Annotated in this window: 421 protein-coding genes, 4 tRNA genes, 6 pseudogenes and 1 riboswitch (2 of these 432 running past the window's edge); of the genes and pseudogenes, 216 read left to right on the plus strand and 215 right to left on the minus strand. The window is 62.1% G+C overall.

The window, feature by feature from the left end:
* Positions 1-1317 carry the 3' portion of a sigma-54-dependent transcriptional regulator gene (locus tag P3T20_RS08810; RefSeq protein ID WP_429286719.1) on the plus strand. Its footprint begins 36 nt before the window's first position, so only the last 1317 of its 1353 coding nucleotides appear in the window; its start codon lies off the left edge, out of view; the stop codon is at positions 1315-1317.
* A 109-nt stretch (positions 1318-1426) separates the two neighbouring features.
* On the opposite strand, the gene P3T20_RS08815 is transcribed toward P3T20_RS08810, so the two are convergent.
* Complete coding sequence (locus P3T20_RS08815) at positions 1427-1960, minus strand: peroxiredoxin family protein (protein ID WP_074263240.1); 534 nt, start codon at positions 1958-1960, stop codon at positions 1427-1429.
* 285 nt (positions 1961-2245) lie between these two features.
* Here P3T20_RS08815 and P3T20_RS08820 point away from each other — a divergent pair, with 285 nt between their 5' ends.
* Positions 2246-2767: a hypothetical protein gene (locus tag P3T20_RS08820; RefSeq protein ID WP_429286971.1), complete on the plus strand. Its 522-nt coding sequence runs from the start codon at positions 2246-2248 to the stop codon at positions 2765-2767.
* Between the two features lie 342 nt (positions 2768-3109).
* On the opposite strand, the pseudogene P3T20_RS08825 reads toward P3T20_RS08820, so the two are convergent.
* Positions 3110-4447 (minus strand): annotated as a pseudogene (locus tag P3T20_RS08825) (YifB family Mg chelatase-like AAA ATPase); the annotation flags it as partial.
* Positions 4448-4858: 411 nt separating this feature from the next.
* Between P3T20_RS08825 and P3T20_RS08830 the strand changes: the two are divergent.
* The 3 genes from P3T20_RS08830 (at position 4859) to P3T20_RS08840 (ending at position 8575) form a co-directional block, all read left to right on the plus strand.
* Positions 4859-6970, plus strand: a complete 2112-nt coding sequence (locus P3T20_RS08830; protein ID WP_429286720.1) for an AAA family ATPase — start codon at positions 4859-4861, stop codon at positions 6968-6970.
* Between the two features lie 119 nt (positions 6971-7089).
* Entirely contained in the window at positions 7090-7617 is a 528-nt protein-coding gene (locus tag P3T20_RS08835) for a hypothetical protein (RefSeq protein WP_429286721.1), read from the plus strand.
* 478 nt (positions 7618-8095) lie between these two features.
* Complete coding sequence (locus P3T20_RS08840) at positions 8096-8575, plus strand: hypothetical protein (RefSeq protein ID WP_429286722.1); 480 nt, start codon at positions 8096-8098, stop codon at positions 8573-8575.
* Between the two features lie 16 nt (positions 8576-8591).
* Here P3T20_RS08840 and P3T20_RS08845 read toward each other — a convergent pair whose 3' ends face one another.
* The 3 genes from P3T20_RS08845 to P3T20_RS08855 form a co-directional block, all read right to left on the minus strand.
* Entirely contained in the window at positions 8592-9332 is a 741-nt protein-coding gene (locus tag P3T20_RS08845) for an HNH endonuclease (RefSeq protein WP_429286723.1), read from the minus strand.
* Positions 9333-9522: 190 nt separating this feature from the next.
* Entirely contained in the window at positions 9523-9774 is a 252-nt protein-coding gene (locus P3T20_RS08850) for a helix-turn-helix domain-containing protein (RefSeq protein WP_429286724.1), read from the minus strand.
* Positions 9775-10247: 473 nt separating this feature from the next.
* Complete coding sequence (locus P3T20_RS08855) at positions 10248-10415, minus strand: hypothetical protein (RefSeq protein ID WP_429286972.1); 168 nt, start codon at positions 10413-10415, stop codon at positions 10248-10250.
* A 111-nt stretch (positions 10416-10526) separates the two neighbouring features.
* Between P3T20_RS08855 and P3T20_RS08860 the strand changes: the two genes are divergently transcribed.
* The gene (locus P3T20_RS08860; RefSeq protein ID WP_429286725.1) at positions 10527-10964 is read left to right on the plus strand and encodes a hypothetical protein; all 438 of its coding nucleotides are present in this window, start codon (positions 10527-10529) and stop codon (positions 10962-10964) included.
* A gap of 157 nt (positions 10965-11121) precedes the next feature.
* Complete coding sequence (locus tag P3T20_RS08865; RefSeq protein ID WP_429286726.1) at positions 11122-11646, plus strand: hypothetical protein; 525 nt, start codon at positions 11122-11124, stop codon at positions 11644-11646.
* A 363-nt stretch (positions 11647-12009) separates the two neighbouring features.
* On the opposite strand, the gene P3T20_RS08870 is transcribed toward P3T20_RS08865, so the two are convergent.
* Together P3T20_RS08870 and P3T20_RS08875 are read right to left on the minus strand one after the other, a co-directional pair.
* Complete coding sequence (locus P3T20_RS08870) at positions 12010-12258, minus strand: hypothetical protein (RefSeq protein WP_111935848.1); 249 nt, start codon at positions 12256-12258, stop codon at positions 12010-12012.
* 104 nt (positions 12259-12362) lie between these two features.
* A complete protein-coding gene (locus P3T20_RS08875; protein WP_111935849.1) occupies positions 12363-13292 on the minus strand; it encodes a hypothetical protein in 930 nt (309 codons plus the stop codon).
* 679 nt (positions 13293-13971) lie between these two features.
* Here P3T20_RS08875 and P3T20_RS08880 point away from each other — a divergent pair.
* The gene (locus P3T20_RS08880) at positions 13972-15315 is read left to right on the plus strand and encodes a hypothetical protein (RefSeq protein WP_429286727.1); all 1344 of its coding nucleotides are present in this window, start codon (positions 13972-13974) and stop codon (positions 15313-15315) included.
* Positions 15316-15524: 209 nt separating this feature from the next.
* Positions 15525-16712, plus strand: a complete 1188-nt coding sequence (locus P3T20_RS08885; protein WP_429286728.1) for a hypothetical protein — start codon at positions 15525-15527, stop codon at positions 16710-16712.
* Positions 16713-16827: 115 nt separating this feature from the next.
* Here the strand turns inward: P3T20_RS08885 and P3T20_RS08890 are convergent.
* Positions 16828-16938, minus strand: a pseudogene (locus tag P3T20_RS08890) (rolling circle replication-associated protein); the annotation flags it as partial.
* A 415-nt stretch (positions 16939-17353) separates the two neighbouring features.
* Between P3T20_RS08890 and P3T20_RS08895 the strand changes: the two are divergent.
* Entirely contained in the window at positions 17354-18532 is a 1179-nt protein-coding gene (locus P3T20_RS08895) for a hypothetical protein (RefSeq protein ID WP_429286729.1), read from the plus strand.
* 156 nt (positions 18533-18688) lie between these two features.
* Entirely contained in the window at positions 18689-19177 is a 489-nt protein-coding gene (locus tag P3T20_RS08900; RefSeq protein WP_429286730.1) for a GIY-YIG nuclease family protein, read from the plus strand.
* A gap of 591 nt (positions 19178-19768) precedes the next feature.
* Here the strand turns inward: P3T20_RS08900 and P3T20_RS08905 are convergent.
* From P3T20_RS08905 to P3T20_RS08925, 5 genes are all read right to left on the minus strand, one after another.
* Positions 19769-20389 carry a hypothetical protein gene (locus tag P3T20_RS08905; RefSeq protein ID WP_429286731.1) on the minus strand — a complete coding sequence of 207 codons (621 nt, stop codon included), beginning with the start codon at positions 20387-20389 and terminating at the stop codon, positions 19769-19771.
* Positions 20390-20552: 163 nt separating this feature from the next.
* On the minus strand, positions 20553-22067 hold the full coding sequence (locus P3T20_RS08910; protein WP_429286732.1) for an SAVED domain-containing protein: 1515 nt from the start codon (positions 22065-22067) through the stop codon (positions 20553-20555).
* Positions 22068-22117: 50 nt separating this feature from the next.
* Entirely contained in the window at positions 22118-23050 is a 933-nt protein-coding gene (locus tag P3T20_RS08915) for an AAA family ATPase (RefSeq protein ID WP_429286733.1), read from the minus strand.
* Positions 23050-23565: a hypothetical protein gene (locus P3T20_RS08920; RefSeq protein WP_429286734.1), complete on the minus strand. Its 516-nt coding sequence runs from the start codon at positions 23563-23565 to the stop codon at positions 23050-23052. Before P3T20_RS08920 ends, P3T20_RS08915 begins: the two co-directional genes overlap by 1 nt.
* A gap of 5 nt (positions 23566-23570) precedes the next feature.
* Complete coding sequence (locus P3T20_RS08925) at positions 23571-24536, minus strand: CBASS oligonucleotide cyclase (protein WP_429286735.1); 966 nt, start codon at positions 24534-24536, stop codon at positions 23571-23573.
* 164 nt (positions 24537-24700) lie between these two features.
* On the opposite strand from P3T20_RS08925, the gene P3T20_RS08930 reads away from it, so the two are divergent.
* Both P3T20_RS08930 and P3T20_RS08935 read left to right on the plus strand, forming a co-directional pair.
* The gene (locus tag P3T20_RS08930) at positions 24701-25027 is read left to right on the plus strand and encodes a helix-turn-helix domain-containing protein (RefSeq protein WP_429286736.1); all 327 of its coding nucleotides are present in this window, start codon (positions 24701-24703) and stop codon (positions 25025-25027) included.
* The gene (locus P3T20_RS08935) at positions 25024-25887 is read left to right on the plus strand and encodes an ImmA/IrrE family metallo-endopeptidase (RefSeq protein WP_429286737.1); all 864 of its coding nucleotides are present in this window, start codon (positions 25024-25026) and stop codon (positions 25885-25887) included. The genes P3T20_RS08930 and P3T20_RS08935 overlap by 4 nt, the downstream gene beginning before the upstream one ends.
* Before the next feature lie 161 nt (positions 25888-26048).
* Here the strand turns inward: P3T20_RS08935 and P3T20_RS08940 are convergent, their stop codons facing one another.
* From P3T20_RS08940 to P3T20_RS08965, 6 genes and pseudogenes are all read right to left on the minus strand, one after another.
* Entirely contained in the window at positions 26049-27326 is a 1278-nt protein-coding gene (locus P3T20_RS08940) for a tyrosine-type recombinase/integrase (protein WP_429286738.1), read from the minus strand.
* Between the two features lie 130 nt (positions 27327-27456).
* Positions 27457-27969, minus strand: coding sequence for a hypothetical protein (locus P3T20_RS08945; protein ID WP_429286739.1), 513 nt, complete (start codon positions 27967-27969; stop codon positions 27457-27459).
* Positions 27970-28013: 44 nt separating this feature from the next.
* Entirely contained in the window at positions 28014-30173 is a 2160-nt protein-coding gene (locus P3T20_RS08950) for a hypothetical protein (protein ID WP_429286740.1), read from the minus strand.
* Positions 30163-31761, minus strand: coding sequence for a hypothetical protein (locus tag P3T20_RS08955; RefSeq protein WP_429286741.1), 1599 nt, complete (start codon positions 31759-31761; stop codon positions 30163-30165). The genes P3T20_RS08950 and P3T20_RS08955 overlap by 11 nt, the downstream gene beginning before the upstream one ends.
* Positions 31762-32328: 567 nt before the next feature.
* A pseudogene (locus P3T20_RS08960) lies at positions 32329-32526 on the minus strand (magnesium chelatase domain-containing protein); the annotation flags it as partial.
* A 106-nt stretch (positions 32527-32632) separates the two neighbouring features.
* Positions 32633-32887, minus strand: a complete 255-nt coding sequence (locus tag P3T20_RS08965; RefSeq protein WP_074263243.1) for an accessory factor UbiK family protein — start codon at positions 32885-32887, stop codon at positions 32633-32635.
* A gap of 417 nt (positions 32888-33304) precedes the next feature.
* Here P3T20_RS08965 and P3T20_RS08970 point away from each other — a divergent pair, with 417 nt between their 5' ends.
* The 7 genes from P3T20_RS08970 to ptsP (P3T20_RS09000) all read left to right on the plus strand — a co-directional run bounded on the left by P3T20_RS08970 (position 33305) and on the right by ptsP (P3T20_RS09000) (position 40938).
* The gene (locus P3T20_RS08970) at positions 33305-33643 is read left to right on the plus strand and encodes a P-II family nitrogen regulator (protein ID WP_006048089.1); all 339 of its coding nucleotides are present in this window, start codon (positions 33305-33307) and stop codon (positions 33641-33643) included.
* 38 nt (positions 33644-33681) lie between these two features.
* On the plus strand, positions 33682-35166 hold the full coding sequence (locus P3T20_RS08975; protein ID WP_429286742.1) for an ammonium transporter: 1485 nt from the start codon (positions 33682-33684) through the stop codon (positions 35164-35166).
* Positions 35167-35444: 278 nt separating this feature from the next.
* Entirely contained in the window at positions 35445-36734 is a 1290-nt protein-coding gene (gshA, locus tag P3T20_RS08980; protein ID WP_074263245.1) for a glutamate--cysteine ligase, read from the plus strand.
* Between the two features lie 151 nt (positions 36735-36885).
* Positions 36886-37842, plus strand: a complete 957-nt coding sequence (gene gshB / locus P3T20_RS08985) for a glutathione synthase (protein ID WP_429286743.1) — start codon at positions 36886-36888, stop codon at positions 37840-37842.
* A 323-nt stretch (positions 37843-38165) separates the two neighbouring features.
* Positions 38166-38654, plus strand: a complete 489-nt coding sequence (locus P3T20_RS08990; protein WP_429286744.1) for a PTS sugar transporter subunit IIA — start codon at positions 38166-38168, stop codon at positions 38652-38654.
* A gap of 53 nt (positions 38655-38707) precedes the next feature.
* Complete coding sequence (locus tag P3T20_RS08995; protein ID WP_074263248.1) at positions 38708-38977, plus strand: HPr family phosphocarrier protein; 270 nt, start codon at positions 38708-38710, stop codon at positions 38975-38977.
* A gap of 209 nt (positions 38978-39186) precedes the next feature.
* The gene (ptsP, locus tag P3T20_RS09000) at positions 39187-40938 is read left to right on the plus strand and encodes a phosphoenolpyruvate--protein phosphotransferase (RefSeq protein ID WP_429286745.1); all 1752 of its coding nucleotides are present in this window, start codon (positions 39187-39189) and stop codon (positions 40936-40938) included.
* Positions 40939-41023: 85 nt separating this feature from the next.
* Here the strand turns inward: ptsP (P3T20_RS09000) and P3T20_RS09005 are convergent, their stop codons facing one another.
* The 3 genes from P3T20_RS09005 to gpmA form a co-directional block, all read right to left on the minus strand.
* Positions 41024-41785 (minus strand): HesA/MoeB/ThiF family protein, encoded by a 762-nt coding sequence (locus P3T20_RS09005; RefSeq protein ID WP_429286746.1) that lies wholly within the window; start codon positions 41783-41785, stop codon positions 41024-41026.
* Between the two features lie 167 nt (positions 41786-41952).
* Positions 41953-43542: a S41 family peptidase gene (locus P3T20_RS09010; protein WP_429286747.1), complete on the minus strand. Its 1590-nt coding sequence runs from the start codon at positions 43540-43542 to the stop codon at positions 41953-41955.
* Positions 43543-43942: 400 nt separating this feature from the next.
* Positions 43943-44689: a 2,3-diphosphoglycerate-dependent phosphoglycerate mutase gene (gene gpmA / locus P3T20_RS09015; RefSeq protein ID WP_429286748.1), complete on the minus strand. Its 747-nt coding sequence runs from the start codon at positions 44687-44689 to the stop codon at positions 43943-43945.
* Positions 44690-44837: 148 nt separating this feature from the next.
* Here gpmA and P3T20_RS09020 point away from each other — a divergent pair, with 148 nt between their 5' ends.
* The 5 genes from P3T20_RS09020 (at position 44838) to P3T20_RS09040 (ending at position 47970) form a co-directional block, all read left to right on the plus strand.
* Positions 44838-45263 carry a rhodanese-like domain-containing protein gene (locus P3T20_RS09020; RefSeq protein WP_074263253.1) on the plus strand — a complete coding sequence of 142 codons (426 nt, stop codon included), beginning with the start codon at positions 44838-44840 and terminating at the stop codon, positions 45261-45263.
* Entirely contained in the window at positions 45260-45520 is a 261-nt protein-coding gene (grxC, locus tag P3T20_RS09025; RefSeq protein ID WP_074263254.1) for a glutaredoxin 3, read from the plus strand. Before P3T20_RS09020 ends, grxC begins: the two co-directional genes overlap by 4 nt.
* A 194-nt stretch (positions 45521-45714) precedes the next feature.
* Positions 45715-46185, plus strand: coding sequence for a protein-export chaperone SecB (gene secB / locus P3T20_RS09030; protein WP_074263255.1), 471 nt, complete (start codon positions 45715-45717; stop codon positions 46183-46185).
* Between the two features lie 21 nt (positions 46186-46206).
* On the plus strand, positions 46207-47205 hold the full coding sequence (locus P3T20_RS09035; RefSeq protein ID WP_074265918.1) for an NAD(P)H-dependent glycerol-3-phosphate dehydrogenase: 999 nt from the start codon (positions 46207-46209) through the stop codon (positions 47203-47205).
* A gap of 201 nt (positions 47206-47406) precedes the next feature.
* On the plus strand, positions 47407-47970 hold the full coding sequence (locus tag P3T20_RS09040; protein WP_074263256.1) for an O-acetyl-ADP-ribose deacetylase: 564 nt from the start codon (positions 47407-47409) through the stop codon (positions 47968-47970).
* Here P3T20_RS09040 and trmL read toward each other — a convergent pair.
* Both trmL and P3T20_RS09050 read right to left on the minus strand, forming a co-directional pair.
* Positions 47943-48413 carry a tRNA (uridine(34)/cytosine(34)/5-carboxymethylaminomethyluridine(34)-2'-O)-methyltransferase TrmL gene (gene trmL, locus P3T20_RS09045; protein WP_074263257.1) on the minus strand — a complete coding sequence of 157 codons (471 nt, stop codon included), beginning with the start codon at positions 48411-48413 and terminating at the stop codon, positions 47943-47945. The genes P3T20_RS09040 and trmL overlap by 28 nt on opposite strands.
* Positions 48414-48431: 18 nt before the next feature.
* Positions 48432-49088 carry a ComF family protein gene (locus tag P3T20_RS09050; protein WP_254368757.1) on the minus strand — a complete coding sequence of 219 codons (657 nt, stop codon included), beginning with the start codon at positions 49086-49088 and terminating at the stop codon, positions 48432-48434.
* A gap of 211 nt (positions 49089-49299) precedes the next feature.
* On the opposite strand from P3T20_RS09050, the gene P3T20_RS09055 reads away from it, so the two are divergent.
* The 7 genes from P3T20_RS09055 to P3T20_RS09085 all read left to right on the plus strand — a co-directional run bounded on the left by P3T20_RS09055 (position 49300) and on the right by P3T20_RS09085 (position 55924).
* Positions 49300-50283 carry a methyltransferase domain-containing protein gene (locus P3T20_RS09055; protein ID WP_429286749.1) on the plus strand — a complete coding sequence of 328 codons (984 nt, stop codon included), beginning with the start codon at positions 49300-49302 and terminating at the stop codon, positions 50281-50283.
* 267 nt (positions 50284-50550) lie between these two features.
* Entirely contained in the window at positions 50551-51024 is a 474-nt protein-coding gene (locus tag P3T20_RS09060; protein ID WP_074263260.1) for a DUF2244 domain-containing protein, read from the plus strand.
* A 66-nt stretch (positions 51025-51090) separates the two neighbouring features.
* Complete coding sequence (coxB, locus tag P3T20_RS09065; RefSeq protein ID WP_074263261.1) at positions 51091-52767, plus strand: cytochrome c oxidase subunit II; 1677 nt, start codon at positions 51091-51093, stop codon at positions 52765-52767.
* 44 nt (positions 52768-52811) lie between these two features.
* Positions 52812-54428: a cytochrome c oxidase subunit I gene (ctaD, locus tag P3T20_RS09070; protein ID WP_074263262.1), complete on the plus strand. Its 1617-nt coding sequence runs from the start codon at positions 52812-52814 to the stop codon at positions 54426-54428.
* A 112-nt stretch (positions 54429-54540) separates the two neighbouring features.
* Positions 54541-54675 (plus strand): cytochrome oxidase small assembly protein, encoded by a 135-nt coding sequence (locus tag P3T20_RS09075; protein WP_217272797.1) that lies wholly within the window; start codon positions 54541-54543, stop codon positions 54673-54675.
* Between the two features lie 37 nt (positions 54676-54712).
* Positions 54713-54937: a DUF2970 domain-containing protein gene (locus tag P3T20_RS09080; RefSeq protein WP_074263263.1), complete on the plus strand. Its 225-nt coding sequence runs from the start codon at positions 54713-54715 to the stop codon at positions 54935-54937.
* Between the two features lie 129 nt (positions 54938-55066).
* Entirely contained in the window at positions 55067-55924 is an 858-nt protein-coding gene (locus P3T20_RS09085; protein WP_074263264.1) for a cytochrome c oxidase subunit 3, read from the plus strand.
* Between the two features lie 212 nt (positions 55925-56136).
* Here P3T20_RS09085 and P3T20_RS09090 read toward each other — a convergent pair whose 3' ends face one another.
* Positions 56137-56346 (minus strand): twin transmembrane helix small protein, encoded by a 210-nt coding sequence (locus P3T20_RS09090; RefSeq protein ID WP_074263265.1) that lies wholly within the window; start codon positions 56344-56346, stop codon positions 56137-56139.
* 87 nt (positions 56347-56433) lie between these two features.
* On the opposite strand from P3T20_RS09090, the gene P3T20_RS09095 reads away from it, so the two are divergent.
* From P3T20_RS09095 to P3T20_RS09120, 6 genes are all read left to right on the plus strand, one after another.
* Positions 56434-57150 (plus strand): SURF1 family protein, encoded by a 717-nt coding sequence (locus tag P3T20_RS09095; protein WP_429286750.1) that lies wholly within the window; start codon positions 56434-56436, stop codon positions 57148-57150.
* An 82-nt stretch (positions 57151-57232) separates the two neighbouring features.
* A complete protein-coding gene (locus P3T20_RS09100; protein ID WP_429286751.1) occupies positions 57233-57898 on the plus strand; it encodes an SCO family protein in 666 nt (221 codons plus the stop codon).
* Positions 57899-57988: 90 nt separating this feature from the next.
* Positions 57989-59098, plus strand: a complete 1110-nt coding sequence (locus P3T20_RS09105) for a COX15/CtaA family protein (RefSeq protein ID WP_429286752.1) — start codon at positions 57989-57991, stop codon at positions 59096-59098.
* 6 nt (positions 59099-59104) lie between these two features.
* Entirely contained in the window at positions 59105-60010 is a 906-nt protein-coding gene (gene cyoE / locus P3T20_RS09110) for a heme o synthase (protein ID WP_429286753.1), read from the plus strand.
* A 4-nt stretch (positions 60011-60014) separates the two neighbouring features.
* The gene (locus P3T20_RS09115) at positions 60015-60632 is read left to right on the plus strand and encodes an SCO family protein (protein ID WP_074263269.1); all 618 of its coding nucleotides are present in this window, start codon (positions 60015-60017) and stop codon (positions 60630-60632) included.
* Between the two features lie 166 nt (positions 60633-60798).
* Positions 60799-61611, plus strand: coding sequence for a MetQ/NlpA family ABC transporter substrate-binding protein (locus P3T20_RS09120; protein ID WP_429286754.1), 813 nt, complete (start codon positions 60799-60801; stop codon positions 61609-61611).
* Positions 61612-61720: 109 nt separating this feature from the next.
* On the opposite strand, the gene P3T20_RS09125 is transcribed toward P3T20_RS09120, so the two are convergent.
* Positions 61721-62647 (minus strand): bifunctional helix-turn-helix transcriptional regulator/GNAT family N-acetyltransferase, encoded by a 927-nt coding sequence (locus P3T20_RS09125; protein ID WP_429286755.1) that lies wholly within the window; start codon positions 62645-62647, stop codon positions 61721-61723.
* A 388-nt stretch (positions 62648-63035) separates the two neighbouring features.
* Here P3T20_RS09125 and P3T20_RS09130 point away from each other — a divergent pair, with 388 nt between their 5' ends.
* From P3T20_RS09130 to nagE, 5 genes are all read left to right on the plus strand, one after another.
* The gene (locus P3T20_RS09130; protein WP_074263272.1) at positions 63036-63770 is read left to right on the plus strand and encodes a GntR family transcriptional regulator; all 735 of its coding nucleotides are present in this window, start codon (positions 63036-63038) and stop codon (positions 63768-63770) included.
* Between the two features lie 84 nt (positions 63771-63854).
* Positions 63855-64958, plus strand: coding sequence for an N-acetylglucosamine-6-phosphate deacetylase (nagA, locus tag P3T20_RS09135; RefSeq protein WP_074263273.1), 1104 nt, complete (start codon positions 63855-63857; stop codon positions 64956-64958).
* Positions 64951-65958, plus strand: a complete 1008-nt coding sequence (locus P3T20_RS09140) for an SIS domain-containing protein (RefSeq protein ID WP_074263274.1) — start codon at positions 64951-64953, stop codon at positions 65956-65958. The genes nagA and P3T20_RS09140 overlap by 8 nt, the downstream gene beginning before the upstream one ends.
* 39 nt (positions 65959-65997) lie before the next feature.
* Positions 65998-68556 (plus strand): phosphoenolpyruvate--protein phosphotransferase, encoded by a 2559-nt coding sequence (gene ptsP, locus P3T20_RS09145; RefSeq protein ID WP_174567503.1) that lies wholly within the window; start codon positions 65998-66000, stop codon positions 68554-68556.
* A gap of 84 nt (positions 68557-68640) precedes the next feature.
* The gene (gene nagE / locus P3T20_RS09150) at positions 68641-70425 is read left to right on the plus strand and encodes an N-acetylglucosamine-specific PTS transporter subunit IIBC (protein ID WP_429286756.1); all 1785 of its coding nucleotides are present in this window, start codon (positions 68641-68643) and stop codon (positions 70423-70425) included.
* A 142-nt stretch (positions 70426-70567) separates the two neighbouring features.
* Here nagE and cydX read toward each other — a convergent pair whose 3' ends face one another.
* From cydX to rpoH, 5 genes are all read right to left on the minus strand, one after another.
* Entirely contained in the window at positions 70568-70687 is a 120-nt protein-coding gene (gene cydX, locus P3T20_RS09155) for a cytochrome bd-I oxidase subunit CydX (protein WP_074263277.1), read from the minus strand.
* Positions 70688-70744: 57 nt separating this feature from the next.
* Complete coding sequence (cydB, locus tag P3T20_RS09160; protein WP_429286757.1) at positions 70745-71881, minus strand: cytochrome d ubiquinol oxidase subunit II; 1137 nt, start codon at positions 71879-71881, stop codon at positions 70745-70747.
* 53 nt (positions 71882-71934) lie between these two features.
* Positions 71935-73533: a cytochrome ubiquinol oxidase subunit I gene (locus P3T20_RS09165; RefSeq protein ID WP_429286758.1), complete on the minus strand. Its 1599-nt coding sequence runs from the start codon at positions 73531-73533 to the stop codon at positions 71935-71937.
* Positions 73523-73783, minus strand: coding sequence for a cytochrome oxidase putative small subunit CydP (cydP, locus tag P3T20_RS09170; RefSeq protein WP_429286759.1), 261 nt, complete (start codon positions 73781-73783; stop codon positions 73523-73525). Before cydP ends, P3T20_RS09165 begins: the two co-directional genes overlap by 11 nt.
* A gap of 303 nt (positions 73784-74086) precedes the next feature.
* Positions 74087-75022 (minus strand): RNA polymerase sigma factor RpoH, encoded by a 936-nt coding sequence (gene rpoH / locus P3T20_RS09175; RefSeq protein WP_074263281.1) that lies wholly within the window; start codon positions 75020-75022, stop codon positions 74087-74089.
* Positions 75023-75433: 411 nt separating this feature from the next.
* Here rpoH and P3T20_RS09180 point away from each other — a divergent pair.
* Together P3T20_RS09180 and P3T20_RS09185 are read left to right on the plus strand one after the other, a co-directional pair.
* Positions 75434-75573 (plus strand): annotated as a pseudogene (locus P3T20_RS09180) (acyloxyacyl hydrolase); the annotation flags it as partial.
* 43 nt (positions 75574-75616) lie between these two features.
* Positions 75617-76003 carry a nuclear transport factor 2 family protein gene (locus P3T20_RS09185; protein WP_074263282.1) on the plus strand — a complete coding sequence of 129 codons (387 nt, stop codon included), beginning with the start codon at positions 75617-75619 and terminating at the stop codon, positions 76001-76003.
* Positions 76004-76127: 124 nt separating this feature from the next.
* Here the strand turns inward: P3T20_RS09185 and leuA are convergent, their stop codons facing one another.
* Both leuA and ybiB read right to left on the minus strand, forming a co-directional pair.
* Positions 76128-77867, minus strand: a complete 1740-nt coding sequence (gene leuA, locus P3T20_RS09190) for a 2-isopropylmalate synthase (RefSeq protein WP_429286760.1) — start codon at positions 77865-77867, stop codon at positions 76128-76130.
* Positions 77868-78273: 406 nt separating this feature from the next.
* Positions 78274-79248, minus strand: a complete 975-nt coding sequence (ybiB, locus tag P3T20_RS09195) for a DNA-binding protein YbiB (RefSeq protein ID WP_429286973.1) — start codon at positions 79246-79248, stop codon at positions 78274-78276.
* Between the two features lie 318 nt (positions 79249-79566).
* On the opposite strand from ybiB, the gene P3T20_RS09200 reads away from it, so the two are divergent.
* On the plus strand, positions 79567-80265 hold the full coding sequence (locus P3T20_RS09200) for a fumarylacetoacetate hydrolase family protein (RefSeq protein ID WP_074263284.1): 699 nt from the start codon (positions 79567-79569) through the stop codon (positions 80263-80265).
* Positions 80266-80293: 28 nt separating this feature from the next.
* A complete protein-coding gene (maiA, locus tag P3T20_RS09205) occupies positions 80294-80938 on the plus strand; it encodes a maleylacetoacetate isomerase (protein WP_429286761.1) in 645 nt (214 codons plus the stop codon).
* A 132-nt stretch (positions 80939-81070) separates the two neighbouring features.
* On the opposite strand, the gene ftsY is transcribed toward maiA, so the two are convergent.
* A complete protein-coding gene (ftsY, locus tag P3T20_RS09210) occupies positions 81071-82255 on the minus strand; it encodes a signal recognition particle-docking protein FtsY (protein WP_429286762.1) in 1185 nt (394 codons plus the stop codon).
* 248 nt (positions 82256-82503) lie between these two features.
* On the opposite strand from ftsY, the gene rsmD reads away from it, so the two are divergent.
* The 3 genes from rsmD (at position 82504) to P3T20_RS09225 (ending at position 84064) form a co-directional block, all read left to right on the plus strand.
* On the plus strand, positions 82504-83118 hold the full coding sequence (rsmD, locus tag P3T20_RS09215) for a 16S rRNA (guanine(966)-N(2))-methyltransferase RsmD (protein WP_074263287.1): 615 nt from the start codon (positions 82504-82506) through the stop codon (positions 83116-83118).
* Between the two features lie 113 nt (positions 83119-83231).
* Entirely contained in the window at positions 83232-83744 is a 513-nt protein-coding gene (gene coaD, locus P3T20_RS09220; RefSeq protein ID WP_429286763.1) for a pantetheine-phosphate adenylyltransferase, read from the plus strand.
* Positions 83745-83809: 65 nt separating this feature from the next.
* Positions 83810-84064, plus strand: coding sequence for a YfhL family 4Fe-4S dicluster ferredoxin (locus tag P3T20_RS09225; RefSeq protein ID WP_429286764.1), 255 nt, complete (start codon positions 83810-83812; stop codon positions 84062-84064).
* Between the two features lie 61 nt (positions 84065-84125).
* Here P3T20_RS09225 and hisC read toward each other — a convergent pair whose 3' ends face one another.
* The 8 genes from hisC to P3T20_RS09265 all read right to left on the minus strand — a co-directional run bounded on the left by hisC (position 84126) and on the right by P3T20_RS09265 (position 91338).
* A complete protein-coding gene (hisC, locus tag P3T20_RS09230) occupies positions 84126-85205 on the minus strand; it encodes a histidinol-phosphate transaminase (RefSeq protein WP_429286974.1) in 1080 nt (359 codons plus the stop codon).
* Positions 85206-85219: 14 nt separating this feature from the next.
* Positions 85220-85822, minus strand: coding sequence for an aminoacyl-tRNA hydrolase (gene pth / locus P3T20_RS09235; protein ID WP_429286765.1), 603 nt, complete (start codon positions 85820-85822; stop codon positions 85220-85222).
* 141 nt (positions 85823-85963) lie between these two features.
* Entirely contained in the window at positions 85964-86590 is a 627-nt protein-coding gene (locus P3T20_RS09240) for a 50S ribosomal protein L25/general stress protein Ctc (RefSeq protein WP_074263291.1), read from the minus strand.
* A 165-nt stretch (positions 86591-86755) separates the two neighbouring features.
* The gene (locus P3T20_RS09245; protein ID WP_074263292.1) at positions 86756-87712 is read right to left on the minus strand and encodes a ribose-phosphate pyrophosphokinase; all 957 of its coding nucleotides are present in this window, start codon (positions 87710-87712) and stop codon (positions 86756-86758) included.
* 45 nt (positions 87713-87757) lie between these two features.
* Positions 87758-87834 (minus strand) — tRNA-Gln (locus P3T20_RS09250).
* Positions 87835-87887: 53 nt separating this feature from the next.
* Positions 87888-88769, minus strand: coding sequence for a 4-(cytidine 5'-diphospho)-2-C-methyl-D-erythritol kinase (gene ispE / locus P3T20_RS09255; RefSeq protein WP_074263293.1), 882 nt, complete (start codon positions 88767-88769; stop codon positions 87888-87890).
* A 53-nt stretch (positions 88770-88822) separates the two neighbouring features.
* The gene (gene lolB / locus P3T20_RS09260; protein ID WP_074263294.1) at positions 88823-89497 is read right to left on the minus strand and encodes a lipoprotein insertase outer membrane protein LolB; all 675 of its coding nucleotides are present in this window, start codon (positions 89495-89497) and stop codon (positions 88823-88825) included.
* Positions 89497-91338 (minus strand): tetratricopeptide repeat protein, encoded by a 1842-nt coding sequence (locus P3T20_RS09265; RefSeq protein ID WP_074263295.1) that lies wholly within the window; start codon positions 91336-91338, stop codon positions 89497-89499. The genes lolB and P3T20_RS09265 overlap by 1 nt, the downstream gene beginning before the upstream one ends.
* An 87-nt stretch (positions 91339-91425) precedes the next feature.
* Here P3T20_RS09265 and mutM point away from each other — a divergent pair, with 87 nt between their 5' ends.
* Complete coding sequence (mutM, locus tag P3T20_RS09270) at positions 91426-92256, plus strand: bifunctional DNA-formamidopyrimidine glycosylase/DNA-(apurinic or apyrimidinic site) lyase (RefSeq protein WP_074263296.1); 831 nt, start codon at positions 91426-91428, stop codon at positions 92254-92256.
* Between the two features lie 7 nt (positions 92257-92263).
* The gene (gene mutY / locus P3T20_RS09275; protein ID WP_083611347.1) at positions 92264-93394 is read left to right on the plus strand and encodes an A/G-specific adenine glycosylase; all 1131 of its coding nucleotides are present in this window, start codon (positions 92264-92266) and stop codon (positions 93392-93394) included.
* 17 nt (positions 93395-93411) lie between these two features.
* On the opposite strand, the gene P3T20_RS09280 is transcribed toward mutY, so the two are convergent.
* The 11 genes from P3T20_RS09280 to kdsD all read right to left on the minus strand — a co-directional run bounded on the left by P3T20_RS09280 (position 93412) and on the right by kdsD (position 102805).
* Positions 93412-94044 carry an LON peptidase substrate-binding domain-containing protein gene (locus P3T20_RS09280; RefSeq protein ID WP_074263297.1) on the minus strand — a complete coding sequence of 211 codons (633 nt, stop codon included), beginning with the start codon at positions 94042-94044 and terminating at the stop codon, positions 93412-93414.
* A 41-nt stretch (positions 94045-94085) separates the two neighbouring features.
* Positions 94086-94979, minus strand: coding sequence for an RNase adapter RapZ (gene rapZ, locus P3T20_RS09285; RefSeq protein WP_074263298.1), 894 nt, complete (start codon positions 94977-94979; stop codon positions 94086-94088).
* Positions 94980-95061: 82 nt separating this feature from the next.
* On the minus strand, positions 95062-96030 hold the full coding sequence (gene hprK / locus P3T20_RS09290) for an HPr(Ser) kinase/phosphatase (RefSeq protein WP_074263299.1): 969 nt from the start codon (positions 96028-96030) through the stop codon (positions 95062-95064).
* Positions 96031-96173: 143 nt separating this feature from the next.
* Positions 96174-96689 (minus strand): PTS IIA-like nitrogen regulatory protein PtsN, encoded by a 516-nt coding sequence (gene ptsN, locus P3T20_RS09295; protein WP_074263300.1) that lies wholly within the window; start codon positions 96687-96689, stop codon positions 96174-96176.
* A gap of 234 nt (positions 96690-96923) precedes the next feature.
* On the minus strand, positions 96924-97283 hold the full coding sequence (gene hpf, locus P3T20_RS09300; protein ID WP_074263301.1) for a ribosome hibernation-promoting factor, HPF/YfiA family: 360 nt from the start codon (positions 97281-97283) through the stop codon (positions 96924-96926).
* Positions 97284-97454: 171 nt separating this feature from the next.
* Positions 97455-98981: an RNA polymerase factor sigma-54 gene (locus P3T20_RS09305; RefSeq protein WP_074263302.1), complete on the minus strand. Its 1527-nt coding sequence runs from the start codon at positions 98979-98981 to the stop codon at positions 97455-97457.
* A gap of 184 nt (positions 98982-99165) precedes the next feature.
* Positions 99166-99966: an LPS export ABC transporter ATP-binding protein gene (gene lptB, locus P3T20_RS09310; RefSeq protein ID WP_074263303.1), complete on the minus strand. Its 801-nt coding sequence runs from the start codon at positions 99964-99966 to the stop codon at positions 99166-99168.
* Positions 99963-100634, minus strand: a complete 672-nt coding sequence (gene lptA, locus P3T20_RS09315; protein ID WP_074263304.1) for a lipopolysaccharide transport periplasmic protein LptA — start codon at positions 100632-100634, stop codon at positions 99963-99965. Before lptA ends, lptB begins: the two co-directional genes overlap by 4 nt.
* A 19-nt stretch (positions 100635-100653) precedes the next feature.
* A complete protein-coding gene (lptC, locus tag P3T20_RS09320; RefSeq protein ID WP_429286766.1) occupies positions 100654-101262 on the minus strand; it encodes an LPS export ABC transporter periplasmic protein LptC in 609 nt (202 codons plus the stop codon).
* Entirely contained in the window at positions 101259-101822 is a 564-nt protein-coding gene (locus P3T20_RS09325) for a KdsC family phosphatase (protein ID WP_429286767.1), read from the minus strand. Before P3T20_RS09325 ends, lptC begins: the two co-directional genes overlap by 4 nt.
* The gene (kdsD, locus tag P3T20_RS09330) at positions 101822-102805 is read right to left on the minus strand and encodes an arabinose 5-phosphate isomerase KdsD (protein WP_429286975.1); all 984 of its coding nucleotides are present in this window, start codon (positions 102803-102805) and stop codon (positions 101822-101824) included. Before kdsD ends, P3T20_RS09325 begins: the two co-directional genes overlap by 1 nt.
* A gap of 135 nt (positions 102806-102940) precedes the next feature.
* Between kdsD and P3T20_RS09335 the strand changes: the two genes are divergently transcribed.
* The 5 genes from P3T20_RS09335 (at position 102941) to purU (ending at position 108075) form a co-directional block, all read left to right on the plus strand.
* A complete protein-coding gene (locus tag P3T20_RS09335) occupies positions 102941-104932 on the plus strand; it encodes a cation:proton antiporter (protein WP_429286768.1) in 1992 nt (663 codons plus the stop codon).
* Between the two features lie 86 nt (positions 104933-105018).
* Positions 105019-105585, plus strand: coding sequence for an adenine phosphoribosyltransferase (locus tag P3T20_RS09340; RefSeq protein ID WP_429286769.1), 567 nt, complete (start codon positions 105019-105021; stop codon positions 105583-105585).
* A 20-nt stretch (positions 105586-105605) separates the two neighbouring features.
* Positions 105606-106220: a LysE family translocator gene (locus P3T20_RS09345; RefSeq protein WP_074263310.1), complete on the plus strand. Its 615-nt coding sequence runs from the start codon at positions 105606-105608 to the stop codon at positions 106218-106220.
* A gap of 68 nt (positions 106221-106288) precedes the next feature.
* Positions 106289-107137, plus strand: a complete 849-nt coding sequence (locus P3T20_RS09350; RefSeq protein ID WP_429286770.1) for a DUF4743 domain-containing protein — start codon at positions 106289-106291, stop codon at positions 107135-107137.
* Between the two features lie 68 nt (positions 107138-107205).
* Positions 107206-108075 (plus strand): formyltetrahydrofolate deformylase, encoded by an 870-nt coding sequence (gene purU / locus P3T20_RS09355; RefSeq protein WP_074263312.1) that lies wholly within the window; start codon positions 107206-107208, stop codon positions 108073-108075.
* Positions 108076-108226: 151 nt separating this feature from the next.
* Here purU and P3T20_RS09360 read toward each other — a convergent pair whose 3' ends face one another.
* Complete coding sequence (locus P3T20_RS09360) at positions 108227-109312, minus strand: AI-2E family transporter (RefSeq protein ID WP_429286771.1); 1086 nt, start codon at positions 109310-109312, stop codon at positions 108227-108229.
* Between the two features lie 35 nt (positions 109313-109347).
* On the minus strand, positions 109348-112221 hold the full coding sequence (gene uvrA / locus P3T20_RS09365; protein ID WP_074265922.1) for an excinuclease ABC subunit UvrA: 2874 nt from the start codon (positions 112219-112221) through the stop codon (positions 109348-109350).
* Positions 112222-112527: 306 nt separating this feature from the next.
* On the opposite strand from uvrA, the gene P3T20_RS09370 reads away from it, so the two are divergent.
* Together P3T20_RS09370 and P3T20_RS09375 are read left to right on the plus strand one after the other, a co-directional pair.
* A complete protein-coding gene (locus P3T20_RS09370; RefSeq protein ID WP_429286772.1) occupies positions 112528-113721 on the plus strand; it encodes an MFS transporter in 1194 nt (397 codons plus the stop codon).
* A gap of 115 nt (positions 113722-113836) precedes the next feature.
* A complete protein-coding gene (locus tag P3T20_RS09375; RefSeq protein ID WP_429286773.1) occupies positions 113837-114367 on the plus strand; it encodes a single-stranded DNA-binding protein in 531 nt (176 codons plus the stop codon).
* Positions 114368-114427: 60 nt separating this feature from the next.
* Here the strand turns inward: P3T20_RS09375 and P3T20_RS09380 are convergent, their stop codons facing one another.
* Positions 114428-115549, minus strand: a complete 1122-nt coding sequence (locus P3T20_RS09380; RefSeq protein WP_429286774.1) for an NADH:flavin oxidoreductase — start codon at positions 115547-115549, stop codon at positions 114428-114430.
* Between the two features lie 97 nt (positions 115550-115646).
* On the opposite strand from P3T20_RS09380, the gene P3T20_RS09385 reads away from it, so the two are divergent.
* On the plus strand, positions 115647-116024 hold the full coding sequence (locus tag P3T20_RS09385) for a winged helix-turn-helix transcriptional regulator (protein WP_429286775.1): 378 nt from the start codon (positions 115647-115649) through the stop codon (positions 116022-116024).
* 81 nt (positions 116025-116105) lie between these two features.
* Here the strand turns inward: P3T20_RS09385 and P3T20_RS09390 are convergent, their stop codons facing one another.
* The 4 genes from P3T20_RS09390 to P3T20_RS09405 all read right to left on the minus strand — a co-directional run bounded on the left by P3T20_RS09390 (position 116106) and on the right by P3T20_RS09405 (position 119220).
* Entirely contained in the window at positions 116106-116657 is a 552-nt protein-coding gene (locus tag P3T20_RS09390) for a hypothetical protein (protein WP_429286776.1), read from the minus strand.
* 2 nt (positions 116658-116659) lie between these two features.
* Positions 116660-117499, minus strand: coding sequence for an SPFH domain-containing protein (locus P3T20_RS09395; RefSeq protein ID WP_074263319.1), 840 nt, complete (start codon positions 117497-117499; stop codon positions 116660-116662).
* 104 nt (positions 117500-117603) lie between these two features.
* On the minus strand, positions 117604-118536 hold the full coding sequence (locus P3T20_RS09400; protein WP_074263320.1) for a phosphatidate cytidylyltransferase: 933 nt from the start codon (positions 118534-118536) through the stop codon (positions 117604-117606).
* A gap of 21 nt (positions 118537-118557) precedes the next feature.
* The gene (locus P3T20_RS09405) at positions 118558-119220 is read right to left on the minus strand and encodes a lysophospholipid acyltransferase family protein (protein ID WP_074263321.1); all 663 of its coding nucleotides are present in this window, start codon (positions 119218-119220) and stop codon (positions 118558-118560) included.
* 332 nt (positions 119221-119552) lie between these two features.
* On the opposite strand from P3T20_RS09405, the gene P3T20_RS09410 reads away from it, so the two are divergent.
* Positions 119553-120158, plus strand: coding sequence for a CDP-alcohol phosphatidyltransferase family protein (locus P3T20_RS09410; protein WP_074263322.1), 606 nt, complete (start codon positions 119553-119555; stop codon positions 120156-120158).
* A 26-nt stretch (positions 120159-120184) separates the two neighbouring features.
* On the opposite strand, the gene P3T20_RS09415 is transcribed toward P3T20_RS09410, so the two are convergent.
* From P3T20_RS09415 to P3T20_RS09440, 6 genes are all read right to left on the minus strand, one after another.
* Positions 120185-121270 (minus strand): ABC transporter ATP-binding protein, encoded by a 1086-nt coding sequence (locus tag P3T20_RS09415; RefSeq protein WP_074263323.1) that lies wholly within the window; start codon positions 121268-121270, stop codon positions 120185-120187.
* A gap of 29 nt (positions 121271-121299) precedes the next feature.
* Positions 121300-122307: an ABC transporter ATP-binding protein gene (locus tag P3T20_RS09420; protein WP_074263324.1), complete on the minus strand. Its 1008-nt coding sequence runs from the start codon at positions 122305-122307 to the stop codon at positions 121300-121302.
* Between the two features lies 1 nt (position 122308).
* A complete protein-coding gene (locus tag P3T20_RS09425) occupies positions 122309-123208 on the minus strand; it encodes an ABC transporter permease (protein ID WP_074263325.1) in 900 nt (299 codons plus the stop codon).
* Positions 123209-123267: 59 nt separating this feature from the next.
* On the minus strand, positions 123268-124206 hold the full coding sequence (locus tag P3T20_RS09430; RefSeq protein WP_074263326.1) for an ABC transporter permease subunit: 939 nt from the start codon (positions 124204-124206) through the stop codon (positions 123268-123270).
* Between the two features lie 44 nt (positions 124207-124250).
* Positions 124251-125867, minus strand: a complete 1617-nt coding sequence (locus tag P3T20_RS09435; RefSeq protein WP_074263327.1) for a peptide ABC transporter substrate-binding protein — start codon at positions 125865-125867, stop codon at positions 124251-124253.
* A 679-nt stretch (positions 125868-126546) separates the two neighbouring features.
* Positions 126547-127005, minus strand: a complete 459-nt coding sequence (locus tag P3T20_RS09440) for an Lrp/AsnC family transcriptional regulator (RefSeq protein ID WP_074263328.1) — start codon at positions 127003-127005, stop codon at positions 126547-126549.
* Positions 127006-127295: 290 nt separating this feature from the next.
* Between P3T20_RS09440 and P3T20_RS09445 the strand changes: the two genes are divergently transcribed.
* Positions 127296-128369 carry a Leu/Phe/Val dehydrogenase gene (locus P3T20_RS09445; protein ID WP_074263329.1) on the plus strand — a complete coding sequence of 358 codons (1074 nt, stop codon included), beginning with the start codon at positions 127296-127298 and terminating at the stop codon, positions 128367-128369.
* Positions 128370-128502: 133 nt separating this feature from the next.
* Here P3T20_RS09445 and P3T20_RS09450 read toward each other — a convergent pair whose 3' ends face one another.
* Together P3T20_RS09450 and P3T20_RS09455 are read right to left on the minus strand one after the other, a co-directional pair.
* The gene (locus P3T20_RS09450; RefSeq protein ID WP_074263330.1) at positions 128503-129243 is read right to left on the minus strand and encodes an LrgB family protein; all 741 of its coding nucleotides are present in this window, start codon (positions 129241-129243) and stop codon (positions 128503-128505) included.
* Positions 129240-129611 carry a CidA/LrgA family protein gene (locus P3T20_RS09455; RefSeq protein WP_074265923.1) on the minus strand — a complete coding sequence of 124 codons (372 nt, stop codon included), beginning with the start codon at positions 129609-129611 and terminating at the stop codon, positions 129240-129242. Before P3T20_RS09455 ends, P3T20_RS09450 begins: the two co-directional genes overlap by 4 nt.
* 269 nt (positions 129612-129880) lie before the next feature.
* On the opposite strand from P3T20_RS09455, the gene P3T20_RS09460 reads away from it, so the two are divergent.
* Complete coding sequence (locus P3T20_RS09460) at positions 129881-131521, plus strand: methyl-accepting chemotaxis protein (protein WP_074263331.1); 1641 nt, start codon at positions 129881-129883, stop codon at positions 131519-131521.
* A gap of 97 nt (positions 131522-131618) precedes the next feature.
* Here P3T20_RS09460 and P3T20_RS09465 read toward each other — a convergent pair whose 3' ends face one another.
* The 7 genes from P3T20_RS09465 to P3T20_RS09495 form a co-directional block, all read right to left on the minus strand.
* The gene (locus P3T20_RS09465) at positions 131619-132431 is read right to left on the minus strand and encodes a c-type cytochrome (protein ID WP_074263332.1); all 813 of its coding nucleotides are present in this window, start codon (positions 132429-132431) and stop codon (positions 131619-131621) included.
* Positions 132428-134053 (minus strand): b(o/a)3-type cytochrome-c oxidase subunit 1, encoded by a 1626-nt coding sequence (locus P3T20_RS09470; RefSeq protein WP_074263333.1) that lies wholly within the window; start codon positions 134051-134053, stop codon positions 132428-132430. The genes P3T20_RS09465 and P3T20_RS09470 overlap by 4 nt, the downstream gene beginning before the upstream one ends.
* On the minus strand, positions 134040-134618 hold the full coding sequence (locus P3T20_RS09475; protein ID WP_074263334.1) for a cytochrome C oxidase subunit II: 579 nt from the start codon (positions 134616-134618) through the stop codon (positions 134040-134042). The genes P3T20_RS09470 and P3T20_RS09475 overlap by 14 nt, the downstream gene beginning before the upstream one ends.
* Positions 134619-134620: 2 nt before the next feature.
* Complete coding sequence (locus P3T20_RS09480; RefSeq protein WP_167379371.1) at positions 134621-134797, minus strand: hypothetical protein; 177 nt, start codon at positions 134795-134797, stop codon at positions 134621-134623.
* Positions 134798-134869: 72 nt separating this feature from the next.
* Positions 134870-136243: a c-type cytochrome gene (locus P3T20_RS09485; RefSeq protein WP_074263335.1), complete on the minus strand. Its 1374-nt coding sequence runs from the start codon at positions 136241-136243 to the stop codon at positions 134870-134872.
* Positions 136240-136956, minus strand: coding sequence for a c-type cytochrome (locus tag P3T20_RS09490; RefSeq protein WP_074263336.1), 717 nt, complete (start codon positions 136954-136956; stop codon positions 136240-136242). Before P3T20_RS09490 ends, P3T20_RS09485 begins: the two co-directional genes overlap by 4 nt.
* Positions 136957-137299: 343 nt before the next feature.
* Positions 137300-138190, minus strand: coding sequence for a LysR family transcriptional regulator (locus tag P3T20_RS09495; protein ID WP_074263337.1), 891 nt, complete (start codon positions 138188-138190; stop codon positions 137300-137302).
* A 97-nt stretch (positions 138191-138287) separates the two neighbouring features.
* Between P3T20_RS09495 and P3T20_RS09500 the strand changes: the two genes are divergently transcribed.
* The 8 genes from P3T20_RS09500 to P3T20_RS09535 all read left to right on the plus strand — a co-directional run bounded on the left by P3T20_RS09500 (position 138288) and on the right by P3T20_RS09535 (position 148844).
* The gene (locus P3T20_RS09500) at positions 138288-139625 is read left to right on the plus strand and encodes an MFS transporter (RefSeq protein WP_429286777.1); all 1338 of its coding nucleotides are present in this window, start codon (positions 138288-138290) and stop codon (positions 139623-139625) included.
* Between the two features lie 152 nt (positions 139626-139777).
* Positions 139778-140566 carry a response regulator gene (locus P3T20_RS09505; protein ID WP_367946951.1) on the plus strand — a complete coding sequence of 263 codons (789 nt, stop codon included), beginning with the start codon at positions 139778-139780 and terminating at the stop codon, positions 140564-140566.
* A gap of 163 nt (positions 140567-140729) precedes the next feature.
* Positions 140730-141422: a response regulator transcription factor gene (locus P3T20_RS09510; RefSeq protein ID WP_074263340.1), complete on the plus strand. Its 693-nt coding sequence runs from the start codon at positions 140730-140732 to the stop codon at positions 141420-141422.
* Positions 141423-141532: 110 nt separating this feature from the next.
* Positions 141533-142177 carry a response regulator transcription factor gene (locus P3T20_RS09515; protein ID WP_074263341.1) on the plus strand — a complete coding sequence of 215 codons (645 nt, stop codon included), beginning with the start codon at positions 141533-141535 and terminating at the stop codon, positions 142175-142177.
* Between the two features lie 243 nt (positions 142178-142420).
* Positions 142421-143164, plus strand: coding sequence for an aquaporin Z (gene aqpZ / locus P3T20_RS09520; protein ID WP_074263342.1), 744 nt, complete (start codon positions 142421-142423; stop codon positions 143162-143164).
* A 34-nt stretch (positions 143165-143198) separates the two neighbouring features.
* A complete protein-coding gene (locus P3T20_RS09525) occupies positions 143199-146939 on the plus strand; it encodes an ATP-binding protein (RefSeq protein ID WP_074263343.1) in 3741 nt (1246 codons plus the stop codon).
* A gap of 355 nt (positions 146940-147294) precedes the next feature.
* A complete protein-coding gene (locus P3T20_RS09530; RefSeq protein WP_074263344.1) occupies positions 147295-147729 on the plus strand; it encodes a CHRD domain-containing protein in 435 nt (144 codons plus the stop codon).
* A 149-nt stretch (positions 147730-147878) separates the two neighbouring features.
* The gene (locus tag P3T20_RS09535) at positions 147879-148844 is read left to right on the plus strand and encodes an alpha/beta hydrolase (RefSeq protein ID WP_074263345.1); all 966 of its coding nucleotides are present in this window, start codon (positions 147879-147881) and stop codon (positions 148842-148844) included.
* Here the strand turns inward: P3T20_RS09535 and P3T20_RS09540 are convergent.
* A complete protein-coding gene (locus P3T20_RS09540) occupies positions 148814-149659 on the minus strand; it encodes an EcsC family protein (protein ID WP_074263346.1) in 846 nt (281 codons plus the stop codon). The genes P3T20_RS09535 and P3T20_RS09540 overlap by 31 nt on opposite strands.
* Positions 149660-149800: 141 nt before the next feature.
* On the opposite strand from P3T20_RS09540, the gene P3T20_RS09545 reads away from it, so the two are divergent.
* Both P3T20_RS09545 and P3T20_RS09550 read left to right on the plus strand, forming a co-directional pair.
* Complete coding sequence (locus tag P3T20_RS09545) at positions 149801-151396, plus strand: MDR family MFS transporter (RefSeq protein ID WP_074263347.1); 1596 nt, start codon at positions 149801-149803, stop codon at positions 151394-151396.
* Positions 151397-151424: 28 nt separating this feature from the next.
* Entirely contained in the window at positions 151425-151886 is a 462-nt protein-coding gene (locus P3T20_RS09550; RefSeq protein ID WP_074263348.1) for a MarR family winged helix-turn-helix transcriptional regulator, read from the plus strand.
* Here P3T20_RS09550 and P3T20_RS09555 read toward each other — a convergent pair.
* Positions 151853-153130, minus strand: coding sequence for an amino acid deaminase (locus tag P3T20_RS09555; RefSeq protein WP_074263349.1), 1278 nt, complete (start codon positions 153128-153130; stop codon positions 151853-151855). The two genes, P3T20_RS09550 and P3T20_RS09555, sit on opposite strands and share 34 nt — an antisense overlap.
* Before the next feature lie 174 nt (positions 153131-153304).
* Here P3T20_RS09555 and P3T20_RS09560 point away from each other — a divergent pair, with 174 nt between their 5' ends.
* From P3T20_RS09560 to P3T20_RS09570, 3 genes are all read left to right on the plus strand, one after another.
* A complete protein-coding gene (locus tag P3T20_RS09560) occupies positions 153305-154195 on the plus strand; it encodes a MurR/RpiR family transcriptional regulator (protein WP_074263350.1) in 891 nt (296 codons plus the stop codon).
* A gap of 3 nt (positions 154196-154198) precedes the next feature.
* Positions 154199-155680: an N-acyl-D-amino-acid deacylase family protein gene (locus tag P3T20_RS09565; protein ID WP_074263351.1), complete on the plus strand. Its 1482-nt coding sequence runs from the start codon at positions 154199-154201 to the stop codon at positions 155678-155680.
* A gap of 83 nt (positions 155681-155763) precedes the next feature.
* Positions 155764-156147: a RidA family protein gene (locus P3T20_RS09570; RefSeq protein ID WP_074263352.1), complete on the plus strand. Its 384-nt coding sequence runs from the start codon at positions 155764-155766 to the stop codon at positions 156145-156147.
* 790 nt (positions 156148-156937) lie between these two features.
* Here P3T20_RS09570 and queF read toward each other — a convergent pair.
* From queF to ilvA, 3 genes are read right to left on the minus strand one after another with little or no spacing between them, the layout of a single operon-like run.
* Positions 156938-157762 (minus strand): NADPH-dependent 7-cyano-7-deazaguanine reductase QueF, encoded by an 825-nt coding sequence (gene queF, locus P3T20_RS09575; protein WP_074263353.1) that lies wholly within the window; start codon positions 157760-157762, stop codon positions 156938-156940.
* On the minus strand, positions 157759-158676 hold the full coding sequence (locus tag P3T20_RS09580; protein ID WP_074263354.1) for a 5'-nucleotidase: 918 nt from the start codon (positions 158674-158676) through the stop codon (positions 157759-157761). Before P3T20_RS09580 ends, queF begins: the two co-directional genes overlap by 4 nt.
* A gap of 18 nt (positions 158677-158694) precedes the next feature.
* Complete coding sequence (gene ilvA, locus P3T20_RS09585) at positions 158695-160218, minus strand: threonine ammonia-lyase, biosynthetic (RefSeq protein ID WP_074263355.1); 1524 nt, start codon at positions 160216-160218, stop codon at positions 158695-158697.
* Between the two features lie 521 nt (positions 160219-160739).
* Here ilvA and P3T20_RS09590 point away from each other — a divergent pair.
* The 18 genes from P3T20_RS09590 to P3T20_RS09675 all read left to right on the plus strand — a co-directional run bounded on the left by P3T20_RS09590 (position 160740) and on the right by P3T20_RS09675 (position 183217).
* A complete protein-coding gene (locus P3T20_RS09590) occupies positions 160740-164834 on the plus strand; it encodes a DUF3683 domain-containing protein (RefSeq protein ID WP_074263356.1) in 4095 nt (1364 codons plus the stop codon).
* A gap of 34 nt (positions 164835-164868) precedes the next feature.
* Positions 164869-165297: an HIT family protein gene (locus P3T20_RS09595; protein WP_074263357.1), complete on the plus strand. Its 429-nt coding sequence runs from the start codon at positions 164869-164871 to the stop codon at positions 165295-165297.
* A gap of 7 nt (positions 165298-165304) precedes the next feature.
* A complete protein-coding gene (locus P3T20_RS09600) occupies positions 165305-165718 on the plus strand; it encodes a gamma-butyrobetaine hydroxylase-like domain-containing protein (RefSeq protein WP_074263358.1) in 414 nt (137 codons plus the stop codon).
* 66 nt (positions 165719-165784) lie between these two features.
* Positions 165785-166516, plus strand: coding sequence for a bifunctional demethylmenaquinone methyltransferase/2-methoxy-6-polyprenyl-1,4-benzoquinol methylase UbiE (gene ubiE, locus P3T20_RS09605; protein WP_074263359.1), 732 nt, complete (start codon positions 165785-165787; stop codon positions 166514-166516).
* Between the two features lie 37 nt (positions 166517-166553).
* On the plus strand, positions 166554-167576 hold the full coding sequence (locus tag P3T20_RS09610) for a Tim44 domain-containing protein (RefSeq protein WP_074263360.1): 1023 nt from the start codon (positions 166554-166556) through the stop codon (positions 167574-167576).
* 113 nt (positions 167577-167689) lie between these two features.
* On the plus strand, positions 167690-168334 hold the full coding sequence (locus tag P3T20_RS09615; RefSeq protein ID WP_074263361.1) for a ubiquinone biosynthesis accessory factor UbiJ: 645 nt from the start codon (positions 167690-167692) through the stop codon (positions 168332-168334).
* A 15-nt stretch (positions 168335-168349) separates the two neighbouring features.
* Entirely contained in the window at positions 168350-169927 is a 1578-nt protein-coding gene (gene ubiB / locus P3T20_RS09620; protein ID WP_074263362.1) for a ubiquinone biosynthesis regulatory protein kinase UbiB, read from the plus strand.
* The gene (locus P3T20_RS09625; RefSeq protein WP_074263363.1) at positions 169917-170558 is read left to right on the plus strand and encodes a hypothetical protein; all 642 of its coding nucleotides are present in this window, start codon (positions 169917-169919) and stop codon (positions 170556-170558) included. Before ubiB ends, P3T20_RS09625 begins: the two co-directional genes overlap by 11 nt.
* Positions 170559-170696: 138 nt before the next feature.
* On the plus strand, positions 170697-171074 hold the full coding sequence (locus P3T20_RS09630; protein ID WP_074263364.1) for an FmdB family zinc ribbon protein: 378 nt from the start codon (positions 170697-170699) through the stop codon (positions 171072-171074).
* Positions 171075-171148: 74 nt separating this feature from the next.
* Complete coding sequence (locus P3T20_RS09635; RefSeq protein ID WP_074263365.1) at positions 171149-171805, plus strand: DUF502 domain-containing protein; 657 nt, start codon at positions 171149-171151, stop codon at positions 171803-171805.
* A 71-nt stretch (positions 171806-171876) separates the two neighbouring features.
* On the plus strand, positions 171877-173676 hold the full coding sequence (gene aspS / locus P3T20_RS09640) for an aspartate--tRNA ligase (protein WP_074263366.1): 1800 nt from the start codon (positions 171877-171879) through the stop codon (positions 173674-173676).
* A 188-nt stretch (positions 173677-173864) separates the two neighbouring features.
* Positions 173865-174341, plus strand: coding sequence for a dihydroneopterin triphosphate diphosphatase (nudB, locus tag P3T20_RS09645; protein ID WP_074265924.1), 477 nt, complete (start codon positions 173865-173867; stop codon positions 174339-174341).
* Positions 174342-174382: 41 nt separating this feature from the next.
* Positions 174383-175594, plus strand: a complete 1212-nt coding sequence (gene clsB, locus P3T20_RS09650; RefSeq protein ID WP_429286976.1) for a cardiolipin synthase ClsB — start codon at positions 174383-174385, stop codon at positions 175592-175594.
* Positions 175595-175959: 365 nt separating this feature from the next.
* Positions 175960-176559, plus strand: coding sequence for a TetR/AcrR family transcriptional regulator (locus tag P3T20_RS09655; RefSeq protein WP_074263368.1), 600 nt, complete (start codon positions 175960-175962; stop codon positions 176557-176559).
* Between the two features lie 97 nt (positions 176560-176656).
* Positions 176657-178444 (plus strand): acyl-CoA dehydrogenase C-terminal domain-containing protein, encoded by a 1788-nt coding sequence (locus P3T20_RS09660; protein WP_074263369.1) that lies wholly within the window; start codon positions 176657-176659, stop codon positions 178442-178444.
* Between the two features lie 139 nt (positions 178445-178583).
* Positions 178584-181019, plus strand: a complete 2436-nt coding sequence (locus P3T20_RS09665; RefSeq protein ID WP_074263370.1) for a 3-hydroxyacyl-CoA dehydrogenase/enoyl-CoA hydratase family protein — start codon at positions 178584-178586, stop codon at positions 181017-181019.
* A gap of 83 nt (positions 181020-181102) precedes the next feature.
* Positions 181103-182302, plus strand: a complete 1200-nt coding sequence (locus P3T20_RS09670) for an acetyl-CoA C-acyltransferase (RefSeq protein WP_074263371.1) — start codon at positions 181103-181105, stop codon at positions 182300-182302.
* Positions 182303-182446: 144 nt separating this feature from the next.
* The gene (locus tag P3T20_RS09675) at positions 182447-183217 is read left to right on the plus strand and encodes an enoyl-CoA hydratase (RefSeq protein WP_074263372.1); all 771 of its coding nucleotides are present in this window, start codon (positions 182447-182449) and stop codon (positions 183215-183217) included.
* 19 nt (positions 183218-183236) lie between these two features.
* On the opposite strand, the gene fdhD is transcribed toward P3T20_RS09675, so the two are convergent.
* A complete protein-coding gene (gene fdhD / locus P3T20_RS09680; RefSeq protein ID WP_429286778.1) occupies positions 183237-184067 on the minus strand; it encodes a formate dehydrogenase accessory sulfurtransferase FdhD in 831 nt (276 codons plus the stop codon).
* Between the two features lie 140 nt (positions 184068-184207).
* On the opposite strand from fdhD, the gene P3T20_RS09685 reads away from it, so the two are divergent.
* The 6 genes from P3T20_RS09685 (at position 184208) to P3T20_RS09710 (ending at position 190053) form a co-directional block, all read left to right on the plus strand.
* On the plus strand, positions 184208-184684 hold the full coding sequence (locus P3T20_RS09685) for a nitrate reductase associated protein (protein ID WP_429286779.1): 477 nt from the start codon (positions 184208-184210) through the stop codon (positions 184682-184684).
* A gap of 183 nt (positions 184685-184867) precedes the next feature.
* Positions 184868-187975 (plus strand): sensor domain-containing protein, encoded by a 3108-nt coding sequence (locus P3T20_RS09690; RefSeq protein WP_429286780.1) that lies wholly within the window; start codon positions 184868-184870, stop codon positions 187973-187975.
* Positions 187976-188022: 47 nt separating this feature from the next.
* Complete coding sequence (locus P3T20_RS09695) at positions 188023-188631, plus strand: helix-turn-helix domain-containing protein (RefSeq protein ID WP_429286781.1); 609 nt, start codon at positions 188023-188025, stop codon at positions 188629-188631.
* Positions 188628-189155 carry a GNAT family N-acetyltransferase gene (locus P3T20_RS09700; RefSeq protein ID WP_429286782.1) on the plus strand — a complete coding sequence of 176 codons (528 nt, stop codon included), beginning with the start codon at positions 188628-188630 and terminating at the stop codon, positions 189153-189155. The genes P3T20_RS09695 and P3T20_RS09700 overlap by 4 nt, the downstream gene beginning before the upstream one ends.
* A 13-nt stretch (positions 189156-189168) precedes the next feature.
* Positions 189169-189417, plus strand: coding sequence for a hypothetical protein (locus P3T20_RS09705; RefSeq protein ID WP_429286783.1), 249 nt, complete (start codon positions 189169-189171; stop codon positions 189415-189417).
* Positions 189418-189501: 84 nt separating this feature from the next.
* Positions 189502-190053 carry a GNAT family N-acetyltransferase gene (locus P3T20_RS09710; RefSeq protein ID WP_429286784.1) on the plus strand — a complete coding sequence of 184 codons (552 nt, stop codon included), beginning with the start codon at positions 189502-189504 and terminating at the stop codon, positions 190051-190053.
* 46 nt (positions 190054-190099) lie between these two features.
* Here P3T20_RS09710 and P3T20_RS09715 read toward each other — a convergent pair whose 3' ends face one another.
* Positions 190100-190495 carry an acyl-CoA thioesterase gene (locus P3T20_RS09715; RefSeq protein WP_074263381.1) on the minus strand — a complete coding sequence of 132 codons (396 nt, stop codon included), beginning with the start codon at positions 190493-190495 and terminating at the stop codon, positions 190100-190102.
* 264 nt (positions 190496-190759) lie between these two features.
* Here P3T20_RS09715 and P3T20_RS09720 point away from each other — a divergent pair, with 264 nt between their 5' ends.
* The gene (locus tag P3T20_RS09720; RefSeq protein ID WP_429286785.1) at positions 190760-192652 is read left to right on the plus strand and encodes an ABCB family ABC transporter ATP-binding protein/permease; all 1893 of its coding nucleotides are present in this window, start codon (positions 190760-190762) and stop codon (positions 192650-192652) included.
* Positions 192653-192719: 67 nt separating this feature from the next.
* Here P3T20_RS09720 and murU read toward each other — a convergent pair whose 3' ends face one another.
* Positions 192720-193460, minus strand: a complete 741-nt coding sequence (murU, locus tag P3T20_RS09725) for an N-acetylmuramate alpha-1-phosphate uridylyltransferase MurU (protein WP_074263383.1) — start codon at positions 193458-193460, stop codon at positions 192720-192722.
* A gap of 12 nt (positions 193461-193472) precedes the next feature.
* Entirely contained in the window at positions 193473-194531 is a 1059-nt protein-coding gene (locus P3T20_RS09730) for an aminoglycoside phosphotransferase family protein (protein ID WP_429286786.1), read from the minus strand.
* A 227-nt stretch (positions 194532-194758) separates the two neighbouring features.
* Here P3T20_RS09730 and P3T20_RS09735 point away from each other — a divergent pair, with 227 nt between their 5' ends.
* From P3T20_RS09735 to rsmA, 4 genes are read left to right on the plus strand one after another with little or no spacing between them, the layout of a single operon-like run.
* The gene (locus P3T20_RS09735; RefSeq protein WP_074263385.1) at positions 194759-197125 is read left to right on the plus strand and encodes an LPS-assembly protein LptD; all 2367 of its coding nucleotides are present in this window, start codon (positions 194759-194761) and stop codon (positions 197123-197125) included.
* A gap of 22 nt (positions 197126-197147) precedes the next feature.
* A complete protein-coding gene (locus P3T20_RS09740) occupies positions 197148-198590 on the plus strand; it encodes a peptidylprolyl isomerase (protein WP_143787575.1) in 1443 nt (480 codons plus the stop codon).
* A gap of 5 nt (positions 198591-198595) precedes the next feature.
* Entirely contained in the window at positions 198596-199630 is a 1035-nt protein-coding gene (gene pdxA, locus P3T20_RS09745; protein WP_074263386.1) for a 4-hydroxythreonine-4-phosphate dehydrogenase PdxA, read from the plus strand.
* A 33-nt stretch (positions 199631-199663) separates the two neighbouring features.
* Positions 199664-200500, plus strand: coding sequence for a 16S rRNA (adenine(1518)-N(6)/adenine(1519)-N(6))-dimethyltransferase RsmA (rsmA, locus tag P3T20_RS09750; RefSeq protein WP_074263387.1), 837 nt, complete (start codon positions 199664-199666; stop codon positions 200498-200500).
* A 72-nt stretch (positions 200501-200572) separates the two neighbouring features.
* Here the strand turns inward: rsmA and P3T20_RS09755 are convergent, their stop codons facing one another.
* Positions 200573-203554: an autotransporter outer membrane beta-barrel domain-containing protein gene (locus P3T20_RS09755; RefSeq protein ID WP_074263388.1), complete on the minus strand. Its 2982-nt coding sequence runs from the start codon at positions 203552-203554 to the stop codon at positions 200573-200575.
* Between the two features lie 213 nt (positions 203555-203767).
* Positions 203768-205081 carry an MFS transporter gene (locus tag P3T20_RS09760; protein WP_083611349.1) on the minus strand — a complete coding sequence of 438 codons (1314 nt, stop codon included), beginning with the start codon at positions 205079-205081 and terminating at the stop codon, positions 203768-203770.
* Between the two features lie 229 nt (positions 205082-205310).
* On the opposite strand from P3T20_RS09760, the gene P3T20_RS09765 reads away from it, so the two are divergent.
* The 6 genes from P3T20_RS09765 (at position 205311) to P3T20_RS09790 (ending at position 211722) form a co-directional block, all read left to right on the plus strand.
* Positions 205311-206285 (plus strand): LysR family transcriptional regulator, encoded by a 975-nt coding sequence (locus P3T20_RS09765; RefSeq protein WP_254368763.1) that lies wholly within the window; start codon positions 205311-205313, stop codon positions 206283-206285.
* Positions 206286-206428: 143 nt separating this feature from the next.
* Positions 206429-207109, plus strand: a complete 681-nt coding sequence (locus tag P3T20_RS09770) for a TetR/AcrR family transcriptional regulator (protein WP_083611350.1) — start codon at positions 206429-206431, stop codon at positions 207107-207109.
* A gap of 95 nt (positions 207110-207204) precedes the next feature.
* Entirely contained in the window at positions 207205-209025 is a 1821-nt protein-coding gene (locus P3T20_RS09775; protein ID WP_083611351.1) for an alkyl sulfatase dimerization domain-containing protein, read from the plus strand.
* Between the two features lie 41 nt (positions 209026-209066).
* Entirely contained in the window at positions 209067-210749 is a 1683-nt protein-coding gene (locus P3T20_RS09780; protein WP_074263390.1) for a long-chain-fatty-acid--CoA ligase, read from the plus strand.
* A gap of 122 nt (positions 210750-210871) precedes the next feature.
* Positions 210872-211258, plus strand: coding sequence for a lactoylglutathione lyase (gloA, locus tag P3T20_RS09785; RefSeq protein ID WP_074263391.1), 387 nt, complete (start codon positions 210872-210874; stop codon positions 211256-211258).
* Between the two features lie 65 nt (positions 211259-211323).
* Positions 211324-211722, plus strand: a complete 399-nt coding sequence (locus P3T20_RS09790; RefSeq protein WP_074263392.1) for a hypothetical protein — start codon at positions 211324-211326, stop codon at positions 211720-211722.
* Between the two features lie 35 nt (positions 211723-211757).
* Here P3T20_RS09790 and P3T20_RS09795 read toward each other — a convergent pair whose 3' ends face one another.
* The 14 genes and pseudogenes from P3T20_RS09795 to P3T20_RS09860 form a co-directional block, all read right to left on the minus strand.
* Entirely contained in the window at positions 211758-212621 is an 864-nt protein-coding gene (locus tag P3T20_RS09795) for a M48 family metallopeptidase (RefSeq protein WP_074263393.1), read from the minus strand.
* 59 nt (positions 212622-212680) lie between these two features.
* Positions 212681-213439: a lysophospholipid acyltransferase family protein gene (locus P3T20_RS09800; RefSeq protein WP_074263394.1), complete on the minus strand. Its 759-nt coding sequence runs from the start codon at positions 213437-213439 to the stop codon at positions 212681-212683.
* A gap of 39 nt (positions 213440-213478) precedes the next feature.
* A complete protein-coding gene (gene gmhB, locus P3T20_RS09805; RefSeq protein ID WP_074263395.1) occupies positions 213479-214039 on the minus strand; it encodes a D-glycero-beta-D-manno-heptose 1,7-bisphosphate 7-phosphatase in 561 nt (186 codons plus the stop codon).
* A 57-nt stretch (positions 214040-214096) separates the two neighbouring features.
* Positions 214097-216202, minus strand: coding sequence for a glycine--tRNA ligase subunit beta (gene glyS / locus P3T20_RS09810; protein WP_074263396.1), 2106 nt, complete (start codon positions 216200-216202; stop codon positions 214097-214099).
* Between the two features lie 15 nt (positions 216203-216217).
* A complete protein-coding gene (gene glyQ, locus P3T20_RS09815; protein ID WP_074263397.1) occupies positions 216218-217225 on the minus strand; it encodes a glycine--tRNA ligase subunit alpha in 1008 nt (335 codons plus the stop codon).
* A 207-nt stretch (positions 217226-217432) separates the two neighbouring features.
* A pseudogene (locus P3T20_RS09820) lies at positions 217433-217754 on the minus strand (helix-turn-helix domain-containing protein).
* Positions 217747-217992, minus strand: a pseudogene (locus tag P3T20_RS09825) (type II toxin-antitoxin system RelE/ParE family toxin); the annotation flags it as partial. The pseudogenes P3T20_RS09825 and P3T20_RS09820, both read right to left, overlap by 8 nt.
* A 103-nt stretch (positions 217993-218095) precedes the next feature.
* Positions 218096-219766, minus strand: coding sequence for an apolipoprotein N-acyltransferase (gene lnt / locus P3T20_RS09830; protein WP_074263398.1), 1671 nt, complete (start codon positions 219764-219766; stop codon positions 218096-218098).
* Positions 219767-219797: 31 nt separating this feature from the next.
* Positions 219798-220694 (minus strand): HlyC/CorC family transporter, encoded by an 897-nt coding sequence (locus P3T20_RS09835; protein ID WP_074263399.1) that lies wholly within the window; start codon positions 220692-220694, stop codon positions 219798-219800.
* A 294-nt stretch (positions 220695-220988) separates the two neighbouring features.
* Positions 220989-221660, minus strand: coding sequence for a gamma-glutamylcyclotransferase (locus P3T20_RS09840; RefSeq protein WP_429286787.1), 672 nt, complete (start codon positions 221658-221660; stop codon positions 220989-220991).
* A 34-nt stretch (positions 221661-221694) separates the two neighbouring features.
* The gene (gene ybeY / locus P3T20_RS09845; RefSeq protein ID WP_429286788.1) at positions 221695-222156 is read right to left on the minus strand and encodes an rRNA maturation RNase YbeY; all 462 of its coding nucleotides are present in this window, start codon (positions 222154-222156) and stop codon (positions 221695-221697) included.
* Between the two features lie 66 nt (positions 222157-222222).
* Positions 222223-223293 (minus strand): PhoH family protein, encoded by a 1071-nt coding sequence (locus P3T20_RS09850; RefSeq protein ID WP_074263402.1) that lies wholly within the window; start codon positions 223291-223293, stop codon positions 222223-222225.
* A 34-nt stretch (positions 223294-223327) separates the two neighbouring features.
* Positions 223328-224701, minus strand: a complete 1374-nt coding sequence (miaB, locus tag P3T20_RS09855) for a tRNA (N6-isopentenyl adenosine(37)-C2)-methylthiotransferase MiaB (RefSeq protein ID WP_429286789.1) — start codon at positions 224699-224701, stop codon at positions 223328-223330.
* 310 nt (positions 224702-225011) lie between these two features.
* Positions 225012-225215, minus strand: coding sequence for a hypothetical protein (locus P3T20_RS09860; RefSeq protein WP_429286790.1), 204 nt, complete (start codon positions 225213-225215; stop codon positions 225012-225014).
* A gap of 37 nt (positions 225216-225252) precedes the next feature.
* Between P3T20_RS09860 and P3T20_RS09865 the strand changes: the two genes are divergently transcribed.
* The 3 genes from P3T20_RS09865 to ribB all read left to right on the plus strand — a co-directional run bounded on the left by P3T20_RS09865 (position 225253) and on the right by ribB (position 228402).
* Positions 225253-226428 (plus strand): MFS transporter, encoded by a 1176-nt coding sequence (locus tag P3T20_RS09865; protein WP_429286791.1) that lies wholly within the window; start codon positions 225253-225255, stop codon positions 226426-226428.
* 146 nt (positions 226429-226574) lie between these two features.
* On the plus strand, positions 226575-227258 hold the full coding sequence (locus tag P3T20_RS09870; RefSeq protein WP_074263405.1) for a helix-turn-helix domain-containing protein: 684 nt from the start codon (positions 226575-226577) through the stop codon (positions 227256-227258).
* Positions 227259-227357: 99 nt separating this feature from the next.
* Positions 227358-227539, plus strand: a riboswitch (FMN riboswitch).
* Between the two features lie 143 nt (positions 227540-227682).
* Entirely contained in the window at positions 227683-228402 is a 720-nt protein-coding gene (gene ribB, locus P3T20_RS09875; RefSeq protein WP_429286792.1) for a 3,4-dihydroxy-2-butanone-4-phosphate synthase, read from the plus strand.
* 107 nt (positions 228403-228509) lie between these two features.
* On the opposite strand, the gene P3T20_RS09880 is transcribed toward ribB, so the two are convergent.
* The 4 genes from P3T20_RS09880 to glpD all read right to left on the minus strand — a co-directional run bounded on the left by P3T20_RS09880 (position 228510) and on the right by glpD (position 233407).
* The gene (locus P3T20_RS09880) at positions 228510-229196 is read right to left on the minus strand and encodes an HAD family hydrolase (protein WP_074263407.1); all 687 of its coding nucleotides are present in this window, start codon (positions 229194-229196) and stop codon (positions 228510-228512) included.
* 117 nt (positions 229197-229313) lie between these two features.
* Entirely contained in the window at positions 229314-230021 is a 708-nt protein-coding gene (locus tag P3T20_RS09885; RefSeq protein ID WP_074263408.1) for an MIP/aquaporin family protein, read from the minus strand.
* 70 nt (positions 230022-230091) lie between these two features.
* Entirely contained in the window at positions 230092-231591 is a 1500-nt protein-coding gene (gene glpK / locus P3T20_RS09890; RefSeq protein WP_429286793.1) for a glycerol kinase GlpK, read from the minus strand.
* A 250-nt stretch (positions 231592-231841) separates the two neighbouring features.
* Positions 231842-233407, minus strand: coding sequence for a glycerol-3-phosphate dehydrogenase (glpD, locus tag P3T20_RS09895; protein ID WP_429286977.1), 1566 nt, complete (start codon positions 233405-233407; stop codon positions 231842-231844).
* 177 nt (positions 233408-233584) lie between these two features.
* Between glpD and P3T20_RS09900 the strand changes: the two genes are divergently transcribed.
* Positions 233585-233959 (plus strand): hypothetical protein, encoded by a 375-nt coding sequence (locus P3T20_RS09900; RefSeq protein ID WP_429286794.1) that lies wholly within the window; start codon positions 233585-233587, stop codon positions 233957-233959.
* Positions 233960-234190: 231 nt separating this feature from the next.
* On the opposite strand, the gene P3T20_RS09905 is transcribed toward P3T20_RS09900, so the two are convergent.
* The gene (locus P3T20_RS09905; RefSeq protein ID WP_166660794.1) at positions 234191-234388 is read right to left on the minus strand and encodes a hypothetical protein; all 198 of its coding nucleotides are present in this window, start codon (positions 234386-234388) and stop codon (positions 234191-234193) included.
* A 357-nt stretch (positions 234389-234745) separates the two neighbouring features.
* On the minus strand, positions 234746-235525 hold the full coding sequence (locus tag P3T20_RS09910) for a DeoR/GlpR family DNA-binding transcription regulator (RefSeq protein WP_074263413.1): 780 nt from the start codon (positions 235523-235525) through the stop codon (positions 234746-234748).
* 293 nt (positions 235526-235818) lie between these two features.
* Here P3T20_RS09910 and P3T20_RS09915 point away from each other — a divergent pair, with 293 nt between their 5' ends.
* The 4 genes from P3T20_RS09915 to P3T20_RS09930 all read left to right on the plus strand — a co-directional run bounded on the left by P3T20_RS09915 (position 235819) and on the right by P3T20_RS09930 (position 240772).
* A complete protein-coding gene (locus tag P3T20_RS09915) occupies positions 235819-237456 on the plus strand; it encodes a gamma-glutamyltransferase family protein (RefSeq protein WP_074263414.1) in 1638 nt (545 codons plus the stop codon).
* Positions 237457-237555: 99 nt separating this feature from the next.
* Positions 237556-238920 carry an MFS transporter gene (locus P3T20_RS09920; RefSeq protein WP_429286795.1) on the plus strand — a complete coding sequence of 455 codons (1365 nt, stop codon included), beginning with the start codon at positions 237556-237558 and terminating at the stop codon, positions 238918-238920.
* Between the two features lie 342 nt (positions 238921-239262).
* Positions 239263-240090: a ferritin-like domain-containing protein gene (locus P3T20_RS09925; protein ID WP_074263416.1), complete on the plus strand. Its 828-nt coding sequence runs from the start codon at positions 239263-239265 to the stop codon at positions 240088-240090.
* Between the two features lie 160 nt (positions 240091-240250).
* Entirely contained in the window at positions 240251-240772 is a 522-nt protein-coding gene (locus P3T20_RS09930; RefSeq protein WP_429286796.1) for a hypothetical protein, read from the plus strand.
* A gap of 16 nt (positions 240773-240788) precedes the next feature.
* Here P3T20_RS09930 and P3T20_RS09935 read toward each other — a convergent pair whose 3' ends face one another.
* The 4 genes from P3T20_RS09935 to P3T20_RS09950 all read right to left on the minus strand — a co-directional run bounded on the left by P3T20_RS09935 (position 240789) and on the right by P3T20_RS09950 (position 245376).
* The gene (locus tag P3T20_RS09935; protein ID WP_429286797.1) at positions 240789-242399 is read right to left on the minus strand and encodes a DEAD/DEAH box helicase; all 1611 of its coding nucleotides are present in this window, start codon (positions 242397-242399) and stop codon (positions 240789-240791) included.
* Between the two features lie 182 nt (positions 242400-242581).
* Entirely contained in the window at positions 242582-243202 is a 621-nt protein-coding gene (gene trhA / locus P3T20_RS09940) for a PAQR family membrane homeostasis protein TrhA (RefSeq protein WP_074263419.1), read from the minus strand.
* Positions 243203-243324: 122 nt separating this feature from the next.
* Positions 243325-244623, minus strand: a complete 1299-nt coding sequence (locus tag P3T20_RS09945) for a c-type cytochrome (RefSeq protein ID WP_074263420.1) — start codon at positions 244621-244623, stop codon at positions 243325-243327.
* Positions 244624-244644: 21 nt separating this feature from the next.
* Positions 244645-245376, minus strand: coding sequence for a c-type cytochrome (locus P3T20_RS09950; RefSeq protein ID WP_074263421.1), 732 nt, complete (start codon positions 245374-245376; stop codon positions 244645-244647).
* Between the two features lie 428 nt (positions 245377-245804).
* Between P3T20_RS09950 and P3T20_RS09955 the strand changes: the two genes are divergently transcribed.
* Positions 245805-246734 carry a CopD family protein gene (locus tag P3T20_RS09955; protein WP_429286798.1) on the plus strand — a complete coding sequence of 310 codons (930 nt, stop codon included), beginning with the start codon at positions 245805-245807 and terminating at the stop codon, positions 246732-246734.
* A 129-nt stretch (positions 246735-246863) separates the two neighbouring features.
* Here the strand turns inward: P3T20_RS09955 and P3T20_RS09960 are convergent, their stop codons facing one another.
* From P3T20_RS09960 to dgoD, 4 genes are all read right to left on the minus strand, one after another.
* On the minus strand, positions 246864-247115 hold the full coding sequence (locus P3T20_RS09960) for a YodC family protein (RefSeq protein WP_429286799.1): 252 nt from the start codon (positions 247113-247115) through the stop codon (positions 246864-246866).
* Between the two features lie 72 nt (positions 247116-247187).
* Complete coding sequence (locus P3T20_RS09965) at positions 247188-247490, minus strand: hypothetical protein (RefSeq protein ID WP_074263423.1); 303 nt, start codon at positions 247488-247490, stop codon at positions 247188-247190.
* Between the two features lie 233 nt (positions 247491-247723).
* Positions 247724-248956 carry an MFS transporter gene (locus tag P3T20_RS09970; protein WP_429286978.1) on the minus strand — a complete coding sequence of 411 codons (1233 nt, stop codon included), beginning with the start codon at positions 248954-248956 and terminating at the stop codon, positions 247724-247726.
* Positions 248957-249112: 156 nt separating this feature from the next.
* On the minus strand, positions 249113-250261 hold the full coding sequence (gene dgoD, locus P3T20_RS09975) for a galactonate dehydratase (RefSeq protein WP_074263425.1): 1149 nt from the start codon (positions 250259-250261) through the stop codon (positions 249113-249115).
* A 222-nt stretch (positions 250262-250483) separates the two neighbouring features.
* Between dgoD and P3T20_RS09980 the strand changes: the two genes are divergently transcribed.
* A complete protein-coding gene (locus P3T20_RS09980; protein WP_083611352.1) occupies positions 250484-251224 on the plus strand; it encodes a FadR/GntR family transcriptional regulator in 741 nt (246 codons plus the stop codon).
* Positions 251225-251269: 45 nt separating this feature from the next.
* Here P3T20_RS09980 and P3T20_RS09985 read toward each other — a convergent pair whose 3' ends face one another.
* The gene (locus P3T20_RS09985; RefSeq protein ID WP_429286979.1) at positions 251270-252757 is read right to left on the minus strand and encodes a DHA2 family efflux MFS transporter permease subunit; all 1488 of its coding nucleotides are present in this window, start codon (positions 252755-252757) and stop codon (positions 251270-251272) included.
* A 213-nt stretch (positions 252758-252970) separates the two neighbouring features.
* Here P3T20_RS09985 and P3T20_RS09990 point away from each other — a divergent pair, with 213 nt between their 5' ends.
* Entirely contained in the window at positions 252971-253417 is a 447-nt protein-coding gene (locus tag P3T20_RS09990) for a MarR family winged helix-turn-helix transcriptional regulator (RefSeq protein WP_074263427.1), read from the plus strand.
* 68 nt (positions 253418-253485) lie between these two features.
* On the opposite strand, the gene P3T20_RS09995 is transcribed toward P3T20_RS09990, so the two are convergent.
* From P3T20_RS09995 to P3T20_RS10010, 4 genes are read right to left on the minus strand one after another with little or no spacing between them, the layout of a single operon-like run.
* Positions 253486-253923 (minus strand): response regulator, encoded by a 438-nt coding sequence (locus tag P3T20_RS09995; RefSeq protein WP_429286800.1) that lies wholly within the window; start codon positions 253921-253923, stop codon positions 253486-253488.
* A 60-nt stretch (positions 253924-253983) separates the two neighbouring features.
* Positions 253984-254370, minus strand: coding sequence for a response regulator (locus P3T20_RS10000; RefSeq protein ID WP_429286801.1), 387 nt, complete (start codon positions 254368-254370; stop codon positions 253984-253986).
* A 29-nt stretch (positions 254371-254399) separates the two neighbouring features.
* Positions 254400-254828 carry a response regulator gene (locus P3T20_RS10005; RefSeq protein WP_074263430.1) on the minus strand — a complete coding sequence of 143 codons (429 nt, stop codon included), beginning with the start codon at positions 254826-254828 and terminating at the stop codon, positions 254400-254402.
* A 54-nt stretch (positions 254829-254882) separates the two neighbouring features.
* Entirely contained in the window at positions 254883-255245 is a 363-nt protein-coding gene (locus P3T20_RS10010) for a response regulator (protein ID WP_429286802.1), read from the minus strand.
* A 278-nt stretch (positions 255246-255523) separates the two neighbouring features.
* Here P3T20_RS10010 and P3T20_RS10015 point away from each other — a divergent pair, with 278 nt between their 5' ends.
* From P3T20_RS10015 to P3T20_RS10030, 4 genes are all read left to right on the plus strand, one after another.
* Entirely contained in the window at positions 255524-256741 is a 1218-nt protein-coding gene (locus tag P3T20_RS10015) for a sensor histidine kinase (RefSeq protein ID WP_429286803.1), read from the plus strand.
* Between the two features lie 273 nt (positions 256742-257014).
* The gene (locus tag P3T20_RS10020) at positions 257015-257164 is read left to right on the plus strand and encodes a hypothetical protein (RefSeq protein WP_429286804.1); all 150 of its coding nucleotides are present in this window, start codon (positions 257015-257017) and stop codon (positions 257162-257164) included.
* 290 nt (positions 257165-257454) lie between these two features.
* Positions 257455-257850 carry a DUF2917 domain-containing protein gene (locus P3T20_RS10025; protein ID WP_429286805.1) on the plus strand — a complete coding sequence of 132 codons (396 nt, stop codon included), beginning with the start codon at positions 257455-257457 and terminating at the stop codon, positions 257848-257850.
* 55 nt (positions 257851-257905) lie between these two features.
* Positions 257906-258190, plus strand: a complete 285-nt coding sequence (locus P3T20_RS10030) for a hypothetical protein (protein ID WP_429286806.1) — start codon at positions 257906-257908, stop codon at positions 258188-258190.
* Positions 258191-258378: 188 nt separating this feature from the next.
* Here the strand turns inward: P3T20_RS10030 and P3T20_RS10035 are convergent.
* The 4 genes from P3T20_RS10035 to P3T20_RS10050 form a co-directional block, all read right to left on the minus strand.
* Positions 258379-258455, minus strand: a tRNA-Met gene (locus tag P3T20_RS10035).
* Between the two features lie 128 nt (positions 258456-258583).
* Positions 258584-260242, minus strand: a complete 1659-nt coding sequence (locus P3T20_RS10040) for an MFS transporter (RefSeq protein WP_074263435.1) — start codon at positions 260240-260242, stop codon at positions 258584-258586.
* 230 nt (positions 260243-260472) lie between these two features.
* Entirely contained in the window at positions 260473-262014 is a 1542-nt protein-coding gene (locus tag P3T20_RS10045) for a sensor histidine kinase N-terminal domain-containing protein (protein ID WP_429286807.1), read from the minus strand.
* A 9-nt stretch (positions 262015-262023) separates the two neighbouring features.
* Entirely contained in the window at positions 262024-262779 is a 756-nt protein-coding gene (locus P3T20_RS10050; RefSeq protein ID WP_429286808.1) for a response regulator, read from the minus strand.
* 230 nt (positions 262780-263009) lie between these two features.
* Between P3T20_RS10050 and recA the strand changes: the two genes are divergently transcribed.
* The 8 genes from recA (at position 263010) to P3T20_RS10090 (ending at position 271508) form a co-directional block, all read left to right on the plus strand.
* Positions 263010-264086, plus strand: coding sequence for a recombinase RecA (gene recA / locus P3T20_RS10055; protein ID WP_074263438.1), 1077 nt, complete (start codon positions 263010-263012; stop codon positions 264084-264086).
* Positions 264040-264876 (plus strand): recombination regulator RecX, encoded by an 837-nt coding sequence (gene recX, locus P3T20_RS10060; RefSeq protein ID WP_429286809.1) that lies wholly within the window; start codon positions 264040-264042, stop codon positions 264874-264876. The genes recA and recX overlap by 47 nt, the downstream gene beginning before the upstream one ends.
* 97 nt (positions 264877-264973) lie before the next feature.
* On the plus strand, positions 264974-265711 hold the full coding sequence (locus P3T20_RS10065; RefSeq protein WP_429286980.1) for a DUF2889 domain-containing protein: 738 nt from the start codon (positions 264974-264976) through the stop codon (positions 265709-265711).
* Positions 265708-266877: an ADP-forming succinate--CoA ligase subunit beta gene (gene sucC, locus P3T20_RS10070; protein ID WP_074263440.1), complete on the plus strand. Its 1170-nt coding sequence runs from the start codon at positions 265708-265710 to the stop codon at positions 266875-266877. The genes P3T20_RS10065 and sucC overlap by 4 nt, the downstream gene beginning before the upstream one ends.
* 122 nt (positions 266878-266999) lie before the next feature.
* A complete protein-coding gene (sucD, locus tag P3T20_RS10075) occupies positions 267000-267881 on the plus strand; it encodes a succinate--CoA ligase subunit alpha (protein WP_074263441.1) in 882 nt (293 codons plus the stop codon).
* 204 nt (positions 267882-268085) lie between these two features.
* A complete protein-coding gene (locus tag P3T20_RS10080) occupies positions 268086-268823 on the plus strand; it encodes a TerC family protein (protein ID WP_429286810.1) in 738 nt (245 codons plus the stop codon).
* 150 nt (positions 268824-268973) lie between these two features.
* Positions 268974-269612 carry a pilin gene (locus tag P3T20_RS10085; protein ID WP_074263443.1) on the plus strand — a complete coding sequence of 213 codons (639 nt, stop codon included), beginning with the start codon at positions 268974-268976 and terminating at the stop codon, positions 269610-269612.
* A 111-nt stretch (positions 269613-269723) separates the two neighbouring features.
* Positions 269724-271508, plus strand: a complete 1785-nt coding sequence (locus P3T20_RS10090) for a PglL family O-oligosaccharyltransferase (RefSeq protein ID WP_074263444.1) — start codon at positions 269724-269726, stop codon at positions 271506-271508.
* A gap of 77 nt (positions 271509-271585) precedes the next feature.
* Here P3T20_RS10090 and moaC read toward each other — a convergent pair whose 3' ends face one another.
* The 7 genes from moaC to P3T20_RS10125 all read right to left on the minus strand — a co-directional run bounded on the left by moaC (position 271586) and on the right by P3T20_RS10125 (position 276841).
* Positions 271586-272068 (minus strand): cyclic pyranopterin monophosphate synthase MoaC, encoded by a 483-nt coding sequence (gene moaC / locus P3T20_RS10095; protein ID WP_074263445.1) that lies wholly within the window; start codon positions 272066-272068, stop codon positions 271586-271588.
* Positions 272069-272137: 69 nt separating this feature from the next.
* The gene (locus P3T20_RS10100) at positions 272138-272743 is read right to left on the minus strand and encodes a DUF2946 family protein (RefSeq protein ID WP_429286811.1); all 606 of its coding nucleotides are present in this window, start codon (positions 272741-272743) and stop codon (positions 272138-272140) included.
* A complete protein-coding gene (locus P3T20_RS10105; RefSeq protein ID WP_429286812.1) occupies positions 272736-273806 on the minus strand; it encodes a hydrolase in 1071 nt (356 codons plus the stop codon). The genes P3T20_RS10100 and P3T20_RS10105 overlap by 8 nt, the downstream gene beginning before the upstream one ends.
* A gap of 34 nt (positions 273807-273840) precedes the next feature.
* Positions 273841-274287: a nuclear transport factor 2 family protein gene (locus P3T20_RS10110; RefSeq protein WP_074263447.1), complete on the minus strand. Its 447-nt coding sequence runs from the start codon at positions 274285-274287 to the stop codon at positions 273841-273843.
* 177 nt (positions 274288-274464) lie between these two features.
* Entirely contained in the window at positions 274465-275490 is a 1026-nt protein-coding gene (waaF, locus tag P3T20_RS10115) for a lipopolysaccharide heptosyltransferase II (protein WP_074263448.1), read from the minus strand.
* 166 nt (positions 275491-275656) lie between these two features.
* The gene (locus P3T20_RS10120; RefSeq protein WP_074263449.1) at positions 275657-275851 is read right to left on the minus strand and encodes a zinc-finger domain-containing protein; all 195 of its coding nucleotides are present in this window, start codon (positions 275849-275851) and stop codon (positions 275657-275659) included.
* 69 nt (positions 275852-275920) lie between these two features.
* Positions 275921-276841: a branched-chain amino acid transaminase gene (locus tag P3T20_RS10125; RefSeq protein WP_074263450.1), complete on the minus strand. Its 921-nt coding sequence runs from the start codon at positions 276839-276841 to the stop codon at positions 275921-275923.
* A 233-nt stretch (positions 276842-277074) separates the two neighbouring features.
* Between P3T20_RS10125 and P3T20_RS10130 the strand changes: the two genes are divergently transcribed.
* The 3 genes from P3T20_RS10130 (at position 277075) to P3T20_RS10140 (ending at position 279591) form a co-directional block, all read left to right on the plus strand.
* On the plus strand, positions 277075-277833 hold the full coding sequence (locus tag P3T20_RS10130) for an AzlC family ABC transporter permease (protein WP_074263451.1): 759 nt from the start codon (positions 277075-277077) through the stop codon (positions 277831-277833).
* Entirely contained in the window at positions 277830-278156 is a 327-nt protein-coding gene (locus P3T20_RS10135; protein WP_074263452.1) for an AzlD domain-containing protein, read from the plus strand. Before P3T20_RS10130 ends, P3T20_RS10135 begins: the two co-directional genes overlap by 4 nt.
* Positions 278157-278397: 241 nt before the next feature.
* Complete coding sequence (locus P3T20_RS10140; RefSeq protein ID WP_074263453.1) at positions 278398-279591, plus strand: phosphoglycerate kinase; 1194 nt, start codon at positions 278398-278400, stop codon at positions 279589-279591.
* A 223-nt stretch (positions 279592-279814) separates the two neighbouring features.
* On the opposite strand, the gene P3T20_RS10145 is transcribed toward P3T20_RS10140, so the two are convergent.
* Positions 279815-280006, minus strand: a complete 192-nt coding sequence (locus P3T20_RS10145; RefSeq protein WP_143787464.1) for a hypothetical protein — start codon at positions 280004-280006, stop codon at positions 279815-279817.
* On the opposite strand from P3T20_RS10145, the gene pyk reads away from it, so the two are divergent.
* The 7 genes from pyk to P3T20_RS10180 all read left to right on the plus strand — a co-directional run bounded on the left by pyk (position 280005) and on the right by P3T20_RS10180 (position 287537).
* Positions 280005-281441: a pyruvate kinase gene (pyk, locus tag P3T20_RS10150; RefSeq protein WP_074263454.1), complete on the plus strand. Its 1437-nt coding sequence runs from the start codon at positions 280005-280007 to the stop codon at positions 281439-281441. The genes P3T20_RS10145 and pyk overlap by 2 nt on opposite strands.
* Before the next feature lie 195 nt (positions 281442-281636).
* Positions 281637-282701 (plus strand): class II fructose-bisphosphate aldolase, encoded by a 1065-nt coding sequence (gene fba, locus P3T20_RS10155; protein ID WP_074263455.1) that lies wholly within the window; start codon positions 281637-281639, stop codon positions 282699-282701.
* A 132-nt stretch (positions 282702-282833) separates the two neighbouring features.
* Entirely contained in the window at positions 282834-283724 is an 891-nt protein-coding gene (locus tag P3T20_RS10160; RefSeq protein WP_074263456.1) for a phosphoribosylaminoimidazolesuccinocarboxamide synthase, read from the plus strand.
* A 40-nt stretch (positions 283725-283764) separates the two neighbouring features.
* Positions 283765-284301 carry a 5-(carboxyamino)imidazole ribonucleotide mutase gene (gene purE / locus P3T20_RS10165; RefSeq protein ID WP_429286813.1) on the plus strand — a complete coding sequence of 179 codons (537 nt, stop codon included), beginning with the start codon at positions 283765-283767 and terminating at the stop codon, positions 284299-284301.
* A gap of 160 nt (positions 284302-284461) precedes the next feature.
* Positions 284462-285658, plus strand: a complete 1197-nt coding sequence (locus tag P3T20_RS10170; RefSeq protein WP_074263458.1) for a 5-(carboxyamino)imidazole ribonucleotide synthase — start codon at positions 284462-284464, stop codon at positions 285656-285658.
* Between the two features lie 12 nt (positions 285659-285670).
* Positions 285671-286828, plus strand: coding sequence for an L-threonylcarbamoyladenylate synthase (locus P3T20_RS10175; protein ID WP_429286814.1), 1158 nt, complete (start codon positions 285671-285673; stop codon positions 286826-286828).
* Between the two features lie 127 nt (positions 286829-286955).
* Positions 286956-287537, plus strand: a complete 582-nt coding sequence (locus P3T20_RS10180) for a nucleotidyltransferase domain-containing protein (protein ID WP_074263459.1) — start codon at positions 286956-286958, stop codon at positions 287535-287537.
* 172 nt (positions 287538-287709) lie between these two features.
* Here P3T20_RS10180 and P3T20_RS10185 read toward each other — a convergent pair whose 3' ends face one another.
* The 3 genes from P3T20_RS10185 to dacB all read right to left on the minus strand — a co-directional run bounded on the left by P3T20_RS10185 (position 287710) and on the right by dacB (position 291894).
* Positions 287710-288948, minus strand: coding sequence for an SGNH/GDSL hydrolase family protein (locus P3T20_RS10185; RefSeq protein WP_074263460.1), 1239 nt, complete (start codon positions 288946-288948; stop codon positions 287710-287712).
* An 85-nt stretch (positions 288949-289033) separates the two neighbouring features.
* The gene (locus tag P3T20_RS10190) at positions 289034-289990 is read right to left on the minus strand and encodes a sterol desaturase family protein (RefSeq protein WP_074263461.1); all 957 of its coding nucleotides are present in this window, start codon (positions 289988-289990) and stop codon (positions 289034-289036) included.
* A gap of 197 nt (positions 289991-290187) precedes the next feature.
* Complete coding sequence (gene dacB / locus P3T20_RS10195; protein WP_074265937.1) at positions 290188-291894, minus strand: D-alanyl-D-alanine carboxypeptidase/D-alanyl-D-alanine endopeptidase; 1707 nt, start codon at positions 291892-291894, stop codon at positions 290188-290190.
* A 324-nt stretch (positions 291895-292218) separates the two neighbouring features.
* Between dacB and P3T20_RS10200 the strand changes: the two genes are divergently transcribed.
* The 6 genes from P3T20_RS10200 to P3T20_RS10225 all read left to right on the plus strand — a co-directional run bounded on the left by P3T20_RS10200 (position 292219) and on the right by P3T20_RS10225 (position 297984).
* Entirely contained in the window at positions 292219-292881 is a 663-nt protein-coding gene (locus P3T20_RS10200) for a response regulator (RefSeq protein ID WP_074263462.1), read from the plus strand.
* A 4-nt stretch (positions 292882-292885) separates the two neighbouring features.
* Positions 292886-294193, plus strand: a complete 1308-nt coding sequence (locus P3T20_RS10205; RefSeq protein WP_074263463.1) for an ATP-binding protein — start codon at positions 292886-292888, stop codon at positions 294191-294193.
* Between the two features lie 129 nt (positions 294194-294322).
* On the plus strand, positions 294323-295849 hold the full coding sequence (locus P3T20_RS10210) for a DegQ family serine endoprotease (RefSeq protein WP_074263464.1): 1527 nt from the start codon (positions 294323-294325) through the stop codon (positions 295847-295849).
* A gap of 209 nt (positions 295850-296058) precedes the next feature.
* Positions 296059-296556: a hypothetical protein gene (locus P3T20_RS10215; protein ID WP_074263465.1), complete on the plus strand. Its 498-nt coding sequence runs from the start codon at positions 296059-296061 to the stop codon at positions 296554-296556.
* A 217-nt stretch (positions 296557-296773) separates the two neighbouring features.
* Positions 296774-297196, plus strand: coding sequence for a DUF427 domain-containing protein (locus tag P3T20_RS10220; protein WP_074263466.1), 423 nt, complete (start codon positions 296774-296776; stop codon positions 297194-297196).
* A 35-nt stretch (positions 297197-297231) separates the two neighbouring features.
* Positions 297232-297984, plus strand: coding sequence for a CoxG family protein (locus P3T20_RS10225; protein ID WP_074263467.1), 753 nt, complete (start codon positions 297232-297234; stop codon positions 297982-297984).
* A gap of 7 nt (positions 297985-297991) precedes the next feature.
* Here the strand turns inward: P3T20_RS10225 and P3T20_RS10230 are convergent, their stop codons facing one another.
* Positions 297992-298651, minus strand: a complete 660-nt coding sequence (locus tag P3T20_RS10230) for a TetR family transcriptional regulator (protein WP_074263468.1) — start codon at positions 298649-298651, stop codon at positions 297992-297994.
* Positions 298652-299073: 422 nt separating this feature from the next.
* Between P3T20_RS10230 and P3T20_RS10235 the strand changes: the two genes are divergently transcribed.
* The 3 genes from P3T20_RS10235 to P3T20_RS10245 are packed head-to-tail and all read left to right on the plus strand — an operon-like array spanning position 299074 to position 305050.
* Entirely contained in the window at positions 299074-300300 is a 1227-nt protein-coding gene (locus P3T20_RS10235) for an efflux RND transporter periplasmic adaptor subunit (RefSeq protein ID WP_074263469.1), read from the plus strand.
* A gap of 15 nt (positions 300301-300315) precedes the next feature.
* Entirely contained in the window at positions 300316-303525 is a 3210-nt protein-coding gene (locus P3T20_RS10240) for an efflux RND transporter permease subunit (RefSeq protein ID WP_074263470.1), read from the plus strand.
* Between the two features lies 1 nt (position 303526).
* Entirely contained in the window at positions 303527-305050 is a 1524-nt protein-coding gene (locus P3T20_RS10245) for an efflux transporter outer membrane subunit (RefSeq protein ID WP_074263471.1), read from the plus strand.
* Between the two features lie 234 nt (positions 305051-305284).
* On the opposite strand, the gene P3T20_RS10250 is transcribed toward P3T20_RS10245, so the two are convergent.
* Complete coding sequence (locus P3T20_RS10250) at positions 305285-306700, minus strand: nucleobase:cation symporter-2 family protein (protein ID WP_074263472.1); 1416 nt, start codon at positions 306698-306700, stop codon at positions 305285-305287.
* Positions 306701-307185: 485 nt separating this feature from the next.
* Between P3T20_RS10250 and P3T20_RS10255 the strand changes: the two genes are divergently transcribed.
* Both P3T20_RS10255 and fghA read left to right on the plus strand, forming a co-directional pair.
* Positions 307186-308292 (plus strand): S-(hydroxymethyl)glutathione dehydrogenase/class III alcohol dehydrogenase, encoded by a 1107-nt coding sequence (locus tag P3T20_RS10255; RefSeq protein WP_074263473.1) that lies wholly within the window; start codon positions 307186-307188, stop codon positions 308290-308292.
* Positions 308293-308326: 34 nt separating this feature from the next.
* Positions 308327-309190 carry an S-formylglutathione hydrolase gene (gene fghA, locus P3T20_RS10260; protein ID WP_429286815.1) on the plus strand — a complete coding sequence of 288 codons (864 nt, stop codon included), beginning with the start codon at positions 308327-308329 and terminating at the stop codon, positions 309188-309190.
* Positions 309191-309201: 11 nt separating this feature from the next.
* Here fghA and P3T20_RS10265 read toward each other — a convergent pair whose 3' ends face one another.
* The 3 genes from P3T20_RS10265 to P3T20_RS10275 are packed head-to-tail and all read right to left on the minus strand — an operon-like array spanning position 309202 to position 311896.
* On the minus strand, positions 309202-309984 hold the full coding sequence (locus P3T20_RS10265; protein ID WP_074263475.1) for a metal ABC transporter permease: 783 nt from the start codon (positions 309982-309984) through the stop codon (positions 309202-309204).
* Complete coding sequence (locus P3T20_RS10270) at positions 309977-310915, minus strand: ABC transporter ATP-binding protein (RefSeq protein ID WP_074263476.1); 939 nt, start codon at positions 310913-310915, stop codon at positions 309977-309979. The genes P3T20_RS10265 and P3T20_RS10270 overlap by 8 nt, the downstream gene beginning before the upstream one ends.
* 24 nt (positions 310916-310939) lie before the next feature.
* Positions 310940-311896, minus strand: coding sequence for a metal ABC transporter solute-binding protein (locus P3T20_RS10275; RefSeq protein WP_429286816.1), 957 nt, complete (start codon positions 311894-311896; stop codon positions 310940-310942).
* 345 nt (positions 311897-312241) lie between these two features.
* On the opposite strand from P3T20_RS10275, the gene P3T20_RS10280 reads away from it, so the two are divergent.
* The 6 genes from P3T20_RS10280 to P3T20_RS10305 all read left to right on the plus strand — a co-directional run bounded on the left by P3T20_RS10280 (position 312242) and on the right by P3T20_RS10305 (position 318327).
* Positions 312242-313024 carry an L-iditol 2-dehydrogenase gene (locus tag P3T20_RS10280; RefSeq protein WP_074263478.1) on the plus strand — a complete coding sequence of 261 codons (783 nt, stop codon included), beginning with the start codon at positions 312242-312244 and terminating at the stop codon, positions 313022-313024.
* A gap of 78 nt (positions 313025-313102) precedes the next feature.
* Complete coding sequence (locus P3T20_RS10285; RefSeq protein ID WP_429286817.1) at positions 313103-314425, plus strand: ABC transporter substrate-binding protein; 1323 nt, start codon at positions 313103-313105, stop codon at positions 314423-314425.
* Positions 314426-314603: 178 nt separating this feature from the next.
* On the plus strand, positions 314604-315539 hold the full coding sequence (locus P3T20_RS10290; RefSeq protein ID WP_074263480.1) for a carbohydrate ABC transporter permease: 936 nt from the start codon (positions 314604-314606) through the stop codon (positions 315537-315539).
* Positions 315536-316405 (plus strand): carbohydrate ABC transporter permease, encoded by an 870-nt coding sequence (locus P3T20_RS10295; protein WP_429286818.1) that lies wholly within the window; start codon positions 315536-315538, stop codon positions 316403-316405. The genes P3T20_RS10290 and P3T20_RS10295 overlap by 4 nt, the downstream gene beginning before the upstream one ends.
* Positions 316402-317106, plus strand: coding sequence for an HAD family hydrolase (locus P3T20_RS10300; protein WP_429286819.1), 705 nt, complete (start codon positions 316402-316404; stop codon positions 317104-317106). The genes P3T20_RS10295 and P3T20_RS10300 overlap by 4 nt, the downstream gene beginning before the upstream one ends.
* Before the next feature lie 111 nt (positions 317107-317217).
* Positions 317218-318327: an ABC transporter ATP-binding protein gene (locus P3T20_RS10305; protein WP_074263483.1), complete on the plus strand. Its 1110-nt coding sequence runs from the start codon at positions 317218-317220 to the stop codon at positions 318325-318327.
* A 52-nt stretch (positions 318328-318379) separates the two neighbouring features.
* Here P3T20_RS10305 and P3T20_RS10310 read toward each other — a convergent pair whose 3' ends face one another.
* The 3 genes from P3T20_RS10310 to dalD all read right to left on the minus strand — a co-directional run bounded on the left by P3T20_RS10310 (position 318380) and on the right by dalD (position 322448).
* On the minus strand, positions 318380-319327 hold the full coding sequence (locus P3T20_RS10310; RefSeq protein ID WP_074263484.1) for a sugar-binding transcriptional regulator: 948 nt from the start codon (positions 319325-319327) through the stop codon (positions 318380-318382).
* 74 nt (positions 319328-319401) lie between these two features.
* A complete protein-coding gene (gene xylB / locus P3T20_RS10315) occupies positions 319402-320883 on the minus strand; it encodes a xylulokinase (RefSeq protein WP_429286820.1) in 1482 nt (493 codons plus the stop codon).
* Positions 320884-321041: 158 nt separating this feature from the next.
* A complete protein-coding gene (gene dalD, locus P3T20_RS10320) occupies positions 321042-322448 on the minus strand; it encodes a D-arabinitol 4-dehydrogenase (RefSeq protein WP_074263486.1) in 1407 nt (468 codons plus the stop codon).
* A gap of 441 nt (positions 322449-322889) precedes the next feature.
* Between dalD and P3T20_RS10325 the strand changes: the two genes are divergently transcribed.
* Entirely contained in the window at positions 322890-323879 is a 990-nt protein-coding gene (locus tag P3T20_RS10325) for an AraC family transcriptional regulator (RefSeq protein WP_429286821.1), read from the plus strand.
* Between the two features lie 52 nt (positions 323880-323931).
* On the opposite strand, the gene kynA is transcribed toward P3T20_RS10325, so the two are convergent.
* The 3 genes from kynA to kynB are packed head-to-tail and all read right to left on the minus strand — an operon-like array spanning position 323932 to position 326866.
* Positions 323932-324930, minus strand: coding sequence for a tryptophan 2,3-dioxygenase (gene kynA, locus P3T20_RS10330; RefSeq protein ID WP_429286822.1), 999 nt, complete (start codon positions 324928-324930; stop codon positions 323932-323934).
* 10 nt (positions 324931-324940) lie between these two features.
* The gene (gene kynU / locus P3T20_RS10335; RefSeq protein WP_074263489.1) at positions 324941-326191 is read right to left on the minus strand and encodes a kynureninase; all 1251 of its coding nucleotides are present in this window, start codon (positions 326189-326191) and stop codon (positions 324941-324943) included.
* A 30-nt stretch (positions 326192-326221) separates the two neighbouring features.
* Positions 326222-326866 (minus strand): arylformamidase, encoded by a 645-nt coding sequence (kynB, locus tag P3T20_RS10340; protein ID WP_074263490.1) that lies wholly within the window; start codon positions 326864-326866, stop codon positions 326222-326224.
* Positions 326867-326997: 131 nt separating this feature from the next.
* Between kynB and P3T20_RS10345 the strand changes: the two genes are divergently transcribed.
* Entirely contained in the window at positions 326998-327513 is a 516-nt protein-coding gene (locus tag P3T20_RS10345) for an Lrp/AsnC family transcriptional regulator (protein WP_074263491.1), read from the plus strand.
* A gap of 98 nt (positions 327514-327611) precedes the next feature.
* Here P3T20_RS10345 and P3T20_RS10350 read toward each other — a convergent pair whose 3' ends face one another.
* A complete protein-coding gene (locus P3T20_RS10350; RefSeq protein WP_429286823.1) occupies positions 327612-328121 on the minus strand; it encodes a flavin reductase family protein in 510 nt (169 codons plus the stop codon).
* A 343-nt stretch (positions 328122-328464) separates the two neighbouring features.
* On the opposite strand from P3T20_RS10350, the gene msrA reads away from it, so the two are divergent.
* Positions 328465-329013: a peptide-methionine (S)-S-oxide reductase MsrA gene (gene msrA / locus P3T20_RS10355; RefSeq protein WP_429286824.1), complete on the plus strand. Its 549-nt coding sequence runs from the start codon at positions 328465-328467 to the stop codon at positions 329011-329013.
* 81 nt (positions 329014-329094) lie between these two features.
* On the opposite strand, the gene P3T20_RS10360 is transcribed toward msrA, so the two are convergent.
* The 3 genes from P3T20_RS10360 to pdxH form a co-directional block, all read right to left on the minus strand.
* Positions 329095-330465: a DUF72 domain-containing protein gene (locus tag P3T20_RS10360; protein ID WP_429286825.1), complete on the minus strand. Its 1371-nt coding sequence runs from the start codon at positions 330463-330465 to the stop codon at positions 329095-329097.
* A 79-nt stretch (positions 330466-330544) separates the two neighbouring features.
* Positions 330545-331768 carry a class I SAM-dependent methyltransferase gene (locus P3T20_RS10365; RefSeq protein WP_429286826.1) on the minus strand — a complete coding sequence of 408 codons (1224 nt, stop codon included), beginning with the start codon at positions 331766-331768 and terminating at the stop codon, positions 330545-330547.
* Between the two features lie 144 nt (positions 331769-331912).
* Entirely contained in the window at positions 331913-332554 is a 642-nt protein-coding gene (gene pdxH / locus P3T20_RS10370) for a pyridoxamine 5'-phosphate oxidase (RefSeq protein ID WP_429286827.1), read from the minus strand.
* Between the two features lie 225 nt (positions 332555-332779).
* Here pdxH and tcdA point away from each other — a divergent pair, with 225 nt between their 5' ends.
* Positions 332780-333646 carry a tRNA cyclic N6-threonylcarbamoyladenosine(37) synthase TcdA gene (gene tcdA, locus P3T20_RS10375; protein ID WP_429286828.1) on the plus strand — a complete coding sequence of 289 codons (867 nt, stop codon included), beginning with the start codon at positions 332780-332782 and terminating at the stop codon, positions 333644-333646.
* A 40-nt stretch (positions 333647-333686) separates the two neighbouring features.
* Here the strand turns inward: tcdA and trxA are convergent, their stop codons facing one another.
* The gene (gene trxA, locus P3T20_RS10380) at positions 333687-334535 is read right to left on the minus strand and encodes a thioredoxin (protein ID WP_429286829.1); all 849 of its coding nucleotides are present in this window, start codon (positions 334533-334535) and stop codon (positions 333687-333689) included.
* 158 nt (positions 334536-334693) lie between these two features.
* Positions 334694-335575 carry a pirin family protein gene (locus P3T20_RS10385; protein ID WP_074263498.1) on the minus strand — a complete coding sequence of 294 codons (882 nt, stop codon included), beginning with the start codon at positions 335573-335575 and terminating at the stop codon, positions 334694-334696.
* Positions 335576-335704: 129 nt separating this feature from the next.
* On the opposite strand from P3T20_RS10385, the gene P3T20_RS10390 reads away from it, so the two are divergent.
* Positions 335705-336586: an EamA family transporter gene (locus P3T20_RS10390; RefSeq protein ID WP_429286830.1), complete on the plus strand. Its 882-nt coding sequence runs from the start codon at positions 335705-335707 to the stop codon at positions 336584-336586.
* Positions 336587-336638: 52 nt separating this feature from the next.
* Here the strand turns inward: P3T20_RS10390 and P3T20_RS10395 are convergent, their stop codons facing one another.
* Complete coding sequence (locus P3T20_RS10395) at positions 336639-338201, minus strand: N-acetylmuramoyl-L-alanine amidase (RefSeq protein WP_429286831.1); 1563 nt, start codon at positions 338199-338201, stop codon at positions 336639-336641.
* Positions 338183-338752, minus strand: a complete 570-nt coding sequence (tsaE, locus tag P3T20_RS10400; protein WP_074263501.1) for a tRNA (adenosine(37)-N6)-threonylcarbamoyltransferase complex ATPase subunit type 1 TsaE — start codon at positions 338750-338752, stop codon at positions 338183-338185. Before tsaE ends, P3T20_RS10395 begins: the two co-directional genes overlap by 19 nt.
* A gap of 17 nt (positions 338753-338769) precedes the next feature.
* On the opposite strand from tsaE, the gene queG reads away from it, so the two are divergent.
* The 3 genes from queG (at position 338770) to xerD (ending at position 341544) form a co-directional block, all read left to right on the plus strand.
* Positions 338770-340044 (plus strand): tRNA epoxyqueuosine(34) reductase QueG, encoded by a 1275-nt coding sequence (gene queG, locus P3T20_RS10405; RefSeq protein WP_429286832.1) that lies wholly within the window; start codon positions 338770-338772, stop codon positions 340042-340044.
* An 82-nt stretch (positions 340045-340126) separates the two neighbouring features.
* Entirely contained in the window at positions 340127-340603 is a 477-nt protein-coding gene (locus P3T20_RS10410; RefSeq protein WP_429286981.1) for a methylated-DNA--[protein]-cysteine S-methyltransferase, read from the plus strand.
* Positions 340600-341544, plus strand: coding sequence for a site-specific tyrosine recombinase XerD (gene xerD, locus P3T20_RS10415; RefSeq protein WP_074263504.1), 945 nt, complete (start codon positions 340600-340602; stop codon positions 341542-341544). The genes P3T20_RS10410 and xerD overlap by 4 nt, the downstream gene beginning before the upstream one ends.
* 41 nt (positions 341545-341585) lie before the next feature.
* Here xerD and P3T20_RS10420 read toward each other — a convergent pair whose 3' ends face one another.
* On the minus strand, positions 341586-343148 hold the full coding sequence (locus P3T20_RS10420; protein ID WP_429286833.1) for a class I adenylate-forming enzyme family protein: 1563 nt from the start codon (positions 343146-343148) through the stop codon (positions 341586-341588).
* Positions 343149-343287: 139 nt separating this feature from the next.
* Between P3T20_RS10420 and ybaK the strand changes: the two genes are divergently transcribed.
* Both ybaK and plsY read left to right on the plus strand, forming a co-directional pair.
* Positions 343288-343779 (plus strand): Cys-tRNA(Pro) deacylase, encoded by a 492-nt coding sequence (gene ybaK, locus P3T20_RS10425; RefSeq protein ID WP_429286834.1) that lies wholly within the window; start codon positions 343288-343290, stop codon positions 343777-343779.
* Between the two features lie 211 nt (positions 343780-343990).
* Entirely contained in the window at positions 343991-344626 is a 636-nt protein-coding gene (plsY, locus tag P3T20_RS10430) for a glycerol-3-phosphate 1-O-acyltransferase PlsY (RefSeq protein ID WP_429286835.1), read from the plus strand.
* A gap of 180 nt (positions 344627-344806) precedes the next feature.
* Here the strand turns inward: plsY and P3T20_RS10435 are convergent, their stop codons facing one another.
* Entirely contained in the window at positions 344807-345292 is a 486-nt protein-coding gene (locus P3T20_RS10435) for a YajQ family cyclic di-GMP-binding protein (RefSeq protein WP_074263507.1), read from the minus strand.
* Between the two features lie 172 nt (positions 345293-345464).
* Between P3T20_RS10435 and murB the strand changes: the two genes are divergently transcribed.
* A complete protein-coding gene (gene murB / locus P3T20_RS10440; RefSeq protein ID WP_429286836.1) occupies positions 345465-346505 on the plus strand; it encodes a UDP-N-acetylmuramate dehydrogenase in 1041 nt (346 codons plus the stop codon).
* Between the two features lie 192 nt (positions 346506-346697).
* Here the strand turns inward: murB and argF are convergent, their stop codons facing one another.
* Entirely contained in the window at positions 346698-347627 is a 930-nt protein-coding gene (argF, locus tag P3T20_RS10445; RefSeq protein ID WP_074263509.1) for an ornithine carbamoyltransferase, read from the minus strand.
* 424 nt (positions 347628-348051) lie between these two features.
* Between argF and P3T20_RS10450 the strand changes: the two genes are divergently transcribed.
* Complete coding sequence (locus tag P3T20_RS10450; RefSeq protein ID WP_074263510.1) at positions 348052-348393, plus strand: DUF3579 domain-containing protein; 342 nt, start codon at positions 348052-348054, stop codon at positions 348391-348393.
* Positions 348394-348665: 272 nt separating this feature from the next.
* Here P3T20_RS10450 and rpsT read toward each other — a convergent pair whose 3' ends face one another.
* Entirely contained in the window at positions 348666-348944 is a 279-nt protein-coding gene (rpsT, locus tag P3T20_RS10455) for a 30S ribosomal protein S20 (RefSeq protein WP_074263511.1), read from the minus strand.
* A gap of 390 nt (positions 348945-349334) precedes the next feature.
* Here rpsT and murJ point away from each other — a divergent pair, with 390 nt between their 5' ends.
* Positions 349335-350885, plus strand: coding sequence for a murein biosynthesis integral membrane protein MurJ (gene murJ, locus P3T20_RS10460; RefSeq protein WP_429286837.1), 1551 nt, complete (start codon positions 349335-349337; stop codon positions 350883-350885).
* Complete coding sequence (locus P3T20_RS10465; RefSeq protein WP_074263513.1) at positions 350882-351733, plus strand: SirB1 family protein; 852 nt, start codon at positions 350882-350884, stop codon at positions 351731-351733. The genes murJ and P3T20_RS10465 overlap by 4 nt, the downstream gene beginning before the upstream one ends.
* A 64-nt stretch (positions 351734-351797) precedes the next feature.
* Here the strand turns inward: P3T20_RS10465 and P3T20_RS10470 are convergent, their stop codons facing one another.
* The 5 genes from P3T20_RS10470 to lpxK form a co-directional block, all read right to left on the minus strand.
* The gene (locus tag P3T20_RS10470) at positions 351798-352556 is read right to left on the minus strand and encodes a 3-hydroxyacyl-CoA dehydrogenase (protein WP_429286838.1); all 759 of its coding nucleotides are present in this window, start codon (positions 352554-352556) and stop codon (positions 351798-351800) included.
* Positions 352557-352874: 318 nt separating this feature from the next.
* On the minus strand, positions 352875-353540 hold the full coding sequence (gene adk / locus P3T20_RS10475; RefSeq protein WP_429286839.1) for an adenylate kinase: 666 nt from the start codon (positions 353538-353540) through the stop codon (positions 352875-352877).
* Positions 353541-353758: 218 nt separating this feature from the next.
* Positions 353759-354574: a 3-deoxy-manno-octulosonate cytidylyltransferase gene (kdsB, locus tag P3T20_RS10480; protein ID WP_429286840.1), complete on the minus strand. Its 816-nt coding sequence runs from the start codon at positions 354572-354574 to the stop codon at positions 353759-353761.
* Between the two features lie 152 nt (positions 354575-354726).
* A complete protein-coding gene (locus tag P3T20_RS10485; RefSeq protein ID WP_074263517.1) occupies positions 354727-354933 on the minus strand; it encodes a Trm112 family protein in 207 nt (68 codons plus the stop codon).
* Positions 354914-355930: a tetraacyldisaccharide 4'-kinase gene (gene lpxK, locus P3T20_RS10490; RefSeq protein WP_429286841.1), complete on the minus strand. Its 1017-nt coding sequence runs from the start codon at positions 355928-355930 to the stop codon at positions 354914-354916. The genes P3T20_RS10485 and lpxK overlap by 20 nt, the downstream gene beginning before the upstream one ends.
* A gap of 515 nt (positions 355931-356445) precedes the next feature.
* On the opposite strand from lpxK, the gene xseA reads away from it, so the two are divergent.
* From xseA to P3T20_RS10505, 3 genes are all read left to right on the plus strand, one after another.
* Positions 356446-357825: an exodeoxyribonuclease VII large subunit gene (xseA, locus tag P3T20_RS10495; protein WP_429286842.1), complete on the plus strand. Its 1380-nt coding sequence runs from the start codon at positions 356446-356448 to the stop codon at positions 357823-357825.
* Between the two features lie 197 nt (positions 357826-358022).
* Positions 358023-358601: a superoxide dismutase [Fe] gene (gene sodB, locus P3T20_RS10500; RefSeq protein ID WP_074263520.1), complete on the plus strand. Its 579-nt coding sequence runs from the start codon at positions 358023-358025 to the stop codon at positions 358599-358601.
* Between the two features lie 522 nt (positions 358602-359123).
* Positions 359124-360242: a porin gene (locus P3T20_RS10505; protein WP_429286843.1), complete on the plus strand. Its 1119-nt coding sequence runs from the start codon at positions 359124-359126 to the stop codon at positions 360240-360242.
* A gap of 48 nt (positions 360243-360290) precedes the next feature.
* Here the strand turns inward: P3T20_RS10505 and P3T20_RS10510 are convergent, their stop codons facing one another.
* Together P3T20_RS10510 and clpP are read right to left on the minus strand one after the other, a co-directional pair.
* A complete protein-coding gene (locus P3T20_RS10510) occupies positions 360291-361733 on the minus strand; it encodes an NYN domain-containing protein (RefSeq protein WP_429286844.1) in 1443 nt (480 codons plus the stop codon).
* A gap of 67 nt (positions 361734-361800) precedes the next feature.
* Positions 361801-362430 carry an ATP-dependent Clp endopeptidase proteolytic subunit ClpP gene (gene clpP / locus P3T20_RS10515; protein ID WP_429286845.1) on the minus strand — a complete coding sequence of 210 codons (630 nt, stop codon included), beginning with the start codon at positions 362428-362430 and terminating at the stop codon, positions 361801-361803.
* A gap of 298 nt (positions 362431-362728) precedes the next feature.
* On the opposite strand from clpP, the gene P3T20_RS10520 reads away from it, so the two are divergent.
* The gene (locus P3T20_RS10520; protein ID WP_429286846.1) at positions 362729-363787 is read left to right on the plus strand and encodes a sigma-70 family RNA polymerase sigma factor; all 1059 of its coding nucleotides are present in this window, start codon (positions 362729-362731) and stop codon (positions 363785-363787) included.
* Here P3T20_RS10520 and P3T20_RS10525 read toward each other — a convergent pair.
* The 3 genes from P3T20_RS10525 to P3T20_RS10535 form a co-directional block, all read right to left on the minus strand.
* The gene (locus P3T20_RS10525; RefSeq protein WP_074265940.1) at positions 363743-365017 is read right to left on the minus strand and encodes an EAL domain-containing protein; all 1275 of its coding nucleotides are present in this window, start codon (positions 365015-365017) and stop codon (positions 363743-363745) included. The two genes, P3T20_RS10520 and P3T20_RS10525, sit on opposite strands and share 45 nt — an antisense overlap.
* Before the next feature lie 255 nt (positions 365018-365272).
* A complete protein-coding gene (gene mdtD / locus P3T20_RS10530) occupies positions 365273-366733 on the minus strand; it encodes a multidrug transporter subunit MdtD (RefSeq protein WP_429286847.1) in 1461 nt (486 codons plus the stop codon).
* Between the two features lie 123 nt (positions 366734-366856).
* A complete protein-coding gene (locus P3T20_RS10535) occupies positions 366857-368269 on the minus strand; it encodes a PLP-dependent aminotransferase family protein (RefSeq protein ID WP_429286848.1) in 1413 nt (470 codons plus the stop codon).
* Between the two features lie 173 nt (positions 368270-368442).
* On the opposite strand from P3T20_RS10535, the gene P3T20_RS10540 reads away from it, so the two are divergent.
* On the plus strand, positions 368443-368763 hold the full coding sequence (locus tag P3T20_RS10540; protein ID WP_429286849.1) for a DUF2917 domain-containing protein: 321 nt from the start codon (positions 368443-368445) through the stop codon (positions 368761-368763).
* A 104-nt stretch (positions 368764-368867) separates the two neighbouring features.
* Here P3T20_RS10540 and P3T20_RS10545 read toward each other — a convergent pair whose 3' ends face one another.
* Positions 368868-370091: a citrate/2-methylcitrate synthase gene (locus tag P3T20_RS10545; protein WP_074263528.1), complete on the minus strand. Its 1224-nt coding sequence runs from the start codon at positions 370089-370091 to the stop codon at positions 368868-368870.
* Positions 370092-370227: 136 nt separating this feature from the next.
* Here P3T20_RS10545 and P3T20_RS10550 point away from each other — a divergent pair, with 136 nt between their 5' ends.
* The gene (locus tag P3T20_RS10550) at positions 370228-371622 is read left to right on the plus strand and encodes a CoA transferase (RefSeq protein WP_429286850.1); all 1395 of its coding nucleotides are present in this window, start codon (positions 370228-370230) and stop codon (positions 371620-371622) included.
* Between the two features lie 27 nt (positions 371623-371649).
* Here the strand turns inward: P3T20_RS10550 and P3T20_RS10555 are convergent, their stop codons facing one another.
* Positions 371650-372396, minus strand: coding sequence for a GntR family transcriptional regulator (locus tag P3T20_RS10555; RefSeq protein ID WP_074263530.1), 747 nt, complete (start codon positions 372394-372396; stop codon positions 371650-371652).
* A gap of 239 nt (positions 372397-372635) precedes the next feature.
* On the opposite strand from P3T20_RS10555, the gene P3T20_RS10560 reads away from it, so the two are divergent.
* Positions 372636-373481: an aldo/keto reductase gene (locus P3T20_RS10560; protein ID WP_429286851.1), complete on the plus strand. Its 846-nt coding sequence runs from the start codon at positions 372636-372638 to the stop codon at positions 373479-373481.
* 177 nt (positions 373482-373658) lie between these two features.
* On the opposite strand, the gene P3T20_RS10565 is transcribed toward P3T20_RS10560, so the two are convergent.
* From P3T20_RS10565 to P3T20_RS10610, 10 genes are all read right to left on the minus strand, one after another.
* Positions 373659-374489, minus strand: a complete 831-nt coding sequence (locus P3T20_RS10565) for a hypothetical protein (RefSeq protein WP_429286852.1) — start codon at positions 374487-374489, stop codon at positions 373659-373661.
* Positions 374490-374987: 498 nt separating this feature from the next.
* On the minus strand, positions 374988-377147 hold the full coding sequence (locus tag P3T20_RS10570) for an ABC transporter ATP-binding protein (protein WP_429286853.1): 2160 nt from the start codon (positions 377145-377147) through the stop codon (positions 374988-374990).
* Positions 377144-378016 carry an ABC transporter permease gene (locus P3T20_RS10575; RefSeq protein WP_429286854.1) on the minus strand — a complete coding sequence of 291 codons (873 nt, stop codon included), beginning with the start codon at positions 378014-378016 and terminating at the stop codon, positions 377144-377146. The genes P3T20_RS10570 and P3T20_RS10575 overlap by 4 nt, the downstream gene beginning before the upstream one ends.
* Positions 378013-379023: an ABC transporter permease gene (locus P3T20_RS10580; RefSeq protein ID WP_074263535.1), complete on the minus strand. Its 1011-nt coding sequence runs from the start codon at positions 379021-379023 to the stop codon at positions 378013-378015. Before P3T20_RS10580 ends, P3T20_RS10575 begins: the two co-directional genes overlap by 4 nt.
* A 28-nt stretch (positions 379024-379051) precedes the next feature.
* Complete coding sequence (locus P3T20_RS10585; protein WP_429286855.1) at positions 379052-380716, minus strand: ABC transporter substrate-binding protein; 1665 nt, start codon at positions 380714-380716, stop codon at positions 379052-379054.
* Between the two features lie 292 nt (positions 380717-381008).
* Positions 381009-381551, minus strand: coding sequence for a cupin domain-containing protein (locus tag P3T20_RS10590; RefSeq protein ID WP_429286856.1), 543 nt, complete (start codon positions 381549-381551; stop codon positions 381009-381011).
* Positions 381552-381711: 160 nt separating this feature from the next.
* Positions 381712-383817, minus strand: a complete 2106-nt coding sequence (fusA, locus tag P3T20_RS10595; protein WP_074263537.1) for an elongation factor G — start codon at positions 383815-383817, stop codon at positions 381712-381714.
* Between the two features lie 299 nt (positions 383818-384116).
* Positions 384117-384623, minus strand: coding sequence for a DUF192 domain-containing protein (locus P3T20_RS10600; RefSeq protein ID WP_429286857.1), 507 nt, complete (start codon positions 384621-384623; stop codon positions 384117-384119).
* 155 nt (positions 384624-384778) lie between these two features.
* Complete coding sequence (locus tag P3T20_RS10605) at positions 384779-384979, minus strand: hypothetical protein (protein WP_074263539.1); 201 nt, start codon at positions 384977-384979, stop codon at positions 384779-384781.
* Between the two features lie 395 nt (positions 384980-385374).
* Positions 385375-385950 (minus strand): pseudouridine synthase, encoded by a 576-nt coding sequence (locus P3T20_RS10610; RefSeq protein WP_429286858.1) that lies wholly within the window; start codon positions 385948-385950, stop codon positions 385375-385377.
* A gap of 355 nt (positions 385951-386305) precedes the next feature.
* Here P3T20_RS10610 and icd point away from each other — a divergent pair, with 355 nt between their 5' ends.
* The 3 genes from icd to P3T20_RS10625 all read left to right on the plus strand — a co-directional run bounded on the left by icd (position 386306) and on the right by P3T20_RS10625 (position 390059).
* Entirely contained in the window at positions 386306-387562 is a 1257-nt protein-coding gene (icd, locus tag P3T20_RS10615) for an NADP-dependent isocitrate dehydrogenase (RefSeq protein WP_074263541.1), read from the plus strand.
* A gap of 151 nt (positions 387563-387713) precedes the next feature.
* Positions 387714-388187, plus strand: coding sequence for a hypothetical protein (locus tag P3T20_RS10620; RefSeq protein ID WP_429286859.1), 474 nt, complete (start codon positions 387714-387716; stop codon positions 388185-388187).
* A 156-nt stretch (positions 388188-388343) separates the two neighbouring features.
* Positions 388344-390059, plus strand: coding sequence for a multicopper oxidase family protein (locus P3T20_RS10625; protein WP_429286860.1), 1716 nt, complete (start codon positions 388344-388346; stop codon positions 390057-390059).
* Between the two features lie 141 nt (positions 390060-390200).
* Here P3T20_RS10625 and cspD read toward each other — a convergent pair whose 3' ends face one another.
* Entirely contained in the window at positions 390201-390407 is a 207-nt protein-coding gene (gene cspD / locus P3T20_RS10630) for a cold shock domain-containing protein CspD (RefSeq protein WP_017776809.1), read from the minus strand.
* 673 nt (positions 390408-391080) lie between these two features.
* Between cspD and clpS the strand changes: the two genes are divergently transcribed.
* Positions 391081-391395 carry an ATP-dependent Clp protease adapter ClpS gene (clpS, locus tag P3T20_RS10635; RefSeq protein ID WP_074263544.1) on the plus strand — a complete coding sequence of 105 codons (315 nt, stop codon included), beginning with the start codon at positions 391081-391083 and terminating at the stop codon, positions 391393-391395.
* A complete protein-coding gene (gene clpA / locus P3T20_RS10640) occupies positions 391392-393689 on the plus strand; it encodes an ATP-dependent Clp protease ATP-binding subunit ClpA (RefSeq protein WP_074263545.1) in 2298 nt (765 codons plus the stop codon). Before clpS ends, clpA begins: the two co-directional genes overlap by 4 nt.
* 138 nt (positions 393690-393827) lie before the next feature.
* Here the strand turns inward: clpA and dut are convergent, their stop codons facing one another.
* The 6 genes from dut to P3T20_RS10670 form a co-directional block, all read right to left on the minus strand.
* On the minus strand, positions 393828-394274 hold the full coding sequence (gene dut / locus P3T20_RS10645; protein WP_429286861.1) for a dUTP diphosphatase: 447 nt from the start codon (positions 394272-394274) through the stop codon (positions 393828-393830).
* Positions 394275-394338: 64 nt separating this feature from the next.
* Positions 394339-395340: an LLM class flavin-dependent oxidoreductase gene (locus P3T20_RS10650; RefSeq protein ID WP_429286862.1), complete on the minus strand. Its 1002-nt coding sequence runs from the start codon at positions 395338-395340 to the stop codon at positions 394339-394341.
* A gap of 51 nt (positions 395341-395391) precedes the next feature.
* On the minus strand, positions 395392-396606 hold the full coding sequence (coaBC, locus tag P3T20_RS10655) for a bifunctional phosphopantothenoylcysteine decarboxylase/phosphopantothenate--cysteine ligase CoaBC (protein ID WP_074263548.1): 1215 nt from the start codon (positions 396604-396606) through the stop codon (positions 395392-395394).
* Positions 396607-396634: 28 nt separating this feature from the next.
* On the minus strand, positions 396635-397138 hold the full coding sequence (gene lspA / locus P3T20_RS10660; RefSeq protein ID WP_074263549.1) for a signal peptidase II: 504 nt from the start codon (positions 397136-397138) through the stop codon (positions 396635-396637).
* Complete coding sequence (gene ileS / locus P3T20_RS10665) at positions 397138-399975, minus strand: isoleucine--tRNA ligase (protein WP_074263550.1); 2838 nt, start codon at positions 399973-399975, stop codon at positions 397138-397140. Before ileS ends, lspA begins: the two co-directional genes overlap by 1 nt.
* Before the next feature lie 175 nt (positions 399976-400150).
* The gene (locus P3T20_RS10670; RefSeq protein WP_074263551.1) at positions 400151-401146 is read right to left on the minus strand and encodes a bifunctional riboflavin kinase/FAD synthetase; all 996 of its coding nucleotides are present in this window, start codon (positions 401144-401146) and stop codon (positions 400151-400153) included.
* Positions 401147-401257: 111 nt separating this feature from the next.
* Between P3T20_RS10670 and purN the strand changes: the two genes are divergently transcribed.
* The 5 genes from purN (at position 401258) to nadA (ending at position 407416) form a co-directional block, all read left to right on the plus strand.
* Entirely contained in the window at positions 401258-401923 is a 666-nt protein-coding gene (purN, locus tag P3T20_RS10675) for a phosphoribosylglycinamide formyltransferase (protein ID WP_074263552.1), read from the plus strand.
* Positions 401920-403179, plus strand: a complete 1260-nt coding sequence (locus tag P3T20_RS10680; RefSeq protein ID WP_074263553.1) for an RsmB/NOP family class I SAM-dependent RNA methyltransferase — start codon at positions 401920-401922, stop codon at positions 403177-403179. The genes purN and P3T20_RS10680 overlap by 4 nt, the downstream gene beginning before the upstream one ends.
* An 88-nt stretch (positions 403180-403267) precedes the next feature.
* Positions 403268-404620: a mechanosensitive ion channel family protein gene (locus P3T20_RS10685; RefSeq protein ID WP_074263554.1), complete on the plus strand. Its 1353-nt coding sequence runs from the start codon at positions 403268-403270 to the stop codon at positions 404618-404620.
* A gap of 263 nt (positions 404621-404883) precedes the next feature.
* Positions 404884-406080 carry a DesA family fatty acid desaturase gene (locus tag P3T20_RS10690; RefSeq protein WP_074263555.1) on the plus strand — a complete coding sequence of 399 codons (1197 nt, stop codon included), beginning with the start codon at positions 404884-404886 and terminating at the stop codon, positions 406078-406080.
* Positions 406081-406276: 196 nt separating this feature from the next.
* Positions 406277-407416 carry a quinolinate synthase NadA gene (gene nadA, locus P3T20_RS10695; RefSeq protein WP_074265942.1) on the plus strand — a complete coding sequence of 380 codons (1140 nt, stop codon included), beginning with the start codon at positions 406277-406279 and terminating at the stop codon, positions 407414-407416.
* Between the two features lie 234 nt (positions 407417-407650).
* Here nadA and nadB read toward each other — a convergent pair whose 3' ends face one another.
* The 4 genes from nadB to radC all read right to left on the minus strand — a co-directional run bounded on the left by nadB (position 407651) and on the right by radC (position 411035).
* Positions 407651-409249, minus strand: a complete 1599-nt coding sequence (gene nadB / locus P3T20_RS10700; RefSeq protein ID WP_074263556.1) for an L-aspartate oxidase — start codon at positions 409247-409249, stop codon at positions 407651-407653.
* A 306-nt stretch (positions 409250-409555) separates the two neighbouring features.
* The gene (gene rpmG / locus P3T20_RS10705) at positions 409556-409723 is read right to left on the minus strand and encodes a 50S ribosomal protein L33 (RefSeq protein WP_074263557.1); all 168 of its coding nucleotides are present in this window, start codon (positions 409721-409723) and stop codon (positions 409556-409558) included.
* 10 nt (positions 409724-409733) lie between these two features.
* Positions 409734-409967, minus strand: coding sequence for a 50S ribosomal protein L28 (gene rpmB, locus P3T20_RS10710; protein ID WP_007180631.1), 234 nt, complete (start codon positions 409965-409967; stop codon positions 409734-409736).
* Positions 409968-410231: 264 nt separating this feature from the next.
* Positions 410232-411035: a RadC family protein gene (radC, locus tag P3T20_RS10715; RefSeq protein WP_429286863.1), complete on the minus strand. Its 804-nt coding sequence runs from the start codon at positions 411033-411035 to the stop codon at positions 410232-410234.
* A 190-nt stretch (positions 411036-411225) separates the two neighbouring features.
* On the opposite strand from radC, the gene P3T20_RS10720 reads away from it, so the two are divergent.
* The 7 genes from P3T20_RS10720 to P3T20_RS10750 all read left to right on the plus strand — a co-directional run bounded on the left by P3T20_RS10720 (position 411226) and on the right by P3T20_RS10750 (position 417944).
* Positions 411226-411681: an FKBP-type peptidyl-prolyl cis-trans isomerase gene (locus P3T20_RS10720; protein ID WP_074263558.1), complete on the plus strand. Its 456-nt coding sequence runs from the start codon at positions 411226-411228 to the stop codon at positions 411679-411681.
* Positions 411682-411683: 2 nt separating this feature from the next.
* A complete protein-coding gene (ispH, locus tag P3T20_RS10725; protein ID WP_074263559.1) occupies positions 411684-412643 on the plus strand; it encodes a 4-hydroxy-3-methylbut-2-enyl diphosphate reductase in 960 nt (319 codons plus the stop codon).
* 640 nt (positions 412644-413283) lie between these two features.
* Positions 413284-414000, plus strand: a complete 717-nt coding sequence (locus P3T20_RS10730; RefSeq protein WP_429286864.1) for an ABC transporter substrate-binding protein — start codon at positions 413284-413286, stop codon at positions 413998-414000.
* A 228-nt stretch (positions 414001-414228) separates the two neighbouring features.
* Positions 414229-415179: a branched-chain amino acid ABC transporter permease gene (locus P3T20_RS10735; RefSeq protein WP_074263561.1), complete on the plus strand. Its 951-nt coding sequence runs from the start codon at positions 414229-414231 to the stop codon at positions 415177-415179.
* 24 nt (positions 415180-415203) lie between these two features.
* The gene (locus tag P3T20_RS10740) at positions 415204-416373 is read left to right on the plus strand and encodes an ABC transporter permease subunit (protein WP_074263562.1); all 1170 of its coding nucleotides are present in this window, start codon (positions 415204-415206) and stop codon (positions 416371-416373) included.
* A 78-nt stretch (positions 416374-416451) separates the two neighbouring features.
* Positions 416452-417228, plus strand: coding sequence for an ABC transporter ATP-binding protein (locus P3T20_RS10745; protein ID WP_074263563.1), 777 nt, complete (start codon positions 416452-416454; stop codon positions 417226-417228).
* Positions 417228-417944 (plus strand): ABC transporter ATP-binding protein, encoded by a 717-nt coding sequence (locus P3T20_RS10750; protein ID WP_074263564.1) that lies wholly within the window; start codon positions 417228-417230, stop codon positions 417942-417944. Before P3T20_RS10745 ends, P3T20_RS10750 begins: the two co-directional genes overlap by 1 nt.
* 159 nt (positions 417945-418103) lie before the next feature.
* On the opposite strand, the gene P3T20_RS10755 is transcribed toward P3T20_RS10750, so the two are convergent.
* The 3 genes from P3T20_RS10755 to P3T20_RS10765 all read right to left on the minus strand — a co-directional run bounded on the left by P3T20_RS10755 (position 418104) and on the right by P3T20_RS10765 (position 421178).
* Complete coding sequence (locus P3T20_RS10755) at positions 418104-418613, minus strand: GNAT family acetyltransferase (RefSeq protein ID WP_074263565.1); 510 nt, start codon at positions 418611-418613, stop codon at positions 418104-418106.
* A 16-nt stretch (positions 418614-418629) separates the two neighbouring features.
* Positions 418630-419814: an acetylornithine transaminase gene (locus P3T20_RS10760; protein WP_074263566.1), complete on the minus strand. Its 1185-nt coding sequence runs from the start codon at positions 419812-419814 to the stop codon at positions 418630-418632.
* A gap of 332 nt (positions 419815-420146) precedes the next feature.
* Entirely contained in the window at positions 420147-421178 is a 1032-nt protein-coding gene (locus P3T20_RS10765; RefSeq protein ID WP_074263567.1) for a CDP-6-deoxy-delta-3,4-glucoseen reductase, read from the minus strand.
* A gap of 67 nt (positions 421179-421245) precedes the next feature.
* Between P3T20_RS10765 and P3T20_RS10770 the strand changes: the two genes are divergently transcribed.
* Positions 421246-422253 (plus strand): NAD-binding protein, encoded by a 1008-nt coding sequence (locus P3T20_RS10770; protein WP_074263568.1) that lies wholly within the window; start codon positions 421246-421248, stop codon positions 422251-422253.
* Here the strand turns inward: P3T20_RS10770 and P3T20_RS10775 are convergent.
* The 6 genes from P3T20_RS10775 to P3T20_RS10800 form a co-directional block, all read right to left on the minus strand.
* A complete protein-coding gene (locus tag P3T20_RS10775) occupies positions 422246-422434 on the minus strand; it encodes a hypothetical protein (RefSeq protein WP_074263569.1) in 189 nt (62 codons plus the stop codon). The genes P3T20_RS10770 and P3T20_RS10775 overlap by 8 nt on opposite strands.
* Before the next feature lie 189 nt (positions 422435-422623).
* Entirely contained in the window at positions 422624-423328 is a 705-nt protein-coding gene (locus P3T20_RS10780; protein ID WP_074265944.1) for a pseudouridine synthase, read from the minus strand.
* A gap of 118 nt (positions 423329-423446) precedes the next feature.
* Positions 423447-424268: a quaternary amine ABC transporter ATP-binding protein gene (locus P3T20_RS10785; RefSeq protein WP_074263570.1), complete on the minus strand. Its 822-nt coding sequence runs from the start codon at positions 424266-424268 to the stop codon at positions 423447-423449.
* A gap of 36 nt (positions 424269-424304) precedes the next feature.
* Positions 424305-425291, minus strand: coding sequence for an ABC transporter permease (locus P3T20_RS10790; protein WP_074263571.1), 987 nt, complete (start codon positions 425289-425291; stop codon positions 424305-424307).
* Positions 425292-425371: 80 nt separating this feature from the next.
* Positions 425372-426412 carry an ABC transporter substrate-binding protein gene (locus tag P3T20_RS10795; protein ID WP_074263572.1) on the minus strand — a complete coding sequence of 347 codons (1041 nt, stop codon included), beginning with the start codon at positions 426410-426412 and terminating at the stop codon, positions 425372-425374.
* A gap of 101 nt (positions 426413-426513) precedes the next feature.
* Positions 426514-427653 (minus strand): mandelate racemase/muconate lactonizing enzyme family protein, encoded by a 1140-nt coding sequence (locus P3T20_RS10800; protein WP_074263573.1) that lies wholly within the window; start codon positions 427651-427653, stop codon positions 426514-426516.
* Between the two features lie 210 nt (positions 427654-427863).
* Here P3T20_RS10800 and P3T20_RS10805 point away from each other — a divergent pair, with 210 nt between their 5' ends.
* From P3T20_RS10805 to P3T20_RS10830, 6 genes are all read left to right on the plus strand, one after another.
* Positions 427864-429294, plus strand: coding sequence for a PLP-dependent aminotransferase family protein (locus tag P3T20_RS10805; RefSeq protein WP_074263574.1), 1431 nt, complete (start codon positions 427864-427866; stop codon positions 429292-429294).
* Positions 429295-429417: 123 nt separating this feature from the next.
* Positions 429418-430662: an MFS transporter gene (locus P3T20_RS10810; protein WP_429286865.1), complete on the plus strand. Its 1245-nt coding sequence runs from the start codon at positions 429418-429420 to the stop codon at positions 430660-430662.
* Positions 430663-430805: 143 nt separating this feature from the next.
* Complete coding sequence (poxB, locus tag P3T20_RS10815; RefSeq protein ID WP_429286866.1) at positions 430806-432530, plus strand: ubiquinone-dependent pyruvate dehydrogenase; 1725 nt, start codon at positions 430806-430808, stop codon at positions 432528-432530.
* 178 nt (positions 432531-432708) lie between these two features.
* Entirely contained in the window at positions 432709-434082 is a 1374-nt protein-coding gene (locus P3T20_RS10820) for an amino acid permease (protein WP_429286867.1), read from the plus strand.
* A 124-nt stretch (positions 434083-434206) separates the two neighbouring features.
* Positions 434207-434842, plus strand: a complete 636-nt coding sequence (locus P3T20_RS10825; RefSeq protein ID WP_429286868.1) for a biliverdin-producing heme oxygenase — start codon at positions 434207-434209, stop codon at positions 434840-434842.
* A gap of 106 nt (positions 434843-434948) precedes the next feature.
* Positions 434949-436583: a sensor histidine kinase gene (locus tag P3T20_RS10830; protein WP_074263579.1), complete on the plus strand. Its 1635-nt coding sequence runs from the start codon at positions 434949-434951 to the stop codon at positions 436581-436583.
* Between the two features lie 79 nt (positions 436584-436662).
* Here the strand turns inward: P3T20_RS10830 and P3T20_RS10835 are convergent, their stop codons facing one another.
* From P3T20_RS10835 to hemN, 4 genes are all read right to left on the minus strand, one after another.
* Entirely contained in the window at positions 436663-437100 is a 438-nt protein-coding gene (locus P3T20_RS10835; protein WP_074263580.1) for a response regulator, read from the minus strand.
* 11 nt (positions 437101-437111) lie between these two features.
* Positions 437112-439502, minus strand: coding sequence for an ATP-binding protein (locus P3T20_RS10840; protein WP_074263581.1), 2391 nt, complete (start codon positions 439500-439502; stop codon positions 437112-437114).
* Positions 439503-439668: 166 nt separating this feature from the next.
* A tRNA-Leu gene (locus P3T20_RS10845) sits at positions 439669-439753 on the minus strand.
* A 93-nt stretch (positions 439754-439846) separates the two neighbouring features.
* Positions 439847-441232 carry an oxygen-independent coproporphyrinogen III oxidase gene (hemN, locus tag P3T20_RS10850; protein WP_074263582.1) on the minus strand — a complete coding sequence of 462 codons (1386 nt, stop codon included), beginning with the start codon at positions 441230-441232 and terminating at the stop codon, positions 439847-439849.
* A 233-nt stretch (positions 441233-441465) separates the two neighbouring features.
* Here hemN and P3T20_RS10855 point away from each other — a divergent pair, with 233 nt between their 5' ends.
* From P3T20_RS10855 to P3T20_RS10865, 3 genes are all read left to right on the plus strand, one after another.
* Positions 441466-441819, plus strand: a complete 354-nt coding sequence (locus P3T20_RS10855) for a YkgJ family cysteine cluster protein (protein ID WP_074263583.1) — start codon at positions 441466-441468, stop codon at positions 441817-441819.
* A gap of 28 nt (positions 441820-441847) precedes the next feature.
* The gene (locus P3T20_RS10860) at positions 441848-442432 is read left to right on the plus strand and encodes a DUF1439 domain-containing protein (protein ID WP_074263584.1); all 585 of its coding nucleotides are present in this window, start codon (positions 441848-441850) and stop codon (positions 442430-442432) included.
* Between the two features lie 92 nt (positions 442433-442524).
* A complete protein-coding gene (locus tag P3T20_RS10865) occupies positions 442525-443361 on the plus strand; it encodes an undecaprenyl-diphosphate phosphatase (protein WP_429286869.1) in 837 nt (278 codons plus the stop codon).
* Between the two features lie 28 nt (positions 443362-443389).
* On the opposite strand, the gene trmB is transcribed toward P3T20_RS10865, so the two are convergent.
* The gene (gene trmB / locus P3T20_RS10870; RefSeq protein ID WP_429286870.1) at positions 443390-444175 is read right to left on the minus strand and encodes a tRNA (guanosine(46)-N7)-methyltransferase TrmB; all 786 of its coding nucleotides are present in this window, start codon (positions 444173-444175) and stop codon (positions 443390-443392) included.
* 182 nt (positions 444176-444357) lie between these two features.
* Positions 444358-444431, minus strand: a tRNA-Gly gene (locus P3T20_RS10875).
* Positions 444432-445115: 684 nt separating this feature from the next.
* On the opposite strand from P3T20_RS10875, the gene P3T20_RS10880 reads away from it, so the two are divergent.
* Complete coding sequence (locus tag P3T20_RS10880; RefSeq protein ID WP_429286871.1) at positions 445116-445997, plus strand: hypothetical protein; 882 nt, start codon at positions 445116-445118, stop codon at positions 445995-445997.
* Positions 445998-446137: 140 nt separating this feature from the next.
* On the opposite strand, the gene P3T20_RS10885 is transcribed toward P3T20_RS10880, so the two are convergent.
* The 3 genes from P3T20_RS10885 to P3T20_RS10895 form a co-directional block, all read right to left on the minus strand.
* Complete coding sequence (locus P3T20_RS10885; protein WP_074263588.1) at positions 446138-446701, minus strand: YggT family protein; 564 nt, start codon at positions 446699-446701, stop codon at positions 446138-446140.
* Between the two features lie 139 nt (positions 446702-446840).
* Positions 446841-447161 (minus strand): EthD family reductase, encoded by a 321-nt coding sequence (locus P3T20_RS10890; protein ID WP_429286872.1) that lies wholly within the window; start codon positions 447159-447161, stop codon positions 446841-446843.
* A 77-nt stretch (positions 447162-447238) separates the two neighbouring features.
* A complete protein-coding gene (locus P3T20_RS10895; protein ID WP_429286873.1) occupies positions 447239-448177 on the minus strand; it encodes a Rossmann-like and DUF2520 domain-containing protein in 939 nt (312 codons plus the stop codon).
* 251 nt (positions 448178-448428) lie between these two features.
* Between P3T20_RS10895 and P3T20_RS10900 the strand changes: the two genes are divergently transcribed.
* The 3 genes from P3T20_RS10900 to P3T20_RS10910 all read left to right on the plus strand — a co-directional run bounded on the left by P3T20_RS10900 (position 448429) and on the right by P3T20_RS10910 (position 450534).
* On the plus strand, positions 448429-448590 hold the full coding sequence (locus tag P3T20_RS10900; protein WP_167379372.1) for a hypothetical protein: 162 nt from the start codon (positions 448429-448431) through the stop codon (positions 448588-448590).
* A 415-nt stretch (positions 448591-449005) separates the two neighbouring features.
* Entirely contained in the window at positions 449006-449305 is a 300-nt protein-coding gene (locus tag P3T20_RS10905) for a hypothetical protein (RefSeq protein ID WP_074263591.1), read from the plus strand.
* Between the two features lie 263 nt (positions 449306-449568).
* On the plus strand, positions 449569-450534 hold the full coding sequence (locus tag P3T20_RS10910; protein ID WP_074263592.1) for a threo-3-hydroxy-L-aspartate ammonia-lyase: 966 nt from the start codon (positions 449569-449571) through the stop codon (positions 450532-450534).
* Positions 450535-450624: 90 nt separating this feature from the next.
* Here the strand turns inward: P3T20_RS10910 and P3T20_RS10915 are convergent, their stop codons facing one another.
* On the minus strand, positions 450625-452193 hold the full coding sequence (locus P3T20_RS10915) for a UbiD family decarboxylase (RefSeq protein WP_074265945.1): 1569 nt from the start codon (positions 452191-452193) through the stop codon (positions 450625-450627).
* Between the two features lie 584 nt (positions 452194-452777).
* On the opposite strand from P3T20_RS10915, the gene P3T20_RS10920 reads away from it, so the two are divergent.
* On the plus strand, positions 452778-453932 hold the full coding sequence (locus P3T20_RS10920) for a transglycosylase SLT domain-containing protein (RefSeq protein ID WP_074263593.1): 1155 nt from the start codon (positions 452778-452780) through the stop codon (positions 453930-453932).
* 82 nt (positions 453933-454014) lie between these two features.
* On the opposite strand, the gene P3T20_RS10925 is transcribed toward P3T20_RS10920, so the two are convergent.
* From P3T20_RS10925 to ribBA, 4 genes are all read right to left on the minus strand, one after another.
* Positions 454015-455202: a pyridoxal phosphate-dependent aminotransferase gene (locus P3T20_RS10925; protein ID WP_429286874.1), complete on the minus strand. Its 1188-nt coding sequence runs from the start codon at positions 455200-455202 to the stop codon at positions 454015-454017.
* Positions 455203-455211: 9 nt separating this feature from the next.
* The gene (gene nusB, locus P3T20_RS10930; RefSeq protein ID WP_074263595.1) at positions 455212-455646 is read right to left on the minus strand and encodes a transcription antitermination factor NusB; all 435 of its coding nucleotides are present in this window, start codon (positions 455644-455646) and stop codon (positions 455212-455214) included.
* Entirely contained in the window at positions 455643-456161 is a 519-nt protein-coding gene (ribH, locus tag P3T20_RS10935; RefSeq protein WP_074263596.1) for a 6,7-dimethyl-8-ribityllumazine synthase, read from the minus strand. Before ribH ends, nusB begins: the two co-directional genes overlap by 4 nt.
* Before the next feature lie 75 nt (positions 456162-456236).
* A complete protein-coding gene (gene ribBA, locus P3T20_RS10940) occupies positions 456237-457373 on the minus strand; it encodes a bifunctional 3,4-dihydroxy-2-butanone-4-phosphate synthase/GTP cyclohydrolase II (RefSeq protein WP_074263597.1) in 1137 nt (378 codons plus the stop codon).
* A gap of 192 nt (positions 457374-457565) precedes the next feature.
* Here ribBA and P3T20_RS10945 point away from each other — a divergent pair, with 192 nt between their 5' ends.
* On the plus strand, positions 457566-458330 hold the full coding sequence (locus P3T20_RS10945) for a tetratricopeptide repeat protein (protein WP_074263598.1): 765 nt from the start codon (positions 457566-457568) through the stop codon (positions 458328-458330).
* Between the two features lie 164 nt (positions 458331-458494).
* Here the strand turns inward: P3T20_RS10945 and P3T20_RS10950 are convergent, their stop codons facing one another.
* Together P3T20_RS10950 and P3T20_RS10955 are read right to left on the minus strand one after the other, a co-directional pair.
* A complete protein-coding gene (locus tag P3T20_RS10950; RefSeq protein ID WP_074265946.1) occupies positions 458495-459694 on the minus strand; it encodes a porin in 1200 nt (399 codons plus the stop codon).
* A 450-nt stretch (positions 459695-460144) separates the two neighbouring features.
* Complete coding sequence (locus tag P3T20_RS10955) at positions 460145-460657, minus strand: cupin domain-containing protein (RefSeq protein WP_074263599.1); 513 nt, start codon at positions 460655-460657, stop codon at positions 460145-460147.
* Positions 460658-461325: 668 nt separating this feature from the next.
* Here P3T20_RS10955 and P3T20_RS10960 point away from each other — a divergent pair.
* Positions 461326-461373 carry the 5' end (the start) of a porin gene (locus P3T20_RS10960; RefSeq protein WP_074263600.1) on the plus strand. It continues 1131 nt past the right edge of the window, so only the first 48 of its 1179 coding nucleotides appear in the window; the start codon lies at positions 461326-461328; its stop codon lies beyond the right edge, outside the window.

The following is a 461373-nucleotide window of genomic DNA, read 5'->3' on the forward strand; positions in this document are numbered from 1 at the left end:
GACGACGAACTGGTGCGTCGCGCGAGCGTGCAGAGCCTGCAGCTCGCCGGGTTCGACGTCATTGGACATGCGTCGGTCGAATCAGCGGCGCGTTCGATCAACGCGGATTTTCCGGGCGTGATCGTGAGCGATATCCGCTTGCCCGGCGCGAGCGGTCTCGATCTGCTCGCGCAATGCCATGAGCGTGCGCCCGAAGTGCCGGTGATTCTCGTCACCGGTCACGGCGATATCTCCATGGCCGTCCAGGCAATGCGCGACGGCGCCTACGATTTCATTGAGAAGCCGTTTGCCTCCGAGCGTCTGATCGAGACAGTGCGGCGCGCGCTGGAACGCCGCACGCTGGTGCTGGAGAATCACGCGCTACGCCGTGAGCTGGCGGGGCAGAACGCGGTGGCGCCGCGCATCATCGGCCGTAGTCCGGTGATCGAACAGGTGCGGCGGCTGATCGCGAATGTGGCGCCGACCGACGCGTCGGTGCTGATCAACGGCGATACCGGTGCGGGCAAGGAACTGATCGCGCGCAGCCTGCACGAACTGTCGCCACGGCGTGACAAGCCGTTTCTCGCAGTCAATTGCGGTGCTCTGCCGGAACCGATGTTCGAGTCGGAGATGTTCGGCTATGAGCCCGGCGCTTTTACCGGCGCGGCCAAGCGGCGCATCGGCAAACTCGAGCACGCTTCGGGCGGCACGCTGTTTCTCGACGAGATCGAGAGCATGCCGTTGGGGTTGCAGGTCAAATTGCTGCGGGTCTTGCAGGACGGCGTGCTCGAGCGGCTCGGCTCGAACCAGCCGATTCGCGTGAATTGCCGCATCGTCGCGGCTGCCAAAGGCGATATGACCGAGCACGTCGCTGCCGGCACGTTCCGGCGCGACCTGCTGTACCGCCTGAATGTCGTGACGATCGCGCTGCCGCCGCTCGCCGAACGTCGCGAGGACATCGTGCCGCTTTTCGAGCATTTCCTGCTCGACGCCGCGGTGCGTTATCAGCGCCCTGCGCCGATTCTGACGGATCGTCAGCGCGCGGGTCTGATGCAGCGCGACTGGCCAGGCAACGTGCGGGAGTTGCGCAATGCGGCTGACCGGCTTGTGCTCGGAGTGGCGGAAGATCCGGTAGCGGCGTCGGTCGATGCGGCGGAGGATTCGCAGTCGCTCAAGGAGCGCGTCGAGCAGTTCGAGCGGGCGGTGATTGCGCAGGCGCTGGAGCAGACCGGCGGCGCGGTGGCGGTGGCGGCGGACCGCTTGCAGTTGGGTAAGGCGACGCTTTACGAGAAGATCAAGCGGTATGGGCTGGCGGTGAAAGGCGACGGCGAGCGGTGAAGTCCCGGATCGCACAGGACCCAACGAGTGCGCCCCAAAAGCAACGCGCCGGTAGCGGACAATCCGCTACCGGCGCGTTTTGTATCTGGTGCTTTCGTGCTTTGCTGCTTCAGGCCGCGTTCAGCGCCTTTTCGAGCAGTTGGTCCAGCTCGGCGAACTGCGGCTCGCCCACATAGCGCTTGAGAATCGTACCGTCCTTGGCGACCAGGAAGGTTGTCGGCGTCAACTGGATGTTGCCGAACTGCTTGGCCGCCGAGCCGTCGTCCATCGCGACCTTGAACGGCAGGCGGCGGGTCTGGCTGTAGTTGACCACGTACATCGGCGCGTCGTAGTTCATTGCAACGGCGACGAATTCGAGTCCCTTGCCCTTGAAGCGGTTATACGTGTCGACCATCTTCGGCATTTCCTGGACACAGGTGTCGCAGTTGGTCGCCCAGAAGTTGATCAGATAGACCTTGCCCTTCAGGTCGGCCGTCGAGACTTTCTGGCCCGACAACAGCGTGAAAGTCGCATCCGGCACGTGCTGCTGGCCGTTGAAGGCGAAATAGCCGGCAATCGCGATCGCACCCGCGACAGCCGCCATCGCGATGTAGCGGATCGGGCTGGTGCGCTTCGATGCGGAAGGAGACGGGGTAGGGCTCATGAACGGGACCTCGAGATTCGCGCAGCGTGCGCGGAACGTAGCCACGGTATTGTAGCCCCAATCCCGCGAGGCGGCAGGGCGCTGTCGACACCCTGCCGGGGGTGCTTCTATCGGCGGATAATGGGGTTTTAAGCTTCGAGCCTTCCTGACAGCTTCGTCATGTTCCTATCCGCTTTCTGCCTGCCATTCCTGCGTCTTTTTTCCGCCTTCCTCTTGAGCTTCGTTGTCTGGCTGCGTCACCGCTCTGGCTTACCGGCGACGGCGGCAACGCGCGCCATCCTGCGCATGAGTCTTTGCGTGATCGCCGCAAGCGGCTTGCTGGCCGGTTGTTCGCCGACCTACGACTGGCGCACGGTCATGAATAACGATAGCGGTTATACCGTCGACCTGCCGGCCAAGCCGGGCAGCGATGCGCGACAGATCGACGTGGCTGGCACTTCGATGAAAATGGCTATGCAGACCGCCGAGGCCGGGTCGGCCGTATTCGCGGTCGGCACGCTGATGCTGCCTTCGGACGACCCGCAGGTGCAGCGCACGGCGCTCGACTTCCTGCGCGACGGACTGGCCCGCAATGTCGGCACCGCGCCGGCCGCGCACGCGGTGCAGATTCCACTGGCCGCCGGTGGTCAGGTGCCCGGCCTCGAGATGACGCTGAGCGGCAAGGCTGGCGAACAAAAGGAGACTCGCACGATCTACGCGCGCTTCGTTGCCCATGGCCGGCATGTCTACCAGGCGGCGATTATCGCCAGTCAGCCGTTGCCGCAGGAGCAGGTCGACCAGTTTTTTCGATCGTTCCAGCTTTATTGAAGACGCCATTTAGCTGCTTCGCGCGGCGTGCAAGGGTGTCGTAGATCGATGCACACAGTGAAAGTTCCTTCGCAGGTTATGACGCTAATAGCCGGATTTTATGGGGATTTTTCCATCACCTGCCGCGCCTGTGGATAACTTTGTGGAGAACTTGGCGGGAGCGGGCCGGGATGCCCGTCCCACGGGCGTCCGGTCACTTTTCCCTGCTTCGGGGACAACCAAAAAACCCAATAAAATCAACGGCCTCTCCAAAGCGCATCAAGCCTACCTTTCAATTGCCTGCGAATTTGCCAGGAATACTTTCGTGTGCATAAGTCAAGTCTTGACAGCGATTTTTTTGCTCTATCCAGCGGCGAATGCGCGACGATATTGGACGGCTTCTGCAATTTGAGCGCCACTCGGCGCGTCGGCGCCGGCCAGATCTGCAATCGTGCGGGCCACCTTCAGCACGCGGTAATAGGCGCGTGCCGACCAGCCGAACCGGTCGCCCGCTTCGCGCAGCAGCGCTTCGCCGGCTGCGTCCGGCCGACAGACCTCGTCGACTTCGCGGCCGCTCAGTTCGCGGTTGGTTTTGCCCTGACGGGCCAGTTGCCGGGCGCGAGCTTCGCCTACCCGCGCGGCAATGGCTACGCTTGGCTCGTTGGTGTTGCTCGAACGCGCGGCGAGTTCGGCTGGCGTGAGCGCGGGTAACTCGATCTGGATGTCGATGCGGTCCAGCAACGGCCCCGAAAGTTTGCGCAAATAGCGCGCGGCGATTTCCGGCGTGCAGCGGCAGCGTCCGTTCGGATCGCCGCGCCAGCCGCACGGACAGGGATTCATCGCGGCGATCAGCTGGCAGGCTGCCGGGAAATCGGCCTGCAATGCCGCCCTCGAAATGGTGATGCGTCCGGCTTCGAGCGGTTCGCGCAACGTCTCCAGCACGTGGCGGTCGAATTCCGGAATTTCGTCGAGAAACAGCACACCGAGATGCGCCAGCGTGATTTCACCTGGCTGCGGCGGATTGCGCCCGCCCACCAGCGCCGCTGCGCTCGACGAGTGATGCGGCGCCCGGAACGGCCGCTGCCGCCATTGCGCCGGTGAAAAACCCGACATGCTCGCGGACAGCAGCGCAGCAGAGGTGAGCGCTTCGTCGTCGGTCATCGGCGGCAGCAGGCTCGGCAGGCGTGCCGCCAGCATCGACTTGCCGGCCCCCGGCGGCCCGACCATCAGAACATGATGACCACCCGCCGCGGCGACTTCGAGCGCCCGACGCGCGGCGCGCTGGCCGATCACGTCGGCCATATCGGCGGGCGGCACGACAGGGGCCGTGTCGAGTGCAGCCGCGGCGACTGGTGTGAGCCGGCTGTCCGGGACCCCAGCCAGATGCGCGCATAGCGAGGGCAGATCGGCGGCGCCGTAGACATTGACGCCCGGCACCAGGGCGGCCTCCGCAGCGCTTGCCGCCGGCAGATAGAGTTCGGCTGCCACCTGCTGCGCGTTGCTTCGCGCGGTTCCACATGCCATCGCAAAGGCCCCGCGCATGGGACGCAGTGCGCCTGTCAGCGACAACTCGCCTGCGAATTCCCGATGCATCAGCGATTCCGCCGGAATCTGCCCACTCGCGGCGAGGATACCCAGTGCAATAGGTAAGTCGAAGCGGCCAGATTCCTTCGGCAGGTCGGCTGGCGCGAGATTGACGGTTTTCCAGACAGGATCGAAATTCGTCAAAAAGAGCGGTGTCGTGGCTTGGCTTTACGCATTATTCCATAATGCGAAACGCCGGCCCGAGCTGTTACAAATATTTAGCTAACTTTTAAAAAAGGTCTGCTGCTGAGGGCTTGTTGACCGTGTGGGACGTAGACGGCGCACCCGTCGTGTGTGCGGGCTTGACCGCGACCGTGCAACGTGCGGCAGCTTGAAAGTCTGCAGGGAATCTAATCGCTGTGGCTCTCGCGACCCGATTTCCGCCGGGCGTGTCGGATGGGGGCGACGCGCCGGGATCAGATCTGGCAAATGACGAGGGATGCATCCAGGGTTCGTCCGGCGACTGGCTTGCGCTCGGCGAGAACGTGCGAGGCTATACTCAGCAGACAAAAACGGAGGGCTCCGTGCGTGATCGACTTGGCGGACGCGCACAGCTTTGTTGTTGCTTCATGCACCTGTCGAAGCAGCGAACCGTCCCGTCAGTCAAAGACGGTTGATTCTGCATCGCTACGCCGCATCGCGGCCCCTTCTCCAAACCAACGAATTCGAGAAGCCATGAAACTTAAAAGAGCGAAGGTGACCAACTTCCGATCCGTCGAGGATAGCGGAGAGTTCAAAATCGGCGATTTGACTTGTCTAGTCGGCAAGAATGAAGCGGGGAAGACGGCGCTGATCACAGCCCTCTATGGCCTGCACCCCTATGAGCCGTTTGAATTCAACAAGACGCGCGACTACCCGAGGCGCTTTGTCAGCGACTTCGACGAACGTCATCGCGACGGGCGTTCAGTGGTGATCCAGACAAGCTGGGAGGTGGAGGCGGATGAGGTTGCCGCAATTTCCGAAGTCTTAGGAGCTGCCGCCCTAACCGAGACGGAGGTCCACATAGAGAAGGGGATTGGCTATGCCGACAAAGAATGGCGTGTCTCGATCGATCATTCGGCTTCGTTGGATTTTTTGATCCAGAAACATGAGCTCGAAGCCGTGGAACGGGCGGTTTTGAAAGACGCCAAGGACGCAAAAACTGCGGCAGAGGCTATTGCCGCGCAAGCCCAGCAGTCCCCGCGATTGCAAGCCCTTCGTACGGAACTGTTGGCTATTCCAGGGCAGGACTTTGCTCAGCGTGTCATCAGCATCCTTGAAGAGCGAGTTCCCAAGTTTTTTATGACGTCGCATTTCAATCGAATGGCTGGCGAGGTCTCGATCAATGCACTGAATGCCGCCAAGCAAGCGGGCACGTTGGAACCGTCCGATCGCATTTTTCTTGATTTCTTGGCTTACGCCGGAACCTCGGTTGAGGAGCTGCTGGCGTCGAAAAAGCTTGAGGATCTGAAAGCCAAGTGCGAAGGCGCGTCAAACAAGATCTCCGACGAAATATTTGAGTTTTGGTCGCAGAATGACGCGCTCGCGGTGAAGATCGACATCGTGGCCGGCTTGCCGGAGGACAAGCCGCCGATGAACTCAGGCAACATCGCAAAGGCTTGGATCACCAACCAGCATCATCGAGCGAGCGTGCCCCTGTCCGAGCGCAGCGCTGGATTTGTGTGGTTCTTTTCGTTTCTTGCGCAGTTCAAGCAACTCGTGAAGACCGCCGGCAACGCGATCATTCTTCTGGACGAGCCCGGCCTTACGCTGCATGGGCGGGCGCAAGCAGACCTTCTTCATTATATCGAAGAGCGTTTGTTGCCCGATCATCAAGTTATTTTCACAACCCATTCTCCGTTCATGGTGCCAAGCGATCGACTCGACGATGTTTTGATCGTCGAAGATGTCGTCAAATATGACGATAGACGGCGAATCAAGGTCGAAGGCACCAAGGTTAGAGATGACGTTCTCCTCGTCGGCAAGGACACTCTTTTTCCACTGCAAGGCGCTTTGGGCTACGACCTCACACAAAGTTTGTTCGTCGGAAAGAACACATTGTTGGTTGAGGGACCATCGGACATCTTGTATCTGCAAGCGCTGTCGTCAGCCTTGGTCCGCCGCAAACGCAAGGGGCTTTCCCCAAGGTGGACGATGTGCCCAGGCGGTGGCATCGATAAGATCGCATCGTTTGCCTCGCTCTTCGGGGCGAGTCGGTTGAATATGGCAGTCGTGTGTGATGTGGCGGAAGGGGATAAGGCGAAAGTCGAAAGGCTTCGAAAACACCAACTGCTGAAAGCCGATCAGGTGTTCACCATTGCGGAGTTTACGGGCAGGGAAGAGAGCGATATCGAAGATCTGTTTCCGCACGAAAAATATGCAGAGCTCTTGAACGAATCGTTTGAATTGAAGAACGGGAATACACTCAACGCGGAGCGGCTCCGGAATGCTGCGTCTGATACCCAGCGCGTAGTCAAGCAAGCGGAAGCGGCGTTTCGGGTGTTGCCGGCTGATGTTGACGAATTCGACCATTTCGCGCCAGCCGATTGGCTTATCCGAAATCCTGCATTCCTCGATTTCGAAGATGCCGATACAGACGCCGTTCTGGATCGAGCCGAGAAACTCTTCGTGACGCTGAACGCGCTGCTGGATGGGAAATGACCGTCGCTGCGTTGTATTCGGCCACGGCGAAGTGCAATTGGTTATGAGCGAGTTTTAAACACTAGCGATAAGAAATCGCCGATGGAAAATACGGGAAAAAAAGCGACGAGTGGACGATCGTGGACTGGCGTGTCGTCGCGCAAAAGAGTTTTTCGTTCTCGCGCCTGTGGGGGTTTGCGAAGAACAGAGTGCCACAGGTCTTCGTGATTTGGGCGGTCATAGCCGCGTTATTGCGAGTCCAAGCGTTCGTTGACGTCTTCGGTTGGTTTGGCCGCAGGTTCAACTCGCCGTTCTTCCTCGTCGGAAGTGTTGGCGCGAGCCAACCAGTCGATCTCACGCCGTTCTTTCTGATCGGTTTCGCAGCTCTCTCCTGCGCATTGAGTTTCGCTGCCGTTCTTTACTGTTGCATTAAGCTTTGCCATCTCATGAACATGAGCCGTCCCGTCAAATTCGAGCAAGCGTTCGCCCGGTTCGCCGACAAGATGACTGACGAAGTGTCATCCAGCCTGGCGCATTGCTCGGCGGCGACGGTGGCTTTGCTGGTTTCCGGGAACCCGGAGAGGTATGGTGATTCGGTGTTTCATTGGCGCACGTTTATGGCAGTTTTTATGCTCATCCTCGGCGGGATTTGCTATCGCGAAAATTGATTCTTCGGTGAGCGGTGGTCCGGGGCGCAGGCCGTAGCCTCTGAGATAGCAAATCGCTGCGCATGGGATGGTCCTCCCAAAGCTATCAACCCCCTGTGTTTTCGTTGGAGGTGAATCGAAATGCCCTTGATCAGCTTTCACGTGAATCAAAAAAGTCGAATTGACGAAGCGAGGATTCGATGGCAAAGGTCGCTGCCGAAGCAGCCAGGGCAAATAGGTCTGGCTTTGGTGATATGGATTGAGCATCCGCCAATGGGGGATCAGCAGGCGGTCGAGGTCAACGATGGATTTGTCGATTTCTTGCGGCACGGAGACATCCCCTTTCAGACTCGCTAGAAGTCGGCGATCTGTATCTGACGCTCGACGATCTTCACGAATATGGTCGTGCGGCAATTGCGTTTTGGGATGAATTTGCCGACGCGCTCGCCGCGTAGCGGCGGATGGTACACAACCCTCTATTGGAAATGACGAGCAGAAAATGGCAACAAAGAGGCCATACAAGGATCTCGATGATCTTGAAAAACTCGAAAAGCAGTGGCGTAAACTATCGGGATTGCATCATCGCGAGGAATGGTCCGCAGTCGTCATGCGGGCCGCCACCGCATCTGAAATCGCTGCCAATCTGGCTATCCGCAATGAATTTGAGGCACGCAGCAAGTTCGATGCAGACTTTGTCGGCTCCATGCTCGTTTGGGCCAACGGCCTTCAGGGGAAGGTGAGCCGTCTGCTGAAGCCCCTGTACAAAGGCACTCCCAAGGCAAGGAAACTGGCCCCCCTGTTTACCGTCATGGAGCGGATCAACAACAGGCGCAACGCCGTGGCCCACTCGGGTGAATTCTGCAACGTCGAAGAAGCCGACGCCGTGATTGCGGATTGCAGAACCTTCGTTGAAGGACTCGTTGCACTTTATCACCCGGACTTCAAGCTGAAGCAGCACAGGTTCGAGCTTGATGACTAGCGTGCTGGCCGGATTACTACTTGGGGGCGCCGTAGTGCGCTTGGCGATGGCAGTTCGGGCAGACCGCGACGGCATTCTCGGTTGTGTCCTCGCCTCCGTCTGCGAGTTGTACAACATGGTGGACTTCCAGATAGGGGCTGCCATCACGGCGCAGAAAGGGGGCATTGTCATGGCAGATCTCGCATTTGCCGCCCGCCCGGCCCAGCACTTCCACGACGACATCAGCGTTGCGCACGAACACTTCGGTCGTTACCGTGATCGTGGCTGGCTTCCTCGGCGCGAGGGCCAAACGCTGGCGCCGCGCTTCCGGCGTATCTGACCGGGCCGAAGCGATCTCGCGCTCGAATCGCTCGCGAGTCTGAGCGAGCGTCGCGCTTGCCCCGCGTGCACGTAGCTGCGCTTCGTGACGGGCTACCACGTCACGCAGGGCGTGAACCGTGGTCTCACGTGTGCGCTCGTAATAGTCGATGTGCGCCCAGACCGCAGTAATAGCGGGCGCGAGGGCGTCGGCACCGTCCTCCGTGAATATCCGGTGGAGGAATACATCGGCTGCAGGTGTGCTCAGCGTTCGCCGGTAGCATTCGCCTTTGCGCAGGTGCCGGTAATCGCGGATGAGCGCCGTTGCGCTGTTGATGTTGAGGCCATGCTCACGGGCAAGCTGGTTTGCGCCAACCGAAGCCGTCAGTTCGCCGTGATAGGCGCGCCTGGCGACGTCAAAGGCCGCATTGATTTGTTCGTTCGTCATTCTCGACGGCAAGATGTCTTTACTCGCCGGTTCTCGCGCTCATTCGCCAGAGCCGCCTTCATGAGGTGGTGAGTCGGCAATCCAGTCTGCAGACTTCTGCGAAACGTTCGAACTTCGGTGCGTGGAACCACGCCGTGCAAGCCAAGCTCGTGCGGAAGTTGATGTTTTCCCAAACCCGTCGATGAGTTGCCGTCGTTGCCGCTTACACTCGGCGCGCTGATTTTTTGTGATCCTGCAATAGCGATGCTGGCTCTACCCCCAGAGCGTCAGCGATACGCTCGATGTTATAGATCGTCACGTTCTTCTCACTGCGCTCCAACATCCCAACATACGTACGATGGACGCCGGCCCTCTCTGCAAGGGCTTCTTGCGAGAGATCCAACTCGACGCGTCTTCGTCGAACGTTAGCGGCGAAGATGGCAACCAGGCGGCACTGTGTGGGGGCAACGGACATTCATCGAATATCCGTCGTTGCATACTATGGTTCTACATACTAAAATTAGCATTTTCATTGAAGGTACCAGATGCGAGCCGTTTTGCACTCGTGCTCATGGTAGACACCCAGCACACCCATGCTTTTGACTCAGACGACCTGGGAAGAAAAGAATCCCGTACGCAGACAACTAGTCAGCCCCTACAACGCCTTCCGATGCGTGGCGGTCTCCGGCGAATCCCCTTGCTTCTTGATTCAGCATACCCCCGAGGACATCGAGGACGATCAACTACCCGTGGGCACTTACCTTGTGACAAAGGTCGAGGACGTTCTCGAAGTGGTTGCGCAACTCGAAGCCGGGCGCAGTCGCGTTTACGCATTTCAGACACGACCAAAGGGGGACGAGCGTTGTGTCATGAATGCGATTGCCGACATCAGGAGCTATTGCGAAGACGGCGTGACCTGGTTTTCATATGTGACCACAGACGGCACCGTTACTCCTTGCCTCCCATGGCAGCCTCGTGCGAGTTCCGATCACCAATTGAAAGTTGAGTGGTCGTCAAAGCGATAGCCTGGAGCCAAGGGCAGCGTGCCATGTGGGCCATCACGTCGTCATGCGGTATGTTGGGACGCCTGTCGTCAAGTGAGGCCTGAACTTTGATGTGAAATTAGCGTTCAGATGTCCACGGTATTTTTTGTCGTGGCGAACCCGGACTCGATGGGGGAAAGGGCGTACGTCATGAGCGCAGCCTAGACGTTTGGAGGGCCATGCAGTGGTAACGAAGAATGAATTGCATGGCACCTTGGCGGCGACCTCGTTCCGTGACGAACTGCTTGAGAAGCGGTGGCCTGACGATCATCGCGTTGCCGAACTGGCCGGCATGGAGCCGGGTCCGGAAGCCGCAACGTACGCGATCCAGGCGCAAGTGAGCGGTGACCTGCTGGGGGTGTGGTCTGCGCCTCGGCATTGCTTCCTTTACCCTGACTTCCAGTTCCACCGCTCAGGCGCCATACGGAAGGACGTTGCCGGACTTCTCGCCGTCCTGCCGAGCGAAGACGATGGTGGAGGCTGGAGACGGACGTTTTGGCTATATTCGCCTCATGCGTTGCTCGATGACCAGGCGCCGGCGGAGATATTCATTGACGATCCGACGCGGGTGATCGCTGTTGCGCGAGAGGAATTTCTGGGCGACCGCGAGGCGACATGGTGAATCGTCAACTGGCCCTTGCCAGCACGCGCGACCAACAGGATTGCGATCTCGCGTATGGCTCGGACTCTGCGGAACGGGTCCGCGGTACGTCGAGGTGGCAATGAACAGCAGACGGCCGGCGGGCCGCTACTCGCAGCATTTTTCCCGGGGGTGAACCATGACCGTGCGACTCATTCAGAATGGCCGTGAGTATCGCGAAGCCCGACAGGCACTCCTTGATCTGCTTGGACTTGAACCGGCGCCCGGCACGCCGGAGGACGACCGGCTGCTGGCACTGGCGAGTGCTGTAGAACGCTACGAGGTGCAGCATGTTCTGGATCTGCCCGCAGGCGCCCGGCGGACGCTGGTGGCGAAGCGCGGCTGGAGCACTGACGCGTTCGGGCCTCACCGGCTTCTGCGGCCCGCATGGGAACGACGGCGGCTGCGTTTTGCGCTGGGCCTGCACACCCCTCTGACCCCGGGGGACCTTGAGGTTCTGCAGCGAGTTGTGCCTGTGATCGAGGATGCAGGCAAGCCATACGCCGTGCGGATCGCGGACGTGCCGCAGCCCTTGCAGGAAGAACTGCGGGAGTGGTGGCGGATGTGGTCGTTGCCATTGTTCAACACAGATGGCGGCGGCGACTGCATCTATGTGTGGGACTGGTCGGACTGGCTCGACGGGCGGGTTCCTGATCTCCCGTAAGTCTCGACGGCCGCAGGACGGAACAGCGGCAGCGTTTCCCCGAGGGCGCGAACCATGACCGTGCATCGCGTCGAAAATAACGTGTAGAAGTCTGGACTTGGTCGGGCAGTCGATGTCTGATCGTCCGGCTCAGTTCGGCCGAGGCTGTGTGAAAACGCGAAAGTACTCGGTTTTCGGGTGTCGCTTTACCCTTCCCAGACTGCCGCGAAGCCAATACACGGCCATTTGAAGGGTCGAGTTTTTCGACTTGGGCCTTCGGTGTGCGTTTTCACACAGCCTCGTGCGGAAAAAGCCGCCAACTGCGCGGCTTTCGAGACTTTGGCAAGACCAACTATGGGTATCTGTCTGCATGCAGACAGATCTTCAACCTACGATACTAATCCCGCCAAGTGCGGGATCCTGGAGGTTGACGACTTGGAGCACCTGTGCCTCTTTCTTCGCGTAGGCAGACCTTTTCCATTTCGCAAAATCGGGCATTTGGCTCGCGTCATCAGGTGCAATCGAAATGATTGCAATGACGTCTGCGTCGGCGCGCTTGAGGTCAAACGTTTTCTTGTTGAAAGCATCGAACGTTGTGTTGGCATCAACCACGATGCCGTAGATTTTTGTCATATATCCTCTCTCGGTCGGCTAACCGGCCGACGTTCGGGGCGCACGGAGCACCGCATGAAGTGTGTATTCCTTCGTGTATAGCATCGATTCCTCGCTATCCCGCATTAAGCCGGCAAGTGCTCTCCGTATGAGTCAACAGCCGGCCAAAAATCGAGGATATGCTGACGCAACACAGGATAATCCTTGGCAATAAGCGCCAAGTGATTACCTATCAGCGACACCCTCGCGAACCTGTGCCGTAGTCCGTCTTCAGTCTCTGTTGCGTCGGGGCCCATACCGATATGTGTGCCGATAAGTTTCACTTCAGACGCCTGCCACTCGGCGCGGTTCATGTGGGTACTCCACCAACCTGCGCCGCTTGCACCGTGAAGTCTGGGAATGGATGCTACAGGAGGGCGATCGTCCGCTAGAGCATCTATATTATTTTGCTGCGGAATCCATGCGTGAATCTCGCGACGCTCTTCGAACTCAGCGACGACTAAGGTACTGTCCGGCGCGTGCTCTCCTCCTGCCATCGTCGTCGAATACACCAGAAACTTAGCTCCGGTGCCGCCCTCGTATTCCATGAAGCTTAGGGGGTATCCAGCAAGTGCGAGAAAGTCCCGTGACGCGTCATGTTCGGACACAGATAGGACTTCGACGGATCGTTCGGACAAAAAGTTACGATTTCCGGCGGCGATCGTCCCGACCAAATCTGGCGAAATCTGAAAGTATCCAAAATCGCCACGCTTCCTAGTACACACATAGTTACGGTGAGCGGGTTCAATAAAGAATCGGTGATGGTGATTGCGTACACCTAGCGCCAAAGAATCGTAGTCTCCAGCCACGCAATGCCCAGCAGTGAGTATGAAGTGGAACGGACCTATTTTGAGCAGCACACCCGAACCATTGTCGAAAGGTTCTGGAGCGTCTCTGCGGAACCTGAAAAACGGAACCGTGAACGGTTGAAGGCGATCCTGCAGCGCTTTGGCGTGCAGAATCGGGCCGTCCTCGGCGTGAATCAGATTGTGTGGCGTCTCTTCGGATGGCGTCATGGCTCTCGCGCAATTCTTATAAAACTAGGCGTGCATTTTCCGTTAGGCTCGGTTACACGTCGGGTTGCCAACGACCGAACCGACAATGTCAAATGGACGGTATTGGCCCACTGGCGCCTCATGCATTAAGCATGAGGCGCCTACTCAGACCGCTCAGCATCATACTAATAATTGCTGACACCACTGTGCAGTCGAAACTGACAACGTTACACCTTGTCCGACTACGCTTCATCTGGAACGGCAGCCAAGGCGTGTTCTTCAACGTCGAAGTCGTACTGTGTGGTCTACTCAGGGTACAGGTACTGTAACAGCGCACGGCGTATCGACGACTGCTGCAAAGTTAATTCACATTGGTCGCACCACCGAAGTCCTGTCACAACTGGTTGGTCTTAACTCGTCAGCGAAAATGTGGCACTGAACGGCCGTTGAAGTTCGAAAGTAGCCGCCGGAGCCGTAGCGAATCGAACGGCGGTAATGGGTCGGGTTATGCCCCTTGCATATCGCACACATCCGCGGCAGGTCCGTGGTCAAAGTGTGGGACTCGGTGCGGCCAACATGAGACATTCGACAACAGCGTTCCATTCGTTGACAATCGGGACGGATGTCAAAGCGCAGCTCAATAGAGGCTAAGTTCTTGGTCTCGGATGATATTCGAGGCGTTTCTGTGCGGGGTATTGAGATGGCCGAAGCAGCGCATGAAAATCGCTGTCCATTGAGCGCGGTAGACCGACGGCTCGCGGACGTCCACCGGCAATGGCACGAGGCTGAACGTGGATACTTTGACCCCGAAAGTTTTAGAGTCTCGATTCAGACCGCGATTCAGACACTGCGCACCGTCACATTCATTGTGCAAAGTAATAAGCGGCTCTTCACTAACTTCGATCCTTGGTATGAGTCGTGGCAAAACAGGTTGCGTGCTGACTCCTTGATGCGTTGGATGGTGGATGCACGCAACAAAATCGAGAAGCAAGGCGATCTGGAAGCTCATAGCTTTGTTCGAGCCGAGATCATGGCGTCGTACTACGAGGAAGGACCACGGATGGAGGTCCCAGCCGAGCTCTTCCAGAGTCCAGTTGAACTGATCAGCAGCATTCCCACCGAAGCATTGCGAAAGCATGTATTCAAAGATGGCATCCTACGTATTCAAAGGCGTTGGGTAGAAAACAGCTTGCCAGAGTATGAGCTCTTAGACGCTGTAGGGATCGCTTATGGGAAGGTCGCCCAGTTAGTGGCTGATGCGCACCGACAATTGGGCTTGGAACCTCCTTCCACGATGGTCGGCGACATCGACCGCACGGAGGGGGAAGAATCCCGAGGGGGAAGATTGCCCTGCATGATCGGTCATGACGACGCTCGTAGCCACCACGTGTGGCTTGCTACGGGGCAGCCAATTGAGATCGAACGGAAAGCTGTTGAATTCGACCGAAAGGGAGCGGAACAGGCCGCAGGCAAATACGGGCTCAATCCAAAGGAGATGTTCCCGTCGACAGACCCCGCGCCGGAAGCTACGTTGAACGGTCTGTTCGATGCAGCCAGAAAGATGTTTTCCGTGGATGGTCATCACGACACCATTGCCTTCCTCCTGAAGGGCGCACGTCCCGTAAATTTGATGCAACTGGCTCCTCAAGAGCACGGGGAAAAATACCTTCTCATGAGAATGCTGGCGAACGAGGTGATCAAATATGGTGCAGATGGAGTGATCCTCCTCAGTGAGGTCTGGTGCGCGCCCTATGATTCGAACAATCCTTATCGTCGGGCAGTCGATGCGCCTGAAAGAACAGAGTATCTAACAGCCGTCCTCGTAACCCAAACCGGTGTTCCCGTTGAACTGCGTGCGCTGATTGCGCGCGAAGACGGTAGCGTAGCCCTGGGGGAGACGGAAACGTTTCTAGATGAAGCGCAAATTGCTTTTGCTCCTATTTACGCTGCGTGGGGACGCGCGATTCCTAAGGCTTGGATCGAAGTGGTAACGATTGGTGCCGGGGATGCAGCTTCTGGTGAGGGCCCGACGACATCGGTTTGATTCGTCGACGATAAGTCCGCACTGGAGAATGTCGAGAGGCCGCTGCGGGTCGCGCTCGGCCAGTTGCCACGTTTCGATGTAGCGTCGCCTTATGCGCGACGCATCTGATTGTCATCGATCACGAACGGACGGTCCGCAAAGCGTAGACTGCCGGTGTTCCAACCGTGCCGTTCTTATCCTGGGCATCTGTCCACCGTCGACGAGTTGCTATGTCACTTCCCACCAATTTCGTTGCTGATCTCGAATGCCCCCTGCTCACCGAGATCCTCGCTGAGTTGCAACGCAAGAATCGAAAACCGAAGTCGACGTTTCTTGCCCTCAGAAACGAAGTCGCGCCAGCCGATCTGTACTGCTACTTCCGCGCTCGATTCGGTGTTCCGAATGGCCCGCAAAACCTCTTGCGGAATGACAGCTCGGAGAATTTGATCCACTGGGAGTGGATGCTACGGATGTCTACTGGTTGGGTGCTGTTCCAAGGGATGAACTTCCGAACCGCCGTTGTCCTTATTGACGTCCCTGGCATCAGCCAGGCGGACATGCCAGATCTTGCCACCCAGATCAAGGCTGACTTCGCGAGTCACGGCCAGCAGATGGCTCAGTTGCGAAAGTCGCTCGAGGACTGGACAGAATTCGTGAATCCGTATCAGCGAATCCGTAGTTCAGTCGACTCGCTCCTCCGCGAACTCAACGCTTTGAATCTTCGACCCGAGGACGACGCAATGCCCGACATCGCAAGCGTCCAGCAAGTTCTTAACAACGACTGGTCTGACGTGGCCACTAGGTATTCGAAGGGCCTTGGCCTGTGCTTCGGCATCCGATCGATGCTTCCGGTAATGGCCGAAGCTTTCGTCAATCTCCTGCTATTCGCTCTCATGCGGCCCGAGCTAAAGTCCAATCAGAGGCTGCGAGACAACACGATCCGCCAACCCATCGACATTAGGATCATGAATCTGTCGGTGACCTGCACGGGCTTCGAATCTCAGGTGGACTACAAGCACGCAGCGTTCAAGGCGTATCACACGCTGGTGAATGAGAGAAACGACCTGCTTCATGGCAATGTCGTGCTTGAGCAACTCAAGTTCAACGAGGTGTATTTCAACGGCCGCGTGCCCGTCTTCAAGCAGTACCGATCGCTATGGGAGCGCACCGTCGGCGTTGATATTCAGGCTGTTGGGCTGCACCGTCTGGCAAACGAAGTCCAAGTCGTAAACAATATGGTGACTCAGTTGAAGACACACCTGACCCCGGCGACACGCCAGCACATCGAACGCGTGTCCGAGCAACGCAACCTTGCCCTCGACGAAGGGAGAGGCAAGTTCGGTGTGCTGTTCTCCGGGCGCCTCGTCGACATGTTCGCGCCCGACGACGATGAAGCCGACCCGAATACTGCGGCCTGACGCGGGGGCGATCGGGCTAGACGCGTTCCCGAATCGATAACCAGAACACACCTAATTCCTGACGCCAGAACACCTCACACCGATCCAGCGACGCACCGACAGGACGGGAGCGACAAACGACAACCCCGCGACTGGTCCAGTAGCGCATTTCGTTGAGCTTATGCGAGGCGAAATCCTTCGTGATGTATTTCGCCAGATAGCTAGCCAGCATGTGACGCAAACTCTGGGGTGAGCATGAGATGATTATCCATATAGCCGTGCTTCACCGAACGACCGTTTTCGAAAACCCTAACTGACCGCTTCGGGTCGACACCGGATGTTCGCGGACGCTGGCGAGCGAGCGTCCGTGCCGCGGCCCCTTCCAAACGGGAGCCCGTCGGCATAGGCCGGCCGTCAGCCGTGTTGTGACAAATTTAATGTCGCAACGGTGACGTTTTTAATGCGGTCTACGGAAACTGGAGGCGCCACCCGTCGAGCATGATGTCCATGACGCGCTGGCTTCGTACAAACCGAAACTGCTGGACGACCTGTAGTCCACACGCCGTGGTTCGAGACCGAAAACCAGTCCTTCTCGCACTCGCCGCACTTACCGACCTGACTGCCAGACGCGACATCCCGGCCGCACTCACCCGAAAAACACCATGTCACGACCCGAGCACTACCGGCTTCACGTTCCCCTTGAGACGACGACGGGCACGCGGCTTGAAGCGCCGCCCGATGGGCTCATCACGGTGCGGGGCCGCCGCGCGCAGCTGTTCGAGCGCGAGCCGCATATTGCCTTTGAAACGGCTAACGCGATGGTGATCAAGCAGTGGCTGCTGTTTGATCCCCTGCCCGAGAGTGAAGCGCGGAACCTGCTCGCCGACCTGCGCGCACGGTTGCCCGTCCATTCGATGAACAGTGGCGCGAGCTTCCGTATTCGCAACGGTGACCCCGAGGTCGCTTCAGCTGCGACCTATGACGGTGCGCGGCCGACGCTGGTGCCTGACCGCTTGTCACCGGAGCCGGCATGGGATGATCCGGCCGGCGGGTGCAACACTATGGCGCAGGATTTCCTGGGCGGCACGCTTGAAGAAAGTCCGCCTGTGACCGATGAACGGGTGCGCGCCGCGCTGGAACTGTACATAGCCTCAGAGTACGAGTTTCTGCCCCGCACGCTCTTTCTCGCGAAGATGACCGTCCTCGATGGCCTCGCCACCGGCGCAAAGCGCAGTGCGGGTGTCGCGGAGTGGATCGACCAGATAATCGCCGAAGCTACCGACAAATTCGACGACCCGGGACTGTCAGGTGGCCTGCGCTACCTGAAAGATGAGTCGCGTGGATCAGCAATACGGGGGCTTGTTAGGCGAGCGGTCATTTCACTCGGTGGCGGCGACGACGAAGCGGACCGGCAGGCCAAAGTGGTCGGGAAACTGTATTCGGCGCGTTCGAAACTCTCGCACGAGAGCGCCATCGTCGATCTGGATCTCGGCTTGGCTACGCAACTGGCGCGGCTGGTTCTGAATGCCGCAGCCCTTAACCCGTCAATCCTCGACGTCGGGACAGGCGAAGACGCAAGCCGGCAAAGCGGGCTTCAGTGGCGCGCGCAATGGACGGCAGAAGCCGGTGCGACGATCCGCCTGAGCGAGCCCGACTGCGACGCCGTCGTGGATGTGGTTCGACGCCCACTCGTCATGGGCCAGTACGGGCCGCTGATCGCGCGCCTCGCGAACGGCAGTGTGTGGCTGATCTCTTCAGGCGAGGCGCGACGCCTATCCCGCGAAGAAATGGCCGACTGGGCCGCGTGTGACGAATCGTTTGGGACACTCATCAAACAGTGAGCCGGATGCGGGATGCGGAACAGTCGAACCACGACGTGCGGATATGACGTGTGGCGTGTGCATGTTCCAAGGCGGTCGGCCTTTAAGTCCCTTTTAAATGCCCTCGCGGTATAGTCTTTTGCCCCGAAATCCCTGTAGACGTAGGTAACGACGAATATGAGAAACGATCAGACGGGTGAAGGATTTGTCTACGCGATGCGCTCGACCAACCCGGCCAACAGCAACGAATTCAAGGTGGGTCTTACCATCGACCCGGAATTGCGGCGAAGGACGCTGAGCGGCACAGCCAGTGCTTTTCCCTTCGCGTTCGAGCGCGTCTGGGCCGTAACGAACATGGCGCTCGCCGAGGACGTCGCGCACAGGATGCTGCACGATCACCGGATAAATGACGACCGCGGGCATTTCTACATCATCCCGATGGAATCGCGCGAAGCGCTTTTCGGGACCGTCTGGCATGATCCAACGGATGACGAAGTCGATGTGTGTCTCGACGTGCTCCTGGACCGAATCGAAAGCATGTTCACGTTCAGCGAATCACTCGGCTGGTATGACGTCGATCCCGGCAAACTGCACGGCTACTACCGGGATCGCCGTGCCCTGAGCCGCGGCAAGCCGGGCGCTGCGCCACTGGAACCCCTGTTCTAGGGAGCCGGGTGCCGGCAGCGGCTGTTTCGCATGCGAAACCAGACCGTCCGAATCGTCGCACGACTTATCGCTGGCGTCCTTCAGAATGGAATGCAGTTGCCGGTCGGCGCCATGCTGCGCCGACGGATTGCCTGTATGCTGTCCCACGAGTTGGCCGCCCAGCTCGTGGCCACCAATCAGGCCGATGAGACTTGAATCGGGGTGTCAGCAACGCGCTGTCGCTTGATGTGAAGGCGCGCGGTTTGAATGCGAAGAGGCCAAGCCGGCGGCGCGAGTGTCTGTTGTACTCTGGTGGAGGTCGTTGCTGTGTGAGAAGTCCGAACGGCAGTTGTGGGTCGATCGCCGCCCCTTGCCTCGAAAACGGTCGGGACCTGATCTGACTGTGACTGTCGCATCGAGTCCCGACTTTTACAAATAACGGGGAAGTGCCTCGTGCCACTCAGAACCGTCTAGATGGGCGCGCAAAACTGCCCCACCAACATGTTGCGCTACGTCGAGGTAAAAAGGTGAAAACCCTCGACGTCACCTCTCTGTCACTCATGGCCGGGAAATGACGTATTAATTCAGCATCATCTCGCACGAGCGTCGAAGCTACGCGGCATTCGCTGGAACACGCCAACTCAACGTGACATTACGGCGCTTCAGATCTTTGATATACACGGCCACGTCTTCGGGAGAGTCCGTCGAGTACAGATATAGCTTTCGCAAGGTCCGCTCCTTGGGCTTTTTGCCCTCTGGGAGGTTCATTTCGCCAATCAATTCCGTTCTGTCGTGAAAGTCCACGATGTCGGGAAGATGCTCCCGCAGTGCAGATCGGTTTTGTCGTAGCAGCCCAACTTTGGTGGCCAGCGGGACTGACTGAGGGATGCTCGCATTGAGCGCATCGATGAACTTGCCTATATCGAAGGCAGGACCGGTTCCGTCTTCGATCTGAAGCTCGCGCTTGATCTTTTCGACATCCCGGCTATCAAGATAAAGACGAAAATCCCCCGCACGATGAGAACCATACAATTTAAGCGGCAGCATAGCCCGCGTATTCTGGAGAAATATAAACAAACGGTCCTTGGTTTTTTCGTCTTCTGGATCGAAAAACATCATGAAAAGGAATCTGCCTCGACCATTCAAGACTTCGAATGCAACCGTTGGTTCGTCACGGCCAAGCGCTTCGCGCCATACCCCGAAGAAGCCATTCATCTGGTAGGGTGTACCCACTGTCTTTCTCCTGATCGGGTACGCGGCTCTCATCGAACCTACCCTTATCGGTTTTCGCATAGAATTTCCCCTGCTTACGTACCGCTTTAGAGCCAACAACATGTCTGAGCCTGGACGCTGGCCAAAACTCTTCGCGAAGCTTCGCCTGGCCAGCTTCAACAGGTCAGATGGGCAACGATAGAGATGGCTTGTAGCCCCCGCCATCTGTGCCTTCAAAGTCATATTCGTACAGCGTCGCCTTGCCAAGACCGGGTTGTCTTTGTCCGAAAAAAAACGTGAAGGCGTTCGGTGCCGCGATGAAGAGATGCAGCGATGGCCTGCTCTGAATGCGCTTCTGATTGATCTGCAGGGCCAGTGCTTCAGCCAGGTCAAATGCGTGCTGACCACACGCTACAGACCGAGCCCCCGCACCGCAGGTTGGACGTGCCACTAACAATGAACTCACCTGTGGAAGTGAAGCGGCAAGATGAGCTTTCACGGCAGGAACCACGTCGTGAGTGAGGCACACTGCGATCGCCATGTCTCCGTCAGCGTCGTTCAGCCGTTCCAGATCGAATTCCCATCCAGGCCACGAAGGATCGCGCGGCATGTCACTTGAGTGCCAAACATTCCGATGCACGGTTCGTTGCTCGATCTCGACGTTTCGGCCGGACTTGATGTTCAGGACTGACCCGGCAGCAAAGGCCAGGGTGATGTGCGCGTCGAGAACCAGCCGCACGTGCTGATTGTCCCTCGCCGCAGTCTGCAGGAAGTCCTTGAGCTTGGGATAAAGCGTCGCTGCCCAATCGGTTTGCTCGCGGATTGCCCGCTCGTCGAAATGGGGGATCAGATCAAGCACGACCGTACAGCGATCCTCCAGCCGGTCAAAGGGATGCTCGAATGATTTCACCCCGAACACAACATGTGCGCGTCCGTCGCCGGCGAGCAGACCTTCCCGCGTACAGGCTTCCCGGAACGTCTGCCGGTCGAACTCCAACCGACCTTGCGAGAGCCATTGGAACGCCACGTCGTCGTAGACGAAGCTGCTTTCGTTCGCTGGTACACGTCGCAGGCCGCGGTTTTCGAACAACAGGTCCAGGTTATCCCGATGATCGTCGAGCGAAGTCGCGTCCGTATCCAATGCAAGCGTCCGGGCAAGGAGCATGAGTTCCTGGTCATCAATATCCAGGTGTTCGCGCCAAAGCCTCCTGACCTTGCCGGCCGCGGACCGGTCCGTTGTGCCGTCGAACAGATCCTTCAAGCGCAGCGTCTTCGATTTCTGATTGATGTAGCCGCGCAGCGGATCAGCCTGTGCAATGCGCCAGTTGGTGAGGAGCTTGAACCGGGCACCGATACCGTCACGCGCATAAGCCACCTGTGCAGCGCGGGCTCGTTGCAGCATCGAGATCTTGTTCGCGTTGATCCACTCCGGATCAATCAGGTCGGCGTAGCCGAAATCATTCATCAAGACATGCCATTTGCACTGGATATGTTCCCGCAGGATGGGCCTGCCTTCGTGATCGCCGGGGGCGCGATCGGCCGCGTAGGCAACCCACACATCGTCGAAACCCTTCGGCCCCGACTCAAAGCCCACCATTGTCACCGGGCTGCCGGGGTCCAGCAGGCAAGCGGCCTTCCGCCAGAAGATTCTGGCCTGGAAGGCATCTCCATCCCTACGAACGGCAACTGCTTGGGTCATGGTGGTCCCTTTTCAGTGCGGACTGTGTTGCCGCATAGCTGACGCAGGTGTTAAGCATCACGAAATGGTGGCGTCGGCAATATCGACCGGGCCAATTCAATGGCACGTGATGGCTTGATCGGACCGTCGGGGTACGCGTCCAGCACGATGGCAGGCAACAGTCGTTGAGTAATATCCGAATAGGTGAACCCGTAGGCGCGCTTTGGCTGTTCACCTGTCGCGGCCACGAGCGCTTCCAGTTCCGCCCTGCCGAACCCGGCACTCCCCAGCCGGCGGGAGAGAACGTCAAGCCGTTGCGCTGCATCGGGACGCTCGAACACGAGGATGTCCGCCGCTCGCCGCCGAACTGCCGGGTCCAATGCGTTCAGCCGATTGGTGCACATCAGCACTACAGCGGGGAGTCGGTCATTCGCGAATCGATCGATGCCACGAATAAAGGCGTTGACGCCCGCCCGGTCTTCATGGTGCATCTGGTCAGATTCGCGTGACTGAGCCAGTGCATCGGCTTCGTCGACCAGCAGGATGACGCCACCGCGCGCAGCCCCTTTGGTCGACTTGAATTTGCTGGCTTCATTGAACGCATGTTCGAACGCGGCAGAGACGAGCTGGGTCATTTCCCCAACTCGCCCCTGGCCGCGAGAAGCAAGACTCAGCGGCAGCAGAGTGATGTCGATGTTCTCTTGCCGGGCTACCTTGTCGCCGATGGTCTCCGCCAGTTCCGTCTTGCCCGAGCCGACATCGCCGGATAAAACTACCAGCGGCGGGCGACGCAGGACGGCTTCAAGCAGGTTGCCAGCGTCAGCGTGGTGCTTGTCCTGCCATTGCTGAAGTCCTGCCGGATTGATCAGGACGCCCAGCACGTTGGCCAGGCGCTTGATCTTGTCGTCCATCCCGACGAGTCGTGCGAGACGCCCCTGGGCGTCTGGGTCAGGTAGCGTTGTCGGGCGCTCGAACAGTCCCTGGAGGTTGGGTTGCTGACTCATCAATAGCTCCTCACGCTCGCGCGGCCAAGTGACCGGCCGCCGGATGAATAGGTTTTATCGTCGAAGAAGTAGCCATTGCTGACTGCGGCATTCGATCCACTGACACGCTGTAGCGGCAACTGCTGCTTGACCGCTGTGCGCTGCTCCGCCGTCAGGGCATCCCAGGCGGCGCTGTACGTCAGGTAACTGTGAAACTGCGCGCCGCTGACATCTTTCCCGGGCAGAACGCGCCCCGGATCGTCGTCCGTGCCGCTGTCTGCCAAATCGCTTGCGGTGTATCGCAAGGTGGGTTCGATCCACTTGTCGTCGCGCTGGAAGCCATAAGTGACTGTTCCGAGATAGCCCTGACGCAGCAATTCGGTGACCTCACCCTCGAATTCTGCAATGCGCTCGTCGGTGATATGTCCATACAAGCGCTGCAAGCGCTTGAGGTCCGCCGATACCTTCGCGGCAAGGTGCCTGGCGTGCGTTAGCGTGAAAGTCCTAGTTTCGGTCGTTGTGAAGCTGTAGCTCATGATGTTCAACCCTGGAAGGACGGACCAAAAAGTTTCTGCCAGTAACGCAGCGTCAGCTCTTTGTTCGGCGCGGCCAGCGCAGCGTCGATGGCGTCGCCCGCGTCCAGGGCGGCCTCAACGATCGCATCGGCGTTCTCGTTTGTGTAGAGCCGCGCCACGTTGTTGCTGGCATTGATCGGATCGATGATCTGTACGGGATCGTCAAGCTTGGCGACGCTGGAACTCTTGTAGTGATCCTCGAACACGATCCGCTCGCGAAGGTTCGATTTCGCGATGTAGGTGAAAAACGACTGCAGCGCTTCGGGATAGTCCGAGAAGTCCACGCCGTCATCGCACAGCTTTGCCAGGATCATCTCGATCATGAAAGATTTGAACCGGAAGCCGTCTCGCTCCTGCTTCATGCGTCGTGCCCAGAATTTCACCAGTCGCACCACCTGCGCAAAGTGGGTCGGCTGCGCCTGCTTGCGCTTGCGCGCGAACTCCAGGTGCAGCGGGATGCTGGTCTCCAGGAAGGAGCCATCGTCCTGACTGATCAGATCGCCGCGCCAGTCGGGCAGCCCGGCGTACAGGACCGGGACCACATCCACGTCCAGGCCCGTTCCCCGGAACGATACGGTGACCGAATAGGTCTGAGGTTTCACCTGATCCGGGTTGAAGTTGGGGAAGGCCTTTCGCAACCGTTCAGCCAGGTAGTCCAGCAACGCACGAATGTCGTGGGGAGCATCGGAGCCACTGACATAGACGGCCATGTCGATGTCGTTGAGCGATCGCAGCGCGGTGCCCTTGGCGAGGCTCCCCGACAGTTGAATTCGCTTGAGCGAGAAGTCCGGGTGCTCCGAGAGGTAGCCTTCCAGTTTCTCGCGCAGTCGCCGCGCCTGGGCGCGGTACTCATCCGCCTTGTCTTTGGGCAGATTGACCTTATCTTCCGCGAACCGCACGAGATCGCGATGGTCGATATGGGTACGGGACATCTGAAAGGCTCCTTGTGAGGCGACCTGACTCGTATCAGAAAATCATGAAAAAAAGTTCGGAACAGCGAACACGGGTAAATATTACGCCCATTTTCTCGGATGTCAAACAAAAAGTTCGGTATCGTGGTATTCTTCGCCCACGCATTCTGTACAGGAGACGGACCATGGCGACACGTCTCGGCGAAAAGCTGCGCGAGCTTCGCAAGGAGCGCGAGCTGACACTCGAAAAGCTGGCTGACCTTGCGGGGCTCAGCAAGAGCTACCTCTGGGAACTCGAAAACCGCGAATCCCAGCGACCATCGGCAGAGAAACTGACCGCACTGGCCGACGCGCTAGGTGTTGCTGCCAGCTACTTCCTGGAAGAGGACGTTCGGGCGCCGGAAGAGCGCCATCTGGATGAGGCGTTTTTTCGCGGCTATCAGAAGCTTGAGCCCGAAGCGAAAGAGCAACTCCGAAAAATACTCAGCACCTTCAAGAAGTCCTCGCAATGACCGAGGTCTGGACTCCCCAGCGTGCCGCCAACCGGTTGGCAAAACTGGCCGAGTTGTTCAGTGCAGCACACGGCGTCGACCGCTTTCCTGTCGAGGTGCCGCCGCTCGCGATGGAGGCGGCGCGCATTTTTGGTTGGGCCGATCCGATTACCCAGGTCCAGGCAGCCAACATCAAGGGCTTCGACGGTGCATTATTTCCAGGTGATGGCCGAAGGGAGTGGCTGCTGCTCTACAACGAGGCAGTGTCATCGCCCGGTCGGGTACGATTTACGCAAGCCCATGAGCTTGGGCATTACATCCTGCACCGACAACTCAGGGAGTCGTTCCAGTGCAGCGATGCCGACATGTTGGAGTGGTCCAAAGATGACAAGGACATCGAGGGGCAGGCTGACCTGTTTGCGTCGTACCTGCTGATGCCGCTCGACGATTACCGCAAGCAGGTCACTTCCACCGTCGATCTGGACCTGCTCGGGCACTGCGCCGATCGCTATGGCGTGTCGCTGACAGCGGCAATTCTGAAATGGTTGCAGTACACGGATGAGAAGGCCGTGCTCGTGATGTCCACTGATGGCTTCATCAATTGGGCGTGGTCCAGCGAGCCGGCGGCCAAGGCAGGCGCTTTCTTCAGGACGCGCAAAAGCGTTATTCCAGTGCCCCACGGAGCACTCGCTTCCAATCCCGACATCAAGCATGATCGGGCAGGCACGCAAATCCCCGCCTCCATCTGGTTTCAGCATGCCAGCGCCGACATGCCACTCCGGGAGATGAAGATCCATGCCGAGCAATACGGTGTCGTTCTAAGTCTGTTGCATCTGCCGCGCTCTGCAGACGTCTGGGCGCCTTGGGTTGAGGAGCAGTAGCGGTGCGGTGCTCATCGGTGTGTCCTCACCCCGCTGAGTACACCAGTCGTAAGTTAGTTGTCTGACTCTCGAAGACCCGTCGGTCCTTCCATAATCAGTCTCTTCAGTTCAGAGGGGGATTCTGGCGCGCGCTTATTACTTTCGTGAATCGAATCGCCATGTCAATGCACTGTACTGACCACATTCAGCAAATCAACATATTCTCTTCTCAATCGAAGCAGCTCCGCTCGTGTACTATCGACGACTGCTTGAGCCTTGTTCCCTCTCAATTGTGCGTACCGCGTCGACTGGATGAGCGAGGACAGCGACCCGTACGTAGCTTCCAATAGCTGCATTAATTTGATAGCGGCATCGGCGTGATCGAAGGATGTCATTTCTTCCCATGCCCAATCAATGTAATGGAACAAACTCTCCACGCTCGCGTGCCCGGTAAACGAACGCACTCGGTCGAGAATGAGTCTGTAGTCCGCGTCGGATGGGTGAGAGGAGGAGCGATCCGGGCGCTTACTCATGAATTCCTGTATGTGCATCTTAACCATGTTTGTGATGAATCTGTGCCGGAACATGGAGATGCAGGCGCGCTGATCCAGATCGGTAGATACTGCTAGTCGATGGAATTCGCGTTCAAGACTAGGAGCGTCAAGTGGGTTGCCACTTGTCGCCGACAAAAACAGCCGATCGTTAGGAAGCGGATTTAAGCCGGAACTTTTTAGTTCTTTCAAGAGAACACTACGTTCATCATCTATAAAGTTCTGAATCCGAATCGCTGTTCCAAAATCAACCGGAACGCTGCGTTTGCAATCCGGTCGTCGACGCTTCATGGTTTGCATTACGAGCGCCTTTTCCATCACGCAATCTGCATTTTCGCTTACACGTAGGAGTGATAGTTCGGATGGCCGGCAACCCGTCGCTTCAAAAAGCGTCAGTGCAAGCTGACGCCGCGCCAGGCAGAACCTTGATTGCCACTCAGGGTGCCGGCGCGCGTCACGATCGTGGTACGCGCCGACGGTGTCCCACAACCGATTCCGGACGTGACGTGGCATGGGCCGTTTTCTGTCGACTGGGTCTGGTTCCGGGCGAAAAGGGTATCTCAACTGACGCGACGCTTTTCCCCCTGCGACCAAGATGATTTGCGGCCCTTGGTCCCGCAGACCCACAATCAAGCGGTCTGTGCTTATGTGTTCCTGGAGCCACGCCAAAAACGCCGTGCAATAGTCAATAATGCGGCGTTCAGTGTTGCGATTCCGGCCTTGCGCCCCGCCTTGGTCAGACAGGTCGCAGACAAAATTGTGAAAGGACGAATCATCTAGCTCCCAAAACTCCAGATTACGTTCCCAGCAAAAGCGAATAAGTGGCGAGAGTGCTGATGCCACAGCTCGAAGGGTTCCGCCATCAATGGCACGGACGGTTACGGTGTCAGCAATGTAGAGTAGATACATCTCTACTACGAGACATGGAGAACCGTCAGGCCAGTGGACCGCCAAGATTGCCGGGGCAGTCGAGTCGGGCGGCTGCAAGGATTGGGTTGATGTAGTTTCCCTGGACGGACCTGGGTGGGCGCGGACCAGATCAAACAGCTGTCGGTGGTTGGTCGACATCATCTATCTCCGAATTGATGGCACGAAGAGAGAGTACTTTGGAGTAGGTGGCTGAATGGCGCGCAAGCTTTCCGGCCATTTCCTCATCCCATTTCGCTGCAGCTCGTAATATGCCGAGCGCGTCAAGATACGCCCTGTTGAGATTCGCTCTTATGCGCTGAGCCGCATCAAGCTTTGCGCGTAGAAACTCAAGCTCGGTTTTCCTGCGCTCAGCGCGTTCGACGCTTCGTTTTGAGCGACCCGTCTTGGACTCGAGGATTTTTCGGCGTAGATTGTCAAACTGATCCCAGCCTCCGGGCTCTATGGCAATTGCAGCAAGTTTCTTAAGAGTGTTCAGGCTGCATTCGCAGTTTGGTACCAATGTGCATACATACGCCGTAATGGAGGCTTGATTCGCGCAAGCAGCAACTAGCTTCCGATCTGAAACGGTCGTCTGATCAATTTCACGGATCATGGCGTTGTGAGCGCGGCGGATTGCAAGCATACGTAGCGCTCTACCGTTAGCTTTGGGAGGGCGAGTCCGCGTGGTCACGATTTTTCCTTTCCGATCTTGAATGCGACCGCCCATTCCGAATTGCTGCTGCGTAGTTGATAAACCTCTATTTTGTAAATTTCTTTTTTGAAAGCAGTCGATAACCACTGGAGAAGCTCGGATTTTCCAATCTTGCTGATCTCTCCGACGCCGAAATGCTCGCAAACCGCCCGATAAAGATCGGAGATATTGAGGGTGTTTTGATTTGATGTTTCTTCGAAATCCCAGAGCTGTTCGGCGGCGTATTGTGCTTCAAGCTCAACGATCTCTTGGCCTGAGAAGCTGGCTCTGATATATGCATAGATGCCGTCGACGTTCGCGTGACCGGCAATCCATGCCGCAGCATCCAGGGAGGCAAACTTTGCTGCCCAGAAAAAAGTCAAAAGAAAAGATTTTCGAAGCTCATGAACGCGAACATACCATCTTCTTCCGAGTTTATCCGTTGGTAAATTCACATAATCGCAAAATATATCAATTCTTCGGCCAAGCTCCTTTCGCCCGATACCGATCAAATGAAAGTCGGATTTAAGCTTCCGGGGCGGAAGCACGAAAAGTAAGTCGGTCGGCACACTGTTGGATCCCCATCTCCTCTGTAGCTCTAAAAGATCGGTTGCTAAACGCTTTAGAAGCCCGACGGCACGGGAAGCAACTCCTGGAATGGGGCGCTCAATCGTGTCGGCAACCCCCTCCGTTCCGTGCTTTTCGTTTACATGTGTCATCCAATATTGCTTGCGCCCGTGAAGACGAACACAATCACGCCACAATCCGGTAAGTTCACCGCTTCTGATCGGTTTTAATGAACCAATCAGAACCGCAATGGCTCCGTACAGGATGTTCATGGCGTCTATCACGGATGGATTCTTGCGGATCTTGTCATATAGTTCGTGTGGGGAGTCGTGCGCATGTCGTGCGGTCCAGCGATTTATGCCGAGCGGTGCAAGTGGGGCAGGAAGATTTGAGACTATCCAGCGATCTCTTCTCTCCCGAGCATTTCCGTGAAACAGATTTTGAGATCTAAGGTAGGTCAGCGCACGTACATAAAATGTGACAAGCGCTTCGCCGAAAACAATGACCCATCGAAGTGCCTCATTCAAATAGGCGAGCATCGTCTCCAACGGAATCCACGCAGTTGACGAATCGGGTCGAGTGTTTCTCTCAATGTAAGCTGACAACCTTCGCTGATCGTCTTCGCTAAATTCGCTTCTTGGATGCCCGAGTGCGCGTGCAAGTTTCGGCAGAGACGTGAGAATATCCTTGAATCCACGGCAACGCGACAAAGGTGCGCGGCGCTGATAGGCTTCTTCGCGCGCCAGAGTTTTATGCCCGAAGTATTCTGTTGACCGTAGGCCAGCCACCAGTAAACCTGGTGCAAGTCTCTCAAGGTCGGGTTCAAATTGCCTTAGAAAAGACGAAAATGCTGACCCTGCCATGAGGGACGCGTCGATCTTGAGCAGTTTGCTTAATTTTGTGCGGTCGATGTAACGGTGACGATTCCTGTTAAGGGAATAACAGCCTGCCTCATCTAACCAGTTGCAAACAAATTCTATTTCGTCCGCCGGCAATCTAAAAATATCGTCACCGAATATGGGGAAGGGGAGTGGATTTGGATTGCTGACAGTACGAAGAAATAAGAAACAATCTTGGATGGCACCTAACGCATGTGCTTTTCCCCTGACAGAAAACGACGATATAAATTCCTTGGCGATGTGGAAATCTACTGACAAGATCAGGGCGGCGGTTCGATTGGAGTTGCCGGTGCTGCGGTGCAGCCACTGCGCTATTGTGATGAGATCTTGGCACCACGTGATATGTGACGCGCGAGATGAGATGCCGGTGAGCGGCGTTTGTCGGGCAAGAAAGGCAAGTTTTTGGAGGGTCAGCAGAAGATTTCTGTTTTTCTCGTCGGTCAGAAGAGAGCCGTCTGCAAGACATTTCTTCCAGTCCAGCCCAATAGATAAATCATCATTATGGGGGTCACTCAGCGATTTATCTCTTCTCAACTTCCATACGTGGTCTGTGAGCTCAGATAGAAGCCAGTCCGCCTTCCACGCGCCGAGGTAACGTCCAGTTAGATTGGATGCTATTTCGAGTAAATGACGGGCTTTGGCGCGCTCAATGCTGCTGAAGGTCGGAGGGAGCTGAAGTTCATGCGGCATCTCGTACTCTCCTCTTGCTGGCGATTAGTTCGTGCCAGCACAAGTTTTCACACAACGACCGGTACCCTGATTCCGCCTCCTCGTGGGCAGCCCGGAATTCGGGTTCCCTCGCTTCTGGTAGCGTGCGTTTCAGCAGGTCGGCGAGATCAATGAGTTGTCGAGGGGAGATTCCAGTCCGTTCGTCAGGTATGCGTAATTCGACGTCGTTGAGTTCTGAACGTAACGCCAACTCTCGGTACGCGTAAAGTATTGTGACGGTGTCCGGGGATATCGGAATTGCTAGCGAGTCAGATGCAGAAATAGGTTTCGCAGCGTCTCTATCGGCGTAACGTTCGTGCAGCAGTTGCGCCAAAGGGGACGTATGTGACGGATGTTGTCGCAACATCTGCTGTAGAAATTCGTGCAGCTCTTCGACGTTGTCAAAGTCGCAAGCCTCCAATGCATACGGCTCGCCGGCAGAAGCCACTATTAGAAGCAGATTCTGAAAGCGGCGTATGAGCCGCTCGTTCCAGGCAACCATTAGAGCTTTCGGTATGTAGTGGTGCAGAGTTGTCTTTTTTTGATTACCCAACTTTCGAGACATAGCGAAAAGCGAGCCGGTTCTGAACCACTCCAAGACACCTTCGGTGTTTCTAAGATTGCTAAGGCTAGCAACTTTGGTATCTATATTGGCATCCGCCAGTTCCGGATGCTCCAGGAGTATGGTCGGAGTGATGCGCTCGTTCTTGCGAAAAATACAACCCGTAAGCTTCCCGGTCAATTTGGTTGCAGAAACAGGGGCAGCCCGTCCCTTGTGAGTGAAGATAAACAGTCTGTCTGAATCAGTGGGGTTCGTCGTTTCTAAGGACTTTCTCGCACCTGCGGAGATGCGGATGAGGTCTCGAAGGATGCGTCCAGATTGCTCTTCGAGCAGTTCAGTTTTAAATGATGCCGCTCGAAATTTAGGAACGCGAAAGGTATATCCGCTATCTTCGAGGATGAGGTAGTCAGCGCCGGATTTGGTGTGAATCTTTGCGTCAGCGAGGGCGTGTGGGGTGAAAGATGGCTGTGCCATAACCAGAAGCGCAGCCGCTATCGCGAGATCTAGACTCGTCAGGTTTCCGAGCATCCAGTTCAGCCGCCTGAATCGGTTAATGTGTGAAAACGGAACCTCGGGTGCGCCGGGAGGAAACGCAAAGAGACCTGATCTCGGAAGTAGGTGATCGTTGCCGAAATAATCCCGTTCCGCCCACGCGCTATGACGATAGCGGATAACGGCGAGCAGGTCGGCCAGAGAGCGCTCGCTGTGGCCCCCAGTCGGATGGTCTGCAAGGCTTTGCCTGGATCGGCCAGTCCCTGAGCGGTCCTGTTTAATCAGTCTCTCTATTGTCAATGGACTCGTTTTGCTCAGTAGCCTTTGCCCATAGTCAAAGTGCTCAACGACTGTTTGCCAGTGTGCGCTGAAGACGCGATGAAGAATCGCTCGTCGACGCGACAGTTCAGCCTCGACTTCATCGAGGTAAGCCGCGTCGGTGCGAGCGAGCGAAATGCCGACGATTAGCGATTCCTTGTCGTCTTTATCCGGTGGTTCTCCCTCCTCAGCCGCCACGGCCGGCTCGTTCCATCGTCTTGGAAGAAAATTGGCCGGTGGCCTCGGGAAAATGACGCCAGTGGGTAGGAATTCAGTTGTTTGCTGGAGATTGCTCAGGAGTGGGAGCCAGTAGCGGACCCATTCCTCCAGCCTGGTTCGTAACTTACTTGTGCGATCGGGGCGAGTAAGACAAAACCTGTAGGCATCGACCACAAATATCTGCCACGCCTCGGCAGAGTCGGGCAACGACTTGTAACGCAGAGCAGTGAGAGCGTCCCCCAGCGCAGAAGCAGTGGTGAGCACGTTGAGCCGCGAATAGAACCTCAGACCGGTGAGCCGCCGGCAAATAGCAACGAGGAGTGGCTCTGCCTGCCTGCCCAACACGGCCAACGACGTAAGATCCTTGCCGGTATAACGGGGGCCATTCCAGACCTCAGCTCGTATTTTATTAGTGTCGAAACAGAGTGTTATGGCTCCAACCCGAGTTTTGTGCATGTCAATTTCTCTGAGCATGCGACAACGCGCAATCCCTTTGTTATAGGGGATTCAAGCACTTTTGACAATTTTATGAGTCTGGAAAATTGTCGTGATACGGCGCACGGGAAAGTCGAAGTCGCAGTTCTGCAGCGCGGCGCGCACGCGCTCGCGGCTTTCGCGCACTTCGAGATCGGGAAGGCCGACGATCGAAAAAGAGGGTAATCCGTTGGCGAGGTGAACCTCGACCGTTACTTCAGGCGCGCGGCCAGCGGCCGGCGCGCGACTGCGCACCACGGCAAGCGACATGTTTTCTCCCGTCAGACGGCGCGCCGGTAGCGCGCACGACTCTCTAAAACGCTGATGACGTCACGGCTCGCTTGCCAGTGATGTGCAATTCAGACTTCGCGCAACCTCAGGACGTGTGTGTCACCGGCAGCTTCTGTTCTATCTCGGCCACGCGCCGCTCCAGTTCCTCGAGACGGGCGCGCGTACGCACCAGCACCTGGGTTTGCGTATCGAATTCTTCGCGCGTCACCAGATCGAGCTTTGAGAAGCCCTGCGACAGCATGGCCTTGACGTTGCGTTCGACATCCTTCGCGGGCGAGTTCTTGAGCAGATCGCTGATGCGAGCCTGGAAATCGTTGAAGACGTCGTTCGGTTGTTTCATGGTGTTCCCCTTAAATGCACAAAAAGTGTGCATGTGTCATTACGTCTGTGCCCCGGATCGGCGGATGAGCGTTTTTGGTGCATGACCGACCGGTCGGTACGGTTCCATGTGCGCCTTTGGTGCGCGTATTCGTGTCCGTGGCCTGCGAACACTCTAGCAACGATCCAGACGGCGCGCCACCGTCCCCCGCCAACGTTGGCCATCCGGCCAGGGGGAGCGCGGGGCCGCTACCGGCACCGGTTCCAGCGAGTGTGACACTCACATGGCATGCGAGTTGCTGTTACTGCCCGGCGCGCACTGCCGGGTGGTTTTACCGGCACTGCATCGATCCGGTTCGAGCACCAGCCGCGTATCGACGCAACAGTTCAGGGGAAACCAGGTTTCGCAAACGGGTTACGCAACTACAGCGAGGATTTCATGAAACTGATTACCGCAATCATCAAGCCGTTCAAGCTCGATGAGGCGCGCGAGGCCTTGTCGGCAATCGGCGTCTCCGGAATCACGGTGACAGAAGTGAAGGGCTTTGGGCGTCAGAAAGGCCACACCGAGCTGTACCGGGGCGCAGAGTACGTCGTCGATTTCCTGCCGAAGGTGAAGATCGAGGCCGCGGTCTCGGACGACATCGTCGATCAGGCGATCGAAGCGCTCGAGCGTGCCGCACGCACCGGCAAGATCGGCGACGGCAAGATTTTTGTCACGCCGATCGAGCAAGTGATTCGGATTCGCACCGGAGAGACCGGGGCGGACGCCCTGTAAATAGAACGATAGCGACTCGCTACAAGAGGAAAATTAAGATGCGCAAACTATTGATGTCCATGCTGATGGCCGGTTCGCTGCTCGCGGGCGGTATCGGCGCCGCCCTCGCGGACGACGCTTCAGCACCCGCAGCCGCCTCGGCGCCTGCCGCCGATACGACGGCCAGCGCACCGGCCGCCGCAGCATCGGCACCGGCAGCGGACGCCTCCGCACCGGCTACTGCCACAGCCGCACCTGACGCGTCGGCAGCCGCTGCCGCAGCCGCCCCGGCTGCTCCGACCGCGCCGTTCTCGGTCGACTCGTCGAAGATCAACTCCGGCGACACCGCCTGGATGCTGACCTCCACCGCGCTCGTGCTGTTCATGACGATCCCGGGCCTGGCACTGTTCTACGGCGGCATGGTCCGCAAGAAGAACGTGCTCGCAACGCTGATGCAAAGTTTCGCGATCACCTGCGTCGTGACGATCGTCTGGGTGGTGCTGGGCTACAGCCTGGCGTTCACACCTGGCGGCATGTTCATCGGCGGCTTCTCGCGCGTCTTCATGGCCGGGATGAACTATATCCACGGCGACAAGGCGACCACGCTGACGGTAAGCCACCTGGCTCCGACGATCCCGGAAACGGTCTACTGCGTGTATCAGATGACCTTCGCGATCATCACGCCGGCCCTGATCACGGGTGCGTTTGCTGACCGTATGAAGTTCTCGGCAATGCTGGTGTTCATGACGCTGTGGTCGATCATCGTCTACTCGCCGATCGCTCACATGGTCTGGGAACCGACCGGCTGGCTGGCTACGGCAGGCATCCTCGACTTCGCAGGCGGCACGGTGGTGCACATCAACGCCGGTATCGCCGGTCTGGTTTGCTGCCTGGTGCTCGGCAAGCGTGTCGGCTACGGCAAGGAAGTCATGGCTCCGCACAACCTCACGCTGACGCTGATCGGTGGCGCGATGCTGTGGGTGGGCTGGTTCGGTTTCAACGCAGGTTCCGCAGTGGCAGCAGACGGCCGTGCCGGCTTCGCGATGTTCGCAACGCAGGTTGCAACGGCAGCCGCAGCACTCGCATGGATGTTTGCTGAGTGGATCGCCAAGGGCAAGCCGTCGGTACTCGGCATCGTGTCGGGCGCGGTTGCAGGTCTGGTGGCGATTACGCCGGCTTCGGGCTTCGTCGGCATCGGCGGTTCGCTGGTGATCGGTATTGCAGCTGGCGTGATCTGCTTCTGGTCGGCTACGTGGCTCAAGGGCAAGCTCGGTTATGACGACTCGCTCGACTGCTTCGGCGTGCACTGCGTTGGCGGTATCGTCGGTGCACTGCTGACCGGCGTGTTCGCGGTCAAGGACATCGGCGGCGCGGACGGCAGCGTGATCCTGCAGGCCAAGGGCGTGTTGACGACCCTGATCTACAGCGGCGTGGTGAGCTTCGTCCTGCTGAAGGTGATCGATCTGGTGATGGGCATCCGCGTGACCGAAGAAGAGGAACGCGAAGGCCTGGACGTGAGCCTGCACGGCGAGCACGTCGAATAAGGTTTCAAGGATTTCAAGGCTTTACGATTCACGATCACGAATCAAGCGCAGCGACTTTGGCCCGCCTTCTGGCGGGCCTTTTCTTTGGCGCCGGTTGCGGTGCTATTGCTGGACTATTCGCGGATGAATCGCGGTAGACTGCATCCGAGGAGCAGTTTTCGCCGCCTATCGCGCTCATAGCGAGAATGCATCCGTCCCTGCTTGCGAATGGAGAAACCGTCCCCAAATGGACGAAGCATTTGCTCTACAATCTTTTTTCTCCAGTCTGCGAGTGATCAATGGTTCCGCACCTAGTTACGGCGTTAAACGGCCCGCTGCTCGATCTCGAGCGGAAGATCCTCGACGCTACACCCGCCATCGAACGCTGGTTCCGCCTGGAATGGCAGGAACACACGCCGCCGTTCTATTGCTCGGTCGATCTGCGTAACGCAGGTTTCAAGCTCGCCCCTGTCGACACCAATCTGTTCCCCGGCGCGTTCAACAACCTGCCGCAGGAAGTGTTGCCGCTCGCCGTGCAGGCGGCCATGGCTTCGATCGAAAAGATCTGTCCGGACGCGAAGAACCTGCTGGTCATTCCGGAGCGCCACACGCGCAATGCGTTTTATCTGGAGAATGTCGCCCGTCTGGCGACCATCATGCGGCAAGCCGGGCTCAACGTCCGGTTCGGTACCCTCGACGAGAGCGTCGACGGGCCGGTCACCATTGCGTTGTCCGACGGTCAGAAGATCGTCCTTGAGCCGCTCGAGCGCTCGGCACGCCGGCTTGGCCTGAAGAATTTCGATCCGTGTTCGATTCTTCTGAACAACGATCTTTCCGGTGGCATTCCGCCGGTCCTTGAAAATCTGCACGAGCAGTATCTGCTGCCCCCGTTGCATGCCGCGTGGGCGGTGCGTCGCAAGTCGACGCATTTCTCCTGCTATGACGACGTTGCCAAGAAGTTCGCGAAGATGGTCGAAATCGATCCGTGGATGATCAATCCGTACTTCGCGCACGTGGAAGGCGTCGATTTCCAGGAGCGTACTGGCGAAGAGGCGCTGGCCGATGCGATCGACGGCGTGCTGAAGAAGATTGCCAAGAAATATCGCGAGTACGGCATCTCCGAGAAGCCGTACGTGGTCATCAAGTCGGATGCGGGCACTTACGGCATGGGCGTGATGACCGTGCACGACGCCTCGGAAGTCGCCGCGCTCACCAAGCGCGAGCGCGCCAAGATGGCAACCACCAAGGACGGTCTCGAAGTGCACGACGTGATCGTGCAGGAAGGCGTCTACACGTTCGAGCGGATCGGTGAGGAAGTCGCCGAGCCGGTCGTGTATATGATCGACCGGTATGTAGTGGGCGGCTTCTATCGCGTGCACGGCAGCCGTGAGCGCGATCAGAATCTGAATGCGCCCGGTATGCACTTCGTGCCGCTCGGCTTCGAGCATACGGCTTTGCCGGACGCTCATGCGAAGCCCGGTGTGGCACCACCGAACCGTTTTTATATGTACGGTGTGGTGGCGCGGCTTGGCTTGCTGGCCGCCTCGGTGGAACTGGAAAAGACCGATCCGGAAGCGATCCAGGTCTGATTCGCGGCCAAGGTCTCGCTTCACACCCGGTTGCTGTGGCGTCGAGGCTACGCCTCGTTACGCCACACCGGACCGACGGGCGGCGCGCTTCATGCCGCCGCCCTTTGTTTAACGCATAATGCCAAGCCCATCAGTGCGCATCAGGACTTCCATGGACATTCTCTTTATCGCCGACCCGCTGGATCACTTCAAGATCTACAAGGATTCGACCTACGCGATGATGGCCGAGGCGGCCCGGCGCGGTCACACGCTCTACACCTGCGAGCCGAAGCATCTCGCATGGACGGGTGCAGACGTCGAGGCGAATGCGCGGCGCTTTGCGATTGTCGGCGACGAATCCGATGGTCATCGCGAGACCTGGTATGCCGCCGATGCCGCTGCCGCGCGCTCGCTGAAAAGCTTTGCCGCTGTGGTGATGCGCAAAGACCCGCCGTTCGACATGGAATACGTGACGTCCACGTGGCTGCTGGAGCTTGCAGAACGCAGCGGCGCCCGCATCTTCAATAAGCCGCAGGCGATTCGGGATCATTCGGAAAAGCTCGCGATCGGCGAATTCCCGCAGTTCGTGGCGCCAACGCTCGTGACGCGCGACGCCGCAAGATTGCGCGCGTTTCACGCGGAGCATGGCGATGTGATCCTGAAGCCGCTCGACGGCATGGGCGGCATGGGCGTGTTTCGCGTGAAAGCGGATGGCATGAACCTCGGTTCGATCATCGAGATGCTGAGCCACGACGGCGCGCGTTCGGTGATGGCGCAGAAATTCATCCCCGAGATCAAGGACGGCGACAAGCGCATTCTGCTGATCGGCGGCCAGCCGGTGCCGTATTCGCTCGCGCGCATTCCTCAGGGCAATGAGGTGCGCGGCAATCTTGCCGCGGGTGGGCTCGGCGTGGCGCAACCGCTGACCGAGCACGATCGCAAGATTGCGGAGACGCTGGCGCCGGTGCTCGCGGAGCGCGGTCTGCTGCTGGTGGGCCTCGACGCAATTGGTGATTGGCTCACCGAAGTGAACGTGACGAGCCCGACGTGCTTTCGCGAAATCATGGATCAGACCGGTTTCGACGTCGCCGGAATGTTCATCGACGCGTTGGAGCGGGCGGTCGGATAACGCAGTCGCCCTGACGGGTTGCCCAGGTGGTCTGTCAGGGCGGCGTCGAGCGAACAAGTGGCGGAAGCGCGAAAATGAGCCTGTTACAATGCCCGCTCTTTAGCGGCGGCCCGCGTCGGTTAGGATCGCCGGCAGGCGCGCCGCCCGAAACCTCAGGTTTCGCGCGGGCATGAAGCGCTCGTTCGCTGCGGGGCCGTCTCGGCCTGGCAGGTAGGCAGCGCGGAACGCGGATCCGACCCTCAGACCATCGGCCGGTCGAGGGCGTGACGACCGGGTTAAAACCCGGGCCACGGTTCAGGGCCGTTTTTTGCAGCAAGGCTGACATGGCAGGCATTCTGATCATTGCGCACGCCCCTCTCGCAACGGCGCTCAGGGACTGTATCGCACACGTTTACGGGGGCTTACCGGCCCGCATCGGCGTCATCGACGTCTCACCGGACTGCGATCCTGTGGAGGTCGTGGCATTCGCGCACTCCGAGATCGATCGGCTCAGGGAAGAGAACGGCGCCCTGGTGTTGACCGATATGTTCGGCGCGACGCCTTCCAATATCGCTGCGCGGCTCGCGTCGCTGCCCGATGTGCGCGTACTGGCCGGCGTGAATCTGCCGATGCTGCTACGCGCGGTCTGCTATCGCGCGACGCCGCTCGACACGCTGGTCGACAAGGCGCTGGCCGGGGCGACCAAGGGCGTCCAGGCGATCGCCGCGGGCACGCCCGCGCCAGTGTGCGCACCGCCTGTGATGGGCGATTGCGTGCCTGCCATGCTGCCGGAGAGCGATCTCACCCACAAGCAGGGCACGACGAGCCTGTAACGGTTTCGGTTTCATCTTTCATAAACATCATTACCCGCGCTTCGGACCATTACATGCTGCAACAGGAAACGACTATCGTGAACAAGCTGGGGCTGCACGCGCGCGCGTCGGCCAAACTGACGCAACTCGCGGGTAACTTCCAGGCGGAAATCTGGATGAGCCGCAACGGGCGGCGCATCAACGCGAAAAGCATCATGGGAGTGATGATGCTGGCCGCGGGCATCGGCAGCACGGTGCTGATCGAAACCGAAGGCTCAGACGAAAAGGAAGCGATGGACGCACTACTGAAACTGATCGCTGATAAATTCGGCGAAGGTCAGTAACGCGGCGCGTTTACAGATTATTTGGGTCGTCACGCCGCGGTTTTCCGCGGCGTTTTTTTTAACGCGTCACAATCGACGCGGTAACACAGCGTGTTGCGCTGCACACTGACCAGGCAGGCGCCAGTAAGCTGCGGAATTTATAATGACGTGCAAGGTCTGAGAGCATTGCAGCGGTCTACCGCGGCATCACACAACTAGAGGAGGTGCGCGTGTCGTTCACGCTGCATGGAATTCCCGTGTCACGCGGTATCGCCATCGGGCGGGCTTATCTGATCGCCCCGGCTGCACTCGACGTCGACCACTATTTAGTCGAGCCCGCCCAGATCGAAGGCGAGGTCGAGCGTTTCCGCTCGGCCCAGCAACTCGTTCATCAGGAGCTCGATATATTGCGCAACGATCTCGCGGCGGATGCGCCGAGCGAGATGGGCGCGTTTATCAACGTTCATTCAATGATCCTGAACGATGCGATGCTCGTCCAGGAAACCATCGATCTGATCCGCACGCGCCGCTATAACGTGGAATGGGCGCTCACCGAGCAGCTCGAGCGCCTGTCACGCCACTTCGACGACATCGAAGACGAATACCTGCGCGAGCGGAAAGCCGATATCCAGCAGGTGGTCGAACGCGTGCTGAAGGCGCTGGCTGGGGCAACGGCGGCGAGTCTGGTCGACAACGCGCACGGCACGTGCGACGAAATGATCGTGGTCGCGCATGACATTGCGCCGGCCGACATGATGCAGTTCAAAACGCAAACGTTTCAGGGCTTCGTGACGGATCTGGGCGGCCGTACCTCGCATACGGCGATTGTCGCGCGCAGCCTCGGCATTCCGGCTGCGGTCGGCGTGCAGCACGCCAGCGCGCTGATCCGTCAGGACGATCTGATTATCGTCGACGGCGATCATGGCATCGTGATCGTCGACCCCGCGCCGATCGTGCTCGAGGAGTATTCGTACCGGCAAAGCGAGAAGGCGCTCGAGCAGCGCAAGCTGCAGCGTCTGAAGTTCTCTCCCACGCAGACGCTGTGCGGCACGCGCATCGAGCTGTGTGCGAACATCGAACTGCCCGACGATGCGAAAGCGGCGGTGGATGCGGGTGCAATGGGCATCGGCCTGTTCCGCACCGAGTTCCTGTTCATGAATCACAAGGACAAGCTGCCGGCCGAAGAGGAGCAGTTTGCCGCCTATCGGCGCGCGGTGGAGCTGATGAACGGGTTGCCGGTCACGATCCGCACGATCGACGTGGGGGCCGACAAGCCGCTCGATTCGATGAGCGGTGGCGATGGCTATGAAACCGCCGCCAACCCGGCGCTGGGGCTGCGTGCGATCCGCTGGAGCCTGTCCGAGCCACAGATGTTTCTCACGCAGTTGCGCGCCATCCTGCGAGCGTCGGTGTTCGGCACAGTGAAGATCCTGATTCCGATGCTTGCGCATGCGCAAGAGATCGACCAGACGCTCGATCTGATTCGGGAAGCCAAACGTCAGCTCGACGACGCGGGTCTTGCCTACGATCCGAACGTGCAGGTCGGCGCGATGATCGAGATTCCCGCGGCGGCGATCGCGTTGCCACTGTTTTTGAAGCGGCTCGATTTTCTGTCGATCGGCACGAACGATCTGATCCAGTACACGCTGGCGATCGACCGTGCGGACAACGCGGTGGCGCATCTGTATGACCCGCTGCATCCGGCCGTGCTGCATCTGATCGCCTTCACGCTGCGCGAGGCGAAGCGCGCGGGTGTGCCGGTGTCGGTGTGCGGTGAGATGGCAGGCGATCCGGCGCTGACGCGTCTATTGCTCGGTATGGGCCTCACCGAGTTTTCGATGCATCCGAGCCAGTTGCTGGTCGTGAAGCAGGAGATCCTGCGCTCGCACGTGAAGAGTCTGGAGAAGCCGGTGGCGGATGTGCTGGCTTCGTTCGAGCCGGAAGAGGTGCAGGCTGCCTTGAAGCGGGTCGCGGCCGTGTGAGCTTGGTTCCTCGCCGCGTGCGCAGGCGCGCACTTCGCACTTGCACGCGCGGGGAAGCACTGATCGATTGGGCTTAACCTTAACTCTACGACGGACGATGCGCGTGGCCGCAGACCGGGCAATCCGGCTGGCGCGCGATGCGCATCGTGTTCCACTCCATTCGCAGCGAATCGAGCATCATCAGGCGGCCGACGAGCGGCGTGCCGATTCCCGCGATCACACGCAATGCTTCGGCGGTCTGCATCGCGCCGATGATCCCCACTGTCGGCGCAAATACGCCCATGGTCGAACAGGCCACTTCTTCGAACGGCTGGTCCTCCGGGAACACGCACGCATAGCAGGGCGAGGCGGCGTCGCGGAAGTCGAACGTGCTGATCTGCCCATCGAAGCGCAGCGCCGCGCCTGACACGAGCGGCACCCGGTGCGCAAAGCACGCGCGATTGATGGCGTGGCGCGTCGCGAAGTTATCGGTGCAATCGAGCACAACCGTAGCGTGCGGCACCGCTGCGTCGAGCCACGCATCGTCGACGCGTTGCGCGACTGCATCCACTATCACATCAGGATTGAGTTGGGCGAGCGCGTCGCGCCCGGACTCGACCTTGCTGCGACCTACCGAAGCCGTCACGTGCAGAATCTGGCGCTGCAGGTTGGTGAGATCGACGGTGTCGGCATCGACAAGCGTCAGCTTGCCCACGCCCGCTGCGGCCAGATACATCGCCGCTGGCGAGCCCAGCCCTCCCGCGCCGATGACGATCGCATGTGCATCGAGAAAGCGCTGTTGAGCCTCGATACCGAGTTCGTCGACAAGAATATGGCGTGAATAGCGGAGAAGTTGATCGTCGTTCATGGCGGGGCGCCGAGGTGTGTCGCGCGGAGGCGGCAAACAGGCCAGCCGCATTCGAGGTCAGGCGTTGCCTGCTGCGCGAGCATTCGTTCTGTTGATTCTAATCGCGCTGGACAAAAGGGTCTTCGCAACGTGTCGCGCTGCGAAGACCCTTAGGTGAAACTTGCTGCTTAGTTGGCTTGCGATGCCGGAGCCGGCGCGGAAGCCGGCGTGCTCGCCGATGCGCCCGTGCCTGGCACCGGAGTGGTCGGCTTGACCGCCACCGGCGCCGAAGCGGATTGCTCCGGCTTGTTCTGCGCGAGACGGCGTTCCGACAGCGACTTCGATTCCTGTACCGGCTTGCCTTCCAGCTTGTTCAGGCCTTGTTGCAGCATGAAGTCGTCGGCCGAACCGAACTCGACCGGCTTGCGGTCGCGGTCCTTCTGGCGTTGTTCCGGCGTCTTCTTGTCGTTCTGCTCTTCAAGCGCGCGCAACTGGTCCATGCGATCCTGCTCGCGCTGTTCCTGTTCCTTCTTCTCGTCCGGATCCTGCGTGTTTGCCAGGTGGTTCGAATAGTCCACTTCGCGCGTCACGAGTGCGTCGTCCGGATCGCCGTCCGCGTACTGGTCAACCGCAACGTCCGGGCGGATACCCTTGTTCTGGATCGAACGGCCGCTCGGCGTGTAGTAGTACGCCGTGGTCAGGCGCAGCGCGGTGTCGGCGGTCATCGGACGCACCGTTTGCACCGAACCCTTGCCGAAGGTCGTCTTGCCGACGATCAGCGCACGATGCTGATCCTGCAGCGCACCAGCGACGATTTCCGATGCCGACGCCGAGTAGGCGTTGGTCAGCACGATCATCGGCACGGTCTTGAAGATCGGCGCTTCGTCCTTCAGCGGGTCGCTGTCAAACGACGGCAGACGGTAGTTATCGTAGGTATCGCGGTAGACCTGCTTCGAATCCGGGATCTGCCCGTTGGTCGAGACCACCACCGAATCCGGCGGCAGGAAGGCGCCGGCCACGCCGACCGCGCTTTGCAGCAGACCGCCGCCGTTGTTGCGCAGGTCGAGCACGAGGCCCTTCAGGTTCGGCTGCTGGCGTGCGATTTCCTGCAGCTTTTCGGCCAGGTCAGGCGTGGTGCGTTCCTGGAAGCTGGTGATGCGGATGTACGCATAACCCGGCGCCAGGATCTTCATCTTCACGCTCTGCACCTTGATGATGGCGCGCGTGACCGTGAGCGGGAACGTGCGGTCATCGGTCTTGCGGAAGATCGTGAGCGTAACCTTGGTGCCCGGATCGCCGCGCATCTGCTTGACGGCCTGGTCGAGCGTCATGCCGCGCACCGGCTTGTCGTTGATACGCGTGATCAGGTCGCCCGGACGGATACCGGCGCGAAACGCCGGGGTGTCTTCGATCGGCGAGATCACCTTGATCAGGCCGTCCTCCGCCGAAATCTCAATGCCGAGGCCCGCGAAGCGGCCCTTGGTCTGTTCCTGCAGTTCTTCGTAATCGGTCTTGTCGAGGTACGACGAGTGCGGGTCGAGGCTCGACACCATGCCCTTGATAGCGGCCGTGAGGAGCTTCTTGTCATCGACCGGTTCTACATATTCGTGCTTGATCTGTCCGAAAACTTCGGCAAACAGCCGCAGCTGATCGAGCGGCAGCGGCGCGACGGCGCTGCTGGCGGGTTGCTGGGCCGAGGCGGAAAGTTGCAATGTTGCAAAAACGCCGGTAGCAAGGCCCGCGGCAATCAGGCCGATATTTTTCAGGTTCTTTCGCATAGAGTCTGTTGCGGTCGGAAGCGCGTGGCAGCGTCAAAGAGATGGGGACGGACAAGTATAACTGCACACACCCGCCCAGGCAGTGCACAGCGATAGTAATCGCAATTCGACAGCGCAAGGCGCGCCGGGTTCTGGGGATTTACGCTGGGGAGCAGAGAAATGTGCGGTAACGGGTGAACGGTGATGTCCTGGATCGGCAGTGTACCTTGCGCTGCGTACACCGGCCGGTTCGGGCGAGTGTACACAGCGTGTTTCCTGCAGCGTTGTATTGCGCTTTATGCAGCCAATGCCCAGGGCAAATCAGGAGGTCAGGAGGTCCGCGTGAGGCCAATGAGGCCTACGCGGCGGGAAGCCGTTGAGGAGCCCAAACGAGCGGCGCAGACGGCGCCGCTCGCGGGGTTTAGCCCGCCTTGCCTTGCTTCGCGACAGCCGCCGCGGCCTTGGCAATCGCGTCCTGGTCGCCCAGATAGTAGTGCTTGATGGGCTTCAGGTTTTCGTCCAGCTCATACACGAGCGGCACACCGTTCGGGATGTTCAGGCCGACGATGTCATTGTCCGAAATGTTGTCGAGATACTTCACGAGCGCCCGGATCGAGTTGCCGTGCGCGGCGATCAGCACCTTGCGGCCCGATTTGATGGCCGGCGCGATCGATTCGTTCCAGATCGGCATCACGCGGGCCACGGTGTCCTTCAGACACTCGGTCAGCGGCAACTCTTCGCGCGGTACCTTGGCGTAGCGCGGGTCGTTATACGCGGTGCGCTCGTCGGACGGGTCGAGTGCCGGCGGCGGCGTGTCGTAGCTGCGGCGCCAGATCAGCACCTGCTCGTCGCCGAACTTGGCAGCGGTCTCCGCCTTGTTCAGACCCGACAGCGCGCCGTAGTGCCGTTCGTTCAGACGCCACGAATGGACTACCGGCAGGTACATCAGATCCATCTGGTCCTGCACGTGCCAAAGGGTGCGGACCGCGCGCTTGAGGACGGACGTGTAGGCGATATCGAACGTGTAGCCCGATTCCTTCAGCAGCACGCCAGCCTGCTGCGCTTCACGATTGCCTTGCTCGGTCAGGTCGACATCGACCCAGCCTGTGAAGCGGTTTTCCTTGTTCCACGTCGATTCGCCGTGGCGGATGAGAACGAGTTTGTACATAAGATGGCCGGTCGGTAGTAAGGAAGCGGTAAAGCGCGGCGCACGCGGCCCGAATGGGCCGTCGCCATCGCGTCAGGCGGTTATTTTATAATGGTCGGATTGCCCCTTTCTGATTTTTCCGATTTCTCTCTTTTTCGGCGGATTTTCCGTGAAGTTTTTCACCGATTACACAAACCTTGTACTCATCGCGATCGTCCTCATCTCCGGTGGGTTGCTCCTGTGGCCGACCATCAGCCGCCGGGGTCGCGGCGGCCTGACCGCAGCCGCTGCCACCCAGCTGATCAACCGCCGCAACGCCGTAGTCATCGACCTGCGGCCGTCGGCGGAGTTCGCGAACGGTCATTTGCCCGCAGCGCGGCATCTCGAGTTTGCCGAGTTGCAGGCGAAGGTTGGCCAGCTCGTGAAGAACAAGAGCAACCCGGTACTGCTAGTCTGTCAAAACGGCCAGCAGTCGAATAAGGCGGTACGCGTCGTGCAGGACGCGGGCTACGCCGAAGTCCATGTGCTCGAAGGCGGCCTGAACGCCTGGCAGCAGGCCGGCATGCCGGTTGTGAAACAAGGAGCAGCGAAGTGAACAAGGTAATCATGTACAGCACCCAGGTGTGCCCGTATTGCCAGATGGCCGAACGTCTTTTAAAGTCGCGCGGCGTCGAGATTGTCGAAAAGGTGCTGATCGACAAGGACCCGGCCCGGCGTGAAGAGATGATGAGCCGCACAGGCCGTCGTACGGTGCCTCAGGTGTTCATCGGCGAGACGCACGTGGGCGGCTATGATGACCTTTCCGCGCTCGATCGCGCGGGCGGCTTGATGCCGCTGCTCGAAGCTGCCTGAGCGCGGGTTGATTCCAGCGGGTTAATTCCGGCTTCACGCGGGATTGATGCCGGGTTCACGCGCCGAACTGGCAAAACAGCACCAGAACAAGCCGTTGTGTCGGCGCCCGGGTTGGGCGGCGCGCAACGCACCGACCCGGCGCTCCATGGCAGCATGGCGCGCCGCAAATGACCATATTCAGGGAATATCCAATCATGTCCGACGAGAATAACCAGCCGTTCTTCAACATCCAGCGCATCTACCTGAAGGACATGTCGCTCGAGCAGCCGAATTCGCCGGCCATCTTCCTCGAACAGGAAATGCCGTCGGTCGAAGTCGAAGTGGACGTAAAGGCCGAGCGCCTCGCCGATACCGTGTTCGAAATCCTCGTCACCGGCACCGTGACGGCCAAGGTGTCGGACAAGGTCGCGTTCCTGATCGAAGCCAAGCAGGCTGGCATTTTCGATATCCGCAACATTCCGGCTGAGCAGATCGATCCGCTGGTCGGCATTGCTTGCCCGACGATCCTGTTCCCGTACCTGCGTTCGAACATCGCCGACGCGATTACCCGCGCCGGTTTCCCGCCGATCCACCTCGCCGAAATCAACTTCCAGGCCCTGTACGAGCAACGTCTCGCGCAGCTCGGCACGCAAGAAGGCGCGGCGCAGAACGGCGTCACGCACTAAGTGTTGCGCGCAGTGCCGGGTATGAAAGTCGCCGTTCTCGGCGCTGGTGCATGGGGCACCGCTCTCGCGGGCCATCTGGCGGTGCGGCACGATACGGTGCTGTGGGCGCGTGAGCCGGCGCTGGTCGCCGAGCTTGCTGCAACCCAGGAAAACGCCCGCTATCTGGCGGGCGTTGCTTTGCCGGCCGGGCTTCGATATGAGGCCGATCTGGAAGCGGCACTGAGCCACGCGTTGGCTGACGACGCGTTGTGCGTCGTCGCGACGCCGGTGGCCGGTTTGCGCGGTCTGTTTCAGGCCATGCGTGCTGCCGGCAAGGTGCCGGCTCACGTGGTCTGGTTGTGCAAGGGTTTCGAGGCCGATACGCAGTTGCTGCCGCATCAGGTCGTCGCAGCTGAGCTGGCCGGTCACAGCAGCAATGGTGTTTTGTCCGGGCCCAGCTTTGCGCGTGAAGTGGGGCAGGGCTTGCCGGTCGCATTGACTATCGCGAGCGCATCGGCTGCCTGTCGCGAGCGAACCGTGGCGGCGTTTCATCATGGCGCCATGCGTATCTACACGGGGGACGACCTCGTGGGCGTGGAAGTGGGCGGTGCGGTGAAAAACGTGCTGGCGATTGCTACGGGGATCGCCGATGGCCTCGGTCTTGGCCTTAATGCTCGGGCTGCGCTGATCACGCGCGGTCTGGCCGAAATGTCGCGCCTGGGCGTGACGCTCGGTGGCCGGGCCGAAACGTTCACCGGTCTCACGGGTCTCGGCGATCTGATTCTGACGGCCACCGGCGATCTGTCGCGCAACCGCACGGTCGGCGTGCAACTGGCTGCGGGACGCACCCTTGACGATATCCTCGGCGCACTCGGTCACGTGGCCGAGGGCGTGCGCTGTGCGCAAGCTGTGCTGGCGATTGCGCGGGCTCATTCGATCGACATGCCGATTACCGAGGCTGTCTGCGCGGTGCTGTTCGATGGTGTCGCTCCGCGCGATGCCGTAAGCGCGCTGCTGCGGCGGGACGCCAAAGCCGAGTAGGTCGGCGCGGCGGTCACGGTCACGCTTTGACCGGCGTAACGGCTTACGTAGCAAGCACATCCGTCTCAACAACGGTTCAGCCTTCTGCGGATCGGCGATCCGGGCCCTTTCAGGCCCAATAGCCCGTTCCGGATCGCGCTGAACCGTTGTCCTCTCTTCGCTGTCAACGTCTTATCGGCGTTTCGAATGGCGAGGTTCTCCATGCTCCTATCCGGTCAATGTTCGCTCGAAGCGCGCGTCGTCGATATCACGACGCTGACCGTCGACGCGATCGTCAATGCGGCTAATACGTCATTGCTGGGCGGCGGGGGCGTCGACGGTGCGATTCATCGCGCAGCGGGGCGTGCGCTGTTGCGCGAATGCGAGATGCTGGGTGGTTGTGCCACCGGCGACGCGAAAATCACCGCCGGCTATCAGTTGCCCGCCAGGCATGTGATTCACGCGGTCGGTCCAGTCTGGCACGGCGGCGGCCGAGGCGAGGCCGAACGACTGGCGTCGTGTTACCGGCGCTCGCTTGAACTCGCCAGCGAGGCGCAGTGCGCAAGCATCGCGTTTCCAGCGATTAGTTGCGGTATCTACCGTTTTCCGGCGGACGAGGCGGTAAGCATTGCGGTGGGTGCGGTGCTCGAGACCTTGCCGCGCGTGCCGGGAATCGAACGTGTGCTGTTTGCGTGTTTCGACGATGCGATGTTCGCCCGCTATCAAACCGAACTGGCCAGGCGGGCAACGCTGTTGCGTCAGGCGCCGCCTTCGAAGCCGGCTTGACGCCACGCTTCGAATACCACCACGGCCACGGTATTCGACAGGTTCAGACTGCGATTGCCCGGCCGCATCGGCAGACGCACACGCTGTTCGGCGGCGAACTGTTCGAGCACGCCGTCCGGCAGGCCACGCGTTTCCGCACCGAACACGAACCAGTCGCCGGGCAGGAACGCATGCGCGTGAAACGCGCCCGAACCGCGCGTCGTGAACGCGAACATCCGCGCCGGGTCTGGTGTTTCGCTGGCGATGAACGCTGCCCAGTTGGCATGCACATGCATCTGCGCGTACTCGTGATAGTCGAGCCCGGCGCGCTTCATTTTGGCGTCGTCGAGTGGAAATCCGAGCGGTTCGATCAGGTGCAGACGAGCACCGGTATTTGCGCACAGACGGATGACGTTACCGGTATTCGGTGGAATTTCGGGTTCGACGAGGACGACGTTGAACATGATGTGAGCCAGTGGAAACTAGTTTTTCGGTGTGCGCAACGCGACGAAGTTCGTTACGCGCCGCGCCCCGGCGGCCTTCAGCACGTGTGCGAGGGCTTCGAGCGTGGCGCCGGTCGTCATGACATCGTCGACCACGGCCACGTGCAGGCCGCGCACCGGTGCGGCGACTTCAAACGCCCGGCCGACGTTTTGCCGGCGCGCATCCAGATCCAGTCGCGATTGCGGCGCGGTTTCGATCACGCGAGCGACCAACGTGGCGTCGCTGCGCACCCGAAGCGTACGCGCGAGCGGCTTCGCAATCTGCCATGCCTGGTTGTAACCACGTTCGACGAGGCGCTTCGCCGCAAGCGGGACCGGCGCGATCACGTCGGGCCATTCGGAGGCGCTTAGCGAATCGCCCGCGAGACGTGCAAGCCGCTGCGCAAACTCGTCGGCCAGCAGCAGGCGAGCACGAAACTTCAGGCCCACAGCGAGCGAGTCGAGTGGCGCGCGATAGTCGGCCAGCGCGAGCGTCGCGTCGAACGGCGGCGCCGTGGCGACACAGTCCGCACACCGGTAACCGGCGTTCCTGCCGCGACGCGAACTCGGCAACGGAACCGCGCAGACCAGGCAACGCAGGCGCGATTCGTTCGCATAAGCCTCGTCACAGCCTCGACAGAGTGCACTCTGCGACAAATTGCCGCAGAGTGCACAGAGATTCGGCAGGACGGCATGAACAAGGCGCGGCCATGAAGATCCCAGCCGGGTTGCAAGTTTTGCAACCCGGCCGCAAGGTGAAAAAGCCGACACCTGGAATTGCATTGATGGGCCGCCTGCGAAACGCCAGTTACGATGAGTGAAAGGGAGCGAGCGAGTATACTTCGGGCTCTTCGTCCGCGTGACCCCCATGTCCTCAACTCCCGCAAAATCTGGCCGTCCGGCCTATGATTCCCGGCGCCTTCAGCGGATTTTCGATCGCCGCGCCGCCACTTTCGACGAGGTTGCGTTCCTGCCGCGCGAGATCGCCCAGCGTATGCGCGAGCGTCTCGATTACATCAAGGTCAGTCCGGCCGCCGTGCTCGATGCGGGCTGTGGCGCGGGCGACGACCTGCCTGGTTTGCGCGAGCGTTTCCCCGAAGCACCGGTGTTCGGTACGGATCTTTCCCATGCCATGCTGACCCGCGCGCTGGCGCACGACGCCGGCGACACGAGCTGGCGGCGCTTTCTGCCGGCTTCGATCGGCAAGGCGCTCGGCGCGCGCGGCCCGCGCTTCGCCCAGGCCGATTTCTCCGCTCTGCCCTTTACGCCCGGCGCGTTCGAATTCATCTGGTCAAACCTCGCCTTGCACTGGCATTCGCGGCCCGATCTCGTGTTTCCCGAATGGCAGCGCGTGCTCAAGGTAGGGGGGCTGCTAATGTTCAGCACGCTTGGTCCCGATACACTCAAGGAACTGCGCGGCGCCTATGCCGAAGTGGAGGCGGCGCACGGTGTGCCGTCCGCGAAGCATGTGATCGATTTCGTGGACATGCACGATCTGGGCGATATGCTGGTGGAAAGCGGCTTCGAGATTCCGGTGATGGATCAGGAAACGCTCACCATCACCTATCAGTCGCCGCAGTCGCTGCTTGCGGATGTGCGCCGTTGGGGTGCCTATCCGTTCGAGCGCGAGGCTGCGGCTTATCCGGGCATGGGCGCCGGGCCGGTGTCTCGGCGCTTGTACAAGGCCCTGCTGGCGGCGCTGGAGGCGCGCCGGCGGGCGGACGGCACGCTTGCCCTGACGTTCGAGGTGATCTACGGACATGCATGGAAGGCTGTGCCACGGATGACCGCCGAAGGTCACGGGATCGTGCGGCTCGAGGACATTGGCCGGGGTCCGTCGAAGAATCGTTGAACCGGAAAGAGGGCATCTGTTATGTCTGAAATTACCGGGACAAAAGTGTTTCCCGAGGTGCGTCAAAACGGCGCAGAGGCTTGTCGGGACTGGCTTGCGGGCCGATAGGGCGTTGCTTGTGGATGCCATAGAACGCGCCTATAATGCGTCAGTTTGTCGCTCGGAGTTCCCACATCCGCAGCGGCAGGCCCGAGGCGCTGGGCAGCAGGAAAGGGCGGTAGGCAACGGTAACAGGCAGGGTTAAGAGGCAACTCGCAGGAGACAGCGATGGCGTCATCTGATCTGCTGGTGGAGTCGGAACCGGTCCTCAAAGACTGGACGATGAAACGCAACTGTTCGGTGTCGCCCAGGCAGTTCGTATGGTTCTATGTGTCGCTTGCGGTGTTTTCGCTGCTGATTGCTTTCATGCTGGATCTGATCGGCGCCTGGCTGGTGCTGCCGTTCACCGGCATTGAGTTGGTGGCGGTCGGTATCGCTTTTGCAATTTACGCACGTCATGCTGTGGATTACGAACGCATCAGGCTGTTTCCGAACCGGCTGGTAATCGAGCGGGTAAGCGCGGAGCAGGTCACGCAGTTCGAATTCAATCCACGCTGGGTGCGGATCGAGCCGGGCGCAACGCCGCGTGACCACATCAAACTGGTTTCGCGTGGCCAGACGATCATGATCGGGCAACACCTCGCGCAGTATCGGCGCGCGCAATTTGCAGGTGAATTGCGCATGTGGCTCAGGCGTTGTTAGACGCATTGAGGCTCGCGCCGTTCAGGAGGAGCGCGAGGCAGCCTTCCAGCGGGGTCGAGGGTTTGAATGGAAAATTTGGGTAAGGAATCTATGAAAACAATCAAGCGAGCCCTGATGGGCGGGCTGGCGCTTACCGGGATGTTCTTTGCCGGTGCCGCGCTGGCAGTGGGTGACAGTCCTGGCGGCCCCGCCGTCAACGAGATCAACCTCCAGCCGCCTGCAACCGCTATCGCTGAGGAGCTCTATCACCTCCACACGTTCATGCTGATCCTCTGTACGGTGATCTTCATTGGCGTGTTCGGCGTGATGTTCTATTCGGTCTTTGCTCACCGCAAGTCGAAAGGCCATAAGGCCGCCCATTTCCACGAAAGCACCACCGTTGAAATCATCTGGACGATTGTCCCGTTCGTCATCGTCGTGCTGATGGCGTTGCCCGCCACCAAGACGGTCATCGCGATGAAGGACACCACCAACTCCGACCTCACCGTGAAGGTGACCGGGTATCAGTGGAAGTGGAACTACGACTACGTGAAGGGTCCGGGCGAAGGCATCAACTTCTTCTCCACGTTGACCACGCCGCGTGCCGAGGTCGACGGCGAACAGGCCAAGACCGATACCTATCTGCAGGAAGTCGACAACCCGCTCGTGGTGCCGGTCGACAAGAAGATCCGCATCATCACCACCGCCAACGACGTGGTCCACTCCTGGTACGTGCCGGCCTTCGGCGTGAAGCAGGATGCGATTCCGGGCTTCGTGCGCGACACGTGGTTCAAGGCCGACAAGGTTGGTACCTTCCGCGGCTTCTGTACGGAGCTGTGCGGCAAAGAACATGCGTTCATGCCGGTCGTCGTCGAAGTGCTTTCGGCTGACGACTATGCGAAGTGGGTCGCCGACCAGCAGAAGAAAATGGCCGCCGGCGCTGACGATCCGAACAAGACCTACACCCTCGCTGAATTGATGGAGCGCGGCGGCAAGGTCTATGCGGCGAACTGCGCGGTCTGTCACCAGCCGACCGGCAAGGGTGGTGGCGCGTTCCCGGCGCTCGACGGCAGCAAGGTTGCCAACGGCCCGATTGCCCAGCACGTGAGCATCGTGCTGAAGGGCAAGAACGTGATGCCGTCGTGGGGGCCTACCCTGAACGACGTCGAAATCGCATCGGTCATCACATTTGAGCGCAACTCGTGGGGCAACCACACGGGCGACATTCTCCAGCCGAAGCAGGTTGCGGATGCGCGCAATGGCAAGCTGCCCGAAGGTGGGGACCACCTCGCGGGCGCGGCAGCAGGCGCAAGCGGTGCGGCCGCCGCTAGCGGCGCTGACGCAACATCGGGCGCTGCAGCGGCGTCGGGCGGCGACGCCGCGTCAGGCGCGGCAGCAGCCCCGGCCTCCGGCGGTTCGGATAGCGCAGCAGCGTCGCAACCGCAGGCAGCCTTGCCGGCCAACGTCTACTTCGAGACCGGCAAGAGCACGCTGCCGGGCGACGCGCAGGCAGCAGTCGCGGCGGCTGCGGATTACGCGAAGGCGCATCCGGATGCCAAGTTCACTCTGTCAGGCTTTACGGACGCCACCGGTTCGGCCGAGCTCAATGCGAAGCTCGCCAAGAGCCGCGCGGAAGCCGTGCGCGATGCGCTGAAGTCGGCTGGCATCGCTGAAGACCATATTATTTTAAAGAAGCCGGAAACGGTCACGGGCGGCAGCGACCCCAAAGAGGCTCGCCGTGTTCAGATCAGTTCCGCAGCCTGACGTGTTCATGGTCAGCACCGCAGTATTCGCTTTAGGAGATTGTCATGTCTAGCGTTGGACACGATGTAGTCGCGGGCCACGAGCACGTACACGGTGATCCGCATGCGCATGGGACGCCGCATGGCTGGCGTCGCTGGCTGTATGCCACCAACCACAAGGATATCGGTACGCTGTACCTGATCTTCTCGTTCACCATGTTCCTCTCCGGGGGCGTGATGGCGCTGATGATCCGTGCCGAGCTGTTCGAGCCGGGCCTGCAGATCATGCGCCCCGAGTTCTTCAACCAGTTGACCACCATGCACGGCCTGATCATGGTGTTCGGCGCGATCATGCCGGCCTTCGTCGGTTTCGCGAACTGGATGGTGCCGCTGCAGATCGGCGCATCGGACATGGCCTTCGCGCGGATGAACAACTTCAGCTTCTGGCTGCTGCCGGTTGCCGCCGTGCTGCTGGTGGGCTCGTTCTTCGCGCCGGGTGGTGCAACGGCTGCGGGCTGGACGCTGTACGCGCCGCTTTCCACGCAGATGGGACCGGGCATGGACTTCGCGATTTTCGCGGTCCACTTGATGGGTGCCTCGTCGATCATGGGCGGCATCAACATCGTCGTGACGATCCTGAACATGCGCGCGCCGGGTCTGACGCTGATGAAGATGCCGATGTTCGTCTGGACGTGGCTCATCACCGCTTACCTGCTGATTGCCGTGATGCCGGTTCTGGCAGGGGCGATCACCATGCTGCTGTTCGATCGCCACTTCGGCACCTCGTTCTTCAACGCAGCTGGCGGCGGCGATCCGGTGATGTACCAGCATATCTTCTGGTTCTTCGGGCACCCCGAGGTGTACATCATGATCTTGCCGGCGTTCGGGATCGTGTCGCAGGTGATCCCGGCGTTCTCGCGCAAGCCGCTGTTCGGCTATAGCTCGATGGTGTACGCCACGTCGTCGATCGCAATCCTGTCGTTCATGGTCTGGGCGCACCACATGTTCGCCACCGGCATGCCGGTGACGGGGCAGTTGTTCTTCATGTACGCCACGATGTTGATCGCTGTGCCGACGGGCGTGAAGGTGTTCAACTGGGTTGCCACGATGTGGCGCGGTTCGCTGACGTTCGAAACCCCGATGCTGTTTGCGGTGGGCTTCCTGTTCGTGTTCACGTTCGGCGGTCTGACGGGCCTGATGCTCGCCATGGCGCCGCTCGACATCCAGTATCACGGCACTTATTTTGTGGTGGCCCACTTCCACTACGTGCTGGTGGCGGGCTCGCTGTTCGGGCTCTTCTCCGGCTGGTACTACTGGTCGCCGAAGTGGACCGGCTGGATGTATAACGAGACGCGCGGCAAGATCCACTTCTGGGGCTCGATGATCTTCTTCAACCTCGCGTTCCTGCCGATGCACTTCGTGGGTCTCGCAGGCATGCCGCGTCGTTACGCCGACTACCCCGCGCAGTTCACCGACTGGAACCAGGTCATCACAATCGGTGCGTTCGGCTTCGGCCTGACCCAGGTGTACTTCCTCTTCGCCGTCGCACTGCCGGCTTACCGCGGCGGTGGCGAACTCGAGAAGGCCAGCGACAAGCCGTGGGACGGCGCCACGGGCCTCGAATGGACCGTGCCGAGCCCGGCTCCGTTCCACACGTTCGAACATCCGCCGACGGTCGAGTAAGCCGAACGGCGTTCCCGGTCCCGGCGCAAGCCGGACCGGGTGCAGCGAAGCGGTAGAGTCGTAGCGTGGTAGAGCGGTGTTCCTTATCAGTGATGTGTCGAGAAACTCCAGCATGACCCGGAATCCCATACAAAGACGTACGCCCGAGCAAATCCGCGCGGGCAACTTGCGGCTCGGTTTGATCATGTTCGCTATCGCCGCCGCGTTTTTTGTGGGTATCTTCGTCAAGCGGAGCTTCTTCTCCTGAAGACGATCGTTGTCGTAGGCGAAGGAAGATGACGGTAATGAGCGACAACGGCGGTAAACGCGACGGCAGCAGCACTGGAAAGAGCAGCTTTGGACAGTCGATGAAGGCTGTTTTCTGGGCGTTTTTCGGCGTGCGCAAGCGGCGCGATCTGGAATCGGACGCAGCGCAGCTCAACCCCTTGCACGTGCTGGCGGCCGCCTTGATTGGCGCGGCCATCTTTATCGCCATACTGATTTTCGTCGTCCGTGCGGTGGTGGGGTAAGTCGGCAACACCGGGCCAAAGATGGCTCCGAAATTAGAGTGAAGCGATGCGGTATCGACGCATCGCCGAAGAGACAGCCGGACTAAACCGGGTCAAGCGGAACAACTGGACTGAAGTGGAGAATCAAGAATGAGCGGTCAAAACGAGAGCCCGTACTACTTCGTACCGCATCCGTCGCGGCATCCGATCAGCGCGGCCATCGGGCTGCTGGTCATGCTGTCATCGCTTGCGGCGTGGATCAACGGCGAGAGCTGGGCGCCTCTGACGGTGCTCGCTGGCTTGCTGTGGTTGCTCTACACGTTGTGGCACTGGTTCGGCGACGCGATCTCCGAGTCCGAAGGCGGAATGTACGGCAAGAACGTCGACAAGTCGTACCGCTGGAGCATGAGCTGGTTCATCTTCTCCGAAGTCATGTTCTTTGGCGCATTTTTCGGCGCACTGTTTTACGCTCGCGAAATTGCCTTGCATCAACTGGGCAGCCTCGACTACAAGCTGATCTGGCCGGATTTCTCGGCTGTGTGGCCGAACAACGGTCCGGCAGCGCTGGTGTCGAATTTCAAGTCGATGCAACCGTGGCCGGTGCCGACCATCAACACGGCGCTGCTGCTCTCGTCGGGCGCGACGCTGACCGTGGCTCACCATGCGCTGCGTGAGAACCATCGCAACAAGACGATCGCCTGGCTGGCCGCGACTGTCCTGCTGGGTCTGTGCTTCCTGTTCCTGCAGGGCTTCGAGTACTACCACGCGTATAACGAACTGAACCTGACGCTGTCTTCCGGCGTGTATGGCTCGACCTTCTTCCTGCTGACCGGTTTCCACGGCTTTCACGTGTTCCTCGGCGGCACGATGCTGACGGTCGTACTGGTGCGCGTGATTCGCGGCCACTTCACGGCGGATCACCACTTCGCGTTCGAAGGCGCGGCCTGGTACTGGCACTTTGTGGACGTGGTGTGGCTCGGGCTGTACGTTGTCGTGTACTGGCTGTAAAGCTTGCCGGCCCGCGCGTAGTATTTTTTACTGGTTTTTTGACACCGGACACGTGGACATTTGAATTGCCGGATTCGCTGCAGATCGCGAAGCCACCGCGTAGTATGCCGGACTGACGCAGCGCCGCCCTCGACCCTGTCAGGGCGGCGTTTTGTTTATGGCGCGGAGTTGTTGCGTGGTACGCGTAGAGGCGAAGTTTGCGCGCACCCGGCCTAGCGGCCGTAAGGAATACCGGTCGACTGAATCCAGCCCATCCAGTGAGCGAACAGGATGAACAGGAACAGCGAGATCGACAGGCCCACGCGGGTGGCCAGCGACCAGACCATGCGTTTCGTCTTGCCCTTGTCGTGCACCATGAAGTACAGCGCCGAGGCCATGCTGGCGATGATCAGGGCAAAGGCGATGGGAACGAGAATGTGCATGAAATCAGCTGAAATTCAGGAGCGCGAAGGCAATATGGCTATTATCGCACCGTGCGTTGCACCGCGTGTACCGTCGGGGCAGGCGCGATGAAGATCCGCTGGTTGCCCGCGCTGCTGATTCTGATCGTCGTGGCGGTGACGGTGCGGCTGGGGTTCTGGCAGCGTGACCGAGCGCATCAGAAAGAGACGCTGCAGGCCCACATCACGCAGTTCGAAAACGCGCCGGCCGAGCCGATCAGCAGCGCTCCGCTGGCACTGAAAGACATCGAGTTTCACCGGGTGCGCGCGCGTGGCAGTTTCGTCGCCGACAAGGTGGTCTATCTCGACAATCGCCCGTATAACGATCAACCGGGCTTTTACGTCGTGATGCCCTTTAAACTCGCTGATGGTGGCTACGTGCTGGTCAATCGCGGCTGGTTGCCGCGCAACATCAATGACCGCACCGCGATCGAGCCGTATGTCACGCCGCCGGGGCAGATCGAGATCGAAGGTATTGCGCGGGCCGATGCGACCCGCGCGTTCGAACTCGGGCAGGGCGGATCGGCCCCGCATCAGGCGATCCGGCAGAATCTCGACGTGGGCGCTTATGCCGCGGAGACTGGTCTGCCGCTGCAGCCGTTTGTGATCCAGCAGTTGAGCGACGATGGCGACAAGCTCGTGCGCGACTGGCCTGCACCGGATACCGACGTCGAACGCAACTACGGCTATATGCTCCAATGGTGGGGCATGGCCATCGCGGCGGTCGCGTTCGGTTTGTATGCCGCGCGGCGCGCCGCGAAGAAAGAGCACGCGCCCAGCGCGTAAGCTGTGTCGTGCAGACGAATGCATCGCGCGTGGCCGGCAGCTTGACCGCTCGCGCCGCGCAATCATTGAAAGAGGTTCGGTAGTGTCGACGCAAACTCCCCGTTCGCCGCAAGCCGGCAAATCCGCTGCTCGTCCTGCGGTCACGCCTGGCCAGCCGCGCGCCAAAGGTTCATGGCAACGCGGCCGCTGGATGATGCTGCTGATCGCGCTCGTGTGTGCCGCGCCCGTGGTTGGCTCGTACTTCACGTACTACGTCATCAAGCCGACCGGCGGCACCACCAGCTACGGCACGCTGATCGAACCGCAGCGGCCGATTCCCGATGAACTGGTCGTGACCGGGGAAGACGGCAAGCCGGTGAAGCTCACGTCGCTGCGTGGCAAATGGCTCATGGTTTCGGTCGACAACAGCGCGTGCGACAAGGCCTGCGCGACCAAGCTGTATTTCATGCGCCAGATACGCGCAACCCAGGGGCCAGAGCGCGAGCGGGTGGTCGAGGTATGGCTGCGCACGGACGCGGGCAACGTGTCTGACGTGATCCAGAAAGCCTATCCGGACACGCGCAAGCTGATCGCCGATCCGGCTGCCTTGGCTGCATGGCTGCCCGTCGACACCGGCACGACGCTGACCGATCACATCTTCGTGGTCGACCCGAACGGCAATCTGATGATGCGTTTCCCGAAAGATCCGAACCCGAGCAAGATCAAGGGCGACATCACGAAGCTGCTGAAGTGGTCGAGCATCGGCTGATGCGGCGTTTTATCGCACGGCCGGGTGTACCTCGAATCGGACGGTCTGTAGCACCATTGGCCGCTATGTTTCCAGCGAGAAGGTAGAGAGATGTTCGTATTGCAACTGGGCCTGATCGGCTTGTGCATTGCGTTGTTGCCGCTGTCCTATATATGGGTCAAGGCCGACGACAATAAATTCCGCAAGCTGGTGTGGGTCACCACTTTCCTGACGCTGGACCTGGTGATGTTCGGCGGCTTCACGCGCCTGACGGACTCCGGTCTCGGCTGTCCTGACTGGCCGGGTTGCTATGGAACGTCCTCGCCGTTCATCGCTCACGCTGCTATTGCCGCGGCTCACCAGGCCATGCCTACCGGGCCTGTCAGCATGACAAAGGCCTGGATCGAAATGATCCACCGCTATTTCGCCATGGCGATCGGCGTGCTGATCGTCGCGCAGATGCTGATCGCCTGGGTCGCGCGCATCAAGCGCCGTCCGCTGCACGTTTCGCCGTGGTGGCCGACGTCGTTGCTGCTGCTGATTCTCGTGCAGGGTGTATTCGGCGCGTGGACCGTGACGCTCAAACTGCAACCGGTGATCGTGACGACGCACCTGCTGCTAGGCCTCGCCTTGCTCGGTATGCTGGGCTGGCTGGCGGCGCGCCAGACGCCGCTGCCGGCCTATGAGCCCGAGGCCGCGCAGTGGCGCGCGGCGGCGCTCGTCGGGTTGGCACTGCTGGTCGTGCAGATCGCGCTCGGCGGTTGGGTCAGTACGAACTACGCGGTGCTCGCCTGCACAGATTTCCCGACCTGCAACGGTCAATGGATCCCGCCGATGGATTTCGCGCACGGCTTTCACCTATGGCGCGCGCTGGGCATGACGGGCGACGGTGAGATGATCACCCAGGATGCACTGGTGGCGATCCACTGGACCCATCGGACCTTCGCCATCGTCGTGATCGCCTATCTGCTGTGGTTTGCGCTGAAGGTGCGTCGCTTCGAATCGCTGCGGCGGCCCGCTGACGGCGTGCTGCTGGTAGTGCTGATCCAGTTCCTCACGGGCCTCTCCAACATCGTCCTGCAATGGCCGTTGCCGATTGCAGTCGCTCATAACGGGGGCGCCGCGATCCTGCTGCTCCTGCTCGTTATGCTAAACTTTCGAATCGCTTCTAGCCGTCCCGGCCGCGCCGCGTTGCCTGCGCGCGATGCCGCGCCAGCGTGACCCCACATGGACAGCACAACTCTTTCCCAGACCCCCGGTAGCCGGATCTCCCAATACATCGCGCTCACCAAGCCGCGCGTCACGCAGCTTGCCGTGTTCTGCGCTGTCATCGGTATGTTCCTCTCCACGCCCGGTATGGTGCCGTGGACGGTGCTGATCGGCGGCACAGTCGGTATCTGGCTGCTGGCCGGTGCCGCGTTCGCCATCAACTGCCTCGTCGAACAGAAGATCGACGCGAAGATGCGCCGTACGTCGTGGCGCCCGTCTGCCCGCGGTGAAATCACCACCCCACAGATCCTGCTGTTTTCCGCCGTGCTCGGCGGGCTAGGCATGTGGACGCTCTATACGTTCGCCAATCCGTTGACGATGTGGCTCACCATTGCCACTTTCGTCGGCTACGCGGTCGTCTATACGCTGCTGCTCAAGCCTGCTACGCCGCAGAACATCGTGATCGGGGGCGCTTCGGGCGCCATGCCGCCGGCGCTTGGCTGGGCCGCGGTCACGGGGCATGTGCCGGGCGACGCATGGATTCTCGTGCTGATCATCTTTGTCTGGACGCCGCCGCATTTCTGGGCGCTTGCGCTGTATCGCCGCAAGGACTACGAAAGCGCCGGTCTGCCAATGCTGCCGAACACCCACGGCGAACAGTACACGCGGCTGCATATCTTGTTGTACTCGGCGATCCTGTTCGCGGTCGCGCTGATGCCGTTTGTCTCGGGCATGAGCGGGATCGTGTATCTGGTGGCGGCGGTGCTGCTCGGCGCCGTGTTCCTCGCCTACGCGTGGAAGATCTATCGGGAGTACTCCGATACGCTCGCGCGTCAGTTGTTCCGTTACTCGATCATCTACCTGTCGCTGCTGTTCGCCGCGCTGTTGATCGATCACTATGCACGTGTCCTGATCGGCGCGTAACACCATGCTTACAAACCGGTTTGCGCGTCTCGCGCGTGCTGCCTTGATGGCCTGTGCGCTCGGTGGCGCGATCCTGGCCTCAGGCTGCGGCAAACCCGCCCCCTCGTTCGAGAATCTCGACATTACCGGCAACACGCAATTCGGTACGGACTTCTCGTTGCCCGATGCCAGCGGCAAGACGCACACGCTCGAGGACTACAAGGGCAAGGTCGTGGTGCTGTTCTTCGGCTACACGCACTGTCCGGACGTCTGTCCGACGACCATGGCCGAACTCGCGCAGGCACTGCAGCAGTTGGGCCCCACAGACGCGAGCCGCGTCCAGGTGCTGTTCGTCACCGTCGATCCCGATCGCGACACTTCAACCGTGATGTCGCAGTATGTGCCGGCCTTCAATCCGACCTTTGTCGGCTTGCGTCCGGCCGATCAGGCGCAACTCACCAAGGTGACAAAAGACTTCCGCGTGTACTACGCGAAGGTGCCGGGCAAGACGCCGGACAGCTACACGATGGACCATACGGCTGCCAGCTATGTCTTCGATCCGGACGGCAAGCTGCGACTCTTCGCCCGCGATGGCCAGGGCGCCGAACCTTGGGTGCACGACATCAAGCTACTGCTTGGTTAAGGCGTAGCCCCATCTGTCGTCCGCTCGTCCGCATACCCATATGCGATAGCGGTATTTCACTTCTCGCAGAGCCTATGAGACCATTCGCGACCCAGCCGATGGCGCGCGTATTGCGCCGCCAGCCGTTCACCCGAATCTGACATCGATCAGAAATAGCGAGATTTACATGCAGCGCAGAAACATCCTCAAAGCCCTCTCCGCAGTTGTCGCCTCCGCAACTCTCGTCACAAGCTTCGGCGCTCACGCCGACGACAAGGTCATCAAGGTCGGCACCATCAGCGGTCCCGACGCGCAAATCTGGGCGGTGGTCCAGAAAGTGGCGCAGCGCGAAGGCCTCAACGTGAAGGTCATCGAATTCAACGATTACGTCCAGCCGAATGCTGCTCTCGACGCAGGCGATCTGGACGCCAACAGCTTCCAGCACCAGCCCTACCTCGATAGCCAGGTCAAGCAGCGTGGCTATAAGATCGTCAGCGCGGGCCTGACCTACATTTCCCCGCTCGGCGTCTATTCGAAGAAGTTCAAATCGCTGAAGGATCTGCCGCAAGGTGCGAAGGTCGCAGTGCCTAACGATCCGTCCAACGAGAACCGCGCACTGCTGTTGTTGCAGGCGCAAGGCGTGATCAAGCTGAAGGCTGGTGCCGGCACGAACGGTAACAGCGCTACGCCGCTCGACGTCGCCGAGAATCCGAAGAAAGTGAAGCTCGTTGAACTGGACGCCGCGCAGTTGCCGCGCTCGCTGTCCGACGTGGACGCTGCCGCGATCAACACGAACTACGCGCTTGCCGGCGGCCTGCAGCCGACTAAAGATGCGATCGCGCTCGAGGACATCCATAGCCCGTACGCGAATCTGATCGCTGTGCGCACGCAGGACAAGGACAAGCCGTGGGTTAAAAAGCTGGTCGCTGCTTATCAGTCGGATGACGTGCGCCAGTTCATCAAAACCCAGTTCAAGGGTTCGGTGGTGCCGTCGTTCTAAGCACGCTGCAGCCACGACGAAGCGCCGCAACGCAAAGCACCATGGGAGATCATGGCGCTTTTTTATTGGGCTTCGCATTGAGGTTCATATTGCGCTTCGTTCGGTGCACCTACAGATCGCGCTCCCAGCGTTCGACCGTCAACTCATGACCGAAGCGCATCTCCGGCGCCACGTCGGCGCACACAAAACCGGCACGCTCGCAGAGCCGCCGGGATTGTTCGAGCGTCGTGACCGTGGCCAGTGTGAGCCGGGTGTAGCCCGCACGCCTGGCGAAGCGCACACACTCGTCGACCAGTTGCGTGCCGATGCCGAGCCGGCGCATGTCGGGCTCGATATATAGCATCCTGATCCGTGCCACCGTGGCCGACACGCCTGCCACCATGGCCGCGCCGACGATCGCATTGTCCTGTTCGACGATCCAGCACATCTCACGCACCGGATCGTGATGCTGGGTGAAGTCAGCGACGATGCCAGCAAGCAAGCCTTCGAAAGTCTGATCCCAGCCGTGTTCGCTTGCAAACAAGAGGGCTTGCCGGTGCACGAGCCAGCCATATTCGCCTGCGCGCGGCGCCCGTAGCGTCACGACGCCGCGGCGCGGCTGCTCGTCGAGCAGTCGCTCGACAAGCTTCATCGCGCCAATCAACTCTTCCTGCGAGCTTTCTGCCAGGCGTTCCAGTGCCGACATGACTTCTTCGATGGCGGCGACGTCGAGCGGTTCGTAGGCGGCGTACCCCTGGTCGGTGAGCGCGATTAACGACTGGCGCGCGTCGCTCTCCGATGGACGCCGTGTGAGCAGATTGCGGCGTTCGAAGCTGGTGAGCAGGCGGCTTAGATAACCGCTGTCGAGTCCGAGATTGCGCGCCAGCACAGTGGCGGTTTGCGCGCGCCCGCGCGCCAGTTCATGCAGCACACGCACTTCGGTCAGCGAGTACGGGCTCTTTTGCAGACGCTCGTGCAACGCACCGATATGCTTCGTGTAGAAGCGGTTGAAATGGCGGACGGCCTCAACGCGCCGCAGCGCTGCGGAATCGGTCAACGTACGGCTCCCGGAAGTCCTTGAAGGTGTCAGACAACAAACCTATTGGATGACATCCTATCTAAAAACTGCGTAAAAAGCGGTAAAACGTACACTCTAACCGGCCACAGCGATTGGTATTACAAAAGTACGCATGCGAAGTAGCGCGATCCGTTCGGTAGCGAACCAGTGGTTCTCTATAGACCCTCAAGATATCTCGAATACGGGTAAATACCGATCACCGGAAACGCCCGGTAAGCCTGTCGCAATCTGCCGGATTCCCTTTACTGTCAAAGGTTTGACGGCGATCGGACCGGCATGGAACAACTCGATTGACTGGTATTATGGTGGTTATATAATGGGCTCTCTCTTCGAAGCCCACGCTCTTCCTTTCGACCCACCTGAGCCCATGGAAACACGCTGGTCCGCATTGATGCCTGACGCCCGCAACGTCACGCCGCTCTATCTGCAGCTCGCGCGCAACCTGGCGACGGCCATCCACTGTGGCGTCTGGTCGGCGGGTGAGGCGTTACCGTCGGAGCGTACGCTGTCGGATGCGATCGGCGTGTCGCGTATTACCGCACGCAAGGCGATCGAATTGCTGGTTGAACAGGGGCTAATCCGCCGCTCGCCGGGTGCTGGCAGTTTCATTACGCCGCGCGTCGAAGATCCACTGTCGCGGCTCACCGGCTTCACGAAAAAGATGCAGCAGCGGGGCTTTCGTCCCGACTCGGTCTGGCTCGAACGCGGCATTCGCGCAGCGAACCGCGACGAGCTGGTGCACCTCGGCCTGTCGCCGGGTGCAGCGGTGACGAGTCTGCGGCGTCTGCGGCGCGCGGACGGCATCGTGATGGCGGTGGAACATTCGGCGCTGCCGGCCGCGATCGTGCCGGACCCGCAGGCGATCGGCGTGTCGCTGTACAGCTATCTGGAGCAGCGTGGCATGGCAGTCGTGCGCGCGCTGCAGCACTTTCGGGCCGTCAACGCGACGAGCGAGATTGCCTCGCTGATGGACATCGAACCGCGCTCGGCGCTGCTGGTGATCACACGTATCGGCTATAGCGCCGACCAGCGGGCGATTGAATTGACAGACACCTACTGCCGGGACGACTACTACGACTTTGTCGCCGAACTGCGTCAATAAGGACGCAATAACGGCGCGGCCCTCGCGCAACGCTGAACGGCGCGGATCAGAAACGTATCGCACTACGTATTATCAGAGAGACTCATGCTGACCGGAAACATACTCACCACCGATGGGTGGATTCACGGCACGCTCGAATACGAAAACGGCCGTATCACGTCGCTCACAGGTGAGCGGGTCGATCCGTCCACCAACGAAGCGCCCTACATCCTGCCGGGCTTTATCGATCTGCACGTGCATGGCGGCGGCGGCGCCGACGTGATGGAAGCGGGCGACGCGATCGACACGATCACGCGCACGCATGCCCGCTTCGGCACTACGAGCCTCCTTGCCACGACGATGACCGCGCCGCGCGAAGAGCTGATGAACGTAGTAGCAAACCTGGGCGACGTGGCCCGTGTGCGTACGCCCGGTTGCTCGCGCGTGCTCGGCGTGCACCTTGAAGGACCGTATATCAATCCGGGCAAGCTCGGTGCGCAGCCGGACGCCGCTGTGTCCGCAGTGCTCGACGAAGTGCTGAAGTACCTGTCGATTGCGCCGATTCGCGTCGTCACGATCGCGCCGGAAATCTCCGGCCACATGGACATCATTTCCGAAATCGCCGCGCGCGGCGTGCGTGTGCAGCTCGGCCATTCGCTCGGCACGTACGACGACGCGGTTGCGGCGCTCAAACATGGAGCGTGTGGCTTCACGCACCTGTTCAATGCGATGTCGCCGCTGCATCACCGCAATCCCGGCATGGTCGGCGCGGCGCTGGCGCACGCTGAATTCGCGGAGATCATCCCTGACCTGCTGCACGTTCACCCGGGCGCAATTCGTGCCGCGATGCGGGCGATTCCGCGCGTGTACGTGGTGACCGACAGCACCTCGGCTACCGGCATGCCTGACGGCGAATACCGCCTTGGCAGCCAGCACGTCACCAAGTGTCTGGGCGGCGTGCGTCTTGCCGACGGTACGCTCGCCGGCAGCACCCTGACGATGGATCAGGCGCTGCGCAATCTGGTATCGCTCGGCCTGCCCATGGCCGACGTTTCAAATCGTCTGTCGCGCTATGCCGCCGACTATCTCGGCATTGAAGACCGCGGCCGCCTCGCGCGCGGTGCCTGGGCCGATATCGTCGTGTTCGATCGCGAACTGGCACTGACCGCGACTTACGTCGAAGGAGAATCAATTGTCGAATATGCTTAACGAAGCGCTGGCGTCCGCTGAGGTGGTCGCCGCGCAGCTTGCGGATACGTCGCACGTGCAGGCGCTGGCGGCGAGACTCGCTGAACAGCCTCGCCATGTCGCGCTGACGGTCGCACGCGGTAGTTCGGACCACGCAGCGAGTTATTTCGCGAGCCTTACCATGAGCCGCATTGGACTGCCGGTCGCTTCGCTGCCGATGTCCGTGGCGACGCTGCAGCAGGCGCCACTGAAGGTGCGCGATCAGCTTGCTATCGCGTTCTCGCAGTCCGGCAAGAGTCCTGATCTGGTGGGTACGATGGCCGCGCTGCGCGAGGCCGGCGCGCTGACTGTCGCGGCCGTGAACGCGCCGCAATCGCCGCTGGCCGATGCCTGCGAATGGCATCTGCCGCTGGTTGCCGGTCCCGAGTTGAGCGTCGCCGCGACCAAGAGCTATATCGCGATGCTGTCCATTTCCGCGCAACTGGTCGCGCACTGGCAGCAAGACGATGCATTGCTTGCCGCGCTCGGAGGCTTGCCCGAAGCGCTGCAAAGCGCCGGCAGACTCGACTGGAGCGAAGCCGTCGAGGAACTGCGTGGCATCGAGCGCATGATCGTGATAGGCCGTGGTCTTGGCCTCGCAATCGCGCAGGAAGCGGCGCTCAAGCTCAAGGAAACCTCGGGCATCCAGGCCGAAGCGTTTTCGAGCGCCGAAGTGCGTCATGGCCCGATGGAGCTGATCGATCGCGACTATCCGTTGCTCGTGTTCGCCCCGCGCGGACCCGAACAGGCCGGACTCATCCAGCTCGCGCGCGATATGCAGACCCGTGGCGCACGCGTGCTGCTGGCCGCGCCGGAAGATGTGCCGGAAGCTACCTTGTCGCTCGTCACGACGGCCCATGCGGCACTCGATCCGATCGCCGCGATCCTTTCCTTTTACGTGATGGCCGCAGGTCTTGCCGCTGCACGCGGACGCAACCCCGATGCGCCGCGCCATCTGAACAAAGTCACCGAAACCCACTGATCGAGTAATCAGATGCGTCGTGTTGAGGAGTCCGTTTTAATGAGCCCATCCCAAGGCCATATTATTCTGCTTGCGCCCATGACCGGTCCGGTCGTACCGCTCGCGAACGTGCCCGACCCTGTGTTTTCGGGCGGCATGTTCGGCGACGGTATCGGCGTAGATCCGCTGGTGGGCCAACTCGTCGCGCCGTGCGACGGCGTGGTCACGCATCTCGCGCGCACCGGCCATGCATTGACGCTGGCCACTGCCGATGGCGCGGAGATTCTACTGCACATCGGCATCGACACGGTCGAGTTGAACGGCCGCGGTTTTACGCCAAAGGTTGTGCAGGGTGCGCATGTGCATACCGGCGATCTGCTGATCGAGTTCGATCAGGACCTGGTGGCATGCAATGCACCGAGTCTCGTGTCGGTGATCGCGGTTGCGAACTCGGACGCGTTCGAGATCGTCGAGCGCGCCGGTGCAGGCATGCTGAAGGCGGGAGAAACCCCGCTGCTGCTGTTGCGTCCGCGCGCCGGTGCGGCAGCGGAAGCTTCGCGCCAGGCGACCAACGTGACCGAAGAAGCGCGTCAGACGGTGACGTTGGTCCACGCAGGCGGTTTGCATGCGCGGCCGGCGGCACGTGCCCGTGAAGCGGCACGTGGTCTCGATGCGCGCGTCGAAGTGCGTTATGAAGGGCGCAAGGCGCCGATTGAAAGTGTCGTTGGTTTGCTCGGCCTGGGCGCGGGCGAGGGCGCCACGGTAGAGATTCTAGGTGTTGGTGCGCAAGCGGCGGCGGCCGTAGAAGCCGTCGCGCATGAGTTGCTGCGCGAAGCGCATGGCGAAACCGAGGAAAAGCCGGCACGCCAAAGCTCCCCGGCACCGCAACCGGTGGCGCAAACAGGTGGCGCGCCACTCGCGCCGAACACGCTTGTTGGCGTGTGCGCGGCGCCTGGCGTTGCGGTCGGCAAGCTGGTGCGATGGGATGACGCCGACCTCGACCCGCCTGAAATTGCGAGCGGCACATCGGCGGCGGAAAGCCGTCTGCTCGACAAGGCGCTGGCCACCGTCGACGCTGAACTGAATTCAACCGTGCGCGATGCGTCGCAGCGCGGTGCGCATGGTGAGGCGGGGATTTTCGCGGTACACCGTGTACTGCTCGAAGATCCGACGTTGCTCGACGCAGCGCGTGATCTGATCAGCCTTGGCAAGAGCGCCGGTTTTGCGTGGCGCGAGTCGATCCGCGCACAGATTGCAGTCCTGACGAAAATCGACGATGCGCTGCTCGCGGAACGCGCAGCCGATCTACGTGACCTCGAAAAGCGCGTGTTGCGTGCGCTCGGCTACTCGAACAACGCGGCGCGGACGCTGCCGGATGAAGCGGTGCTGGTGGCGGAAGAGTTCACACCGTCCGATCTGTCATCGCTCGATCGCACACGAGTCACCGCGCTCGTGATGGCGCGCGGCGGCGCGACCTCGCACGCCGCAATTCTCGCGCGGCAGAGCGGCATTCCCGCGCTCGTCGCCGTGGGCGATGGGCTGCATGCGATTCCCGAAGGCACCCAGGTTGTGGTCGACGCTACCGCGGGGCGAATCGAATTCGCACCGACCGCGCTTGACGTCGAACGTGCCCGCGTAGAACGTACGCGCCTCGCTGACGTACGCGAAGCGAACCGCCGCACGTCGCAACAGGCGGCGATGACCGCGGATGGACGCGCTATCGAAGTGGCTGCGAATATCGCCACGCTCGAAGATGCGAAGACTGCAGTTGAAAACGGTGCCGACGCAGTCGGCCTGCTGCGTACCGAGCTGCTGTTCATTCACCGTGCGTCCGCACCAACGGTAGACGAACATCGTCAAAGCTATCAGTCGATTGCCGACGCGCTGAACGGGCGCACCGCGATCATTCGCACGCTCGATGTGGGCGCGGACAAGGAAGTCGACTATCTGACGCTGCCGCCCGAACCGAACCCGGCGCTGGGTTTGCGCGGCATCCGTCTCGCGCAGGTGCGCCCAGACCTGCTCGACGACCAGCTGCGCGGCCTGCTGGCGGTGCAGCCGCTCGGCGCCGTGCGCATCCTGCTGCCGATGGTGACCGACGTAGGCGAGCTGATCCATCTGCGCAAGCGCATCGACGACTTCGCCCGCGAGCTTGGCCGTACCGATCCGATCGAAGTTGGCGTGATGATCGAAGTGCCGTCGGCCGCGCTGCTGGCCGATCAACTGTCGAAACACGCGGACTTCCTGTCGATCGGCACCAACGATCTGACCCAGTACACGCTGGCGATGGATCGCTGCCAGGCCGACCTCGCCGCCCAGGCTGACGGTCTGCATCCGGCAGTGCTGCGTCTGGTCGCAGCTACCGTGCAGGGCGCGAACAAGCATGGCAAATGGGTGGGCGTGTGCGGCGCATTGGCGGGCGATCCGCTGGCCGTGCCGCTGCTCGTGGGCCTGGGCGTCACCGAACTATCCGTGGATCCGGTGTCGGTGCCGGGCATCAAGGCGCGAGTGCGCAACCTCAATTATCAGCTGTGCCAACAACGCGCCCAGGATGTCCTGGCGCTGGAATCGGCGCAGGCGGTAAGAGCAGTGAGCCGCGAAACCTGGCCGCTGGACTGAACCCTGCATGGTCCACGGCGGAATTTCGCTCAACAACCATGTAAAGCAACGACTCGACGAAGAGACGAAGGATTGGAGATATAGATGGACGGGAATCCGTTTTTGAAGGTGCAGCGACTCGGCCGCGCGCTGATGCTGCCGATTGCAGTGCTGCCGGTCGCAGGGCTGTTGCTGCGACTCGGTCAGAGTGACGTACTGAACATCAAGATGATCGCCGACGCTGGCGGCGCGATTTTCGACAACCTGCCGCTGCTGTTTGCAATCGGCGTGGCAGTCGGCTTCGCGAAGGACAACAACGGCGTGGCGGCGCTCGCGGGCGCGATCGGTTACCTGGTCGAAACCGTGGTGATGAAGGACATCAACGACAAGCTCAATATGGGTGTGCTGTCGGGGATTATCGCGGGTATCGTCGCCGGCATGCTGTACAACAAGTACAAGGACATCAAGCTGCCCGATTACCTCGCGTTCTTCGGAGGGAAACGCTTTGTGCCGATTGTCACGGGGGTGACCTGTCTGGTGATAGGCATTGTGCTCGGCTACGTGTGGCAACCGGTGCAAGCCGCGATCGATATCGCCGGCCACTGGTTGACCACTGCGGGTGCGATCGGAGCCTTCGTGTTCGGCGTACTGAACCGCTTGCTGCTGGTGACGGGGCTGCACCACATCCTGAACTCGCTGACGTGGTTCGTGTTCGGCTCCTTCACGCCGCCGGGCGGCGGTGCCGCAGTGACGGGCGACCTGCATCGTTTCTTCGCGGGCGATCCGACCGCGGGTACTTTCATGACGGGTTTCTTCCCGGTCATGATGTTCGGTCTGCCGGCAGCGTGCCTCGCGATGTATCACGAGGCACCGAAGGAACGCCGTGCGATGGTCTTCGGTCTGCTGGCCTCAATGGCACTGACCTCGCTGCTGACGGGCGTGACCGAGCCGATCGAATTCAGCTTCATGTTCCTCGCACCGGTGCTGTATGTGATTCACGCGCTGCTGACCGGCATTTCGCTGGCTATCTGTTCGGCGCTCGGGATTCACCTCGGCTTCACGTTCTCCGCGGGGCTGATCGACTACATCCTGAACTATGGCCTGTCGACGCGCGGCTGGTGGGCGCTGCCGCTGGGCGTGATCTACGCGGTGGTGTACTACGGTTTGTTCCGCTTCTTTATCCGCAAGTTCAACATGGCCACGCCGGGTCGCGAACCTGCCGGTGCTGACGAGCAGGTGGAGTCGTTCGACAAGGGTGGCTTCGTTGCGCCGGCAGCGGCTGCTACTGCGAGCGCGCCGCGTGCACAGCGTTACATCGCTGCTTTGGGCGGTGCGGCCAATCTGTCTATCGTCGATGCCTGTACGACGCGTCTGCGGTTGTCGGTGGTCGATCCCAGCAAGGTCTCGGAAACGGATCTTAAGACTATCGGTGCGCGTGGTGTGTTGAAGCGCGGTGCAACCAGCGTGCAGGTGATTATCGGACCGGAAGCAGACATCATCGCTGATGAAATCCGGACTGTGATTGCGCAGGGTGGTGGTGTCGAAGCGAAGCCAGCGGTGGCGCCTGCTGCGACAGCTACGGCCGCTGCGCCGGTTGCGGGCTCGCATGGTGGGCCGCTCGATCCTGATCCGGCTCGCTGGCTCGCCGTGTTCGGTGGTGCGACCAACGTCGTTTCGCTGGATGCGATTGCATCGACCCGTCTGCGTGTCGTGGTGAGCGATCCGACTGCGGTGGATCGGCAGCGCCTTGCTGCGCTCGACGTTGCGTGGGTCTCAGCGGATACGTTTCACGTCGTTGTTGGTGAGGCTGCAGGGCGGTATGCGCAGGTATTGTCGGCGCGTTTGCCGGCGGCAGGCGCAACCGGTGGGGCATCGCCGCAACCGGCCTGATGCGTGCGTGTAACGTGGAAGCGGCATCAAGCGTTGCTGTGTTGCACTGAGTAATGCTGAAGCGAAGAACGGCGCCCAAGGGTGCCGTTCTTCGTTTACCGCTGTCCGTGTTTGCGATTCACGCGGGCGCTGTCACTACTACTCAATCCGCCTTGCGCTTCGCGGCCGCCTCTCCCGGACGGTTCGATTCAAGCCACATCACGTTGATAATGCCAAACGAGAGCGCTACGCCAATACCGAGAATCCAGCTGAAATACCACATCATTCGCTCCTATGAGTCCGTTTCAATCGGCTCCGCTGCGTCATACAAATGAAGGCTTCAATACATCGAATGCCGGTTCTCATCGAGCGCGGCCGCTGTCACCTTGCCGCGCATCACGCGGTACACCCAGCTCGTATAGATCAGGATGATCGGCAAGAAAATGATCACCGCGATCAGCATGATCTGCAGCGTCATCTGGCTTGAGGTCGAGTCCCACACCGTCAGACTGCTGCGTCCATCCAATGACGACGGCATGATGAATGGGAACATCGAAAAGCCAGCCGTCAGGATCACGCCGACGATCATCAGGCCGGTGCAGATGAACACGCTCTTCTCGAAGCGTGACTTCGCGAGCAGCAATGCCAGCACACCGCCCACCACGCCGATTACCGGTGCCGCGACCATCCACGGGTAGGTGGAGTAGTTGGTGAGCCACAGGCCGGGTGCGCCGATCACACTCTTTAGCAACGGGTTGGCGACCGTATCGAACGGCGCCGCGTCGACGATCTGATAACCGCCGATCAACGTCGCCACCAGCACGCCAGCGAGCAGGAACAACGCGACGGCAGCGAGCGACGCAATGCGCAGGGCTACTGAGGCACGCCGCGCAATCACGTCATCCGTTTTCATCTTTACAAATGCGGCGCCGTGCGCGGCGAGCATCGACACGCTGACAAGCCCGCACAACACGGCGAACGGATTCAGCAGTGCGAAGAAACTGCCGTGATAGGTGACGCGCAGGTCGGTATCGAATGCGAACGGCACGCCTTGCAGGAGGTTGCCAAAGGCGACGCCGATCACCAGCGCCGGCACGAAGCCGCCGATAAACAGCGCCCAGTCCCACGCGCTACGCCAGCGAGGGTCATCGCGTTTGCTGCGGTAGTCGAAGCCCACCGGCCGGAAGAACAGCGAGAACAACACCAGCAGCATCGCGAAGTAGAAGCCCGAGAACGAAGCCGCGTAGACGAGCGGCCATGCCGCGAACATCGCGCCGCCTGCGGTGATGAACCAGACCTGGTTGCCTTCCCATGTCGCGCCGACGGTGTTCACAACGATGCGCCGCTCGGAGTCGGTCTTCGCGATGAACGGCAGCAGGATGGCTGTGCCCATATCGAAGCCGTCGGTAACGGCGAAGCCGATCAGCAGGACGCCGATCAGGACCCACCAGATCACTTTGAGGGTTGCGTAATCCATGATGATTTTTCCCTTTTACACAGCTAGGACAGCTTGCGCGGTCTGATGGCCGATCATGCAACAGTGGTACTCAGCGGCTTGGACGGCTGAGCCTGTGGCGGTGTCTCATGGTGATACCGTCCCGTATGCAATGACGACGGACCGAGCCGCGCGTACTTGAACATCAGCGTGATTTCGATCACAAACAGCGCCGTGTAAAACACCACGAAGCCGCCGATGCTCAGGTACAGGTCCGAGGCCGTCAGACTCGAAGCCGAGAGCGCGGTGGGCAGGATGCCGGCAATGGTCCACGGCTGACGCCCCAGTTCGGCGACGATCCAGCCGAATTCAGCCGCAATCCACGGCAATGGAATCGCCCACACGGCCCAGCGCAGAAACCAGCGGCGCTTGTCCAGCAGCAGCGAGCGCTGCGCGCAGAACCAGAACGCGAGCAGGAAGGTCACGAGGAACAGGATGCCGAGGCCAACCATCATGCGGAATGAGAGGAACACCGGCAACACCGGCGGAATCGTCTTCTTGGCCGCCTGGGCGATCTGGTCCGGCGTGGCATCCGTGACGTTGGGTGTGAACTGCTTGAGCATCAGCGCGTAGCCGAGATTGTCCTTGTGCAGCGCGAAGGCGACCTTGGCGTCGTCGGTGGCATTGCCTTGTTTGAGCTGCTGCAGCGCGCCGTACGCAATCATGCCGTCCTTGATGCGCAACTGGTTTTGCGCGATCAGATCCTTCAGACCGAGCACCGGCTCATCGAGCGAACGCGTTGCGATGATACCGAGCGCGTATGGAATCCGGATCGCATAGTCGGTCCGCTCTTCCTTCTGGTTCGGGATGCCAAATATCGTGAATGGTGCGGGTGCCGGCGCGGTCTCCCATTCCGATTCAATGGCGGCGAGTTTGACCTGCTGGACTTCGCCGGTGCGGTAGCCGGATTCGTCGCCGAGCACGATCACGCAGACCGTCGATGCGAGGCCGAAGCCCGCCGCTATCGCGAACGAGCGTAGCGCGAATTCCGTGTCGCGCCGCTTGAGCAGGTACCACGACGAGATGCCGAGCACGAACATCGAAGCCGTCACATAGCCGGCGGAAACCGTGTGCACGAACTTCACCTGTGCAACGGGATTGAACAGCACCGCGTAGATGCTCGACAGTTCCATCCGCATGGTTTCGTAGTTGAACTCGGCGCCGACCGGATTGTTCATCCAGCCGTTGGCGACCAGAATCCACAACGCGGACAGGTTCGAACCCAGTGCAACGAGGAAGGTGACGATCAGATGCTGCACGCGTGACAACCGTGGCCAGCCGAAGAAGAACAGGCCGACGAAGGTCGACTCGAGGAAGAACGCCATCAGCCCTTCGACCGCGAGCGGTACGCCGAAGATATCGCCGACGTAATGGGAGTAGTACGACCAGTTGGTGCCGAACTGGAACTCCAGCGTGAGACCGGTGGTGACGCCCATCGCGAAGTTGATGCCGAACAGCTTGCCCCAGAACTGCGTCATGTCCTTGTAGATCTGCTTGCCGGTCATCACGTAGACGGATTCCATGATGACGAGCAGCCAGGACAGTCCGAGCGTAAGGGGTACGAACAAAAAGTGATAAAGCGCCGTCACCGCAAACTGGAGACGCGAGAGGTCGACGACTTCGCTACCGGGCATGTTGATCACCTTGAGACGGATGCGGGGCGGGCGCGGAGAGCAGCGCCTGCGCGACGAGCGCGGGCGGCATGGACATGTTCTCCGCCATGGGATGATTGAAAAACGCGTACTTGAGCACCATCAGGAGTGCAAATTTGATGGCAAGCACGATGGCGATATCTCGCCCGAAGGTCGGTCCGCGTGCCCAGGCGGCGATTCGCGCGCGCAGGGCAGGGCGAGGCGGAGTCCTGTCGTGTAGCGTTATGGTCATGATCGGTCGATGGTTCGACTTCACACCGGTTTACCCGGCCGGATCCAGGCCGCGCAGACGGCTTGGAGAATGCATAACGATATTAAGATAGGGGCTGGCAGCGAGGAAGTTCGCGACTGTGGCATTGGGTCGCGTAGGCATGCCGTCCACGTCACTAATACAAGCAACCTTGCGCTACGTCAAGGAAATGGGGTGGGGTTGGGACGTGGTAAATGAAAAAGCCCCGCCGTCTTACGAGGGCAGGGCTGATGTCTTACAGAGCGCGGACGAGTGTCTGACGGCGCCGAGTGCCGCTATTTTGCGTTAAGCGTACTCGTTCAATGCGCTGCGCATTTTCTTCATGGCGCTCGCCTCGATCTGGCGAATGCGCTCGGCCGACACGCCGAATTCGTCTGCCAGGTCGTGCAGCGTCGAACCACCCGAACCGTCATCCTGCACCTGCAGCCAGCGGGCTTCGATAATCCGGCGGCTGCGTGCGTCCAGCGATTCGAGGGCGCTGGCGATGCCGTCGCTTTGCAGCTTGTCGCGTTGACGCGCTGCCAGCACGGCGGTCGGTTCGCTATGCGAATCGGCCAGATAGGCGATCGGCGCGTACGATTCCTCGCCGTCCTCCACCTGACCTTCCAGGGCGATATCGCCACCGGACAGGCGCGTTTCCATCTCGGCCACTTCCTCGCGCTTGACGTTCAGTTCCTTGGCGAGACCTTCGATCTCGTCCGGCGTGAACGCGCCCAAGCCTTGCTTGTGGCTGCGCAGGTTGAAGAACAGCTTGCGCTGCGCCTTGGTGGTAGCGACCTTTACCATGCGCCAGTTGCGCAGGATGTATTCGTGGATCTCGGCCTTGATCCAGTGCATGGCGTACGACACGAGACGCACGTTCTGCTCCGGATCGAAGCGCTTCACGGCCTTCATCAGGCCGATATTGCCTTCCTGGATCAGGTCGGCATGCGGCAGGCCATAGCCCAGATAGTTGCGCGCGATCGACACCACCAGCCGCAAATGCGACAGGACGAGGCGGCGCGCGGACTCCAGGTTACCCTGCTCGCGAAATTCGGTGGCGAACTGTCGTTCCTCCGCCGGCGTCAGCATCGGAATCCGGTTCACGGCCTGGATGTAGGCGTCGATATTGCCCAGTTGACCGGGCAGCAGCGAAGAATGCGAGAGCGCCAGTGCACCTGCCGAAGCGGCCTTAGCCGACGACGGGCTCAGAGTACTCGGAAGGGTCATTGCGTTGCTCACGTAGAAAACTCCTTTGGAATCAGCCAAAAGCTCAGTCGAACTTCGACTCCAGCGTGGATGTTAGCACTCTCAATATCCGAGTGCTAATACTTAGAGTGTGTGGGGGTATCATGGTTCCCGTCTGGCTATTGAAATTTGATTTTCAATAGCATCATACGCTTTCTACGCTTTGACGGGGATGAGCGTAGGATTTGCTCTAGATGGGGGCGCCGTGGTGGACTGTCACCGGTTTTCGGCCTTTTCGAGTATTGGTCAGCTGAATTCCGGCTTTCTTCTTATGATTTCTTGCGCCCGTGGCTCCGAGTATATGGGGTGCAGGACCGGTTTTTTCAAGGGCAATTTATGCGCGGTGGGTACCGCGATTGAAGTTGGATCGCGGCTGCGCCGCAATGTTCCAGCGTCCCTTCGACAGCTGACGTGGGGGCGGGCTTCGTATGTCGGCAGCAGTGTCTGGCGGTCTACCGGTTTTGGCGTCCTTCGCGAACGGCGGTATCAAAGAGCCCAAACCTGGTATAAATTTCAGCCAGCTATATTTGCAACGTAACTTCTAAGACCGCGGCCGCTGTCGGCCCGTCGAGGCAAAGGGGCTGAGCAATGTCCGCAAAGGTGATCGAGGCGATTCGTGGGCTCGAGCGCGACCGCTTTCGAGCGATGGTCGATGGCAACGGACCGTTGCTCGACTCGCTGCTCTCCGAGACCGTCAGCTATGTCCACACGAATGGCAAACGGGAAACGAAGCGGCAGTTCATCGACGGAATCACAGCGGGGCGCCGTCGTTATCGGCAGATCGAGATCCAGTCACAGGAGGTGCTGCCGGTGGGGCGTGAAACCTGTGTGATCGTCACGGGGCGAGCGCTCATCGAGATGGAGGCGAACAACGGCGCGTTGCTGTTCCCGATTGCCTATACGGCACTGCATGCGCAGGAAGACGGTGAGTGGCGGCTGGTCGCATGGCAGGCAACGCGTTGCGCGATCGAGTGAGGCCGGTGGGCTTCTCTCGCCGGGACGCTGGTTGAGCGACCCGTGCTCGTAGGCGCGGCAGATCGAGCCGCGCTTTCTTAAGGTTGTTGTCTGCTTTTGGTTTGAGTTGAGCAGCCGGTTGACGTCAGGCCGCGACTCTGCGGTCGCGCTCTTGCCACACCGCCGGATTTGCCACTTCTGCCATATCTGTCCCAACTGCCTCGTTTGTTCCGATTGCCCGGTTCACCGCGCTGACAACGGCATCCACGACCGCCGTCGCAGGTTCCGGGCTAACTCCAACGCCGTAACGGACCGCGTGCTCCCCGACCCTGCAGCCCACGAACACCGCCGTGCGCCCATCGGTGGTACGCGTGTTTTCAAACGAGATGACCTCAATCGTCTGCCCCGCAGCTGCAGCGAACGCGGCGGCGACGCGGCGGGCGTGTTGCTCGTGCGGAGCATGCTGCGCGTCTTGCCCCTCGGACGGCCCACGGGGCCGATTCGTCGCCGCCACATTGACGTCGCGATCTTCCCACCGCACGGTTGAAGCGTTGACCCGCTGCGCCGGCCCTGCGGTCTCGAAGTACTCGCGGGCGAACAACGCACAGATCGCCTCACCGCTGATCTCGGCGCCACTGATATCTGTGGCGGCCTGCACCGCGTGGCTGAACTCGATCTGCACGCGGCGCGGCGGCGTGAAGCCCATGCCGCGTTCGAGCAGGTAGGTCGAGCCACCTTTGCCCGACTGGCTGTTCACGCGGATCACAGCGTCATAACTGCGGCCCACGTCGGCCGGGTCGACCGGCAGATAGGGCACTTCCCACACTGTGTCCGGCTTCTGCTGGGCAAAGCCCTTGCGAATCGCGTCCTGGTGCGATCCCGAGAACGCCGTATAGACGAGATCGCCCGCATACGGATGGCGCGGATGCACCGGCAACTGGTTGCAGCGCTCTACCACGCGGCGTACCGCGTCGATATTCGAGAAGTCGAGGCCAGGGTCGACGCCCTGGGTGTAAAGATTCATCGCCAGCGTGACGAGGTCGACATTGCCGGTGCGCTCGCCATTCCCGAAGAGACACCCTTCGACGCGATCCGCGCCCGCCAGCACGGCGAGTTCGGCGGCGGCGACCGCGGTGCCGCGATCGTTATGAGGATGCACCGACAGCACGATGCTGTCCCGGTAGCCGAGATTGCGGTCCATCCATTCGATCTGATCGGCGTACACGTTCGGCATTGCGGCTTCGACCGTAGCGGGCAGATTAATGATCATCTTGTGATCCCGCGTGGGCCGCCACGTCTGGGCGACCGCGTCGCATACCTCGCGGGCGAACGGCAGCTCGGTCATGCTGAAGGTCTCGGGCGAGTACTGGTAGATCCAGTGCGTCTGCGGCCGTCCTTGCGCGTATTGCTTGATGAGCCGCGTGCCCTCGACCGCGAGCGCCTTCACTTCGTCTTTCGACTGGTTGAAGACGATCTTGCGGAACGCCGGTGCGATCGCGTTGTACAAGTGGACGATCGCGCGCGGCACGCCGTCGAGCGCCTCGAAGGTGCGCGCGATCAGTTCTTCGCGCGACTGGACGAGCACCTGGATCGTCACATCGTCGGGAATGCGCTTCTCGTCGATCAGCTTGCGCACGAAATCGAAGTCGGTCTGCGAGGCCGACGGAAAGCCGACTTCGATTTCCTTGAAGCCGATCCAGACCAGCATCTCGAAGAATTCGAGCTTTTGCGCGATGCTCATGGGCTCGATCAGCGACTGGTTGCCATCGCGCAGGTCGGTGGCCATCCAGACGGGGGCTTGCTGGATCGTGCGGCTGGGCCATTTTCGGCCGGTCAAACGGACGGCGGGGAACGGTCGGTATTTTTCAGCGGGATTGCGCAACATGATGAGCCTCGTTCGTTCTGTCGTATGCGAAGGGGCGTGGCCTCGAGCGGCTGGCGGGTTGCCACGGATGCGACCTTCGCGATTCGTCCGAACGGTAAACGGACGAATACAAACGACTGACAGGTTGTAAAAGGAACTACGGTTTGGGGTGCAACGGAAACTGTGGGACTACTTTGAGGACCGGCTTTGAACCGCTGGGGCGGTCAACGCGCGGCGCTACGCCTGGCTTACGCTAGACGTAACGATAGGGGCCGCGCTAGGCGGCCGGAGGTAATTCGGAGGGTGTTCGGAAGGGAACGCATGGGTCAAATGTATGCGAGCGGGCCGCAGCGTGTCAACCGCGGCTGCGCACAATGGATCGTTGCGCAGCCGCGCGCGAGGCGCCGTAGCGCCCGCGCGAAGCCCGTCACGCCGAGATTCGGGCGATCTCCGCGATCACGCCAATCTGCCGTTCGATCGCGCTCGGCACGGGGGCTTCGCCGCGCAGTACGGCATCGATCCACGCAGCGGTGGTAGCGGCGTCGCGTGCTTCGGGCAACTCGACTTCGGGGGCGTCTGCCGAGGAGCGCTCGGCGGCCACGCGTGTTTCGCAGATGCCGTCATGCAGCCAGTCGATCTGCACCTGCCGGCGCGTATCGGCGACGGCTTCACCTTCTGTGCCGCGTGCGAGCAGCGCACCACCTGCGGCCGCATCCGGATGAGTGACGAACAATTGGGTCAGGGCGTCACGATAGGGTGGATGCGTGTAGTTCACGAGCCGCAGCCCGGGTGGCGCGAACGGTTGCAGGATCTTGACGAGCGTGTGGGTGGAATTGCGCACGCCCATCCGGCGGCGCAGCGCCAGCAGGCGCGCGAGCTTCGGCGCGAGCGCGGTGATCGGCGCAAAGGCAAGGCGGCGCGAGGCAAGGCTGTCTTCGATCTGCGCATGGTCCTGCGCGTGCGCGATCTGCAGATGGGTGAAGATCTCGGCGCTGGTCACGCGGCCCGGGTCTTCAGTGACGCCGTGCACGAGTACCGGCACCCCTTCACGGGCCAGCAGCAGCGCGAGCAGCGGCACCAGGTTCGGCTGCTTGCGCGCCCCGTTGTAGCTGGGGATGGAAACCGGCCGATAGGCGCCGTGTGCAATCTGGACCGGCTCGAACGAGGCGTGGGCGGCCGCCAGCATCGCGGCGAGCTCGTCAGCGGTTTCGCCCTTGACCCGGTACGCCAGTAGCACCGCGCCGAGTTCGAGATCGGAGACGCGTCCGTCGAGCATCGCGCTGTAGAGCGCGTGCGTGTCTTCGGGCGTCAGCGCGCGTGCGCCGTTCGGGCCGCGGCCAATCTCCTTGATAAAGCGGGCGCAGGGGAAGTCGGGGACGGCGGTATCGGCGGATTCGGTCATCGGGCTTAGTGGGGCTGGGTGGCCAGGCGCGGCGTTGACGGCGTCGGCCACGGTATTCACAGGGTGTTCGTGTTGTCTGCGGCGGGATCGGTTGCGCTATTCGCAGATATACCCGCAGCGGTATCTGTAGTGAGTATCGCATCTATGGCGTTTCCGCAAGTTGACACAGGGCTGCAAGCGTCAGCGGCTCATCTCATGCCGGGCGCCACCGCTGGGCCTCTCTGGACTGCCGGGTTCGCGCGCAGCCCATTCACCCTCGCGTTAAACTCAATGCTTTATTGCCGCGCTTGCGGCGCTTACTAAAGATTGGAGAACGGGATGAGTTACGTGTTTGCTCCCGCACCGGTAGTCGCGGTGCCGGTCGTCGGGTCCAGCGATCAATTCGCGGTGCGTCGTATTTACTGCGTGGGCCGTAATTACGAAGCGCACGCGCGCGAGATGGGGCACGACCCTGACCGTGAACCACCGTTTTTCTTCAGCAAGCCCGCGGATGCCGTGGTCTATGTCGCTCCGGGCGAGACTGGCGAATTTCCGTACCCGGCCCAATCGAAGAACGTCCACTTCGAAATGGAACTGGTGGCGGCGATCGGCAAGCCCGGCAAGGACATTCCGGTCGGAGAGGCGCTGGAACATGTGTATGGCTACGCGCTCGGGCTCGATATGACGCGGCGCGATTTGCAGGCTGAAGCGAAGAAGCTGGGCCGCCCCTGGGATACCGCGAAGGGCTTCGATCACTCGGCGCCGCTCGGCCCGATCCATCCGGTTTCGAAGATTGGACAAGTCGATAAGGGCGCGATCTGGCTCACCGTCAACGGTGAAGAAAAGCAGCGCTCGGATGTGTCGCAGCTGATCTGGTCGGTGGCGGAGACGATTGCGTATCTGTCGACGCTGTTCGAACTGCAGCCCGGCGATCTGATTTTCACGGGCACGCCCGAAGGCGTCGGCGCTGTCGTGAAGGGCGACACGATGAAGGGCGGCGTGGACGGACTCGGCGAATTCAGCGTACGCGTCGTCTGAAGCTGCCGCAGGGAGGAGACAGACAAATATGAAGCTTTATAGCTATTTTCGTAGCTCGGCGGCGTATCGCGTGCGGATAGCCTTGAATCTGAAGGGGCTGCCGTATGACTATGCGCCGGTGCATCTGCTGCGCGATGGCGGCGAGCAGCTCAAGCCGGCTTATCGCCGGCTGAATCCGGATGCGATCCTGCCCACGCTCGTGGATGGCGACAACGTTTTGACGCAGTCGCTCGCGATCATCGAGTATCTGGAGGAAACGCATCCGGAGCCACCGTTGCTGCCGAAGTCGCCGGTTGATCGCGCATATGTGCGATCGGTGGCGCTGCAGGTGGCCTGCGAGATCCATCCCGTGAACAATCTGCGCGTGCTGAAATATCTGAAGCACACGGTAGGCGCCGACGACGCAACCAGGGACGAGTGGTATCGGCATTGGGTCGAGGCGGGTTTCACGACGCTCGAAGAGCATCTGGCGAGCGATTCGCGCACCGGCAAGTTCTGCTTCGGCGATACGCCGACGATGGCCGATGCGTGTCTCGTGCCGCAGGTGTTCAACGCGCAGCGCTTCAAGATCGACCTGACGCGTTTTCCGACGATCCATCGCATTCACGATCAGGCGTTGCAGCTTGATGCGTTCGCGCGCGCGGCGCCCGGTGTGCAACCGGACGCGGAGTGAGGGGCGAGTCAATGGGCCGCTGAGCCATTGTGGCCAGGTATGGCACCAACAAAGAGGGCGCTCCACGGAGCGCCCTCTTTGTTGGTGCCGCGATCTTGCGACTCACGCCGGCGAGATGCCCATCCGCGCTGTTTAGCCGCCGAGCAACGCGTCAGAAAACTCCTCGGCGCTGAACGGCTGCAAGTCCTCCACCTTCTCGCCGACGCCGATGAAGTACACCGGGATCGGCCGTTGCCGCGCAATGGCCGCGAGAATGCCGCCTTTGGCCGTGCCGTCGAGCTTGGTGACGATCAGACCTGTGAGTCCGAGCGCATCGTCGAACGCTTTTACTTGCGTGAGCGCGTTCTGACCGGTGTTGGCGTCGATCACGAGCAGCACTTCGTGCGGGGCGCTGTCCATCGCCTTGCCGATCACGCGCTTGACCTTGCGCAACTCTTCCATCAGATGCAACTGGGTTGGCAGACGTCCGGCCGTGTCGGCCATCAGCACATCGATCTTGCGCGCGCGAGCTGCGCCGACCGCGTCGAAGATCACCGCGGCCGGATCGCCGCTTTCCTGTGACACGACCGTCACGTTGTTGCGTTCGCCCCAGATCGCGAGCTGTTCGCGCGCGGCGGCGCGGAAGGTGTCGCCTGCGGCCAGCAGCACCGACTGGTTGAAGCTCTGCAGATGCTTCGCGAGCTTGCCGATGCTAGTGGTTTTGCCGGCGCCGTTCACCCCCGCGATCATCATCACGAGCGGCTGGGCGCGGCCGAGCATCAGTGATTTCTCGAGCGGTTTGAGCAGGTCGATCAACAGTGTGCGTAGCGCGGCCTTGACCTGTTGCGGCTCGGTCAGACGCTCAGCGCGGACTTTTTCACGCAGCGATTCGAGCAGAAATTCGGTGGCGTCGACACCTGCGTCGGACATCAGCAGGGCGGTTTCGAGCTCCTCGTAGAGGTCATCGTCGATCTTGGCGTTGATGAAGATGCCGGTCAGGTTCGAACTGGTCTTGGACAGACCGGTTTTCAGGCGCGTGAGCCAGGACCGCTTGGCCGCAGCTTCGGGCAACGGCGGCGGCACGATCTCCACGGTTTCGAGCGCGGTTTCCTCTTCAGGCTGCGCTTGCAGGGGCACAAGCGGCTCGAAGTCGCTCACGGGCGCGGCTTGCGTGCCAGTGTTGCTGACGGGCCGCGGGGCGGTTGGTGCAGCAGGCACGGCCGGCCGTGCCGCGGCGGCTTCGGCTTGCGGAGCGACGGATTCCTGCGCCGTCTGCGATTCCTCGGGCGTCGCGTCAGGGTCTTTCGAACCCTTGAATCGTTTGAAAAAGCTGAACATGTTCTGGCGTGGTGAGAGCGAGCGCCGGTGCGCGCAGCCGGTTGGGCCCGGTGGCAGCGGCAGGCAGCGTGACAATGCGGGATGCAAGGCGCTGGAAGGCGCTTATTTTATCAGGCATGTCTGATCTGGCCGCATTAGCCGTCCGGCCAGGGTGAGATGCTTTTCACCCTGTGGTAACGTTGCCTCTCCAACCCTAGTGCAAAAGCGTCTGTGGGTAACTGCCTAACCGTTTAACCGTTCGAATCTGCATGCCTCGTCCCTCTACCTCCCGCGCGCCCGCTGCTCCGTCTCACCGCGGCAAACCGCACGCCATCCGCATCATTGGCGGCGACTGGAAGCGCACACCGTTGCCTGTCCTCGACCTCGACGGCCTGCGTCCTACGCCCGACCGCGTGCGGGAAACGCTCTTTAACTGGCTCGGTCAGCGCCTTGACGGCCAGCGTTGCCTCGATCTGTTCGCCGGCAGCGGGGCGCTGGGCTTCGAGGCGGCTTCGCGCGGCGCGGCACGGGTCTTGATGGTCGAGCGCCACGGTAAGGCGGCCGGGCAATTGCGTGCCAATCAGGCGCGCCTCGCGCCCAACACCATAGAAGTGGCCGAAGCGGACGCGCTGCGCCTCGCGGCGAGCCTCGCACCCGGTTCGTTCGACGTGGTGTTCCTCGATCCGCCGTTCGATTCCGACCTGCTGGGCCGCGCGCTGGAACTGGCGGCACCGCTCGTCAGCGCCGAAGGATTCCTCTATGTGGAAGCCGGCGATGCGCTCGACGTCGCACAGACGCCCGCGCTGGCGGGCTGGACCATCGTTCGGCAGGGGAAGGCTGGGGCGGTCCACTATCATTTGCTGCAGCGCGAAAATGAGGAATAATGCGCGTTCCAAAACAAGCGCCGGACGGCTAGCCGTCACGCGCGCGACCGGCGGCAAACGCGCCCTGCGGGCGTGCTTGACGTGCCCATTTGTCTGAAGAGAGGAGAAGTGTCATGGTAGTCGCCGTGTACCCGGGTACGTTCGACCCGCTGACTCGCGGTCACGAAGACCTCGTTCGGCGCGCGTCGAGCATTTTCGACACGCTGGTGGTAGGCGTCGCCGACAGCCGCAACAAGAAGCCGTTCTTTACACTCGAAGAGCGCCTCGATATCGCTCACGAAGTCCTCGGTCATTACCCGAATGTGCAGGTAATGAGCTTCAAGGGGCTATTGAAGGATTTCGTTCGCACCAACAACGCCCGTGTGATCGTGCGCGGCCTGCGCGCCGTGTCGGACTTCGAATACGAGTTTCAGATGGCCGGCATGAACCGCTATCTGCTGCCCGACGTAGAGACGATGTTCATGACGCCGTCGGACCAGTATCAGTTCATCTCCGGCACCATCGTGCGCGAGATCGCGCAGCTGGGCGGCGACGTCAGCAAGTTTGTGTTCCCGTCCGTGGAAAAGTGGCTGAAGGACAAGGTGGCTTTGCTGGATCAGGACAACGGCCAGGCGGGACAGTCCTAACCAGCGTAAACTAGCGGTTTGACGGAACGAAAGCCGGCCTCGCGCCGGCCCGAAGTGAGAAAAGCATGGCCCTGATGATTACCGACGAGTGCATCAATTGCGACGTGTGCGAGCCCGAGTGCCCGAACGACGCAATTTCGATGGGCCCGGAAATCTATGTGATCGACCCGAAGAAATGCACCGAATGCGTCGGTCATTTCGACGAGCCGCAGTGTATCCAGGTGTGCCCGGTGGAGTGCATTCCGCGCGACCCGGAACACCTGGAAACGCCCGAAGGCCTGCTGGCGAAGTATCACGCGCTGCAGGCCGCCAAGGCCTGAGCAGTCTGTTTTGGCGAGACGCGCGCGCCTCGCCATACGCACCCTTCGCCTTCCCGCGTGCTTAGCCTGCGTGCGCGCGAAATATATCCTTCAGCGCTTCCAGCAAAGTATCGCATTCCGCATCAGTGCCGATCGAGATACGCAAATGCTGATCGATGCGCGGCGCCTTGAAATGGCGCACAAAAATCTCCTTCTCCCTTAGCCGCAAGGCAAGCGTCGCCGCGTCATAGCCTTCGTGGCGGGCGAACACAAAATTCGCCCCCGACGGCACGACACCGAAACCAAGTCCTGTCAGGCCCGCAGACAGACGCTCGCGGCTCGCGATAACTTTCGCGCAACTGTCGCGGAACCACACATCGTCCTGATAGGCGGCGATTGCTGCGACCTGTGCAAGCCGGTCGAGCGGATAGGAGTTGAAGCTGTCCTTGACGCGCGTCAGCGCTTCGATCAGCGCCACATTGCCGAACGCAAAACCCACGCGCATGCCGGCCAGCGAGCGCGACTTCGAGACGGTCTGCGTCACCAGCAGATTCGGATAGCGGTCGATCAGCGAGATCGCCGACTGCGCGCCGAAGTCCACATATGCTTCGTCGATCACCACAACCGAGTCGGCATGGCGCGCCACCAGCCGCTCAAGCTCGCCGAGCGGCAAAGGGTGGCCAGTCGGCGCATTCGGATTCGGCAAAAGGACGCCGCCGTTGGGCAAATCGTAGTCGTCGACGCGGATGGCGAACGCGTCATCCACGGGAACGGTCCGGTATTCGACCTCGAACAGGCCGGCGTACGTCGGATAAAAGCTGTACGTGATGTCCGGGAACAGGATCGGCTTGTCGTGCTTGAGCAGCGCCTGGAAGGTCAGCGCGAGAACTTCGTCCGAACCGTTGCCGGCGAACACCTGTTCGGCGCGGATGCCGTGGTGCGCCGCGACCGTCTCGCGCAGCTTGCGTGCGGTCGGGTCGGGATAGCGTCGCAGCGATTCCGCACTGTCACCGAGTTCATGACGGATCGCTTCCAGCACGCGCGGCGACGGAGGATACGGGTTCTCGTTGGTGTTCAGCTTGACCGGATGGGCGAGCGCGGGCTGTTCGCCCGGCACATACGGCGTCAGACGGTGGACGATGTCACTCCAGTAACGGCTCAAACTTGCCTCCATATTCAGCTGCTGCGATGCAACTGCATTACCGCCCGGTCGAGCTCGCCCTTGACGACGAGCGGCATCTGCACGAGCGCGCGTTCGATCGATGCGTCAATCACATCCTGCTCTTCGCGGCGCGGCGGCTTCAGCACGTAGTTGGCTACGTCCGGCTTGGCGCCGGCACGTGCACTTTCCGGAATCAGATCGCGCGGATGGCCAATGCCGATACGCAGCCGCCAATATTGTTGTGACGAGAGATGCGCGGAGATGTCCTTCAGGCCGTTATGGCCGCCGCTGCCGCCACCGAGCTTCAGCTTGACGGTGCCGGGCGGCAGATCGAGTTCGTCGTGCGCAACCAGAATCTCATCGGGCAGGATCTTGAAGAAATGCGCGAGCGCGACGACCGATTGCCCCGAGCGGTTCATATACGTCTGCGGCTCGAGCAGATGGACCTCTTCGCCATGCAGACGGGCCTTCGCATAGAAACCGTGAAAGCGCCGCTCGTCACGCAAGGTGGCGCCGGCTTCGCGCGCCAGTTGATCGACCAGCCAGAAACCGGCGTTGTGACGCGTCGCGGTGTATTCGGCGCCCGGGTTGCCGAGCCCCACGATCAGCTTGATCATGATTGATTCATGATGGGTTAAGGGCCGGCGGCGTACCACGCGACCTGAAAAAACGAAAAAAAACCCGCCGGGGCGAACCGCGGCGGGTCATATCGTCCGTTCCATTGAAACGGATCGAGAGGATTGCTCGCTCTATGCAGCTTAAGCGGCCGGCGTTTCGCCTTCGCCAGCAGCAGGAGCAGCAGCGTCGCCTTCAGCGACAGCGCCAGCCGGGATCGTCGCGGATGCGATCACCGGGTTTTCAGCTTCGATGTGTGCAATCAGCGCGACACCAGCCGGCAGGACGATGTCCTTGGCGTGCATCGTTTGACCTGCTTCGATCTTCGCGAGGTCGACTTCGAGGAACTCAGGCAGTGCCGACGGCAGGCACTCGATTTCGATTTCGTTCAGAACGTGCGAGATCACCGCGCTCGACAGCTTGACTGCCGGGTTCGATTCCTGGTTCATGAAGTGCAGCGGCACCTTGGTGTGCAGCTTCTTCGTTGCGTCGACGCGCTGGAAGTCCACGTGCAGCACGAGCTGACGGAACGGATGGTATTGCACGTCGCGCAGCAGAACCTGTTGCGCCTTACCGCCGACTTCTAGATCGAGAATCGACGAATGGAAAACTTCTTTCTTCAGGGCGTGCCACAACGCGTTGTGATCGAGTTCGATCATTTGCGGTTCAGCACCAGCGCCATAAACGATTGCCGGCGTCTTGCCGGTAATACGCAGGCGGCGGCTCGCACCCGTACCTTGCTGTGAACGCTCGAAAGCGACTACTTTCATTTTGAATCTCCAATGCACTGCCCGCGACCAGGCAGTAAAAACGGGGCCTTCATGCCAGATTGGCTGAGGCCCCAGACTCGACGGCACGAACCTTCGTTCGTCCATGCCGATTGTGCAAAAGCGCAGCGTGCGACTTGTAACCGCGCGTCGCGCCTTCGCAAATACTTAACTTTCCGCAAACAGCGACATCACCGAATCGCCGCGGCGGATCCGCGAGAACGTTTCGGCCAACAGACCTGCGCTCGTCAGCGAACGGATCTTGGCGCACGAGCGGGCTTCTTCGCCGAGCGGAATCGTGTCCGTGACGACCAGTTCGTCGAGCGCGGATGCAGCAATACGCTCGCCGGCACCGCCCGACAGAACCGGGTGGGTTGCATACGCGAACACCTTGATTGCGCCGCGCTGCTTCAATACCTGTGCTGCCTTGCAGAGCGTGCCCGCGGTGTCGACCATGTCGTCCATGATCACGCAGGTACGGCCTTCGACTTCACCGATGATGTTCATCACTTCAGCGATATTCGCCTTCGGGCGGCGCTTGTCGATGATCGCGAGATCGCAGTTCAGTTGCTTGGCCAGCGCACGGGCACGGACCACACCGCCGACGTCCGGCGACACGACCAGAAGGTTCTCGTGATTTTGCTTGCGCAGATCGCCGAGCAGCACGGGCGTGGCGTAGATGTTGTCGACGGGGATGTCGAAAAAACCTTGAATCTGGTCAGCGTGCAGATCCATCGTGATGATCCGCTCGACGCCAGCGATTTCCAGCATGTTCGCCACCACCTTCGCCGAGATCGCGACGCGTGCCGAACGCGGGCGGCGATCCTGGCGGGCATAGCCGAAGTAGGGGATAGCAGCGGTGATCCGGCCAGCGGATGCGCGCTTGAGCGCATCGACCATGATCATCAGTTCCATCAGGTTGTCGTTCGCCGGCGCGCACGTGGATTGCAGGACGAAGACATCCTTGCCGCGCACGTTTTCCTGAATCTCGACCTGGATCTCGCCGTCCGAAAAACGGCTGACCATCGCTTTGCCGAGGGGAATACCGAGGATTTTTACGACTTCGTGTGCAAGCGCGGGATTCGCGTTGCCAGTAAAAACCATCAGGCCGTCATGGCTGCTCATCATGCACCTGCTTCTGGCTGGGGGGCGAGGAACTGCGAGAATTTTTGGCAGGGGAGGAAGGACTCGAACCCTCGAATGCCGGAATCAAAATCCGGTGCCTTAACCAACTTGGCGACTCCCCTACACTAACTTTGAGCTTCCCCGAGCGTGTAGGACCGCTCGACGATGCAAAACTTTATGACGCGAAGCCGAATAGTGGATGTATATCCAAGCTTGCTGTTACCGCGCTGTTCCATTCGCCTGGCAGTTTGGCTTGCACCGCTTCTGCTTCATCGCGACTTTGGAACGCTGCAAAAACGCTTGCACCTGATCCAGTCATCCGCGCGGGTGCGACGTTGTCAAACCATCCCAACACCTGCGCAACTTCTGCGTATTTTCCCACGACAACCTGCTGCATGTCATTCCGGCCAAAACTGTCGGGCCATCCCGTACTGCAAGTTTGTTGTGCAAGAAAGTCCGTAATTGTGAGGGGTTTTGAGTCCCTTGTCAACGATTTCTCGGAGAAAATCGCTGCAGTTGGAACGTGAACCCTTGGTGTCACAACGAGGAAATATCGCGGCGGCAATTGTACAACCTCCAATGCCTCTCCGACACCCTCTGCAAACGCATTTTTTCCGAACACAAAGAACGGCACATCGGCACCCAGCTTCAGTGCAATTGCCTGCAGTTCTTCGCGCGGCAGAGCGAGCTTCCACAGACGGTTCAGCGCCAGCAGCGTGGTGGCCGCGTCCGAACTGCCGCCGCCGAGGCCGGCGCCCATCGGCAGCCGTTTCTCGATCGCAATGTCGACGCCTTCCTGCGTGCCCGTATGGCTTTTCAGCAGTACCGCGGCTCGCACCGTCAGATCCTGTTCCGGCGGCACACCGGAGATGTCGCTGCTACGCGTGACGAGACCGTCGGACCGTCGCGTGAAATGCAGCGTGTCGCCCCAGTCGAGCAACTGGAACACGGTCTGCAGCGAGTGATAGCCATCCGGCCGCCGGCCGGTGATGTGCAGGAAGAGATTGAGCTTCGCTGGCGCGAGGCAGTCGCGCAGCGAATCGTTTGTTTCGGTCATGAGTAAAGACGAATTGCAGCAGGCGAGTCGTACGGGTAGTGCGCTTCGCCAGGTCACTGGTCGAGTACCAGCTTGATTTCGAGTGGCGGTTCCTGGCGGCTCAGATTGACGCGCTTGAGGCCAGTGGCCGGTGCATCGGCATACGCGACGTAGTTGATGGTCCAGCCGTCCTGAACGATTTCCTTCAGATGTGCGGGATCCTGCGGATCCTGCTCGGTTCTGGCTCGCGAAGTGGGCGCGGCCGATGGCTGCAACCAGTAGCGCAGGCCTTCGACGGGCAACGCAAAGCCGAGCGCATTCTGCATCAGCGTGGACACGTTGTCGGCGGTGAGCGGCTGGCGATTCGGCAGTTCGAGCGAGGCAGAGGCTGGCGACGATGTGACAATCGCGAGTGTCTGACCGAGCGGGTTACGCAACTGGAGCGTGACCGTGTCGCCGGCTTCCTGCCAGTCGAAATTGCCGTAGGCGTTGCGTTGCGCACCGTTCTGATCGACGTACTGGACGGCGAAGCGGCCGTGATAGGCGCGGCTTGTTTGAGCCGTGACCGAGGTCGTGGCGTTAGACGTCGACGGTTGCCGCGGTGTCACCGAGGCGCACCCGGTCAATCCGGACACCGTGACGACAGCCGCCGCTGCGAACCCCAGCGCCGCGCGGCGGGGCGCCTGGAAATAATGGAACCAGCCAGCAAGCCAGTGCGCGGAGCGGATAGAGCGGTTCGAAATGAGCATCAGAGATCGTTCACCTGAAAACGTGCGAGCGTTTTGAGGAGCGTATCGTTGTCCGGTTCGAGCTTGCGGGCTTCACGCCAGGCGTCGCGCGCCTGATCCTGGGCGCCGGTCTTCCACAGTACTTCGCCAAGATGCGCGCCGATTTCTGCATTGGGCTGCAGATTGTAGGCCTTGCGCAGCAGCGTGAGCGCATCCGACGTATCGCCGAGGCGATACTTGACCCAGCCCACGCTGTCCATGATGAACGCATCGTTCGGCGCCAGCGACGCGGCCTTCTGGATCAGCTTGTCCGCTTCCTGCAGGCGCACGCCGCGGTCCGCCAGTGAATAGCCGAGGGCGTTGTAGGCCTGCGGATTGTCCGGCTGCGTGTCGATCAGCCTGCGCAACTGCGCTTCCATGATGTCGTAGTGGCCGTTCTTCTCGGCCGCCATCGCATAGTCGTAGGTCAGATCGGGGTCGTCGGGGAAGTCGGCGGTGGCTTGCGCCAGGCGCGCTTCCGCTTCCGGATAACGCTTCGAGTCGAACAGGATGGCGGCGTCGGTGCGGTCGATCAAGGCCTGATCGCGTGGGTCAGGCGCTCGCAGGCCCGCCAGCAGCTTGCGGGCGTCGTCCGGCTTGTTCTGCTTTTCGAGCAACTGGGCGCGCGTGATCTGCGCCGGAATGTACTGCTGGCTCGTCGGCGCAATCTTGTTCAACCAGTCGCCTGCCGCTGCGTCGTTCTTCTGCTCGAGCGAGATCTGCGCGAGATAGATGTAGGCCTGGCCCGGATCGGCACCCGTCGTCTTCTCCGCTTTCTGCGCGTACTGCTGCAGATAGGTCTGCGCGGTTGGATAGTCCTTTTTCTGGATCGCGATCAGCGCGAGCGCCATCATCGGCGTCAGATCGTTCGCGTTGTCCTTGTGCATCTCAACGAACTGCGCCTGCGCGTCGTCGAGACGGTCGCTGGCCAGATACATCTGGGCCAGCGCGAGCCGGGCATCATGCGATTTCGGATTTTGCTGGACGTACTTCTCGAGCGACGCGATGCCTTCCTTGCGCTCTTCCGGGCCCATCTGCGAGAGCGTGAGTGCCGCGGGCAGATAGTCGGGCTTCAAGGCGAGCGCCTGCTCGAGCGACTTGCGTGCGCCCGGCGCATCGTTCGCCACGATCTGCTGACGGGCGATAGCCAGTTGCGCTTCGGGCCGGTTCATGTCGTTCTTCAGCAGATCCTGCAGCACATGCAGGCCGCCGATACGATTCGGACCGCGCGAGAGCAGCAGTTGCAGCGAGAGGATCGCGCTGCCGCGATTCGCTTCCGGCACCTTTGCCAGTTCGCGTGTGAGCAGCGGCTCTGCGTCGTCAGGCTTGCCCGACAGAACGAGCAGCGAAGCATCGAGTTGCGCCGCGCGTTCCGACGAGGGCGCATACTGCTGCCACAATTGCGCGGCCGCGAGGGCGTCCGAAGGACTCTGCGCTGCCAGCGCGATCTCCGTGGCGCGTTGCGCCATGCGCGGATCGTGCGTGTCGCGCGCAAGCGCAAGGTACGTTTGATAGGCCGGCGCCGGCTGGTCGCGCTGCAAGGCGACTTCCGCCGCGAGCACCTGGAACACGATCTGGCTCGACAGGGCAATATCGGGCAGATTTTTCTGGTCTTCAGGCGTTTGCGCACCGAGCGCGTCCGGGATGGACACGGAGTTGTCGTCCGAATCGGACGAGGGATCCTGCGCGTGCCCCGGCAAGGCGGCGAGCGCCCACACGGTAAGCGCCGCCGCACCTAACAGGCGTCGGGCGGAGACAGCGTGCGGCACGCGGGAGGCGCGCGACGGGCGCTTCGAAAACAGCTTCACGAAGGACAAGTTCATGGAAATCCGTTCAATGTTTCGGACGATTGTAACGCGCTCGCTACAATAAGCGCACAACCACTCACGCAAGTTGCAGACCAGTTAGACATGCCAGAGTTGCCAGAAGTTGAGGTTACCCGACGTGGAATCGAGCCGTACGTCTCCGGACGCCGGGTCGAGCGCGTCGACGTTCGCACCCCCGCGCTGCGCTGGCCGATTCCGGCAGACCTTGCGAGAACCTTGCGGGGCCACGTGGTGCACAAGGTCGAACGGCGCGGCAAGTACCTGCTGTTCGAAATCGACGACGGCTGGTTCATTGTGCACCTGGGCATGACTGGCACGCTGCGCGTGCTACGCAACCTGCCGCATCTGCCGGCTGCTGCGAAACACGACCATATCGACTGGATTTTCGACGAGTTCATTCTCCGCTATCGCGACCCGCGACGCTTTGGGGCCGTCCTTTGGCACTCGCGCGAAGACGGCGATGTGCTCGAGCATCCGCTGCTGGCCGGCCTCGGGGTCGAACCGTTTTCGCCTGCTTTTTCCGGCGCGCTGATGCACCGGGAGACGCGCGGGCGCAAGGTCTCCGTCAAGCAGGCGCTGCTGGCGGGGGAGATCGTGGTGGGGGTGGGCAATATTTACGCGTCCGAAAGCCTGTTTCGCGCCGGTATCCGGCCCACCACGCCCGCTGGCCGTGTTTCGCTGGTCCGCTACGGGTTGCTCGCGGATGCGGTGAGAGTCACGCTTGCTGCCGCGATCGAAAAAGGCGGCAGCACGCTGCGCGATTTCGTCGGCAGTGACGGTGAAAGCGGTTATTTCCAGCTCGATTATTTCGTCTATGATCGCGCGGGGCTGCCATGCCGTGTGTGCGGTACGCCGATCAAACAGATCGTGCAAGGGCAGCGCTCGACCTACTTTTGTCCTACCTGCCAGCGCTAATTTTCCGATGCCCTCCCGCTTAACGCCGTCCGCGACGGCCACCGTGCCTGTATTACCCATCGAGCCTGCTCTCGCTGATTTCTCTGCACGTCTGATCGGCTGGCAGCGTCAGCACGGCCGCCACGACCTGCCCTGGCAGAACACACGCGACCCCTATCGCATCTGGCTGTCGGAAATCATGTTGCAGCAGACCCAGGTGTCGACCGTGATTCCGTATTACGCGCGTTTTCTGGCGCGCTTCCCGGACGTCGCCGCGCTCGCCGCAGCGCCGATCGACGACGTGATGGCGCTGTGGGCCGGTCTCGGCTATTACTCACGTGCCCGCAACCTGCATCGGTGCGCGCAGGCGGTGGTCGAACTGCAGGGTGGGGCGTTTCCGGCTTCGGTGGAGGCGTTGGCCGAATTGCCGGGGATCGGCCGCTCGACCGCGGCGGCGATCGCGTCGTTTGCGTTCGGTGCGCGGGCCACGATTCTCGACGGCAACGTGAAGCGTGTGCTGGCCCGGGTGTTTGGCGTCGAAGGTTTCCCAGGCGAAAAGAAGGTCGAAAATGCCATGTGGACGCTGGCTGAATCATTGCTGCCGTCCAACGCCAGCAATGATGATGTGAGCGCCTATACACAGGGCTTGATGGATCTCGGCGCGACCCTGTGTATGCGCGGCAAGCCTGACTGCGAGCGCTGTCCGTTCGCGCCCGACTGCGTGGCGAATGTCACCGGCCGGCAGCGTCAACTGCCGGCCGCGCGGCCTAAAAAGGCTGTGCCGACGCGACGTACCTGGATGCTCGTGTTGTGCGACGGCGATACGGTGATGCTGGAAAAGCGGCCTCCGTCGGGTATCTGGGGTGGGCTGTGGAGCCTGCCGGAAGCGGCTGATGAAGCAGCGTTGGCGAAGCGGGCACGCGAATTCGGCGGCGACGGCGCGGTCTCACCGCTTGCGCCGCTTACACACACGTTCACGCATTTCCGGCTGGATATCGAGCCGCGCATCGCGGAACTGGGTCGTGTCGCAGGTGGCAAGACGTCGCTAGTGCTAGGTGATGCGGAAACCGTGTGGGTGGCGCTGCGCGACATCGACGCGTACGGCGTGCCGGCGCCGGTGCGCAAGCTGCTGGACGGTCTGCACGGGTCTTTGCTGTAGATAGCTTGCAGGAGCCCTCACAACAACTGATGCTGCTGCATGTAGTGATGAACCACATCGATGCGCGCCCCGGCATCCGGCAACTCCATCAGCTTTTGCCGCGCCCGCAGGGCAATAGGCAACACTTCTGAGAGCCGGTTTGACACCCACGTCGGGTCTTCGAGTTTGAACGGTTCCGCGAACGGCAGGCTATCCGGATCGCGCTCGCGGATTGTTGCGATGATCCGCTCCAGTACTTCCGCGCAAGCGCCAAATTTGGCCAGCAGTTCGTTGCCTTCGAGCGGTACGTCGTCCGGCAACGACTCCGCCATGCCCACCAGGAGACCGCTCGCTTCCACGCGATGCGATAGCAGCCGGAAGCGCCGCGTGCCACGCGCGCGGATCAGCAGCATGCCGAAGGTTTCGACATCGCACTCCCCGATCTCCGCCAGACAGCCGACCGCTTCAGGCACGGAGGGCTCGTCCGGAAGCGCCACTTCACCACCGCTTTTTAGCAGACATACGCCGAACGGAGTCTTTTCGCGCAGACACTCGCGCGCCATGTCCAGATAGCGCGCTTCGAAAATCTTCAGGGGCAGCAGCCCATCGGGAAACAGCACCGTGTGCAGCGGAAACAGCGGCACATCGGCAAGCACAGAAGTAGAGGACATGGCGCGCAACGCTTCGGGTTAAGGCCGCGCGATGCGGCCGGTTAAGCCACTAACTTCGATGATTCGCCGACGTCGACCGGCGCATCGCGGTGCCGCACGATCACATTGGCCTGCTTGGCAAGACGCGCGGCGAGCGTCTCGGCAATGAAAACGGAGCGGTGCTGACCGCCCGTGCAACCGATTGCCACAGTCAGATAGCTGCGGTTATCGTCGCGAAAGTGCGGCAGCCACTTCGCGAGGAACGTCTCGATATCGCCCATCATTTCGTGCACGACGGGCAGAGCACCGAGGAAATCGATGACCGGTTTGTCGAGTCCCGTAAGCGGGCGTAATTGATGATCGTAGTACGGGTTGGGCAGCGTGCGCACGTCGAATACGAAATCCGCGTCGAGGGGCACGCCGCGCTTGAAACCAAACGACTCGAACATCAGCACGAGGCCACTGTGCTCCTGTTCGATAAAGCGTTTGACCCATGCGCGCAACACGTTCGCGCGCAGGTTGCTGGTATCGATCTGGTGGCCGAACTCAGCCAGGTTTCCGACCAGTTCGCGCTCGCGCTCGATCGCTTCTTCGAGCGACGTGAGCAGGCCCACGTCTGCATCGTGCGAGGCCGAACCGGAGAGTGGATGGCGGCGGCGTGTTTCGGAAAAGCGTTGAATCAGCGATTGCGTGCTGGCGTTCAGAAACAGCACACGCACATCGTGTTCGCGCGACAGGTCGCGAATCATCGCGGGCATGTCGTCGAGCGAGGCGCTGGAACGCGCGTCGATTGCAACGGCGAGACGGTCGTAACCATCTGCTGCGAGGTAGGAGGCGAGTTGCGGCAGAAAGCGCGGCGGCAGATTGTCGACGCAATAGTAGCCAGCGTCTTCAAGCGCGTTCAGTGCAACGGATTTGCCGGAGCCGGAAATACCGGTGATCAGAATAATGCGCATGAGGTCGTCAAATCTGTACGTTTCATCATAGCATCTGGTCCCCGCGTGCGTGCCCCGTTGCCGCCGGACACACCGGGCGGTTTCAGATCAGCTTGCCGGGAAACTGGCTGTCCGGGTCCTGCATGGCGAGGCGCTGCCGATCCATGAAGTCGCGCAGCGTGTCGATGCCGCGCAGTTGCAGGATTGTGTTGCGCACGGCGGCTTCCACCAGCACCGCGAGGTTGCGGCCGGCCGCAACCTGAATGGTGACTTTGCTGATAGGCAGACCAAGCACGTCGACGGTCTGGCTTTCCAGTGGCAGACGCTGAAATTCGCCATCCGGACGGCGCACGAGCTGAACGATCAGCTTCAGCTTCATTTTGCGCCGTACGGCGGTTTCACCAAAAATAGTCTTGATATCGAGCAACCCGAGGCCGCGCACTTCCAGCAGGTTTTGCAGCAGCGGCGGGCAACGGCCTTCGACGAAATCTGGCCCAAGGCGCACGAAATCTACCGCATCATCGGCGACAAGGCCGTGACCGCGGCTGATCAGTTCGAGGCCGAGTTCGCTCTTGCCGAGACCTGAGTCGCCGGTGAGCAGCACGCCCATGCCGAGAATATCCAGAAACACGCCGTGCAACGTGGCGCGCGGCGCCAGGATGCGCGACATGTACAGACGCAGGCTGTCGATTACCGCTGCGGCCGACATTGGCGTAGTGAACAGCGGCGTGGATGAACGTGTGCAGCGCAGAACCAGCTCCGGCGGCGCAGCGACCCCGCCCGCCACCACCAAAAACGGCGGCTCGAGGGCGATCAGCTCGGCCATGTGGCGCGAGCGGTCTTCTTCGGATTGGCGCTGGTAATAGTCGACTTCGGCGTCGCCGAGCACCTGGATCCGGTTCGGGTGGATCAGGTTCAAGTGGCCGACAAGGTCGGCGCTCGAGGTGGCATTGGCGACCGTTTCCGCCGAGAAGCCACGCTCCCAGCCTTCATGCCCCGTCAGCCAGCTGAGTTTCAGCATGGCGGCGTTGTCGTCGAAAATGCTTTGGGCGTTGATGCTGGACGTATCCATGAGTCCGTGACTCCAGTGTGGGCCTGTGCCCCGCATGCGCCGGCTGCGTCAGCGCAGCCGGATTAGCCGGCGCGAGCCGGATTCGACACGGGGACCCAGCCGCTCGCAGGCGGGGGACCGACGTGCGGATGGGCGCCGATGCATCAAGGTTGCCACTGAGTGAGCAGTCGATGCAATGCTTCGCGGTTTTCTTCCGTATGCAGCCGTTCGCGCGTCTCGCGATCGGACAGCAACTGGGCGATTTCCGAGAGAATTTCGAGGTGTTGCTGGGTGGCTTGCTCGGGTACCAGCAGGAAGATCAGCAGCGACACCGGCTGACCGTCCGGCGATTCGAAGGGGATGGGCTCGGCGAGGCGCACGAAGGCGGCGAGCGGCTGCTTCAAGCCTTTGATCCGGCCGTGCGGAATCGCCACGCCTTCGCCAAGACCGGTCGACCCGAGGCGCTCGCGCGCGAACAGATTGTCAGTGACCGTGCTGCGAGCGATGCCGTTCTGGTTTTCGAAAATCAGGCCCGCTTGCTCGAAGACGCGTTTCTTGCTGGTGACCGATAGTCCGACGACGACGTTTTCGAGGGGAAGAAATTTGGCTAAACGATTCATGTTGGCAGGCGGAAACGTGGCCTGGATACTCCTCGCTGTGGCGTTTGAGTGGCGTTCCATTCTCGACTGATGCTCACGGCGATGTGCTTGGAAGCCCAAAAAACGCAGGACTCCCGCTGAATAACCCCGATGACCCCTATGGTAACCGGCCCATTATAGAACAGCGCGACCATGGATGGTGCGGCGCGCCAATGCCTGTTCGTCGTGCGATGTGTTCTAGCCAACGAAAAACCGCCCGTTGCCGGGCGGTTTAGCTAGGTCGGGAAAAATCCCTCTAATCCTTCACGGTCCTGCTTATTGCGGCGGCACGTCCAGTTGCGGCGCCAGCTCTTGATACTTGATCGCGTCGTGCTGATGACCCTGCAGGCGATCTTTGTGACGAATGACTTGCCGGTCGAGCTTGTCGATCATCAGATCGATCGCGGCGTACAGGTCGCCGTCACAGCTCTCGACAAAGATGTCCTTACCCTTCAGATGCAGGTTGATTTCAACCTTTTGCCTCTTTACCTTTTCCTTGTGGTTGTCGACCGAGAGGACCACACTGCCATCGATCACCTGATCGAAATGTCTTAGCACCCTATCCAGTTTGGTGATCACGTATTCTCGCAACGCTGGCGTTACTTCGAGATGGTGTCCACTGATCTGCAAGTTCATAGTGCTTCTCCATGCTAGTGGCCGCTTGGTCCGCACGATGGGGCAGGTACCGGTCGATCGTTCGCCTCGCCTGAGCCGTCCCCCGTGACTGACTACTGGCAGGTCGCATCGGCCGGCCTGTCCGCCAACGGGCGGAGCGGCCGGAAAATGCCCGCCACACTACGCGGCGAGCTAAAGAGACTTGCGCAGGTTGACTGCCGGGATCCTGAGGGCTTCGCGGTATTTCGCTACGGTGCGCCGTGCGACCACGAATCCTTGCTCCGCCAGCAGTTCGGCTATGCGGCTGTCTGAAAGAGGAGATTTGGTGTTTTCCGCTCCTATCAGTTGCTTGATGAGCGCGCGAATGGCCGTTGAAGAGGCAGCGCCGCCCGTGTCCGTCGAAACGTGTGATCCGAAGAAGTACTTAAATTCAAGCGTCCCGAATGGGGTCAGCATGTATTTACCGGTTGTCACACGCGAGACAGTTGACTCGTGTAGGCCCAGCGTATCAGCAATTTCCCGCAAAACCAAGGGCCGCATGGCAATTTCGCCATGCACAAAAAAGCTCTTTTGACGCTCGACAATAGCCTGCGCCACTCGCAGGATCGTCTCGAAGCGTTGCTGGATATTTTTGATCAGCCAGCGGGCTTCCTGGAGTTGCTGACGCAACGATCCACTGCCCGGATCGCCGCGGTTGTTCCGCAGAATGTTTGCGTACAGATGATTGATACGCAGTTTCGGCACGACCTCCGGGTTCAGCTCGGCCTGCCAGCTTTGACCGATCTTGCGCACCATGATGTCGGGCACGACGTAGTCGGCCTCGGCCTTGCCGTAGGCGGCGCCGGGGAACGGTTCGAGCGAGCGGATCAGCACGTGTGCATCGCGCAGATCGTCGTCGCTTGCCTTCAGATGTTTGCGCAGACGCGTGAAATCGCGTGCGGCAAGCAGTTCAAGATGGTGAGCCACGATCTCGAGGGCGAGCGTGCGGGTGGCCGAGCCGTCGAGGCGCAGCAATTGCAGCTTCAGGCACTCGGAAGCGGACCGTGCGCCCACGCCGGCCGGATCGAAGCTATGCAGCAGCGCGAGTGCGGCGTTCAGTTCGTCCAGGTCGACTTCCAGTTCTTCCGGCAGATCAGCCTGCACTTCTTCCAGCGTCGCGGTCAGGTAGCCGTCGTCGTCCAGAGACTCGATCAGAAACGTGATCAGCGCCCGGTCACGCTGGCTTGCCTGGGTGACGCGCAGTTGCGCCATCAGGTGATCGCGCAGCGAGGTGCTCGATTCGTGAATCTGCAGCGGCGGCAGGTCGTCGTCGTCGGAGGCGGTACCGGAACGGCCGTAGTCCTCCAGATTCCACTGGGACGAATCGCCGTTGCTGTCGGACGCGAGACCGTTGTACTCGTCGACACCCTGCGGCTCGCCGCTTTCGCCACCTTCACTGCTGCTGGAGGACGACGACGAGGAGGAGGACGACGAGCCGTTGCCCATCTGCTCCGGCGCGGCGTTGTTGGGCGCCTGGGCGATCAGCGAGCCGTCTGCGGCGACGCGCAGGGGGCTCGCGATCCAGTCGTCCTCGTTTTCGAGCAGAGGATTCTGGGAGATCGCCATCGCGACCTCCTGCTGCAGCTCAAGCGTAGACAGCTGCAGCAGCCGGATGGACTGTTGCAGTTGAGGTGTCAGCGCAAGATGCTGCGACAGGCGGAGTTGTAGGCTGGCTTTCATGGCAAGTTGAGATTCATTGTAAAGAGTTTGCCACGACCGCGATACCTTGCGGCATTCGCGATAACGCGTGCGCCCGGACTGGGTCTGCAGGGGCGCGGGCGGCCTGCCGCGTCAAAAATACTGGGAGGCCGCCGCAGCAAGGGGCCGGCGGCGGGGGACGCCGCCGTTCATGCCCCTCGGATACTTACATGCGGAAGTGCTCGCCCAGATAGACGCGCCGCACGTTTTCGTTTTCGATGATGTCGCCAGGCGCACCGGCGGCCAGCACGCTGCCGTCGCTGATGATGTAGGCGTGGTCGCAGATGCCGAGCGTTTCGCGCACGTTATGGTCCGTAATCAGGACGCCGATGTTGCGCTGCTTCAAGAACTTGACGATCTTCTGGATTTCCAGCACTGCGATCGGATCGACGCCGGCGAACGGTTCGTCGAGCAGAATAAAACTCGGGTTAGTCGCCAGCGCGCGTGCAATTTCCACGCGGCGGCGCTCGCCGCCCGACAGCGACAGCGCCGGATTGCCCCGCAGATGCGCAATCTGCAGCTCATCAAGCAGTGCTTCGGTGCGGGTGGTGATGGTGTCCTTGTTGAGCCGCTTGCCGCTTTCGTCAAGCTGCAGTTCCAGCACCGCGCGGATGTTCTCTTCGACGGTGAGCTTGCGAAATACCGACGCTTCCTGCGGCAGATACGACAGCCCGAGCGAGGCGCGCTTATGGATAGGCAGCAGGCTGATCGATTTGCCGTCCAGATCGATTTCACCGGCGTCGAGCGGCACGAGGCCCACGATCATGTAGAACGAGGTTGTCTTGCCGGCGCCGTTCGGGCCGAGCAGTCCGACCACTTCACCGCTCTTGACGTCGAGCGACACGTCCTTGACGACCGTGCGCGAGCCATAGCGCTTCTTCAGATTGCGAACCACCAGCGAGCTACTGGTCCCCGCCGGCTTGCGGTGGGGAAGGGAAGGTGAATTGACGGAGTTTACTGAGCTCACTGGGGCGGGGTTCCCTGGATCTTGTTGGACGGCACGAGCGTAGCGGAGGCGCCGGTCAGCGGCGCGGCGCCGCCGTTGCGCGGCGCCAGCATCGCGCGCACACGGCCGCTCGGGTTGCCCGGGCCGGCGACGTCCTTACCCGCCTTGGCGGTGTAGAAGTCGTTCTGGCCGTCATAGGTGATGACGCTGCCGTGGACCGTGTCCATCAGCGTCGAGAGGCCCTGCAGACGGTTCACCGTGGCGTCGGTCGTCAACGTGGTGAGGTCCTGCTTGCCGTCGTAGTCGATGCGGATGGCCGTGCCTTCGACATACTCGTCGAGGCCTTCGCGCTTCTGGCGGAAATACGACAGGTTGCCGCCGCTCGAAGTGCCGGTAGCGTACTGATAGCCTTGCGGATCCTGGGTCACCTCGACACGATCGGCCTTGATGACGATCGTGCCTTTGGTGGCCACCACATGCCCGGTGAAGATGTTGACCTGCTTCAGGTCGTCATACGTCATGTTGTCCGCTTCAATATTGAGCGGCTTGTCCTTGTCGGCGCGTTCGGCGTGCGCCGGCGGCGCGAAGCCGATGAAGGGCAACGCGAGCAGCAGCGCGGCAAGTCCGGCCCGGCACGCAGACAAGGTGCGCGCGCGGCCGGTATCAAAACGGTGGAACGATTCGTTCATGCAGTCACGCTGGAATGGATTACCCGGGTTGCTTCAGGGAGCCGCCGGACGCGTCGGACGCGGCGATCGCGCCACGGACATTGCCGAACAGCTGCATGACCCGGGTGACGTTGTTGTAGTTCATGCCGCTGGCCGTCATGACTGACAGGCCGCGCTGAAGTTTAACCGGCTTTTCGGTCTCGATCACATCGTCGTTGACCAGTACCCGAAAATGCTGGGAATCAGCCTGCATCGCCGGGTCGCCGTCACCGGCTGCACGCAGGATGCGGGCGTGGTCATACAGATCGACGATCGAGGCATCGCCGTTCACCGTGCCGGTGTCGCCGGTCGCCGTGACAATCGGCTTGCCCGGCTGGAAGGCGCGGATAGCCGGCTTGATCAGATCGCTCAGTTCATTGTCTTCGTAATGGACGAGGTTCGTGGCCGTCAGCCGGTACTGCGTGGCGCCCGACTGATCCAGTTCGGACACCGAGAAATTATCGGCAAAGTAATCGGGCGTATGTTCTTTCGGCTTGACCTCGCCTTCGTGCGGCGGCGGCGCGGTGGCCTGCAGCAGCCACCACGTGATACCGGCGAGCGCAGCCATTGCGATGAGCGGGATCAGCGAAGTGAAGCGGAACGGGTTCATCCGACGAGGCCCTGCTGCTCACCGCCGCTGCACGCCTTGGCAAGCAGTTCGTCGTACTTGTTTTGCGCTCGCAGCAGGGTGTCGCACACTTCGCGCACGGCGCCGTGACCGCCGCGCGCCTCGCTGACCCAGTGAGCCCGTGCGATTACTTCCGGATGCGAATTGGCGGGCGCCGCAGCGAAGCCGACCTTCAGCATCACGCCGAGATCGACCCAGTCGTCGCCCATATAGCCGCATTCCTCAGGAATGCGGCCAGTCTGCCTGAGCAGATCGGCAAACGCTTCCGGCTTGTTTTCGATGCCCTGGTACAGATGCGTGATCTTCAGTTCCTTGGCGCGTACGGCGACGATGCCCGACTTGCGGCCTGTAATGATCGCCGTCTCGATGCCGGCTTCGCGCAGCAGCTTCGCGCCGTGGCCGTCCATCGAATGGAACGACTTCATCGTGTCGCCCTCGGCGGTGAACATCAGTCCGCCGTCGGTCAGCACGCCGTCGACGTCGAAAATCATCAGCTTCACGCGGCGTGCGCGTTCGTTAGCGGAAAGGGGCGCGGCGGCCATTAGATCACCTTTTTGGAGAACAGGTCGTGCATGTTGAGCGCGCCGATGAGCCTGCCCGCTTCGTCAATGACCAGCATCTGATTGATCCGGTGGCGCTCCATCAGTTCCACCGCTTCGATGGCCAGTTGGTCCGGGCCAATGGTACGCGGGCCAGGTGTCATCACCGAGGCGATCGGCAGGTCGCGGAAGTCGCCACTGCGTTCGAGCACGCGGCGCAGGTCGCCGTCGGTGAAGATGCCTTTGACACGCTGGTTTTCGTCGACGATCGCCGTCATGCCCATGCGCTTGGCCGTCAACTGGAACAACGCATCGCGTACGGTAGACTCAGGCATCACCTTCGGCACCTGGTCGCCGGTGCGCATCACGTCGCGTACGTAAGTAAGCAGACGCCGGCCTAATGCGCCGCCGGGATGCGAGCGGGCGAAGTCGTCTGGGCCGAAGCCGCGTTCTTCCAGCACGGCAACCGCGAGCGCGTCACCGAGCGCGAGCGCGGCGGTGGTGCTGGCAGTGGGCGCGAGATTCATCGGACAAGCTTCCTTGGCGACCCCCGCATTCAGATGCACGTCGGCCAGCTTGGCAAGGCTCGAGCCCGGCTTGCCGGTGATCGCGATCAGCCGGGAGCCGAGCCGCTTGATGATCGGCAGGATCGCCATCAGCTCTTCGGACTCGCCGGAATTGGACATGGCGACGAACACGTCGTCGGCCGTGACCATCCCAAGGTCGCCATGGCTGGCCTCGGCCGGGTGTACAAAGAAGGCGGGCGTGCCGGTGCTGGCGAAGGTTGCCGCCAGCTTGCGGGCCACGTGACCAGATTTGCCGATGCCGGAGACGACCACACGCCCACGGCAGCTGAGGATGAAGTCGATCGCCTCGACGAAGCCATCGTCGAGTTGATCGCGAAGCGCGCGCACGGCGTCCGCTTCGATGTCGAGCACGTTGCGAGCGCGGGCGAGTGCCCGGTCGCCATTGATTTTCGCTATCATTCGCGGAGTATAGCAAAGGCGTTTGTTCGCCGCGCCGGGACGGCTGTCCCCGGCCGCTGCCCTCACCGGCCCCTCAACCTTGTCGCACGGCGCTTTGCGTGCGATGGTTATGTCGACGAACCAGGACGCTTTCAGATGATTTCCCCGCTTGAAATGACGCTGTTCCTGCTGCTGGCATCAGTGGCAGGCGTCGTCGTTTTCCGTTTCCTGAACCTGCCGCCCATGCTCGGCTATCTGACGGTGGGGATCGTCGTCGGGCCGCATGCTTTCGGTATCGTTCCGGATTCGCAAGGCGCGCAGAACCTGGCCGAGTTTGGCGTGGTGTTCCTGATGTTTTCTATTGGGCTGGAGTTTTCGCTCGCCAAGCTGCGTTCGATGCGCCGGCTGGTGTTTGGGCTCGGCCTGCTGCAGGTGATCGGCACGGTCGCGGTGGCCGTCGCGCTCGGCTTCGTGCTGGAGCGCTGGGTGCATATCACGTGGCAGGGCAGCGTGGCGCTGGGCGGGGCGCTCGCCATGTCGTCCACGGCGATCGTCAGCAAGATGCTGGCGGAACGGCTCGAGATCGAGACCGAGCACGGCCGCAATATCTTCGGTGTGTTGCTGTTCCAGGATCTGGCCGTGGTGCCGCTGCTGATTATTATCTCGGCGCTCGGCGGCGATTCCCGAACCCTGATGACCGCGCTCGGGCTCGCAGCGGTGAAGATCGTCGTTGCGTTGTCCTTGCTGCTGATCGTCGGGCAGAAGTTCATGACGCGCTGGTTCAACGTGGTGGCACGGCGCCGCTCGCAGGAACTGTTCATCCTCAACCTGCTGCTCGTGACGCTTGGGGCGGCGTTTATCACGGACAAGTTCGGCCTTTCGCTCGCATTGGGCGCGTTCATCGCCGGCATGCTGATCGCCGAGACGCCTTACCGGCATCAGGTGGAAGAAGACATCAAGCCGTTTCGCGACGTGCTGCTTGGGCTTTTCTTCGTCACCACCGGCATGCTGCTCAACCCGATGGTGATCTGGAAGCATCCGTTCATCGTGCTGGCCTTTCTGCTCGGGCCGTTGCTGCTGAAGCTGATCATGATTACCGCGTTGTCGCGGTTGTTCGGTGCGACACCGGGCGTGGCGATGCGCACCGGCATCGGCCTCGCTCAGGCCGGCGAATTCGGTTTCGTGCTGCTGAATCTGATTCTCGACAAACACCTGGTCGACGCGACGTTACTGCAGGCGATTCTCGCCGCGATGCTGCTGTCGATGCTGGCAGCGCCGTTCCTGATCCAGAACGCGGACCGCATCGTGCTGCGGCTGTCGTCGACTGAATGGATGATGCAGTCCTTGCAGATGACGCGCATCGCTACGCAAAGCCTGAAACAAAGCGGCCATACGATCATCTGCGGATACGGCCGGGCGGGGCAGAACCTCGCGCGTATGCTCGAACACGAAGGCCTGTCCTACGTCGCGCTCGACCTCGACCCGGACCGGGTCGCGGCGGCTGCGGCGGCCGGCGAATCGGTGGTGTTCGGCGATGCGGGGCGGCGCGAATCGCTGCTGGCTGCGGGTATCCATCGCGCGGCTGCGGTGGCGATCACCTACGCCAATACGCCGTCTGCACTGCGGGTGCTGCACAACATCCACGAACTCGAGCCGACGCTGCCGGTCATCGTGCGCACGGTGGATGACGCCGACCTCGAGAAGCTGCTCGCCGCCGGGGCCACCGAAGTGATTCCGGAGATTGTCGAAGGCAGCCTGATGCTGGCGTCGCACACGCTCGTGCTGATGGGCGTGCCGATGCGGCGAGTGGTGCGGCGTGTCGAGGAGATGCGCGACGAGCGCTATAGTCTGCTGCGCGGCTATTTCCACGGTGCCGACGACGTGGGCGACGACGACAGTCACGAGCAGGTGCGACTACAATCGGTGCCGGTCGACGAGAACTCGGACGCCGTGGGCCGCACGCTCGCGGAAGTGGGGCTGGTCGACATGGGCGTCGAAGTGACGGCGATCCGCCGCCATGGCATTCGCGGCGTGGAGCCCGATCCGTCCACCAAGCTGCGTGCGAGCGACATCGTCGTGTTGCGCGGCTTGCCCGAAGCGCTGGCCGAAGCCGAAGAACGGCTGTCGCGGCATCGCCGGGCGGCGTGAGCGCGTGAGTGGGCGCCTGAATCGGGCCGCCGCGCGAGATTCTTAAGCCTTTTATCCGGATCCATGCGGATCCATCTGGAGTCATCATGTCCAACGCGCTTGCGAGCGCCCCGCTCGACGCGGCTGCGTTCGTCAAAAGCCAGATTCGCACCGTGTCCGACTGGCCGCAGGCCGGCGTGCAGTTTCGCGATATCACGCCGCTGCTGCAGCATCCTAAGACCTTTCGCGTACTGATCGACCTGTTCGTCCAGCGCTATATTGACGCGAGGCTCGACTACATCGCGGGCCTCGACGCGCGCGGTTTCATTATCGGGCCGGTGCTGGCGTACGAGTTGAATGTGGGCTTCATTCCGATTCGCAAGGCCGGCAAGCTGCCGTACAAGACGGAGTCCGAGTCGTACGAGCTCGAATACGGGACGGCGACCGTCGAGATTCATGCGGACGCCTGCGGACAGGGTGACCGCGTTCTGATCGTCGACGATCTGATTGCGACTGGCGGCACCATGATGGCCGGCAAGAAGCTGCTGGAGCGGCTCGGCGCGGTGGTGATCGAAGGCGCGGCGATCATCGATCTGCCGGACCTGGGCGGGGCCGCCCTGTTGCGCTCGGCTGGGTTGCCGCTGTTTACGGTCACTGAGTTTGGCGGTCACTGAACAATCACGAGGGAAGACGCATGCCGAATTTTTTGCTGTTCCTCGCCACCTCGATGGCGATCACCTTCGCCCCCGGCCCCGACAACCTGCAAGTACTTGCGCGCGGCATCTCGCAGGGACGTGCCGCCGGGCTGGTCGCCGCGCTCGGTTTTGCGGCCGGCATCACGTTCCACACGACGCTCGCCACGCTCGGCGTAGCCGCGTTGCTGCGTTCCTCGCCGATGGCATTCCAGGCCATCAAGTACGCGGGCGCTGCCTACCTGATCTGGATCGGCATCAAGGCGCTGCGCAGCCAGGGGCTTGCGACGGCTCATGAGCGTCCGGCGCAGCCGCTGTGGTCGGTGTTTCGCCAAAGCGTGTTCGGCAACATGATGAACCCGAAGGTGACGCTGTTTTTCCTGGTGTTCCTGCCGCAGTTCATCGAGCCGCATGGCGTGCAGAGCGTGCCGGTGCAGATGCTCGAACTGGGTCTGGTGTTCATGCTGCAGACGGTGGTCGTGTTTTCGCTGTTCGGCGTGTGCGCCGGGATGATCGGCAGCTGGTTGAAGCGTCGTCCGCGCGTCGGCGTGTGGCTCGACCGTCTCGCTGGTGCGACCTTTATCGCAATCGGCATTCGCGTGGCGCTGCGCGACTAGGCTGCCTGCTGCGACCCGCTTCTGAACTGACCCGCGTGGCGCCGTCGCGCCGTGCCGTTGGAGCACTCATGACCTTGCCCTGTATCACCAAAGCGCGCCGGTTCGATGCGCAGGCGCATCGGCCGTTCTTGATGGAAGGCCAGCAGGTCGGCTGGATCCGCGCAACGGATGTGCCGTTGCTGGCCCGCTGGCCGGATGTTTTCGATGTCGACGCGGCGGGCGTGACGTTACCGTCACGCTACTCCAGCCTCGATATGCGTAGTGCTGCACTGGGCGCTGTAATCGGCGCGCTCGCCGCGGATGGCAGGATTCCAGGCTGGCGCGATGAAACTTACGCGATCCGCAACCACTTCGACGCGCAGCCGCTTGCGTATATCGAGCGCGCGGCGTCGCGCTTTTTCGGCACGATGACCTACGCGGTGCATCTGAACGGCGTCGTAGAATACGCGGATGGCGCGCCGCAACTGTGGATCGCGCGCCGCAGCGACACCAAGGCGACCGATCCGGGCATGCTGGATAACGTGGTCGCAGGCGGGATAGGCTGGGGCTTCGGCGTGGAGGCGACGATTGTCAAGGAGTGCTGGGAAGAAGCCGGCATCCCCGAAGCGATCGCTGCGCGCGCCACGGCAGGGCGTACAGTGCATGTACTGCAATCGCTGCCGGAGGGTACCCAGGCCGAGCAGATCTTCGTCTACGACCTCGCGTTGCCCGCGGATTTCACACCGCGCAATCAGGACGGCGAAGTGGGCGAACACCGGCTGGCGCGCATCGATGAGGTTGCGCGCTGGATCGAGGAAGACGCGATGACCGTGGATGCCAGCCTCGCTACGCTCGACTGCCTGCTGCGCCGCCGCTGGATCGACGCTGAGGACTGCGCGGGGATCGAAGCGCTGTTCGTGCCGCCGGCCGCTGCATAACGCGTGACGCACAGCGTCCTTGCATCACACTAAACGATCACGGATTGAAGAAGGGAGTCACCCAGGTCATGTCGACCGATCACAGCTTTATTCTCAAACTGTCGTGCGCCGACCGGCCCGGCATCGTGCATGCGGTGTCCGGCTTTCTGTTTGAGCGCGGCAGCAACATTCTCGACTCCGCGCAGTTCGGCGACAGCCACACCGGCGAGTTCTTCATGCGGGTGCATTTCCAGCAGGTAGGCGGCGATCCGGGTCTGGAAGCGCTGCGTACCGCGTTCAGCACGCTTGCCGACGAGTTCGGCATGCACTGGGAGCTGCACGATGCGACCGTGAAGCCGCGCGTCGTGATCATGGTGTCGAAGATCGGTCATTGTCTGAACGACTTGCTGTTCCGCTACCGTACCGGCCAGCTCGGCATCGAGATTGCCGCGATCATCTCGAACCACAAGGACTTCTATCAACTCGCCGCGAGCTATGACGTTCCGTTCCACCACTTTCCGCTGCTGGCTTCGACGCCCGAGGGCAAGGCGGCTCAGGAAGCGCGGGTGCTCGAAGTGATCGACGAGCATCAGGCCGATCTGGTGGTGCTTGCCCGCTATATGCAGATTCTGTCGCCGAAGCTGTGCGAGCGGCTCGCGGGGCGCGCGATCAATATCCACCATTCGTTCCTGCCGAGCTTCAAGGGCGCGAAGCCGTATTACCAGGCATTCGACCGCGGCGTGAAGCTGATCGGCGCAACCGCGCACTATGTGACGACCGATCTCGACGAAGGTCCGATCATCGAACAGGAAGTGGAGCGCGTCGACCACAGCATGACGCCGGATCAGTTGACGGCGATTGGCCGCGACGTCGAATGCGTGACGCTGGCGCGGGCAGTGCGGTGGCACGTCGAACATCGTATCGTGCTGAATGGCAGCAAGACGGTGGTGTTCCGTTGAGCGGGAACTGCTGCTACTGAATTCGCGGAGTCTGTGCCTCTTTGCAGAAAAACAAAGGCCGCCGGTCATTGCGACAGGCGGCCTTTTTCATGGGGCGCGGCGTTCGGGACGCGTACCGCTGCCGCTGTTCAGGCTCGCGGTATCAAACCCTTCAAACCATCCGCAGATAAATCAGCTCCCGCTTGATATACGCATAAAAGATAGGCGCGGCGATCACGCCCTGGAGGCCGAAAGCCGCTTCCATCACCAGCATCGCCACCAGCAGTTCCCACGTGCGCGCTTCGATCTGGCCGCCGACGATCCGCGCATTCAGGAAGTATTCGAGCTTGTGGATCAGGATCAGGAACACGAGCGACATGACCGCGGCCGGAAAGCTCACGGAGAGCGCGACTGCGACAATGATGGTGTTCGAGATCAGATTGCCGATCACCGGCAGCAAGCCGACGATAAACGTGACGAGCACCAGCGTCTTGGAGAGCGGTAGCCGGTCGTGGAAGATCGGCAGGATCACCAGCAGGAAGATGCCGGTGAACACGGAGTTGATCGCTGAAATCTTCACCTGCGCGAACACGATGCGACGGAAGGCGTCCGCAAACCGCATCACGCGAGTGACGAACGCGGTGGACAGCGGCAGCCGCTGAATCGGTTTCTGCGCCCCGACCGCGATGATCGCGCCGATGATCATGCCGATCAGGATATGCGTGAAAACCCGCGCCGCGTTCTTGCCGCCTTGCTGCAGCATGCCGGCATGGGTATGCATCAATTCGGTGGCGCGTGCTTTCATCTGATCGGCGTCGACAGGCAGATAGTTGGCGACGAACTGCGGAATCCGCCCGCGCGCCTCGTCAATCAGCTGCATGGCCTGGTTGAGCAGCATCTGCACGCTCGGCACGTCGCCTTCGAAGTGGTCGATGATGCCGATTACGATGCCCGTCAGCACGCCGACGATCACCGTGGCCAGGATCACCACCGAAAGCCAGCGCGCGCGCTGGCTCGACATATGTCTTTCGATGCGAGGAGCGATTGTCTGGATGAGCTGAAACACGAGCAGCCCGGCCAGCAACGCGCCGAGCAGCCGCAGATTCAGGACTGCGATCATGCCGACCAGCATTAGCAGGTAACTGCCGATCTCGACGGCGGACAGTCTGGGCAGGCTCATGTCGCTCGTCAGCCTGACCGGGCGTGGGCGCAGATCCTGCACCTGCCCTTCTTCGGGCGCCTCGTTACGCTTGGTCATGGCTTATTTCCGTATCCAACCTAGGGTTTGCAGCATCATTTTTTGGCGGCGTCGCGTTTGAGCAGCGGCGCCAGATATCGACCGGTAAAACTTGCCTTCGACTTCGCCACCTGCTCCGGCGTGCCTTGAGCGATGATCTGACCGCCGCCGGCACCGCCTTCCGGACCGAGATCGATGACCCAGTCCGCAGTTTTGATTACATCGAGATTATGCTCGATGATCACCACGGTATTACCCTGGTCTCGCAAACGGTGAATTACTTCGAGCAACAAAGCAATATCGTGGAAGTGCAAACCGGTCGTCGGTTCGTCGAGGATGTATAGAGTGCGACCGGTGTCGCGCTTGCTCAGTTCCAGCGAAAGTTTGACACGCTGAGCTTCACCCCCCGACAGCGTAGTGGCCGACTGCCCCAGGCGAATGTACCCAAGACCCACGTCCAGCAACGTTTTCAGCTTGCGCGCCACCACCGGAACGGCCTTGAAAAACTCGTAGGCGTTTTCAACCGTCAGTTCCAGCACTTCGCTGATGTTTTTGCCTTTGTACTGCACATCGAGCGTTTCGCGGTTGTAGCGCTTGCCGTGACACACGTCGCACGGCACGTAGACGTCGGGCAGAAAGTGCATTTCCACCTTCAGCACGCCGTCGCCCTGGCAGGACTCGCAACGGCCGCCCTTGACGTTGAATGAGAAGCGGCCCGGATCGTAGCCGCGTTCCTTCGAAGCCGGTACGCCCGCGAACAACTCGCGGATCGGCGTGAAGAGGCCAGTATAGGTGGCCGGATTCGAGCGCGGCGTGCGGCCGATCGGCGACTGATCGACGTTGATGACCTTGTCGAAGTGTTCGAGACCTTCAATCGATTCGTACGGTGCCGGTTCGGCCGATGAGCCGTACAGGTGATGCGAGACCGCGTGGTACAGCGTGTCGTTGATCAGCGTGGACTTGCCCGAGCCGGAGACGCCGGTGATGCAGGTCAGGAGACCCACCGGCAGGTCGAGCGTCACGTGCCGCAGGTTGTTGCCGTAAGCCTCGACGATGCGCAGACGCCGCTCGTCCGGCTCCCTGCGCTCGTCCGGATAGTCGATGGTGCGCGCGCCGGACAGATACTGACCCGTGATCGATGCAGCGTCCGCCTGCACCTCATCGGGCGTGCCTTCAGAAATGATCATGCCGCCGTGTTCGCCGGCGCCCGGTCCCATGTCGACCACGTAGTCGGCCATGCGGATCATGTCCTCATCGTGCTCCACGACGATTACCGAGTTGCCGAGATCGCGCAGATGCTTCAGCGTCGAGATCAGACGGTCATTGTCGCGCTGATGCAGGCCGATGGACGGCTCGTCCAGCACGTACATGACGCCAGTCAGGCCAGAGCCGATCTGCGAGGCGAGCCGGATGCGCTGCGCTTCGCCGCCCGAAAGCGTTTCCGCGCTGCGCTCCAGCGACAGATAGTCGAGCCCCACGTTATTCAGGAACATTAACCGTGCGACGATTTCCTTGACCACCTTGTCGGCAATCTCGCGCTTTGAACCTTCTAGGCGCAGCGTCTGGAAATAGCCGAGCGCATCGCGCAACGGCCAGCCGCTGATTTCGAAGATACCGCGCGCGTCGCCGTCCGCGCCGATGCGCACAAAGCGCGCCTCACGGCGCAAGCGGGTGCCTTCGCAGGCGGGGCAGGCCTGGTTGTTCTGGTACTTCGCGAGTTCTTCGCGCACTGCGACCGAATCGGTCTCGCGGTAACGGCGTTCGAGGTTCGGGATGATCCCTTCGAATACATGCTCGCGAATCGACGCACGGCCGCGTTCGTTGATGTACGAGAACGGAATGGTCTGCTTGCCCGAGCCGAACAGCAGGATCTTGCGAACCTTTTCCGGTAGATCTTCGAAGGCTTCGTCGATATCGAACTCGTAGAACGCGGCGAGGCTTTGCAGCATCTGGAAGTAAAACTGATTGCGCCGGTCCCAGCCCTTCACCGCACCTGCCGCGAGCGACAGCGACGGATGCGCGACCACCCGCTTCGGATCGAAGAAAGTGATCTGGCCGAGGCCGTCGCACTCCGGACACGCGCCCATCGGGTTGTTGAACGAGAAGAGACGCGGCTCGAGTTCCTGCAGCGAATACGAGCAGATCGGGCAGGCGAACTTGGAGCTGAACAGATGCTCCTTGTCCGTGTCCATTTCGAGCGCGATGGCGCGGCCGTCGGCGAGACGCAGCGCCGTTTCGAACGATTCTGCAAGGCGCTGCTTCATGTCGGCGCGCACTTTCAGACGGTCGACGACGACGTCGATCGTATGCTTGTCGTTCTTCTTCAGCTTGGGCAGCGAGTCCACTTCGTAGATCTTCGCGACTTCCTCATTGGCCGTGCCGCCGCCCGAACGCACGCGAAAGCGGATAAAGCCCTGCGCCTGCATTTCCTCGAACAGCTCGACGTGTTCGCCCTTGCGGTTCGCCACCACCGGAGCCAGGATCATCAGCTTGGTGTCTTCCGGCAGCGCGAGTGCTGCATCGACCATCTGCGAGACACTTTGCGCCTGCAGCGGAATCTCGTGATCCGGACAATACGGCGTGCCGACTCGCGCGAACAGCAGACGCAGGTAGTCGTGAATTTCGGTGACGGTGCCGACCGTGGAACGCGGATTGTGCGACGTAGCCTTCTGCTCGATCGAAATGGCCGGCGACAGACCTTCGATCAGGTCGACGTCAGGCTTTTCCATCAGCTGCAAAAATTGCCGTGCATAGGCGGAGAGACTTTCGACGTAGCGCCGCTGTCCTTCCGCATAGAGCGTGTCGAACGCAAGCGACGATTTTCCCGAGCCCGACAGGCCGGTAATCACGATGAGCTTGTGACGTGGCAGGTCGAGACTGACGTTCTTCAGGTTGTGGGTGCGAGCCCCACGGATACGGATTTGTTCCACGCGTTGATCCATTACCTGGCCATTGACTGGCGGAAAGAGGAAGAGGCTAAACCTGCTACTATAACGACTTTTCGAGACCGCTGTTACGGCTACCTGACAGCGCCCAACAGGCGCGCGGCAAGCTGTAAGACGGTGGTTTAGAGCCGTGCGAAAAGGTTGCAGATGGGGCCTTTTTGCGCGACTGCAAGACGCCTGCGGGTCTTTGCCGCAGTCCGCCGGTCGCTCACGGCAGGCCGCCGAGGGTATGCTGCTCCACGGTGAGTCGCCCGGCCCCGGGCCGTCCAGATTATTCAAAACACGTTCCCGATGTCCAATCCGTCCGCTACATCTTCACGCATGAGCGCGCCTGAGTTGCGCGCGACCGTGTCGCTCGCAGGCATCTTTGCGCTGCGCATGCTCGGCCTCTTCATGATCATGCCGGTGTTCTCGATCTACGCGAAAACCATCCCCGGCGGCGACAACGTCCTGCTGGTGGGGATCGCGCTGGGTGCCTACGGCGTGACGCAATCGCTGCTGTACATCTTCTACGGCTGGATTTCCGACAAGGTAGGGCGCAAGCCGGTGATCGCCACGGGGCTCGCGATTTTCGCGCTCGGCAGTTTTGTCGCAGCGGGGGCGCACGACATGACGTGGATCATCGTCGGTCGCGTCATTCAGGGGATGGGCGCGGTGTCGTCCGCGGTGCTGGCGTTTATCGCCGACCTCACGTCCGAGGAACATCGCACCAAGGCGATGGCAATGGTGGGTGGCAGCATTGGCGTTTCGTTCGCGGTGGCGATTGTCGGTGCGCCGATCGTGTTCCAGTGGGTCGGCATGAGCGGGCTGTTCTCGCTGGTCGGCATTTTCTCGATCCTCGCAATCGGCGTAGTGATCTGGATCGTGCCGAATGCGCCGATGCCTGCGCACGTGCGCGCGCCGTTCTCTGAAGTGCTGCATAACGTCGAACTGCTGCGTTTGAATTTCGGCGTGCTGGTGCTGCATGCGACGCAAACGGCGCTGTTTCTGGTGGTGCCGCGGATTCTCGAAGCGGGCGGTTTGCCCGTGGCGTCGCATTGGAAGGTTTATTTGCCGGTGATGGGGCTGTCGTTTGTCATGATGGTTCCGGCCATCATCGCAGCGGAAACGCGCGGCAAAATGAAGACCGTGCTCGTGGGCGCGATTGGTCTTATCCTGATCGGACAGTTGTTACTAGGCGTCGCACCCCATACCATTCTGAGTGTGGCCGGGATACTGTTTATCTACTTTCTCGGCTTCAATATTCTTGAGGCGTCGCAGCCTTCGCTGGTGTCGAAACTGGCGCCGGGATCGCGCAAGGGCGCGGCTACCGGCGTGTACAACACCACGCAGTCTATCGGCTTGGCGATCGGCGGCGTGATCGGCGGCGTGCTGCTGAAGGCGGATGGGCAGAGCGCAGTGTTCTTCGCCTGCTCTGGGCTGGTATTTTGCTGGCTTATAATCGCGGCAAATATGAAGCCGCCAGCGCCGCGCAAGAAGGCTTGATGGTAAGTACTCACCGGTAGCCGGCGAGGCGCAGTTTGGGTCTCGGGCCGGCCGGTTCAGAGATGGTAAATGTGCGTTGCCGCGCCACCTGCAACGGAATCAACAGGAGAAACTCATGGCATCCGTGAACAAGGTAATTCTCGTCGGCAACCTCGGAGCCGATCCGGAAGTCCGCTATCTTCCGAGCGGCGACGCAGTGGCGAACATCCGCCTTGCGACGACGGACCGGTACAAGGACAAGACGTCGGGCGAAATGAAGGAAGCCACCGAGTGGCACCGGGTTTCGTTTTTCGGGCGTCTGGCCGAGATCGTGAACGAGTATCTGAAGAAGGGCTCGTCGGTTTATATCGAAGGACGCATTCGCACACGTAAGTGGCAGGCGCAGGATGGGACGGACCGGTACTCCACCGAGATCGTGGCTGAGCAGATGCAGATGCTGGGTGGCCGCGGCGGGGCGATGGGCGGCGGTGGCGATGAGGGTGGGTATAGTCGCGAGCCGTCGGAGCGTAGTGGCGGCGGTGGTGGTGGTCGCGCGGCTTCGGGTGGCGGCGGTGGGGCGCGTGGTGGTAGCGGTGGCGGTGCTAGCCGTCCGAGCGCGCCGGCCGGTGGTGGGTTTGATGAGATGGATGACGATATTCCGTTTTGACCTCCCGCACCCAAAAAATGTAAAGATCAACCCCGCCTTTGAGCGGGGTTTTTCTTGAACTCAGTAAAGCTCCCCCAACGCCGCCGGACTAAAGTCCTTCAACTGACCGGTCTCACCCGAACGAATCTTCGTCACCCATTCCGGATCGCTGAGTATTGCGCGGCCAATGGCGACCAGATCGAACTCGTCGCGCTCCATGCGGTCGAGCAGATTGTCCAGACCCGCCGGGCTCGAGCTCTCGCCACCGAAGGTGCCGAGGAAATCACCTGAAAGACCAACCGACCCCACGCTGATCGTCGCCGCGCCCGTCACTTTCTTCGCCCATCCCGCAAAATTCAGGCCGTTTTCCCCGTCGATTTCCGGAAACTCCGCTTCCCAGAAGCGCCGCTGCGAACAGTGCAGGATATCGGCGCCAGCTTCTACGAGGGGCACAAGCCAGTCGGCCATTTCATCCGGCGTATGCGCGAGTCGAGCGGCGTAGTCCTGCTGCTTCCATTGACTCAAACGAAGGATGATCGGGTGGTCCGCTCCGACGGCAGCCCGCACGCTCTTGATCACCTCGACCGCGAAGCGCGACCGTTCACGAATCGAGTTCCCGCCAAAAGAGTCGGAGCGCCGATTGGTACCGTCCCAGAAGAACTGGTCGAGCAGATAACCATGCGCGCCGTGAATCTCTACGGTGTCGAACCCGAGCCGCTTCGATTCCGCTGCGGCACGTCCAAAGGCAGCAACCGTATCCGCGACATCTTCATCGGTCATCGTCTTGCCACGCTGCTTTTCAGGTGCCACAAGGCCCGAAGGACTCTCGACCGGCGAGGCAGGCCGCCATTCAGTGAACGGATTAGCAACGGACCCCACGTGCCAGATCTGCGGCGCCATCTTACCGCCCGCTTCGTGGACGGCGTCGATCACCTTCTTCCAGCCGGCAAGCGATGCTTCACCGTGGAAGAACGGAATATTCGGATCGTTGCGCGACGACGGGCGATCGATTACCGTCCCCTCGGAGATGATAAGACCGACCTCACCCAATGCGCGCCGCCGGTAGTAATCCGCCACGTTAGCGCCGGGCACACCCTCTGGCGAGAAGGAGCGCGTCATGGGCGCCATCACAATGCGGTTTTTCAGGTTGAGCGTTTTCAGTTGAAACGGTCTGAACAACACGTCGAGTTGCGAACTAGTCATCGATGCACCTCATGAACGAAAAAACCGATGGTATATGTTTTATACTAGGTGTCAATGAGTCACCACATTGCTACCAGGTAGCATTCAGGAAACCGCCATGTCGGAATGTCAACCAGAGGTGTTGTCTCTTGCCAGTTGCCCAAGTCGTTTGCTACTCGATCAGATCGCTGACAAGTGGTCGGTTCTGATCCTTGCGTCGCTACGCCCCGGGCCGATGCGATTCAACGCGATCAAGCGCCGCATTGAAGGGATCACGCAGAAAGCCTTGGCGCAGTGTTTGCGTCGGCTCGAGCGAAACGGAATTGTCGAAAGAAGAGTGATTGCGACTTCGCCAATCTCCGTCGAATACGAAATCACGGCGCTGGGGCGGTCGCTCGATGGCCCATTCCAGGCGCTTTACATATGGACGTACGAGCATCTCCCTGAGGTCGAGAGTGCGAGAGCTCGCTACGATCAACGTGAGACCGCGGGCTAATGTCTGCTGCGTGAGCTTGGGCGGGGCCGACCCGCCAGAATAGCCTGCAGCGTCGGCCCAGGATTGAGAGAGCGGAGAGAATCAGACCGTGCGATCCAGCAACGCTGCCTCTCGACTCCGCAACGTCAACTGAAGGGCCGTCAATCCTTCTTCAACTTCGTCAAGATGCTCCAGTATCCATAGACCATTGCGTCCATCGAGCATCGCATGGAGCAGCGAACACTGCCCTACGAGCCGCTCGTCGCAGCCAATCAACACTTTCAATGTTTCGGCTTCCTGACGATAGCGCTGCGTCATGCGATCGTTCTCCGGAACCGGCTGGGACTGCAGCCTGCCGCTGACCGTGCCGATGTTTCCCCCCAGCCGTTCGAGCTTCTGCGCAGCCGCCATATTCGACGGATTCGGGAACGGCTTCTCGCGGGTGGGTGTGCCGATAAACTCGCGTCGATAATCGGACTCAGCGCGTTCGACATTGGAACGCGCCATCCCTAGCAGCCATCCTGCCTTGCTACGCACGAGTTGATCGTCAGCGCGAAGCTGATTTTCGGTGCGGTAGAAGTTGTAGCCCCAGCCGTGAAACAGGTTGATCGCCGCCTGGCGGAGCGCCCCTTCGTCGTAGAATTTTGAGTCCATGACTAGCTCTTTCCGGAGAACCCGGCTTCATGTCCGAGCGGATAAATTCCGGTGGCGGGCGCGCCGATCTGGAAGGGCAATCCCGCCGCCGCATTCGGCGCAGACACGAGGCCCTTTTCCGCCATGCGCAGCGCAAGGTAGTAACGAACCGCTTCGATCGGCGAGAGGCCAATAGCCTGCAGCGAGATGAGTTCGCGCATCCGCTCGTCCTTGGGCACGATCAGGACCTTGAGGTCATTCAGCATGATGCCAAACGTTCTCAGGAAATCGGAGAGATGCGTCTTGACCGACTCGCGGATCTCGTTGATATGCTCGTTGATGTTTTCCATCTTCGTCACCTGGACGATCTGATTGATCGCCTGCTCGATTGCGGGGCCGGCATAGTCCGCGACCTCTTGCGTATCGATGAGGTTGCCGTTGAACGGCAGGTGCGTAATAAGATCGAGCGCTGCTTCCTTGGTATCGATGTGAATATAGTAGTCAACCTGATACGCCATCTCAGCCATCTCGGCGCTGGTCGCGATGCCCTGGCTGCGAATCAGCAGTTTGGCGCGGTTGATGTAGATGACTTCGAACACCCACGGCGAGGAACCACCAAAAAACCCTTGGGCGATGGAGCCCAGCAGCGGCTTGTCAGGCGTAGTGAGAGCGTACTGTCCCGTCTCATACACGTTGAGCACTGCGCCGCGTGATTTCAGCACGCAGAAGTGGTTGCTTTCGACGGTTAGCAGTGAGCCAGAAACAATGCTTTCGTCCACAATCTTGACCGCTACGCCCTTGGTACCGAGCAGGTCGGTGCCGTCGCGCTGAAGGGATGTGATGACCTGCCGTGTTATCGCCATGTCTTGCTCCTCATCTTGATCTCGTTCGTTGAACTGCTCGAGTGTTCGCAACGGTTCGGATAATGGAGCCGGCCGGCCGTCAGGAACGGTCGGTTCATATCCGTCTACTGCACGTAAAGATACCGCACCAGGTGGAAAAACACCGGCGCAGCAAAACAGATCGAATCGACACGATCCAGCGCACCGCCATGCCCGGCAATCATCGAACCCCAGTCTTTCGCGCCTAGCGAGCGTTTAACCGCAGACAGGACGAGTCCACCTACAAATCCCGCCAACACGATTGCCAGCGACATCAGGAACGCCGCGCCGAAGCTGAACGGCGTGATCCGGTAAAGCGCCGCGCCAGCCAACGTAGCCAGCAGCCCTCCGCCGACGAATCCCTCCACAGTCTTCGACGGACTCAGCAACGGCGCGATTTTGCGCTTCCCGAACAGCTTGCCGACAACATACTGGAACACATCGCTGATTTGCACCACCAGCAGGAAGAAGAACAGCAGCAGCGCGTTCTCGCCCTCATAGTGCGGGATATCCAGAATCAGAAGAGCGGGCGCATGACTCAACCCATAGACGCACACCATCAGTGCCCAATGGATCTTCGAGTTGCGGCTCAGAAACTCGTGCGTATCCTGCGTCAGCGCGGACACTAGCGACAACGTGATGAACAGATGCACCGGTACGAAGATGGAAAACATCCCGTACCACCGGACCCACAGCAGCAGATACTGCACCGGAATCGCGATGAAGAATGCGATGAAGAGCGTGGTGTGATCGCTCGGCGTCGTCGGCGTTAGCGTGATGAACTCGCGTAGCGCGAGATACGACACCACTGCGAAGACGATGTAAGTGGCCGTCGGCCCGAGGCCGATCGCAATTGCCATGATCGCGATCATGCCCCACCAGGCACGAATACGCTGGTTCAGATTGGCGATGGTCGCGCTTTTACCGCCGTCGCGCCACGCGAGAATCGCACCGATAATCGATGCAATGGCCAGAAAGCCGGTGAGGCCGCCCACAAGTTCCCAGAACGCTGTTCTCATAGTGTTTAATGTTTTGGAATGCTATTGATCTGAAGTGGCTGTTCTCGCCGCAGTCTCGAGCGCCTCCCGAGCAGGAGAAAGTTCGACGATCGCGTCGCGGGCGCGGCGCAGAAAATCCGCTTTCGCCTCTTCCGGCTTTAATTGCAGCGTGCCGCCGAAATGCACCTTGCAGATTAGCGGCACTGGCCAGATTGCGCCTTTGGGCATGATCCGCTGCAGATTCTCCAGGTAGACTGGGCACAGGTCGATATCAGGAAACTCGCTGGCGAGCCTGAAGATGCCGCTCTTGAATGCCTGCGGCAATGCTTCGGCGCTACGTGTGCCCTCGGGAAAAATGATCACGGACTCGCCAAGCCGCAATGCCTCGCGGACCGGATCGAGCGGGTCACCTTCACCTTCATGCTTGCGGTCGATCAACACGACGTTGAGCAGATCGCGCGCAATATGCACTTTGGCTTTGCCGCGCTGCCAATAGTCGCGCGCAGCCACGGGGCGAACCTGATGACGCAACTCACTCGGCAACGCGGCGAGGATCGCCAGCGTGTCGATGTGGCTCGTGTGATTCGAAAAGTAGATGGTCTGCGAGGCGCTCGGCGCGCCGTGATGCCACACGGGGTAGGTACCTGCCACGAGGCGTACGACGCTCAGCAGAAAGTCACGTTCCCACGCGTGCCAGGTACTCATGAATGCTCCTCTCGAAGCGATGCGCTGCAAGCGGTCGCTTGCCCTCGCGCTTATCTTCGTTATCCAAACTTCTGCCGACGGCCAGAATCCTTCTGACACCGACGCATTCTTATGCGATGCGAATCATCGTATGCGAGAGCAGAAGATTTCAGTCGCGGCATTATGACGAGTTTCCATGACAAGCACCACATCGCTTTGCTCGGGCTCGTCTTGACGTTCGTTGCCGTTTAAATGACGATGTCGCTGTTTGTGACAGCACAAACAGAGCGGGCGCGGGACATGTCGCCCGACTTCCCGAAAGACCATTCAAGACGCCAATCAACGAGCGCGCTATGAGCGTATACGCACTAAAACCGAAGTTCCAGAATCTGCTGCGTCCGTTGGTGCGGCAACTCGCACGCGCAGGCGTCACTGCCAATCAGGTCACCGTATCGGCTGCGCTTGGATCGATACTCGTCGGGATCGTGGCGGGTTTCGGATTTCCGCTTTACCGGCTGTTTTTGCTGATCCCTGTCTGGCTGTTTTTGCGCATGGCGCTCAATGCGATAGACGGAATGCTGGCGCGCGAATTCGGTCAAAAGAGCGCGCTCGGCGCCTATTTGAATGAACTGGGAGATGTGGTCTCGGACATAGCCCTGACATTGCCGTTTCTAGTGATACCCGAGTTTAATCCGGCCGATATCTGGGTGTTTGTGCTGTCCGCGGTGGTGGTCGAATGCGCGGGTCTGGTCGGACCGCTGGCTGGTGCCACGCGTCGTTATGATGGACCGCTTGGCAAGAGCGATCGCGCCGTCGCGGTCGGCGCGTTTGGTTTGTGGATTGGTTTGGGTTTGCCGCTGGCGCACTGGGCAGACTGGCTGTGGTGCGCGTTGACCGCGCTGTCGGTGATTACGGTCTGGCAGCGGATTAGAAAGGGAGTGACGGAGGCGCGAGGTTAAGCCGCCCAGCGCGCTCCTGCTAACCTTCAAATAACCGGCGGCGCTTCACGGAGATCCGCTCCCACGCGAATGCACGCCACCCTGCGATCCGCCGTCCCACGCGAGATCGACTGCGGCACCTCTTCGGCGCAAGCTGCAATCGCCTCGGGACAGCGCGTGCGGAACGCACATCCAGAGGGCAGGTTGAGCGGCGATGGCATCTCTCCAGTTAGCACCGCATGTTTGCGTGTGCGCTCGATCGCAGGATCAGGCCGCGGCACCGCCGACAACAACGCCCGTGTATAAGGATGCTGCGGCGACCCATACACCTCCTGCCGCGTGCCCAGCTCCATCACGCGCCCGAGGTACATGACCAGCACGCGCTGGCTGATCGCCTTCACGACCGCCAGATCATGCGCGACAAACAGCAGCGACAGCGACAACTCCCGCTGCAAATCGCGCAACAGATTGACGATCTGCGCCTGAATCGAAACATCCAGCGCCGACACGGGTTCATCGCAAATCACCAGTTGCGGCTCACCCACCAGTGCCCGCGCAATCCCGATCCGCTGACACTGTCCACCAGAAAACTCGTGCGCATAGCGCGACAGATGATGCGCGCCAAGACCCACGCGCTCCAGCATCGTTACCACGCGCGCATGAGTCTCATCACGCCCCAGACCGGGTCGTTGCACCTTTAACGGCTCGGTGACGATCTGCTCGATGGTCATCCGTGGATCCAGCGAGGCCAGCGGGTCCTGAAACACCATCTGCACGTCCTTGCGCAGCCGCTCCATCGCAACGGCCGGACGGCGTCCGTCGGTCACCGTCTCCGTATCGCGCCAGCGCACGCTGCCTTCCGTCACAGGTGTGAGGCCGATAATCGCTCGCGCCAGTGTCGACTTGCCGCAGCCCGACTCGCCTACGAGTCCCAGCGTCTCACCGCGTCGCACGTCGAACGACACGCCATCCACTGCGCGCAAGGTCGCTTTCGACGACCACGGATACGCGCCGCGCGGCACCCGGAAGTGCACCTTGAGATCGCGCACCGTCAGCACCGGCTCGCCCGCCACGTTGGCACGTGCTTCACCCGCCGCGCCGCCCAGCGGCTTTCCCGATGTCCCGTCACCCATACCCACCGTCCTTTGCGTCACCGTGTTACTCACCGCACCACCTCCATCATCTCGCCGACCGGGCGCAGGCAAGCACGCCAGCCGTCCGTCCGGTCGACGATGGCCTCCAGTTCGGGCCGCGTCGTATGGCAGCGGTCCTTTGCCAGCGCACAGCGTGGCGCAAATGCGCAGCCTTCGATGGCCTCGCCCGGCGCAGGGGGATTACCTGCGATCGTGCGCAACGGGGCATCGATGTCGTGTGTGCCGTCGGTGTCGTCGAGTCGCGGCAGCGCATCGAGCAGCCCGCGCGTGTACGGATGAGTCGGGTTCTCGAACAACGCTTGCGCACTCGCGCGCTCCACGGTGCGGCCTGCGTACATCACCATCACGTCGTCCGCGAGTCCTGCCACCACGCCCATGTCGTGCGTGATCAGAATAATCGCCGTACCCAGGTCGCGATTCAGCTCGCGCAGCAGTTCGATGATCTGCGCCTGCACCGTCACGTCGAGCGCGGTGGTTGGTTCGTCGGCAATCAGGATTTCGGGTTCGGTCAGCAGCGCGGTTGCGATGGTCACGCGCTGGCGCATGCCACCTGAAAACTCATGCGGATATCGATCGATACGTCGCGCCGCATCCGGAATCCACACGCGCTGCAGTGCCTCGATGGCCTGGCGGCGCGCATCGCGCCGCGACACGCCGCGGTGCAATTGCAGCGCTTCGGTCATCTGACGCTCGACCGTGAGAAACGGGTTGAGCGACGTCATCGGATCCTGAAACACCATGCCAATGCGATCGCCGCGAATCTGGTTCAGTTCGCGCTGACTCAGCGCCAGCAGATTGCGGCCTGCGTACAGCGCTTCGCCGGAGGTCTGGCCATTGCCGGGGAGCAGCCCGAGCAGCGCCATCACTGTCTGACTTTTACCCGAGCCCGATTCGCCGACAATCCCCAGCGTCTTGCCCTTTTCGAGCGTGAACGATACGCGTTGCACCGCGTCCACGGGCGAGGCGTCGCGCCGTGTGAAGCGTACCCCCAGGTCTTTTACTTCGAGCAACGCCATCTCAACGCTCCTTGGTATCGAGCGCGTCGCGCAGCCCGTCGCCTACAAAATTCACGCAATACAGCGTGACGCACAGCATCACCGCCGGGCACAGCAGCAGCCACGGCATCGACTCCAGTTTCTGCGCGCCGTCGTTGATCAGCACTCCCCAGCTTGTCATCGGTTCCTGCACGCCCAGACCGAGAAACGACAGTACGGATTCGGTCAGCACGATGCCCGGCACCGTGACCGTCGCGTACACCACCACCACGCCGAGCAGGTTCGGCACGATGTGCCGCAGGATGATCCCCGGTGTGCTCACGCCGGTCGCGCGCGCTGCGTCGATGAACTCACGGGTCCGCAGCGATAGCGTCTGACCGCGCACCACGCGCGCCATGTCGAGCCACGAGAACGCGCTGATCGTCAGCACCACCAGGTAGAACGCGCGGCCCAGCAGCGTCATCATCAGGATCGCGATCAGCATGTAGGGGATTGCGTACATCATGTCGACGATACGCATCATCACCGCATCGGTCCGTCCGCCGATATAGCCGGCCGTCGCACCCCACGCGACGCCGATCAGTCCCGACACCAGCGTGCCAAGCAGCCCGACTTCGAGCGACACGCGTCCGCCGGCAAGCGTGCGCACCAGCAGGTCGCGGCCGAGTTCGTCGGTGCCGAACCAGTGCTGGCCCAGCAGCGTGGGCGGCATGCTGATAGCGCCCCAGTCGTTGGCGGCGGGATCGTTGGAGAGGAGCAGCGGACCCACAAAGCAGGCAATGATGATGATCCCAAGGATCACCAGGCTGGCGAGCGCCGCGCGGTTGCGCAGAAACTGCCTGAAGGCAAGCTCAAGCGGACTGCGCGAGCGTCGCGGGGCGGCGGTAGCTGTAGTCGCAGCGGTGGAAGGGGAGGTGTTCATGGTGTCTCTATCGTAGATCGTAGTTCGATGATCAAGGCGTGGGATCCGTTGCCGGGATCTCAGTAGCGGATGCGCGGGTCGAGCCACGCGTACGCCAGATCGACGAGCAGGTTGAACACGACGGCCGCCACGGTCGTAAGCACCACGAGTCCGAGCACGAGCGTGTAATCGCGGTTGATGGCGCCGTCCACCACCAGTTGTCCGAGGCCAGGCAGCGCGAACACCGACTCCGTGACCACCGCGGCAGTAATCGAAGAGATGCAGATCGAGCCCAGCAGCGACACCACCGGCATCAAGGCGGGCTTGAGTGCGTGCCGCAGCACGATCACATGACCAGGCATGCCCTTCGCGCGCGCGGTGCGAATGAAATTCCCCGACAGCACTTCGATCATGCTGCCGCGCATCACCCGCGCAATCGATGAAACGTTGATGATCACCAGCAGCGCCATCGGCAGCACGCGGTAGCGCCAGCCACCGTCGCCCCAGCCGCCTGCGGGCAGCCAGCCGTGGCCATCCGAGCGCTTGAGCAGAATTGCAAACACCCACACCAGCACCGGGCCGAGCACGAACGGCGGAATCACGTTGCCGACGTTGCCGAGCAGCATCACGATGCGATCGGTGATGCCGTCGCGACGCACTGCAGCCGCCGTGCCGAGCAGCACGCCGATCACGAGCGCGATCGGCACCGAGAGGCCGCCCACGCCGAGGCTGACCGGCAGCGCCTTGCTGACGAGGTCATTGACCGACCAGTCGACGTAGCGCACCGACGGCCCGAGATCGCCATGCAGCAGTGCGTTTAGATATAGCAGGTACTGCTTCCAGAGCGGCTGGTCGAGGTGATATTTCGCGTTCAGATTCGCGATGGTGGCCGCGGACAGGTGCTTTTCAGTGTCGAACGGACCGCCCGGCGTCGCGTGCAACATCAGATAGCACACCGTAATCACGGCAAGAACGGTTGGAATGACCCATAGGGTACGGCGCAGCGCGTAGGCGAGCATGGCGGATTCCGTTACTTCAATATTCGGTGGTCAGTGAGCGGGGCTTAGTGCGCCAGCAGGTACATGTCCTGCGAGGCACGCTGATCCACATAGTTGGTCGGCAGATAGCCGCCCACATACGGTTTCACGAGCCGGTCGGCCGAGTACTGGAACAGCGGGATCAGCGGCGTTTGGCTCATGGCCAGATTGTGCGCCTGAGTGAGCAGGGCGGTGCGTTTCTGGTCGTCGAGTTGCAGGTTGCCCTGATCGATGAGTGCGTCGACCTTCGGGTCGCAGAACTGCTGGTCGTTCTGCACGTCGTTGCAGCGCAATTGATCGAAGTACGACATCGCGTCGTTATAGTCGACGAACCAGCCATCGCGCGAGGCCTGTACCTTGCCGGCATGGCGTTCGCTCAGCAGTACCTTGTATTCGACGTTCTCCAGCTTCGCGTTCACGCCGAGCTTGGTGCGCCATTCGGAGGTTGAGAAGAGTGCCACCTTCTTATGGAGATCGCTGGTGTTGTACGTCAGGGTGAAGGTCAGGGGCTTCGCATCCGAATAGCCCGCTGCCTTCAGCAGACCGCGCGCGTAGTCGACACGCTTGGCCATCGGCCAGCTCGCCCAGTCTGGTGTGTAGACAGCAGCGCCCTTGGTGCCTTTGGCGATGAGGCCGTACATCGGCACTTCGCCTGCCTGAGTGAGTTTCGACGTCAGCAGGTCGCGGTCGATCACCATCGAAAGCGCCTGGCGCACGCGCGGGTCGCGGAATGCCGGGTCGGTGTTGTTCAGGCTGTAGAAGTAGGTTGCAAGCTGCAAACCGGTCTGCAGTTCCTTGCCGAACTGCTTGCTGACCTGGGCATAGACACCCGAAGGGATCGAATACGTGTAATCGATCTGGCCGGACTGATACATGCGCATCGCCGTCTCGTCGCTTTCCACCGGCACGTACGTGACCTTCGAGATCACCACTTGCGGCGCGTTCCAGTACTTGGCGTTCTTGACGATCACGATGCGGTTATTCGGCTCCCAGTCGCTCAGCGTGTACGGGCCGTTGCTCACCATGTTGCCGGGGCGCGTCCAGCTATCGCCGAATTTATCCACCGTTGCTTTGTTTACTGGTGCCATGGCCGGCATGGCGGTGAGTTCGGTGAAGAAAGCGACCGGCACTTCGGTCTTGACCTCAAGCGTATACGGATCGACAACTCGTGCGGCCAGCGATGTTAGCGGCGCCTTGCCAGCGAGGATCGCTTTTGCGTTCTTGATGAACTCCGGCAGGATCGTATATTTCGAGCCGGTCTTCGGATCGAGCACACGCTGCCACGCGTAGACGAAATCTGTCGCGGTGACCGGATCGCCATTGCTCCATTTCGCGTCGTGACGCAGCTTGAAGACCCAGGTGTCGGGAGCAGTACGCGTCCATGACAGGGCGACGCCCGGCACGACTGCGCCGGAAGCGCCGATACGGGTGAGGCCTTCGAACAGATCGAGCCCAATAGTGTCGCCTGTCCACGATTCGATATGCGCTGGGTCAAGCGACTCGACTTCGGCCGGCACCTGACGCGTGAGTTCCTGCTTGGCGGCAAGCGTGGTGCCCGGTGGCACTGTGACCGCCGACGCTGCGCCGGCAAAAGTGAGCGTGATCGCTGAGAGCACCGCAGTAAGGGATTGCGACAGTTTCATAGGCTGGTTCGAAGAAGGAGGTTCAAGAGAAGTCCCCGCCCCGCGCAACAAGGCGGCAGGGGGCGCAGAGCAATGCGTGATGTCGCGGCACGACGAGGCTTAGCCGAAGAGGCCGCGCGACAGGACGTCCCGGCCCATGTGCTGGTGGGGACATCGGATGAGGAATGGGGTGTCGGAAGACAGGCGGTGCCACCGTCCGGCGGCTAATGTCACTTGCATACGTTTCACTTACGATTCTTCCTGTCGTTGTAGCCACAACCATGGACGACTTGCACATCGGCGCACGAGCCGTGCGCCAGCAGTCATGCGCGTTGTCCGGCAAGCGTTTTGCCGTTGACGCGCAACATTCGTTATCGAAAGTCCCATCAGCGTGCGATGCCGATTGTGTCGGCGGCACGCTGGTTTGAGGCGACGGCAGCCTAAGCAGAAGGCATGCCAAAAAACGTGGCTCGATTCCGTCCATCCGTCCGGTGTCTGGCCTGGCATGATGTAACTGGCTGATTGGATTACAAAATGCCAGCCGTGCATGGTTTTCATGATTACCGGCACGGTCGAAACGGTATCGCGCTTATATCACGCCGAAAGAAAACGTGATTTTGGATACGCCCAAAGTAGAGGAAACCACCTACCGCCTCCTGGTGCAGCACGCACCAGTTCGGAATCGATTTTGGGCGGGCCTCTATGGCTCTACGGAGACCGAGCGTTTGAGACAGCGCAAGGCAAAGATCGAGCGGCTGTTCTGAAAGCCAGGCAGCCGGTAGAGCTTGCGTCGCAGGAACGACTCGTACCCTTCGGTGCCTGCCACCGCCACCTTGATCAGATAGTCGTATTCGCCGGACACCAGAAACGCTTCGACCACTTCAGGCAGATCAGCGAGCGCCTCGCCGAAGCGCTCCAGCGTGCGTTCGTCGTGCTTCTCGAGGGTGACTTCGATGATGACCGTATCGGGCAGCCCAAGCGCCTTCTGGTTGAGCAGCGCGGCATAACCTTCGATCACGCCCGACTCTTCCAGCGCTCGCACCCGGTTCCAGCACGGCGTGGCCGACAGGCCGACGCGTTCGGCCAGTTTGGCGTTGGACAGACGTCCGTCGCTGCGCAGTTCGCGCAGGATTCGCTGATCGATCGCGTCGAGCTTCATGTCGTCCTCTGATGCACTCTCCACATCGCGTCGCGTGGGGAGACGATTCGTCTTTAGTAAAAAGGAAATATAGGTATTACTTCTGCCATAGGCCGCATCATGCCAGATAAACGGAAGAAATCCCCGGATTTGGACGCATACACTCTTGCCGTCGAGGCGCGCTCAAATCACGAATACCAGCGCCTCGCCCGTACTCCGCATGCCACCGCGATCCGGACCGCATGCGGCCAGGCGCGAAGCCATCGCTTCGCGCGGATGCTGAACTCTCCGCCCACAAGGAAGGAATACTGATGGACCGACTGACGACCACTGCCGCCGGCAACCTTTTTGGACTGCACGGTGAACCCGCTCACGAACGCATCGTGCTCGCCACCGACGCCGCCTCCGGACTGCAAGCTATCGTTGCTGTCTACAGCACGGCGCGCGGCCCTGCGTTCGGCGGCTGCCGCTTCTGGCAGTACGCGTCGGAGCACGAGGCGTACAACGACGCACTGCGTCTGTCGCAAGGTATGGCGTTCAAGAACGCGCTGGCCGATCTGCCGTTCGGCGGCGGCAAGGCCGTGATCCTGCGCCGTCCGGAAGTGCTCGACCGCGCGGCATTGTTCAAGGCGTTCGGACGGCTGGTGCAATCGCTGGAAGGCATCTATATCACCGCCGAAGACGTCGGCACGACCGCCGACGATATGCGTGCCGTGCAGAGTGAGACCGGCTTCGTGAGCGGTATCCCGCGCGATAACGACGTCTATGGTGGCAACCCGTCGCCGCGCACTGCCTATGGCGTGTTCACAGGCTTGCAGGCGGCCGTGCAAGCGGCGCTTGGGCGCAAGACGCTCGACGGCGTTTCGGTTGCGGTACAGGGCCTCGGCTCGGTAGGTTGGGATCTGTGCGAACGTCTGCATCAAGCGGGCGCGCTGCTGATCGTGTCGGATATCGACGCCGCTAAAACGGCCCGCGCCCAGCAACTCTTCAATGCGCGCGTGGTGGATACGGCAGAAATCGTCAACGTGGAAGCCGATGTGTTCGCACCGTGTGCGCTGGGCGGCTCGATTTCGGAATCGGTCGCGAAGCAGTGCCGTTTCAAGGTGGTGGCGGGCGGCGCGAACAATCAGTTGATCTCGCTGGCGGAAGGCGATGTGCTGCATCAGCGCGGCATCTTCTACGCGCCGGACTTCCTCGTGAACGCAGGCGGCATTATTAGTTGCGTGCGGGAATATCAGGGCTCGGGTGAAGAGCAGGCCGTGCTTGCCGAAGTCGCGCAGATCGGTCCGCGGGTCTTCGAACTGGCGGAGCGCGTGCGCGCGACTGGTGTTGCTCCGGCACGCGCCGCAGTGGCGTGGGCGCGTGAAAAGATGGTGGCCTGCTAAGGCGGCGGCGCAAACACTCGCCACCGCATTGATGCAATGACGTGCTGGAGTGGGTCCGCTAGCGGTTCAGATACTCCTCCAGCACGTCGTGCGCGAAGCAACTTCACGCACGACGACGAAACGCCGCCTTGGCTCAACGCATGAGCCAAGGCGCAATCGCCGGCAGCAGCACCGGCACGACAAACGCCGTGAATACTCCGTTCAGGCCCATTCCAAGTCCCGCGAACGCCCCCATCTCTTCGCTCACCTGAAAGGCACGCGCAGTGCCGATCCCATGCGAGGCCACGCCGAGCGCAAAGCCGCGCACTTCGGGTTCTGTCACGCGCAGCAGGTTCAGGATCGAGCGTGCGAAGACCGCGCCGAACACACCGGTCGTAATCACCAGCACGGCAGTCAGCGACGGAATACCGCCGATCTCGGCCGCCACGGCCATCGCGATCGGCGTCGTCACCGATTTAGGCGCGAGCGACGCGATGGTCTGATGCGAAGCGCCGAACAACGCCGCCACGCCCACTGCCGACGCAATCGCCGTCAACGAACCCGCCACCAGACCGCCGATCAAGGGCCACGCCGCGCGCCTCAGCTTCGGCCATTGCCGGTAAAGCGGCAGCGCCAGCGCGACCGTTGCCGGCCCGAGCAGGAAATGGACGAACTGCGCTCCTTCGAAGTAGGTCGCGTAGGGTGTGCCGGTGATTTCGAGCAGCATCACGAGCAACGCCACCGCGATCAGCACCGGATTGACGAGCGGGTTGAAGCGCGACTTCGCATACAGGGCCTGGGCAATCAGATAGGCGAGCAGCGTGATGGTCAGCCCGAGCAGCGGACTCGCGGCGAGATAGACCCAGATGGCGCCGAGTTTGGGAATCGCGCTCATTGCGCACGCTCCTGCGCAGCCGGTTCGTTGCGCTGCCGCCGCAGCAACGCGCGAGTGACGAGCGCAGTGACGGCAATCGCCAGGGTCGTGCTGACGACGAGCGAGACCACCACGGCCAGCGCATCGCCGCGGACCTTGCCGGCCGACACCATGATGCCGACACCTGCCGGGATGAACAGCAGCGAAAGATGACGCAGCAGTTCCAGCGCGGTCGGCTCGATCGCGTCTGCGATTTGCGGGCGCAGCATGAGAAAGCCGAATAGCAACAGCATGCCGATCACCGGCCCCGGCACCGGCAGCTTGAACAGATAAGAAACGCCTTCACCGAGGCATTGGAACACCAGCAAGGTCGCAAGGGCGCGGAGCATGAGCACGGTCCGGTAGGGCGTCGGCATCCAGCCGGCGCGAGGTTTGCAAGGCTACCAGTATCCAGGATTGGGTGTCGTGAAGAGAAACGGTAAGGGTAATTGTCTGACGAACCATAAAGTTTTCGGCAAAACGGCCGTAGTCCATCCTGTGGGGCGTTCGCTTAAATTTTAATCAAGTTGCGGACCTGGCCGAGGGGGCTTGGGCGCAGCACGCCTGACCGGAGCTTCTCGCTAACCGCCGGCAGGTCGCCCAATGGAGATTTGCCCAAATGCTTAACAAGCTGTCAATCCGCACCTGCCTGACCTTGATGGTCGCCTTCTTCGGCGTCGTACTGCTAATCGGGGCGGCGGCGGGTCTGCTGTCGTTGCGTGCCAGTAACGACTCGCTGCAGCAGATGTACACGGTAGATACGCCAGCCGTTGCCGATCTCGAGGGAAGCGCCGGCCAGTTGCTGCGGCTGCGCCTTGCGCTGGCTACCTACGCCTCGCTCTCCGACCTGAACGATCAGGATGGCGCGTCGGCGGTCCTGCAGCGCTTCGACCAGTATCTGAAGATCTCAAACGACCGCCTTGCTCACTATGTCAGCCGCGCCGGTTCGGGTGACGAAGAGCAACGTCTCATCAAGGACATGCAGGACAAGCGCGACATCTTCCTGCACGAAGGCGTCGAACCGGCGATGGCCGCGCTCAAGTCGGGCGACAAGACATCTTTCCAGCAACTGCAGGCGCACAAACTGCCCTCGCTCTACAACGCCTATGAAAAGGCGATGCTCACGCTGGAGCAACTGCAACTGAACCACGGCGCGCAACGCTATCAGGATGCGCAGGACCGCTTCTTTGCAATCAGCGTTGCGGTTGCGGTGGGCATGGTGCTGGCGCTGGTGTTTTCGTGGCTTGCGCGAGTGGTGCTGGTGCGGGCGATCGTGCACCCGGTGGATGCGACCATCGGGCAGTTTCAGCGGATCGCCGAGGGCGACCTGACGGGCCGCATCGAAGTCATCAGCGACAACGAAATGGGCAAGCTCGCAGCAGCCCTGCGCAAGATGCAGGATTCGCTGATCTCGACGGTCAATATCGTTCGTCAGGGTACCGAATCGATCGATACGGGCGTCAGCGAAATCGCTGCCGGCAACACCGACCTGTCGCAGCGTACGGAAGAGCAGGCGGCGTCGCTCGAAGAGACCGCGGCAAGCATCGAAGAGCTGACCTCCACCGTCAAACAGACCGCCGAGAACGCCAAGCAGGCGAGCTCGCTGGCGCAAGGCGCTTCGACGCTGGCGGCGCAGGGCGGCGAGTTGACCCAGCAGGTGGTGGGCACCATGAATCACATGGTGGACGATTCGCGCCGGATCGCCGACATCGTCGGAGTGATCGAAGGCATTGCATTCCAGACCAATATCCTCGCGCTTAATGCAGCGGTCGAAGCGGCGCGCGCGGGCGAGCAAGGCCGCGGCTTCGCGGTGGTGGCGAGCGAAGTGCGCTCGCTCGCGCAGCGCAGCGCCGGTGCTGCCAAAGAGATCAAGACGATGATCGACGACTCGACCGCGCGCGTGCAGACGGGGGCGCAACTGGTCGAGCGTTCGGGTACGACGATGACGGAAATCGTCGGCGCGATTGCTCGCGTGAGCGCGATCATGGGCGAGATTGCCGCTGCGGCGACGGAGCAGAGCACCGGCATCGATCAGGTCAATCTCGCCGTCGCACAGATGGATGAAGTCACGCAGCAGAACGCGGCGCTGGTGGAGCAGGCTGCGGCGGCTGCCAGTTCGCTGGAAGATCAGGCGCGCCGTTTGACGTCTGCGGTCGCGGTGTTCCGTACTGGATCGGGCTCCGGCGCTGCGTCCGTGCGGTCACCGGCAACGGGCCGCGCGCACACGGGCGTCGGCCGCACCGAGCCGGTCGCGGCGTAGAGCGGTCGCTGCTGCCTGTCGACTGAAAGACCGGTAGCGGCGTAGCGTGTGGTGAGCGGCGCAACTGTGCCGCTGACTGCGCGCGGCCGCCGGGATGTCAAGGCTGCGCTGCATAGTACTTCGCCAGCCCGTCGATTTCCTCCGGCGTCAGATGCCGCGCGACGTTGCGCATCTGTTCGTTGATGTCGTTATGCCGTTCTCCGCTCGCAAAGCGCTGCATTTGCGCGGCCAGATAGATCGACGATTGCCCACCTAGCCACGGCGCAGCGCCTTTGCGGTCGAGTTGCCCGTGGCACGCTGCGCACGGTGCAATATTGCGGATCGGGTCGCCCTGCATAGCGAGCCTGACCGCGCTGGCGTCCTGAGCAGTGTCGGTAGCGCCGGGTTCTGCCGGTGCGGCACGCTGCAGCGAGGCGTAATAGGCCGCCAGATCGTGCAGATCCTGATCGCTGCGATTGTGGATGATCGGCTGCATGATCGCGTTGGCGCGCAGTCCGTTCTGATAGTCGCGCAACTCCTTGTAGATCACATCGGCGTATTGGCCGGCCAACGCAGGAGCCGTCACCTGTACGGTGCCGAGCACGCCGTGGCACATCGAGCAGTTCTGCGTGGCGAGCGTCGCACCGCGTCCAATCGAAACCGCATCTGGATTGGCATAGCGCGCTGGCGGCAACACCACCACGTCGCTTGGCGCGGGCCCCGCGATGTTCGCTCCGCCACCGTACCAGCTCGACGGTGCGCCTGCCGCGCTGCAGATGGTCGCCCACAAGCCGTGCCCGGTGAAATCTCTGTTGGCTGACGGCAGCCAGATAAAGCCGATCAGGATCGAAATCACTGCAAGCACGAGCGTTCCGCCTACGCTCGTCACGAACCATGGATTGCGCAAGCTGAAGACCCGTTCGTAATTCATCGCTGCGCTCCGACGACGACCGCCGGCACGGAAGTCTGCTGCAGCCGCAGTAACTGGAAGACCGGCACGCTGTAGTTGACGATTGTCAGCGCGATCATCAACGAGACCCACAGGCCGAAGCTGTTCAGCGCGGCGGGCACGTGATCGACCGGATGGATGGCGAGACTAAAGCGAAATTCCTTGGGTTGTATGAGGGGTCCGAACTGCGATTTCGCAAGGATGTAGATGAACAGCACGCCGGAGATCACCAGCACGAAACCGCCGATCGCCGACATCGCCACCCACACTGCCTGCTGCTCGAGACCGGGCGCGTTGTAGTCGTAGTAGGCCATGCGTCGCGGCGCGCCGAGCAGGCCGACGTAGTGCCACGGCAGCGTCACGACCATCATGCCGATGAACCACAGCCATAGTTGGGTCCGCACGAGACCCAGCGAACACAGCGCGCGTCCGGTGAGCTGAGGCCACAATTCGTAGGCGATCGCGAAGTACATGATGACGATGGCGCCGCCGAAGATCAGATGGAAGTGACCGGTGACCCATTGCGTGTTGTGGATCGTCGAGTTCAACTGGTAGCTCATGTTGATGAGGCCACCCGCACCGCCTAGCCCCAGCATGACGAACGAGAACGCGAGCACCAGCATCATTGGATTGCGCCACGGCAGCGCGGTCAGCCAGCCGAACGCGCCCTTGCCGCCGCGCAGTCGGCCGGCGATTTCAACCGACGCGCAGATCGTGAACACGGTGAGCAAGGTCGGCACAGACACCATCCCGGTGAACACCGCGTGCAGGAATTTGAAGCCCGCACCGACCTGCGGATCGGCGAACAGATGGTGAATGCCGATCGGCATCGCGAAGATCAGGAACAGGATGAACGAGACGCGCGCCATCGAATCGCTGTAGAGCCGTCCGCCGATCGCGCCAGGCACCATCGTGTAGTACGCGATATACGCGGGGATCAGCCAGAAGTAGACGATCGCATGCAGCGTCCACGAGAACAGGACGCGGGAGAGACCGGCGTCGATGGTGGTCTTCCAGCCGAATGCGACCGGCAGAATCTGCAGCAGGATTTCAAGCGCGGCGCCGATCGCTGTCCATGCCCACAGATACGCGCCTGCCACGTTCGCGAACATCGCCAGCGGCACCGGCTTGACGGGATTGGCGCGCTTCCAGACGCGCAGGTTCACATGCATCAGCGCGACCCAGATCCATGAGCCGACCACCACCAGCACCACGCCGATGTAATAGAGCGGACTACCAATCATGGGTGGGTAGAAGGTGAACAGCACCGACGCCTGCCCTAGCGACACCGGCACCATGGCGACCACTGCTCCCACCGCCAGCACAAAGAACGCGGCCCACGCCCATTTGAGTCCTACCAGTGGCTGGCGCAATGCGAGCTCGACGATCGCATAACCGAAACCCATCGCTACGAGAGTCGGCAGTACATACGCCATCACCGTGCCGTGCGCGGTGACCGAGCGGTAGTACAGCTCAGGGTTGCCGACCCACGGCAGCAGCGGACTTCTGACCAGCATCTGCCACGAGCCGAGAAAGAGCGCGATCAGAAACGCGATGAAGGCGAGCCAGAAGTGCGCGAGAACGAGTCGCTTAGCGAGAAACACAGTTCAGCCTCCTTGATTGCTTTGCCCGTGCGAAGAAGGTGTCCTTGTCGATCACCTTCACGTGCGCCCACATCGTTTGATGGCCGAAGCCGCAGAATTCGTGGCACGGCATCAGATGATCGCCTGGCTGTGCGAAGCTGGTTTCCAGCGTCGAGATGTAGCCCGGCACGACCATCGTGTTGATGTTCGTGTCCGTGACGAGCAGGCCGTGCACGACATCCGCGCTGGTGGTGCGGAAGGTGACCGGTGTACCGGCCGGCACCAGCAGGCACTGCGGCGTAAATGAGTACTGCTGGGCAATAAAGCGCACCACGACCGAGCCGTCGGCTTCGACTGCGGAGCCGAGATTGTCGTCGACGAATTCGCCGCTTAACTGCAGGCGCGTCGGGTCCACGGTCTCGACGCGCGAGGGCGGCATCATGGCCCAATGCAGGCCGGAAAACACGATGATCACCAGCATCAACAGGATCAACGCCGACGCGAAAATCGCCCAGCGCCGCTCGGCGCGCAGCGCGACGGCATGGGCGCCACCTGGATGGTCAGGAGAAGGAGTGGGCGTCGCCATGATCAGTGAACGACTCCACGCGGCAGGAAGACGAAGAGATAGAAGCCGACCCAGATCGCCATCACGATCAGCGTGGCGATCCCGGCCACGGCGATCGCGCCGTGCGGTCCGGCCGCTACCACGCGTTCGATGTCTTCATCGGAGGGCGGCGCTGCGCTCGGATTCTCGTTGACGTCCATCTGAAGGATCTCCTTCGGGCAACGTTTGTTTAGATCAGTTCATGCGCTCGCGCGGCGGATGTGCCTCGCGGCTCAATGCAGTGGTGCCTTGCGCAGTTCGTTGACCTCGCGCTCCGTCACGGGCGAGCCATGATTGCCCCACGCAGTGCGAATGTAGGTGACGACAGCGGCGGCGTCCGTATCGCTCAACTCCTGGCCGAACGGCGGCATGCCGTACGGCTCGGGATTGCGTTGCGTGCCTGGTGGAAAGCCACCGTTCAGCACGATGCGAATCGGGTTGACGGCCGAATTCATTTCAATCGACTGGTTGCTCGCGAGCGGCGGGTAATGCTGCAACTGGCCTTCGCCGTTGTGGCCGTGACAGAGCGCGCACTTATCCATGTAGATCTGGCCGCCGAGTTCGAACGTTTTGGTGTTGGTGTGCGCCGGCGGCCCGGATTTGCGACCACGGTCGTTATCGGGCAACGTCTTCAGGTACGCCGCCATCGCCTTGATGTCGTCGTCGGTCATGTACTGCAGGCTGTGATAGGTCACCTCGGCCATCGGACCATAGACCGCGCCGCGATCGGAGATGCCGGCCTGCAGCAGATCGACGATGTCCTTCACGCTCCAGTCGCCGAGACCGCCGTCCTTGTCGGACGTGAGCGACGGTGCGTACCAGTTCTGCACGGGAATCAGGCCACCGGCAAACTGATCGCGCTGAGACGAACCGCCGAGCAGGTTGATCTTCGTGTGGCACAGCGTGCAATGGCCGAGTCCTTCGACCAGATACGCGCCGCGATTCCATTCCACCGAATGGGTCGGATCCGGCTTGTACTCGCCTTCGCGGAAATACAGCGTGCGCCAGCCGAGCAGCAGCTTGCGCTGGTTGAAGGGGAATTTCAGCGACTGCGGATGGCTTGGCTCACGCACCGGCGGAACCGATTGCAGATAGGCGAAGATCGCATCGGAGTCCTCACGCGTGACCTTGGTGTATTGCGCGATCGGCATGGCGGGGTAAAGCAGCTTGCCGTCCGGCGTGATGCCCGTGCGCATCATGTGGAAGAACGCGTCCGGACTCCATGCGCCGATGCCGTACTGCGCGTCGGGGCTGATGTTCGGTGAGTAGAGCGTGCCGAACGGCGTTTCCATCGCGAGTCCGCCGCCGAACATCTTGCCGCGCGGCGCGGTATGGCAGGCGATGCAATCGCCGGCGCGCGCGAGGTACTCGCCGCGTTTGACGATGTCAGGGCGGGTATCGGCGCCTGTGTTGGCGGCGATTGCTGCGGTTGTTGGCGTGGCGCTCGTTGCGGTAGTACTTGTGGCAGCGGACGAGTTGCGCATCAACGACGAATGCGGGGCGCTCAGTGCGAAAGCAACGGCGATGGCGCCGATGACGGCGAAACGCGCAGACGCGCGGCGACTCGTCCGAGGAACCCGTGCGATATGTGCGGAGATCGGCTTCATTGCGGCTGACTCCCGCAGGCCAACGGCAACGTACCGTTGCTCGACGAGGCCGGCCGTGGGTCGTCCGGCCTCGGCTGACGGGCAAGCCAGCTCGACACCGCGGTGATGTCCTTGTCGGTCAGCTTGACGGCGATCGCATGCATGCAATCGGGCGCGACCGCATGGCGCGTACCGGAGCGCCAGGTCCCCATCTGTCCGGCGATGTAGCTCGCGTGCAGACCGAGCAGTCCCGGGATGCCGGGTTGCGCGCCAGTCAGCCTCGCGCCGTGGCAGGCCGCGCATGCGGGCAGTTTGCGGGCCGGGTCGCCGTGCGTGACGAGCCGCTCGCCGTACTGCAGTACCGCAGGCGAGATGTTGCCGGTGTCGGCATTCGGGTAGGGCGGCTGCAGGTTGGCGAAGTACTCGCTGATCTTGTGCAGGTAGTCGTCGGGCAGGAAGGCGATCAGATAACCCATTGGCGGATAGGTCCGCCCGCCGTCGCGAAACGCGATCAACTGATTGAACAGATAGTCGGCAGGCTTGCCTGCGATGCGCGGGAAGTAGTCGTTGTCGCGCCCCTGTCCCTGCGCACCGTGGCAGGAGGTGCAGGCGCGCACCCGCTGGTCCATTGCCGATGGCATGGGGGCGTCCGCGTCAGTGGCGGCGAGTGTCGTACAGGCCCACGTGGTGAAAGCCACAAACAGAATCGACGATTCGATAGTTCTTCGATGCACGCCAAGCCTCGGGGGACGTGTTGTTGACGTCTGGTTTTCATGCATGCAACAAGCCGATGCATGACAGCCCTTCAAACCTGCTCTAGACCGCGACAGCGAAACTGTGAATCGGAACGAATTGAGGTGAGTTTATGCGGAGTGCGAAACAACGGGGCTGGGCATTTACTTTTTCGAAATCCCGTTTGATTACCTGTTGGATCGTCTGCAGCTACCGTCAGCGCTTGCGGACAGGTAACTCATATAAAAGCTGATTAATCATAGGCGGCATCCTCAGCGCTTTCAACGTCGCTTTTTCTGTTGCTGCGAGGTGACCCCAATGAGGCAGTTGCGCGGGTCTGGTGCTTCAACTAAACAGCCGCACCAAAGCGGCGCGCGCGCTGCTGACGCGTTCGCTTTCTCCCGTACGTCCCGGCAGGAGGTGAAATTCGACCGCGGGGAGCGCCGGCAGGCCCACGCTCGGCGCACACGCGACAACCCCAGGACCGATCGACGATTCGTTCAGACATCCAATCCCGAGTCCGGCTTTCAATGCCAGTTGCAGACCCGCGACGCCCGACGCCGAATGGGAGATCAGGTAGGCGACATTGAGATCGTCGAGCAGTTTGACGACAAAGCGCTGCAATTGACACGTGGACGGTAGCAATACCAGCGGGAACGGTTGGCTCACGCGCGGATCCGCATCGGCTGCGACGGCCCACAGCAGTTTCTCGCGCCGCACGACGACCCCTTGCGGGCGGCCGCCGCCTGCCGCGCCGCGCCGGTTAGCCGGTGTCACGAGACGCAACGACAGGCCGATGTCGAATGTCGCGTCGTCTCCGGCGCGCTCGTCGATCACCGCGCTTGGCAATACGGTGACGTGCAGTTTCAGCCGCGGATATTGCTCCGAGAACGTTTTCAGAATACGGGCGATGTCGTGCGGGCGGTAGTAGTCGGTGATGGCGATGCGCAGCTCGCCGTCGAGCGAGTGACCTTGCAGGTCGTCGAACGCAGCTTCGCTCATGGCGAGAATGCGGCGCGCATGATCGAGCAGCCGCGCGCCGGCCTGGGTCGCCGTGACGCCCTGCTTGCTGCGCACGAACAGCGGTTGGCCCACGCGCTCCTCCAGTTTCTTCAACTGCTCGCTCACCGACGACTGCGACAGGAACACCCGCGCTGAACCCGCCGACACGCTGCCGGCCTCAGCCACGGCGACGAAAGTTCGCAGTTGGCCCAAATCGAAACCACGCCAGTTCATGATTCGGATTCTCCGATGGAAGTGTTCCGATTTTCCGGCTTTTCCGATGGTTCGTCCAGTCGTACGATGGCCGCAATTCTTCTTTGCGGGAGGCATCATGGGAAGCGGTTCTTTGGTTGCGGCACAGGCGTCCCGCGCACGCGGCGCAAATCACAGGTGGAAGGTCCTGGGGGTGGGCTTTGCCGCCAATGCGAGCTTTTCGGCCGCGTTTTCCGGGATCCCGACGACCGCGGTGTTTCTGCGCTCGGGCTACCACATCGGCAATAGCGGTTTGGGACTGGTACTCGGCATGCTTGGGCTTGGCATTGCGCTCAGCGAGCTGCCGTGGGGGCTCCTGACCGATCGTTGGGGTGACCGGAAGGTTCTGTTGCTCGGCCTGGGAGCGACGGCGGTCGCGCTGGCAGGCATGGCGTTGTTCGTCGTGCCAGGCGGCGCACACGTGCCGGGTCTCACGATGCTGGCGCCCAGCCTGCTGCTGGTCGGGTTGTTGGGCGGGAGTGTCAATGGTTCGAGTGGCCGTGCGGTGATGGCATGGTTCCGTGACGGCGAGCGCGGACTGGCCATGAGCATCCGGCAGACCGCCGTGCCCGCAGGCGGCGGTGTGGGCGCGTTGATGTTGCCGGCGCTCGCGGCGCACTTCGGTTTCGCCAGCGTGTACGGAGTGTCGGCGCTGTTGTGTGCGGTGACGGCAGCGTTCGCGTGGTACTGGCTGCATGAGCCATCGGTACATGAACATTCCGACAGTCGGCCTGGCGTTGCCGGGGCGGTGGTGTCGGACGCAGTGAGTACTTCGAGCGCAACTATGATCAGCCCGTTGCGCGATGCCCGTGTTTGGCGGGTCGCACTGGGCATTGGCACGCTGTGCATGCCGCAGATCGCGGTGGTCACGTTCGGCACAGTGTTTCTGCACGACTTCACGCACGTCGGCGTGTTGCTGATCAGCGCGACGATGGCGGCCCTGCAAGCCGGCGCCGCGATCGCGCGTGTCTGGAGCGGCGGCTGGACCGACCGGCGCGGCAACCGCCGAGCCTATATGCGCGCGTGCTGCCTGATAACGGCCGGCTTATTCGCGGTGCTGGCGCTCGCGACCGTGGTGGCAGGCGCGCATTTCGCGGCGTCGACGGCGGCTCTCACCGTACTGATCCTGCTGGGTGGCGTGAGCGCTTCGGCCTGGCATGGCGTTGCCTTCACCGAACTCGCGACACTGGCCGGCACGCGTCGCGCCGGCACTGCGCTCGCAATGGGCAATACGTTTGCGTTTTCGACCTTGTTCCTGACACCGTTGGTCATTCCACTGCTGCTCTCTGTTGGTTCCTGGCCGCTGGTGTGGGCACTCGCCCATGCGTGTGCGTTGATCGCGTTGCCAGTGTTCCCGCGTGCGGTGGTTGCCGGCGCTCGCGCCGCGACGTCTGCGCAGGTGCGGTGCGAGCCGTAAGCGGTTCAGGTTTGGGTTCAGATTCGGGTTTAACGCAAGAGGTTTCTTTACTCCTGTAGATAAAGTTTTGCATTCCTCGCTTTAGGAACTGCGGTCGAAATGTGAATTGATTCGGAAAGCTCCGATTCAAATCGTGTTCATCAGATGGTTTTATGGAGGCGCATTCCACGCCGCTTCGACGCCGTGTGCCGAGTCGGACCGAGCCGACTCGAGCCAGGTCAGGGTCGCGCCTGACAGCGTTTTGTCGAAGCGAACGATGCGCATACACATACAACAATCGAGAGAACATCATGGTGAACATTCGTGTCATCCTGGCGGACGATCATCCGTTCGTTTTGCTTGGGGTTCGGTCCGCAGTTTCTGCGCATCGCGACATCACCATCGTCGGCGAGGCGACGAGCCCGGCCAGCTTGATCGACCTGCTGCGCGACGTCCCTTGTGACGTGCTCGTCACCGATCTGAACATGCCCGAGTCCAGCGGCGCGATGGCGGACGGCTTGAGTCTCATCCAGCGCATTCGCCATGACTGGCCAGCGCTTGGTGTGGTGGTGCTGACCAACCTGACGAACGCGGCCATTCTTCGTTCGGCCGCATCCGATCATGCGGTGAGCATACTCAACAAAACCGAGCCGATGGATGAACTGGTGACGGCAATGCGCTCCGCCAGCACGGGTCGCCCGTACATCGGCCGGTCTATCCTCGAAGCGTTCAGCGAAGTTCGAATTGAATCGAACGCCGCGCCACGGACGCGTCATTTGTCGACGCGAGAGTCGGAAGTGATCGGAATGTTCGTACAAGGCAAGTCGGTATCTGAAATCGCTCTCGCGCTTGGACGCGATATTCGCTCCGTCCGCCGACAGAAACGCTTTGCCATGACGAAGCTCGGTGTCACCACTGATCCTGGTCTGTATGCGCTTGTCAAAGCCAAGGGTGGCGTCTGACGATTAAATCGGATTGCGAATTAAAACGGTTGTAGAAGCAACCATCGGTCAGCATTTCGGAGCAATCCGATGTTTGTGTCCTGGCAAATGTTTGATGCTCGCCTCTAGTCCAGTTGTTCCGTTAGAGAGCACTGGGAAACGAGAACTGGGGGAGCCAGACACCATGAACGCAAGCGTCGACATAAGCACACCCATTAGAGCCATCATCGCGGACGATCATCCGCTTGTCCTGCTGGCCGTCGAGAACCTGATGTCTGGCTTTCCCAATGTAGCGGTTGTCGGCAGGGCATCCGACACAGCTGAGCTGTTTAGCGAGGCCGATCGCCTGGAGTGCGATCTCGCCGTGATGGACCTTTACATGCCGGGCAGCGTCGGAGGAGATGGCTTCGGCACCATCAGGCGGTTTCGCAAGCTCCACCCCAAGGTGGCGCTGGTGGTCCTGACCATGGAGACGGATGCGGATGCGCTGGAGCATGTGCTGTCGCTGGGTGTCGATGCAGTGATGAGCAAGCGCGACCGGGTCGATCTGATCCATGTGGCGATTGTCAGTGCGCTTGCTCACGAGCGTTATGTGGGGCCAGCGGTGCGCGCGCTGATCGCCGAAGCGACCGTGGAGCGGCGTCTGAACTTCGTGCGCGAACTCCTGTCACCGAGGGAGTTGGAGGTGCTCAAGCAATACGCATCGGGCATAGGCGTGACGGAAATCGCCACGCGTCTTGGCCGCAGCGTCAAGACGATCAGCGCGCAGAAATGTACCGCCATGCGCAAACTCGCGCTCCGCACCGACTCCGAGTTATTCAAGTTTTCCGTCGAGTATGGCGTGCTGTCCGACGATTTCCCGAAAGGCCGGCGCTGATCCGATACGGCGTCGCGCGCGCTGATTCTGCGCGGCGGTAAGAAAAATACCTGGCCACTCCGGGGGATGCACTGCGTGCACGGAGCGTCAGATAACAACACAACAAAACGATGAATCCGACTACTCGAGTCATTGTGGCCGACGACCATTGCTGCGTGCGCGCCGGCGTGCGACATCTGCTGGAAAGTGTGCCCCACCTGTCGATCGTCGGCGAGGCTTCCGACGCGCAAACGCTGGCTGAACTGGTCGACACGTGCCCCTGCGATGTCGTGGTGTCCGATATCGGCATGCCGGATATCGACGGTCTCAACAACGCCACGCCGATTCTGCGGCGCATCTTGCGGTATGCGCCGCATCCGCGCGTCGTGGTGCTGACCATGATCTGCAATCCTCCCACGTTGGCCGGTCTGTTGAATCTGGGTGTATCGGCCATCGTCGACAAGCGCGATATCGTCGATGCGCTGACGGAAGCGATCGACGCCGCAGTCGCAGGACGTAACTTTCTATCAGCTAGCGTGAAAGCCGTCTTCAGCCAGGCGGGAGCTTTCCCACATCCGCGTGCCGGTATTCTGAGTGCGCGGGAATGGGAGGTCTTGCGACTCTATATAGAAGGCATGCCTATCAGCGAGATCGCGCTGCGGTTCGAGCGCAGCGGCAAGACCATTAGCACGCAAAAGCGAAGTGCGATGCGCAAGCTTGGGCTCGAGTCCGATACGGCCCTGATCCAATACGCACACCAGATTGGTTTGACCTGAGGGCCTGTGAGAGAACTCCCCAGGCATTGTCGGGTAGTTCCGCTGATTTAGGAGTCGTCCGATTAGTAGATCTGCGTCGCTCTTCCATACTTTCGAGTGGCATGCGTCTCATGAGTGGTTGCAATGACCTCTCACGAAAAGATGATTCGGCATGCAAATTTGATTAGAGAATCTGCATGGCCGCGGGCCGGCGCCAAGTGCGCTCTTTCGCACCGTGTAACTCGGAGAGCGGGAGGAGAAGTAATGACCCTGGTTAAACGGTTAATGGTCGAAGGTGCGGGCACAGCATGGCTGGTGTTCGTGGGATGTGGCAGCATCGTTCTGAATACAGCAGCGGCGCAACCGGGCTACGGTGTACTTCAAGTGGCGCTCGCTTTCGGGCTCGCGCTCACTACCGCGACTTACGCACTCGAGCGCTTGTCCGGTGCCCACTTCAACCCTGTCGTCACGGTCGGCCTGGCTGTTGCCAATCGCTTCCCGATTCGCGATCTGGTGCCGTACATCGCTGCCCAGATCCTCGGCGCGATCGCTGGCGCCGCGGTACTGGCGTACGTGGCGAGCGGGCGCCCAGGGTTCGAGCTGGCAGCAAGCGAGTTCGGTGCCAATGGCTTCGGTGATCATTCCCCGGCGGACTATCAGTTTCATTCGGCTCTGGTGATCGAGTTGGTGATGTCTTTCGCTCTGGTGATGACGAACCTGCTGATGTCGCGCAGAAACGTTTCGCGCTCCGTTTCGCCACTCGTCAAAGGCGCCTGCCTCGCGCTGATCTATCTGATTGCATTGCCTGTCACGAATGCGTCGGTCAATCCGGCTCGGTCCACAGGGCCGGCATTGTTCGTCGGCGACTGGGCGCTGGATCAACTCTGGCTGTTCTGGGCGGCACCGCTGGCCGGGGGCATCGCCGCCGGCATTCTGTACGCGCGCATGTGGGGTAAGCCACGCGCAAGCCGGGGCGGCCAGAGCGGAGAGCAAGGTGAGGTCGCTTGATTCCCGCTCCCCTGCGGAGCGATCCCTACCTGTCGTGAACGCGTCAGAGCGCTGGACTGTACGCGCACTATTGCGGCATCTGCTGCAGGCCGCTGTGGTGTGCGTCATGCTCTTCGTCGCGCCGTTCGCGCTTGCGGCCAGTTTGCCGACGGACGCTCCCGCGCCGGCGAGTGGCGCGTTTCCCGCCAGGCTCGTCGTCGGCATGCTCGCAAACGGATGGGCGCCTTTCGAAGCAGTCGACGATGGGCGCCTTACCGGCTTGAGCGGCGATTATTTGCGGGCGCTCGTCGGACCGGACGTCGTCATCGAGACGCAGACCTATCCCGATATGCCGCAACTGCTCGCGGCCCTCTCGTCCGGCAAGGTCGACCTGGTGATGAGCATGGCGCGCACTGCGGAGCGCGAGCACAGTCTCAGCTTTACCGCACCTTATTTCCGGGCCTCAACGTCGGTCGTCGTCAGGGTTGACGACAAGGCCGTGCAAGATGCCACGCAGCTCGCCAACGCCCGGATCGCGGTCGAGAAGGGCTTTGCGATGGACCGGTTGCTGCGCGAGCGTTTTCCGCACGCCCAGATCACCGCGTTCGCAGACACCGCCTCGGCGTTGCGGGCCGTCGCAAAGGGCGATGCGGACGCTTATTTCGGCTTCACCCCGTCGGTTCAGTACACGCTCGCGAATGACGAGTTCCACGGCTTGCGCACCGGTTTCGAGGACAGCAGCAGGCCGAGCGAACTGCGCTTTGCCGTGGCGCGAAATCGTCCCGTCTTGCGCGACGCGTTGGACCGCGCATTGGCCGCCATGTATCCGGCCGACGAGGCCGCCATCCGCGCTCGCTGGTTGGGAACGAGTTTCGATCCGCCATCTGACTACGCCCCGCGGCGTGTCGTGCTGACACCCTCCGAGCAGGCATGGCTGCGTCTGCTGCCTTTGCTGATAGGCATCGGCGTAGCGCTGGCGGTGACCCTGCGCGCCTACCTGCTGCTGCAGCGTGAGGTGCGCTTGCGCAAGCGGACCGAGCGCGAACTGGCGGCACAGCTCAACTTCCAGCAGACGATGATGGAGATGGTGCCTTATCCGCTCGTCGCAAAAGATCTCGACGGACGCTACATGGCGATCAATCGCGCTTACGAGGTGAGTTCAGGCTTGCGGCGCGAGGCGGTGCTGGGACGGACGAGCCGGGATGTGCAGGCGTGGGGACTAGACAATAGCCGCAAGCTGGAAAGCGCGACGCGCGAAATGCTGAGAAATGGCGAGCGTTTCCAGCTTGAGCTTGAGTTTGCGGACCGCAATGGCGAGATGCGGATCGGTCTGTTCTGGACCAACCTATGCCGCGATGTGGATGGCGAGCCTTCCTGCGTGCTCGGCACGGTCGTCGACATCACCGATATCCGGCGCGCCGAGATGCTAGCCCGCGAAAACGAGCGGCGCCTGTTTGACGTGACGCGCTCGTTGCCGGCGGTGGTTTTTCAACTGCGGCGCGACGAGCGCGGCCGCTACTCGTTTCCTTACATCGGCGGCAATGCGCGGCACTTGCTGGGTGGTGACAGCGACACGCTCGCGAAACCCGGTGACATCGATTTCGAGCGCGTGTGGGCGGCAGACCGGCCGCGCGTGCTGGCTGAACTCGAGCGCTCGGCGCGCTCCGAGACCCCGATTCACATGGAGTTTCGCTCTGAAGGCTCCGACGGTCTGCGGTGGGTGCGCGCCGAACTGGTGCCGCGTCGTGAAGCAGCGGGCAGCGTGGTGTGGAGCGGATACTGGGTCGATGCGAGCGCGGAGCACGCGCGTTCGGAGGAACTTGCACGGGCCCGCGATCTCGCCGAGGCCGCCTCGCGTGCCAAGGACGATTTTCTGGCGATGATGAGCCACGAAATCCGTACGCCGATGAACGGCGTGCTAGGCCTCGTCGAAGTGCTCGAACGTACGCAGCTGAATGCCGACCAGGGCGAAATGCTGGGCATGATCCATGAGTCCGCCGGCGCATTGCTGCAGATCCTGGACGACCTGCTCGACTATTCGAAGATCGAAGCCGGCCGTTTGACCCTCGAGGCGGAACCGATCGACATGCGCGATCTGGTGGACAACGCTGTGGGGTTGCTCGCTGGACGCGCGCACGAAAAGGGCCTCAAGGTGCGCGTCGATATAGCGCCCGAAGTTGCGGCCAGTTTGCGCGGCGACAGCGTGCGTTTGCGTCAGATCCTGTTCAACCTGCTTGGCAATGCGATCAAATTCACGCTGACGGGCGAGGTTGACGTGCGCGTCGCCGTCGCGGAGCAGACACAACAGACCCAGACGCTCGAGATGAGCGTGGAAGATACAGGAATCGGTATCGAGCCAGAGGTTCAGGCGGCCTTGTTCGAACCGTTCGTGCAGGCTGAATCGTCGACAACACGGCGCTTCGGCGGCACAGGACTTGGCCTGACCATCTGCCGCAAGCTCATTGCGCTGATGGGCGGCGCGCTCTACCTGCAGAGCACGCCCGGGGTAGGCACCCGCATGACCGTGCGCGTGGTGATGCCCATCGAGGCGCAGCACTATAAGGTCAGTGGTTTGCGCGGCAAGCGAGGAATCGTCGCCGTCTCCGACGCACGTGTCGCACAGGCGCTGGTGCACTTTGGCCGGGCGCTCGGCATCGAGTTGCGGCGGGTCAGTCAGGGTGCCGCAGAGTTGAGCGACCCGGCAGCGCTCACCGACGTCGAACTGGTGTTCCTCGGCGAGGAGCTGGAAGTGCCCGCCGCCGTGCGCTCACGTGCGCGCGTCGTCTATCTGACAGAAAAGCCCAAGCCTACCGGATACCGCGTTCTGGACGACGCGGTGCGCGTGAGTATCAATCCCATCTCCTGGCGCGGGCTCGGTGCAGCATGCGCCGCTTCACTCACGGGATTGTCGACTCCCGCACCGCGCGCGCGGGAGTCTGCGGAAACGGCGATGGTGCCTCCCGACAGGGAACGCGCCATCGCGAGCGGCCGGCTGATTCTTGTGGCGGAAGACCATCCGGTGAATCAGGAACTGATCCGTCATCAACTGGCCTTGCTCGGATTTGCCTGCGACGTGGTGAACGATGGCGTGGAAGCACTCGCCGCGCTGCAACAGACCCGCTACGGATGCCTGATCACCGACTGTCACATGCCGAACCTGTCCGGCTACGAACTTGCACGGCGTGTGCGTGAAACTGAAGAGGGCCGTCTCGGCGGCAGTGGCATATCGCATCTGCCCATTCTCGGCATCACAGCCAACACTGCGCCTGAGGATCTGAGTCAATGCCGCGACGCCGGCATGGACGATTGCCTCGTGAAGCCGACCCGTCTCGCGACGTTGCGCGAACATCTGAGCCGCTGGTTCGGTACAGAGATTGTGCGTCAAGTTGCGTCGGTCGAAGCGGTCAGTACCGCACCGGCCGCCGTGGCCCAAGGTCAGGAGCCTGTCGAGGCGTTTGTGCCTGTGGATCTCGCTCACATGACGCAGTTGTGGGGCAGCGAGTCAACGGTGAAGGCGCTGCTCGACTCGTTTGTGACATCTGTGCGCGACGACGTTCGCGCTTTGCCGCCGTTGCTCGATCATGTGGATGTCGCTCAGTTGCGTCAATGGCATCACCGGGTTGCCGGCGCTGCGGGCGTCTTGCAGTACGCGCCGTTGCTCGCCGCGTTGGAGCAATACCGAAGCGGCCTTGGCGGCAAATCGCCGGAGCGGCTGCGCGCAGATGGCATGGCGCTCGTCCAGAAATGCAACGCCATGCTCGATGGCATCGAAGAGCAGGCCGCTTTGCTCGCATAGCAGCGAGGCAGTGATTCAGATAGCCAGCTGGTGAGCGGTAGCTGACCCGCCTGACTCGCTCAGCGTATTCCCTTCACATTTGCCCAGACGAAAAAAAACGCGGCCGAAGCCGCGTTAAAGATTGGAGACATCCTTCGGTGAAGGAGTCACTTCTCGCTGCCTGAAGCATAGCGCCAGGCAGCGATTTGATTGCATCCGAATCTCGCAATTATCTATTTTCTGATTTTGTAAGAAAGACGGGCGTCCGGCCCCTGCGCGCTAAGCCCCACGTCGGCCCGCGATTTACACTAGTATGGGGTGGCTCCGTGCGCGACCCATGTGTGGTACGGCGGTGCACCAAGTCCGGAGAAAAAATATGAATGCAATTCGGAAACTCAGTCTGGGCGTTGTTTTTTGGGCACTGGCGTCGGGGATCGCCTTCGCAGACACGGTGGCGCTGAAGGCGGATCTCGAGCCGTCGAGCGAAGTCCCGCCGCGCGTCAGCCACGCACACGGCATGCTTGACGCCACCTTCGATACGTCCACCAAGGCGTTGCAGTGGACGGTCACCTATGCGGATCTGTCGAGTCCCATCTCGGCCGCACACTTTCACGGCCCAGCACCGGTCGGGCAGAACGCAAAAATTCAGATCCCGATCGACAAGAGCGCGCTTGCCAGTCCGATCAAGGGCTCCGCCACGTTGACGGACCAGCAGGTGACCGACCTGATGGCCGGTCAGTGGTACTTCAATATCCACACCGCGCAGAACCCGATGGGTGAGATTCGCGGTCAGGTACGACCTTCCAACTAGCAGTCGTTGCGCGGCCTGCTGCTCTCCATTTGTCCGCTGCGTAGCAGGCGGGCGTGCATGAATCGTCGCAGGATTAGAACCGCCCATCCAGCGGATCATTGTGCGAACCCACGTACCATGACGGTTGACCATTCATGGAGGGTGTCCCGATGAGTTGGCAAAGTGCGCTCGCGTGCTGGTACCTGCGCCGGCAGTTTCGACCGGCCACATTAAAGACCGAGATCAGCGTCGAGGGTGCGCGTGCTCTTACGGCGAAACGTGCCTGGTCGCCGAAAGTGCCTGCGGGCTGGCGCTTACTGGAACAATACGGCCCCGGCGAAACGTTGCGAGGCGAGTGGTTCGAGCCGGCCGCCGGCAGCGGCGAGACAGCCGGCGCTGTCGATACCCCCACCATTCTCTATCTGCACGGCGGCGGTTATTACTTCTGCTCGCCGCGTTCCCATCGCTCGATTGTGTTCGGCCTGGCGACACGCTCGGGTGCACCGGCGTTTTCGCTCGACTATCGGCTCGCGCCTGAAGCACGCTTTCCCGCTGCTCTCGACGATGCGTTGGCCGCCTATCGGCTACTGCTTGCGAGCGGCAGGCCGGCGGAATCGATTGTGATTGCGGGTGATTCAGCAGGCGGCGGCCTGGCTCTCGCTACGCTGGTTGCTTTACGCGACGCCGGTGATCCTTTGCCGGCAGGCGGCGTGCTGTTTTCGCCGTGGACCGATCTGGCCGCGAGCGGCGCGTCGATCCGCATCAACGATGGGGCCGATCCGATGTTCAGCGGTCCTGCGATCGGCCGGGCTGCAAAGCTATACCTTGGCGATACGCCTGCGACGCATCCGTATGCCTCGCCGGTCTATGCCGATCTGCACGGCCTGCCGCCGCTTTTCATTCAGGCCGGCAGCACGGAAGTGTTGCTGGACGACTCGCGACGGGTAGCCGAGAACGCACGCAGCGAGGGTGTGCCTGTCGAGTTGCAGGTGTGGCCGAACATGCCGCACGTCTGGCAGATCTTCACGCCTTTCATTCCCGAGGCCCGCCGCGCGCTCGACGGCGCCGCTGCCTTTGTGCGCGAGGTAGCGGGCCCGCGCAGCGCTCAACCGTCGAGCGCGATGTCGATGGTCTGATAGGCGGTCTTCACGAGTTCCGGTCCATATTGCCGCTCGAGCCGCCGCACGGTGAAATGGCCGTGCGCGACCAGCTGGAAGTGGTCCATGAAGACAGTGTTGACCATCGCACCCAGCACAGCGCCGATCGCCGGAATCGACTTGGCGGCGATCTGTTCGCTGACCTGCACGGAAAAGCGCGACGCGATCGTATTGAGCAGGCGCAACAGCGCCGTCGATCCGTGTGAGGTGAAGCCTTTGGTCGCGATCTCCGCCGACGCCTTCGAGACCGCCTGCGCCAGCGCGCCGCGCATGATGAAGTAGCCGTAGTCGGCGTCGTCGTCGGCTTTCGACGTGCCGCCCATCCCCAGCACCGTCAGACATTGCAACTGCGCGTCGATTGACGAGAGGTCTTCGCCTTCGCTACGCGCAATATCGCAGATCGAGCGGAACATCAATGTGGTTGTGACCGGCAATTCCACCGGCAACGCGAACAGCCCGAACGCGCCGCCGGCCGCGCCGGTTGTCGCCACCGCGAACTTGTGCAGCAGATTGCTCGGCCGGTCGGGAATCGCAAGCGGCGGCGCGTCGGGGTCGTGCCGCCCGAGCGTGCGTAGAGCGAGCTGCAGGCACTTGCGTAACGCGAGCTGGGTTGCATCGTTCACCTTCTCGTTGGCGATGGCCGGCATCCGCGACAGGAGCTTTTCGAGCGGCGCCCCGACGATGCTGGCCAGTTTCATCGCCAGCGCCGGGCTTTCCAGCTCGTGTTTCGCGCGTCGTAGCGCGCGCAGATCCTCGGCGGACAAGCTCTGTTCGGCGAGCGAAGTGGACTCCATGTGCCTCCCTGTGGCGGGCAAATTCTGTAATTAGCTGATCGTCGGCGCACCGGATGAACGCCAACACGGCCAGTTTAGAGCGCCATAACATGCTATGATTCCCCATTGTTTGACGCGTCAACCGTTGCGCTATCAAAAAACATGGCTGTCCATACTGCGGCCCACCATTCGAGTGGGCAAGTTTTACCGTTCCGGGAATCGCTCATGGCGATGCTCGGCGTTTCCTTTGTGACGATGCTTGTCGCGCTCGACCAGACCGTGGTCGGCACGGCGCTGCCTACGATCGTCGCTGAGCTCAAGGGCTTCGAGCTTTACGCGTGGGTCGCCACGTCGTATCTGCTGACCTCGGTCATTACCGTGCCGATCTTTGGGCGGCTCGGCGATTACTACGGGCGCAAACCGTTCGTGATCGCGTCGATCATCGTTTTCACCGGTGCCTCGGTGCTCTGCGGCATGGCCAACAGCATGCTGTTCCTGGTCCTTGCGCGCGGTCTGCAGGGTATCGGCGGCGGCATGCTGGTCGGCACCGCCTTCGCCTGCATTCCCGATCTATTCCCCGATTCAGTCGTGCGCCTGCGTTGGCAGGTGCTGATGAGTTCGGCGTTCGGCATCGCCAACGCCATTGGGCCGTCGCTCGGCGGCTTCCTCACGCAGTACTACGGCTGGCGCTCCGTGTTCTACGTCAATCTGCCGGTCGGTCTGCTGTCGCTCTTCTTCGTGTGGCGTTTTCTGCCGCATTTGCGGCACGTCGAGCATAAGGGCAAGATGCGCCTTGATTGGCCGGGCGCGTTGCTGATTGCAATCTCGCTCGGTTCCCTGCAACTGTTCGTCGAAATGTTGCCCAAGCACGGCGTGTCGCTGACCTCGGTCGCGTTGCTGGTCGCAAGTGTGGCGTCTGCATACAGTCTGTGGAAATGGGAGCAGCGTTGCCCTACCGCCATCCTGCCTGTCGATATGTTCCGCAATCGCAGCCTTGCCGCGCTGTTCACGCTGGCGGTGCTCGGCGGCTTCTCGATGTTCTCGCTGCTGTTCTACGCGCCGTTGCTGTTCCAGGGCGGCTTCGGCATGTCACCGAAAGAAGCGGGTCTCGTGATCACGCCGCTCGTCGTGTTCATTACGATCGGCAGCATTGCCAATGGCCGGATCGTGTCGCGCGTGAGCAATCCGAATCTGATGCTGTATATCGGCTTCACGCTGATGGCGCTGTCATGCCTCGGCGCGGTGGTAGCAACGCGCGCCATGCCGGGATGGCTGCTGATGACGTTCATGGTGCTCGGCGGTTTGGGACTCGGCTTCGTGATGCCGAATCTGACCATCTTCGCGCAACAGACGGCGGGCCGCGAGCATCTCGGCATTGCAACGGCGCTGCTGCAATCGCTGCGGATGATCGGCGGCATGATCGGGACGGCGTTGACCGGCACGCTCGTCACGCATATGTACGCGAGCGGCGTGCGCAGCGCGCTGGAACACGATCAGGCGACGCAGTGGTTCCCGGATATGGGCGATCCGCAAATTCTCATCAACCATGATGCTCAGGCCACGCTGCTTGGTCAGTTAGCGCATGCTGGACACAACGGCGCGGTGCTGCTGGAGTCGGCGCGCGAATCGCTGGTGTCGGCGATTCATCTTGGCCTTGCGCTCGCCGCAATCGTCGCAGTGGCTTCGATCTGGCAAAGCCGCCGCGTGCCGCCCATCAAGCTAAAGCGTCAGGTCGAGCCGACCATCCTCGCTGATTGATTTCGAATACCCGCGTCATCGGAACACCATGGAACAACAGGATCGCGTCGCCATCGTTCAGCAGTTCGGCCGCACCTATCGGGCGTTCATGTCGGCGTTCGAGGGGCAGGTGGGACATCCCATGCCGCGCTGGCGGGTGATGCTGGCGTTGCACGACCAGGGTGGTGAGTCGTCGCAGAAGCGTCTTGTCGAGCGGCTGCGTATCGACCCCGGCGCCTTGACGCGGCAGCTTAAAGCGCTCGAGGTGCTCGGCTGGATTTCGCGCAGCATGGACGAGCGCGATAACCGCATCACCAACGTGCGACTCACGGAAGCCGGGACAGCGGCCACCGAGGAGGCGCTGCCGCGCCGTACCGCGTTCCTCAACGATACGATGGCCGCGCTGCCGGACGACGCGCTCGCGGCGCTGTCCGGTGCGTTGCGAATGCTTGAAGTGAGGATCGGGGAAGTGGTCGCTCAGAAGAACGTTTCGATCACTTCCGTGACCTGATACGAAGGATTGACCACCAGCAGCTGACGCCATTTATCGAACGTCAGACACGGATGCGAGATGTCGAACGCGATCATGTCGCCGACCTTCAGGTCCGCGCCTGCGGGGATCCGCAGATAGGCGTGCTGATCCATCATGCCGAAGATTTCCCATCCCTCGCCGGCCGCGATTTCGCGCGGCGCCTCAGTGCCTGGGCGATAGTGTTTGGCGGGTTCTGGCATGCCGGCGTCGAATGCTGAATCGCGCTTGCCGAGACCGATGATGGCGCGATCCGGCTCTGGAATCGACTGCACGTAGGCCCACAGCTGCAGCGCCGGCAATAGCCCTTCGCCCATCTTTTTGGCGACCGGATTACGAGCAAAGATATCCGTCTGCGCTTTCCGGTAGACGCCAACGTCGTGCGTCAGATAGCAGCCCGGCCGCAACACCACTTCGACCAGGCCATCCGCCGATGCCTTCACGAACTCTTCCGCGACCACGTCGTACCATGCCGAGCCCGCGCCCGACAAAATAGCCGGTGTGCGCGCAAAGCGTCCTTCGTCGACCAGCGTGCGCGTGATGGCGACTGCGCCTTGCAGAAACTCGCGGACTTCGTGTTCTTCCTTCAGTACGCCTTCGTACAACTCCACACCAGCGAGCTTCAGCGCATCTGGATAGCGCGCGATTGCGTCCAGCACGGCGGTGCGTTGCGCTTCGTCGCGCACGCCGGTGCGGCCGCCCGGCACACCGAGTTCAAGCAGCACGTTCAGTGATTTGCGCACCGAGCCGAAGAATTTGCCGAGCTGCTCGACACCATCCACCGAATCCACGAGACAGAAGAATTCGAACTCCGGATCGCTGAGCATCTCGGCGATTATCAGCATGTTGCGGCGACCGACCAGTTGATTGGCCATCAGAATGCGCGACACGCCGCCGTGATACGCGGCCCGCACCTGGTGCGCGGTAGCGAGCGTGATGCCCCACGCGCCGGTTTCAAGCTGACGTCGAAACAGTTGCGGCGCCATGGTGGTCTTGCCGTGCGGCGCTAGCTTGACGCCGTATTCGGCGACGAACGCCTGCATCCATTTCAGGTTGTGCTCGATACGATCCGCGTAGAGCACGGCAGCCGGCAGGCTCACGTCTTCGTTCAGCAGATTCCATTCAAGGCGCGCCGCGTCCAGCAACTGGATACTGGTGCCTGGAACCATGCCCAAGCCCTTGCTATAAGGATCAATCGTTGCGCCCTGATAGTTTGTAACTTTCATGTAATCCTGCTCCATCGTCCAGATAAATCACAGCGAAGTTGACTTTCACATGTTACCGAAAGTAGCATGTTTCCTGAAATGTTATTTAGTACCACGGCATCAACGCCTGCTGGTACAAGTTGCCGTAGGTGGTGTCGCGCGTTGCAACGGTCCTCCCGATCTTTCCGTTTTTCCATGAATTCCAGCGCTGAACCGCTTACTTTCGACATCGTCGCCCGCATCGCCGAATGCGCGCCGGAACTGCGTTCGGCCGAGCGCAAGGTGGCCGCGCTGATCCTCGACGACCTGACCGGCGCATCGCGCGCGAGCATCGGTGCGCTGGCGCAGCAGGCCGGCGTCAGCGTTGCCACCGTCACGCGCTTTGCCAAGGCGGTGGGTTGCCGCGACGTCCGCGAACTGAAGTTGCGGCTCGCCCAGGCGGCGGCGGTGGGGCAGCGTTTTCTGCAAGGCAACGCGGCAGCCGACGCGCCCGAACCGCTCGCCACCCGTGTGTTCGACGAAGTGCAGACCGCGCTCACGCACAACCACCAGTTGCTGTGCCAGGCACCCTTAGCCGAAGCGGCCGCCGCGTTGCGCGAGGCGCGCATGATCTACGTGTTCGGCATGGGCGGCGGTTCAACCGCGCTCGCCGATGAAATGCGTTTCCGTCTGGTGCGCCTCGGCCGACCCGTGGCAACCTACCAGGACGGCTTGCTGCAACGGATGGTGGCGAGTACGGTATCGCGCGAATGTGTCGTGATTGCGTTGTCGACCACGGGCCGTGTGCCCGAGATGGTGGAGAACTGCCGCATCGCGCGCAGTTACGGCGCGACATTGATTACGCTGACCGCACCCGCTTCGCCGCTGGCGCGGCTGGCGGACTGGGTGATCCCGATCGTCGCGTTCGAAACCGATTTCATTTACAAGCCATCGTCATCCCGATACGCGATGATGATGGCGCTTGACGTGCTCGTCACCGAACTTGCCGTTAGTCAGGGCGATGAGAGCCGCGAATTGCTGCGCCGCATGAAGCACGCGCTCGACGCGCACCGCGGCGGCGGCGACCGACAACCGTTAGGAGACTGACCCATGCATTCGCATCCTGAAGCGGCGGATACGCTGATCATCGACGCTCAACTGTACGACGGCACGGGCGCTCCGCCGGTCGAACGCGACGTGGCGGTGCGCGACGGCAAGATTGTGGCGATCGGCAACCTGTCGAACTGGCTGGCCGAAGAGATCATCGAAGCGAACGGCCGGGCGCTGGCGCCGGGCTTTATCGATGTCCACACGCACGACGACACTCACGTGATCCGCGCGCCGCAGATGCTCCCGAAGATCAGCCAGGGGGTGACGACGGTGATCGTCGGCAACTGCGGTATTAGCGCGTCGCCGGTCGAGTTGAAAGGTGATCCACCGGATCCGATGAATCTGCTGGGCGCGCGGGACGCGTTCAACTATCCGACCTTCGCCGCGTACGTGGAAGCGGTGAACGCGGCGCGCCCGGCGGTGAATGTGGGGGCGCTGATCGGACACACCGCGCTGCGCAACAACCAGATGGACCGCCTGGACCGCGCGGCGAGCGCACAGGAAATCGAAGGCATGCGCGCGCAACTCGAGGAGGCGCTGAAACACGGCGCACTCGGCCTGAGTTCGGGGCTGGCATACGGCTCGGCATTCGCGGCGCCGCCGGAGGAAGTGATGGCGCTGGCCGAACCGCTGGCGGCGGCGGGCGCGCTGTACACGACGCATATGCGCTCGGAGTTCGACACGATTCTCGACGCGATGGAGGAGGCTTACCAGGTGGGCCGCCATGCACGCGTGCCGGTGGTGATTTCGCATCTGAAGTGCGCGGGGCCGTCGAACTGGGGGCGCAGCGCCGAGGTGCTGAAGTCACTGGAAGGCGCACGCCGCCTGCAGCCGATCGGCTGCGACTGCTACCCGTATAACCGCAGTTCGTCGACGCTGGACCTGAGGCAGGTGACAGGCGAGATCGATATCACGATTACGTGGTCGGAACCGCATCCTGAGATGGCGGGCAAACTGGTGAAGGAGATTGCCGCCGAGTGGGGCGTGACGCAGCAGGAAGCGGGCAAGCGCCTGCAACCGGCGGGGGCGGTGTATCACAACATGTCGGAGGAGGACGTACGGCGCATCCTGTCGCATCCGGCATCGATGGTGGGTTCGGACGGTTTGCCGAACGATCCGCTGCCGCATCCACGCTTGTGGGGCGCGTTTCCTCGAGTGCTGGGGCACTACGTGCGGGATGCGGGATTGTTGCCGCTGGAGGAGGCGGTGCGCAAGATGACGAGTTTGTCGGCGCGGCGGTTTGGTTTGACGCAGCGGGGTGAGGTGCATATTGGCTACCACGCGGATCTGGTGTTGTTCGACCCGGCGCGGGTGCGGGATACGGCGACGTTCGACAAGCCGCTACAGCAGGCCGACGGGATTGACGCAGTTTGGGTGAATGGCGTGTTGTCGTATCGGGATGGTCAGCCGACCGGCGAGCGGGCGGGGCATTTTGTGGCGCGTGGTGAGGCATCGAAGGCAGATGCGCACGGCGCGTTTTGAGGGTTTGGTTTTTGGGTTTATTGATGCGGTGCGCTGTTGACGTTTGATCTGCGCGCCGCTGGATCTTATAAGGAGTGTTTGTGATGAAGCGATATGGCGTTGAGGGTGGCAAGGGGACTGGCGGGCAACATATGCCGTTCGCGCGTGCGGTAGAGGCGGATGGCTGGTTGTTTGTGTCGGGGCAGACGCCGATGGAGAATGGCGAGGTGATCGAAGGCGGGATTGTGGCGCAGTCGCACAAGGCGATTCAGAATGTTTTTGCCATTCTCAAAGAGGCCGGCTATGGCGCCGAGCATGTGGTTCGGTGTGGGGTTTGGTTGGATGATCCGCGGGATTTTGCTTCGTTTAATAAGGTGTTCCGGGAGTATTTCGGGGAGAATCCGCCAGCGCGGGCGTGTGTGGTTTCTAGTATGGTGATTGACTGTAAGGTTGAGGTTGATTGCGTTGCTTATAAGGGGAAGGGTTAAGGGTTTGGTTTTTTGGGTTTTGCCTGCGCGGCGCTTTGGTGGTTGTTCTTGCTGCTTTGGCCTTTCCTTGCATTGTTATCGGTCTATTGGCGTTGCCCCTGTGCGGGGCGGCACTTACTTTCTTTGCCGCCGCAAAGAAAGTAAGCAAAGAAAGCGGGCTTCAAACCGCTAGCCTGTAGGTGTCCATCACTGGCATCAAGCCAAAGTGGTCCGCGCACGGGACCGCTCCTCGCACAGCTTGCATTAGTGACAAAGGACTCATCCGTTCCAGCGTCGCGCTGCGCGCCCCGCCGTCGGGCATAACGCCTTCTGCAAAGTCTGTAGGAAATCTAACTTTATTGGGGCGTGAATTCGATTGGCCGGGATGTCAAAATCGGTTTGCGCGCGAGAGCAGAGAATTGAGTGCGCTCCGCGGCTCGCCTCGTCAAGCTGATGTAGTTTGTCAAGCATTGGACATACGGGTCGGCCATTATGCCGCGCAAGCCCGCTTTCCTAGGTATACCCATCCGCGACGCACGCAGTGCGGAGCGGGATGAATGAGTCCTTTGTCACTAACGCGGGTGGTTGCGAGGGACGATTTTGTGCGCGGACCACTCTGTGTTCACGCGAGTGGTGGACACCTACAGGCTAGCGGTTGCAAGCCCGCTTTCTTTGCTTACTTTCTTTGCGGCGGCAAAGAAAGTAAGTGCCGCCCCGCACAGGGGCATCGCTAATAGACCAATAACAACGCAAGGAAAGGCCAACACAACAGAAGCACCCGCCAAACCAAGGCGCCGCAGGCAAACCCGCATTACTGCCGCGCCGTGCGGCAATTATCCGGCATGGGCAAATTAAAGTTAGTCCGGAACGGATTAATATCAAGCCCCCCACGTCGCGTGTAGCGAGCATAAACGGCGAGTTTCAGCGGCTTGCAAACCTTAAGAACGTCAACAAAAATCCGCTCAACGCACTGCTCATGAAACCCGGTGTGATTCCGATACGAAACGATATACCGCAGGAGCCCAGCATGATCAATCTGCGGTCCAACGTAATGAATCTGCACACTCCCCCAATCAGGCTGCCCGGTAACGGGACAATTCGACTTGAGCAGATTAGAAAACACGGTCTCCTCAACAGGAGCCTCCTCAAGCGCAGCCTTGAGCAACGAAGGATCAGGATGATAAACATCAGTATCAAGATCCAACCGATCCAGCGGCGTGCCTTCAAACTCATCCAGCTGCAACTTGCCAAAATCCATCGGCCCAGTCAGATGCACTGAAACCGTAGCGCCGCAGGCAGCAGAAACATCCCGCTTGATCGTATCCCGCACCGCCTCAAACGACTCAAACGAACTCTGCGCGAACGACCCCAGGTACAACTTGAACGACTTCGATTCGACAATATTCGGCGAGTCCGCCGGCACATAAAAAGTCGCCACCGCAATCTGCGGCTTGCCGCGCCCATTCAGCCAGGAAAGCTCGTAAGCATTCCAGATATCCGTCCCGAAGAACGGCAACTGCGCCCCAATGCCAATCGCCTCGCGCGCGGTCTTGCGTGCGATCGGAAAGAGCAGCGTCGCGTCGTACTGTTCGGTATAGGTGGCAGGTTTGCCCAGCGGTGATTGTTCGGGTGTCATGATGCGTTCACGATGCCACTCAGCACGTGCCCCGTCGCCGTCACGACGCGGGCCGATTCGCAGTGGCCAATTTGATCGTCGAAGAAAAAGTCCGGCTCGAACTCACGCAAAAATGCGCTCTTGTCGAGACCGCCCAGGAACATCGCTTCGTCGATTTCGATGTTCCACGCCATCAGCGTACGGATCGCCCTTTCATGCGCCGGTGCCGAACGCGCCGTTACCAGCGCCGTCCGGATATGCATTGGTGCTGCCTGCGTTGGCGCAGCCTCGTCCGCCACATTCTGCAAACGGTGCAGCGCCTCCAGTAACGGCTTGAGCGGCCCGTCGGCTAACGGTAGATCCTTGTTGTGGATCTCATGGCCCAAAAACGCCCGCAAGCCTTCCTGCTGAAATACGCGCTCGGCTTCGTCGGAAAACAGCACGGCGTCGCCGTCGAAGGCAATGCGGATTTCGTCCGGATACTTGCTCGCCATTTTCGCCGATTCCGGCAATACGCGCGCAGCCGGAAATCCGGCGGCCAGCGCATCGCGCACGTCGTCCTGATTGGCGGACAGAAACAGCGATGCGTTCAGCGGTTTCAGATACCCAAACGGCGCACGTCCACGCGTAAAGACGCCGCGCTCGATCGCGAGGCCGTGTTCGCGGCACGAGTGAAACGCGCGCAGTCCGCTAATGGGATCGCTACGCGACAGGATCACCACCTCCACCCGGTGCGCGCCCGCGTTCAGCGCCAGCAGCTTGCGAATCAGCGGAAACGCCACGCCCGGTTTGGCGGGCACACTGAGCCGCTCACGCTGCAGCGTTTCGTAGCTGTGCAGGTCGCCTTCTTCGTACACGCGGTTCTCTTCTTCGAAGTCGAACAGCGCGCGCGATGAAATCGCGACCACCAGCTTGTCCTGAAGCGTGAATGCCATCGGCGAGGTCCTGTCAGCCTAGGCGAGGAACAACCGGTACACCGGGTTCGTCGTCTCTTCCCAGTACGGATAGCCGAGCGTCGCGAGGAAGCGGTCGAACTCGGGGTTCTCCGTGCCGGGCACCTGGATGCCAACGAGGATCGAGCTGTAATCCGCGCCCTGGTTCCGGTAATGGAACAGGCTGATATTCCAGTTCGGCGCCATCGACGACAGGAATTTCATCAACGCACCCGGCCGTTCCGGGAATTCGAAGCGGAACAGGCGCTCGTCATGCGCGAGCGGCGAACGGCCGCCCACCATGTAACGGATATGCTGCTTCGACAGTTCGTCGCTGGTCAGATCGACGGTGGCAAAGCCGTGCGCCTCGAAGGCGCCCGCGATCTGCGCCGACTCGCTGCGGTTCCTGATCTGCACGCCCACGAAGATATGCGCGGAACTCGCTTCGGCGATACGGTAGTTGAATTCGGTAACGCTGCGAGTGCCGACCAGTTCGCAGAAGCGTTTGAAGCTGCCGCGCTCTTCCGGGATCGTCACGGCGAACACCGCTTCGCGTGCCTCGCCGACCTCGGCGCGTTCGGCCACGAAACGCATCCGGTCGAAATTCATATTCGCGCCGGAGGTGATGGCGATCAGCGTCTGATCCTCGATGCCCTCGCGCTCCGCGTATTGTTTCGCACCTGCCACCGCCAGCGAGCCCGCGGGTTCCAGCACGCTACGCGTGTCCTGGAACACGTCCTTGATCGCCGCGCACAGGGCGTCGGTGTTCACGATCAGCACGTCGTCGAGGTATTCGCGGCACAGCCGGAACGTTTCCTCGCCAACCAGTTTCACCGCAGTGCCGTCGGAAAAGAGACCCACTTCATTCAGCGTGACACGCTCGCCGGCCTTCAGGGACTGTGCCATCGCACAGGAGTCGTCGGTCTGCACGCCGATCACCTTGATCTCCGGGCGCACCGACTTGACGTATGCGGCAACCCCAGCCGCAAGACCACCGCCGCCGATCGGCACGAAGATCGCGTGAATGGGCCCTTGATGCTGGCTCAGGATCTCCATCGCCACCGTGCCCTGGCCGGCAATCACATACGGATCGTCGAACGGATGCACGAACGTCAGGCCGCGCTCTTCCTGTAGCTTGGCGGCGTACGTATAGGCGTCGCTGTACGACTCGCCCACCTGCACGACTTCGACCGTGGGGCCGCCATGCGAGCGCACCGCGTCGACCTTCACCTGCGGGGTTGTCACTGGCACCACGATAATCGCCTTCACGCCCATGCGTGCCGCCGACAGCGCGACGCCCTGTGCGTGATTGCCCGCCGAAGCCGTAATCACACCGCGCTCCAGCGCTTCGGCCGGAATGTGCGCCATCTTGTTATATGCGCCACGTACCTTGAACGAGAACACCGGCTGGTTGTCTTCGCGCTTCAGGTAAATCGGGTTGCGCAGCCGTGCCGACAGATTCGGCGCATGTTCGAGTTCGGTCTCGTGGGCGACGTCATAGACGCGCGCGGTCAGGATTTTCTTCAGATAGTCGTGGGAAGCCATGCGGGTGGCGCGGTGCGCTGTGTGAGACGGGAAAGGTCAATGATAGCGCCAACGGCCCGCGCTCTGGCCTCGGCCGTATGGCCAACGCGCAGGAAAGATCCGGAAACACCACCCGCCCGACCGTTCGGTCGAAGAATTGTGGACTCACCAGTTTGAACATATTTCCTCGCCTGGTCGTGTAAAAGCCCTGCTAGAGCGTGATTCGAGCGTCAACGCGCGTGCGGATCATGCGGTAGAATTCGATTTTGGAACAAGGATCGGAAGATGCACTGGCAGCCTCAGATCGCCCATTTGATGCCCGTCCCGCGTGGGTCCCGTCCCGCGGCGCAGAGGCACGTCTGTTGTGCGCGATCGTGTAGCTGCATCTGAGTGCCACGAAGCGGCCGGCGTGTATCGCCCGCCGGCAGGTGCTTCGGCCAACTAGAAGATTTCCAGAATTGCGCCCCACGCGCACCGTCAGCCAGCGCCTCCTCAATCGTCATTAGCGAGCGCGCCCAGTTGACCTACCGAGTCGTCCAAACATGAACGCACCTCAAGTATTCGATCCGCACGGAGCCGCCGCTGCGGTGGCCGCCGCCCCTGAAGCGCGTCTGCGCGAAATTCCCTATAACTACACCTCGTTTTCCGACCGTGAGATCGTTATCCGCCTGCTGGGTAACGAAGCGTGGGATGCGCTGGCCGAGTTGCGCGCCGAACGGCGCACCGGCCGCTCGGCACGCATGCTGTACGAAGTGCTCGGCGACATCTGGGTGGTCCGCCGCAATCCTTACCTGCAGGACGACCTGCTCGACAATCCCAAGCGCCGTGTGTTGCTGATCGAAGCGTTGCACCATCGTCTGTCGGAGATCGAGAAACGGCGTCGCGCCGACTTGACCGAACACGGCGACGAAGCGGGGGTAGACCGCGCTGCACGCGTGGAAACGCTAGTGGTTGCGGCGCGCCGCGCCGTGGATGACTTCGCCAACGAGTTCGACAAGACCGCTGAGCTGCGCCGCCGTGCCACCAAGGTGCTGGGCCGCGTCACGCAGAAAGACAACATCAAGTTCGACGGGCTGTCACGCGTCTCGCATGTGACCGATGCGACCGACTGGCGCGTCGAATATCCGTTTGTCGTGCTGACGCCGGACACGGAAGTCGAGATCGCTGGCATGATCAAGGCCTGCTTCGAACTCGGTCTGACGGTGATTCCGCGAGGGGGCGGCACGGGTTACACGGGTGGGGCGGTGCCGCTCACGCCGTTCTCTGCGGTCATCAATACCGAAAAGCTCGAGCAACTCGACGCGGTCGAATTGACCGACCTGCCTGGCGTGCCGAACAAGGTCGCGACCATTTTCTCGGGCGCTGGTGTCGTCACGCGCCGCGTGACTGAAGCCGCCGAGCAGGCTGGTTACGTGTTCGCGGTTGATCCGACCTCGCTCGACGCCTCATGCATTGGCGGCAACGTCGCCATGAACGCAGGTGGCAAGAAGGCCGTGCTGTGGGGCACGGCGCTGGACAATCTCGCCTGGTGGCGCATGGTCGACCCGGAAGGCAACTGGCTCGAAGTCACGCGCCTTGACCACAACATGGGCAAGATCCATGACATCGAGGTGGCCCGCTTCGAACTGAAGTGGTTCGACGGCGAATACGCGCCCGGTGAAAAGCTGCTGCGCACCGAATCGCTCGACATCAAGGGCCGTGTGTTCCGCAAGGAAGGCCTCGGCAAGGACGTCACGGATAAATTCCTCGCCGGCCTGCCTGGTATCCAGAAGGAAGGATGCGACGGCCTGATCACGTCGGCGCGCTGGGTGCTGCACAAGATGCCGGCCCATACGCGTACCGTCTGCCTCGAATTCTTCGGCCAGGCGCGCGATGCGATTCCGAGCATCGTCGAAATCAAGGACTACCTGTTCGAAACGTCGAAGCAGGGCGGTGCGATTCTCGCCGGCCTCGAACACCTCGACGAACGCTATCTGCGCGCAGTCGGCTACGCGACCAAGAGCAAGCGCAACGCGTTTCCGAAGATGGTGCTGATCGGCGATATCGTCGGTAACGATGCGGATGCGGTGGCGCAAGCCACCTCGGAAGTCGTGCGCATGGCTAACGGCAAGAGCGGCGAAGGCTTCGTCGCGGTGAACGCCGAGGCGCGCAAGCGCTTCTGGCTCGACCGCAGCCGCACGGCCGCGATTGCGAAGCACACCAACGCGTTCAAGATCAACGAAGACGTGGTGATTCCGCTCAACCGCATGGGCGAGTACACGGACGGGATCGAGCGCATCAACATCGAACTGTCGATCAAGAACAAGCTGCAACTGCTCGACGCGCTCGAAACGTTCTTCAAGGGCGGCAAGCTGCCGCTCGGCAAGAGCGACGATGCCAACGAGATTCCAAGCGCCGAACTGCTGGAAGACCGCGTGCAGCATGCGCTCGAGTTGCTCAAGCAGGTCCGCGCGCGCTGGGAATTTCTGCGCGACAAGCTCGATCTGTCGTTGCGCGAGGCGCAGCACTACATGGTTCAGCTCGGCTACGCGGGGCTCGCGGAGAAGTTCGCGGACCGCGTCGATGCGCAGCCTAGCGTGACGGTCTTCGACGTGACGCAGGACCGTACGGTGCGCGTGTCGTGGAAGCAGGAAGTTCGTGCGGAGTTGCGCCAGATCTTCAACGGCGGCGAATTCAAGCCGATCCTCGAAGAAGCACAGGCCATTCATAAGCGCGTGTTGCGCGGCCGCGTGTTCGTCGCGCTGCACATGCACGCGGGTGACGGCAACGTGCACACGAACATCCCTGTCAACTCCGACAACTACGAGATGCTGCAGGACGCGCACACGGCCGTCGCGCGCATCATGAAGCTGGCGCGCTCGCTCGACGGCGTGATTTCGGGTGAGCACGGCATCGGCATTACCAAGCTCGAATTCCTGACCGAGGACGAGATTGGCGAATTCCGCAAGTACAAGCAGCGCGTCGATCCGCACGGCCGGTTCAATGCCGGCAAGCTGCTCGAAGGTGCGGATCTGCGCAATGCCTACACGCCGAGCTTCGGGCTGATGGGCTATGAGTCGCTGATCATGCAGCAGAGCGATATCGGCGCGATCTCCGAGTCGATCAAGGACTGCCTGCGTTGCGGCAAGTGCAAGCCGGTGTGCGCGACCCACGTGCCGCGCGCCAACCTGCTGTACAGCCCGCGCAACAAGATTCTCGCCACGTCGCTGCTGGTCGAGGCGTTCCTGTACGAAGAGCAGACGCGCCGCGGCGTGTCCATCAAGCACTGGGACGAGTTCAACGACGTCGCCGATCACTGCACGGTCTGTCACAAATGCGTGACGCCGTGTCCGGTGAAGATCGACTTCGGCGATGTCACGATGAACATGCGCAACCTGCTGCGCAAGATGGGCAAGAAGAAGTTCAACGCGGGCAACGCGGCCGGCATGTTCTTCCTCAACGCCACCAATCCGCAGACCATTAACCTCGCGCGCACCGCGATGATGGGCATCGGCTACAAGGCGCAGCGTCTCGGCAACGACGTGCTGAAGAAGTTCGCGAAGAAGCAGACGGCGCATCCGCCCGCTACCGTCGGCAAGCCGAAGGCGGTGGAGCAGGTGATCCACTTCATGAACAAGAAGATGCCGGGCAATCTGCCGAAGAAGACGGCGCGCGCGTTGCTGGACATCGAAGACAACAAGATCGTGCCGATCATCCGCAATCCGAAGACCACTACGGCGGATACGGAAGCGGTGTTCTATTTCCCGGGCTGCGGCTCCGAGCGTCTGTTCTCGCAGGTGGGCCTGGCGACCCAGGCCATGCTGTGGGAAGCGGGCGTGCAGACGGTGCTGCCGCCGGGTTATCTGTGCTGCGGTTATCCACAGCGCGGTTCGGGCCAGTTCGACAAGGCGGAGAAGATTGTCACGGATAACCGTGTGCTGTTCCACCGCGTCGCCAACACGCTGAACTACCTCGACATCAAGACGGTGGTGGTGTCGTGTGGCACGTGTTACGACCAGCTCGCCGGTTATGAATTCGAAAAGATTTTTCCCGGTTGCCGGATTATCGACATTCACGAATTCCTGCTCGAGAAGGGCATGAAGCTCGATGGCGTCAATGGCATGCGTTACATGTATCACGACCCATGCCACACGCCGATCAAGACGATGGACCCGGTGAAGCTGGTCAATCAGTTGATGGGCTCGGAGAAGGACGGCTACAAGATCGAGAAGAACGATCGGTGCTGTGGCGAATCCGGCACACTCGCGGTGACGCGTCCGGACATCTCGACGCAGGTCCGTTTCCGCAAGGAAGAGGAAATCCGCAAGGGCGCGGCCAAGCTGCGCGGCATTCCGCTGGTGGCGGAAGCTGGCGCCAACGGGATCAACCCGGCCAATGCTTCGGCCGGTGCAGCGGGCGCGCCGGATGGCTCGGTGCTCAAGGCCGGCGACGGTCCGACGCCCAACGGCGCCACCGAAATCAAGATCCTCACGAGCTGCCCGTCCTGCCTGCAAGGGCTGTCGCGCTACAACGAGGACGCCAACATCGAGGCGGACTACATCGTCGTCGAGATGGCGCGCCACGTGCTGGGTGAAGACTGGATGGCCGATTACGTCCAGCGTGCGAACAATGGCGGAATCGAGCGCGTGCTGGTTTAATGGCACGACTGACGATTTCCGCTTGAGGACGACGATGGACTGTGTATTTTGCCGTGAAGATGGCGGCGACGTGCTGTGGCAGGACGATACGATGCGTGTCGTCCTTGCCGACGAACACGATTACCCGGGCTTCTGCCGGGTGATCTGGAACAAGCACGTTGCCGAGTTTTCGGATCTTGCCGAGAGCGATCGCGACCGTGTGATGCGTGCGGTGTATGCGGTCGAACGCGCCATGCGGCGCATCCTGCAACCGGTCAAGGTGAATCTGGCGAGCCTCGGCAACCAGGTGCCGCACGTGCACTGGCACGTGATTCCGCGTTTCTCTAACGACGCCCATTTCCCACTGCCGATCTGGGCGCCGCGCCAGCGCACGGTGTCGGAGGCGCTGCTGTCGTCACGCCGGGCGCAGGCGACGTTGCTGCGCGATGCGGTGCGGCAGGAAATCGAACAAGCTTTGGCCTGAGGTCAACATGAGTGGACTGACTCGCGACACACCGGTGCCAACCGGCGTGGTGGTACACGCCAAATCGCACGCGCTCGAACTGCAATACGCAAACGGCGAATCGTTCCGCGTGCCGTTCGAATTACTGCGGGTGTACTCGCCCTCGGCGGAAGTGCGTGGCCACGGGCCGGGGCAGGAGACGCTGCAGACCGGCAAGCGCGAGGTGACGATCACCGCCATCGAGGGCGTGGGCAACTATGCGTTGCAGCCGACCTTCTCGGATGGTCACTCTACCGGGCTCTATTCGTGGGATCTGCTGTATGACATCGCCACCCGCCAGGATGAACTCTGGCGCGAATATCTCGACAAACTGAAAGCGGCCGGCGTCGACCGCGACGCGCCGATGGCGTCAGCCAGCGCCCCGCACGGTCATTGTCACTGATACGATTCGGCCTGACGCCACACTGATGCGGCGCAACATTCAAAAATACGCGAAAGGACGAACGCGATGAGCAAAACCCACTTCGGCTTTCAGACGGTAGACGAACAGGAAAAAGCGCAGAAGGTGGCCGGCGTGTTCCACTCTGTCGCCTCCAACTACGACCTGATGAACGACCTGATGTCAGGCGGTCTGCACCGGGCGTGGAAAATGTTCACGATTGCACAGGCGAATGTCCGGCCGGGCTATAAGGTGTTGGATATCGCCGGCGGCACGGGTGACCTGTCCAAGGAATTCGCCAAAAAGGCGGGGCCGACCGGCGAGGTCTGGCACACGGACATCAATGAATCGATGCTGCGCGTGGGCCGCGACCGCCTGCTCGATAAAGGCATCGTGACGCCGGCGCTGTTGTGCGACGCGGAAAAAATCCCCTTTCCAGACAACTACTTCGACGTGGTGACGGTAGCGTTCGGCTTGCGCAACATGACCCACAAGGATATCGCGCTGGCAGAAATGCGCCGCGTGCTGAAGCCGGCTGGCCGTCTGCTGGTGCTCGAATTCTCGAAGGTGTGGGATCCGCTGAAAAAAGTCTACGACGTCTATTCGTTCAAGGTGCTGCCGTGGCTCGGCGACCGTTTTGCGAAAGACGCGGAGAGCTACCGCTACCTGGCGGAATCGATCCGGATGCACCCGGACCAGGAAACTTTAAAGACGATGATGGAACAAGCTGGCCTCGACGGCGTCAAATATTACAATCTGTCAGCTGGTGTGGTAGCTTTACACGTGGGGACCAAATACTAGGGTCCCTAACCCATCGTTTTTAAAGGAAATTTCCATCATGTCCGATTCGCGTTTGTTATCTTCCCGTAATGTTAAGGGGTCGCTGGCGAGGAGAATCGGACTGGCAGTGATGGTCGGTCTGATCGCGTTCGCCACCGTTGCCTCGCTCGACGCCGAGGCGCGGCGCCTGGGTGGTGGGCGCAGCATCGGCCGTCAGCAGTCGAGCGCGATGCAGCGGCAAACCACGCCGCCGGCCCAATCTCCGCAGCAGGCACAGCAATCGGCACAAGCCGCCCAGGCGCAGCGCGCGCAACCGGCGCCGACGCCGGCCGCCGCACCTAACCGCTCGCGCTGGCTCGGGCCGATTGCGGGTCTGGCCGCTGGCCTCGGTATCGCCGCGCTGCTTTCGCACTTCGGGATGGGTGAGGCGTTTGCCGGCGCCATGGCCAATATGCTCGTGATAGCCGCCATCGCGATGCTGGCTGTCTGGCTGATCCGCCGTTTTGTGGGCCGCAAGCGCGATGCCGCAGCACCTGCCTATGCGGGCACAGCGCCCAGTTTGAACGCTGGACGTAACGGCTACTCGCAGGAGCCGAGCTTCACCGAGGCGCCGTCGGCGCAAAACGGCTTTTACCGCGAGCCGCAGGTCAATGCCGCTTCGGCTATGCTCGCGACGCCTGTCGTTCCCGCCGGTTTCGACTCGCAAGCGTTTGTCCGCAATGCGAAGGTCTACTTCGTGCGCCTGCAGGCCGCGTGGGACGTGGGCAACATCGCCGATATCCGCGAATTCACGACGCCCGAAATGTTCGCCGAAGTGAAGATCGACCTCGACTCGCGCGGGCCAGAGGCCACGCTGACCGACGTGGTGCAGTTGAACGCCGAGCTGCTGGGCGTTGAGGACCGCGGCAGTGAATATCTGGCCAGCGTGCGCTTCTCCGGCCTGATCCGCGAGAACTCGGGCGCGCCGGCCGAGCCGTTCGTGGAAATCTGGAACCTGTCGAAGTCAGGCCGCGCAGGGGAAGGGTGGTTGCTCGCCGGTATCCAGCAGGCGGGGATCGGTCAGGCCACCTCCGCGCATTGACGTGACGCGTTGCGCATTGGCTGTTCGGCCGACTAAGCCGCGAAGCGAACGGACGTTACAATAGGAACCCGCGCGGGCACATCGCCCGCGCGGGTTTTTTCTTGCCACTCTCAATGACCCTCGCCGCCAAGCCCTTCGCTGCTGCCGTCAATCACCTGCTCGCCCGCGAATCGTGGGCCCGCGAGCGCCTCGCCCCCTATGCCGGCAAGACCGCCCGGCTGAGCTGTCCGCCGGTCGTTCTGATGCTGCTCGTCCAGCCCGACGGCTATCTGGCCGCGGTCGACGAAACGCAAACGCAGCAGTTCGACGTCACCATCTTGGTGCCGCCCGAGGCGTTGCCGGCCTTTGTACAGGGCGGTCAGGCGGCGGTGATGAAGCATGTGAAGATCGAAGGCGACGCAGAATTCGCCACGGTGATCGCGAAGCTGGCCGAGCATCTGCGTTGGGAACCGGAGGAAGACCTGGCGCGGATGATCGGCGACGGTCCGGCCTGGCGGGTCGCCTCGGTGGCGCGCTCGGTCGGTGAGCATGCGCGCCGCACTGGGCGCAATCTGCTCGACTCGGTGGCCGAATACCTGCTCGATGAGAATCCGCAACTAGTGCGCCGCGCCGCGCTTGACGACTTCAATGCCGACCTCGCCAGCGCCCGCGATGCGCTGGCACGCGTCGAAAAACGTCTCGAGCGTCTTGAAAAGAAGGTCGAAGCCCGCGGCGCCAATGCGCCGGGCGGCGCCGCCACGTCGCGCGGCACGCGCTAGTCACCGGGCTCAACCATGCGTTTTCTGCGTTTCCTCAAAATTTTCTTTACGGTTATCCGCTTCGGTCTCGATGAGATGATGCTCAGCCGTATCAACGACCGCCGTGTGCGGTTGTTGCTGCGCATCACCACGATCGGCCGTAAGTTCGACCAGCCGCCAGGCGTGCGGCTGCGTCTCGCGCTCGAAAGCCTCGGGCCGATTTTCGTGAAGTTCGGCCAGGTGTTGTCGACCCGGCGCGACCTGCTGCCTGTCGATATCGCTAACGAGTTGGCCAAGCTGCAGGATCAGGTGCCGCCGTTCCCGTCCGAGGTGGCAATTGGGCTCGTCGAGAAGTCGCTGGGGGCGCCGGTCGACGTGCTGTTCGACGATTTCGAGCGGGTGCCGGTGGCGAGCGCGTCGATCGCGCAGGTGCACTTTGCCAAGGTGAAAGCCGGCCAACATGCAGGCAAGGCCGTGGCGGTGAAGGTGCTGCGCCCGAACATGCTGCCGGTGATCGACTCGGATCTTGCGTTGCTTCGCGATATCGCCGTATGGGCCGAACGCCTGTGGGCCGACGGCAAGCGTCTGAAACCGCGTGAGGTCGTCGCCGAATTCGACAAATACCTGCACGACGAGCTCGACCTGATGCGCGAGGCCGCCAACGGCAGCCAGTTGCGTCGCAATTTCGCGGGACTCGATCTGCTGCTGGTACCGGAGATGTACTGGGAGTTCTGCACACCCACCGTGCTGGTGATGGAGCGCATGGTCGGCGTGCCGATCAGTCAGGTGGAAACCCTGCGCGCCGCGGGCGTGGACATCCCGAAGCTGGCTCGCGAAGGCGTCGAAATCTTTTTCACGCAGGTGTTCCGCGACGGCTTTTTCCATGCGGACATGCACCCCGGCAATATCCAGGTCAGTCTCGATCCGGCGCACTTCGGGCGCTATATCGCGCTGGACTTTGGCATCATCGGCGCGCTGTCGGACTTCGACAAGAACTACCTCGCTCAGAACTTCCTTGCGTTCTTCAAGCGCGACTACCACCGGGTCGCCACGCTTCACCTCGAGTCGGGCTGGGTGCCGCCCACTACGCGTGTCGAGGAACTCGAAAGCGCAATTCGTGCAGTCTGCGAACCGTACTTCGACCGCGCGCTGAAGGACATTTCGCTGGGTCAGGTGCTGATGCGCCTGTTCTCCACGTCGCGCAGGTTCAATGTCGAGATCCAGCCGCAGCTCGTCCTGTTGCAGAAGACGATGCTGAACGTCGAAGGCCTCGGGCGTTCGCTCGATCCCGAACTCGATTTGTGGAAGACGGCCAAGCCGTATCTCGAACGCTGGATGAATGAGCAGATCGGCCTGCGTGGCTGGCTCGAGCGTTTGAAGATCGAAGCGCCGCAGTGGAGCAAAACGTTGCCGCAACTACCGCGGCTGATCCACCACGTGCTGGCGGAACGTCACGACAACCAGCGCGGCCCGGGCGACGACACGATTCGCCAGATCCTGCTCGAGCAGAAGCGCACCAACCGGCTGTTGCAAGGCTTGCTGATGTTCGGTATTGCGGTCGGCATTGGCGCGGTGGTGGCGCGGGCCTGGCTCGCACTAGTTTATGGTGGATAAAGTGGATCCGTTGAATCCAGCAGGCCCCGACTTCGCCACCCGCGATCCGAACTCGCCGGCATTCTGGGATGAACGCTTTGAACGCGGCTTTACGCCATGGGACCAGGCGGGCGTGCAGGCGGCGTTTCAGACCTTCGCGACGCGCCATCCCGAAGCCGCAGTGCTGATTCCCGGTTGCGGCAGCGCGTGGGAGGCGCTCTGGCTAGCCCGTCAGGGTCGCCGGGTGCAGGCGATCGATTTCTCGTCGGCTGCGGTGGCGACTGCGCGCTCACAGCTAGGCGCATACGCAAACGTCGTCGATCAGGCCGATTTCTTCTCCTGGCAGCCGCCCTTCACCCCAGGCTGGATGTATGAACGCGCATTTCTGTGCGCGTTGCCGAAGGACCGCCGCGCAGATTATGCGCAGCGCATGGCCGAACTTCTGCCGGCGCAGACTCTGCTGGCCGGCTTCTTCTTTCTGGGCGCGACCCCGAAAGGGCCACCGTTCGGAATCGAGCGCGCCGAACTCGACGCCTTGCTGAATCCGCATTTCGAACTGATCGAAGACGAGCCCGTCAGCGACTCGATGCCGGTGTTCGCCGGCCGCGAGCGCTGGCTCACCTGGCGCCGCCGCGCCTCGACGAGGACTTGATCCCACGTTGGGCGCCCCAATATGTGCCCGCGGTGGCTGCGTCGGCCGCCCACTCCTGAAAACCGGGGGTGGGAGATTGTTTGCGGCTATAATTCAAGGCTTTGCAAGCGTTTGCCAGATTAATGTAGGGAAAAGATCATGCCGATCTACGCGTATCGCTGCGAATCATGCGGCTTCGGGAAGGACGTGCTTCAGAAGATGAGCGACGCCCCGTTGACGAACTGCCCCGAGTGCGGAAAAGACACATTCCGCAAGCAGGTGACCGCAGCCGGGTTTCAATTGAAGGGTTCGGGCTGGTATGTAACCGATTTCCGCGGCGGCAACGGCGCGAAGAGCGCAGCGGCGCCGAGTGGCGCGAGCGGCGACAAGGAAGCCGCGCCCGTGAAGTCCGAGGGCGGCTCCGCCGACACCGGCTCGTCGGGCGGCTCGACCGAAAGCTCTACCAGCGCCGCAACACCTGCAGCGCCGGCGGCCGCACCGGCTAGCACCAGCGGCAACGGCTCCGGCAGCGCCTAGCTAGCGTTGCCGCCTCGACGAGGCGGCGCACTCGCCACAACCGGCCCGGCCGGCGTGGCTTTCTGGCGATACACATGACGACGAAAAAAGCGACGCTCAAATCGGTGTTCCTGACCGGCCTGCTGGTGCTGGTGCCGTTGGCCATCACGTTGTGGGTGCTCGGTCTGATTATCGGCACGATGGATCAGACGCTGCTGTTGCTGCCGGAGTCGTGGCAGCCGGAGCGCGCGCTCGGCTTCCGTCTGCCCGGCCTGGGCGCAGTGCTGACGCTGGCGTTTATCTTCATCGTTGGACTGTTGACGCAGAACTTCATCGGGCAGAAGCTCGTGAAGTGGTGGGAGTTGCTGGTCGGCCATATTCCGGTGGTCGGGCCGATCTACACGAGCGTCAAACAGGTGTCCGATACGTTGCTCTCCAGCAGCGGCAATGCGTTTCGCAAGGCCCTGCTTATCGAGTATCCGCGCAAGGGCTCCTATACGATCGCGTTCCTGACCGGGATTCCGGGCGGGGACGTGCTCAACCACCTGAAGGAAGATCACGTCAGCGTGTACGTGCCGACTACGCCGAACCCGACGTCCGGCTTCTTCCTGATGGTGCCGAAGAGCGAAGTGGTCGAACTTGATATGACGGTCGACGCTGCGCTCAAGTACATTGTCTCGATGGGCGTGGTGGCGCCATCCGCGCCACCGGCGCAGCAGGTGCGCCGCTCCACCATCGAACCGCCGATGTAATGCCGGCGCGCATTGTTTCAGTTTCATGAGCTGCGCGCCGTTCAACTAATGCAAAACGAAAGACAAACATCATGTCGATGCGATCTGAATACTGCGGTCTGGTGACCGAAGAACTGCTGGGCCAAACCGTGTCGCTGTGTGGCTGGGTGAGCCGTCGCCGTGACCACGGCGGCGTTATCTTCATCGACCTGCGCGACCGCGAAGGCCTCGTTCAGGTCGTGTGCGACCCCGATCGCGCGGAGATGTTCAAGACCGCTGAAGGCGTGCGCAACGAGTTCTGCGTGCAGATCAAGGGCGTCGTGCGTAATCGTCCGGAAGGCACGACCAACGCTGGCCTGAAGAGCGGCAAGATCGAAGTGCTGTGCCACGAACTGAACGTGCTGAACGCGTCGGTCACGCCGCCGTTCCAGCTCGACGACGACAACCTGTCGGAAACCACGCGTCTCACGCATCGTGTGCTCGACCTGCGCCGTCCGCAGATGCAGCACAACCTGCGTCTGCGTTACCGTGTTTCGATCGAAGTACGCAAGTATCTGGACTCGCTGGGCTTCATCGACATCGAAACGCCGATGCTCACGAAGAGCACGCCCGAAGGCGCGCGCGACTATCTCGTGCCGTCGCGTACCAATGCCGGCCAGTTCTTTGCTCTACCGCAGTCGCCGCAGCTGTTCAAGCAGCTGCTGATGGTCGCTAACTTCGACCGCTACTACCAGATCGTCAAGTGCTTCCGCGACGAAGACCTGCGCGCCGACCGTCAGCCGGAATTCACGCAGATCGACTGCGAAACCTCGTTCCTCTCGGAACAGGAAATTCGCGACCTGTTCGAAGCGATGATCCGTCACGTCTTCAAGGTGACGATCGGCGTTGAACTGGACGAGAAATTCACGGTGATGCAGTACTCGGAAGCCATGCGCCGCTTCGGTTCGGACAAGCCGGACCTGCGCGTGAAGCTCGAATTCACCGACCTGACCGACGCGGTCAAGGACGTCGATTTCAAGGTGTTCAGCACGCCTGCCAACACCAAGGATGGCCGCGTTGCGGCGCTGCGCGTGCCGAAGGGCAGCGAGCTTTCGCGTGGCGATATCGACAGCTACACGGAATTCGTGCGCATCTACGGCGCGAAGGGTCTGGCCTGGGTCAAGGTTAACGAAGTCGCCAAGGGCCGCGACGGTCTGCAAAGCCCGATCGTCAAGAACCTGCACGATGAAGCCATCAAGGCCATCATCGAGCGCACCGGTGCGCAAGACGGCGACATCATTTTCTTCGCGGCGGATCGCGCGAAGGTCGTCAACGACAGCCTCGGCGCACTGCGTCTGAAGATCGGTCATTCCGAATTCGGCAAGGCCAACGGCCTCGTCGAAACCGGCTGGAAGCCGCTGTGGGTGGTCGACTTCCCGATGTTCGAATACGACGAAGAAGAAAACCGTTACGTCGCCGCGCATCACCCGTTCACGAGCCCGAAGGACGAACACCTCGAGTATCTGGAAACGGATCCGGCCCGCTGCCTCGCCAAGGCCTATGACATGGTGTTGAACGGCTGGGAAATCGGCGGCGGTTCGGTGCGTATTCACCGCGAAGAAGTGCAGAGCAAGGTGTTCCGCGCGCTCAAGATCAATGCGGAAGAAGCACGCGCCAAGTTCGGCTTCCTGCTCGATGCGCTGCAATACGGCGCGCCGCCGCATGGTGGTATCGCGTTTGGTCTGGACCGCATCATCACGATGATGGCCGGCGCCGACTCGATCCGCGACGTAATCGCGTTCCCGAAGACGCAGCGCGCACAGGACCTGCTCACGCAGGCGCCGAGCGAAGTGGACGAGCGCCAGTTGCGCGAGTTGCACATCCGTCTGCGTCAGCCGGAAGCGAAGGCGTAAGGCTGCATGCTCACTGTCTGAGCGGCTCATCCAGCGGTTCAATGGGCCGCGGTCAAGCAAACGAAAAAGGCGCGGCACGCGCCTTTTTCGTTTTTTGCGTTACAGTCGGAGCAACGGGTGAAACAATAGCCCAGATAAAGCCGTCGACCGACATGTACCGCGCGCAGTACGCGCCTAGTCTTATCGCCATGCCGAAACCGCCGAAGATTCCCGAATCCGTACTTGTGGTGATCCATACGCCGGAATTAGATGTGCTGCTCATCGAGCGTGCTGATCGCGCGGGTTTCTGGCAATCGGTGACGGGCTCGAAAGAAACGCTCGACGAGCCGCTTGCCTCGACCGCTATACGCGAAGTGGCCGAGGAAACCGGTATCGTGATCGGCAGCTCCGCTGTGCCCCGCGAGGCGTTGTTGGACTGGCAGTATCAGATCGAGTACGAGATTTATCCGGTCTGGCGGCATCGTTACGCCGAGGGCGTGACGCACAACACCGAACACTGGTTCAGCCTCGAGGTGCCGCAGCGTTGCGAGGTGACGCTCGCGCCGCTCGAGCACACCGCGCACCTCTGGCTGCCGCATGAAGAAGCCGCAGAGCGCTGCTTCTCCTCGTCGAACGCCGACGCGATCCTGCAGTTGCCGCAGCGCCTGAAAAGGCGGCTCCGATGACGGCCGGCGGTTCGCGGCATTTCGAGCGGCTTCGGCAAACCCTGTTCGGTCGTCGTTACTGGTCGAAGTTCCGCTTCACCGCCGGTAACGAAGTCCAACTGTTCCGCTCCGGGGAGGCGTTTTTTACTTCGTTGATCGCGCGCGTCGATGCGGCGGAGAAAGACGTCGTTCTCGAAACCTACATCTTCTGCAATGACGACGCCGGCCAGGTGGTCAGTGCCGCGTTGCTGCGCGCCGCCGCCCGCGGCGTGCGTGTGCGCGTGATCACCGACGGCATCGGCACCGCCCGTCTGCCGATTTTCCACGACTGGCCTGAGCGCGGCATCGAGCATCGGATCTACAACCCGCATCTGTTTGGCCGCTTCGGTTTTTCGCGCACGCATCGCAAGCTGGCCGTGGTCGACGATCAGTTCGCGTGGTGCGGCGGCATCAATATCGTCGACGACTACGAGAACGACGGTGCGCGTTTGCCGTATCGGCGCTGGGACTTTGCGGTCGAGCTGCAGGGGCCGGTGGTCGCCGATGTCCGCGAGGCGTTCGAGAGCCAATGGCACCGGATCCGTTTCGGTCACCGTCCGGTCGAAGCGCTGCAGCCCGATTTCACCTTCAAGGACGACACCAGTTCCGGCGCACCGGCCCGCGGCCACAACCGCAGCGCCGATCTGCGCGGCGTTGGCGAACCCGCGGTGGCGTTCGTCGCGCGCGACAACCTGATCAACCGCCGCGCCATCGAGAAGGCTTACCTCACCGCGATCGGTCAGGCGCGCACCGAGGTGCTGCTCGCCAATCCCTACTTCATGCCGGGCCGCAAGCTGCGCCGTGCGCTGGTGTTCGCGGCGCGGCGTGAGGTGGACGTGAAGCTGATCATCGGGAGGAAAGAGTTTGCCGCGCTCGATTACGCAGTGCCTTTCCTGTACCGCTCGTTGCTGAAGGCCGGCGTGAAGATCGCCGAATACGAAAAGACGATGCTGCACGGCAAGGTGGCCGTTGTCGATTCGGCCTGGGGTACGGTAGGCTCATCGAATCTCGACGCGCTGAGTCTTATGCTGAACAACGAGGCCAACGTCGTGCTAGTGCATGACCCGCAAATCAAGGCGTTGCGCGAGGCGATCCTGACTGCCTTCGACGAGTCGCGCCGTATCGATATCGAGCACTACGAGGCCCGTCCCGCAGGCGAGCGTGCGCTGAACTGGCTGGCCTACAACACCTACCGCGTCGTGATGAAACTGCTGACGGTCGGCGGGTACGACTAGACCGGTTTTGCCGCAAGCAAGCTCGGGAACGGATGATGTCATTGCTCGACCGCGATGCTCTGGCGCTGAATGAATCATGCACGCGGTCGCCCCGAGGCCCAGGGCAAACCCGCCTGCCCGAACGTCCCCTGCGCGTCCATCGCGCCAAATCGCCCCGGGAGTTGCGACACGCGTCAAACCGGATCGCGCCGACAAGACAAACCCCTCTAAAAAAATCTCCCGCGTCCGATAGACGTATGACGCAAAATTGATGCTCCGGTTAGAAACCGGTTTCTAATAAAGTCCTTGTTTCGCGGACGGCAGCACTCAATAATAGTACGGCCGTTCGATTTTCTTTCGGTCACATAAGAACGGTAAAAACAGCTATGCGAAAAGGCGAACAAACGCGGGTCGCGATTCTCGATGCAGCACTCGATCTGGCAAGCCGCGACGGACTGGAAGGTCTGACGATAGGGCTGCTGGCCGAGCGCATGCAGATGAGCAAGAGCGGCGTGTTTGCGCACTTCGGGTCGCGCGAGGACTTGCAGGTTGAAGTGGTGCGCGAATATCACCGTCGTTTCGAAGACGAGGTGTTTTTCCCGAGTCTGCGTGAGCCGCGCGGCTTGCCGCGTTTGCGCGCAATGATCTCCCGCTGGATTGAGAAGCGCATCCAGGAAGTGACTACCGGATGCATCTACATCAGCGGTGCGGTCGAGTATGACGACCGCGCGGACAACCCGGTGCGCGAGCAACTGGTGTCGAGCGTGACGATCTGGCGTGCAGCGCTCACCCGGGCCATTTCGCAGGCAATGGAAGAAGGGCATCTGCGTGCGGACACGAACCCGCAACTGATGCTGTTCGAACTGTACAGCTTCACGCTCGGCCTGCATCACGACGCACGCTTCCTGCACTTACCGGATGCAGTGCCTCTGACCTGGGCCGCGCTCGAAAAACTGATTGTTTCGTATCAGAGCGAAAGCCGTTAGCAGGGCAGCCGGATCCGGCGGATCCAGCGGCGCTGAAAAGGTCCGGACACGGACTGGAGTTGACGGCCTGGCTCCTTGTCAAACTTTGGAGAGAGTCATGGGACAGTACGCCGCGCCGTTGCGCGACATGCAATTCGTGTTGCACGAGCTGCTTAATGTCGAAGATGAGATCAAGCAGATGCCGAAGCACGCAGATCTCGATGCCGATACGATCAATGCAGTGCTGGAAGAAGCCGGCAAGTTCTGCTCCGAAGTGCTGTTCCCGCTGAATCAGAGCGGCGACCAGGAAGGCTGCACGTACGTCGGCGACGGCGTCGTGACCACGCCGAAGGGTTTCAAGGAAGCTTATAAGCAATATGTCGAGGCTGGCTGGCCGGCACTCGGTTGCGATCCGGAATACGGCGGCCAGGGCCTGCCCGCGTTCGTCAACAACGCTCTGTACGAAATGCTTAATTCGGCGAACCAGGCGTGGACGATGTACCCGGGCCTGTCGCACGGCGCGTATGAATGCCTGCATGCGCATGGCACGCCGGAACTGCAGCAGACGTATCTGCCCAAACTCGTCTCCGGTACGTGGACCGGCACGATGTGTCTGACCGAGCCGCATTGCGGCACGGATCTCGGCATCCTGCGCACCAAGGCCGAACCGAACGTCGACGGCTCTTACTCGATCAGCGGCACCAAGATTTTCATCTCCAGCGGCGAACACGACCTCGCGGAGAACATCGTTCATCTGGTGCTCGCGCGTCTGCCGGATGCACCGAACGGTACCAAGGGCATTTCGCTCTTCATCGTACCTAAGTTCGTGCCGAACGAAGCCGGCGAGCCGGGCGAACGCAATACCGTGAAGTGCGGTTCCATCGAACACAAGATGGGCATCCACGGTAACGCCACCTGCGTGATCAATCTCGACAACGCCAGGGGCTGGCTGGTCGGCGAGCCGAACAAGGGCTTGAACGCCATGTTCGTGATGATGAACGCCGCGCGTCTGGGCGTCGGCATGCAGAGCCTTGGGCTGACCGAAATCGGCTATCAGAACTCGCTGACTTACGCGAAAGAGCGTCTGCAGATGCGTTCGCTGACCGGCCCGAAGGCGCCTGAAAAGGCCGCTGACCCGATCATCGTGCACCCGGACGTGCGCCGCATGCTGCTCACGCAGAAGGCCTACGCCGAAGGCGCGCGCGCTTTCTCGTACTGGTCCGCGCTGCATATCGACAAGGAACTGTCGCACGCCGAAGAATCGGTGCGCAAGGATGCCGCCGACCTCGTCGCGCTGCTCACGCCGATCCTGAAAGCGTTCCTCTCGGACAACGCGTTCGAGAGCACCAACCACGCCATGCAGATTTACGGCGGTCACGGCTTCATCGCCGAGTGGGGCATGGAGCAGTACGTGCGCGACGCGCGCATCAACATGATCTACGAAGGCACCAACGCGATCCAGTCGCTCGACCTGCTCGGCCGCAAGGTCCTCGGCGACATGGGCGCGAAGATGAAGAAGTTCGGCAAGCTGGTGACGGAGTTCGTCGAAGCCGAAGGTATCAAGCCGGAAATGCAGGAGTTCGTGAACCCGCTCGCCGACATCGGCGACAAGGTGCAGAAGCTCACCATGGAAATCGGCATGAAGGCCATGCAGAACCCGGACGAAGTCGGCGCCGCGGCTGTACCGTATCTGCGCACCGTCGGCCATCTGGTGTTCTCGTACTTCTGGGCCCGCATGGCGCGCATCGCCCTGGACAAGGAAGCGTCCGGCGATCCGTTCTACAAGGCCAAGCTCGCCACCGCGCGCTTCTACTTCGCCAAGCTGCTGCCGGAAACGGCCATGACGATTCGCCAGGCACGCGCCGGTTCGAAGTCGTTGATGGACGTCGAAGAGTCGCTGTTCTAAAGCCACATCACGGCAGGGCCGCGCGTGCCTGAAACGCGTGGCCCTGCCGCCAGCCACACATTGCGAAGCCCGCGTGCACCGCGCGCGAAACCCACGCAAACATTACGCGACACCCGCATAACTCCCCCGGAGGAACGACGTGAGCAATCTGATCATTCGCAAGGTAGCCGTGCTCGGCGCCGGCGTGATGGGCGCGCAGATCGCTGCGCACCTGATCAACGCCAAGGTGCCTGTGCTGCTGTTCGACCTGCCCGCCAAGGAAGGCCCGAAGAACGCGATCGCACTGAAAGCGATCGAGAATCTGAAGAAGCTGTCGCCGGCGCCGTTTGGCGTGAAGGAAGACGCGCAATACATCCAGCCTGCCAACTACGACGACGACATCGAGAAGCTCGCCGAGTGCGATCTCGTGATCGAAGCAATCGCCGAACGGATGGACTGGAAACACGACCTGTACAAGAAAGTCTCGCCGCATATCGCGTCGAACGCGATTTTCGCGAGCAACACGTCGGGTCTGTCGATCACCGAACTGTCGCAAGGTTTCTCGGATGAACTGAAGTCGCGCTTCTGCGGCGTGCACTTCTTCAATCCGCCGCGATATATGCATCTAGTCGAGCTGATTCCGACCGCGGCGACGCGTCCGGAAATTCTCGATCAGCTCGAAACGTTCCTGACGAGCGTGGTTGGCAAGGGCGTCGTGCGTGCGAAAGATACGCCGAACTTCATCGCCAACCGGGTGGGCATTTTCTCGATCCTCGCGGTCATCACCGAAGCGGCGAAGTTCGGCCTGCGTTTCGACGAAGTGGACGATCTGACGGGTTCGCGTCTGGGCCGCGCGAAGTCGGCAACGTTCCGCACCGCCGACGTGGTCGGTCTCGACACGATGGCGCACGTCATCAAGACGATGCAGGACAACCTGAAGGACGACCCGTTCTTCCCGGTCTACGAAACACCGGCCGTGCTCGCCGAACTCGTGAAGAAGGGTGCGCTCGGTCAGAAGACCGGCGGCGGCTTCTACAAGAAGGAGGGCAAGGCGATCAAGGTGCTCGATCCGAAGACGGGCGAGTATGTCGACGGCGGCGCGAAGGCCGACGAACTGGTGGGCCGCATCCTCAAGCGTCCGCCGGCAGAGCGCCTGAAACTGCTGCGTGAATCGCAACATCCGCAGGCGCAGTTCCTGTGGTCGATCTTCCGCGATGTGTTCCATTACATCGGTGTGCATCTGGAGTCGATCGCCGACAACGCACGTGATGTCGATCTGGCCATCCGTTGGGGTTTCGGCTGGAACGAAGGCCCGTTCGAAGGCTGGCAGACGGCCGGCTGGAAGCAGGTCGCCGAGTGGGTGCAGGAAGACATCGCCGCAGGCAACGCGCTGTCGAGTGCGCCGCTGCCGTCTTGGGTGCTCGAAGGTCCGGTTGCCGAGAAGGGCGGCGTGCATACGAACGAAGGTTCGTGGTCGCCGGCTTCGAAGTCTTTCGTGCCGCGTTCTTCCTTGAGCGTCTATGACAAACAGGTGTTCCGTGCGCCGCTGGTCGGCGAGACCGGTGCCGATCCGAAGACTTACGGCAAGACGCTGTTCGAAACCGATGCGGTTCGCGCATGGGTCGACGATCGTGCGGGCGAGGACGACGTCCTGATCGTCTCGTTCAAGAGCAAGATGAACACGATTGGACCGTCGGTAATCGATGGCCTCACGCAAGCAATTGAACTGGCCGAAAAGGAATACAAGGGCCTCGTGGTGTGGCAGCCCACGTCGCTGAAGCTCGGTACGCCGGGCGGTCCGTTCTCGGCAGGCGCGAATCTGGAAGAGGCGCTGCCTGCGTTCATGACGGGTGGCGCGAAGGGTATCGAGCCGTTCGTGCAGAAGTTCCAGCAAGGCATGCTGCGCGTGAAGTACGCGAACGTGCCGGTGGTTTCGGCTGTGTCGGGCATCGCGCTCGGCGGCGGTTGCGAACTCGTGCTGCAAAGCGCGAAGCGTGTGGCGCATATCGAGAGCTACATCGGTCTGGTGGAAGTCGGCGTGGGTCTGGTTCCCGCTGGCGGCGGTCTGAAGGAAGCGGCGCTGCGCGCAGCGGAAGCGGCGACGCAGGCTGGTGCCACCAACGATCTCCTGAAGTTCGTGCAGAAGTCGTTTGAAAACGCCGCGATGGCGAAGGTCTCGGCCTCCGCGCTCGACGCCCGTGCAATGGGTTATCTGAAGCCGTCCGACACGATCGTCTTCAACGTGTTTGAGCTGCTCGATGTGGCGAAGAAGGAAGCGCGTGCGCTGGCCGCGGCCGGGTATCGTCCGCCGCTGCGTGTGACGCAGGTGCCGGTCGCAGGCCGCTCGGCGATTGCGACGATCAAGGCGTCGCTCGTCAATATGCGCGATGGCCGTTTCATTAGCGATCACGATTACCTGATCGCGAGCCGTATCGCCGAAGCCGTGTGCGGCGGCGATGTCGAAGCGGGCAGCCTGGTGGACGAAGAATGGCTGCTGAAACTCGAGCGCCGTGCGTTCGTCGATCTGCTCGGCACGCAGAAGACGCAGGAACGGATCATGGGCATGCTGCAAACCGGCAAGCCGGTGCGTAATTAACGCGCGACGATCGCCCGCATAAATCGCATGGGGCCAGAGTAAGCGCTAAAGCGCTAACTCTGGCCGACATAGGAGCTCTTCAAATGACAAAGCAATTGCAAGACGCATACATCGTCGCCGCGAGCCGCACGCCGATCGGCAAGGCGCCGCGCGGGATGTTCAAGAACACGCGCCCCGACGAACTGCTGGTGCACGCGATCAAAGCGGCCGTGGCGCAGGTGCCCGGTCTCGATACCAAGGTGATCGAAGACGCCATCATCGGCTGCGCAATTCCAGAAGCGGAACAAGGGCTGAACGTGGCGCGCATGGGTGCACTGCTTGCCGGTCTGCCGAATACGGTGGGCGGCGTCACGGTGAACCGTTTCTGCGCGTCGGGTCTGACGGCGCTGGCGATGGCCGCCGACCGCATCCGCGTCGGCGAATCCGACGCGATGATCGCCGGCGGCTGCGAATCGATGAGCATGGTGCCGATGATGGGCAACAAGCCGTCGATGTCGCCGCACATCTTCGATCGCAGCGAAGACTTCGGCATCGCCTACGGCATGGGCCTGACCGCCGAGAAGGTCGCCGAGCGCTGGAAGATCAGCCGCGAAGCGCAAGACCAGTTCTCGGTCGAATCGCATCGCCGCGCCATCGCCGCGCAGCAGGCCGGCGAGTTCAACGACGAAATCGCCGCCTACACGATCACCGAGCGTTTCCCCGATCTCGCCACCGGCGAAGTGAAGGTGAAGACGCGCGAAGTCGCGCTCGACGAAGGTCCGCGCGCGGACACGTCGCTGGAAGGTCTGGCCAAGCTGCGTACTGTCTTCGCCAACAAGGGTTCGGTGACGGCCGGCAACAGCTCGCAGACCTCGGATGGCGCGGGCGCGCTGATCGTGGTGTCGGAGAAGATGTTGAAGGAGTTCAACCTGACGCCGCTCGCGCGTTTCGTCAGCTTCGCCGTGCGCGGCGTGCCGCCGGAAATCATGGGCATCGGTCCGAAGGAAGCGATTCCGGCTGCGCTGAAGGCCGCGGGTCTGAAGATCGAAGACCTGGACTGGATCGAGCTGAACGAAGCGTTCGCCGCGCAGTCGCTGGCGGTGATCCAGGACCTCGGTCTCGATCCGTCGAAGATCAACCCGCTTGGCGGCGCGATTGCACTGGGCCATCCGCTCGGCGCGACGGGCGCGATTCGTGCGTCGACAGTGGTGCACGGCCTGCGCCGTCGCAACTACAAGTACGGCATGGTCACGATGTGCGTCGGCACAGGGATGGGCGCAGCGGGCATCATTGAGCGTCTGTAATCGTGTACGCACAGGTCCTTTGAAGACCTCAGAACGGTTCGTAAGCCCTGAGGCCTGCGAACCGTTTTTTCATTCAGCCGCATCACAGCCGCATTACCGCCTCGACAGGCAGTGTTGCGCAGCACTGAGCGGGACTAACAGGAGATGACGATGGACATTCTGGTCGAGCGCGCCAACGGCGTGCTGACGATTGCCTTCAACCGGCCGGACAAGAAGAACGCGATTACGGCCGCCATGTACCAGACGATGGCCGACGCGCTGGTCGAAGCGCAGGGCGACACGTCCGTGCGGGCGATCCTGTTTCGCGGCAGCGTCGGCATTTTCAGCGCCGGCAACGATCTGGAAGATTTCATGAAGACGCCGCCGATGGGCGAAAGCGCGCCGGTGTTCCAGTTCCTGCGCGCGATCAGCTCGGCGGAGAAACCGGTGGTGGCGTCGGTGGCGGGCCCGGCGGTGGGGATCGGCACGACCCTGTTGCTGCATTGCGACCTGGTGTATGCCGCCGATACAGCGACGTTTTCGCTGCCGTTTGCGCAACTTGGGCTGTGCCCGGAAGCGGCTTCGAGCCTGCTGTTGCAGCGCGTCGCCGGCTATCAGGCCGCAGCGGAAAAGCTGCTGCTGGGTGAAGCGTTCGACGCGCGCGAAGCTCAACAGATGGGCTTCGTGAACCGCCTGCTACCGGCCGCGGAAGTCGATGCATTCGCGCTCGAACAAGCGGTCAAGCTGGCGGCACTGCCGGCTTCGTCGTTGCGTGTGACGAAGTCGCTGATGAAGCGAGCGAGCCACCACGAACTGCAAACGCAGATGTCCGATGAAGCCGTGCACTTCGGCAAGATGCTGCTCGCGCCGGAAGCGCGCGAGGCGTTCAAGGCGTTCTTCGAAAAGCGCAAGCCGGATTTCCGGCAGTTCGACTGAGCAGCAACAGGCAACGGGCTTACGTCGGCGCAAGCGTGTCGTAGTCGACGTAACCGGCCTCGCGGCAAAAGCTCACCAGCCGTACGCCGGCCTGGCGTGCAATCGCAATCGCCAGCGACGACGGCGCCGAGATGGTCGCCAGCATCGGCACGTCGACGCGCGCCGCCTTGCGCACCAGTTCATAGCTCGCACGGCTCGACAGAAACACAAAGCCATCCTTGGTATCCGCCCGGTCGAGCACCAGCTGCCCGATCAGCTTATCCAGGGCGTTATGACGGCCCACATCCTCGAACGCAAGGCGGATGGCGCCTTCCGCGTCGCACCATGCCGCCGCGTGCAGGCCGCCCGTCAGTTTGGTCAGGGCCTGATGCGCAGGCAGCTCACGTGCAGCGCGGGCAATCGCATCCGGTGCGAGCCGCTGCAGAAAACCGGTGTCAGGCACGCGCTCCGGCTTCAGATCCAGCAGATCGATGCTTTCGATCCCGCACACGCCGCAGCCAGTCCGGCCCGCGAGCGCGCGGCGCTTTTCCTTCAGCTCGACGAAGGCCTGTTGCACGACCTGCAATTGCACTTCGGCATGCGGCATTTCGCCGTCATGCAGCTCCACCTCGATGTCCTGGATATCGCTGCCGCGCTCCACGATCCCTTCCGAAATCGAGAAACCGACCGCGAACGCCTCCAGATCGCGCGGCGTGCACATCATCACCGCATGCGAAATGCCATTGAAGACGAGCGCTACGGGCCACTCCTGACCGACGTGGTCAATGACCGTTTCCACCGCGCCGCCGCGGTGGCGGCGCACCTGGCGCTCGACAGCGCCCGGTTGATCCGCCGTTTCAAGTTCGTTCAAAACCCTGACTCCTAGACCGATGCGGCGCGCGGGGAACTGTCCCTTGGCCCAGCCTGGCCGGGCCGCCGCCGCACGAATAAGGTTCTAAAATACCTCAAGCGGGCGTTGTGCGTTGGCCCGCCACCAAAGAGGACACTGTCATGGGACTCAACGAGGCGCCGCTCCTGTTCAACTTCGAAGTCGAGTCTTCGGAAGATCTGACCTACATCCCGATGGCGGTGCGCTTCAATCTCGACCGCTTCGGGCTGCGCATTTCGCTCGCGCAGTGGCAGATGCTGCCACACGAAGACCGCAAGCTGCTCGCGCGTTTTCCGGTCGAAGAGGACGCCAGCATCGAGCCGAACTTCGATCATGCGCTGTTCGAAATGCTGCGCACGCACGCCAACGTCGAGCCTGAATGGTTCACTCCCGAGGACGCCCCCCCGTGGCGTCGGACCAACGCCGTGCCGGAGGGCGTGATGCACCAGGTGGCACTCGCCAGCCTGCACGCCCCGAGCACCGACCAGTGGGCCACGCTCGAGCCGTTCAAACGCTACGTGCTTACCAAGCTGTCGCGCAAACCCGAAGCGAACCACGACTTTGTACCCGCCATGAAAGAGTTTGGTCTGGCCGGCTAGTCGTCCCCGCCCCGCAAATATTTTTGCATCGCACCCTCAAACTGTTCCGATTCGTTGCCGTTATCCAAGGGTTGGCGCGTAAAAAGACCCCGCAGAGGCAAGAACAAGCACGTGCTGCATACGCATTCATGCGCACGGACCTCAGCGCACTCCCGCCTGCAGAACGAATAACGTTCGGAACCCATGACTCCTTTCCTATCGAGGCGGTTACTGATCAATCTGGCAGTCGTCGCCGCAGCGGTCGGCGCGAACGCGTTTGTCGCCTACACGCAGATCTGCGGCCAGCGCGATGCCGACGTGCGCACGCTCCGCTCGACTGACATCCGCCAGAATCTCGACGCCTATCGTTCGGCGCTCGATGACGGCCTCGCGACGCTGGGTCGCTTCGAGGCGACCGGGCGGCCCGGACCGGCCGATGCGGCGTCGGTGATGTCGGCTTCGCTCGCCGGGCTCGAGCACAGGCTCGCGGCGGAACTCGCCGACGAACCGGCCATGGCCGCCACACTGGGCAAGCTGAGTAGCGAGAGCCGGACACTGCAGCAGGAAATCGCGGCCGCACTGGCGCTGGCTCAGGCGAGCGGCCCGGACGAATCGCGAGCATGGGCGGCGTCGGCCTACACGCAGCTCGGCATGGAACTGGATCACGTGGAAACGGCGCTGGCAGCGTTGCGGCAGCAGGAAAACCGCGCCTTGCAGGTGTCGCTGGCGGAATCGCACCGGCGTACGCAGCACGCGATGCTGCTGCTGATCGTCACAATGTTGGCCGGTTGCTCGCTACTGATCTTCACGTTCGGCGCACGTGAAAGCGCGGCGCGCGAGCGGCTGCGGATGGCCAAGGCGCTGTACCGCAACGACGAACGCTTTCGCGGCCTGTTCGACACCCATCCCGTGCCGATGTACATCTTCGATCGCGAGACGCTGCGTTTTCTCGCGGTCAACGCGGCAGCCGTCCAGCAATACGGCTATTCGGAGAGCGAATTCCTTGCAATGACGGTCCGCGCGATCCGTCCGAACGGCGAGATCGGCCGCCTCGAGTCGCATCTGTTGCGCAGCGACGATGGCCCCAACCAGGGCCGCACGATGGCCGGCGTCTGGCATCACCGGCGCAAGGACGGCTCGACGATCAGCGCCGACATCTCGTATCACTCGCTGACCTACATGGGCCGCCCCGCGATCTTCGTGCTGGCCGATGACGTCACCGAGCAGATCAATGCCGAAGCCGAGGCACAGCGCTCGAACCAGATGCTCGAAACGGTGATCGACAATATTCCTCAGCGGATTTTCTGGAAGGATCAGCAATCGCGTTATCTGGGCTGCAACATGGCGTTTGCTCGCGATGCCGGGCTGGCGTATCCGGAGCAGGTGGTGGGCAAGACCGATCACGATCTGCCCTGGCGCGCGCTGGCCGATCAGGTGCAGGCGCACGACGTCGAAGTGATCACCACCGGCGTGCCAAAGATGAACTTCGAGGCCGACCTGGTGATCGACGGCGTGCATCGCACCACAGTGACGAGCAAGCTGCCGTTCACCGATAGCGACGGCCGTGTGATCGGTGTGCTCGGTTCTTACACCGATATCACCGAGCGCAAGCGCGCCGATCTGGCGCTGCGTCTGCAAAGCCGCGCGCTCGATGCGAGCGTCAACGCCATTCTGATCACCGGGCCGACCGAGACGGGCAATCTGATCGAATACGTGAATCCGGCGTTCAAGCGCATCACCGGCTACGATCCGGCCGAGGTGATCGGCCAGGACTGCCGCCTGCTGCAACGCGACGACCGCGATCAGGAAGGGATTTCGGCGATCCGCCAGTCGCTTGCGGCCAATCGCGAAGTGAGCGCGGTGCTGCGCAATTACCGCAAGGACGGCGCGCTGTTCTGGAACCAGCTGTTTATCGCGCCGGTGCCGAATCCGGATGGCGAGACCACGCATCACATCGGCGTCATCAACGACGTCACCGACCTGATGCGCTATCAGGAGCAGCTCGAATACCAGGCGAACTACGACAGCCTGACCCGGCTGCCCAACCGCAATCTGCTGCGCGACCGTCTGCAGCACGCCCTGATCGTCGCCCGACGCCACCACAAGGGTGTCGCAGTCGTGTTTATCGATCTGGACGGCTTCAAGAACGTCAACGACAGCCTCGGACACAGCGTCGGCGACCGGCTATTGGGCGTCGTCGCCGAGCGCCTGGCGCGCTGCGCCCGCGCGAGCGACACGGTGGCACGGCATGGCGGCGACGAATTCGTGATCGTGATGACCGACACCGTTGACGAGCAGTCGCTGATTGCGTGGATGGAGCGCGTGCGTGCGTCGATCTCCGAGCCGGTGTGGCTCGACGGCACGGAACTGTACGTGGGCTGCAGCATGGGCGCGAGCCTGTTCCCGCAGGACGGCGACGACACCGAAACCCTGATGAAGAAGGCCGACCTCGCGATGTATCGCGCGAAGGACATGGGCCGTAACAACTTCCAGTTCTACCAGCCGGAGATGAATGTGAGCGCCGGCGCGCGGCTGAGTCTTGAACGACGTCTGCGGCGCGCCTTGCGCGATAACGAGTTCCTGCTGCACTACCAGCCGCAGGTGGATATCGTGACCGGACAGATCGTGGGCATGGAGGCGCTGGTGCGCTGGCGCGACCCGGAGGTGGGGCTGATCCCGCCGTCGTCGTTCATTCCGGTGGCGGAGGAGTGCGGACTGATCGGGCCGTTGTCCGAGTGGGTGATGCGCGAAGCGTGCCGCCAGAACAAGGCCTGGCAGGACGAGGGCTTGCCGCCGGCGCGCGTCTCGGTGAACCTCTCGGCCCGGCAATTCCAGCATCACGATATCGCCAAGGTGGTCACGCAGATCCTCGCGGAGACTGGACTCGAGCCGCAATACCTCGAACTTGAACTCACCGAAAGCACCATCATGCGCAACGCCGAAGAAGCGGTGTTGATGCTCAACTCGCTGCACGCACTGGGCATTGGGCTCGCCATCGACGACTTCGGCACCGGTTATTCGAGCCTTAGCTATCTGAAGCGCTTTCCGGTGGACCGCCTGAAGATCGACCGCTCGTTTGTGTCGGACATCGGCACGTCGGGCGACGACGAGACGATTACGTCGGCCATTATCGCGCTCGCGCATTCGCTGAACCTGCAGGTGATCGCCGAAGGCGTGGAGACATCGGAGCAACTCGATTTTCTCAAAGAGCGCGCCTGCGACGAAATGCAGGGCTACTTCTTCTCGAGACCGATGCCGACCGACGCGATTCCTGCCTTGCTGCAGGCTGGGGCGGCGGCGATGGTGGCGTAGGGGCAAAAATCCAGTTTACTGGATTTATTTTCCATTAAACTGGATTAATGGACATCAACAACCGGATCGCCAGCCGTGTGCGTGAGCTTCGCGACGCCCAGGGCTATTCCCTCGACACGCTTGCCGAACGCAGCGGCGTGAGCCGCTCCACGATCTCGCTGATCGAGCGCGGTCAGAGCAGCCCAACGGCAACCGTGCTCGACAAGCTCGCCACCGCCCTGCGCGTGACGCTCGCTTCGCTATTCGAAGACAGCGCAAGCGAGTCCGCCGAGCCTTCACCGATGTCCCGCGCTGGCGAGCAGCCGGTATGGACCGATCCGACTTCGGGCTATGTCCGCCGCAACCTGTCGTCTGCGGCACGCTCGCCGATCCAGTTGGTCGAGGTCAACTTTCCGGCGGGGCAGCAGGTTGCTTACGACACCAGCGAGCGCGACGTCGAGATTCATCAGCAGGTCTGGATGATCGAAGGCGTGATGGAGATGACGGTGGGCGACGCGCACTGGCGTCTGGAGGCGGGCGACTGTCTTTCGATGAGGCTCGACTGTCCCACGGCGTTTCGTAATCCCACGCGCGAGCCGGCCCGCTATCTGGTGGCGCTGACCAGCGTGCCCTTTATACCGTTTGCGCCATTTACGCCGGCAAGGAGAAACGGATGAGCGAAGACGTTAGCGTGCGCCGGATCGGCGCTAATGAGGCTGTCGCCTGTGTAGACGCGCTGGCGGACGTGCTGATCGATTGCGTGGAAGGCGGGGCGTCAGTGGGCTATATGTTGCCGCTCGCGCGCGAGAAAGCGCTCGGGTTCTGGCGCGGCGTCGCCGAGGGCGTGGCGCGCAACGAGCGGGCGCTGCTGATTGCCGAGAACCGCGCGGGTGAGATACTCGGTACAGTGCAGTTGATCTTCGCGCAACCCGACAATCAGCCGCATCGTGCGGACGTCGGCAAGATGCTGGTGTGCCGCAAGGCGCGGCGGCAAGGTATTGCACAACGCTTGATGGCGGCGGTCGAAGATACCGCGCGTGACGAGGGCAGGAGCGTGCTGGTGCTCGATACCGTCACCGGCGGCGCGGCAGAGGGTTTGTACGAAAAGGCCGGGTGGCAGCGTGTGGGCGTCGTGCCGAAATACGCGCTGATGCCCGACGGTGAGTTTTGCGCGACGACGGTTTATTACCGGCATCTGTGAGGGAGCGCGATAGATGAAGCATGCAGGTCCAGCGGCACTCGACACGCTCGCAGTTCTGATCGGCTCGATACGCGAGCGCGGAGAACTCAAGGAGCCGCGTCCGGGCGTTTTTTATCGCAAAGGCAAAGCGTTTCTGCATTTTCATGAGGACGCAGCGGGCCTGTTTGCGGATTTGCGCGTGAGCACCGAATGGGAGCGCTTTCGCGTCTCCGAACAAACTGAGCGCACAAAATTTCTGGCGATTCTCGATCGAAGCCTGTGAGGCTATCTCAGCCAATATCGCATCGGCATGCGTGGGTGGCCGTGTAGAATTGGCCCTCGCATTTCCTCATTCCCCAGGTGCTCGATGAGCGACTTCCCCGCGCTCGAAACGCAACGGCTACTGCTGCGCGAACTCGTCGCCGGCGACGCCCCGGCGCTGTTTGCGATTCACGGCGACGCGCCCAGCATGCGCTGGTACGGCGTCGACCCGATGGTCGATGTCCGGCAGGCGCAAAAGCTGATCGAGACTTTTGCCGGTTGGCGCAAGATGCCCAACCCGGGAGTGCGCTGGGGGATTGAACGCAAGTTCGACGCGATGCTGATCGGCTCGTGCGGATTGTTCAAATGGAATCGCGGCTGGCAGACCTGTACGGTCGGCTATGAACTGGCTCACTCGGCGCGTGGCGCCGGGCTGATGTCGGAAGCGTTGTCCGCGGCGCTCGCGTGGGGCTTCGAGCAGATGAAGCTGAACCGCATCGAAGCGCAGATTCATCCGGACAATGCCGCTTCGCTCAAGCTGGCGCACGGCCTCGGCTTCGTACAGGAAGGGCGGGCGCGCGAAGCCGGTTACTGGCAGGGTGAGCGTCATGACCTGCTGCAGTTCAGCCTGCTGCGCAAGGACTGGAGGCTGGCCTGAGCAAGCCGCCTGAAGAGGCGAGCAACTGCCCGCCTCGCCACTTCGCCTAGTCGATTGAGGGCAACGCGCGGGGACGGCGGTCGCTATCGGTGGCGACGTACGTCAGCGTGGCTTCGGTGACCTTCACCACTTCTTCCGCGAGACTCATCCGCTGCGCGTACACCGTGACTTCAATCGTGACCGAGGTATTGCCGGTCTTGACGATATCCGCGTAGAAGCTCAGCAGATCGCCGACGAACACCGGCTGCTTGAACACGAACGAATTGACCGCGATGGTCGCCACCCGCCCGTTGGCGCGCCGGCTGGCGGGAATGGACCCAGCGATATCGACCTGCGCCATGATCCAGCCGCCGAACACATCGCCGTGAACATTGGCGTCGGACGGTTGCGGCACGACGCGCAGCGCGCAGGATTTTTGCGGAAGTTGAAGTTGATCGTTCATCGGGGCACCCATGAGAAACGGATTGGCTCGACCAGCAGGCGGGTTCTTCACGACAACATGACAACCGGCAACCGGCCAGCCCGTGGAAAGCGGCGCCAGCCGGCTTCTGCGACAATAGAGAGATCAGGAATTGTACGGGAAAGCGCCCAGCCGGGTCGCGCGCCGAAATGCCTGCCGCCGGGATTGCGCGGGCGGTAGCTACCAGATGGCGGCGCGCCCTGCTGATGCCTCTGTCGATTCCGTCCCCACCGCCAGCTGATTCCCATGCGCCGCTCCTCCGCCTCCTCCGAACTCTCGCCGATCTCGACCCAGCCGCGCAACGACTGGCAGACGATCATCTCGCTGCTGCCCTACCTCGCCACATACAAGGGGCGGGTGGTGCTTGCGCTCACGTGCCTGATCGGCGCGAAGGTCGCCAATCTCGGCGTGCCGATCGTGATGAAGCGGATCGTCGACAGCCTCGCGTCGGTGCGGCATCTGACGGCGCTCGGACGCGCGGATCATGCGCCGGCCATCGTGCTGCTAGGCGGTGTCGGTCTGCTGGTGGTCGCCTATGCCGTAGTGCGGTTGTCCACGTCGCTGTTTACCGAGTTGCGCGAAATCCTCTTCTCGAAGGTGACGCAAAGCGCGGTGCGGCAACTCGCGCTCAAAGTGTTCCGTCATCTGCATGGGCTGTCGCTGCGCTTTCACCTCGAACGGCAGACGGGCGGCATGTCGCGCGACATCGAACGCGGCACACGCGGCATCACGCAGCTGATTTCCTATTCGCTCTACAGCATTCTGCCGACGCTGGTCGAAGTGGGCCTCGTGCTCGGCTTCTTCATCGTCAAATACGAGGTGTATTACGCGATCGTCACGTTCGTGGCGCTGGCCGTGTACATCACGTTCACGGTGAAGATGACCGAGTGGCGTACGCACTTTCGCCGCACGATGAACGATCTCGACTCGCGCGCCAACTCGCGGGCGATCGACTCGCTGCTCAATTACGAGACCGTCAAATATTTCGGCAACGAAGAGTGGGAAGCTCAGCGTTACGACGAAAACCTGCAGCGCTACCGCAGCGCGGCGATCAAGTCGCAGAATTCGCTGTCGGTGCTCAATTTCGGCCAGCAGGCGATTATCGGCGCGGGGCTTGTCTTCATCCTGTGGCGCGCGACCGAAGGCGTGATGGCGGGCAAGCTCACGCTCGGCGACCTGGTGCTGATCAACACATTTATGTTGCAGCTCTACATTCCGCTGAACTTTCTCGGCGTGGTGTATCGCGAGCTGAAGCAGAGCCTCACCGACATGGACCGGATGTTCACACTCCTCAGTGCGCCGCAGGAAGTACCGGACACACCGGATGCGCCAGACCTCATCGTGAGCGGTGCGCAAGTGCGTTTCGAGCATGTCAACTTTTCGTATGAACCGGCGCGGCAGATCCTGCATGACGTGAGCTTTACGATTCCCGCCGGCACCACGACCGCGGTGGTTGGCCACAGCGGCTCCGGCAAATCGACGCTCGCTCGCCTGATGTTCCGCTTCTACGATCTGGAGCGTGGCACGGGCGGCGCGATTACGATCGACGGCCAGGACATCCGCGATGTGACGCAGGACTCGCTGCGGGCTTCGATCGGCATCGTGCCGCAGGATACAGTGCTGTTCAACGATTCGATCTATTACAACATCGCCTATGGCCGCCCGTCGGCGACGCGCGACGAAGTGATTGCAGCGGCGCGCGCCGCACACATTCACGATTTCATCGAAGGATTGCCGAACGGTTACGAGACGCCCGTCGGCGAGCGCGGACTGAAGCTGTCCGGCGGCGAGAAGCAACGCGTGGCGATTGCCCGCACGATCCTGAAGAACCCGCCGATCCTGCTGTTCGACGAGGCGACCTCCGCACTCGATTCGCGCTCCGAGCGCGCCATTCAGCATGAACTCGACCTGATCGCCCGCGAGCGGACCACGCTGATCATTGCGCACCGGTTATCGACCGTCGTGCATGCGCAGCAGATTATCGTGATGGACAAGGGGCGTATCGTCGAGCGCGGCACGCACGCGGAGTTGCTGACGGCCGGTGGGTTGTTCGCGCAGATGTGGGCGCTGCAGCAGCAACGCGCTGCACAAGTGGAGGACGCGCCCGAAGTGGTAGTGGCCGGTGAGGGTGGGCGCTAGCCAGGCGTGGCCAGAGTATCTATGCGTGGCCGAAGCAATTTATGCCTGGCCATGGTCAACCAGGCCGTTACGATTGTGCCGCAGCCTGCCTTAGCCGGTCATCAAGCGCCTGCAACTGCGCGACCGTCCCGACGTTATCCCACAGTCCCTCATACACTTCGCCGCTCGCGAGGCCGCGCGCAACCGTTTCGAAGTAGTACGGCGTCAGCGGACGCCGCGTGCCGCGCGGCAGCGCACGGAACATACGCGTGTCGTACAGCGCGATGCTGCCGAACGTGAGACGCGGCTTTCCATCGGACAACACCACACCGTCGACCAGGCCGAAATCGCCCGCAGGATGAAACGGCGGGTTCGGCACCATCACCAGATGCATGCCCGGCTCCGCCTGCGCGGCGAGCCGCGTAGCGTGCGCACGCAGCGATGCGTAATCGAAGTCGGCATAGACATCACCGGCCACGCCGACAAAGATCTCGCCGGGCGCGCCTTCGGCTGCCGGAGCGTCCTCCAGCAGCGGTAACGCCTGCGCAATCCCGCCGGCCGTCTCCAGCGCTTCCTGCTCGGCTGAATAGCGCAGCTCCACCCCCCAGCGCGACCCGTCGCCAAGTGCCGCTTCAAAACGCTCGCCGAGCCATGCATGATTGATCACAATGGTCCGGAGTCCGGCTTGCGCGAGACGCTCGATCTGCCAGACGATCAGCGGTTTGCCGCCTGCTTCGAGCAGCGGCTTCGGGGTGTGGTCCGTCAATGGACGCATCCGTTCGCCGCGCCCGGCGGCGAAGATCATCGCTTTGGTGAGAGACATCGTCATTGTTCGGAAAGCTCAGAAGGTATAGCCGACTTCGCCGGCACGGCCTTCGAGCTCATCAAGCAGCTTCGCAAAAGGTGCAAGTGGACGGTAGCGCCCGGCGACCTTGCGCCCATAACCGATAAAGCGCGGCAGGTCCTTCATGTAGTGCGGTTTGTGGTCCCGGTAGTTGATCCGGCAGAACAGGCCCAGCACCTTGATGTGCCGCTGCAGGCCCATCCACTCGAGTTGACGGTAGAACTCGCCGAAATCGGCATCGACCGGCAGGCCGGCTTTTTTCGCGCGCTCCCAGTAGTACACGAAGCAATCGAGCTCGAACTCCTCGTCCCAGCTCAGGAAGGCATCGCGCAACAGCGAGGCGACGTCATAGGTAATCGGACCATAGACCGCGTCCTGGAAGTCGAGCACGCCGGGGTTCAGCGGGTTCGGCTCCGGCATCACCATCAGGTTGCGCGGCATGTAATCGCGCAGCATGAAAACCTGCGGCTGTGCCTGGGCACTGGCGATCAGCAGCGCAAACGTGCGGTCGAGCAGCCCGCGGGTCTTCTCGTCGACCTCGCGGCCGAGATGCCGGCCGATGAACCACTCCGGCAGCAACTCCATCTCGCGGCGCAGGAACGCTTCGTCGAACGGCGGCAGCACACCCGGCTTCGATGTCAGTTGCCAGCGGATCAGCGCGTCGAGCGCGTCGCGCATCAGCGCCTTTGCGTTGTCCGGCGTCAGCGCGCTGAGGTAGGAGGTGGTGCCCAGATCGGTGACGAGCATGAAGCCGGCCTCGAAATCGACCTCCAGCACCTGCGGCACATTCACGCCGGCCGCGCTCAGCAGTTGCGCCACCTGCACAAATTCGCGGCACTTTTCCGGCGGCGGGGCGTCGACGGCGATCAGCGTGGTGCTTGCCGCGTCTTTCAAATTCTTACCCTTCAGGCGGAAATAGCGGCGAAAACTTGCGTCGCTGGAAGCGGGTACCAGCGTTGCAAGGTCGAGTGCATAACGGTTCGCGTGACTCTCCAGCCAGGCGGTGAGCAGTTGCAGGCGGGCGTCGGGAGAAGTGGAATCGGAGGGCAGCGTCATGAAAACCGGAAGGCAAATTCAGGGGGGCAACGTCTTGCCATATAATACCCCACGACTTTTTTGACACGACGCACGCCAGCTTTCGCTCGCCCCGCTTCACCGCCCGCCTCATCGTTCGACCGGTTGTAAATTTTGATTGATGGGTCGCCGACCATCACGGTCAGGCTGCTCAGGCGGAGGATCGTGGTTGCAGGAGCGGGCGGTCGGGCCAATTCGCCAAACGATACATGCCGCCAAGACAGCTTTCCCAAACGACCCCCTCTCGTGGCGGCGTGCCCCGCAGAAGGCGGCTCGTCGCGGCGTTGATTGCCGTGCCGGGCCTGATGCCCGCGCTCTCGCACGCCCAGTTGTCGGGCGACGCCGCGCAGCCGCAGCCTATCGACGCGCCCTGGGGCATGAGGCTAGCCCCCCAGCTCGAAGAGCATCCGTTGAAGCCGGACCAGAGAGCGGCCACCTTCGTGCTCGGCGACTACACGAGCGGCACGACGGATCAGGACCTGGCGGCCAAGGGTTCCGCCGAAGTGCGCCGTCCCACCTTCACGATCAAGGGCGACGCGCTGCACTACGATCAGGACACCGACATGGCCGACGGCTATGGCAAGGTGGTCGTGATCAACAACGGCGCCACCTTCGTGGGGCCGGAAGCGCATATGCAGGTTGATTCGAGCGAAGGCTACATGCCCTCGCCGAAGTATCACTTCAACATGACGGGCGGCTCGGGCAGCGCGGCGCGTGTCGACATGCTCGACAACGAGCGTTCGGTGTTCACCCAGGGCACCTACACGGCGTGTCAGTGCGAGAGCAATCCGGCCTGGTACATCCGCGGCAGCGAGTTCGACTTCGACACCGGCGCCGACGAAGGCGTGGCGCACAACGGCGTGCTGTTCTTCCAGGGCATTCCGATCTTCGGCTCGCCGTGGCTGTCGTTCCCGCTCTCGGGCGACCGGCGCAGCGGCCTGTTGCCGCCCACTTTTTCGCTCAGTTCGAGTAACGGCTTCGAGCTGAACATACCGTATTACTTCAATATCGCGCCGAACCGCGATCTGCTGATTTCGCCGAACTACATCTCGAAGCGCGGTCTGGAGCAGAATGCGACCTTCCGCTATCTTTCGCCGGATTACTCGGGCTCGATCACCGGCACGTATCTGCCCGACGACAACATCACGAGGACGAACCGTTGGGCGCTGTTCCTCCAGCATAACCAGAACTTCGGTAACGGCTTCGGCGGCTACGTTTATTACAACAAGGTTTCGGATAATTCCTTTCCGGAAGACCTTGGCTCGACCTCCAGCAATATTCTCAACGGCACGCAGCTGCTCTACCAGCAGGAAGCGGGGCTGACGTACAACAACGGCCCGTGGTCGGTGCTGGCGCGCGAGCAAAACTGGCAGACGATCACGCCTTCGGTGGCGCCATACGGACGTGAGCCGGAACTGAACGTCAAGTACAACCAGTACAACGTCGGCGGTTTCGATTACGGCGCGACCGGCGATTTCTCGCGGTTTCGCATCACCACGGCGGATTCGACCGAAGGCGACCGGGTCACCTTCGATCCGTACATGTCGTACTCGGTCGTGGGCCCAGGCTACTTCGTTACACCGAAGGTGCAGTACCACTTCGCGTCGTACAACCTGAGCAACATCGGATCGGGATCGCCGGTCGGACAACCGAAGGATTTCACCGAGTCGGTTCCGACCTTCTCGTTCGACACCGGGCTGATTTTCGAGCGTTCGGTGCGGCTGTTCGGCCAGGACTATATCCAGACCCTCGAGCCGCGCCTGTACTACGTGTACACGCCGTATCACAATCAGACCTTCGCGCCGCTGTTCGACACGGCCGACGCGGATTTCGGGCTCGCGGAAATCTTCACGCCGAATACGTTCGTCGGCGACGACCGGATCGCCGACGCGAACCGGCTGACCGCAGCCCTTACCACGCGTTTCATCGACGCGGCGACGGGTGACGAGCGTGCGCGCTTCGTGCTCGCACAACAGTATTATTTCCAGGACCAGCGCGTCACGCTGCTGCCTACGCAGACACCGGCAGAGGCAACCCATTCGGACCTGATTGCCGGCATGTCATTGAAGGTAGGGGGCGGTTTCGCGTCGGAAACCGCGGTCCAATATAATGCCGACAATAACCAGCTGACGCAGGCCAGTGTCGGCTTCGGATTCAGTCCGGAATCGGGCAAGGTGCTTAACGTCGCCTATCGTTACACGCGTGCCGATACGACGCTGGATTTCACGCCGGTCAGCCAGATCACCATTTCGGCACAGTGGCCGCTCACGCACCACGTGTATAGTGTGGCGCGCCTGAACTACGATCTGCAGGGACGGGCGATCGTGGATAGCCTGGTTGGCCTGCAGTACGATGCGGACTGCTGGGTGCTAGGCGTCGGGATTCAGCGTTATGCAGACGGGGTCAACACCCTTGGGCTACCGGAGCAAGGAACGCGTTTCCTTGCGCAAATCACGTTCAAGGGTCTGTCGAGTGTGGACAACGGCTTGATTGCCGCGTTCCGCGGGGCCGTGCCGGGCTATACGCCGCTGCCGCCGCCTCCGGCGCCGGAGGCGCGTTTTACCAACTACGACTGACGGTCGTTTGATCGTCTATAAAATGCGCAAAGACGGGCGGGGCGCGCCCGACATCATTGGAGTATCTGTGGGAATCATGAAAAAGCTTCGCTTGCCATCGCTTGCGGCCAGTCTGGCCCTTGTGGCCTCTTTCCTGTCGGTTGCGCCAGCACAGGCGCAGGATCTACCCAACGCCGGCGGGCAGCCGACGCAGGCGGCCTCCAGCAATGGCCAAACGGTCGATACGATCGCCGCGGTGGTCAATGACGGCGTCATCACGCAGCGCGAGCTCGATGAGCGCCTTGGCCTGATCGCACGGCGCCTGCAGCAGCAAAACGCGCCGGTTCCGCCGATCGACCAGTTGCGCCAGCAGGTGTTGAACCAGATGGTGCTGGAGCGTATCCAGTTGCAGCGCGCCAAGGAAGACGGCATCACCGTCGACGACGCAGCGGTGCAGAAGACGCTCGAACGGCTCGCGGCGGCCAACAATCTGCCGCTCGACGTGTACCGCTCGAAGATCGAGGCGCAAGGCGTGCCCTGGGCCACCTTCACGAACGACGCCCGCACGGAACTGACCCTGTCGCGTCTGCGCGAAAAGGAAGTGGACAGCAAGGTGACGGTGTCGGACGCCGAAGTGGCGAACTACATTGCCAGCCAGCGTGGACCGAACGTCGGGCTGACGAGCGATCTGCACCTCGAACATATTCTGATCAAGGTGCCGGCCAATGCGACGGAGGCCGACATCGTTGCCGCCGAGCAGAAGGCCCAGGGGATCCTGCAGCAGGCGACCAGCGGCGACTCGAAGTTCGAGAGGCTCGCCAAGTCGAATTCGCAGGCAGCGGATGCTTCGAAGGGCGGTGACATGGGCTTCCAGTCCACCTCGCAACTGCCGCCTGAGTTCGTGAAGGCGGCGGCGACGCTGCGTCCGGGCCAGGTGAACCCCGATCTGATCCGCACCGCGGATGGTTTCGAGGTGATGCGCCTCGTTGAGCGCCGCGCAAGCCAGGGTGCGGCGAGCGCCGATTCGACCCACCTCACGCAGACGCATGTGCGCCACATCCTGCTGCGCGTCGGCGACGGCATGTCGGAGCCGCAGGCCCGTCAAAAGCTGCTCGAAATCAAGCGTGAGATCTCGGAAGGCGGCGACTTCGCCAAGTTTGCCCGCACCTATTCGCAGGACGGTTCGGCAGCGCAAGGCGGCGACCTCGGCTGGATCAGTCCGGGCGAAACCGTGCCGGAATTCGAGCGTGCCATGAACAGCTTGCAGGACGGCCAGGTCAGCGATCCGGTGCGCAGCGAATACGGCTATCACCTGATTCAGGTGATGGGCCGCCGCGACGCCGAAGGCTCGGTTGCTCAGCAGATGGATCTGGCGCGCCAGGCCATCGGTCAGCGCAAGGCGGAGCAAGCCTATGCGGACTGGCTGCGTGAATTGCGCGATACGGCGTATGTCGATGTGAAGATCGGCAAGCCGAACCTGCAGTAAGCATCATGACGAGCGCTGCCCAACCGTCTCACGTCCCGCTGCAGATCGCGATCACAACCGGCGAACCCGCCGGCGTTGGTCCCGAGCTGACTGCGCAGGCGCTGGCGGGGGCGGCAGCCCATTGGCCCGATGCACAGTTCACCGTGCTTGGAGACGCGGATCTGCTCGCGGCGCGCGCCAAGGCAGTTGGCGTGGATTGGGCAGCGTTATTGGGACCCAGTCATGGGCAGGGTCACGCTGGTCACCATCGGGTCCGCGTGCAGCATCAGCCGCTCGGCGTGCCGTCGCAGGCGGGCAAGCTTAACGCCGCGAATGGCCGTTACGTGCTGAACCTGCTGGATAGTGCGATCGACGGCGCGGTGAGCGGCCAGTTCGACGCGATCGTCACCGCACCGCTTCAAAAGAGCACCATCAACGACGCCTGTGTGCCGTTCACCGGCCACACCGAATATCTGGCCGAGCGCACCCACACGCCGCATGTGGTGATGATGCTGGCCGGCACCGGCCCGCGGCCGCTGCGCGTTGCGCTGGCTACGACTCATCTGCCGCTGAAAGATGTCTCGGCGGCACTGACGGTCGACAGTATCCTTGGCACGCTGCGGATCATCGACCACGACCTGCGTCACCATTTCGGCCTGCCGGCGCCACGTATTCTCGTGACCGGCCTGAACCCGCATGCGGGCGAAAACGGTTATCTGGGGCACGAGGAAATCGATCTAATCGCGCCGGCCCTGAAGCTGGCGAACGACGAAGGCATCGATGCCCGCGGCCCCTATCCGGCCGATACGCTATTCCAGCCGCGTTATCTGACCGAAGCCGATTGCGTGCTCGCGATGTTCCACGATCAGGGTCTGCCAGTTCTGAAATACGCGACCTTCGGCGAAGGCATCAATGTCACGCTCGGGCTGCCGATCATCCGTACGTCCGTCGATCACGGCACGGCGCTCGACCTCGCAGGCACCGGCCGCGCGGATGCGGGCAGTCTGATTGCCGCCATCGACACTGCAGTCTCGATGGCGCGCCACCGTCGCGCCGCCTGATTTTTTTCCCGTACCTTTTTGTAGCGTCATTCGATGTCCACCAGCAGACAGCACCAGGGCCATTTCGCGCGCAAGCGTTTCGGACAGAACTTTCTGGTCGACACGGGTGTGATCGATTCGATCGTCGACGTGATCCGGCCGCAACGCGGCGAGCGCATGGTCGAAATCGGACCGGGTCTGGGCGCGCTCACCGAGCCGCTGATCGAACGCCTCGCCACGCCGGAGGCGCCGTTGCATGCGGTCGAACTCGATCGCGATCTGATCGTGCGGCTAAAGAAGAAGTTTGGCGATCTGCTCGAACTGCACTCGGGCGATGCGCTCGACTTCGACTTCGGTTCGCTGGCGTTGCCCGTGGGGCCGGGCGTGCCCGAGAGCAAACCGACGCTGCGCATCGTCGGCAACCTGCCGTACAACATTTCGAGCCCGCTGCTGTTCCACCTGACTTCGTTCGCGCATTGCGTGATCGATCAGCACTTCATGTTGCAGAACGAAGTGGTCGAGCGGATGGTGGCGGAGCCGGGTAACAAGGCATTCAGCCGCCTCTCGGTGATGCTGCAGTACCGCTACGTGATCGACAAACAGCTCGATGTGCCACCCGAAGCTTTCCAGCCGCCGCCCAAGGTCGATTCGGCGATCGTGCGGATGATTCCGTTCGAGCCGCATGAATTGCCGAAGGTCGACGAACGCGTGCTCGGCGAGGTCGTAACCGCCGCGTTCTCGCAGCGTCGCAAGATGCTGCGCAATACGCTGGGCGCGTATCGCGACACGGTGGATTTCGAGGCGCTCGGCTTCGATCTGCAGCGGCGTGCCGAAGACGTGTCGGTCGCCGAGTATGTGCAGGTTGCGCAGATCGTGGCGGCGTCCCGTTGACGCTTTGACGAGCGCGATGCCTGCGAGAACCAGCAGCGTTGCGATATCCGGGCGCAATAGTCCTATCAAGCTTCACCAGCTCCAGCGCACCCCCACATTGCCCTCCACGATGCTCCGATGCGCACCGTTCACGTTCGTCGTATAGCCTGCCGCGGCATACGCGCTGCCACGCGCGCTCAAATGCGCGGCGATGCCGAGGCCGAACTCGGCTGCGGTCGCCGGCACGCTGGTCGGGATCACGGTGCTGCCCGCGAAGCTCACCTCGTCGGTGCCGTTGAAGTAGCGCCACAGATTGGCGCGCAAGTACGGCTCCCAGATTGCCCCACCGCCTTCAAACTTGCCTTCGAGCCGAAGCCCCAGCCGGCCGATCAGACCGTTCGCGGAATGAAACGATACGCTCGAGATGCCGTCGTTGAGATCGTCTATTGAGGTGTGCTGCCAGATCAGCTGGGCTTGTGGCTCGATGCTCAGATGGGCTGGCAGCGGAATCGGCAGTCCGGCCTCGAACGATGCGTCCTCGGCATAGCCATGCGTGGTGGCGCCGATATTGTCGTAGGACATAGGGCTGATGGTTAGCGAACTGCCCATCAGGACCGCGTCGGTGTACCAGCCGCCAGGGCCGATGTGGGTCCAGTAGCCGCCGGCGCTGTAGGCGTCGATCGACAGGCGTCCCGCAGCCAGATTCGGAAAGCCGAGGGCGAGGCCGCTCACGTCGCCTTCTGCGCGTGCAAAACCGAGGATCAGGCCATAGTGGTCGCGCTGACCGCCGGGCGTCGCGCTGGCGTAGAGATCCTGGCCGACCTGGATGCCGCCTATCGTGCCGCTGAATTCCGGATTGACCGCGCCGCCGTTGCTCAGCGTGGCATGTTCGCCCCAGACGCGTATCCATGAGGCGGGCACGGCGCCGGTTTCGGTCAACAGCGATTGCGCGCCCTCGCGGTCGTGGAACGTGCCGACCTGATCGATGCCGAGTTCGCGCGCAAGTTCGGGGACCTCTGCGTAGACCGGCACCTCCATCCGGTAGAGCGGTGTGGCCGCTGAGCCCGCTGGTGGAGGAGCGGGTAGGGAAGGCGTGCCGGAGGCCGCCTGGGGACCCTGTAGGGTCTGCGATGGGGTGGGCGTAGGTGTCGGTGTGGGCGTTGGTGTAGGGGTGGGCGTAGGCGTCGGAGCCGCCGCGAGACTCGAACGCAGATACCAGTTGTCGGCTGTCCCGGCGCTTACCCCGCCTTTGAACAGGTAATAGGTATAAGCGCCAGCCAGCAGCGGCTTTGGCAAGGTGAATGCGCCTGCTGCGGTCGTCGCGCCGTTCGTCGCCTGCACGACCAGAATGCCATTCGTGAGCGTCGCCGCGCCGACACCGCCGACGTTCGTAATCCCCAGCGTCGTCTTTCCCGACCCGGTGCCTTGCACGATCACCAGCTTGTCGCTGGGAGAGCCGTCGCCGTTGAGCACGCTCTGCAACAGAAGCTTGCCGTTGAGCCCCGCGTAGTTGCCGTTGACCACCAGCGCATCGCTCGTGCTGGTGCCGCCGTTTGTGAGGTCGATCGTGCCAGCGTTGTTGACGGTGACGAGCTGCCCGCTCACCGCAGGCGTAATCGCAGGGTCTCCCAGCCCGCCCGCGAACAGGGTGCTGGTCGAATCGATGGCGAGCGTGCCTGTCTGCGTGCCGCTGTTGCCGAGCGTCAGTCCGTTGTTGTCGAGCGTGAGCTGGCTGCCGTTCGTCGCGTTGATGGTCGACCAGTTCGTGAAGCGGCTCAATCCGCTCGCCTGAGTGTCGTCGAAGTTGAGAACACTCGAGACGTTGCCGCCTGCAAGCAGTGGCACACCGTTGAGATTGGTGTCGGTCAGGCCCGTGAGCGTCGCGGTATCGTGACCCGTGCCGAGCCGGATAAATCCTGTGATCGTGCCCGCGCTCCAGTTGAGCGTGTCGTTGCCGGTATCGGTGTAGATCGCGCGGCCGTTGCCGCCCGCGATGGTGCCGGTATTGTTGATCGTCATGTCGATCGCGCCAGTGGCCGCGATGACCTCGGTAGTGGCGGAATCGAGCGTGCCGGTGTTGTTGATGGTCGCGCCCGCGCCGACAAACGAGAGCGTGACGAACTGCGCGGAGATGGTGCCAGCGTTGTTGAACGTGCCGCCGCCATTCGCATCGATGCCGTTGCCCTGCTTGCTGACGATGCTTGCGTTGGCTTCATTATTGAACGTGACGCTGCCTGAGATGAAGGCGCCGAGGCTGTTTGAGCCGCTTACGGTTATCGAACCCTTGTTGGTGATGACGCCCGGCGAACTGTCGTTCGAGACGATGCCGTCCGAGTCCACACCCGATGCGCTGATCGTGCCGGCGTTCGTGATGATGTTGTTGCCTGGCCCGCTGACCGCGTTGCCGTTGGTGTACATGCCAGGCGCGCCGTCCCCTGTTGTCGTGATCGTGCCGTTGTTGACGAGTGTGTCGTTGTTCGTTTCCGCGGCCATACCAGCGGAGCCGCTCCCGCTGGTGGAAAGCTGGCCGTTATTGGTCAGGGTGCCGCCGCCGGGGCTGGCGTAATCGTGCATCGCGTCCGCGTCGCCGCCGCTCGTCTGGATGACCCCGCCCGTGTCGTTGAGCATCGTCACGGCGGCTACGCTGTTGAACATGCCTTCCGATTCGGTGCCGGTTGTCACGATCAAGCCGCGGTTGGTCAGCACGTTTTGACCGGCGCCCGTACCTTGTGCCGAGATGCCGTCGAAGGTATCGCCTGTCACCCGGATAGTGCCGAGGTTCGTGACCGTGCTGTGGCTGTACACAAGGATGCCGTTGTCCCCGCTTACGTCGAGTTCCGCGCCCGCTGCGACGTTGACTGTTACGTCCGTGCTACCGCTTGTCGCCGCGACCGGCGTGGTGGTGGGATTGGGCGAGGTCGTACCGCTGCACGTGACGGTTTGCCCGGTTGCTGGCGTGGAGTTGTCGCAGGCCGCGAGCGCTGGCTGCAGCCTTAGCAGGACCAGCACCCCCAGCGCTGAAGAGATTGCCTCAAAAGTCCGGCTCGGCACCAACGGCGGATACGCTCGACGCATAGATCCTCCTCCCAGGGCGGACAGCGTCGATGCCCATGGGGATTGCTTCGTCGCTCGATCACCTCGTTGGGCGCCGAGCTTTCGATAGGATTCCGCACGTTGTGTGTCACAGAATAGTCAACGCGCCGCTGCGACGCAATGTGCGAGTGCGGCGAATGGTGTGGCCTGAAGGTAAGGTGAAAGGCAGGCGTGAGCGCCACCCGCCGTACGCCATCAGGACTGGATCTGCAGGCGGCGACGCGAACGCTGCGGATCGAGCAGCGCGAAGCCGGCTGCGCCAACGGCCAGCAACAGCGCACCGTTGATGACGAAACCGATCTCATAGCCATGCGCATCGCCGGCTGCGCCCAGCAGTCTGCCCATTGCGACCGGGCCGATCAGCCCGGCGGTAGTGGTGATCGAGGTGGTGATCGCGAGCAAGCCACCACGCTGAGCGCCTGGAGCGACCTCGGCGATCAGCATCGGGCCGAACGTGAAATTCTGGATAGCGAGCGCACTGGCCAGCCCCATCACTGCAACCTTGACGAACGGCGGCACGTCCAGGAAGAGTACGCCGTACGCGATACCGCTTATCACGCAGGCTGAGCTGATCAGCGTGCCACGTGCACGCCGCGTTGGCACGCCGCGCCTGAGCAGGCGATGCGAGTAAATCGCCAGCGCGATCCCGACCGGAATCTGCACCGCCACTTGCGCTGCGAACAGCCATCCCGCCTGGGTGGCCGGGAAGCCCAACCCGAGGCGCAGATACGCCGGCACCCACGTGAAGCCGATCGCGACCACCGCGTAGGCAACGAAGCATTGCAGCATCACGCCAATCACCGTGTGATCTGAAAGCAGCGTCCGCCAGGGGACGCGCGTCTGCACATTCTTTGCCGTTGCGATGGGCCGCGCGCGGCGCGAATGCTGATTGCCCGTCTTGCCGACACAAAGCCAAAGCACAGTCCACGCGGCACCTACTATCCCGAGCGTGAGAAACGTGGCGTGCCAGTGCCAGCGTTGCGAGATATAGGTGAGAAGCGGTCCCGCAACAATCACGCCGGCCGTTGCACCTTGTTGAACAATCGTGGTGGGCAGGCTGCGTTCGCGATCGTCGAACCACGTATAGACGACGTGCAGCGCGAGCGGCGATGCCGGGCCTTCACCCGCGCCCAGCAGGACACGGCACAGCAGCAGGACTGCGAAACTACTTGGCCAGGCAAGCGGCAACTGCGCGCAAGCCCACGTCAGTGCGAGCGCAGCCAGCAGCCATTTCATGCTGACACGATCGGCGATGAGGCCAATCGCGATGCCTGAGAGCGAAAACAGCAAAAAGAACGCGCTGCCGACGAGGCCGAACTGCTCGTGCGACAGTCCCATGTCGTGCATCATCGGGATCGCCACCAGACCGAGCACAGCCTTGTCGGCGAAGTTGATCAGCATGAACAGGAACAGCGACCCGACGATGACCCAGCGCCGGCCCGTGGCGCGATCAACCGGTGCCGCGACCGCAGGCGCGTCGGTCAAGGTGGAACTATGTGCTTCGAGCATTCAATACTCCTGAGGGTGTGCCGTCGACCGGCCGCCGCTGACGGACAACGCGGGGCGCGGCGAGATGGGCAAACCCTGTCTCCAATGATGTTTTGTACGACGTGTATGACCTGAGCGGTCCTATTGCCGTCCGGATGACCAGTCTGCTGGCAGCCGCGGAATTTTGCCCATTTGAGGTGGTATAAGAGAATTATTCAAGTGCAATCTGCTTATCGGAAACTTGCAAAACATGCATGAGATTAACTCCCGCCGGCTGACTCACCTGATCGCACTCGCCGAAGAAGGCAGTTTCGCGCGCGCGGCGGAGCGCGTGCATCTGAGCCAGCCCGCATTGAGCCGCAGCATTCAGGCGCTCGAAGATGAGCTGGGCATGAAACTGTTCGACCGGGCCGCACGCGGTGTCGCGATGACGGCGGCTGGACGGTTGCTCGTCGAGCGTGCGCGCCGCGTGCTGTTCGAGACGCGCTGTCTCTTTCGCGACGTCGAGTTACTCAAGGCTCATGAACTGGGCGAGGTGCATATCGGTCTCGGCCCTTACGCAGCTGTCGTGCTGCTGCCCGATCTGCTGGTCGAATTCTCGCGGCGCTTTCCGAAGATCAAGGTTTCGATTGAATTGGGCGATGGTGACGGCGAAGCGCTGCTCGCCAAACTGCGCGCCGAGCAGGTCGACTTTCTCGTCATGGATCGCCGCGTGCTGCCCGCGACGCCGGACATCGCCCTGCATCGCTTGCCGCGTCACGAAGGTGGCTGGTTTGTGCGGCCAGGACATCCGCTGCTGCAAGGCGGACCCGTACCGATGGTTGCGTTGCGCGAGTTTCCACTGGTGTCGGTGACCGTGCCCGCGTTTATGAAGGACGCGCTGCACCGGCTGCTGAAGTATCGGGCGCATGAGCATATTCCTCTGCAGGTGGAATGCAACGACGTTGCCGTGCTCAAGAACGTCGTCGCGCAGACGGATGCGGTGTTGTTCGCCACTGGGGCGGCGGTGCGACGCGATCTCGAAGCAGGGCGGCTCGCGCGCATCGCGCTGACTAGCCCACCGCGCCTGAGTCTCGAGTTCGCGCTTGTTTCCCTTGCGGAACGCACGCCGTCGCCTGCTGCAAGCTCGGCGCTGGTGCTGACCGAACAGATCATGGTCGAGGCCAATCGAGCCGCGCATGAGCTGCTGCATCCTGCACAGCCGCTGGCTCAGGATTTACCCTGAGGCTGGTTGACAAAGCCTGGTCCATCCACCACGATTCGGAATCCGGATTCCGGTTTATCGAGCCGGTCGGTTTGCCGGCGTCTTTCTGACGCCGCTTGCCGGGCATCTCGCGTTCCACGCCTCAATACGAAGTTGAAAGCCGCATGACAAGCACGCCTGCGCACAAGCGCAAATCTTCCTCCGCTATCGCGGCGCCGCGCCAGAGCCGCAGCCAGCTCGGCCTCGTGAAAATGCTGCAAGCCGGGCGCGAGTTGATCGAGGCGAGCGGCAACCTCGACAATCTGTCCATCAACGATATCGTCGATCGTGCAGGTACGTCGATCGGCGCGTTCTATCGCCGTTTCGACAACAAGGATGCCTTCTTCGAAGTGGTGCAGGACCAGGTGATGGCCGAAGGTCTCGCCTACGTGCGCGACATGCTCGAGCGCGAGCCCGTATGGCGCTCCAGCGACGCGAGCGCGATTGCCGATGCCGTGGTGGCGTTTTACGTCATGGTGTTCCGACGCAATCGTGGCCTGTACCACGCTTCGCTGTTGCGCTCCTCGCAGCTCAAGCCCAGTTGGGATGCGGCCAAGGAGGCCAATCGCGAAGTGCTGGCGTTGCTCGTGCCGCACCTCGTCGATGCGCTGCTCGCGGCACGCGGCGCGCCGGTGGCCGATGCGGCCGAGCTCGACTTCGAGGTGCGCGCGTCGCTGCAGATGATCAATGGTCTGCTGGTCAACAGCATCCTGAACGATCCAGGACCGCTCTCGCTCGCGAGCCGGCGGCTGCGTCCGTATCTGCAGACGGCGTTTCGCCGCTGTCTCACGCTGCCGGACAGCTGATTTTTTTACCCTAAAAACGGAACAAGAATTCCGGTTCTGATTGATGAGGCTGGCAATTGCCTCGCGTAGCCAGCTTTTATCCAAGGAGACACTGTATGACCCAATGTTGCCCCGAGATGGTTCGCAATCCTGCCTTTGATGCGCCGCATGTCGGCGATCCGCTCGACGTTGCTTTCGATGCGGGCGTCAACCTGGCCTTCGCAATTGCAGCGCCCACCGTACCGCCCCGCCTCACCGAACACTCGCGCCGCATGGCCCAGCGTATTTATCGGGTGGCCGAACGGGTGTATTGCGCGGTCGGTTACGCGATTGCCAATATCATCTTCGTGGTCGGCGACGATGGGATCGTAGTGGTCGATGCAACCGAAGCGGTATCGGCGGCGAAGCGCATCTACGAAGACTTTTGCGCAATCGATCCGCGGCACGCTACGCTGCCCGTGAAGGCCGTTGTCTACACCCACAACCACACGGACCATACCGGCGGCGTTCGCGCGTTTGTCGACGAAGCGGCACTCGAAGCGGGGCAAGTGGAAATCATCGCGCATCGCACGCTGATGGACACGGTGATCAACAACGCGAATCTGGTGGCGCCGATTCTCGCCACGCGTTCAGCCTACAGCTTTGGCACGCTGCTGCCCGCTGGCGCGACCGGCAAGGTCAACGCGGGGATCGGTCCGGTGCTGATCGCCGAACCGGCAAGCTTCTTCGCACCGACGCGCGTCTTCGACGAGCGGCTCGACATCGTGCTGGCCGGTGTGCGTTTCGAGTTCCGCTATGCGCCGTCGGAAGCGGACGATGAAATCGTGATGTGGCTGCCCGACCTCGGCGTGCTGCTCTCGGCGGAAGTGATCCAGGGCGAGTGTCTGGCAAACGTGCATACGTTGCGCGGCACGCGCTACCGTGACCCCGTGCGCTGGTATCAGACCATCGACATGATGCGCAGCTTCGGCGCTGCGCACATGGTGCCGGCGCATGGTCGTCCGGTTTCGGGCACGGCAGCCGTCGCCGATGTATTGACCGTGTATCGCGACGCGATCCAGTTCATCCACGATCAGACGATTCGTCACATGAACTTCGGCATGACGCCGGATGAACTTGCCGAAGCGATTCCTGCGTTGCCACCGCATCTTGCGCGGCATGCATGGCTCGGCGAGTACTACGGCACGGTCAAACATTCGGTGCGCCAGGTTTACTCGGGGCAACTAGGCTGGTTCGACGGCGATCCGGCGTCCCTCGACCCGTTGCCGCGCAGCGAGCGCACGCGCCGCATGATCGCCATGATGGGCGGTGCAGAGCAGGTGCGCGCCGCCGCGCGAATCGCGCTCGGCGACAGAGACTGGCGCTGGGCCGCGGAACTGGCGACGCTGCTGGTCCGGCTCGATGTCGAAGACGCCGACGCCCGCAGCATCAAGGCTACGGCGTTGCGTGAACTGGGCTACCTCACGGTGAACACCAACTGGCGCAACTGGTATCTGAGCGCAGCGCGTGAACTCGAGCGTGCGTATGAGGCGTTGCCATTTGCCGGCAGCGCGAGCCTCGCCTCGAGCGACGTGTTGCGGGCGCAACCGCTACGCAATGTATTCCAGCGTTTGAGTGTCTGCATCGATCCCGCCCGCTGTGCCGACCTGCACGTCACGCTCGTATTCCGAATGACCGATCGCAAGGAGAGCTACGCGCTGGAGTTGCGGCGCGGCATCTTGCAGGTGCATGAGCAGGCACCTGCAGCGGTCCAGTTGCAGCTCGCGCTCGATACGAAGACCTTGTATGACCTGCTTCGCGATATCGCCACACGCTTGCCGGCTGGACTGGAAAGCGGAACGGTTGCGCTCGAGCATGGCACGCGCGAGCAATTGAGCGCATTCTTCAATAGCTTCGATCAGCCGGCGCGGCGTATGCCGGCGCTCGCCGGCCGCTAGCCGCCAGCGCCGCGAAGCGGGCACAAGGAGGAATCTGGGAGATGGAAAAGATCTGGCTGAAGTCATATCCGCCTGGCGTGCCGGCGGAGATCGACGCCACACAATACGGTTCCGTGGCGGATCTGCTCGAACGCAGCTTTCGCGAGTATGCGGATGCCTGCGCGTTTATCTGCATGGGCCGCAAGCTGACCTACGCGGAACTGGACCGGCAATCGCGCCACCTTGCCGCCTGGTTTCAGGCGCAGGGGCTTGCGCGAGGCACACGGATTGCCGTGATGTTGCCGAACCTGTTGCAGTATCCCGTGACGATGGCGGCGATCTTGCGCGCCGGCTGTGTCGTTGTTAACGTGAATCCGCTTTATACGGCGCGTGAACTCGAATATCAGTTGAACGATAGTGGTGCGGAAGCGATCGTGATTCTCGATACGTTCGCCGCCACGTTGCAGGCCGTGCAGGCACACACTGCGGTGCGGCACGTAGTCGTGACCTCGGTTGCGGAGATGATGGGAGCATCGCTGTCTGTCGCAGGCGAACCAGGTGCCGATGACGACGCGACGCGCTTGCATTCTCAGTCGCACTCCCGAGTCAGCCTGAGCGACGCAATCGCTCACGGCACGGAGTCGGGTTTCACACCCGTGCAGATCGCGGCGGACGAGGTGGCGGTCCTGCAATACACCGGCGGCACGACGGGCGTGTCGAAGGGCGCAACGCTGCTGCACCGCAATCTGGTGGCGAACGTGGTGCAGTCCGAGGTGTGGCGTGAACCGATCTACCGTGATCGCACCGACATCGGCCAGTACATCACCGTTGTCGCGTTGCCGCTGTATCACATCTTCGGCCTGACGATATGCGCGTTGCTGACGATGCGCTGCGGCGGCATGGGCATTCTGATACCGAATCCACGCGACATCTCCGGCATGATCGAGACGTTGCGCGGTTACGCGATCAATTCGTTTCCCGGCGTCAACACGATGTATAACGCGCTGCTCAACGACCCGGCATTCTCAACGCTCGATTTCTCGAAGCTCGTGCAGTCCACAGGCGGTGGTATGGCCGTCCAGCAAGCAGTCGCGCAACGCTGGCAGGCAGCGACGGGCGTGCCTATCGTAGAAGGATATGGCTTGTCCGAAACCTCGCCGTGCGCAACCACCAACCCGCCCACCGCGACCGCGTTTAACGGCACGGTCGGCTTGCCGCTGCCGTCGACCGAAGTGTCGATCCGCGACGACGCCGGCAACGAAGTGCCGCTCGGCCAGCCCGGTGAAATCTGCATTCGCGGTCCGCAGGTGATGGCCGGTTACTGGAATCGGCCTGACGAAACCGCGCGCGCGATGACGGCGGATGGCTTCTTCAAATCGGGTGACGTCGGGCTGATGAACGAAGCCGGTTTCGTGAAGATCGTCGATCGCAAGAAGGACATGATTCTGGTGTCGGGGTTCAATGTCTATCCGAACGAGATCGAGGACGTCGTGGCGAAGCACCCGGGTGTGTTCGAAGTCGTCGCGGTAGGTGTGCCGGACGAGCACACCGGCGAGGCGGTCAAGCTGTTTGTCGTCAAGCGCGATCCCTCGCTCAGCGAAACGGACATTTTCAGTTTCTGCAAGGAGCAGCTAACCGGCTACAAGCGGCCCAAGATCATCGAGTTTCGGTCCGAACTGCCGAAGACAAATGTCGGCAAGATCCTGCGCCGGGCCTTGCGTGATGAGGCTCAAAAGAAGGGGTAAACGCACTGCGGCCGGGTCGTGGCGAAGCTGGATAGCGACGCCGCCACCCTGCGCCGCTCTCAGCAGCATCGCGCGATTCCGGGTACATTTACGTCCTCGACATCAAGCAACAGGAGTACACGATGCGCCTTCTTCACACCATGCTCCGCGTGGGCAATCTGGACCGTTCGATCAAGTTCTACACCGAATTGCTCGGCATGAAATTGCTGCGCCGCCACGATTATCCGGAGGGCAAGTTCACGCTGGCATTCGTCGGCTATGAGGATGAGAGCGTTGCCACCGCCATCGAACTCACCCACAACTGGGACACGGAATCGTATGACCTGGGCGACGCGTTCGGTCACCTCGCAGTCGAGGTCGATGACGCATACGCAGCCTGCGACAAGATCAAGGCACAAGGCGGCACGGTGGTGCGCGAAGCGGGTCCGATGAAACACGGCACGACCGTGATCGCGTTTGTGACCGATCCGGACGGCTACAAGATCGAGTTCATTCAGAAGAAGAAATGAGCTTTGCGTGAGCTGCGCGCGGCGGAGTGAATTGCGCGAACCGGTGGCTACCACGGATACGAACGATGAGCGACTCGAATCCCTTCTTTGACGAGATCCAGGCTGTGAACGCCGAGGTTCAGGCCTGGTACGCCGGCACAGCAGGGCCCGGTGCGCTGGACCAATTGATGGCGCACTTCTCTCCGCAATTTTCGATGATTTTGCCGAACGGTGCGACGCTGGACTGGCCGACGCTGCGCGAGATTTTCGAGGAGCATGGCGGACAGCGGCCGAACTTCGCAATCGAGATTACGGGCAGTGCGTTCATCGCCCGGTATCCATCCGGCGCAGTGGTGACGTACATCGAACGGCAGTCCGACGGCGAGCACAACCGCAATGTGCGGCGCTCGACGGCGGTGCTGGAAATCGACGCGCACGGCAAGGTGCAGTGGCGGCATCTGCAGGAAACGTTCTGCGCGGAGTGAGTGAGCGCCTCGTGGACAGCGAGGTCGCATCACCTTTAAAGCGTCGGCAACAGCTCGGGTGGATGATGCTTGAGCGTCTGCCGCGCTTCGCGGAACTCCGGGAAAATCGATTCCACGGTCTCCCAGAAGCGCGGGCTGTGGTTCATCTCGCGCAAATGGGCGAGTTCGTGTGCCACCACGTAGTCGATGATCGACAACGGGAAGTGAATCAGCCGCCAGTTGAGGCGGATCTTGCCGTCGCTCGAACAGCTACCCCAACGAGTCGCCGCTGACGAAAGCGCGTAGGCGCGATAATTTACCCCCAGCTTTTCTGCGTAGATCGCGAGCCGCTCGCCGAACAGGCGCTTGGCTTCGCCTTGCAGCCAGCCTTGCACGCGGTCCTTGATCTGCTGCGGGTCGGCCTGCAACGGCAGTGGCAGCGCAAGCGCCGCCTGTGTCGCATCGAAGGCGAGCGTGCCCTGCGGCGCACCGAGCATCACGCGCACCGGCTGACCCAGATACGGCACCTGGGCGCCGTCTTTCCAGTCGACCTGCGGCAGCGCGCGCTGCTCGACACGGGTTTGCCATTCGATCAGCTTCGAGAAAATCCAGCGCTGCTTTTCGGTGATGGCGGTTTCGATGTCGGCCAGCGTGACCCAACGTGGTGCGGTGATCATCAGACCGCTGCTGTCGATTGCAAAACCGATCGAGCGTCGCGATGAGCGTTTGAGCTGGTAATGAAGCGTCTGCGCGCCCAGTGTCAGGCTGCGCAGTTTCGTGCCGTCGGGCGCGCGCGGCGTGTCCGGCTTCTGCGCTGAAGGCGGCGTGGACGGCGGGAGGGCCGGCTCTGCAAAGAGCGGCAGATCGAGTTGCCGGCTATCGAGCGCCGCAGCGGGCTGCGGCGTAGGAGACTTCTGCATCGGTTTCGGCTTCGGGCAATACGCCCCGGCGCAAATACGCCTTCGAGGGCGTGGGCGCGTCAGAATTGTGCGGCGGCGGAAGTGCTGTCCGCAGCACCGTACGCGGCGGGATCGATGCGACGCATCTCAGCTTCGATCCACGTTTCGACGCGCGTGTTCACTTCATCGGGCGTGAGCCCCTTCGTGTCGATCGGTTTGCCGATCGACACTGTGACTATACCCGCATATTTGAGAAACGAGTTGCGTGGCCACACACGTCCGGCGTTGTGAGCAATCGGCACGACCGGCGCACCGGTCGCCACCGCGAAACGCGCACCGCCGGTTTTGTATTTGCCTTGCGTTCCGGTGCGCGTGCGTGTGCCCTCCGGAAACATGATGACCCACGCACCTTCGTCCATGCGCGCCTTGCCCTGCTTGATGACCGACTCGAACGCATATTTTCCGTCCTTGCGGTTGATATGCACCATCTTCAGCAGGCCGAGCGCCCACCCAAAAAACGGCACATAGAGAAGCTCGCGTTTGAAGACGTAGCACAGCGGGCGCGGCATCAATGCCGGGAACGCCACGGTCTCCCATGCAGACTGATGCTTCGATAGCAGCACGGCCGGACCGTCAGGCAGATTCTCGAAGCCTTCGATGCGGTAGTCGATGCCGTTCAGGCTGCGCACCACGGCGAGCGTCGAGCTGCACCAGCCGGCCGCCATCCAGTAGCGGCGCTCGGCGCGCAAGAACGGGAACGCGATGAAGCAGGCGATCGCGTACGGGATCGTGTAGACCACGAGGAAGATCAGCAGCAGCAGAGAACGGAGGAAGCGCATCGGCGGGGGAGTCAGTATTAGGGACGCGCTCGGTTCGCGTCAGGCTTGTTCTGTGGCAAGAAAGTCTAGCGCGAAGGCGCGCAGATCGTCATGAACCTTGGTGCCTTCGGGAAGGCCGCCCGCGTCGAGCGTCTGGCGTCCCTTGCCGGTCAGCACCAGATGCGTCTGGAAACCGAGTGCGGCGCCCGCCTGCAGGTCGCGCAACGAATCGCCGACGACTGGCGTTACCTTGGGATCGGCTTCGAACCGTTCGGCGATCGTCTTCAGCATGCCGGGCTTCGGCTTACGGCACTCGCAGTGGTCCCCTGCCGTGTGCGGGCAGAAGAATACTGCGTCGATGCGTCCGCCGACCGCTGCTGCCATGCGGTGCATTTTCAGATGCATCGCGTTGAGCGCGTTCATGTCGAACAGCCCGCGCCCGATGCCTGACTGGTTCGTTGCGATCGCGACGCGATAACCGGCCTGGTTGAGCCGGGCAATCGCTTCGAGACTGCCGGGTAGCGCGACCCACTCGTCCGGCGACTTGATGAACGCGTCCGAATCGACGTTGATCACGCCATCGCGGTCGAGGACAACGACTTTTTTAGGGTTGGTCGGCATAGCGCGGGCGCCTGGTTGCGCAGCTTGTTTGTCGGTTGTTCAGCGATTGTCCGGCGATCAGGCTGCGAGTCTGGAAATGTCGGCGACGCAATTCATCTGCTGATGCAGTGCGCCGAGCAAGGCCAGACGGTTAGCCCGCAACGCTGGGTCTTCAGCGTTGACCATCACGTCGTTGAAGAAAGTGTCGACCGGTTCGCGCAACGCAGCAAGCGCTGTCAGCGCACCCGTGTAATCATGTGCCGCCAGTTGCGACTGGACGCGCGGCGCCACCTGTTCGAGCTGCGCGTACAAGGCTTTTTCCGCCGCTTCCTGCAGCAGATTAACTTGCACACCGGCCGCCGGCGCGCCGTCCGACTTCTTCAGGATATTCGAAATGCGCTTGTTTGCCGCGGCGAGCGAGGCTGCTTCGTTGAGAGCAGAGAACTCGCGCACTGCATCGAGACGCGCGACGATGTCATCGAGTCGCGTCGGGTTCAGCGCCAGCACTGCGTCGATTTCACCGGCGGAGTAGCCACGCTCGCGCAGCAGGCCGCGCAGACGGTCCATGCAGAAATCGTAGATGGCCTGGGTCGAATCGGCGACGTTCGGCACGGCGGCGAACTGCGCGTAGGTGGTGCGCAGCAGTTCGACGAGGTCGACCGGCAACTGCTTCTCGACGAGGATCCGCAGCACGCCGAGCGCATGACGGCGCAGCGCGAACGGGTCTTTCTCGCCGGTCGGTTGCAGACCGATGCCCCAGATGCCCACCAGCGTTTCGAGCTTGTCTGCCAGCGCGACGACCGTGCCGGTTGCCGTGGCCGGCAACGCGTCGCCGGAGAAGCGCGGCTGATAGTGTTCCGAGCAGGCCAGCGCGACTTCTTCCGGCTCGCCGTCGTGGCGCGCGTAGTACGTGCCCATCGTGCCTTGCAGCTCGGGGAATTCGCCGACCATGTCGGTGATCAGGTCGGCCTTGGCGAGCAGGGCGGCACGCCTGGCGAGCGCGACATCCGCACCGATCAATGTGGCGATTGCACCCGCCAGCGCTTCGACGCGTTCGACGCGTTGCAGCGCCGAGCCGAGCTTGTTGTGATACACGACGTTGGCGAGCAGCGGCACACGGTCGGCGAGCGGTTTCTTCTTGTCCTGCTCGAAGAAGAACTTCGCATCGGCCAGACGCGGACGTACCACGCGCTCATTGCCTTCGATGATGTCGCCCGGCGTCGCGGTTTCGATGTTCGAAACAATCAGGAAGCGCGAGCGCAGCTTGCCGTTGGCATCGGTCAGCGCGAAGTATTTCTGGTTTGTCTGCATGGTCAGGATCAGACATTCCTGCGGCACTTGCAGGAACTCGTCCTCGAAACGGCAGGTGTACACCACCGGCCATTCGACCAGCGAGGTCACTTCGTCGAGCAACGCTTCAGGCATCACGACCTGGTCACCCTCGGCTTGTGCGAGCAGGTGCGTGCGGATGGTTTCCTTGCGATCCGCGAAGCTCGCGACCACGTGGCCCTTGTGACGCAGCGTCTCTGCGTACGTGTCGGCGTGCTGGATCTGCACGAAGCCTTCGGACAGGAAGCGGTGGCCGAGCGTGGTGTCGTCGGAGTCGATACCGAGTGCTGTAACCGGCACGACCTGTTCACCGTGCAGGGCGGTGAGCCGCTGCGCGGGGCGCACGAACTGGATGTTGGTACCGTCCGGACGCTGGTATGTCATCACCTTGGGAATCGGCAGCTTCGAGACGGTCAGCGTTTCATCCAATGCAGCTTGCAGACCTTCGGCGAGCGTCGCGCCGGGGGCGGTATAGCGCAGGAAAAACGCTTCGGCCTTGCCGTCCGATGCACGCTCGAGATCGCTCACCGAGAAATCGGCGAAGCCTAGCGCGGCGAGTTTCTTGGCGAGCGGCGCGGTCGGCTGGCCGTCTTTATCGAGCGCAACAGACACCGGCAGCACTTTTTCCCGCACTTGCTTTTCCGGCGCAACGTCGCGAACATTCCTGATCGTGACGGCGAGACGGCGCGGCGTGGCATAGCGTTCGAACGACAGTTCGCCTTCGATCAGGTCGCGCGCGGCGAGGCGCTGGGCGATCCCTTCGGCGAAGGCGTCACCGAGACGCGCGAGCGCCTTGGGCGGCAATTCCTCAGTCAGCAGTTCGACGAGGAGGGTGGCGTGTTGGGGATGAGTCATCTGTTGGTATTCTCGTCAGTCCGCGTCGATCTTGCGTTCGACTTTGAGCGGCGGCGCCCAGGCGGGCATCGCGGCGTCCTGTTCGTCAGTCGTGAGGCCGGGCACACCGTGCACCGGATTGCCGAGCATCGGGAAGCCGAGCTTCTCGCGCGATTCGTAATAAGCCTGCGCCACCTGGCGCGACAGGTTACGAATGCGGCCGATATACGCCGCCCGCTCGGTCACCGAGATCGCGCCGCGCGCGTCGAGCAGGTTGAACGTGTGGCCGGCCTTCAGCACGAGTTCGTACGCCGGCAGTGCGAGCGGCACTTCCATCATGCGCTTCGCTTCCGCTTCGTAGCTGTTGAAGAACGTGAACAGGAGATCGGTGTTCGCGTACTCGAAGTTGTAAGTGGACTGCTCAACTTCGTTCTGGTGATACACGTCGCCGTATGAGAGGCGCCGCATTTCAGGACCGTTCGGGCCTTGCTCTTCCCACTCGGTCCACACCAGGTCGTAGACGTTCTCGACCTTCTGCAGATACATGGCAAGGCGTTCGAGCCCATAGGTGATTTCGCCGAGCACCGGCTTGCAGTCCAGACCGCCCACTTGCTGGAAGTAGGTGAACTGGGTGACTTCCATGCCGTTCAGCCAGACTTCCCAGCCGAGACCCCACGCGCCGAGCGTCGGGTTTTCCCAGTCGTCTTCCACGAAGCGCACGTCGTTCTGCTTCAGATCGAAACCGAGCGCTTCGAGCGAGCCGAGGTACAGATCGAGGATGTTTTCCGGCGCCGGCTTCAACACCACCTGGTACTGGTAATAGTGCTGCAGACGGTTCGGGTTCTCGCCGTAGCGGCCGTCCTTCGGGCGGCGCGACGGCTGCACGTAGGCCGCGCGCCACGGTTCCGGGCCGACCGCGCGCAGGAACGTGTGGACGTGGGAGGTGCCCGCGCCGACTTCCATATCGATCGGCTGGAGCAGCGCGCAACCCTGCTTGTCCCAGTAGGATTGCAGCGTCAGGATGATTTGCTGAAACGTGAGCATGAAGTGCCTTTCGGGCATGGAGGCCGCGCCGCTGGCGCCGGGGCGCGCGAGGCGGCCGTGGAGCAAAGTGCTAAACGGTAGATTTTAACGGAAAGGGCGGGGGGTGAGGGTTTTTGGGGGTGGGGTGGGAGGTTGGCTGTGCGGGGCGGTCATAGGAACACAAAGAGCCGAGATTTGCGGCCCTTTGTTACTTAAGCTCCCAAGAGATCAATCGAAAATCTCAAGACCGTTCTTTTGCACGAGCTGGAGCATACGCGCAGCGATTCCGCTCGGCTTCTTGTCGCCCTGCTCCCATTGCCGCACCGTGGACACGGTCGTGTTGAGATACATCGCGAACACGCTCTGACTGACAATCACCCCCTTGCGGATATGCACAATATCCTTCGGATTGAACGCGGGTGCTTCCTCGATGCACAGGTCGTCATACTCACGCATCGTTTTTCTTATCGATGACTTCCGCTCGATACAGACCGGAAGCCGCGCTGTGAATCGCCTCCGAAGCATCACTTCTGAATCGGGTCTTAGCCATTGCAGATCTCCACTAATTCCTTCGATCTCAACATTTCATCAACATCGGCACCATTCGCATTGCCGTAGTCCCGAGCAAGCCTCTTGAAGTCGCGCAATTCCCGGTCGTCAATGTTTTCCCGATCGCTCTTCGCGAACAGATAGACGAAAACCCAGAAATCGCCCAGTTTATTGACAACAACGCCACGCCTCGTGTTTTTATCGAGACGCTTCTTCCAGACATGCCCACCGAGGTCGTCGCCCCGACCGGCGTCACGAGAATTGAGCTGAAAGGAGGGCTGAAATTTCCGCTACATCCAGGCAAAAAAAATGGCGCTCTTTTCAACCAGAGCGCCACTTTGTTTAGCCCCCTCCGCTCCTTTTCCGTATCCCCGGCCCAAACGCAAACCCAAACGCCAGCAAAAAGAGCGAAACCGCCAGCACGGTATTATTCCCACTCGTCACATACGGCGTATTCCCCGACGTCCCTTGCACGGTCACATCAATCGACCCAACTGTAAAAGGTGTCAGCCGCGCGACCACGTTCCCGTGCGCATCGATCGCAGCGGTCATTCCAGTGTTAGTAGCCCGCAACATCGGCCGCCCCGTCTCCAGCGAGCGCATCCGTGCAATCTGCAGATGCTGATCCAGCGCGATCGTGTCACCAAACCAGGCAAGGTTAGTAGAGTTAACCAACACTCCAGCCGGCGTATCGCTCTCCCGAATCGACCTCGCGATCTCCTCGCCAAAAATATCCTCGTAACAGATATCAACCGAAACCGGCTGGTTATGCACCATGAACGGCTTCTGCACCGGCGCCCCGCGCGAGAAATCGCCAAGCGGAATATTCATCAGGTTCACAAACCAGCGGAAACCCCACGGCACGAATTCGCCGAACGGCACGAGATGATGTTTATCGTAGCGGTACAACTCGCGCGAGCCCGGCGTGATGCCGAACGTACTGTTCGTGTAGTCGACAAGTCGTCCTTCCGGCGTGATGGTGCCGCCAATCGCCCCGAACAGGATCGACGTGCCGGTCGAATCGACGAAGTTGCGAACCGCGGTAGCAAACGGCACCGGCAATTCCTGGATCAGCACCGGAATCGCCGTTTCCGGCGTCACGACCAGGTCCGCCGGCTTTGCGGTAATCATCTGCTGATATTCGTTGATGGCGGCAACCATGCCGGCCTGCTCGAATTTCATCTCCTGCTTCACGTTGCCTTGCAGCAGCCTCACTTTAAGCGGTGCGTTAGCCGGCACCGTCCACGTGGCCAACGGCAGCAGCATGCCCGCCGCGAGCAATGCCACTGCGACAACAGCGGCAGGCGCAACCCGGGCCACGCGCGTCGCGCCCTTACGCAGCTCTGCAGGCTCACGCACCCGCACCACCGCCTGCACGATCAGCGCAGCAACCAGCGCCAACATCCAGCCCACGCCGTACACACCCGCCACTGGTGCAAATCCTGCAAGCGGCCCGTCGACCTGCGGATAGCCGCTCGCAAGCCAAGGAAACCCCGTGAACACATAGCCGCGCAACCACTCGCTGACCGCCCACGCACTGGCGAATGCAAACGCGCCATGCCAAGTAGGAGAAAACGGTTTGTCGTCGAGCGCGCCGTTTTGCGCATGCCCAGCGCAAAACGACCACACCCCCGCAGCCAGAGCCGGATACACCGCGAGATACAGCGAAAACAGCACCAGCGCCGCTGCGGCCAGCGGCGGCGACATCCCGCCGTAGTCATGCATGCTGACGTACAGCCACCACACGCCCGTGACGAAGTTGCCGAAGCCAAACGCTCCGCCTGTCAACGCGGCGCTTTTCCATCCCGTGGTCCGCGTGAGCCACGCGAAGAAAAACGCGAAGATCGCCACTTCGAGCCAGCCGCCGTGCGGCGTCGGCGCGAACGAGAGCGTGTTCGCGGCACCGGCGACCAGTGCGACGAGGTAGTGCCACCGCGGCAACGTCCGGCCCGGCGCTTGCGCCGCCGTGGACGTCACGCCACGGCGCAGACGGGAAGTAATCGGGTCGGCCATTATTGCGCGGTCGTTTTGAGGAAGAAAGAGATCAGGTCTGCACGTGCTGCGCGTCGCGCTCGCGCTGGCCGGCGAGCGGATCGCGGCGTACCAGCAGCATGTGAATCTGCCGCGCGTCGCCGCGCAGGATCTCGAAGATCAGGTCGTCGATGCGCACCTTCTCGCCGCGATGCGGCACGCGCCCGAAGTGATGCGTGACGAGCCCGCCGATCGTGTCGACTTCGTCGTCGGAGTAGTGCGTGTTGAACGCTTCGTTGAACTGCTCGATTTCTGTCAGCGCACGCACGCGGTAGCGGCCATCCGGTGAGGCGATGATGTTGCCGCTTTCCTCGTCGAAATCGTATTCGTCCTCGATGTCGCCGACGATCTGCTCCAGCACGTCTTCAATCGTGATGAGGCCCGCGACGCCGCCGTATTCATCCACGACGATCGCAATGTGATTATGGTTCACGCGGAAGTCATGCAGCAGCACGTTCAGGCGCTTGGACTCCGGAATGAACACGGCGGGGCGCAGCATGCCGCGCACGTCGAACTCTTCTTCTGCGTAGTAGCGCAGCAGGTCTTTGGCGAGCAGCACGCCGATGATGTTGTCGCGGTTGCCTTCGAAGACCGGATAGCGCGAGTGCGCTTTTTCCAGCAGGAAAGGGATGAATTCCGCCGGTGTTTCCGCAATGTTGATCGCGTCCATCTGGGCGCGCGGAATCATGATGTCCCGCGCGCAGAGTTCGGAGACCTGGAAAACGCCCTCGATCATCGACAGCGAATCTGCGTCGATCAGGTTGCGCTCGTGCGCGTCCTGCAGGATTTCCAGAAGTTCGCCGCGGGATTCGGGCTCGGGCGAGATGAAGTCGGTCAGACGCTCAAGCAGGGAGCGTTTTTCCTGTGGTTTGTCGCTAGTTCGGTGTCGACTGGGATACGTGTCGTTCATGGTGGTGCGCCCGGCAAGACTGGGCGCGCTGTTGCAGAGCGTTAAGGATACACCACGCACATGGCAGGACCGTGTCCCGGCGGCCTCGCCAGGGGACAACGGGGCGCACCGCATGCGCAGGGCCTGGTTCAATGCTAACGGATAACGCTGGCCAAAGGGCAATGGAGCAAAAATCCGTGACGCAAGCTCAGTGTAAGGCCAATTGGAGGTTCAGACGTTCCGGGCCACGAACCCAGGGCTCGCGGTGAGGTGCACGCGTCCCGGGCGAACGGCCGTTCGCGACCGTTCGGCAATTCAGCCGCCGTCGCTCTGCGCTTCGCGGCAACGGGCCAGCAGCGCTTCCAGCGCGCGGTCCGGCATGCCGCTCTCGCGCAGCGCGGTGACCGTGCGACTGACGTAGTCGAGCGTTGTGCCGTAGCGCCCGCAGGCGCAGCCGAACACGGTCTGCACGATCTCGTCGGCCAGTTTGCCGGTGTAGGACGGCACGTCGCGGCGCATCACGAAGGCGAGCGCCTCGACGCGCCGGCCGTCGGCGAGATTGCACGGCAACCAGGCGGGCCGGTACGAACCCATCGCCATTTCCCGCCGCCAGAGCGCCTCCAGATGCGGCATCGCGCCCTCGGCGGCCAGCCGGAAGGCAATGCCGGTGCACGAGCCGCCTCGGTCGAGTGCCAGCACGAGGCCCGGTTGTTCCGGCGTACCGCGGTTCACCCGTGACCACAGGTACAGGCCGCGGTGATAGCCGTGCACCTTGGAGCGCGTCGCTTCGACCGTCGGCATGCCCGGATTCCAGATCAGCGAGCCATAGCCGAACAGCCACAGATCGCTTTTCCGGTCCCAGTCGCGCAGCGTGCAGTCGAGTGAGGCGCGCAATTCCTCGTCCGTCAGCAGACGCGATTCGCCCAGCTCGGGCGGATAGCCGGGGCAGGGCGGTCGGTCGTCGGGTACGGGGTAGGGGGCGCTCACGGGAATGGCCTACGGGCCTGGTGCGGTTTCGGGTCTATAGATAGGGATCGCGGAAGCCGAGCGCGGCGAGGATCTCAGTCTCGATCGCCTCCATTTCCTGCGCTTCTTCCTCGACCTCGTGATCGTAGCCCTGCGCGTGCAGTGTGCCGTGCACCAAAAGGTGCGCATAGTGCTCGGCCAGCGTCTTGCCCTGTTCGGCGGCTTCCTTCTCGACCACCGGACAGCACAGGATCAGATCGCCTGTCACCGGATCGTCTTCCGATTCGGCGTAAGCGAAGGTAAGCACATTGGTCGAGTAGTCCTTGCCGCGATAGGTGCGGTTCAGCGTGCGGCCCTCTTCGGCATCGACGAAGCGCACGGTCAGTTCCGCGTCGGCGAAGAGAGCTGCCTTCACCCAGCCGGCGACCGTCGCACGCGGCAGAATCGCCTTGTGCTCCGGCCAGGCCTTGGCGGCGGGGAATTGCACGTTCAACGTCAGTTTCGGGGTGCGGCTCATGCGTCTGGGCTTTATTGCGTGCTTAACGGGTGAAGGCGGCGTTCAATACGTGACGGCATGGCCGGTTCAACGTGCGTCGGCGGGATTGGCGTTTTTCTGCGAGTGCGCGTCGTAAGCCTCCACGATGCGCGCCACCAGCGGATGCCGCACCACGTCGGCACTGGTAAAGCGCGTCATGGCAATCCCGCGCACGTCCGACAACACCTGCTGTGCCTCGATCAGACCGCTCTTGTGGCCGCGCGGCAAGTCGACCTGGGTCGTGTCGCCCGTGACCACAGCCTTCGAGCCGAAGCCGATCCGCGTCAGGAACATTTTCATCTGTTCGGGCGTGGTGTTCTGCGCCTCGTCGAGGATGATAAACGCGTGATTCAGCGTGCGGCCACGCATGTAGGCGAGCGGCGCGATTTCGATCATCTGCCGCTCGAACATCTTGGCGGTTTTGTCGAAGCCGAGCAGATCGTACAGCGCGTCGTACAGTGGACGCAGATACGGGTCGACCTTCTGTGCAAGATCGCCCGGCAGGAAGCCCAGGCGCTCGCCCGCTTCCACTGCCGGACGCGTCAGCACAATGCGTTTGACCTGGTCACGTTCCAGCGCATCCACCGCGCAGGCCACCGCCAGATACGTCTTGCCCGTGCCGGCCGGCCCGATGCCGAAGGTCACGTCGTGCGCGATGATCTGCTTCAGATATTCACGTTGCGCCGGGGTACGGCCGCGCAGATCGGCACGCCGCGTGTACAGCTTCGGGCCGAGCGCTTCGAGGTCTTCTTCGCCGGTGTCGGCCGGTTCGTCGAACGGATGATCCGGGTCGTGGCGAAAGCGCGCGTCCGGACCTTCGCCGCCGTTGGCGCCGTTGCTGCTTTTGCGCGGCGGATGACGTGCTTCGACCAGCGCAAGCTGGATATCGTCCACGGACAGCGGATCGCGCGCGTTGTTGTAGAAATTTTCGAGGGCGGTGAGCGCGAGCTTCGCGCCCCGGCCGCGGATCGAGATACGGTGACCGCGGCGTTGCAGCGTGACGTCGAGCGCCTGCTCGATCTGCCGCAGATTTTCGTCGAGCGGTCCGCAGAGGTTGGCGAGCCGCGCGTTATCTTCGCGCGGTGCGGTGAATTCCAGATGCTGCTGAGAGGTCTTCAAGGCGTTGGATCGATCCTGTCGGTAGTCAGTACGCTTAATGGGTGGTTGTGGGCGCGTCGTCGTGAACCAATACGAGCTCGCCACGTAGCGAATGTGGGTACGCTTGTACGATTTTCACGTCCACCATCTGGCCAATCAGCCGCGCGTGCGATGCCAATGGCACCGGGAAATTCACCACGCGGTTGTTTTCGGTGCGGCCGGCGAGTTCGTTCGGGTCTTTGCGCGCCGGGCGTTCGACCAGAATACGCTCGACCTTGCCCACCATCGACTCGCTGATGCGCGCGACGTTTTCCTCGATCGTGGCCTGCAAATGTTGCAGCCGTTTGAGCTTCACTTCGCGCGGCGTCTCGTCGTGCAGGTTCGCCGCCGGCGTGCCGGGGCGTGGGCTGTAGATAAACGAGAAGCTGGTGTCGTACTTCATCTCGTGAATCAGCGCCATCATCTTGTCGAAATCTTCCTCGGTCTCGCCGGGGAAGCCGACGATCATATCGGTAGAGAGCGACAGGTCCGGGCGGATCGCACGCAGCTTGCGGATCACCGATTTGTATTCGAGCACGGTGTAGCCGCGCTTCATGGCCATCAGGATGCGGTCCGAGCCGTGCTGCACCGGCAGATGCAGATGGCTCACCAGCTTCGGCACCTTGGCGTACGTATCGATCAGGCGCTGCGTGAATTCCTTCGGATGCGACGTGGTGTAACGGATGCGCTCGATGCCGGGGATATCCGCGACGTATTCGATCAGCGTCGCGAAGTCTGCGATCTCCGATGAACCGATGGTCAGTGCGCCGCGATAGGCGTTCACGTTCTGTCCGAGCAGCGTGACCTCGCGTACGCCCTGATCGGCGAGACCGGCGATTTCGGTGAGCACGTCGTCGAGCGGACGCGACACTTCTTCACCGCGCGTGTACGGCACGACGCAGTAGCTGCAGTACTTGCTGCAGCCTTCCATGATCGAGACGAAGGCGCTCGGGCCGTCGACACGGGCCGGCGGCAGATGGTCGAACTTTTCGATTTCCGGAAACGAGATATCGACCTGGGCACGGCCGCTTTCGCGGCGCTTGTCGATCATCTGCGGCAGACGGTGCAGGGTTTGCGGGCCGAACACCAGATCCACATACGGAGCGCGGGTAATGATCGACGCGCCTTCCTGACTCGCCACGCAGCCGCCCACGCCGATGATCAGGTTCGGATTCGCTTCCTTCAGCTCGCGCGCGCGGCCGAGCTCGGAGAAGACCTTTTCCTGCGCTTTTTCGCGCACCGAGCAGGTGTTGAAGAGAATGATGTCCGCGTCTTCCGGGGTGTCGGTCTTGACGAGGCCTTCAGCCGCACCGAGTACGTCGACCATTTTGTCGGAGTCGTACTCGTTCATCTGGCAGCCGTGGGTCTTTACATAAACTTTCTTGGTCATCGAATTTCGCCGGTCGCAGTGGTTTATCTGGGGGCGTCGTTAAAAAGTGAAGAGAGGCGAAAACGTGCGCGGCTCGGGGCGTGGCGCGAGGCCGGACGCAGTCTTAGGGAGACCTGGCAGCACGTCGACAGCGTAATCCACCATTATAGCCCGTCACTGCGGGCGGGTTTCCGGCGGTGACGGCTGAACAACAGGTACCTAGACGGGCCGAGGCGTAGCGTGATTTTCAACATTAATTTGAGAATTATTCAAAGGCTAGACCAATTATCAAAGCGGTGCTGGCCAGAGAGAATGCGTCTGTCGAAATCCCTTATCCGGCTCGAAACCGACCCTGGTCATGCATCTCGGTGACGCCACGATTGTCACCGCCGAGTGACAGGTGCTGCTCGGCCGGTTGCACACGGTTGAGGTGCGCTACCAGCTCGCCGAAGTACCGCTCGCCGGTGAATGCCAGCTGTTTGTCGCGCTCGCGCCGGGCGTCGTCGTCGTCGAATGTGTGACGGCCTTGCTTCATGTTCGTCACGCTCTTTACTGAAATCTGGAGTCTTGCGATGCCCATCCCCCTTCTCGCGCTAGCGATTAGCGCCTTTGCCATCGGCACGACCGAGTTCGTGATCATGGGATTGCTGCCCGAGGTGGCGCGCGATCTGTCCGTTTCGATCCCGTCGGCCGGTCTGCTGGTGAGCGGTTATGCGCTTGGCGTCGCAGTCGGCGCGCCGCTGCTCGCGGTGGTCACCAGCAAAATGCCGCGCAAGCTCGCGCTGCAACTGCTGATGGGCGTGTTTATCGTCGGCAACGTGCTGTGCGCGGTGGCGTCGGGCTATTCGGTGCTGATGATTGCGCGCGTCGTGACGTCGTTTGCGCACGGCTCATTCTTCGGCATTGGCGCGGTGGTCGCCGCGTCGCTCGTGCCGCAGGAAAAGCGCGCCAGTGCGATTGCGCTGATGTTCACCGGCCTCACGCTGGCCAATGTGCTCGGCGTGCCGCTCGGCACCTTCATCGGCCAGGAGTTTGGCTGGCGCATGGCCTTCTGGGTCGTCGCCGCACTCGGCGTAGCCTCGCTGGCAGGCATCGCGGCGCTGGTGCCGAATAAGCACGACACCGGGCCCGTAGGCCTCATGCACGAAGTGCGCGTCCTGAAGGACCCCCAGGTGTGGATGGCGCTGGCGATGACGGTTGTCGGATTCGGAGGCGTGTTCGTCGTGTTCACTTACATCGCGCCGATTCTCGAACAGGTAAGTGGTTTCTCGCCTCGTGGCGTGACGCTGATTCTGGTCCTGTTCGGCGCCGGCTTGACGCTCGGCAACACGATGGGCGGCAAGCTCGCGGACCGCGCGCTGATGTCTTCACTGATGGGGATTCTGCTGGCGCTCGCCGTGGTCATGGCCGTCTTCACACGCACCAGTCACTCGCAGGTGGCCGCCGCGGTGACGATATTCGTCTGGGGGATCGCTGCCTTTGCGACGGTGCCGCCACTGCAGATGCGGGTGGTCGAAAAGGCGAGCGCCGCGCCGAATCTGGCCTCGACGCTGAACATCGGCGCGTTCAACGTGGGAAACGCCGGCGGTGCGTGGCTTGGCGGGCTGGCCATCGGCCATGGCCTCGGCCTGGATGCGCTGCCCTGGGTGGCCGCGGCGGTGTCGATCGCAGCGCTGCTGTTGACGTGGATCGCGGCTCGCATGGATGTCCCGGCGGCCCGGCGCGTAGCCTGTGGCGAAGCCATATGATAATTTCGCACAAGCTTTGCGGGAACCGTCCTCCGCAATACTGATAACAGTGTGAAGATAACTTCGTTGGGCGCAGCGAATCGCAATGCTATCTTGCCTCCACTAACCCTTTGCTCCGCCATCTGGCGGCGCTACTGGAGGCACTCATGAATTCACCGCTTGCGCTGGTTCGCGATGACGCGCTCGATGCACACGATGGGCCGCGCGCCGCGGAGCCGTTGGATGCGCTGGAACATCTGGTCGGTGTCAATCTGGCCCGTTTGCGGGCCGAGCGGCAACTGTCGCTCGACGCGCTGGCCCGTGCTTCGGGGGTATCGCGCGCCATGCTGGCGCAGATCGAGTCGGCCCGCAGCGTGCCGTCGATTAAAGTGCTGTGCAAGGTCGCGGCAGCACTGAAAGTCTCGGTCGCCGCGTTCTTGCGGCGCCATGCGACCAACGGCTTCGAGCATCTGCCGGCTGACAAGGCGACCCGCCTCGTCAGCTCGAACGGGCGCTATTCCGCGCGGCCGCTGTATCCCGACGCGGAACCCGCCACCGCCGAATTCCACGAATTGCGTATCGCGCCACTGCATACCGAACCGGGTGTGCGTCGCGCGCCCGGGACGACGGTCAATCTGGTAGTGAGCGAGGGCACGCTGGAGGTGAGCGTTCACGATCAGCGGCAGTTGCTCGCTACCGGCGACGCGATCGTCTTCGACGCCGATCAGCCGCACACGCTGCGCAACCCCGGCGACACCGAGGCGCGCGCATTTCGCGTCACGTTGAATGCGGAAACGCCGCCGCGCTGGGACGTGCCGCACGATGCGGCGCGGCATGCGGCACCGGTTTGATGCAGTGACGCCTCGCGGCGTCGTTCTGGCTCATAGCCGCTGCGCTGCAGATCGCGTGCGGCTGTTGTATGCTTCATCTGCCGGATTTTCCGGCAATCAGTGCGTCTTCAGGGCGGGGTGAAATTCCCCACCGGCGGTATGCAGGCAGCGCAATCGCGCTTCCTGCGAGCCCGCGAGCGCCCACGAGTAACCTTTCGGGAGAATCGACAGGTACAGTGGGGTCAGCAGATCTGGTGCGATGCCAGAGCCGACGGTCACAGTCCGGATGGAAGAAGATGTGCAGATAGTCATGTCAGTTCCCGTTGCGCTGCCCGATGGTCTGGGCAGGGTGTGGGCGTTCTGTGCGAACGTCCGGCGGGGCGAGTGCTGCCTGTTTGCAATGCCCTGAAACGTTTTTCGCCCAACTTTTGCGAGAGCGTTTCAAATGTCCTTGACTACTTTTCCTGCCCCTTCGACGTTCGCGGAAGATGCGTTCGCCGATCTCCCCCTGCTTGCCGCCGAACCGGTTCCGCCGCGCATCGCCGCTGCGTTGCAAGCCATGCGCGATGGCCGCGCCGTTGTCCTGCAGGATGACCACGACCGCGAGAACGAAGCCGACCTGATCGTCTCTGCCGAGCGTCTTACCAACGAAACGATGGCGCTGCTGATCCGCGAGTGCAGCGGGATCGTGTGCCTGTGCCTGCCCGACGACAAGATCCGTGCACTTGAGCTGCCGCCCATGGCTGTGAACAACGAGAGCCGTCACGGCACTGCGTTTACGGTCTCGATCGAAGCGCGTGAAGGCGTGACGACGGGCGTCTCCGCCGCCGATCGCGTCACGACGATTCGTGCGGCGATTGCCGATACGGCGAAGCCGGCCGACATTGTCCGCCCCGGCCATGTGTTTCCGCTGCGCGCGACGCCCGGCGGCGTGCTCGCGCGGCGCGGTCATACGGAAGGCACGGTGGATCTGGCGATTCTCGCCGGCCTCAAGCCTGCCGGCGTGCTATGCGAATTGATGAACGCCGACGGCACGATGACGCGCGGCGCGGATGTGGAGCGCTTCGCGGCGCAACACAATCTGCCGTTGCTGACGATTGCCGAACTGGTGGAATTCCGTGAAGCGCTGGCTGCGGCGCGTGAGTGCTGCGCGGACGAGGTGTGAGTTCGGCGTAATTGAAGGATGAGCGGGACGTGCCGGGCGTGCGTGTGTTGAGCGCGGGTCCGGCACAGATAGTTGATCAGCCGTCCGCTTCACTACCCGCATTGTTCTTACGACTGCACGTCCCCAAACTCGCCGCGCACGCCTGCTTCAACGAGCGCTGGCAGTTCATCCATATGCTCCATGATGCGCGTGATGCCCATCTTGCGTAGCGCATCGGCATAGCCATCGGGAATATGACTCGCGCCGACGAAGGCGATCGTCTTCATACCCGCTGCGCGCGCCGCATTCAACCCGGCGACGCTGTCTTCGACCACCAGGCACCTCGCCGGCTCCACGCCCAACTGCTGCGCCGCGAACAGATACACATCGGGGTAGGGCTTGGGTCTCGCCACCTGTTCGGCGCTGAAAACACGCTCGCCGAACACCTGCTGCAACCCGGCGCGCTTCACCGAAGCCTGCACCCGCTTCATGCGGCTATTCGATACGACCGCCGCCGGCAGCGTCACGCGTTGTAGCGCATCGCGCACGCCGCCCACGGCAGTAAGCTTTGAGCTCAACGCCAGCTCGACGTTATGGTCGATCGTCTCGAGAAAATCGTTCGGCATGGTGATGCCGAACGACGCCTCGATGCCTTGGAGAAAGCGCGAGGTCTGCTGGCCGAACGCCGTTTGCATGACGCTGGCGAAGTCGAGGCCGGGGAAAGTGGCGGACAGCGTTTCGAGGATAACGTGGTCAGCGATAACTTCGCTGTCGACGAGAACGCCGTCGCAATCGCAAATAAGATGATCGAGCATGCTGGAACAGGGAGCGAGGGGCGCGTGGACGTTTCGGGCCGTGCGCAAACCGAAAGCATCATGATACGTGCTTTGGCGCCGTCTGCGCGCCCCGGCCGCTTCTGTCCGGTACGGAGATCAATGCACGTGCAGGTAGATCCAGGCGGCAGCCGCACCGCCCGCGAGCGGGCCTAGCACTGGCACCCATGCATAGCGCCAGTCGCTATCGCGCTTGTTAGGGATCGGCAGCAATGCGTGCATCAGACGCGGCGACAGATCGCGCGCCGGGCTCATCGCATACCCCGTCGGGCCGCCGAGCGAAATGCCGATACCGAGAACCAGCAGGCCGACCGGCAATGCATCCAGCGCACCGAGGCCCACTTGCGGCGACGCCAGGTACAACACGCCAAGAATCAGCACAAACGTGCAGATCATTTCGGTCAGGAAGTTATGCGGGGCACTGCGGATAGCCGGCGCCGTGCAGAACACACCCAGCTTGATGTCGGCATCCTCTTCCTTTTCGAAGTGCTGCCGGTAGGCCATCCACACGAGTCCCGCACCTGCCATCCCGCCCAGCATCTGTGCGGCGATATAACCGGCTACCTTGCTCCAGGCGAACTTGCCGGCCAGCGCGAGGCTGATCGTCACGACCGGATTCAGGTGGGCGCCGCTGAACGATGCTGTCATGAAGACGGCGATGAAGACCGCCATCGCCCAGCCCATAACGATGACGATCAGGTCCGCGCCCTTGCCCTTGGTGCGTGCCAGCAACACGTTCGCGACCGCCCCGTTGCCAAGCAGGACGAGCATCGCTGTGCCGATAAATTCGGCAATGTAAGGTGACATGATATGTTCTCCATAATATATTTGTTAGTTGCCGAGGCCGCCTCGGATACGGCCTCGTAGCGCTAGTGAGTCAAGGCGTATCGGCCCACGCTTTGGCGGCGCGCACCGCGCGTTGCCAGCCGGCCAGATTGTCCTTGACCTCGCGCGGCTCCATATCCGGCGTGAAACGGCGATCCAGTGCCCACTGGCTCTGCAGCTCGTTCACGTCCTTCCAGTAGCCAACCGCGAGACCCGCCAGATACGCCGCGCCCAGCGCCGTGGTCTCGCTGACCTTCGGGCGCACGGTGTCGACGCCGAGAATGTCTGCCTGAAACTGCATCAGCAGATTGTTCGCGCAGGCGCCGCCGTCGACGCGCAGTTCGTCGATGCGGATGCCCGAGTCGGCTTCCATCGCCTTCAGCACGTCGAGCGATTGATAGGCGATCGAATCGAGTGCAGCGCGCGCGATGTGCGCCGAGGTCGTGCCGCGCGTCACGCCGAACAGCGTGCCACGTGCGCGTGCGTTCCAGTGCGGAGCGCCGAGGCCCGCGAAGGCCGGTACGAGATACACACCGTCGCCATGCGGCACCGTGCGGGCGAGCGTTTCGATGTCTGCGGCACTCCTGATGATGCCGAGCCCGTCACGCAGCCACTGCACCACCGCGCCCGCGATAAAGATGCTGCCTTCGAGCGCGTAGTTGACCTGATCGCCGATCTGCCAGGCAATCGTCGTGACCAGGTTGTTCTTCGATTCGATCGGCTTGTCGCCGGTGTTCATCACGAGGAAGCAGCCTGTGCCGTAGGTGTTTTTCACCATGCCCGAGCGCGTGCACATCTGGCCGAACAGCGCGGCGTGCTGGTCGCCCGCAATGCCGGCGAGCGGGATCTTCGAGGCGAACACCGTGGTCTTGGTCGGACCGTACACTTCCGACGATGCACGTACTTCCGGCAGCATGCTGCGCGGAATGTCGAGCGCCTGAAGCAGCTCGTCGTCCCATTGCAGCGTGTGGATGTTGAAGAGCATCGTGCGCGATGCGTTAGTGACGTCGGTGACGTGCAGGCCGTGCTTGGTGAAATTCCACACCAGCCAACTGTCGACGGTGCCGAATGCGAGACGCCCTTGCTTGGCTTTTTCGCGAGCACCTTCGACGTTATCGAGAATCCAACGGATTTTCGTCGCCGAGAAATACGAGTCGATCGGCAGACCGGTCTTCGCACGGACTTTCTCTTCAAGACCTTGGGCTTTCAGTTCGTCGCAGAAGTCGGCGGTGCGGCGGTCTTGCCAGACGATCGCGTTGTAGATCGGATGGCCGGTTTCGCGGTCCCAGACAATCGTCGTCTCGCGCTGGTTGGTGATGCCGATGGCGGCAATCGACGTGCCGTTCATCCCCGCACGCGTGACAGCCTCGGCCGCGACGCCTGCCTGGGTTGACCAGATTTCCTGCGGGTCATGTTCGACCCAGCCCGGACGCGGATAGATCTGCTGGAATTCCTTCTGAGCCGTCGAGACGACGTTGCCCTGACGGTCGAAAAGCATCGCGCGCGAGCTGGTTGTGCCCTGGTCGAGCGCAAGTATGTACTGATCCTGCATTGTCTCTTCTCCATGTTATGAGTCGCCGGAACGGTGATCCGGCGATGGGAACGGCTTGTTGTTCTGGGCTGCTGCAACTGCCGTGGCTTCGTGCACTCCGGTGTGCCGATCTCGATCCGCATGCCGGAATACGGTGTTATCGGTGGCTTGTACTGATCACGCCTGCGTTGGGCGTGATGGGCTTGTCGGTGCCTGGTTGTGCTTACTGGTTCTGGTGCGTGCTGACGCGCTTGACCATGCCTGTCCGTGCCTATGCTTGCTGACTCGCCGGAGCTTGCCCGAGTGCCGCGCGCTCGAGCGGCGCGGGAGCGCTGGCAAACCAGCCGTCGATGTCCTTTGTGACGCTTTCCAGTGTGCCCGGCTCGACATGCAGGCCGAGCTTCGAGCGGCGCCACAACACGTCTTGCGCGCTGCGAGCCCATTCGACGTCGCGCAGATAGCGCAGCTCGGCTTCGTACAGACCTGGAGCGAAGGCGCGGCCGAGGTCTTCAAGCGAGCGTGCCTGACCGATCACGTGCCTCGCGCGCGTGCCGTATGCGCGGCCGTAGCGATACGCGAGGTCGGCGGGCAGCCAGGCGTTCTGCTGCTTGAACTGCGTGACGAAGCGCTCGAAATTCGCTTGCGGGATATCGCCGCCCGGCAGCGCTGCACCGGCCGTCCAGGCCGGAGCCGGATTCCGCAGCGCGCGACCGAGTTCGTCGACGGCTTCTTCCGCGAGCTTGCGGAACGTCGTGATCTTGCCGCCGAACACCGACAGCAACGGCGCTTCACCTGCGGGTGCATCGAGTTCGAGCCGGTAGTCGCGCGTGACGGCGGACGGATTGTCCGCACCTTCTTCCTCGAGCAGCGGACGCACGCCCGAGTAGGTCCAGCGCACGTCCTTCGGCGAAATCTGCTGTTTGAAATAGCGGTTGATCGAATCGCAAAGGTACTGCGTCTCGTCGGCGTTGATCGCTACCTTCGCCGGGTCGTCGTGGTATTCGATGTCCGTGGTGCCGATCAGCGTGTAGTCGTGCTCGTACGGAATCGCGAAGATGATCCGCTTGTCCGGATTCTGGAAGATGTACGCGTGATCGTGTTCGAACAGGCGCGGCGTGACGATGTGGCTGCCCTTGACGAGGCGCACGCTATGGTTCGCTTCGCGGCCGAGCGCGCCGTGCAGCAGTTCGCCTACCCACGGGCCTGCGGCATTTGCAATTGCACAGGCGCGCACGTCCAGTTGCGTGCCGTCGTCGCGACGCAGTTGCGCGTGCCATTCGCCGCCAGCGCGCACGGCATTGATGAGCTTGGTGCGCGTGAGGATGGTGGCGCCGTGTTCCTGCGCGTCGAGCGCATTCAGCACGACGAGGCGCGCGTCGTTGACCCAGCCGTCCGAGTACACGAAACCGCGCTTGATCGATTCGATCAGCGGTGCGCCGGCCGGATGGCGGCGCATGTCGATACCGCGCGAGGGCGGCAGCAGTTCGCGCCGGGCGAGATGATCGTAAAGGAACAGGCCCGCGCGGATCATCCATGCCGGCCGCAGGTTTGGCATGTGCGGCATCACGAAGCGCAGCGGCCACATGATGTGCGGTGCGGCGCGCAACAGGGTCTCGCGTTCCTGCAGCGCCTTGCGCACGAGGCCGAATTCGCGGTACTCGAGATAGCGCAGACCGCCATGGATCAGTTTGGTACTCGCCGACGACGTATGCGCCGCCAGGTCGTCCTGTTCGCAGAGCAAGACAGACAGGCCGCGCCCCGCGGCGTCGCGTGCGATGCCGGCGCCGTTGATCCCGCCGCCCACCACGAGCAAATCGTATCTAGAGCCTTGCGTCACCTGCTGTGTCCCCTGCGTCATGGATGAAATGCTATCGAACCGATAGTGTTCGTTTTCGAACTTTAATGAACAAAATCGAAAAAGTAAAGTTCGAGTTTCGTGATCCGGTTTCCTAGGTAGTAGCGTAACGCGGCGGCACCGACGATACTCGTAGCAATAGCCATATCGAGGTGAGACATGCGGAGACTTTGGGTAGCGGGAGCGGCGGCGTTGCTGGCCGGATGTGTGGGTACGCCGAGCCTGAGTGGCAGCATGGGCGCGCCGTCGTTCGCGGCGCTGCAGCAGATGTGCAATGCGGCGCCGGTCAACTACGGCAACGATGCGCAGTCGGTTTATACGACTTTCTATGATGCGTACGTTGCCAATCGGCGCGGCAAAGTATCGACGGCGGATTATTGCTCGTTCCAGACCGCGATCGCGCAGAACTACACGACGCTCGGCTCGAGCAGCGACCCGCAAGCGCGCAATCAGTGGGTGGCGTTCTTTCTGGACCAGCGTGCGAAGGCGGTTAGCTGGCGGGCAGCGGTCGACCCGACTCTGCGTAGCGGTTGAAGGGAGTTTGTGCGCGGCTAGGCTGGAGGCGTTCAATCAGACGCGCCTCAGCCTCTATCTTCAAGGCGGGACCACACTGTGAGTGGTCACTTCGCAGCCGTATGAGGCGAGGTGGTGAGACGCGCATGATGATTCGAATGCTCGAATTCGAACATCAGACGATATCCGTCGGATTCACCTTGCTGGGAGATCACGCGCCGGGGCAACTCGGCGCATGGCCATGGTGGGGCATTAGGACAGACGCTTGATGGCCCGGATTGCCGTGTCGCCGATGTCGGTGACGCGCCATTGCTTGAGGCCGGAGGCGAGCTTCTCGAGTTGCACGAGCTGTCGTTCGAACAGCGCATCCAGCTCCTCCCGATCCATGTCAACCTGGTGGGGAGCATCCTTGACGAGCAACAACGTGGCGAATTCATGCGGACTCAGCATCGTTCTCTCCATGTCAAGCGTAATGCGGACTGCCTTTGAGGCGACTGGCTGGCCGGCCGGGGCGGCGGGGCGCAGCGCGATCCGCTACAGGATCGGGCGGGAGTAACAGCGTTTCACCGCCGACGCGGCACGAAAATAGCGTCGGGGAACTGGAGTGTAGTCAACCGCACGCTGAACGCCAAATCGTCCCCTGAAAATTTTCCATTTGACAATTCGAGACCGAAGAAGCGGTCTGGATTGGCGGGCAAATCCTTGATTTCACGCGAGGTTTTGCGTGCGTTGCAGCAAAACGCCGTGGCGTCGCGCGCCTGGCGGATTCGGCCATACGGCGTTCGGAGGATTGCCGTCCTCCACGCGTCACTCCGCGATATAGACTTGAGTGCCCGCGTTGGCCAGCGTCTCCGTCATGTCGGCCGGCGGCGCCTTGTCGGTGAAGAGCGCGTCGATCTGGTTCAGATGACCCTGGCGGACCAGCGCCGGGCGGCCGAACTTGGAGTGATCGGAGGCGAGAAACACAGTGCGCGCGTGCTCGATGATCGCCTCGGCCACCCGCACTTCACGCGTATCGAAATCGCGCAGCGTGCCGTCGCTTTCAATGCTCGAGGTGCCGATGATCGCGAAATCTACCTTGAACTGGCGAATGAAGTCGATCGCCAGTTCGCCGACGATCCCCTTGTCCCAAGGCCGCACAATGCCACCGGTCACCAGCACCTCGGATTCCGGATAGCCGCTCATCATGCTGGCAACGTTGAGGTTGTTGGTGATCACGCGCAGCCCGCGATGGCGGTTCAGCGCCCGCGCCACCTCTTCCGTGGTCGTGCCGAGGTTGATAAAGAGGGATGCCTGATCGGGAATATGCGTGGCGACGAGCGCTGCGATGCGCCGCTTCTCGTCGTGGAACATCCGTTGCCGCGCGGTGTACGAGACGTTTTCGGAGCTGGTCGGCAGGCTCGCACCGCCGTGGTAGCGACGCAGCAGGTTCATATCGGCCAGCCAGTTCACGTCGCGCCGGATGGTTTGCGGAGTGACGTCGAAATGGGCAGCCAGGTCATCCACGGTCACGAAGCCGTCGCGTTGCACCCACTCGAGCAGTTCCTGTTGACGTGCGTTGAGGGTCAGGCGGGGGTCTCGGGTCATGTGTCTCGGGTCAAGTGTTGGCGTTGGCGCCGGGTGAGGCAGCCAGCGCCTGGAGCGAGCAATGGTGGAAACGGTGAGCTATTGTAAGACCAAGTGCCGGGTTGTCCGCCAACCTACGCAACATGCATAAGATCTCGGCCGACATATTCAGCATATTTCTGCATTTATTCATTTGATAAATGAATTTGTTTTTTCTGCCGGTTCGCGCTGCAATCGTCGATTCCTTTGTGACGCGTTTCTAGTGGTTCCGGCGGATCTTCTGCGCTGGGCCGCGCTTTCCGAGAGTCTCCTACATGACCCGCTTCAACTGGCAAAACCCCTATCCGACGCCGCGTCTGCCCGTATTCGCGCGCAACATCGTTTCGACTTCGCATCCGCTCGCAGCCCAAGCCGGACTGCGCATGTTGTGGAAGGGCGGCAATGCCGTCGACGCGGCAATCGCGGCTGCGGCGGCCATCACGGTCGTGGAGCCCGTCTCCTGCGGCCTGGGCAGCGACGCGTTCGCGCTGGTGTGGGATGGCGCGAAGCTGCACGGGCTGAACGCGTCGGGCGTGTCGCCGGCGGCGTGGAACGTGGACTACTTCAAGCGCAAGTACGGTGAAGAAAACGGTCTCGCGAAGCAGCCCAAGCGCGGCTGGGATGCGGTGACGGTACCGGGGGTGATTGCCGGCTGGGAAGCCTTGCACGAGAAATTCGGTACGCTGCCGTTCGCCGATCTGATGGAACCCGCCATCGAGATCGCCGAGCGCGGCCATGCGGTGGCGAGCATCGTGGCCTACAAGTGGGCCGCGGCTATCCCGGAGCTGAAGGATCTGCCGGGCTTTGCGCAGACCTTCATGCCGCGCGGCCGGGCGCCGGAAGTGAGCGAGCTGGTGCGCTTCCCCGGCCATGCGAAGACGTTGCGCAAGCTGGCCGAACAGGGTCCGCGCGCCTACTACGAAGGCGAAATCGCCGAGCGGATCGCCGCGTTCTCGCGCGAGTGCGGCGGCGCCATGACCGCGAACGACCTGCGCAATTACCGCGCGGATTGGGTCGAGCCGATCGGCAAGGACTATCGCGGCTACACGGTGCATGAGATTCCGCCGAACGGCCAGGGCATCGCTGCGCTGATCGCCCTCGGCATCCTCGAGAAGTTCGATGTGGCTTCGCTCGCGCTCGACAACGTCGAATCGCAGCACCTGCAGATCGAAGCAATGAAGCTGGCGTTCGCCGACGTCTACCGCTATGTTGCGGACCCGCGTTCCATGGACGTGACGCCCGAGCAGATGCTCGACGACGCATATCTCACCGAGCGGGCCAGGCTGATCGATCCGAAGCGCGCCACGCAGTTCGACTTCGGCATGCCGAAAGCGGGCGGCACGATCTACATGTCCGCCGCCGACGAGAACGGCATGATGGTGAGCTTCATCCAGTCGAACTACATGGGCTTCGGCTCGGGCATCGTCGTGCCGGATAGCGGCATTTCGATGCAGAACCGCGGCTGCGGTTTTTCGATGGATCCGAAGTCGCCGAACGTCGTCGAAGGCGGCAAGCGGCCGTTCCATACGATCATCCCGGCCTTCCTCACGCAACAGGTCGACGGCAAGCAGGAAGCGGTGATGAGCTTCGGCGTGATGGGCGGCGATATGCAGCCGCAGGGCCATCTGCAATCCATCGTACGGATGCTCGACTACGGCCAGCAACCGCAGGCTGCTTGCGATGCACCCCGCTGGAAGGTGAACCGCGACTTCACCATCGACATCGAAGCGACGCTCGACGCGAACACCGCGCGCGCACTCGAAAACCTCGGCCATACGATCAAGTCGGTCGACGATCCGTACATGGACTTCGGCTCCGGCCAGTACATCTGGAAACTCGATCGCAACGATCCGGACCGCGGCTATGTGGCGGCGAGCGACAGCCGTCGCGACGGCCTCGCAGCCGGCTTCTGAGCGTAGTAGCTGCGTCAGTCTTCAAGCGTGTCGTTGCACGCGAGGTGCCTTGGGTAACGATCCAGCCTGGGCGGCCTCGCGCTTCCTGTAGAGCCGATCATGAACGATATCGCTTCGCCCGTTGACGCCGCGGCGGTTTCCCCGGACTCCGCTGCCCCGCCGATGTCGAAAGGGATGATCAGGCGCATTATCTTTTCGTCGTCGGTCGGCAATGCGCTCGAATGGTTTGACTTTTCGGTCTATGGCTACTTCGCCGGCATCATCGCGAAGCAGTTCTTTCCAATGCACGACGAGTGGCTGTCGACGCTGCTCGCCATCGCCACCTTCGGCATCTCTTTTTTGATGCGCCCGATCGGCGCGGTGGTGCTCGGCATCTACGGGGACCGCAAAGGCCGCAAGGCGGCGCTGACGCTGGCCATTGCGCTGATGATGGTCGGCACCCTGACGATGGCCGTGATGCCGCCGTACGCCATGATCGGGCTTGCCGCGCCGGTGTTGATCCTGGTCGCGCGGCTCGTGCAAGGTTTTGCCGTGGGCGGCGAGTTCGGCAGCGCGACGGCCTTCATGGTCGAGCATAGCCCCACGAAGCGCGGCTACTACGCGAGCTGGCAGTTCGCGAGTCAGGGGCTTGCGGCGATTCTCGCGGCCGCGTTCGGCTCGATGCTTACCGCGTGGATGTCGCCCGAGCATCTGGGCAACTGGGGTTGGCGCATTCCGTTCCTGTTCGGTGTGCTAATTGGGCCGATTGGCTATTACATCCGCTCGCATCTGGATGAGACGCCCGAGTTTCTGGCGATGCGCCGGCAGCGCGATACGGCCGCCGCCGCAGCAGCTGACCCAACCGCGTCGTTCGGCAGCCAATGGGTGAACCTGCTTCTCGCGATCGGCATCGTCGCCCAATCGACGGTAGGCGTGTACGTGCTGCAACTCTACATGCCCATGTACGCCGTGAAACAGTTGCACATGCCGGCGGCCGTATCGTTCGGCGCTGTGGTGCTCAATGGCGGGCTGCAGCTGATCCTTTCGCCGGTGATGGGCGCGTGGTCCGATCGCATCGGCCGGATCCGCATCATGCTGGGCACATCGATCCTGATGGGCCTGCTGATCTATCCAATGTTCGCACTGCTTCAGAGCTACCCCACGGTCGGCTGGCTGTTGCTGCTGCAGGGCACATCCGGCATCCTCAAGGCGGCTTACTCCGGTCCGATGCCGGCTCTGATGTCCGAGATCTTCCCAACCCATGTGCGCTCGACCGGCCTTTCGATCGCTTACAGCATCGGCGTGACCGTCTTCGGCGGCTTCTCACCGACGATCGTCGAAACCTTCATTCATTTGACCGGCGACAAGCTCGCGCCAAGTTATTACGTGCTGATTGCGGCGCTGCTTTCCGGGTTGTCGCTGGTGATCGTCGCGTGGCGCAGGCGCCATGCCGGGCGCGACAAAGCCCTGCTGTATTCCTCCTAAGGCTTGCCGGGCGGCGCCTCCGCGTGCTCTGAGGCATTGCCACCCCCCCGCTTACCGGCCGTTGATTCAAGCTCAGGCAGCCCCCAGTGGGCTGCCTTTTTTGTGCGCTGCGCCGGCCTTGTTTTGCTTTGGAACAATTCGCCTATCGTGCCTCCGGAACTGCTGGACATGGGCATGGTCTGTGCTGTGTTGTCTGCAGAGTTGCGGAACACCAGCTAAGATGCAAGACATAAGGGGTTAACTCTAATTCAAGGCGCTGTATCGGAACGAGAGCGGCCTGGCAAACGCGAGTGCTTCCAGGCACGCTCCCGAAGTCGATATAGCTTTCGGAGTAAGGAACAAATGCACACTGAGCTTAACCACGTGATGCCTTGGCGGATCGAGGACATCGACCTCAGCCGGATTGACCGGCAGCGGGCCGTGGCCAACGAAGATCTGCTGCTTCTGTTGTGCGCGTCTTCGTTTATCGAAAGTGGTACAGATCTCTATACAAGTAACCTGAGTACCTTCTTCAACGGCGATCCTGAAGTGTCGGCGTGGCTCAATAACGAGTGGGAGCCGGAAGAAATGCAGCACGGCCGCGCACTGAAGACCTATATCGCATACGTGTGGCCGGAATTCGACTGGGACACGGCCTTCCGTAATTTCTTCGAGGAGTACTCGAAAACCTGTTCCGTCGAAGACTTCGAGAAGACGCGCGCGCTCGAAATGGTTGCACGCTGCGTGGTTGAAACCGGTACGGCGACGCTGTATCGCGCGATTGGCGAATGCTCGGACGAACCGGTGCTCAAGGAGATCACCGACCTTATTCGTACTGACGAAGTCCGTCACTACAAGCACTTCTTCAAGTTTTTCAAGAAGTACAACAAGATCGAAGGCAACGGTCGTCTCGCTGTGCTCGGTGCACTGATGCGCCGTGTGCTGGAGATCAAGAACGAAGACTCGGAGATTGCGCTACGCCACGTGTTTGCGGTCCGCTATCCGGAGCGCGTGAACGATTCTGGCTATAACCGCGAACGTGCGGCACGCATCAATGCGCTCGTGCGCCGTAATCTGTCGGCCGACATGTGCGTGAAGATGCTGCTGAAGCCGCTCGATCTGCCCGCGCGGATTCAACCCGGCGTTCACTATCCGCTCGCGAAGATCACCCAGCATGTATTCTTCCGTTGAGGATCGAGGCTGGGAAGGTGGCGCGGCTCGCTCGTCGAGGCCTGCGTAACCATCTGAAGTAATGAACGAGAGTAGAACGAAATGGCCCGCCTGCGCGGGCCATTCGTCTTTGCAGGGCGGCCATTTCGATTCACGACGAATGATCAACCGGAGTCCGGCGATGACCGATTCTGTATCCAGACACCCACTCGAACAAACCGCGTTCGACGAATGGCCGGCGGCGGTGCGGGCGTTGTTCGATGGCACTTCGCTCGCGGGCAAGATTGGTTTTACAGCGTCGTTGTTGACCGCAGACGCGAACGGCCACGTACGGACCTCACTGCTGGGTGTGGGCGAACTGTACGCACCTGACGCCCGTACGTTGTGCCACGCGTTATGGCCGCAATCGCGGGCCGCGGGCGTGCTGGCACGCGGCGGCCGTGCGGCGCTGACGTTTGTCTGCGAGGCGGTGTTTTATCAGGTGCAGTTGCGGTTCGAGGCATTGCAGCCGGTAGCTGGCGATGCGAGCGGCCTCGCGTACTTCATCGGCTCGATCGATACCGGCGAAACGCAACGGGTGCCGTATGCACGCCTGACGGGCGGCATTACGTTCGAACTGGAAGAGGGGGGAGCGGCGGTGCTCGATCGCTGGGAACAGCAGATCGAGCACCTGAAGCAGGCTGCCGCGGTGCGCGGGCCTTGAACAGCGTCAGAGTGGCTTAACGCCCGCGCTGGCCGCCGTTACGCGGCGGTTGCGAGCCACTGCGCGGCGCGCTGCCGCGCGGCTTGGCGCCGCCCAGCAATGCGCCAGGATTGCCACCTTGCGGCTTGGCTTGCGCCTGCGGCTTGCTGCGCGGCGCATGTGTCGCACCGGCGCCGTCATGCGTAGCAGCTGCCGGCTTACCGTGATGACGCGTGGTTTCGTGGCGCGGGTTGTCCTTGCGCACCTGCGGTTGCGTGGGCGAGCCAGCCGGCTTGGCGGCTTGCGGTTTCGCTCCCTGCGGCTTCGCCTGTTGCTGTCCACCGGCCGCGCGCTGTCCCGAACGTTGCGACGCCGGTTTGGCCGCGCCGCCATCGCGCCGGACGCCGTCGCCGCGAGGCGCGCCCTGGCCCTGACGCGGTTGACGTCCACCGCCACCGCCGCCGCCCTGACCACGACGCAGGATCGGCTCCGGCTTTGCCGTCGGATCTGGCTCGAACCCGGCGATCACTTCTTGCGGCACGGCGCGCTTGATCAGCTTCTCGATGTCCTTGAGCAGTTGCAGTTCATCGACGCACACCAGCGACACCGCTTCGCCCGACGCCCCAGCCCGGCCCGTACGGCCGATGCGGTGCACATAGTCTTCCGGCACGTTCGGCAGATCGTAGTTGACCACGTGCGGCAACTGGTCGATGTCGATGCCACGTGCGGCGATATCGGTCGCCACCAGCACCTGCAGCGTGTTGGTCTTGAACTCGGCAAGCGCGCGGGTACGAGCCGACTGGCTCTTGTTGCCGTGAATCGCAAGCGCGCTGATACCGTCCTTGGTCAGCTGCTCGGCAAGGCGATTGGCACCGTGCTTGGTACGTGTGAACACCAGCACCTGAAACCAGTTGTGTTCCTTGATCAGGTGCGTGAGCAACTCGCGCTTCTTGTCGCGATCCACCGGGTGAATCTTCTGCGCCACGAGCTCAGCCGTCGTGTTGCGGCGTGCGACTTCGATCAGCGCCGGCGAATTCAGCAGGTTGTCGGCGAGCGTCTTGATCTCGTCCGAAAAGGTCGCGGAGAACAGCAGGTTCTGGCGCTTCGGCGGCAGCTTGGCGAGCACACGCTTGATGTCGTGGATGAAGCCCATGTCGAGCATGCGGTCGGCTTCGTCGAGGACGAGGATCTCGAGATGCGACAGATCGATGGTCTTCTGCTGCATATGATCGAGCAGACGTCCAGGCGTGGCCACCACGATATCGATACCGCGACGCAGCGCGTCGATCTGCGGATTGATGCCGACGCCGCCGAACATCACCGTCGACTTCAGCTTCAGGTACTTGCCATACGCACGCACGCTTTCTTCGACCTGCGCGGCGAGCTCACGCGTCGGCGTGAGGATCAGTGCACGAATCACGCGCTTGCCTGCAGCCGTGGTGACCGGCGGCATGGTGTTCAGACGTTGCAGGATCGGCAGCGTGAAGCCGGCCGTCTTGCCGGTGCCGGTCTGCGCGCCGGCAAGCAGGTCGCCGCCGTTGAGCACGGCCGGGATGGCCTGCAACTGGATCGGAGTAGGAATGGTGTAGCCGAGTTCGTGAACAGCACGGACCAGCGGTTCGGACAAGCCGAGGGAATCAAAAGACATAAAAGCTCTTTGCAATGCAGTATCGCGAACGGCGAATGCGCGGCCAAAAGGCGCGCTTCGAGGCCAAAGCCCAGATCCGGTCGCAGGGAAATCGGCGGCACACGCCAGCGTGTGCCGAATGCTTCAACGCGCTATCAAGACACGTTGACTGGCTTTAAGTTGCACTTCGCCGCCGTGGGGTGTCACGCGACGTAGCGCGCAACACTGACGAATTGACACAGACTGCCCGCCAGTACGAACAGGTGCCAGATACCATGTCCGTGCCGGATGCGCTCGTCGTTGATGAAGAAGTAGATGCCGACGCTGTAGATGATCCCGCCGGCCACGAGCCATGCGGTGCCCGCAGCCGGTAATGCTTCGACCAGCGGACGAATGGCAACGAGCGCGAGCCATCCCATCAAGACATACAGCACCATCGATACGCTACGGGTGCGTCGCCCGAGCGTGAGTTCCTGCACGATACCGAGGGCCGCAAGGCCCCAGCTCACCCCGAACAGGGACCAGCCCCACGGTCCACGCAGCGTAACCAGCGTGAACGGCGTGTAGCTGCCGGCGATCAGCAGGTAGATCGCCGAATGATCGCATTTCTGCAGGACCGCCTTGAAGCGCGGATTGCGCACGCTGTGGTACAGGGTGGAGATAGCATACAGCACCAGCAGCATGGCGCCATAAACGCTGAAGCTGACGACCTTGTACGCGTCGCCCTGCAGCGCGCCCATCGTGACGAGCGTAGCCAGTCCCGCCACCGACAGTACAGCGCCGACGAGGTGGGTAATGCTGTTGAAACGCTCACCGACATGCACGACATCTTCTCCTGCTGGGTTCAATACGCCATTGTGCACGTACTGGCTAACCCTGGTCCTAAAAAACGAAGGGCGCGGCCGCGGTTTCCCGCCAGCCGCGCCCTCCTTGCCTCGTGCGCCGCCTAGTCGAGCGGCGCTGAGCGCAGATCCGACACCTGTTGCGGCGACACCGCCGTACCGTGGTTACCCCACGACATACGGATATAGGTGACCACAGCAGCGACTTCCTGATTCGACAGCGACTGCGCGAAGGGCGGCATGCCATACGGCTTCGGATTGCCCTCCGTGCTCGGCGGGAAACCGCCGTTCAGCACCATGCGGATCGGGTTCACCGCCGACGGCATCTGGATCGACTGGTTGTTGGCAAGCGGCGGGAAGTTCGGCGGTTGGCCGAGACCGTTCGCCTCGTGGCACTTCGCGCAGTTGTCGGTATATACCTTCTGACCTTGCTGCAGCAGTTGCGTGCCGAACTGAGCCGAAGTTTCCAGCTGCAGGTTTTCCGGCGCTTCGCTCTTCTGCGGGATGGTCTTCAGATACGTCGACATCGCCTGGATGTCTTCGTCCGACATGTACTGCAAGCTGTTGTGAACCACTTCAGCCATCGGGCCGAACACCGCGCCGCGTTGCGACACGCCGTTCTTCAGCAGCGCCTGGATGTCCTTGATGTCCCAGTCGCCCAGACCCGCTTCCTTGTTCGACGTCAGCGACGGTGCGTACCAGTTCTGCAGCGGAATCAGGCCGCCCGCAAAGGCTGCCGAATTGACCGGGCCGCCCATGGCGTTGATCGAGGTGTGGCACATGCCACAGTGGCCGAGGCCTTCGATCAGGTAAGCGCCGCGGTTCCATTCGACCGACTTGGTCGGATCCGGCTTGTACTCGCCTTCACGGAAGAACAGCGTGCGCCAGCCAATCAGCAGGTTGCGGTTGTTGAACGGGAATTTCAGTTCGTGCGGACGGCTCGGCACGTTGACCGGCGGAACCGAGCGCAGGAAGGCGTAGATCGCGTCCGAGTCGGCGCGCGACACCTTCGTGTAGCTCGTGAACGGGAAGCCCGGGTACAGCAGGCTGCCGTCCTTCGAGCGGCCCGTGTGCATGGCGCGGTAGAAGTCGTCCTGGCTCCACTTGCCGATGCCGTACTGGTCGTCAGGCGTGATGTTCGGCGTGAACATCGTGCCGAACGGCGTGGCCATGGGCAGGCCACCGGCGAATTCCTTGCCGCCGCGCACCGTGTGGCAGGCAATACAGTCGCCGGCGCGGGCAAGGTACTCGCCCTTCTTGATCAGTTCCGCCTGGTCGGCCGGTGTGGCGGCCATAGCGGTGCCGTTGTGCAGGTTGTCGCCGCCCGACCACAGGACGGGAACGAGGGCAGCGGCCGCAGCCACGACAACTGCCGAAAGGGCGAACAAAGACTTGCGTTTCATTTGATTGTCTCTCCCGGTGCCTTATTGCGGTTCGCTGCCGCAGGCAAGCGGAGTCTTCATCGAGCGGGCCGGAGCCGGCACGGGGTTTTGCGGAGCCGTCTGCGTGGACAACCATGAAGCGACGGCATTCACGTCATCATCGGTCAAGCGGGTAGCAATCTCGTGCATGCAGTCAGGCGCAATGGCATGACGCGAACCGGAACGCCAGCCGCCCAGCTGCGCGCTGATGTAATCAGCATGCAGACCGACCAGACCCGGGATAGCCGGCTGCATACCGGTCAGCGCTTTGCCATGACAGGCGGCGCAGGCCGGAATCTGCCGCGATGCGTCGCCGTGCAGCACGATGTCCTGGCCGCGCGCCAGCGTATCCGACGACACCGTGGGCTTGCCCGGCGGCGGGTACGGCGGCCGTTGCTGCGAGAAGTACGTCGCGATCTGATGAAGGTAGTCGTCCGAGAGGTACGTGACGAGGTAGTTCATGGGCGGATACTTGCGGCGCCCTTCGCGGAAATTCTGCAGCTGGTTGAACAGATAGTCAGCCGGCTTGCCCGCGAGGCGTGGGAAGTAGTCGTTGTCCGTGCCCTGACCGTGTGTGCCGTGGCATGCCGCGCAGGCCTGCACGCGCGCTTCCATCGTGTCCGGGGTCGTCGGTTGAGTCTGCGCTTTCGCAGCGCTATAGACGCCTGCAGCGCCGATCAGCAGAAGGGCAAGCAGCGGGCGGAAAATGCGTCTTGAAGACACGCGTAACTCCATCAGATTCGGGGACCCGACCGGGCTTCGGACGGCTCGGCTTGGGGGCAGTGGGGCTGCGGCGACGCAGCATTCTATCATCGATGGGTAATGGTGACTATTTGGCACGGGCGAGCCCCGTTCCTCCTCGTAAAAGCCGTTAAGACAGTTTGACATAGTGTGCGTTTTGGCTATATCTAACCTGCTTTTCTGGATCGGTTGCCGCGTCCTTCACTGATGCTTTCGCTGCGCGGGCGTGTAACCAGGTTGAACCCACACGCATGCAGACCATCGAAGCGTACACTCCCGGGGCGCCGGTGTCTTGCTGCGGCGCGTGCAACCCTTCCCTCTGTATTTTCCACAAGCCATTCGCCTTTCATGAAGCTATCCGATTTCTCCCGCCCTGCCCTCGACGGCCTCCCCACCCACGATACTGACGCGTTTACGGCCAAATGAGAGTAGACGGATTGTGGATCGGGCAGGTCGCCATGGCCGCGCTCATGAACGTCGCGTTTGCGTTTGCAGTCGGTTCAGCGTTGCTCGGCGCGTGGCTTGCGAAGGATGCCCAGGCCAAAGTTTCGCCGGCGCGGCCGGCCTGGTTGCGTGCGCAGCGCTCGATGCTGACGGCGTGCGTCGTGCTGGTCCTCGCCGACCTCGGCTGGTTGTTGTACCAGTCCGCGGCGATGAGCGGCAGTGCGTTGCCGCAGGCCTTCAGCGTCATCCCAACCGTGCTTGCGCAGACGCACATCGGCTATGCGTGGAGCGTTGCGTTTATCGGCGCGCTGGTGCTGCTGCTGACCGCGATGTCGTCGCACGCGAGCACGCTGCGTAATGCGCTGCTGTGGCTCGCGGTGATTGCGATCGCCGCCGGCAAGGCGTCGCTCGGGCATGCGGCCGATGCCGGTCCGGCGTCCGCGGCCATCGGCGTGCATACGTTGCATGTGCTTGCCACCAGCGTATGGGGCGGACTGGTCGTGACGGCTGGCCTCGCGGTGTTGCCGGCGTTGGGCACTTCGACCGCGCGCGGTATGTTGATCCGTACCGCTTTGCAGATCTCGAACGTGTCGCTGGTTGCGGTCGCGTTCGTGCTGCTAACGGGGATCTTCAATACCGTGCGGGGCTCGGGCGGATCGTTCGAGGCAATCGAGATCAGCACATGGGGACATGTACTGACGCTCAAGCTGGCGCTGGTTGCTCTGGCGCTCGTGCTCGGCGGCCTGAACCGCTTCCTGGCCCTGCCGCGGCTGCGCCGCACCGCGTCGACGATGGACGCTCACACCTTCACGAACGTGCTTTACCTCGAAGCGCTGGCAATGATCGGCGTGTTCATTGTGGCCGCTGCCTTGTCGAACAGCGTGCCGGCCTTCGTCCCGCTCGGCTGAGCGGTCGCTGGGAGGGCGCGAAGTACCCGTCCGCGGTGGGCGCCACGTAAAAAAACGCCGCACAGCAAGCCTGTGCGGCGTGAACACACGCGGTCGCCCGGCAGGAGCCGGTTGCCCCGGTACTGCCCGTTAAGCGGCGAGCGCTTTCGGCACTCGCTCCAGCATGGTTTCAGGGAACATCTCCTGACGCAGTTCGCCGTCCTCGTCGAACCACTGGCAGATCAGCCACGTACCCGGTGCAAATACGACCGGACCCACCCACGTGGCGGTCATCGGACGGCCCCCCGATTTGAGCGTCAGCACATCGCCGCCGCGGTACGTCGTTCGTTTTGGTAGAAACATCGCTTTCATCACTTCGGTCTTCCACTCAGTTCGTTGCATCGGCTGCTTCGGGCGGTGCGGGCGTTTAGTCGTCCGCGGATTTGGCCCGTTTCATTTTTGAATCGGCGCGACTTATTCGTAGCCCAGCTTGTGACCGAGGATCGGCGCGCAGAACAGCGCGATCGCGCAGCCGCTCGCCTTGCCTTCGAGCTCGGCGCCGGCGGCATGCGAGCCATAGAGTTGGGTCAGCAAATCGAACAGTTGCGGCGCGCAGTAAATGACCGCTGCAGCGATGAAACACTTCTCCACCGTCGAGATGCGCCAGCCGCGTTGGAATGCCATGACCGCACCGATTACCCGCAGTACGCCGAACACCACCAGCGCACCCACGGCTGCTTGTTCGCGGATCAAATAGTCAGGAAGAAATTCGCCCATGATTGCCCTCTCGCATCGTCTTTGACTGCTAAAAAGCAAGGAGCGGGCCAAGCAGGAAATGCGGTTGCGGCGGGTGGGCTGAAAGCCTTTACCAGCAAGGCTTTCGGGCGAGTCAGTGGGGTGCGCGGAGGTGTGTGAAAGGCGCTTTTAAAGCGATTCGGTCCGGGATGTTACGTAACTGAGACTCTTGCGTTCGCTAGCGCACGTAACGTCGCCGGAGGTGTCTCATCCGCCTAGCGGATCCGTTCGATGCGGCCGACCAGAAACAGATACGACAGCGCGCCCACGACGCCGACCGCGCTCATGAAAACGAGCGCCGGCGCGAAGTCGTTGCCCTTGACGAGCAGGCCGATCACGATCGGCACGCAGATCGACGACAGGTTTCCCATCAGGTTGAACATGCCGCCGGTGAGTCCGAGCAGTTCTTTTTTCGCCATGGATGAGACAAGCACCCAGGTGATCGACGAAAAGCCGCTGCCGAAAAAAGCGATGGCCATGAAGAGGATGACCATCGAGGGACTGTCGACGAAGTTCGCGCCCACAATCGCCGTGGACAGCAGCAGGCCCGTAACGATGGGCACCTTGCGCGCGACCGTAGCCGAGACGCCGCGGCGGATCATGGCATCGGAGATCAGGCCGGAGGCCAGAATGCCGACGAAAGCGGCGAGAAACGGCACGGCGGCCATGAAGCCCGCCTTGAGAAAGTCCATGTGGCGGTATTTGACGAGATAGGTGGGAAACCACGTCAGGAAGAACCACAGCGTCGAAGTCACGGCGATCTGGCCGATATAGATGCCCCAGAGTTTGCGGTTACCGAGCACAGCACGCCAGTCGGCCGAGTTGTATCGTGCGCGAGACACGCGGGCGCTGCTGAGTTCGACGAGGCCGCCGCCCCGGCGGATCGTGTCGAGTTCCGCCTCGTTGATCCCGGCTGCTTCGGACGGCTCGCGATACAGCGCGTACCAGACGAGCGCCCACGCCACGCCGATGAGCCCCGTCAGGATGAACACGCCATGCCAGCCGAAGTGCTGTTGGGTCAGGACGAGCGCGGGCGTCAGGAAGGCGAGGCCGACATACTGGCCGGAGGTGTAGACGGCAATGGCTCGGGCCCGCTCGCTGTCGGGGAACCAGGTGGTGACGATGCGGTTGAGCGTCGGATAGGCCGGCGCTTCGAGCACGCCGAGCAGCACACGCAGCGACAGTAGCAGCGCAAAGGCGCTGGCAAAGCCCTGCAGGACGGTGGCAATCGACCACAGTCCGATGATCAGCGCCATCATCAGCCGGGGCCGCGCGCGGTCCACCAGCACGCCGCCGGGAATCTGCAGCAAGGCGTACGACCAGCCGAAGGCCGAGAACACCAGCCCCATGTGAGCTGGATCGAGCTGCAGATCCTGCGCGATGGCGGTGGCCGCGATCGACAGGTTGCTGCGGTCCAGATAGGTAATGACGACGGTGATGAACAGCATGACCAGCAGGCGGTGGCGTTTGCCGGTCGCATGCGTTTCGAATGTGGATGTCTCCACCACGACTCCTTTTTACAGTGGCCTGTTTATGGCTTGTGCTTCAGATCTCGCCTGAAGCAAAAACGCCGCCCGCAGGCGGCGTTTCATCAGATCAGCGGCTTACCATTCGGCGACGCTGCCGTCCGTATGACGCCACACCGGATTGCGCCAGCGGTGACCGACCTTCGCCATCTCGCGGACCTTCTCCTCGTTGACCTCGATACCGAGCCCCGGGCCTTGCGGAATCGACACGAAGCCGTCTTCGTATTTGAAGACCTCGGGATTCTTGATGTAGTCGAGCAGGTCGTTGCCCTGGTTGTAGTGGATGCCCAGGCTCTGTTCCTGGATGAACGCGTTATAGCTGACCGCGTCGATCTGCAGGCAGGTGGCAAGCGCGATCGGGCCAAGCGGGCAGTGCAGCGCGAGCGCGACGTCATACGCTTCGGCCATCGACGCAATCTTGCGGCACTCGGTAATGCCGCCCGCGTGCGAGGCGTCCGGCTGGATGATGTCGACGTAGCCGCCCGCCAGAATGTGCTTGAAATCCCAACGCGAGTAGAGACGCTCGCCGAGTGCGATGGGCGTGTTGGTCTGGTTGACGATGTCGCGCAATGCCTCGGCATTCTCCGACAGCACCGGCTCTTCGATGAACAGCAGCTTGTACGGGTCGAGCTCTTTGGCGAGCACCTTCGCCATTGGCTTATGCACCCGGCCATGGAAGTCCACGCCGATGCCGATGTTCGGACCCACGGCTTCGCGCACGGCTGCTACGTTATTGATGACGCCCTGCACCTTGTCGAAGGTGTCTATGATCTGCAGCTCTTCCGAGCCGTTCATCTTCACGGCCTTGAAGCCGCGTTCGACTACGGCACGCGCGTTGTTTGCGACGTCGCTCGGACGGTCGCCGCCGATCCACGAGTACACCTTGATCCTGTCGCGCACCTGGCCGCCGAGCAGCGCATGAACCGGTACGCCGTGGTGCTTGCCCTTGATGTCCCACAGCGCCTGGTCGACGCCGGCGATCGCGCTCATCGTGATCGGGCCGCCGCGGTAGAAGCCCGCGCGGTACATCACTTGCCAGTGGTCTTCGATCAGCAGCGGGTCTTTACCGATCAGATAGTCCGACAGTTCTTCGACCGCAGCCGCGACGGTGTGCGCGCGGCCTTCGACGACCGGTTCGCCCCAGCCGACAATGCCCTCATCCGTTTCGATCTTGAGGAAGCACCAGCGCGGCGGAACGATGAAGGTTTCGAGCTTGGTGATTTTCATGGTGAGCGTCTCCTGGTGGCGGCCTGGCTGCACGGGTTGTCTGCAAACGAGGCCCGTCATGGGCTGGCGAATACCGGTGGGCGCTGCTTGCTGAGGCGCACGCGTCCATCGGCGCGATATCTGAGGAGTCACATCCTACAACAAAATCGCCTTTAAGTACTATTAATAGTACTATTGACGCTAAGCGCACGGCGCGTTGGGCGCGCTGGATTTACCGTTGGGATGCCGGATAATCGCGTTCGTTCCAAACATAAAGAGCGCCGGAAGACGGCGGGGAGAGCACCTATCCAACACGATCTGCACGGGCGTGTCGCCCAACAACTGGCCACCGCCATTCTGCGCGGCGACTACGCGCCGGAAACCATCCTGCCGCGCGAAGCCGAGTTGATGGAGACATTCGGCGTGAGCCGCACGGTGCTGCGCGAAGCGCTGCGCACGCTGACGTCCAAAGGGCTGATCGAGTCGCGTCCGCGGGTCGGCACGCGGGTGCGGCCGCGGCATGCGTGGAATTTGCTGGATGTCGACGTGCTCGACTGGTATTCGCGCGTCGCGGAGCCGATGACGTTCGCGCTCAAGTTGCAGGAAATGCGCGAGATGATCGAGCCTTATGCCGCAGCGTTAGCCGCCGCTTCGCACAGTCCGGAGACTTTCGATGCACTCGAAACGGCGCATGCGGCGATGGTGGCAGCGCGTAATGTCGATGAATGGGTGCGGGCCGATCTGCGCTTTCATATCAGCGTGCTGGCTGCGTGCAGCAACGAATTGCTGATTCCGCTGGGCACGCTGATCGAGCGCACGCTGGAAGCGCAGTTGCGACTGAATGCGAAGCGGGCGGAGGTCTATAACGCCTCGTTAGCTGAACATACTGCCGTGTTCGAAGCGATCCGCGCGCGTGATGCGATAGCAGCGCAGCTGGCCATGGCGGGTTTGCTCGGCGTTACGCGGCGGCGGATCGAAGGCTGAGCGGTGAGTCGCTAATCTTCGGGGCCGCGCAGCCAGGCCGTCGCGTCAATCCATCGCCGCGTGCGCCACCGTCGCATCCGGCACCTTGCGCGCCGGCCGAATCAGCAGCAACAGTGGAACGACCAGCAGCGTCGCCACGAACATCAGCTTGAAATCGTTCAGATACGCGATCATCGCCGCTTGCTGCGTGATTGAAACGTTCATCGCCGCGAGGTCGTACGCCGATCCGCTTTCGAGCATCGGTCGCATGAGTGGATTGAAGAGGTTGACGTTCGCGGCGAGATCCGAATGCGCGACTTGCGTGCCGCGCGTCATTAACGTCTGCACGATCGAAATGCCGATACTGCTGCCGATATTGCGCATCAGGCTATACGTGGCTGTGCCATCTGCGCGCAGCTGTGGCGTGAGAGTGGAAAACGTCAGCGCGCTCAGCGGCACGAAGACGAGGCCGAGCCCGAATCCCTGAATGACGCCCGGCCATACGATATCCGACGCGGAGAGCACGATCGTGTAGTGCATCATCTGCCACAGCGCGAACGCAGAAATGAGGAATCCTGAGAGCAGCAGCAGGCGCGCGTCGATCCGTTTGAGCAGACGTCCCGCAAACAGCATGGCGATCATCGTGCCAGCGCCGCTTGGCGCCGTGACCAGGCCGGTCGTCGCGACCGGATAGTTCATGAGCGTCTGCAACATCGGCGGCAGCAGCGCGCGCGTGGCATACATCACCGCGCCGATCACGAAGATAAAGAACGTGCCGGTGGCGAAATTGGGGTCTTTCAGTAACTCGGACTTGAAGAACGATGTCTTGCCGACTGTCGTCGTGTGCACCAGAAAGAACGCAAAACTGATGGACGCAAGCAACGCCTCAGTGACGATTTCATTCGAGCCGAACCAGTCGAGTTGCTCGCCCCGATCGAGCATCGCCTGCAGTGCACCGATCGCAAGCGCAAGTGTCGCGAAGCCGAAGGCGTCGAACTTCACGTCGTGGCGGGGTTCCTTGCTCGGCAGAAACGTCAGGACGCCGAACAGCGCGAAAGCGCCGATCGGCAGGTTGATGAAGAAAACCCAGCGCCAGTTATAGCTGTCGGTCAGCCAACCGCCGAGCGTCGGCCCGAGAATCGGACCGACCATCACGCCCATGCCCCACACCGCCATCGCCTGACCTTGCTTCTCGCGCGGATTGATGTCGAGCAGGATCGACTGCGACAGCGGCACCAGCGACGCCCCGAAAATGCCTTGTAGCAGGCGCGAGGCGACGATCTCGGTCAGCGTTTCCGACATGCCGCACAACGCCGAGGCGATCGTGAAGCCCGCGATGGAAAAGGCCAGTAGCCGTTTGACGCTGAACCGGTCGGACAGCCAGCCGGTCAGCGGCGTGGCAATGGCGGCGGCGACGATGTACGAGGTCAGCACCCACGTGATTTCGTCCTGCGAGGCGGACAGCGTGCCCTGCATGTGCGGCAGCGCCACGTTGGCAATGGTGCTGTCGAGCGTCTGCATCAGGGTGGCGAGCATGATCGAGACGGTGATCATGGGCCGGTTAAGCGCGGCGGTACTGCTCCCTGACGAGGTTTCTGCAGACATGGACGGACGATTGGGCTACGCGGAGAAAGATAGTAAGCATGCTTAGTATAATGGAGCACACACTACGCGACTACCAGGAACAGTACGAGGACGGCCGTCTTTGGCCCGGTACTGGACCGCTGTTCGCCGCCCGTTTAGCTCCCGCTTTCGTATAATCGCGCGATGGAAAAAGCCCAATTCGAAGAGCGTTTCGGCTTCTTGATTTCGGACGTCGGCCGCCTGTGCGGCAAGCGCTTCGACGACCTCGCCAAGTCGACTGTCGATCTGACCCGCGCGCAAGCCCGCGCCCTCGCGTATCTCGCGCACTATGGCGACGTCAACCAGGCGCGCCTTGCGGATCTGCTCGAAGTCGCGCCGATCTCAGCCGGACGCCTGCTGGACCGCATGGAAGAGGGTGGCTGGATCCAGCGTTGGAGCAATCCCGAGGATCGCCGCGAGCGTCAGGTACGGATGACGCCCAAGGCGGAGCGGGCGCTCGGCAAGGCCCGCAAGGTGGGCGACGAAGTGGCGGCGGAGGGCCTGAGCGGCTTCAGCGATGAGGAGGCCAGACAGTTCATCGCGCTGCTGCAGCGGGTGCGTGGCAATCTCAGCCGGATCGTGGACCGGTAGGCGAGCATTGAAAGACGCCCTTGATCCCATCAGGCGCTCGCGATCCGGATCAGACCGGAGTCGCCACGTCAATTCCAGAGTTTCTTTGGCGCCGGCTGCCAGCGCGAAGGTGCCGGCGCTGCGATAGTCGTGGCGTGGTGAGGGCTCGCCAGACGCTTCGCCAATAACGTATCGATGGTTGACTCAAGCGTATTCAGTTCAACTGGCTTTGGAAGAAACACAGTCCATAACGCCGATTTTTCCGCGGGTGGAGTCTGCCCCGACGACATCACAACCGGAATCTGGGCGAGCGCCGGATAAAACTTTAGCCGTCGGCACAGTTCGACGCCATCCGTGCCCGGCATGTTCCAGTCTGTCACGATCAAATCGGGGAGGCATCGGCTCGCCTTGTCCAGCGCCGCTTTGCCGTCCTCCGCGAGGATCACGTGGTGGCCGTGTCCCTCGAGCGCCAGTTGAAGCAGCCAGAGCGAATCGACGTCATCGTCGACGAGGAGGATGGTAGACATAGGTCGAAAAAGTCAGGAGTCTTCTGCTTTTCCGCAACAACCATGCCGCCCGGGCGGCGCCTAGGTTGCCGGGCGATCCCCGCCTGCTTCTGCGACGAGGCGCGTCAGCTGGTCCATCGACACGGGCTTGGTCACGTGTGCGTCAAAGCCCGCTTCGGCGGCTTTTTTCTTGTCCGCGTCGCCGGCGTATCCGGTGAGCGCGATCAGCCGCGTGTTCGCTAACGCCGGGTTGCTGCGCAGCAGCTGCACGAGATGCATGCCGCTCATGTCCGGCATGGAGACGTCGATCAAAGCCACGTCGGGGATAAACCTTTCAACCACGGCCAATGCGTCCGCGCCGCTGTACGCAGTGCGGACGCCGTGCCCGTCCAGCTCGAGCAGCATGGCCAGGGCGTCGATTGCGTCTGCCTGGTCGTCAACGAGAAGGATCTGTTTTGCTTGCGCCATGTATTAAGGTCTGGTTCTCATGAAATGGCTTAGCGCCAAAGCTTTTGCATCAATGCAAGGAGCGCCACTGGGGCCGTGCCCTTGCGGCAGTAGCCATCGAAGTTGTGGCGCGCTTTTCCCGTTTCGCGGACATGGTCGTCGTCAAGCGAGGTAAAAGCCACGATCCCGAGGTTGGTCGTCGGCAGATACGTGCGTAACGCCTCGGCGGTTTCAAAACCGTCGCGCTCCGGCATCATGATGTCGAGCACGACTACGTCGGGAACCCAGTCCTTTACGCAGCGCAACGCTTCTCCACAACCATTGGCAGTACGTGTTTCCACACCTTCGTACGACAGATAGACGGCGAGGGCCTCGGCCGCTTCAGGGTTATCGTCGACCACCAGCACGCGTGGTACGGCGTTCAGGAGACGAAGCTTGCGAGCGCTCCAGGTTTGGCACGGAGAGTGGAGTTGGGACAATTTCGACCGCCTTTAAAACGTTGACTGTCGACGAGCAGCAAGCCGCATGCCACATCAAGATCGGTCACCCTTACATAGCCCCTCGACAGTAGTCAGAAACATTTGCATAGGAGCGGGCTTTTGCAGGCAGGCATTCCAGGTCTGTACTTCTTCGGCACGCGGCGGCGCGGCCGAATGGACGAGAATAGGCAGAGTCCCAAGCTCAGGATGGGCTTTCAATTGACGGCACAACTCCGCACCGCCCATCAGCGGCATCATCCAGTCGGTGATGACGAGATCGGGGATGCTGACTTTCAGGTGATCGAGGGCTTCCAGACCGTTGCGCGCACAACATACCGCGTATCCTTCGTGGACCAGAATAGCCTGCCATGCGGCGAGCATGTCCGGGTCGTCATCCACAAGCAAGATTGAGTGCATTCGCGACTGCCGGTTCGTGAGCATGGGTTGGGCCGTATTAGCGCATGCAAAAGTCGTTCCATTGTTTGCGGTGCGTCATAATGGGCGAGCGATCAGTTGGCGCGAGGCTGCGAGGTCGACGGTCAACGCCCGCGCCGTAACCGGTTGCGCGATGACGGCCACGGGCGCGAAAGCCGCGCGGAAGTTGTACGGATGAGCCGCAGCGCTTACCGCGTGAACTGTTTGACCCGGTAGAAGCAGATTCCTGTTGTAGAAACGATCTTCACTGAGTGGCCGTTATGACCGATACACCTACCGGGCCCCTGCGCGGGTTCGCAAATTATCTTCGCCGTGAGCGGCTTCGCCTGACCAACCAATGGATGAAGGCGGTCTTCGGCGACGCCGATCTGGTCGAAGCCGACAAGCTGACGTATGAACAGCTTGCCGACCACCTTCCGGAAATTCTCGACGCGCTGTGTCTAGCCCTCGAAGCCGAAGATCTCGAGAAAGTGGAGCCGGCAATCGAGCGTGACGCGCGAATGCACGGCATGGTGCGCTGGCGCCAGGGATACCGGATCGAAGAACTGGTGCGCGAACTCGACCTGTTTCACCAGACGTTGATCGACGCTCTCGATGCGTTTGCGGAGACCGAAAGCGCCTTCACGCGCCGCCATGAGAAACGAGCGGGGCGCCTGATTGCAGAAGCATTGAGTCTCGTCACCTTGATGTCGATACGCGAGGTGGTCAACGAACGCGACCGGAAAATCGACGAATACACCGGCAAGCTTGAACGCGCGAATCACGAATTGAAGTTCAATCAGCGGCTGGTTAGTGATCTGCATGAATCGCGGATGCAAATCACCCGCAGCGTTGTGCATGACCTGCGTAATTTTCTGAACGCGTTTTCGGTTGCTCTGGCGCTGATCGAACGGGCACCTGCGAAGGCGGAAGCTGCGTTGACGTTGGCCAATCGCCAGGCGGCGGATATGAAGCAACTGGTCGACCAGATGGTGGAGTACTCGGTCGTATTGGGGGATAGCAGTCCGCTCGCCGTCGAGCCATTCGACTTGAGAGGGCTGTTCGATGAACTGGTGATATCGTCGAGACCCGCTATCGAGGCAAAGCGCCTGCGTCTGCTTACCGCGTTCGACGCGTCGCTGGCGCCGGTGATTTCGAATCGCCTGAAGCTGAAACAGGTTGCACTCAACCTGCTGTCGAATGCGACCAAGTACACGGCGGCCGGTGAGATAGAACTCGCCATGGCCCGCGTGGGAGACGAGCATTGGTCCATTCGTGTCTCCGATACGGGTATCGGGATTGCGCCTTCGGATGCGGACCGGGTGTTCGATGAATTTGAGCGCGCCGCCGGTGACGATATTCCTGGCACAGGACTGGGACTTGCAATCGTCAAGGAGCTTTGCCGCGTGTTGCATGGACAAATCCATTTCGAGTCGCGCGAGGGGCGCGGGACGACGTTTGAGATCCGCTTTCCATTTGAACTCGAGGTGGTGAGCTAAGCCGTCGTGACGTCGCTATTTTCGCGGAACATTCCGCTCCCTCGTCAGGGTTCGACAAGGGACAACTGTGAAGCGATGGGTTATCCGTATTGCATCGGCGTTTGTCGTGCTGATCGCATTCATCGTAGTGACGGGGAGCGCCTATGAGTTTCTGCGGCGACATCAAGCTCGCCAGGAGTTTCCTCCGCCAGGCAGCCGTTCCCCGAAGTAAAACTTCAGCAGACGAAGATAAGCGCGACGCAGGGTGCCAAGGACAGGGCGATCTGGAAGCAGATGCAGGATGATGAAGCGACGTGGTCGTCCAGAAGCCAGCATCAACTGGTCTACGACTCCAGTCACTACATCCAGTTTCACAGGCCTGATCTGGTGATCAATGCGGTGCTGTCGGTTGTCGATACGGTGCGTGCGGATACCGCTCACTAGACTGACGATGCGCTTCGCTTAAACGGCAGGAAGACGTGTCGCGCTAACGTCAACATTGTCAAAATTTTTGATTGACAAGCTATTCCATGCAATAGAAACTTCATGACATGAACATGCCAGCCCTTATCGCCATCGCGATTAAACACCGAATGATCACCGTATGGGGTAGATCATCGGGGGCGTGTGCGCGTTAGCCAGTAAGCAGGAACGCAAGTCACAAGGCCTCGCCGGAAACGGATGGGGCCTTTTTCTTTTGGTGGCTTCTCCGTCAGTCGGCTCAATCGACGGAGATGACCATGCAACACGCTAGCCCGCAGTTCGATTGCTCCCAGTTATCCGGTGATCATGATGCCGTGCGTGAGACGTACGCGCCGCGGATGGTGATTCACCTGAGTCTCGTGCCACGGCAGACCGTGTCATGGCGGGTCGTCGCGGACTGCGAGGTCCGCGCATACGGCTCGCGTGTATGGCTCACGCGCATATTTTCCCCGCACGACTATTGGATGCAGGTTGGCGACGTGATTCGGATCGCGCGCGGCGAGCGCATCTGGCTGAGCGCCGATGGTGACCGGCCGGTGGAAGTCACTTTGACGAGCGAGTATGTCGAGCGAAGGCGATTGTTAAGGCGAAGACCTTTGCGGTGGTTGCGGCGGCTTTTGGATATTTTGTTGCCGCTGGCCAGGTAGGGGTATTGACGTCAAATTGTGGAAGCGGTCGCGACATACTATATAGGAATGCGAAATGAATAAGAGTGTTCAGGAACAAGTGATGGATCAGATTTCGCCGCGGAAGGCGCGGCTCATTTCCGAGGTGGGGTGGCAATGGATGGTGGGGATCGCCAACATGCTGTTGATACTTGCGTTGTTCGTGTTGGCAGTTGTTAAGGCGCCGTCGAGCGTTAGGTCAAACAATACGCGATGCCTGCAGCAGGTCTCTAACGAGGAGCATGTGAGTCTCGAGGCGTTTTTTCAGAATCCGATGGAGCGGGATGCGATGGTGCAGGCTATGGAGGTTTGTGCTCGATGAGGGGGTACCGGAAGCCGGTACGATGTTACCGATATTCGGTACGCAGGGCTGGTGTCCGGCTACGATGAAGGCAGGATAACGGAGATGGGGTGATTGCCATGGCGAAAGCTTGATGAGAATTCGAGCTTTCGAATTGCTTCGCCACGTGAAAAACGAAAAGCCCCGACGAGTCGGGGCTTTAGTAAAACTGGTGGCGAATCAGGGATTCGAACCCCGGACCTGCGGATTATGATTCCGTCGCTCTAACCGGCTGAGCTAATTCGCCAAAGAAGAAGCGAGATTATGAAGATGGTCGCGGCGCCTGTCAACCCCCGCCGCGGCACGGCGCCAAACCCCGCGACCCGGCCCGAACCAGCCTGAATAAGGCTGGCCCAGCCCCAGAAAACCCCAGCCTCAATCCTGCGCGTAAATATCCGAGTCCTTGGTCTCCTTGACGAACAGCAGACCGATCACCAGGGTAATGAGCGCGATCACGATCGGATACCACAGCCCGGAGTAAATATTTCCCTTCGCCGCGACGATCGCAAACGCCGTAGCCGGCAGGAAGCCACCGAACCAGCCATTGCCGATGTGATACGGCAGCGACATCGACGTATAGCGAATGCGCGTCGGGAACATCTCCACCAGCATCGCCGCAATCGGCCCGTACACCATCGTCACGTAGATCATCATGATCGTCAGGATCACCACGCTCATCGGCCAATTTATCTGTGAAGGATCAGCCTTGGCCGGGTAGCCGGCGGCCTTCAGCGTCGAGCCGAGCGTCTCGTCGAACGCTTTGCCTTGCTCCTTCGCATCCGGCGCCTTGCCGTCGAACGTATTGACCACCGTGTCGCCAACCTTGATCTGCGCGACGGTGCCCGCCGGTGCCGCAACGTTCTCGTAGTTCAAGCCCGCCTTCGACAGCGCGCTCTTCGCGATATCGCACGAAGACGTGAACTTCGACGTGCCCACCGGATTGAACTGGAACGAGCACTCATCCGGGTTAGCGATCACCACAATCGGCGACTTCTGCGTGGCGGCTTCGAGCGCCGGATTGGTGAAGTGCGTCAACGCCTTGAACAGCGGGAAGTAGGTCAGCGCGGCGATCAGCAGGCCGGCCATGATGATCGGCTTGCGCCCAATCCTGTCCGACAGCGAGCCGAAGAACAGGAAGAACGGCGTGCCGATCAGGAGTGCCAGCGCGATCAGGATGTTGGCGGTCGGACCGGCAACCTTGAGCGTCTGCGTCAGGAAGAACAGCGTGTAGAACTGTCCCGTGTACCAGACAACGGCCTGGCCGGCGGTCAGCCCGATGAGCGCGAGAATCACGATCTTCAGGTTCTTCCATTGGCCGAATGCTTCGGTCAGCGGCGCCTTGGACGTCTTGCCTTCGGCCTTGATACGCGCGAACACCGGGGATTCGTGCAGTTGCAACCGGATCCACACCGACACGCCCAGCAGGATGATCGACGCGATGAACGGCACGCGCCATCCCCAGACGCCGAACGAGTCTTCGCCGATCGAGGTGCGCACACCGAGAATCACGAGCAGGGAGAGGAACAGGCCCAACGTGGCTGTCGTCTGAATCCATGCGGTGTAGAAGCCGCGACGGCCGGCCGGAGCATGTTCCGCGACATAGGTCGCAGCACCGCCGTACTCGCCACCGAGCGCCAACCCTTGCAGCAACCGCATAGCGATAAAAATCACCGGCGAAGCCATGCCGATCGCCGCATATCCCGGCAGGAGGCCAACGAGGAAGGTCGATAGACCCATGATCACGATCGTGATCAGGAAAGTGTATTTACGTCCGACCAGGTCGCCCAGTCGGCCGAACACGATTGCACCGAACGGCCGCACGGCGAAGCCTGCCGCGAAGCTAAGCAGTGTGAAGATGAAGCCGGCTGTGGGATTGACCCCGGAGAAAAAGCTCTTGCTGATGAAGACTGCCAGCGAACCGGCAAGGTAAAAGTCGTACCACTCGAAAACAGTGCCTAGCGACGATGCGAAGATCACCCGCTTCTCTTCGTGCGTCATCGGCACGTGGGAGATTTGCCCGCCAACGGTAGCCATATGTCGTCTCCAATATTGATATGTGTACTCGGTCCGCCCGCAAGGCGTACCCGTGTCTCGGATTATTGGAGTGGAAACTTACGGCCTACTGACGTGGCATCTCAAAATCGTGGTGGGGGAGGTGTGGCGTCGAATGTTGGTATTTGTTGTTAAATTAAAGCTAATTATCAGCCATCGTTGATTAAAATGGCGTCATGTTGCAAATTTGCGGCGGTCGAGTCTGGCCCCCGTTAGGGTAAGTCCCGGGCCATTTCTCGCGCCCTCAAGCTGACGCGTACAAGTGTTCCGGCGAGACGCGGCGTGCTTTGATAGACGTTATCGTCGATCGTTAGCGTGCCGCCGTGCATGGTGACGATCTCGCGGACGATCGCCAGCCCGAGTCCGCTGCCGTCGCCCTCGCGCCCCAGGATCCGGTAGAAGCGTTCCACCACCCGCGCCCGTTCGGCAGCTGGAATGCCAAGCCCGGTGTCCTCTACCTCAAGGTGTACCTGGCTGGATGCCGGGTCTGGACGCACCCGCACTGTGATCCGGCCGCCGGCTGGCGTGTAACGGATCGCGTTGTCGATCAGGTTCGACAGCATCTCGCGCAGCATCAGCAGGCTGCCGTCTATTTCAACCGCTTCGTCCGGTCCCTCGTAGCCCAGATCCATCTGTTTGGCGAGTGCCGCCTGCACCCAGTCGCGCACCGCATTGCGCGCGACTTCGGTGATCTCGACCGGCGCAAAAATCTGTCCCGACAGCCGGTTTTCCGCGCGCGCGAGCGCCAGCAATTGCGTGACGAGCCGCGCGGCCTGCTCGGAACTGGTGGCGATCTGCTCGAGGGAACGGTGGACTTCCGCAGACACGTCCTGGCGCAGCGCCAGTTCGGCCTGAGTGCGTAGACCGGCGAGCGGCGTTTTCATCTGATGGGCGGCGTCGGCGATAAAACGCTTTTGCAGCTCCATATTCTGTTCGAGGCGAGTTAGCAGGTCGTTGAACGACGTTACTAGCGGTTCGATCTCCGGCGGAGCGCGGCGCGCTTCGAGCGGCGACAGGTCGTCGGGACGCCGCGCGCGGATATGCGCCTGCAGCGCGTGCAACGGAGCGAGGCCGCGCGAGAGTCCGAACCATACGAGCACGATCGCGAGCGGCAGGATCACGAACTGCGGCAGGATCACGCCTTTGATGATGTCGTTGGCGAGCTGACTGCGTTTGTCGAGCGTCTCGCCCACTTGTACGAGCACCGGCAGCGCACCTGGCGTGTGCGGGAACTCGACCGTCGTGTAAGCGACGCGGATGTCGTTGCCGTGCAGCACGTCGTCGCGGAATTCAACGAGGCCCGGCGGCGGCCGGTCTTCCTCGTGCGGCAGCGGCATATCACGATCGCCGCTCACCAGCTCGCCGCGCGTGCCCAGCACCTGATAGAAGACCTTATCGACGTTGTCCGCGCTCAAGAAGTCGCGCGTCGCAGCGGGCAGGGACAGCTCAGCCACGCCGTTCACCGGATGGATCTGGCGGGCCAGCACGTACGCATCGGTTTCGAGCGCGCGGTCGAACGGGCCGTTGGCGATCGATTTGGCGACCAGGTAAGTGACCGCAATGCTCATCGGCCACAACAGCAGCAGCGGCGCAAGCATCCAGTCGAGGATCTCGCCGAACAGCGAGCGCGGGCGTGCCCCGGCGGCGGCTTCGGTTTCGTCGGGTGGCGCGAACGGGTTCGCGTAGCGGGCGTCGCGCGCCTCGTCGTCGAGGTCCACCGCTGGCGCCGCGGCGCGCTCTGCGCGTGCGGACATGAGCGCTCTCTATTTGAAGGGGTGGCTCGCGGGCATCTGGGCGGATGCGTGCGAGGAGGGCGTATTGGATTCGGGAGTTCCTGTTGTCCCAACTGCCGCGGTGGCCTTCTCCAGGCAGTAGCCAAGGCCGCGCACGGTGAGGATGCGCACACCGCTTGGCTCTATTTTTTTGCGCAGCCGGTGCACGTAGACTTCGATCGCGTTATTGCTGACCTCTTCGCCCCATTCGCACAGATGATCGACCAGTTGCTCCTTCGATACCAGCCGGCCGATCCGCTGCAGCAACACTTCGAGCAGGCCCAGTTCGCGTGCCGACAGCTCGATGATCTGCTCGTTGATGTAGGCAATCCGCCCCACCTGATCGAACGACAGTGAGCCGTGCCTTACCACCGTCGGGCCGCCGCCCGCGCCGCGGCGGGTCAGCGCGCGCACGCGGGCCTCGAGTTCATTGAGCGCGAACGGCTTGGCCATGTAGTCGTCGGCGCCGAGATCGAGGCCTTTGACGCGTTCGTCGACGCTGTCGGCGGCGGTCAAAATCAGCACCGGCAGGTTCGAATTGCGTGCCCGCAGACGGCGCAGCACCTCGAGTCCGGACATGCGTGGCAGGCCCAGATCGAGTATCAGGAGGTCGAAAGTTTGCATCGACAAGGCGGTATCCGCTTCGACGCCGTTCTTCACGTGATCAACGGCGTATGCCGATTGGCGGAGTGATCGAATCAGACCGTCCGCGAGTATGCTGTCATCTTCGGCAATGAGAATTCGCATGATGCGCCAGCCTGGCCTTGCCGGCACCGTAGAAATCCCGGCGCACAGCGGTCTCCAAAGATTTTGTGGGTAGTTTGGTGCAGTTTGACCACACATAAATGCATCGATGTGCGAATCGTGCTTGCCAAAACTACTGTTTTTTTATACAGTGTCTGCGTTTAGTGTGCTGTCTGTGATGAATGGGCCGCACACCTGCCTCAGACGCCGTTCATCATAGCAAAGGACGATTCATGGAAGAAAGCAAGAAAGGCCCGGCTGGACTGACTGCTGAAAAGAGCAAGGCATTGGCTGCCGCGCTCGCGCAGATCGAAAAGCAGTTCGGCAAAGGGTCGGTCATGCGGCTCGGCGCAGGCGAGGCAGTCGAAGATATCCAGGTGGTCTCAACGGGATCGCTCGGGCTCGACATCGCATTGGGCGTCGGCGGTTTGCCGCGTGGCCGGGTGGTCGAAATCTACGGGCCGGAATCGTCGGGTAAAACCACGCTGACGCTGCAAGTGGTCGCTGAAATGCAGAAGCTCGGCGGCACGGCAGCATTTATCGACGCGGAACACGCGCTGGACATCCAGTACGCGGGCAAGCTCGGCGTGAACGTGAACGATCTGCTGGTCTCGCAACCGGATACGGGCGAACAGGCGCTGGAAATCGCAGACGCGCTGGTGCGCTCGGGTTCGATCGACATGATCGTGATCGACTCGGTCGCGGCACTCGTGCCGAAGGCCGAAATCGAAGGCGAAATGGGCGACTCGCTGCCAGGTCTGCAGGCGCGTCTGATGTCGCAGGCGCTGCGTAAGCTCACCGGCACGATCAAGCGCACGAACTGCCTCGTCATCTTCATTAACCAGATCCGTATGAAGATCGGCGTGATGTTCGGCAATCCGGAAACCACCACGGGCGGTAACGCGCTCAAGTTCTATGCATCCGTGCGTCTGGACATCCGTCGTATCGGCTCGATCAAGAAAAACGACGAAGTGATCGGCAACGAAACGCGCGTGAAGGTCGTCAAGAACAAGGTGGCGCCGCCGTTCCGCGAAGCGATTTTCGACATCCTGTACGGCGAAGGCATTTCGCGTCAGGGTGAAGTGATCGACCTGGGTGTGTCCGCGAAGATCGTCGACAAGGCCGGTGCCTGGTATAGCTACAACGGCGAGCGTATTGGTCAGGGTAAAGACAATGCACGCGAATTCCTGCGCGAAAATCCCGAGATCGCACGCGAAATCGAGAACCGCATCCGTGAATCGCTGGGCGTGAATGCGATGGCGGATGTTGCTGCCGGCGCAGGCGCTGAACTCGCAGGCGAAGAGGAGTAATCGCCGCGTGATACGCAAGGGCCGACCTGTATCCAATGCAGGGCGTGATGCGGACGGCCCGCGCGACGGTGACCCAAGTGACTTGACCGGGTCACTGGGTTCACCCGAATCGTCATTCGATCCGTTCGAGTCTTTCGACGCGCACGATCAAGCTTCTGGCCGCGCATCCTCCGCGCGGCGGGGTTCAGCACTGGCGGGGCCAAGCGGCAACACTGACGCCGCCAGTTCGCCCGCAGAAACCACCTACACCCGCTCACGCCGCACACCGGGCGAGGCTCGAGGCGGAGCCCACGATAAGTCCGGTCCCGACCAAGACCGCGCCGCCAAATCAAAAGGCCCTGGCCGCTCCCTGAAGGGTCGCGCACTCGGCTATCTGTCTCGCCGTGAATACAGCCGTGCCGAACTCTCGCGCAAGTTGATGCCCTTCGTCGAAGAGGCCGATTCTCTCGATACCTTGCTCGATTCACTCGAGAAAGAGGGCTGGCTGTCCGATTCGCGCTTTGCCGAAAGCCTGATCCATCGCCGCGCATCGCGTCTCGGCGCCAGCCGGATCGTCGGTGAATTGAAGCGCCATGCGGTTGGCCAGACACTCATCGAGGAAGCCAGCGCACAGTTGCGCGAAACCGAGCTCACACGTGCCCAGGCCGTCTGGAGCAAAAAATACGGTCAGCTTCCGGAAACGCCCGCGGAACGCGCGCGTCAAGCGCGTTTCCTCGCCGCACGGGGGTTTTCCGGCGCGACGATCGGCAAGATTCTCAAGGGTCTCGACGACGAGTGGTCAGGCGATTAGCCTTGTCCCCGGATTGGTGCTGTGCACAATCCAACCTGTCTCAAATACCCGGTATGCTAAAATCAGGTGGTTTTCCAATTCGGCCTTTTCCTTCCGCATGTCGCTTTCCCCGCCCGTCTCCCGTCAGTTGCGCCATCGCCGCGCAATTCGTGCGGAAGCTTACGAGCGCGAGGACGGCCTGTGGGACATAGAGGCGTGCCTAACCGACCAAAAGCCACGTGACGTGGCGCTTGCGTCGGGCGTCCGGCCCAACGGTCAGCCGATCCATGAACTCTGGCTCCGCATTACGATCGATCGCAAGCTCAACGTTGTCGACGCGCAAGCGTCGTCCGACTGGGTGCCCTATCCCGGTCTTTGCGAAGCCACCAATCCCGCCTATCGTGCCCTCATCGGGCTCAATCTGTTCCACAATTTCCGTCGCGAAGCCGCCCGTTTGCTCGGTGGCACGGCAGGTTGCACGCATCTCACCGAGTTGTGCGCTTTCCTTCCTACGGCCGCCATTCAGGCGTTCGCCGGCGACGTGTGGAATACCAATGATGGCAAGCCGCCACACGAAGCGGATTCAGGGGACGCTTCACCTCAAGCCTCAGACGAGCACTCAAACGACAAGCCGCCATTCCAGCTGGGTCGCTGCCACGCGCTGCGATTCGATGGTGAGGCGGTGCGACAGTTTTATCCGCGCTGGTATGGTCGTGCGCCGCGTTCAGCGGAACGCGCGGATGCAGCAAGCGAGCAAAGCCAGTCCGCCGGCAACGGCAACGGCACGTCCCGTTTGAACGACAGCAGCGGAAACGAAGTTCAATCCAACTCTCAGACTGAAGGGAATCACGCATGAAGATTCACGAGTACCAGGGTAAGGAAATCCTGCGGAAATTCGGCGTCGCGGTACCGCGCGGCAAGCCGGTCTTCTCGGTGGATGACGCGGTCAAGGCCGCTGAAGAGCTCGGCGGCCCGGTATGGGTCGTGAAGGCTCAGATCCACGCGGGTGGCCGTGGCAAGGGTGGCGGCGTGAAGGTCGCAAAGTCGCTGGAGCAGGTTCGCGAGTACTCGAACCAGATCCTCGGCATGCAACTCGTCACGCACCAGACTGGCCCGGAAGGCCAGAAGGTGAACCGCCTGCTGATCGAAGAAGGCGCTGACATCAAGAAGGAACTGTATGTCGGCCTCGTGATCGATCGCGTCTCGCAGAAGGTCGTCGTGATGGCGTCGAGCGAAGGTGGCATGGACGTCGAAGAAGTCGCGGAAAAGACGCCTGAGCTGATCCACAAGATCGCTGTCGACCCGTCGACCGGTCTGAAGGACGCCGAAGCGGATGAACTGGCAACGAAGATCGGCGTTCCCGCCGCTTCGCTGCCGCAAGCTCGTGCAATCCTGCAAGGCCTGTACAAGGCATTCTGGGAAACGGACGCGTCGCTCGCAGAAATCAACCCGCTGATCCTGACCGGCGACGGCAAGGTCATCGCGTTGGACGCCAAGTTCAACTTCGATTCGAACGCCCTGTTCCGTCATCCGGAAATCGTCGCTTACCGCGATCTGGACGAAGAAGATCCGGCTGAAGTCGAAGCCTCGAAGTTCGACCTCGCGTACATCTCGCTCGACGGCAACATCGGCTGCCTCGTGAACGGCGCTGGCCTCGCCATGGCAACGATGGACACCATCAAGCTGTTCGGCGGCGAACCGGCGAACTTCCTCGACGTGGGCGGTGGCGCCACGACCGAGAAGGTCACGGAAGCGTTCAAGATCATGCTGAAGAACCCGAATCTGACGGCCATTCTGGTCAATATTTTCGGTGGCATCATGCGCTGCGACGTGATCGCGGAAGGCGTGATTGCAGCTTCGAAGGCTGTCTCGCTGAAGGTGCCGCTCGTGGTCCGCATGAAGGGCACGAACGAAGACCTGGGCAAGAAGATGCTGGCTGAATCCGGCCTGCCGATCATTGCGGCAGACAGCATGGAAGAAGCGGCTCAGAAGGTCGTCGCGGCCGCTGCGGGCAAGGCGTAAGCCTGCCGGGCGTTTACCAGGATTAGCCAGATTACGAATGGCGGCGCGCACGGCGACGCGGGCGGAGAACATTCCGCCGCGCAGTCGGCCAGAGCGCCCGCCAAACGAACAGAGGTCAATACATGTCGATTCTGATCAATAAAGACACGAAGGTCATCACGCAGGGCATCACCGGCAAGACCGGTCAGTTCCACACGCGTGCCTGCCGTGAATATGCAAACGGCCGCGAAGCGTATGTCGCGGGCGTGAACCCGAAGAAGGCCGGCGAAGATTTCGAAGGCATTCCTATCTACGCAAGCGTGAAGGAAGCGAAGGCTGAAACGGGCGCAACCGTCTCGGTCATTTACGTTCCGCCCGCAGGCGCAGCGGCAGCGATCTGGGAAGCCGTCGAGGCGGATCTGGATCTCGCAATCTGTATCACGGAAGGCATTCCTGTCCGTGACATGATCGAGCTCAAGGCACGCATGCGCGCAAAGAACAGCAAGACGCTGCTGCTCGGACCGAACTGCCCGGGCACGATCACGCCGGACGAACTGAAGATCGGCATCATGCCGGGTCACATCCACCGCAAGGGCCGCATCGGCGTCGTGTCGCGTTCGGGCACGCTGACGTATGAAGCAGTCGGCCAGTTGACGGCGATCGGCCTCGGCCAATCGTCGGCAGTCGGTATCGGCGGCGACCCGATCAACGGTCTGAAGCACATCGACGTCATGAAGATGTTCAACGACGATCCGGAAACGGACGCCGTCATCATGATCGGCGAAATCGGCGGTCCGGACGAAGCGAATGCGGCTGAGTGGATCAAGGGCAACATGAAGAAGCCGGTGGTTGGCTTCATCGCGGGCGTCACGGCTCCGGCCGGCAAGCGCATGGGTCACGCAGGCGCGCTGATCTCGGGCGGTGCAGATACGGCTGAAGCCAAGCTGGAAATCATGGACGCATGCGGCATCAAGGTCACGAAGAACCCGTCGGAAATGGCGCGTCTTCTGAAGGCGATGCTGTAAATCGAAATAGGCCAGCCAGTCCGGCCCGTTTTTTGATACTCTTACGAAGTCCTTTCGTAAGAACGAAGTCCTAAAAGCGAGGGAGCGAGCAATTGCTCCCTCGCTTTTTTATGTCGACCGGAGTTAGCGCTTCAGCGCTTGCTCCGGTCCCATGCAGTTTCATCGCGCTTTGCCCGGTTCCAATCGCCGTCTATCCTGCTTTCAATGCTCGCATTCTTCGCCACGCTCCACTGGGGGGCCGTTATCCAGATCATCGTGATCGACATCCTGCTGGGTGGCGATAACGCGGTGGTGATCGCGCTCGCCTGCCGCAATCTGCCGCCGGCGCAGCGCGTCAAGGGCGTGTTGTGGGGGACGGCGGGGGCAATCCTGCTGCGCGTCGCGCTGATAGCGTTTGCGGTGGTGCTGCTCGATGTGCCGCTGCTGAAGTTTGCGGGAGGCCTGTTGTTGCTGTGGATCGGCGTCCGCCTCATGGCGCCCGCACACGACGCTCACGAGCACGTGAAGCCCGCTGACAAGCTGATGACCGCGGTCAAGACCATCATCATTGCCGACGCGGTCATGAGCCTCGATAACGTGATCGCGATTGCTGGCGCGGCGGAAGCGGCGGACCCGGAGCATCGGCTGGCGCTGGTGATCTTCGGGCTGTTGGTCAGCATTCCGCTGATCGTATGGGGCAGCCAGCTCGTGCTGAAGTTGCTGGACCGCTTCCCGATCGTAATTACGCTCGGTGCCGCACTGCTTGGCTGGATTGCGGGCGGCCTGATCATCAACGATCCGGCCGGCGACCGCTGGCCGATTCTCGACTCGCCCGTGGCCGAGTACGGTATGAGCATCGCGGGAGCGCTGTTCGTTGTGATCCTTGGTTACGTGCTTAAACGGCGTAATGCCGAGCGGGCTGCGGCTCAATTGCCGCCCAATGCGCCCCCGGGTTCGCATTGACAACAGGGCACGGCTTCACGCTTTCACAGGCCCATCATCAGGTCCAACGTTAGCCATCTGGCTGACTGTTTAGAATCACCGTGGCTGGCTACGATCAATGCGCCTGTTCCGATTCACGGGGCAGGCGTTTTTCGTTTCTGGAGCCTGCCGATGACCGTTTCTCTCCCCAACTCTTCATTCCGTTGCGTGCTCTTGCGGCGCGACGACCCTGCTGCAGGCGCACCGATCTCCGACCCTGGCGTGCAATGGCCCACGCGGATCGCCCGGGTCAGCCGCAAGCTCGGCTTCACGTTGATCGAACTGATGATCGTGCTCGCGATTGTCGGGGTGATTGCGGCCTATGCCATCCCCGCGTATCAGGACTATCTGGCGCGCAGCCGGGTAGGCGAGGGCCTGTCGCTCGCCACGTCGGCGCGGCTCGCGGTGGCGGAAAACGCCGCCAGCGGCGCGGCGTTCGGGGGCGGTTATGCGCCGCCAACCGCCACGAAGAATGTGGAATCGGTCCATGTGGATGACGACACAGGTCAGATCACCGTGGTCTTCACCACGCGCGTCGCGCCGTCCGGCAGCAATACGCTGGTGCTGGTGCCGTCGGTGCCCGACAACGCCGATACGCCGACCGCCCGGATCGCGCTAGTCAAAGGCTCGGCCCAACCGGGGACGCTGACATGGGAGTGCTTTGCGGGTGGCAAGTTGGCTTCGTCACTGCCCGCGCCGGGCGCAGGCCCGAGCCCAGCGGATCCGCCGACGTTGCCGTCCAATCTGGCGCCGCCCGAATGCCGCAGTTGATGGTTCGGTAAGGAAACGGACTTGCCGATTTCGGGATATTTGAGGCCGTCCGGCGCACAGGGGGAGGATTTTTTTGTATAGTGCGCCGGTTGCTGACGCCCCCGGTTCCTCATGCCCACCCCATTTGCGCGCTTTTTATCTCTGGCCATACTGGCTTGTGCGTTGATTCTGCCTTACGCAGTGGTCAACCATACCTATCCGATTCCGACCTTTTACGCGGAATTTACCGCGCTGACGCTGTATGTGTTGACCAGCGCGGCCGTGGTGCTGCTGGCCTGGACGGAGCGTCGCCGCTTCGAGTTTGAATCGCCCACGGTCGCGCTTGTGCCACTGCTGTTCGGCCTGTTGCTGGTGGTGCAGACGTTTGTGCTGCAGGTCGAGCAGCCGTCGATGAACTGGCTCGGTGCCGGTTATCTGCTGGCGGCCTTCATGGCGACCCACACCGGCTACACCTTCAGCCGGGTCAGGATGAGCGAGGAGGTGCTGCGCTGGGCCGCCTACGCGTTGATTATCGGCGGACTGTTTGCAGTGTTTTGCCAGGTGATCCAGGTGTTCCATCTGGAGACCAAGGTCACGCCGCTCGTGGTTGCGTACAACATCACGGTCGATCGCCGGCCGTTCGGCAACATGGCGCAGGCCAACCACCTCGCCACCTACATCGCCTTCGCGATGACCGGCGCCTTGTTCCTGGTACAGACGCGGCGGCTTCCGCTCATCCTGTGGGCGCTGCTGTCGGTGGTTTTTGCGGGCGGCCTTGCGTTGACCGTCTCACGTGGGCCGTGGTTGCAGATGGGCGTGATCGTCGTGGCTGGGTTCTGGATGGCCTTTGCCGAAGTCCGGCGCAATCCGGTTCTGCGGCGCAGTAACCGCGAATGGTTGACGCCAGTAGCGCTCGGCGTGTTGTTCTTCGTCGTGAACGCGCTGGTTCGTTGGGCCAATGTGCACTATCAGCTCGGTCTGGCCGAATCCGCTGCCGATCGTTTCAAGGATGCCGGTCAGATCGCGCCACGCCTTGCGCTATGGAAATACGGTTGGACGATGTTCAAGGCGCATCCGTTGCTCGGCGTTGGCTGGGGCGAGTTTCCGCGCTACCAGTTCGACTATGTGCGGTCGCTGGGCGCCGTCGAGATCGCTAACAACTCGCACGACATCTTCCTCGATCTGCTAGGTAAAACCGGCCTGATCGGCCTTGCGATCGTGCTGCTCGGCCTGCTGGCGTGGCTCGTGCGCGTGGTGCGTGCTCCGCACACGGCCGCTCGCGTGTTCGGCGTAGCGCTGATCGGCGTGCTGGTGATGCACGCGCTGGTCGAGTATCCGCAGCAGTACATGTTCTTCCTGCTGCCGGCGATGTTCGTGTTTGGCCTGCTGGAGACGCGCTCGTTGCGGCTGGTGCCGAGCCGCGTGTCGTTCGGCGTCTACGCGGTGGTCGTGCTCGTTGGATTGGCCGCGCTGTATCCGGTCTATCGCGACTACAACCGCTCGGAGGTGTTGTACTACGGCTCGAGTCCGGCGCAGCAATACGCCAGCGATCCATCGTTCCTGTTCGGTGCATGGGGCGAGTACGGGATGGCGACGCTGCTGCCGATGAACGCCCAGGATCTCGCTCGCAAGCTCGCCATGCACAGGCAGGCGCTCGCGTTGCTGCCGGGCGAAACGGTGTTGCGACGTTATGCGGTGCTGCAGGCGCTGAGCGGCGACACGAACGGCGCTTTCGACACCGTCGTGCGGTTGAAGATCTTCGCGGAAGAATTGAAGGATTGGCCGTCGCAACAGGCCTATCTGTATCAGCTGTGCGATGAGCAGAAGAGTCTCGCTGGCTTCAAGGCGGAACTGATCAAGCTGTACGGTATGCCGCCGAAAGACGTCAATCAGGATGACGACGATAGCGACGATTGAGTCCGAGCTTCGCGCGTGAGCGCGACGCGGGATGAACGAAAACGCACCGGAAGGGCGGGTAAGCGCAGAAGCAGCGTTTACCCAGCCGCTGCCACCCAGTCCCCAGACTTCCCGCCGTGCTTCTCCAGCACTTTCACATCGGTGATCGTCATGCCGCGGTCCACCGCCTTGCACATGTCGTAGACCGTCAGCAGTCCCACCTGTACAGCGGTCAGTGCTTCCATCTCCACGCCTGTGCGCCCCAACGTTTCCACCTGCACCGTGCAATGCACGCCGGGCAGGGTCTCGTCGAGTTCGAAATCCACTTTGACGCGGGTAAGGGCTAGCGGATGACACAGCGGAATCAGATCGGCGGTGCGCTTGGCTCCTTGAATCGCAGCGATGCGCGCGATGCCGATCACATCGCCTTTCCTGGCGTTGCCGTCGCGGATGAGCGCAAATGTCTCCGGCAGCATACGGATCGAGCCGCGCGCGATAGCGATGCGTTTGGTTTCCTGCTTGGCGCCGACATCCACCATGTGCGCCTGGCCGGCGGCGTCGAAGTGGGTGAGTTCAGGCATGGTGGGGCTCCTTCTGAGAGCGCCAATCATACCAGCGCGATGCGGATGGCAACCCGGACGGAGCGTCGACTATGACGCCGCGTTTTTCGGAGCCGCAGCCTGAGCGGGACTCGCAACAAACCCAAACTGTTCGGCTACCTCGGCGCGTGCGATCGGCTGCAACGGTAGTGTCATCCCGTCACGCCAATAGAACCGGCCAGCGTCACCATCCGCGGCCACCTCGGCGTGCTCGGAAAACAGATCAAGATCGTGGTCATGCAAAACGGCGATTCGCGGCGGCGTTGACGTGTCCGTGAACAGCACACCGCCCTCGTCATCCAGATAAGCCGCGGCAGGCTCAAACGCATTCCCGGCCTGATCGGTCAGCGTCAATGTCGCCTTGGCGCCATCCCCATCATCGAGGCCAAGCCGCACCACCCACGGCGTATAACCCAGTTCCACATACACCCGCTGTGGCCCGTTCTGAAAGAACCACTGCCCACCCGCGTCCGCTTCGTAGTTCCGGTTGATAAAGGCAAGCAACGCCGCATGCCGTATCGGTTCTCCCGGCGCGCCGCGCGCCTGAGCCTCATCGTCACGCATGCGCCAGTTGCCGCGCCGGTCAAGCAGCAGCCAGCCAGTGCAATGCGGCACGTTGGGCCATTTGGCGAGCGCCTGGCGAACGATGTCATCCATGGTCGACGAATGGAGCGAGGTAGTTGAAAACGCGCCGTGACAGCCAGTCGCTGCGCCCCGGAAACGGACCCGTCATGAAGCCGACGTGGCCGCCGTGCCGGGGCTGGTCCAGTTCGATCGCAGCCGACACTTCATGCCGTCCCGGCAACACGGCGCCGGGCAGGAACGGATCGTTCCGCGCGTTGAGCACGAGCGTAGGCACCGTGATCTGCGGCAGCAATGGCCGTGTGGTCGCCTGAGTCCAATAGTCGTCGGTATTGCGAAAGCCGTGCAGCGGGGCCGTGACGATGTTGTCGAATTCGTACATGTTGCGGCTTGCGAGCATCGCGTTGGCGTCGTACAGGCCCGGATACTGTTCGAGCTTCTGCAGCGCCTTCACTTTTAGCGTTTTCAGAAAATTGCGCGTGTACACCTTGCCGAAACCCTGCGATAGCGCCTGACCACCTGCATGCACATCGAGCGGCGCGGAGATTGCCGCGGCGGCAGTGAGAAACGAGGCATCTTCGCGCCGTTCGCCTAGCCAGCGCAGCAGCACATTGCCGCCCAGCGAAACACCTGCCGCGACGATCGGCCCGCGATGCACGTCCCGAAGGCGCCGCAGGACCCAGTCCACTTCGGCGCTATCGGCGAGGTGATAAAAGCGCGGCAACAGGTTCAGCGGTCCGCTGCAACTGCGAAAGTGCGGCACAACCCCGTGCCATCCGCGTTCACGCGCCGCGGCCATCAACGCGCGGGCATAGTGGGAGTTCGAACTGCCCTCGAGGCCGTGAAACAGCACGAAGAGCGGGACGTCGGACGAGGCTTCTTCGTTGTCCCAGGCGCCCGAGGCATCTGCCTCATGCACTAGCCAGTCGAGTTCGATGAAATCGCCATCCGGCGTGTCCCAGCGTTCGCGCCGATAGGTCACCGCGGGAAGTCGTGCAAAGAGGGCCGGGACAATGGTCTGAACGTGGCTGTTCGGCAGCCAGAGCGGCGCGCGGTAGAACATTTCGACGACGCTCGTCTCAACGGCCGCTGCGCAAGCGGTTGCGGGAGAAACGGTCTTGTTGTGCGTCGTACTCATGCCAGCGACCGGAAAAAACAGAAAACGTGAGTCGTCAGTGCAAAGACCCCTGACCATGACGCATTTTCGCAGCAAACTGATTCGCCGCTTCGTTCGGCATCGCACTCGCGTGGATATGTGCGATCTTCCATTCGCCGCGCTCGTGGACCATTACGTAGGTGCTGAAGACCATGGTGGGCGCGACCTTCGGATCCGCCGGGCGGTGCGCTTCCGCAATTGCATACACGACGGTGCCGAGGCTGTCGTACACGCGGATATCCACCGGTTCGATCGACACGGGATTGAGTTCGAGCTGGACGGCGAGGCCGGCGCGGATGGTGTCCAGACCGTGCAGGTGCGAGCCGTCGGCGCTGATGTAGCTGGCAAACTCCTCGTCGATCCACAGGCCCATCAAACTCTCGAGATTGACCTCTGCTACCGCCTGGTAATAGGCGTTGAGAGTATCCGCAGCGGCTTCGAAGATGTGGGCAAAACGTGGCATGGCTCGTCAGTCTCTTGTGCGCGGCGCGCGCGGTTGCGGGCAGCAGTAAAAACAGGACAACCAGGAACAACCCGGCGGGACAACCCGGCGGGACAACCGCGAGGATGCCCGCGCTCCAGGGCGCAGGGATGACGCCGCGTGGCGTGCTTGCAACGCGGCGTACGGCTGCCGGACGGTTCAGCGTTGCGCGAGGAGCATGCCGCGCAGGTCGCCGAATACCTGTTCGGCGCTCAGTTGCCGCAGGCAGTTCAGATGACCGAGCGGACACTCGCGCTCAAAACAGGGACTGCATTCGAGATGCAGCCATTGTACCTTCGCAAGCTCGGACAATGGCGGCGTGTGGCGCGGATCGGTCGAGCCGTAGACAGCCACGAGCGGCCGTCGCAGCGCCGCTGCCACGTGCATCAAACCGGAATCGTTGGTGACCACGGCGTTGGCGCGTGAGATCAGCGCGCACGCTTCGCCCAGCGCGGTTTGTCCGCACAGGTTGCGCACGTTGGGCGAGCGTTCCGCGATCGCCTGGGCGAGCGGCGCGTCTTTCGGCGAACCGAGCGCGATGATTTGCGTGTACGGGAAAGACTGGCCGACGATTTGCGCCAGTGCCGCGAAGTGTTCCGGCGGCCAGCGCTTGGCCGGACCGTATTCCGCGCCAGGGCAAAACACCAGCAGCGGCACCCGCGTATCCAGATTGAAGCGGGCCGACACGCGTGACGCCTCGTTCAGATCGGCGTCGAGCCGGGGCATCGGCAGGTCGTCCGGCACTTTGGCGTCCGGCTTATAGGCTAATGCCGCGTAGTGGCCGACCATCGGCGGACGCGCGTCCTTGCGCGGATTCGAATGGCGCACGTTGAGCAGGCCGTAGCGGCTCTCGCCGGTATAGCCAATGCGCAGCGGAATACCCGCCATCCACGGAATCAGCGCCGATTTGAGCGAATTCGGCAGCACGTAAGCCGCGTCGTAGCCGACATCGCGCAGATCGCTGGACAGCTGCCAGCGCCGCAACATCTGCAGCTTGCCGTGCGCGAGATCGGTCGCATGGACGTCGCGGATCTCCGGCATGCGTTCGAGCACAGGCGCCACCCACGAGGGCGCAACCGCGTCGATCGCGAGGCGGGGATGCAGCTTCATGAGGCGCGAGAACAACGGCTGCGCCATCAATGCGTCACCGATCCAGTTCGGTGCGATAACCAACGCGCGACGCATCAGGGTGAGTTTCCGGTGTCGAAAGAACGCGCCGCACGCATCGGCGCGCAGCGTTCTGGTTTTAGCAGGGAAGCGGCCGCATGCCTGCGCGCGGCGCCAGGATAAGTGGCTCCGCGCGCAGCATGCGGCCTGAGTGTGGTGGGCGCGCCCAGCCGGTGAGCGGCTTTCAGTGGCCTTTGACCACTTCGCCGTCACGCAGCTTGTAGCGCGTGCCGCAGTATGGGCAGCGCGCTTCGCCGTGCGTCACGTCGATAAACACGCGCGGATGGGCGCTCCAGCGTGCCATCGACGGGTTCGGACAGTAGGCGGGCAGGTCTTTTGCCGTCAGTTCGACCAGCGGCATTTCCTTGATTTCGCTCATGGGGGCTTTCTCGATAGAGACAGGGCGCAGGCGCGCCGCAATGGCGGCCTGCGTTAATTTCATTCGGACTTAGACCTTGCTCAGCCAGTGCGCGTACTTCTCGCTCTTGCCGTTGACAATGTCGAAGAAGCCGCTTTGCAGCTTTTCCGTGATCGGGCCGCGTGCGCCGGAGCCGATCGTGCGGTTGTCGAGTTCGCGGATCGGCGTGACTTCAGCGGCTGTGCCGGTGAAGAAGGCTTCGTCGCAGGTATAGACCTCGTCGCGCGTGATGCGCTTTTCGATCACTTCGATGCCGGCATCTTTCGCCAGCGTGATGACCGTGTCGCGCGTGATGCCGTCGAGGCACGACGAGAGGTCCGGCGTGTACAGCTTGCCGTTGTTCACGAGGAAGAAGTTTTCGCCGGAGCCTTCCGACACGTAGCCGTCCACGTCGAGCAGGAGCGCTTCGTCGTAGCCGTCGGCAGTGGCTTCCTGGTTGGCGAGGATCGAGTTCACATACCACCCCGAGGCCTTGGCGCGGACCATGGAAACGTTCACATGGTGACGCGTGAACGACGAAGTCTTCACGCGGATGCCCTTCGCCAGGCCGTCTTCGCCAAGATAGGCACCCCACGGCCAGGCGGCGATGGCCACGTGGATCGTGTTGCCCTTGGCCGACACACCTAGCTTTTCCGAGCCGACCCAGATGATCGGGCGCAGATAGCAGGATTCGAGCTTGTTCTCGCGCACCACTTCGCGTTGCGCTGCGGCGAGCGTTTCGTGGTCGAACGGCACGTCCATCTGGAAGATCTTGGCCGAATTCAGCAGACGCTTGGTGTGTTCCTGGAGACGGAAAATGGCTGTGCCGTTAGCGGTCTTGTAGGCGCGCACGCCTTCGAAAACCCCCATGCCGTAGTGCAGTGTATGGGTGAGGACGTGGATCTTGGCGTCGCGCCAGTCGATGAGTTTGCCATCCATCCAGATCTTGCCGTCGCGGTCGGCCATTGACATACGATTCTCCAGCAGTGCGTTGTGAGGGGCGCGCCAGGCCGTACAGCGGTTCGGCAAGCGGCGAAGACCGTCATTTTAACGTCTTTTGCACACGGAACGGGCATTTGGCCGCACCCAGGACGCTATAATCCGGCCTCACATATTACAAATCCGATTGCGCCAGCGGGTGCTGGTCGGCCCGGCGCCGACTCCATGCCGCCGCGGCGTCGTCCCGCGCCGAGGCGCCCCGTCCGATGCTCGCCAGCCTGACCGATTTCCAGCGTCGTAGCTTTCGCGAAGGCGTGCGAGATTACTCACCCACGCTGATGGCGATCTTCTCGTGGGGGCTCGTCACGGGCATCGCGATGAGCAAATCGGCGCTCACGCTGCCGCAGTCGCTCACCATGTCGCTGCTCTGCTATGCTGGTTCGTCGCAACTGGCCGTGCTGCCGTTGCTCGCCGCCAAATTGCCGGTCTGGACCGTGCTGCTGACCGCCGCCATGGTGAATACGCGTTTTGTGATTTTCAGCGCAGGACTCGCACCGCATTTCTCCTATCTGCCCATGTGGCGCCGGATCGTCCTCGGTTATTTCAACGGCGACGTCATCTATCTGCTGTTCCAGAAGAAAAGCTTTCAGACCGGTTACGTGCCGGGCAAGGAGCCGTACTATTGGGGCATGGCGAGCGCGAGCTGGTTGTCCTGGCAGGTCTCGTCGATCATCGGCATTCTGCTCGCCAGCCTGATTCCGGATAACTGGGGTCTCGCGCTCGCGGGCACGCTGGCGCTGATTCCCGTGATGGTGTCGGCCATCAACAGCCGTGCAACACTGGTTGCCGTGAGCGTGGCCGGCGTCGTGGCGCTGCTGGGCTTCGATCTGCCGTACCGGCTGGCCTTGCCGCTTGCGGTGATTGCGGCGATTGTCGCCGGCAGCGCGGCGGATCTGATGGTCGAGCGCGCCGACCTGCGCCGCATCCGCAACCGCGCCGGGGATTCCCCGGAGGGTTCGCCATGACCAGCACGCAAATCTGGATCGCCATCTTCGGCATGATGTTCGTCACGACATTGACGCGCGCGCTGTTCCTGATCGGCGGCGAGCGCACGGTTTTGCCGGAGCGCCTGCGGCGTATGTTGCGCTACGCGCCGGCTGCGGCGCTCGCTGCGGTTGTGCTTCCCGACGTGCTGGTCACTCCTGACGGACTGTCATTCGGGCTCTCCAACCACGAGTTTTACGCGACGCTCGCCGGGCTCGGCTGGTTCCTGTGGCGGCGCACGATGCTCGGCACGATTGTCGTCGGCATGCTGACTTTCACGATCCTCCGTCTTGTATTTCACTGACCTTGGTCTTGTTGTTGCGTTGCAGCATCCGGGCCTATCTCCCAAATACGGGACATTCGCTTCGGCACGGGGCATCGCGGGGTGGGGATCGGTTAAAATGGTCGACTCCCGGATCACCGCGCGACGCTGCGGCAGATGCCGCCAGTGCCTGTTCGCAGAGCCACCCCTGCGGGGCTCGTGAGCGGAGGCTGTTCGCGCGCTGTCCGTCTCCGCCTTCCAATCAACTCGCAATCCAACGCTCATGAACCAGGTACTGCGTCTCTCCGATCTGATCTCCGAAGGCAAGCTGTCCGGCAAACGCGTGTTTATCCGTGCCGATCTGAACGTTCCGCAGGACGATCAAGGCAACATCACCGAAGACACCCGCATCCGCGCCTCCGCGCCGGCCATCAAGGCCGCGCTCGACGCCGGCGCCGCCGTGATGGTGACCTCGCATCTGGGCCGTCCTGTCGAGGGCGATTTCAAGCCGGAAGACTCGCTCGCGCCGGTCGCGAAGCGTCTGGCCGAATTGCTCGGCCGCGACGTGCCGGTGGTGGCGAACTGGGTCGAAAACGGCGTGAACGTCGCGCCAGGCCAGGTCGTGCTGCTGGAAAACTGCCGCGTCAACAAGGGCGAAAAGAAGGATTCCGACGAGCTCTCGCAAAAGATGGCGAAGCTCTGCGACATCTACGTCAACGACGCGTTCGGCACTGCGCACCGCGCCGAAGCGACTACGCACGGCATCGCGAAGTACGCGCCTGTGGCTTGCGCAGGTCCGCTGCTCGCGGCTGAACTCGAAGCGCTCGGCAAGGCGCTCGGCGCGCCGAAGCGTCCGCTGGTGGCGATTGTCGCCGGCTCGAAGGTGTCCACCAAGCTGACCATTCTGAAGTCGCTGGCCGAGAAGGTCGATCAGTTGATCGTGGGCGGCGGCATCGCCAATACGTTCATGCTGGCTGCCGGCCTGAAGATCGGCAAATCGCTCGCCGAAGCGGATCTGGTGAACGAAGCCAAAGCCATCATCGACGCTGCGAAAGCACGCGGGGCCTCGGTGCCGATCCCGACTGACGTCGTCACGGCCAAGGAGTTCTCGCCGACCGCCAAGGCTGAAGTGAAGGCTGTAGCCGACGTGCAGGACGACGACCTGATTCTCGACATCGGACCGGAAACTGCCAAGGCGCTCGCCGCGCAACTGGAAAAAGCCGGCACGATTGTCTGGAACGGCCCGGTCGGCGTGTTCGAATTCGACCAGTTCGGCAACGGCACGAAGACTTTGGCCGATGCGATTGCCAAATCGCCGGCGTTCTCGATTGCCGGTGGCGGCGACACGCTCGCGGCCATCGCCAAGTACGGCATCCACGACAAGGTCAGTTATATCTCGACGGGCGGCGGCGCGTTCCTCGAATTCCTCGAGGGCAAGAAGCTGCCGGCGGTCGAAGTCCTGGAATCGCGGGCTTAATCAACGTGACGACACGTTCCCCATCGGCGAAAACTGCAAAGACGCGCGTGAAGTCGTCGGCCAGCAAGAACGCAGGCTCCGTGGCCTCCGCCAAGGTGAAGGCGGCAACGAAACCAGCAGCCACGCAGGGCGCGGGGGCCACGCAGTCAGTCGCAGCAGGGGAGCGTGCTCCAGCTTCCACCGCTACACCGCAGCACACTGTTTCCACAGTTTCACCCGCCGGTCATGCCGGCGGCGCAGTATCCGCCGTACCGCTGGCGTCCCGCACGCTGGTCTCGAACACCGCTTCATTCCACAAGAAAGCGACGCCGGTTTCAACCGGCGCGCAGCCCCAGGCAGCTTCCATCGGTGCGCAGCCTCCGCACCCAACTCGCAGCGCTCTTTCCAGCGATCCCATCCAGACGAGGAGACTCATGCATCGCGCCACCAAGATTGTCGCCACCATCGGCCCGGCTTCCAGTACGCCCGAAATCCTGTCGCAAATGATTAAGGCAGGGCTCGATGTGGTACGCCTCAACTTCTCGCACGGCACGGCCGACGACCACCGCCAGCGCGCCGAATACGTGCGCGAAGCGGCCCGTCAGGCGGGCCGCGAAGTCGCCATCATGGCCGACCTTCAAGGCCCGAAGATCCGGGTCGGCAGGTTTGAAAACGGCAAGACCACGCTCGTTCCCGGCAACGCTTTTGTCCTCGATTCCGAATGCGAACTCGGTAACGACGACCGCGTCGGCCTCGACTACAAAGACCTGCCACGCGACCTGAAACCGGGCGACGTGCTGTTGCTCAACGACGGCCTGATCGTGCTCGACGTCGTGCGCGTGCTCGGCAGCGAGATCCACACCACCGTGAAGATCGGCGGTGAGCTGTCGAACAACAAGGGTATCAATCGCCAGGGCGGCGGCCTCACGGCGCCGGCGCTGACGGCCAAAGACATGGAAGACATCCGCACGGCGATGTCGCTCGGCGTGGATTACGTCGCGGTCTCGTTCCCGAAGAACGCCACCGACATGGAAATGGCCCGCCAGCTCGCGAACATCGCGGGCGCGCCCTACGGCATCAAGCCGAAGATGATCGCCAAGATCGAGCGCGCGGAAGCGATTCCAGCGCTGCAAGGCATCCTCGACGCCTCCGACGGCATCATGGTCGCGCGTGGCGACCTGGCTGTTGAAGTGGGCAATGCCGCGGTCCCGGCGCTGCAAAAGCGCATGATCCGCATGGCGCGCGAATCGAACAAGTTCGTGATCACCGCCACGCAGATGATGGAGTCGATGATCTACGCGCCGGTGCCGACCCGCGCCGAAGTGTCGGACGTCGCCAATGCGGTGCTGGACGGCACCGACGCGGTCATGCTCTCCGCCGAATCCGCTGCCGGCAAGTACCCGGTGCAGACCATCGAAACGATGGCCGCGATCTGCGTCGAAGCGGAGAAGTCGGAGCAGTCCGAGCTGGACAAGGATTTCCTCGACCGCACGTTCACCCGCATCGACCAGTCCATCGCCATGGGCGCGCTGTTCACGGCGTTCCACCTGGGCGCCAAGGCGATTGTCGCGTTGACGGAGTCGGGCTCGACCGCACTGTGGATGTCGCGTCACTGGACCCATGTGCCGATTTTCGCGCTCACGCCGCGAGTGGGCAGCGAGCGCGCCATGGCGATCTACCGCAACGTCACCTCGCTGCATCTCGACACCAGCAGCGATCGCGACACCGCGCTGCAGCAGGCGCTGGAGACGGTGGTAAGCAAGGGCTACGCATCGCGCGGCGACATGGTCGTACTGACCGTGGGCGAGCCGATGGGTCAGGCCGGCGGAACGAACACACTGAAGATCGTGCGGGTGGGCGAACCGTACTGATCAGCTTCAAACTGCTCGAATCGGCACGGCGAAGCAGTCGCAGTACCCGCTAGAGGCGGCGCGCAGGTTTTTGGGGCAAGCCCTTTGGGCGAGCCCCGAGCCTTGCTGCGCAAGGGTGTGCGATTTGCTTCGCGATAAAATTGGTAAAAATTAGATGCCGACGGCACAGGATTCGTTTCAACTTAGGAGTAGTGCATGCCTCTCGTATCAATGCGTCAACTGCTGGACCATGCCGCCGAAAACGGCTATGGACTTCCGGCATTCAACGTAAACAATCTGGAGCAGGTGCAGGCCATCATGGCGGCGGCGGATCAGATCAACGCCCCGGTGATCATGCAGGCCTCGGCTGGCGCGCGGAAGTATGCGGGCGAACCGTTCCTGCGCCATCTGATCGAAGCGGCCATCGAGTCGTATCCGCATATTCCGGTCGTGATGCACCAGGATCACGGGCAGTCGCCGGCAGTGTGCATGGCAGCAATTCGCAGCGGCTTTACCAGCGTGATGATGGACGGCTCGCTCGAAGCTGACGGCAAGACGGTCGCTTCGTATGAGTACAACGTGGACGTGTCGCGCAAGGTGGTGGAAGCGGCGCACTCGATCGGCGTGACGGTGGAGGCGGAGCTCGGCGTGCTCGGTTCGCTGGAAACCATGAAGGGCGACAAGGAAGACGGCCACGGCGCGGAAGGCACGATGACGCGCGAGCAACTGCTGACGGACCCGGAGCAGGCCGCCGACTTCGTCAAACTCACGCAATGCGACGCGCTGGCAATTGCCATCGGCACATCGCACGGCGCGTACAAGTTCAGCAAGAAGCCCACGGGCGACATCCTGTCCATTCAACGCATCAAGGAAATTCACCGGCGTGTTCCGAACACCCACCTGGTGATGCATGGTTCGTCGTCGGTGCCGCAGGAATTGCTCGCGGAAATCCGCGAATTCGGCGGCGACATGAAGGAAACCTACGGCGTGCCGGTCGAAGAAATTCAGGAAGGTATCAAGCACGGCGTGCGCAAGGTTAATATCGATACTGACCTGCGTCTGGCAATCACCGGTGCGATCCGTCGCTACATGGCGGAGAATCCGGGCAAGTTCGACCCGCGCGATTACCTGAAGCCGGCGCGCGAAGCGGCGAAGAAGGTTTGCCTCGACCGTTTCGTCGCCTTTGGCGCCGAAGGGCAGGCTGGCAAGATCAAGCCGGTTTCGCTTGATAAAATTGCGGAGAAGTACAAGTCGGGCGGCCTCGCACAGGTCGTCCACTAAGCTGGCAGTACAGCATGGGCCTGGCCATCCGGCCAGGTTGCGGTCCGCCTCGCCGTTCCCGCATCATAGGGGGAACGGCGTTTCCCTTTTGTTCCGGTCTCATTTTTGCCTCACTTTTAGCGAACTACGACGATGTCTACCCTCTACGAATCCACGCTCCGCTCGCTGCCGCTGCTCGGCCGCGGCAAGGTCCGCGACAACTATGCGGTGGGCAACGACCAGTTGCTGATCGTGACCACCGACCGTCTGTCGGCGTTTGACGTCATCATGGGCGAGCCGATTCCGAACAAGGGTCGCGTGCTGAACCAGATGGCCAACTTCTGGTTCGACAAGCTCAAGCACATCGTGCCGAATCACCTCAGCGGCGTGGCGCCGGAGTCGGTGGTCGCGGCGGACGAAGCGGAACAGGTGAAGGGTCGCGCCGTGGTGGTGAAGCGCCTCGAGCCGATCCTCGTCGAAGCAGTGGTGCGCGGGTATCTGGCCGGCAGCGGCTGGAAGGACTACCAGGCCACGGGTGCAGTCTGCGGCGTCGAACTGCCGCCGGGTCTGCAAAATGCGGAAAAGCTGCCTGAGCCGATCTTTACGCCAGCAGCCAAGGCCGAAATGGGCCACCACGACGAGAACATCACGTACAACGAGATGGAACGCCGCATCGGCACCGAACTGTCGGCCACGATCCGCGACATCTCGATCAAGCTATACAAGGAAGCGGCGGATTACGCGGCGACCCGTGGCATCATCATTGCCGACACGAAGTTCGAATTCGGTCTGGATAATCACGGCAAGCTATATCTGATGGACGAAGCGCTGACCGCCGATTCTTCGCGCTTCTGGCCGGCGGACGAATACCAGGTGGGCACCAATCCGCCGTCGTTCGACAAGCAGTTCGTGCGCGACTGGCTGGAAACGCAGTCGTGGAAGAAAGAGCCGCCGGCGCCGAAGCTGCCGGACGAGGTCGTCGCGAAGACCGCCGCGAAATACCAGGAAGCGCTCGAGCGCCTGACCGGGCAGACGCTGGCTTAACGCCGGGCCTGCAGCCAAGGAAGATGAGGAAGTTTTACAGATGAGCCAAGTCCAGACTGCCCAGGCAGGACAAACTGCCCATACGCATGCTGCGCCGCTCGTCGGCGTGCTGATGGGGTCCAGTTCCGATTGGGAAATCATGAAGCACGCCGTTGCGATCCTGCAGGAATTCGGCGTACCGTACGAAGCAAAGGTCGTGTCTGCGCACCGCATGCCCGACGAGATGTTCGACTATGCAGAAAAGGCGCGCGAGCGCGGCCTGCGTGCAATCATCGCGGGCGCCGGCGGCGCCGCGCATCTGCCCGGCATGCTGGCCGCCAAGACGACGGTGCCGGTGCTTGGCGTGCCGGTGGCGAGCAAGTACCTGAAGGGCGTCGATTCGCTGCATTCGATCGTGCAGATGCCTAAGGGCGTGCCGGTTGCGACGTTTGCGATTGGCGAAGCAGGCGCGGCGAATGCTGCGTTGTTCGCGGTGTCGATTCTGAGCGGCACGTCGACCGAATACGCGAACGCGCTGGCCGCGTTCCGTGTGCGCCAGAACGAAGCCGCGCACGCGATGGTGTTGCCCGCGCTGTAAGCGCGGTTTGATGCGCCGAAGTTTGCCCGCGAAGTCCGCCTGTTAAGTTTGCACAATGAGCTGGCCCGATTGATTCGACTGATCCGATCGGCCTGATGTCCATTGCCTGACCCCCGGTGTGGCGCACATTCATGTGCGCCAGCCGTGACCGACCACTGAGATGAATCCAGACAACACACCGGTTTCACCGATCATGCCCGGCGCCTGGCTTGGCATGGTAGGTGGCGGCCAGCTCGGCCGCATGTTCTGCTTTGCCGCCCAGGCGATGGGCTATCGCGTCGCCGTGCTCGATCCGGACGAAGCCAGTCCGGCAGGCGCTGTGGCGGACCGCCATCTGCGTGCCGCATACGACGACGAAGCCTCGCTCACCGAACTCGCGCGCCTGTGCGCAGCGGTTTCGACGGAGTTCGAGAACGTGCCTTCAGCGAGCCTCGATTTTCTCGCGCGCACCACCTTTGTCAGCCCGGCTGGCCGATGTGTAGCAGTGGCGCAGGACCGTATCGCCGAGAAGCGCTTTATTGCCGAGTCGGGCGTTGCTGTGGCGCCGCACGTGGTGATCGAATCGTCGCAGGCGCTCGCCGCGCTCAAGGACGTCGCGCTCGATGCGGTGCTGCCCGGCATTCTGAAAACTGCCCGCCTCGGCTATGACGGCAAGGGGCAGGTGAGTGTGCGCAACGCCGAGGAAGTGCGCGAGGCGCATGCGTCGCTCGGCGGCGTACCGTGTGTGCTGGAGAAGCGCCTGCCGTTGAAGTTCGAAGTGTCGGCGCTGATCGCGCGCGGCGCCCAGGGCACCTCGGTGGTTTATCCGCTCGCACAGAACACCCACCGCGACGGCGTGCTGTCGCACACCGTCGTGCCCGCGCCGGATGCCAGTTCGGCGCTCGTCAGCCAGGCACAACAGGCCGCGTTGCAGATCGCCGACAGGCTTGGATATATCGGTGTGCTGTGTGTCGAGTTCTTCATTCTGGAAGACGGCTCGATGGTGGCCAACGAAATGGCGCCGCGTCCTCACAATTCCGGCCACTACACCGTCGATGCCTGCGCGACCAGCCAGTTCGAACAACAGGTGCGCGCCATGACCGGCATGCCGCTCGGCGACACGCGCCAGCACTCGCCGGCGGTGATGCTGAATATCCTCGGCGATATCTGGTTTCCGGACGGCGGCAAGCGTGCTGCCGTCACGCCGCCGTGGCACGAAGTGGCTGCGATGCCGGCCGCGCGTCTGCATCTGTACGGCAAGGAGGAGGCACGTCCTGGCCGCAAGATGGGTCACGTGAACTTCACCGCCGCGACGCTCGACGAAGCCCGCACAGCGGCGCGCGATTGCGCGCGGCTGCTGCACATCCTGAAGGGCTGACGCGCTCGGATCATGCCGGATCAAGATAAACCTGCTGAGGGTGCTGCCAAGGCTGCTGCTGGAACGACTGCCGAGGCGGCGAAAGCCGCTGAAGCGGCAAGTGCTGCGGGCGCTGTCGAAGGCGCTGAAGCTGTTCAGCCAGCTGGCGGTACCCCGACTGGCCCGGTTGTGAGTCCCGCGGAAATCACACACGCTGTGGCGCTGCTCGACGCAGGCGAGCTCGTCGCGTTTCCCACTGAGACCGTTTATGGCCTCGGCGGCGACGCCCAGAGTTCTGACGCCGTTGCGCGCATCTACGCGGCGAAAGGGCGGCCGGCGAATCATCCGGTGATCGTGCATCTCGCGCCTCAGGGTGACCCGGGATATTGGGTTGAGCAACTGCCGCCGGAAGCGCTGCGCCTCATCGACGCTTTCTGGCCCGGGCCACTCACCCTGATTCTCAAGCGCGCCGCGCATATCCCCGCTGCCGTGAGCGGCGGACAGGACTCGGTGGGTTTGCGTTGTCCCTCGCATCCGGTGGCGCAGGCGCTTCTCGAAGCGTTCAGCGCGCTACGTGGCGGTCACGGCGGCGTGGCTGCGCCGTCGGCTAACCGCTTCGGTCATGTGAGCCCGACTACCGCACAGCACGTGCGCGACGAGTTTGGCGGCAGCATTCATGTGCTAGATGGAGGCTCGTCGGATGTCGGCATCGAGTCGACCATTCTCGATTTGTCGCGTGGGTTCCCCGCACTGCTGCGCCCGGGACGCGTGACGCCGCAGGATATCGCCGAAGTGCTCGGCGAAGCGCCGCGTCTGCCCGATGGCTCGGATGCGACGGCGCCGCGTGCCTCAGGCACGCTCAAGGCGCATTACGCGCCGCGCACACCGCTTGCGCTGCTGCCGTTCGAAGCGCTGGAACCTCTGCTGGTCGCACGTGAGGCGAACGAACGCGTGGCTCTCGTGGCTCGCGTGTCGCGCGCCAGCCGCTGGGCCGAGGCTGAAGGCGTCCACTTCATCGCGGCGCCCGAGGATCCCCACGTGTACGCGCGTGAACTCTACGGCTTGCTGCGTGCACTCGACCGCGCGAACGTCACGCGCATCCTGATCGAAAAGCTCCCCGATACGATCGAATGGATCGCGGTGAACGACCGGCTCGGCCGAGCCGCTGCGGCGTTCGAAGCGCAGGGATAAGCGACAAAACAGGAGTAGGAACTGGGAGGCGTACCGCCCAGAAGTCTCCGCAGTGAAGCTGCGGTCCGATGCCAGATGCTGGCATACTCATGCCAAGAATTGGTATTGACCACACCAAGGGAGACGCATGAGCATCGCCGATTTCATGTTCACGCCGCGCGAGCAGCGAGTACTGTCGTTGGTCCTTTCGGCCCCCGAGCGGACCTTTAATCTCGCGGAACTGATGTCCCGTTCAGGCGCCGGCAGCGGCGCCGGTCAACATACGGTGCGCCGTCTCTGGGAGGCGGGCGTGCTGCGCGAATCGCGACTGGGCAACCAGCGTCTGTTCCAGGCGAACACGGAGTTTCCGCTTTACCCGGAGTTGCGCAGCATCTGCGCGAAGTCGTTCGGTCTGGCCGGCATGCTGCGTGAGGCCCTGGCGCCGCTCACGGAGGAGATCGACGAAGCCTTCGTGTTCGGAGCGGTGGCGCGGGGGACGGATACGGCGGGGAGCGTTATCGATCTGATGGTTGTCGGGCGAGTGAGTCTGGACGATCTGCTCGATCATCTGGCGCCGCTCGATGCGCAACTCGGGCGTTCGGTGCATGCCAATCTGCACCATCCGGCCGAATGGGCTGTACTGTCGCGGGACGATACGGTGGTTCGCGCAATCCTCGATTCGCCCACCATCCGGATCGTTCCGGACGACACGCCACGACTGGCCGGATAACTGTCGGCAACGCCACGAAACTAAGGCGTTTCGCCTTCAGCCCACGCGCCAGGATCCAGACGCCCTCAAACAATAAAAAAAGCCCGGCTTAACCCAGCCGGGCCCGCCACCATCAAAAAGGTAAAACGGCAGATCAGATCACTTTCGATCCACCGTTACCGTCCGTCCCGCCTTACTTACCCAATCCCGTTGCCGCAATCTGCTGCTCGACGAACTGCGCGAACAGTGCGTGCGAGTGCGTGCTCGGGTGGACCGTATCGGCGAAGACATAAGTCTGGTCGGCCCCCGCTACCGTGTAGGTCGCCGGCGAGCAGAACAGCGACGAGGCGAACTGCGAGCCATACTCGGCCGGAGTCAGACCGTTCAGGACAGCCGGATTCGCCGTGGCGTACTTGGTGGCGTTGGCCGCCATCGCCGTCAGGTTACACGCCGTGCCGGTATTGGTCGTGGTGAAGCCCAGCGACTGGGCGTTCGGCAGCAGGACGGTATCGAGCCACGTGAACGCATCGGCGACGATGACCGTGTGCGCTGCTATCTGCGTCGCGAGCGCCTGCTCGACGATGCCGTTAAAGGCGGCGCTGATGCCGGTCAGCAACGCGGCCGAGCCCGCTGCCTGAGCGTTCGCTGCGACGCCGAGAGGCGTCTGGCCGATGTCGGGCACGGTCATCAGCACGACGTGTGTCGCGCCGTTAGCGATGATGGTCTGGATCTGCGTCGCGAGCGCGACGGCGGCCGCTGCGACCTGGGTGCTGTTCGTCTGCAGGTAGCTGGCGATGAACTCCACCTGACCCGCCTGCGTGTTCGGCAGCAGGCCGGCCGCGACGGCAGCTGGGTACTGCGTCTGCAGCGCGGTGCCGAGCGCCGTCAGATTGGCCGTGGTCGCGAACTGGAAGATGTCGTTCGCGCCGCCGTCCACCAGCACGAGCTGGTTCGAATTGAAGCTCGTATGTGCGCTCAGGTATTGCGACACCTGAGTCGTGACCGGCACGGTCGTCGCGGCCAGGTTGTCCGGCGCCCAGCCTTCGCCTTCGGCGATGACGACGTCCGAACCGCCCTGCGCATAGCCATAGCCGCCGGCTGCCACCAGCGGCTGGCCGAAGCCGCCCAGGTAAGCCGCGGTCAGCGTGCCGCCATAGTATTGGGCGATCAGTTGCGTCCACACCTGACCCGGATTGGTCGTGAAGCGGCCGCCGCCAAAGTCTGCTGCGATGACCGGCGCGTACGTGCCCACGTCCGACAGGCTGTCGCCGAACGACACGACCTGCAATTTGACGCCGCCTGCCGGCGTGCCGCTGCTCGGGCTGCTGCTACTGCCGCCGCCGCAGGCTGCCAGCATGACGAAGGCTGCGCTGGCGATCGCGACTTGCGACAGGCGCAACAGACCGCGATGTTTGGTTCCCTGTTGTTTCATGTTGATTTCATCTCCTCGTATGTGTGTGGCCTTTTTTGCCATGTGATGCAGGCGGCGCCCACCGCGTCGGCGGCGTGGCGACAGCTTACAGAATCTTTCCCGGTCTGCGTGGCGTTTGAAACGCCGCCGGGTTGTTTGCCGATGTATTGACGCATTCGTCCGGATGGCGCCCAGCGGTCTGCGAGTCGCGCAACGCGTGATAAGCCGCGGCCCACGCGGGCGGCGCGAACAGCGCGCTCAGCTTGTTGCGCCAGCCCTGCACCTGCAGGAAATCGGCACCCATCGACGCCCATTCGTGGAACGTCGCCTTTAGCGGGTTATAGGTGTGAAGCGGCTCGACGATGCCGTAGACCGGTGCATCGTGGGCATCTTCTTCCACATAGCTGCCGAACAGCCGGTCCCAGATGACGAGCACGCCGGCGTAATTGCGATCGATGTAGCGCTCGTTGCGCGCGTGGTGTACGCGATGAATCGACGGCGTGTTCAACACGTATTCGAGCCAGCCGAGTTTGCCGATCGCCTGGGTGTGCACGAAAAACTGAAAGCCGAGATTGATCAGGACGATGGCGACGATCTGCTTCGGCGGAAAGCCCAGTACTGCGAGCGGAATCCAGAACACCCACATGCCGGCGATGGGGTACATCAGGCTCTGGCGGAAGGCAGTGGAAAAATTCATTCGCTCCGACGAGTGATGCACGACATGTGCGGCCCACAGCCAGCGCACCCGGTGGCTGCAGCGGTGAAACACGTAGTAGAGCAGGTCCTGTGCAACGAACAGGACGACGAACGATAGCCATCCCGCGCGCCATGTGTAGACGCGAAAGTGGTCGAAGCAATACGCATAAATGGGGATGATCGCGAGCCACGCGAGCTTGTCGGCGGCCTGCTGCAGCAACGCCAGTGCGGCGTTGCAAAGCGTGTCGCGCCAGCTATAGAGGCGTGCTGCGGGGCGCGTGCGATGCAGGTGCCACGCCTCCCAGCCGATGCATGCAAGGAAGACGGGCGCCATGGCGAGCAGCAGCAATTCGGCATCGAATTGCATGGGCGTCTTCCTCCTGGGTCCCTGGCCGCTGCGAATGCCGCAGCAGGCGTTGTCGTTATCGTCTGATTCCGCAACGCCGCCCTGGGTGGCGCGCGGTTGGCGCGCGCCTCTCCATGGATGTCACGCGCGCTTCAAACACTGCCCGCAAGCGTACACGCTCTGGGGCCTGCCGCGCATGGCTTCGCTAGAAGGAATCCTCAATGCTGGTTGCCCTTGTGCGGGTTTTTCCTGGGCTTGCTGCGCGGTTCTTCCGCGACTTCCTGCATCGGTTGCGACGGTCCCTGGTACACCCATTCGAGCAGCGCATCGTGCGCGGCCCGCGCAGCTTCCGAGTGTGGGTCGTTGATGATGCTGACGACGATATAACTGACGCCGTCGGCGGAGGCCACGTAGCCTGCAATGGCGCGCACGTCGCGCAACGTGCCGGTCTTGATGTGCGCGTTGCCGCCGACCGGTTGCGAGGTGAGGCGGTTGCGCATCGTGCCGTCGACGCCGGCCACCGGCAGCGAATCGACGAACACCTGGGCGACCGGGCTCGCGTTGGCCGCCTGCAACAGATCCGCCAGCGAGAGCGCCGTGATGTGCTCGTCGCGCGACAGGCCCGAGCCGTTGTCGAGCGAGAGGTACTCCATGTCGAGGCCGTTTTTCTGCAGGAACGCTTCGATTGCACGTGCGGATTTTTCCGGCGTCGCCGGCGGTTTGCTGGTGACCGCGCCGATCGTCAGGAACAGATTGCGCGCCATCGTGTTGTTGCTGAACTTGTTGATGTCGTGAACGATGTCCGACAGCATCGGCCCCTCGTGAGTGGCGATCAGGCGTGCTTCGACCGGTACAGGGCCTTCGCGCGTCGCGCCGGTGAAGGTGCCGCCGTTCTGTTCCCATAGCGCGAGGAAACCGCCGGCGAAGAACGCCGAGTGGTCGAGCATCGCCACGTTCAGTGTGCGTGGGCCGCAGCGCACGGGGTATTCGCCGATGAACGATGCGCTCACCGTGCCGTTCGGCTGCGGCGTCACCTCGGGCGTGGGCAGTTCGCCGCGGCACGGGCCGCCGGTGGCGTGCAACTGGTTGTCGATCTGCAGTTGCGCGAGCGCGGGTATGACGTCGATGGCCACGCTGCCGTCAGGCGACGGCGTCAGCGTGAACGACAGCGACTTGAAAGCGTACAGCAGAGGATCGGGGCCGACGTTGTACGGAGCCGTGACATCGTCGTCGAACGGTGGCAGGTCGCGCGTCGAAGCGTCGAAAAAACGCTTGTCGAGCACCAGCGCGCCGTCGATCCCGTTGATGCCGGCCTTGCGGATTTTCTGCACGAGGTCGATCAGTTCTTCCGGCACGAGCTTCGGGTCGCCTGTGCCCTGGATGTAGAGATTGCCGTGCAAGATGCCGTTGGTGTCGAGCGTGCCGTCTGCGTAGGCGCTGGTGCGCCAGCGGTAATCGGGACCCAGGATCGACAGGCCGGAGTAGGTCGTGACGAGCTTCATCGTCGAGGCGGGCATCATCGGCTTGCCCGCGTTGAGCGCGACGATGGGCGTGCGATCGCCGACTTTCTCGACCACCACGCTGATATTGGACAACGGCACGTGGGCGCGTGCGAGGTCAGTCATGACGACGGGCGGCAGCACCGTACTGACGCTGACAGTAGGGTGCTTGGCCTTGATGCGGGCTTGCGCCGGCGCGGCGCAGGCGAGCGCCGCACACGCCATCAGCAGGGCGACGGCGCCCATTGGCACACGCCGCGCCGGGTTGTGCCGCGCTGCCAGCCCTGGGGCGACACCTTGCGCGGTAACGGTACCGTGCGGGATCGCGTCAGAGCATGTGGACGGTGCAGCAGTAACGAATGAGACCGACGAAGCAGCGCATGGCGCGAGGCGGCGGACGAGAAAAGACAGGAAGGCGTGCGTCATGAACGGGCGAAAAACCAAAGAGTCACGTGCTGAAGCACGGCGCTCGGCGCGCTGTACTCATGTAGGGCATACAAGGGGTGTAACGGCCGCGCGCAGCAAAACTTCATCGTCATGCGCGCGTTTGTTTTCCCTTGTGCGAGTCGCCATGTGGCCCCTTGTTTTCAGGGCCCGATGGCGCGCTGCGCAAAAGCGCTCATTGTAGAGACATGCCGCGCTGGTGAGGTGAAATTGCGCCATACCTGCAGCAATCCGCGGGGGCGAGGCGCACGAGGCCGGGCCGGGCGCTAGAATGCGGCATCATGAGTGTTTCGGAATCGTAGAGTCATGCGCATATTGCTAGTCGAAGACGACCGGATGATTGCCGAGGGCGTGCGCAAAGCGTTACGTGGCGAAGGCTTTGCTGTCGACTGGGTGGAAGACGGCGAGGCGGCGCTCAGCGCGGCCGGCGGTGAACCTTACGATCTGGTGCTGCTCGATCTCGGACTGCCCAAGCGCGACGGCCTCGACGTGCTGCGTGCTCTGCGCGCACGCGGTCATACGCTGCCGGTGCTGATCGTGACGGCGCGTGACGCCGTGGCCGATCGCGTCAAAGGACTCGACGCGGGTGCCGACGATTACCTCGTCAAACCTTTCGATCTCGACGAACTCGGCGCCCGCATGCGCGCGCTGATTCGGCGTCAGTCGGGCCGCAGCGATTCGACCATTCGCCACGGCACGCTCACGCTCGATCCCGCTTCGCACCAGGTGACGCTGGCCGGCACGCCGGTTGCGCTGTCCGCGCGCGAATTTGCGCTGCTCGAGGCGCTGATTGCACGGCCCGGCGCGGTGCTCTCGAAGAGCCAGCTCGAAGAAAAAATGTATGGGTGGGGTGAGGAAATCGGCAGCAATACCGTCGAGGTGTACATCCACGCGCTGCGCAAGAAGCTTGGCGCCGACCTGATCCGCAACGTGCGAGGCCTCGGCTACATGATCGCGAAGGACGCTTGAGCCGATGCGTTCCATTCGTCGTCAATTGCTGTTCTGGCTGCTTGCCATCGTGTTGCTCGGCGTCGGCATCGCCGGCTGGCTGATCTACCGTCAGGCGCTCGCCGAAGCCAACGAACTGTTCGATTACCAGTTGCAGGAGATTGCCGAAGCGCTGCCGTCCGAGCCCTTCTCGCAGGTGCTCGGCTCGCGCGATACCGGCGACGAAGGCATCGTGCTGCAGATCTGGAATCGCAACGGGGCGTTGATGTACTACTCGCGGCCGCGCGCGCCGCTCGCGCCGCGCGCCGAACTCGGCTTTTCAACCGAGCGCACCGACCGCGGCGACTGGCGTGTGTACGGCGCGATCGTCGGCGATAACGTCGTGCAACTGGCCCAGCCGGTGTCGGTGCGCAACCGCCTTGCTGCGAACGTGGCGTTACGCACGCTATGGCCGTTGATCGTACTGCTGCCGTTGCTGGGGTTGGCGGTGTGGATGGTGGTCGGGCGCGGACTCAGGCCGCTGCGCCGGGTAACCGGGGCGCTCGATACACGTCATCCGGAAGCGCTCGATCCCCTGCCCGACAGCCGTTTGCCGCTCGAAGTGCAGCCGCTGGTGCGCGCGCTCAACGGCCTGCTGCAGCGTCTCGCCACAGCGCTCGACACACAGAAGGCGTTCGTTGCCGATGCCGCGCACGAACTGCGCACACCGCTCGCCGCGGTGCAGATCCAGACACAACTCGTTGCGCGTGCGACCGACGACGCCACGCGCAGTGAAGCGCTCGCCGATCTGCAGGCAGGCGTCACGCGAGCGACGCGTCTCGCCGAACAGTTGCTGGCGTTGGCGCGTTCGGAGCCGGACGGGCACACGCAGGCCCAGACCCAGGTGATCGATCTGCACGCGTTGCTCGAAGACTGCGTGATGGCCTACGCGCCGCTCGCGCAGCAACGTGGTGTCGATCTCGGCATCGAGTCGAGCGAGGCTGCCAGCGTGACTGGCAATGCGGACGCGCTGCGGGTGATGTTCAATAACCTGGTGGACAACGCAACCAAATACACACCGCGCGGCGGCCGGGTGGATGTGAGCCTGACCGTCGAGGCGGGGCATCCGGTCGTGCGCATTGGCGACAGCGGACCGGGCATTCCGCCCGCCGAGCGCGAGCGTGTGTTCGACCGCTTCTATCGTGCCGGGGCGAGCGCCGATCGCGCCCGCACGGATGTCTCCGGCAGCGGGCTGGGGCTGGCGATCGTGCGGCGCATCGCGCTTCAGCATGACGCGAGCGTGACACTGGGCGAAGCACCGGCCGGTGGCCTCGAAGTGAGCGTGCGGTTCTGACGGGCAAAGTGCGTCGCGTAGTGGAAAGCTGGCTGTTTTGCCGAAGTTCCCCTGCTTAAGACTCTTTTAAGCGATAGCACGTACGCTTCATCCCATCCCCAAAGCCTTCCTCCCTGTCAGGAGCTCACGATGAATGCGAAAACCCTGTCCCGCAGTGCTGTTGCCGTGGCCGTTGTCGTCGCGCTGTCCGCCGGTTATGTGGCTGGCCACCGCGATCTGCCCGCGCCGCAGGTCATCGCGCCGGCGCAGGCTGCCGCGATGATGCCTGCCGAAGCTGCGGCAAAAACCGGCATCCCCGATTTCTCCGGCCTCGTCGAGACCTATGGTCCCGCTGTCGTCAACATCAGCGCGAAGCACGTCGTCAAGCAGACCGCGCTGCGCAGCGGCGGCGACAATGGCGAAAACGGCGGCAACGCCCAGCAACTGCCGATCGATCCGAGCGATCCGTTCTACCAGTTCTACAAGCGCTTCTTTGGCGGCATGCCTGGCATGCAGGGCGGAGACGGCGGCGGCGATCAAGGCGACCAGCCGAGTGCGAGTCTCGGTTCAGGCTTTATCGTCAGCAGCGACGGCTACATCCTGACCAATGCGCACGTGGTCGATGGCGCGAACGTCGTGACCGTGAAGCTGACCGACAAGCGCGAGTTCCGCGCCAAGGTGGTGGGTGCCGACAAGCAATCCGACGTGGCCGTGCTGAAGATCGATGCGAGCAATCTGCCGATCGTGAAGATCGGCGACCCGAGCCAGAGCAAGGTCGGCCAGTGGGTGGTGGCAATCGGCTCGCCCTATGGTTTCGACAACACGGTGACCTCGGGCATCATCAGCGCGAAGTCGCGCTCGCTGCCTAACGAAAACTACACTCCGTTCATCCAGACCGACGTGCCGGTGAACCCCGGCAACTCGGGTGGCCCGCTGTTCAACCTGCAAGGCGAGGTCATCGGTATCAATTCGATGATCTACTCCCAGACGGGCGGCTTCCAGGGACTGTCATTCGCGATTCCGATCAACGAAGCGATCAAGGTCAAGGACGATCTCGTCAAGACGGGTCACGTAAGCCGTGGGCGCCTCGGTGTTGCCGTGCAAGGCATGAACCAGACGCTGGCCAACTCGTTCGGCTTGACCAAGCCGAACGGCGCGCTCGTGAGTTCGGTGGACCCGGGCGGCCCGGCCGCCAAAGCCGGCTTGCAACCCGGCGACGTGATCACGGCGGTGAACGGTTCGCCGGTGGCCGATTCGACCGATTTGCCCTCGCAGGTGGCAAGCCTCGCACCTGGCAGTTCGGCGACCATCACCGTGTGGCGCGACAAGACGAGCAAGGACATCAAGGTGACGCTCGGTTCGATGTCGGATACCAAGGTCGCGAAGAACGACAATGCGCCTGAGCAGGTTCAGGGGCGTCTCGGGGTCGCGGTGCGGCCGCTTACGCCCGACGAAAAGAGCAACGCTTCGGTGTCGCACGGCTTGCTGGTGCAGCAGTCGGGTGGCGCGGCCGAGAACGCCGGGATCCAGCCGGGCGACGTGATTCTGGCGGTGAACGGCCGTCCGGTGACGAGCGTCGACCAGTTGAAGCAGATGATCTCGCAGGCGGGCAACAGCATCGCCCTCCTGATCCAGCGCGACAACGCGCAGATTTTTGTGCCGGTGGACCTCGGTTGACGTAAAACTTGCCGGTCCGTTTGCATAAACTGCCCACGGACCGGCGCCTTGTACGGGCAGCGCGCCCGCCTTTTGCCGCGACGGTAGTCTCAACGCGGGCCAGCAGTTTGGATGTTGTTGGGAAAGGTGGTCTGGGACTCAGGCGGGCACGGCAGTTGCAGTTGTCTGTCGGGGGTAGACCCACCAGGACTCTAACAAGGAGCGATGCAATGAAATTTCAAGGCAATCAGCGACGTCTCGTGGCGGCGGCGCTAACCGCGGCGCTGACGCTAGGTCTCGCGGGTGGCGCCTGGGCGCAGCAGTCGAACGACACGACCGGCGGCACCACCAGCGACAGCGATAGCGCTGGCAACGTCAACGGCGGCGGCATGCCGCAGATCCAGCATCAGGGCGGCGTGGCCTACGTATCGGGCGGCGTCGGCAGCGACGAGTCGAAGGCGCTCCAGGGTGCCGAAAGCCACTGGCCGCTGGCGCTGCGCTTTACCGGCCCGGGCTCCGACTTCCTCGCCGACGTGCACGTGCAGATCGTCGACGCACACGGCGCGGATGTGCTGCAGGCCGATTCGCGCGGTCCTTATATGCTCGTGAGGTTGCGTCCGGGCCGTTATACGGTGCACGCGCGCTACAAGAGCGACGATCAGCAAAAGGCAGTGACGGTGCCCGCCCAAGGCGGCACCAAGTCGGCTTTCTACTGGAATACGCAGTAACACGGGCCGAATTCGCCGGCCGCGCGAAGGTTGCGCAATTGGCCGAAGATTGGCCGATAATGAAGCCACGGGTGCTCCCCGTGGCTTTTTTTCATTCTGAAAGCCGCCGCCGGGCGTTCAAGTCCGAGCCATTCCTGGGACGCTTCGTGTGGATGGCTGCCTGATCGCTTTTTGACCGCTGCCTGAACCGCCGTTTTATCGCATACGGAGTCCTGACATGAGCGATCCCACGCCGCCCGCAGGGAGTCCCCCAGGGACCGCCCACGGCGCTTCGGGTTCCGGTGCGGCTGCCGGCGCTCATCGCATCGAGATTAGCGTCAACCATCACCGGGTGCGGGTGATCCATCAGGGCGTCACGATGGCCGACACGCAGGGCGCGCTCACGCTTACGGAGAGCGGCCTGCCCGAGGTATTTTATTTTCCGCGCGGCGATGTCAATATGGCGCGGCTCGAAAGCTCGAACCATACGTCGCGTTGCCCGTTCAAGGGCGAGGCGTCTTATTTCCATCTGCGCACCGAAGACGGCCTGGTTGAGAATGCCGCCTGGTGTTACGAAAACCCGCTCGACGGGGTCCAGCAGATCAAGGGCTATCTGGCGTTTTATGCTTCGCGTGTCGACCGCATCTATCAGACATCCTGATTGTGTAGACGGCGCGTTTCTCGGGGGAGTGGGTCATGGAGCTGAACAACGCGTTACGGATTGCGCTTGCACCGGCCGATGTCTGGGACGCGCTGCAAGACATCGCGTTGTTGCGCGCGAGTCTCGACAACTGCGAGTCGTTCAGCCGCCTTGCGGGCGGCGAGTATGCGTTGACGCTGACGGTGCCGCTCGGACCGTTGCGCGCCCGCTACGAAGTGCGCGCCCATGTCGCCAACAAGAATCCGGTACAGCTCGACGAGCCGCATCGTGCGCTCAACTTCAAGGCGCGCGCCGAAGGTGTCGGATCGCTGCGTGGACAGATCGATGTGACGCTGCGCGCGGACGATTCAGGGTCGAACAAGGCGCCGAGCACGCGGATCGATTATTCGGTGTGGGCCACCTTGACGGGGCCCCTCGCCGAATTGCCGACGCGCCAGATCGAGAATGCGCTGCACGAGCTAGCCGACGATTTCTTCACGGAGTTCTGCGCGGTCGTGCAGGCCAAGCATGGGCAAGGTCCAAACCGCGCGCGCGGCACCCACAGCCGGCGGCAGCATGTGTTCCTGCGGCCGATCAATCTTGGCAGCGTAGCGCGCCGGGTCAGGCCGCACGATCACGGAGGCTCGCTCTCCGGGCGTGCCACCAGCACGCTGTTCGGGGCACGCTCGCATAGCGTGTCGCATCGCGAGCCGACGCCGCATGCCATGCCGAACTGGGCGTGGGCCGCGATGATCTTCGTTGTCGCATTGCTGCTTTATGCCGCGCACTGGTTCAGTACCCAGAGCTGAGCGGACCTCAGGCTTTCTTCGCCTCGCCATTCGCGCCGGTGCGTAACGCCGGACTGAGCCGCAGCGCGTCGAACATGGCTTCCACCATCTGCTGCGCGTGCTCGGCGAAATCGGTGGAGTCGGGCAGAATCAGCATGTCCCTCAGCGAACCGCCAACGAACGCATGCAGCATCGTGGCTGCCAGTTTCGTGTCGAGATCGGGCGGCATCTGGCCTTTGGAGATTGCGTTGCGCAGGCCGATCTCGATCTTGCCGAGCCCCTCACGCATGTTGGTCTGATAACGGACCATCACCGGGCCCATATCTTCTACGAACTCGCATTTCAGAAACAGGATGTCGAATACGCGGCGCCGCCGCGGATCGGCCGCGGTGTCGCGCAGACACAGCGTGCAGATTTCGATTAGCCGTCCGAGCGGATCGGCCTCTTCCGGGTTGATCGACGCGGCCTTCAGTTCGTCGAGCGGCAGCAGCACGCGGTCGAACATCTCGGTGAAGAGGTCACCTTTGTTGGCGAAGTGCCAGTAGATCGCCCCGCGGGTGACGCCCGCGGCCTGGGCGATGTCAGCCAGCGACGTGCGCGACACGCCTTTCTCGAAAAAGACTTTCTCGGCGGCATCGAGAATGCCGGCGCGCGTCTCCAACGCCTCTTCCTTGGTCCTTCTGACCATTTCGTCTGACCTGCGTATTGGTGGGATTACCCGGACACTTTTAAACGTGGCCCGTCACAATCCGCCCGCGCGTTTCGTCTTTAGCGAGCAGGTATTGCCTTGGACTGCCTGAAAGGATAGCGAAAGACACTTTTACATGCATTCGCGAATGTATATATAATAGCACCCCATCGATCGGATAGCCCAAGCCGTGACGACCGGTTAATATCCGTCACTGTTGCCTTTCAGAAAGCTTATGCGCCGTCCCAAAAGGGTCGACGGCGTGCGGCATTTCCCGGTTTGGCGCATATCGCCCGGGGTGCAGAGCGGGTCCGCGCCACTGGGCTTCCGGTTACGCGTCGTAAGACGCATGCGTGCGCTGTCGTCCCCGGGGTAGGGATGCGCGCACTTTTCATTCTCTCAGCCTTGACAGAGGTCGCTCCATGCGCGTCGAACGGGTTCCATTTCGCTTAATCAGTGCCGCGACGGCTGCCGTATTGCTGGCAGCGTGCGGACCAAAACAATCGGCCCCGCCACAACAAACACCCGAAGTCGGCATCGTCACCGTCCAGCCGTCGGCCGTGCCGGTCGTCACCGAATTGCCGGGCCGCACCAATGCTTTCCTCGTGGCGCAAGTGCGCGCGCGGGTGGACGGCATCGTGCTGCGCCGTGAGTTCACCGAAGGCAGCGAAGTGAAGGCCGGTCAGCGTCTTTACAAGATCGACCCGGCGCCTTACATCGCGCAACTGAACAGCGCCAAGGCGACGCTTGCCAAGGCTCAGGCAAACCTCGTGTCCGTCACGGCGCAGGCCAGCCGCTACAAGGTGCTGGTCGCGGCCAACGCAGTCAGCAAGCAGGACTACGACAACGCAGTCGCTTCGGAAGGCCAGGCTGCGGCGGACGTCGCTTCGGGCAAGGCCGCTGTGGATACCGCGCAGATCAATCTCGGCTACACGGACGTCGTCTCGCCGGTGAGCGGCCAGGTCGGCATTTCGCAGGTGACGCCGGGCGCGTATGTGCAGGCGAGCGCGGCTACGTTGATGTCGACGGTCCAGGAACTGGATCCGATGTACGTCGACCTGACGCAATCGAGTCTCGACGGCCTCAAGCTGCGTCGCGATGTGCAGGAAGGTCGTCTGAAGACGAGCGGTCCGGATGCGGCGAAGGTCACGCTGATTCTCGAAGACGGCCGCACCTACTCCGAGAAGGGCAAGCTGCAGTTCAGCGACGTCACGGTCGATCAGAGCACCGGTTCCGTCACCGTGCGCGCGCTGTTCCAGAACAAGGACCGCGTGCTGCTGCCGGGCATGTTCGTGCGCGCGCGCATCGAGGAAGGCGTGAACGATCAGGCGATTCTAGTACCGCAGATCGGCGTGACGCATGACCAGAAGGGCACGCCCACCGCGCTCGTCGTCGGTGCGGACAACAAGGTCGCGTTGCGTCAGCTCGTCACCTCGCGCACGTATGGCTCGAACTGGGTGGTCGACAGCGGCCTGAATCCGGGTGACCGCGTGATCGTGCAGGGGACCGACAAGGTTCGCCCTGGCATGGACGTCAAGACTGTCGCGGCGCAACTGCCTGCTTCCTCCGACGCGGCTGCTGCAGCTGCGCCGGCCGCCAGCGGTGCCCAGACGGCTCAGGCTGCTTCTGCAGCATCGGGCGCGCAATAACAGGGAGCCTGTTTCATGGCAAAGTTTTTTATCGATCGCCCTATTTTTGCATGGGTGATCGCCATCATTTTGATGCTCGCGGGCCTCGCGTCGATCTTTACGCTACCGATCGCGCAATACCCGACCATCGCGCCGCCGGCCGTGCAGATCAGCGCAACGTACCCGGGCGCATCGGCGAAGACGGTGGAAAACACCGTCACGCAGGTGATCGAGCAGCAGATGAGCGGTCTCGACCACTTGCTGTATATCTCGTCCACTTCCGATGACTCGGGTACGGCCACCATCACGTTGACGTTCGCTGCCGGCACCAATCCTGACATCGCACAGGTGCAGGTGCAGAACAAGCTGCAGTTGGCTACGCCGCTGCTTCCGCAGGCCGTGCAGCAGCTCGGTACGAAGGTCACCAAGTCGAGCAGCAGCTTCCTGCTCGTGATGGCCTTCAACTCCGAAGACGGCAGCATGAACAAGTACGACCTGGCGAACTACGTCGCGTCGAACATCGAAGACCCGGTCAGCCGGATCGACGGTGTGGGTACGGTCACGCTGTTCGGCTCGCAGTACGCCATGCGGATCTGGCTCGATGCGAACAAGCTCACCAACTTCGGTCTCACGCCGGTCGATGTGCAGACCGCGTTGACCGCGCAGAACGTGCAGGTCGCCGGCGGCTCGCTCGGCGGCACGCCGGCGGTACCGGGTCAGGCACTGCAGGCCACGATCAGCGAAGCAACACTGCTGCAGACGCCGGAGCAGTTCGGCAACATTCTGCTGAAGGTGAATCAGGACGGCTCGCGCGTGCTGCTGAAGGACGTGGCGCGCATCGATCTGGGCGGCGAAAACTACAACTTCGACACCAAGTACAACGGTGTGCCGACGGCCGGCTTCGGCATTCAGCTGGCCACGGGCGCCAACGCGCTGGCTACGGCCAAGGCGGTGCGCGCGAAGGTCGACCAGTTGTCGAAGTACTTCCCGCACGGTCTTGTCGTGAAGTATCCGTATGACACGACACCATTCGTGCGCCTGTCGATCGAAGAAGTGGTCAAGACGCTGCTCGAAGGGATCGTGCTGGTGTTCCTGGTCATGTACCTGTTCCTGCAAAACCTGCGCGCGACGTTGATTCCGACGATCGCGGTGCCGGTGGTGCTGCTCGGTACGTTCGCGATCATGAGCGCGGTGGGCTTCTCGATCAACGTGCTGTCCATGTTCGGGCTGGTGCTCGCCATCGGTCTGCTGGTGGACGATGCGATCGTGGTGGTGGAGAACGTCGAGCGGGTGATGGCCGAAGAGGGCCTGTCGCCACGCGACGCGACCCGCAAGGCCATGGACCAGATTACCGGTGCGCTGGTCGGTGTGGCGCTCGTGCTGTCGGCGGTGTTCGTGCCGGTGGCGTTCTCGGGCGGCTCGGTGGGCGCCATTTACCGGCAGTTCTCGCTGACCATCGTGTCGGCGATGGTGCTGTCCGTGCTGGTCGCATTGGTGTTGACGCCGGCACTCTGCGCGACGATTCTCAAACCGATTCCGCAGGGTCATCACGAAGAGAAGAAGGGTTTCTTCGGCTGGTTCAACCGGACCTTCGAGAAGAGCCGCGACAAGTACCACAGTGGTGTGCACCACGTGATCAAGCGCTCGGGCCGCTGGCTCATCATCTACCTGGTGGTGATCGTGGCGGTGGGCATGCTGTTCGTGCGTCTGCCGAAGTCGTTCCTGCCGGATGAAGACCAGGGCACGATGTTCGTGCTGGTGCAGACGCCGTCGGGCTCGACCCAGGAGACCACCGCGCATGCACTGAAGGACATTTCCGACTACCTGCTCGACAAAGAGAAGGGCATCGTGGAATCCGTCTTCACAGTGAACGGTTTCAGCTTTGCCGGCCGCGGCCAGAACGCGGGTCTCGTGTTCGTGCGGATGAAGGACTACTCGCAGCGCCAACATGCTGACGAGAAGGTTCAGGCACTCGTAGGCCGCCTGTTCATGCACTTCGCGGGCTATAAGAATGCGCTGGTGTATCCGGTCAACCCACCGTCGATTCCGGAACTGGGTACGGCATCGGGATTCGACTTTGAACTGGAAGACCGTGCAGGGCTTGGCCACGAGAAGCTGATGGAAGCGCGCAACATGCTGCTCGGCATGGCCGCGAAGGATCCGGTGTTGGCGCAGGTGCGTCCGAACGGGCTGAACGACACGCCGCAGTTCAACGTGACGATCGACCATGAGAAGGCTGCCGCGCTCGGCGTGTCGCTCGCCACGATCGATCAGACGTTCTCGATCGCCTGGGCATCGGCCTATGTGAACAACTTCCTCGATACCGACAGCCGGATCAAGAAGGTGTACCTGCAGGCCGACGCACCGTTCCGGATGAACCCGGAAGATCTGAACGACTGGTACGTGCGCAACGGCGCCGGCACGATGGTCCCGTTCTCGGCGTTCACGACCGGCACGTGGGCCTACGGTTCGCCGAAGCTCGAGCGCTACAACGGTATTTCCGCGGTGGAAATCCAGGGTGCGGCTGCGCCTGGCAAGAGTACGGGTCAGGCGAACGCCGCAATCGAGGCGATTGCGGCCAAGCTGCCGGCGGGTATTGGTTACGAGTGGACAGGTCTGTCGTTCCAGGAAATCCAGTCTGGTTCGCAAGCGCCTATCCTCTACGGCATCTCTATCCTCGTGGTGTTCCTGTGTCTCGCGGCGCTGTATGAAAGCTGGTCGATCCCGTTCTCGGTGATCATGGTGGTGCCGCTCGGCGTGTTGGGCGCACTGCTGGCCGCTACGCTGCGCGGCCTCGAGAACGACGTGTTCTTCCAGGTGGGTCTGTTGACCACCGTGGGGTTGTCGGCGAAGAACGCGATTCTGATCGTGGAATTCGCCCGCGAACTGCAGCAGGGTGAAGGCATGGGGCCGGTCGAGGCCGCGCTGGAAGCCGCGCGTCTACGGTTGCGGCCAATCCTGATGACCTCGCTCGCGTTCATTCTCGGTGTGATGCCGCTGGCTATCAGTAACGGTGCTGGGTCTGCGAGCCAGCATGCAATTGGTACCGGCGTGATCGGCGGGATGCTGACGGCGACCTTCCTCGCGATTTTCATGATCCCGATGTTCTTCGTCGTGGTTCGTGCGAAGTTCGGCGGCGAGAAGGAAGATCCGGATGCGGCGCTCGAACACTATAACCAGCACCATCCTCATGATCCGCAGGGCGACGGTCATGATGGAAGCGGCTCGGGCAAGGAAGGACATTGAGATGCAAAAACACTCTTTGATAGCAGTGGCGGTCGCGTTCCTCGCTGCAGCTTGCACGATGGAGCCGAAGTACGACCGGCCGGCCGAACCGGTGTCGGGAACGTTTCCGACGGACGGCGTCTACGCGACGCAGCCGGGCCCGGCGAACGGCGGCGCGCGTAGCGCGAACGCCCAGGCTGCGTCCGATATCGGCTGGCGCGATTTCTTCGTCGATCCGCGCCTGCAACGGTTGATCGAGATTGCGTTGAAGAACAACCGCGATCTGCGCGTGTCGGTGCTGAATATCCAGCAATCGCAGGCGCAGTACCGGGTGGTGCGCGCGGGGCTTCTGCCTTCGGTCAGCGCGGCGGGTTCGGAGACGCGCACGCGTACTCCGGCGGATCTCGCGCTGCCGGGCGAGGAGCTCAGCACCGAATATTCTGTCGGACTGAATGCCTCGTGGGAACTCGACTTCTTCGGCCGGATTCGCAGCCTGAAGGATCAGGCGTTGGATCAATACCTCGCCACGGCGCAGGCGCGTAAGGCGGCGGAGATCTCGCTGGTGTCGCAGGTGGCGGATCAGTATCTGACGGTGCTGTCGTATGACGATCTGCTGAAGGTCACCGAAGGCACGCTGAAGACCGCGCAGGAATCGTATCGGATCAACAAGCTGCAGTTCGACAACGGCACAGGTTCCGAGCTCGATCTGCGCCAGGCGCAAACGGTGGTCGAGCAGGCCAACGCGAACTACCAGGCCGAGGCGCGCTTGCGTGCCCAGGCGGTCAACGCGCTGGTGCTGCTGGTTGGCGAGCCGTTGCCTGACGATCTGCCGCCGGGTCTGACGCTCGACAACCAGAATCTCCTCACGGATGTTCCGGCTGGCTTGCCGTCGGATCTGTTGACGCGGCGTCCGGACATCATGGAAGCCGAGGAGAACCTGCTGGCCGCCAACGCGAATATCGGTGCAGCGCGCGCAGCGTTCTTCCCGAAGATTTCGTTGACGGGCAACTTCGGCACGCTGAGTCCGACGTTGGGTACGCTGTTCAAGCCGGGTTCGGCGGCGTGGGGTTTCACACCGACGATCACCTTGCCGATTTTCGCTGGCGGTGAGAACAAGGCTAACCTCGATCTCGCTCACGTGCAGAAGAACATCCAGGTCGCGACGTACGAAAAGGCGATCCAGACGGCCTTCCGCGAAGTGGCGGACGGACTCGCGGCGCGGGGCACGTACGACGAGCAGATTGCGGCGCTCGAACGCGATACCTTCGCGGAACAGCGGCGTCTGGATCTGTCGGATCTGCGTTATCGCAATGGTGTGGACAGCTATCTGTCGGTGCTGACTGCGCAGACCGATCTGTATTCGGCGCAGCAGGCACTGATTTCGGCGCGGGTCGCGCGGCTGACGAACCTGGTCGATCTGTATCAGTCGCTCGGTGGTGGGTGGATCGAACACAGCGGCGATCAACCGCGTCCGGCCGATGCGCCGGTGGACTACAGCGCGGCGCCGGGTGCAACGGCGGCGGCTTCTGCGCCCGCGGTGAACTAGGCGCGGAGTACGGGGCTGCAGCTAGCTACAGCTACCGCTACAGCGACAGGCACAGGTTGTTATTCGAGGCCTGCTGCTTACGTAGCAAACAGAAACGCCACGGCATGCCGTGGCGTTTCTGTTTCAGCGCTGCCGCGTCTATCGCACGACCTTTTCCGCGCGGCCTGTGCGCTCGGGCTTGCGGGCATCGCACGAGTGTCACCTCGCACCCACCAGCTTTTCCCTCATTCAAACTCAGTGCAGATCCGCAGCCCTCAGCATTTCATCGCCAGGAGCGGCTTCTTCATTGCCGCCACGCCCATCGAAATCATGCCCGGCGCGGCGGATTTCGCGCCTCGCGGTACGCTCTCCTTTGACGCCGTTAAACACGAGATTCAGCACGACCGCAGACACCGATGCCAACAGAATCCCGCTATGCAATAGCGGCGAAAGCGCCGGCGGCAGCCTGGAGAAAAACTGCGGTGATACCACTGGCACGAGACCAAGACCGATACTCACCGCGACGATGAACAGGTTGTGGTGGTTCTTCACGAAGTCGACCTTCGACAGCACCTTGATGCCGTTCGCGGCCACCATCCCGAACATCACGATGCCAGCGCCGCCGAGCACGAACGCCGGCACCGATGCGACCACCTGAGCCATCTTCGGAAACAGACCAAGCAGCACGAGGATCACACCGCCCGTCGCGCAGACGAAGCGGCTTTTCACACCCGTCACGCCGATCAGCCCCACGTTCTGCGAGAACGATGTGTGCGGGAACGAGTTGAAGATGCCGCCGATCAACGTACCCAACCCATCCACACGCAGGCCACGCACGAGCGTCTTCTGATCCACGGGGCGGTCCACCATATCGCCGACCGCGAGGAACATGCCGGTCGATTCGATGAACGTGACGAACATCACGGTGACCATCGTCGCGATGGCGAGCGGATCGAAGTGCGGCAGGCCGAAGTGGAACGGCATCACGATGCCAACCCACGGCGCGGCCGTCACACCTGCCATGTTGACGCGGCCAAGCAGCGCGGCGATCACAAAGCCTGCGACGATGCCGAGCAACACGGAGATGTTGGCCACGAAGCCTTTGCCGAACTTGTTGATCAGCAGGATCAGCGTGAGCACGACGAGCGACAGGCCCAGATACACCGGATTGCCGTAATCAGGATTGCCGACACCGCCGGCCGCCCAGTTGATACCGACCTCCATCAGCGACAAGCCGATCACCGAGATCACCACGCCGATCACCACGGGCGGGAAGAACCGCAACAGCTTGCCGACAGCAGGGGCCAGTAATATGCCCACCACGCCGGCCGCGATCGTCGAACCGAAGATATCGAGAATGCCCAGACTCGGGTTGGTGCCGATCGCCACCATCGGGCCGACGGCCGCAAACGTGCAGCCCATGATGACGGGCAGGCGAATGCCGAAGATCCACAGGCCGAGCGTCTGGATCAGCGTGGCGATGCCGCAGGAGAAGAGATCGGCGCTGATCAGGAACGCAATCTGATCCTTCGGCAGTTTGAGCGCGCTGCCGACGATCAGCGGCACCGCCACTGCGCCGGCATACATGACGAGGACGTGCTGAATGCCGAGCGTGAGCAACTGGCCTGCGGGCAGTCGCTCGTCGCACGGGTGAACCGTGTTCGATTGCATTTTGTCTCTCTCCACCATCTCGTTTTGGGATGACTCCAAGGTATGCGGAGAGAAAAAGCACAACAAGACCACTGGGGCCTATTCCGGGCTTCGCGACGATCATATGGGTGGGGGCAATTTGAAAGCCGATCGAAATGCGTGGGCCGCGCAAACAGCCTGTGAGCCCCGCGCTGCGGTGCGAAGGTCGGACCGCAGCACGGGGCTGATGTAAAGCGATATGTGTGAGAATCCATGAGGTGTATTCGAGGCGACGCATAGTGCCGTTTTGGCGCCGCTTCCGGAGTGGCGGGGTAAACCCGCAATTGGCGTTTCCCGGAGCCCCCGCTCTCTCAAACATGCAATCGTCGATGACACATGCCTTGAACTGGCGGTGGTGAACGCTGGAATACGCGCGCCGCAGTTTTCAGCGATCATAGGCGCCGGTCGTGTTGAAGGTTCAAGCCGCGCATCACGAGATTGATTCAAGAACTACAGGAGCATTCACCATGAAGACGAAAGCAGCCATCGCATGGAAGGCCGGCGCACCGTTGACGATCGAGGAAGTCGATCTGGAAGGGCCGCGTGCCGGCGAAGTGCTGATCGAAGTGAAAGCCACCGGCATCTGCCACACCGACTACTACACGTTGTCGGGCGCGGACCCGGAAGGCATCTTCCCAGCGATTCTCGGCCATGAAGGCGCGGGCGTAATCGTCGATGTCGGGCCGGGCGTCGGCACCCTGAAGAAGGGCGATCACGTGATTCCGCTCTACACGCCGGAGTGCCGTCAGTGCAAGTTCTGTCTGTCGCGCAAGACCAATCTCTGCCAGGCGATTCGATCGACGCAGGGCAAAGGGCTCATGCCGGATGCCACTTCGCGCTTCTCTCTGGACGGCAAGCCGTTGTTCCATTACATGGGGACGTCGACGTTCTCGAACTACATCGTCGTGCCGGAGATCGCGGTGGCGAAGGTCCGTGAAGACGCGCCGTTCGACAAGATCTGCTACATCGGCTGCGGTGTGACGACTGGCGTCGGCGCAGTGGTGTACTCGGCCAAGGTCGAGGCGGGTGCGAATGTGGTGGTGTTCGGTCTCGGCGGGATCGGGCTGAACGTGATCCAGGGCGCGAAGATGGTGGGCGCGGACAAGATCATCGGCGTCGATCTGAACCCGGGGCGCGTCGAACTCGCAAAGAAGTTCGGCATGACGCACTTCATCAACCCGACTGAAGTCGAGAACGTCGTCGATCATATCGTTCAACTGACCGATGGCGGCGCCGACTACTCGTTCGAATGCATCGGCAACACGAAGGTGATGCGCCAGGCGCTCGAGTGCACGCACAAGGGCTGGGGACAGTCGTTCATCATCGGCGTGGCAGCAGCGGGTGAAGAAATCAGCACGCGTCCGTTCCAGCTCGTGACGGGCCGTCAATGGAAGGGCTCCGCGTTCGGCGGCGCGCGTGGCCGCACTGATGTGCCGAAGATCGTCGACTGGTATATGGAAGGCAAGATCAACATCGACGATCTGATCACGCACCGTCTGCCGCTCGATCGCATCAACGAAGGCTTCGACCTGATGAAGAAGGGCGAGTCGATCCGCTCGGTCGTACTGTACTGATGCCGGATTCACCTTGCACTCAAGGGAGGGCGCGATGCTCGAACTGCTAGCCAATCACACCTGCTACGGCGGCGCGCAGCGTATCTACAAGCATGAGTCGAAGGTAATCGGGCTGCCGATGCGTTTTGCGGTGTATCTACCGCCGCAAGCCACGCAGGGAGCCGATGCCGCGGAGGTGAGGGTGCCGGCGCTGTTCTATCTTGCGGGTCTCACCTGTACCGAGGAAACCTTCCCGATCAAGGCAGGCGCGCAGCGCTTCGCCGCGCAGCACGGGATTGCGCTGATCGCACCGGACACCAGTCCGCGCGGTGCGGGTATCCCGGGCGAAAGCGCGGCATGGGACTTCGGCGTGGGTGCGGGGTTTTATGTCGATGCGACCGAGGAACCCTGGTCGAAGCACTTCCGGATGTACTCTTACGTGCGCGACGAACTGCGGGAAACGGTGCAGGCGAATCTGCCGGTGGACGGCGAGCGGCTCGGCATCTTCGGTCACTCGATGGGTGGCCACGGCGCGCTGATGCTGGCGCTACGCAATCCACAGATTTACCGCTCGGTGTCGGCGTTCGCGCCGATTGCGGCACCCTCGATCTCTCCGTGGGGCGAGAAAGCGTTCGGCGGCTATCTGGGCCAGGATCGGGAAGCGTGGAAGGCGTACGACGCGAGCGAACTGGTGGCGAACACGTCGCACAAGTTCGCGGAGGGGATTCTGATCGATCAGGGTCTGTCGGACCAGTTTCTTTCCGAGCAGTTATACCCCGATGTGTTCGAAGCGGCGTGCCATGCCGCAGGACAGCCGTTGATGTTGCGGCGTCACGTGGGTTACGACCACGGGTACTTTTTCATCTCGACGTTCATCGAGGATCATATTGCGCATCACGCGAAGGTTTTGCTCGCCTGATGCGCGATCCCTCACCGCCGGCCTAGCAAACTCCCGCCATATACCAAGGCGGCTAGCGCGGTGATCCAGAAGCTCGTCGGCCAATCCGTATAGAACGCGAGCGTGAGTCCAAGCCAAGCTTGCACCAGCGCGAGCAGCGCCGCGAGCACGAGCCCGGTGGAGAGCCTCGTGGTGAGGTTCTGCGCCGCGGCCGCCGGCCCTACCATCAGCGTGAACACCAGCAACACGCCGACGATCTGCGTACATGCCGCTACTGCCAGCGCGGCAATCGCCAGAAACAGCACCGACACGAGCCGCAGCGACACGCCCTTGGCCTCGGCCAGTTCCGGTTGTAGCGAAGCGAACAGCAACGGCCGCATGATCGCCGCGAGCGCCAGCAGGCTGAGCAGGCCGAGTCCCGCAAGCACGCCCAGCGTGGACGCGTTCACGCCGAGCACATTGCCGAACAGCAGTGCAGTGACCTGAGTCGCGTAAGCGGTAAAGAAGTGCAGAAACAGCAGCCCGAAGCCGAGCGCGAGCGAGAGGATCACGCCGATCGCCACATCGCGCCCCGCGAGTTTCTCGCCGAGCGCGCCCATGCCAACACCTGCCGCCAGGGTGAAACCGATCATCCCCCAGATTGGCGAGATGCCAAGCAGCACCGCGCCGGTCGCACCGGTGAAGCCGACGTGCGAGAGCGCGTGACCCGCAAAGGTCTGTCCGCGCATCACCAGAAAATAGCCAACAATCCCTGCCAGCACCGCGACGATCCCCGACGCCGCGAATGCGTTCACCATGAAATCGTATTCAAACATCGTTCGTGTGTCCGTCGCGTGAGGCGTGGTGATGGCCGTGTGAGTGGCCATGGCCGTGCTTATGCCCGTGGCCCGACGCGCCGCCATGATCGTGATCATGGGCGTCGTCTTCGTGTTCGTGATCGTGCTTTTCGACTTCGACGTCGCCTGACATCACGAAGATGCGGCCATTCACGCGCATCACGTCGATGGCCGAGCCGTAGAGCCGCGACAGCACCGGCTTCGTGATCACTTCATCAACCGTGCCGAGTGCTGCGACTCCGCTGCCCAGGTACAGCACCCGGTCGAGCGCATGTAGCAGCGGGTTGAGTTCGTGCGCCGAGAACAGCACCGCGATGCCCAGTTCCTGCTGGACGTTGCGCACCAGTTCGACCACGCTCTTCTGATGATGCGGGTCCAGACTGATCAGCGGCTCATCGAGCAGCAGCAGTTTGGGATTGCCGAGCAGGCACTGCGCGAGCAACAGACGCTGACGCTCGCCGCCCGACAGCTCGGACAAAGGCCGCGCCGCCAGCGCGCGACCGCCCACCAGATCCAGCACGCGTTCCACATCTGCGCGCGTTTTCGCGTCGGCGTGCGGCAGACCCCAGCGGTGACCATCGGCTGCCATCGCGACAAAATCGCGGCCGCGCACGCGGCGCCCGGCGAGCGCGGCGCGCGTCTGCGGCATATAACCGATCGACGCGTTGCCGCGCACTACCGGCTGACCGAGGACGCGGATCGTGCCGCTTGCCGCCGGCACGAGGCCGAGCACGGCGCGCATCAGTGTGGTTTTACCCGCGCCGTTCGGCCCGAGCACGCCGATGAATTCACCTTGATTCACCTGCAGACTGGTGTCGCGCAGGATGGCACGGCCGCCCAGTTCCAGCGTCACGTTCTCGAGTTCGAGAACGGGCGCGGCATTGGATGGTGTGCGGCCAGTCAGAGTCATTACATGGTTCCGTTGGTTACTGCCTTATTTGGCTACCGCTGACGCCGCTGCCGGCGCACCGGTATCACCCGCCGCCAGCGCCGCGGAGAGCGCGTCCAGTTGCGAGAGCATCCACACCTGGTAGTTTTTGCCGGCCGGTTCCGTTTCCGTGACGCTCATGGTCGGCACGTGCGATTGCTGCGCGAGTTTCAACATGCGTTTGGTCAGGGCCTCGGTTGCCTGGCTGTTATAGATCAGGACCCGCACGCGCTTTTCGCGCAGGTCGCGTTCGAACGTAGCGATATCCGATGCGCTCGCTTCCGTGTCGTTCATCGTCGCCAGCTGGAAGCGCATATTACGCATCGTCAGGCCGATGGCATCCGACATGTAGCCGAATACCGGTTCCGTTGCCGTCACCGGCACGCCGGCATAGCGGCCGTGCAGATCGGCCACCTTGGCGTCGATCGGCTTGAGCGAATCGAGGAACTTCGCGAGGTTCGCATCGTACGCCGACTTGTTCGCCGGGTCAGCCGTTTCGAGTGCGGTGGTGACTGCACGGGCTACTGCGGGCATGGTTGCGGGGTTATACCAGAGGTGCGGATTGTCGCCGCTTTTCTTGCCGATCAGATCGGCGGCGACGATGATCGTGCGCTTTGCATTGTTCTTCGATGCGTTCAGCAGCTTCGCCATCCACGGATCGTAATCGGCGCCGTTGTAGACCACAAGGTTCGCGTGCTGCAACGCGCGGGCGGTCTTCGGACTCGCTTCGAACAGATGCGGGTCTTCGTCCGGGTTGCTCAGGATGCTGGTGACGTCCACATGGTCGCCGCCCAGCTGATGCACCACGTCACCGTAGAAGTTCTCCGCGGCCACCACCTGGATCTTCGCATCCTGCGCGAAGGAGCCCTGGCTGAGCGCCAGCACGGCGGCGCCGGCCACCAGATACTTCGACAGGCTGAGCGCACGGCGCGCATCGTGCCACTTCAAGCTGAGTTTGTTCATCGGTATCCCTGCTGCTAAAGAGTTGAATGCGAAGGGGGCCGGGCGATCCGGGAGAGCTTCGCGGTTAAGCTGGGATGCAATGATATAACGTATCTAATAAGTTTGTCAGCGGCAGAGGGCAGTCCGCTGCCGGCGTATTGCCGCCACAGGTGCGTGCCGCGGCCTCGACAGAGCACGACGAACGGACTCCACCCGGCACTGCCGCGCTGCACCATCGAAATCTCGTTAACCGCCTTGACATGACCGGACGCGTATCCGATCATTCGATCACCAACAGAGCAATTGTTCGCGCAACGAGCGTTCGCTCACCGCGCGACAAAACTCGAAACGAACCGGAGACACGCAGTGGCAACGCGATTGCAAGGGAAAGTGGCGATCCTCACAGGTGCAGCGAGCGGAATCGGCGAAGCCGTTGCCCGCCGGTATCTGGACGAAGGTGCGCGTTGCGTGCTGGTCGACGTCAAGCCGGCTGACGGCTTCGGAGCAGCGCTGCGCAACGCGGACGGCGACCGGGTGCTGACCATCAGCGCCGACGTCACGCGCCGCGAGGACATCCAGCGCATTGTCGCAAGCACGGTCGAACGCTTCGGCCAGATCGATATTCTCTTCAACAACGCCGCGCTGTTCGACATGCGTCCGATTCTCGACGAATCCTGGGACGTCTTCGACCGCCTCTTCGCCGTCAACGTCAAAGGTATGTTCTTCCTGATGCAGGCCGTCGCCCAGCGCATGGTCGAGCAGGGCCACGGCGGCAAGATCATCAACATGTCATCGCAGGCCGGCCGGCGCGGCGAGGCACTCGTTTCACACTACTGCGCAACCAAAGCCGCCGTACTAAGCTATACGCAGTCCGCTGCACTGGCGCTGGCGCCGCACAAGATCAACGTCAACGGGATCGCACCCGGGGTCGTGGATACGCCGATGTGGGATCAGGTCGACGCGCTCTTCGCGAAATATGAGAACCGTCAGCCCGGCGAAAAGAAGCGTCTGGTCGGCGAGGCGGTGCCGCTTGGCCGTATGGGTGTTCCCGACGACCTGACCGGCGCAGCGTTGTTCCTTGCTTCCGCTGATGCGGATTACATCACCGCACAGACGCTGAACGTCGACGGTGGCAACTGGATGAGCTAACCCGTGGGCCCTTACCTGCTTAACGCCCGTTTGCACAACAACGCAGTAAAACATAACGTACTAGAAAGGAGACAAGTGATGAAAGCAGCCATGAAACCCGCGCTCAAGGCCGTCGGTGCCGCCGCCGTTGCGTGCGCAGCGTTGAACGCCTCGGCCGCGACGGTGACGATCGCGACGTTGAACAACCCGGACATGATCGAGCTGAAGAAGCTGTCGCCGGCGTTCGAGCAGGCCAATCCGGACATCAAGCTGAACTGGGTGATCCTGGAAGAAAACGTGCTGCGTCAGCGCGCCACCACCGACATCACGACCGGCAGCGGCCAGTTCGACGTGATGACGATCGGTGCGTACGAGACGCCGCAATGGGGCAAGCGCGGCTGGCTCACCCCGATCACGAACCTGCCCGCCGCCTATGATCTGAACGACGTCGTGAAGACGGCGCGCGAGGGGCTCTCGTACAACGGCTCGCTGTATGCGCTGCCGTTCTACGTCGAAAGCTCGATGACGTACTACCGCAAGGACCTGTTCGCAGCGAAGGGTCTGACGATGCCGGATCAGCCGACTTATGACCAGATCCAGCAATTCGCCGACAAGCTCACCGACAAGGCCAACGGCATCTACGGCATCTGCCTGCGCGGCAAGGCCGGCTGGGGCGAAAACATGGCGTACGCGACCACGGTCGTGAACACCTTCGGCGGCCGCTGGTTCAACGAGAAGTGGGAACCGCAATTGACGTCGCCGGAATGGAAGAAGGCTATCGGCTTCTACGTCAACCTGCTGCAAAAAGACGGCCCTCCGGGAGCGAGCTCGAACGGCTTCAACGAAAACCTGACGCTGATGTCATCGGGCAAATGCGCGATGTGGATCGATGCGACGGTGGCGGCCGGCATGCTGTACAACAAGCAGCAATCGCAGATCGCCGACAAGGTGGGTTTTGCTGCCGCTCCGACCGAAGTGACGCCGAACGGCGCACACTGGCTGTGGGCTTGGGCGCTGGCAATTCCGAAGTCGTCCAAGCAGGCTGATGCTGCGAAGAAGTTCATCGCGTGGGCCACCTCGAAGGAATACATCGAGATGGTCGCGAAGGATGAAGGCTGGGCCTCGGCGCCTCCGGGAACCCGTCAGTCGACCTATGCTCGTCCTGAGTACAAGGCGGCCGCACCGTTTGCCGACTTCGTGCTGAAGGCGATCGAAACGGCTGATCCGAATCACCCGACGGCCAAGCCTGTGCCGTACACCGGTGTGCAGTTCGTCGGCATTCCTGAGTTTCAGTCGTTTGGTACGGTAGTGGGCCAAAGCATCTCGGGTGCCCTCGCCGGACAGATGACCGTCGACCAGGCACTGGCAGCCGGACAGGCTACCGCCGAACGTGCTGTGCGTCAGGCCGGTTATCTGAAGTGACGTGAAACACGCCGGCCGACGCCAGTCGGCCGGCCCTTGCAGCACAGCGGGCCGTCGCGGCTGAGCCGTTACGCCTGAGCCACGTCCCGGTCGCACCCGCTTCGCCGCGACCGGCAGCACCTCGGGCTGAACCTTCAGCCGCGCGTTTACCGCGCTTTACCGAACAGGTGGTCACATCATGCGTCCTCTGCGCCTTCCTCTCATGCATGCCACTCCCCAGACCGAAAAAGAGCGCGAAACGCGCAAAGCCAATTCCGCGCGCTGGTTAGCGGCGCCGTCCACTGCTGTACTGGTACTGTGGATGGCGATCCCGTTGGCGATGACGATCTGGTTTTCGTTCTCGCACTACAACCTGCTCAACCCTGATGAAAAGGGTTTTGCGGGGATCGACAACTATAAGTACCTCGCTACAGACCCGTCGTTTGGACCGTCGATCGGACACACGCTCGAACTGATTATCGCCACGCTGGTGATTACGGTAGTGGGCGGCGTGCTGATGTCGGTGCTGTTCGACCGTAAGTTCTACGGCCAGGGTGTCGCACGGCTGCTGGCGATTGCGCCGTTCTTCGTGATGCCGACGGTCAGCGCGCTGATCTGGAAGAACATGATCCTGCATCCGGTGTACGGCCTGATCGCGCAGGGTATGCGCGCCATAGGCATGCAGCCGATCGACTGGTTCGCCGACTATCCGCTCACCGCGATCATCATGATCGTCTCGTGGCAGTGGCTACCGTTCGCGTTCCTGATTTTGTTCACAGCCATCCAGTCGCTCGACCAGGAGCAAAAGGAAGCGGCCAAGATCGACGGCGCGGGTGCCTTCTCGATGTTCTTCTACATCACGCTGCCTCACCTGAAACGGGCGATTGCGGTGGTGGTGATGATGGAGACCATTTTCCTGCTGTCGATCTTCGCTGAAATCTATACGACGACAGGCGGCGGCCCAGGCACGGCGACCACCAATCTGTCTTACCTGATCTATTCGCTCGGCCTGCAACAGTTCGACGTGGGCCTCGCCTCGGCCGGCGGGATTCTCGCGGTGGTGCTGGCGAACATCGTGTCGTTCTTCCTTGTCCGCATGCTCGCGAAGAACCTGAAAGGGGAGTACGAAAAATGAGCCACGTTGCCGCTTCACCTGTTTCGTCGTCGACCACCTCGTCGAAGAACGCGCCGTGGGCCGTCTTCAAGCGCGCGATTCCTGGTGTGTTCGCATGGCTGATCGCGTTGTTGCTGTTCTTCCCGATCTTCTGGATGACGATTACCGCGTTCAAGACCGAGCAGCAGGCTTATGCGTCGTCGCTGTTTTTCATCCCGACGCTGGACAGCTTCCGTGAGGTGTTCGCACGCAGCAACTATTTCTCGTTCGCGTGGAATTCGGTGCTGATTTCGGCGGGCGTCACGGTGCTGTGTCTGTTGCTCGCCGTGCCGTGTGCTTACGCGATGGCGTTCTTTCCGACCCGTCGCACGCAGAAGCTGCTGCTGTGGATGCTGTCGACGAAGATGATGCCGTCGGTGGGCGTGCTGGTGCCGATCTATCTGCTGTGGAAGAACTCCGGGCTGCTCGATACGGTGTCGGGGCTCGTGATCGTCTACACGCTGATCAATCTGCCGATTGCGGTGTGGATGACCTTCACGTACTTCGCCGAGATTCCGCGCGATATTCTTGAAGCAGGCCGCATGGATGGCGCGGCGACCTGGCAGGAAATTGTCTTCCTGCTGATGCCGATGTCGCTGCCGGGCCTGGCTTCCACGGCGCTGCTGCTGGTAATCCTGTCGTGGAACGAGGCGTTCTGGAGTATCAACCTGTCCAGTTCGAACGCGGCGCCGCTGACGGTGTTTATCGCGTCGTACTCGAGTCCTGAAGGGTTGTTCTGGGCCAAGCTTTCGGCCGCTTCGCTGCTGGCGGTGGCGCCGATCCTGATCGTCGGCTGGCTCTCGCAGAAGCAACTGGTGCGTGGGCTGACGTTCGGGGCGGTTAAATGACCGGTAACCCCGTGACCGGTAACCGGCCGGCGTTGATCTGCGATTGCGACGGTGTCCTGATCGACAGCGAAGCGGTGGCGGCGCGCATGCTGGTGCATGAACTGGAAGCGCGCTGGCCGGATACCGACGTCGAACCGGTGGTGCTGCCACTGCTTGGGTTGCGCATCGAACGGGTGCTCGAAAACGCGGCCGCGCAACTGGGCCGCAGCCTGAGCGCGGAAGACATGGCCTCGATACGCCACGCCGTCGAAGCTGCGGCGATGCAGGCACCCGCAGTCGCCGGCATTGCCGAGGCGCTCGCGCAGATTCCGCTTATCAAGGCATGCGCGAGCAACAGCTTCAAGGCGTATGTGCAAACGGTGCTGGCGCGCACGGGCCTCGAGAAGTTCTTCGATGGCCGGCTGTACTGTGCCGATGCCGTCGCCATGCCGAAACCCGCTCCGGACGTGTATCTGGCGGCGGCAAAAGGTTTCGGTCTGGCGAGCAGCGCCTGTCTGGTCGTGGAAGACAGCGTCACCGGCGTGACGGCGGCCAGCGCGGCAGGAATGACGGTGCTGGGCTTTATCGGAGGCGGTCACGCGAGCGAGGCGCAGATCGGCGCGTTGCATGCGGCGGGCGCTTCCCACGTATTCGACGATATGACGCAACTGCCCGAGCTGGTGGCGCAATGGAGCCAGCGCGTGACGGCGGCATTGCATTGAGAAGGTATCGAGAGGGTTTGCGAGCCGGGTGCGGAAAGAGACAGGCACACGCCGCTAGCGGACGCTGTCAAACTGGATTAACGTAGTACGAGAAACATACGGAGACACATCATGGCAAGCTTAACTCTGCGCAACATCAGAAAAGCCTACGACGACAATGAAGTGATGCGCGACGTCAATCTCGACATCGCGGACGGTGAGTTCGTTGTGTTCGTGGGCCCGAGCGGCTGCGGGAAATCGACGCTGATGCGCATGATCGCCGGCCTCGAGGACATCACGAGCGGCGATCTGAATATCGACGGCACGCGCGTGAACGACGTGCCGCCGGCAAAGCGCGGCATTGCGATGGTGTTCCAGTCGTACGCGCTTTATCCGCACATGACGCTGTACGACAACATGGCGTTCGGGCTGAAGCTTGCCGGCACCAAGAAGCCGGAGATCGACGCGGCGGTGCGCAATGCAGCGAAGATTCTGCACATCGACCACCTGCTCGACCGCAAGCCCAAGCAGTTGTCGGGCGGCCAGCGGCAACGCGTGGCCATCGGCCGTGCGATTACGCGCAAGCCGAAGGTGTTCCTCTTCGACGAACCGCTGTCGAACCTCGATGCCGCGCTGCGCGTGAAGATGCGCCTGGAGTTCGCCCGTCTGCACGACGAGCTGAAGACCACGATGATCTACGTGACGCACGATCAGGTCGAGGCCATGACGCTGGCGGACAAGATCGTGGTGCTATCGGCGGGCAATGTCGAGCAGGTTGGCAGCCCGACGATGCTGTATCACGCGCCGGCCAACCGCTTCGTGGCAGGCTTTATCGGCTCGCCGAAAATGAACTTCATGGAGGGCGTGGTGCAGTCGGTTACGCACGACGGCGTCACGGTGCGCTACGAAACCGGCGAGACCCAGCGCGTTGCAGTGGAGCCGGGCACGGTGAAGCAGGGCGACAAGGTGACGGTTGGGATTCGCCCCGAGCATCTGCACGTCGGCACGACCGATGACGGCGTTTCGGCACGCACGATGGCGATTGAATCGCTTGGGGATGCGGCTTATCTGTACGCGGAATCGAGTGTGTCGCCGGAAGGTCTGATTGCGCGTATTCCGCCGCTCGAACGGCATACGAAGGGCGAGACGCAGAAGCTCGGCGCGACGCCCGAGCATTGCCATCTGTTCGATGCCCAAGGGAAAGCGTTCCAGCGCAAGATTGTCGAGGTACTGGCTGCTTAAGCGAAGAACACAAGGTGCGCCGCGTATAGCCGGCGCATCTTGCCTGTAGCGTTCACGCCTCCAGCGCCGCTCGTGCGCACAACTCGTCGGTCACCAGCCCCGACAGCCATCCGCCTTTGAGCACTGCAATCACCGCCTCGCGCTTGCGCTCGCCGCCGGCGAAGCCAATCGTGGGCCGCCGCGGCGGCGAATCCAGCGCCACGCTGGTGACGCGCTGCCCCGTCGACGATTCGACGTGCCCACCCGCTGCGTCGATCGGCAGACCGAGGATCTCGGCCACCGCCTTGTTTTGCACGAGCTCCTTCACTTCGCTCGACGTAATAAACCCATCCTCGTATAGCGGGCAGTGCGGTCCGATGTTGCCAATCCCGACAAACGCCACATCGGCCTCGCCCGTCAGCGATTCGACGATCCGGTACAGACGGTGATTGCACCACTGCGCGCGCTCGGCCTCGCTATCGGCGAGCAGCGGCGCGGGCAGCAGAAAATGCTTGCCGCCGGTCTTCTCCGAAATGTGCAGCGCGACGTCGTAGCGGTTCGAGGAGCCGTCCTGGGCGATCGCCCCGACCATCGATACCAACCGGTGTTGCGGACGCTCCAGCTGGGCGATCTGGTCGACCGCGGCTTTGAGCGTCCGGCCGCTGCCCACCGCGACCACCATTGGCTTTTCTTCGTTCAGATAGCGTTCCATCACCTGCGCGCCGGCGACGGCGAGCTTGCGGTCGACTTCCTCGGCGGTGTCGTTGTCGACCGGTACCACTTCGCACATCGCGAGGCCATAGCGCTTCGATAACTGCTCGGCGAGCGCGAGGCAATCGGCGAGCTGATGATCGACCCGCACGCGGATCAGGTTTTTCTCGACCGCGAATGCGACCAGCCGCTGTGCCACCGGGCGCGACACCTGCAGCTTCTCGGCGATCTCGTTCTGGGTGTTGCCTGCGACGTAGTAGAGCCACGCGGCGCGTGTGGCGAGGTCGAGTTTTTCGTTGGACTTGGGCACGGTGGGCTTCTTGTGGTTTGCGCCGAGGATAGCAGTCTCTCAGTCTGCTGATTCCGGCATGGGGGACGTCATCGCTAAGCCAGCCGCTCGCGCGACGGGTCGAACAGCGGCCGTACATGCCGATACAGCGTCCGGAAACCATCCAGCCGCGCGCGCAAGGCCGCGTGTCGCGCCGGGTCCGGGGTGAATTCCATTTCGACCGGGGGCTTGGTGAGCACCTGCGCCGGATCGCCACCTGCCGCCAGCCAGCCGAGGCGGGCCGCGCCGAGCGCGGCGCCGGTTTCGCCGCCGCCGTGCTTGCGGGTGGTGGTGTTTAGCGCGTCCGCCAGTAGTTGCGCCCAGTAGTTGCTGCGCGCGCCGCCGCCAAGCAGTGACAGTCCGCTCGCCTCGGTGCCCGCAGCGCGCAGTGCATCGAGCCCGTCAGTGAGCGCGAAGGTCACGCCTTCGAGCACCGCATAACCGAGCAACGCGCGATCGGTGGCGTGATTCATGCCGAAGAACACGCCCTGCGCATACGGATCGTTGTGCGGCGTGCGCTCGCCGGATAGATACGGCAGGAAAAATGGCGCGCTCGCCAAAGCTTCGGGCGTCAGCGCTTCGACTTCGGCGAGCAGCGTGGGTTCGTCGGTGGAGGTGAGCTTGCAGACCCAGCGCAGGCAACTCGCTGCCGAGAGCACCACGCTCATCTGATGCCAGCGGTCCGGAATCGCGTGGCAAAACGCGTGCACCGCGGATGACGGATTCGGCCGGAAGCTGTCGCCGACCACACACAGCACGCCCGAGGTGCCCAGTGAGACAAAGCCGTCGCCCGGTTGCGTCGCACCGATGCCGATCGCGCTCGTCGCGTTGTCACCACCGCCTGCCGCGACGACGACACCGTCGCCGAGGCCAAACTCATGGGCCACGTCGGCGCGCAAGATGCCGGACGATTCGCTGCCTTCGCACAGACGCGGCATCTGCGAGCGGCTCATGTCGCAGGCGGCGAGCAGCGTGTCGGACCAGTCGCGCTTGGCGACATCGAGCCACAACGTGCCCGCGGCGTCCGAAGGATCGGACACCTTGTCGCCGGTCAGCTGCAGCCGCAGATAATCCTTCGGCAGCAGGACATAAGCTGTCTGCCGGAAAATCTCCGGCTCATGACGTGCGACCCACAGCAGTTTGGGCGCGGTGAAACCTGGCATCGCGAGATTGCCGGCTATCTGGTGCAGCTCCGGCGCACGCTCGGTCAGCTCGGCGCATTCCTCGACGCTGCGCATGTCGTTCCACAGGATCGCCGGGCGCAGTACACGGTCCTGCGCATCGAGCAGCACGGCGCCGTGCATCTGCCCCGAGAGGCCAATGCCGCGGATCTGGGCGAATTCGTCGGGGTGCTTCGCGCGCAGCGCAAAGAGGGCGGCGCGTATGCCTTCCCACCAGTCGGAGGGATTCTGTTCGGCCCAGCGCTGATGCGGGCGCGAAACGGTAAACGGAGAGCCTGCCGTACCGATCACGCGTCCGTTTGACGCGAGCAGCAGGACTTTCACTTCGGACGTGCCGAGGTCGATGCCGAGATACATGGGCGCGGAACCTTCGTCGTTGGGGATGCGCTACTGTAGCCGCACACGGCGGTCGATGCCATGGGCGTTAGACCTGACCCGGGACGGCGTGCGGTGGTTCGTGGTGGCCGCGGCAGTGTGTCAAGGAGGCGGGGGCGCGGTGGGCGCGCCCCCGAACCTTAGGCGCGCGTGGCTAGCCACGCATCCACGCGGGCTAGCGCACCGCGCAGCGCCTTCTCCAGATGGGGCGTTTGCGCGAGGCTGCCCCACAGAAGCCGATCGGCGCAGAACGCCTGCAACGGGTCGGGCGCGGCAAAGAATGCGCGCGCAACGCGTTCGTCCATCACACCGTCCTGATACTTGTACGGCAGCTTGCCGGCCTGCCAGCGGTCGAGAAAGCGGAAGAACAGCGCGGGCAGCATGGCCGTGGCCGCCGGCTCGACACCGCGTTCGAAGCACTCGGCGAGGGTCGGGGCAATGAAGCCCGGGATCTTCGAAAAGCCGTCGGCCGCGACCCGCTGATTGGTATCCTGGATATGCGGATTGCTGAAGCGGTCGAGCACGACGTCGCGATAGCGCGCCAGATCGAGCGGACTCGGCGTGAGACAGGGGATCACATCCTGTGTGACGTAATCGAAGGCGAACTGGCGGATCTCAGCGTCTTGCGTGCCTTCGTGGATGTAGTTCAGCCCGACCAGCGTTCCGGCCCAGGCAATGCAGCTATGGGTGGCATTGAGGATGCGGATCTTGGCCTCTTCATACGGCACCACCGATTCAACCAGCTCCGCGCCGACCCGCTCCCAAGCCGGACGTCCCGCGCAAAAGCGGTCTTCGATGACCCACTGGATAAACGCTTCGCCCATCACCGGCACGGCATCGTCGAAGCCGGTGGCGGCCAGCACGCGTTCGCGCACATCGGGGGTGGGTCGTGGCGTGATGCGGTCGACCATCGAGCTCGGCGAGCTCGTATTGGCGTCGAACCAGGCCGCGAGCGCGGCGGCGCCGCTGCGCTCGAGGAACTCGCTCATTCCGGCGTGAAAACGCTCGCCGTTGCTGCGCAGGTTGTCGCAGCTTTGCAGCGTCACTGGTCCGGCGTTGCGCTGCATGCGCGCTTCGAGAATCGCCGCCAATGCGCCGTAGATGGTCGTGCGGGCGCCTTTGAGGTCGGCGGCGAGGTCGGCAAGGGCGGTATCGAGGCGGTCGTGCTCGTCGAGGTAATAGCCGCCTTCGGTGACCGTGAACGCGATGATCTTGCAGGCCGGATCGGCGCCGGCTTCGATCAGCCCATCGAGGGTCTCCGACCACGGCACCACACGCTCGATCGAACGCACCGTCTCATACTCCCGCTCGCCGGCCGGCGTGACGGTTTCGAGCGTGTAAACACCGTCCTGCGCCGCGAGCCCTTCTAGCACAGCGTTCATGTCGCCGCGAATATTGCCGACCGTGAGCGACCAGCGCGGTTCGCCTTCCTTGCGTAGCTCGTTCAGGCGGTGCAGATACCACGCCTGATGGGCGCGGTGAAACGATCCTGCGCCAATGTGCAAGATCACGTGGGCGTTCGCGACGCCGCTTTGGCCGCTGTTCATAGGTGTCTCCTTTGTGGATCGGAGTTAGCGCTTTAGCGCTCGTGTCGATCCCTTGCGAAAGTTTTTCACGCACGGTCTACGCGTGCGTTTTCTGGGTGGAGCATTTGCTCTGCATGTGAACGAATGATCGTATCCGGCGAATCGAAAGTCAAGGCGGCAAACGCCTCAATCTGTGGCGCAGCGCCGCGTGGCGGGGCTTCTGCGAGGTGTGCGGAGAGTGGGCAGCGTTGTCTGGTGCCCCTTTGCAGGGCTGTTGCAATGCATCAAATTTGACATTCAAAGCGTCAGGAGTAACCCCGATGCAAAAAAGTATCAGTCTGCGGTCTCATTTTTAGTGGTGCGCGGCGCGTTTGAGGGCTAATTTCCGTTATACAAACCGAAGATCGGCTGCGCGCGCCAGAAATCAGCGCTGCAGTAAGCCGCTTCAATGGAGGAAGACACGTGCAACCCGATCTCGAGCTCGTGGCCGTGCGCCGCGACGAATCGTTCAAGGTGTGGTCCCACGGGTATCCGTACCGCACGGTGCGCTGGCATTTCCACCCCGAATACGAAATCCATCTGATCGTGGCGACGACCGGCAAGGTGTTCGTTGGCGATCACATCAGCAACTTTGTGCCTGGCAATCTGGTGATAGTGGGGCCGAACCTGCCGCACAACTGGGTGAGCGACGTGCCGGAAGGCGAAACCGTTGAACGGCGCAATCTGGTCGTGCAGTTCGGACAGGAGTTCGTCGCGCACTGTATGGAGAGCTTTCCGGAGTGGCGGCAGGTGGAGGCGTTGCTGGCCGCTTCGCGGCGTGGGGTGTCGTTCGGCGCGCAAACCAGCGCGGCGATCCAGCCGCTCTTTATGGAGCTGTTGAACGCGCGTGGCTTACGCCGCATCGTGCTGTTCATGTCGATGTTCGAAGTGCTGGTGAGTGCTCAGGATACCGAACTGCTGGCGAGCCCTGCTTATCAGACGGATCCGACCGGTTTCGCCGCCACGCGCATCAATCATGCGCTGTCCTATATTGGCAAGAATCTGTCCTCGGACTTGCGTGAGTCGGATCTCGCGCAACTGGCGGGGCAGAGCGTGAGCGCTTTCTCACGTTATTTTCGCCGTCATACCGGCATGCCGTTCGTGCAGTACGTCAACCGCATGCGTATCAATCTCGCCTGCCAGATGTTGATGGACGATGAGTTGAGCGTGACCGATATCTGCTACAAGGTCGGCTTCAACAATCTGTCCAATTTCAACCGGCAGTTCCTGCTTGCGAAGGGTATGTCGCCTTCGAAGTTTCGCCGTTACCAGCATCTGAACGACGCGAGCCGCGATGCTTCCGATGAAGCCGCGGGTCGTGGTGACGGTGTTGCTGATGCTCCGGCGATTGTGCCGGCGGTGCAGAAGCGGGGGCGTGCGCGGATATCGGCTGGCGCTTATCGGGCGACGTAGCAGGTTCGAGGTACGTCGCTCGTCCCATGGTGGTGGAGCGAGCGTCTCCGGACTAAAGCATCGTCCTCACATGCCACAACTCTGGAAACAGCACCACGTCAAGCATCTTGCGCAGATACAGCGCACCGCTGGTACCCCCCGTGCCTTGCTTGAAGCCGATGATCCGCTCAACCGTCGTCACATGACGAAAGCGCCACTGCCGAAACGCGTCTTCCAGATCGACCAGCTCCTCAGCCATCTCATACAGCTCCCAATGCTGCGACGGATTGCGATAAACCTCGAGCCATGCTGCTTCCACTGACGCATCGTGCGTGGTCGGCTGGGTCCAGTCGCGCTCCAGCCTCTCGGGTGCAATCGCAAATCCGCGCCGCGCGAGCAGACGGATCACTTCGTCATAGAAGGAAGGCGCTTCGAGCGTGGCCTGCACTTCGGCGAGCACGTCAGGCCGATGCGCATGCGGCTTCAGCATCAGTTCATTCTTGTTGCCGAGCAGGAACTCGATCTGCCGGTATTGATGCGACTGAAAACCGGACGAGCTACCCAGGTAAGGGCGCATCGCCGTATATTCGGACGGTGTCATCGTCGACAGCACGCTCCACGCCTGCACCAACTGCTCCATGATGCGCGACACGCGCGCCAGCATCTTGAACGCGGGCGGCAACTCATCGCGATGCACCGCTTCGAGCGCGGCGCGCAGCTCGTACAACGCAAGCTTCATCCACAGTTCACTCGTCTGATGCTGGATGATGAACAGCATCTCGTTGTGATCCGGCGATAGCGGATGTTGCGCAGACAGGATGGAGCCGAGCGAGAGGTAATCCCCGTAGCTCATCGACTTCGAGAAATCGAGTTGGGCGTTGTGCCAGCCGTTGTCGGTCTCGCCCGCGCTTTCGTTTTCGTCATCCGCCGCCGGGACATGTGGCGCTGAAGCAGCGTGAACTGCAGCAGTGGTACTGCTGCCGTGACCAAACGGACAGCCGCCCTGCACCGGCGCAGCAGCAGACTCATCAGGTGAACCAGGCAGCCCTGGCGTTTGCATATGATCGGTCATCGCGCGCTCCTCAGGTCACCGCGCCGCGAGCGGCAAATTCCGGTGCACGCCAGGTCTCTTTGACCAGCACCTCGTGCAGCGTTTCGACGGCATCCCACACGTCGACAAAGCGCGTGTACAGCGGCGTGAAGCCGAAGCGCAACACACGTGGTTCGCGATAGTCGCCAATCACCCCGCGCGCAATCAGCGCTTGCATCACTTCATAACCGTGCGGATGTTCGAAGCTCGCATGCGAGCCGCGTTGCGCATGATCGCGCGGCGTGACGAGCGTAAGCGGAAACTCGGCGCAGCGCGATTCGACCAGTTCGATGAACAGATCGGTCAGCGCCAGCGACTTCTGGCGAACCGCCTGCATATCGGTTTGCAGGAACACGTCGAGTCCGCATTCCACGAGCGCCATCGACACCATCGGCTGCGTGCCGCACAGGAAGCGTCCTACGCCGTCATCGGGCTTGTAGACCGGGTTCATCTCGAACGGCGCACGATGACCCCACCAGCCCGACAATGGTTGCGCGAACGCATTCTGATGACGATGCGGCACCCACACAAACGCCGGCGAGCCGGGGCCGCCATTCAGATACTTATACGTGCAGCCCACCGCGTAATCCGCGCCGACGCCGTTCAGATCCACCGGCACCGCGCCCGCCGAATGCGCGAGGTCCCACAGCGCCAGCGCGCCCTTGTCGTGAATCAGTTTCGTGAGCGCCGCCATGTCGTGCATATAGCCAGTGCGGTAGTTCACGTGCGTGATCATCGCGATAGCGGTGTCGTCGCCGATCGCCGCAGGCAGTTCGGACGGATCGTCGACGAGGCGCAGTTCATAGCCCCGGTCGAGCTGCTCGATCAGCCCCTGCGCGATATACAGGTCCGACGGGAAGTTCGAGCGTTCCGAGACGATTACGCGCCGCTTCGGGTCGCGCTCGTTCGCAAGACGCACGGCGGCTGAAAGCAGCTTGAACAGGTTGATCGAAATCGTATCGGTGACGACGACTTCGTTGTGCGCTGCGCCGATCAGCGGTGCGAGCTTGTTGCCCAGGCGCCGCGGCAATGCGAACCATCCCGCGCTGTTCCAGCTGCGGATCAGTCCTTCGCTCCATTCGGCGGCGATCACGGTTTGCGCGCGCTGCGCGGCGGCGGCCGGCGGCACGCCAAGCGAGTTGCCGTCCAGGTAGATGGTGGTCGAGGGCAGCGCGAACTGGTCGCGCAGGGTGCCAAGCGGGTCGGCGCGGTCGAGCGCTACGGCTTCGTCACGGTTTTTCATGATGGTCCAGAGTCAAAAAATAAGAGTGGGTCAGCCGAGTTCGGCGGCGGGCAGCGCGCGCAGTACGGCGCGAACCGGGCTCGCATCGAGCGTGGCGAATTTGAGAGGCAGCGCGATCAGTTCGTAGTCGCCGGGCGCGATGGCATCCAGCACGATTCCTTCGAGAATCGCCATCCGGTGCGCGCGGATGCGGTGATGCGCGTCCATCGTCTTCGATTCCTGCGGGTCGAGCGACGGGGTGTCGATGCCGATCAGCTTGACGCCGCGCGACGCCAGCAGATCGATCGTCTCCGGCGCGACTGCGCAGAATGCGCTGTCCCACGTCGTGGTCGGCGCTTGCTGGTAGGTGCGCAGCAGGATGCGCGGTGGCATACCGTCCAGCGAGCCGGCCACATGCTCGGGCGTGACCACCGGTGTTGCGCCAATGCAATGGATCACGCGGCAGCGGCCCAGATATGCGTCGAGCGGCACCGCGCCAATGGCGGCGCCCTTGGCGTCGTAGTGAAGCGGAGCGTCGGTATGTGCGCCGGTATGCGGCGAGAGCGTGAGCCGTCCGACGTTGACGGGCGAGCCCGCCTCCATGCGCCAGACGCGCTCGATGCCAACCGGCGTATCGCCCGGCCAGACGGGCGTCGCGGTATCGACGGCGGGGGTGATGTCCCAGAGTGTAGTCATGTCTCCGATGCGCCTTTCTGTGTATCTCTCGAATGATAGGCGGGGCGAGATGAAATGTGCTTGCGAAAAAATCTCGTTTTTTGGTCTCCCTTGGAACATAATTTGATGCAAACAGGAAAGGGAGACCGAATATGAACGCGATCTCGCTCGACGCCACCGATTGCCGTATCTTGACGGTGCTTCAGCAAGAGGGAAGGATCAGCAATCTCGACCTGGCAGAGCGGATCTCGCTCTCGCCCTCCGCGTGTCTGCGGAGGTTGCGCTTGCTGGAAGAGCAGGGAGTGATCGAACGTTACCGGGCGTGCCTGAACCGCGAGGTGCTGGGCTTCGAACTGGAGGCGTTCGTGCAGGTATCGATGCGCAACGACCAGCAAAACTGGCACGAGCGTTTCGCCGAGGCGTTAAGGGACTGGCCGGAGGTGGTGGGAGCGTTCGTCGTGACGGGCGAGACTCATTATCTGCTGCGGGTGCTCGCGCACAACCTCAAGCACTACTCGGATTTCGTGCTGCAGCGGCTGTATAAGGCGCCCGGCGTGATGGATATCCGCTCGAACATCGTTCTGCAGACGCTCAAGGAGGATTCGGGCGTGCCGGTGGAACTGGTGCCGGGAGCGATGGCCAGAACCAGCGTGGTTGCAGGCGACTGAATGAAAGCGCGGAGGAAGTCCGGAGAAACGGCGCCGGCAGCATGCCGCGGGCCGATTCCGCGCGCAAATACTCGCGGCCCGGACGCAACATGAGCCGCCTAGAGCGGCTTTAGTCCGTGGAATTCGCCGTTCTGGAACACCAGCGGTGCAATCTCCCCGGCATCCTCACGGATCCCGCAGCGTTCCACTTCCCCAACGAAAATAACGTGGTCGCCTTCCTCGTAGCGGCTGCGGTTGTGGCATTCAAACCACGCTAGCGCACCGTCGAGCACCGGCATCCCGGAATCGCCCGCCGCGTGTGAGACACCCTCGAAGCGGTCACCCTTCACGGTCGCAAAGCGCTTGCACAGATCGAGCTGCGACGCGGCCAGCACGTTGACGACATAGTGGCTATTCGTCTGGAATGCCGGCATCGACGCTGAACGCGTCGCGAGGCTCCACAGCACGAGCGGCGGCGCGAGCGACACCGAATTAAATGAGCTCGCCGTGATGCCGATCAACCGCCCCGACGCCGCACGTGTCGTAATGACGGTAACGCCGGTGGCGAACTGGCCCAACGCCTTTTTGAAGGCGAGCTGGTCGAAATTGGGCGGACTGGCGCGCTTCATCGGAAGCAGATCCGCAGGGCTGGCCGGGCGGCCGCATATGGCGCGCGGAGGGTATAAATTGAATCGAAAGTCATGTAGAAAATCGGCGATTTGTCCCAATTTTAACGGAATCGCGGGCGAACTGGCCGCGAACCTTGGCCGATGTCGCCATCAGGCGACCTCAATTCTTTCCAGTTGCCTTCGAGCGCTTTAGCTGCCATGAACCGCCGCCGCAGGCGTGGCCCGCTTCATGCGGCTAGCGGTAAATGTCCGCCGGCGGTCTGGCACGACAGGCGTGAAAAGGGGCGGCGGCGCGGCGAGGCCCGCCGTATCCGCGGGTGGCAACCAACGAGGAGCAGGCAACATGAGTGAAACAGTCGAAACCGCCACCCTTGGCGGTGGATGTTTTTGGTGCCTCGAAGCGGTTTTTCTCGGCGTCGACGGCGTCAATGTCGTGGAGTCCGGCTACGCGGGCGGTCAGACGGAGCGCCCGACTTACGAGCAGGTGTGCGACGGTGTCACCGGGCATGCTGAAGTCGTGAAGATAGATTTCGACCCGGCACGCATCAGCTACCGCGAGGTTCTGGATATTTTCTTCGCGATCCACGATCCGACCCAGCTTAACCGGCAGGGCAACGACGTCGGCACGCAATACCGTTCGGTGATCTTCACGCATTCGGAAGCGCAACGCGAAACGGCGTTGCAGGCGATTCGCGAGATTGCCGCCGAAGGCATCTACGACGGACAGATCGTCACCCAGGTGTTGCCGCTCGACGGCAACTACTGGCCGGCCGAAGCCTATCATCAGAACTATTTCGCCCAGCATCCGGATCAGGGCTATTGCTCGTTCGTCGTGGCGCCGAAGGTCGCGAAGTTTCGTCAGAAGTTCGCGCATCGGGTCAAGGCGGGTTGAGCGCTGGGTGACCGGCGATGGAGTCCGGCTCGTTCCGGTTTGAGCGTGCACTGCTTGGGCCCAGGCGCTAGGTGCGGGATGTCAGATGCTCTCGGGGGCTGCCGGTGCCGGTGCCGGTGCCGGTGCCGGTTCGCGGTTTGCCGCTTCGTCCAGCAATCGTGAGTACGCCTCGACAATCGCCCGCGCGAGTTTCACGCAGGTCAGCGGCGCCGAGCCTTCCGCCTTGTTGTTCACGGCGATCAGCACCGGCTGCCCGGCAATCGCGTAGCGGGCGGCCAGTTCGGCCAGTGCTGTGCGGGTGGCCGGATCTTCGTCGACCAGACGGTCGAACGGATCGTACTTTGCCTTCGCCTGTTCGTATTTGAAGCCGCCGTGCAGACTCCAGCGCACGATCAGCGGACCGGCCGGCTCGCCGTCGAGCAACGCGAGCGCCGCTGCCTGGCGCAGCGGGTCGGGCATGCGCGCATGAATCCCTACGCAATATCGCACCCCGGTCGCTTTCAGCGTGCGGATGAAGCGCGGCGTCAGCAGGCATGCGTCGCGAATCTCGACCGCGTAGCGCGTGCCTTCGGGTAGAACCGGCAATGCTGAGAGAAACCCGGCGAGCTGCTCGATGAAGCCGGCGGGGTTCGCCAGCATCTGATCGGGTAATGGCGAGAACTGGAACACAAGCGCGCCGGCCTTCGCGCCGAGTCCGTCGAGGCAGGGCCGCACGAACTCGTCGATGGCCAGTTGCGCGTTCAGAAAGCACGGATTGAGCGAGACCGGTTCGCCGCGCTCGGCGCGCACGGTGGCATCGGTGACGAGCGCGGGCGCCTTGACGATGAAGCGGAAATGCTCCGGCACCTGCTGCGCGTAGCGCAGATAGTCAGTGACGGTAAGCGGCGCGTAAAACGAGCGGTCGATGCTCACCGTGCGCAGCAGCGGATGCAGGCCGTATGCGGTCAGACCGTCGCGAGAGAGTTTGCTGTTGCTGTAGTCGTCGCCGTAGACGATGCCTTTCCAGCCAGGAAACGACCACGTGGATGTACCGAGATGGATCTGCGGGGGGAGCCCGGCGGCGATTTCGAGGACATCGGAAGAGGGTTCGGCGGCGATCACGTCGCGCGAGCGGCGTTTTTTGGGTGCCGTGGCGTCAGACGAGAGCGCCTCGTCCGTGTGGGGTTCCGTTTCAGCCCCGGATTCGGCATCAGCCTCGTCGGCTTCCGTCTCCTCTTCCCATAGCGAAGCGGCCAAAGAGGTTCGCGCTTGCCGCTGCCGGGTCGTGCCGGAAACGCCGTCCGGCGCAGCTTGGGGAGGAGCAGACGAAGAAGCGGGCATGCCCACCGGCATGCCAAACAGATCCAGTTGCCCGGCATCCGCGTCCAGCGTGGCGGCGCCCTCACTGACCGCGTCCGTCCCCGCCTTCACCTGCGTCACCGACGCAAATTCGCTCGCTCCGCCCTCGTCCATCGATTCCTGATCTTCTCACTGTCAAGGGTTGCGCCGGAACGATCGCGCGGCTGATAGTGCTAGCTCCGGCGCAACCGCATCACAGCGGTTTGTCCTGCCTCTCGTACATGTACCGGCGCGACCACGGCAAGGTCTTCGCGCTGCGGCCAGCCTTGCGGCACACCACCTGGTAGATCGACACGTCGTCGTTTTCGAACGCATACGCGCAGCCGGCCAGATACACCCGCCAGATGCGGAATTTTTCGTCGTCGACGAGCTTGCGTGCTTCTTCCGCATGGGTTTCGAAATTCTCCGCCCAGATATCGAGCGTGTGCGCATAGTGACGGCGCAGGCTTTCGACGTCAACTGCCTCGAGCCCGCCGCGCTGCATCGATTCGAGCGCGAGGCTGATGTGCGGCAGTTCGCCGTCGGGAAACACGTAGCGATCGATGAACTCACCGCCACCAAGCGCCGTTTCGCCGCTGTCCGAATCGCTCGACGTGATGCCGTGGTTCATTGCAATGCCGTCGTCCACCAGCAGATCGTGGATCTTCTGAAAGTAGCCCGGCAGATTTTTGCGGCCGACGTGTTCGAACATGCCCACGCTCGTGATGCGGTCGAACTGGCCTTCCACGTCGCGATAGTCCTGCAGGCGGATCTCGATCCGGTCTTCAAGCCCGGCGGCTTTCACGCGTGCGGTAGCCAGATCGAACTGGTTCTGCGACAGCGTCACGCCCACGCACTTCGCACCGAACTTCGAGGCGGCCCGCAGCACGAGCGCACCCCAGCCGCAGCCGATGTCGAGCAGACGCTGCCCTGGCTGCAACTGGATCTTGGTAAGGATGTGGTCGATCTTCTTGATCTGCGCAGTGGCGAGATCTTCATCGCCCTCTTCGAAGTACGCACACGAGTACACCATGTTCTCGTCGAGCCACAGCTTGTAGAACTCGTTCGAGACATCGTAGTGGTACTGAATGGCTTTCTTGTCCGACGATTTCGAGTGATTGAAGTAGCGTCGCACCCGCGCCAGCTTGCTTGCACTGGTCACGGTGTTGCGTGCCAGCGAGTAGCCGATGTTGATGATGTCCGACAGCTTGCCTTCGATGTCGATCTTGCCCTTCACGTACGCCTCGCCCAGATTGTCGAGGCTCGGTTCGAGCAGGTAGGGCAACGCCGTTGCGCTCTTCACGTGCAAGGTGACCTGGGGCGCGGCAAACTGCCCGAAGTCGTGTTGCTGGCCGTCCCACAGAACAAGGCGTGCTGGCAGGTTCGCCCTGGTTTTTACGTCTTCAACCCACTGCGCCAGCTTCTTCTCCCAGAACATGTGATTTCTCCGTGTCCGATGAAATACAAAGCAAAGCTTTTCAGGTCGCTGCGTGCCTTGGCGTCACTCCCACACCGAATGGCCGCGCGATCCTGCCGGTGCACGCGCAGCTTGCAAGGCTAGCGCGCCGGCGTTGTTATAGGTTCAGGGCGATAGCCGGGCGATTTGCCAGTCGCCGTCTTGCACCGCACGTGTGTAGAGCAGCCGGTCGTGCAAACGCGACGGCCTGCCCTGCCAGAATTCTATGGCATCCGGAACCAGCCGGTAGCCGCCCCAGTGAGGCGGCCGCGGCGGTTGATCGCCGTACTTCGCGCTAATTTCTTTCTCTCGCGCTTCGAGTACCGCGCGGCTTTCAATTACCTGACTTTGATCCGATGCCCATGCGCCGATCCGCGAACCGAGCGGGCGCGATTGGAAGTACTGATCGCTTTCGGCGGGACTTGTCTTTACGACCTTGCCCTCGATGCGCACCTGGCGCTCGAGTTCGATCCAGTAGAACAGCAGGCTCGCATGCGGATTGTCCGCGATTTCGCGGCCTTTACGGCTGTCGTAGTTGGTGAAGAACACAAAGCCGCGCTCATCGACGCCCTTGATCAGCACAATTCGGGCCGAAGGCCGGCCGCGCGAATCGACCGTGGCGAGCGTCATCGTATTTGGTTCGGGCAACTGGGCATCGAGCGCCTGTGCGAACCATGCTTCGAACTGGCGAAACGGGTTGTGGTCGACATCGCCGACGTCCATTGAACCTAGCGAATAATTTTTCCGAAGTTCGGCGAGTGAGGTCATGTTCTTATGCGAACGCTACAGTTCATCCAGTATAGCCAGGGAACAACTTTTCTGCGTGCGCGGTGACAACCCGTGCAGGCGCTAAAGCCACGGTTCGCGCAGGGCTGCAGCGTTCATGGCCACGTGATCAGGCAAAATAGCGGATTGGCACATGCGCGCGATTCGCTTCTGTGTTTCCCCGCTTCTTTGTCCGCCTCCATGTCCGTTTTCGACGAGCCCCCGACCATGTCCACGCCTGGCACTGCCGCGCCTTCCGATCTTACTACCAGCCCCGGCGGCTTTGAAGCCGCCGACCACGCGCGGCGTTTTGGCGGCATCGCCCGGCTGTACGGCGCGCCGGCACTGGCGGCGTTCGAGCGTGCGAGCGTCGCGGTGATCGGGATTGGCGGCGTCGGCTCGTGGGTGGCCGAGGCGCTGGCGCGCAGCGCGGTGGGCTCGCTGACGCTGATCGATCTGGATAACGTGGCGGAGAGCAACACGAACCGGCAGATTCACGCGCTCGACGGCAACTACGGCAAGCCGAAAGTCGACGCCATGGCTGAGCGGATTGCGCAGATCAATCCGCTATGCGACGTACGTCTCGTTGAAGACTTCATCGAGCCGGATAATTTTGCGGCGCTGCTGGGCGGCGGTTTCGATTACGTGATCGATGCAATCGACAGCGTGCGTACCAAAACCGCGTTGATCGCATGGTGCGTCGAACAGGGGCAGCCGCTGATCACGGTGGGCGGCGCGGGCGGTCAGCTCGATCCGACGCGCATCCGCATCGACGATCTTGCGCTGACGATTCAGGACCCGCTGCTCTCGAAGGTGCGCGCGCAATTACGCAAACAGCATGGTTTTCCGCGCGGGCCGAAGGCGAAGTTCAAGGTGAGTGCGGTGTATTCGGACGAGCCGCTGATCTACCCGGAAGCGGCGGTCTGCGATATCGATGAGGTCGCCGAGCACGTCACCACTTCGCCGGGGTATGCCAGGCCGGTCGGGTTGAACTGTGCGGGGTTTGGTTCGAGCGTGTGTGTGACGGCGAGCTTCGGTTTCGCCGCCGCAGCCCATGTGCTGCGCGCGTTAGGGCAGCGGGCGGCGGCGGCTTAGCGCCTTTAGGTTGCCTCGCGGCTCAAAGGTTCTCCGCTCCTCAGAACAACGCCGCGCTGAGCTTGCGCCGCCACTGCGAGACGATTTCCGGCTGGTGTGCGGCCAGATCGAACACCGACAGCATGGTCTTGCGGCCAATATCGTCGCGGAACGTGCGGTCGCGCTGCACGATGGCGAGCAGATGCTCGAGCGCGCCAGCATAGTTACGCCGCGCAATCAGCGCGCTAGCGAGGTCGAAGCGTGCTTCGAGATCGCCAGGCTCGGCGGCCACACGCGCTTCTAGCGCGTCGGTGGGCGGCAGGTCGGCCGCGGCATCGACCGCGTCGAGGCGCGTCTTGATCGCGTTGAAGCGCGCGTCAATACCCTGGGTGGTTTTCGGCGACAGCAGATCGACCTCGTTGCGGGCCTCGTCGATGCGGTTGTCTTCCAGCAGCAACTCGATCAGGTCGAGGCGGGCGTCGTCATAGCCCGGATCGTAGGCAAGCGCTTCCTTGAGTGCGTCGTATGCATCTTCGCGATGGCCTTCGGCGAGAGCGGCCTGCGCTTCGGCGCGTGCGGCGTCGGCGCCCTGCGGCACCAGCCGGTCCAGAAACTCGCGCAACTGACCTTCCGGCAGCACGCCGACGAACTGGTCCACGGGACGTCCGTCAGCAAACGCCATCACGTGCGGAATGCTGCGCACCTGGAAGTGCGCTGCCAGTTCCTGATTCTCGTCGACGTTCACCTTCACCAGGCGCCATTTGCCGGCATACTCGGTTTCGAGTTTTTCCAGCATCGGCCCGAGCGTCTTGCACGGGCCGCACCACGGCGCCCAGAAGTCGACCAGCACGGGGGCGAGCGTCGAGGCGGAGATAACGTCTTTTTCGAAAGTGGCCAGACTTGTTTCCATTGCATCCTCGTCGGTATAACGGTTCGTCCCGGTAGATGGGGGCGAATGCGGTGGGTTCAATGCGCAGGGGCTGGGTTCACGGCGGGGGGCGGAATTGGGCGTCTCCGTGGACACCGGCGCGTTGCCACACCGCTACGCGGCTGCACCGGCCGAAGCACTCAGTGCGCTTTCCGCTCGGGCAGCGGAATCCACTCCGTTTCGCCGGGCACCTTGCCCATTTCCTGATTCGTCCACGCGAGCTTGGCCTGCTCGATTTTCTCGCGCGAACTGGCGACGAAATTCCATTCGATGAAGCGTTCCCCGTCCAGCTTGTCGCCGCCGAGCACCATCACGGTGGCGCCGTTGCTACTGGCGAGCGTGACCGTTTCATCGAGCGCCAGCACTGCCATCGTGCCGACTTCGAGCGGCGTCCCGTCGATCTCCAGATCGCCTTCCACCAGATAGACGCCGCGTTCCTCATGTTCCGGTTCCAGCGCGAACGCGCTGCCGGGCGTGAAATGCGCGGCCACGTAAAGCGTGCCCGAGAAGGTCGTGACCGGCGCGGTCTGGCCGAACGCCGTGCCGGCGATCACGCGCAGCGTGACGCCGTTGCGTTCGATCTCGGGCAGCGTGGCAGCGGCGTGATGCTCGAAGGACGGCTCGGTATCTTCGTGATCCAGTGGCAGCGCGACCCAGGTCTGGATGCCGTGCATGGCGAGGCCACTCGCGCGGTCTTCGTTGGGTGTGCGTTCCGAATGGACGATGCCGCGGCCGGCGGTCATCCAGTTGACGTCGCCAGGGACGATTTTCTGCTCCGAGCCGATGCTGTCGCGATGCATGATCGCGCCTTCGAAAAGATACGTGACCGTGGCGAGGCCGATGTGCGGATGCGGACGGACATCGAGGCCGACGCCGGGTTCGAGCACGGCGGGACCCATGTGATCGAAGAAGATGAACGGCCCGATCAGGCGCGCGGCCAGCGCCGGCAGCACGCGACGCACGCTCAGGCTGCCTACGTCTCGCAGATGGGGCTTGAGGACTGCTTTGATCGAGGAGGACATGGTCACGCTCGTTGGGGAGGATTGGGGTCATTCTACTGGTGTGCGGGGGAGGATGTTGTTTGGCGGCTTTCGACGAAGCGAGGTTGCTCCGCTAAACTCTCTCTTCCGACAAAACCAAAGGAGACGGCCATGGCGCCGAAGGATTTGTTGCTGGCGCTAGTGGTGGTGATCGCGTGGGGCATTAACTTTGTCGTGATCAAAGTGGGCCTGCACGGCGTGCCGCCGATGTTGCTCGGTGCGCTGCGCTTCACGCTCGCCGCGGTTCCCGCCGTATTTTTCGTCAGGCGCCCGCAGATGCCGTGGCGCTGGCTGCTTGCCTACGGCGCGACCATCTCGTTCGGCCAGTTTGCGTTTCTCTTTTCCGCCATGTACGTCGGCATGCCCGCCGGGCTGGCGTCGTTGGTGCTTCAGGCGCAGGCCTTCTTCACGCTGATCTTCGCCGGGCTGTTTCTACATGAGCGCTTTCGCGTGCCGAACGTCGTCGGGCTGGCGATCGCTTCCGGCGGTCTTGCTGTGATCGGTATGCAGGGCGGCCACGCCATGACGCTTGCCGGCTTCGTGCTCACGTTGTGTGCGGCCGGGTCGTGGGCGCTGGGCAACATCGTCACCAAGAAGGTTGGCAGGGTCGACCTCGTAGGGCTGGTGGTCTGGGGCAGCCTGATTCCGCCGCTGCCGTTTCTCGCGCTTTCCTACGCCTTCGAAGGTCCGCAGCGGATCGCCGCTGCGCTGTCGGGTATCGGCGCGACCTCGATCTTTGCCGTGGTGTATCTCGCCTTTATTGCGACGCTGTTGGGATACGGTTTGTGGAGCCGCCTGCTCTCACGCTATCCAGCGAGCCAGGTGGCGCCGTTTTCGCTGCTGGTGCCGATTGTGGGTCTGGCATCCGCCTCGGTGTTTCTGGACGAGCATTTGACGACGCCGCAGATTGCCGGCGCCGCTCTCGTGATGGTGGGTCTTGCGGTGAATGTGTTCGGCGGCTGGTTCGTGCGGCGCTTCGCGCCGGCACGTTAGTTCGCGCGGCGAAAAACCGCGATGGCAGACCGCCTCAAGCGCCTCAAACGCCTCAAGTCATGCGGTTTTTCGCCAGCGGAGGATTCGCCGCGAAATATCGCTTGATGCCCTTCATGATGGCCGTAGCCATCTGATCGCGATAGGCGTCGTCGTTCAGGCGTTTCTCTTCGTCCGGGTTGCTGATGAAGGCGGTCTCGACGAGGATCGATGGAATGTCCGGCGCCTTCAGCACGGCAAACCCGGCCTGTTCGACGGAACCCTTGTGCAGCTTGTTGATATCGCCGATCTCGTTCAGCACGAAGTTGCCATAGCGCATCGAATCGCGGATCTGCGCCGTGGTCGACATATCGAACAACGCGCGATTGACTGCCGCGTCATCCGATTTGATGTTGATCCCGCCGATCTGGTCCGACGAGTTTTCCTTGTCCGCCATCCAGCGCGCCGCGGCGCTCGAGGCACCGTGCTCCGATAGCGCGAACACCGACGAGCCGCGTGCTTCCGGCGTGGTGAACGCGTCTGCGTGAATCGACACGAACAGATCCGCGCCGACGCGCCGCGCTTTCTGCACGCGCACGTTGAGCGGCACGAAGAAGTCGTCGTCGCGGGTCATCATCGAGCGCATGTTGGGCTGCGCATCGATCTTCGCGCGTAGCTTCTTCGCGACGTCGAGCGCGATGTGCTTTTCATATGTGCCCGCGCTGCCGATCGCGCCCGGATCTTCACCGCCATGTCCCGGGTCGATCGCCACGGTCAACAGGCGCACCGTGTTGTTCTTGCCTGACTTCGGCGTGGTGAAGGCGTAGGTGTCGTCGGGGCCGTTGCCGTTGTTGCCGCTGTTGTTGCCGGCAAGCGCGCCAGGTGGCGTGAGCGGCTTGCCGGGCAGCGGCGCTTGCGCCAGGGTGTGCGGTGCGGGCACCGGAACGGGAACTGGCGTCGTGTGAGCCAGCGGATGAGGCACATCCGGCGCGTGGTCGTCGTTCTGCGCGTAGCGGTCGAAGAACGCCTCGCTGTTGTCCGCGGTGGGCGGCGTCGTGCCGGGGCCGCTCAAGGTGGTCGGCGGCGCGGCATTTTCATCGAGGCGTTGCTGCTTGCGCTCGCTTTGCGCGAGCAGGTCCATCATCGGATCCGGCGCGACGGCCGGATACAGGTCAAACACCAGCCGGTATTTATAGGAGCCGACCGGCGGCAACGTGAACACCTGCGGCTTCACCGAACCCTTCAGATCGAACACCATCCGCACCACATGTGGCAGATATTGCCCGACGCGCACAGCCTGAATCTGCGGATCGTTCGGTGTGATCTTCGAAACCAGATCTTTGAGCTCCTGGTCGAGATCGAGGCCGTTCAGATCCACCACCAGCCGGTCCGGGGTCTGCAGCAATTGCTGGGTGTTCTGCAGCGGCTGATCGGATTCGATCGTCACGCGCGTGTAGTCGCGGGCCGGCCAGACCCGCACGCCGAGCACCGAACTCGCCCACGCGAGGCGTGGCGCGACGAGACCGAGCACGAGCGTCGAGGCGCCGGCGCGCAGAATCTGCCGGCGCCGCCAGTTATGCGAGGCGGTGGCGGCGGATTCGATCGAGCGAAATGGCTTGATTAACATCTTTCTAGACATGCTTTTCCTGATTCGCTGTACGCCCGGGCAACCAGCAGCCGGCCGTCGCCGTCGACATCGAGCGAGAAAACAAGATCCGGCACGCCTAGCAGGCCGCCCGCGCGTTGCGGCCATTCGACGAGGCAAACCGCACCGCTGTCGAAGTACTCGCGAAAGCCGGCGTCGGCCCATTCAGCCGGATCGGTGAATCGATACAGATCGAAGTGATAGAGCTCAAGTTCCCCATCGGGTCTTTGAACTGCGTACGGTTCGACAAGCGTATAGGTGGGACTGCGCACGCGCCCGGTGTGACCGAGGCCGCGCAAAGTAGCCCGCACGAGCGTGGTTTTGCCGGCGCCGAGGTCGCCGGTCAATTGCACCTGCAGGCCCTGGAATCCGTCGACGCTCGCGTTGCTGTCATGCGCTTTCTGCGCGGCGCCGCGCACGCTCTCGATCGCCTCCGCGAAGCGCACGCCGAACGCGCTGGTGGCTGCTTCGTCCGCGAGCGCGAAGTGGCGCTCGAGCAGGACTGCAGCGGGTGGTTGGATCGCGAGATCGGCGTTGTCGGGCATTCTCGTAAAATGGCGTGATGAACCGAAGTCCGGAGTCCCCCGTTTCCTGCACGCCTGCGTCCGATGGCGATGCGCGCGCCACGCGTCAGCTCGATGAAGCGGCGCTGGCGGCGCTTGCCCTGCGCATCAAGGCGTGGGGCCGCGAACTAGGTTTCGGGGCGATCGGTATCAGCGACACCGATCTCTCCGCTGCCGAGGCGGGTCTTGCCGCATGGCTTGAAGAGGGCTGCCACGGCGAGATGGATTATATGGCTAAACATGGGATGAAACGCGCGCGGCCCGCAGAGCTTGTGGCCCATACGCGACGCGTGATCAGCGCGCGTATGGCTTATTTGCCGGGGGATTCGCTGTCTCGCGGGCGTCCTCATTCGCCTGATCAGTCCGAGGTTGGAAAGCTCGCCGAAAGCGCGCCCACCGAACTCACTGAAGCGCGTAACTGGCGTGCTGACGAGTTTGCGCGGATAAACGACCCGTCCGCCGCGGTAGTGTCGATCTACGCGCGGGGCCGTGATTATCACAAGGTTATGCGCAACCGGCTGCAGCGGCTTGCCGACAGGATCGAAGCCGAAATCGGCGCCTACGGTTACCGGGTGTTTACCGATTCCGCCCCGGTTCTCGAGATCGAACTCGCGCAGAAAGCGGGCATTGGCTGGCGCGGCAAGCACACGCTGTTGCTGCAGCGCGACGCCGGATCGCTGTTTTTCCTCGGCGAAATCTACGTGGATGTGCCGCTGCCGACCGATGCGCAGTCGACACCCGAGAGCGCCCCCGAAACGCCGGGTGCGCATTGCGGCACTTGTACGCGCTGTATCGACGCGTGCCCAACCGGTGCGATTGTGGCGCCTTACAAGGTCGATGCGCGGCTTTGCATCTCCTATCTGACCATCGAACTGAAAGGCAGTATTCCACGGGAACTGCGGCCGTTGATCGGCAATCGGGTGTACGGCTGTGACGATTGCCAGCTCGTCTGTCCGTGGAACAAGTTTGCCCAGGCGGCGCCGGTTGCCGATTTCGATGTGCGGCACGGCCTCGATCGTGCGACGCTGGTCGAACTGTTCGCGTGGAGCACCGACGACTTCGATACGCGCATGCAGGGCAGCGCGATTCGTCGCATCGGCTACGAGGCGTGGCTGCGCAATCTGGCGGTCGGTATGGGTAATGCGTTGCGCGCCGATCCGGCGAGCCTGGCAGTCGACGCGCGGGCGGCGATCGTGGATGCCTTGCGTCAGCGTATGGATGATCCTTCGGCGCTGGTGCGCGAGCATGTCGAATGGGCGCTTGAATCCGCCTGAGCTGGCGGCGTACAGTAGCGGAAATCTGGCGCGGCAGCGGGCCGCGTCCAGAGTGGTTCAGGAAATTTCAGGCCAATACATCATGTTCAACGCAGTGATCGACGCGCCGTTCGGCAAAGTCGGCATTCGTCTCGACGCCGAAGCCGACTCGGTGCGCGAGATCGCCTATTTGCCGGATCCGGTGCAGAACGTCGCGCCTGATACACCGCTCGCCGAAGAAGTTGTGCGGCAGATCGAGCGCTATCTGGAGAACCCTGCGGCGGCCTTTGACCTGCCGCTGGCTGCAATCGGCACCGACTTTCAGCGACGCGTGTGGGCGGGGATCAACGCGATTCCGCCGGGCGTGGTGCTGACCTATGGGCAACTTGCCAAAGAGGTGGGCAGCGTGCCGCGCGCGGTCGGTCAGGCATGCGGCTCGAACTATTTTCCACTGGTGATTCCGTGCCACCGCGTGGTGGCGTCGAGCGGCATCGGCGGCTTTGCGCATCACGCGGACGATGACTTTTTTCGCAAGGTCAAGCGCTGGCTGCTGGCGCATGAAGGTGTGTCCTACGCATGAGTGAACCGATTATTGCCGACGCTCCCGACACGCCCGCTCCGTCACCGTTGTTCGTGACGAGCAATGCCTCGATTGACGCCTTCTGCGACGCGCTATGGCTCGAACATGGCCTGTCGCGCAACACGCTCGACGCCTACCGGCGCGATCTGCGCCTCTTCTGCGAATGGCTTGCGCAGAGCCGCAATGCTTCGCTCGATACGGCCAGCGAAGCGGACCTCACCGCCTATAGCGTCGTGCGGCAGAAGGACAAGTCCACTTCGTCGAACCGGCGACTGTCGGTGTTCCGGCGCTACTACGCATGGGCTGTGCGCGAGCATCGCGCAAAGGTCGACCCGACGCTGCGCATCCGCTCGGCCAAACAGCCGGCGCGTTTTCCCGCGACGCTGAGCGAGGCTCAGGTCGAAGCGCTGCTCGGCGCGCCGGATATCGCCACGCCGCTGGGCCTGCGTGATCGCACGATGCTCGAACTGATGTACGCAAGCGGCTTGCGCGTCACCGAACTCGTTACGCTGAAAACAGTGGAAGTGGGGCTCAACGAAGGCGTCGTGCGGGTGATGGGTAAGGGTTCGAAAGAACGCCTCATTCCGTTCGGCGAAGAGGCGCATGCGTGGATCGAGCGCTATCTGCGCGAGGCGCGGCCGGCGTTGCTGGGCGCGCGAGCGACGGATGCGCTGTTCGTGACCAGCCGGGCCGAAGGCATGACGCGCCAGCAGTTCTGGAACATCATCAAGCGTCATGCGGCGGCGGCCGAGGTGCATGCGCCGCTCTCGCCGCACACCTTGCGGCATGCGTTCGCGACGCATTTGTTAAATCACGGCGCCGACCTGCGTGTCGTGCAACTGCTGCTTGGACATACCGATATCTCGACCACGCAGATTTACACGCATGTGGCGCGTGAGCGCCTGAAGTCGCTGCATGCGGCGCATCATCCACGGGGGTGAGGGCGGATGACCCCGTGTGCCTTGCGCGTGCGCGCTGGCGCTTAAACCAGATCGCGCAGGCGGTGCTTCAGGATCTTGCCGGTTGACGCGGCCGGCAGCGCAGCGAGCGGACGTACTTCGGCGGGACGTTTGTACGGGGCGAGCCGCTCGCCGCACCATGCGATCAACTCTTCCGGCGTTACCTTCGCGCCGGCCTTCAGTTCGACAAAGGCGACCACTTCTTCGTTGCCTTCTACCGCGCGTCCTACCACCGCCGATTGCATGACCTCCGGGTGCGCGTTCAGCACGTGCTCAACTTCAGCCGGATATACGTTGAAGCCCGAACGGATAATCAACTCCTTGCTGCGTCCCACGATATGCAGCGCACCGTCGACATTCTGGCGCGCGAGATCGCCAGTCTTGAGCCAACCCTCCGTGGTGATTGTGGCGGCGGTCTGTTCGGGATTGCGGTAATAGCCAAGCATGATGTTTGGCCCGCGCACCCACAATTCGCCGACCTCTCCTTGCGCGAGCTCCTCGCCATCGAGCGAGACGAAGCGCACCTCGATACCGGGAATTGCGGGGCCAACCGAGCAATCGCTGCGCGGTGCGTCGAGCGTGGTCTGCGCGACGGTGGGGCTGCTCTCCGTCATGCCATAACCGTTGTGCAACGTGATGCCATACACGCTTTCAACATGTGCCTTGAGCGACGCGTCGAGCGGTGAGCCGCCCGAATAAGCGAAGCGCAGACGCGGCGCGGACCACGCATGGCCGTGCCTCTGCAGATGTTCCAGCAACTTGGCATGCATCGCGGGGACACCCTGGAAGATCGACACACGTTCTTCGGCGAGTGCCCGGCGCACCGCTTCGGGCGCGAAACGCGGTACAAGCCGCAGGGTGGCGCCGGCATACAGGCTGCCGAGGCATACCGAAGCGAAACCGTAGACATGCGAGATCGGCAGGACGGCGTACACCACATCGTCGGGGCCGACGCGGCGCAGGCCGCTTGACATGGCGGCGATAAACAGCAGATTGCGGTGCGACAGCATCACGCCTTTGGGCGCGCCGGTGGTGCCTGTGGTGTAGATCAAGGCGGCGCATTGGCGCTCGCTGGCGCGTTCTACCGGCTCTGCCGTGACGGCGTTGTCGAGCGCAAAGGCCCATGCGCCGATAGCGGGCGCGAGCGCGGGCGCCGTCGCGGCGCCGTGACGTTGCGCATGCTGTGACGCGTCGGGCGAGCTTTCGACAGCGTAGGCCACGAGCCGCGGCTGGGCGTGCGCGCGGATTGCGTCGAGTTCGGCGGCGGACAGGCGCGCATTCGACACGAGCGCCCACGCGTCGAGCTGGGCGGTAGCGAACAGCAGCACCACCTGCGCGATGCTGTTTTCCGCGACAATCATTACCCGGTCGCCGCCGCGTACGCCCCATTCGCGCAGCAGCGCCGCGGTAGCGTTCACGGCTTCCAGCAGTTGCATGTTCGTCAGACTTCGCGCGTCTTCGATCAGCGCGACATGCTGCGGATCGCGTGCGGCAGCCAGCGCCGGAATTTGCGCAATGCGCTGCGGCAAGGCGGCGAGCAAGTCGGGCACGTGGATGGTGCTACGTGCAGGTGAGTCGAAGATCAACGCGGTCTCCTTGAAACGATAGGGCCCCGACAGGCGTGGCGCCGGGTGATTTCCGAACGATCGTGCCACAGTCGCCAACGACGCACAATTGGCCGTTCGGCCAATGGCGGTCGCGCAAGGCCGCCATTACAATGCGCCGATGAGCAAATCCAGACACGTCTCCGAAACGCCAGCGACGCAGTTTCTGCGCCGTCACGGCGTCGAATTCGGAGAGCACCCTTACGATTATGTCGAGCACGGCGGCACCGCGGAATCGGCGCGCCAGCTAGGCGTGGACGAGCATCAGGTCGTGAAGACGCTGGTAATGGAAGACGAGCACGCCAAGCCTTTGATCGTGCTGATGCACGGCGACCGTACCGTCTCCACCAAAAACCTCGCACGGCAGATCGGTGCGAAGCGCGTGGAACCGTGCAAGCCGGAAGTGGCGAACCGGCATTCCGGCTATCTGATCGGCGGTACGTCGCCGTTCGGTACGCGCAAGGCGATGCCCGTCTATGTGGAGTCGAGTATTCTCGAACGCGAGAAGATCTGGCTGAACGGCGGCCGGCGCGGGTTTCTGGTGAGTATCGCACCCTCTGTGCTCACGCAGTTGCTGAAGGCGAAGCCGGTGCAATGCGCGAGCGTGGATTGAAGGCTGCCAAAGCTGTCGCTGCCTGGCTGGCATCGACTGATGCCCCGAAGCAGGCTCGGGTTGCGCCGACGGTTTCGGGAATACCCTCTGCAAAAGTGGCTGGCCGCGATGGCCCGGTTCGGTAGAATGTTCGCCGTTTCGTTCGTGCCGCGGGATGCGTGTTCTACCTGTCGCCCCTGTTGCGCTTTCCGATAACTATAAGAGTCCCCAGATGCAAAACCTGATCGTCGCTGTCGTTGCTTATCTGATCGGTTCGGTGTCGTTTGCCGTGATCGTGAGTTCCCTGATGGGACTGGCCGACCCGCGCTCGTACGGCTCGAAGAATCCCGGCGCCACCAACGTTCTGAGAAGCGGCAACAAGACGGCCGCGATCCTGACGCTGATTGGCGATGCGTTCAAGGGCTGGCTCGCCGTCTGGCTCGTCAGCCACTTCGGCGCGCGCTACGGACTCGACGATACGGCGATCGCGCTTGCCGCGATCGCCGTTTTCCTCGGCCACCTGTATCCGGTATTTTTTCGCTTCAAGGGCGGCAAGGGCGTCGCGACAGCCGCGGGCGTTCTGCTGGCTATCAACCCCGTGCTAGGCATCGCCACGCTACTGACCTGGCTGATCGTCGCCTTCTTTACGCGCTATTCGTCACTAGCGGCGCTCGCGGCCGCGGTGTTCGCGCCGCTTTTCGACGGCTTCCTGTTCGGCGCGAACATCATTGCGCTGTCCATCGTCGTGATGAGTTCGCTGCTCATCTGGCGTCATCGCGGCAATATCGCGAAGCTGATGGCGGGGCAGGAAAGCCGCATCGGCGACAAGAAGAAGGCCGAGGCCCAGGCGGCGCCGAAGCGGCACTGATCTGATGCGACACTGAAGCGGTGGCGCCGCGGCGCCCACGGCGGTCTCGCAGGCGTTGCGTGACGGAAAAACCAGGCACGACATCAGGCCGGACACGCAACCTGCGTGCGCAGGCATGTGCACGCATGAGCAGCATGATCGCCACCGGCGTCAGCGCCACTCCTGCGCAATCTGGACGCCTTAATCGCGGAAGTTGTTGAAGTCGAGCGGCGTGTCCGTGACATCCTTGCGCAGCAGCGCAATCACACTCTGCAGGTCGTCGCGCTTGGTGCCGTTCACGCGCACCGCATCGCCCTGAATGCTTGCCTGGACCTTGATCTTGCTGTCTTTCACGAGCCTGACGATCTTCTTCGCCAGATCGCCCGACACGCCTTTCTTGACGGTGACGACCTGCTTGACCTTGTCGCCACCGATTTTCTCGATCTTGCCGTACTCGAGGAAGCGCACGTCGACGTTGCGCTTGGCCATTTTCGACACCATCACGTCCTTGACCTGACCCAGCTTGAAGTCGTCGTCGGCGTAGAGCGTCAGCTCGTGCTCCTTGTGTTCGACGCGCGCGTCCGACCCCTTGAAGTCGAAGCGGGTGGAAATTTCCTTGTTGGACTGCTCGATCGCGTTCTTGACTTCGATCATGTTGGCTTCGCACACGACGTCAAACGATGGCATTGCTCTCTCCAATAGTGCTGCGATACACGGCGCCGCCGGACGGCTGCGCACGATGCACTCGCTATAATCACGAACCGGACGTCATTTTACCGACGCCTTTCTCTTTTGCCCAAGGCCGCTGCGCAATACCGCCTGGCTTGCGGCACACGGCCCTCACATTCCGATGTCCCTGATGTCCCAGTCCGACTCCACTGTTTTCCTCGCCGGGTATCCGCTCAAGGCTCACAACACCTTTGGCTTCGATGTCCGCGCGCGGTTCGCGTGCCGCATCGAACGCGAGGACCAATTGCTCGCGGCGGTGCGTGACCCGCGTGCAGCCGGCCTGCCTCGGCTGGTGCTGGGCGGCGGCAGCAACGTCGTGCTGACCGGCGACTTCGAGGGCCTCGTGCTGCTGGTGGCATTACGCGGTCGCCGTCTCGTGCGTGAGGACGACGAAGCGTGGTACGTCGAAGCGGCCGCTGGCGAAAACTGGCACGACTTCGTGTCCTGGACCCTTGCACAGGAGAAGCCTGGCCTCGAAAACCTCGCGCTGATTCCGGGGACGGTGGGGGCCGCGCCGATCCAGAACATCGGCGCCTATGGACTCGAAATGTGCGAGCGCTTCGCATCGCTGCGCGCCGTGGAACTGGCGACCGGCGAAGCGCGCGAGTTCGACGCAGCGGCTTGCCGGTTCGGCTATCGCGACAGTTTCTTCAAGCGAGAAGGGCGTGATCGCTTTGTGATCACGTCGGTTACGTTTCGCTTGCCGAAAGCGTGGGTGCCACGCGCGAGCTATGCGGACATCGCCCGCGAACTGGCCGCCGAGGGTCATGGTGACACATCGCCGAGCGCGCAGGCAATTTTCGACGCCGTCGTGGCCGTGCGCCGCGCGAAATTGCCCGACCCGTCGCAACTCGGCAATGCCGGCAGCTTCTTCAAGAATCCTGTGATCGACGCAGTGCAGTTCGAGGCGTTGCAGCGCCGCGAGCCGGAGGTGGTTTCGTACCGGCAGGCGGATGGTGCGGTGAAGCTTGCGGCGGGGTGGCTGATCGATCAGTGCGGCTGGAAAGGGCGCGCGATGGGCGCGGCCGCTGTGCACGAACGTCAGGCACTCGTGCTGGTGAATCGGGGTGGGGCAAGCGGCGCAGAGGTGCTTGCGCTGGCGCAGGCGATTCAACGGGATGTGCGTGAACGGTTTGGAGTGGAGCTGGAGGCCGAGCCGGTTTGTCTGTAGGACGCGGTGCAGCGGGGTTTTGAGTTCTGCACGCGCAATAAAAAAAGGTGCCGTGAGTGAGCCGGGCACCTTTTGCTGGCTGCTAGCGCAGGATTTGGTCCGTTCAGCCGCGCCGCAGACACGCACAAGCACGGCGCGTACGTGGATGCCCGCCTCGTATTCGGGCCCGGTCGCGCTTCGCGCAGAAGCCGCTCAGTGGTTCAGCTTGCCGAGCAGCAAAAATTCCATCAACGCCTTTTGGACATGCAGGCGGTTTTCCGCTTCGTCCCATACGACGCTTTGCGGTCCGTCGATCACCTCTGCGCTCACTTCCTCGCCACGATGGGCCGGCAGGCAGTGCATGAAGAGTGCATCTGCGTTGGCGCGCGCCATCATCTCGGCGTCCACGCACCAGTCGGCAAACGCAGCCTTGCGCGCTTCGTTCTCCGCCTCGAAGCCCATGCTGGTCCAGACGTCGGTGGTGACCAGATCGGCGCCGGCGCAGGCCTCGTTCGGATCGTCAAACTCTTCGACAAACGGTGCGCTCTCAGGCGCCACCATGGCGCGGTCGAGCTTGTAACCCGGCGGCGTGGACAGTCGCAGCTGGAAGCCGAGAATCTGCGCCGCCTCGATCCAGGTGTACAGCATGTTGTTCGCATCGCCGACCCAGGCGACCGTCTTGCCGCGAATCGGGCCACGATGTTCGAAATACGTGAAGATGTCGGCCAGCACCTGGCACGGGTGATATTCGTTGGTCAGGCCATTGATGACCGGCACACGCGAATTGTCGGCAAAGCGCTTGAGGATGTCCTGGCCGAAGGTGCGGATCATGATGATGTCGACCATGCGCGAGATGACCTGCGCAGCGTCTTCGATCGGCTCGCCGCGGCCCAGTTGCGTATCACGCGTGCTCATGAATACCGCATGGCCGCCTAGCTGGAAGATGCCCGCTTCGAACGAGAGGCGCGTGCGTGTCGAGTTTTTCTCGAAGATCATCGCCAGCGTGCGGTCGTGCAGCGGGTGGTAGGTCTCGTAGTTCTTGAACTTGTTCTTCAGGATGCGGGCGCGTTCAAGCACGTACTCGTAGTCTTCCAGCGAGAAATCCTTGAACTGCAGGTAGTGGCGAATTTTCTTGGCGGTCATGAAACAAATACGGCGGTCTCACCCGGCGAAATTGCCGGACGCTGCCGCCGTCGTTTGTGGTAACTCTATGCAGCATAAAGGATTCTGGCGCATTTGACGAGCTAGCCAGAAGGCCAGGCGGTCATTCCTAAGCGGGCCTGCGAGTCTTAAGAGGTGTGCTTGTGTGCAGTGCGGAAGAAGGTCCGCTACGCTATAATCTCGGGGTTTCCCAAAAAGCCCAGCAAGCAGGCTACATGCTTGCGGGACACGGCTCGCGCGCCCGGAAGGCTTTCCTCGCGGTGCGCCGTCATGACGATTGCCGAGGTGGCCCTGGCCGGCACTGCGGCGCCCAGCGGCATGGTTCGCGGGGTCGTGTACGACGTGTTCATGCAGCCGCAGCCACATTCGCTGGCATTGTGCTGGGCAGTCACTCAGGTATTCCTACATGGCCGAAGAAGCTCCAACCGAATATTTCATTCAGGGCATCACGTCGAACGGAAAGAAGTTTCGGCCGAGTGACTGGTCGGAGCGGCTCGCCGGGGTGATGTCCATGTTCGGGCCGGGCACGAAAAGGGGGCCGAATGCCTACATGCAGTACTCGCTGTACGTCCGCCCCACGATCATCGACGACCTGAAGTGCGTCATCCTCGACTCGCGGTTGCGCGACATCGAACCCATGGCCTTCGATTTCGTCATGAACTTCGCGAAGGACAATGACCTGCTGGTCACCGAGGCCTGCGAACTGCCGCCGGAACACGGTACTCAACAGGCGTTGAAGGCGAAGTAAAGCGGCGGTAGGCGCCCGAATGGGCTAAGACGGCTGATCCATTCACGTGAGGATCGAGTCAGGGCAACGAGGCGAAAGGAAACGATTGAAACCCAACCCGCGAAGGCGGGTTTTTTTGCGCCCGTCGCAAGCAGTAGCGTCAAATGAGTACCGTGCGCGCAGAGACCGGGCAGACGAGATAAATCCCAAAACCAAACAAAAAAGCCCGCCTAGGCGGGCTCTCATGACGCAGCGGAAACAGGAGGTAGCCCGCCGGAGCGGGCTGACCGGATTTACTGCGCTGCGGGCGCTTGCAGACCCTTGATGGCTGCAGCGAGGCGGCTCTTATGGCGAGCTGCCTTGTTCTTGTGAACGATTTTCTTGTCGGCGATGATGTCGATCGTCTTCGTCGACGCCAGGAAGATCTCAGCGGCCTTAGCCTTGTCGCCGGCGTCGATCGCCTTGCGAACAGCCTTGATTGCCGTGCGGAACTTCGAGCGCAGGGCCGAGTTATGCGAGTTTGCCTTCGCGGCCTGACGGGCGCGCTTGCGTGCTTGTGCGGAGTTAGCCATGACGGTTCCTTATCCTGTTCCTGTTTCCAGTACCTGACCTTCAAGTGGCCGGGCGCTGCTTTAGCTCGAACCCTTGGAAGCGATTGCCCAAGAGCGCAAAAATGTCGAAATTGGTAATTCAACTACGCGAAATCTGGCTCGTTCTAACAGACATCGAGAGGGCATCTGAATGCCGTCCGAAAATTGAGCGAGCGTCGAAACCGGCGATTATAGCAACAAAAACAGGCACGTGGCAAACGAAAATGGGCGATCTGACGCCCGGGCGCTCCTGCTGACGCTCTCCGGTTCCCGGCCCGCTTTGCGCGAAATCGAACGTCTGCGACGTAAATCGGTCCGATTCGCGTCAAGGCTCCTCGTCCGCACCTGCGGCACCCGTATAATAAGCGCCCCATGAATCTATTCCGAGCCCTGCTGACGGTCAGCGGCTTCACGCTGCTGTCGCGCGTGACCGGCCTGGCCCGCGAAACGTTGATCGCCCGCGCGTTCGGCGCCAGCCAGTTTACCGACGCGTTCTACGTCGCCTTTCGCATTCCCAACCTGCTGCGCCGGATTTCCGCTGAGGGTGCCTTTTCGCAGGCGTTCGTGCCGATTCTCGCCGAGTTCAAGAATCAGCAGGGGCACGACGCGACCAAGGCGCTCGTCGACGCAACCTCCACCGTCCTTGCCTGGGCGCTCGCGATTCTCTCGCTGCTCGGCGTGCTGGGCGCCTCCGGCGTGGTGTTCGTGGTGGCGTCCGGCCTCGCGCACGATGGTCAGGCGTATCCGCTCGCCGTCACGATGACGCGCATCATGTTTCCGTACATCGTGTTCATCTCGTTGACGTCGCTGGCCTCGGGCGTCCTGAATACTTACAAGAACTTTTCGCTGCCGGCCTTTGCGCCGGTGCTGCTGAACGTGGCGTTCATCGTCGCGGCCGTGTTCGTCGCGCCGCATATGAAAACGCCGGTCTACGCGCTCGCGTGGGCCGTGATCGTCGGCGGCGTGCTGCAGTTTCTGGTGCAGTTGCCCGGTCTCAAGAAGATCGACATGGTGCCGAAGATCGGCTGGAACCCGGTGCGTTCGCTCGCGCATCGCGGCGTCAAGCGCGTGCTCTCGAAGATGGTGCCGGCCATGTTCGCGGTCTCGGTGGCGCAGATCAGCCTGATCATCAACACGAATATTGCGTCGCGGATCGGGCCCGGAGCGGTGTCGTGGATCAATTACGCCGACCGGCTGATGGAGTTTCCCACCGCGCTGCTGGGCGTTGCGCTCGGCACGATCTTGCTGCCGAGTCTTTCCAAGGCGCACGTCGATGCCGACCCGCACGAGTACTCGTCTCTGCTCGACTGGGGCCTGCGTGTGACTTTCCTGCTCGCCGCGCCGAGTGCGATCGCGCTGTTTTTCTTTGCCGAGCCGCTCACCGCCACGCTGTTTCACTACGGTAAATTCGACGCCCGCTCGGTGGTGATGGTGGGCCGGGCGCTGGCCGCCTATGGTGTCGGCCTGATTGGTCTGATCCTTATCAAGATCCTCGCGCCGGGCTTCTACGCGAAGCAGGACATCAAGACGCCGGTGAAGATCGGGGTCGGCGTGCTGATAGTCACGCAGTTGAGCAATTTCGTCTTCGTCCCGATCTTCGCTCATGCGGGTTTGACCCTTAGCGTCGGGCTCGGCGCTTGCGTGAACGCGCTGTTGCTGTTCATCGGCTTGCGCCGGCGCGGTATCTATATGCCGTCGGGTGGCTGGCTGGTTTTCTTCGTGCAGATGATCGGGGCATGCCTCGTGCTCGCGGGCGTCATGCACTGGTTTTCCATCAGCTTCGACTGGATCGGCTTACATGCCCAGCCGCTTGCCCGTATCGTGTTGCTGGCGGCGTGCCTGGTTCTGTTTGCTGCGCTATATTTCGGTATGCTTTGGCTGATGGGCTTCAAATACGCGTATTTCAGAAGGCGAGTGAAGTGATCACGACGACGCGGGTTCTCGACTATTTCAGCACGCTGGTCGCCGAAGACGACAGTCTGCCCCTGACCGAGGCAGCACTCTCGCTTGCACAGGACGCTTATCCCGATCTCGATCTGCAAGGCGCACTCGCCGAGATTGACGAACTGGTGGTGCGCCTGCAGCGCCGCATGCCAGCCGATGCTGACATCAAGCAGAAGGTCGGCATCCTCAATCGCTTTTTCTTCCGCGAACTGGGTTTCGGCAACAACCTCAACGATTTCCTTGACCCCGACAACAGCCATCTGAACGTGGTGTTGAAGCGGCGCCGCGGCATTCCGATTTCGCTTGCCGTGCTGTATCTGGAGATGGCCGAGCAGATTGGTGTTCCGGTGCGCGGTGTGGCGTTTCCCGGTCATTTCCTGTTGCGCGTGACCACGCCCGATGGTGACGTGATGCTCGATCCGACCACCGGGCACTCGCTCTCCGAGTCGGAGATGGTCGAGATGCTGGAGCCCTATGTGGCGTCGGCCGGCGAGTCGGTCAGCCGTGCTTTGCGCATGCTGCTGCAGCCGGCCACCCGGCGCGAGATCATTGCACGCATGCTGCGCAATCTGAAGTCGACCTATCTTCAGACGGAACGCTGGCAGCGTCTGTTGGGCGTGCAACAGCGGCTGGTGATTCTGCTGCCTGAGAGCATCGAGGAAGTGCGTGATCGCGGCTTCGCTTATGCGCGGCTCGACTATCTGCGACCGGCGCTCGAAGATCTGGAGCGCTACCTGGGCGACCGCCCCGATGCGGACGATGCGACGGTGGTCGAGTCGCAGTTGCATGAGTTGCGCCAGCGCACGCAGCATAACGACCGGGACTGAGATTCGCCGGCGCGCGCATACGCCGCGGTCCTCGCGGCATATGACGGGCGGCGAACCGCTCCCGCTACTTCGGCTGCATCCGGATGGCTCCATCGAGGCGGATCACTTCGCCGTTGAGCATCGGGTTATCGAAGATCTGTTTGGCCAGCATCGCGTATTCCGCCGGCTTGCCGAGACGCGGCGGGAACGGCACCATCGCGCCGAGCGCGTCCTGCACTTCCTGCGGCATTCCGAGCAGCATCGGCGTTTCGAAGATACCCGGTGCAATCGTCATCACGCGGATCGCGTTGCGCGACAGATCGCGTGCGATCGGCAGCGTCATCCCCACCACACCGCTCTTCGATGCCGCATAGGCGGCCTGGCCGATCTGGCCATCGAACGCCGCCACCGACGCCGTGTTGATGATCACCCCGCGCTCGCCATTCGCATTCGGCTCGTTCTTCGCCATCGCCGCGGCGGCAAGGCGAATCATGTTGAAGGTGCCGATCAGGTTGATCGAGATCGTTCGCGTGAACGAGTCGAGCGGATGCGGGCCGTCCTTGCCGACGGTCTTGATGGCCGGCGCGACACCCGCACAATTGACCAGGCCGCGCAGCGTACCGAGTTTCGTTGCGGCATCGACTGCTTGCGTAGCGTCGTCTTCGCGGCTGACATCGCACTTCACGAACACGCCGCCCAGTTCCTGCGCGAGGGCCGTGCCCGCATCCTGATTGAGGTCGGCAACGACGATCTTGCCGCCCTCTGCGGCGAACAGGCGCGCAGTGGCGGCGCCGAGACCCGATGCACCGCCGGTGATCAGGAATACATTGTCACGAATCTCCATGTCTGCTCCTTTGCTTCAGTTCAGTAATCGTCACGATCGAATATCTTTTCGATGGTCGATTGTAACGGCTGTGCTGCAGCGCGGAAAGAAAAGGGCGGGTGGTTGCACCGAAGTGGTGCTTGAATGTGGTCAGAAATTTGATCGGGATAACTGAGCAAATTGACTGCGCGGATGACGCTCGGCGAATGCAACGCGTAAAACGAAGTGTGAATAAAAAACCCGCCCATGTGGGCGGGTTTTAGCGAAGCGGATCTGACGTATTGTGAGAGGGCAAAAAATCCAAAGTCCCGCGCGTCTCACCACCTCACTTCATCGAATTCACTTCAACGCATCGAACACACGCGTGCGGATTTCGTCGACGGTGCCCAGCCCGGAAATAGCCCGGTACTGCGGCGCCTTCAAACTGCTCGACGCGTCACCGTTTTTGGCCCACGTGGTGTAGTACTCGATCAGCGGCTTGGTCTGCGCGACATACACTTCCAGACGCTTCTTGACCGTTTCTTCCTTGTCGTCGTCGCGCTGGATCAGCGGTTCACCCGTGACGTCGTCGACGTTGTCGACCTTCGGCGGGTTGAACTTGACGTGATACGTACGTCCCGAGGCAGCGTGCACGCGGCGGCCGCTCATCCGCACGATGATCTCGTCGAACGGCACGTCGATTTCCAGTACGTAGTCGATGGCGACGCCGGCCTGCTTCATGGCTTCCGCTTGCGGCAGCGTGCGCGGAAAACCGTCGAACAGATAACCGTTGGCGCAATCCGCTTCCTTCAGACGCTCTTTGACGAGATTGATGATCAGCTCGTCCGACACCAGTTCGCCTGCATCCATAGAACGCTTGGCTTCAATGCCGAGCGGCGAGCCAGCCTTGACGGCCGCACGCAACATATCGCCGGTGGAAATTTGCGGAATGCCGAATTTTTCCTTGATGAACGTTGCCTGAGTGCCCTTACCCGCTCCGGGAGCACCCAAAAGGATCAAACGCATGTGATATCTCCAGATCTATGTGAATTCTTGGGTGGCGCTACGCTTTAAGGCATCCGCGCGTTGGACTCAGGGGGCCCGCTTCGAAGTGACCGCAGTGCGCCTCGCGCTGCACGTCGTGGACGACGGCGCTGCAAGGGGGACGGCGGGACGACCGGGCAAACCCTGGCCAACGATCATTGCAGATGGTGCGCACAGCCATTTGATTATGCCATGGGTTTTTACGCCGACGGACCGAATAACGACCTTACGCGAGCGAGGTCCGCAGGGGTATCGACACCCGGCAGCGGTGCTTCGCTGGTGACGAGCACGGCGATCCGCTCGCCATGCCACATGGCGCGCAGTTGCTCGAGCGCCTCGGCCTGTTCGATTGGCGAGAGGGTGAGCGTTGGGTACGAGCGCAGAAACTTTGCACGGTACGCATACAACCCGATATGCCGGTAGACCATGGCAGGCGCGGGCGGCGTGGGCATCGCGGCGACGTCCGGCCAGTGCGGCTGATACGCGTCGCGCGCCCAGGGAATCGGCGCGCGCGAGAAGTACAGCGCAACGCCGCGCGCGTCCAGCACGACCTTGACGACGTTCGGGTTGAAGATTTCGGCCGGGTCGGTAATCGGGTGTGCCGCGGTTGCGATGGCACAGCCGTGGCTCGCAGCGAGGTGCGACGCAACGCCGCACACCAGTGCGGGATCGATCAGCGGTTCGTCGCCCTGCACGTTGACGACGATCGTGTCGTCGCTCCAGCCGTAGTGCGCCGCGACTTCAGCAAGACGGTCGGTGCCCGACGGATGATCGGCACGCGTCAGCATGGCTTCGATGCCGTGTTCGCGTGCGACGTCGAGGACCGACTGCGCATCCGATGCGATCAGCACGTGCTGCGCGCCCGAGGCCAGCGCCCGCTCCGCAACGCGCACGACCATCGGCTTGCCGCCGATATCGGCGAGCGGCTTGTTGGGCAGACGGGTCGAGGCGAGCCGCGCCGGTACGACGGCAATGAACGGCGGGGCGGCAGGGGCGGTGGACGTGGGTTGAGTCATGGGAAACGCGGCGGCAAAACCGGAACAAGGCGCCGAACAGGGGGCCAAAGAAGGCGCCGAAGAGGACGCGGAACGGGACGCGCCCCAGCTAGGGCGCGCGCAGAAAAAACAACGAAGCGGAACGAACGGCTCTGCCCATCAGGACTACGGCATCAGGCTCCAGGCGCAGGATGCAAAGGCTCGACCGGGGTGCCTTCGACGGTTTGACGCGCTTCGTCTACCAGCATCACGGGAATGCCGTCGCGGATCGGATACGCCAGCTTGTCTGCGTTGCAGATCAGCTCCTGCGCCGGACGATCGTAGCTGAGCGGGCCCTTGCAGATCGGGCAGACGAGAATTTCAAGCAGGCGAGCGTCCACGGACTTTCTCCACAACTAATTCAATGAGGCGATGATCGAGCGCAGCTTCAACGGGGACGACCCAGATGCGCGCATCGTGCCAGGCCCCCAATTTTACCGCATCCTTTTCGGTGATCAGGATCGCATCTGCGTCGACATCGGCAAATGGATTGCTGGTGAACGCATAGTGGTCCGGTAACGCACGGGTCTGGGGTTTCACGCCTGCGGCACGCAAGGTCGCGAAGAAGCGCTCCGGCGCGCCGATCCCGGCCGCGGCCAGCACGCGATCGCCGCTGAACTGCGCGAGCGGCCTGCGCAGCGCCGGGTTGCCGAGATGCCACGCGTCAGCCGGCGTGAGCGAGAGCGCGAAGGTGTTGGGCCAGGGCGGCAGCGTGCGTTCGTACGGACTGTTGATCAGCGTGGCGTCGCGGCAGCGCGACAGCGGCTCGCGCAACGGTCCGGCCGGCAGCAGGAAGCCGTTGCCGCCGAGGCGATGGTCGAACACCACGAGTTCGGCGTCGCGGGCGAGGCGGTAGTGCTGCAGACCGTCGTCGCTGACGATCACGTCGACCTCGGGATGCGCGGTGCATAGCGCTTGCGCCGCCGCCACCCGGTCGGGACAGACCCAGACCGGCGCGCCGGTGCGGCGCGCGATCAGCAAAGGCTCGTCGCCGGCATCCTGCGGCGCCGAAGTGGCCGTGACGGGCGTAGGCCGGTTGACCCGCGCGCCATAGCCGCGCGACACGACGCCGGGCTGGAAGCCCGCGACGCGCAGCGCTTCGACGAGCGCAATCACCGTGGGCGTCTTGCCGGTCCCGCCGACCGTCACATTGCCCACCACTACGACTGGCACGCCGACGCGTACCGCCTTTAGCCAGCCGAGCGCAAAAGCCGCACGACGTGCCGCGGCGATCGCGCCGAAGATGCAGGCAAAGGGCAGCATGGCCCACGCAAGCGGGCCGCGCTGTTGCCACTCGCGCGCAAGACGCGTTTCGAGTTGGTGCTTGACCTCGCTCATGAGGCCAACGCCGGTGTGCGCAGCAATTGCAACTGCGGCACCGGTTCAGGTGACGCGATACACGGGACAGGTATCAACGTGTTTCTCCGGGCGGGACGATCAGGACAGGGCATGGCGAGCGCTGCATAAGCGGCGTGTCGCTCATGATGCCCTTAAAACCCGGCACTCTAGCGCGCGAGCGTCGTGCGCCGCAAGTCGCCAGCGTGACACGCGGCCGCCCGATAGACGCGGGACCAGTCTCCTGAGCCTGTGGATAACTTTGTGGAGAACTCGCCTCCGGCGGGGCTGGGAGGGCCATTCGGCGCGGGTCCTGTCGGCGTGCATCGGTCTATATGAGATAGAAATGCTTTATAAATCAAAAGGTTAAATCGGCATTACGGGCCTCTGCACGCATCCTTACAAGGACTTTCACGCTCCTCCCGACATGTGGACACTTTTAACAATTCGTACAACGCGCTGGACGTGATTGGCCGCTCGGTCTATCGTCTGTCCGGCCTGTCATCCCTATTCATCGCATGAACTCCGAAAGTCCCTTTTCGTCTTCGGGCGCGCCCGGTGGCGACGTCGTTGTGCCGGTGTCGGCGCTCAATCGCGCCATCAGCACGATGCTCGAACGCTCTTTCCCGCTCATCTGGGTGGCGGGGGAAGTGTCGAATTTCACGCGCGCCGCGAGCGGTCACTGGTATTTCTCGATCAAGGATGCGCAGGCGCAGATGCGCTGCGTGATGTTCCGCGGCCGCGCGCAGCACGCCGAGTTCACGCCGCGCGAAGGCGACCGGATCGAAGTGCGGGCGCTTGTCACGATGTACGAACCGCGCGGCGAGTTGCAACTGAACGTCGAAGCCGTGCGCCGTACCGGGCAAGGGCGGCTTTTTGAAGCGTTCCTGAAGCTCAAGGCGCAACTCGAAGCGGAGGGGTTGTTTGCCGCGGAGCGCAAGCGGCCGTTGCCGACGCATCCGCGGGCAATTGGCATCGTCACTTCATTGCAGGCCGCGGCGTTGCGCGACGTGTTGACCACATTGTTGCGCCGTGCGCCGCATATTCCGGTGATCGTGTATCCGGCACCGGTGCAGGGCGTGGGCGTCAGCGCGAAACTGGCAGCGATGGTCGAGACGGCCAACGCGCGGCGCGAGGTCGATGTGCTGATTGTCTGTCGCGGCGGCGGCTCGATTGAAGACCTGTGGGCGTTCAACGAAGAAGTGCTGGCGCGAGCGATTGCCGAAAGCCGCGTACCGGTGGTGAGCGGTGTCGGTCACGAAACCGATTTCACGATTGCCGATTTCGCTGCAGACGTGCGCGCGCCGACACCGACCGGCGCCGCCGAGCTCGTCAGTCCGCAACGCGTGCTGTTGTTACGCGATCTCGATCACCGCCATGCCACGCTCGCACGCGGCTTTGGCCGCATGATGGAGCGGCGTGCGCAACAACTCGACTGGCTCGCACGGCGGCTCGTCTCGCCATCCGAGCGGCTCGCGCGACAACGTACGCATTTGCAGCAACTCAGCGTGCGTCTTGGATCAGCCGGTGCGCGTCCGGTGCGCGATGCTCGAGCGCGGTTTTCGCTGCTGCAGATGCGCTGGCAGCGCTGGCGTCCGGATCTCGTTGCGCATCGTGCCGCCTTGAACGCACTTGCGCAGCGGCTCGACGGCGCAGCGTTGCGCCAGCACGAACGGCATACAGCGCGCGTGGCGACGCTGGCCGCGCGTCTCGAGGTGCTGAGTCCGCAACGCACGCTCGAGCGTGGCTACGCGGCTGTGCTCGACGCGCAGAATGGTCGCGCGCTGCGTGCACCGGCCGCGCTGAAACCGGGGCGTCATCTGACTGTGCACCTTGCAGAGGGCGCTGCGGATATCACGCTGGCCGATGTGCAGGCACGTCTGTCCGACGATTTCTGACGCTCTTACGCCGACGTACTTTTGACCGTGGCACGTGCATTGCGTGAGCACTGGTTACGGTTGTCCTGGCGACTTTCTAACGCATATCCGACATAAAGGCCGTTGGTTTGCGGGGTTATTCCAAGTCGCCTACAATCGAGTGCTCTACAGCGTTATCCTCAGACTGACCCCCCACACACAGATAGAAGGAAAGCACCATGGAACATACGCTCCCGCCGCTGCCGTTTGCAAAGAACGCACTCGCTCCGAACATGTCGGAAGAGACGCTCGAGTATCACTACGGCAAGCATCACCAGACCTATGTGACTAACCTGAACAATCTGATCAAGGGCACGGAGTTCGAGAACCTGTCGCTCGAAGAGATCGTCAAGAAGGCATCGGGTGGCGTCTTCAACAACGCCGCGCAGGTGTGGAACCACACGTTCTTCTGGAACAGCCTGTCGCCGCAAGGTGGTGGTGCACCGAAGGGCGCGCTCGCCGACGCGATCAACGCGAAGTGGGGTTCCTACGACAAGTTCAAGGAAGAGTTTGCCAAGACCGCAGTCGGCACGTTCGGCTCGGGCTGGGCATGGCTCGTGAAGAAAGCAGACGGCTCGCTCGACCTCGTGTCGACCAGCAACGCTGCCACGCCGCTGACCACGGACGCGAAGGCACTGCTGACGATCGACGTGTGGGAACACGCGTACTACATCGACTATCGCAACGCTCGTCCGAAGTTCGTCGAAGCATACTGGAACATCGTGAACTGGGACTTTGCAGCGAAGAATTTTGCGTAAGGTTTCATTCCGGCGGTGTGGTGTAGCCGCCCGGTGTAAACGGATAGTTTGCAAAGTCCGGCAATCGCGACGCCGCGATTAAACTTCGAGCCGTTAGTAAGCTAGTGACAGTGAAGCCCTCCAACGCGAGGGCTTTCTGCTTTTTGTGCGTGTCAGTTCCCCGTCGTTTCATTCCCGCTGGCCGTCGTGGCCACATCTGCAACGTCAACCCGGTTTAACCCTCTCGCACGCAGGCGTTTAGAGCGCCATGGCCTCCCATCGCGGCTCGGCGCCAGCATGCATCTTCTGCAAGCTCATCATGAAAAGAATGCAATGGCTTTGCGGGTCTAATTGACTTCAAATTAGCACGCCCATTCTATTTTTCGACCTGACCGGCATCTCAGCCAAGCCGGGCACACGGAACCTGAGAGAAGGATCGCGCGCACCTGACTGGCCAGATCGGGTGGAGACAGCGACCGGGTTGTACCGCAGAGATGTAATCAAAGCCCGCAACAAGCGGCTATCAAAAATGAGGAGACATGCATGCGTTTGATCAGTCAGGGTATCTGCGGGGCCACGCTGGTTCTCGCCGCAGGCAGCGCCGTGGCGGCGGACTCGAGTGTGACGTTGTACGGCGTGGCCGACACGTTCATCCAATACCTCGACAATGGCGGCAATCATTCGTTTTCCGAACGAAGTGGCGGCGCGGCGGGCTCGCAATTTGGCCTTAAAGGTAACGAGGATCTCGGCGGAGGTCTGTCCGCGCAATTCGATGTCGAAACCGGTTTTAACCTGAATAACGGCACGTTTTTCGCCGATACGACTTCGCTGTTCTATCGGCAGGCTTGGGTTGGCCTGAACCACTCGAGCTATGGCTCGCTGACGTTCGGGCGGCAGTACGAGCCCAGTTTTCGCGTCGTTTATCCGACCGATCCGTTTCGCGTCAACGAGATCCTCTCACCGTTCTCCGCAGACGTGCTCGCGGTCGACAAGAAAACGCTCTCGACGCAGTACGACTCCGGCCGTGCCAGCAACTCCGTGCTTTATCAGTCGCCGAATCTCGGTGGCGTGCAGCTCTACGGCATGTACGCGTTTGCGGCCACCGTGACCCAGCCGGTGCCGGCGACCACGGGGAATATGCTCAACCTCGGCGCGAGTTATACGGGTTATGGCTTGTATGCGGGTCTTTCGTATGTCAATCAGCATCCGGGTCAGGAGACGATCGCAGGTCTGCCGACCGCGCTCACTCTGCTCAGCACCGAGCACTTCATCGGCGCGCTCGCTTATCGGGTGGGTATTGTGAACTTCCAGTTCAACTACTCGTATCAGCGCGCGCAAGATCCGTCGCCCAGGTCTCTCGCAGCGGTGCTCGGCACGGCGCATTCGCTCAGCATCGCCGAGCTGGGTGCCACGATCCAGGCTACGGCTGCGGATACGATCGAGATCGCGGCTTTGCAGCGCAACGTGCGCGGCGCGCATGACAACACGCCGGGCTTCGAGATCGGTGCCGATCATTCGATCTCGAAGCGCACGAGTTTCTATGTCCGCGCGGGCTACATGAAGAACAACGGTACCTCGACCGTCAGCTGGCCGGGCGTCACGGTGAGCGAACCCGGTACCAACCAGGTTCTCGCCACCGTGGGCATGACGCACCGCTTCTGAGGAAGGATAGTCTCCAACCGGACGCGTTGCGTCCGGTCTCGCGCTGACTTATGAGGTAGCCGCGGCCTTGCGCGGACGACGATTGCGCGTCGTGGATTTACGCGCGGTCTTGACGGCCGCGGGTGCCTCCTCCGCAGCCTGAGCGGGTACCTCCTCGCGTGGCGCTTCGCTTGCGACTGCAGGTGCAGCGTCGTGCGATTCCGGCGCGGCCTTCTTCGTTTTTCTCGCCGTAGTCTTGCGGCTGCCGCGTCCCTTGCGGGGTGTCTCCGGAGCAATGTCCTCACGCCCTTCAACAGCGGCTTCCAGCTCTGATTCCGGTTCCGGTGCTGTGTCGAACGTGAACAACCCGGGCTGGGCCGCTGGTTCCGCTGGCTGCTCGTCCGGCTCGTCGTAAGCGAAAGGCGATCTGCCGCCGTGGTTGAAGTAAGTGTCTTCCGGTTCGTGCGGCGACGTCTCAGCGTCCTCGTGACTCGCCGCCGGTTCTGCGAGTACCGCTGCCGGCGCGTCGCGCTGCGACTTACGGTTGCCGCGCCCGCGGCGGCGAGCGTCCTGCTTGTGACCACCGTCTCCCTGCTGCGCGGCGTGTGCCGGTTCCGCGGCCGCCGACTCCTGCGTTTGCTCTGACGTCTCACCAATGGTTTCGCTGAGCGTCGTCACGACATTGCTGCGATACACGTACGCGCCCGACTTCTCATCGCGGCCGAATTCGAGCAGACCGCGTGCCTGTGCTTCTTCCAGCAGATTGCCGAACGCACGGAAGCCGTAATACGTTTCGTTGAAATCGGGCTTGCGGCGCTTGATAGCGTTTTTCAGCACCGAGGCCCAGATCTTGCCGCTGTCGCCGCGTTCCGAGGCGAGCGCATCGAAGGTCTGTACCGCGATTTCCACCGCTTTGGTCCGGCGCGTTTCGAGATCTTCCTTGGGACGCTTCTCTTCATTCGGCGTGCGCTTGGCGGCAGCGGTCGGCTGTTGTGCCGGGCGCACCGTCTCGCGCTTGACGACGGTTCGCTGACTTTCGCGCACCAGGTCGTCGTAGAAAATGAATTCGTCGCAGTTCGCGATGAGCAGGTCGGACGTGGACTGCTGAACGCCCACGCCGATCACCTGTTTCGCGTTTTCGCGCAGCTTCGAAACCAGCGGCGAAAAGTCGGAGTCGCCGCTGATGATGACGAAGGTGTTGACATGCGATTTGGTGTAGCAGAGATCGAGCGCGTCGACGACCAGACGGATATCCGCCGAATTCTTGCCCGACTGGCGCACGTGCGGAATCTCGATTAGCTCGAAGTTGGCTTCGTGCATCGTGCCCTTGAAGCTCTTGTAGCGCTCCCAGTCGCAGTACGCCTTCTTGACGACGATGCTGCCCTTGAGCAGCAGGCGTTCGAGCACCAGCTTGATGTCGAATTTCTCGTACTTCGCATCGCGTACGCCGAGGGCGACGTTTTCGAAGTCGCAGAACAGCGCCATGCTGATGGTTTCGTGGGATGACGCCATGTATTTCTCCAATGAGGCGACCGTCGAACTCGACGGATCGCGCCCATGATAGCGTCCCTGCGACCGGCTACGAGTTTTCTGTCTGCTGGCGGCTCTGCAGCACGTCGTCGATCAGCCCATAGGTCTTCGCATCCGCCGCGGTCATAAAGTTGTCCCGATCGGTATCCTTGACGATGTCTTCGATGCTGCGTCCCGTGTGTTCGGCCATGATCGCGTTCAGGCGTTCGCGCTGATACAGGACTTCGCGCGCCTGAATCTCGATGTCGGCGGCGGTGCCCTGGCTGCCGCCGGAGGGTTGGTGGATCATGATGCGCGCGTTCGGCAATGCATAGCGCTTGCCGCGCTGGCCGGCGGTCAGCAGAAACGTGCCCATGCTCGCCGCGAAACCCGTGCAGAGCGTCGACACCTCCGGCTTGATGAACTGCATGGTGTCGTAGATCGCGAACCCGTCGTAGACCGAGCCGCCCGGCGAATTGATGTAAAAGGAAATATCCTTGTCAGGGTTCTCGGATTCGAGAAACAGCAACTGCGCGACAATCAGGCTCGCGGACTGCTCGTTGACCGGACCGACGAGAAACACAATCCGTTCGCGTAGCAGCCGCGAAAAAATGTCGTAGGCGCGCTCGCCGCGTCCGGACTGTTCGATGACGGTCGGCACGAGACCGAGGCCGTTGAGGGACGGGTAGGTGGAATGCATGTGCGCCTCGCTAACTTGGGGTTAAGCTGGATCAGGTTGAATGAGCTTGAGTGAGTGGCCAGTCCCGCACCGCCGCTGCGGATGTGAGTGACTGTCCCCATGACGAGGGCGCGCGCCGGGGTGTGACATAAATATTTTTGTGCTGACCTGTCACATCGTGCGGTGCTCGAACGTCAGGATTCAAAAGGTGCGGGTTGCGGTGCGCTTGCCGCAGTGCTGGTGTGTCCGAGCCTGCGCGGTGTTGTCCACGCCGTAGCTACGCGCAAAAAAGCAGTTCACGTTTATGGGAGCAGCACGCATGACCGAACCCACCGTCGACAAGTCATCCGCCTTCGAGGCCGCCCGCGCGCGACTCGTTGCGCTGGCGTACCGCATGCTGGGTAGCCGCGCCGAGGCGGAAGACGTGGTGCAGGACGTCTGGCTGAAGTGGCATCTCGCCGATACGCGCGAAGTGCGCACGCCGGCGGCATGGCTGACCACGCTTACTGCGCGTCTCGCGATTGACCGGCTGCGCCATCTGCGACTGGAGCGCAGTGTGCAGGCCCAAGGTTGGCTGCCCGAACCGTGGCTTGACGAACTGGCGCCTTCCGCGGAGGAACTGGCGTTGCGTTCGGCGGAGATGTCGTACGGACTGATGCTGCTGCTTGAACGGCTTAAACCGGATGAGCGGGCCGCCTTCGTACTGCACGAGGCGTTCGACTGCGACTACGCGGAGATTGCGAGGATCCTCGAGCGTACGCCGGCGGCTTGCCGGCAGATCGTGCATCGGGCGAAAGCCCGTTTGCAGCGCGACGGTGCGCCCGTAAGGCGCCCGGACCCGGTACAGCATGCACGGCTCGTCGAGCGCCTGCGGACAGCGCTGGAGGCGCAGGATCGAGCGGGCTTGCTGCAACTGTTTAGTGACGCGCCGGAGATTGTCAGCGATGCGCCGGTTCGCGTGGACGAGCCCGTGGTCGCTGCAACGGATTGGGTGAACACGGTGACGTCGCTAGCCGGAGCGGCGACCGTGATGAGCGCAATGCAAGAGATCGGAGAGGTGCGGGCGCTGCAACAACTGCGCAGAGGATATGCCGCAACGACGGTACACGCCGAGTGCCTGTCGATCGACGGCGCCCCGGGAGTAGCGCTCATGCTAGATGGCGAGATCACCGCGCTACTCGATGTCTCGAGCAGTGGCGGCCGGATCGTGAAACTGCGCATCGTCACGCGTGCCGCGCATCTTCAGACCGCGCGTCGCAATTTCGGCTTACCGGCCGTATGGCAGATACTCAACGAAGTCCGCGAGCGCGCATGGCTTGCACCGCAGCGCGCGTCAGTTACGGTGTGCGGCGACTTCCCAGTTGATATCGACGCATAGCACCTGCATACCGCGCGGTGTCTGCGCGGCAATCGAAGCGGTCACGCACAGGTGCGCTTCGTTGATCGACAGATACGGTGGCGTGAGATGCACCTGACCCGGCGTGCGCATCGCGCCAATGAAATACGGCCGACGCTCCCAGCTCGCGCCTTCCGAATGCAGCAACGGACGGAAACGCTTGGCCCGTTGTGACGCGCGTCCCGGCGGCAACACGTTGTCGCCGATCTGCCGTCCCGAGCCGTCCAGCACGAAACAGCGCGCGGTTTCACCGAGCGCCAGCAGCGGCGCCGTGGCCTGAGCCACTGATTCACCCGCCACCAGCAGCGCGCTCGCGGTTTCGAGCGCTTTCGCATACGGCGCAAGCCGTGCCGCCTGGGCGCGTTCGCGTGCCCCGACCCGTTCGCGCAGCGCGGCCGACAACGCATCCATCAAACCAGCCGCTGCCTGCGGCTGCACTGGCTCGACGCTCGGCCCCGCGAAAAAGGCGCCTTGCACGAAATCCACGTTGCATTCGAGTGCAATCAGCGCGTCGCGCTCGGTGGACAAGCCGCCCATCAGCACCAGTTGTCCCGACTCGTGCAGCAGCGACACAAGCCCCGGCAACACGCGTTCGATATGCGAATGCTCGCTCGCCTGCGCGAGGATGCAGCGGTCGAGCGTGACGATATCGGGCCGCAGGTTCCAGACGCGGTCGATATTCGAGTGTTTGGCGCCGAAGCCGTCCAGCGCGATCAGAAAGCCGGACTTGCGCAGCGCATCCACGATCTCGGCGAAACGCGTAGTCTCCCCGCCAGCCTGCTCCGACACCTCCAGCACCACGCGTTGCGGCGGCAGGCCGAGGGCCTTGAGGCCGGCCAGCAGCGCGTCGCCGTAGCTGGTATCCATCAGCGCGGCGGGATGCAGGCTCAGGAAGAGCCATTCGTCATGGCTCTCGAACGCATTGAAGTTGCCCAGATGCAGTGATTCGGCGAGCCGTCCGAGTTCGAGCAGATCGCCGCGCCGCGCGGCCTGGGTGAACACTTCGTGCGACGGCACCTGCTTGGCATGTTCGTCGTGAGCGCGCAGCGAGGCGTGATAACCGATGGCGCGACGGTGCGATACGGAAAATACCGGCTGGAACACGCTGAACACCGTGTAGCCGCCGTACAGGACGGTGCGCCGGGAGCCCTCATCGCCCGCCATGGGGCGCGGAGGCTGGAAGCCGGGAGGATCGAGTTCGATCATGCTCATCATGTGTCAGTCGTGTGAAGGATGGCGGCGCAGTTGGCACGCCTAAGCGGCCAGTTTACAGGATAGGCGAGCAAGAACCATGCTCGCGGAGGAATTACCCTTCCAGCGTTGTCGAGGACTCATTGTGCGCCGGGAGGTGCGTTGCGGCTATGCAGCGCACAGACATGGTGCGCCGCGCGCCCCGTCGCGGGTCGAGCGCAGGGCCGTGCAGGCCGTTACCAGGCGGCCACGTGGGCCATCTGGCGTTGGGCGTTTTCAGGTCCGTTCGGACGGGTCGGTTTTCTTCGCTGTGCGACGGATGTCGGCCGCCAGTTGCGCGAAGATCCACGACGAACAAGCGGTCATAATGCCGACGCACAGGAACGTCGCATGGAAGGCGGGCAGCGAATTCGCCGCGGTCACCTTGTGGATCAGTCCGGTGAACGTTGCGAGCAAGGCGCCCGCGACGGTGACGCCGAGACTCATCGACAGCATCTGTACCAGCGAAAACAGACTGTTGCCGCTGCTCGCGCCGCCGGTGCCAAGATCTTTGAGCGTGAGGGTGTTCATCGCCGTGAACTGCATGGAGTTCACACCACCGAAGAACGCAAGTTGCACGAGCCGCAGCCACAGCGGCTGGGCGAGGGTGGTCAGCCCGAAGCTGGCCATGGCGAGGCCTACCAGCACGGTATTGGTGACGAGCACGCGCCGATAGCCGTATTTCATGATCAGCGTCGTGACGAGACGTTTGGACATCATGCCGGCTGCGGCGACCGGCAGCATCATCAGACCGGCTTCGAAGGCGCTGTAGCCGAGGCTCACCTGCAGCAGCAGCGGAATCAGATACGGCATCGCGCCGCCGCCGATCCGCGCAAACAGATTGCCGAGCAGGCCGACGCTGAACGTGTGGATCTTGAACAGATCGAGCGAGAACAGCGGATGTGGATCGCGCACGGCATGCAGCCCGTAAGCGACGAAGCAGGCAAGGCTCAGCACCAGCAGCACGAGCACGGTGGCCTGCTGGATACCGAGTTCGGTACGGCCGTCGAGCGCGAACGAGATCGCCACCATGCCGACCACCAGGAACAGATAGCCCTTGATGTCGAATTTCGCGGTATCGGGGTTACGGCTGTCCTGCATGAAGATGAAGGTCACGATGCAGCCGATCACGCCCACTGGCACATTGATGAGGAAGATCCAGTGCCACGAGGCGATCTTGACGAGCCAGCCGCCGAGCGTCGGGCCGATCAGTGGCCCGATCAACCCAGGAATCGCGACAAACGACAACGCGGCCAGATAGCGTTCGGCGGGAAACGTGCGGAGTACGGCGAGGCGTCCGACTGGCAGCAACATGGCGCCACCCACTCCCTGGATCACGCGGTACAGCACCAGTTGATCGAGCGTCTGCGCATTCGCGCACAGCAGCGAGCCGATGGTGAACACCAGAATCGCGATGAAAAACACCTTGCGTGTGCCGAGTTTGTCCGCGAGCCAGCCGGACACCGGGATCATCACGGCCATCGTCAGCGAATAGGCGATCACCACCGATTGCATCCGCAGCGGCAGCTCGCCGAGACTCGTCGCCATGGCTGGCAGCGCCGTGTTGACGATGGTCGAGTCGAGGGTCTGCATGAAGAAACCGGTGGCGACGAGCCACAGCATCACGGTGAGTGAGCGCGCGGTTGGCTGGGGGGCGGTGGGGGCGGGTGTGGTGGCGGCGTTCGGCGGATTCGACATGGAGGGCGGCTGCTCGCGCGCACCGGACGGGCTGAGGAGTGCCTATTTTAGGGAAATCTGCGCGGCCGTGCAGCAGGGTTTGCAGCTTTGGAGGGCGCTTTGCCCTCCGCCCTGCACCCCGGCTCACGGTTCGAGCCGGGCCGCCGCGTCGAAAAAAGCCTGTGCGCGCGGATCGCTCGCGTATGCGGCGTTGATGCGAATCCATGGGCTAACCTCGGCGTTCGGCCGGAAGTAGCTCCCTGGCGCGACGGTGACGCCCAGTGGCGCGCCGCATTCGACGAGGCGCATGGAGTCGACGATATGCGGTACGCGCGCCCATACGAACTTGCCGCCGAGCGGCGTCTCGAATACCTCCCAGCCGCTCGCCTCGAGTGCCTGCACCGCGGCGCCGAGCGCGTCGCGCATGCGGCGGCGCAGCCGGTCCAGATACTTGCGATAGGCGCCACGCTCGAGCATGGCGACGGCCACTGCTTCGGCAAAGCGCGAACCGCCGATACTGGTGAGCATCTTGATGTCGGCGAGATCCTTGATGGTCGCGTTGTCGGCGACAACGTAGCCAATCCGCAGCGACGACGACAGCGTCTTCGACAGCCCGCCCACATAGATCACGTGTTCGAGCTGGTCGAGCGTGGCGAGACGGTCGGTGACATCGGTCTGGAAGTCGGCGTAGATGTCGTCTTCGATGATGCGGAAGTCGTGCTCGCGGGCGAGTTGCAGCAGCCTGAACGCAACGGGTGGAGCGATCGTCGTGCCGGTGGGGTTGTGAAACAGGCTGTTGACGAAGAACAGCTTCGGCCGATGGATGCGCAGTTGCGCCTGCAGGACGTCGAGATCGGGACCGCTGCGGGTGCGCGGAATGCCAACCAGCTTCACTCCATGCAGCTTCAAAAGACCGTACAGGTTGTAGTAGCCCGGGTCCTCGACAAACATCATGTCGCCGGCTTTGAGCATGTAGCGCATCAGCAGGTCGAGCGCCTGGCTCGCGCCGTTGGTGATGAGGATCTGTGAGGCGTCCGCTTCGATGCCGAGTTGCCCGAGGCGGCTTTGCAGATGTTCGCGCAACGTCGCGTTGCCGAGTTGGGTCGCATAGTCGACGAGGCTCGTGGGATCCGCTCGCGAGACGTGACGAATCGCCTGGCCCAAGCCGTCCATATCGCGCCATGCCTCGGGGATAAAGCCGCTGCCCAGCTTGAGCGACTCGCCCGGGTGGTTGAACTGCTGCAGGATGTGCACCGCTTCGTCTTCCGCGCGGCGCGGGTCCGAGCTGCCTTGGGCGCCGCTCGCATTGCGCTGGCGTTCGGCGACATAGAAGCCTGAGCCCGGGCGCGAATCGAGGTAGCCGAGGGAGACCAGCCGGTCGTACGCCTCGATGACAGGGAAGCGGCTCACCTCGTGATCGGTCGAGAACTGACGGATCGACGGCAGTTTGGCGCCCGGATGGGCGGAGCGCGAGCGGATCCATGTCGTGACGCCGGTGACGATCTGGTCGGTCAACGGCACACCGTTTTCGCGGTCGAGTTCGATGTCGAGTTTCATGATCTCTCGTGCATAGGAAGCCGGCAAGGCGGCGCCTGATAGATGACACTCGGGCAACTGTCAGGTTTTTTCACTGCACAGTTCCGCGGAAACTGTTCGGAACTGTGCATGGGGTTTACATCATTGCACGGCAATAATGTGTCAACCAGAGAAGCCGTTCAAGGAGCAATGCGATGCGTGAAATCCGTACTTTCGAACTCGATCACGGTGAGCCGGCAACCGCCTGGCGTGTAGCGCGGCCGCTTACGCTGCAGGTGATGGCGGGGCAGGTTTGGTTGACCGTGGAAGGTGATCTGCGCGATTACTGGCTTGCGTCAGGCGAGACCTTTGAGCTCAATCGTGGCGCACGCGTGTGGGTGAGCGCGGGGCAGCAAGGCGCGCGGCTGGCGCTGGCTTTTGCGAGCGGTTCGGCCGGTGCGCGGGTGCGGCCTGCTGTGGAGACGGCACGGATGTCCCTCTGGAGTTGGGTGCCGCGCTGGTTGCAGACCATCTGAAGGATGCGGGGGCGTTTGAACGCAGAGGCGCTCGCGGGCAGTGTCCTGCTAGCGCCTTGCCTGCCAGTTCTTGCGTCCGCCTCGACATCCGGCAGGCGCACCGCTCACGCTTCGTAATCCCCGATGTATCGCGCTCGCGGCCGGATCAGGCGGCCATCCGCAGTCTGTTCCATCGCGTGTGCAATCCACCCCACCACCCGGCCAACCGCGAACAGCGTAAACGCGGCGCCCGCAGGCAAACCCAATACCCGTTCAATCGATGCGAGCGCGTAGTCAAGCGTCGGCTCGGCGCCGCTCGTCTCGCGCACCGCGCGCGCGAGCGCATGGACCTCGGCAATCGGCGAGCGAGCCGGCGCGCACTCCGTCAATAACTCGAGCAAGACGCGCGCACGCGGATCGCCGTGCGGATACAACGTGTGTCCGAAGCCGGACAGGATGGCGCCGTAGCCACCGTGCTCATCGCGAGCGAGGCGGGTGGCCAGGAAGCGGTCAAGATGCGGTGCGCGGGCCGCCTCGTCAAATAGTGCGGCCACGCGCACGGTCTCGCCGCCGTGACGCGGTCCCGACAACGCCGCAAGACCGCCCGCCACCGCGCCGAACAGGTGGGTGCCCGTCGAGGTGATGCAGCGCACCGTGAACGTCGACGCGTTCAGCTCATGATCAGCGCACGCGATCAGCGCGGCGCGCAGCACACCCATTTGCTGACGGTTACGGATGCCCCAGGCGGCGGCGAGCTGCCGGTGCATGGGTTCATTCGACGGTGCCGCCGAGATCATCGCCGCCGCCAGCAGACGCATTACGGTGCAAGCGGTATCGAGCTGCGCGTCGCGGCCCTGTGCCCAGACCCGTGGCATCTGCGCGGCGGCAGCAGGCAGCAGCACCAGCGCGCGGTCGAGCGGCGTACTGTCACCCCACAATTTGAGCCACGCGGCCCATTGCGCCGCGCCGAGTGGCGCCGGCGGCGCTTCGGCAAGACGCCGCGGACTGCACTCCCACAACAGCGCCGCGACTTCTTCGAGCGATGCCGTGCGCGCTAGCTCGACCGCATCATGGCCGCGATAGAGCAGGCGACCGTCCGCGATCAACGTGATTGACGACTCGAGCACCGGCACACCCCAGTCGAGCACCTTCTGCGCGACCTTGCCGGCACGCTTGCCGTCTGCCTTGCGGCGTGCGAGCCGCCGGACTTCAGCCGCGTCGTATAACCGGTGCTTGCCGTGCGCATCCGGCGACGAATGCAGCATGCCGCGGCTCACATACGCATAGAGCGTCGGCACGCTGACGCCGAGCAGCGCGGCCGCTTCGGTGGCGGTGAGTGTGTTGGCCATGGGTATAAGAACGTGAAGAAACCGGAGAAATCAATATATATTGATTATCTTAATCAAGATTGATTGTGAGAGGGTGGAATTTTAGACTCGGCTCAGTTCCTCCTTCAACTTCATCGCGCCGCTCGGGGCCCTGCTTATGACACCTCACCTCGCACTCGATCATCTCTGGACCGCGGCCGGTTGCGACGCCGCGGCGCTTGACGCCGTCACGCTGACCGGCGAGGACCCAGGTCTGCCGTCCGTGTACCGGGTCGGCACGCTCGCAACGGCCACGATCGCGGCGATGGGTCTCGCCGCGGCCGAATGTTTCCGTCTGCGCACCGGTTGCCGGCAGCGTGTCGAAGTCGATATGCGGCGCGCGCTGGCCGCGTTTCGCAGCGAGCGGTATCTGCGTATCGACGATGGTCCGCCGCCTGCCTTGCGCGATCCGGTGATGGGTTTCTACGCGACGCGCGACGGGCGTTGGATTCAGTTGCACACCAACTTCCCGCATCATCTGGCGGGCATCCTGAAGGTGCTGGGTTGTGCGAATACTCGCGCAGCGGTAGCGGAGGCGATTCGCGGCTGGGATGGCGCAGCGCTGGATCAGACGCTCGCCGACGCGGGTTTGTGTGCCGCGCTGATCCGTTCGCCGCGCGAATGGGCTGCACTCGAGCAGGCTCGGGCGATCGCCAATCTGCCGCTGTTCGAGATCACGCGCATCGGCGATGCGCCGCCGGAGCCGGCTGGCCGCGGTGGCGCCGACCGGCCTCTGGCGGGCGCACGCGTGCTCGACCTGTCGCGGATCATTGCAGGTCCGGTGGCGGGACGCGCACTTGCGCAGCACGGCGCGCAGGTGCTGCTGGTCAACGGTCCGCACTTGCCGAATATCGCGCCGCTCGTGATCGACAATGGACGCGGCAAGCGCTCGGCCATTGTCGATCTGCGCAACGAGGCCGGGCGCGACCAGTTGCGCGCCCTTGCGCGCGACGCCGATGTGTTCCAGCAGGCTTACCGGCCAGGAGCAGTCGCCGCGCTGGGTTTTACGCCCGAAGCGCTGGCGCAGGCGCGGCCCGGGATCGTGTACGTGTCGATTTCCGCGTACGGTCACACCGGGCCGTGGGCGCAGCGACGCGGCTTCGACAGTCTCGTGCAATCCGCGAGCGGCATTGCGTGGACCGAGAGCCGCGCGGCGGGCGTTGATGAACCGAAGCATCTGCCGTGTCAGGCGCTCGATCACGCCACCGGCTATCTGGCCGCGTTCGGTGCGATGGTTGCGCTCGCGCGCCGGGCTACGGAGGGCGGCAGCTGGCATGTGCGCGTGTCGCTCGCGCAGACTGGGCGCTGGCTGCAATCGATGGGACAGATCGAAGACGGCTGGCGCGCGCCTGAGGTTGGCGCCGAAGATCTGCAGGACTGCATGGAGACTGTGGATTCTCCGTTCGGCCGCGTGCGTGGCACGTTGCCTGCCGAGCGTTTATCGGAGACGCCACCGTTTTATGGCCGCCCGCCGGTGCCGATCGGCACCGACGAAGCATCCTGGCTGGCCTGACGGTACGGCATTTACTCGCGTGCGCGGCTACTTGCGCAACTCGGCGACGAAATCGTAGTAGTCGTTGCGGCAATAGGTGTCGGTCAGTTCGATCGCGCGTTGATCCGCGGTGTAGCCGACGCGCGTGATCAGCAGCAGCGCCTCATTCGGCGCAATGCTCATCTGCTGCGCAATCTCATCGCTGGCGTTGACGGCGCGAAAATGCTGCAGCGCGCGCACGATCCCGAGACCGCGTTGCTCGAGATAGCTGTACAGCGAGTCGCCGATGGCTTGCGGATCGGGTATCACCGCGGCCGGGAACGTCGAGTTTTCAACCGCCATCACGATACCGTCCGCGAGGCGCAGGCGCCGCAGGCGCGTCACCGCCGCCGCTGGCGATAAACCCAGTTGAATGACTTCGTCGCGATTGGCGGGCAGGATCTCGCGCGAGATCCATTCTGAACTCGGACTAAAGCCGCGCCGCCGCAGCATCTCGCTGAAGCTCGACAGACGCGAGAGCGGATCTTCATAGCGCGGCGTGATAAAGCTGCCCGCGCCCTGGGTGCGGCGGATCAAACCCTGTTCTACCAGCAGCGCGATTGCCTTGCGCGCGGTGATCCGCGAGACGCCGAGCGCGTCGGACAGCACCCGCTCGGACGGCAGCGCCTCGCCTGCGTTCCAGCGGTTTTCATGAATCGCGTTGCCGAGCTTGCGAGCGAGTTGCAGATAAAGTGGCGTATCGTTTTCCGGGTCCGGGCGCAGATCGCGCCAGCGGTCTTCCGAGGCAGAGTTCATGTGGCAGACGCAAGAAGGGCAAGCGGCAATTCTATGACATTGGCGCGCTGTGTTATAGCGGGCTTTTGCCTGGGGGGTCGATTTGACGGTCTGCAAGCGGATAAACTTGTGCGAACCGGGGCCGTCCAAAATGAGCGACCTTAACGCGCTGTCCGCGGTCGTGTGAAGCCGGCCGTCCTTGATACGGCAGCCCGCAGCCGGTCGTCCGCCGCCGGTCGCCCGCAATCGAAGGAGAACGTATGACGATCGATATCGCCACTGTGAGCTTGCCCGACGGCGAGCACATACCGAAGCTGGGGCAGGGCACCTGGGAGATGGGCGAGCAGCCCGCACGGCGTGCCGCGGAGATCGCGGCGATCCGCGCCGGCATCGAACTCGGCATGACGCTCATCGATACCGCCGAGATGTACGGCGACGGCGCGACGGAAAGCCTGCTCGGCGAGGCGCTCGGCGGATTGCGCGAACGCGTGTTCCTCGTTAGCAAGGTTTATCCGCACAACGCCAGCCGGCGCGGCGTGCAGACGGCCTGCGAGAAGAGCCTGAAGCGGTTGAAAACCGATCACCTCGATCTGTATCTGCTGCATTGGCGCGGTTCGGTGCCGTTGGACGAGACGGTGGCGGGTTTCGAAGCCCTGCAGCAGGCCGGCAAGATTCGCCATTGGGGCGTCAGCAATTTCGACACCGACGATATGGAAGAACTAATGACGGTACCCGGCGGTGACGCCTGCGCGACCAATCAGATTCTCTATAACGTCGCGCGACGCGGCCCGGAATATGACCTGCTCCCATGGCTTGCTGGCCACGACATGCCGGCGATGGCATACAGTCCGGTGGATCATGCGCGCCTGCCGAAACGCTCGGCGCTCGACAACATTGCCGACGCGCGTGGTGTCTCGGTGTTTCAGGTGGCGCTTGCGTGGGTGCTGCAACAACCTGGCGTGTTCGCGATCCCGAAGGCAGGACGCGTTGAACATGTGCGCGACAATCAGCGCGCGCTGGAACTGCGACTCGACGCCGACGAATGCGCGGCCATCGACGCGTACTTCAAACCGCCGCGTAACAAACGGCCGCTTGAAATGCTCTGAGGGTGATTGGGATTCTCGCAACGCCGCTGACGAAATCGTTGATGACTCGATCCCGGCTGTGGCGGTGACGCTCGACCGGGGGATCGAGACGCCACCGCCTACGCTCGCCGGGAAGGGCTGCCGCGACGGAGCACGGCCCGCGGGGTAGGAACGGCTCGGGGGTGCCGTTCCCTGGATCTAATGTCCTTTCCCGCCGCTACTTCCGCCACTGCTGCTTCCACCCTTGCCTCCGTGGCCGCCATTGCCGAAACCTCCGCCAAGGCCTCCGCCGAAGCCACCACCGAAGCCGCCAAACCCACCGCTGGGACCGCTGCCGCAACCGCAACCGCCGCCAAAGCCTCCGCCGAAACCGCCGCCGGGGCCGCTCCCGCCACCACCGGGGCCACTGCCACCGCCGCCGGGACCACTGCCGCCGCCGCCACCGGGACCACTGCCGCCGCCGCCACCGGGACCACTCCCGCCACCACCACCCGGACCACTACCGCCGCCGCCGCCGCCCGGACCACTACCGCCGCCACCACCGGGACCACTACCGCCACCGCCGCCCGGGCCACTACCGCTACTACCACCGCCGCTGCTTCCGCTTCCACCACCCTTGCCGGCGCTCGCCCCATTTCCACTCGGCCCTGCGCCGGCCGCGGCCCCTGCGCCGCTACCCGCACCGGCGTTGCCGCTGGAACCGGCCGCTCCGCTTCGACCATGCGCCGCACAGTGACCCGCGTTGGTGCCACGGCATTCCAGACCGCCGAAGACCGTAGCGACGTCCTCAGCCGCGGTGGCGTTATAAGCCGCTTCTCCGGTTCCAGACGGATCGTTCTGCGCAAGCTGCGTCGTAGTGGCCGCGCCGCTCGCGGGCAACGGAGCAGCGGCCGCAACCGTCAGCCTCGCAACGTCGTCACTGGAGCCGGCGTAAGCGACCTGAATTGAAAGTAACCCCGCGCCTGCGGCGAACATCGCCATACCGCCGGCTATCCCGTAGCAGTACTGATTTAATTTTCTGGTCTTCATCACTTCTCTCCCGAGGAGACGCCAGCTCCTCGTCGCCGCCGTCTCTCAAGCGTGTGTGGTATGCGAGCGGCCTGTCGATCTGCGAGCCTGATCGCCTCCCCGAGTCGCTCTGCGCATCGCGTGCCGTTGCTTAACACACGCGATGTGCGCGAAACGCTGTCACCGTTTTGCCGATCCTTCGTGGCCCCGGTCCGCGAGATTGATTCCCCCTCCCTCGCGCGCTGCGGCAAACGCCGGTTGCCCGCTCGTTTGCCGGGCGCGACGTCGACGACGCGCGCCATGCCGCTGGACTCGTCCATGCATATGGATGTCAGCGCAACGGATCGCGCACGCGGCTGGATCGTTCAACGCGGGCCGGATACCGCTCCCTTTATAGCGATATCCGTGCCACTGCCCGCTCAAGCCCGTCCGATGTGGCGTCTTCGTGATGGGCGTGACGCGCCATGTCGGGAATCGACGGAAAACGTTTCGGACGTGAAACGCGCGAGTGGGAGCGGCTTAAACTTCGCCTGGGGTTCCACCTGGGGGCGCGTCCGGGACCGTGCCCTGGACGACGACGGGCTGCGCGCCTTGCAGCGCGCGCAGCTCTTCGATGGGGATGTGGCAGCGGATCCGATGCCCGCTGCCGGCGTCGACGAAAGGCGGATCCTGCTGCTCGCAGATAGCGCCGAGCTTGCGCGGGCAGCGTGTGTGGAACACGCAGCCCGAAGGCGGTGATGCCGGGCTCGGCATCTCGCCGGACAGGCGAATGCGCTCGCCGCGATTGACGGCATCGAGGGCCGGCGCCGAAGACAGCAGTGCCTCGGTATACGGATGATGCGGGCCGTCGAAGACCGCGGCGGCAGGCCCGATCTCCAGAAGTCGTCCGACGTATAGCACTGCGATGCGATCGGACAGGTAACGAACCACGTGCAGATCGTGCGAGATGAACACGTAGCTCACACCGCGCTCGCGTTGCAGATCGGCGAGCAGGTTGAGGATCGACGCCTGCACGGAGACATCGAGCGCGGAGGTGGGTTCATCGCACACCACCACGCGCGGCTCACCCGCGAAGGCGCGGGCAATCGCAACGCGCTGCTTGAGGCCGCCCGACAGCTGTCGCGTGCGGGAGCCGAGATAGCGATCCGGCAAGCGCACGGCTGCCGTCAACGCCGCGAGCCGCTCGTCCTGTGCCGGGCCGCTCAACGCTGCGAGCCGCGAGAGCGCGCGGCCAATCAGCCGTCTCACGGAATGCGACCGGTTGAGCGCCGAGTCGGGGTTCTGGAACACGATCTGTAGCGATTTGACCTGCTCGTCGTTGCGGCTTGTGACGCGAGCGGGCAGCGGTTTGCCGTCGAGTTCGAGGATGCTGCCGGCGTCGGGTGCGAGCAGGCCGAGCATCAGCTTGGCGAGCGTTGTCTTGCCGCTGCCCGACTCGCCGACGAGGCCCAAGGTTTCGCCGGTAGCCAGGTCGAGCGAGACGTCGTCGACCGCGCGTAGCGCGACGCCTCCCACGTGGAATGTCTTCGAAACCCGTTCGGCGCGCAGCACAAGCGCGCCATGGACGGCAGCGTTGGCAGGTAATGCATCTTTGCCAGCGCCGGCTTGAGGCGAGGCCGCTTCCGTGCTGGTGCGCGGCAATTCCATCGCCCGCTCGTGATAGTGGCAACGCGACATCTGATCGCCGTGCGCACCGGCAACACGATGCGGCGGTGGAACCTCGCGGCGGCAGCGGTCATCCGCGAGACGGCAGCGGTCTGAGTAGATGCAACCCTGCGTGACCGAGCCGGGCGAGGGCAGTTGCCCCGCGATCGTGTCGAGCCGTTCGCGCTCCTTGCTGCGCCCCGACGTAGGCAGGCAGCGTAGCAGGCCGACCGTGTACGGATGACGAGGCCGGGCAAACACATCTTGTGTCGCGCCTTCTTCGACGAGCCTGCCCGCATACAGCACGCCGACACGTTCGCACATGCGGCCGATGACCGCGAGATTGTGGCTGATGAAGAGGACCGCGGTGCCGAGTTCCTTGCGCAGTTGCGCGACGAGATCCAGCACCTCGGCTTCGACGGTGGCGTCGAGACCGGTAGTGGGTTCGTCGAGAATGAGCAGGGCGGGGTTCGACGCGAGCGCCATCGCGATCACCACGCGCTGTTGCATGCCGCCCGACAATTGATGAGGATAACTGTCCATCACCCGTTCAGGCGCCGCGATGCGCACACGCCGCAGCATCTCGAGCGTGCGCGTCAGCGCCTCGCTGCGGCTGGCGCCCGCTGCTTCGAAGGCCTCGGCGACCTGGCGCGCAATCGTCATCGACGGATTCAGCGCGCGGCCCGGGTCCTGGTAGACCATCGAGATCGCGGTGGCGCGCATCGTGCGTAACGCATCGGCGTCGAGCGTCTGCACATCCTGTCCAGCGATCAGGATCTTGCCTGCTTTCGCTTTGCCGTTGCGCGGCAGATAGCGCAGCGCTGCCATTGCGACGGTCGATTTGCCGCAACCTGATTCGCCCACCAGACCATATGCCTCGCCGCGCCGTATGCGGAACGAGACGTCGTGCAAGACCTCGCGATCACGTCCACGGATCCGGTAAGTGACGGTGAGGCCGACTAGGGTCAGCGCGTCGGTGCGGTCGCTCTTCGAGACGTCGAAGGCGGGAAACGAGGCGGGAGGAGGGCCGTTCATCGGTCGAGCACGCCTTGCACGCTATCGGCGATCAGGTTCACGCCGACCACCAGCGAGGCGATGGCAGCGGCGTCGAACACGACCGTCCACCACGCACCGCCCGCCATCAGCGTGTACGACTCGGACAACGCGAGGCCCCAATCCGCAGAGGGCGGCTGGATGCCGAAGCCGAGAAAGGACAGCGTCGCCACCGCGAAAATCGCATAGCCGAGGCGCACGGTGGCTTCGACGATAATCGGCGGCAGCACGTTCGGGAGGATCTCCGCAAACATGATGTAGGGTGCGCGTTCGCCGCGCAGTTGTGCCGCCGCGACGTAGTCGAGATGGCGTTCGGCAAACACCGCAGCGCGCACGGTGCGTGCGGTGATCGGCGTGAACGTGATGCCGATTACGAGGATCACCGTTAGGTTCGAGGCGCCCACGGCGGCCAGCGCAAGCAGTGCGACGATCACGAGCGGCAGCGCCAGCACGGCGTCGATCGCGCGTCCCACTACATTGTCGACCCAGCCTTCGAAGTAGCCGACCACGAGGCCAAGGGCCGTGCCCGCCACGGTGCCGAGCAGCGTGGCGAGCGGCGCGATGGTGAGGATGTCGCGAGCGCCGACGATAACGCGCGAGAACACATCGCGGCCGAGCTGATCGGTGCCGAACCAGTGCGCGTGGTCGGGCGGCATCAGCGAGTTGAGCGGGTCGGAGGCGTAGGCGTCGAGCGGTGCGATCCAGCGTCCCGCAATTGCGCAGACCACCCACCACAGGACGATCACCACGCCGACCACGAACGTCGGCGAGCGCAGCAGCACGCGCAACTGATCGAAGCGGGGCTCGCGTACGGCAGGCGTAGCCGGTGTGCCGGGGACAATCGTGCTCATTCGCCGCTCCTCACGCGCAGGCGCGGATTGAGCATGACCTGCAAGGCATCGGCCGCGAGATTCGCTACCGTATAGACGACGCCGATCGTCAGCACGCCGGCCTCGAGCATCGGGAAGTCCTTCGCCTTGGCGGCGTTGTAGATCAGCGAGCCGATGCCCTGATAGTGGAACAGCGTCTCCACCACGACGAGGCCGCCGATCATATAACCGAGCTGTGTAGCGGCAACGGTGATGGTAGGCAGCAGCGCATTGCGCAACACGTGCCGCCAGATCACGACACGCTGCGGCAGGCCTTTGAGAATGGCAGTGCGCGTGTAATCGGCGTCGAGTGCCTCGACGGTGCCGGCTCGCGCCATGCGCGCGATGTAGCCGAAGAACACCAGCACGAGCGGCAGCACCGGCAGGATCAGATGTTTCAGTTGTTCGAGCACGCCTGCGCCAGGAGGATACGAGGCTTCGATCGGCAACCAGCGTAACCACACACCGAAGATCAGGATCAACGTGATCGACGAGACGAATTCCGGCACGACCGTTGCCGACAAACCGGCGATGCTGATCGTGCGGTCGATCCAGCGTCCCGCGTGCATCGCGGCCCACACGCCGCCGGCAATACCCAACGGCACGACAACGATGAAGGCGAGCAGCCCAAGCTTCGCCGAATGCGCGAGAGCGTCGGCGATGAACGGTCCAACGGGCTCGCGATACGCGTACGACAGCCCCATGTCGCCACGCACGAAGTGCGTGATCCACTCGACGTATTGGGTCAATAGCGGCCGGTCCGAGCCGAGCTGATGATTGAGCGCGGCGACCGCGCGTGCATCGGCGAGCGGGCCGAGAATCGCGCGGCCGATGTCGCCTGGCAGCAACTGCCCGCCCGCAAACACGATCACCGAGAGCAACCACAGCGTGATCACCGACAGCGCCAGACGCGTCGCGAGAAAACGCGCAACCCGTCCTGCGTTGCCTTTGCTAACGCGAGGGGTGGAGGGCGTGAGCGCAGTCGACATGGTTAGCTAGGAGCGGCACACACCGCGCTCAGGCACTGAGCGTCACGCGGTTGAAGTACAGCTGCGCGAGCGCAGTAAAACGCATTCCGTTGACGCCCGAGCGCATCGCAATCAGCTGATCGTAGAAGAACGGAATGATCACGGGCGTCTCGTCGAGCAAGAGCGTTTGAATCTGGCCGGAGAGTTTGCGCTGCGATGTGATATCGACGGCCGCCACAAATTGCGCGACCAGTTGGTCGTACTGAGGGTTCTTGAAGTGCGCTGCGTTCCACGTCCCGTTGCTCGTCAGCGGTGCGTTGAGGAATACGTTCGGCACGCCGCGATGGCCGTAATCGGTGATGCCGAGCGGCGAGTCGAGCCAGTCCGATTTGCCGGGTGTGGCCGCGCCATAGTAGAGCGACTGGCTTTCCACCTTCAGGTTGATACGTACGCCGATCGCCTTGGCCGCGTTTTGCACGACCACCGCGAGATCGGGAATCTCCATGTACTTTTCCGTGGTGAGCGTCACGTCGAAGCCGTTGGCCATACCCGCCTGCGCGAGCAGTTGCTTCGCTTTGGCAACGTCGATCTTGCGTTGCGGCACGCCGGCATCGGACGACGGAAACACCGGCGCGAACGGACTGTCGTTGCCGACCTGCGCCTTGCCGCGAAACAGGCCACGCACGATCACGTCGCGATCGAGCGACAGCGCCAAGGCCTGGCGCACGCGCTTGTCCTTGAAAAGCGGATCGTCGTTGCGCATGTGGATCTGGCGATGCGCGCTCGACTTCACACCGATCGTCTTGAACTCAGGGTTGTTCATGAGGCCCACACCGCCCTGCACCGTGAACGTACCCATCACGTCCGCCTGACGTCCTTGCAGCGCGAGAATCTGCGCCTGTTCGTCGGCGTAGAACGAAAACTGCACGCGTTCCGGCAACGCCTTTTCACCCCAATAGTCGGGATTGCGTACGAACGAGGCGCCGACCTTCGGCGTGTACTTTTCAAGCTTGAACGGACCGGTGCCGATGAAGCTCTTTTCGTAGTTGCCCGCGTAGTTGGCCGGCAGCACGATGGCGTTGTAATTGTCCGAGGAAACGTAGTACGGGAAGTTGCCGTTCGGCGCGTCGAGGTGGAACGCGACCGTATGATCGTCGACGACCTGGGCGCCGCCCTTGGATAGCACGCCCTTCAGCACGGAGAGCGCCGCCGAGCCGCTCGCCGGATCGGCCAGGCGGTCGAAGGTGGCGACGACGTCTTTCGCCGTGAACGGCTGGCCGTCGTTGAACTTCACGTTTGGACGCAGCCTGAAGGTCCAGACATCGCCTTTGTCATTCGGCTTCCACGAGAGCGCGAGCGCCGGCTTGAGGACCAGGTGCTCGCCATCGTCGTCGATCAGGAATTCGCCGCTCTGCACCAGCAGCGCGAGACCGCCGGCATCGCCGACGGTGAGGGGATCGATCGCACCGGTCGGAGTCAGATGGGCAACGCGAATGGTCGCGTTCGCAGCGCCCGGAGTGCCTTGTGCGCGTGCCTGCGGGGTAGCGAAGAGACCACCGCCCGCGAGCGAAAGTCCAATCACGCTGGCGTAGCGCAGCAGTTCGCGGCGTGACAGGCGGCCGGCGACGAATTCGTCGATCGCATGGTTGCCGTAGTCGTCGGCACTGCGGCGTGCAGTTTCGAGCGCGAGGAGTCGATCCGCGGGAGTCTTCATCGATGGGGCGTCCAGTCCGTTCTGATAGGTGCCGCGCAGCTTGCGCACGGCAGGGGCGACGGTATCGCGATGGCGAAAAGCGGTTTCAGTGTAAGCGATTGGGCAGCGGTTCGGAACGTCTGCGGCCGCTGAGGCTGGAGTTGACGCGCTTAAAAGGGCCAACCTGTCTCACCGTGACAACGCCCGGGTGCTCGGCGCCGCGGGCGAGCACGGCGTCCTATAACACTTGCCGATGCGCTGGCAGACGAACCGCTGTGGTGGCGACATCCTTACCGGTTCTTCGCCGCCTGGCTTAGTGTTCGTGCGGATGTTTGTGGATCGGATCGACCCAGAACACGGTTTCCGGCGCTTCGACCGCGTCGATGTTCAGGTTCACCACCACCGCCTCGTTATCGCTGCGCACGAGCACGCATTCGAGCGGGTCGTCGGTGCTGCCGTTGATCTCCTGATGCGGCACGTAGGGCGGCACGAAGATGAAGTCGCCGGGACCGGCTTCGGCGGTGAACTCGAGGTGCTCGCCCCAGCGCATGCGTGCCTGGCCGCGTACGACGTAGATGACGCTTTCCAGCGCGCCGTGATGATGCGCGCCGGTCTTGGCATTCGGATGGATCGTCACCGTGCCTGCCCAGATTTTCTGCGCGCCGACGCGCGCCGCGTTGATTGCGGCGGCGCGGTTCATGCCCGGCGTTTGCGCGGTGTTGCTGTCGAGCTGATCGCCGCGGATCACCTTGACGCCATGTTCGCGCCAGTCGACAGGCGTGCTTTCATTGGACGCGGCGCTATCGGGTTCATGCGGGTGGTCATGATCGTGATCATGCGGATGGTCGTGACTCATGGCGTGTCTCCCATGCAAAGCCGCCGGGTGAGGGCGGGCATGTCTGGTTGCAGTTTCGCCATTCTTGCATGTCCGCCGCTTACGCGCGCGGCTTGCATCGTGGCAAAAAAAAGCCCGTTCAACCTGAACGGGCTTTGTGCACGCTAACCTTCAGCGCTGGTTACTTCTGCTTGGCGTTGATCACCGCTTCCGCGACGTTGTTCGGCGTTTCAGCGTAGTGCTTGAACTCCATCGTGTACGTCGCGCGGCCTTGCGTTGCGGAACGCAGCGAGGTGGAATAGCCAAACATCTCCGCGAGCGGCACTTCGGCGCGTACCAGCTTGCCGCCACCGCCGGCGATATCTTCCATGCCCTGCACCATGCCGCGACGGCTCGACAGGTCGCCCATCACGTTACCCATGAAGTCTTCCGGCGTCTCGACTTCGACGGCCATCATCGGCTCGAGCAGGACCGGCTTGGCCTTGCGCATCGCTTCCTTGAAGGCCATCGAACCGGCCATACGGAACGCGTTTTCGTTCGAGTCGACGTCGTGGTACGAACCGAAAGTCAGCGTCACTTTCACGTCCACCACCGGATAGCCCGCCAGCACGCCGGCCTTCAGCGTTTCGATAATTCCCTTGTCCACTGCCGGGATGTATTCGCGCGGAATTACGCCGCCCTTGATCGCGTCGACGAATTCGTAGCCCTTGCCTTGCGGCGCTGGCTCCAGCGTGATCACAGCGTGACCGTACTGACCGCGGCCGCCCGACTGCTTGACGAACTTGCCTTCGACATCCTCGACCTTGTTGCGCACCGTTTCACGGTAAGCAACCTGCGGCTTGCCAACGGTCGCTTCCACGCCGAACTCGCGCTTCATGCGGTCGACCAGAATTTCCAGGTGCAGCTCGCCCATCCCCGAGATGATGGTCTGGCCGGATTCTTCATCCGTTTGCACGCGGAACGACGGATCTTCCTGAGCAAGGCGGTTCAGCGCAATGCCCATCTTTTCCTGGTCGACCTTGGTCTTCGGCTCGACGGCCTGCGAAATCACCGGCTCAGGAAAGATCATCCGTTCAAGGATGATCACGTGATTCGGATCGCACAGCGTGTCGCCCGTGGTCGCTTCCTTCAGGCCGACGGCCGCGGCGATGTCGCCCGCGTAGACTTCCTTGATTTCCTTGCGCTCGTTCGCATGCATCTGCAGGATCCGGCCGAGGCGCTCCTTCTTTTCCTTGACCGCGTTGTAGACCGTGTCGCCCGAATTCACCACGCCCGAATAGACGCGGAAGAAAATCAGCTGGCCGACGAACGGGTCGGTCATGATCTTGAAGGCGAGCGCCGAGAACGGATCGGTGTCGCTCGGATGGCGCTCGATTTCCTTGTCGTACTCGTCGTGACCCGTGATGGCGGGCACGTCGATCGGCGACGGCAGGTAATCGATCACCGCGTCGAGCATGGCTTGCACGCCCTTGTTCTTGAACGCGCTGCCGCACAGCATCGGCACGATTTCGTTGGCAATGCAGCGTACGCGGATACCGTGCTTGATTTCCTCTTCGGTCAGCGTCTCGCCGCCGAGGTATTTGTCGAGCAGTTCCTCGCTCGCTTCAGCGGCGGCCTCGACCATCTTGTCGTGCCATTCCTTCGCGGTGTCCGCGAGTTCCGCCGGGATGTCGCGGTACTCGAACTTGATGCCCTGGTTCTCTTCGTCCCAGTAGATCGCCTTCATCTTGACGAGGTCGACCACGCCCTGGAAATGATCTTCCGCACCGACCGGAATCTGGATCGGTACCGCAATGCCCTTCAGGCGATCGCCGATCTGCCGCTGTACGCGGAAGAAGTCGGCGCCGACGCGGTCCATCTTGTTGACGAACGCGATACGCGGCACCTTGTACTTGTTCGCCTGACGCCAAACGGTTTCGGACTGCGGCTGCACGCCGCCGACCGAGTCGTACACCATGCAGGCGCCGTCGAGCACGCGCATCGAGCGTTCGACTTCAATCGTGAAGTCGACGTGGCCCGGGGTGTCGATGATGTTGATGCGGTGTTCCGGATAGTTGCCGGCCATGCCTTTCCAGAAAGCAGTCGTGGCAGCCGATGTGATCGTGATGCCGCGCTCCTGCTCCTGCTCCATCCAGTCCATCGTCGCCGCGCCGTCGTGAACTTCACCGATCTTGTGAGTCACGCCGGTGTAGAAGAGGATGCGCTCGGTGGTTGTGGTTTTGCCGGCATCGATGTGAGCGCTGATGCCGATATTCCGGTAGCGCTCGATGGGAGTCTTGCGGGGCACGTGAACCTCCTTGAATTGGCGCGCCGGTAGTGGACGTCGGGCGGCGCACGACGCCGACCGGACGAACTCCGTGCTGCGGTTAGTCTACTAGAATAGCGCGTCGTAAGCTCTTTTGCAGGAATCTTGCCAGCTCCGCCCGCGCGGCCACCGGCGGGGCGCTCCGCCGGTCCTGTTCCGGTCTGCTCGCGTGCACGCAAAAAAAGCCGGCGCCCTTGCAACAAGGCACCGGCTTTCCGGAAACGGGCCGTGAATGGCGATTGCGCGGCTTACCGCACGATTCGCACGATCTGTCGCGCTGCTTATTGCGCCGCCGGCAACCCCTGAATCGTCATACCCGGCTTGATGCCCTTCGACGCGAACCAGTTCTTGCTCATTTCCAGCGCGTACACACCGTTGTTGCGCGGGCAATGGTTGTTGGTCGTTTCGGCATCCATCTCGTCGATGTCGGTGATCGTGCCGTCGGCGCGGATGAAAGCGATCGACAGTGGGATCAGCGTGTTTTTCATCCAGAAACAGTGCACCGCATTCTCGCCGAATACGAACAGCATGCCTTCGTTGGGGGCGAGTTGCGAGCGGTACATCAGGCCTTGTTCGCGATCCGCATCATTGGAGGCGACAGCGGCGTCGATCACGAACATGCCCACAGTCAGCTTGGCGCGCGGGAAATCACCGGGTTGCTTGGCACCGGGCGGCATCTGCTGCGCGTACGCATTGTGGACGGGGGCGAGCGTGAACGAGGCGGCGGCCAACGGGAACGCAATGGCAAACGCAAAGCGCGCGAGCAACGAGCGCAGGGAAATTCGCACGGCAAGACTCCTGGGTGGGAAATTAACCCGCGAATGTTACGCGAGCGCGTCAAAGCACGTCAAAAACAAAAAGGCAGATCGCCTTGCGGGATCTGCCTTTCAACGCCGTAAGAACGGCAATTGCTGCTAGTTCTTGACTGCGTTTTACAACAAACTTACTCCGAAGCGCCCGAAGCTGCAGCAGCCGATGCTGCCTTCTTCTTCGATGCCTTCTTGTGCGTTGCCTTCTTCGTGGTCTTCTTTGCCGACGAAGCTGCTGCTGCCGGAGCTGCCGAAGCTGCGACCGGAGCCGAAGCTTGTGCGAATGCTGCCGTTGCGAAGAGGCCAGCGACCAGAGCGGCGATCAGTTTGTTCATTTTGTGAATCCTCAGCTTTAGTTAATTAACCAAATGACCCGGTTATGTATGAGTCATGTCGGTAAACGTGCCATCCACCTTTCGGTTGACAGCCGCATCAACAAATTTTTCGTGACGCGTCTGCGAGCGCTCGGACTCCTGCACTGACCGCGAAAACGGCTTGCACAAAGGCCCTCAAGGCTGAATGCCGGATAGCTTCGGGCGGCATCTGCGTCGAATAACGCCTCAGCTTGCGACGCGGTTGACGTCAATTCTCCGCAAATTTTCGGGAATGTTTATTCCTGGCTTTAATGAGCTGCCGGAGATGCCGCGGCAATGCCGTATGCGATTTTTATCAGCATTAAAAACGCTTGCGGATACAACGGCTTAGCGGGACTTTGCCTAAAGCTTGAGCATCAGCGGAGACCGTCCCAGGGAGCTCGCGCAGGCAGTTCGAGCGACGCGCCAGGCGTGAGACCCAGCGAAAAAATATCGAGCGCACCGATGCCGACACGCACCAGACGCAGCGTAGGAAAGCCGACCGCTGCCGTCATGCGACGGACCTGGCGATTCTTACCTTCCGTTATCGACAGTTCGATCCACGTGGTGGGGATGGCAGCGCGATAGCGGATCGGCGGATTGCGCGGCCAAAGAGCGTCGGTCGCGGTTGGATCGATCAGTTGTGCGTGACATGGGCGCGTCACATAGTCGCCGAGATCGACGCCGCTTGCGAGGGCCGTCAGGGCTGTCTCGTCCGGCGCTCCTTCGACTTGCGCCCAGTAGCGTTTGACGAGCTTGTGACGCGGCTCGGCAATACGTGCCTGGAGCGTGCCGTCGTCGGTGAGCAGCAGCAGGCCTTCGCTATCGGAATCGAGACGGCCGGCCGGATAGACGCCGGGCACCTTGACCCAATCGGCAAGCGATGCGCGAGTTTCGTGCGGCGAGAACTGGCAGATCGTGCCGAACGGCTTGTTGAGAGCGAGGAGGCGCATGCGGAGTCCGGCGATATCAACCGGTACGGATGCGTAAGCCGGTGCTGGCAGGCACCCGCGCGACGCCCGGCTGGGTTGGTTCTGTGGCAAATGGCGGGATAATAATGCATAAAAGCCGCTGGCAGATTTTATGTCTTATATAAGACATAGGAGTGGGCGTACGTTGCCGGCACATTCTGCGGCTGCCGTGTCGCGTCTCGGAACCTGGCTGATCGGCCGATGCCCGTGCCCGGCGGTGGGGCGCTAGAATAGCCGCTCAGTTGCTTGCAGGCGTGCTGCATTGCGCGTAGCGAGGAGCGCCAGATTTCGCAGTTCCCATCTGCTTCAACCAGAAAGCCATCACTGGAGTCCGATCATGCCGTATCAGCACATTAAGGTTCCGACGGGCGGAGACAAGATTACCGTCAACGCAGACTACTCGCTCAATGTCTCCGACCAACCGATCATTCCGTATATCGAAGGTGACGGCACGGGTGTCGACATCACGCCGGTCATGATCAAGGTGGTGGACGCAGCGGTCGAGAAAGCCTACGGGGGCAAGAAGCAGATCCACTGGATGGAAGTCTTTGCAGGCGAGAAAGCGACCAGGATCTACGGCCCGGACGTGTGGCTGCCGGAAGAAACACTCGCTGCCGTGAAGGAATATGTCGTCTCGATCAAGGGACCGCTGACCACGCCGGTGGGCGGCGGCATCCGTTCGCTGAACGTGGCGCTGCGTCAGGAACTCGACCTCTATGTGTGCCTGCGGCCGGTGCGCTACTTCAAGGGCGTGCCTTCGCCTCTGCGCGAACCGGAGAAAACCGACATGGTGATCTTCCGTGAGAACTCCGAAGACATCTATGCCGGCATCGAATGGGCCGCGGGATCGGAGCAGGCGAAGAAGGTCATCCACTTTCTGCGCGAGGAAATGGGTGTGAAGAAGATCCGCTTTCCGGAGACCTCGGCGCTTGGTGTCAAGCCGGTGTCGCGCGAAGGCACGGACCGTCTGGTGCGCAAGGCGCTGCAGTATGCGATCGACAACGATCGCCGTTCACTGACGCTCGTGCACAAAGGCAACATCATGAAGTTCACGGAAGGTGCGTTCCGCGACTGGGGCTATGCGCTCGCGCAGAAGGAGTTTGGCGCGGAGCTGGTGGACGGCGGTCCGTGGATGAAATTCAAGAACCCGAAGACAGGTGGCGACATTGTCGTCAAGGACGTGATTGCCGATGCGTTCCTGCAGCAGATTCTGCTGCGTCCGGCCGAGTACGACGTGATCGCGACGCTGAACCTGAACGGCGACTATATTTCGGACGCGCTGGCGGCACAGGTTGGTGGTATCGGCATTGCGCCGGGCGCGAATATGTCGGACTCCGTGGCAATGTTCGAAGCCACTCACGGAACCGCGCCGAAATATGCGGGCAAGGACTACGTGAATCCGGGCTCGGAAATTCTCTCGGCGGAAATGATGCTGCGCCATCTTGGCTGGACCGAAGCGGCGGACGCCATTATCAACGCGATGGAAGCGTCGATTCTGCAAAAGCGTGTGACGTACGACTTTGCGCGTTTGATGGAAGGCGCGACGCAGGTTTCTTGCTCGGGGTTTGGGCAGGTGTTGATCGGGAATCTGTAATTGCGTTTGGCGTTATCCTGAGAAATCTGGCGAACCCCGGTGTGCGTTCTGTGACGCCGGGGTTTTTTGTTGTGCGACGGTGGGTGGACTATTCGTCGTCCTTGACAATGAATGCATGCGCGGACGAACGAACTTCGCGACGGTCTGCGCTATGATGCTCGGCAAGATGTTCATCCTCGCGTACAGTGTTTCGCGCCCCCGCTCGACCATGCTCTTCCTCAAGCGTCTTCTCATTCTGTTTTCGCTTGTGCTGTTTTCAGCGCACGGCGCATTTGCGCATGTTGCGTTCGCGCATAGCGAGTGGTCGAGTGAGCACGCGGCGCAAATGTCCGGCATGGCCATGGAAACGTCTTCTGCGGCGAATGTGAATGTGTCGCCTTCGGCTTCCGGCGCTCCTGCTCATTGCCTGGCTTTTTCCCACGGTCTTGTGGCCTCAGGCCATCCCTGTGGCCACGAGCACTGCCCCTGCTGCTGTGTCGCGACTTGCGGCATTCACTGCGGTGCACTGTTCATCGCTTTTCAGTTCGAACCACGCGTCCCCGGTTCGACGCTTCTTCCGCCTCTTCCCGAGCAACGGCGCGATGGCCTGACCCACGCGCCTCCTGTACGTCCGCCGATCGGCTGATTTTCGATGCATGCATTGCACGCGCGCGCCTTTCAGTCCTGCGCAATGCATATCAGACAGCAGGGCCCGTGCAGCGGTTATCGCGGAGCGGGCACTTGAACGATCACGCGCGGTCAGCCGCGAGCGCTACCGCGTCGTCCACGTTAGGGAGTATTCATGATCCGCAGGGAATTTCTCGTCCGCACACTGAGTGCGGCCGTTGCGTCGCTGTTTGCGCGCGGTGCGTTTGCACAGCAGTCGATGCATGGGATGCAAGGCATGTCGGGGATGAACGGCATGCAAGGAATGCAGGGCATGTCCGACATGCCGGATATGCCACACGCCGGTACGTCGCAAACCGTCGAACTGGCCGGCCCCGAGACGCTGCCCTCTGGCGCGCCGCTGGCGCCGTTGCGCAAACTTGCGAACGAAAGCCGTGAACCAGGTGTGTTCCGTGCAACGCTCGTTGCTCAGCCGGTTCAACACACGTTGATCGCCGGTCACCCGACAACCTTTTGGCAGTACGGCGCTTCTGCTGACCTCCTCAGTGCAGAAGCCGAATCCGCATCACCGCAAGTTCCGATTATCGGACCGCTGATCGACGTGCACGAAGGCGACACGGTTGAAATCCGTTTCGTGAACCACTTGTCGCAACCTTCGACGATCCATTGGCATGGCCTGCCGGTGCCGCCGGATCAAGACGGCAATCCGTCGGATCCGGTCGCGCCAGGCGCCTCGCGCGTCTATCGCTTCACGCTGCCACCGGGCAGCGCTGGCACGTACTGGTACCACCCGCACCCGCACATGATGTCATCCGAACAGGTATTTCGCGGACTCGCTGGCCCGATCGTGGTCCGCGCCGCGGCCGATCCGCTGGCAGCGTGGCGCGAGCGGCATCTGTTCTTCTCCGATCTGCGCCTCGCGAGCGACGGCACGATCCCTGCAAACGACATGATGGACTGGATGAACGGGCGCGAAGGGCAGTTCGTGCTGGTCAACGGAGCGCGTCGTCCGCTGATATTGATGGCGACCAACGAGCGCTGGCGCGTGTGGAACGCGTGCAATGCCCGCTATTTGAGATTGTCGCTGGATGACGGGCGCACTTTTACCCAGGTCGGAACGGATGGCGGCTTGCTCGGAGAGCCGCGCGAGGGGGTAACGTCGCTGTTACTGGCGCCGGGCGAACGTGCGGAGCTGATTGTCCCAGCGGGTCGAGGACCGGGTTCGGCCTCGCAAACGGCGCAATCCGGGCAGCCCGCGCAATCTGCGCAGTCCTCACCGTCGACGCGAGCAGTTTTGAGTTCCGCGGTCTACGATCGCCGCAAGATGGCGATGGCGGGCGGCAGCTTGCCACCGGGCGCCGCGATCCCGCTCGCCGATGTCCAGTTCGAACCGGGCACCGCCAGTCAAAACGCGGCCGCCCAGCCGATCCCCGCGTCGTTGCGTGCAATTTCGCCGCTCGGCGCGCCAGCCGCGCAGAAATCGGTGGTGTTTTCGGAGCGCATGGACATGGCCGCGATGCACCGCAAGGGCGCGTCCCGCAACGGAATGCCCGCTGGCATGGCCTTCATGATCAACGGTGCGACCTTCGATCCGCGCCGCGTTACGCTGACCAGCCGGCGCGGCGACGTCGAACGGTGGTCGATCGAGAACCGCACGGATATGGATCACCCATTCCACCTTCACGGCACGCAGTTTCAGATACTTGAGCGGGAGCAGGGCGGCGTCGTGACGCCGGAGCCTTATCTGGCGTGGCGCGACACGGTCAATGTCCAGCCCGGAGAGAAGGTGCGCATTGCCACAGTTCAGCAGCAGGCGGGCGAGCGCATGTTCCACTGCCACATCCTCGAACACGAAGATCTCGGCATGATGGGCACCCTCAACGTGATCTGACGGACATCCACAATCGTCGGGAGGATGCCTTCAACGCGACACGACATGTGAGGAGGAAGCGGCTGACGCGCAAATTCCGCGTTCCAGAATGAAGAAACCCGGCACGAAGCCGGGTTTCCAGGGTACGGGTATCGAACAGACTCAGGCGGCGGCCTGGATGTTCGATGCCTGCTTGCCTTTGGGGCCTTGCACGACCTCAAAGCTAACCTTCTGGCCTTCCTTCAGGGTTTTGAACCCATTCATCTGGATGGCCGAAAAGTGTGCAAACAGATCCTCACCGCCTTCGTCGGGCGTAATGAATCCGAAACCTTTCGCGTCATTGAACCATTTGACCGTACCAGTTGCCATACCTACTTCCCCTGTAACTCATGACACCACCACGAGCCCTCGAAAAGCTCAACGGCCGCGGGCATGCAGCCGCTCCCTCCTCACAAGCTCACCATCGGCATTTTTTCGAATATGTTGCTGGAAAAAAGTGCCAGCTTGATTGTTGAGGCTCTTTATTCGAGTGTCAAGAAAATTTTGAGACGGGTCTGCGGACGTTGCAAACACCCCATTTCCAGGGTTTTTCCCGCTTTTCTTATGTGCGGTGGCGCAAGCGTCCGGTCTTGAAAAGTCGCATAATCGACTCACATGCAGTCCTGTGGGGCGAAGGTCCCGCAACTGTTACCGCCGCAACCATTACCGTTTCAAGACAAGCCCGCCCAATGGGCACCTCAAATCTGTCGCCTGGCGCCAGACGCGCGAAGGGTGGGCAGGGAAATTTGGGGTAGTCCTTCGTTTTCGAGAGAGTCGTCGCGCACACGCTCAGCTTGCTGCGGCAGGTTGTGCGATACTCAATCTAACTGCAATTCAGCCGTTAACAGTATTGACATTCTTGGAGGGCCGGCTCCGCGATCGGCTCCGTGCAAGGCGCACGCGTGACAGGCAGTGCCGTCATGTGGAGGCGAATGGGAACACCGGCCAGCCGGTCGGGTTTTGACAGGATTGCGGGCCTGTCCGAGTTGTTTAGAATGGGTGTATGGCAATTATCCCGGACAAGCAGGACGGCACCGTACTGGAGCGGCAGGAAAAAAAGCTGAAGCCGCCGGCCATGTACAAGGTGGTGCTGTTGAACGACGACTTCACGCCAATGGAATTTGTCGTGATGATCGTGCAGGAATATTTCAATAAAGATCGTGAAACCGCAACGCAGATTATGCTGAAGGTGCATCGCGAAGGTAGGGGAGTTTGTGGGGTCTATACGCGGGACATCGCGTCGACCAAAGTCGAGCAAGTCGTTACCCACGCACGGCAGGCCGGGCATCCGCTGCAGTGTGTGATGGAGGAAGCATGATTGCCCAGGAACTGGAAGTCAGCTTGCACATGGCGTTCATGGAAGCACGCCAGGCGCGGCACGAGTTCATTACGGTCGAACATCTTTTACTGGCCCTGTTGGACAATCCGACGGCTGCAGAGGTGTTGCGCGCGTGCGCGGCCAACATTGAGGATCTGCGCCAAAACCTGCGCAACTTCATTCATGACAACACGCCGACCGTGCCTGGCACGGACGACGTCGACACGCAGCCCACGCTGGGTTTCCAGCGCGTGATCCAGCGTGCCATCATGCATGTGCAGTCCACCTCGAACGGCAAGAAGGAAGTGACCGGCGCGAACGTGCTGGTGGCGATCTTCGGCGAGAAGGATTCGCACGCGGTGTACTACCTGCAACAGCAGGGTGTCACGCGTCTTGACGTGGTGAACTTCATCTCGCACGGCATTGCCAAGACCAGCAGCACCGACGCCGCCAAGGCGAGCGATGCGAATGCCGAGTCCGACGAAGCCGCTGCGCAGAAAGAAACGCCGCTCGCCCAGTTCACGCAGAATCTGAACCAGATGGCGAAAGAGGGCCGCATCGACCCGCTGATCGGGCGTGAGTCCGAAGTCGAGCGCGTGGTGCAGGTGCTGTGCCGCCGGCGCAAGAACAATCCGCTACTGGTCGGCGAGGCTGGGGTCGGCAAGACCGCGATCGCCGAAGGGCTCGCCTGGCGCATTACGCGCGGCGAAGTCCCGGATATCCTCGCCGATGCGCAGGTGTATTCGCTCGACATGGGCGCGTTGCTGGCCGGCACCAAGTATCGCGGCGATTTCGAACAACGCCTGAAGACGGTCCTCAAGGAACTAAAGGAACGTCCGCACGCCATCCTGTTCATCGACGAAATCCATACGCTGATCGGCGCGGGTGCTGCCTCGGGCGGCACGCTGGATGCATCGAATCTGCTGAAGCCGGCGCTGTCGTCGGGCACGCTCAAGTGCATCGGCGCGACGACTTTCACCGAATACCGCGGCATCTTCGAAAAAGATGCGGCTCTGTCACGCCGCTTCCAGAAAGTGGATGTGACCGAACCGACTGTCGAACAGACAGTGGCGATCCTGCGTGGTCTGAAGTCGCGTTTCGAAGAGCACCACGGCGTGAAGTATTCGTCGGGTGCGCTGTCGGCAGCGGCTGAACTGTCGGCGCGCTTCATCACCGATCGTCATTTGCCGGACAAGGCGATTGACGTAATCGATGAAGCGGGCGCGGCGCAACGCATCCTGCCGAAGTCGAAGCAGAAGAAGACGATCGGCAAGGGCGAGATCGAGGAAATCATCTCGAAGATCGCACGCGTGCCGGCGCAAAGCGTATCCGTGGACGATCGCAGCAAGCTGCAGACGCTGGATCGCGACCTGAAGAGCGTGGTGTTCGGGCAAGACCCGGCCATCGACGCGCTGTCGGCTGCGATCAAGATGGCGCGCGCAGGCCTTGGCAAGCTGGACAAGCCGATTGGTGCGTTCCTGTTCTCCGGCCCGACCGGTGTCGGCAAGACCGAAGTGGCCAAGCAACTGGCGTTCACGCTCGGTATCGAACTGATCCGTTTCGACATGTCCGAGTACATGGAACGTCATGCTGTGAGCCGTTTGATTGGCGCGCCGCCGGGCTATGTCGGTTTCGATCAGGGCGGTCTGCTGACGGAGGCTGTGACGAAGAAGCCGCATTGCGTGCTGCTGCTCGACGAAATCGAGAAAGCGCATCCGGACATTTACAACGTGCTGCTGCAGGTGATGGACCACGGCACGCTGACGGACAACAATGGGCGCAAAGCGGACTTCCGTAACGTCATCATCATCATGACGACGAATGCGGGTGCCGAAGCCATGGGCAAGTCGGTGATCGGCTTCACGACTCGCCGCGAAACCGGCGACGAGATGGTCGACATCAAGCGCATGTTCACACCGGAGTTCCGTAACCGTCTGGACGCGACGATCAGCTTCCGCTCGCTCGATGAAGAAATCATCATGCGCGTGGTCGACAAGTTCCTGATGCAACTGGAAGATCAGTTGCATGAGAAGAAGGTCGATGCGCTCTTCACCGACGCGCTGCGCGCGCATCTGGCGAAGCACGGTTTCGATCCGCTGATGGGCGCACGTCCGATGCAGCGTCTGATCCAGGACACGATCCGTCGCGCACTGGCCGACGAGCTTCTGTTCGGCAAGCTGATGAACGGTGGCCGCGTGACGGTGGATGTGGACGCGGAAGACAAGGTTCAGCTGACGTTCGACGAACAGGCTGCGCCGCGTAATCCGAATCCGGAAGCGGTCGAAGTCGAGTAAGTGCCTGAATAAGCGTCAAAAGTTTCTCGCAGCAAGCAAGGTAAAACGGCGTGGGTTATATGACCCACGCCGTTTTTTTATCCCACTGCCGCGACTCAGGAACTGTGCGGGGGCTGTTAAGCACCCGACCGGAAAACCTCAGTGTTTACCGGTGCTGCCGAAACCGCCTGCACCACGTTCGCTTTGTTCGAAGTCCTCGACGATATTGAATTCAGCTTGCACGACAGGCACGATGACGAGTTGCGCGAGCCGCTCCATCGGATTCAGCGTGAATGTGGTCTGCCCGCGGTTCCACGTCGAAATCATCAGTTGACCTTGATAATCCGAATCGATCAATCCCACCAGATTGCCGAGCACGATGCCGTGCTTATGTCCGAGGCCCGAGCGCGGCAAGATCAAAGCCGCATAGCCCGGATCGCCGACATGGATCGCCAGACCCGTCGGCACCAGCGCCGTTTCGCCGGGTTGCAGCGTTAGCGGTTCGTCGAGGCACGCGCGCAGATCGAGGCCAGCGCTGCCGGTCGTGGCGTAGACCGGGAGTTGTTCGCGCATGCGCGCGTCGAGAATCTTCAGGTCAAGTTTCATGCAGGTCGAATGTGAGAGGGGGAGAGTAAAAGATCAGCGCCAAATCAATCCAGTTCAGCTTGATTCAACGGCCAAGCTCGAAAGCGTCCGCAAGCAGTTCGTACGAGCGCAGCCGCGCGCGATAACTGCCCGCCACGGTCAATACCACCAGCTCGTCGGCCTCGAACTGTTCCTGCAGCGCGAGCATGCGTTCCGTCACACGCTCAGGTGTGCCGATGATACTGCGGGGCTTCTCGCGGTCGATCACCAGTCGCTCGCGTTCGCCGTATTCCTGGGCGAGACCTTGCTCGATGTTCGGAATCGGAGCGTTCAGGCCATAGGCCATCTGCACACGGCGCAGATCGACGGCTTTTTCCAGTGCCTCCGCTTCCTCGTCCGTATCCGCGCAGATGACGAACACCGCGACGGCCAAATATGGCTTTGCTTCGTTGCCGGCCTTGAAGCGCTCGCGATACGCTTGCGCGACCTGGTGGCCGAAGTGCGCGTTGATGAAATGCGCGAACGCGAAGCGGATGCCGAGTTGCGCCGCCAGCAGGCCGCCGAACTCACTTGATCCGAGCATCCACAGTTGCGGTCGTGTCTCGACCTGCGGCTGCAGCAGCACGCCTTGCGCGACGTGCTCGTCGGGCAGCGTGCCGTTCATCAGCCCGACCAGATCGGCCACCTGTTGCGGAAAGATATCGCCGCGGTTGTACGCACCTGCCGCCACGGCTTGCGCCGTGCGCATGTCGCCGCCCGGTGCGCGGCCGACGCCAAGATCGATGCGATTCGGGAATAGCGCTTCGAGCATCATGAACTGCTCGGCGACCTTGAACGGGCTGTAGTACGGCAGCATCACACCGCCCGACCCGAGGCGAATGCGCTTCGTCACGCTGCCGAGGCGCGCGAGCATCACTTCGGGGCACGGGTTCGACACGCCGCGCAGGCCGTGGTGCTCGGCGCACCAGTAGCGTGTGTAGCCGAGGTCGTCGGCAACCTGCGCGAGTTCGATGGTGGCGGCGATCGCGTCCGCCACCGAGTGCCCGTCGATCACGGGCGTTTGATCGAGCACGGAAAGTAGCGTCATGACAGTGCTGCTCCAGGGTGACTCAGGGTTCCGGCAAGAAGGACCGTATGGTTACCGGATCAGGCTCGTATCGGGCAGGCGTTTGGCGATTTCGGCGATCAGTGCGCCCGCCAGCGCCTGCTTGTCCGCGCGCGGCAATTTCGTTGCGCCGCCGGCTTCGAACAGGACGACTTCGTTGTCGTCGAGACCGAAGGTCAGCGGGCCGAGATTGCCGATCAGAAGCGGCACATTCTTGCGCACGCGCTTTTCTTCCCCGTGTACATCGAGGTCGCCGCTCTCCGCTGCAAAACCGACACAGAACGGCGGATGCGGCAGCTTTGCTACTGCAGCCAGAATGTCCGGATTTTCGACGAATGTGAACGTGGGCATGGCACGTTCGGCCGTCTTCTTGATCTTGTGCTCGCTGACATGATCGACGCGCCAGTCGGCGACCGCGGCCACGCCGATGAAGATGTCGTAATCGGGCACCGCGCGCATCACGGCGTCGTGCATTTGCTGCGCTGTTTGCACGTCTTCGCGGATCACGCCCCACGGCGTTTCCAGTGCAACCGGTCCGGCGATCAGATGCACGTCGGCGCCGGCCTGCTGCGCCGCGCGCGCGAGTGCGAAGCCCATTTTGCCGCTCGAGCGGTTGGTGATGCCGCGCACCGGGTCCAGCGGTTCGAAGGTCGGGCCGGCGGTCAGCAGCACACGGCGGCCGGCGAGAATCTTTGGCTGGAAAAACGAAGCGATCGCCTCGTAGGTCGCGGCGGCCTCGAGCATCCGGCCATCGCCGACTTCGCCGCAAGCCTGCGGACCTGAATCCGGGCCGAGCACTTCGATGCCATCCGCGCGCAGTTGCGCGACGTTGCGCTGCGTGGCCGGGTTCTGCCACATCTGGCGGTTCATCGCCGGTACAACTAGCAAGGGGCAATCACGCGCCACGCACAGCGTGGAGAGCAGATCGTCGGCCATGCCATGCGCCAGCCTGGCGAGAAAGTCAGTCGAAGCTGGGGCGATCACGATGGCGTCCGCTTCACGCGACAGATCGATATGCGCCATGTTGTTCGGCACGCGCGCATCCCACTGGCTCGTGTAGACCGGACGGCCTGACAGCGCCTGCATCGTGATGGGGGTGATGAACTGCGTGGCCGCCTCGGTCATGACAACCTGCACGGTCGCGCCTGCCTTGGTCAGCAGGCGCGTGAGTTCGGCGATCTTGTAGCAGGCAATCCCGCCGCTCATACCGAGGACGAGATGTTTTCCTGCGAGTTCTGCGGTTGCCAACGAAAGCCTCCGAGACAAAGCAACAGCGTTAGCGCGAGACGCGTACGCGCCGCAATTCGTCGAGCACGAGCAGGATCGCACCGATCGTGATCGCGCTGTCGGCGAGGTTGAACGCCGGCCAGTGCCAGGTGCCCACGTGGAAATCGAGGAAGTCGATCACGTGGCCGTACGCCAGCCGGTCGATCACATTGCCGAGCGCGCCGCCGAGGATCAGCGCCAAAGCCGTGCAGAAGAGCCTTTGCGCGCCGTGACGCTTGAGCAGATAGCAGATCACCAGCGCCGCGACCACGCCGAGGCCCGTAAAAGCCCAGCGCTGCCAGCCGCCCGCCATGGCGAGGAAGCTGAACGCGGCACCGCGGTTGTAGACCAGAATCAGGTTGAAAAACGGAGCCACCGCATGCGGCACACCGTAGGCAAACACCTTCTGGACTGCAATCTTCGTGAGCTGATCGAACAGGATCACGATCAACGCCACGCCAAGCCACGGTGCCAGCGAACCGCCGGCGGGTTTCGACAGACTTCTTGTTGCCATTATGCCGCGCTCCTTGTTTCGCCGCTTCCGAACAGATTGCTGAAGCACCGGCCGCATAGGGACGGGTGCTCGGCGTTCTCGCCGACGTCTGCGCGATAGTGCCAGCAGCGTTCGCACTTCAGATATTTCGATGCGACCACTTCGACGCTTTCCGCTGCTTCGTCTTCGACCTTCACAACCGTCGCGGCGGACGTGATCAGCACGAACTTCAGATCCGCGCCGAGGCTAGCCAGCGCGTCGTGACGGGCACCGCTCGCGCGGATTTCGACTTCCGCCTGCAGCGATGAGCCGATCAGGTTGGCAACGCGCGCTTCTTCCAGCGCCTTGGTCACGTCACTGCGCACCGCGCGCAACAGCGTCCATTTGTCGAGCAGCGCCGGCGCATTCGCCACTTCCGGATAAGCGTGATACGTCTCCGTGAAGATGGTTTCGCTGTTCGGCTGGAACACCTTCCACGCTTCTTCTGCGGTGAACGACAGGAACGGCGCCATGATGCGCAGCAGTCCGTGAGCGATGTGATAAAGCGCGGTCTGAGCGGCGCGGCGCGCGACGGAGTCCGGCGCCATGGTGTACAGACGGTCCTTCAGCACGTCGAGGTAAAAGCCGCCGAGGTCTTCCGAGCAGAACGTCTGCAGCTTCGCCACAACCGGGTGGAACTCGTACTTCTCGTAGTGCGCGAGAATGTCCGTCTGCAGATTGGCCGACAGCGCGACCGCATAGCGGTCGATCTCGAGCCAGTCTTCCACCGGACGCGCGTTCTTCTCGAAGTCGAAGTCCGACAGGTTTGCAAGCAGGAAGCGCAGCGTGTTGCGGATGCGGCGATAGCCTTCCGTCACGCGCTTCAGGATTTCCTCCGAGATCGCCAGTTCACCCGAGTAGTCGGTCGAAGCGATCCACAGGCGGATGATTTCCGCGCCCAGGCGATTCGCCACTTCGTGCGGATCGATGCCGTTGCCGAGCGACTTGCTCATCTTGCGACCTTCGCCGTCGACAGTGAAACCGTGTGTCAGCAGAGCGTTGTAAGGCGGCCGGCCGTCGAGCATGGAAGCCGTCAGCAGCGACGAATGGAACCAGCCGCGATGCTGGTCCGAGCCTTCCAGATACAGGTCGGCCGGGAATTGCAGTTCGTCCTTGTGCGAGCCGCGCAGCACGTGCCAATGCGTCGTGCCGGAGTCGAACCACACGTCGAGCGTGTCGCGGTTTTTTTCGTACAGGTTGGCGTCGTCGCCGATCAGCTCGCGCGGATCGAGCGATTGCCACGCTTCGATGCCGGCCTTTTCGACGCGTTGCGCGACTTCTTCGAGGAGTTCCAGCGTGCGCGGATGCAACTCGCCGGTTTCCTTGTGCACGAAGAACGCCATCGGCACCCCCCACTGGCGCTGACGTGACAGCGTCCAGTCCGGGCGGTTGGCGATCATGCTGAACAGACGCTGCTTGCCCCACGACGGATAGAACGCGGTGTTCTCGATGCCTTCGAGCGCGGTTTCGCGCAGCGTCTTGTCGGTGTCGTTCGGCTTCACGTCCATCCCGGCGAACCACTGCGAGGTCGCGCGGTAGATGATCGGCGTCTTGTGGCGCCAGCAATGCATGTAGCTGTGCGTGTACTTTTCCGTGCGCAGCAGCGTGCCGGCCGCTTCGAGCGCCGCGACGATTTTCGGATTGGCTGCCCAGATCGACAGACCGCCGAACAGCGCGAGCGATTCGATATAACGGCCGTCGCCCATCACCGGACTGATGATGTCCGAATCGGACATGCCGTGCGCCTTGCACGACACGAAGTCTTCCACGCCGTAGGCGGGCGACGAGTGGACGATGCCGGTACCGGTTTCCGTTGTCACATAGTCGCCGAGATACACCGGAGCGGTGCGCTTGTAGCTCGGATGTGCCGAGGCGAGCGGATGATGGAAGCGCAGGTTGGCGAGCTTGGCGCCCGTGGTGGTCGCAACAACATGCCCTTCGAGGCCGTATTGCTTCAGGCACGCTTCGACGCGCTCCTCAGCGAGGATCAGCAGTCCACGCGGCGTATCCACGAGTGCATAGACGATCTCCGGATGGACGTTCAGCGCCTGGTTGGCGGGGATTGTCCACGGTGTCGTGGTCCAGATCACGATACCGCCTTCGCTGCGCGGCAACGCCGTGAGGCCGAACGCCTGCGCGGTCTTCTCCGGTTCGGCGAAGGCGAACAGCACGTCGATGGTCGGATCGGTCTTGTCGTGGTATTCGACTTCCGCCTCGGCCAGCGCCGAGCCGCAGTCGAAACACCAGTTCACCGGCTTCAGGCCGCGGAACACATAGCCCTTTTCCATGATCTTCGCGAGCGCGCGGATTTCACCGGCCTCGTTCGTGAAGTTCATGGTCTTGTACGGGTTGTCCCAATCGCCGAGCACACCCAGACGGCGGAAGCCGACCTTCTGCTTCTCGATCTGCTCGCTTGCGTAGGCGCGCGCCTTCTGCATCACTTCAGCGGCCGGCAGCGACTTGCCGAACTGCTTTTCGATCTGGATTTCGATCGGCATGCCGTGGCAGTCCCAGCCCGGCACGTAGGCCGCGTCGAAGCCCGCCAGGTTGCGCGACTTGACCACCATGTCCTTGAGGATCTTGTTCACCGCGTGCCCGAGGTGGATGTCGCCGTTGGCATACGGCGGCCCGTCGTGCAGGATGAACTTCTTGCGACCCTTGGAGGCCGCGCGGATCGTTTCGTAGACCTTGCGTTCCTGCCATTCCTTGACCCATTGCGGCTCGCGCTTGGGCAGGTCGCCACGCATCGGGAACGGCGTGTCGAGCAGGTTGACCGGGTAGCGTGACGGCGGTTTCGAATCGGCTTTTTTGTTGCTCATGGTGTGGTCGCAGTGAATTCGTTTGATGCGCGTTAAGGGCGCGATTTGCGCACGATGCGCGGGGCGTTGAACGCGCCCGGCAGGCATGTCGCGTGATCCACGGATGCCCTTCGATGCGCGCGGCTAGGGCACGTGCTGCGCTTGATGCTGGGCGCGCCGGCACGTACCGCGGCGGCTATCTAATTCGGTCTGTGGCTGAAGTGGCGAAGCCGGTCGAGCGGCTGCCCGGCGTGCCGGTGCCAACCGCAGCAAACCACGCACGCGCATTGGCGACGTCGCGTGCAATGGCGGCGGTCAGCGTTTCGAGGTCGACGTACTTTTCCTCGTCACGCAGTTTCTTCAGGAATTCGACGCGCACGAGTTTGCCATATGCATCGCCGTGCCAGTCGAGCAGGTGAACTTCGAGCAGCACGCGGCCGGAGTCGTCGACGGTCGGGCGCAAGCCGAGACTCGCGACGCCGGGTAGCGGCTCCGCTTCGATGCCATGCACGCGCACCACGAAAATGCCGGCCAGCGCCGGGCGCTTGTGGGCGATGGCCAGATTCAGCGTGGGAAACCCCAGGTCGCGGCCGAGCTTCATGCCGTGCACGACGTGGCCGCTGATCAGGTAATCGCGCCCGAGCGCGGCGCGTGCGGCGTCCAGGTCGCCCGCTATCAGCGACGCGCGCACCCCCGAACTGGAGATACGTGCACCGGACGGATCCGCGACGGTAGCCATCTGTTCGACTTCAAAACCGTGTTGTGCGCCCGCGGCCTTGAGCGAGTCGAAATCGCCCGCACGCCTCGCGCCATAGCGGAAGTCGTCGCCGATCATCACCCAGCGGGCATGCAGGCCGTTGACGATGATCCGCTCAACGAACGTATCCGGCGACTGGCTGGCGAAGGTGTGATTGAAATGCTCGACCACGACCCGGTCGACGCCATTGGTGCGCAACGCTTCCAGCTTGTCGCGCAGCATCGCGATACGCGGAGGCGCGCCGGCGGGATTGAAGAATTCGCGCGGGTGCGGTTCGAAAGTCATCACGCAGACGGGCAGGCCGCGTGCATCGGCCGCCGCCCGGACGTGGGCGAGCAGAGCCTGATGGCCGCGGTGGACACCGTCGAAGTTGCCGATGGTCAGGGCGCAGGGCGCACGGCTCTCGGCATTGGGAAGACCGCGGAAGACTCTCACAATAGCGGGTTGGGGCGACTTTAAGTTGCAAAACAAACGATTATAAACGCTCAAAGCAAGCCACGGCGGCGCAGCGCCGTTCAGGCGTCCCCCGAATGATAAAATCCGCGGATGAAAAAACTTGTCATCCTGATTTCCGGGCGGGGCAGCAACATGGAAGCCATCGTTCGCGCCTGTTCGCGCGAAGAGTGGCCGGCGCAAGTCGCCGCCGTGATTGCCAGCCGTCCAGACGCTGCGGGCCTTGCGTTCGCCGCGTCGCATGGTATTGCCACGGCGGTGGTCGACCATCGCCAGTTTCCCGATCGCGAGTCGTTCGACGCGGCGTTGGCGCGTCAGATCGATGCTTTTGCACCTGACCTGGTGGCGCTCGCCGGCTTCATGCGTGTCTTGACCCCGGGCTTCGTCGACCGCTACGCGGGGCGCATGCTGAACGTGCATCCGTCGCTGCTGCCGAGCTTTGCCGGCCTGAAAACACACCAGCAGGCGCTCGATGCCGGCGTCCGGCTGCACGGCGCGTCTGTCCATTTTGTCACGTCGCAGCTCGATCATGGGCCGATCGTGGTCCAGTCAGCGGTGCCGGTGCTGAACGGCGACGACGCCGCGGCGCTCGCCGAGCGCGTACTGGCCACCGAACACGTCATTTACCCACGCGCGGTGCGCTGGTTCGTCGAAGGGCGCCTCGCGCTCGACGGACTGCGCGTCACGCTCACGCCGCCGGAGCCGCAATGGCTCTTTGCCGACATCAATAGCAACAAGATCGCCGGAGAGGGCGTATGAGACTACATGGATTTCTGATTGGACAAACCGAAACGCTGCTCGCGGACGTGCTGAAGCTGGCCGGCCCCGCAGACGCAGCCACCAGCCGCTTTTTTCGCGCCCACCCGAAGCTTGGGCACGGCGAGCGTGGCGTGATCGCAGAGGCGGTGTTTGCGGTGCTGCGGCGCCGGATGGAGTTCGCCCACCTGGCCGAAAGCGGCGCCGGCAGCCCGGCGCGCCGGATGGCCTTGCTGGGCCTGATGCAGACGGCGGGGCGCTCGGCGTTGAAGCCATTCATTTCCGACTCCGAGTCCAACTGGCTCGAACACGTCGCGAAGATCGATCCGGAAAGCCTGCCGTTGCGGATTCGCATGAATCTGCCCGACTGGATCTATCAGGCGCTGTCAAAGCGTTTCGAAGCTGAAGAGCTGGCGCAACTGGCCGCCGCGCTGAACTATCCGGCGCCGTTGGATCTGCGCGCCAATCCGATCAAGGCGACTCGCGACCAGGTGCTGGACGCGTTGTCCAAAGCCGGTATCGAGGCGGGCTCCACGCCGTTCGCACCGTTCGGCGTGCGGGTGGTCGGCAAGCCACCGCTCACCAAGCTCGATGCGTTCCAGCACGGCTGGGTCGAAGTGCAGGACGAGGGCAGCCAGTTGCTGTGCACGCTGGTTGCGCCGAAGCGCGGCGAAATGATCGTCGACTTCTGCGCCGGCGCGGGCGGCAAGACCCTCGCGTTGGGCGCGATGATGCGCTCCACCGGCCGTCTGTACGCCTTCGATATCTCCGAGCGGCGTCTCGCCAAGCTCAAGCCGCGCCTCGCCCGCAGCGGGCTGTCGAACGTCAATCCGGTACTGATCGACAGCGAGCATGACGCGAAAATCAAGCGTCTGGCGGGCAAGATCGACCGTGTGCTGGTGGACGCGCCGTGCAGCGGGCTCGGCACGCTGCGGCGCAATCCGGACCTGAAGTGGCGTCAGTCACCGGAATCGGTGGCGGAACTCGCGCCCAAGCAGTTGTCCATCCTGACGAGCGCGGCGCGTCTGGTGAAGGTGGGCGGGCGTCTGGTCTACGCGACCTGCAGCATTCTAGAGGCGGAGAACGAGTCGATCGTCACGCAGTTCCTCGCCAATCATCCGGGCTTTGCCCTGGTGCCGGCGCGTGAGGTGCTCGCCGAACAGCGTGTCGAGATTGAAATGGGCGACTACCTGTCGCTATGGCCGCACCGCCACGCCACCGACGGCTTCTTCGCCGCGGTGCTGGAGCGGCGCGCTTAAGGGCGCCTGAGGCGTCGCTGGCGCGCTGCCTGCGTTTTGTCTTAACCGCAAACCGCAGGCATGCCGCGACGGGCGCTCCCACGACACCATGCACAACCGGATCTTCTTTCACCTGTTCGGCGACGTCGCCCATGACTTCGGCCAGCCGGTGATGCTCTGGCAGGTGGGCGTGCTACTCGGCACGCTCGCGCTTGCATGGGGGCTCGCCTGGCTGCTGCGCCGGACCCTCGATTTGCGTCGCCAGACGCGCTATCAGGCACTGCGCTTCGGTGCGGAAAGCCTGAACCGCGCATTTTTTCCGTTGATCGGCGCTGCGCTGGTCTGGATCGCGCAGGCGGTTGCAGCCCCGTTCATGCATACCGCGCTGCTCGATCTCGCGTTGGTGCCGCTGTTCGGCATCGGCCTGATCTATGTCCTGTTCTTCCTCGCCCGTCGGGTGTTCGCAAGCCATGGCGAAGCCCATAAGTGGCTCTTCCTGATCGAGAAAGTCGTCTCGCTGATTGTGTGGATCGGCATGGTGCTCACCGTAATGGGCATTCAGGACGACGTCCTCGACTGGATGGCGAGCGTGCACTTTCGCGTCGCCAATGCCCACATGACGCTGCTGTCGCTGTCGACGGGGCTGCTGTGGGTCTGCGTGACGATGATCGTCGCGATGTGGCTCGGCGCCGCGTTCGAAGAGCGCTTGATGCGCTCGAACACGCTCGATGCGAATCTGAAAGTCGCGGCGGCCCGCGTGGGGCGAGCGTTGTTCGTGCTGGCGGCGGTGTTGATCAGCCTCTCGCTGGTGGGCATCGATATCACGGTGCTAGGCGTGTTCGGCGGTGCACTGGGTGTCGGACTCGGCTTCGGTTTGCAGAAGATCGCCAGCAATTACGTGTCGGGCTTCATCATCCTGATCGACCGTTCGCTGCGGATCGGCGACACGATCAACACCGGCGGCCTGCAGGGCATGGTCACGCAGATCCGCACCCGCTACACGGTGGTGCGCGGCCTCGACGGTATCGAAACGCTGATTCCGAACGAAAAGCTGATTACCGATGTCGTACAGAACCAGTCGTCTTATCTGACGCGCGGCTACTCGAAGATCGCAGTGACAGTGGCTTATACGTCGGACGTCGAGCAGGCGATGCAGTTGCTCGTGCAGGCCACCGACGGGGTGGAGCGCGTGCTGCGGGATCCGGCCCCGACGCCTTATCTGGCGGGCTTCGGGCCGGATGGCATCAACCTCGAACTGGGCTTCTGGATCGAGGATGCGGCACTCGGCACCGCTGGCGTGCGCTCGGCGGTCAATCGCAATCTCTGGCGGCTTTTTAGCGAAAACGGCGTTTCGATCCCGCTCTCTCAGCGCGAAGTGCGGATCGTCGGCTCGGGCGACATACTGTCGCGACCGGTAACTATGACCGGAGATGCCGCCAACGAGCCGGGCAGCGCCGCCTGACGGGGCGGCGGGACCCCGAGAAGGGTGCCAAAAAGACACATCAGCGTGTTTGCCCTGGTTGTTGGGTTGCAAAAAATCCCCAATTGTTACAAACACTTGGAACGGTTCGCGTAGAATGACGTCCAAGCTGTTTGTATGCTTTCACTTTCTTGACGTCGCGTTTTTGGTTACCCTTTGGTTGGCCTTTGATTGCCCTCTTCTGGTTACGTTGTTCGCGTTGTCTTCCTGGTGTCCTGTAACTCTCGTTCCACAGGTAAATTGCCTTGTTGAATTCCTTGCTTGATTTCCTTGCCCACGGTCTGTTGCGTTTCTCGTGGTGGCAACTCGTGGTGTACACGCTCGTGGCGACGCACATCACGATCATCGGCGTGACCGTGTATCTGCACCGCTGCCAGGCGCACCGCGCCCTCGACCTGCATCCCGCCGTCAGTCATTTTTTCCGCTTCTGGCTGTGGATGAGCACGGGCATGCTGACCGGCCAATGGGCCGCGATCCATCGTAAGCATCACGCCAAGTGCGAGACCGAAGAAGATCCGCACAGCCCGCAAACGCGCGGCATCTGGAAGGTGTTGCTGGAAGGCGCTGAACTCTACCGCGTCGAAGCGAAGAACGAAGAAACGATGCGCAAGTTCAGCCACGGCACGCCGAACGACTGGATGGAACGCAACGTCTACACGAAGTACCCGATTCTCGGCGTGAGCCTGATGATGGTGCTCAACGTTGCGCTGTTCGGCCTCGTCGGTCTGACGGTGTGGGCTGTGCAGATGATCTGGATTCCGTTCTGGGCAGCGGGTGTGGTCAATGGCCTTGCTCACTTCTGGGGCTATCGCAACTTCAACTCGTCGGATGCGAGCACCAACATCTTCCCGTGGGGCATCCTGATCGGCGGCGAAGAACTGCATAACAACCACCACACGTATGCGACGTCGGCCAAGCTGTCGAACAAGTGGTACGAGTTCGATATCGGCTGGATGTATATCCGCATCATGTCGGCGTTCCGCCTCGCCAAGGTGAAGAAGATTGCGCCTACGCCGCGTCTGACCACCGGCAAGCTGGTGCTCGACCAGGACACGTTGCAAGCTGTGCTGGCCAACCGCTATGAAGTGATGGCTCGCTACGGTAAGGCGCTCAAGCGCGCCTATCGCCAGGAACTGGCGCACCTGAAGGAAGTGGGCGCTCGCGAAAAGTATCAGGTGATGCGCGGCGCACGCAGCTGGTTCCACAAGGAAGAGGCTGGCCTCGACGAACCGCAGAAGCGTCAACTGCCGCAGATCTTCGCGAACAGCCAGAAGCTGCGTACCTACATCGAGTTGCGTAATGAACTGGCGGCCATGTGGGAGCGCTCGAACGCTTCGCGCGAACAGTTGCTGGTGCAGTTGCAGGATTGGTGTCACCGCGCGGAACAAAGCGGTATCAAGGCTCTACAGGAGTTTGCGATGCGCCTGCGTCGCTATGCGTGAGCAAGAACGTACGCACGAAATCAATTAAAATTTAGTCACGTCACAAAACCCCGCGCTGGCGGGGTTTTGCTTTTTTGGGCCGCCAAAAACGTCGAACGTGACACGCGGCATGTCCATCGCGTGTGGCATGTGCGTGCTGTGCACGATGTGGATCACGCACGGCGATGAGCGGCAAATCAGCAGGGCAGAGGGGATTATGAATCAGCAGGCGATCAGGAGCGTCGAATACGACCGGCCGCAAGCGCAGGGCCTGACATGCGGCATCGGACAGGCGTGGGCGAAGGTGCCGGACGCACCGTCCGCGGAAGAAAAGCTCGCGCTGAAGGCGCGTATTCGCGAGTTGCTTGTGCGCGAGAAGGCGGTGCTCGTCGCGCACTACTATGTCGACGCAGAGCTGCAGGAGCTCGCCGATGAAACGGGCGGGTGCGTTGCGGACTCACTCGAGATGGCACGCTTCGGCCGCGATCATGACGCACAGACGCTGGTCGTCGCCGGTGTGCGCTTCATGGGCGAGACGTCGAAGATTCTCAGTCCCGACAAGCGGGTGTTGATGCCAGATCTCGATGCGACCTGCTCGCTCGATCTCGGCTGCCCTGTCGACGAGTTTTCTGCTTTCTGCGATGCGCATCCGGATCGCACTGTGGTGGTCTATGCGAACACCAGTGCGGCCGTGAAAGCACGGGCGGACTGGATGGTGACGTCGTCGATCGGACTGGAGATCGTTGCCGACCTGCATGCACGCGGCGAAAAGATCATCTGGGCACCGGACCGGCACCTCGGCGGTTACATCCAGAAGAAAACCGGCGCGGACATGCTGCTCTGGCAGGGCTCGTGCCTCGTGCATGACGAATTCAAAGGTATCGAACTCGATCTGTTGCGCGAGCAATATCCCGATGCGAAGGTGCTCGTGCACCCCGAGTCACCGGAAAGCGTGGTGGCTCAGGCGGATGTCGTAGGTTCGACGACGCAATTGATCGACGCCGCGCAACGGCTCGATGCGAAGCACTTTATCGTCGCGACGGACCTCGGCATTCTGTACAAGATGCGCCTGGCCGCGCCTGGCAAGACCTTCATTGAGGCACCTACCGCCGGCAACAGCGCTACTTGCAAGAGTTGCGCGCATTGCCCGTGGATGGCGATGAACGGACTGGCGAATCTGGCTGACGTGCTGGAACGCGGTCACAACGAGATCTTCGTCGATCGCGCGGTGGGCGAACGGGCGCGGCTGCCGATCGACCGCATGCTCGATTTTGCTGCGCGCCACAAGAAGCGCGTGCAGACGAGCGGCGACCTGGCGAAGGACGCGGCGTTGTTTTTGAACGTGGGGCCTGCTTGACGAGGGCGGCCGGGCAGCATCAGGTGCGCAAATCTGGTTGATGCCGTCTCGCCGCTTTTTGCTGAAGCGCGAGCGTTGCCTGAAGTGATTGTCTGAGTCTTCAGCATCAATTTCAGGGAGCGGTACACATCAGCGCCGCCGCAACAAAAAGGCCATCGCCTTCCAGCGATGGCCTTTTTACTTTTGCTCGAGCTTGATCTCTTCGACAAGTTGCGTTCTGAAGAATCGCGCGCGTCACACGTTGCGATTGCGCACGTTCTCCGGCGACAGAACCGTGGGCAACGCTTTCGGCAGCGCAGCGGGCCAGTCGCGGCTGAAGTGCAGTCCGCGGCTTTCGCGTCGTGAACGTGCGCTCTCGACGATCAAGGACGCAACGTCGACCAGATTGCGCAGCTCAAGCAGATCGCGGCTCACCTTGAAGTGCGCGTAGTACTCGTGGATCTCATCGCGAAGCAGCGCCAGGCGATGCTTGGCGCGCGCGAGCCGCTTGTCGGTTCGGACGATGCCCACGTAGTTCCACATCAGGCGGCGCAGTTCGTCCCAGTTGTGCGCGACGACCACCTCCTCGTCCGGATCGGACACGCGGCTTTCGTCCCAGTCGGGCAGTGACGCGTGGACTGCGCCGCCGAAGCCCTCGCCCTCGATGGCGGCAGCCGCCGAACGGCCTATCACCAGGCATTCGAGCAGCGAGTTGCTGGCCAGGCGGTTGGCGCCATGCAGACCGGTGCAGGACGTCTCGCCGACCGCATAGAGGCCAGCGAGATCGGTTCGGCCAGCGAGGTCCGTGACGACGCCGCCACAAGTGTAATGAGCCGCCGGGACGACCGGAATCGGCTCTTTCGTGATGTCGATCCCAAACTCGCGACAACGCGCGAGGATGGTGGGAAAGTGTTCTTGCAGGAACGCCGCAGGTTGGTGACTGATATCGAGGTACACGCAGTCGATGCCGCGCTTCTTGATCTCAAAGTCAATCGCACGGGCGACGATATCGCGCGGTGCCAGTTCCGCGCGTTCATCGTGTTGGGGCATGAAGCGGGTGCCGTCCGGCAGCTTCAGAATGCCGCCTTCGCCACGCACCGCTTCCGAGATCAGGAAGGACTTGGCATAGGGATGGAACAGACAGGTCGGGTGAAACTGGATGAACTCCATGTTCGACACACGGCAGCCGGCGCGCCACGCCATGGCGATGCCATCGCCTGTGGCGGTGTCCGGGTTTGTCGTGTACAGATAGACCTTGCCTGCGCCACCTGTAGCTAGCACCGTATGCGGCGCTTCGATGGTGACGGTGCGGCCGCTTTCGAGATCGAGCGCATATAGGCCGTGGCAGCGACGCCCTGGCAGGCCGAGGCGGTCCGACGTGATCAGGTCGATCGCATAGTGGTTTTCGAGCAACGTGATATTCGGATGGCGACGCACGCGCTCGCTTAACGTGACGACGACCGCATGACCGGTCGCGTCCGCTGCGTGAATGATGCGGCGATGACTATGGCCACCTTCTCGCGTGAGGTGAAAGCCAAGCTCGGCCGCGTCGTCTTTGGTGAACGGCACGCCTTGCGCGATCAGCCATTCGATCGCCTCGCGGCCATGCTCGACGATGAAACGCGTAGCGCCTTCGTCACACAGGCCGCCGCCGGCGATGAGCGTGTCGCTGACGTGGTTCTCGATACTGTCCGCGGAATCCAGCACTGCCGCGATGCCGCCTTGCGCCCAGTCGCTGGCGCCTTCGGTCATCGATACCTTGGCAATCACTGCAACCCGCCGCGTCTCCGCCAGATTTAGTGCAACGCTCAGACCCGCCAGACCACTGCCGACAATTGCCACATCAAAATTCATTTCCTGCGTCTCCGTCACTTGATCAGCCGTTGCGGCTCGTGTCGCCGCTCACCGATAAACGAGCTAGGATACGCGTCGCAGGACATGAGGGAAAGCTGGCCGGATGGCTAATGACGCAAGTGGGGAGATGGGAGGCGTGACATGCACGCATGCCGGAACGGAAGAGCGGCCGTTAAAGCTAACAGCAACGCAGGAAGTACACAGAACGGCGCGCGCCGGAATCTTCATCATTTAGCGCGCCGTAAAACAAAAAGCCCCGCACAAGTGCAGGGCTTTCGTCTTCGTCAACAAGCAGGAAGCAAGATCTTATTTGATCTTGGTTTCCTTGTACGGCACATGCTTGCGAACGACGGGATCAAACTTGCTGATCTCCATCTTTTCCGGCATGTTGCGCTTGTTTTTCGTCGTGGTGTAGAAGTGACCCGTACCTGCGGTCGATTCCAGCTTGATCTTGTCGCGTGCGCCTTTGGCCATGATTTACTCCTTAGGCTTCACCGCGTGCGCGCAGGTCTGCGAGCACGGCGTCAATGCCGTTCTTGTCGATCAGACGCAGGCCGGCGTTCGAAACGCGCAGACGCACCCAACGGTTTTCGCTTTCCACCCAGATGCGGCGGTTTTGCAGGTTCGGCAGGAACCGGCGCTTGGTTTTGTTGTTCGCGTGGGAAACGTTGTTGCCGCTCATCGGCGCTTTCCCAGTTACTTGGCATACGCGTGCCATATGAGAGCACTCCTAATACGCTAATTCTGAGTTCGGACGCCGCGAAAGTTATCCGGAAGGGCCGCGATGATCGCTCAGTTGCGTTCAGTCGCTTATCTCCCGAAAGGCCTTTGATGGCTTCGGAACAGGGTTGGAAACAGGCAAACCGGAATTCTAGCAGAAAAAAAGCCGATAAATCAAACCTTATTTGCGATCCAGCTAGCAGGACAAGGTGCAGCAACAACGGCAATCCGACTGGCATTCCGGCATTGACGGATCCGGAATTCACGACCATCCGGCGCGCGCAAACGAGAAGGTTTCGTGCGTACCGATTACAAGGTGATCGACCAGATGGACGTCGATCAGCGCGAGGGTGTCACGCAGCACCTGCGTGAGATGCCGGTCGCTCGCGCTGGGCTTCACCGCGCCAGAGGGGTGATTATGCGCCACGATCATGCTTGCCGCGTTCGCGGTCAGCGCGCGCCGGACAATTTCGCGTGGATAAACCGCCATCCGCGTGAGCGAGCCGCGCGAGCTTTCCTCGGTGACGATCAGGCGGTGCCGGGCGTCCAGAAAGAGGCAGACGAACACCTCATGAGGCCTGGAGCCGATCAGCAGACGTAAATAGTCCTCGACCGCCTCAGGCGAGTCGATGATCGGTTTCTCGCGCATTTTTTCGACGAGCGAACGCCGCGCCAGTTCGAGGATGGCGAGTAGTTGCGCCGTCTTGGCGGGGCCGATGCCGGGCAGTCCCTTGAAGTCAGCCGGTGTGGCGTCGAGCATTGCGCGCAGCGAACCAAAGCGTTTCAACAGCGAGTCAGCGATGCCGAACACATTGTGACCGGGCAGTCCCGAGCCCAGCACGAGCGCCACCAGTTCGGCGTCGGCCAGGGTGCCGGGTCCGAAGTCGAGCAGCCGCTCACGCGGCATGTCGCGCTTACGGCGCGAGCGTTTGGGTGCGGACGGCTTGGGCCGGCCCGTGTCAGGCGCGTCCTGCCGAGGCGCGGCCACATCCTCATTGAACGGCGCCAGCAAGCCGACCTCCGCGGTACGACTAGCCGCCACCTCGGCGCAAGCGTAATAGTTCATCTCATCGTTCTCCTGTTCGCGGGCGGGAAAAGTCCTCGCCCATGGCGCTTGTGCTTACGATGCACCCAAGCCGCCGCTTGATATGTGGCTTACAATAGAGCCTTTGCGCACGGCACCATTACGGTTTGCCAACCGCACAGGCGGCGCCCCGGCGCCCGCGTGCAGCGCGTCCCGACTGAACGAGTACCGCATGAGCATCATCGACATCTCTGAAGTGAAACCCGGTTCGCACGTCACGCTCCATTACCGGCTTTCGCTTGCCGATGGCGCTGAAGTCATCAACACCTTTACCGAAAAGCCAGCCACGCTGCTGCTGGGTGCAGGCCAACTTGCGCCGCCGCTGGAAGACATTTTGCTGGGATTGAAGGTCGGCCACCATTCGACCTTTCAGCTACCCGCCGGGCAGGCCTTCGGTCCGCGCAATCCGGAACTGATCCAGCGGGTCTCGCTTGCCACGCTGCGCGAAAACAGCATGATCGGTGAGGATTTTTCGCCGGGCGATCTCGTCGAATTCAACGCACCGGGTGGCGGACGCTACGCTGGCGTGCTGAAGGAAGTTGGCGAAACGTCCGCCCTGTTCGATTTCAATCACCCGCTCGCCGGCCAGGCGCTGGCGTTCGAAGTGAAAATCATCGGGATTCTGTAAACATGAGCACCACGGATACGACTGTGACTGAAGCCGAGATCCTGCTGGCGCAACCGCGAGGGTTCTGCGCGGGTGTCGATCGGGCAATCGAAATCGTCGAACGCGCGATCAAGCTGCACGGTTCGCCCATCTACGTGCGCCACGAAATTGTTCACAACGCTTACGTTGTCGAGGATTTGCGCAAGAAGGGCGCGATCTTCATCGAGCAGTTAGAGGAAGTGCCGGCCGGCAACACCGTCATTTTCAGTGCGCACGGTGTTTCCAAGACGGTTCGCGCCGAAGCCGAATCGCGTGGTCTGCGCGTGTATGACGCGACCTGTCCGCTTGTCACCAAGGTGCACATCGAAGTGGCGAAGATGCGTCAGGAAGGCTTCGACATTGTGATGATCGGCCACAAGGGGCATCCGGAGGTTGAGGGCACGATGGGGCAGACGGGCGAGGGCATGTATCTTGTCGAGGATATCGGCGACGTGCAGAAACTTTCGCTCGAAGATCCCGAGCGGATTGCCTTCGTCACCCAAACCACCTTGTCGGTTGACGATGCCGCCGAGATCATCGCTGCGCTCAAGGCGAAATATCCGCAGATTCGCGAGCCGAAAAAGCAGGACATCTGCTATGCCACGCAGAACCGCCAGGACGCGGTCAAGTTCATGGCGCCACAATGCGACGTGGTGATCGTGGTGGGTAGTCCGAACAGCTCCAACTCGAATCGCCTGCGTGAAGTCGCCGAGAAGCGCGGCATTCCCTCCTATATGGTCGATTCACCCGACCAGATCGACCCGGCCTGGATCGTCGGCAAGCGCCGCATTGGCGTTACCGCAGGCGCGTCGGCGCCCGAAGTGTTGGCGCAGGCGGTCATTGCCCGTTTGCGCGAACTGGGTGTGCGCAACGTGCGTGCGCTCGAAGGTATCGAGGAAAATATCGCGTTTCCGCTACCGCGCGGCCTCGGTTTGCCTGCCTGACCCATTCCTGCCGTCTCATCAGAAAAGCGCGCCCATGGCGCGCTTTTTCATTTCCACTGTCTGCGAACCGCGTCTTTTAAATAAGTGTCACATCACATAAATAGACCCGTTTGCGACGCGCAGAATGAAAATTTTTTGCCTCCCAGCGATTTTATTTTATTGGTCTGGACGTGATCGGTCCCCGCTTTTTCTATTGATATCCGACATCTCATAATTTTGATGCACTAGCATTGTGCGTATGGGGGCTGAGATATTAAAAAGTCGTACTTATCGCTCAGCGCTGTGAAACCGGGGCTTGACCGCGATTGCCGCAACACTTGATGCTGCCTGCGTCTAGCTTGGTGCAACTGATGCACGAAAAAATGTCGCAACCGGGTTGCGCCCCTTACTGATTATTAGTCGCAAAATGAGGTTGCAATGCAGGAAAACCCTGCCGTTTCAACAATATTGCCCATCGCATAATTGGAGTTACAATGCGCGCGTTCTCAAGGCCTCTGGCCGTCGGACACTGAATTTAGCAAGGCGCTGGAGACCTACCTAATGCGAGTCAAGTTTGCTTACGCCGCGTCCTGCGCGGCCAAGGTTGCGAAGTTGACCGCGTATTGCCGGTTTCGGCAAACACAACGAAAACGGGGCGCGATTGCTGCTTGAGGACATCACCACGCAGGGGTCGACGCTCGACGGCCGGAAGATCCGGCCGCAGCTGGCCGCGAAGCGTATCGCGCAGATGAATGACGCATCTGCGCCCGCCATTGGCAAATGGCTCGCGGGCGAGTTCGCGAAGACCGCTCGCGCGAGCGGCGCAAAAGTCGTTGCCGGGGAAGCAGCGAATGACCAGGTCGCGGATTTCCCGGCCTTTCTCACCAGAATGAAGTGCGTTCAGCCGGACCTGATCGGGTCCGGCGGTATGAACGCGACGGGCGGACCGCTGACGAAGCAGGCGGCCATGCTCGGTATCAGGGCAAAAATCCTTGGCGGCGACGGTGTGTGGACCGACAAGGTGGGGGAGCTGGCGAGATTTGCCGTGCAAAACCCGGTTAGCCCGAAGGCGGCATTCGCGCCTTCGGACATGGCCAAAGGAGCGGACTTCGAGAAGAAGCATGAAGGCCGTTCCGACACACCGGTGCAGAGTGACGCGCCGTTCACGTATGACGCTTTGTACGCGAACGTCGAAGCAATCAAGCGCGCCCACTCAATCGATGCGCCCGAGGTGCTGGCTGCGATGCCGTCCCCCGGTTACGACCGCGTAACCGGACCCATCGCATTCGACGACAAGGGTGATTTGAAAGAAGGCGCTATTACGCTTTACGACTTCAAGGACAGCGAAGCTGCGGTCCTCGACGCCGTAGAGATGTAATGACGGGACGTACAGCCTGACGGCACCCTGGCCCACCCATGGTGTCGTTTTTGCATCCGTTTCCGGCGAGCCGGCGACTGTATTCCGGTCGCAAGACAAGCCGGTGGCGGATAACCCTTACCGGTCTTTTACATCAGTACCCGCAGTGCCGTTGCGATTTGTGTGAAGCATCACCGCCCACCGATGATGACGAACACGAATCCAGTCGCACGGGCTAAGGAGCATTAAATGGATATCTTCATCCAGCAGATCCTCAACGGACTGGTGCTTGGCAGCGTTTACGCCATCATCGCACTGGGCTATACGATGGTTTACGGCATCCTGGGCATCATCAACTTCGCGCACGGCGATGTGTTGATGGTGGGCGCGATGGTTGCGCTTTCAGCCATAGGCGTGCTGCAGAACCACTTTCCGGGGCTAGGCCATGTGCCGACGCTCATCATCGGGTTGATCATCGCAGCTGTCGTGTGCTCGGTAGTCGGCTACACGATCGAGCGGGTGGCCTACCGGCCGCTGCGCCGCGCGCCGCGTCTGGCTCCGCTGATTACCGCCATCGGCGTGTCGATCCTGCTGCAGACGCTCGCCATGATGATCTGGTCGCGCAATCCGCTGCCGTTCCCGCAGCTGCTGCCTACCGATCCGATCAACGTGATCCAGGCCGGACCGAACAATCCGGGCGCCGTGATCTCGATGACTGAAATCGTCATCATCGTGGTCGCGTTCCTGGTGATGGGAGGGCTGCTGCTGCTCGTGCACAAGACGAGGCTCGGCCGTGCGATGCGCGCGATTGCCGAGAATCCGAACGTCGCGAGCCTGATGGGCGTGAACCCGAACTTCGTGATCTCGGCAACCTTCATGATCGGCTCCGCACTCGCTGCGCTGGCCGGCGTCATGATCGCCTCCGAGTACGGCAACGCTCACTTCTACATGGGCTTCATCCCCGGTCTGAAGGCCTTTACTGCGGCGGTGCTTGGCGGTATCGGCAATCTCGGCGGTGCGATGGTCGGTGGCGTTGTGCTCGGCCTGATCGAGCAGCTGGGTGCGGGCTACATCGGCAACCTCACGGGTGGCGTGTTCGGCAGTAACTACCAGGACGTGTTCGCCTTCATTGTGCTGATCGTCGTGCTGGTGTTCCGTCCGTCGGGCCTGCTTGGCGAACGTGTCGCAGATCGCGCCTGACCTGGGCCATAAGGAGCAAATAACATGACCTCAATTCAACCGATCGAGCCGTCCACGACGCTCATCCCCGAGAAGAACAAGACGAAGACACTGACGGTCGGCATCATCACCGCAGTACTGGTCATCGTTGCGCCGATGATTATCGGTGCAGCCGGCGGCAACTACTGGGTGCGGGTGCTCGACTTCGCCATGCTCTACGTGATGCTGGCGCTGGGTCTTAACGTGGTGGTCGGCTTCGCCGGTCTGCTGGACCTGGGCTACATCGCGTTCTACGCGATCGGCGCCTACACCACGGCTCTGCTGTCTTCGCCGCACCTTTCCACGCAATTCGCGTGGATCGGCGCAATGTTCCCGCATGGACTGCATACGCCGTTCTGGATCATCGTGCCGATCGCCATGGCGCTCGCCGCGATGTTCGGCGTGCTGCTCGGTGCACCGACGCTGCGTCTGCGTGGCGATTACCTCGCCATCGTGACGTTGGGCTTCGGGGAAATCGTGCGGATCTTCATGAACAACCTCGACCGTCCGGTGAACATCACCAACGGTCCGCAGGGGATCACGGGGATCGATCCGGTGAGCGTGGGCGGCTTTAGCCTCGCGCAGACTCACACGTTCCTCGGCTTCCAGTTCACGACGGTGTACATGTACTACTACCTGTTCGTGCTGTGTGCGCTGCTGGTGATCTGGGTCTGTACGCGTCTGCAGCACTCGCGTATCGGCCGTGCGTGGGCCGCGATCCGCGAGGACGAAATCGCCGCCAAGGCCATGGGCATCAACACCCGGAACGTGAAGCTGCTGGCGTTTGCGATGGGCGCGTCGTTTGGCGGCCTGTCGGGCGCGATGTTCGGCGGCTTCCAGGGCTTCGTGTCGCCGGAATCGTTCACCTTCTGGGAATCGGTCGTGGTGCTGGCCTGCGTGGTGCTGGGCGGCATGGGCCATATCCCGGGCGTGATTCTCGGTGCGGTGCTGCTCGCCGTGTTCCCGGAATTCCTTCGTTCGACAATGGGTCCGCTGCAAAACGCCATCTTCGGCCACGAAATTGTGGATACCGAAGTGATCCGTCAGTTGCTGTACGGTCTCGCGATGGTTCTCATCATGCTGTACCGCTCGGAAGGCCTGTGGCCCGCACCGAAGCACGAGGACAAGATTGCGAAAATCGCGAAGCGCAACAGCAAGAAGCCGGTGCGCGCCTGAGGCTGCGCAGGGCGATTGCCCTGCATGGGACCAGAGTAAGCGCTAAAGCGCCAACTCTGGTCGACAACGGAGAATTCTATGAGTGACAACAACATCCGCCTGTCCGTCAAAGGCGTGAACAAGCGCTTCGGCGGCCTGCAGGCATTGTCGGACGTTGGCCTTGAAATCAAGGCGGGCGAAATCTACGGCCTGATCGGTCCGAACGGCGCTGGCAAGACCACGTTCTTCAACGTGATCACGGGGCTGTACACGCCGGATTCGGGCGACTTCCGCCTGGACGGCGAAAGCTACACGCCGACCGCGGTGTACCAGGTCGCGAAGGCTGGCATCGCCCGCACGTTCCAGAACATTCGTCTGTTTGGCGGCATGACTGCACTGGAAAACGTGATGGTGGGCCGTCACGTGCGCACGAAGCACGGCCTGATTGGCGCAGTGTTCCAGACGCCGTCGGAACGCAAGGAAGAGCGCGAGATCAAGGAACGCGCGCTCGAACTGCTGGAGTATGTCGGCGTGCTGCAATACGCGGACTACACGTCGCGCAACCTGTCGTACGGGCACCAGCGCCGTCTCGAGATTGCGCGCGCGCTGGCAACCGATCCGAAGCTGCTCGCGCTCGACGAGCCGGCCGCCGGTATGAACGCGACGGAGAAGGTCGAACTCACCAAGCTGCTCGACAAGATCCGCGGGGACGGCAAGACGATCCTGCTGATCGAGCACGACGTGAAGCTCGTGATGGGCCTGTGCAACAACATGACAGTGCTCGATTACGGCAAGGTGATTGCCCAGGGTCTGCCGCAAGACGTGCAGAAGGACCCGAAGGTGATTGAGGCTTATCTGGGTGCGGGGGTCCACTGATGGCTACGGCAATGTTGAAAATCAAGGGCCTGCAGGTCAATTACGGCGGCATTCAGGCAGTCAAGGGTATCGACCTCGAAGTTGCCCAGGGCGAGCTCGTCACGCTGATCGGCGCGAACGGTGCGGGCAAGACCACGACGATGAAGGCGATCACGGGTCTGAAGGCGTACGGTGCGGGCGATATCGAGTACATGGGCGAGTCGATCAAGGGCCTGCCCGCGCATGAACTGCTGAAGCGCGGTCTGGCGATGGTGCCGGAAGGCCGCGGCATCTTCGCGCGCATGTCGATTATCGAAAACATGCAGATGGGTGCGTATCTGCGTAACGACACGGACGCCATCAAGGCAGACGTGGACCGCATGTTCGGCTTCTTCCCGCGTCTGAAGGAACGTGCCACGCAGTACGCGGGCACGTTGTCGGGCGGCGAGCAGCAGATGCTGGCCATGGCGCGCGCGATCATCAGCAAGCCTAAGCTGTTGTTGCTCGACGAGCCGTCGATGGGTCTCTCGCCGATCATGGTCGAGAAGATCTTCGAAGTGGTGCGGGCGATTTCGGCTGAAGGCATGACCGTGCTGCTGGTCGAGCAGAACGCTCGCCTTGCGCTGCAGGCGGCGAATCGCGGCTACGTGATGGACTCGGGGCTGGTGACGATGTCCGGTGACGCAAAGCAGATGCTCGACGATCCGAAGGTGCGGGCTGCTTACCTCGGTGAATAAACGCTGAACGGAAAGAGTGGATGAAATAGCCACTCTGACCTGCGCAAGAAAAAGGCCGCATGCATCGTTTGATGCATGCGGCCTTTGTTATTTCCGACGCGCCTCGCCGGGCGGGTGCACGAGGTGACGAGTGTGACCCGGGCGGTTATCCAGCCAGCACTAAGCAGCGGATGGTGACGTTGTCTCTGCTGGCAACACAGGCGCGGCGGCGTCAGCGAATTCACCCAACCGTTTGCCCATACTGATCACAGCATCCGCCCGATACCCAAGCGCCTCATAAAACTCGCGGATCTCTTGCTTCGCCGAGAGCACCTGCAGATTCACCTTCGGACAGCCACGCGCGGTTAGCGCCGCCTCCGCATGCGCGACCAGCCGCTTGCCGATGCCATGCCGCCGATACGCCGTATCCACCGCGAGCGAATACATCCAGCCGCGATGGCCGTCATAGCCCGCCATCACCGTGCCGACCACACGTGCGTCGATCTCGGCGACAAAGAACAGCTCCGGCTGCGTCGTCATCTTGTTGGCGATCGACAGATGCGGGTTGCGCTGCGGCCTCGTCACGTCCCGGTACTCGGGAAACGCTTCTTGCCACAACGCGACCACGACATCGGTATCGCCGGCTTCGAAGCAGCGGATCGCGAGCGGTGTGGTCGTCGTTACCGTCATATGTGCTCCGGGCGAATTAGAGGGTGTCGAGAATCGACCGCAGCATTGCCATCATCTGGTCGATTTCTTCGTTGGTCACGTTCAGGGCCGGCATGAAGCGCAGCAGATTCGGACGCGCTGCGTTCAGCAGCAGGCCGTCCGGCTGCAGGTTGCGCGCCTTCTCGACGATCTGGTTGCCGATGTCCTTGCCTAACAGCAGCGCGCGCAGCAGCCCTTCACCGCGTTCGCCTTCAAAGCCGCGCTCTTCCGACAGTTCAAGCAGCTTGGCGCGCAGATATTCGCCGCGTGCCCGCACGCCTTCTAGGAAGCCCGGCGCCGTCAGTTGCGAGATCACCGAGTAGCCGACCGCCGTCATCAGCGGATTGCCGTTGTAGGTACCGCCCTGGTCGCCCGCTTCGAACACTTCGACCGCCGCCGTACAAAGCAGCGCCGCGAGCGGCACGCCGCCGCCAATCCCCTTGCCGAGCGTCATGATGTCGGGCTCGATGCCCGACAGTTCATACGCGAACAGCGTGCCGGCACGGCCGCAGCCGCTTTGCACTTCGTCGACGATCAGCAGGAGGTTGTGCTTCCGCGTCAGCGCGCGCAGTTGCTGCATGAATTCGCGCGTCGCGGGAATCACGCCGCCTTCGCCCTGAATCGGCTCGAGCATGACCGCCACGGTCTTGCCGTTGATGAGCTTCTCCACCGACGCGATATCGTTCAGATCCGCCTTCGGGAAACCCGGCACCTGCGGCGCGTAGATCGTGTCCCAGCCCGGCTTGCCGCTTGCCGACATGGTGGCGAGCGTACGGCCGTGGAAGCTGTGGTCGAACGTGATGATCTCGAAGGCACCGTCCTTGTGTTTCTTGCCCCACTTGCGGGCGAGCTTGATCGCGCCTTCATTCGCTTCCGCACCGCTGTTCGTGAAGAACACCTTGTCGAAGCAGCTATGCTCGGTGAGCAGTTGCGCGAGCTGGGCCATCGGGCCGTTATAGAACGCCGGCGACGGGTTGATCAGCAATTGCGCCTGCTTGTTGAGCGCTTCGATCATGCCTTCATTGCAATGCCCGAGGCTGTTGACGGCCCAGCCCTGGATGAAATCGAGGTATCGCTTGCCGGTGTTGTCGTAGATCCACGAGCCCTTGCCGTGCGTGAAAACGATCTCGGGCCGGTTGGTGATGTACATCAGCGACTCGACGGGATACTCATTGAAATTCATGGCGGCAGGCTCCGGGCGTTGCAGGGGTGAAGGAACAGTAAAAAGGGGACGAAGAAAACAAAAAGCCACGGCATGCCGTGGCTTTCATGATTCGAACTACATGCGCCTGTCTGGCGCGAATCCGTGACAAAGCCGGCGGCGTCCCTAAGGGAGCAGCGAGCGGCGACGTCGGAGTTCGGACTGGATGCGGTTCATGCGCGAAAGAATACGACAACGCGAGCGCCGGTGTAAACCATGAATTTCGTCTGTGGCGGATTTTTTTGTCCCGCCACAGACGGCAAACCCGCCTCGGAGTTACTACGGGCGAGGGTTCGCCGAGCTACGTTCGCTGGTTAAACCGGGTTCGCGAGGTCGGCTGCGCTCGTGAAGGAATCCGCATAAAACTCGTCTTCCGGCAGGCCGTGGTGCTGCGTGAAATCGCGCTGCGCCGATTCGACCATCACCGGTGCGCCGCAGGCGTACACCTGATAACCCGACAAGTCTGGCAGGTCTTCGATGACGCTGCGATGAACGAAGCCAGTGCGGCCCGTCCACGCGTCGCTCGGGTCCGGCTCGGAGAGGACGGGCACGAACTTGAAGTTCGGGATCTCACGCGCCCATTGCTCGGCCAGCTCCAGCAGGTACAGGTCTTTCTTGCGGCGCGCGCCCCAGTACAGCGTCATGGGCCGGTCGAGGTTCTTGAAGACCGCGTGTTCGACGATCGCCTTCAGCGGTGCAAAGCCGGTGCCGGAGGCGAGCAGCACGATCGGCTTGGCCGAATCTTCACGCAGGAAGAAGGTGCCGAGCGGCGCCTCGAAGCGCAGGATGTCGCGCTCTTTCATGGCGGTAAAGACGTGATCGGTGAACGCGCCGCCGGGCATATGGCGGATATGCAGTTCGATCGGGCCTTCCACGTGCGGCGCATTCGCCATCGAGTAGCTGCGGCGCTTGCCGTCCTTCAGGATGAATTCGAGGTACTGGCCGGCGAGGTATTGCAGACGCTCGTTGGCCGGCAGCTGCAGCTTCAGCACGACGACGTCGTCGGCCTTGCGCTCGATGGCGTTCACGCGGCACGGCAGCTTCTTGACCTGCACGTCGCCGACACCGGCGACTTCGCGGATGTCGATCTCGAGATCGGTGCACGGTGTGGCGCAGCAGAAGAGCGCCATGCCGCGGGTCTTTTCGTCGTTCGAGAGCGCCGACGAAGAATGCTGGCGCTGTTCGACTTCGCCGCTGACCACGGTGCCTTTGCAGGAGCCGCAGGCGCCGTTCTTGCAGCCGTACGGCAGGCCGATGCCCTGGCGCAGAGCCGCGATCAGCACGGGTTCATCGGGTTCTACCTGAAACTGCCGGCCGCTTTGCCGGAGCGTTACATTAAATGCCATAGCGTGTTCGAGTTCTGAGAGTCGGTAATCGGTGCGAGCCGCCCTTGACGGCTACAATGCGTCCACCATGAAAGCCACACGAAACTTGCGCCGCCCGCGCGTGCTCATTGTGGGCTGCGGCGATGTCGGCATGCGTTGCGTCGCGCTCTTGCAGCCACGCGCGCATGTGTTTGCGCTGACCACCCAGCCGGCCCGTGGCGCCGAATTGCGCGCAGCGGGCGTGACGCCAATCATCGGCGATCTCGACAGCCGCCGCAGTCTGAAGCGGCTCGCGGGCCTCGCGCCGACCGTGCTGCATCTGGCCCCGCCGCAAAAAACCGGCGACGACGACCGCCGCACGCGCGCATTGCTTGGCGCCCTGAGCGCGCGCCGCATCCGGCCCGCACGGAGTGCCGTGGCGCCGGTAGCGCGTCTGCGCCATCTTCGCGGTGCATGGATGGAGCGGGAAGCAGCCGATATTGTACCCGACGGGGTAGGGCGCTCCGCCGCTGCGCGGCCACCCGTGCGTATCGTTTACGCCAGCACGACCGGGGTGTACGGCGATTGTGGCGGCGCGCTGATCGACGAAACGCGCACGGTGCGACCGGCCAACGCGCGTGCGAAACGGCGTGTCTCCGCTGAGTGGCAATTGCGGCGAGCCACTGCCCGCGGCACGTTCGCCGCGAGCATCGCGCGCATTCCCGGGATCTATGCGGGCGATCGACTGCCGCTGGTGCGGCTCGAAAAGCGCACGCCCGCGCTGGTGGATGCCGATGACGTCTACACCAACCATATCCACGCCGACGATCTCGCCGCGATTCTGGTGCGCATGACGAGACTCGGGCGGCGCGGACGGGTGATCCACGCGTCGGACGATACGACCTTGAAAATGGGCGAGTATTTCGATCTGGTGGCCGACGCATACGGATTCGAGCGCGCACCGCGCATTACACGTGCGCAGGCCGAAAGCCAGATCGAGCCGATGCTGCTGTCGTTCATGCGTGAATCGCGGCGTCTTGTGAACGAGCGGATGAAGCGCGAGTTGCGCGTGCAACTGCGCTATCCGACGGTCGCGGATTTTCTGCGGCTCAGGTGAGAGCCGGTAGTGCTTCGAGCAGCAGGAAGCACAATACCGCGCCGATCAAAGCGCCGATGAGGCTTGGATGATACTTGTGCCGCAGGCGTATCACGACCAGCACAGCGGCGACCAGGACCGCCGCGATACAAATCAAACCAAACAGCGCGGCCGGCATCTCGAATGAAGAGTTGATGACCATGGCACACCTCCCTGAAACCTTTGTAGTCGTTGTTTAATCGAGTATAGAGCGACTTTTTCAGAAGGGCATGCTGCGACGCAGCGCAAAAGGGGCGGCATCGATGGCCGTGTGTGCGCCAGCACGCGCAGGGTGCCCGATGCCACGGGGCTTTGCGGCCCAGGACCGTGCGATTGGCTCGCGATTACCTGTTTACCCGCTCCGTAAAGATCCGAGGTCGGCGTCGTCGAGCCATTGCCATGCGCCGGCTGCCAGCGTCGCGGGCAAGCCGAGGCCGCCAATCCGTTCGCGATGCAACGCCTCGACGCGATTGCCGGCCGCGGCGACCATGCGCTTGACCTGGTGGTACTTGCCTTCGAGCACGGTCAGTTCGAGTGCGTGCTCGCTGCGCGCGTTCGCGGCGACGGCGGCAATCGGTTTAGGCTCTCCATGCAGCAGCACACCCTCGCGCAGCGCGCTGAGTTGCGCCTCGTCGAGCGGATGGCGCGTGGTCGCAAGGTAGACCTTGGGCACCTTGCGTTTGGGCGAGGTGAAGGCATGCACGAACTTGCCGTCGTCGGAGAGGAGCAGCAGGCCGGTCGTGTCCTGATCGAGCCGGCCGACGCATTGCACGCCGCGCTCGGCGAATTGCGGCGGCAGCAGGTTGAACACGCTCAGATGATGCTGCGGCTCGCGCGAGCATTCGTAGCCGGCGGGTTTGTTGAGCAGCAGGTAAGCATGCTCGCGATACGGCCAGGCGACGCCGTCGACGCTGAAGGTGAGCGCTTCGGTTGAGACATCGGCATCGGGATCGGCTTGTACAGCACCGTCGATCGTCACGCGGCCGTCGGCGATCAGCGTGCGGCATTGACGTCGTGAACCGAAACCCTGGGTGAAGAGAACGCTTTCGAGATTCATGAGGACGAGAGAACGGCAGGGCGACATGCTGGCGGCAGACCGTGTGGTCCGCCGCCTCGCGTATATTCGCGTGCATTCTACCCGTCGCCCGTCGCTACCCTGAGCGACAGCTTTACCTTTACTGCACGCCTGCGCGCCGCTCCACGAAACGCCGCACATAATCGTCGGCCGGGCGCGTGAGGATCTCGTCGGGCGTGCCTTCCTGCACCAGCGTGCCGTCACGCAGGATCGCGATGCGGTTCCCGATGCGCAGCGCCTCGTCTAGATCGTGTGTGATGAACACGATGGTCTTGTTCAGCGTCGCCTGCAACTGCAGCAACTGGTCCTGCATTTCGGTGCGGATCAGCGGATCGAGCGCGGAGAACGCTTCGTCCATCAGCAGCACGTCGGTGTCGGCGGCAAGCGCCCGGGCGAGGCCCACGCGCTGACGCATGCCGCCCGAGAGTTCGTCGGGATAGTGCTCGCCGTAGCCGTCGAGGCCCACCTTGCCGAGCCACGTGCGCGCCTTCTCGTTGGCGTGGGCTTTGCCCTCGCCACGTGTGCGCAGCGCGTAGGCGGTGTTGTCGAGCACGGTCTGGTGCGGCAGCAGGCCGAAGTTCTGGAACACCATGCTGACCTTGTAACGGCGCAACTCGCGCAAGCCCTGCGGGTTGAGCTTGATGACGTCCGAGCCGTCGATCACGATCTCGCCCGCGGTCGGTTCGATCAGCCGGTTGAAGTGACGCACGAGCGTCGACTTGCCGGAGCCCGAGAGGCCCATGATCACGTAGATCTCGCCCGAGCCGATGTTCAGGCTCACATCGTTCAGGCCGACGTTGCACCCAGTCTGCGCGAGCACGTCGGCCTTGCCCTTGCCGCTCCTGAGCAGGTCGAGCACGCGCGCGTGGCTGGTATCGGGGCCGAACAGCTTGTACACGTGCTTTACTTCTATCGCTGCCATGTCTGTCTCCTTCGTACCGTCGTGCTGTCCTGACGACTACTTCGCCGTACGGGTTTCGAGCCCGCTCTGAGCCGCTTCGCCGTGGTCATCTGCGCTGTCCGTACCGGCTTCGGTTGCCGCGGCCTTGTACGGCACCCGCGACACCGCCCTCGCCCTGCGGCGCAGCGCCAGCAGTCGCCGCGTGCGGCGGTCCTGTCCATAACCCTGGCTGATACGGTCGATCACGATCGCCAGAATCACGATTGCAATACCCGCCTGCGTGCCCTTGCCGACATCGAGCGTCTGGATGCCCGCCAGCACGTCCTCGCCGAGTCCGCGTGCGCCGATCATCGAGGCGATCACCACCATCGACAGCGCCATCATCGTCGTCTGGTTGATGCCGGCCATGATGCTCGGCCGCGCGAGCGGCAACTGCACATTGACCAGCAATTGCCAGCGCGTGGTGCCAAAGGCGCGGGCGGCCTCGACCACATCGGAATCCACGTGACGGATGCCGAGATCGGTCAGACGGATCAGCGGCGGCAGCGCGTAAATGATGGTGGCGAGAATCGCCGGCACCTTGCCAAGGCCGAACAGCATCAGCACGGGGATCAGGTACACGAAGCTCGGCAGCGTCTGCATGATGTCGAGCACGGGCAGCAGAACCCGCCTTAGCAGCGCACTGCGCGACGTGAAGATGCCAAGCGGCACACCGAGCACCACCGACAGCACGGTCGCCACCAGCATCAGCGCGAGCGTCTCCATCAGCTTGTCCCACAGCCCGAAGCAGCCGATTGCATAAAGCAGTAGTACGAAGAACGCAGCAATCGGCAGACGCCGCGTCGCATTCCACGTGATCGCGCCGACCGCGAGCAGGATCAGCCACGCCGGCGTAGCCCTCAGCGCGCCTTCGAGCGGCACCAGCAGATAGCGCAGCAGTGCGATGCTGAAGTTGTGGAAGCTGTCACCGTGCGCGGTGACGAACGCCTGAACGACATCGTTCACCCAGTCGGCGATCGACAGATGCAGAAAAAACGAATGCATGATCAAACCTCCGATGCGCGTGAACGGGTGGCGCAGTGCGTCAGCCGTTCAGCGCAAAGCGTCGTGACTTCGTCGGAGAATCAGGCGCCTGTGAGCGAGGCCTGGACTTTCTGGGCCACGTCGTTCGGGACCCACGGTTTCCACATCTCCGGATGGTCGTGGAGGAACTGCCTGGCCATCGTCGGACCGTCGATCTTCTTGCTGGTCATCTCGAGGATGGTCTGGTTCAGGAAGTCCATCGAGAAGCTGACCTTGCCAAAGGCCGCCATCATTTCAGGCTCGGCTTGATAGAACGGCGTCGACACACCGACCTTCAGATGCGACACCAGATACGACGACGCGCACTGCGAGGTGCTGGTATCGGCACGCAGCGTCTTCCAGCAATCGGCGTTGAACGGCGGCATCTTCAGTTGCACGAACTTATATTTGGCCATCAGCGCTGCCGGTTCCCAGTAGTAGAACAGGATCGGCTTGCCACGCTGATACGCGGACGAGATGGCCGCGTCGAGCGCCGCACCGGTGCCTGGGCGGAAGTTCGTGTAGCTGTCGTCGAGCTTGAGCACTTTCAGCAGACGCGTGTTCACGCGTTCGCAGTCCCAGCCGGCCGGACAATTCAGGAAGCGGCCCTTGCCCGGTTCTTCGTCGTCCTCGAAGAGATCCTTGTATTTCGGCAGATCGGCGACCGAGGTCAGGTTCGGTGCGACCGGTTTGATGCCGCGTGCCGGGTCGCCCTTGACGACGTATTCCGGCACGTACCAGCCTTCGTTGGTGCCGCCCGGCAGCGTGTCGCCGATCAGCTTGACCTGACCGTCCGCGACGCCCTTGGCGATGATCTCCGAGCGGCCCGTCCACTGTTCGCCCCAGACCTGCAGATCATTACGCGCGAGGGCCGTTTCGGTCGCGGCGGTGCTGCCCGGTACGGTATCCGTCTTGCAGCCGTAGCCTTTCTCGGCGATATAGCGCAGCACTTCCGAGGTGAACGAACCGCTTTCCCAGGTGACGCCCGCAAAGCGTACGGTCTTGCCACTCGAGCACCAGGTGCCCGCGTGCGCGGCGGCCGGGAAGAGGGCGCCTGCGGCGAGTGCCACGCAGGCTGTGCGTATCCAGGTTTTCATCAGCATTGTTTTGTCTCCAATGTCGACCGGAGTTGGCGCTTCAGCGCTTACTCCGGTCCCATGCAACGTAGTTGCGTCGGTTTTTAGTTTGTGCCTCGGCAGAGGCGTCAGGCGTAGGTACTTCGAGAGCTTTGCGTTGCGGCGAGCACGGCCTCGTCGAGCGTGAGACCGAGACCCGGTTCGTCGGAGAGCGTGAGCCAGCCTTCGCTGTCGACGTCGATAGGTTGCGTCAGCATGAAATCGCGACGCTCGATCGACCATTCCGGCGGGTCGTAGGGAAACTCGATGAAAGGCGCCGACGCAGCGCCCGCCGTCAGATGAAGATTGGCAGCGAGTCCGATACCGTTGCCCCATGTGTGCGGCGTGAACACCTTGCCGCGCGCTTCGACGGCTTGCGCGAGCTTGCGCAGGCCTTCCATGCCGAGTGAACAAGCGACGTCGGGTTGAAACACGTCGAGGCAATCGCGTGCGAGCAGTTGATCGAACTCGTAGCGCTCGCGGGTCATCTCGCCACCGGCGATGCGGATGCCGGTGCTGCGGCGCAGTTCGACATGGCCGTCGTAGTCGCCGCGATGCAGCGGCTCTTCCATCCAGTAGACGCCGTGTTTTTCGAGCTCGCGGGCGACTTCGAGCGCTTCGTTCACCGTCCAGGGTGCCGCTGTGTCCCACGGCATGCGCCAGCCCTGGTTGCAGTCCACCATCAGTTCAAGACGGTCGCCTACCGCATCGCGTACTGCAGCGAGCGCTTCGAAATCGTCGGCGAGGCTTGGACGGCCGAAGCGGATTTTCAGCGCCGGGAAACCGCGTTCGGCGACCTGCAGCGCCATCTTCGCCATGTCGTCCGGATGCCGGTGCACGCCGCCCGAAGCGTAGGCGCGGATCCGGTTGCTGCGGCCGCCCATCATCTTCCAGCAGGGTTCGCCGCGAATCTTGCCGGCCAGATCCCATAGCGCGATATCGAGCGGCCACGGGCGTCCCGCATGAAAGCCGATGTTGTCCAGCACGGCGCTATGACGCCCGAGGGCGAGCGGATCGGTGCCGACGAACAGGTGCTGGTAGTCCGCGAAGCCGTACATCGCATCGCCGGAGCCGATGCCCACGTGACCCGCGTCGTCATGGACACGCACGATGGTCGCGGGAAATTTGCGCCGCGGCTGGCTATCCCAGGAAGCGGGGAACGGCGGATCGAGCTCCAGCTGGTGGTGCGTGATCTCAATCCGGCTAATGCGAGGTGTCTCAAAACTCATGGGCGTTCCTGGGACGAATGCCGCAATGCCGCATGAGGCGGCACGATTGGATTAGGAATGACGTCATGCTATGGAGGTGGCACGAGCAACTCAATCGCTTCAATTAAAGTAAATGACTGCATGCAATGCCGTGCGATTGAATGCGTATGATGCGAATGACACCCATGGCCTTGATGCCGGTGGGAAGGGAACAGGAAGGAGACCGTCGCTATGGCGATGAACGCGTGGCTGCCCAGGATCGAAGCGGGTAGCGATCCAAAATATCAGGTCATTGCGCGAGCTTTCGCGCAGGCCATCCTCAACGGCCAGCTACCAGCGGGCGAAAAGCTGCCGCCGCACCGCTCGCTCGCCAGCGAATTGCACGTCACCACCGGCACGATCAGCCGCGCCTATGCCGAGCTGGAGCGGCAGGGGCTGGCGAATGCGCGCGTCGGTGATGGCACATATGTGGCGCAGGCGCGAGCTCGTGAGATGTCGTCGGGCACGACACCGCGCGGCGCGCTGCGTCCTGGGATGCCACCCGCGCCGGCCTTGATCGATCTCGGGCAGAACGTGCCGCAATCGACGGGCGAAGCAACAGCGCTATGCGTGACGCTGCGCGAAATTGCCAACGACGAACGCCTTGCCGCCGAGCTGCTGCAATACGCGCCCGAAGCAGGCTCGATGCGGCATCGGCTGGCGGGTGCGGCATGCCTGGGGCGCGCCGGCAGTCCGGCGAGCGCGTCGCGCGTGCTGGTCACGCAAGGCGCACAGCATGCACTTGCGTCGGTGTTGCGCGCGGTCGCCCGGCCGGGCGATACCGTGCTGGCCGAAGTGGTCAGCTATCCTGGGATCATTGCGTTGGCGCGGCAACTGCGGCTGCACCTCGTCGGCGTCGAAATCGACTCCGAGGGTCTTGTGCCCGCCGCCCTCGAACTGGCGTGCAAGTCGCTGCACCCGCGCGCGATTTTTTGCGTACCCACCATCCACAATCCGACCACTGCGACGATGTCGAGCGAGCGGCGCGATGCCGTCGCCGATATCTTGCAGCGGCACGGCGTGCTGCTGATCGAAGACCTGGTGCCGGCGATGTTGCTCGAGGCGCCGCCTGAACCACTTTCGACGCGTCTGCCAGATCAATCGTTTTTGATCGCGGGCCTGTCGAAGTCAGTGGCGCCCGGGTTGCGGGTGGGCTATCTGCAAGCGCCGCCTGCGTGGTGTTCGAAGATCGCGGCGGTGATTCGCAGCGACTGCTGGATGACCGCGCCGTTGATGGCCGAAGTGGTGTCGCGCTGGATTGAAAACGGCGAGATGGAGCGGTTGAATGGCTTGCAGCGCGCGCATATCGAAACGCAGCACGAGGTGGCGAACGAAGTGCTCGAGGGGGTCGCCTACCGGCATGCGGCGACGAGTTCGCATCTGTGGCTGCCGTTGCCCGAACCGTGGCGTGCCGCGGAGTTTGCGGCGGCGTTGCGGCACGAGGGCGTGCTGGTTAAGACTGCCGACAGTTTTGTGATTGGGCGTAACGCGGCGCCGCATGCGATTCGGGTTTGCATGACAGGCGCTACTTCGCGCGACGCGCTGCTGCGCGGGTTGTCGATTATTCGCACTACGCTCGATCACGGGCTTGAGAGTGGGATGGCGTCCTCGTACGCGCCATGAGGGTCAGGCGGTAGCGGATGGGCCCGGACCAGTAGTTACGTTACACGAATAACAGCGCAAGAAGCGGAGCGTACCTTCAGGCACAAACCGCGACGATGACCTCATTGAAACCGGAGGTTATCGATGCGTGTCCCGTTCTCCCAACCCGCCATCAGACTACCCGCCGCATTCCAGCGGCTTGCGTGGTCGAATCTCGTTGCGCAGTCAGCCGAGCAGATCAGCCTCGCTGCCGCGCCGCTCGTTGCCGTGTTCGCGCTCGGCGCGAGCGCGCGTGAAACAGGTTTGCTGCAGACCGCCCAGACCTTGCCTTTCCTGTTGCTGTCGATTCCGCTCGGCGTGTGGGCCGATCGTCGCTCGCGCCGGACCCTGATGGCGCTCGCCGAAGGCATGCGCGTGATCGCCATGCTGAGCGTGCTGTTACTGGTGATCTCGCATGAATTGACGTTGGCCTGGCTAGCTGCGCTCGGGTGTCTCGGCGCGACCGGCACGGTGGCGTATAACGTAGCGGCACCATCGTTAGTGCCGTCGCTGGTGTCGCGCGAGTCGTTCGCAGCCGCGAATGGGCGGCTCGAACTGGCACGCAGCGTTGCGTATTCCGCAGGACCTGCGCTCGGCGGCATGCTGGTGGGCTGGATCGGCGCGGGCTGGGCGTACGGCTGCGCGGCCGGCCTCTCGGCGTTGGCGGTCGCATTGCTAGCGGGGTTGAGTGAACCGCCGCGTACACTGACCGGGCAGCGCCACTTCCTGCGTGAACTGCGCGACGGTACCCGCTTCGTGCTGCGTGACGCCTTGCTGCGTCCGATGATCGCCACGGCCGTGTTTTTCAATCTCGGCTTCTTCATGCTGCAGGCGGTGTATGTGCCGTACGCGGTGCACCGGCTTGGGCTGACGGCGTCGGCTGTGGGCGTAACGCTCGGCGCGTATGGCGTCGGCATGGTGTGTGGGGCACTGGCAGCGCCGTCGATCGCGCAGCGGCTCAGATTCGGGCGCGTGCTGACGATTGGTCCTTTTTGCGGACTGCTCGCTTCTCTGGTGATGGTGGCAACGCTGGCCGTACCATCGTTCTGGTTGGCAATGCCAAGCTTCTTTCTGCTCGGTGTGGGGCCGATTCTCTGGGTGGTCGGCTCGACGACCTTGCGCCAGGCCATCACGCCTGATGGAATGATGGGACGTGTCTCGGCGATCAACAGCACGGCGACCTATGGCGCACGACCGCTCGGCGCGTTGCTGGGTGCCGCGGTCAGCGGGCATTGGGGTATGGAGGCGTGTCTGGTAATGGCAGCCGTTGCGTTTCTGGCGCAGGCGCTGATCATCGTGGGGTCGCCAGCGGCGCGGCTAGAAGCGGCTCCCGACGGGGCAGCGGCGTGACTGTCGGTTGGGCGATTGGCTGCACGATCCGCCCACGACAGCTATCCTGTCAGTTGCGTCACCCAGCCCATGCGATGTCACGGAGCGACAACGTCAATTCGTGACATCCGCGTGCACTTCTCTCTTCTTTGGCGGAGCAGAGCATGAGCAAACAGACTATTGCAGACTTCCTGGCAAAAACGCTTCACGCGGCTGGAGTCGAACGTATCTGGGGCGTGACCGGCGACAGCCTGAATGGCCTGTCCGACAGCCTCTACCGCCTAGGTTCGATCCGCTGGATGCACACCCGCCACGAAGAAGTCGCCGCCTTCGCTGCAGGTGCCGATGCCGCCGCTACCGGCAAGCTCGCGGTCTGCGCCGGCAGTTGCGGTCCCGGCAATCTGCATCTGATCAACGGCCTGTACGACTGCCATCGCAACCATCAACCTGTGCTCGCCATCGCGGCGCATATTCCGTCATCGGAAATTGGCCTCGGTTACTTTCAGGAGACTCATCCGCAGGAACTCTTCAAGGAGTGCAGTCACTACGTCGAACTCGTGACGAACCCGTCGCAGTTCCCACGCGTTCTGGCCACCGCGATGCACACGGCGATCGAACAGCAGGGCGTGGCCGTGATCGTTTTGCCCGGCGATGTGGCGCTCGGCGAGGCGCCCGACGAAGTGCCGGCATGGGCGGGCACGTTGGAGCCTGCCACGCTGTTGCCTGCCGCTGCGGATATAGACAGACTCGCCGAGCTGCTGAACCAGGCCGAAGGCGTCACGCTGTTGTGCGGCAGCGGTTGCGCAGGGGCGCACGACGAAGTGGTCGCACTGGCCGACGCGCTCGGCGCGCCGACCGTCCATGCGTTGCGCGGCAAACAGTACGTCGAATGGGATAATCCGTACGATGTCGGTATGACGGGCCTGATCGGTTTTAGCTCGGGCTACTACGCCATGATGTCGTCCGATACGCTTGTCATGCTCGGCACGGATTTTCCGTATCGCAACTTTTATCCGTCGCATGGCAATGTGGTGCAGATCGATCGCCGGGGTAGCGCGCTCGGCAAACGTACGCCATTGAAGATGGGTTTAGTCGGCGACATCAAGCCTACCCTGCAAGCGCTGTTGCCGAAGCTCACCCGCAAGACCGATCGCGACTTTATCGAACGGGCCCGCACCCATTACTTCGCGGCGCGGCTCACCCTCGACGATCTCGCGAGGCCATCCGATCCCGGCAAGCCCATTCATCCGCAATATCTGACGAGCATCGTCGATGAGATCGCCGACGAGGATGCGGTGTTCACCGTCGACGTCGGCACGCCGACCCTGTGGGCCGCCCGCTATTTGACGATGAACGGCAAGCGCACCCTGCACGGCTCGTTCAATCACGGCTCGATGGCGAACGCCATGCCGCAGGCGCTCGGCGCCAAAGCCGCGCAGCCGGATCGGCAGGTGATCTCGCTATCGGGCGACGGCGGCCTCTCGATGCTGCTCGGCGATCTGCTGACGGCACGACAACTCGATCTGCCGATCAAGGTGATCGTGTACAACAACAGTTCGCTGGGCTTCGTGGCCATGGAGATGAAGGCTGGCGGTTACCTCGATAGCGGCACGGACCTCAGTGCCACCGATTTCGCCGCTATTGCGAAAGGTGCTGGCATCTATAGCATACGTGTGGAGGATTCCGAAGCAATTGGCGACGCCTTGCGTGACGCGTTCGCGCATCCCGGCCCGGCGGTGATCGACGTCGTCACGGCAAAGCACGAACTCGCCATGCCGCCGAAGATCCAGTGGGCGCAGGCCAAGGGCTTCAGTCTGTATATGTTGCGTGCGGTGCTCAACGGGCGTGGCGATGAGGTGGTGGAACTGGCGAATACGAATCTGCGCTAGCAATATCGGCAACGGTCTGCTGCTTCTGCGTCGCGCGTCGCGGGTTCGTCCCATGTCGCGGGTTGGTCCCAGTGCCCGGTCACATCGGACAGGCTAAAATCTTTGGCTTTTCCAGGCGAGACCATGAATCTGGCCTGGTGACCGATATCCACACACAGAGACACACTGAGGCGCAATTTTGAATAGTCCACAGCAGCAAGAGGGCCTGAAGCGCGGGCTGAAAAATCGTCACATCCAGCTCATAGCGCTGGGCGGGGCGATCGGCACCGGCCTGTTCCTCGGTTCAGCTAGCGTGTTGCAGGCGGCCGGGCCGTCGATGATCCTCGGCTATGCGATCGGCGGCATCATCGCATTCATGATCATGCGGCAGCTCGGCGAGATGGTCGCGCAAGAACCGGTGGCGGGTTCGTTTAGCCATTTTGCCTACAAGTACTGGGGCGATTTCCCAGGCTTTCTGTCGGGCTGGAATTATTGGGTCCTCTACGTGCTGGTCAGCATGGCCGAGTTGACGGCTGTGGGAACGTACGTGCATTTCTGGTGGCCTGGTGTGCCGGCCTGGGTATCGGCGCTGGTGTGCTTCGCCGGCATCAACGCGATCAATCTGGCGAATGTGAAGGCCTACGGCGAGACCGAGTTCTGGTTCGCGATCATCAAGGTGGTAGCGGTGATCGGCATGATCCTGTTCGGCGGCTATCTGCTGATTAGCGGCAACGGCGGTCCGCAAGCATCGATCAGCAACCTCTGGGCCGACGGCGGTTTCTTTCCGCACGGGTTTCATGGCCTTTTCATGATGCTGGCTGTGATCATGTTTTCCTTCGGCGGCCTGGAGCTGATCGGCATCACGGCGGCCGAGGCGGATGAGCCGCGCAAGAGCATTCCCAAGGCGGTGAATCAGGTGATCTACCGGATTCTGATTTTTTACATCCTCTCGCTGGCGGTGCTGCTGTCGCTGTATCCGTGGAATCAGGTGGCGGCCGGCGGCAGCCCGTTCGTGATGATCTTCTCGCAGATCGGCTCGACGCTTACGGCGAACATTCTCAACATCGTGGTGCTGACGGCCGCGCTGTCTGTCTACAACAGCGGTGTGTATGCGAATAGCCGCATGCTTTATGGCCTCGCGGAGCAGGGCAACGCGCCGCGCGCGCTGATGAAGGTCGACCGTCGTGGTGTGCCGTATCTGGCGATTGGCCTGTCCGCGCTGGCGACATTTGCCTGCGTGATCATCAACTACCTGATTCCTTCGGAAGCGCTTGGTGTGCTGATGGCGCTGGTGGTGGCCGCGCTGGTGCTGAACTGGTCGCTGATCAGCCTCACGCATCTGAAGTCGCGCAAGGCGATGGTGGCGGCAGGGCAGACGCTGGTGTTCAGGTCGTTCTGGTTTCCGGTCAGCAACTGGATCTGCCTTGCGTTCATGGCAATGGTTCTGGTGATTCTCGCGATGACGCCGGGGTTATCGGTTTCGGTGTGGCTGGTGCCGGTGTGGTTGCTGGCGATGTGGGCGGGTTATGTGGTGAAGCGGCGGCGGGCGGGGGCGGTTCACGCTACGCCTTGAGCCTGGCGCCCGGAGCCTCGTTCTGGAGGCCCTCCGTCGTGCCGTACCTTCATGCCCGGCCGAAATTCGACCGCGCGACGCGCCAGATAGAATGCATGGATCGTTATCCGCTTTGGAACACTTCGTGGCCGCCTCTTCACCGCATTCCCCGGACGTCCTTGCCGCGCTGCGCGCGGCCACCGCGCAACGACATGCCACACTCGACTCCTCGATGCCGCTGGCGAAACCGCATCCGTCCATTGCCGATTATCGCGATCATCTGTTGCTGCTAAAGGCGTGGCTGGGTCCAATCGAAAGCTGGCTCGCGGGTTTCGCGGATGGTCCGCAGGATCCCCGGACGCTGACACCGTTGCGGCGTCTGCCGTTAATCGAAAGCGATCTGGCGCACGACGCGATTGCCGGGTTGAGTGAGCGGACGAATGACGCGAGGCCCCGAGCGTTGCCGCGCGCTCACGGCGACAATCCCGCCTACCGTTGGGGCGTGTGCTACGTCGTGGAAGGATCGCAACTGGGCGGCGCGGTGCTTTATAAAAGGTTGCACGCACAACTGGCGCCGCACCCGCTGCGCTATCTGGCTGGCAATGGCGAACCGGTCGGGCCGCGCTGGCATCGGTTCGTCCAGGGTTTACAGCAGGACGTAATGGAAGACGCTGCGGTGCTGAGCGCCTGCGAGGGCGCAAGACACGCATTCGATAGCTTGCTTGAACTTTTACCGCATTCGAGCAGGCATGCCGGGGGAGTTTTTACCGACCACGCCTGATGGTTCGTGCTTCACGGTGCCTGGCGGCTTCGTGCCGAAGATATGCCGGGAATGCTGGCCCAAACCCTGCGGTCAAGCTTTCTGGTTTCGGGTAAAGTTTCGGACTATGGATAGACCTTCCCGAGAGCAGACAGCAGCGTCCTCCATCGACCCGGCGTCGGTGTTCGATTTGCTGCCCGATGCTTACCTCATCCTTGACGAACAGCGGGTCGTGGTTCTGGCCAACGCGCGTTATCTGAGCGTGCTCGGCGTAACGCTGGCCGAAATACAGGGGCGCTCGGTCTACGACATCAACCAGTTCGGTTCCGAGCAGCAACGCAACGAACGCCGTGCCTGGCTTGGAGACGCGCTGGACAATCTGGTGCCCGGAGAAATGCGTCTGTCACCGCTGCTGCGCTACGACATGGCAGCGGGGGGCCTCGAAGCGAGCCGTCCCGATGTGCGTTATTGGCAAATCAAGGCCAGCATGATGCCCGGGGGGGCGGCGCAAGGGCGACTGATAGCGCTATGCGTGCTCGATGTCACCGCAAGCATCGCGGCCAACGAGCGCAACCAGCGCGAGCGCGCCAAGTTGCGCTCACAGGCGCGCCTGCGCCAGGTACTGGTGGAAGAGGCGACCGCGCAGCTGCGCGACCATCAGGAGCAATTCCAGCAGGCGTTGGCGTTTGCGCATGTGGGCGCCTGGGAACTCGATCCGTCGACTGGCGCCATCGATTGCACGGCCCAGTGCAAGGCCAACCTGGGGCTGCCTTCCGACGTGGCGCTCGATGAGCACCGCTTCTTTACCGAACTCGTGTATCCCGACGATCGCGCGCGCGTACGCGAGACCATGCTGCATGCGATCGAGAACCGCGAGCCGTTCGAAGTCGAATACCGGGTGGTCTGGCCAGCGCAATCCGTGCATTGGATTCTGGTGCGCGCCGCGGGACGTTATCTCGGGGACGGCACGCTTAAATCAATGCTCGGTTTCACCCTCGATATCACCCGGCGCAAAGAGGCCGAGCTCGAGCAGCAGGCCATCGCGCAAGCGGAGAAACGTGCTCGCGAAGAAAGCGATCGCGCCGCTCGCGCCATGGATCATTTTGTCACGGCGGTCAGTCATGAGCTGCGTTCGCCGCTCGGTGCGATTCTCTCGTGGACGGCGCTGTTACAGCGTGCAGGCGACGCTTCACATGTTGTGCGCGTAACCGATGTGATCGAACGTAACGCCCGGCAGTTGTCGCATATGGTCGACGATCTGCTCGATAGCGGCGCGATCGCCACCGGCAAACTATCGGTCAACCGGCAGCCCGTAGATCTCGGTGCGCTAGCCGGCAATGTGGCAGAAGACATTCGCATGAAGGCCGAGGCGAAGGGACTGCGTCTGAAAGCGGATGACATACGCTCCTGCCTGGTGATGGCAGATGAAAGCCGTATGAAACAGGTGGTGTGGAATCTGTTGTCGAACGCCGTCAAATTCTCTGCGAGCGGTACCGTCGAACTGGTTGTCGGCGTGAACGGCGACAAGGCGGAACTGAGCGTGCGCGATAGCGGCTCGGGGATCGAGGCTGAGGCGTTAGGCCGGATCTTCGAACGGTTCGAACAGATCGGTGCAGAGGGCGCGGGGCGTGTGGGCGGTCTAGGGCTGGGCTTGTGGCTGGTCAAGCATCTGGTCGATCTGCACGACGGCAGTGTGTTTGCCGAAAGCGCCGGGCGTGGGCAGGGCGCCACGTTTCACGTCCTGTTGCCACTTTATCAATGATGGCGCCGATTTGGCATCTTCGAAGTGCATTCAGTCGAACGCCGGACGACCGGCGCACCTGCCGAACCTTCGGTCCCGCTCAGTCGGTATAAGGCGGCGGTTCGTTAAGGACTGCCCAGAACATACCGAGATCGCTGATCGCGGCCATGAAGTCGTCGAACTCTACCGGCTTCACGACGTAGGCATTCACGCCGAGATCGTAGCTGCGCAGTAAATCTTTCTCTTCACGCGAGGACGTCAGCATCACGACCGGAATTCTTTTCAGGCGGTCGTCGGCGCGCACGCTTTTCAACACCTCATGACCGTCGATCTTCGGCAATTTCTTGTCCAGTAAAATGACCGCGGGATTCTCGTCCGTGCGTGTGCTCCATTGTCCTTCGCGCCGCAGATAATCGAGCGCCTCCGCGCCGTCGCGTACGGATACCACCGGATTCGCAAGGCGCGATTTCTCGAGCGCAATCAGTGTCAGCTCGATGTCGTTAGGATTGTCTTCCACTAAGAGGATGGGTCTTAACACGCTGCGTTCCTTTACGTTGACGCTGCTGAATCCGTCGATGCGTCGTTGGTTGGCTCTTTGGGAACGGGTCTGAACGGACGGCCGGGAGAAAATGCCGTGAGACGCGCGACAGCCGCGGCCGTTTCATCGTAGTCAGCTGCCTCGGCGGCGAAGACCTTTGGCAAGGAAAAATAGACCGTTGCGCCCTTGTCGATTTCGCCGACTGCCCACGTTTTGCCGCCGTGCCGCTCGATAATCCGTTTGACGCTGGCAAGGCCAATGCCCGTGCCTTCGAATTCTTCGAAGCGATGCAGCCGCTGAAACACACCGAACAGTTTGTCGACGTAGCGCATGTCGAAGCCGACGCCGTTGTCGCGCACATAAAACACGTGCTGATCGGCCAACTCCCGTTCGCCTTCCTCGCTGCCAATTTCAATGATCGGATGTTCATCCGGCCCGCGACGATGCTGGCTGAATTTTACCGCGTTCTCGAGCAGATTTCGCAGTACGACATGAATGAGTACCGCGTCAGCCGTAACGCTACTCAGTGGACCGACGCGCCATTCGATCTGCGTGTCGCCGGATTGTTTTCGCTCGTCTGCAATCAGGCCGTCCACCAAAGAGCGCAAATCGACGTTTTGCGGCCGCAGTGCGGCGCGGCCCATCTGCGAGAATGCGAGCAGATCGTCGACCAGCTCGCCACCGAAGCGCGCCGACGCGACGATGCGCTCGACAAAGTGCTTGCCTCGTTCAGACAGGCGCGACGACTCCATCTCGCGGAGCAGATCGGCGAAGCCGACGATATGCCGTAGCGGTGCGCGCAAATCGTGCGACACCGTATAGGAAAAGCCTTCGAGTTCCTGGTTGGCGCGGCCCACTTCCATAGCGAGTTGCGCGAGTTCTTCAGCGCGGCGCAGAACGACGCCGAGCATCGCCGTGCGAAATTCCGCCGCAATTTCCAGCTCCGCGGGACGCCACGGCTGCGAGCGGCCGCGAACGGTTTCGGTCCACGCATCGAAGCTTTCGCGCGGCGAGAGCGATGCGGAGAGCGACGCAAGTTTGTTGCGCGGATCGCCGGCCCACTTCACCGTGCGTATCACCTCGGCGCGAAACCAGATGATGTAATTCCGGAACAGCTTCGAAATCGATACGGAGAGAATGCCCGCGCAATCCGGCTCGATGGGCGTGTTGCGTACGGCGGCCAGCGCGTCGGTCGAGTAGATGTCGTCGGGACGGGTGTCCATCCACGCGACCAGTTTATCGACCTCGGCTGCCACAGGTGTCGCGCCAACCAGTACGATGCGCCCATCGAACACGATAGCCGCGCCGGTCGCGTCGGTCAGCCCTAGCAGTTCCTTCGGATCCTCGGCGAGCGTGTCGACAAAGTTTTCGGTATTGGCCATTGCGGCAAGCAGGCGCGATTGCCGGCGCCGCAGTTCGATCCGGTACTCCGCCTCTTCACGCTCTTCCTTGGCTTCGACCTGCAGCGAGAGGACCTGCGCGATATGTTCGCAGGCGGTGCGCACCTCGAATGGCGGAACGCGCGCCGTTGCGTGATGGCAGGAGATCAACCCCCATAGCTTGCCGCGCACTACGATCGACATCGACATGGAGGACCACGTCCCCATGTTCTTCATGTATTGGACGTGCACCGGCGAAACGCTGCGCAGTGACGAGTACGTGAGATCGGTCGGCCGGCCCGTGGTCGGGTGCAGGGCCGGAACGAGCGGCGCGGGTAGGTAGTCGGCGTCGGCGATCAGGCGAATGCGATTGCGCACATAGAGCGCGCGCGCCTGGGCGGGAATATCGGAGGCGGGGAAATGCTGGTCGAGATACGACGGATAGCCTGGTTCGATCGCTTCGGCAAGGACATGTCCATGACCATCGTGGTCGAAGCTGTAGACAAGCGTGCGGCCGAAGCCGGCAATGCGGTGCACCTCTTGCGCGGCTAGCGCCGCGAGCCCGTCGACACTCTGAACCTCTTGCAGGCGGTTGATAAACGTGCGGACAAGTGGATAGATCGACGAGAACACGTCGGCCGTGCCCCGGGCCGGTTCGAGTTCAACAATGCCGACGCCGTCGAGGCGATGGACTACGACAGCCAGCGGCGAAACGCGCTCGCTGCCAACGTTGCGCGGATCGTTTATCGAGCCTGCGTAGAGAGGGACGCCATCGGCTTCGAGCGTGCGTAATGCATCGAGCGCGAGCGCCGCGGCCGCGCCGAGGACGCGTTCGAGAGGTTGTCCAAGAAGCTGCTCTACAGGGGTGGCCGTGAGGGCTGAGATGTTTTCGCTGGCTTGCAGCACGGTGCCGTCGTCGGCCGTGCTGATGAGGAATCCATGTGGCTGGATGCCCCCAGGAATATGGATGGGTTCGCTAGCACAGTCGGATGTCGCGACCCGGCCGTTTGTCATGTCTGTCATGCTCGCTCCGTGCGGACTCGCTGACATTCTCGCATAGACGCGCGGGTTTGCAGGGTTGCGGGAGCGTGTGCGATTCCGTGTGCAGAATGCGCGCGCAGTCTGGATTGGGATGCAATTTTTTTGGGGGGGGGGGTAGTGCGGGAGGACGTACTGCGGGAGAAAGTACTGGTGCCCAGGGCCGGACTCGAACCGGCACGCCTTGCGGCGGGGGATTTTGAGTCCCCTGCGTCTACCTGTTTCACCACCTGGGCTTGTCTTGCGACACGTGCGCAAAGGATGCGCGCGGCGGGAAACGCAGATTATGGCCGAAATTGGCGTTCCGGGCAAGTTGCGCGCCGACCGCCTCAAACCGTCCGCGAAAACCGCTCCAAGGTCTGTTGACCGAGATACCGGTCGAACACCATCGCTATGTTGCGCACGAGCATCCGCCCGGCCGTCAGCACTTCGAGCTTGTCACCGCTCAATAACACCAGGCCGTCCTCCGCGAACCCGCGCAGACGTTCCAACTGCGGCGCGAACGTCTCGGCGAAGCGGATGCCATACGCAGCCTCGAAGTCATCGAAACGCAGCTCGAGATTACACATCAGTTGCGTGATGATGTCGCGGCGCAGGCGGTCGTCGGCGGTCAGGCGCACCCCGCGCGTGAGCGCGAGGCGTCCGGCGTCGATCGCGGCGTCGTACTCTGCCAGGTCTTTGGCGTTCTGCGCGTAGACATCCCCCACCTTGCCGATGGACGACGCCCCGAAGCCGATCAGATCGCATTCCGCACGCGTGCTATAGCCCTGGAAATTGCGATGCAAGCTGCGCTGGGCTTGTGCGATAGCCAACTCGTCAGTAGGCAACGCAAAGTGGTCCATGCCGATGTACACATATCCCGCACCCGTCAAACGCTCGACAACCAGCTTGAGAATCGCGAGCCGCACTGCCGGCGAGGGCAGCGCCGCAGCGTCCATCTGGCGCTGCATCTTGAAGATCTGCGGCATGTGTGCATAGCCGAACACCGACAGCCGATCTGGCGTGAGAGCAAGCATGGTATCGAGCGTGCGGCTGAAACTGTCGACTGTCTGATGCGGCAAGCCGTAGATCAGATCGACGCCGATCGAATGAAAACCGACGGCGCGGGCGGCTTGCATCACCGAGGCGGTCATCTCGAGCGGCTGGATACGATTGATAGCCTGCTGGACCACCGGATCGAAATCCTGCACACCGAGACTTAGCCGGTTAAAGCCGAGTTTGCGCAGATGGGCGATGGTTTCGGCGGAGGCTTCGCGCGGATCGACTTCGATCGAAAACTCGCCCTGCGAGTCTGGGGTCAACGAGAAATGCCGGCGGGTGGCCGCCATCAGCTCGCTCATCTCGTCGTGCGACAAAAACGTTGGCGTGCCACCGCCCCAATGCAGTTGTGAAACCGGCCGTGCGGTATCGAAGCAGGCCGCCTGCAAGGCGAGCTCACGCTTGAGCCGCTCGAGGTAAGGACGGGCACGCGCACGGTTCTTCGTCGCGATCTTGTTGCAGCCGCAATAGAAGCACACGGTGTCGCAGAACGGGATGTGGAAGTACAACGAGAGATCCGTCGCCGACGCGCCCGGATCAGCCGCGGCACGCAGATAGTCGGCGTGATCGAAATCGTCGCGGAACTGAAGTGCGGTTGGATAGGACGTATACCGTGGGCCGTTTGCGCTGTATCTGGCGAGCAGATCGGGACGGAAGAGGGTGTCGGCGGTGGTCATGGGCGGCTCGGTGGACGCCACGCCGGGAAGTACGGAGACACCTGTGTGCCGGCAAGACCGGTGGAACGGGACAGGCGCCTCTTGAGCGTGGCCTTGTGTAGCGGTCCAGTTTACGGGAGCACTTCAGCTAGGCCTTGTGTAATAAGGTCGCACGCCGCTCAATGGCACAATGCAGGGTTGGCGTGCCGCAAGCGCGCGTTCAGTAGGTTGTTGGGCGTTTCAGGAAGAGTCTGGTGACTGTCGTCGAATCTCCGTTCAATGTAGCCGGTCATGCGTGCCGCCCAGATTGCGGGGCGTGCTGTATTGCGCCGTCGATCTCGAGCCCGATCCCGGGCATGCCGCACGGCAAGCCGGCGGGCGTGCGTTGCATCCAGCTCGGCGACGATCTGCGTTGTGCGATCTTCGGCGAGCCTGAACGGCCAGCGTGCTGCTCCGGTCTGCAACCGCAGGGCGAGATGTGCGGCACGACGCGTACCGAAGCGCTTGCCTGGCTCACCCAGCTCGAAACGCTGACGCAACCCGCCCTGCCATCCGATCCCCGCAACGGGGCTGTTTCAACCGCAACCCGTTGCATGGGAATGGCGTAAGAGCTTTGCATTGGACCGGAGAACCTGCATGACCCAACCCGTTGCGCCGACCCGGCGCGGATTTCTGCTCATGGCCGCTGCGGCGGTGGGCATCACTGTGTCGCTGGCGGCTTGTGCGGCCTCGACCTTTCCGTTCATCCCGTCGCACTACACGTTCTCGCAGCAGCAGGTGCAAGAGGCCGTGCAGCGCAAATTTCCTTACCAGCGCACCATTTCGCAGGTGTTCCAGGTTCAGCTGGCCAATCCGGTGGTCGGCTTCCTGCCGGATGCCAACCGCGTCTCGATCCGGCTCGATGCGCACCTCGCCAGCCCGTTCCTGCAGGAACCGGTGGATGGCGTCTTCACGTTGTCTAGCGAACTGGCCTATGACGAAGCCAGCAAGTCCGTGGTGCTGAAATCGCCGAATGTGGATAGCGTGAACGTCAGCGGTGGGGCGCAGGCCTACACGCAGCAGATCAATGCCGCCGCCGCGCTGCTAGCGACGCAGTTGCTGAACAACTATCCCATCTACACCTTCAAGCCGGACCAGTTGCAATTTGCCGGCGTGAACTACGAACCCGGTACAATCACCATCCTTACAAACGGCATACGCGTGCAGATCGTCGAGAAATGACGCGCCGCGGCCGCCAGGGCCGCCGTGCGCCGCTTGTGTTCCGTGCGCCTGGCAAGCCCTGATTCGACAACTGTTGGCGATGAGGGGGATAGATGGACTGGTTACTCGCTTGCAAGGCTTTGATACTCGGCATCGTCGAAGGCCTGACCGAGTTTTTGCCGGTATCGAGCACCGGCCATCTGATCGTCGTGGGCAGCCTGCTCGATTTCACGGGCGTGCATGCCAAAACCTTCGATGTCGTGATCCAGCTCGGAGCGATTCTGGCGGTGTGCTGGGAGTATCGGCGGCGGATCGGCGATGTTCTGACGGGTTTGCCGGCGCGTCCCGACGCGCGCCGCTTCGTGCTCAACGTGATTATCGCGACCATTCCTGCGGTCTTACTCGGCTTGCTGTTCGAAAAGGCAATCAAGGATGCGCTGTTTTCACCTGTGCCGGTCGCGTTCGCGCTGGTGGTGGGCGGCGTGATTATCCTGTGGGCCGAAGGGCGGCAGCGCACACGCGATGCCGTGCCACCGCGCGTGCAGTCGGTCGACGCGCTGACCTCTCTCGATGCCCTCAAAGTAGGCCTTGCTCAGTGCTTCGCGCTTATGCCGGGGATGTCGCGCTCGGGCTCGACCATTATCGGCGGCATGCTGTTCGGTCTCGAACGGCGGGTGGCGACCGAGTTCTCTTTTTTCCTTGCTATGCCGATTATTTTCGGCGCGACGGCGTATGAACTGGTCAAGAGCTGGCATCTGCTGTCGGCAAATGCGTTGGGGATGTTCACGCTTGGTTTCGTCGCCGCGTTTGTGAGCGCCTTCGTATGCGTGCGCTGGTTGCTGCGCTACATCGCGGCCCATGATTTCACGGTGTTCGCGTGGTATCGGATCGCGTTCGGTTTGCTGATCCTGGTCGCAGGATACAGCGACCAGCTGGACTGGGCTGAGTGACGGCTGTTCGCTGGCTTTAGCCTGCGTTTCAGCTGCCCCTGCGCCGCTTGAACACCAGATCCCAGACGCCGTGACCAAGCCGCAGGCCGCGGCGCTCGAATTTCGTCACCGGACGATAGTCGGGGCGCGGCGCGTAGCCGTCGGCGGTGTTTTCGAGCGCAGGTTCTGCGCCGAGCACTTCGAGCATCTGCTCGGCGTAGTTTTGCCAGTCAGTGGCGCAGTGCAGATACGCGCCTGGCTTCAGACGCGAGACGAGCAGCGCGACGAACTTCGGTTGAATCAGCCTGCGCTTATGATGACGCGCCTTGTGCCACGGATCCGGGAAAAAGATGTGCACGCCGTCGAGACTTTCCGGCGCGATCATCTGCTCGAGCACTTCAACCGCATCGTGCTGGATGATGCGGATATTCGACAGTTGCTGCTCGCCCATCAGCTTGAGCAAGGCGCCGACACCAGGTTCGTGGACCTCGACGCCGAGGAAATCGTCATCTGGGCGATGCGCAGCGATTTCGGCCGTGGTCGCGCCCATGCCGAAACCGATTTCCAGCACGCGTGCGGCTTCGCGGCCGAACACCGCGTTCCAGTCGGGCAGCTGCGGCGCGTACGGAATCACGAAACGCGGACCGAATTCGTCCATTGCACGACGCTGACCGGTCGAGACGCGCCCCGCGCGGGTGACGAAGCTGCGGATGCGGCGCAAACGCAGCGCTTCGTTCGAGTCGGTCGCGTCGCCCGCCGTGCCTTCAGCCGAAGTTGCGGAGGGTTCGTGGTTCGCTTCGCCGGGCAGGTCGGCTTGGTTCGGATCGTGGGTCATCTTCGATGGCTACAACGGTAGCGGCAAGGTCAAGGCGGTATGGGCGGCGTTGCGTGCACCGGAAGGCGCGACTGCATCGATAGCCGGCAGTGACCGCCGTCCCGTCAGTACGGCCAGTACAAAAAAGCCGCCTTCGTGGAGGCGGCTCTCGTGCTGGAATTCCGCTGAGGGTCAGCTGAATGTGGAGCGGGCGATGGGAATCGAACCCACGGCTCTAGCTTGGGAAGCTAGGGTATTACCATTATACGACGCCCGCAGAGCGCGCCATTTTACGCGGGTTTGGGGTGTTTAGGCAAATGCGGGGCGGTAGGGTGACGGGCGCGGGGATCCCATCCGAGCCTGGTGGCCGCAGGAATTAGCCGGAAATTCAAAGTCTTAACGCGGTACTTCGAGAATTATCCAAATGAGATCTATCGCCGCTCCCGAATCCGTATCAATTCGTTTTGCTAAATGAATATCCCGCTAGCGCAAGAACTATTATGCCAAATGATTAATCTTGAAGCTAACGAGCTAATTTATCTGAAGCACTAACTGATTGCTGTCTTTCAGTCAAGCATGACAGGCGCACACATCTGAAAAGTCAAATATCTACCTAAAGCGCATAGATATATCGCCGATGAACAAGCAAGCCTTCGAGCGCCGCAGATCAACGCGCTAGCCCCTATCCAAAAGCGCTCACCATTCCGCGTCACTCCAATCCGCGTTCACCCGGATTTGCAGAAAATACTCGCATCGTAACTAAAGATAGCGAAAACCGTGCCGTATACATCTTCAGCACCCTTTCAAAAAATTACATGGATCCGTTTGAAGAAACCTGTCAAGCAGATCGAGAAGTAATTCCGAGAGCACGTGCTAGCAGGAAAAATCGAGGTCAAATCTAACTAATGGCGTGAGATTGCGGACGTGAGAGCCCGTGCTCGCCTGGATAAAACAAACAGATATGAAAAACAAACCACTATTGGCGTTGTCTCTTGTTGCATCGCTTGTTCTGACCGCTTGCGGGGGCGGTGGGGGTTCCGGTTCGTCGACGACGCCTGCCGCGACCAGTGCTTCATCACCTTCGGCGGCCAGCGCGCCGGTCGCCAGCGCTCCGGTGGCGGCATCGACGCCTACCGTCAACGGCGAAACGCTGCCAAGTCTGACGAGCCCGCAAGCCGGCTCGACTGTGGCAACCGGCAACGGTCTGCAGGGGATCTGGACGGCGAACGCGAGCGGCGACAAAACCACCGCCTTCATTGATGCGCAAAACAACATTTCGTATCTGAGCACGGTTCTCACGCTCCCCGTGTCGCAGTTCTTCGGCGTCATCTCGCCGACCAGCACGACGTGGACGTTGACCTCGGGCGTCCAGTTTCTGCAACCCTTCTTCTACGCGACCACCTCGGGCTCGGGGACGTTCACGGCCAATCAGGCATTCAGTGGCAGCTTTGTCGCTAACAGCAGCACGGTCAATTTGTCGTGGACCTACGATCCCGCGAACGCTCTCGCTGTGACGCAGGCATCCGTAGTGGGGACGTGGGCGGAGACCAACTCCTCGATCACGGTCGATAGCAGCGGCGCCGTCACCGGCACGTTGAGCAGCTGCCCGGTCACCGGCACGCTGCTGCTGACGAGTGCAGGCTCGAGTCAGAATCTCTACTCGTTGAGCCTCACGACCGGCACGGCCGCAGCGTGCGCAACTCCGGGCAAGACGCTCTCGGGCAACGCGGCAATTGTGTTTCTGCCGATCTCGGGCAGCACGTTGTACGCGCGCTCGATCCTCTACGTGATCCACTCGTCGGACAACTCGGCCGTCGCCTACGGTCAGGTGTCGCCGCAATAAAAGCAGCATGAAATAACGCCGCCGCCGTCGCGTCAGACAGGCGGCGGCGCTCGCCCTGTCGGGACCGCTCGCGGCTACCGGTTCTGAGGTCTACACATGCAGAGGCGGACGCGGCCAGCAACCGCGCCCGCACTCGCCGCTCAGATCACGAAATACGTCAGTTGCACAGCGGCTCGCGTCACGACCATCAACAGCACCTGCACGATCACGAACAACAGGATCGGCGACAGGTCGATGCCGCCCAGGTTCGGCACCACGCGGCGCAACGGATTCAGAAATGGCGCGGTGAGCTGAAACAGAATCGGCATTGCCGGCGAGCGCGGGTTGAGCCACGACAGCAGCGCCATCAGGATCGTCAGCCAGATGATCAGGTTGAGCCCCCACTTGATCACCGTCAGCAGTGCGACGATCAGCAGCGTGGGCCACAGCGCGAGCGGATCGACGCCGGTCACGGCCACCATCAGCATCACATACACGACCGCTGCGATCAGCGCGGCGAGAATGCTCGCCCAATCGATGCGGCGGGTACTGGGCACGATCCGGCGCAGCGGCAGCACGATCCAGTTGGTGGCATGCATGACGGCGTTCGAGACCGGGTTGTACGGCGGCAGACGGACGACCTGCAGCCATGCGCGCAACAGCAATGCCGCGCCGAACAACGTGAAAACGGTATTGAGCAGAAAACGGGCGATATCGCCGAACATCTCGTGTCCTTTCCTTCAGGGTAGCGGCCGGTGCGAACCGGCCGCCGGGCGTCGGCACGTCGCTATGGGCGCGCCGACGTGTTTATCAGTTTGCATCCTGCGAGCTGGCGCGGCCGAGACCGGGCCACACCGCGATGAGTTACATCGTTACCTTGATTTCGCTGATCAGGATCGAGCCGTTGCCGCCGTCGGTGTAGTTCGGAATGTCGGCGAGCAGTGTTTCGGACGCTGGCTTGAATACCGTGTAGAACGCCTCGAGCGTATCGAACAGAAAATGCCCAGCCGCGACGAAGGGTGGCGGCGTGCCCGGCGGCCCGGCGTTGATGCCGGCGTCGACGGACCAGCCTTTGAGTGCCGCCCCGAACAGCTTCGCGGCCAGCGGCATGTGCGTGCCGCAGTAGTAGTCCATGTCGAAGCGGCCGTTTTCTCGATACGGATAGAGGATGCTGACCTTGATCATTATGTGTTCTCGTCGGTTGGTCCCGGTGCGAGGCGCTGGCGGATTGCGCGCTGCGCCGGACGTCACATTATCACGGCTTAGTTGACGCTAGTACCAGCCGGCGCCTGATTCAGCGACCGTCCGAGCGATTCTTCAACGGCGTCGGCGATTGAGTCGATGGCGGCCGGCGGCGTAGCCCGGCGCCGCGCGAGTGCAATCGCGCGCCGGCTCATCAGGCCGTACAGCGCCGCATGGTCGCCGCCGAGCGTTTCGAACAGTTCGAGCTGCTTGCGTACGACGCCCGCATCGCCGCGTGACACGGGGCCGGCGAGGGCGCCCGGCAAGCCCTTTTCATGGGCCGTTTGGATCGTGCCGGCCAGCATCGGCAGGAGCGCGCGCAGCGCGTCGTCCTCCGCGAAGCCGAGGGTGCGCCACAGGGCGACGCATTCGGCGAGGCCGCACAAGGCGAAGCTGGCAGCGTAGTGGGCGGCGCCGTGGTAAAGCATGCGCGTGCCCGGTGGAATCGACAGTGGGTGGCAGTGCAACGCCAGCGCGAGCGCAGTCAGCGCTTCCTTCAGTGCGCCGTCGGCCTCGATGGTCACCGAGCAGCCGGCGATGCGCTCGATATCTGCGAGATCGCCGCTAAACAGGTAGAGTGGGTGAAAACCACCTATCGACGCACCCTGCGCCCCGGCTGCCGCGAGCAGATCCACCGGCGAGGCGCCACTGCAATGCACCAGCGCGCGCACGCGCCCAGCGGCTTGCGGCGCGCAATCAAAGCGCAAAGTGTTCGCCGTCGAACCGATGCTGTCGTCGGGAACGGTTAAAAAGACGATATCGGCGGCGTCGACAACCTCTTGGGGGGTGTCGTACGCCGCGCACTGGTCGATCTGGGCGGCGAGCTGGCGTGCCGATTGAGGCGTGCGGCTGGCCACCGCGGTGACCGCATAGCCGGCGCGGGCGAAGCCGAGCGCAAGGCAGCGCGCAAGGCGCCCTGCGCCGATGAAGCCGAGACGCGGCATGGACGGCTGGGACATGGTTACTGCTCCGGACGGCACGATGAACGGAAAGCTGGAGTATCGCGCATTCAATTGTCGCTCGCGAGACGGCGGGGGTGGCGGTGCACTGCGCGAAACCTTTCCTCAGATAAATTTCGTGCCATATGGTTTGGCCGGCGGCACATTTGCCCGCGCGACCCCTGCAGGCCCGGAAACTGCTCACAATGAATTTGGTCGATGAAGTGAGGGGTTGGAGTTTTCTGTCTCGCAGTCTGATTCGGGAGGTCACCATGAGCATCTTTTCTTACCGAAAGCACTTGCGGTTCTTGACTCATTCGCAGCGGCGCCGCTGGTGGGATCAAAAAAAGCGCCTGACGCCACGTGTCAAAATCAGCGGTGCCTATGTGCCGCCGAATGTCATTCGCGAATTTACCTACGTCAAGGTGGGTTAAAAGATTTGCCCCTATGGGTAAAAAATGCCCGGCCTTGAGCCGGGCATTTTCGTTTTGTGAGCGGCGATGCGCTTTGAGCGTTATGTGTTTGTTTCGGTCAGCCTTCAACTTGGACGTGATTGAAGTGAATTTGTAATTAAAGATTACCGCTGCTGGGGATTTCCCAGACTGCTGGCCAGTAAAAGTGGCGTTTGCCGATGGGTGATCCGGCGCAAACCCTTGGTTTCCGAGATGTTGCGGGTAGGGTGTGCAAGAGAGCTCTCGCGTTTACCCGTTGCGGCGAATTACGGCTCGTCTACACCGATTGCAATTTGCAACAAATGCGAACAGCTATGCGGGTCCTTTTTCGATACATTCAATTCCATAGCATGCATGTCATGCGACACGGTCATCCGGCCGCGCTTGGAGAAGAAAAGTGAAAAAGATCATTCCGCTTGTTGTTGCCGCTGCGCTTGGTGTTGGCTTTGCCTCTGCTGCCGAGGCGCATGTGTCCGTTGGTATCGGGATCGGCATTCCGGTGGCTCCGGCCTATCCGGTTTATGCGGCGCCGCCGCCGGTGTACTACGCACCGCCGCCCGTCTATGCTCCGCCGCCGGTCGTTGTGGTGGGTGGTGGCTACGGCTACTACGGTCACCCGTACTACCATCGTGGATACTACGGGCGTGGTTATTATGGTCACGGCGGCTACGGCCACGGTGGCTATCACCACTATTGATAAACGCGCTCGCGGGATGCGTCGCAGTTTGACTTCGACGTAGTTCGTGGCTCAAATGTTTATCGAAGGTCGGTGAAACAGCTAAACGGCGTGATGCGGGCTCGGTTGCCTGCATCACGCCGTTTTCATTTGCGCGGCGCTACGCCTCTTTTGCGAATTCGCTGGACATCCGGCGAGGCGCCGACGTCGCCCTCGTGCATTCCATAGTGCGGCTGAAGCTGGGAGAATGCCTGCTTATTTCACCGCTCTGGAGTGTCCCGCCAATGCAAGTGCTTCCCGCTCCCACGTATGTCGATGTCGTCGATGCCGCTGCGCGGCTCGAGGGCGTCGCGCATCGCACGCCGGTTCTGACGTCCACCACGGCCAACGAACGGACCGGTGCGTCGATTTTCTTCAAATGCGAAAATTTTCAGCGCATGGGTGCGTTCAAGTTTCGCGGTGCCTATAACGCGATCTCGCACTTCGACTACGTGCAGCGGGACGCCGGCGTTGTGACGTTTTCGTCGGGCAATCACGCTCAGGCGATTGCACTGTCGGCACGTCTCGCGGGAATCCATGCAACGATTCTCATGCCGCACGACGCGCCTGCGGCGAAGGTCGCCGCTACCCAGGGCTACGGCGGCGAAGTGATCATTTACGACCGCTATAAAGAGAACCGCGAAGAGATAGGCCGGCGCCTCGCGAAAGAGCGCGGCATGACGCTGATCCCGCCGTACGATCATCCGCACGTCATCGCAGGGCAGGGCACGGCGGCGAAAGAACTGTTCGAGGAAACCGGTCCGCTCGATCTGCTGTTTGTGTGTCTCGGCGGCGGCGGATTGCTTTCCGGCAGCGCGCTCGCGGCAGCCGAGTTGAGTCCGCAATGCAAGGTGATCGGCGTCGAGCCGGAGGCCGGCAACGATGGCCAGCAATCGTTGGCGCGCGGCGAGATCGTGCACATCGACGTGCCGCAAACCATCGCCGACGGAGCCGCGACTCCACACCTGGGCGCTTACACGTTCCCGATCATCCAGCGCCTGGCGGAGCAGATCGTGACGGTGACGGATGCGCAACTGGTCGAGACGATGCGCTTTTTCGCGCAGCGCATGAAGATCGTCACCGAGCCGACGGGTTGCCTTGCCGCTGCCGCCGTGATGAACGGCATTGTCCCGGTGAAGGGCAAGCGGGTTGGCGTGCTGATCAGCGGCGGCAATGTGGATCTGGCGCGCCTCGCGCAGTTTCTTGCGTGAGCTAAGGACCAAAGCTAAGTCCGCAAGTTACGGACTTAAGTGATGGACCCAGGCCACGCGCCCAATCCACGGTCCGACGAGCGCGCCTAACTACAGACCCAGTTCGCCCCACAACGTGTCGATACGCTGCTTCACCGCAGCGTCCATCTCGATGGGGCGGCCCCACTCTCGATCAGTTTCGCCCGGCCATTTGTTGGTGGCGTCGAGACCCATCTTCGAACCGAGTCCCGCCACCGGCGAGGCGAAATCCAGATAGTCGATCGGTGTGCGATCCACCAGCACCGTATCGCGCACCGGATCGATACGCGTCGTGATGGCCCAGATCACCTCTTTCCAGTCGCGGATATTCACGTCCTCGTCGACCACGACGATGAACTTCGTGTACATGAATTGTCGCAAGAAACTCCACACGCCGAACATCACTCGTTTGGCATGGCCGGGGTAACTTTTCTTCATCTGCACGATGGCCATCCGGTAGCTGCAGCCTTCGGGCGGGAGATAGAAGTCGGTGATTTCGGCAAACTGCTTCTGCAGCAACGGCACGAACACTTCATTGAGTGCGACGCCGAGCACGGCCGGTTCATCGGGCGGTTTGCCGGTGTAAGTGGAGTGGTAGATTGCGTCGCGTCGCATCGTGATGCGCTCGACGGTGAACACCGGGAACCACTCCTGTTCGTTGTAGTAGCCAGTGTGATCGCCGTAGGGACCTTCGAGCGCGTGTTCATAGGTAGCGCTCGCACCTTTCGAGGGCCGCGGCGGCGCACCTGCGGGAGCCGGCGCAGGCGCGCCTTCCTGCGGATAGATAAACCCTTCCAGAACGATCTCCGCGCGCGCCGGCACTTGCAGCGTGTCGACGCCGGGCGTGATGCACTTCGCGAGCTCGGTGCGGCCGCCACGCAGCAGGCCGGCGAACTGGTATTCCGAGAGCGTATCGGGCACCGGCGTGACCGCGCCGAGGATGGTGGCCGGATCGGCGCCGAGCACGACAGCGACCGGATACGGTTTGCCGGGATTCTGCAGCGCGAACTCGCGGAAATCGAGCGCGCCGCCGCGATGCGCAAGCCAGCGCATGATGAGTTTGTTACGCCCGATCAGCTGCTGGCGATAAATGCCTAGATTTTGGCGGCTCTTGTTTGGGCCGCGCGTAACGGTCAGTCCCCAGGTGATCAGCGGGCCGGCGTCGCCCGGCCAGCAGGTCTGGATCGGCAGCTTTGCGAGATCCACATCGGTGCCTTCCCAGACGATTTCCTGGCAAGGCGGGCTGCTTACAGTCTTCGGCGCCATGTCCCAAACTGCCTTGGCGAGCGAGAACAGTTTGCCGGCGTCCCTGAGGCCCTTGGGCGGCTCCGGCTCCTTGAGGGCGGAGAGCAGACGCCCGACGTCGCGCAGCGACTCCAGTGCCGCGCTATCGCCGTCCTGTTCGCCTGAGTTGATGCCCATGCCAAGCGCAACCCGCCGCGGCGTGCCGAACAGGTTGCCGAGCACCGGGAACGCGTGGCTTTGCCGGCTCTCAAACAACAACGCCGGGCCGCCGGCGCGCAGCACGCGGTCGCACAGTTCGGTCATTTCCAGGATGGGCGAAACGTTTTGCGGGATACGGCGCAGCTCGCCTAGCGTTTCGAGACGGCCGACGAAGTCGCGCAGGTCTTTGTATTTCATCTGGTCGGGATTGGGGCCGCGCAGCGCGGCGGGAAAGTGGGGCGCGACAGGCAATCGCCGCGCAGGATCGATTGTCGATTTTACCTGCGTTGGTTACCGTACGTTGCGGACCGAAAACTGTAACTGACCCAAGAGGCGCGCAGCGCGCGGCTTTCCACACGCTGAACACTGTTCGTTATTACAATTAGTTATACATTTGCTCGTCTATAGTGTTGACGATCTATTAAACCCTGCTAGAATCCGGTCACATTGGTTGCAGGGCGTGAACCTTTTTACCTCCGCCCCCGGTCCTTACGACGCAACGCGTCACCGCTTACCGACCCCCCTGCACGGTATTTGACGGTCTTTTTTGCAGTCCTCGCCAGCGCAATCTGACGCTGGTTTTTCGCGTGGGAGCCTCTGCGTGCGTGTTTTTTAAGCACGGCGCCGAGCAGTTTCGAGATGGCTCCCCACCGACGGTTTATGCCGTATTCCCGACGCCGCAGCTGCCCTAACCAGAGCACGCGACGTCTTGACTCTGCGAACGTGATTTGATGCCGGCTCGACCGGTGGGGTTCGCAGAGCATGCAAGATGGGAGATCTGAATGAACGCCTGGTTATCGTGGCGTCCCGACGAACGACTTGCGCAAGGCTTACGCGCAGTCTTACGTCGCGGTACGCGTATGAGTCATCATCTGTTCAGCATTGTTGGCGGTTCCGCCATCCTGCTGGCAGTCGCGCTGTGGCTGATGCCGACCTGGCGCGGCACCCTGGCCGCAAAGTTGATGCCGGTCATTTCCGCTGCTGTGCAGGCCGGCCCCGCCCGTCTGTTGCAGGGCAATCCGCTACCGTCGTTCGCGCCCTCCGGGGTGTCGTCGTCCGACGATTCGCTGTCCGCCAATTCCGTTGGCGGCGACGTCAGCAACGGCGCTACCAGCAGCAACACAAGCTATGACGGAGCCTTTGACGGCAGTGGCACCAGCGGCCTCAGCGTCGCAGCTGTCAACACGCTAGACCCGCATTCCGTGCAAAGCATCAGCGCGCTGGCGCACCTGATTCCTTCGCAACGCGTTGCCGCTGACGCACGTGACGACCGCGTGCTGGTCTCGACGCGCGAGCAGGATCTGGTGGCGAACTACCTGGCGCGGCGCTATCACGTCGCTCAGGAACCGGTCAGCGAACTCGTGAAGGCTGCGTTCGATACCGGCCGTGAAGTCGGCCTCGACCCGCTGCTGCTGCTCTCCGTGATGGCGATCGAATCGGGTTTCAACCCGTATGCCGAAAGCGGTGTAGGCGCGCAGGGTCTGATGCAGGTGATGTCGAAGGTACATTCGGACAAATTCCAGTATTTCGGCGGCCAGAGTGCCGCACTCGATCCGTTCGCCAACATCAAGGTTGGGGCGCTCGTGCTCAAGGATTGCATCGCACGCGGCGGCTCGCTGCCGGGCGGACTGCGTCTCTACGTGGGTTCCAGCACCCAGGACGACGGCGGCTACGGCGCTAAGGTGGTGGCTGAGCGCGGTCGTCTGCGTGACGTGGCGCGCGGCCGCAAGGTGCCGATCAACGCACCGCAAGCGCCGGTTACGACAACCGCGTCAGTGACGCCGGCGCCGGCTGCGGGAGCAGCTCCGGCCAAGCGTGTTCAGGTGACGCTCGATGCAGCGCATCCGTTGACTGCCACGACGCCGGTGAAGGCCCCCGAGCAGGATGACGCCGAGACTGCGACTAAGCATGCAGCGTCGCCGGAGCTGGGCGCCTGAAGTCGTAAAAGCAAAGCAGGACCAAAAGGAAAGGCACCCGAGGGTGCCTTTTTTTATGGTCTGACGCTGACGCTGGGCAGAATCAAAAGAATCCGCGCAGGCGCTCGACCGCCTCTTCGAGCTTCGAATACGCCGTGGCGTAAGACAGGCGGATATACGAGCGCGGCGCGTGATTGCCGAAATCCATCCCCGGCACCAGCACGACGCCTGCGTCGTGCAGCATGGCTTTGGTGAGTGCCGCGCTGTCGCCAGCTGCAGCGTGGGTCACATGAGTGCAATCCGCGTAGACGTAGAACGCGCCGTCCGGCATCACCGGCACTGAGAAGCCGAGCGTTTCGAGCGCCGGGACGATGAAGTCGCGCCTGCGCTTAAACTCCAGGCGGCGTGCTTCGTAGATTGCCAGGGTGTCCGGTTCGAAGCAGGCGAGTGCCGCGTGCTGGGCCAGCGCCGACGCACAGATAAACAGGTTTTGCGCGAGCTTCTCGAACGCGCCCACCAGCGACGGCGGCACAACGAGCCAGCCGAGACGCCAGCCGGTCATGTTGAAGTACTTCGAGAAACTGTTGACGGTGATCACATCGTCGCCGTACGACAAAGCCGAAACCGGCGGCGCGCCGTAGCTCAGGCCTTGATAGATCTCGTCGACAATCGTGAAGCCGCCGCGCGCACGAACTGCCTCGACGATGCGCTTCAATTCCGCGGGCTCGATAGACGTGCCGGTGGGGTTGGACGGCGACGCCAGCAGCACACCGCGCGTCCGTTCGTTCCATAGGCTTTCGACGTCAGCTGCGGTCAACTGGAAGCGCTCCGCAGGACCGCTCGGCACCAACACGGGTTTGCCTTCCATGGCGGCAACAAAGTGCCGGTTGCACGGATAGCACGGATCGGGCATCAGCACTTCATCGTCGCGGTCGACCAGCGCCGCGCACGCCAGCAGCAATGCAGCCGAAGCGCCCGCGGTGACCACGACGCGCGCCGGATCGACGCTGATGCCATAGGCCTGCGCATAATGCCCGGCGATCGCCTCGCGCAGCGAGTGCAGGCCAAGCGCGCTGGTGTATTGCGTGACGCCACGGCGCATCGCGTTCGCGGCCGCTTCGATGACCGGCTCGGGCGCAGTGAAATCGGGCTCGCCGATTCCCATATGGATGATGTTGCGTCCTTCGCGCTCCAGCAGGGCGGCTTCTTTCGCCAGCTCCATCACATAGAAAGGCTGGATGGCGTCGACGCGTGCAGCAAGCCGCACCAGTGGTTCGGTCACGGAGTTCATACAGGCATCTTATTGCTTGCGGTTGGCCTGGGTTTCGGCAACGCGCAACTGCGCCGACAGCTTGTCCAGCACGCCGTTGACGTACTTGTAGCCGTCCGCGCCACCAAACGTCTTGGCGAGTTCGACGGCCTCGTTGATCACAACCCGGTACGGAATATCGACGTGATTCTTCAGCTCATACGCTGCGACGAGCAGCACCGCACGCTCGACCGGCGAGAGCTGGTCGATGGGGCGGTCGAGGCACGGCGTGAGGTCGGCCGACAGTGCTTCCGAGTCGCGGATCACGCCGTGCAGCAGCGCGTTCAGATGCTCGAGATCGGCCTTGTCGAATCCTTGCGCGCCGCGCAGCTGCGCGTCGATCTCGCCGCCGGGCGCGCCCGACAGCAGCCACTGATACAGCCCCTGCGTGGCCAGTTCGCGGGAACGTCGGCGAGCGCTCTTCATGCCTGTGCCTCTTCGTCGTCCTCGTCTTCTTCCTCGTCGTCATCGTCGCCGCCGAGCTGCTCGAGCGCGACCGCGAGGTTCGCCATTTCGACGGCCACGCGTGCAGCGTCGCGACCCTTTTCGGTCATGCGTGCGACAGCCTGCTCGTCGGTTTCGGTCGTCAGCACGGCGTTCGCCACCGGAATGCCGAAGTCGAGGCCGACGCGCGTGATGCCGGCGCCGCTTTCGTTCGACACCAGTTCGAAGTGGTATGTCTCGCCGCGAATCACCGCGCCGAGCGCGATCAGTGCGTCGAATTGCGCGCTTTCAGCGAGCTTTTGCAGCGCCAGCGGGATTTCCAGTGCGCCGGGCACCGTGACGAGCAGTACGTCTTCGCCGGTAACGCCAAGGCGTTCGAGTTCTTCGATGCATGCATCCGCGAGGCCATTGCAGACGGGCTCGTTAAAGCGCGCCTGGACGATGCCGATACGCAGTCCGTCGCCGTCGAGGTTCGGTTGGTATTGTCCGATTTCCATAGTGAGTCCGTAGTGTGTTTGAGTGAGCGCCAGGGCGCGTGAATGGTCGGATCAGGCTTGCGTTGCGAGTGCCGGTCAGGGCGTCTGCGGCGCCTGGGAAGGGCAGCCCGGCATCGGCACGAAGCCTGTGACTTCGAGACCGTAGCCCGACATGCTGCCCAGCTTGCGCGGGTTCGACAGCACCTGCATCTTGCCGACACCGAGTTCGCGCAAAATCTGCGCGCCGATGCCGTAGGTTTTGAAGTCGACCGGACGGCGCTTCAGCGCATCGGCCTTGTCCTTCGAATCGAACGCCTTGAAGACGTCGATCAGATGATCTTTTGAGTCGCCGCAGTTCAGCAGCACGACCACGCCGAGATCACGTTGGGCGATTTCTTTCATCGCGGCGTCGAGCGTCCACGAATGGGTCGACGCGCCGACTTCGAGCAGATCTAGCACCGATAGCGGCTCGTGCACCCGCACCGGCGTTTCCTGGTCCGGCGTGGGCTTGCCGCGCACCAGTGCGATATGCGGCTGGCCACTCGGCTGGTCGAGGTACATCACCGCGCGGAACGGGCCGTGCGCGGTCTGCATGGTGCGCTCGCAGATGCGCTCGACGATCGATTCCGTGCGGCTGCGGTAATGGATCAGATCGGCGATCGTGCCGATTTTCAGCTTGTGTTCCTCGGCGAACGCGATCAGGTCCGGCAGGCGCGCCATCGTGCCGTCGTCCTTGATGATCTCGCAGATCACCGCGGCGGGCGTCAGCCCCGCGAGCGCCGTGAAATCGCAGCCGGCCTCGGTATGGCCGGCGCGCACCAGCACGCCGCCGGGCTGGGCCATGATCGGAAATACGTGACCAGGCTGAACGATATGCTCGGGCCGTGCGTCGTGCGCGACGGCGGCGAGGATCGTGCGGGCCCGGTCGGCCGCCGAAATGCCCGTGGTGACGCCTTCAGCTGCTTCGATGCTGACCGTGAAGGCCGTGCCGTACTGGGTGCCGTTGCGGTATGTCATCAGCGGCAGGTTCAGCTGCTTGCAGCGCTCCTGCGTCAGCGTCAGGCAGACGAGGCCGCGGCCGTAGCGGGCCATGAAGTTGATCGCTTCCGGCGTGACGAATTCGGCCGCAATCACGAGGTCGCCCTCGTTTTCGCGGTCTTCTTCGTCGACGAGTATCACCATCCGGCCGGCTTTCAGTTCGGCGATGATCTCAAGGGTGGAGGCGAGCGTCATGGTGGCGAGAATTTCGGGAAAGCGCGTATTTTACGCCACGCGCGGGTCCGCGTCGTTGCGGCGAATGGGATAGTCCGTTTGGCGGGTGGCGGCACGGGCTGAAAGGTGCTGTAAAGCGGCGAGCCTGGTCGGGACATTGCCCGCGCCGTCTTAGGTAGACTGTGGTCTTACCTGGTCACAAGTCGAATCAACATGTCATTTTTCGGAATTGGTATTCACGTCATCATTGCGCTGTTTTTTGCTGTGCATGTGGTGCGCACTAACCAGAATATGTACTGGCTGTTGCTGCTGTTCGCCTTCCCGCTGCTCGGCAGCCTGGTGTATCTCTTTGCAATCTATCTGCCGAGCCTGCGCCAGTCGCGCAGCGGCCGGGCCGCTACGCGCGCCATTTCGCAACTGGTGGATCCCAATCGCGCGGTGCGCGAGGCGCGCGATAACTTCGATCGTGCGCCTACCGTCGAGCATCGGATGCGGCTTGGTGCGGCGTTGCTGGAGGCCGGGCAGCCTGGCGAAGCACTGCAGCACTATCAGGCTGCGGCGAGCGGTCCGTTTGCCACGGATCCCGCGCTGTTATTGGGCATGGCAAAAGCGCAATTCTCAGTTGGCCAGCATGCGGCGGCGGACGCCAGCCTCGCGCGGCTGTTCGAAGCCAATCCGCAGGCGCGTCAGCAGCCCGAGCCGGCCTTGCTCTATGCGCGGACCCTCGCTGCGCTCGATGCACCCGGCACGCGCGCCGCGTTCGAGCAATCGCTGGCCTGTGCAAGCGATGCGGCGCCGCGATGTCTGTTTGCCGACTGGCTGGTAAAGCAAGGCGATCAGGCGGATCGTCAACGGGCCATGAGCCTGTACGCAGATATTGCGCAGGACGCAAGGCACTGGCCGAGACATGCGAAGGAGCACAACCGCGAATGGTTGCAGCGCGCCCAGGCCGCGTTGGCTGCGGCGCCCTCACGGTGATAACGAGAGGGCGCCGGCTAGCAGGATCAGCCGGGGACCAAAAATAAATGGACACCGTCGTGGCAAGGTCGCCAAGGGTGTCCATGTCCAGGTACTGACAAAGCCAGGCCTGGTATCAGCTTGTTCAGACTGACCGGCCGCCAGAGAGCGGCCGGTTCACCCGCTTAGAACTTGTGGGTGATGCCGAAGATACCGGCGAGCTGGTGCTTGTCAGCCGAGAAGGCGCTGCCGTTCAGGTCGGCAACGGCTGCCTTGCCTGTCGAGTCGATACCCGAAGCCGTTTCGTAGAAGCCGATCGCATACAGCGACGTGCGCTTCGACAGCGAGTAGATTGCGCCCAGGTTGAACTGGTTGTACTTCGCGCTGCCCACGTTGTCCGCGCCGCCATTGTGCGTGTAGATATACGCGCCTGCCAGCAGCAGAGCCGGGTTCACCTGGTACTTCAGGTTGATTTCACCCGAGTTGAACGTTGCCGTACCGCCCTCGTACTTCGGAGCGGCGATCGCACCGACGGCCGTGACCGAACCCAGGTTCTGGAATTGCGTGTTCGAGTACAGCAGGCCGATAGTTGCCGGTCCGAGTGCGTACGAACCGCCCGCCACGATGATCTGCTGCGAACCCGCCGAAGCGTAGCCGCCGAAGATCTTGTTGTTCATGTTGTCGTTTGCGCTCGACGAAACCGCGGTCGACGGTGTCGACGAATTGCCCTGGTTGCCGAAGAACGAGTAGTACGGATCCTTCACGAACGTATAGCCTGCGCCGAGGCTGATCGGGCCATTCGAGTAAGCGATTGACGCGTCCCAGATTGAGTTCTGCGAGAAGTTGCCTGCCACACCGCCCAGGCTGTACAGCAAGCCCACTTGCAGACCGTTGTAGTTCGGGCTTTCGTACTTGAGCGAGTTCTGGATACGGTTCGACGTATCGACGTTATCGACGTCGCTTGCGCGCGTGCCGTAGCCGAGGCCCGAAGCGGCCCAGTCGGCGCCCGACGCGAAGTTGGCGGTGTAGTCATTGCTGACCGAGTACTGACGGCCGGCCGTCAACGTACCGAACTGCTTGCTGCTCAAACCGACGAATGCTTTACGGCCGAATTCCAGGCCACCTTGGGACAGTGCGCCCGTGCCCGTGGTGTAGCCGTTTTCCAGGTCGAAGATCGCCGACAGACCGCCACCCAGGTCTTCTGTGCCTTTCAGGCCCCAGCGCGACGAGGTTGCTTGCGAGAGTGCGTACTCGTGCAAGCCTTTGACGTTGTTGTTGATGAGGATACCTGTGTCGACGATGCCGTACAGGGTCACGCTGCTTTGTGCGTGTGCAGCGCCGGCAAATGCGCCGAGCGCCAGAAGAGCCACCGAGGTCTTTTTCATTTTCATCTGTCTTTCACGTGTTGTTAGAGGATGGATCTATCGCTCGCATAACGAACGTGATCCATTCGTGTCGGTCACCCGATGCGCGTATCACAAGTCATACGCTGTGAGATTCGCACTCCGATCAACCTGTCGAGAGCAAGAACGAACCTTGTAGAGCGGTTCTCGCCGGTCCCGCCGGGCTCGCGGGACACGCATGCTTTCAGGCCCGAGTGATGCTGACGTCGCCAGATTAAAGTTCGGTGAAAGCAGTTCAAACCCGATTGTTTCGCGTTGTAAAACCAATGCGATGTCTCATTCTTGCAACGCTTGCAACAAAATCGGCGTCGTGTCGCGGCGTGGTAAGCGCGATGAAAGGCGTAGGGCCGCATGCAGCGACCCGCGGCATGAGCGCCTGGATGAGGGCTGATTCGTAGTCGTTGCGAACGCAACGAAATCAGAAGCGCTAGGTTATACGGCCCGCGCGAGAGGCTTATCCGGTTCCGCCAGGCGGATGTCCACCGGACCGATGCCGCAGATGGCGATGGTCGCCGGCCCTGCTTCGCCGCGTGGGACACCGTCGTAATGCCAGGTGCGAGCAATGCGCCGCACGAAGGTGCCGGCTGGCACCGGGACTGTATGTGCGGGATCGAAGTCCGCACCGCTGTTGATCCACCAGGTGCCGGACAACACCACGCAGAGACGATCCGAGGCGTAGCTGTGCGGCGCGCTCATGTAGCCAGGGTGCCAGCGTAACAGTGCGTAATAGATGCCTTGCTTCGACGGATTGCTGTAGAGGAACGCGCTTTCGACGCTCTGCGGTGGGGCGCCGTCCTGCGGGGTGAATTTGATATCGCCGGGCAGTGTGTACAGGGTCTGATTGGTATCGATCGGACTGGCTTCGGCTCCTCCGGTCAATAGCAACGGGGCGATCCCTCCCAGCATTGCTAATAGTTCGCGTCGGCTCATGTTGTTTCCCGCCATCGAGACTCTCCTTGTTGTTCAGGGGTGCCCGTCGTGCCACGTCGCGCGTTGAATCACGGCAGGGCGAAGAACACTATAGGACAGGCTGAAAAGGACAAGAGAGTGGCTTGGCCTGATTCCATTGCCGCCATGCCAACTATAGTTATACGACGACATACAACAAAAATGAGATTGGCCTGAGTTCTTTGTTTGCCAGGGAATTGCCTACATAGAGATAAGCATATCCCTAGAACAGCTGTGTGACGTCCCTAGCAGAAAATTCCAGCAAGCTGAAACGTGGGTAAACACCGACTATCCACGCTTTACTTCGAGCTAAACGGTGAGATACGATGACCGACAATTTCAGGTGGTTGGTTGACGTATTGATGGTCTGAGCGCGAGTAACGGCCCGGAAGCCCGGTTGCGCATGCCAACACGCGTGACGCAGCTGTACTAGTACGTGGTCGGCGCGTTCCAGATTGGCCACACGATCATGCAACCGGTTTGCGGCCTGGTGATCGTGTCGGCGGTTTTGCGCACCAGATGATTTCGGCTCTCGTCAGCACACTGAGTCCATACGAGCACTGATCGGAAACAGACTCGCATTGGCGTTGATTTTTCGATCTTGCAGAAAAGAAAAAATAATCAGGTTAACGAAATAGTAGTGGCATTCAACCGGAGATCTTGAGATGAGTATCAAACGAGCAGTGCTTTACAGAGGTGTGGTGACAGGACTT

Source organism: Paraburkholderia sp. GAS206C (genome assembly GCF_050435645.1).
Classification (GTDB): domain Bacteria; phylum Pseudomonadota; class Gammaproteobacteria; order Burkholderiales; family Burkholderiaceae; genus Paraburkholderia; species Paraburkholderia phenazinium_B.

Excerpts from the sequence above, each read along its gene's own strand:
- P3T20_RS08815 (WP_074263240.1), bottom strand. The coding sequence starts at position 1,960 with ATGAGCCCTACCCCGTCTCCTTCCGCATCGAAGCGCACCAGCCCGATC.
- P3T20_RS08820 (WP_429286971.1), top strand. The coding sequence starts at position 2,246 with ATGAGTCTTTGCGTGATCGCCGCAAGCGGCTTGCTGGCCGGTTGTTCG.
- P3T20_RS08840 (WP_429286722.1), top strand. The coding sequence starts at position 8,096 with ATGGCAACAAAGAGGCCATACAAGGATCTCGATGATCTTGAAAAACTC.
- P3T20_RS08850 (WP_429286724.1), bottom strand. The coding sequence starts at position 9,774 with ATGTCCGTTGCCCCCACACAGTGCCGCCTGGTTGCCATCTTCGCCGCT.
- P3T20_RS08865 (WP_429286726.1), top strand. The coding sequence starts at position 11,122 with ATGACCGTGCGACTCATTCAGAATGGCCGTGAGTATCGCGAAGCCCGA.
- P3T20_RS08870 (WP_111935848.1), bottom strand. The coding sequence starts at position 12,258 with ATGACAAAAATCTACGGCATCGTGGTTGATGCCAACACAACGTTCGAT.
- P3T20_RS08875 (WP_111935849.1), bottom strand. The coding sequence starts at position 13,292 with ATGACGCCATCCGAAGAGACGCCACACAATCTGATTCACGCCGAGGAC.
- P3T20_RS08880 (WP_429286727.1), top strand. The coding sequence starts at position 13,972 with ATGGCCGAAGCAGCGCATGAAAATCGCTGTCCATTGAGCGCGGTAGAC.
- P3T20_RS08885 (WP_429286728.1), top strand. The coding sequence starts at position 15,525 with ATGTCACTTCCCACCAATTTCGTTGCTGATCTCGAATGCCCCCTGCTC.
- P3T20_RS08895 (WP_429286729.1), top strand. The coding sequence starts at position 17,354 with ATGTCACGACCCGAGCACTACCGGCTTCACGTTCCCCTTGAGACGACG.
- P3T20_RS08900 (WP_429286730.1), top strand. The coding sequence starts at position 18,689 with ATGAGAAACGATCAGACGGGTGAAGGATTTGTCTACGCGATGCGCTCG.
- P3T20_RS08910 (WP_429286732.1), bottom strand. The coding sequence starts at position 22,067 with ATGACCCAAGCAGTTGCCGTTCGTAGGGATGGAGATGCCTTCCAGGCC.
- P3T20_RS08915 (WP_429286733.1), bottom strand. The coding sequence starts at position 23,050 with ATGAGTCAGCAACCCAACCTCCAGGGACTGTTCGAGCGCCCGACAACG.
- P3T20_RS08920 (WP_429286734.1), bottom strand. The coding sequence starts at position 23,565 with ATGAGCTACAGCTTCACAACGACCGAAACTAGGACTTTCACGCTAACG.
- P3T20_RS08925 (WP_429286735.1), bottom strand. The coding sequence starts at position 24,536 with ATGTCCCGTACCCATATCGACCATCGCGATCTCGTGCGGTTCGCGGAA.
- P3T20_RS08930 (WP_429286736.1), top strand. The coding sequence starts at position 24,701 with ATGGCGACACGTCTCGGCGAAAAGCTGCGCGAGCTTCGCAAGGAGCGC.
- P3T20_RS08935 (WP_429286737.1), top strand. The coding sequence starts at position 25,024 with ATGACCGAGGTCTGGACTCCCCAGCGTGCCGCCAACCGGTTGGCAAAA.
- P3T20_RS08940 (WP_429286738.1), bottom strand. The coding sequence starts at position 27,326 with ATGTATCTACTCTACATTGCTGACACCGTAACCGTCCGTGCCATTGAT.
- P3T20_RS08945 (WP_429286739.1), bottom strand. The coding sequence starts at position 27,969 with ATGCTTGCAATCCGCCGCGCTCACAACGCCATGATCCGTGAAATTGAT.
- P3T20_RS08950 (WP_429286740.1), bottom strand. The coding sequence starts at position 30,173 with ATGCCGCATGAACTTCAGCTCCCTCCGACCTTCAGCAGCATTGAGCGC.
- P3T20_RS08965 (WP_074263243.1), bottom strand. The coding sequence starts at position 32,887 with ATGAAACAACCGAACGACGTCTTCAACGATTTCCAGGCTCGCATCAGC.
- P3T20_RS08970 (WP_006048089.1), top strand. The coding sequence starts at position 33,305 with ATGAAACTGATTACCGCAATCATCAAGCCGTTCAAGCTCGATGAGGCG.
- P3T20_RS08975 (WP_429286742.1), top strand. The coding sequence starts at position 33,682 with ATGCGCAAACTATTGATGTCCATGCTGATGGCCGGTTCGCTGCTCGCG.
- gshA (WP_074263245.1), top strand. The coding sequence starts at position 35,445 with ATGGTTCCGCACCTAGTTACGGCGTTAAACGGCCCGCTGCTCGATCTC.
- gshB (WP_429286743.1), top strand. The coding sequence starts at position 36,886 with ATGGACATTCTCTTTATCGCCGACCCGCTGGATCACTTCAAGATCTAC.
- P3T20_RS08990 (WP_429286744.1), top strand. The coding sequence starts at position 38,166 with ATGGCAGGCATTCTGATCATTGCGCACGCCCCTCTCGCAACGGCGCTC.
- P3T20_RS08995 (WP_074263248.1), top strand. The coding sequence starts at position 38,708 with ATGCTGCAACAGGAAACGACTATCGTGAACAAGCTGGGGCTGCACGCG.
- P3T20_RS09005 (WP_429286746.1), bottom strand. The coding sequence starts at position 41,785 with ATGAACGACGATCAACTTCTCCGCTATTCACGCCATATTCTTGTCGAC.
- P3T20_RS09010 (WP_429286747.1), bottom strand. The coding sequence starts at position 43,542 with ATGCGAAAGAACCTGAAAAATATCGGCCTGATTGCCGCGGGCCTTGCT.
- gpmA (WP_429286748.1), bottom strand. The coding sequence starts at position 44,689 with ATGTACAAACTCGTTCTCATCCGCCACGGCGAATCGACGTGGAACAAG.
- secB (WP_074263255.1), top strand. The coding sequence starts at position 45,715 with ATGTCCGACGAGAATAACCAGCCGTTCTTCAACATCCAGCGCATCTAC.
- P3T20_RS09035 (WP_074265918.1), top strand. The coding sequence starts at position 46,207 with ATGAAAGTCGCCGTTCTCGGCGCTGGTGCATGGGGCACCGCTCTCGCG.
- P3T20_RS09040 (WP_074263256.1), top strand. The coding sequence starts at position 47,407 with ATGCTCCTATCCGGTCAATGTTCGCTCGAAGCGCGCGTCGTCGATATC.
- trmL (WP_074263257.1), bottom strand. The coding sequence starts at position 48,413 with ATGTTCAACGTCGTCCTCGTCGAACCCGAAATTCCACCGAATACCGGT.
- P3T20_RS09055 (WP_429286749.1), top strand. The coding sequence starts at position 49,300 with ATGTCCTCAACTCCCGCAAAATCTGGCCGTCCGGCCTATGATTCCCGG.
- P3T20_RS09060 (WP_074263260.1), top strand. The coding sequence starts at position 50,551 with ATGGCGTCATCTGATCTGCTGGTGGAGTCGGAACCGGTCCTCAAAGAC.
- coxB (WP_074263261.1), top strand. The coding sequence starts at position 51,091 with ATGGAAAATTTGGGTAAGGAATCTATGAAAACAATCAAGCGAGCCCTG.
- ctaD (WP_074263262.1), top strand. The coding sequence starts at position 52,812 with ATGTCTAGCGTTGGACACGATGTAGTCGCGGGCCACGAGCACGTACAC.
- P3T20_RS09075 (WP_217272797.1), top strand. The coding sequence starts at position 54,541 with ATGACCCGGAATCCCATACAAAGACGTACGCCCGAGCAAATCCGCGCG.
- P3T20_RS09080 (WP_074263263.1), top strand. The coding sequence starts at position 54,713 with ATGAGCGACAACGGCGGTAAACGCGACGGCAGCAGCACTGGAAAGAGC.
- P3T20_RS09085 (WP_074263264.1), top strand. The coding sequence starts at position 55,067 with ATGAGCGGTCAAAACGAGAGCCCGTACTACTTCGTACCGCATCCGTCG.
- P3T20_RS09090 (WP_074263265.1), bottom strand. The coding sequence starts at position 56,346 with ATGCACATTCTCGTTCCCATCGCCTTTGCCCTGATCATCGCCAGCATG.
- P3T20_RS09095 (WP_429286750.1), top strand. The coding sequence starts at position 56,434 with ATGAAGATCCGCTGGTTGCCCGCGCTGCTGATTCTGATCGTCGTGGCG.
- P3T20_RS09105 (WP_429286752.1), top strand. The coding sequence starts at position 57,989 with ATGTTCGTATTGCAACTGGGCCTGATCGGCTTGTGCATTGCGTTGTTG.
- cyoE (WP_429286753.1), top strand. The coding sequence starts at position 59,105 with ATGGACAGCACAACTCTTTCCCAGACCCCCGGTAGCCGGATCTCCCAA.
- P3T20_RS09115 (WP_074263269.1), top strand. The coding sequence starts at position 60,015 with ATGCTTACAAACCGGTTTGCGCGTCTCGCGCGTGCTGCCTTGATGGCC.
- P3T20_RS09120 (WP_429286754.1), top strand. The coding sequence starts at position 60,799 with ATGCAGCGCAGAAACATCCTCAAAGCCCTCTCCGCAGTTGTCGCCTCC.
- P3T20_RS09130 (WP_074263272.1), top strand. The coding sequence starts at position 63,036 with ATGGAAACACGCTGGTCCGCATTGATGCCTGACGCCCGCAACGTCACG.
- nagA (WP_074263273.1), top strand. The coding sequence starts at position 63,855 with ATGCTGACCGGAAACATACTCACCACCGATGGGTGGATTCACGGCACG.
- P3T20_RS09140 (WP_074263274.1), top strand. The coding sequence starts at position 64,951 with ATGCTTAACGAAGCGCTGGCGTCCGCTGAGGTGGTCGCCGCGCAGCTT.
- ptsP (WP_174567503.1), top strand. The coding sequence starts at position 65,998 with ATGAGCCCATCCCAAGGCCATATTATTCTGCTTGCGCCCATGACCGGT.
- nagE (WP_429286756.1), top strand. The coding sequence starts at position 68,641 with ATGGACGGGAATCCGTTTTTGAAGGTGCAGCGACTCGGCCGCGCGCTG.
- cydX (WP_074263277.1), bottom strand. The coding sequence starts at position 70,687 with ATGTGGTATTTCAGCTGGATTCTCGGTATTGGCGTAGCGCTCTCGTTT.
- cydB (WP_429286757.1), bottom strand. The coding sequence starts at position 71,881 with ATGGATTACGCAACCCTCAAAGTGATCTGGTGGGTCCTGATCGGCGTC.
- P3T20_RS09165 (WP_429286758.1), bottom strand. The coding sequence starts at position 73,533 with ATGCCCGGTAGCGAAGTCGTCGACCTCTCGCGTCTCCAGTTTGCGGTG.
- cydP (WP_429286759.1), bottom strand. The coding sequence starts at position 73,783 with ATGACCATAACGCTACACGACAGGACTCCGCCTCGCCCTGCCCTGCGC.
- P3T20_RS09185 (WP_074263282.1), top strand. The coding sequence starts at position 75,617 with ATGTCCGCAAAGGTGATCGAGGCGATTCGTGGGCTCGAGCGCGACCGC.
- leuA (WP_429286760.1), bottom strand. The coding sequence starts at position 77,867 with ATGTTGCGCAATCCCGCTGAAAAATACCGACCGTTCCCCGCCGTCCGT.
- ybiB (WP_429286973.1), bottom strand. The coding sequence starts at position 79,248 with ATGACCGAATCCGCCGATACCGCCGTCCCCGACTTCCCCTGCGCCCGC.
- P3T20_RS09200 (WP_074263284.1), top strand. The coding sequence starts at position 79,567 with ATGAGTTACGTGTTTGCTCCCGCACCGGTAGTCGCGGTGCCGGTCGTC.
- maiA (WP_429286761.1), top strand. The coding sequence starts at position 80,294 with ATGAAGCTTTATAGCTATTTTCGTAGCTCGGCGGCGTATCGCGTGCGG.
- ftsY (WP_429286762.1), bottom strand. The coding sequence starts at position 82,255 with ATGTTCAGCTTTTTCAAACGATTCAAGGGTTCGAAAGACCCTGACGCG.
- rsmD (WP_074263287.1), top strand. The coding sequence starts at position 82,504 with ATGCCTCGTCCCTCTACCTCCCGCGCGCCCGCTGCTCCGTCTCACCGC.
- coaD (WP_429286763.1), top strand. The coding sequence starts at position 83,232 with ATGGTAGTCGCCGTGTACCCGGGTACGTTCGACCCGCTGACTCGCGGT.
- P3T20_RS09225 (WP_429286764.1), top strand. The coding sequence starts at position 83,810 with ATGGCCCTGATGATTACCGACGAGTGCATCAATTGCGACGTGTGCGAG.
- pth (WP_429286765.1), bottom strand. The coding sequence starts at position 85,822 with ATGATCAAGCTGATCGTGGGGCTCGGCAACCCGGGCGCCGAATACACC.
- P3T20_RS09240 (WP_074263291.1), bottom strand. The coding sequence starts at position 86,590 with ATGAAAGTAGTCGCTTTCGAGCGTTCACAGCAAGGTACGGGTGCGAGC.
- P3T20_RS09245 (WP_074263292.1), bottom strand. The coding sequence starts at position 87,712 with ATGAGCAGCCATGACGGCCTGATGGTTTTTACTGGCAACGCGAATCCC.
- ispE (WP_074263293.1), bottom strand. The coding sequence starts at position 88,769 with ATGACCGAAACAAACGATTCGCTGCGCGACTGCCTCGCGCCAGCGAAG.
- lolB (WP_074263294.1), bottom strand. The coding sequence starts at position 89,497 with ATGCTCATTTCGAACCGCTCTATCCGCTCCGCGCACTGGCTTGCTGGC.
- P3T20_RS09265 (WP_074263295.1), bottom strand. The coding sequence starts at position 91,338 with ATGAACTTGTCCTTCGTGAAGCTGTTTTCGAAGCGCCCGTCGCGCGCC.
- mutM (WP_074263296.1), top strand. The coding sequence starts at position 91,426 with ATGCCAGAGTTGCCAGAAGTTGAGGTTACCCGACGTGGAATCGAGCCG.
- mutY (WP_083611347.1), top strand. The coding sequence starts at position 92,264 with ATGCCCTCCCGCTTAACGCCGTCCGCGACGGCCACCGTGCCTGTATTA.
- P3T20_RS09280 (WP_074263297.1), bottom strand. The coding sequence starts at position 94,044 with ATGTCCTCTACTTCTGTGCTTGCCGATGTGCCGCTGTTTCCGCTGCAC.
- rapZ (WP_074263298.1), bottom strand. The coding sequence starts at position 94,979 with ATGCGCATTATTCTGATCACCGGTATTTCCGGCTCCGGCAAATCCGTT.
- hprK (WP_074263299.1), bottom strand. The coding sequence starts at position 96,030 with ATGGATACGTCCAGCATCAACGCCCAAAGCATTTTCGACGACAACGCC.
- ptsN (WP_074263300.1), bottom strand. The coding sequence starts at position 96,689 with ATGGAACGCCACTCAAACGCCACAGCGAGGAGTATCCAGGCCACGTTT.
- hpf (WP_074263301.1), bottom strand. The coding sequence starts at position 97,283 with ATGAACTTGCAGATCAGTGGACACCATCTCGAAGTAACGCCAGCGTTG.
- P3T20_RS09305 (WP_074263302.1), bottom strand. The coding sequence starts at position 98,981 with ATGAAAGCCAGCCTACAACTCCGCCTGTCGCAGCATCTTGCGCTGACA.
- lptA (WP_074263304.1), bottom strand. The coding sequence starts at position 100,634 with ATGAACGAATCGTTCCACCGTTTTGATACCGGCCGCGCGCGCACCTTG.
- lptC (WP_429286766.1), bottom strand. The coding sequence starts at position 101,262 with ATGAACCCGTTCCGCTTCACTTCGCTGATCCCGCTCATCGCAATGGCT.
- P3T20_RS09325 (WP_429286767.1), bottom strand. The coding sequence starts at position 101,822 with ATGGCCGCCGCGCCCCTTTCCGCTAACGAACGCGCACGCCGCGTGAAG.
- kdsD (WP_429286975.1), bottom strand. The coding sequence starts at position 102,805 with ATGATAGCGAAAATCAATGGCGACCGGGCACTCGCCCGCGCTCGCAAC.
- P3T20_RS09335 (WP_429286768.1), top strand. The coding sequence starts at position 102,941 with ATGATTTCCCCGCTTGAAATGACGCTGTTCCTGCTGCTGGCATCAGTG.
- P3T20_RS09340 (WP_429286769.1), top strand. The coding sequence starts at position 105,019 with ATGTCCAACGCGCTTGCGAGCGCCCCGCTCGACGCGGCTGCGTTCGTC.
- P3T20_RS09345 (WP_074263310.1), top strand. The coding sequence starts at position 105,606 with ATGCCGAATTTTTTGCTGTTCCTCGCCACCTCGATGGCGATCACCTTC.
- P3T20_RS09350 (WP_429286770.1), top strand. The coding sequence starts at position 106,289 with ATGACCTTGCCCTGTATCACCAAAGCGCGCCGGTTCGATGCGCAGGCG.
- purU (WP_074263312.1), top strand. The coding sequence starts at position 107,206 with ATGTCGACCGATCACAGCTTTATTCTCAAACTGTCGTGCGCCGACCGG.
- P3T20_RS09360 (WP_429286771.1), bottom strand. The coding sequence starts at position 109,312 with ATGACCAAGCGTAACGAGGCGCCCGAAGAAGGGCAGGTGCAGGATCTG.
- P3T20_RS09370 (WP_429286772.1), top strand. The coding sequence starts at position 112,528 with ATGTCCAATCCGTCCGCTACATCTTCACGCATGAGCGCGCCTGAGTTG.
- P3T20_RS09375 (WP_429286773.1), top strand. The coding sequence starts at position 113,837 with ATGGCATCCGTGAACAAGGTAATTCTCGTCGGCAACCTCGGAGCCGAT.
- P3T20_RS09380 (WP_429286774.1), bottom strand. The coding sequence starts at position 115,549 with ATGACTAGTTCGCAACTCGACGTGTTGTTCAGACCGTTTCAACTGAAA.
- P3T20_RS09385 (WP_429286775.1), top strand. The coding sequence starts at position 115,647 with ATGTCGGAATGTCAACCAGAGGTGTTGTCTCTTGCCAGTTGCCCAAGT.
- P3T20_RS09390 (WP_429286776.1), bottom strand. The coding sequence starts at position 116,657 with ATGGACTCAAAATTCTACGACGAAGGGGCGCTCCGCCAGGCGGCGATC.
- P3T20_RS09395 (WP_074263319.1), bottom strand. The coding sequence starts at position 117,499 with ATGGCGATAACACGGCAGGTCATCACATCCCTTCAGCGCGACGGCACC.
- P3T20_RS09400 (WP_074263320.1), bottom strand. The coding sequence starts at position 118,536 with ATGAGAACAGCGTTCTGGGAACTTGTGGGCGGCCTCACCGGCTTTCTG.
- P3T20_RS09405 (WP_074263321.1), bottom strand. The coding sequence starts at position 119,220 with ATGAGTACCTGGCACGCGTGGGAACGTGACTTTCTGCTGAGCGTCGTA.
- P3T20_RS09410 (WP_074263322.1), top strand. The coding sequence starts at position 119,553 with ATGAGCGTATACGCACTAAAACCGAAGTTCCAGAATCTGCTGCGTCCG.
- P3T20_RS09415 (WP_074263323.1), bottom strand. The coding sequence starts at position 121,270 with ATGGGTGACGGGACATCGGGAAAGCCGCTGGGCGGCGCGGCGGGTGAA.
- P3T20_RS09420 (WP_074263324.1), bottom strand. The coding sequence starts at position 122,307 with ATGGCGTTGCTCGAAGTAAAAGACCTGGGGGTACGCTTCACACGGCGC.
- P3T20_RS09425 (WP_074263325.1), bottom strand. The coding sequence starts at position 123,208 with ATGAACACCTCCCCTTCCACCGCTGCGACTACAGCTACCGCCGCCCCG.
- P3T20_RS09430 (WP_074263326.1), bottom strand. The coding sequence starts at position 124,206 with ATGCTCGCCTACGCGCTGCGCCGTACCCTATGGGTCATTCCAACCGTT.
- P3T20_RS09435 (WP_074263327.1), bottom strand. The coding sequence starts at position 125,867 with ATGAAACTGTCGCAATCCCTTACTGCGGTGCTCTCAGCGATCACGCTC.
- P3T20_RS09440 (WP_074263328.1), bottom strand. The coding sequence starts at position 127,005 with ATGAAGCTCGACGCGATCGATCAGCGAATCCTGCGCGAACTGCGCAGC.
- P3T20_RS09445 (WP_074263329.1), top strand. The coding sequence starts at position 127,296 with ATGGACCGACTGACGACCACTGCCGCCGGCAACCTTTTTGGACTGCAC.
- P3T20_RS09450 (WP_074263330.1), bottom strand. The coding sequence starts at position 129,243 with ATGAGCGCGATTCCCAAACTCGGCGCCATCTGGGTCTATCTCGCCGCG.
- P3T20_RS09455 (WP_074265923.1), bottom strand. The coding sequence starts at position 129,611 with ATGCTCCGCGCCCTTGCGACCTTGCTGGTGTTCCAATGCCTCGGTGAA.
- P3T20_RS09460 (WP_074263331.1), top strand. The coding sequence starts at position 129,881 with ATGCTTAACAAGCTGTCAATCCGCACCTGCCTGACCTTGATGGTCGCC.
- P3T20_RS09465 (WP_074263332.1), bottom strand. The coding sequence starts at position 132,431 with ATGAATTACGAACGGGTCTTCAGCTTGCGCAATCCATGGTTCGTGACG.
- P3T20_RS09475 (WP_074263334.1), bottom strand. The coding sequence starts at position 134,618 with ATGGCGACGCCCACTCCTTCTCCTGACCATCCAGGTGGCGCCCATGCC.
- P3T20_RS09480 (WP_167379371.1), bottom strand. The coding sequence starts at position 134,797 with ATGGACGTCAACGAGAATCCGAGCGCAGCGCCGCCCTCCGATGAAGAC.
- P3T20_RS09485 (WP_074263335.1), bottom strand. The coding sequence starts at position 136,243 with ATGAAGCCGATCTCCGCACATATCGCACGGGTTCCTCGGACGAGTCGC.
- P3T20_RS09495 (WP_074263337.1), bottom strand. The coding sequence starts at position 138,190 with ATGAACTGGCGTGGTTTCGATTTGGGCCAACTGCGAACTTTCGTCGCC.
- P3T20_RS09500 (WP_429286777.1), top strand. The coding sequence starts at position 138,288 with ATGGGAAGCGGTTCTTTGGTTGCGGCACAGGCGTCCCGCGCACGCGGC.
- P3T20_RS09505 (WP_367946951.1), top strand. The coding sequence starts at position 139,778 with ATGGAGGCGCATTCCACGCCGCTTCGACGCCGTGTGCCGAGTCGGACC.
- P3T20_RS09510 (WP_074263340.1), top strand. The coding sequence starts at position 140,730 with ATGAACGCAAGCGTCGACATAAGCACACCCATTAGAGCCATCATCGCG.
- P3T20_RS09515 (WP_074263341.1), top strand. The coding sequence starts at position 141,533 with ATGAATCCGACTACTCGAGTCATTGTGGCCGACGACCATTGCTGCGTG.
- aqpZ (WP_074263342.1), top strand. The coding sequence starts at position 142,421 with ATGACCCTGGTTAAACGGTTAATGGTCGAAGGTGCGGGCACAGCATGG.
- P3T20_RS09530 (WP_074263344.1), top strand. The coding sequence starts at position 147,295 with ATGAATGCAATTCGGAAACTCAGTCTGGGCGTTGTTTTTTGGGCACTG.
- P3T20_RS09535 (WP_074263345.1), top strand. The coding sequence starts at position 147,879 with ATGAGTTGGCAAAGTGCGCTCGCGTGCTGGTACCTGCGCCGGCAGTTT.
- P3T20_RS09540 (WP_074263346.1), bottom strand. The coding sequence starts at position 149,659 with ATGGAGTCCACTTCGCTCGCCGAACAGAGCTTGTCCGCCGAGGATCTG.
- P3T20_RS09545 (WP_074263347.1), top strand. The coding sequence starts at position 149,801 with ATGGCTGTCCATACTGCGGCCCACCATTCGAGTGGGCAAGTTTTACCG.
- P3T20_RS09550 (WP_074263348.1), top strand. The coding sequence starts at position 151,425 with ATGGAACAACAGGATCGCGTCGCCATCGTTCAGCAGTTCGGCCGCACC.
- P3T20_RS09555 (WP_074263349.1), bottom strand. The coding sequence starts at position 153,130 with ATGAAAGTTACAAACTATCAGGGCGCAACGATTGATCCTTATAGCAAG.
- P3T20_RS09560 (WP_074263350.1), top strand. The coding sequence starts at position 153,305 with ATGAATTCCAGCGCTGAACCGCTTACTTTCGACATCGTCGCCCGCATC.
- P3T20_RS09565 (WP_074263351.1), top strand. The coding sequence starts at position 154,199 with ATGCATTCGCATCCTGAAGCGGCGGATACGCTGATCATCGACGCTCAA.
- P3T20_RS09570 (WP_074263352.1), top strand. The coding sequence starts at position 155,764 with ATGAAGCGATATGGCGTTGAGGGTGGCAAGGGGACTGGCGGGCAACAT.
- queF (WP_074263353.1), bottom strand. The coding sequence starts at position 157,762 with ATGACACCCGAACAATCACCGCTGGGCAAACCTGCCACCTATACCGAA.
- P3T20_RS09580 (WP_074263354.1), bottom strand. The coding sequence starts at position 158,676 with ATGGCATTCACGCTTCAGGACAAGCTGGTGGTCGCGATTTCATCGCGC.
- ilvA (WP_074263355.1), bottom strand. The coding sequence starts at position 160,218 with ATGGCTTCCCACGACTATCTGAAGAAAATCCTGACCGCGCGCGTCTAT.
- P3T20_RS09590 (WP_074263356.1), top strand. The coding sequence starts at position 160,740 with ATGAACGCACCTCAAGTATTCGATCCGCACGGAGCCGCCGCTGCGGTG.
- P3T20_RS09595 (WP_074263357.1), top strand. The coding sequence starts at position 164,869 with ATGGACTGTGTATTTTGCCGTGAAGATGGCGGCGACGTGCTGTGGCAG.
- P3T20_RS09600 (WP_074263358.1), top strand. The coding sequence starts at position 165,305 with ATGAGTGGACTGACTCGCGACACACCGGTGCCAACCGGCGTGGTGGTA.
- ubiE (WP_074263359.1), top strand. The coding sequence starts at position 165,785 with ATGAGCAAAACCCACTTCGGCTTTCAGACGGTAGACGAACAGGAAAAA.
- P3T20_RS09610 (WP_074263360.1), top strand. The coding sequence starts at position 166,554 with ATGTCCGATTCGCGTTTGTTATCTTCCCGTAATGTTAAGGGGTCGCTG.
- P3T20_RS09615 (WP_074263361.1), top strand. The coding sequence starts at position 167,690 with ATGACCCTCGCCGCCAAGCCCTTCGCTGCTGCCGTCAATCACCTGCTC.
- ubiB (WP_074263362.1), top strand. The coding sequence starts at position 168,350 with ATGCGTTTTCTGCGTTTCCTCAAAATTTTCTTTACGGTTATCCGCTTC.
- P3T20_RS09625 (WP_074263363.1), top strand. The coding sequence starts at position 169,917 with ATGGTGGATAAAGTGGATCCGTTGAATCCAGCAGGCCCCGACTTCGCC.
- P3T20_RS09630 (WP_074263364.1), top strand. The coding sequence starts at position 170,697 with ATGCCGATCTACGCGTATCGCTGCGAATCATGCGGCTTCGGGAAGGAC.
- P3T20_RS09635 (WP_074263365.1), top strand. The coding sequence starts at position 171,149 with ATGACGACGAAAAAAGCGACGCTCAAATCGGTGTTCCTGACCGGCCTG.
- aspS (WP_074263366.1), top strand. The coding sequence starts at position 171,877 with ATGTCGATGCGATCTGAATACTGCGGTCTGGTGACCGAAGAACTGCTG.
- nudB (WP_074265924.1), top strand. The coding sequence starts at position 173,865 with ATGCCGAAACCGCCGAAGATTCCCGAATCCGTACTTGTGGTGATCCAT.
- P3T20_RS09655 (WP_074263368.1), top strand. The coding sequence starts at position 175,960 with ATGCGAAAAGGCGAACAAACGCGGGTCGCGATTCTCGATGCAGCACTC.
- P3T20_RS09660 (WP_074263369.1), top strand. The coding sequence starts at position 176,657 with ATGGGACAGTACGCCGCGCCGTTGCGCGACATGCAATTCGTGTTGCAC.
- P3T20_RS09670 (WP_074263371.1), top strand. The coding sequence starts at position 181,103 with ATGACAAAGCAATTGCAAGACGCATACATCGTCGCCGCGAGCCGCACG.
- P3T20_RS09675 (WP_074263372.1), top strand. The coding sequence starts at position 182,447 with ATGACGATGGACATTCTGGTCGAGCGCGCCAACGGCGTGCTGACGATT.
- P3T20_RS09685 (WP_429286779.1), top strand. The coding sequence starts at position 184,208 with ATGGGACTCAACGAGGCGCCGCTCCTGTTCAACTTCGAAGTCGAGTCT.
- P3T20_RS09690 (WP_429286780.1), top strand. The coding sequence starts at position 184,868 with ATGACTCCTTTCCTATCGAGGCGGTTACTGATCAATCTGGCAGTCGTC.
- P3T20_RS09695 (WP_429286781.1), top strand. The coding sequence starts at position 188,023 with ATGGACATCAACAACCGGATCGCCAGCCGTGTGCGTGAGCTTCGCGAC.
- P3T20_RS09700 (WP_429286782.1), top strand. The coding sequence starts at position 188,628 with ATGAGCGAAGACGTTAGCGTGCGCCGGATCGGCGCTAATGAGGCTGTC.
- P3T20_RS09705 (WP_429286783.1), top strand. The coding sequence starts at position 189,169 with ATGAAGCATGCAGGTCCAGCGGCACTCGACACGCTCGCAGTTCTGATC.
- P3T20_RS09710 (WP_429286784.1), top strand. The coding sequence starts at position 189,502 with ATGAGCGACTTCCCCGCGCTCGAAACGCAACGGCTACTGCTGCGCGAA.
- P3T20_RS09715 (WP_074263381.1), bottom strand. The coding sequence starts at position 190,495 with ATGAACGATCAACTTCAACTTCCGCAAAAATCCTGCGCGCTGCGCGTC.
- P3T20_RS09720 (WP_429286785.1), top strand. The coding sequence starts at position 190,760 with ATGCGCCGCTCCTCCGCCTCCTCCGAACTCTCGCCGATCTCGACCCAG.
- murU (WP_074263383.1), bottom strand. The coding sequence starts at position 193,460 with ATGACGATGTCTCTCACCAAAGCGATGATCTTCGCCGCCGGGCGCGGC.
- P3T20_RS09730 (WP_429286786.1), bottom strand. The coding sequence starts at position 194,531 with ATGACGCTGCCCTCCGATTCCACTTCTCCCGACGCCCGCCTGCAACTG.
- P3T20_RS09735 (WP_074263385.1), top strand. The coding sequence starts at position 194,759 with ATGCCGCCAAGACAGCTTTCCCAAACGACCCCCTCTCGTGGCGGCGTG.
- P3T20_RS09740 (WP_143787575.1), top strand. The coding sequence starts at position 197,148 with ATGCGCAAAGACGGGCGGGGCGCGCCCGACATCATTGGAGTATCTGTG.
- pdxA (WP_074263386.1), top strand. The coding sequence starts at position 198,596 with ATGACGAGCGCTGCCCAACCGTCTCACGTCCCGCTGCAGATCGCGATC.
- rsmA (WP_074263387.1), top strand. The coding sequence starts at position 199,664 with ATGTCCACCAGCAGACAGCACCAGGGCCATTTCGCGCGCAAGCGTTTC.
- P3T20_RS09755 (WP_074263388.1), bottom strand. The coding sequence starts at position 203,554 with ATGCGTCGAGCGTATCCGCCGTTGGTGCCGAGCCGGACTTTTGAGGCA.
- P3T20_RS09760 (WP_083611349.1), bottom strand. The coding sequence starts at position 205,081 with ATGCTCGAAGCACATAGTTCCACCTTGACCGACGCGCCTGCGGTCGCG.
- P3T20_RS09765 (WP_254368763.1), top strand. The coding sequence starts at position 205,311 with ATGCATGAGATTAACTCCCGCCGGCTGACTCACCTGATCGCACTCGCC.
- P3T20_RS09770 (WP_083611350.1), top strand. The coding sequence starts at position 206,429 with ATGACAAGCACGCCTGCGCACAAGCGCAAATCTTCCTCCGCTATCGCG.
- P3T20_RS09775 (WP_083611351.1), top strand. The coding sequence starts at position 207,205 with ATGACCCAATGTTGCCCCGAGATGGTTCGCAATCCTGCCTTTGATGCG.
- P3T20_RS09780 (WP_074263390.1), top strand. The coding sequence starts at position 209,067 with ATGGAAAAGATCTGGCTGAAGTCATATCCGCCTGGCGTGCCGGCGGAG.
- gloA (WP_074263391.1), top strand. The coding sequence starts at position 210,872 with ATGCGCCTTCTTCACACCATGCTCCGCGTGGGCAATCTGGACCGTTCG.
- P3T20_RS09790 (WP_074263392.1), top strand. The coding sequence starts at position 211,324 with ATGAGCGACTCGAATCCCTTCTTTGACGAGATCCAGGCTGTGAACGCC.
- P3T20_RS09795 (WP_074263393.1), bottom strand. The coding sequence starts at position 212,621 with ATGCAGAAGTCTCCTACGCCGCAGCCCGCTGCGGCGCTCGATAGCCGG.
- P3T20_RS09800 (WP_074263394.1), bottom strand. The coding sequence starts at position 213,439 with ATGCGCTTCCTCCGTTCTCTGCTGCTGCTGATCTTCCTCGTGGTCTAC.
- gmhB (WP_074263395.1), bottom strand. The coding sequence starts at position 214,039 with ATGCCGACCAACCCTAAAAAAGTCGTTGTCCTCGACCGCGATGGCGTG.
- glyS (WP_074263396.1), bottom strand. The coding sequence starts at position 216,202 with ATGACTCATCCCCAACACGCCACCCTCCTCGTCGAACTGCTGACTGAG.
- glyQ (WP_074263397.1), bottom strand. The coding sequence starts at position 217,225 with ATGCTCACGTTTCAGCAAATCATCCTGACGCTGCAATCCTACTGGGAC.
- lnt (WP_074263398.1), bottom strand. The coding sequence starts at position 219,766 with ATGGCCGACCCGATTACTTCCCGTCTGCGCCGTGGCGTGACGTCCACG.
- P3T20_RS09835 (WP_074263399.1), bottom strand. The coding sequence starts at position 220,694 with ATGAACGACACGTATCCCAGTCGACACCGAACTAGCGACAAACCACAG.
- ybeY (WP_429286788.1), bottom strand. The coding sequence starts at position 222,156 with ATGAGCCGCACCCCGAAACTGACGTTGAACGTGCAATTCCCCGCCGCC.
- miaB (WP_429286789.1), bottom strand. The coding sequence starts at position 224,701 with ATGACCAAGAAAGTTTATGTAAAGACCCACGGCTGCCAGATGAACGAG.
- P3T20_RS09860 (WP_429286790.1), bottom strand. The coding sequence starts at position 225,215 with ATGAAGCAAGGCCGTCACACATTCGACGACGACGACGCCCGGCGCGAG.
- P3T20_RS09865 (WP_429286791.1), top strand. The coding sequence starts at position 225,253 with ATGCCCATCCCCCTTCTCGCGCTAGCGATTAGCGCCTTTGCCATCGGC.
- P3T20_RS09870 (WP_074263405.1), top strand. The coding sequence starts at position 226,575 with ATGAATTCACCGCTTGCGCTGGTTCGCGATGACGCGCTCGATGCACAC.
- ribB (WP_429286792.1), top strand. The coding sequence starts at position 227,683 with ATGTCCTTGACTACTTTTCCTGCCCCTTCGACGTTCGCGGAAGATGCG.
- P3T20_RS09880 (WP_074263407.1), bottom strand. The coding sequence starts at position 229,196 with ATGCTCGATCATCTTATTTGCGATTGCGACGGCGTTCTCGTCGACAGC.
- P3T20_RS09885 (WP_074263408.1), bottom strand. The coding sequence starts at position 230,021 with ATGTCACCTTACATTGCCGAATTTATCGGCACAGCGATGCTCGTCCTG.
- glpK (WP_429286793.1), bottom strand. The coding sequence starts at position 231,591 with ATGCAGGATCAGTACATACTTGCGCTCGACCAGGGCACAACCAGCTCG.
- P3T20_RS09900 (WP_429286794.1), top strand. The coding sequence starts at position 233,585 with ATGCGGAGACTTTGGGTAGCGGGAGCGGCGGCGTTGCTGGCCGGATGT.
- P3T20_RS09905 (WP_166660794.1), bottom strand. The coding sequence starts at position 234,388 with ATGCTGAGTCCGCATGAATTCGCCACGTTGTTGCTCGTCAAGGATGCT.
- P3T20_RS09910 (WP_074263413.1), bottom strand. The coding sequence starts at position 235,525 with ATGACCCGAGACCCCCGCCTGACCCTCAACGCACGTCAACAGGAACTG.
- P3T20_RS09915 (WP_074263414.1), top strand. The coding sequence starts at position 235,819 with ATGACCCGCTTCAACTGGCAAAACCCCTATCCGACGCCGCGTCTGCCC.
- P3T20_RS09920 (WP_429286795.1), top strand. The coding sequence starts at position 237,556 with ATGAACGATATCGCTTCGCCCGTTGACGCCGCGGCGGTTTCCCCGGAC.
- P3T20_RS09925 (WP_074263416.1), top strand. The coding sequence starts at position 239,263 with ATGCACACTGAGCTTAACCACGTGATGCCTTGGCGGATCGAGGACATC.
- P3T20_RS09930 (WP_429286796.1), top strand. The coding sequence starts at position 240,251 with ATGACCGATTCTGTATCCAGACACCCACTCGAACAAACCGCGTTCGAC.
- P3T20_RS09935 (WP_429286797.1), bottom strand. The coding sequence starts at position 242,399 with ATGTCTTTTGATTCCCTCGGCTTGTCCGAACCGCTGGTCCGTGCTGTT.
- P3T20_RS09945 (WP_074263420.1), bottom strand. The coding sequence starts at position 244,623 with ATGAAACGCAAGTCTTTGTTCGCCCTTTCGGCAGTTGTCGTGGCTGCG.
- P3T20_RS09950 (WP_074263421.1), bottom strand. The coding sequence starts at position 245,376 with ATGGAGTTACGCGTGTCTTCAAGACGCATTTTCCGCCCGCTGCTTGCC.
- P3T20_RS09955 (WP_429286798.1), top strand. The coding sequence starts at position 245,805 with ATGAGAGTAGACGGATTGTGGATCGGGCAGGTCGCCATGGCCGCGCTC.
- P3T20_RS09960 (WP_429286799.1), bottom strand. The coding sequence starts at position 247,115 with ATGCAACGAACTGAGTGGAAGACCGAAGTGATGAAAGCGATGTTTCTA.
- P3T20_RS09965 (WP_074263423.1), bottom strand. The coding sequence starts at position 247,490 with ATGGGCGAATTTCTTCCTGACTATTTGATCCGCGAACAAGCAGCCGTG.
- P3T20_RS09970 (WP_429286978.1), bottom strand. The coding sequence starts at position 248,956 with ATGCTGTTCATCACCGTCGTCATTACCTATCTGGACCGCAGCAACCTG.
- dgoD (WP_074263425.1), bottom strand. The coding sequence starts at position 250,261 with ATGAAAATCACCAAGCTCGAAACCTTCATCGTTCCGCCGCGCTGGTGC.
- P3T20_RS09980 (WP_083611352.1), top strand. The coding sequence starts at position 250,484 with ATGCCGGATAATCGCGTTCGTTCCAAACATAAAGAGCGCCGGAAGACG.
- P3T20_RS09985 (WP_429286979.1), bottom strand. The coding sequence starts at position 252,757 with ATGATCACCGTCTCGATCATGCTCGCCACCCTGATGCAGACGCTCGAC.
- P3T20_RS09990 (WP_074263427.1), top strand. The coding sequence starts at position 252,971 with ATGGAAAAAGCCCAATTCGAAGAGCGTTTCGGCTTCTTGATTTCGGAC.
- P3T20_RS09995 (WP_429286800.1), bottom strand. The coding sequence starts at position 253,923 with ATGTCTACCATCCTCCTCGTCGACGATGACGTCGATTCGCTCTGGCTG.
- P3T20_RS10000 (WP_429286801.1), bottom strand. The coding sequence starts at position 254,370 with ATGGCGCAAGCAAAACAGATCCTTCTCGTTGACGACCAGGCAGACGCA.
- P3T20_RS10010 (WP_429286802.1), bottom strand. The coding sequence starts at position 255,245 with ATGCACTCAATCTTGCTTGTGGATGACGACCCGGACATGCTCGCCGCA.
- P3T20_RS10015 (WP_429286803.1), top strand. The coding sequence starts at position 255,524 with ATGACCGATACACCTACCGGGCCCCTGCGCGGGTTCGCAAATTATCTT.
- P3T20_RS10020 (WP_429286804.1), top strand. The coding sequence starts at position 257,015 with ATGCAGGATGATGAAGCGACGTGGTCGTCCAGAAGCCAGCATCAACTG.
- P3T20_RS10025 (WP_429286805.1), top strand. The coding sequence starts at position 257,455 with ATGACCATGCAACACGCTAGCCCGCAGTTCGATTGCTCCCAGTTATCC.
- P3T20_RS10030 (WP_429286806.1), top strand. The coding sequence starts at position 257,906 with ATGAATAAGAGTGTTCAGGAACAAGTGATGGATCAGATTTCGCCGCGG.
- P3T20_RS10040 (WP_074263435.1), bottom strand. The coding sequence starts at position 260,242 with ATGGCTACCGTTGGCGGGCAAATCTCCCACGTGCCGATGACGCACGAA.
- P3T20_RS10045 (WP_429286807.1), bottom strand. The coding sequence starts at position 262,014 with ATGTCCGCACGCGCAGAGCGCGCCGCGGCGCCAGCGGTGGACCTCGAC.
- P3T20_RS10050 (WP_429286808.1), bottom strand. The coding sequence starts at position 262,779 with ATGCGAATTCTCATTGCCGAAGATGACAGCATACTCGCGGACGGTCTG.
- recA (WP_074263438.1), top strand. The coding sequence starts at position 263,010 with ATGGAAGAAAGCAAGAAAGGCCCGGCTGGACTGACTGCTGAAAAGAGC.
- recX (WP_429286809.1), top strand. The coding sequence starts at position 264,040 with ATGTTGCTGCCGGCGCAGGCGCTGAACTCGCAGGCGAAGAGGAGTAAT.
- P3T20_RS10065 (WP_429286980.1), top strand. The coding sequence starts at position 264,974 with ATGTCGCTTTCCCCGCCCGTCTCCCGTCAGTTGCGCCATCGCCGCGCA.
- sucC (WP_074263440.1), top strand. The coding sequence starts at position 265,708 with ATGAAGATTCACGAGTACCAGGGTAAGGAAATCCTGCGGAAATTCGGC.
- sucD (WP_074263441.1), top strand. The coding sequence starts at position 267,000 with ATGTCGATTCTGATCAATAAAGACACGAAGGTCATCACGCAGGGCATC.
- P3T20_RS10080 (WP_429286810.1), top strand. The coding sequence starts at position 268,086 with ATGCTCGCATTCTTCGCCACGCTCCACTGGGGGGCCGTTATCCAGATC.
- P3T20_RS10085 (WP_074263443.1), top strand. The coding sequence starts at position 268,974 with ATGACCGTTTCTCTCCCCAACTCTTCATTCCGTTGCGTGCTCTTGCGG.
- P3T20_RS10090 (WP_074263444.1), top strand. The coding sequence starts at position 269,724 with ATGCCCACCCCATTTGCGCGCTTTTTATCTCTGGCCATACTGGCTTGT.
- moaC (WP_074263445.1), bottom strand. The coding sequence starts at position 272,068 with ATGCCTGAACTCACCCACTTCGACGCCGCCGGCCAGGCGCACATGGTG.
- P3T20_RS10100 (WP_429286811.1), bottom strand. The coding sequence starts at position 272,743 with ATGGATGACATCGTTCGCCAGGCGCTCGCCAAATGGCCCAACGTGCCG.
- P3T20_RS10105 (WP_429286812.1), bottom strand. The coding sequence starts at position 273,806 with ATGAGTACGACGCACAACAAGACCGTTTCTCCCGCAACCGCTTGCGCA.
- P3T20_RS10110 (WP_074263447.1), bottom strand. The coding sequence starts at position 274,287 with ATGCCACGTTTTGCCCACATCTTCGAAGCCGCTGCGGATACTCTCAAC.
- waaF (WP_074263448.1), bottom strand. The coding sequence starts at position 275,490 with ATGCGTCGCGCGTTGGTTATCGCACCGAACTGGATCGGTGACGCATTG.
- P3T20_RS10120 (WP_074263449.1), bottom strand. The coding sequence starts at position 275,851 with ATGAGCGAAATCAAGGAAATGCCGCTGGTCGAACTGACGGCAAAAGAC.
- P3T20_RS10125 (WP_074263450.1), bottom strand. The coding sequence starts at position 276,841 with ATGTCAATGGCCGACCGCGACGGCAAGATCTGGATGGATGGCAAACTC.
- P3T20_RS10130 (WP_074263451.1), top strand. The coding sequence starts at position 277,075 with ATGCTCGCCAGCCTGACCGATTTCCAGCGTCGTAGCTTTCGCGAAGGC.
- P3T20_RS10135 (WP_074263452.1), top strand. The coding sequence starts at position 277,830 with ATGACCAGCACGCAAATCTGGATCGCCATCTTCGGCATGATGTTCGTC.
- P3T20_RS10140 (WP_074263453.1), top strand. The coding sequence starts at position 278,398 with ATGAACCAGGTACTGCGTCTCTCCGATCTGATCTCCGAAGGCAAGCTG.
- pyk (WP_074263454.1), top strand. The coding sequence starts at position 280,005 with ATGCATCGCGCCACCAAGATTGTCGCCACCATCGGCCCGGCTTCCAGT.
- P3T20_RS10145 (WP_143787464.1), bottom strand. The coding sequence starts at position 280,006 with ATGAGTCTCCTCGTCTGGATGGGATCGCTGGAAAGAGCGCTGCGAGTT.
- fba (WP_074263455.1), top strand. The coding sequence starts at position 281,637 with ATGCCTCTCGTATCAATGCGTCAACTGCTGGACCATGCCGCCGAAAAC.
- P3T20_RS10160 (WP_074263456.1), top strand. The coding sequence starts at position 282,834 with ATGTCTACCCTCTACGAATCCACGCTCCGCTCGCTGCCGCTGCTCGGC.
- purE (WP_429286813.1), top strand. The coding sequence starts at position 283,765 with ATGAGCCAAGTCCAGACTGCCCAGGCAGGACAAACTGCCCATACGCAT.
- P3T20_RS10170 (WP_074263458.1), top strand. The coding sequence starts at position 284,462 with ATGAATCCAGACAACACACCGGTTTCACCGATCATGCCCGGCGCCTGG.
- P3T20_RS10175 (WP_429286814.1), top strand. The coding sequence starts at position 285,671 with ATGCCGGATCAAGATAAACCTGCTGAGGGTGCTGCCAAGGCTGCTGCT.
- P3T20_RS10180 (WP_074263459.1), top strand. The coding sequence starts at position 286,956 with ATGAGCATCGCCGATTTCATGTTCACGCCGCGCGAGCAGCGAGTACTG.
- P3T20_RS10185 (WP_074263460.1), bottom strand. The coding sequence starts at position 288,948 with ATGAAACAACAGGGAACCAAACATCGCGGTCTGTTGCGCCTGTCGCAA.
- P3T20_RS10190 (WP_074263461.1), bottom strand. The coding sequence starts at position 289,990 with ATGCAATTCGATGCCGAATTGCTGCTGCTCGCCATGGCGCCCGTCTTC.
- dacB (WP_074265937.1), bottom strand. The coding sequence starts at position 291,894 with ATGACGCACGCCTTCCTGTCTTTTCTCGTCCGCCGCCTCGCGCCATGC.
- P3T20_RS10200 (WP_074263462.1), top strand. The coding sequence starts at position 292,219 with ATGCGCATATTGCTAGTCGAAGACGACCGGATGATTGCCGAGGGCGTG.
- P3T20_RS10205 (WP_074263463.1), top strand. The coding sequence starts at position 292,886 with ATGCGTTCCATTCGTCGTCAATTGCTGTTCTGGCTGCTTGCCATCGTG.
- P3T20_RS10210 (WP_074263464.1), top strand. The coding sequence starts at position 294,323 with ATGAATGCGAAAACCCTGTCCCGCAGTGCTGTTGCCGTGGCCGTTGTC.
- P3T20_RS10215 (WP_074263465.1), top strand. The coding sequence starts at position 296,059 with ATGAAATTTCAAGGCAATCAGCGACGTCTCGTGGCGGCGGCGCTAACC.
- P3T20_RS10220 (WP_074263466.1), top strand. The coding sequence starts at position 296,774 with ATGAGCGATCCCACGCCGCCCGCAGGGAGTCCCCCAGGGACCGCCCAC.
- P3T20_RS10225 (WP_074263467.1), top strand. The coding sequence starts at position 297,232 with ATGGAGCTGAACAACGCGTTACGGATTGCGCTTGCACCGGCCGATGTC.
- P3T20_RS10230 (WP_074263468.1), bottom strand. The coding sequence starts at position 298,651 with ATGGTCAGAAGGACCAAGGAAGAGGCGTTGGAGACGCGCGCCGGCATT.
- P3T20_RS10235 (WP_074263469.1), top strand. The coding sequence starts at position 299,074 with ATGCGCGTCGAACGGGTTCCATTTCGCTTAATCAGTGCCGCGACGGCT.
- P3T20_RS10240 (WP_074263470.1), top strand. The coding sequence starts at position 300,316 with ATGGCAAAGTTTTTTATCGATCGCCCTATTTTTGCATGGGTGATCGCC.
- P3T20_RS10245 (WP_074263471.1), top strand. The coding sequence starts at position 303,527 with ATGCAAAAACACTCTTTGATAGCAGTGGCGGTCGCGTTCCTCGCTGCA.
- P3T20_RS10250 (WP_074263472.1), bottom strand. The coding sequence starts at position 306,700 with ATGCAATCGAACACGGTTCACCCGTGCGACGAGCGACTGCCCGCAGGC.
- P3T20_RS10255 (WP_074263473.1), top strand. The coding sequence starts at position 307,186 with ATGAAGACGAAAGCAGCCATCGCATGGAAGGCCGGCGCACCGTTGACG.
- fghA (WP_429286815.1), top strand. The coding sequence starts at position 308,327 with ATGCTCGAACTGCTAGCCAATCACACCTGCTACGGCGGCGCGCAGCGT.
- P3T20_RS10265 (WP_074263475.1), bottom strand. The coding sequence starts at position 309,984 with ATGTTTGAATACGATTTCATGGTGAACGCATTCGCGGCGTCGGGGATC.
- P3T20_RS10270 (WP_074263476.1), bottom strand. The coding sequence starts at position 310,915 with ATGACTCTGACTGGCCGCACACCATCCAATGCCGCGCCCGTTCTCGAA.
- P3T20_RS10275 (WP_429286816.1), bottom strand. The coding sequence starts at position 311,896 with ATGAACAAACTCAGCTTGAAGTGGCACGATGCGCGCCGTGCGCTCAGC.
- P3T20_RS10285 (WP_429286817.1), top strand. The coding sequence starts at position 313,103 with ATGAAAGCAGCCATGAAACCCGCGCTCAAGGCCGTCGGTGCCGCCGCC.
- P3T20_RS10290 (WP_074263480.1), top strand. The coding sequence starts at position 314,604 with ATGCGTCCTCTGCGCCTTCCTCTCATGCATGCCACTCCCCAGACCGAA.
- P3T20_RS10295 (WP_429286818.1), top strand. The coding sequence starts at position 315,536 with ATGAGCCACGTTGCCGCTTCACCTGTTTCGTCGTCGACCACCTCGTCG.
- P3T20_RS10300 (WP_429286819.1), top strand. The coding sequence starts at position 316,402 with ATGACCGGTAACCCCGTGACCGGTAACCGGCCGGCGTTGATCTGCGAT.
- P3T20_RS10305 (WP_074263483.1), top strand. The coding sequence starts at position 317,218 with ATGGCAAGCTTAACTCTGCGCAACATCAGAAAAGCCTACGACGACAAT.
- xylB (WP_429286820.1), bottom strand. The coding sequence starts at position 320,883 with ATGTATCTCGGCATCGACCTCGGCACGTCCGAAGTGAAAGTCCTGCTG.
- dalD (WP_074263486.1), bottom strand. The coding sequence starts at position 322,448 with ATGAACAGCGGCCAAAGCGGCGTCGCGAACGCCCACGTGATCTTGCAC.
- kynA (WP_429286822.1), bottom strand. The coding sequence starts at position 324,930 with ATGACCGATCATATGCAAACGCCAGGGCTGCCTGGTTCACCTGATGAG.
- kynU (WP_074263489.1), bottom strand. The coding sequence starts at position 326,191 with ATGAAAAACCGTGACGAAGCCGTAGCGCTCGACCGCGCCGACCCGCTT.
- kynB (WP_074263490.1), bottom strand. The coding sequence starts at position 326,866 with ATGACTACACTCTGGGACATCACCCCCGCCGTCGATACCGCGACGCCC.
- P3T20_RS10345 (WP_074263491.1), top strand. The coding sequence starts at position 326,998 with ATGAACGCGATCTCGCTCGACGCCACCGATTGCCGTATCTTGACGGTG.
- P3T20_RS10350 (WP_429286823.1), bottom strand. The coding sequence starts at position 328,121 with ATGAAGCGCGCCAGTCCGCCCAATTTCGACCAGCTCGCCTTCAAAAAG.
- msrA (WP_429286824.1), top strand. The coding sequence starts at position 328,465 with ATGAGTGAAACAGTCGAAACCGCCACCCTTGGCGGTGGATGTTTTTGG.
- P3T20_RS10360 (WP_429286825.1), bottom strand. The coding sequence starts at position 330,465 with ATGGACGAGGGCGGAGCGAGCGAATTTGCGTCGGTGACGCAGGTGAAG.
- P3T20_RS10365 (WP_429286826.1), bottom strand. The coding sequence starts at position 331,768 with ATGTTCTGGGAGAAGAAGCTGGCGCAGTGGGTTGAAGACGTAAAAACC.
- pdxH (WP_429286827.1), bottom strand. The coding sequence starts at position 332,554 with ATGACCTCACTCGCCGAACTTCGGAAAAATTATTCGCTAGGTTCAATG.
- tcdA (WP_429286828.1), top strand. The coding sequence starts at position 332,780 with ATGTCCACGCCTGGCACTGCCGCGCCTTCCGATCTTACTACCAGCCCC.
- trxA (WP_429286829.1), bottom strand. The coding sequence starts at position 334,535 with ATGGAAACAAGTCTGGCCACTTTCGAAAAAGACGTTATCTCCGCCTCG.
- P3T20_RS10385 (WP_074263498.1), bottom strand. The coding sequence starts at position 335,575 with ATGTCCTCCTCGATCAAAGCAGTCCTCAAGCCCCATCTGCGAGACGTA.
- P3T20_RS10390 (WP_429286830.1), top strand. The coding sequence starts at position 335,705 with ATGGCGCCGAAGGATTTGTTGCTGGCGCTAGTGGTGGTGATCGCGTGG.
- P3T20_RS10395 (WP_429286831.1), bottom strand. The coding sequence starts at position 338,201 with ATGTCTAGAAAGATGTTAATCAAGCCATTTCGCTCGATCGAATCCGCC.
- tsaE (WP_074263501.1), bottom strand. The coding sequence starts at position 338,752 with ATGCCCGACAACGCCGATCTCGCGATCCAACCACCCGCTGCAGTCCTG.
- queG (WP_429286832.1), top strand. The coding sequence starts at position 338,770 with ATGAACCGAAGTCCGGAGTCCCCCGTTTCCTGCACGCCTGCGTCCGAT.
- P3T20_RS10410 (WP_429286981.1), top strand. The coding sequence starts at position 340,127 with ATGTTCAACGCAGTGATCGACGCGCCGTTCGGCAAAGTCGGCATTCGT.
- xerD (WP_074263504.1), top strand. The coding sequence starts at position 340,600 with ATGAGTGAACCGATTATTGCCGACGCTCCCGACACGCCCGCTCCGTCA.
- ybaK (WP_429286834.1), top strand. The coding sequence starts at position 343,288 with ATGAGCAAATCCAGACACGTCTCCGAAACGCCAGCGACGCAGTTTCTG.
- plsY (WP_429286835.1), top strand. The coding sequence starts at position 343,991 with ATGCAAAACCTGATCGTCGCTGTCGTTGCTTATCTGATCGGTTCGGTG.
- P3T20_RS10435 (WP_074263507.1), bottom strand. The coding sequence starts at position 345,292 with ATGCCATCGTTTGACGTCGTGTGCGAAGCCAACATGATCGAAGTCAAG.
- murB (WP_429286836.1), top strand. The coding sequence starts at position 345,465 with ATGTCCCAGTCCGACTCCACTGTTTTCCTCGCCGGGTATCCGCTCAAG.
- argF (WP_074263509.1), bottom strand. The coding sequence starts at position 347,627 with ATGACCGCCAAGAAAATTCGCCACTACCTGCAGTTCAAGGATTTCTCG.
- P3T20_RS10450 (WP_074263510.1), top strand. The coding sequence starts at position 348,052 with ATGGCCGAAGAAGCTCCAACCGAATATTTCATTCAGGGCATCACGTCG.
- rpsT (WP_074263511.1), bottom strand. The coding sequence starts at position 348,944 with ATGGCTAACTCCGCACAAGCACGCAAGCGCGCCCGTCAGGCCGCGAAG.
- murJ (WP_429286837.1), top strand. The coding sequence starts at position 349,335 with ATGAATCTATTCCGAGCCCTGCTGACGGTCAGCGGCTTCACGCTGCTG.
- P3T20_RS10470 (WP_429286838.1), bottom strand. The coding sequence starts at position 352,556 with ATGGAGATTCGTGACAATGTATTCCTGATCACCGGCGGTGCATCGGGT.
- adk (WP_429286839.1), bottom strand. The coding sequence starts at position 353,540 with ATGCGTTTGATCCTTTTGGGTGCTCCCGGAGCGGGTAAGGGCACTCAG.
- kdsB (WP_429286840.1), bottom strand. The coding sequence starts at position 354,574 with ATGACTCAACCCACGTCCACCGCCCCTGCCGCCCCGCCGTTCATTGCC.
- lpxK (WP_429286841.1), bottom strand. The coding sequence starts at position 355,930 with ATGAGCGAGGTCAAGCACCAACTCGAAACGCGTCTTGCGCGCGAGTGG.
- xseA (WP_429286842.1), top strand. The coding sequence starts at position 356,446 with ATGAACTCCGAAAGTCCCTTTTCGTCTTCGGGCGCGCCCGGTGGCGAC.
- sodB (WP_074263520.1), top strand. The coding sequence starts at position 358,023 with ATGGAACATACGCTCCCGCCGCTGCCGTTTGCAAAGAACGCACTCGCT.
- P3T20_RS10505 (WP_429286843.1), top strand. The coding sequence starts at position 359,124 with ATGCGTTTGATCAGTCAGGGTATCTGCGGGGCCACGCTGGTTCTCGCC.
- P3T20_RS10510 (WP_429286844.1), bottom strand. The coding sequence starts at position 361,733 with ATGGCGTCATCCCACGAAACCATCAGCATGGCGCTGTTCTGCGACTTC.
- clpP (WP_429286845.1), bottom strand. The coding sequence starts at position 362,430 with ATGCATTCCACCTACCCGTCCCTCAACGGCCTCGGTCTCGTGCCGACC.
- P3T20_RS10520 (WP_429286846.1), top strand. The coding sequence starts at position 362,729 with ATGACCGAACCCACCGTCGACAAGTCATCCGCCTTCGAGGCCGCCCGC.
- P3T20_RS10525 (WP_074265940.1), bottom strand. The coding sequence starts at position 365,017 with ATGAGCATGATCGAACTCGATCCTCCCGGCTTCCAGCCTCCGCGCCCC.
- mdtD (WP_429286847.1), bottom strand. The coding sequence starts at position 366,733 with ATGTCGAATCCGCCGAACGCCGCCACCACACCCGCCCCCACCGCCCCC.
- P3T20_RS10535 (WP_429286848.1), bottom strand. The coding sequence starts at position 368,269 with ATGAAACTCGACATCGAACTCGACCGCGAAAACGGTGTGCCGTTGACC.
- P3T20_RS10540 (WP_429286849.1), top strand. The coding sequence starts at position 368,443 with ATGCGTGAAATCCGTACTTTCGAACTCGATCACGGTGAGCCGGCAACC.
- P3T20_RS10545 (WP_074263528.1), bottom strand. The coding sequence starts at position 370,091 with ATGGCCAACACACTCACCGCCACCGAAGCGGCCGCGCTGCTCGGCGTC.
- P3T20_RS10550 (WP_429286850.1), top strand. The coding sequence starts at position 370,228 with ATGACACCTCACCTCGCACTCGATCATCTCTGGACCGCGGCCGGTTGC.
- P3T20_RS10555 (WP_074263530.1), bottom strand. The coding sequence starts at position 372,396 with ATGAACTCTGCCTCGGAAGACCGCTGGCGCGATCTGCGCCCGGACCCG.
- P3T20_RS10560 (WP_429286851.1), top strand. The coding sequence starts at position 372,636 with ATGACGATCGATATCGCCACTGTGAGCTTGCCCGACGGCGAGCACATA.
- P3T20_RS10565 (WP_429286852.1), bottom strand. The coding sequence starts at position 374,489 with ATGAAGACCAGAAAATTAAATCAGTACTGCTACGGGATAGCCGGCGGT.
- P3T20_RS10570 (WP_429286853.1), bottom strand. The coding sequence starts at position 377,147 with ATGAACGGCCCTCCTCCCGCCTCGTTTCCCGCCTTCGACGTCTCGAAG.
- P3T20_RS10575 (WP_429286854.1), bottom strand. The coding sequence starts at position 378,016 with ATGAGCACGATTGTCCCCGGCACACCGGCTACGCCTGCCGTACGCGAG.
- P3T20_RS10580 (WP_074263535.1), bottom strand. The coding sequence starts at position 379,023 with ATGTCGACTGCGCTCACGCCCTCCACCCCTCGCGTTAGCAAAGGCAAC.
- P3T20_RS10585 (WP_429286855.1), bottom strand. The coding sequence starts at position 380,716 with ATGAAGACTCCCGCGGATCGACTCCTCGCGCTCGAAACTGCACGCCGC.
- P3T20_RS10590 (WP_429286856.1), bottom strand. The coding sequence starts at position 381,551 with ATGAGTCACGACCATCCGCATGATCACGATCATGACCACCCGCATGAA.
- P3T20_RS10605 (WP_074263539.1), bottom strand. The coding sequence starts at position 384,979 with ATGAACAAACTGATCGCCGCTCTGGTCGCTGGCCTCTTCGCAACGGCA.
- P3T20_RS10610 (WP_429286858.1), bottom strand. The coding sequence starts at position 385,950 with ATGCGCCTCCTCGCTCTCAACAAGCCGTTCGGCACGATCTGCCAGTTC.
- icd (WP_074263541.1), top strand. The coding sequence starts at position 386,306 with ATGCCGTATCAGCACATTAAGGTTCCGACGGGCGGAGACAAGATTACC.
- P3T20_RS10620 (WP_429286859.1), top strand. The coding sequence starts at position 387,714 with ATGATGCTCGGCAAGATGTTCATCCTCGCGTACAGTGTTTCGCGCCCC.
- P3T20_RS10625 (WP_429286860.1), top strand. The coding sequence starts at position 388,344 with ATGATCCGCAGGGAATTTCTCGTCCGCACACTGAGTGCGGCCGTTGCG.
- cspD (WP_017776809.1), bottom strand. The coding sequence starts at position 390,407 with ATGGCAACTGGTACGGTCAAATGGTTCAATGACGCGAAAGGTTTCGGA.
- clpS (WP_074263544.1), top strand. The coding sequence starts at position 391,081 with ATGGCAATTATCCCGGACAAGCAGGACGGCACCGTACTGGAGCGGCAG.
- clpA (WP_074263545.1), top strand. The coding sequence starts at position 391,392 with ATGATTGCCCAGGAACTGGAAGTCAGCTTGCACATGGCGTTCATGGAA.
- dut (WP_429286861.1), bottom strand. The coding sequence starts at position 394,274 with ATGAAACTTGACCTGAAGATTCTCGACGCGCGCATGCGCGAACAACTC.
- P3T20_RS10650 (WP_429286862.1), bottom strand. The coding sequence starts at position 395,340 with ATGACGCTACTTTCCGTGCTCGATCAAACGCCCGTGATCGACGGGCAC.
- lspA (WP_074263549.1), bottom strand. The coding sequence starts at position 397,138 with ATGGCAACAAGAAGTCTGTCGAAACCCGCCGGCGGTTCGCTGGCACCG.
- ileS (WP_074263550.1), bottom strand. The coding sequence starts at position 399,975 with ATGAGCAACAAAAAAGCCGATTCGAAACCGCCGTCACGCTACCCGGTC.
- purN (WP_074263552.1), top strand. The coding sequence starts at position 401,258 with ATGAAAAAACTTGTCATCCTGATTTCCGGGCGGGGCAGCAACATGGAA.
- P3T20_RS10680 (WP_074263553.1), top strand. The coding sequence starts at position 401,920 with ATGAGACTACATGGATTTCTGATTGGACAAACCGAAACGCTGCTCGCG.
- P3T20_RS10685 (WP_074263554.1), top strand. The coding sequence starts at position 403,268 with ATGCACAACCGGATCTTCTTTCACCTGTTCGGCGACGTCGCCCATGAC.
- nadA (WP_074265942.1), top strand. The coding sequence starts at position 406,277 with ATGAATCAGCAGGCGATCAGGAGCGTCGAATACGACCGGCCGCAAGCG.
- nadB (WP_074263556.1), bottom strand. The coding sequence starts at position 409,249 with ATGAATTTTGATGTGGCAATTGTCGGCAGTGGTCTGGCGGGTCTGAGC.
- rpmG (WP_074263557.1), bottom strand. The coding sequence starts at position 409,723 with ATGGCCAAAGGCGCACGCGACAAGATCAAGCTGGAATCGACCGCAGGT.
- rpmB (WP_007180631.1), bottom strand. The coding sequence starts at position 409,967 with ATGGCACGCGTATGCCAAGTAACTGGGAAAGCGCCGATGAGCGGCAAC.
- radC (WP_429286863.1), bottom strand. The coding sequence starts at position 411,035 with ATGAACTATTACGCTTGCGCCGAGGTGGCGGCTAGTCGTACCGCGGAG.
- P3T20_RS10720 (WP_074263558.1), top strand. The coding sequence starts at position 411,226 with ATGAGCATCATCGACATCTCTGAAGTGAAACCCGGTTCGCACGTCACG.
- ispH (WP_074263559.1), top strand. The coding sequence starts at position 411,684 with ATGAGCACCACGGATACGACTGTGACTGAAGCCGAGATCCTGCTGGCG.
- P3T20_RS10735 (WP_074263561.1), top strand. The coding sequence starts at position 414,229 with ATGGATATCTTCATCCAGCAGATCCTCAACGGACTGGTGCTTGGCAGC.
- P3T20_RS10740 (WP_074263562.1), top strand. The coding sequence starts at position 415,204 with ATGACCTCAATTCAACCGATCGAGCCGTCCACGACGCTCATCCCCGAG.
- P3T20_RS10745 (WP_074263563.1), top strand. The coding sequence starts at position 416,452 with ATGAGTGACAACAACATCCGCCTGTCCGTCAAAGGCGTGAACAAGCGC.
- P3T20_RS10750 (WP_074263564.1), top strand. The coding sequence starts at position 417,228 with ATGGCTACGGCAATGTTGAAAATCAAGGGCCTGCAGGTCAATTACGGC.
- P3T20_RS10755 (WP_074263565.1), bottom strand. The coding sequence starts at position 418,613 with ATGACGGTAACGACGACCACACCGCTCGCGATCCGCTGCTTCGAAGCC.
- P3T20_RS10760 (WP_074263566.1), bottom strand. The coding sequence starts at position 419,814 with ATGAATTTCAATGAGTATCCCGTCGAGTCGCTGATGTACATCACCAAC.
- P3T20_RS10765 (WP_074263567.1), bottom strand. The coding sequence starts at position 421,178 with ATGGCATTTAATGTAACGCTCCGGCAAAGCGGCCGGCAGTTTCAGGTA.
- P3T20_RS10770 (WP_074263568.1), top strand. The coding sequence starts at position 421,246 with ATGAAAGCCACACGAAACTTGCGCCGCCCGCGCGTGCTCATTGTGGGC.
- P3T20_RS10775 (WP_074263569.1), bottom strand. The coding sequence starts at position 422,434 with ATGGTCATCAACTCTTCATTCGAGATGCCGGCCGCGCTGTTTGGTTTG.
- P3T20_RS10780 (WP_074265944.1), bottom strand. The coding sequence starts at position 423,328 with ATGAATCTCGAAAGCGTTCTCTTCACCCAGGGTTTCGGTTCACGACGT.
- P3T20_RS10785 (WP_074263570.1), bottom strand. The coding sequence starts at position 424,268 with ATGGCAGCGATAGAAGTAAAGCACGTGTACAAGCTGTTCGGCCCCGAT.
- P3T20_RS10790 (WP_074263571.1), bottom strand. The coding sequence starts at position 425,291 with ATGCATTCGTTTTTTCTGCATCTGTCGATCGCCGACTGGGTGAACGAT.
- P3T20_RS10795 (WP_074263572.1), bottom strand. The coding sequence starts at position 426,412 with ATGCTGATGAAAACCTGGATACGCACAGCCTGCGTGGCACTCGCCGCA.
- P3T20_RS10800 (WP_074263573.1), bottom strand. The coding sequence starts at position 427,653 with ATGAGTTTTGAGACACCTCGCATTAGCCGGATTGAGATCACGCACCAC.
- P3T20_RS10805 (WP_074263574.1), top strand. The coding sequence starts at position 427,864 with ATGGCGATGAACGCGTGGCTGCCCAGGATCGAAGCGGGTAGCGATCCA.
- P3T20_RS10810 (WP_429286865.1), top strand. The coding sequence starts at position 429,418 with ATGCGTGTCCCGTTCTCCCAACCCGCCATCAGACTACCCGCCGCATTC.
- poxB (WP_429286866.1), top strand. The coding sequence starts at position 430,806 with ATGAGCAAACAGACTATTGCAGACTTCCTGGCAAAAACGCTTCACGCG.
- P3T20_RS10830 (WP_074263579.1), top strand. The coding sequence starts at position 434,949 with ATGGATAGACCTTCCCGAGAGCAGACAGCAGCGTCCTCCATCGACCCG.
- P3T20_RS10840 (WP_074263581.1), bottom strand. The coding sequence starts at position 439,502 with ATGACAGACATGACAAACGGCCGGGTCGCGACATCCGACTGTGCTAGC.
- hemN (WP_074263582.1), bottom strand. The coding sequence starts at position 441,232 with ATGACCACCGCCGACACCCTCTTCCGTCCCGATCTGCTCGCCAGATAC.
- P3T20_RS10860 (WP_074263584.1), top strand. The coding sequence starts at position 441,848 with ATGACCCAACCCGTTGCGCCGACCCGGCGCGGATTTCTGCTCATGGCC.
- P3T20_RS10865 (WP_429286869.1), top strand. The coding sequence starts at position 442,525 with ATGGACTGGTTACTCGCTTGCAAGGCTTTGATACTCGGCATCGTCGAA.
- trmB (WP_429286870.1), bottom strand. The coding sequence starts at position 444,175 with ATGACCCACGATCCGAACCAAGCCGACCTGCCCGGCGAAGCGAACCAC.
- P3T20_RS10880 (WP_429286871.1), top strand. The coding sequence starts at position 445,116 with ATGAAAAACAAACCACTATTGGCGTTGTCTCTTGTTGCATCGCTTGTT.
- P3T20_RS10885 (WP_074263588.1), bottom strand. The coding sequence starts at position 446,701 with ATGTTCGGCGATATCGCCCGTTTTCTGCTCAATACCGTTTTCACGTTG.
- P3T20_RS10890 (WP_429286872.1), bottom strand. The coding sequence starts at position 447,161 with ATGATCAAGGTCAGCATCCTCTATCCGTATCGAGAAAACGGCCGCTTC.
- P3T20_RS10895 (WP_429286873.1), bottom strand. The coding sequence starts at position 448,177 with ATGTCCCAGCCGTCCATGCCGCGTCTCGGCTTCATCGGCGCAGGGCGC.
- P3T20_RS10900 (WP_167379372.1), top strand. The coding sequence starts at position 448,429 with ATGAGCATCTTTTCTTACCGAAAGCACTTGCGGTTCTTGACTCATTCG.
- P3T20_RS10910 (WP_074263592.1), top strand. The coding sequence starts at position 449,569 with ATGCAAGTGCTTCCCGCTCCCACGTATGTCGATGTCGTCGATGCCGCT.
- P3T20_RS10915 (WP_074265945.1), bottom strand. The coding sequence starts at position 452,193 with ATGAAATACAAAGACCTGCGCGACTTCGTCGGCCGTCTCGAAACGCTA.
- P3T20_RS10920 (WP_074263593.1), top strand. The coding sequence starts at position 452,778 with ATGAACGCCTGGTTATCGTGGCGTCCCGACGAACGACTTGCGCAAGGC.
- P3T20_RS10925 (WP_429286874.1), bottom strand. The coding sequence starts at position 455,202 with ATGAACTCCGTGACCGAACCACTGGTGCGGCTTGCTGCACGCGTCGAC.
- nusB (WP_074263595.1), bottom strand. The coding sequence starts at position 455,646 with ATGAAGAGCGCTCGCCGACGTTCCCGCGAACTGGCCACGCAGGGGCTG.
- ribH (WP_074263596.1), bottom strand. The coding sequence starts at position 456,161 with ATGGAAATCGGACAATACCAACCGAACCTCGACGGCGACGGACTGCGT.
- ribBA (WP_074263597.1), bottom strand. The coding sequence starts at position 457,373 with ATGACGCTCGCCTCCACCCTTGAGATCATCGCCGAACTGAAAGCCGGC.
- P3T20_RS10945 (WP_074263598.1), top strand. The coding sequence starts at position 457,566 with ATGTCATTTTTCGGAATTGGTATTCACGTCATCATTGCGCTGTTTTTT.
- P3T20_RS10950 (WP_074265946.1), bottom strand. The coding sequence starts at position 459,694 with ATGAAAAAGACCTCGGTGGCTCTTCTGGCGCTCGGCGCATTTGCCGGC.
- P3T20_RS10955 (WP_074263599.1), bottom strand. The coding sequence starts at position 460,657 with ATGGCGGGAAACAACATGAGCCGACGCGAACTATTAGCAATGCTGGGA.